Below are 453,621 nucleotides of genomic sequence, written 5' to 3' on the forward strand. Positions count from 1 at the left end.
ATCAGGATGTAGACGATGATCATCAGAACGAAGAAGGACAGGTCGAGTGCCACGCCCCCGAGACGCAGCGGCGGAATGAACCGCCGCAGAAGCTTGAGCGGTGGATCGGTGACAGTGTAGGTGGCCTCAAGTACGACCACCATCGCCTTGCCGGGTTGCCATGAACGTGCGAACTGGAAGACATAGTCCATGACCAGCCGGAAGATCAGCACGATGAGGAAACACATCAGCGCGATATAGACCACATCCAGTGCGACGCCCATGTCCCGCGGTTCCCTCTCCCCTGGCTCTCGTCAGCTCCGGCCTCCTGGCCGGCACCGGCCTCTCGGCCGGGTTGTTCCCGGTGTCGTGTTCTCAGCTCTGGTTGAAGAATCCGCCCTCTGCGATGCGGGCCTTGTCCTCCGCCGTGACATCGACGTTAGCAGGCGACAACAGGAACACCTTCTGCGTCACGCGTTCAATGCTGCCATGGAGACCGAAGACGAGCCCCGCGGCAAAGTCGACAAGTCGCTTCGCGTCCGTGTCGTCCATCTCCGTGAGATTCATGATCACCGGAGTGCCCTCACGGAAGTGTTCCCCGATGGTACGGGCCTCGTTGTAGGTCCTGGGGTGCAGCGTGGTGATGCGGTACGGCTCCCGCTCGGACACGACCTTGGGCATGATCACCGGTGCGTTCTTCTCCATGTTCGGGCGTTCAGGTGTGATGGATGCCACGGGTGCGATCCGGGCGGGTCGCACGCTTTCCGCGGGGAGCTGGACCGGCTCGCGCTGGGCGGGCGGCTGTACTACTCGTACCGGTTCGTCCCTTTCGCGCTCGCGTTCACGTTCCCGCTCCGCCTGGTGCGGGGGCTGGTGCCGCCGCCGGTCGCGCTCGGGCTCCGGCTCAGGTTCGAATTCGTCGTCGGGGTCGAACCCCGGGCCGTCGTACCCATCGTCCTCCACGAGGCCGAGGTAGACCGCCATCTTGCGCATCGCGCCGGCCATGCTCCGAGTCCTCCGCTCTGTGGTGGATCGGCATTCGTCACCAAGTGCCCGCGATCCACTGTGGTCTGACCGCTGTGAGCGGTAATGACCATATTTTCTGCTGTGGTCCGACTTGCTTCGCGACGTTACCCGAGCCGGGGTCGGACTCCGAGTACCGCCGTACCGACGCGTACATGTGTCGCTCCGGCCGCCACCGCGTCCTCCAGGTCCCCGCTCATACCTGCGGAGACCATGTTCGCAGCCGGATGACCGGCGCGCAGGCGGGATGAGATTTCCATCAGCCGGTCGAAGGCGGCCCGTTGCCGGCCCGCGTACTCCCCGGCCAGCGGCGCCACGGTCATCAGTCCGTCGACCCGGAGTCCGGGAGCCGCGCCGATCGCGGCCGCCAACTCCTCGACCCCGTCCGGCGCGACGCCGCCGCGCTCGCCACGCGCGCCGCTCTCCGCGTCCAGGGCGACCTGGATCAGGCAGCCGAGTTCGCGCTCGGCGCGCACCGCGGCGGCGGAGAGGGCGGTGACCAGCTTGGTGCGGTCCACCGACTGCACGACATCGGCATAACTGGTCACAGAACGAACCTTGTTCGTCTGCAGTTGTCCGACAAAGTGCCATGTCAGCGAAAGATCCGCACAAGCGGTGGCTTTGGGGGCGGCGTCCTGGTCACGATTCTCCGCGACATGACGCACACCGAGTTCACGCAGGATCCGCACATCGCTCGCGGGGTAGGTCTTGGTGACCACGATCAGGGTCACTTCCTCGCGCTTGCGACCGGCCGCGGCGCAGGAGGAGGCGATTCTTTCCTCCACCTGTGCCAGATTCGCGGCGAGTTGAGCCTTACGGTCCGTCATGCCCTATCAGTCCAACCAGACATATCCGGCGAGCCGCCCGGTGGTGCGGTCGCGGCGGTACGAGAAATGGTCGCCCGATTCCAGCGTGCAGTACGGCGAGGAGTGCCGGTCCGCCACACCGAGGGCGGCGAGCTGGGCGTGGACTCCACCGGTGACATCAACGGCCGGGGTACCCCAGCTGGTCTCGGACCAGGTACCGGGAACGGCCCCGGCGACCTCGGCCCGCATCGTCTCCGGCACCTCGTAACACCGTCCGCAGACGGCCGGTCCGGTGTGCGCGGTGATCCGGGAGGGGTGTGCGCCGAGCGCGACCATGGCCTCCACCGCCGCTGGAACGACTCCGGCGACCAGTCCCGGCCGCCCGGCGTGCGCCGCCCCGACGACTCCGGCGACCGGGTCGGCGAGAAGAACGGGGGTGCAGTCGGCGGTGAGGACCGCGAGCGGCAGCCCGCGCCGGGCGGTCACCACCGCGTCCACGGCCGGAATCTCCGCGTCCGCACTCCAGGGGCCGTCCACCACCGCGACGTCCCGGCCGTGCACCTGGTTCATCCACACGACGCGGGCCGGGTCGAGGCCGAGTCGGCCGGCCGCACGCTCCCGGTTCGCGCCGACGGCGGCGGGGTCGTCGCCGACCGCGCCGCCGAGGTTGAGCTCACCGTACGGAGCGGCGCTCACTCCGCCCCACCGGTCGGTGAAGGCGAAGTGAGCGCTGCCCGTGACGGGTTCCGCCCGGTGCTGAGCTATCACTTCAAGAAGTCCGGAACGTCCAGCTCTTCGGCCTGGGTGTCCTGGTAGGGACGGGCCGGCGGGACGTGCGGCGGCGAGACCGGCCCGAGCGCGCTCTCGCTCGAGGCCGACGCGGGGGCGGGCTCGGCCGGAGCCGGGCTCTCCTCGCGCGGAGGCACGGAACCGAGTCCGCCCGTCGGGCGCGGGGACTCGACGGAGGACCTGGCCGGGGCGGCCGGCTCCTCGCGCTTGTTGCTGTTCGCGCCGAGGACGTTCTCCCGGCGGGCGGGCGGCTGCCCGCCGTCGAAGCCCGCCGCGATCACGGTGACCCGTACCTCGTCGCCCAGGGCGTCGTCGATGACGGCGCCGAAAATGATGTTGGCCTCGGGGTGCGCGGCCTCGCTCACCAGCTGGGCGGCCTCGTTGATCTCGAAGAGACCGAGGTCGCTGCCGCCGGAGATGGAGAGGAGGACACCGCGGGCGCCGTCGATGGAGGCTTCCAGGAGGGGCGAGGAGATCGCCATCTCCGCCGCCGCCACCGCGCGGTCGTCGCCGCGTGCCGAGCCGATGCCCATGAGCGCCGATCCGGCCTCGGACATGACCGACTTGACGTCGGCGAAGTCGAGGTTGATCAGACCCGGGGTGGTGATGAGGTCGGTGATGCCCTGGACACCCGAGAGCAGCACCTGGTCGGCCGACTTGAACGCGTCGAGCACGCTGACCTGGCGGTCCGAGATGGACAGCAGGCGGTCGTTGGGAATGACGATGAGGGTGTCGACCTCTTCGCGGAGTTCGGCGATGCCGTCCTCCGCCTGGTTCGCGCGTCGCCGGCCCTCGAAGGTGAACGGGCGGGTGACCACGCCGATCGTGAGGGCGCCGAGCGAGCGCGCGATGTTGGCGACGACTGGTGCGCCGCCGGTGCCGGTGCCGCCGCCTTCTCCGGCGGTGACGAAGACCATGTCGGCCCCCTTGAGGACCTCCTCGATCTCCTCACGGTGGTCCTCTGCCGCCTTACGACCGACGGCCGGGTTCGCCCCGGCGCCGAGGCCTCGGGTGAGTTCACGGCCGACGTCGAGCTTGACGTCGGCGTCGCTCATCAACAGGGCTTGTGCGTCCGTGTTGATCGCGATGAACTCGACGCCCTTGAGACCGACCTCGATCATTCGGTTGATGGCATTGACACCACCGCCGCCGACACCGATGACCTTGATGACTGCGAGGTAGTTCTGCGGTGCTGCCACGTCGAAGGCCTCTCGCCTCGAGTTACGTGTCGTCGCTCCGCGGTAGCTCCGCGGCGACGACTGATGTCGATGGGGACGGTCCGAACGCCGACCCAAACCCTAACGTTGAAGTTTAGGGTTACCGGTGTGCCTGCTTCCTGGACTCTTCCGAACAGGACACTAAGTCGACAAGTGGCGCACGTTCAACGAACACGCCGAACCTCCCGTTTTTCTTTTCACCCTATGTGATCACCCGTAGCGCTGACCAACCAGGGTGCTGGCCAGCACAAATACCCGTCAACTCGCCGATACCGCCGGGGCGGTGGGAGCGCTTATGTCGAAGTGTCCCACTTTGGGAGCGGCTTTCATGAGTGCGGTGAGGACGCGCGCCTTCACCGGTCCGTCTTCGCCGCTCCCCCAGGTCACCACACGATCCCGGGTGAGCAGCAAGGAGATCGCGTCGTACGAAGTGACCCGTACGGCCTCGGTGTCCTCGGCCACAGCTGCCGGAAGGTCGCCGACGACGCGGACCGCTTCCCGCAACAGACCGTCACCACCGAAGCGGCGCAGGCTCGCGGACGGTTCGGGAGTCAGCTCCAGCAGAGGCACGCCCTTCGGGGCCTTGTCCACGGTGGCGAAGCGCACGCCCTTGGCGTCCACTTCCACGAACGCACCGTCCTTCTCGACCAGCAGGACCGGCTTCCGTTCGGTCACCTTAAGGCCGATGCCGTCCGGCCAGGACCGAACGACATCAACTGTGTCGATACGAGGCAACTTCTGGCGCAACCGCCGCTCCATGGCGTCGGTGTCCACGGAGACCAGCGGGGCGCCGATCGGCGTGGCGGCAACCGCTTCCACTTCTTCGCGGGTCAGGACCTCGACTCCGCTCGTGCCGACCTTCTCGACGCGGAGCCAGGAGGAGCCGTAGAGCACCCAGATCACGAACGCGGTGAACAGGGCGGCCGCGACGCCGATCAGGATCAGCAGGGTGCGGCGGCTGATCCGGGGCTCGTCGGGGCCGGTCCGCGGCGGGCGGGCGGAGGTGTCCGCCCGCCCGGGTGCGCCGCGCTGGGCGGTCGTCGGTCCGGCCACGCTCGCTCCTTCGCCGGACCCGTGGCGCCCGCCCCGGGTCCGCACCGCATCGCGCCGGGCGCCTAGCGGCGCGCGGCAATCGCTTCGTACACCATGCCGACGAGCAGGTCGTCGGCGTCGCGCCGGCCGAACTCGGCAGCGGCGCGGGACATTTCGTACAGCCGGTGAGGGTCCGACAGTACCGGCAGGACGTTGCCCTGCACCCACTCCGGGGTGAGCGCCGCGTCGTCCACCAGCAGGCCGCCGCCGGCGTTGACCACCGGCTGGGCGTTGAGCCGCTGTTCACCGTTGCCGATGGGCAGCGGCACGTAGGCGGCGGGGAGCCCGACGGCGGAGAGTTCGGCGACGGTCATCGCGCCCGCGCGACAGAGCATCATGTCGGCCGCGGCGTACGCGAGGTCCATCCGGTCCACGTACGGTACCGGGATGTAGGGCGGCATCCCGGGCATGTTGTCGATCCGCGGCAATTCGTTCTTCGGGCCGACCACATGGAGGATCTGGATCCCGGAACGCTGCAGCAGCGGCGCGACCCGCTGGACCACCTCGTTGAGGTGGCGCGCGCCCTGCGATCCGCCGGAGACCAGCAGCGTGGGCAGGTTGGGGTCGAGGCCGAAGGAGGCGCGGGCCTCCGGGCGGACCCGGGCGCGGTCCAGGGTCGCGATGGTGCGGCGCAGCGGGATGCCGATGTAGCGGGCGCCGCGCAGCTTGCTGTCGGGGGTGGAGACGGCGACCCCGTGGGCGTACCGCGAGCCGATCTTGTTGGCCAGGCCCGGGCGGGCGTTGGCCTCGTGGACGACGATCGGCACACCGGCCCGCTTGGCGGCCAGGTAGCCGGGCAGGGCGACGTAGCCGCCGAAGCCGACCACGCAGTCCGCCTTGGTCCGCTCCAGGATCTGCTCGGCCGCCTTGATGGTGCCGCGCAGCCGGCCCGGGACGGTGATCAGTTCGGGCGTGGGCTTACGGGGCAGCGGCACGGCCGGGATGAGCGCCAGCTCGTACCCCCGCTCGGGCACGAGTCTGGTCTCCAGTCCGCGTTCCGTGCCGAGGGCAGTGATTCCCACGGTCGGGTCCTGCCTGCGCAGGGCGTCTGCGAGGGCAAGCGCGGGCTCGATGTGTCCGGCGGTCCCCCCGCCGGCGAGTACGACATGCACCGAAATTCACCGCTCTCCGGACGGACGCTTCTTGACGCGCCGTCTCATCGTCTTCCATCTCACCCCGGGCTTCCGCATGGCCAGGGCCGCCTTGGCGGCTGGGTCCTCCCGTGCGAAGGCGATCATCAGCCCGACCGCGAACATCGTCGGCAGCAGGGCCGACCCCCCGTAGGAGAACAGCGGGAGCGGAACCCCGGCGATCGGCAACAGACCGAGCACCGCACCGATGTTGATCACGGCCTGGGCCGTGATCCACGTGGTCACGCCTCCCGCGGCAAACCTCACGAAGGGGTCCTCCGTGCGTCCGGCCACGCGGATACCCGCATAGCCTAGAGCCGCGAACAGGGCGAGCACCGACAACGTCCCCGCCAGACCCAGTTCCTCACCGGTGATCGCGAAGATGAAGTCGGTGTGGGGTTCCGGGAGTTGACCCCATTTTTCCACACTCGCACCCAGCCCGGAACCGAACCATCCGCCGGACGCCAGAGCATAGATCCCATGTGCGGCCTGCCAGCAGCCGCCCTCCGGATCGGGTTCGCTCACCCCCATGCAGGCGAGCCGGGACATCCGGTTGGGGCTGGTCCTGATCAGCAGGAACGCGAGGACGGAGGCGAAGCCGAGCACCGCGGCGAACAGCCGGGTGGGGGCGCCGGCCAGCCAGAGCAGACCGAACAGGATCGCTGTGAGAATGATCGCGGTTCCCATGTCGCCGCCGAGCATGATCAGTCCGAGCAGCATGAAGGCGACCGGCACGAGCGGCACGAGCATGTGCTTCCACTGCGTCAGCAACCGCTTGTCCTGCTTGCGGGCCAGCAGGTCCGCCGCCCACAGGATGAGGGCCAGCTTGCCGAACTCGCTGGGCTGGAGCTGGAAGGGGCCGCCCAGGTAGAGCCAGTTCTGGTTGCCGTTGACCGACATCCCTATCCCCGGCACCTGGACCAGGACCATCAGGAAGACGGTGACCATCAGTATCGGGTAGGCCAGCGCACGGTGGAGCTTCACGGGCATCCGGGCGGCGAGCAGCATCAGCGCGCCCCCGATGACCGCGGCGAGGAACTGCTTGCCGAAGAAGTAGGTCGAGGGCTTGCTGATGTCCAGCGCCTTGATCATCGAGGCGGAGTAGACCATCACCAGGCCCAGCACGGTGATCAGGAGGCTGGAGCCGAGGATCACGTAGTAGGCGGTCAGGGGCCGGTCCCAGGCCCGCCGTGCCCGCTCGTAGGCCCGGCGCGGTCCGCCGCCGCGCCCGGTGCGCGGGGGCCGGGGCCCCGTGCCGCCGCGTCCGGAGCCGCGGGACGTCTCCGGACGCCGGGCTCCGGTGGCGAGGCGCCCGCGCAGGGCGAGCCCGTCGGGCAGCGGTACTCCGGCGGGTGCGGGCGACGCGGCGAGGGGGCGGGGTACCGAGGCCCGTGCGCGGTCCCGCCGTACGGCGAATCTCTCGTCGGCCGGCATTGTCGCTGTCCCCTCCACTGCTCGTGCCCGGGGCCCGTGACCCCGGGCGCGGAGGCCCGGTCGGTCAGGCGCTCTCGTCGGCGCGTGCGCGGACCGCGTCCGCGAACGCCTCGCCCCGCTTGTTGTAGTTGGTGAACATGTCCATCGAGGCACAGGCCGGGGCCAGCAGTACCGTATCCCCCGGCCGGGCGAGCGCGGCCGCCCGTGCGACCGCTTCGGACATCGCCCCAGTGTCGGTCCGGTCGAGGTCGACCACCGGGACTTCGGGGGCGTGTCGCGTCAGGGCTTCGCGGATCAGCGCCCGGTCGGCGCCGATCAGCACGACCCCGCGCAGCCGCTTCGCCGCACCGGCGACCAGCTCGTCGAACGTGGCGCCCTTGGCCAGTCCGCCCGCGATCCAGACGATGGAGTCGTAGGCGGCGAGGGAGGCCTCGGTGGCATGGGTGTTGGTGGCCTTGGAGTCGTCCACGTAACGGACTTCGTCGATGTCCGCGATGTGTTCGATGCGGTGGGCGTCCGGCCGGAAGGCGCGCAGTCCGTCGCGGACGGCGGCCGGCTCCACGCCGAAGGCGCGGGCGAGGGCGGCGGCGGCGAGGGCGTTGGCGATGTTGTGCGGGGCCGGCGGGTCGACGTCGGTGACCTCGGCCAGTTCCTGGGCCTGCTTCTGGCGGTTGGCGACGAACGCCCGGTCGACGAGGATGCCGTCCACCACGCCGAGCTGCGAGGGGCCGGGGGCGCCGAGGGTGAAGCCGATGGCGCGGCAGCCCTCTTCGACGTCCGCCTCGCGCACCAGGTCCTCGGTGGCCGGGTCGGCCGCGTTGTAGACGCAGGCGACCGTGTTGCCCTCGTAGACACGGCCCTTGTCGGCGGCGTACGCCTCCATCGAGCCGTGCCAGTCGAGGTGGTCCGGCGCCAGGTTGAGGACGGCCGCCGAGTGCGCGCGGGGGGAGGGCGCCCAGTGCAGCTGGTAGCTGGAGAGTTCGACGGCGAGGACGTCGTACTCGGTCTCGCCGAGCACCGCGTCCAGCAGCGATACGCCGATGTTGCCGACGGCGGCGGTGCGCAGGCCCGCCGCCTCAAGGATCGACGCCAGCATCCGTACGGTCGTGGTCTTGCCGTTGGTGCCGGTGACCGCGAGCCAGGGAGCGGCCTTCCGGCCGTTCGTTCCGCGCAGTCGCCAGGCCAGTTCGACGTCGCCCCAGACCGGGACGCCCGCCTCAGCGGCAGCCAGGAAGAGCGGCTTGTCCGGCTGCCAGCCGGGGGCGGTGACGACGAGTTCCGTGGACGGCGGCAGCGTCGCGCCGTCGCCGAGGCGCACGGTGATGCCGAGCGCCTCCAGTCCGGCCGCCTGCGCGCGGGCGCGTTCGTCGTCGCCGTCGTTGACGACGGTGACGAGCGCACCGCGCTCGTGCAGGGCGCGGGCCGCGGGAATGCCGCTGACGCCGAGCCCCGCGACGGTGACATGCTTGCCCTGCCAGTCCACGGTGCTGCTCACTTCTTGGCTGCCCATCCCGCGTAGAAGAGGCCGAGGCCGACGATCACGCACATGCCCTGGATGATCCAGAAGCGGACCACGACCAGGACTTCGGACCACCCCTTGAGTTCGAAGTGGTGCTGGAGCGGCGCCATCCGGAAGACCCGCTTGCCGGTCATCTTGAACGAACCGACCTGGATGACCACGGACATGGTGATCATCACGAACAGGCCGCCGAGGACGGCCATCAGGAGCTCGGTGCGGGAGAGGATCGCGAGGCCCGCGATCGCGCCGCCGAGGGCGAGCGAGCCGGTGTCGCCCATGAAGATCTTGGCGGGCGAGGTGTTCCACCACAGGAAGCCGAAGCAGGCGCCCATCAGGGCGGCGGCGACGACGGCGAGGTCGAGCGGGTCGCGTACTTCGAAGCAGGCACTGGGGTTGGTCAGCTTGTCCGCGTTGGCGCAGGACTCCTGGAACTGCCAGAGGCCGATGAAGGTGTAGGCGCCGAAGACCATCACGGAGGCGCCGGTGGCCAGTCCGTCGAGGCCGTCGGTGAGGTTCACGCCGTTGGACATGGCGAGGATCATGAACAGCGCCCAGACGCAGAAGAGCACCGGGCCGATCGACCAGCCGAAGTCCTCCACGAAGGAGAGCCGGTCGGAGGCCGGGGTGCTGCCCGCTGAGTTGGGGAACTGGAGCGAGAGCACCGCGAAGGCGATGCCGACGATCAGCTGTCCCGCCATCTTCGCCTTGGCCCGCAGACCGAGCGAACGCTGCTTGACGATCTTGATGTAGTCGTCGAGGAACCCGACGAGCCCCATGCCGGTCATGAGGAACAGCACGAGGACGCCGGAGTAGCGGATGTCCTCTCCCGTGAGGACCTTCGCGAGGAGGTACGCGATGACCGTCGCCAGGATGAAGGCGATGCCGCCCATCGTGGGCGTGCCCTTCTTGCTGCCGTGGGTGCGCGGGCCGTCGTCCCGGATGAACTGCCCGTATCCCTTGCGGGCCAGCAGCTTGATCAGCAGCGGAGTACCGACCAGGGTCAGGAAGAGCCCGATGGCCCCCGCGAAGAGGATCTGCCTCATCGGCCGGCGACCTCGCCCTCGGTCGAGTTCTCCAGCAGTGCCTGGGCGACCTTCTCCAGGCCGACCGACCGGGACGCCTTCACCAGCACGACGTCTCCCGGGCGCAGTTCACTGCGCAACAGGTCGACGGCCGCCTGTGCGTCGGACACGTGCACCGACTCCTCACCCCACGAACCCTCGTTATATGCGCCCAGTTGCAGCCAGGAGGCTTCTCTCCCCCCGACAGCGACGAGCTTGCTGACGTTGAGCCGGACGGCGAGCCGTCCGACCGCGTCGTGCTCGGCGAGCGACGCGTCACCGAGCTCGGCCATCTGACCGAGCACCGCCCAGGTGCGTCCCCCGTCGGCCCCTCGGGCCTGGCCCATGGCAGCCAGCGCACGCAGTGCGGCTCTCATGGATTCGGGGTTCGCGTTGTAGGCGTCGTTGACGATCGTCACACCGTCCGGACGCTCGGTGACCTCCATGCGCCAGCGGGAGAGGGTGCCCGCCTCCGAGAGCGCCTCGGCGATCTCGGTCACGGACATGCCCAACTCATGGGCGACGGCGGCCGCGGCGAGCGCGTTCGACACGTGGTGCTCACCGTACAGGCGCATGGTCACGTCGCTGCACCCGGTGGGTGTGTGGAGCTCGAAGGCGGGCCGCCCGTCGGCGGTCATCCTGACCTTCTCGCCCCGTACGTCCGCTTCCGGGGCTTCTCCGAAGAGCAGGACGCGTGCCCGGGTGCGCGAGGCCATGGCGCGGACGAGCGGGTCGTCCGCGTTGAGCACGGCGCAGCCGTCCTCGGGCAGGACCTCGACCAGCTCGCCCTTGGCCTGGGCGATGGCCTCCCGGCTGCCGAACTCGCCGAGGTGGGCGGAGCCGACGTTGAGGACCAGGCCGATGCGGGGCGGTGTGAGGTTGGCCAGATAGTGGATGTGGCCGACGCCGCGGGCCCCCATCTCCAGGACCAGGTGCTCGGTCTCGGCGGTGGCGGTCAGCGCCGTGACCGGCAGGCCGATCTCGTTGTTGAGGGAGCCGGGCGTCCAGACGGTCGGGCCCTTGCGCTGGAGGAGCTGCGCGATCAGGTCCTTGGTGGACGTCTTGCCGGCGGATCCGGTGAGGCCGACGACGGTGGTGCCGAGGCGTTCGACGACGGCACGGGCGAGGGCTCCGAGGGCGCCGACGACATCGTCCACGACGATCGCTGGAACGCCGACGGGGCGGGCCGCCAGCACGGCTGCCGCGCCTGCCTCGACGGCGCGCTGGGCGTAGTCGTGGCCGTCGACCCGTTCGCCGGCGAACGCGGCGAACAGGCTGCCGGGGGCGACCTCGCGGGAGTCGATGACGACGGGTCCGGTCACGGTGACTGCCGGATCCGGTATGTCGTACGACTGCCCGCCGACGATTTCGGCGATCTCGGCGAGGGAAAGGGTGATCACTTGGTCATCCCTGACTGTTGTTCTCGAGGTGAGGGGCACGGTCCGCGGCGCCGGGACGCGCCAGGGACCGCTCGATGGCTGCGTGCAGGACCTTGCGGTCGTCGAAGGCGCGTACCACCCCGTGGATGTCCTGGCCCTGTTCGTGCCCCTTGCCCGCGACGAGGACGGTGTCGCCCGCCTCCGCGCGGGCGACGGCGGCGGCGATGGCCGAAGCTCGGTCGGCGTCGACCAGCACGTCGCCGCGCTCGTGGACGGGCACCTCGGCGGCTCCGGAGAGCATCGCGGCGAGGATCGCGAGGGGGTCCTCGGAGCGGGGGTTGTCGGAGGTCAGCACGGCGGTGTCGGCGAGCCGGGCGGCTGCCGCGCCCATCGGGCCGCGCTTGGTGGTGTCGCGGTCGCCGCCGCAGCCGAGGACGATGTGCACCTTGCCCTCGGTGACCTTGCGCAGGGAGCGCAGTACGGACTCGACGGCGTCGGTCTTGTGCGCGTAGTCGACGACGGCGAGGTAGGGCTGTCCGGCGTCCACCCGCTCCAGCCGGCCGGGGACCCCGGGGACGGCCGCGATGCCGTCGGCGGCGGTCTGCGGGTCGACGCCCGCGACGGCCAGCGTGACGATCGCGGCGAGGGTGTTGGCGACGTTGAACGGGCCGGGCAGCGGGGCGCGGGCGGTGATCCGCTCGCCCTTCGGGCCGACGGCGGTGAAGGTGCTGTCGTGCGGTCCGACCTCGACGTCCTCGGCGTGCCAGTCGGCGTCCGGGTGGCCCTCGGCGGAGAAGCTGGTGACGGGCACCCCGGACTCGGTCAGGAGCCTGCGGCCGTACTCGTCGTCGAAGTTCACGACGCCGCGGTGGCTGCGTTCGGGGGTGAACAGCTGGGCCTTGGCCTGGAAGTAGTCCTCCATGCCGGAGTGGAACTCCATGTGCTCCGGGCTGAGGTTGTTGAAGACGGCGACGTCGAAGACGCAGCCGTCGACCCGGCCGAGCACCAGGGCGTGGCTGGAGACCTCCATCGCGACGGCCTCGACGCCGCGTTCGCGCATGACGGCGAACAGCGCCTGGAGGTCGGTGGCTTCGGGGGTGGTGCGCTCGGACTTGATGCGCTCGTCGCCGATCCGCATCTCGACGGTGCCGATCAGCCCGGTGGGGCGCCCGGCCGCGCGCAGTCCGCCCTCGACGAGGTACGCGGTGGTGGTCTTGCCGGAGGTTCCGGTGATGCCGAGCTGGAGGAGGCCGATGCCGGGCCGACCGTAGATGTCGGCGGCCAGCTCGCCCATCACGGCGCGCGGGTCCTCGGTGACCAGCACCGGCAGACCGGTGGCCGCGGCGCGCTCGGCGCCCGCGGGGTCGGTGAGGACGGCCGCGGCGCCGAGGCCCGCGGCCTGGGCCGCGAAGTCGGCGCCGTGGAAGCGGGCGCCGGGCAGGGCCGCGTACACGTCGCCCGGGCGCACGGCCCGCGAGTCGTGCGTGATGCCGGTGACCTCGCCGGTCCCGGCCGCTTCGACGCCTAGCCGGTCTGCCAGCTCGCCGAGGGGGGTGGGCCGGAGCCGGTCCGGTCGGGGCGCTCCCGGGTAGGTCACAGGCGCGTCCTTCTGAGAGGTTTGGGGCTGATCAGCGTGGGGCACGGCGGTGAGCGTACCGGGCCGGTGCGGCGTCTCGCGAAGCGAGGGACCCCCGTTGCGGTGGTTCTCGTTCCGGTTCCCGGGATCGGGGGTGATGGTTGTCACTGAGGGTTCCCTTGGAGGAGATGCTCGCGCATCCCCGTGTTCACTCGCCGGGCTTGAAGGACACCGGCAGCCGGGGCGGCTCGCTGCCGGACGGTGGGGTCTGGAGCGTCTTGAGCGCGAACTCCATGACCTGCTTGTAGATCGGGCCGCAGATCTGGCCGCCGAAGTAGCTGCCCTTGGTGGGGTTCTGGATCGCGCAGTAGACGGTGACCTGTGGGTTGTCGGCAGGGGCGAAGCCCGCGAAGGAGGCGGTGTAGCCCTTGTAGACGCCGCGGACGGGGTCGACGCGGTTGGCGGTGCCGGTCTTGCCCGCGACCCGGTAGCCGGGGATGGCGGCCTTGGTGCCGGTCCCTTCGCGGTCGTCGACGACGGACTCCAGCATCGTCGCCAGGGTCTTGGCGGTCTTCTCGCTGACCACCCGGTTCTCCTCGGGGGCCTCGGCGGCCGTGAAGCGGCCGTCGGAGCCCTTGGCGCCGCGGACGAGGGTGGGGGCGATCCGTACGCCGCCGTTGGCGATGGTGGAGTAGACCGAGGCGGCCTGGACGGCGTTGAGGGAGAGGCCCTGGCCGAAGGGGATCGTGTACTGCTGCGAGGTCGACCAGTCCTTGGGGTGGGCCAGCAGTCCGGGCGACTCCCCGGGGTAGCCGAGCCCGGTCCTGGAGCCGAGGCCGAACTTGCGCAGGTAGGAGTAGAGGACCTGGTTGGCCTCCGCCTGGGTCTTGCCGAGCTGGCCGGTCGCCAGGATGGTGCCGATGTTGCTGGACTTGGCGAGGACCCCGTTGAGCGTGAGGTACCAGGTGGGGTGGTCCACGTCGTCCTTGAAGAGCCGGTCGCCGCGGTGCAGCCGGTTGGGGACGGTGACGTGGGTGCCGGGTGTGGCGGCCTTCTCCTCCAGTACGGCGGCCATGGACATGACCTTGCTGGTGGAGCCGGGCTCGTACACGTCCTGGAGCGCCGCGTTGCCGAGGGAGGCGGCGGTCGCCTGGGAGAGGTCGTTGGGGTCGTAGCCGGGGGCGTTGGCCATGGCCAGCAGCTCGCCGGTCCGGGTGTTCTGCACGATGACGTAGCCGCGGTCGGCCTTGGACTTCTCGACCTGGTCGCTGATGGCCTTCTGGGCGGCCCACTGGATGTCGCGGTCGATGGTCAGCTCGATGTCGGAGCCGGGCACGGCCGGGATCTCGCTGCTGCCCGCGGTGGGGACCCGGCGGCCGCCGGCCTGGGCGTAGCGGATCTTGCCGTCCTTGCCCGCGAGTTCCTCGTTCAGCTGCGATTCGAGGCCACCGCCGCCCTTGCCGTCGGCGCTGACGAATCCCAGTATCCCGGCGGCGAGGTCCCCGTTGGGGTAGACGCGCTTGGTGGTGGGCACCTGGAGGACGCCGGCCAGGACGTTGGCTCCGGGGCCGCCCTTGAGCTTGTCCTCGTACGCCTTCTCGGCGAAGACGGACTTGAGGTCCTTGATCTGCTTCCAGACCTGGGGGGTCTGCCGGTGGGCGAGGACGGTGTAGCGGCTCTTGGGCGTCGAGAGCTTCTTGACCAGCTCGTCGACGTCCTTGCCGAGGATCGGGGCGAGCAGCGCCGCGGCCTGCTGGGGCGCGTCGGGCGCGTGGCTCTCCTCGGGCGTGAACAGCTTGGGGTCGGCCGTGATGTTGTGCGCGTCCACGCTGGTGGCGAGCGCGACGCCCTTGCGGTCGGTGATCTCGCCGCGCTCGGCGGCGACCGTGTACTCCAGGTAACGGTTCTTCTCGGCCTTGGCCGCGTACGCGCTGGCGTCGACGGCCTGGACCTGGAGCAGGCGGGCCACGAAGGCCAGCATGACCAGCGTCAGCCCGAGGCTGACGAGCCGCAGCCGGGGGCGGGGGCTGCCGAGGCGCAGGGAGCGCGGTGTGCCTCCGCGCGCGGAGGTGCGCCCCGGCGTGGGGCGGGGGCGGCGGGCCGGTGGGCGCGCGCCGGAGCGGCCGGATCCTGATCCCCCGCTGCGGGGGCGGGCCGGTCCGGGTACGCGGCGGCGCGGCGGTTCCTTGGGCGGCACTGCGTCACCTGCCGGGGCTCGTCGGGGGCGGGGGGCTCTCCGCCCCCGGGGCGGTTGCGGGGCCGGACTCGGTCGCGGGGACGGATCCGGAGGACGGGGCGGAGCCGGAGGGGCCGGCCGCGGCCCCGGAGGCGTCGGGGTCCGGTGCGGCGTCCGTCGGAGCGCCCGGGCTCGGCGTGGGGCTGGGGCTCGGCGACGGCGGGGCGGTGGCCTCGGAGGGCTCGCCGCGGACCGTGCCGTCGGGGTTCAGGAAGGCGGGGCTGCCGCCGGGAACCATGCCCAGCTCCCGGGCTCGGCGCTCCAGGGCGTCGGGCTGGGAACGGCTGTCGACGTCGCGCTGGAGCGCCTGCTGCTCGTCGGTGAGCTCGGTGGTCTCCCGCTTCAGCTCGCTGAGCCTGAACGAACCTTCGTTGAGCGCCGAGTTCAGCAGGAGCAGGGTGATGAGCCCGCCGCCCAGGAGCAGGACGACCAGCAGCACGAAGGGGGTGCGGGCCGCGGTGCTGGGCCCGGTGGACGGCATCAGCCGGGCGAGCCGCGCGGCCCGCCCCTTCAGCGGTGCGGCCGGCTTGCTCACCGCACGGCTCCCCTGCCGCCCGGCGCTGGGCGGCCGCTGCGCTTCGGGGGGCGCCGGGTGCTCATCGCTCCTCCGCGCGGATGCGCTGGGCGCCGCGCAGCCGGGCGGGGGCGGCGCGCCGGTTCTCGGCGACCTCCTCCTCGGTGGGCAGCTCGGCGCCCCGGGTGAGCTGCTTGAGCCGGGGCTGGTAGCGCTCGGGGACGACGGGCAGTCCGGGGGGCGCGGTGTTGGCGGCGCCGGCCGCGAAGACCTGCTTGACCAGCCGGTCCTCCAGCGAGTGGTAGGACAGCACGGCGATACGGCCGCCGACGTCGAGGCACTCAACGGCGGCCGGGATGGCCCGCTCCAGGACGCTCAGCTCGCCGTTGACCTCGATGCGCAGGGCCTGGAAGGTCCGCTTCGCGGGGTTGCCCCCGGTGCGCTTGGCGGCCTGCGGCAGCGCGTCGCGGATCAGCTCGACGAGCCGGGCACTGTTGCTGAACGGCTCCTTCTCGCGTTCGCGTACGACGACGGAGACGATCCGCTTGGCCTGCTTCTCCTCGCCGTACGCGCGCAGGATGCGGACCAGTTCGCCGGGCGGGTAGGTGTTGAGCACCTCGGCGGCGCCCATGCCGGTGCTCTGGTCCATCCGCATGTCGAGCGGGGCGTCCTGGGCGTACGCGAATCCGCGGTCGGCCTCGTCCAGTTGCATGGAGGAGACGCCGAGGTCGAACAGCACACCCTGGACCTTCGGGACCCCGAGCCGCGCCAGGACCTCGGGAAGCTCGTCGTAGACCGCGTGGACGAGCGTGGCCCGGTCACCGTAGGGGGCGAGCCGTTCGCCGGAGAGGCGGAGCGCCTCCTTGTCGCGGTCCAGGGCGATCAGCCGGGCGGTGGGGAAGGAGGCGAGCAGCGCCTCGCTGTGGCCGCCGAGGCCGAGGGTGCAGTCGACGACCACGGGCTCCGGGCGGGCCGGGTCCTGGAGAGCCGGGGCCAACAGGTCCAGACACCTCTGGAGCATCACGGGGACGTGTCGGGTCTGGCTCAATGCGCCCTCTCAGGCTCTGTCCCGCGCGGCCGGCACGTACGTCCTGGTCCCCGCCCGCCCTGAAGGGGAGGTCCGCCGGCGCCGGGGAAGAGGCGTCGGCCGACCGAGAGCGGGAGAGGGCCGGGTCGCACGTACGCCGCACATCACGGGGGAAATACGGAATATGCAGGAGGTACAGGGGGTGCGATGGGGCAGTGGATACGAGGGGTGGTTGGTGACTTCGCGTTACTTTAGTCCACCCTGCCATTCGATCGATGCGCGATCAACGAACCGGGCAGCGAGTCGTGCCACCCGTCCGGATGCGGCGAACTCACCCGAACGGGCGCATCCCCGGGAGTCTTGTGGGTTAGCTCACAACAAGCCGAGTTGACGTTCTTTGTCCGCTCTCACAGCACGCCCGGCCCAGGCGGGAAGGCTAACGTCGTATCCATGTCGACTTCTGCTCACTCTCCCGCCGAGTCCATGACATCCACCGCCGCGGCGGTCCGCGAGGGGGGCCAGGTCACCGACCGGCTCATCGAACTGAACGCCGGATACGCGAAGGACTTCCGCGATCCGGGCATGGACGCGCGTCCCGTCCTCCAGGTGGCCGTGGTCGCCTGCATGGACGCCCGTCTCGACCTGCACGCGGCGCTCGGCCTGGAGCTCGGGGACTGCCACACCATCCGTAACGCGGGCGGCGTGGTCACCGACGACGTGATCCGCTCCCTGACCATCAGCCAGCGGGCGCTCGGCACCCGCAGCGTGATCCTCATCCACCACACCAACTGCGGCCTGGAGTCCCTCACCGAGGACTTCCGGCAGGAACTGGAGCGCGAGGTGGGCCAGCGTCCGGTCTGGGCGGTGGAGGCCTACACGGACGCCGACCAGGACGTACGCCAGTCGATGCAGCGGGTGCGCACCTCGCCGTTCCTGCTCCACACCGACGACGTGCGCGGGTTCGTCTTCGACGTGACCACCGGCCTGCTGCGCGAGATCCCCTCCGCCTCCTGAACGCACTCACCCGGCTTCCCGGCCCTCCGTCGCACCTCACGCACGCATCACCGCGCCTCGCGATGCCGAAATCGCGACAGACGCTGACTTTTCACACCCACTTATCCACAGGCGAGTGACACGAAGCGGTAACGGCAACAAGAATGCGGGTGTGACACCCCCGGGCAGTCCGGAGGAGTGTCCGATTTCCGGGGTGGGCCGCGCGGGTACGCGCGACGGCCCCTGCGCAAAAGGGCCGAGGAGGGCCGGGTGACGACCTATGACGATCGAGCGAGCCTCACGGATCTGACCACCACAGCAGAGCGGGTGCGCAGGTCGGTCGAGGGGGTGATCGAGGGCAAGCCCGAGGTCGTACGGCTATCGCTGACCGTGCTCCTCGCCGAGGGGCATCTCCTCATCGAGGATGTCCCCGGTGTCGGCAAGACCATGCTGGCCAAGGCGCTGGCGCGGTCCATCGACTGTTCGGTGCGACGGATCCAGTTCACGCCGGACCTGCTGCCCTCGGACATCACCGGTGTGTCGATCTTCGACCAGCAGCGGCGGGACTTCGAGTTCAAGCCGGGTGCGATCTTCGCCCAGATCGTGATCGGCGACGAGATCAACCGCGCCTCGCCGAAGACGCAGTCGGCGCTTCTGGAGTCGATGGAGGAGCGCCAGGTCACCATCGACGGACACTCCTACGAGCTGCCCGACCCGTTCATGGTGGTCGCCACCCAGAACCCGGTCGAGATGGAGGGCACCTACCCGCTGCCCGAGGCCCAGCGCGACCGGTTCATGGCCCGGGTCTCCATCGGCTACCCCAGCCCGGAGGCCGAGCTCCAGATGCTCGACGTGCACGGGGGCATCTCCCCGCTGGACGACCTCCAGCCGGTGGCCCACGCGCACGACATCGTGAAGCTGATCGACGCCGTCCGTACGGTGCATGTGGCCGACGCCGTGCGGCGCTACGCCGTGGAGCTCGTCGGAGCCACCCGGAGCCACCCCGACCTCAGACTCGGCGCCTCCCCGCGCGCGACGCTGCACCTGCTGCGGGCCGCGAAGGCGTCCGCCGCGCTCAGCGGGCGCGACTACGCCCTGCCGGACGACGTCCAGGCGCTGGCCACGCCGGTGCTCGCGCACCGGCTGCTGCCCACCGCCCAGGCCCAGCTGAACCGCCGCACGGCGGAGCAGGTGGTCCTGGAGATCATCCAGCGCACCCCCGTGCCGACCTCGGCCGGCGGCACCGCGCCGCCCGCTCCGGGCGGGCAGGGGCCGGGCCGCCCGCTCTACCACCAGCACCAGCCCGGGGCACGGCAGCTGTGATGGCGGCCGGCGAGCCCGGCGCCGTGGAGGACGGCGACAGGAAGGGCGGCCTCCGGGCGGCCCTGGGCGGACTGACCACCCGGGGACGCTCGTTCCTGGCCGCCGGGCTGGCCGCCGCCGTCTGCGCGTACGTCCTGGGTCAGGGCGATCTGCTGCGGGTCGGGCTGCTGCTGGCCGTGCTGCCCCTGGTCTGCGTGAGCGTGCTCTACCGCACCCGCTACCGGGTGACGGGCACCCGGCGGCTCTCGCCGTCCCGGGTGGCCGCGGGCGCGGAGGCCCGGGTGCATCTGCGGATGGAGAATATCTCCCGACTGCCCACCGGACTGCTGATGCTCCAGGACCGTGTTCCGTACGTCCTCGGTCCGCGCCCCCGCTTCGTCCTGGACCGGGTGGAGGCGGGCGGCCGGCGCGAGGTGTCCTACCGGGTCCGCTCCGACCTGCGCGGACGCTATCCGCTGGGCCCGTTGCAGCTGCGGCTCAGCGACCCGTTCGGGATGTGCGAGCTGACCCGCTCCTTCAGCGCGTACGACACCCTCGTCGTCATCCCGCGCACGGTGCCGCTGCCCGCACTGCGGCTGGCGGGCGAGGCATCCGGATACGGCGACGGACGGCAGCGGTCCCTCGCGCTGGCGGGCGAGGACGACATCATTCCGCGCGGCTACCGGCACGGCGACGACCTGCGCCGGGTCCACTGGCGCTCCACCGCCCGCCACGGCGAGCTGATGGTGCGCCGTGAGGAACAGCCGCAGCGGGCCAGGTGCACGGTCCTGCTGGACACCCGGGGGATCGGCTACCAGGGGGCCGGGCCCGACTCGGCCTTCGAATGGGCGGTCTCCGGGGCGGCCTCGGCGCTCGTGCACATGCTGGAGCGCGGCTTCGCCGTACGGCTGCTCACGGACGACGGGAACGCGGTGCCCGGTGAGGGGTCGGGCGGATTCGCGGGCTCGACCCAGGAGTCCGCGGACTCGGCGGGGCTGATGCTCGACACGCTCGCGGTGGTCGGCCATTCCGACGGCGGGGGCCTCTCGCGCGCCCATGACGTGCTGCGCGGGGGCAACGAGGGACTGCTCATCGCCTTCTTCGGCGATCTGGACGAGGAACAGGCCGCGGTCGCGGCCCGGATGCGGCAGCGGGCCGGGGCCGGGGTCGCCTTCGTCCTGGACAGCGCCGCCTGGGCCGGCGGCGGGCACGAGGCGGGGCGGGCCGAGGAGCGGCTGCGACGGCTGCGCGAGTCGGGCTGGATCGCGGTGCCCGTGGAGCCGGGGGCCGAACTGCCCGCGTTGTGGCAGGTGGCGGGCGGGATGCGCACGGATTCGAAATCCGCCACGAGCGGCGGCCCGACAGGTTTCCCGGGGGGATGGTCATGAGCGGGCGGGCCAGGCTGGCGCTGTGCGCCTATGCGGCGACGCTGCTGGCGGCGGGGGCGCTGATCCCGCTGGTGAAGGGGGCCGACTGGCTGGTGCAGGCGGCGGTGCTGCTCGGTGTCCAGAGCGGGGTGGGCGCCCTCGCGCGCCGGGTGCCGCTGGCGAGGACGCTGACCATCGGCGTCCAGACGCTGGTCACCCTGCTTCTGCTGACGCTGGTGTTCGTCCGGGACCACGCCCTGTTCGGGGTGGTGCCGGGGCCGGGGGCGCTCATGCGGCTCGGTGAGCTGCTGGTGGCGGGCGGGGAGGACGTCGGCACGTACGCCGTCCCGGCCCCGATGACCGACGGCATCAAGCTGATGGTGGTCAGCGGGGTGGTCCTGATCGGTCTCGCCGTGGACGCCCTGGCGGTGACCTTCCGCAGCGCGGCCCCGGCCGGGCTGCCCCTCCTCGCCCTGTATTCGGTCGCGGCCGGTCTCTCCGACGGCGGGGCGAGCTGGCTGTGGTTCCTGCTGGCCGCCTCCGGCTATCTGCTGCTCCTGCTGGCGGAGGGCCGGGACCGGCTCTCCCAGTGGGGCCGCGTCTTCGGCGGCGCCGCGCGGAATTCGGGCGGTCTGGCCGACGGGGTGGCCGGGGTGAGGGGAGGCTCCTCCCCCGTCCGGACCGGGCGGCGGATCGGCGTGTTCGCGCTCGGTATCGCCCTGGTGGCTCCGCTGGCCCTGCCCGCCCTGGACAGCGGCCTGCTGGGCGGCGACGGCCCGGGGAACGGCAGGGGCAGCGGTGGCGGCACCATCTCGGCGGTCAATCCGCTGGTCTCGCTGCAGAACAACCTCAACCAGCCGGACAACCGGGAGGTGATGACGTACCGCAGCAACATCGAGGACCCGCAGAGCCTCTATCTCCGGATCCTGGCCCTGGACGAGTTCAACGGCAGCGAGTGGCGTTCCTCCACCCGTCGGCTGACGGACGTTCCCGACCGCCTCCCGCAGCCCACCGGGCTGGGCAGGGACGTCTCCGTCACCGAGGTCCGGACGAACATCTCCGCGTCGCCCTCCTACCAGCAGACCTATCTGCCGCTCCCCTACCCGGCCAGCGAGGTCCGCGTCGGCGGTCGCTGGCGGTACGAGCCCGAGGGCCGCACCCTGGTCGGCGACGACGGGCAGACCACGCGCGGCGCGCGGTACGAGGTCGGCAGTCTGGTCGTCGAACCCACGGCGGCGCAGCTCGCGGCCGCGGGTTCGCCGCCCCAGGAGCTGGTCCGTGAGTACACCCAGGTGCCCGGCTCGCTGCCGAAGGTGGTCGCCGAGACCGCCGAGCAGGTCACCGAAGGCACGTCCAACGCCTACGAACAGGCCGTGAAGCTCCAGGACTGGTTCGCGTCCGACGGCGGCTTCACCTACGACACGACGGTCACCTCGGGGACGGGGTCGTCCGCCATCGCCCGGTTCCTCCGCGACCGGGAGGGCTTCTGCGTCCACTTCTCGTTCTCGATGGCCGCGATGGCCCGGACGCTGGGCATCCCGGCACGGGTAGCGGTGGGCTTCACCCCGGGCACCATGAAGGGGGACGGGGCGATCTCGGTGGGGCTGCGCGACGCGCACGCCTGGCCCGAGCTGTATTTCGAGGGCGTCGGGTGGACCCGGTTCGAGCCCACCCCGAGCCGGGGCAGCACTCCCTCGTGGACCCGGCCCGAGGTCCCCACGGACAGCGCGAGCGACGCGGCCCAGCCCTCCGCGGACACGTCCGCCGAACCGTCCGCGGCGTCCTCCGCCGAGGACAGCTGCCCGCCGCAGTTGCGTCAGGAAGGCGGGTGCGGTCCCTCGCAGGATCCGGGGGCGGCGCTGCCGACCGACCGGGGTACTCCGATCTGGAGAGTGCCGCTGCTGGTTCTCGCGGCGGTCGTGGTGCTGGTCCTGCCGCTGTCGCCGTTGCTGTGGCGGACCCGGACGCGGAATCGCCGGCTGGGCTCCGGAGGCCGGACGCCGGCGGACGCCGCCGCGCGGACACTGGCGGTCTGGCGGGAGATCACCGACGCGGCCTGGGACCACGGCATCGCGCCGGACGAGTCGCTGACGCCCCGGAAGGCTGCGGCCCGGATCGTACGGCTCGGCCGCCTCGACACCACCGCGGCCGAGGCGGTGCACCGGATCGCGGGCTCGGTGGAGCAGGTGCTGTACGCCCCGGAGCCGCGTCCGGCGGCCGGACTGGCCGAGGACGCCGCAGCGGTACGGGCGGGGCTGCGGGCAACAGCGGGCCGCTCCACCCGGCTGCGGGCGACACTGCTGCCCCGTTCGTCCGTCCGGGTGGTGTGGGCCCTCACGGAGCGCCGCACGGTGCTCGCGGAGCGATGGGCGAGCCGCCCGGGAGCCGGTCGTTGGACGGCCCGGATGCGGCGGCTCACGCGTCAGCACAGCTGAGGCGGCCCGGGGGGCGCGCACGACAGAGCCTCCGGGCCCACCCTTGCGAAAGGGCGGGCCCGGAGGCCCGGCGCTGTCGGGCGCCGGCGCTCCGGCCGACGGCGTGGACGGGGCTCATGGGCCCCGTCCGGTGACGGCTGAGGGGCGGCCGCGGAAAAGCGGCCGCCCCTCACCCATCGGTGTCATACGTCGTGCTGTCACCCGGCCCTGCGAAGAACGTGGGCCGCGGCGACTACTGGCCCTGTTCGTCGCGGCGGCGCTGCCACCGCTGCTCGATGCGGTTCATCATCGACCGGCGTTGTCTCGGTCGGCGGGCTGCGCCGCCGTCCCCGCTGCCCGCGGCAGCCGGCTGTTGTTCACCGGGCTTGGGCGCCTTGCGCCATCCGGTGACCGCGAGCACGGCACAGCCGAGCATGACGAGGAACCCCACCACGCTGATCCAGATCTGCTGGGCGACCATTCCGGCCATGAGGAGCGCGATACCCACCAGGAAGCCAGCGACCGCCTGATAGACCCTTCGTCGGGTGTACGTACGCAGTCCGCTTCCCTCGAGCGCTGTCGCGAACTTGGGATCTTCGGCGTACAGCGCTCGCTCCATCTGCTCGAGCATGCGCTGCTCGTGCTCCGAGAGCGGCACGGGATCCTCCTCGTCGTCGGCCGCGGGGGCGACCGGTATGCGGCCCTTCCAGGATAGGCGGGGATTCGCCCCCGTGAAACCCGCCCTCTAGCGCTCAGCCAGTCCGGACCGCTATGTCGGCTCGGCTGCTGAGGCGTAGATTCCCCGACGACCGATCCGCCATGCCGGATGGTGTCACCCGATCATACGGGGCGTACGCCCCGTACGGGGGTCCTGAGTCCCACTCCGTCCGCGGCTGCGTTGCTGATCAGCGGCGCTTCTCGCCCAGAACGTGGAGCTGGGTGGCGACGGAGTGGAACGCGGGCTGCTCGGCGACGGCGGCTTCGAGCTTGAGGAGCGCCTCCAGGGCGCCGGGCTCGGTGTCCACCAGGACGCCCGGCACGAGGTCGGCGAAGACCCGGACCCCGTGCACCGCGGCGATCTCCAGACCGGCCGAGGAGACCAGGTCGGAGAGCTGCTCGGCGGTGAACCTGCGGGGCACCGGGTCGCCCTCGCCCCAGCGGCCGGCCGGGTCGGTGAGCGCCTGCCGGGCCTCCGAGAAGTGACCGGCGAGGGCGCGGGACAGGACGGCTCCGCCCAGGCCGGCGGCGAGCAGGCTGAGCGCGCCGGAGGGCCGCAGCGCCTCGACCGCGTTGCTCACGCCCTCGGCGGGCTCGTCGACGTACTCCAGAACGCCGTGGCAGAGCACCGCGTCGAAGCCGTCGCGCTCCACGACGTCGAACAGGCCGAGGATGTCGCCCTGGACCCCACTGACCCGGTCGGCGACCCCGGCCTCGGCCGCGCGGCGCTCCAGCGCGAAGAGCGCGTTGGGGCTGGGGTCGACGACGGTGACCCGGTGGCCGAGCCGGGCCGCGGGCACGGCGAAGTTGCCGGTGCCGCCGCCGGTGTCCAGAACATCCAGGGCGTCCCTGCCGGTCGCCTTGACCTGACGGTCCAGAGCGTCCTTGAGGACCTCCCAGACCACGGCGGTACGGAGGGAGGCGCGGGGGCGCAGCTGGTCCGACACAGCAGATGACTCCTCGGCAACGTGCCGCCGGGGACGGCGGAGCGTGAACAGTGCGGGTGGTGAGGTGAGCGGTCACCACCCTATTGCCTCGCACCGCCGTCCAGGGCCCTGCCTCGGTCCCGTGCCCTCGCCCGGCGGGCGACGGTCCAACGCCGGGCCCTGGGTCACCCGCCGCCCGGCCGTTCCGGGCGTGGTTGCGGGAGCAGCGGCTGGAGGGCCAGGAGCCGTTCCACCAGGCGCAGGAACATGGCCGCGTCGCGCAGCAGGTCGTCGGCGTCGCGCCCGCTGGCGGCTCCCGGCATGCCGGCCTCCGCACGGGCCCGGCGCAGGGCGCCCGAGGCGAAGAGGGCGCTCCATTCGGTCAGTTCCGGCGCTATCTCCGGGAGGACCTCCCAGGCGCTGCGGATGCGTTCGCGGCGGCGCTTGTTCGTCTCGGGGCGGCCTCGGGCGGCCAGCACGGCCGCCGCGGTGCGCAGGGCGGCGAGGTGCGCGGTGGCGTACCGCTCGTTCGGCTCGTGGAGCACGGCGGCCTCGTCGAGGCCGGAGCGGGCCTTGGCGAGCAGTTCGAGAGCGGCGGGCGGCGCCGTGCTGCGCCGCAGCACGGGGTGGACATCGCCGGCCGGACCGGTCAGTGAGGGGGCAGGGCTGCCTGCGCGGCGCCGCGGGGCGGCGGCTGCGGACGAGCTGGCCATGACGAACCTCCTGTCGTCGTGTGACGGCTTCGTGGCCGTCTGTGCCCATGGTGGCGGGCCCCACTGACAATCGACCTCGATGCGTCTCTGACCTGCTGTTCTTCCTCAGTGATGGTGGCGAGGGGAGCCCACCGCGTGCCCAACAGCAGAGCAGCCGAGGCCGCGGGCCCGCTGGTGGACGTTCCGGTCCGGAGCGGACCTCAACACCTGGAACGTCAAATCGCGCCCTCTGCTTTGACCTTGGTGCTCAGAACCCGTCGCCCCATCCGAAAGTGACGTTGTACGCGCGCTGGAGTGCGTGTCGGCCGTGGTCTCCGTCGGCGTAGGCCCATGCGAGGGCTGCGGAGAACCAGAGCAGAAAGACTCCGCCGACGATGCCCAGGGCGACCAGCTTCCCGTTCCAGCCGAGGAGGGCCAGGGCGATGGTCACGATGGCCACGCCGAGGTGGGCTCCCCGCGAGTCGAGCAACGCGGCCTTGCGTGCCTCTCTGCGGTCGGCCCGTTCTGCGGCAAACCGCTCCTCTCGAACAGACTGCGGTTCGTTCTCGTCGAAATTCATCTCATCCCCCTGGCACTGACGCTACAGGGGCCCGGCCCGCGCCGGCCGATGAGCATCCCGGAATACGGATCAGGTACTCAGGGCCTGAGGAACATCTGATTTCACTCCTCCGAGGCCACACCCTTCGCCACTTTCGCCAACTCCAGCGGGACACGAAGCGGACCCTTCGCCAGGTCCAGCACACATCCGCCAGGTTCGCGAGGACCGGACACCTGCCGTTTTGCTTCGAGCGCACAGGCGTACTATTTTTTGCACTGACTGGTCAGTTCAAAAGGGGAGGGTCTGTGGAGAGCCCGCACGGCGCGGCTGTCGCCGCCGAGGACTTCGGACTGGAAGGGCCGCGCGGCCGGGTCTTCCGGCACGTGACGTTCAGTGCCGAGCCAGGGTCGCTGGTGGCCATCGAGGGGCCGTCGGGATCGGGCCGCACCTGCCTGCTGCTCGCCCTGACCGGCCGGATGCGCACCACCGAGGGCCACGCGCGGACCGGCGGGCTGCGGCTGCCCCAGCAGGCCGCCGCCGTCCGCCGGATCGCCGCCCTGGGGCCGGTCCCGGCGGTCAATGAGCTGGACCCGGCCTTCACGGTCGCCGAGCACCTGAACGAACGCGCCCTCCTCCAGGGCCGCTACGGCGCCTCGTTGCGTACCCTCCTGCGACCCCGCGCCGAACGCCGGGCCGCCGCCGGGGCCCGGATCGACGCGGCTCTCCAGGCCGCGGGGCTCGACCTCGCCACGCTGCCCAAGGCGGGGCGCACCTCCGTACGGGACCTGGAACGGCTGGAGGCGCTGCGGCTGTCCGTCGCGCTGGCGCTGATCGGAGAGCCGCGGCTGCTCGCCGTCGACGACACCGACCTCAAGCTCGCGGACGCCGAGCGCGACCGGGCCTGGGCGCTGCTGCGCTCCGTGGCCGACGCCGGGACGACCGTGCTCGCCGTGTGCAGCGAGGCCCCCGAGAACACCCAGGTGGTGCGTACCGCGCCCGCCACCGAGGAACCCACCACCGAGGAGGAGACGGTCGATGCGCATTCCGAAGCTGGCCGCGCTTGAGCTGAAGCGGTTCGGGCGGGGAAGGCTGCCGGCCGCCGCGCTGGTGGCCCTGCTGCTCCTGCCCCTGCTCTACGGCGCCCTGTACCTGTGCTCCTTCTGGGACCCGTACGGCAGGCTCGACAAGCTGCCCGTCGCCCTGGTCAACGACGACAAGGGGGCCACCAGCGACGGGAAGCGCGTCGCGGCCGGGGACGAGATCAGCGAGAAACTGCTCGACTCCAAGGTGTTCGACTGGCACGAGGTGAGCTCCGCCGAGGCCGAGAAGGGCGTCGAGGAGGGTACGTACTACCTCTCGCTGACGATGCCGTCGGACTTCAGCGAGAAGATCGCGTCCAGTGGCGGGGACTCCCCCGAGACCGGCGCGCTCCAGGTGCGGACGAACGACGCGAACAACTACATCGTCGGGCAGATCTCCAGGACCGTCTTCGGAGAGGTGCGCAACGCCGCCTCCACGAACGCCTCCCGGTCCTTCCTGGACCGCATCTTCATCAACTTCTCCGATCTGCACGACAAGACCGCCGAGGCGGCCAAGGGCGCCGACGACCTCAAGGGCGGCATCTCCAAGGCGAAGCAGGGGTCCAAGGACCTCGCGGACGGTCTCAAGGACTCCAAGGCGGGCAGCAAGAAGCTCTCCGACGGCATCGTCAAGCTGAACCAGGGCTCGCGCGATCTCGCCGCGGGCTCCGCCCAGGTCGCCGGAGGCACCCAGGTCCTGGCCGACAAGGTCAACGGGATCGCCGATGACGTGCGCCCCTTCTTCCAGGACAACGGGAAGTCCATCCGCGACACGGCCCGGCTGGTCGCCGACGCCTCCGGGGCCGTCCGGCACGACCTCGACCTGCTGGTGAAGAGCGCGCCCACCGCCGCCGCCGACGCCAAGGAGTCGGCCGACGAGCTGACCGGGCTCCACCGCACCCGGTGCGAGGAGGCCGAGGAGCCCGACGCCGCTGTCTGCGCCCCGCTGGAGCGCGCGAAGGGCACGGCGGTCGACGTCGCGAAGATCGCCTCCGATGTGAACGTCCTGGTCACGAACCAGAGCGGCGACCTGAAGAAGCTGAGCACCCAGCTGACCGCCTTCCAGAAGCAGGCCGACGACCTCGCGAAGCGCGCACCGACACTGGACGACGACCTGGCGTCGGCCGTGGCCAAGGTCAATGAACTGAACACCGGCGCACACAAAGTCGCCAAGGGGGCGCGGGCGCTGCACACCGGACTCGGCGGCGCACAGACCGGCTCCAGTGACCTGGACACCGGCGTCGGGAAGCTGAAGACCGGCGCGGAGAACCTGGACGGCGGGCTCTTCCGGCTCGGCGACGGTTCGACCGAGCTGGCCCGGGGCCTCAACGACGGCGTGGACAAGATCCCGGACTACGACGAGAAGGACCGCGACGCGCGGACCGACGTCATGGCCGACCCCGTCCAGCTGGCCTCCAAGTCCCTGCACGAGGCGCCCAACTACGGCACCGGCTTCGCCCCGTACTTCATCCCGCTGTCCCTGTGGGTCGGCGCGATGGTGGCGTACATGCTGATCCAGCCGCTCAACAGGAGGGCGCTCGCCGCCGGTGCCTCCTCCTGGCGGATCGCGCTCGCCGGCTGGCTCCCGGTCGCCGCCCTCGGTACGCTCCAGGTCGGCGCCCTGATGGCGGTCCTGCACTGGGGCCTCGGTCTCCAGATGACCCACGCCGCCGGAACGATCGGCTTCCTGGCCCTGGTGACCTGCTGCTTCGCCGCCATCGTGCAGTGGCTGAACGCCTGCTTCGGGGCGGCCGGGCGGATCCTGGTGCTGGTGGTGCTGATGCTCCAGCTGACCTCGGCCGGGGGCACGTACCCCGTCCAGACCAGCCCCGGCTTCTTCGGCGCGATCCACCCGTACCTCCCCATGACGTACGTCGTCGAGGGACTGCGCAGGCTGATCACGGGCGGCCCGCTCGGCCCGGTGTGGCTGGGCTGCGCGGTGCTCGGGGCCTTCACCGTCGGCGCGCTGGCCCTGACCGCGTTCACCGCCCGCCGCAAGCAGGTGTGGAGCCTGAGCCGGCTGCACCCGGAGCTGAGCCTGTGAGCGCGCCCGGAGCCGCGCCCGCGAGAGCGGCGGGGCCTGAAAGAATCAGCCCCATGGAAAGCAGTGGCACCACGCGCCGCCAGGCCACCCGGCAGAGGCTCTACGAGGCGGCGGTGACGCTCATCGCCGAGAAGGGGTTCTCGGCGACCACCGTCGATGAGATCGCGGAGCGGGCCGGGGTCGCCAAGGGCACGGTCTATTACAACTTCAAGAGCAAGACCGAGCTGTTCGAGGAGCTGCTCCGGCACGGCGTGGGGCTGCTGACGGCGTCGCTGCGGGCCGCCGCCGAGGAGTCCGAGGAGCGTGGCGGCACCCGGGTCGAGGCGCTGGACGCGATGATCCGGGCCGGGCTCGCCTTCATCGACCGCTACCCGGCCTTCACCCAGCTGTACGTGGCCGAGCTCTGGCGCACCAACCGCGCGTGGCAGTCCACGCTGCTGGTCGTACGTCAGGAGGCCGTCGCGGTCGTCGAGGACGTCCTGCTGGACGCGGTGCGCGGCGGCGAGCTGAGCGAGGAGATCGACATCCCGCTGACAGCCGCCGCGCTGGTCGGGATGGTGCTGGTGGCGGCTCTGGACTGGCAGGCGTTCCAGCCGGAGCGCTCGATCGACGAGGTCCACTCGGCGCTGTCCCTGCTGCTGCACGGGCGGGTCAGCGGGCACTGAGACCTGCCCCGAGGTAGACCCGGAAGCGGACCGGGAAAGCCGAAGACGCCGGCCGTTGGAGTTCGCATCCCCCGCGAACTCCACCGGACCGGCGTCTTCCGTGCTTCCGGAAACCCGTTCTCCCGTGACCCCGTATGTCCCCCGTGGTCCCTGGGCCTCCGTCGTGCACCCCCGTTGCGTCGGGGGAACCGCACCGTTCCGCCGCCCCGTGCCGGCGGTCCTGGCGCAGCGCCCCTTCCGTGGACATCACTCTGCCGTCCGAGCGGGTGACGGCCTATCCGCGCAGCTACTCATCTCCGTCCCTGAGTACGGGTACTCAGGGACGCGTGCCGAACCCCACCCGGGCCCGGCACGGGGTCGCTACGATCGCCTGTGTGTCGGTCATACCCCTGGTGTTCACAAGCGGCTGGGCGAGCGGAATCAACGCGTACGCGGTGGTCCTGCTGCTCGGCCTGTTCGGCGCGACCGGTGTGTCCGACGAGGTGCCCGCCGCCCTGCAGCGCACCGACGTCCTGATCGTGGCCGGTGTGCTGTTCCTGTGCGAGGCGGTGGCGGACAAGATCCCCTACGTGGACTCGGTCTGGGACACCGTGCACACCGTCGTCCGGCCGGTGACCGGGGCGGTGATCGCCGCGCTGCTGGCCGGGGAGAGCGGTTCGCTCCCGGAGCTGGCCGCCGGTGCGATCGGCGGGTCAACGGCGCTCATGAGCCATCTGGTGAAGGCCGGCACGCGGATGGCCGTCAACACCTCCCCGGAGCCGTTCAGCAACGTCGGGATGAGCATCGTCGAGGACCTCGGGGTCGCCGGAGTCATCACCTTCGCCATATTCAACCCGGTGGCGGCCGCGGTGATCGCGGCCGTGCTGCTGGTGCTCGGCATCGTCACCGTGCTCTTCCTCGCCTCGCGGATCCGCCGCTTCCTGCGCCGCCGGGCCCAGCGCCGCGAGGAGAAACGCCTGACCGGCACGGGTGGGCCCTGGCCTCCCGGCTGAGCTGTCGGTGCCGGTCGATAAAGTCACCGGCATGGCACGCATTGCAGTGATCGGCGCCGGGACGGGCGCGATGGCGGCGGCCGCCCGGCTCGCCGTGGCAGGCGAGAAGGTGACGGTCTACGAGCGGTCCGACAGCTATGGCGGCTCGGTCGGCCGCCATGAGCACGAGGGCTTCGTCTTCGACACCGGTCCCGGGCTGCTGCACCTCCCCGCCGTCCAGCGGGACCTCTTCGTGAAGACCGGCAAGGAGTCGCTGGAGCGGTCCGTGACCCTGACGCAGGTCGATCCGGCGAGCCGCCACCTCTTCGCGGACGGCACGGCCGTGTCCCTGCCCAACGCCTCCCGGGCCGGGGTGGCCACCGCACTGGACGACGCCCTCGGCACGGGCGCCGGGGCGCGCTGGAGCGACTTCATGGACCGGGCCCGGGACGCCTGGGACCGGTCGCGGCGCCCGCTCCTGGAGGAGCCCCTGCGGGCGGATCACCAGGTGCTGGGGCGCGACCCGTATCCGGCGGTGCGGCAGCGCCGCCTGTTGCGCGGTGCACGGCAGGCGGGCACGGTCGCGGAGATCGGCGCCTGGGAGCTGGCGGACGCCCGGCTCGCCGCCCTGCTCGACGGGTACGCGCTGTCCCACGGCCTCGACCCGCGCACCGCCCCCGCGAGCGCCGCGCTGCTGCCGTACATGGAGCAGACCTTCGGCACCTGGTACGTGATGGGCGGGATGCGCGAGCTGGCGCGGGCGGTGTACGAACGGTGCCTGGCCCGCAGGGTGACGTTCGTCTTCGGGGCCGAGGTAGTCCGGGTCGTCGAGAGGGACGGCCGGGCGGCCGGCGTGGAGCTGGCGGACGGTGCGGTGGCGGAGGCCGACCGGGTGGTGCTCGGGGTGCGGCCGCGCCCGGGTCTGGTGCCGGGTCAGCAGGTGGGGAGCGGGGGCGACGTGACGGTCCGGCCGGGCTCCGGTGCGGGCGCGGCGGGCCGGTTCACGGTGCTGCTGTCGCTGCGCGGGGCCCGGGAGGCGGACGCGGTGCACCGGACGGTGGTGCACAGCGGGGACGGGGCGGCGGAGTGGGATGCCGTGTTCGGGGGCCGGGTCGCCGGCCACCCCACGGTGACGGTGCTGCGCCCGGACGATCCGGCGACCCGGCCGGACGCGGAGCACGAGGCGGTGACGCTCACCGCGACGGTGGCTCCGCAGGGTCCGGTCGACTGGCGGGACACGGAGGTGCGGCGGCGGTTCGCCGATGTCCTGGTGGAGCAGGCGGCGGCGGCCGTGCCCGGGCTGCGGGAGCGGATCCTGCACACGGAGATCCGCACGCCGGTGGAGACCGAGGCGGAGACGGGGGCCGAGGGCGGTGCGGTGCCGCCGCCCGCGCTCGCCGGGGCCGGCGGCGCGTATCTGCACCCGGGCAATCTCACCCGGCTGCCGGGGCTGTATCTCGCGGGCGGCTGGGCGCACCCGGGGGGCGGGCTGGCGCACGCCGGGATGTCGGGGACGCTGGTGGCCGGTCTCGTGGTGGAGGGCGACGACTTCCGCGGCTCCCGCTGAGCGGAAGCCGGAGCGGGAACGGGAGCAGAAGCGGGAGCGGGAGCCGCAGCGCGTGCCGGAGCAGGCGGGTGTGGGCCGGGGAGCGCGTGCCGCCGACGACGAGCCCGTCGGCGGCGGCACGGTCTCAGTAGCGGTACTGCTCGTTCTGTCCCGTGTCGTAGCCGTGGCCGTGGCCGTACGGAGCGGGCGCCGTCGGCTGCTCCGACGGCATCGGGGGGTACTGCTCGGTGTCACGCTGCTGCGGGACCCAGACGCCGCCGGGCGGGGTGTCCGCGACGTAGCCCTGGGCGTAGGGGTCAGGACCGCTCTGCTGCCCGATCTGGCTGCCGTGGCCGTCGCCGCCAGGGCCGTAGGCGTCGTAACCGCCGTGGGAGGGTGCTCCGTTGGTGGTGCCGATGTACGGGTCGGAGTAGGCGGCGTAGCTCTCCCGGCCGGTGCCGTAGTCGTACGTCCCGGCGAAGGGGTCCTGGGCCGGGGGCTGTTCGTAGCCGGTGTACGGGTCGTACGCGGCGTACTGCGGCTGGGCCGAGGGGTCTGCCTGCCGGCCCTGGTCCTGGCGGGCGCCGCTGTCCGCGCCGAAGCCCGTGGTCCCGTACACGCCGTACTGGCCGGTGTCGTCGGGCAGGGGCTGCGGTTCGTAGGCGGGCGGGGCGGGCGGGGGCTGGCCGTGCCCGGGGCCGGTGACCTCCAGGTCCGAGACCTCCAGCGTGGGTTCCTTCACGGCGGCGCCCTCGCCGCCGCCCCTGCGCCGGCGGCTCTCCCCCGGGTTGCCTCCTATGGCCCAGCCGGTGGAGAAGCCGCGCCGGAAGGACAGCGTCACGAAGGTCTGGCCGGTGGCGAAGGCCAGCGTCCCGACGACGATGACCGGAACGGAGGCCAGCAGCACCCCGACCACCACGCCGAGGAAGCCTCCGAAGGCGAGAAGCCGCCAGCGCAGTCGCGCCTTGTACTGCAACAGCACCTCGCCGAGCAGCCACAGGGCCACCAGACCGAAAGCGATGTAGAGGACCGTCCAGCCCACGCCCGCCCCCTCCTTCGGCCGTAGCCGCGTCGGAGGCGGGTACGGCCGGTCAGGACTGCTTGTGCAGTCCGAGATTTTCGTAGATCTCGAGCGTCGCCGTCGAGTTGTTCAGCGTGATGAAGTGCAGTCCGGGCACACCCTCGGACAGCAGCTTCGCGCAGAACTCCGTTGCGAAGTCGATACCAAGGGAGCGTACAGCGGCTGGATCGCCCTTGGCCGCGAGGATGCGCTCTTTCAGCGACGCGGGCACGGTCGCGTTGCTGAGCTGGGAGAACTTTTCCAGTTGCTTCACACTGGTAAGGGGCATGACCTCGGGGATCACCGGCGTTTCGCAACCCGCGGCGACCACTCGGTCACGCATCCGGAGATAGTCCTCCGGGCGGAAGAACATCTGGGTGATCGCATAATCCGCGCCCGCCCGGCACTTGTCCACGAAATGCCCGATGTCCGTCTCCCAGTCGGAGGACCGGGGGTGCATTTCGGGAAAGGCCGCGACGCCGACGCAGAAGTCGCCCGACTCCTTGATCAGACGGACGAGATCGGCGGCGTACTTCACCCCCTGCGGGTGCTCCACCCACTCCCCCATCGGATCGCCCGGCGGGTCGCCGCGGACCGCGAGGATGTTCCTGATGCCCGCGTCGGCGTACTGCCCGATCATGTTGCGCAACTCGGCGACGGAGTGGTTCACCGCGGTGAGGTGGGCGACCGGGGTGAGCGTCGAGTCGGCGGCGATCTGCTGGGTGGCCCGGACCGTCCCGGCACGGGTGGAGCCGCCGGCGCCGTACGTCACGGAGACGAAGCTCGGACGGACCGCCTCGACGCGGCGGAGCGCGTTCCAGAGGTTCCGCTCACCTTTTTCCGTCTTGGGCGCCCAGAACTCGAAGGAGTACGACGTTCTGCCGGTCGCTAGCAGGTCACGCACGGTGCGCGCGTGATCCGTCCTGGTGGATGGTGTGCCAAGGGCCATAAAGGGAGGTTAACCAGGGGGTGGACGCTCCCCCAACCAGAGCGGCTGACTTTGTCTCGTTTTGCCGGACTGTTGTCCATCCCTCGGACAAGTGCCGGAGTTGTCCCCCATCGGCGCGTCGGCCGATGGGCGGCTCGGCATGCGGCGGCACCCGGCGGCACGCGGAAGATCAGAGCGCGCGGGCCCTGACCCGTCGGGCCAGCTCCGCGGTGGCGGCGGCGGGATCGTCGGCCTCGGTGATGGCCCGGACGACGACGACACGGCGGGCCCCGGCGTCCAGCACCTGGTCCAGGTTGCCCGCGTCGATCCCGCCGATCGCGAACCAGGGCCGCGGCCCGCCGAGGGAGGCGGCGTAGCGCACGAGGTCGAGGCCCGGTGCGTGGCGGCCGGGCTTGGTGGGGGTGGGCCAGCAGGGGCCGGTGCAGAAGTAGTCCACACCGTCCTGGGCGAGCGCCGCGTCGACCTCGGCCTCGGCGTGCGTGGAGCGGCCGATCAGCCGGTCGTCGCCGATGATGGCCCGGGCGGCGGGAACCGGCAGATCGCCCTGGCCGAGGTGGAGGACGTCGGCGTCGATGGCGTGGGCGACGTCGGCGCGGTCGTTCACGGCGAGGAGCTTGCCGTGCCGGCGGCAGGCGTCGGCGAGGACGGCGAGATGCTCCAGCTCCTCGGCGGCCTCCATGCCCTTGTCCCGGAGCTGGACGATGTCGACGCCGGCGGCGAGCACGGCGTCCAGGAAGGCGGGGAGGTCACCCTGGCGCTTGCGGGCGTCCGTGCACAGGTAGAGCCGGGCGTCGGACAGCTGCTCGCGAGGCGTGGGCATGGGTGGGCTCCCCCGTGGTCGTGACGGTGCACGGGCCGCGTCGGGCGGCCCGTGCTCCGCTTCCTGTCGTGTCGGTCAGACGGCGAGCGCCTGGGCGCGGCGCTTCACCTCCGTACCGCGATTCTCGCTCAGCGCCTGCGCGGGGGTGCCGGGCAGGGTCGGGTCGGGAGTGAAGAGCCACTCCAGCATCTCTTCGTCGGAATAGCCGTCGTCCCTCAGCAGGGTCAGGGTGCCGGAGAGGCCCTTGACCACCTTGTCGCCGTCGATGAAGGCGGCGGGCACCTGGAGCGCCCGGTTCTCACCACGGCGTACGGCGATGAGCTGGCCTTCCTTGACCAGCTGCCGCACGCGCGTCACCTGGACATCGAGCATGTCCGCGATGTCGGGGAGGTGGAGCCAGGCGGGGACGAGAGCATCGGTCTTTGCGTCAATCTCGGTCACAGGGACAAGCGTGCCATCCCGGACCGACAGCCGGTAGCCGGGCCGACCGTACGGGGGCGGCCCGGCGGACCACCGGGCCCGTCACAGGGCGGCGGACTTCAGCGGTACGGCAGGGTCGGCCACCTTCTCCGGATCGAGGGCGGCCCCCGACTCGATGAGCCTGCGGCCCTGGGCGAGGTCGCGCGGGCGGCCCACGGCGAGCACGGCCACCAGCGCGCCGCCGCGCAGCCAGCACACCGACCAGGCGGCGTCCGCCCCGTCGCCGCGCCACACCAGGGTGTCGGCGTCCGCGTGGTGTCCGGCGTACTGCACGAAGCGGCCGAACTGCTCGGACCAGAAGTACGGGACGGGGTCGTAGACGGGGAGCGGTCCCCCGTCCTGGGCTGCCATGATCGCGGCGGCCGCGGTGCGCGGGCCCTGGAGTGCGTTGTCCCAGTGGTGGACCAGCAGGCGTGTCCCGTAGCGGGTGGAGGGGAAGGAGGCGCAGTCCCCGACCGCGTACACATCGGGCAGCGAGGTGCGCAGCGCGCTGTCGGCGGTGACCGAGCCGTCCGGGCCGAGCGCGACCCCGGAGCCGGCGAGCCAGCGGGTGGCGGGGCGCGCGCCGATGCCGACGACCACGGCCCCGGCGGGCAGGACCCGGCCGTCGTCGAGGACGACGGCCCCCTCCTCGACGCGGTCGACCCGGGTCCCGGTGAGGAGTTCGGCGCCGCTGTCGGCGTACCAGGCGGCCATCGGGGCGGCCACCTCGGCGGGCAGCGTGCCCGCGAGGGGGCGGGCGGCGGCCTCGACGACGGTGACCGCGCAGCCCGCGGCGCGGGCGGCGGTGGCGAACTCCGCGCCGATCCAGCCCGCCCCGACGACGACCACGTCGTGCTGCCGGTCCAGGACGGGCCGCAGCCGGGCGGCGTCGTCGAGGGTGCGCAGCAGATGGACACCGGGCACGCCCTCGGCGCCGGGCAGGGTCATGGGCTCCGCGCCGGTCGCGAGGACCAGGGCGTCGTAGGACACCGGCCCGTCGGCGGTGTCCAGCACATGGTCGGCGGCCCGCAGCGCGGTGACGTCCAGGCCGATGCGCAGCGTGATGTCCAGCGCCTCGAAGTCGATGTCGAAGGCGGAGTCCTCGGCCTTGCCCAGCAGTACGGCCTTGGACAACGGCGGGCGGTCGTAGGGCTGGTGGGGTTCGGCCCCGATCAGGGTGACGGGCCCGGTGAAGCCCGCCTCGCGCAGGGCCACGGCGCTCTGCACGCCCGCCATGCCCGCTCCGACGACCACGACGTGCCGTGCCGGTCGCGCCGCCCGCTGTTCCGTCTGCTCGCTCACCCGTCCACCTTAATCAGCTGACGGGGCATCAGGCAGGGGGGTGCGGAGAAGGAAGGGGAGGGATCTCGGGGAACCCGGGGATCTCGGAGAACTCGGGGATCTCGGGCAGGAGCTCAGGAAGGGAGCTGTTCCACCACGCTGGTGCCGCTGCCCTCCTGGGACTCCCAGGCCCACCGCTCCTCCAGCCGCACCCGCCCGTCGGCGAGGTCGACCACCGTGGAGAGGCAGTGCCCGGACGAGGTCGTTCCGTCCTGCTTGAGCTGCACGTAGCGGAAGTCCAGCGCGTCCCCGTCGCGGGTGCCGACGAGATGGCCGCGGACCACGTCGCCGCCCGCGTACTCGGCCCAGATCCGGCCGTCCAGCTCGTGGTACGTGAAGCGGGTACGGGTGCCGACCTGGCCGGGGGCCTGGTCGGCGACGGGCGACAGGACGAGTCCGTCGAGCGAACGGGCCATGGTGGCTGCTCCTCTACTGGCCGGGGACGGCGGGGTTTAGGGTGGCCAAGGTAGAACACTCGCGGGAGCCCGGACGCACCGGGCTGAGAGGGAGGCTGGACGGCCTCCGACCGTACGAACCTGCTCCGGGTCATGCCGGCGAAGGGAGGGGCTGGACACCCATGCGCGTCTCGGGGAACGCCTCCGGATCCGACGTCCTCGTCATCGGGGGCGGAATCATCGGCCTGGTCACGGCGTGGCGGGCGGCCCAGCGGGGGTTGCGCGTCACGGTCGCCGACCCGGAACCGGGCGGCGGCGCCGCCCAGGTCGCGGCGGGCATGCTGGCCGCCGTCACCGAACTGCACTACGGCGAGCAGATGCTGCTCGGGCTCAATCTCGCCTCCGCCGCCCGCTATCCCTCGTTCGTGGCCGAGCTGGAGGAGGCGAGCGGCCGGGACACCGGCTTCAGGACCTGCGGCACGCTCGCCGTCGCCCTGGACTCCGACGACCGGGCGCATCTGCGGGAACTGCACGCCCTCCAGGAGCGTTCGGGCCTGGAGTCGGTCTGGCTGAGCGGCCGTGAGTGCCGTCGGCTGGAGCCGATGCTGGCCCCGGGCGTCCGGGGCGGCCTCCGGGTCGACGGCGACCACCAGGTGGACCCCCGCCGCCTCGCCGCGGCGCTGCTGACCGCCTGCGAACGGGCCGGAGTCACGTTCCGCCGGACGACCGCCGAGCGGCTCACCGTCGCCGCGGGCCGGGCCGCCGGGGCGCTGCTCGGCGACGGTACGGAGTGCGCGGCCGATCAGGTCGTGCTCGCCGCGGGCAGTCTCAGCGGCCGGCTCGACGGGCTCCCGCCGGAGCTCCTGCCGCCGGTCCGCCCGGTCAAGGGCCAGGTGCTCCGGCTCACCGTGCCCCGGGCGTACGCCCCCTTCCTCAGCCGCACCGTGCGCGCGGTGGTCCGGGGCGGGCACCTCTACCTCGTGCCGCGCGAGAACGGCGAGCTGGTCGTCGGCGCCACCAGTGAGGAGATGGGCTGGGACACCACGGTCACCGCCGGCGGGGTCTACGAGCTGCTGCGCGACGCCCACGAGCTGGTGCCCGGCATCACCGAGCTGCCGCTCACCGAGACCCGGGCCGGTCTGCGTCCCGCGTCGCCCGACAACGCCCCGCTGCTCGGACCGACCGCCCTGCCCGGTCTGCTGCTCGCCACCGGCCACCACCGCAACGGCGTCCTGCTGACGCCCGTCACCGGGGACGCGCTGGCCGACGCGCTGACCACCGGCGAGCTGCCGGAGACGGCCCGCCCCTTCGCCCCCGGCCGTTTCGAACCCGCCGCGCCCGCACCCCAGGAGCAGCCCGTATGACCCAGCAGTCCGCCTCCGCGCCTGTCCCCGCCCCCGCGCCCGTGCCTTCCGGAGCCGCGGTGCCTTCCGGAGACGCGGTGCCCCACGGAGCCGCCGTTTCCGTCTCGGTGAACGGGGAAGTCCGCGCCATTCCCGCCGGTACGGACCTGGACGCCCTCGTCGCCACGCTGACCCCGGCCCGGTCCGGGGTCGCCGCCGCCGTCAACGAGAGCGTCGTCCCGCGCGGCCGGTGGGCCGCGACGATCCTCGGCGAGGGCGACCGCGTCGAGGTCCTGACCGCCGTACAGGGAGGCTGACCATGTCGGACGACGTCTTCACCCTGGGGGCCGACACGTTTCGCTCCCGGCTGATCATGGGCACCGGCGGAGCCCCGAGCCTGGAGGTGCTGGAGCGCTCGCTGATCGCCTCCGGCACCGAACTGACCACGGTCGCGATGCGCCGGCTGGACCCGACCGTGCGCGGTTCGGTGCTCTCGGTGCTGGAGCGGCTCGCCATCCGGGTCCTGCCGAACACGGCGGGCTGCTTCACCGCGGGCGAGGCGGTGCTGACCGCCCGGCTGGCCAGGGAAGCACTCGGCACCAGCTGGGTGAAGCTGGAGGTGGTGGCCGACGAGCGGACCCTGCTGCCCGATCCGATCGAGCTGCTGGACGCGGCGGAGGTCCTGGTCGACGACGGGTTCACCGTACTGCCCTACACCAACGACGATCCGGTCCTGGCCCGGAAGCTGGAGGACGTGGGGTGCGCGGCGATCATGCCGCTCGGCTCCCCCATCGGCTCCGGGCTCGGCATCCGCAACCCGCACAACTTCGAGCTGATCGTCGAGCGGGCGGGAGTGCCGGTGATCCTCGACGCGGGGGCCGGGACCGCCTCGGACGCGGCGCAGGCGATGGAGCTGGGGTGCGCCGCCGTGATGCTCGCCTCGGCGGTGACCCGGGCCCAGGAGCCGGAGCTGATGGCGGGTGCGATGCGTCACGCGGTGGAGGCGGGCCGACTGGCCCACCGTGCGGGCCGCATCCCCCGCCGCCACTTCGCTCAGGCGTCGTCCCCGGTGGACGGCCGGGCGGCGCTGGACCCGGAGCGGCCGGCGTTCTGAGCACCGGTACGCGGTCGGGGGCCGCAGAACGTGTCCCTGTCACGGATCGGCTGCAGAACGGGCCCGGGAACGCCCTCGCCCGTCCGGGGTGTCGGCGGCGGCTCGTAGACTCTCGGGGTGGACACGACCCTCCAGGACCCTCTCGTCGGGCAGCTGCTCGACGGCCGGTATCGCATTGAGGCGCGCATCGCCGTCGGCGGGATGGCCACGGTCTACCGGGCCGTGGACACCCGCCTGGACCGGGTGCTCGCCCTGAAGGTGATGCACCCGGCGCTCGCCACCGACGTCTCGTTCGTCGAGCGCTTCATCCGGGAGGCCAAGTCGGTGGCCCGTCTGGCGCACCCCAATGTCGTCGCGGTCTTCGACCAGGGGGCCGAGGGCGCGTATGTCTACCTCGCGATGGAGTACGTGGCGGGCTGCACCCTGCGTGACGTGCTGCGCGAGCGCGGGGCCCTCCAGCCCCGGGCGGCGCTGGACATCCTGGAGCCGGTCCTCGCCGCGCTCGGCGCCGCGCACCGGGCGGGGTTCGTGCACCGCGACATGAAGCCGGAGAACGTCCTGATAGGGGACGACGGCCGGGTGAAGGTCGCCGACTTCGGCCTGGTCAGGGCGGTCGGCACGGCCACCGACACGACGGGCTCCCTGCTGGGCACCGTGTCGTATCTGGCCCCCGAGCAGATCGAGCACGGCAGCGCCGACACCCGCAGCGACGTGTACGCCTGCGGGGTCGTGCTGTACGAGATGCTGACCGGCGCCAAGCCCCACACCGGCGAGAACGCCGCCCAGGTCATCTACCGGCACCTCAACTCCGACGTCCCGGCCCCGTCCGCCGTCGTGCCGGGGCTCCCGGTCGCGCTGGACAGCCTGGTGGCGAGCGCGACCGCCCGCAATCCCGAGGTGCGCCCGCACGACGCGGTGCTGCTGCTGGCCGAGGCGCGTGAGGCCCGTGCCACGCTGACCGACGCCGAGCTGGACGCCGTACCGCCGGGGGCCCTGTCGGACACCCATGACGGCGCGGACGACCGTACGAGCGTGATCCCGCGGGCCCTCCCGGAGGACGGCGACGGCGTGCACCGCACCAGCCGCCTGGAGACGCCGCCCGCGGAGCCCGCCGCTCCCCGGCGCGGGGCCGGCCGTCGCGGCCCGTTCGGCGGGCCGCACCGCAAGCTGATCATGGTGCTCAGCGCCGTACTGCTCACGCTGGGCATAGGGACAGGCGTCTGGTACATCAACTCCGGGCAGTTCACCCAGGTCCCCTCGCTGCTGGGCCAGACCCAGCAGACCGCCGAGAAGCGGCTCTCCGACGAAGGGCTCGGGCTGAAGGGCGTGGAGCGGGTCTTCAGCGACACCGTCGAGCGGGGCTCGGTCGTGAGCAGCGACCCCGCCTCGGGCGACCGGATCCGGGGCAACGGCTCGGTGAAACTCGTCGTCTCGCGGGGTCCGGAGATCGTACGGGTGCCCGACGTCGTGGGCCGCTCCCTCGCGGACGCCCGGCGCTCCCTGAAGAAGGTGGGCCTGGCCCCCGGGATGGTGACCAGGGAGTTCAGCGAGGACGTGGCCCGCGGCGAGGTGATCCGCACGGACCCCCGCGCGGGCACGGACCGCAACCCGGACACGGCCGTGGCGCTCGTCGTCAGCAAGGGCGCCCCGATCGACGTCCCGGACGTCACCGGGCTCTCCGCCGAGGAGGCCACCGCCGAGCTGACGGCCGAGGGGCTGAAGGCCGAGGTGCTGCCCGGCCGGATCCACTCCGCCGAGACCGAGGGTGCCGTCGCCGAGCAGTCCCCCGGCGCGGGCGTCGAGGCCGCCGAGGGCGACACGATCGAGCTGACCGTCTCCAAGGGCCCCCGCATGCTCGACGTCCCGGACGTCACCGGCCGGGACGCCGACGAAGCGCGGAGCACCCTGGAGGAGGCCGGCTTCGAGGTGAAGGTCGACCGGCCGTTCCTCTCCTTCAGCGACACGATCGCGAGCCAGTCCGTGGACGGCGGCGAGCAGGCCCCCGAGGGGTCCACGATCACGATCAGGACCAAGGGGCTCTAGAACCAGATGCACGCTCTGCGCAATCCGGTGGGCGGACACGTCCCGGTGGCCGGCGGCCTGGCCAAGGTCGGCCTGGAGTACGCCCGGGAGCTGGCGGCGGAGGCCGTGCAGGTCTTCGTGGCCAATCCGCGCGGCTGGGCCACGCCCGCCGGGAACCCGGCGCAGGACGAGCTGTTCCGCGCCGGGTGCGCGGCGGCCTCGATCCCGGCGTACGTCCACGCCCCGTATCTGATCAACTTCGGCTCGCACACCGGGGCGACGGTCGAGAAGTCCGTGGAGTCGCTCCGCCACTCACTGCGGCGGGCCCGGGAGATCGGCGCGCTGGGCGTGGTGGTGCACACCGGTTCGGCGACCGGCGGACGGCCGCGCGCCGAGGCGCTGGCCCAGGTGCGCGAGCACATGCGCCCGCTGCTGGACGAGCTGGCCCACGAGGACTCCCCGGATCTGCTGCTGGAGTCGACGGCCGGCCAGGGCTTCTCGCTCTGCTCGCGGACCTGGGACTTCGGTCCGTACTTCGAGGCACTGGACTCCCACCCGAAGCTCGGCATCTGCCTGGACACGTGCCACATCTACGCCGCCGGGCACGATCTGGCCGGTCCCTCGGGGATGCGGCAGACGCTCGACCTGCTGGTGGACACGGTCGGCGAGGGGCGGCTGAAGCTGATCCACGCCAATGACTCCAAGGCCGTCGTGGGGGCCCACAAGGACCGGCACGAGAACATCGGCGCAGGTCACATCGGGGTGGAGCCCTTCCGGGAGCTGTTCACGCATCCGGCGACCCAGGGTGTGCCGCTGATCATCGAGACGCCCGGCGGCAAGGAGGGGCACGCGGCGGACGTGGCCCGTCTGAAAGGGCTGCGGGAGACGGGTCAGAGCTCGGGGCCGTCCCCGGGCTCCTCCTGATAGGAGTAGCGCTGCTCGCCCCAGGGGTCGCCGATGTTGTGGTAGCCGCGCTCCTCCCAGAATCCGCGCCGGTCCGCCGTCATGTACTCGATGCCCCGGACCCATTTCGGGCCCTTCCAGGCGTACAGGTGCGGGACGACGAGGCGGAGCGGGAAGCCGTGCTCGGCGGTGAGCAGTTCGCCGTCCTTGTGGGTGGCGAAGAGGGTGCGCTCGGAGGCGAAGTCGTCGAGGCGCAGGTTCGATGAGAAGCCGTATTCGGCCCAGACCATCACATGGGTGGCGTCGGGGGCGGGCGGCGCCAGGTCGAGGAGCGTACGGGCGGGGACCCCGCCCCATTCGGCGCCGATCATGCTGAACTTCGTCACGCAGTGCAGATCGGCGACGACCGAGGAGAACGGCAGCGCCGAGAAGTCCTGATGGTTCCAGCGGTGCTTCTCGCCGTCGGCGGTGGCCCCGAAGACCCGGAACTCCCAGCGGTCGGGCTTGAACTTGGGAACGGGCCCGTAATGGGTGACCGGCCATCCGCGCTGCAGTCGCTGTCCCGGCGGAAGCTCGGACTGCTCTGTCTCGCGGTTTTTCCGGCTTTCCGGCTGACCCATGCCTCCATGGTGACAGACAGGCAGGGGTGGTCATGACCAGGGGAGGAACCCATCCGGGCAACTCGTACTAAGCGTGCACTTACTGGACGGCCGGTGGGCGCGGTGCGAGGATCTGGCCAACTCGCAGAATCGATCACCGGTTGGAAGGAGCCTTTGCCATGCAGGGCGACCCCGAGGTCCTTGAGTTTCTCAATGAGCAGCTGACCGCCGAACTGACCGCCATCAATCAGTACTTCCTGCACGCCAAGATGCAGGACAACTTCGGGTGGACGAAGCTCGCGAAATACACCCGGGCCGAGTCCTTCGACGAGATGAAGCACGCCGAGATCCTCACCGACCGGATCCTGTTCCTCGACGGGCTGCCGAACTACCAGCGGCTCTTCCATGTGCGGGTGGGCCAGACGGTCACCGAGATGTTCCAGGCGGACCGCCAGGTCGAGGTGGAGGCGATCGACCGCCTCAAGCGCGGTATCGAGGTGATGCGCGGCAAGGGCGACATCACGTCCGCGAACATCTTCGAGTCGATCCTGGCGGACGAGGAGCACCACATCGACTATCTCGACACCCAGCTGGAGCTGGTCGAGAAGCTCGGTGAGCCGCTCTACATCGCCCAGCTGATCGAGCAGCCGGAGAGCTGACCGGGCTGTTCCCCCGGGGAGTGCGGGCCGGTCAGGGCTCCCGGGGAGTGCGGGCCGGTCAGGCGGCGTCGGAGAGCGTCACGTCCCGGATCGCTCCGATGGCGGCCGCCGCCGCGGCCGATGCCGCGACGGTCGCGGCGACCGGGTGCGCGGGAGATGCGGTCGCGGGGCCCTGACGCTGGTCGAGCAGCTCGCGGCGGGGGCAGTCGCCGCGGCCCAGCAGGGCCTGGATGCGGCGCACACATCCACCGCAGTCCGTCCCGGCCTTGCAGGCCGACGCGATCTGCCGGGGTGTGCAGGCTCCGGCGTCCGCATGCTTCTTGACCTGCGCTTCCGTGATGCCGAAGCAGGAACAGACGTACATGCGGTTCACCTCCCTGCGGGTCGGTCACGGGTGCCGCCCCGATTTCCACGGTGAGGCTAACCTAACCTTACCCGCCGCTCAACCGGCGGAAAAGCCCGGATACGCCTGTGGGGCACGGATCACATGGATCCGTGCCCCACACGTGCGACTGCCGGGAACGCTCCCGGCCTGCCGACTACTGGTCGCGGTACATCTCGGCGACGAGGAAGGCCAGGTCGAGGGACTGGCTGCGGTTGAGCCGGGGGTCGCAGGCCGTCTCGTAGCGCTGGTGCAGGTCGTCCACGAAGATCTCGTGGCCGCCGCCCACGCACTCGGTGACATCGTCGCCGGTCAGCTCCACGTGGATGCCGCCCGGGTGGGTGCCGAGGCCCTTGTGGACCTCGAAGAAGCCCTTGACCTCGTCCAGGACGTCGTCGAAGCGGCGCGTCTTGTGGCCGGACGCGGCCTCGAAGGTGTTGCCGTGCATCGGGTCGGTCACCCAGGCGACGGTCGCGCCCGAGGCGGTGACCTTCTCGACCAGCTCGGGGAGCTTGTCGCGGACCTTGTCGGCGCCCATCCGGACGACGAAGGTCAGCCGGCCCGGCTCGCGCTCGGGGTCGAGGCGGTCGACGTAACCGAGCGCCTCGTCGACGGTGGTCGTCGGGCCGAGCTTGATGCCGATCGGGTTGCGGATCCGGGCGGCGAACTCGATGTGCGCGCCGTCCATCTGGCGGGTGCGCTCACCGATCCACACCATGTGGGCGGAGGTGTCGTACAGCTCGCCGGTGCGCGAGTCCGTACGGGTCAGCGCCGACTCGTAGTCCAGCAGCAGGGCCTCGTGCGAGGCGTAGAACTCGACCGCCTTGAACTCGGCCGGGTCGGTGCCGCACGCCTTCATGAAGTTCAGCGCGTTGTCGATCTCGCGGGCCAGCGCCTCGTAGCGCTGCCCGGAGGGGGACGACTTCACGAAGTCCTGGTTCCAGGCGTGGACCTGGCGCAGGTCGGCGTAACCGCCGGTGGTGAAGGCGCGCACCAGGTTCAGCGTGGAGGAGGACGCGTGGTACATCTGCTTCAGCCGGGCGGGGTCCGGGATCCGGGCCTCCTCGGTGAAGGCGAAGCCGTTCACCGAGTCGCCGCGGTAGGTCGGCAGGGTCACGCCGTCGCGGGTCTCGGTCGACTTGGAGCGCGGCTTGGAGTACTGGCCCGCGATCCGGCCGACCTTCACCACGGGCACGGAGGCCGCGTAGGTCAGGACGGCGCTCATCTGGAGCAGCGTCTTCAGCTTGGCCCGGATGTGGTCGGCGGACACGGCGTCGAAGGCCTCGGCACAGTCGCCGCCCTGCAGCAGGAACGCCTCGCCCTTGGCGACGGCTCCCAGGTTGGCGCGCAGCTGGTCGCACTCGCCGGCGAAGACGAGCGGCGGATACGACGCGAGGTCCGCGAGTACATCGCGCAGGGCCTCGGAGTCGGGGTACTCGGGCTGCTGCGCCGCGGGAAGGTCTCGCCAGGTGTTGCCACCGGCGGCGGAGGTATTGGCGTTCACGGTCACGAGCACAACATTACGGGGTCGGAAGAGGCGTCCAACCGTGCGCTCAACAGATGAGACACCCGCTCCGGCGCCGGACCGGTCCGCTAAAGTTCGGGCATGCCGACGCGACTGATCGAGATCTCGATCCAGAACTGGTGGTGGACCGCTCATCCGGCGGCCCGCTGATTCATCGCGCTGACACTTCGCGAAGGCCGCCCGAGGGGCGGCCTTTCTGCGTTGCGGAGCCGTTCCTCCCCCTGTGAATCCCGTACGGAATCCCGTACGGGCCGTCCGGAAGGAACCTGCTCCCATGTCGCAGACCGCATCCCGCACCGCCTCCGGTCTCCTCCGCCGGCTGCTGGCGGAGGACGCCCCGCCGTTCGCCCTGCTGCGCCGGCGCACGCCCGGCCGTGACCACGATCACGTCGAACTGCTGATCGGCAGGGTGCGGGAGGCGGACCGGCTGGCCGACCTGCCGGTGGGCACGGCGCCCGCGCTGGCCCTGGTGCCGTTCCGGCAGATCGCCGAGCGCGGCTTCGACGTGCGCGACGACGGCACCCCGCTGAGCGTGCTGGTCGCCGACGAGACGCACGAGCTGGAGCTCGCGGAGGTGCTGGCGGCGCTGCCCGCCCATGACGTGCGGGTGGAGGACCGGGGCTTCGACGTGGAGGACGCGGAGTACGCGGACATCGTGCGGCGGGTGATCCGCGACGAGATCGGTCGGGGCGAGGGGGCGAACTTCGTGATCCGGCGGACGTTCCGGGGCGAGATCCCCGGGTTCGGGCGGGCGGACGCGCTGGCGCTGTTCCGGCGGCTGCTGGCGGGCGAGCGGGGCGCTTACTGGACGTTCGTCGTCCACACCGGGGAGAGGACGCTGGTCGGGGCGAGCCCGGAGGTGCATGTGCGGATGTCCGGCGGGACGGTCGTGATGAACCCGATCAGCGGGACGTACCGCTACCCGCCCGAGGGGCCCACCGCGACGAGCCTGCTGGCGTTCCTCGGGGACCGCAAGGAGAGCGAGGAGCTGTCCATGGTGGTCGACGAGGAGCTGAAGATGATGTGCACGGTGGGCGACATGGGCGGGGTGGTGGTCGGGCCCCGGCTCAAGGAGATGGCGCACCTCGCGCACACCGAGTACGAGCTGCGCGGGAAGTCCTCGCTGGATGTGCGGGACGTGCTGCGCGAGACGATGTTCGCGGCGACCGTCACCGGCTCCCCGGTGCAGAACGCGTGCCGGGTCATCGAGCGGTACGAGTCCGGGGGCCGCGGCTACTACGCGGGCGCGCTGGCCCTGCTGGGCCGGGACGCGAACGGTGTGCAGACCCTGGACTCGCCGATCCTGATCCGTACGGCCGACATCGCCCCGGACGGCTCGCTGGAGGTGCCCGTCGGGGCCACCCTCGTACGCCACTCGGACCCGGAGAGCGAGGTCGCCGAGACGCATGCCAAGGCGGCCGGGGTGCTCGCAGCGCTGGGGGTGCGGCCGGGCCGGCCCGGGGCGGACGCGGACCGCCCGCGGCTGGCGTCCGATCCTCGGGTGCGGGCGGCTCTGGATGACCGGCGCGGAGGGCTCGCGCCGTTCTGGCTGCGGATGCGGGAGCGCACCCGGGATCTTTCGGGGCACGCGCTGGTGGTGGACGGCGAGGACACGTTCACCGCGATGCTGGCCCATCTGCTGCGGGCATCCGGTCTTGGCGTCTCGGTGCGCCGCTTCGACGAGCCGGGGCTGCGCGAGGTGGTCCGGGCGCACCGGGGGCCCGTGGTGCTGGGTCCGGGTCCGGGCGATCCGAGTGATCTCACCGATCCGAAGATGCGGCTGCTGCGGGAGCTCACCGCCGAGCTGGTGCGGGATCACCGGCACGGGCTGCTGGGGGTCTGCCTCGGGCACGAGCTGATCGCGGCGGAGCTGGGGCTGGAGATCGTGCGCAAGGCCGTGCCGTACCAGGGGGCGCAGACCCGGATCGAGCTGTTCGGCCGGCCGGAGACGGTGGGCTTCTACAACAGCTTCACCGGGCGGTGCGACGGTCCGGCCGCCGTCGAGCTGGCCGCGCACGGGATCGAGGTGAGCCGCGACGAGGACAGCGGGGAGCTGCACGCGCTGCGCGGTCCCGGTTTCGCCTCGGTGCAGTTCCACCCGGAGTCGGTGCTGACCCTGCGGGGCTCGGCGATCGTGACGGAGCTGCTGGCGGGGCTGCCCGTGCCGGGCTGATCCGGGCGGGGAGCCTCAGCTCCTCGGCACGAGGACGTTCTCGCTCGTGCGGCGGGCCAGGTAGTCGGTGACGTTCCTGACGGTCGCCTCGACGATCTGGCCCACCGCGTCCTCGGTGTAGTACGCCTGGTGGGAGGTGACGACGACGTTGGGGAAGGTCACCAGCCGGGCGAGGGTGTCGTCGTCGATGCCCTCCAGGGACTTGTCGAGGAAGAACAGCCCCGCCTCCGCCTCGTACACGTCGAGTCCGACGCCGAGGAAGCGGCCCGCGCGCAACTCGGTGACCAGGGCGGCGGTGTCGATGAGGCCGCCCCGGCTGGAGTTGACGAGGATCGCGTCGTCCTTCATCGCCTTGAGGGCGGCCTTGTCGACGATGTGGTGGGTACTGGGCAGCAGCGGCACGTGCAGGCTGATCAGGTCGGCCTCGGCGAACAGCCGCTCCTTGTCGACGTACTCCATGCCCAGCTCGACGCAGGCCGGGTTCCGGGCCACGTCCCAGCCGAGCAGCCTCATGCCGAAGCCGTGGGCGATCCGGGTGAAGGCCTCGCCGATCTTCCCGGTGCCGAGCACCCCGACGGTCCGGCCGCGCATGTCCCGGCCGAGCAGCCCGTCCAGCCGGAAGTCGAAGTCCCGGGTGCGGCTCGCGGCGCGGATGATGCGCCGGTTGACGGCCATGGCGAGCGTCCAGGCGAATTCGGCGACCGAGTACGGGGAGTAGGACGAGACCCGGGCGACGCGCAGCGCGAGGCGCTCGGCGACCTCCAGGTCGATGTTGTTGAAGCCGGTGGAGCGCTGGGCGATCATCTGCGTGCCGCCCGCGGCGAGCGTCTGGAGTACCGGGGAGCCGAGGTCGGCGTTGACGCTGGTGGAGATGATCTCGTGGCCGGCCGCGATGGGGGCGGTGTCCCGGTTCAGGAAGACGTCCAGGCAGCGGACGTCGTGCAGCCCCTCGAAGGCCTTCTCGATCAGGGGCTTCTCGTCGGACTGCACACCGAAGGCCAGGATTTCCACGGGTACTCCCGAGCTGTTTCCGCGGGCGGGGCCGGACACCGCGAATATACGGCCCCGCCCGCGGACCCGCCGGTCAGACGTCGTCGAGGCCGCGCTCGATGGCGTACCGCACGAGCTCCACACGGTTGTGCAGCTGGAGCTTGCCGAGGGTGTTCTGCACGTGGTTCTGCACGGTGCGGTGCGAGATGACCAGGCGTTCGGCGATCTGCTTGTACGAGAGGCCCTTGGCGACCAGCCGCAGCACCTCGGTCTCCCGGTCGGTGAGCTGCGGGGCCTTGGGCTCGTCCGACGCCGCGGGCACGGGGTCGGAGGCGAGCCGGCGGTACTCGCCGAGGACCAGGCCCGCGAGGCCCGGGGTGAAGACCGGGTCGCCGGCGGCGGTGGAGCGGACGGCGTCGGTCAGCTCCTGGGTGGAGGCGGACTTCAGCAGATAGCCGGTGGCCCCGGATTTCACCGCCTCCAGGACGTCGGCGTGCTCGCCGCTCGCGGAGAGGACCAGGACCCGCAGGCCCGGGTGGGAGCCGACGAGTTCCTTGCAGACCTGGACGCCGGGCATGCCGGGGAGGTTCAGGTCGAGGACGAGGACGTCCGGGTTCGCGGCCCTGGCCCGGCGGACCGCCTGCGGGCCGTCCCCGGCGGTCGCGACGACGTCGAAGCCGGACTCGGCCAGGTCGCGGGCGACCGCGTCGCGCCACATGGGGTGGTCGTCGACGACCATGACCTTGATGGGGCTGCCGGTGGCCCCCTGCTCGTCCTGTGCCGTGTTTTCTGCGTGTGCCGCGTTCCGTGTACTCATCGGGCCGTGCCTGCCTTCCCCCGGGAAACCTTCGGTGCTTTCGGAACCTTCAACTCGACCTCGCACCCCTGTCCGGGCACCGAGATCAGCTCTGCCGTGCCGCCCAGGTCGCGCAGGCGGCCCCGGATGGACAGTGCGACCCCGAGCCGCCCCTCCCCCTCCGCCTGGGCGAGCCGCCCTTCCGGGATGCCGGGGCCGTCGTCCCGGACGGTGACGATCACCTCGTCCGGTTCGTCCTCGACCAGGATCCACGCCTGGGCGTCCGGGCCCGCGTGCACGGTCACGTTGTCCAGGGCGGCGCTGACGGCGGCGGCCAGCTCCCGGGCCGACTCGGCGGGGAGCAGCACCGGAGCGCCCGGCTCCGCGAAGCTCGTCCGGGATCCCGCGTGCGGGGCGAGCAGGGCCCGCAGGTCGCAGGTGGCCCCGTCGCCGGAGCCCTGGCCGTCGTCCACGTCGACCGTGCGGACCACGGCTCCTTCGGCGGCGTCCTCGGAGACCCGGGTCGGTGGGACCAGGCCGCTGGAGACGAGGGTGCGCAGGGCGACCTCCTGTTCCCCGGCCATCCGGCCCAGCTCGGCCGCCTCGCCGCCGATCGCGGTCCCCCGGCGCTGGACCATGGCGAGGACCTGGAGCACGCTGTCGTGGATGTCGCGGGCGAGCCGTTCGCGTTCGCGGGTGGTGGCCTCGATCTCCAGGGCGCGGGCGAGGGTGCGCTCACTGGCGCGGGCGACCTCGACGACGTACCCGATGGCGATGGAGGCGACCCACACCAGCAGGACGTTGTGGTAGGTGTCCCGGCTGGGCTCGCCGCGCTGGATGATGTTGGCGGCGGCGACGAAGGTGGAGGCGAAGGCCGCCCACCGCCAGCCGCCCTTGATCGCGAAGGCGAGGACCGAGCCGGCCGTCCAGATCGACGGGAGCGTCGGGCCGTCGAACGACTGCGCGTCGAAGTCGGCGAGCGGGGTGAGCAGGATGCCGGTCAGGGCGACGACCAGGTCCGCGACGAGGAAGCGTTTGGTGCAGCTCGCCGCCGAGCGGACCTTGGGCAGGGTGGCGAGTGTCCAGACGAAGAGGAACGCCAGATAGGCGACGGCGACCCAGGGCCGCTCGAACCTCTGCTGCCCGAAGTCGTCCTTCCCGAAGATCGCGAGCAGCACCGCGTAGATCATCGTCATGACGCGGTAACCCGTCAGCGCGCGCCACAGCGGCAGCTCGACCGACATCCTGACGACCCGCTCACGCTTGGCCATGGCCCCACACCCCCCGGACGGTGAACGACGCGGTTACGCGCCGGACCGTTCCGTTCCGTTCTCGTCGCTCGCGGCGGCCTGCTTCCGGTCACGCTTGGCCTCTTCGGCCCTGTCCTTCGCCTCCTGGGCCCTGGCCTTCGCCTCGTCGGCGATCTGGCGCTTGGCGGCGGTGGCGTAGATGTCCACGTACTCCTGGCCGGAGAGCTTCATGATCTCGTACATGACCTCGTCGGTCACCGAGCGCAGGATGAAGCGGTCGCCGTCCATGCCCTGGTAGCGGCTGAAGTCCAGCGGCTTGCCGATCCGGATGCCGGGGCGCATCAGCTTGGGCATCACCTGGCCGGGCGGCTGGATCTTCTCGGTGTCGATCATGGCGACCGGGATCACGGGCGCTCCGGTGGCCAGCGCGACCCGGGCCAGACCGCCGGGCTTGCCCCGGTAGAGGCGGCCGTCGGGCGAGCGGGTGCCCTCGGGGTAGATGCCGAAGAGGCCGCCGCTCTCGACGACCTGGATGCCAGCCTTGATCGCCGCCTCGCCCGCGCCGCGGGCTCCGGAGCGGTCGACGGGGAGCTGGCCGACGCCCTTGAAGAAGGCGGCGGTGAGCTTGCCCTTGACCCCGGGGGCGGTGAAGTACTCGGCCTTGGCGATGAACGTGACCTTGCGGTCCAGCACGGCCGGGAGGAAGAACGAGTCGGAGAACGACAGGTGGTTGCTCGCGAGGATCGCCGGACCGCGCTCGGGGATGTTCTCCAGGCCCTCCACCCACGGCCGGAAGGCGAGCTTCAGGGACCCGCCGATGGAGAACTTCATTGCGCCGTAGATCAACTCGTGTGCCTCCTGTGTGCTGTGGTTGAGACCTTAGCCTGTGAGGTCGTCGCGGCCTCTGCCCGGCACGGGAAGCCGGGCTCTCCCCGGCGGGCCGTGCGGAGCGGTTCCGGGGGGCGTGACGGCCCTGGTCGGTGTCGGTCCGGTCGCGTACGGTGAAGTCATCCGTCAAGCACTCCCCCGGATGCCCGCCCGCCCCGTTCCACGAACAGGAGACCCTGGTGCCGGTCCTCCCCGGAGCCGAGCCGTTCCGCCACGAGGGCGGAGAGGTCGGCGTCCTCCTCTGTCATGGCTTCACCGGATCGCCGCAGTCGCTGCGCCCCTGGGCGGACTACCTCGCCGAGCGCGGGCTGACGGTCTCGCTGCCGCTGCTGCCCGGCCACGGCACCCGCTGGGAGGACATGGCGGTCACCGGCTGGCAGGACTGGTACGCGGAGGTGGACCGGGAGCTGCGGGTCCTCCGGCGGAAGTGTGAGCGGGTCTTCGTCTTCGGTCTGTCCATGGGCGGCGCGCTGAGCCTGCGGCTCGCGGCCAAGCACGGGGACGCGATCAGCGGTCTGGTGCTGGTCAATCCGGCCAACAAGGTGCACGGCCTCTCCGCGTACGCGCTGCCGGTGGCCCGTCATCTGGTGCGGACGACCAAGGGCCTGGCCGACGACATCGCGCTCCCGGGGTCGCACGAGGTCGGCTACGACAGGGTGCCGCTGCACGCCGCGCACTCGGTGCGGAAGTTCTTCCGCCTGGTCGACGGGGAGCTGCCCCAGGTGACCCAGCCGGTGGTCCTGCTGCACAGCCCGCAGGACCATGTCGTGCCGCCCGCGGACAGCGCGCGGATCCTGAGCCGGATCTCCTCCCGGGACGTCTCGGAGATCCTGCTGGAACAGAGCTACCACGTGGCGACGTTGGACCATGATGCGGAGCGGATCTTCGATGAGAGCTACCGGTTCATCGGCCGTCTCGCACCGAACGTCGGGATGAAGGGGAGCACGTCCGGTGGCTGAGCACGACGCGGAACGCACAGGCAGCGACGAGGAGCGCGAACCGCGCCCCACGGAGTCGGCGGCCGTCCCGGAGGGGACGAGGCCCGAGGGGGCGCGGCCGGAGGGGACCGAGGGAGCGGAGCAGGAGCGGACGGTCGACGAGGACGCGGCATGGGCCGCGATCGTCGAGGGGTACGGGGAGGAGCCGCCGGACCCGCCGGGCGCCAAGCCGTTCAAGTCCGTCGAGGACCTGGCCCTGCTGGAGGACGATCAGCGCAACGTGGTGGGGCCGAAGGACGGCCCCGCCGGTGGTCCGGCGGACAAGGGGTCCGGCAAGACGCCCCCGAAGCCGCCGGAGAAGAAGCCGCTCGGCAGCTCCGTGGTGTTCGCGCCCGGCGTCGCCGGTCCCCGTGACTACGAGCTGCCCGAGTCCAAGGACGACGGCGTCGGCGAGCCGGACGACGGGGACGAGGGCCATTTCGTGCCCCCGGAGCCGCCCCCGCTGCCGGAGGCGGACGTCACGGCGAAGTTCGCGTGGCTCGCGGTGATCGGCGGGCCGGTCCTGATGCTCGTCGCGGTGCTGTTCCAGTGGGAGATGACGTGGTGGCTCACCACGCTCTGCGTCGGCGGCTTCCTCGGCGGCTTCGCCACCCTGGTGGCCCGGATGCCGCACGACGACGATGACGACACCTACGGCGACCCGGGGCGCGGCGCGGTCGTCTGAGGGCTGTCCCGTCATCCCCGGCGGGCGCACGACGACAGCCCCCCGGGCGTCACCCCGCGGGGATTCTGAGGGCGGCCAGGACCGGCAGATGGTCCGTGGCCGCCCTCAGGTCTTCCCCGCTCACACCGTCCAGACCGGTCGGGACACCGCAGCCGAGCACCTCGATGCCCGGGGTCGCGAAGACGGCGTCGATGCGCTTACGGGGCTCGTCGGGCGGGAACGTCAGCTCGCCGCCCCACGGAGCGACGGCCCGGCAGTCCTGGAGGGGCCCGGCCAGGCGCCGGAACGCCTCCCCGGTCGGTACGTCGTTGAGGTCGCCGCCCGCCACGGCGTGCTCCACGCCCATCGCGGCCAGCCGTTCCAGCAGCAGGTCTGCCTGGGCGAGGCGTTCGTCGCGCCGAAGGCTCAGATGGCAGCTCAGCACGCCGAGCCCGGTCCCGGCGATCCGCACCACGGCGGTGGCGAAGCCCCTGCGGTGCAGGCCGGGGGTGAGCGGCAGCAGGATGTCCTCGGTGCGCTCGACGGCCACCCGCAGCGAGCACAGCAGCAGCGGTCCGGCGGCGGTGGCCCCGCCGCTCAGCACCACCAGGCCGCTGCTCTTCGCGAGCCTGGCCGCGGCCTTGCGCCAGCGGAAGAAGCGCGGGGCCTCCTGGACGAGGACCAGGTCGGGCGCGCAGGCGCGGATGACCCGGGCCAGCGCGGCGGTGTCGTCGTGCATCGACCGGACGTTGTAGCTCAGCACTCTGATGACGGCTGAACCGTCCGGCTCGGTACGGGAGTCGGGCAGTGGCGTCAGGACCATGCGGGCCACGATACGACGGACGCCCGCCGCGGCCCCGGAGGGCGACGACGGGCGTCCGGCAGGTCGTACGAAGCCGTTCTCAGCCCTGGCGGGCCAGGTCGGCCGCTCCCACGAGCCCTGCCTTGCCGCCGAGTTGGGCGGCCAGCACCTGGGCGTGCGGGCGCCATTCGCCGCCGATCAGCCAGCGCCGGAACGACTTGCGGATCGGGTCGAGGACGAGCTCGCCCTCGTCCGACACGCCGCCGCCGACGATGAAGGCGGACGGGTCGAACAGCGAGGCGAGGTCCGCCAGTCCGGCGCCGGCCCAGCGGGCCAGCTCGCGGAACGAGTCGGTGGCCACCGGGTCGCCCTGGCGGGCGGCCTCGCTGATGTGCTTGCCCTCGATGCCGTCCACCGAGCCGTCGCCGAGGCCGAGCAGTACGGCGGCGTTCTCGGGGGTGGCGTTGGCGCGCTGCTTCGCGTACCGGACGAGGGCGCGGCCGGAGGCGTACTGCTCCCAGCAGCCCTGGCTGCCGCAGCCGCAGAGCAGACCGTCCGGGACGACCCGGATGTGGCCGAACTCGGCGGCCACGCCGAAGCGTCCGCGCCGCAGCTTGTTGCCGATGATGATGCCGCCGCCGAGGCCGGTGCCGAGCGTGATGCAGATGACGTCGTCGTGCCCCTGGCCGGCCCCGAAGCGATACTCGCCCCAGGCCGCGGCGTTGGCGTCGTTCTCGACGACGACGGGCAGGCCGACGCGCTGCTCGACCTTGTCCTTGAGCGGCTCGTGACGCCAGTTGATGTTCGGTGCGAAGAGCACGGTGGCGCGCTTGTCGTCGACGTAACCGGCGGCGCCGATGCCGACGGCCTCCACCTCGTGTCCCTCGCTCGCCCCGGCCACCGCCGCGCAGATCGCGTCGACGATGCCTTCGGCCGTCGGCGGGGTCGCCACCTTGAACGTCGAGAGGATCCGGCCCTCTTCGTCGACCACTCCAGCCGCGATCTTCGTGCCGCCGATATCGACGCCGATGGTGAGTCCCATGAATCCCTCAGTTTCGGTCGAGCCCCGCTAGGGGCAACCGTACCCGAGGGCGTGGCCCGGCCCGGCCGGGGCCGGTGGGTCCCGGCCGATGTGTCCGGCCGGAAACGGCCGGTCGTCCGTTCAGTCCAGGTCGATGCGTTCGGGCCCGGAGGGCCCTTCGTCCCGGGGGTCGGACGGGTCGTCGGCGGCCTTCTTCGAGGGGTCCGCGGGGGTCGTGGTGCCCGACGCGCCCTCGGTGGTGCGGGTCCAGCGGCTCTCCTGGCCCTCGACCGCGGAGCGGTAGGCGGCCAGCAGCTCGCTGCCCGCGGCGGCGAGGTGGTCGAAGAGCTGCGGGTTGCGTTCGATGACCGGATCGACGGCGGCCTTCGCCTGCCGGATGGCCTGCTGGACCGCGCCCTGGGCGGCGACGCCCAGCAGCGGGGCCTGGAGCGAGGAGACCTTGTCGGCGACCGCGTCGACCAGTTTGCGCAGTTCCTCGGCGGCGGATCCGGGCTGGGGCCCGTACTGGGCCCGGCGGCGGGCCTTCTCGGCCGCGAGGTCCTCGGCGCAGGCGTCGGCCCACGCGTCGCCGTCGACGGGACGATCGGTGGCTTCACTCATGGCGGACTCCTGCGACGCGGGGCGGCCGACGGTCGGCCTGCGGTACACGTACCACGTACCACCGACGTTACCCGAATGGCCGCGGGCGGTTCAGGAGGTGCGCGGCCACAGGGCCGGATCCGGCGTGAACCGCACCCGCAGCACCCCGTTCGCCAGGGCCGCGCCGGAGACGGTGCAGCGGCGCAGCGCGGAGGCGATCCGCACGATCCGGTGGAAGGGGCCGACGGTCAGGAGCAGTTCGTCGCCCCGGCGGACCAGGCGCAGGTCCTCCTTGGCGGCCCCGGGCAGCGGCAGGCACCAGGTGAGGGTGAGGGACCCGTCCTCGGCGTCCGGGTCCTCCTCGGTCCACCAGGGTTCGCCGGCCCGGCCGGGCGTCCGGTCGTCGGGGGCGGGTATCTCCAGCGCGGCCAGGTCGTCCGGGCCCTGCGGGTCGCGGCCCAGGTGGGCGGCCTCGTGCACGGGAAGGTCCGGGGCCAGGTCCTGGTGCCAGTGGTCCAGGCACTTCTCCTGCTGGGCGGCGAGCGCGGCGAACCAGGGGTCGGGCGAGTGCCGGGGCAGCACGCGGGAGGCGACCAGCAGGTCGGCGCGGAGTCCGTGCAGGGCGAGGCCGGTGCGGGCGGCGCGCAGGGCGTCCTCGGCGGCGGGGCCCGGCTCGGCGACCAGGCGGAGTGTGGTGGCCCCGTCCTCGATCAGGGCCTGGACGGCGGCCAGCTCGGCGTCCTTGCGGGCGGCGGCCTCGTACAGCCACTGCGCGGGCATGGGGACCCCGGCGAGCTGGGCGAGGACCGGGCGCAGGGCACGGGCGGCCTGGCGTTCGGCGGGGAGGAGCCGGCGCAGGTAGCGGCGCAGCTGTCCGGGCAGGGCGAGCAGGGCCAGGGCTTCGGTGAGCGGCGGGAGGTCGACGACGAGGGTGTCGTAGCCGGCCCAGTCGCCCTCGGCGGCCCGGCGCAGGGTGTGCAGCAGGGCGAGCTGCGGGGAGCCGGGGAGTTCGGTGAGCTCCTCGCCGTCGAGCCGGCCCGCGCCCAGCAGGTCCAGGACGCCGGAGGCGCGCTTCTGGAGCTCGGTGAGTTCGGCGCGGAAGTGCTCGCCGGAGTCGATGCGGGCGTGGTCGAGGTTGTCGGCGGCCCGGGTCGGTTCCGGGGCGGCGGGGAAGCCGGGCACGGCCTCGGCGGAGACCAGCAGCGTGCGGCCGCCGTTCGCGGCGGCGGCCAGCGCGGTGGCGGCGGCGACGGTGGTGCGGCCCGCGCCGCCGGTGCCGGTGACCAGGACCGTACGCACGGCCCTCAGTTCCCCGGTGCGGACTCGACGCGCTTCTTCAGACCGGCGAGGGCGCGGTCGATGATGACCTTCTCGGCCTTGCGCTTGATCATGCCGAGCAGCGGGATCTTGACGTCGACGGCGAGCCGGTAGGTGACCTCGGTGCGCTCGCCGCCGCCGAGCGGGGCGAGCGCGTAGGTGCCGTCCAGGGAGCGCAGCATCTGGGACTTGACGAGGCTCCAACTGACCTCGTTCGCGCCGGTCCAGGTGTAGGAGAGGACGTGGTCGTCCTTGATCGCTCCGGCGTCCAGGACGAGGCGGACCTGCTCGGCGCGGCCCTGGTCGTCGGTGGAGAGGACCTCGGCCTCCTTGACCTCGCCGGTCCACTCCGGGTAGCGGGCGAAGTCGGCGATCACGCCCATGACGTCGGCCGGTGCCGCCTCGATCGTGATGCTCGAGCTGGTGTGTTCAGCCATCGCCGTGGCCCTCCAGTGCGGTGTAACCGGTCGCGTTCGGCAGGTGCCTGCCGCTGTGCAGGCTATCGCGTGCCCGGGACGCTCCGGCGCACGCCCCGGCCGCCCCCGGTCACCAGCTCAGCGCCCAGGGTGTTCCGGTGGAGGCGAAGTGGCCGACGTTGACGCACTCGGTGGTCCCGATCCGCATCCTGCGGACCAACGGCTGGTGAACATGGCCGAAAAGCGCGTATCGGGGGCGGGTGGAGCGGATCGCCTCCAGCAGGGCGCCGCTGCCGCGCTCGAAGCGGCGGGCGACGGTGTCGTACGTCAGCTCGGGGACGTCGGGCGGGATGTGCGAGCAGAGGACGTCGACCGGACCGAGCGCCTCGACCTTGGCGGCGTACTCCTCGTCGCTGATCTCGTACGGGGTGTTCATCGGGGTTCTGAGGCCGCCGCCGACGAAGCCGAAGACCCGGCCGCCGATCTCGACGCGTTCGCCGTCGAGCACGGTGGTGCCGGGGCGGGCGTACTCGGGCCAGAGGCCGGGGACGTCGACGTTGCCGTAGGTGGCGTACGTCGGGGTGGGGAAGGCCGCGAAGAGTTCGGCGTACTGCTTGCGCACCGCGCCGAGGATCTCGGCGTTGCGGTCGCGGCCCGCCCACAGCTCGCGGCCGAAGGCGCGGGCCTCCTCGTAGCGGCGGGCGGTGCGCAGGGCGACGATGCGGTCGGCGTTCTCCTTGCCGAACAGATCGGGGAAGATGCCGCGCGCGTGGTCGGCGTAGTCGAGGAAGAGCACCAGGTCACCGAGGCAGATCAGGGCGTCGGCGCCGTCCCCGGCGCGGGCCAGGGCCTCGGTGTTGCCGTGCACGTCGCTGACCACGTGGATCCGGGTCGGTCCCCCGGCCGGGACCCGGCTGTCCGGTTCGCTGCCTCGCATGGGATCACCCTAGGGCGCCGCTTCCGTCGCGGGTAGACCGCCCGGACCTGCGGTTACTTCCCCGTCGGGACGGCAGTGGACTACTGTGCGCGAAAGGGCCATTTATATGTGTGATGCATAAGACATCTGGCCGGAACCCCCTATCCGGAACCGAGTACCGGTGGGTAACGTCCGGGCAGTCCAGTCGTGCTCACCCCACTGAGCACCCGCCACTCTTGGACCGCAGCCGGTGCGTCACACAGAGCCGTGGCACCGGAGCCCGATGAGGAGCAGCAGTCTTGCGCGAGTTCAGCCTTCCGGCCCTGTACGAGGTCCCGACGGACGGCAACCTGACGGATCTCATCCGCCGCAATGCCGCTCAGCATCCCGAAGTCGCGGTGATGAGCCGCAAGGTGGCCGGCGTCTGGACGGACGTCAGTGCCACGGAGTTCCTGGCCGAGGTGAGAGCCGCCGCCAAAGGCCTGATCGCCTCGGGTGTGCAGCCCGGTGACCGGGTCGCCCTGATGTCACGCACCCGGTTCGAGTGGGTGCTGCTGGACTTCGCGATCTGGAGCGCGGGCGCGGTGACCGTGCCGGTGTACGAGACCAGCTCCGCCGAGCAGGTGCAGTGGATCCTCGGTGACTCGGGGGCGGTGGCGGTGCTCGTGGAGAGCGACGCGCACGCCGCGTCCGTGGCCTCCGTACGGGACGCGCTGCCGGATCTCGCGCATCTCTGGCAGATCGACGCGGGCGCGGTGGAGGCACTGGGCAAGGCCGGGGCCGAGGTCTCGGACGAGACCATGGACCTGCGCACGCGCAGCGCCAAGGCGGACGACCCGGCCACCATCGTCTACACCTCGGGCACCACGGGCCGCCCCAAGGGCTGTGTGCTCACCCACCGCAGCTTCTTCGCGGAGTGCGGCAACGTGGTGGAGCGACTGAAGCCCCTCTTCCGTACGGGCGAGTGCTCGGTGCTGCTGTTCCTGCCCGCCGCGCACGTCTTCGGCCGGCTGGTCGAGGTGGCGTCGGTGATGGCCCCGATCAAGCTCGGCTGCGTCCCCGACATCAAGAACCTCACCGAAGAGCTGGCCTCGTTCCGGCCGACGCTGATCCTGGGCGTGCCCCGGGTCTTCGAGAAGGTCTACAACGCGGCCCGCGCCAAGGCGCAGGCGGACGGCAAGGGCAAGATCTTCGACCGGGCCGCCGACACGGCGATCGCCTACAGCCGGGCGCTGAGCACCCCGGGGGGCCCCTCGCTGGGGCTGCGGCTCAAGCACAAGCTCTTCGACAAGCTGGTCTTCGGGAAGCTGCGCGCGGTGCTCGGCGGCCGGGGCGAGCACGCGATCTCCGGCGGCGCTCCGCTGGGCGAGCGGCTCGGCCACTTCTACCGGGGCATCGGCTTCACGGTCCTGGAGGGCTACGGCCTGACCGAGACGTGTGCGGCGACCGCGTTCAACCCGTGGGACCGGCAGAAGATCGGCACGGTCGGCCAGCCGCTGCCCGGTTCGGTCGTGCGGATCGCGGACGACGGCGAGGTGCTGCTGCACGGCGAGCACCTGTTCTCCGGCTACTGGAACAACGAGTCGGCCTCGGCCGAGGCGCTGGCCGACGGCTGGTTCCACACCGGGGACATCGGCACGCTCGACGAGGACGGCTACCTCGCGATCACCGGCCGCAAGAAGGAGATCATCGTGACGGCGGGCGGCAAGAACGTCGCCCCGGCGGTGATCGAGGACCGCATCCGCGCGCACGCCCTGGTCGCGGAGTGCATGGTGGTCGGCGACGGCCGTCCGTTCGTCGGCGCGCTCGTCACGCTGGACGAGGAGTTCCTGAGCCGCTGGGCCGAGGAGAACGGCAAACCGGCCGGCTCGACGGCCCTGTCGCTGCGCGAGGACCCGGAGCTGCTGGCCGAGGTGCAGCGGGCGGTGGACGACGGCAACGCGGCCGTGTCCAAGGCCGAGTCGGTGCGCAAGTTCCGTGTCCTGCCCGCCCAGTTCACCGAGGAGGCGGGCCACATCACGCCGTCGCTGAAGCTGAAGCGGAACGTGGTGGCGAAGGAGTTCGCGGACGAGGTGGAGTCGATCTACCGCACCTGAGCGCTGTCACGTGGAGGGGGCCCGCACCGATTCCCGGTGCGGGCCCCCTCGGCATGCGGCACGTTCACAGCAGGGTCCTGAGCTTCTCCGCCAGCAGGTCCCAGCGCCACTTCTCCTCGACCCAGGCCCGGCCCCGCTCCCCCATCCGCTGCCGTAGCTCCGGGTCCCCGAGCAGCGTCACGATCCGGTCCGCCGACTCCTCGGCGCTGCCGCCGCGCACCACCCAGCCGGTCTCGCCGTCGAGCACCGCGTCCGGGGCGCCGCCCGAGTCGCCGGCCACCACGGGCAGCCCGGTCGCGGACGCCTCCAGGTAGACGATCCCGAGGCCCTCCACGTCGAGGCCGCCCCGCCGGGTGCGGCAGGGCATGGCGAAGACGTCCCCGGCCCCGTAGTGCGCGGGCAGATCGGCCCAGGGCACCGGTCCGGTGAAGCGCACCGAGTCCCGCACCCCGGTCTCCGCCGCGAGCCGCTCCAGGTCCCTGGCGTACGGGCCGCCGCCGACGATCAGCAGCACCGCGTCCGGGATCCGCGCGAGGATCGCGGGCATGGCCAGGATCAGCGTGTCCTGGCCCTTGCGCGGCACCAGGCGCGATACGCAGACGACCACCGGGCGGTCCGAGAGCCCGAGGCGGGCCCGGACCCGGTCCCCGCCGGACGCCGGGTGGAAGGTCCCCTCGTCGACGCCGGGCGGCAGTTGGACCATGCGCCCGGCGGCCTCGGGGGTGAGGGCCCCGGCGATCCGGGAGCGGGTGTACTCACCGAGATAGGTGATCGTGTCCGTGGCATCGCCGATCCGGCGCAGCAGCTGGCGGGAGGCGGGCAGTTGCGCCCAGCCGGCCTCGTGGCCGTGGGTGGTGGCGACGAGCCGCCGGGCCCCCGCGCGGCGCAGCGCCGGGGCCATCAGGCCGAGCGGGGCGGCGGCGCCGAACCAGACGGAGGCGCAGCCGTGCTCCCGCAGCAGGGCGGTGGCCCGGCGGGTGACGCGCGGGGTCGGCAGGAGCATCGTCGTCCGGTCGCGGACCACGGTGAACGGCTGCTCGGCGTCGAAGGCGGCGGTGGCCGCCGCGCCCTCCTCGCCGCGCTTCCAGGTGGAGGCGTAGACGACGACCCGGTCGGGATCCAGGCGCAGCGCCATGTTGTGCAGGAACGCCTGGATGCCACCGGGGCGGGGCGGGAAGTCGTTGGTCACGATCAAGGTCTTGTCCATCGTCGCCGACAGTACCGAACGGCCGCGCTTCCCCGCTGACGCGCTCTCCCGGCGGCATCATGAGCCGCCGGGGACCCGGCCGGACACGAGCGACGAAGAGGCGGCGGATGACGGCTGTGGCGGGACGAGGGCCCAGCGGCGCCGGGCCGTGGCCGTACGCGCTGTGGGCGCTGACCCGGGCATGGCTGCTGGCCTGCGTGTTCAAGGTGGTCACCGTGCCGGGCCCGGACGTCACGGTGGACGTGTCGGTGATCTACCGGGGCTGGTACGAGGTGCTGCTCGCCGGAACGTATCCGCTGGACGACGTCACCTGGCAGTACCCGCCCGGGGCGGCGCTGGCGGTCCTGTCCCCCGCCCTGCTGCCGTTCCTGGAGTACGCGACCGCGTTCTTCGTGCTGGTGCTGGTCTGCGACGCCCTGGTCCTGGGGCTGCTGCTGTACGCGGCCCGGCGGCCCGGCATAAGGGCGGCGGGTGCCTGGGTGTGGATCGCGGGGGTGCCGCTGCTGGGGCCGACGGTGTACGCCCGCTACGACCTGATGGTGACGGCGGTCGCGGTGGCCGCGCTGCTGGCGGGGGTGCGCCGGCCCCGTGCGCTGGGGGCGCTGGCGGCCTGCGGGGCGCTGCTGAAGGGGTGGCCCGCGCTGCTGCTCGCCGGGGTGCGCAAGGGGCGCCCGACGCGGGCCGCGTGGGCGTCGGCGGCGCTGACGGCGGCGGGGCTCGCGGCGGCGTTCGCGCTGTGGATGCCGGGGGCCTTCGCGTTCCTGGCCTTCCAGCGGGACCGGGGCACCGAGGTCGAGTCCCTGGGAGCGCTGGTCTTCCACGTGGCGCGGCGGTTCAGCTGGGAGGGGCGGGTGGAGCTGCGCTACGGCTCGCTGGAGTTCCTCGGCCCGCACGTGGAGCTGGTGTCGACGCTGGCGTTGGGGCTCGCCGTCCTGGCGCTGGGCTGGCTCCTGGTGTGGCGGCTGCGGGCCCGGGCGTTCGCCGCGCACACCCCAGCCGAGGCGGCGTTCACGGCGGTGCTGCTGTTCACGGTCACCAGCCGGGTGATCAGCCCGCAGTACGTGGTGTGGCTGGTCGGGCTCGCGGCGGTGTGCCTGGTGTTCCGGGGGGCCGCGATGACCCTGCCGGCCGTGCTGGTGCTGGCGGCGGCCGGGGTGACGCTGCTGGAGTTCCCGATCGGCTTCGGCCATGTGGTGGCGAGCGACGCGTGGGGCGTGACGCTCCTCCTCGTACGGAACGGGCTGCTGGTGGCGGCCTCGCTGATCGCGGCGCGGCGGCTATGGCGGTCGACGGTGTCGGGGAGGCCGCGTGCCGAGGTCGCTCTTCTCCCGGGCGGGGGTCAGCCGAGCCGGGTGGCGAGGTAGTCGCGCCAGTCGGCGGTGAACTGCTCGGCGGTGGTGTCGAGCACGGCTTTCAGCCCCTGCTCCACCGCCCCCTCGCGCCCGGAGTGCGCGCCGACGGCCTCGTAGAAGGCGATCAGCTTCTCCTTGCCCCACCGTTCCGCGATCAGCTCGCAGGCCAGCCAGCCGCCCTCGTAGGCCGCCGCCAGCTTCGCGGGGTCGCCGTCGAAGCCGAAGTCCGGGTCGGCGGGGAGCCCGGCCGGGGTCCGGCCGGTGCGGACGGCCTCCGCCAGCTCGGGGGCGATGGTGTCGGCGGCGCGGTCCTCGCCCCGGTAGGCAGTCCAGTCGGCGAAGCCCTCGGAGAGCCAGACCGGGGTGGCGGTGGAGGTGCTGGTCCGGGTGGCGACATGGGTCGTCTCATGGGTCAGGACGATCCGCTGCCCGAAACTGCCCAGGGTGGCGTACGCCTGCGGGTTGACGACGACCCGGTCGGCGAGGGCCGGGCGCTTGCCGGTGCCGCCGACCTCACCGGTGGTGACGGCGGCGATGCCCCGGTAGCTGGTCTCCGGCGAGCCCAGCAGCCCCGCCATGTCCTCGACGGACTCCGGCACGAGGACGACCACCCGGCGGGCCCAGGGCTTCGGCCAGGCGTCCGAGACGGCCGGCACGGCGAGGTCCACGGTGTCGGCGACCTGGCGCAGCTCGCTCTCGGGCCGGCCGACGCCCAGGACGATGCTGTGCTCGCCCTCGACGACCTCGACGTCCCCCTGCTGCCACAGCTGCCCGGAGGCGCCCTTGGCGGGCCGGTCGGCGGTGATGTACCAGCGCTCGCCGTCGCGCATCAGCTCCAGGACACGGCGGGTGGCGACCGGGGCGGTGTCGTACCCGTCGATGCGGTAGCGCAGCTCCACGTCGGCGGTGGCCCACCGCCCGTCCTGCCGGGTGATGCCCTTGACGTCGTACGTCCAGGACTTCAGGGGCACGTCGGCGAGCCGGTCCAGCTCGGTGCGCTGGGCGGCCCGGAGCTTCGCGGCGTCCGGGGCGAGGGGGTCGAGGTAGCCCGCCGGGTCGTGGGCGAGGACGGCCGCCGCGCGGCGCTCCAGGGTGGTGTCGAGGGCGTCGGTGGTGAGGAAGGTGTCGGCGTCGGCGGGGGCCGTGCAGGCGGACGCGGTCAGGAGCGCGGCGAGCAGCGTGCCCGCCGCACGCCGTCGTCCCCGGGGGCGTCCCCCTCGCGCGTCACGTCCTCGTACGGCCACCCTGCCGATCGTACGGTCAGATCCGGGTCACCGAGGAGACGGGCATCATGCCGACCGGATCGTAGCGGACCGGGGCGCCGGGGTAAGGGGCGTGGATGACCTGTCCGTTGCCGACGTACATGCCGATGTGGCTGGCGTCCGCGCGGTAGGCGACCAGGTCACCGGGGAGCGCCTGGGAGAGGGGCACCATGCGGCCCGCGTAGCGCTGGGCCTGGGAGGTGCGGGGCAGGCTCACCCCGGCCTGGGCGTAGGCCCACTGCATGAGTCCGGAACAGTCGAATCCGGAGGGCCCGTTGGCGCCCCAGACGTAGGGTCTCCCGAGCGCCTGGTGGGCGGCTGCCACGGCGGACATCGCGCGGGCCGAGCCGGGGGCGACGCCGGACAGCTCGGGCGGTCCCTGGCGGCCGGAGCGGGAGACCCGGTCGAAGGTGGCGCGTTCCTCCGGCGGCAGCGAGTCGAGCAGCCGGCGGGCCTCGCGGAGCTTGGACTCGACGGCGCGTTTGTGGCGGGTGGCGGCGGCCCGGCCGCGCTCCAGCTCGGTGAGGGCGCGGGTGGTCTCCGCGCGGGTCCGGGCGAGCCCCCGCTGGGCGTGCCGCAGCTTGTCCAGGATCATCGCCTGGCGGGCGCCGGCCCGGTCGAGGGCGGCGGCCCGCTCCAGGTAGGTGTCCGGGTCGGCGGAGAGCAGCAGGGCGAGCGCCGGGTCGATGACGCCGGTGCGGTACTGCGCGCCCGCCATCGCGCCGAGGGCGTCGCGCATCCGGTTGACGCGTTCCTGGCCCCGGGCCGTGGCGTCCTGGGCGCGGCCCGCCTCACCGCGCAGCCGGTCCACGCGCTCCCCCGCCTCGTTGAAGCGCTCGGTGGCCCGCTCGGCCTCCCCGTAGAGGCGGTCGACGGCTGCCTTGGCGCTCTCCCGGGTCTCCTTCGGGTCGGCGCTCGCCGGGGCCCCGGTCAGCGTCGCGGCCGCGGTGGCGGCGGCCGCCGAGACGACCGTGACCCGGACGCCTCTGGTGAAGCCGGACGGTGTGGAACGGCGATGGGACACCACGGGTAGCCGCACTCCCTTCCGCTGACGCGGTCGTGCGCAGCCCCTGCCGCCCGGGTCGGGCGGACGGAGTCCGGGAGCTGCGCGGCAGCCAGACAGTAATCGCGCGACTACGCACCGGCAAAAGACCGCGCCGGTGGTGGCGGAAGGGTCCAACGCCCCCGCCCCGCCGGTGACCTTGGTCTCCGGCGGGGCGGGGGCGTCAGTGTGGTGCGCGGCGATTCCCTCGTTCGGGCGTGCCGCGGGCGGGCCGTGACGTCAGATGCGGACGCCGAACTGGAAGGTGCCCATGTAGTCCATCGACTCGTAGCGGACGACGGTGCCCGGCTTCGGGGCGTGCAGGATCTGGTTGTTGCCGGCGTAGAAGCCGACGTGCGCCAGGTTGTTGAAGAAGACCAGGTCGCCCGGCTTGAGCTGGCTGCGGCCGATCTTCGTGCCGTCGTTGTGCTGGGTGAACGTGGTCCGGGTGATGGAGACGCCGGCCTGGGCGAAGGCCCACTGGGTCAGTCCGGAGCAGTCGTAGGAGGAGGGGCCCGTGCCGCCGGAGACGTACGGCTTGCCGATCTGCGTGGCGGCCGCGGCCAGGGCGGCGGCTCCGCGGCCGGACGCGGGGGCCTCGTTGCCGAGTGCGACCCGGTCGCCGGCGGCGCGGCTGGCGCGCTGCTCGTCCTTCTTCATCTTGGCGCGCTCGGCCTGGGTCAGCGTGTTCAGCAGCTGCTGGGCGTCGGCCAGTTTGCCCTGGTACTTCTTCTTGTTCTCGCCGAGCGCCTTGCGGACGTCGGCGAGGTCGCCGAGCTTGCCCTGGGCTTCCTGGCGCTGCTGGGCGAGGGTGCGCTGCTTGGCTTGGATCTTCTGCAGCGACTCCGTCTGCTTGACCGTCAGCTGGTCGAGCGCGGAGGCCTGGTCGAGGAAGCTGTCCGGGTCCGAGGCGAGGAAGAGGGCCACGGAGGGGTCGATGCCGCCGGAGCGGTACTGCGCGGTGGCGATCGAACCGAGTTCGGTGCGCAGCGTGTTGAGCTCGGCCTGGCCGCGGGCGACCTTGTCCTGGAGCGCGTCGACTTCCTTCTTCAGGTTGTCCTGTCGCTCCTTGGCCCCGTTGTACTTCTCGGTGGCCGCCTCGGCCTCGTGGTAGAGCTTGTCGACCTTCGCCTTGACTTCGCTCTTGCTCGGCTTGGGGTCGGCGTGGGCGGCCTGGGAGGTCAGGGCCACGGCCGCGGCGGCGGTCGCGGTGAGCACGGTCACGCGGGTGCGGCTCGGCTGCTTGGGACGACGGTGGGACGCCACGAAGGCGAGCTCCTTCTTCCTCAGAGCCGCCTACCGGGCTGTGGGGGAAAGAATCCCCGGCTCCGTGCACATGACGGACTCGGCGGTTCCTTCGCCGTCACCCCCAGTGGGTGATCAACCGTGCGAAGGTTCGAGGCCTGACCCTAGTGACCATCCTGTGATCAGTTCAAATCCTCACAGGATTTTTCTCGTCACACCAGGCACTTCTTTACTCTCACCCCACCGCGTGTAGCGGCGACTTGACGGTACGTTCCCAGAAAACCGGCATGCCACACATGTCGAGCATATTCCGCTAGACGCGCGAAAGGCGTTTGAGGAGCAAGACGGACGCGACCGGTCGCGCGCCGGCCTTGGCCACGCCGTCCGCCACCTCCCGGTCGGTGGAGACGACCACCACGGGCCGCCCCGGCGGTTCCGCGCGGGCCAGTTGACGGATCAGCTCGTCCGCCGTGACCCCGGCCTTGCTGAACAGCACCCGTACGCCCCGGGGCGGGGCCAGCAGCACCGGGGCTGCCAGTTCGGCCCCGTCGAAGACACAGGTCATCTCGGCGCCGGTCTGCGCCGCGAGCACCGAGAGCCCGCCCAGCAGCCGCAACCGCTGCTTCTCCAGCGGCATCTGGGGATAGCCGGTCTTGGTGACGTTGTAGCCGTCCACGATGAGGTGGGCCTGCGGCAGCGCCAGCAGTTGGTCGAGCAGCGCCGGGTCGGTCTCGGAAAGGGCCCTGGCGGCAATGTCCTTGGGGGACATCCGGCCGGGCTCCACCGCGTCCACGGTGTCGGCGGGATGCGTCGTCGCCGGGGGGAGCGCCAGCTCCCGCCGCAGCCCCGAGGCCGCGTCCAGCACGGTGTCCAGGAGCAGCCGCAGCCGCATGTCCTCCACCGATCGGCCCTCCCGGGCGGCCCGGCGGCTCGCCTCCAGGGCCGCCTCGGCCTCCCCCAGCCGCCCCTTGAGCCGGCGCGACTCGCTCTCCGCGGCGGAGAGCTGGGCGGCCGACTCGGCGCGTACGGCCTCGGCCTCGGCGGCGCCGCGGCGCAGGGCGGCCTCGCCGCGCTTCACCTCGCTCAGGGCGCTGCGCAGCTTGCGATGCAGCGACTCGGTCTCCTTGCGGGCCGCATCCAGCTCGGTGCGCAGCCGCTCGGTCTCGGCGCGGGTGTGGGCACGGGCCCGCTCCAGCTCCTCGCGCAGATGGTCCCGTTCCCGACGGGTCTCCTCGTCGGCCCGTTCCGCGTCGGCGCGCTGGACCTCCTCGCCGGCCGATTCGACCAGCTTGACCCAGCCCACCGGGCGCAGCACGTAGGCGGCGGCGGCCACGTCGAGGGGATCGGCGGCGGCGGGCGGCGAGCCGGCTTCCAGCGCGCCGGTCAGCTCGGGCTGGGACTGGCCGAGCCGCTCACCGATGCGCTGCCGGAAGACGGCGTCGCTCTCCAGCGCGGCGGCCATCGCGTTCCCCGCGAACTTCGCTCGCCGGGTCGGCGTGAACCGGGCGTACTGCCGTAGCTGGGCGGGCAGTTCGGCGACGGTCAGCCCGCCGAAGGCGTCCGAGACCAGCGCGACGACCCGCCGTCGCACACCCTCGGGCAGCGGACGGCCGAGCGCCTCTGCACCGCCGTCGGCCTCATCGGCCGGTCCGGCGCCGCTGGTCGGCTGATCCACCGTCCGTCACCCCATAGATGTGTGATGGGTGCGCTCCCTCTCAGGAAGCGGCACCCGGCCTGTCCACCAGTTCGATCTGGTCCACCGCGTTGCACCAACGACAGCGGACCGACTCGATGGTCTCACTGACGACCTCCCGCTCCTCGACACTCGACTCACCGGCCAGGTCGAGGTGCACGTACTCCACGACCTTGGAGGAGCGGGTCACATCGAAGCGCGTGAGATTGCCGCACAGCGTGCAGCGCCAGCGCGTCCCGTCCGTCGGCAGGGGAACCGTCGTCATCGTTGCGTCCTCTTTCGTCGTCTCCAGGAGCCCGCGCCGGGCGCGCCGCCGCGACTCCGCCTGTCTACGTCAAGGATCTCGCGGTGCGCCGTCGAACTGCGGAAGTCCTGGCGTAACCCTACGGCCTCGCGTACGGGCACCGGCACGGCGAGGCGCTCCCTCCCGCTTCCCCACCGGTACGTCATGCTCTGTCCATGATCGAGTGGCGGCAGGCCGACTGGCGGACCACGGCCGGAAGGATCCGGGACGCGGCGCTGTCGAGCGGCGCCCCGGTCACCTACGGACTGATCGGCGCCTGCGGCGTGATCTTCCTGATCAGCCCGCTGTCCGGGTTCGGCGGTGCCGCCCATCGGAGCGAGGACGCGCTGCTCGCCGCGCAGGCGGGGTACTTCGAGCGGTGGGGGGTGATCCCCGCCGACCTGTGGGAGGGGTCGGCGCACGCGCTGATCACACCGTTCACGGCGCTGTTCGTGCACGGCAGCTGGCTGCACCTGCTGGGGAACCTGTTGTTCCTGTACGTGTTCGGCGCGATGGCCGAGGAGCGCATGGGCCGGGTGCGGTTCGCCCTGTTCTACGTGGGCTGCGGCTATGTGGCCCTGGCCTGCTACGCGGCGGCGCACGCGGACTCCGAGCAGACGCTGGTCGGGGCGTCGGGGGCGATCTCCGCGGTGCTCGGGGCGTTCCTGTACCTGTTCCCCAGGACCCGGGTGACCAGCCTGTTCCCGTTTCTCTTCTTCCTGCCGCTGCGCTTCCCCGCCTGGATCGTGCTGGCCTTCTGGTTCGGGCTCCAGTGGGCGGCGGCGCAGGGGGCGGGCAGCGGCCCCGGGGTGGCGTATCTGGCGCATGTGGCGGGCTTCGCGGCCGGGTTCCTCTACGCCTGGGGACGTTATGGGCGTACGGCTAGAGTGAAGGTTCCAGCCACGGCCACCGAGGGAGACAGCCAGCCGTGATCACCGCGATCGTGCTCATCAAGACCAGCGTGGACCGGATTCCGGAGATCGCCGAGGCCATCGCCGCGCTGGACAGCGTCAGCGAGGTCTTCTCCGTCACCGGCACCCACGACCTGATCGCCATGGTCCGTGTCGCCAGGCACGACGACCTCGCCGACGTCATCCCCGGCCGGATCAGCAAGATCCCGGGCGTCGAGGGCACCGACACCCACGTGGCGTTCCGTACGTACTCCCAGCACGACCTGGAAGCGGCCTTCTCCATCGGCCTCGACGTGTAGGCGCGGGCGCCACCGGCGACGCGCCTCGGCCGGGGACAGGCAGCGGGCCTGTCCCCGGCCGAGGCGTTTCATCAGGACGTGTCTCAGAGCCGGGCGGCTTCGCCCCGGTCCGGGACGCAGCGGCCGTCCTCGGTCCGGTAGCTCCACCGGGCGCCCTCGCGGACCAGCTCGGAGACCGCGCGCAGGAAACGGTCGATGTGCTCGTCGGGCGTACCGGCGCCGAAGCTGACGCGGATCGCGTTGAGCGAGCTTTCACCCGGCTCGGCCTCCGGCGCGCCGCACTCGCCCGGGTCCTGCGGGTCGCTGCCGAGCAGGGTGCGCACCAGCGGGTGGGCGCAGAAGAGGCCGTCGCGCACGCCGATGCCGTACTCGGCGGAGAGGGCGGCGGCGAAGTGCGAGCTGTTCCAGCCGCGCACCACGAAGGAGATGACGCCGACCCGGGGGGCGTCGTCGCCGAACAGGGAGAGCACCCGCACCTCGGGCACCTCGGCGAGCCCCTCGCGGACCCGGCTCACCAGCTCCTGCTCCCGGGCGACCAGGCCCTCGAAGCCCGCTTCCGTCAGGGCCTTGCAGGCGGAGGCGATGGAGTAGACGCCGATGACATTGGGCGAACCGGCCTCGTGACGGGCGGCCGTGGTGTGCCAGTCGACGTCCACGCCGCCGTCGGCGCGCCGGGCGACCGTGCGGGACGCGCCGCCGCCGGCGAGGTACGGCTCCGCCGCCCGGAGCCAGTCGGCGCGGCCGGCCAGGACCCCGGAGCCGAAGGGCGCGTACAGCTTGTGGCCGGAGAACGCGACCCAGTCGACGTCCAGTTCGGCGATGTCCACGGGGTGGTGCGGGGCCAGCTGGGCGGCGTCGAGCACGATGCGGGCGCCGTGCGCGTGGGCGGCGGCGGCCAGTTCCCGTACCGGCCACAGCTCGCCGGTCACGTTGGACGCGCCGGTGACGCAGACGAGGGCGGGGCCGTAGGGGTCGCGGTCGGCGAGCGCGCGCTCCAGGGTCTCGACGGCCTGGGCCGGGGTGCGGGGCGCGTCGAGGTAGGTGACCCGGGCGTCGCGCCAGGGCAGCAGGGACGCGTGGTGCTCGGTCTCGTACACGAAGACCTGGCAGTCGGCGGGGAGCGCGGAGGCCAGCAGGTTGAGGGAGTCGGTCGTGGAGCGGGTGAAGACCACCTGGTCCTCCGCGCGGCAGCCGAGGAACTCCGCGACCGTGCGGCGGCTGTTCTCGAAGAGGTCGGTGGAGAGCTGGGAGAGGTAGCCGGCGCCGCGGTGGACGCTGCCGTAGTACGGGGCGTACGCCGCGACGTCGTCCCAGACCCGCTGGAGGGCCGGGGCGCTGGCGGCGTAGTCGAGCGCGGCGTAGGTGACCTCACCACCGGTGACGAGCGGGACGGTGACGTTCTGCCCCAGAACGGGCAACGGGGCACAAACCGACGGGTCGAGGGCAGCGGTGGGGACAGACATGGCGAACTCCCGTAACAGGCAGGCGAAATCCGTGCGCCGGCAGTACGCGGCAGCGCAGGGGGAAGAAAAAAGGATGCGCGGAAGGAGGGCGTTCAGCCCTAGCGCATTCGCTTGCTCACAGAAGGCTCCCTAGGGACCAGGACCCCGGGGGCTGGCATCCGCTGGATGCCGAGGGGCCCGCGCTTGCCGCAGACCTCGCTGCCTGCGGCCTGGTCTTCACCCGGGGCACCCCGCCACGGACGGAGGGTTGCCGGACAGCGGGCCGGGGCCGTAGTCGCTGTCACTCATGACCTGCGCAGCATCTTGCCATATGTGCGCACACGCGCAAGGGCGCGGTCCGGCATCCGGACCGCGCCCCGCGTCACACCGTGTGCCCCGGAGGCTTCTCCGCGGCGCGTCAGGCGTTGCTGGCCGCCACCCAGCGCTCCAGGGCCCGCTTGGCGGCTCCGGAGTCGATGGCCTCGGCCGCGACGAGGATCTTCGCCGCGAGCTGTTCGGTCAGCGTGCCGGGGCCCGGGTCCAGGGCCACCAGGGCCGCCGCCGAGTTGAGCAGCACCGCCTCCCGTACCGCGCCGCCCTCGCCGTCCAGCAGGCGGCGGGCCACATCGGCGTTGTACGAGGCGTCGGCGCCGCGCAGCGCCTCGACGGGGACGATGGGCAGCCCGACGTCGCGCGGGTCGAAGGGCTCCTCGCGGACCACGCCGTCGCGCACCACCCAGACCCGGGAGGTCGCGGTGGTGGTCAGCTCGTCGAGGCCGTCGTCACCGCGGAAGACCAGGGACGAGTTGCCCCGGTCGGCCAGCACACCCGCGACGATGGGCGCCATCCGGGCGTCGGCGACGCCGACCGCCTGGGCGCGGACCTGGGCCGGGTTGGTGAGGGGGCCCAGGATGTTGAACGTGGTCTGCGCGCCGAGTTCCTTGCGGGCCTTGGCGGCGTACCGCAGGGCGGGGTGGAACTTCACGGCGAAGCAGAAGGTGATGCCCGCCGCTTCGGCGACCTCGACCACCCGCCGCGGGGTCAACTCCAGGTTGACGCCGAGCTTCTCCAGCACGTCGGAGGAGCCGCTCGCGGAGGAAGCGGCCCGGTTGCCGTGCTTGACGACCTTCGCACCGGTGCCGGCGATGACGATCGCGGACATGGTCGAGATGTTGACCGTCCTGGCGAGGTCGCCGCCGGTGCCGACGATGTCGACGGTGCGGCCCGGCACGTGGATGGTGTTGGCGTGGGTGTACATCGCGCGGACCAGGCCGGTGACCTCGTCGACGGTCTCGCCCTTGGCCCGCAGCGCGACGGCGAACCCGGCGATCTGGGCGTCGGTGGCCTCGCCGCTCATGATGCGGTCCATGGCCCACGCGGTCTCCTCGGAGCTGAGGTTCTCGCCGCGCAGGAGGGGGTTCAGGAGGCCGGGCCAGGAACGGTCCGCCACGCTGTCGCCGCCGCTCGGGGTCACAACGTTCATGGTCCGCTCCAGGGTCCACAGCCGGTCAGGAAAGTTGGCTCCACCCTATCCAGCCGGAGGGACCGCGAAGAGCCCCGTCCATCGAATGGACGGGGCTCTCACGGTGGCGACCGTTTCAGGCGATCAGTGGTGGCTGTGGCTCTCGCTGATCTCCTTGTACTCCTCCGGGGTCGCCTTGGGGATCTGGTTCCCGTCGGCGAAGTACCCCTTGCTGAGCTTGGCGCGCAGCTTCTGCACCGGGGAGATCTTGCGCTTGACGCCGTTCTCGTCGACCGCGGGGCCGAGGTCGAGCGGCTGGTACTGCTCGTGCGCCGTGAGCGTGTGCAGCTGCCCGGGGCTGAGCGGCTCGTGGATCTCGACGAACTCACCGTGCGGCAGGCGCTTGATGATGCCGGTCTCGCGACCGTGCAGCACCTTCTCCCGGTCGCGGCGCTGGAGGCCGAGGCAGATCCGCTTGGTGACGATGAACGCGATGACCGGTCCGACGAAGAAGAAGATCCGGACGAACCAGGTGATGGCGTTGATCGACAGGTGGAAGTGCGTGGCCCACAGGTCGTTTCCACCGCCGACGAGGCCGATGAAGTACGCCGTGATCCAGGCGACGCCGAAGCCCGTACGGGTCGGGGCGTTGCGCGGGCGGTCCAGGATGTGGTGCTCGCGCTTGTCGCCGGTGATCCAGGACTCGATGAACGGGTACACCGCGATCGCGGTGAGGACCACGCCGAAGCCGACCAGCGGGATGAACACGCCCAGGGCGAGCGTGTGGCCCCACAGGTTGATCTCCCAGCCCGGCATCACACGGACCAGCCCCTCGGCGAAGCCCATGTACCAGTCGGGCTGGGCGCCGGTGGAGACCTGGTCGACCCGGTACGGACCGAGCGCCCAGATCGGGTTGATCGTGGCGATGGCCGAGATGGCCGCGATGACGCCGAAGACGAGGAAGAAGAACCCTCCGGCCTTCGCCATGTACACGGGCAGCAGCGGCATGCCGACGACGTTCTTGTTGGTCCGGCCGGGACCCGCGAACTGCGTGTGCTTGTGGTAGAAGACCAGGATCAGGTGGGCCACCAGCAGACCGAGCATGATGCCCGGCAGCAGCAGGATGTGGATCGAGTAGAACCGGGCCACGAAGTCGTGGCCGGGGAACTCGCCGCCGAACAGGAACATCGAGATGTACGTACCGACGATCGGCACGGACAGGATCGCGCCCTGGGTGAAGCGGACACCCGTACCGGAGAGCAGGTCGTCCGGGAGGGAGTAGCCGGTGAACCCGGTGAACATGCCGAGCACGAACAGCAGGAAGCCGAAGAGCCAGTTGATCTCGCGCGGCTTGCGGAACGCACCCGTGAAGAACACGCGCATCATGTGCACGAACATGGCGGCCAGGAAGATCAGCGCGGCCCAGTGGTGGATCTGCCGTACGAGCAGACCACCGCGGACCTCGAAGCTGATCTTCAGGGTCGAGGCGTAGGCCTCGGACATCCGGATGCCCTGCATGGGCTCGTACGGACCGTGGTAAACGATCTCGCCCATGCTCGGCTGGAAGAACAGCGTCAGATACACACCCGTGAGGATGATGATGATGAAGCTGTAGAGCGCGACCTCACCGAGCATGAAGGACCAGTGGTCCGGGAAGATCTTGCGCATGTTGGCCTTGGCGAGGCCGTAGATGCCCAGTCGGCCGTCCGCCCAGTCGGCCACCCGCTCGCCGGCCGGAGCCTTGCGCCCGCTCGCCGGTCCGGCGGCGGAGGGGTTCTTCGGTGCAGTACTCATCCGCGCTCCCAGAAGGCAGCACCGACGGGCTCGTCGAAGTCGCCGAGCGCCTCGAGGTTGCCCTCGCTGTTGACACCGATCCGCAGCTGCGGAAGGGCGTGGCCGGCCGGACCGAAGATGACGCGAGCGCCGTCGGAGAGGTCGAAGGTGGACTGGTGGCACGGGCAGAGCACGTGGTGGGTCTGCTGCTCGTACAGGCTGATCGGGCAGCCGACGTGGGTGCAGATCTTGGAGAACGCGACGATGCCCTCGTGGGCCCAGTCACGCTGGCGCTTGTCCTTGATGTCGTCCGGCTCGATGCGGACGATCATCAGGGCCGCCTTGCCCATCTGCGTCTGGAAGTCGTGCGACTCCGGGTCGAGCCCCTCGGGCATGGCGAAAGCCAGCGACCCGACGGTGATGTGCTCGGGGCGCAGGGGCTTCATCGTGTTCATGTTGATGAGCTGCTTGCCCTCGGCCCACAGGGTGGTCCGGAGCTTCTTCTCCGGCAGCGGACCGAGGTCGCGCAGCAGGACCACACCGGAGAGCGGCACCAGGGCCAGCGCGCCGAACATGGTGTTGCGGATCAGCTTGCGCCGGCCGATCGCGGACTCCTCGGCGCCTGCCTTGAAGTCGGCCAGGACCTGAGCCTTGACCTCGGGCGGGGCCTCGATCGGGTGGCGGTCGGCGGCGACCTCGACGTCGGACATCAGGGTGCGCGCCCAGTGGACGGCTCCCGCGCCGATGAAGAAGAGCGCCGCGCCCAGGGTGAGACCCAGGGAGAAGTTGAGCGGGCTCACATGGCCGAAGGGCCAGATGTAGACGATCTTGTCCACCGGGAAGATGACGTAGGAGGCGATGAAGCCCACCGTCGCCAGCATCGAGAGGGTGAACATGAACGCGACGGCGCGCTCCGAGCGCTTCGCGGCGCGTTCGTCGAGGTCCTGGATGCGCGGCTGGTGGGCCGGCAGCCCCGGGTCGGCGAACGGGTCGTCGTGACGCTCCACCGCGCCCTGCGCGGTCTCCTGCACCACGGGCAGGTTGTCTTCTGGAATCTGTTGGCTACTCATGACTTCTTGGCCTTAGCGGTGTGGGCCGCGACCCAAACGGCGACGGCGACGAGCGCGCCGAGTCCGAAGATCCACGCGAACAGACCTTCGCTGACCGGACCGAGACCGCCGAGGGCCAGGCCGCCGGGGCTCTCCGTCTCGTCACCGTTCACGGTCTCGATGTACGCGATGATGTCCTTCTTCTCCTGCTCCGGCATCGTCGTGTCGGGGAAGGAGGGCATGCTCTGCGGGCCGGTCTGCATGGCCTCGTAGATGTGCTTCGCGCTCACGCCTTCGAGGTCGGGTGCGTACTTGCCCTCCGTCAGGGCTCCGCCCTTACCGGTGAAGTTGTGGCACTGGGCACAGTTGGTGCGGAACAGTTCGCCACCGTTGGCGATGTCCGCGCCCGCGGGGTCGACCTGCTTGTCGGTCGGCGTGATGGGACCGGCGCCGAGCGACGCGACGTACGCCGCGAGCTGGTCGATCTCCGCCTGGGTGTAGATGACCTTCTTCTTCGGTACCTGGGCGCCCGGCTGCTGCGCGGGCATACGGCCCGTACCGACCTGGAAGTCGACGGCGGCGGAGCCCACGCCCACGAGGGACGGCCCGTCGGTGGTGCCCTGACCGCCGGTTCCGTGGCAGCTGGCGCAGCCTACGGCGTAGAGCTTCTTGCCCTCTTCGATGGCGAGGGACTGGGCGGTTTCATCGGCCTGCGCCTTGCCCGCAGGCGCAAACGCGGCGTACAGCCCCCCGGTAGCCGCCAGCGCGAGGAGTAGTACGACGACCGCCGCCAGCGGATGGCGTCGTCGTGCGGAGAGCTTTTTCACGGATTACCCCGGTGTCAGGATCTTCTGCGTCGATGGTGGGCGGGTGCGAGCCCGGTTACTTGATCATGTAGATCGTTGCGAACAGGCCGATCCATACGACATCGACGAAGTGCCAGTAGTAGGACACGACGATGGCGGCGGTGGCCTGATCGTGGGTGAACCTCTTGGCCGCGTACGTTCTGCCGAGGACCAGCAGGAAGGCGATGAGGCCGCCCGCCACATGGAGGCCGTGGAAGCCGGTGGTCAGGTAGAACACCGATCCGTACGGGTCGGACGAGAGGGAGAGCCCCGCTTCCTTGACCAGCTCCACGTACTCCAGGACCTGGCCGCCGATGAAGATCGCACCCATCACGAACGTGATGATGAACCAGGTGCGGAGCTTCTTCACATCGCCCCGCTCGGCGGCGAAGACGCCGAGCTGGCAGGTGAGTGAGGAGAGCACCAGGATCGTGGTGTTCGTCGCCGAGAACGGGAAGTTCAGATGATCGGACATCTCCTTCCAGTAATCGGGTCCCATCACCGATCGCAGGGTGAAGTACATCGCGAAGAGGGCCGCGAAGAACATCAGCTCGGAACTCAACCAGATGATGGTTCCGACGCTGGTGAGGTTCGGCCGATTGACCGACGGGTGCGCGTGCCCGGTTTCTACTGTCGTTGCTGTCGCCACGACCGACATTATGTCGGTCGCTTATCCCGCCCTCACCCCGGGGGGTGCCGTTCGGTGTGTCCGTCCCGTCCGCAGGGGTCGCACCCTGCGCCGAACGGCCCATCGGAACGTCGTCATTACCGGTGCTGACGACCGGTCGGGCGGAGTACGATCCGCGCATCGGTTCATGCCCCGAGAGCCCCGACGACGTCGATGTCACGGAGGAACAATGCAGGCGACCGCCACGGTCCTGGTCTACAGCGACGACGCCAACATCCGCGAGCAGGTGAGGCTGGCAGCCGGTCGCAGGCCTGCCGCGGACGTCCCACCGGTGGAGTTCCTGGAGTGCGCGACGCTCCCCGCCGTCCTCAAGGCGCTGGACGACGGCGGCGTCGACGTCTGTGTGCTGGACGGGGAGACGGCTCCCGTCGGCGGCATGGGCGTCTGCCGCCAGATCAAGGACGAGATCTTCCGCTGCCCGCCGGTGCTCCTGCTGATCGGCCGCCCGCAGGACGCGTGGCTGGCCACCTGGAGCCGGGCGGAGGCCGCCGTGACGCTTCCGGTGGACCCGGTGGAGTTCGCCGACGCGCTGGCGGCGCTGCTGCGCCACCGGCTCGCCGTGGAGGCCTGAGAGGCCCCTGTGGCCCGCTGAGGGACGTTCCGCGCCGCGAGGCACTCCCGGCCCGGGGTCAGACGTGGGGACGCAGGCGGGCGGCCTGGAGCGTCCCCGGGCTGTCCGGCGCCCCCTCGTGGAGGGCGCTGCCCTTCTGCCACTTCTCCCAGGAGAGGTTCCAGTCGCCGAACCCGTTGCCGAACGGGTCCATGTCCTCGCCCTCGCTGCCGACGACCTTGACGATGTCGCCCTCGCGCACGGTGTCGAAGAACCATTCGGCGTTGTCGGTGCTCATGCCGGTGCAGCCGTGGCTGACGTTGGCGTTGCCCTGGGAGCCGGTGGACCAGGGGGCGGCGTGGACGTACTCGCCGCTCCAGGTCACCCGGGTGGCCCAGTAGACCGGCAGGTCGTACGACTCCGAGGAGCCGGCGGCGATGCCGATGCTCTCCCCGCGCATACGGACGAACTGCTCCTTGGCGAGCACCACCTTGACCCCGTTGCGGGTGGAGAAGCCGGGCTTGCCGGTGGTGACCGGAATGGTATTGATCACTTCTCCGTTGCGGTACACCGTCAGGGTGTGGTCCGCGGCGTCGGTGACGGCCTCGATCCGGTCGCCGGTGGCGAGCTTCAGGGGCTTGGCCTCGGCTCCGTAGAGCGCGTTGGTCACCTTGATGCCCGCCAGGTTGGAACGGACCTCGATCGAGGCGTTCGCGGGCCAGTACTCCTTCGGGCGGTAGTGCAGCTTCTTGTCGTCGACCCAGTACCAGGACCCGGTGACCGCCGGGGTGGAGCGGACCTTCAGGGCGCGCTCGACGGTGGCCCTGGCCGCCTTGTCGGTGATCGGAGCGCTGAGTTCCGCCGTGATGGGCTGTCCGACGCCGTAGGTGCCCGCCTCCGGGCCGAAGGCGACCTTCAGCAGCTTCTTGGGCGAGGAGGTGTCGAAGGAGAGCGTACGGACGCCTGGGGCGCCGTCGCTGTTCTCCATGGCGACCCTGACGGTGTATCCGGTGCCGGCCGCGAGCGGGGCGGTGGAGCGCCAGCGCTTCCCGTCGGCGGAGAGCTCTCCCGCGAGGTGGCGGCCGCCGGTGTCCACGGCGCTGACGTCGGTGATGCGCCCGTCGTCGCCCTTGACGGTGACTTCCAGGGGCTTGTCGGGGTCGGCCTTCCCCTTCTTGGCGGGGCCGTTGAAGGCGACCTGGTCGCTCGCGTCGTACGGCCTCGTGGAGAGCGGGTGGCTGTCGGGCGAGCCACAGGCGGTCGCACCCGCGGCGAGGGTCACGACCAGCAGGGTGCAGCTCACAACGGTGCGGATGCGCGGCGTGTGGTTCATGCCGTCCACGCTAAGAAGATTCATCCGTTCCAGCGCGTTCAGTGACTGCAAACGAGCGAAGGGCCCGCGTCGCTGTCGGCGACGCGGGCCCTTCGTGGTGTAACGCGTGTCACCGGCGGCGCGGTGTCACGGGGTGCGGTGTCACTGGGTGCGGTTCTCGCCCCGGTAGTACTCGAAGACCCAGCCGAAGAGGCCGATCAGGAGCATGGGGGCCGAGAAGTACAGCAGCCACCAGCCGAAGACGACGCCCATGAAGGCGAAGGCCCCGCCGACCGCCAGGGAGAGCGGCTGCCAGCTGTGCGGGGAGAAGAACCCCAGCTCGCCCGCCTCGTCGGCGACGTCCGCTTCCTTGTTGTCCTGGGCCATGGCGTCGACCCGGTTGGCCGTGAAGGCCAGGTAGAAGCCGATCATGATGGACAGCCCGAAGGCCAGGAAGAGGGCCGTGGTGCCGACCGGCTCCTTCGACCACACGCCGTACACGACGGCCATGGCGAGGATGAAGACGCTCAGCCAGATGAACATCTGTCCCTGGATCTTCACTTGCCTGCCTCCTTGCCGCCGGCGAGGGCCTTGTCCGACTCGGAGAGGTGATCGAGCTGTTCGAGCGCCGTGATCTCCGGGTGGTGCAGGTCGAACGCCGGGGATTCGGAACGGATCCGCGGCAGCGTGAGGAAGTTGTGCCGCGGCGGCGGGCAGGAGGTCGCCCACTCCAGCGAACGGCCGTAACCCCACGGGTCGTCGACCTCGATCTTCTTGCCGTACTTCGCGGTCTTCCAGACGTTGTAGAAGAACGGCAGCATCGACAGGCCGAGGAGGAACGAGGAGATCGTCGAGATCGTGTTCAGCGCGGTGAAGCCGTCGGCGTCGAGATAGTCCGCGTAACGACGCGGCATGCCCTCGGCACCGAGCCAGTGCTGCACCAGGAACGTGCCGTGGAAGCCCACGAACAGCGTCCAGAACGTGATCTTGCCGAGCCGCTCGTCCAGCATCTTGCCGGTGAACTTCGGCCACCAGAAGTGGAATCCGGAGAACATCGCGAAGACCACGGTGCCGAAGATGACGTAGTGGAAGTGCGCGACGACGAAGTACGAGTCCGAGACGTGGAAGTCCATCGGGGGCGAGGCGAGGATGACACCGGTCAGACCACCGAAGGTGAAGGTGATCAGGAAGCCGACGGCCCAGAGCATCGGTGTCTCGAAGGACAACGACCCCTTCCACATCGTGCCGATCCAGTTGAAGAACTTCACGCCTGTTGGCACGGCGATGAGGAACGTCATGAAGGAGAAGAACGGCAACAGCACGCCGCCCGTGACGTACATGTGGTGGGCCCACACCGTCACGGAAAGGCCGGCGATGGCGATCGTCGCGGAGATCAGACCGATGTAGCCGAACATCGGCTTGCGGCTGAATACCGGGATGACTTCGGAAATGATTCCGAAGAACGGCAACGCGATGATGTACACCTCTGGATGGCCGAAGAACCAGAAGAGGTGTTGCCAGAGCAATGCGCCGCCATTGGCCGCGTCGAAGATATGCGCGCCGAATTTACGGTCGGCCTCCAGCGCGAAGAGCGCGGCGGCGAGGACCGGGAAGGCCAGCAGGACCAGAACACCGGTCAGCAGGACGTTCCAGGTGAAGATCGGCATGCGGAACATCGTCATGCCGGGGGCGCGCATGCAGATGATCGTGGTGATGAAGTTGACGGAGCCGAGGATCGTGCCGAAGCCGGAGAAGGCCAGACCCATGATCCACATGTCGGCGCCGACGCCCGGCGAGCGGACCGCGTCCGAGAGCGGGGAGTAGGCGAACCAGCCGAAGTCGGCCGCACCCTGCGGGGTGAGGAAGCCGGCCACCGCGATGAGCGAGCCGAAGAGGTACAGCCAGTACGCGAACATGTTCAGCCGCGGGAACGCCACGTCGGGCGCGCCGATCTGCAGCGGCATGATCCAGTTCGCGAATCCGGCGAACAGCGGCGTCGCGAACATCAGCAGCATGATCGTGCCGTGCATCGTGAACGCCTGGTTGAACTGCTCGTTCGACATGATCTGCGTGCCCGGACGGGCCAGCTCGGCGCGCATGAAGAGCGCCATGAGTCCGCCGATGCAGAAGAACACGAACGACGTGACCAGGTAGAGCGTACCGATCGTCTTGTGGTCGGTGGTGGTCAGCCACGTCACGACGATGTTTCCCGGCTGCTTGCGCCGCACGGGCAGCTCGTCCTCATACGAGTCGTCTGCCGGAGCGGCACCCTGAGGTTCGTTGAGGATGCTCACAGTTGGTTCTTCTCCGCATTCCTGGCCGGGTCCGTCTGCGCGATGCCTGCCGGCACGTAGCCCGTCTGACCCTTCTCAGCCAGCTCCTTGAGGTGCTGCTGGTAACGCTCCGGGGAGACGACCTTGACGTTGAAGAGCATCCGGGAGTGGTCGGCGCCACAGAGCTCGGCGCACTTGCCCATGAAGGTGCCCTCGCGGTTGGGGGTCACCTCGAACACGTTGGTGTGGCCCGGAATGACGTCCTGCTTCATGAGGAACGGCACCACCCAGAAGGAGTGGATGACGTCACGCGAAGTGAGGACGAAGCGGACCTTCTCCCCCTTCGGCAGCCACAGGGTCGGACCCGGGTTGCCGTTCTGCGGGTTACGGGTCCCGGGGATGCCCACGTCGTGGACGCCGCCGGCGCCCTCGGGGAAGTCCTTCTGGAACTTGTCGGGGATGGCGTTGAGCTCCTTGGGGACCTCGGGCCCCGCTGCGGGCTGGCCATCCACCTTCTCGATGTAGTTGAAGCCCCAGCTCCACTGGAAGCCGACCACGTTGATCGTGTGGGCGGGCTTCTCGGAGAGCTCGAGGAGCTTCGACTCATCTCGCGCGGTGAAGTAGAAGAGCACCGAGACGATGATGAGGGGAACCACTGTGTACAACGCCTCGATGGGCATGTTGTACCTGGTCTGCGGAGGTACCTCCACCTTGGTCCGGCTACGCCGGTGGAAGAAGACGCTCCAAAGGATCAGCCCCCAGACAAGGACACCCGTGACGAGCGCTGCCGCCCACGAGCCTTGCCAGAGGGAGAGGATCCGAGGGGCCTCTTCCGTAACCGGAGTGGGCATTCCGAGGCGGGGGAAATCCTCCCAGTTGTATGAACAACCGGAGGCCGTCGCCAGGACCAGGCCCGCAGTCAGCACCTGCGGCAGCTTCCGCCGCATCGGGCGCCGCGACGAGCGGTCGGAGCCGTTGGGACTCACGTAGCGCCTTCCCGAGAGTCTCGCCCGCACGGTCGGCGCGCCCGTATGTCTCTGGTCGGTCGCCGGCCCTGACGCGGGCAGGGGTTTGGATGTTTATGCGGACCAAACCCTACTGGACGCTATTTGGGGTCGCGCGGGGAGGGTGCCCAACGCGCCGCCCGACACGCCCATGGGGTGGAATCCGGGGCTCCGGCCCCCATCTGACGGCCACTCGCCCGGCCGGGATGAACGGGCCCCGGCGAGGCGGGGCCGGGTGCGGGCTAGCGTGGCGGGGTGCCCTACTTCGATGCCGCCTCCGCCGCCCCCCTGCACCCCGTCGCACGCCAGGCCCTGCTTGCCGCGCTCGACGAGGGCTGGGCCGATCCCGCCCGCCTGTACCGGGAGGGGCGGCGGGCCCGGCTGCTCCTGGACGCGGCCCGGGAGGCCGCCGCGGAGGCCGTCGGGTGCCGCCCCGACGAGCTGGTCTTCACCTCGTCGGGGACGACGGCGGTGCACGCGGGAATTGACGGGGCTCTTTCGGGACGTCGGCGTGTCGGCCGCCATCTGGCCCTCTCGGCGGTCGAACACTCCTCGGTGCTCCATGCGGCGGCGGCCCACGAGGCGGCGGGCGGCTCGTTCACCGAGGTCCCGGTGGACCGCGCGGGGGCGGTGGATCCGGCCGCGTACGGCCGGGCGCTGCGGGCGGACACCGCGCTGGCCTGCCTCCAGTCGGCCAACCACGAGGTCGGCACCGAGCAGCCGGTGGCGGAGGTCGCCGCGCTCTGTGCGGACGCCGGGGTGCCGCTGCTGGTGGACGCGGCCCAGTCGCTCGGCTGGGGCCCGGTCCCGGAAGGCTGGTCGCTGCTGACGGCGAGCGCGCACAAGTGGGGAGGCCCCGCCGGGGTGGGGCTGCTCGCGGTCCGCAAGGGGGTGCGTTTCTCACCCCGGGGCCCCGGCGGGGAGCGGGAGTCGGGCCGGGCGGCGGGGTTCGAGAACCTGCCGGCGATCGTGGCGGCGGCGGCCTCGTTGCGCGCGGTACGGAGTGAGGCGGCGGCGGAGTCGGTGCGGCTGCGGGCCCTGGTGGACCGGATCCGGACCGTCGTGGCCGCGCGGGTGCCCGACGTCGAGGTGGTGGGTGATCCGGAGCGGCGGCTGCCGCATCTGGTCACCTTCTCCTGTCTCTATGTCGACGGGGAGACTCTGCTGCACGAGCTGGACCGGAGGGAGTTCTCCGTGTCGTCCGGCTCGTCCTGCACGAGCAGCACCCTGATTCCGAGCCATGTGCTGAAGGCGATGGGGGTGCTCTCGGAGGGGAACGTCCGGGTGTCGCTGCCGCCGGGCACGGCCGGGGCTGACGTGGACCGCTTCCTGGAGATCCTCCCGGGGGTGGTCGCCGAGGTACGGGAACGGCTCGGCGCCCCGGTCTCCGCGCCCCCCTCCCCCGGTCCCGCCGCGTCCCTGGTGGTCGACGCGCTGGGCCGGCGCTGCCCCATCCCGGTGATCGAGCTCGCAAAGGTGATCGGGGAGGTAGCGGTGGGCGCCACGGTGACGGTGCTCGCCGACGACGAGGCGGCGCGCCTGGACATCCCGGCCTGGTGCGAGATGCGGGGCCAGGAGTACGTGGGCGAGGAGCCGGCGGACCGCGGCTCGGCCTATGTGGTCCGCCGGCTCGGCTGATCAGGCCAGGTGCTGACGGACCTCGGCGGCGGCCTCGTGGCCGTACGCCTTGGTGAAGCGGTCCATGAAGTGGGTGCGGCGGAGGGTGTACTCCTGGGTGCCGACCGTCTCGATGACCAGGGTGGCGAGCATGCAGCCGACCTGGGCGGCGCGCTCCAGTCCGACGCCCCAGGCGAGGCCGGAGAGGAAGCCGGCCCGGAAGGCGTCGCCGACGCCGGTGGGGTCGGCCTTGGTGTCCTCCTCGGGGCAGCCGACCTCGATGACCGGCTCGCCGGCCCGCTCGATCCGGACGCCGCGGGCGCCGAGGGTGGTGACGCGGTGGCCGACCTTGGCGAGGATCTCCTCGTCGCTCCAGCCGGTCTTGGACTCGATGAGCCCCTTCTCGTACTCGTTGGAGAAGAGGTAGGTGGCGCCGTCGAGGAGGATGCGGATCTCCTCTCCGTCCATCCGCGCGATCTGCTGCGAGAAGTCCGCGGCGAACGGGATGTTCCGGGAGCGGCACTCCTCGGTGTGGCGGAGCATCGCCTCGGGGTCGTCGGCTCCGATGGAGACGAGGTCGAGCCCGCCGACGCGGTCGGCGACGCTCTGCAGCTCGATGAGGCGGGCCTCGCTCATCGCACCCGTGTAGAAGGAGCCGATCTGGTTGTGGTCGGTGTCGGTGGTGCAGACGAAGCGGGCGGTGTGCAGCACCTCGGAGATACGGACCGAGCCGGTCTCGACGCCGTGCCGGTCGAGCCAGGCGCGGTACTCGTCGAAGTCCGCCCCCGCGGCGCCGACGAGGATCGGGCGCGTGCCGAGCAGGCCCATCCCGAAGCAGATGTTGGCGGCGACACCGCCCCGGCGCACATCGAGGTTGTCGACCAGGAAGGAGAGGGAGACCGTGTGCAGCTGATCCGCGACCAGCTGGTCGGCGAAGCGGCCGGGGAAGGTCATGAGGTGGTCAGTGGCGATCGAGCCGGTGACTGCAATACGCACGGGGAGGCTGCTCCTGCGGAAGGCGAAGGGCCGTGAGTGCGCCCTCCGGGACGACGTGACAGTTCACGCTACCGGGTGAGCCGAGGGGCCGGAAAAGGGAAAACTACCCGATAGTAGGGCTTTCTACCTGAGCTCAACCGTGGTTACGGTGCGGATATGTCGAAGCACACCGCATTGCCCGAGTCGGAATTGAGCCTGGCCGCCCTGCGTGGTGACTGCGCGCGGATGGCGCCGCACTGGACGGCGCCCGCGAAGAGCGCCCCGGTCCCGGTGAAGCCGTCCCTGATCAACGGGGTGAAGGTCCCGTCCTCGTCGGCGCGGCTGATCGACGCGATGTCCGAGTACGGCGACTGAATACCGGCCGGGCAGGGCCGGACGCCAACATCTTTCGGCCTTTTCCGCGCGGGTGATGGCGAGAACCGCGCGGTGCCCGGATCCGGGCGGCCCCGCCCGGGGGAACCGCACGCTCCTCCGCTCCGTCCCACCGGTGTCCCCGTCCGGAGACACGCGGTAGGCACCGCGACGGCAACGCAGTCGAAGGAGCGATCCGGTGAGCACCGAGCGACCCGACAACGACGTGACCGGCCCCCGGCGGCGGCGTCCGCCGCTCGCGGTGGCCTCGGTGGCCGCGGCCGTGCTGCTGGCCGGGGGCGGCGGGGCGTACTGGGCCTCGACCACCGCGGGCGACGGCGGCGCTGCGGACAGCAGTGCGGCGGACAGCGGCTCCGCGGCCGAGAGGTCGGCCCCCCGGCTGGCCCTGGACGCCGCGGCGGACGGCCCGGGCGTGGCGTCCCCGGACTCCCCTCCCCCCGGCATCGCACCCGGCGAACCGGACCCGGGCGGTCCGCCCGTGATCTACCGGGCCGCGGGCGAACTCCCGGACGGCCCGGACAGGGCGGCGGTCCACCATGCGCGGGGCACGGTCGCGTCGGCCGACGTGGCCCGGCTGGCGAAGGCGCTGGGTATCCCGGGCTCGCCGCGCACCGAGGGCACGTCCTGGGTGGTCGGCGACGACGACGGCCCCGGTGCGCTCCTGAAGGTGGGGAAGCAGGCCCCGGGCACCTGGACGTTCGCCCGCACCACCCCGCCCCAGCCCTGTGAGCCGGGGACGATGTGCGCGAACGGGTCCTCGGAGCCGGGCGGCGGCCCGGTGAGCGAGAAGGCGGCGAAGGCGGCCGCGATCCCGGTGCTCAAGGCGGCCGGGCAGGACGACGCGGCGCTGAACGCGGGCCAGCTGATGGGCGACGTCCGTGTGGTCAACGCCGATCCGAGGGTCGACGGGCTCCCGACGTACGGCTGGTCGACCGGCGTCCAGGTGGGCCCGGACGGCGAGGTGACCGGCGGCAGCGGACATCTGAAGGCGCTGGAGAAGGGCGACACCTACCCGACGGTCGGCGCGGACGAGGCACTGAAGCAGCTCAACGCGGCGAGCAGGGGCAAGGGTGACGCCGACCGGGACATCGGCGGCTGCGCCACTCCCGTACCGCACCAGGGCGAGCCGAAGCCCTCGGACCCCCAGTGCGTGCCGTCGAACGGCAAGCGGGCACCGGTGGAGCAGACGGTCCAGGACGCGGTGTTCGGCCTCGCGCTGAACTACGTGGACGGGCGGCAGACGCTGGTGCCGTCCTGGCTGTTCACGGTCCGCCAGGCTCCGGGCGGCCCGGAAAGCACGGTCACGCAGGTCGCCGTGGACCCGAAGTTCATCGAGAAGCCGGACACCCCGACGACGCCCTCCGGGGACCGGAAGGTGACGTCGTACGGCGCGGACGGGCGGACCCTGGAGGTGACGTTCTGGGGCGGCGTGTGCAGCACGTACACGGCGAGCGCGAAGGAGAGCGCGGGCCAGGTGCGAATCTCGATCACGGAGAAGCCGCAGGAGGGCAAGAAGGCCTGCATCATGATCGCCAAGGAGCTGACGCGGACCGTGACGCTGGAGAAGCCGCTGGGCGACCGTACGGTGATCGACGCGGCGTCGGGCGGCGCGGTGCCGCGCGGCTGAGCAATTGAGCGGCTGAGCAGTTGAGCGGCTGAGCAGTTGAGCGGCTGAGCAGTTGAGCGGACATACGGAGGCGGCCCCGGGATCGATCCCGGGGCCGCCTCCGTATGCCGTACGCGCAGCGCTTAGCTGAACGAGTCGCCGCAGGCGCAGGAGCCGGAGGCGTTCGGGTTGTCGATCGTGAAGCCCTGCTTCTCGATGGTGTCGACGAAGTCGATGGAGGCGCCGCCCAGGTACGGGGCGCTCATCCGGTCGGTGACGACCTTGACTCCGTCGAAGTCCTTCACGACGTCGCCGTCGAGCGAACGCTCGTCGAAGAAGAGCTGGTAGCGCAGGCCCGAGCAACCGCCGGGCTGGACGGCGACGCGCAGCGCCAGGTCCTCGCGGCCTTCCTGCTCCAGCAGGCCCTTGACCTTGGCGGCGGCGGCGTCGGACAGGAGAATGCCGTCGCTCACGGTGGTGGTCTCGTCCGATACGGACATCTGCTTCTCTCCCGGGTTGTACGGACTGCTTGCCGACGGTTCAACCGCCTCAGTCCCGGATTCATTCCGGGCCAAGCGCTTGTCTGTTCCCTTTCATGCTCGCACACCGGGCCGCCCGGGGGATGCGTCACATCGACGCTATCGGCATCGTCAAAGTGACACGAAGCGGCTATGATAGATAGCGTCAAATAGACGAAAAGGCGAGTTCGCCGAAGCACTCCGCGGAAGCTCGTGGAGTGAACTTGAGTTCGCAGACTAGAAAGGGTGCGTGACGTGACCACGGCCCAGCCCCTGGACGTACAGCCGACACCCCTCGCGCTGCTGCTGCTCGGCCGCGAGGCCGACCCGAGGAGCGAGCGCGGCGTCGAATGCCCCGGCGACCTGCCCTCCCCGTCCGACCCGGACCTGGTGGAGCGCGCCCGCGCCGCGAAGGAGAAGCTCGGGGACAAGGTGTTCGTCCTCGGCCACCACTACCAGCGCGACGAGGTCATCCAGTTCGCGGACGTCACCGGCGACTCGTTCAAGCTGGCTCGCGACGCGGCCGCGCGTCCGGAGGCCGAGTACATCGTCTTCTGCGGCGTCCACTTCATGGCGGAGTCCGCGGACATCCTGACCACGGACGCCCAGGCGGTCGTCCTGCCCGACCTGGCGGCCGGCTGCTCGATGGCCGACATGGCCGCAGCGGAGCAGGTCGCCGAGTGCTGGGACGTGCTGACGGAGGCCGGGGTCGCCGATCAGGTGGTGCCCGTCTCGTACATGAACTCCTCCGCCGACATCAAGGCCTTCACCGGCAAGCACGGCGGCACGATCTGTACGTCCTCGAACGCGAAGCGGGCCCTGGAGTGGGCCTTCGAGCAGGGCGAGAAGATCCTCTTCCTCCCCGACCAGCACCTGGGCCGCAACACGGCCGTGCGGGACATGGGCCTGGAGCTGGACGACTGCGTCCTCTACAACCCGCACAAGCCGAACGGCGGCCTCACCGCCGAGCAGCTGCGCGACGCGAAGATGATCCTGTGGCGCGGGCACTGCTCGGTCCACGGCCGCTTCTCGGTCGAGTCGGTCGAGGACGTCCGGGCGCGGATACCCGGGGTCAACGTGCTGGTGCACCCGGAGTGCAAGCACGAGGTCGTCGCCGCCGCGGACTACGTGGGCTCGACGGAGTACATCATCAAGGCCCTGGAGGCGGCCCCGGCCGGCTCGAAGTGGGCCATCGGTACGGAGCTGAACCTGGTCCGCCGCCTGGCGAACCGTTTCGCCGCGGAGGACAAGGAGATCGTCTTCCTGGACAAGACGGTCTGCTTCTGCTCGACGATGAACCGCATCGACCTGCCGCACCTGGTCTGGACCCTGGAGTCGCTGGCCGAGGGCAAGCTGGTCAACCGGATCGAGGTCGACCCGGGGACGGAGAAGTACGCGAAGCTCGCGCTGGAGCGGATGCTCGCGCTGCCGTAGAGCCGCGCAGGTCCTTGGGGAGCCCCGGTGTGCCGCAGGTCGGCGTACCGGGGCTCTCGCGTACGGCGAGGGCGTTCCGGGCGGGGCGCACCGGCGCCGAGGTACCGGCTCGGAGGTACCGGCAGGGGCCCTCCGGGCGGGCCGGTTCTCCCATACGCCAGCCGATGACGCCGCCGCGTAACTACGCTGCTACTCACCGCAGCGAATCTTCGCGCGGGCGGGACCGATGAGGCCCGCTGAGGCTGACCGGAACGAGCGGCGAGAACGGTGGGGCGGGCATGAGTGACGAGGACCGTGGGACGGGCGTCGGCGACGAGGCGGGGGGAGCGGGCACGGGGCACGACGGAGTCCGGCAGAGCGACGCCGCCTCCGACGCGTCGGCGCGAGCGGAGCTGGCCCGCGCGCGGGAGGAGGTACGCGGCCGGCGCGCCGCGTCGGAACAGGATCCCGCCACCGGCCTGCCCCCGCTGGCCGAGGCCCTGCACCAGCTGTCGAACCTGCTCTCCGCCGCCGGGGACCGCACGGGCGCGCTGCCCCCGGCGAAGGAGGCCGCGCGGATCTACGCCGAACTCGGCATGAAGCGCCCCGGCGACTTCCAGGCGGAGCTGGCCATGGCCATGGGCGCCCTGGGCGACCGCGTCGCCGACACCGGGGACCGGGCGGGAGCCGTGCCGTTCGCGAAGCAGTCCGTGCGGCTCCAGCGCGAGCTGGTCGAGGAGGAGCAGCCGGGTGCGTCCGTCCCGGCGCTCGCCGGGTACCTCCTGGCCTGCGCCACGCGCCTGGCGGACGCCGGGCAGGCCGTGGAGGCCGTGCCCCATGCCGAGGAGGCGGTCGGTCTTCTCCGGGGCCTCACCGAGGAGGATCCGGAGGCGTTCCTCCCCCGGCTCGCCGCGGCTCTCCACGCCCTCGGCCAGCACCGCGCGGCCGTGAGCGACGCCTCCGGGGCGGTCGAATCGGCCCAGGAGGCGTGCGGCCGCTTCCGCGCGCTCGCCGTGCGGCGGCCGGACCTCTTCCGCCCGGAGCTGGCCACGGCGCTCGACGGCCTGGCCGGCCACCTCAACAGGGCCGGTGACGCGGGGGCGGGCCTGCGGGTGGCGGAGGAAGCCGTCGCCCTGTACCGCGAGTTGGCCGCGCAGCGGCCCGCGGTCTGCCGCCCCGGCCTCGCCGCCGCGCTGCGCACCCTCGCCCGGAGCCTGGCCGGCACCGGCGACCCGCAGGAGGCCCTGCCCCCGGCGCGCGAGGCCGTCGATCTCCTGCGCGAACACGGGGACGCCGTCCTGGCCGATCTGGCCGACTCCCTCCAGCTGCTCGGCACCTACGTGGAGCTGAACGGGGACGCGGAGATGGCGGTGGAGGCGTTCTGGGAAGCGGTGGCCCTCCACCGGTCGCTGGCGCTGGAGGCTCCCGACGCCCCCGACGCCGCCCTGGTCGCCGCCCTCGACGGCCTGGCCCGGGCGCTCGCCCGCACCGGAGAGCACGCGGCGGCGATCGAGGAGTTCGACGAGACCCTCAAGGAGTTCGCCGGGGCCGGTCCGGCGACCGCCCGGCGTCTGGCCGTGGAGCGGAGCGCCTTCCTGCTGCGCTGCCCGGCCCCCTGGCCCGCGACCGGGGTGACCGAGCTGGTGAACTGGCTCGACGAGGACGTGGAGAGGACCGGCAGCCCGGACACCGTGACCGTACGGGCCCGGCAGGCGCTGCGCGCGTACGGTGACCTCGCGACGGTGCGCACGGCCTGGGAGGACGAGACCTTCACGCCCGCGCCGGACTGGCTCGCCCTGTCGCCGGGCACGCTGGACCTCGTCAGCGCCTGGATGTTCGCGCCCGACTGGCCCCGGTCACGCGACTTCTGGTCCGAGCACGCCGACGTCCTCGGCAGCCAGGAGGCGGCGACGGCCCTGGACGAGCTGGCCGTCCTGGACCCGCACGGTGCTCAGCGGCACGCCCTGCTCCGTGAGGCCGTCCTCGCCCACGGGGTGACCGCCGCCTACGATCCGCTGATCCTCCAGGAGCAGATGGCGCAGTGGCTGGAGTGCGCGGACTGGGCGGAGTCACGGGCCTACCTGGAGGAGCACCCGCGCCTGCTGACCGTCCGGCCGCCCGATGGCACCCCGCTGGCCCACGTCGCGATGCTCGACATCGGCCGCACCGAGGGCCTGGACGCCGCGTACCGCCTCGTCGAGGACCGCGAGGCCCTCCAGGCTTACGTGGACCGGGCGTTGGAGGCCGGGGACGGCGTCGCGCTGATGCACGGCGGGGGCATCGAGGGCCAGGTGTTCGGCGACCGGCTCTCCTCGCTCACCCACGCCCAGGTGGCCCTGGTGCTCGCGGGGGCCAGGGAGGGCTTCGAACCGGACGACCTGACCCCGCTCCTGCACAAGGCCCCCGAGGAGACCCGCGCCCGGCTGGTGCGGGAGACGGCCGCCCTCAGCGTCCGGCTCCCCGACCAGCGGGGGAAGGCGTGGCACCGGATCATTCAGGCGCTGGGCGGGGGCGTCTGAGGGTCGGCGGCCCGCCGTCGGCGACGTCGGGTCCGGCCGGCCGGACCCGACGTCCGGCCGCCCCCCGGACGGTATCCAGGCCGGTCACCTCCATGAGGACCCGGTCGCGGTGAAGAAGTGGCGGCGGCGGTACGACGTGGTGCGGGCCGGCTCCGGTGCGGGAAATCCGGAAGGGGCCTGCCCCGCGCGGCTGCGCGGGGCAGGCCCCTTCGGGTGGTGAGATCAGGCCTTCGCCGGCTCGGCCTCGCGGGCCTCCTCCGGCTCCGGCTCGGACGGTACGCCCGCCTTCGCGGCGCGCTTGGCCGCCTTCTTCTTGGCGCGGCGCTCCTTGCGGAGCTCGACCATCGCGTACAGCGTCGGCACGAGCAGCAGGGTCAGCAGCGTGGAGCTGATCAGACCGCCGATCACCACGACGCCCAGCGGCTGCGAGATGAACCCGCCCTCGCCGGTGACGCCGAGCGCCATCGGGAGCAGGGCGAAGATGGTCGCGAGCGCCGTCATCAGGATCGGGCGGAAGCGGTGGCGGCCGCCCTCGATGACGGCTTCCACGATGCCGAGGCCCTGGGCGCGGTACTGGTTGATCAGGTCGATCAGCACGATCGCGTTGGTGACCACGATGCCGATGAGCATCAGCATGCCGATCATCGCGGGGACGCCCAGCGGGGTGCCCGTGATGAGGAGCAGGGCCAGGGCTCCGGTCGCCGCGAACGGGACGGAGACCAGGAGGATCAGCGGCTGGACGAGCGACCGGAAGGTGGCCACCAGCAGCATGAAGACGATCGCGATGGCCGCCAGCATGGCGAGGCCGAGCTGGCCGAAGGCTTCGTTCTGGTCCTCGGTGACGCCGCCGATGGTGGCGGTGGCGCCCTCCGGGAGGTCCAGGGCGTCGATCTTCTTGGCGAGATCGGCGCTGACCGCGCCGGTGTTGTCGCCGACGGGCTTGGCGGTGATCGTCGCCGACCGCTGTCCGTCGATCCGGGTCATCGAGACCGGGCCGGGGACCACCTTGACGTCGGCGATGTCGCCGAGCTTGGCCGGGCCGAGCGGCAGGGCCTTCAGCTCGGCGACGGTGGCGGCCGGGGTGGAGGACCGGATGACGACGTCGCGCTCGGTGTCGTCGAGCGTCGCGGTGCCGGCGGGCGTGCCGCGTACGGCTCCGGCGACGATGCCTCCCAGGGTGGCGGAGTCGAATCCGGCGGCGGCCGCCTTGTCGTTGGCGGTGACCGAGATGCGCGGGACGCTCTGCGCCAGGTCGCTCTGGACGTCGGTGACGTCCTTGATGGTGGCGACCTCGGTGCGGACCGCCTCGGCCGCCTTCTTCAGGACGTCCCCGTCGGCGGCCTTGACCACGACGCTCAGGTCCTGGGAGCCGAAGCCGTCGCCCGCGGCGATGGTGGTGTCGCCGATGCCGTCGAGCTTGCCGAGGGCCTCGTCGATACGGTCCTGGGCGTCCTCGTAGTCCGCGGCGTCCTTCAGGGTGACCTGGTAGGAGGCCTGGTTGGCGCCCGTGCCGCCGCCGAAGGCGGCCATGAAGCCGGAGGAGCCGACGGTGACCTGGTAGTCCTTGACGCCCTTGTCCTGCTGGATGACCTTCTCGACCTTGCGGGCCGCCTCGTCGGCGGCTTCCAGGCTGGTGCCGGGGGTCAGCTCCTGCTTGACGGTCAGGACCTCCTGCTCTCCGGCGTCGAAGAAGTTCGTCTTCAGCAGCGGCACCATGCCGAAGGTGCCGAGGAGCACGGCGACGGCGATGACGAGGCTGGTGATCCGGCGACGGGTCGCGAAGCGGAGGATGGGGACGTAGATCCGCTGGAGCTTGCTGGCCGCTTCCTTCTCCTCGGCGAGGCGGCGGGCCTCCGCCGCGTCCTCGGGGGTGCCCTTGGGCGCGCGCAGGAACCAGTACGACAGCACCGGCACCACGGTGAGCGAGACCAGCAGGGACGCCAGCAGCGCCGCGGTGATGGTCAGCGAGAACGAGCCGAAGAGCTGGCCGACCATGCCGCCGACCAGGCCGATGGGCAGGAAGACGGCGACGGTGGTGAGCGTGGCGGAGGTGACCGCTCCGGCGACCTCCTTGACCGCGGTGATGATCGCCGCGTGGCGCTCCTCGCCGTAGCCGAGGTGACGCTTGATGTTCTCCAGGACCACGATCGAGTCGTCGACGACCCGGCCGATGGCGATGGTGAGCGCGCCGAGCGTGAGCATGTTGAGCGAGAGGTCGCGGGTCCAGAGCACGATCAGCGCGAGGACGATCGAGAGCGGGATGGAGACCGCGGTGACCAGCGTCGAGCGGATCGAGGCGAGGAAGACCAGGATCACGACGACGGCGAAGACCAGCCCGAGCGCACCCTCCGTGGTCAGACCCGAGATCGACTTGGAGACGGCGGGGCCCTGGTCGGAGACGACCGTCACCTCCGCGCCCTCGCCGAGGTCCTCGCGGAGGTCGGGGAGCTTGTCCTTGACGGCGTCCGAGATGGTGACGGCGCTGCCGTCCTTGTCCATCGTCGCCATCACGGCGAGGCTCGGCTTGCCGTTGGTGCGGGTGATGGAGACCGCCGTGGACGGCTCCTGCTTCACCTCGGCGACGTCACCGAGGCGCACCGGCTTTCCGGGCTTGCCGCCCGCCGGGTCCTTGGCGACGACCTGGAGGTCCTCGATCTGCTCCAGCGAGGTGTAGGCGCCGCCGACCTGGATGGTGCGGCTCTTGCCGGACTCGGAGAAGGAGCCGGCCGGCACGGTGGCGCCGCCCGCCTGGAGGGCCTGGGCGAGCGTGCCCGCGTTCAGGCCGGCCTCGGCGAGCTTCTTGTCGTCGGGGACGACGGAGACCTGGAGGTCCCGCACGCCGTCCACCGTGACCTGGCCGACGCCGTCGATGTCCTCCAGGGCCGGGACGACCGTGCGGTCGAGCTGGTCGGCCAGCACCTGCTGGTCCTTGTCGGAGGTGACGGCGAGGACCACGGTCGGGATGTCGTCCGTGGAGCCGGCGATGACCTGCGGGTCGACGTCGTCGGGCAGCTGGGCGCGGGCCCGGTTCACCGCCTGCTGGATGTCCGCGACGAGCTGCTTGGTGCCCTCGTCGCTGAAGTCGAAGGTCGCCATGATGAGGGCGTTGCCCTCGCTGGCGGTGGAGGTGATGCCCTCGACGCCGTCGACGGACTTGAGGGAGTTCTCCAGCGGCTCGACGACCTGCTTCTCGACCACATCGGGAGACGCACCCTGGTAGGGCGCCAGCACCGAGACCATCGGCAGTTCGATGGTGGGCAGCAGCTGCTGCTTGAGCTGCGGGATCGCTATCGCGCCGAAGACCAGCGCGACAATCGAGATCAGCCCGATCAGGGCCCTTTGCGCGAGGCTGAATCTGGACAGCCAGGACATGGGTGGGTCTCTCTTCTGTGGCGTACGCGGCAGAGGGGCGGGGAGGGAAATAGGGGGACACCTCCAGCCCAGTCCTACGATCTCCGCTCCGCGCCGCCGAAACGTCGCCCCCCGGGCTGCTTTCTTATGCCGCGCATACCGCAGGTGGAGTACGCCCGTGTACGCCGTTGCTCCCCCGGTCAGTCCGACCGGGGACGCACCAGGCCCGATTCATAGGCGATTACCACCAATTGCGCCCGGTCCCGGGCTCCCAGCTTCGCCATCGCCCGGTTCACATGGGTCTTGACGGTGAGCGGGCTGACCGCGAGCCGCTCGGCGATCTGGTCGTTGGAGTGGCCGCCCGCGACCAGCACCAGCACCTCGCGTTCGCGGCCGGTGAGCGCCGCCAGCCGCTCCGCGTACTCCGCGCTGTCCCGCCCCTCCCCCGAAGTGCCGCCCTGGGCCAGGAAGGTGGTGATGAGCCCCTTGGTCGCCGCCGGGGAGAGCAGCGCCTCGCCCGCCGCGGCGATCCGGATGGCGTTGAGCAGTTCGTCCGGCTCCGCGCCCTTGCCGAGGAAGCCGGAGGCTCCGGCGCGCAGCGACTGGACCACGTACTCGTCGACCTCGAAGGTGGTGAGCATGACCACCCGCACCGCGGCCAGCTGCGGGTCGGCGCTGATCATGCGGGTGGCGGCGAGTCCGTCGGTGCCCGGCATCCGGATGTCCATGAGCACCACGTCGGCGCCCGTGGCGCGGGCCAGCTCGACGGCCTGGGCCCCGTCGGCGGCCTCGCCGACCACTTCCATGTCGGGCTCGGAGTCCACCAGCACCCGGAACGCGCTGCGCAGCAGCGCCTGGTCGTCGGCGAGGAGCACCTTGATGGGAGCCTGCTGCGGCACGGTCGTCGGTTCCGGTGCCGGTGTCGGCCGGGTCATCGGCAGAGCCTCGTTCCGCCCGCTGTGCCCGGCCGCTCCGGTTCACCCGTGCGGGCCTCGACCGGAAGGATCGCATGGACCCGGAATCCACCGCCGTACCGAGGCCCCGCGGTGAGGGCCCCGCCGAGGGCGGTGACGCGTTCGCGCATGCCGACCAGTCCGTGACCGCCGCCGTCCAGGTCGGGATCGGCCCCGGAGCCGGGCCGCCGGGAGGCGCTCCCCCGGCCGTTGTCGAGGACGGTGACCTCGGCGGTGGTGCCCACCCGTACGACGCTCACCTCGGCCGTGGCCCCGGCGCCCGCGTGTTTGCGGACGTTGGTCAGGGCCTCCTGGATGACCCGGTAGGCGGCCAGGTCGACGGCGGCGGGCAGCCGGTTCCCGTCGTCGGCGCAGGCCACCTCGACGGGCAGCCCCGCGTTGCGGAAGGTGCCGACCAGCTCGTCGAGGACGGCGAGCCCGGGGGCCGGTTCGGTGGGCGCCTCGGGGTCGCCCTGCTGGCGCAGGAGGCCGACGGTGACCCGGAGTTCGTTGAGCGCGGAGCGGCTGGCGTCCCGGACGTGGGCGAGTGCTTCCTTGGCCTGGTCCGGGCGCTTGTCCATGACGTGGGCGGCGACCCCGGCCTGGACGTTGACCAGGGCGATGTGGTGGGCGACGACGTCGTGGAGGTCCCGGGCGATCCGCAGCCGTTCCTCGGCGACCCGGCGGCGGGCCTCCTCCTCGCGGGTCCGCTCGGCCCGCTCGGCGCGTTCCCGGATGGCGTCGACGAACGCGCGTCTGCTGCGCACGGCGTCCCCGGCGGCCCCGGCCATCCCGGTCCAGGCGAACACACCGAGGTTCTCCTGGCTGTACCAGGGCGTCGATCCGAAGACCATGGCGACCGCCGTGAGCGCCCCCATGGTCAGCAGCCCGACCCGCCAGGTGGTGGGGCGGTCGGTGCGCGAGGCGACGGTGTAGAGGGCGATGACCGCGCTCATGACGACCGGTGCGGGCGGGTCCATCACCGTGTACTCGGTGGCCGAGAGGGCCCCGGTGACGGCGAGCACCGACATCGGACGCCGCCGCCGCAGGACCAGGGTGACGGCGGCGAGGACCATCAGGAGCACGCTGAACGGCTCGGGCGTGCGGGTCCCGAAGGTCTGCCCGTGTCCGGCGCCCGGGTCCACGAACGAGCCGCCGATCATCGCGACGAGGGAGCCGAGGGCAAGGGTCGCGTCGAGCGCGAGGGGGTGGTCCCGGAGCCAGCGGCGGGCGCGCGCGAAGCCGGACGAGAGGGTGGTCACGTCCAGCTACGGTACGCGGCCCGCCTCGGGGGGCGGGCCTACCCCGGGGAAGCCCCGGGGCCGGGCCCGGAGCGCCCCTGCCCCGCATCCGGCGGGCCGGGCGCGGGGCAGGGGGCGGGAAGGTGCTGGTACGGCGCTCCACGGGCCCGCCGGGGCCGGCCCGTGGATTCAGTTGGGGATGAGCCCGTCGTCGCTGAGCATGGCGGTGACGTCTTCGAGGGTGGCGTCGGGCGCCGGCAGGATCAGCTCGGACGGCTCCAGGGAGTCGTCCGGAAGCGGAGTGCCGAGCTCGCGCACCTTGTCCAGCAGCGCGTGGAGCGTCGTGCGGAAGCCGGGGCCGTCGCCGCTCTCCATCTCCTTGAGCAGGACATCGTCGAGCTCGTTCAGTTCGACGATGTGACTGTCGGCCAGCTTGACCTGGCCCTCCCCCATGATCCGTACGATCATGACACTGCCTTACTGCTTGTCGAACTTGTGCGGGGACGACTGCTGCGACGGCTGCGCGCTGTCCTGTGCGCCGCCCTCGATGGCCTGCTGCGAGGACGAGGAGCCGCCAGCCAGCTCGGCCTTCATGCGCTGCAGCTCCAGCTCCACATCGGTGCCGCCGGAGATCCGGTCCAGCTCGGCGGCGATGTCGTCCTTCGCCGTGCCGGTCGGGTCGTCCAGGGCGCCGGAGGCGAGCAGCTCGTCGATGGCGCCGGCCCGCGCCTGGAGCTGCTGCGTCTTGTCCTCGGCCCGCTGGATCGCGAGGCCCACGTCGCCCATCTCCTCGGAGATGCCGGAGAAGGCCTCGCCGATCCGGGTCTGGGCCTGGGCCGCCGTGTAGGTGGCCTTGATGGTCTCCTTCTTCGTGCGGAAGGCGTCCACCTTGGCCTGCAGCCGCTGGGCCGCGAGGGTGAGCTTCTCCTCCTCGCCCTGCAGCGTGGTGTGCTGCGTCTCCAGGTCGGTGACCTGCTGCTGGAGCGCGGCGCGCCGGGACAGCGCTTCGCGCGCCAGGTCCTCGCGGCCCAGCGCCAGCGCCTTGCGGCCCTGGTCCTCCAGCTTGGACGACTGGCCCTGCAGCTGGTTCAGCTGCAACTCCAGGCGCTTGCGGGACGTCGCGACGTCGGCGACGCCGCGGCGCACCTTCTGAAGCAGCTCCAGCTGCTTCTGGTACGAGTAATCGAGGGTCTCGCGCGGATCCTCGGCCCGGTCCAGGGCCTTGTTTGCCTTCGCGCGGAAGATCATCCCCATACGCTTCATGACACCGCTCATGGGCTTCGCGCGCCCCCTTCTGACGGACTGAGCTCCAGCACTCCCGATAGAACCCACAGTACGGGCCCTGTCTCTATTACCGCACTGTTCGGACGTCGATGTGCTCCTCCCCAAGGACGACTGCGTCCCGTGAACACTCCCGCCCAGGGTGTAGGCGGGGCTCCGGGACATTCTGGTGACGGGTGCGGGAACGGGTGGTTGACACCTGTATCTCCCCGTCGGGGCACCTGGGGGGACGCCGTCCGTTGCCGGATCGTTCCCGCCCGGGTTTCCGGGCTCGCGCGCGGACCCCGTACCCTTGGGTTTTGTGTTCCGTAGCCGCGCCAAGACAGAGAAGGCCCCCACCGACAAGGTGACGGCGGACCTCTCCCAGCAGCCCCGCGACCCGCAGGCTCCCAAGGGTCGCCCCACCCCCAAGCGCAGCGAGGCCCAGACGCAGCGGCGTCGTGCCGCGTCCGGTGCGCCGACCGACCGCAAGGCGGCCATGAAGCGCCAGCGCGAAGCGCGCCGCGCCGATCTGGCCAGGCAGCGCGAGGCGCTCGCCTCGGGCGACGAGCGCTACCTCCCGGTCCGCGACAAGGGCCCGGTCAGGCGCTTCGTCCGCGATTACGTGGACTCGCGCTTCTGCGTCGCCGAGTGGTTCCTGCCGCTCGCCGTGATCATCCTGATCCTCAGCGTGATCCAGGTGCAGAACATCCAGAGCATCTCGTTGCTGCTCTGGCTCGGCGTGATCATCCTGATCGTGATCGACTCGATCGGTATCTCGCTGCGCCTGAAGAAGCAGCTGCGCGAGCGCTTCCCGGACACGCCGAAGCGCGGAGCCGTGGCGTACGGCCTGATGCGCACGCTCCAGATGCGCCGACTGCGGCTTCCGAAGCCGCAGGTCAAGCGCGGAGAGCGGCCCTGAGCACGGAGGCCTCCGGCTTCACCGGGGCCTCCTCGGCGTGGCTGGCAGGTCTCGGCGGCGTACGCAACCAGGTCCGTCAGGAGCTCGTCGCGCGACAGCTGGACGAGCAGATAGCCGGGCGGTTCCCGGTGGGGCAGCGGCTGCGCGTCCTGGATGTCGGCATGGGCCAGGGCACCCAGGCCCTGCGGCTGGCCCGGGCCGGTCACTCGGTGACCGGCCTGGAGTCGGACTCCGAGATGCTGACGGCGGCCCGTGCGTCCCTGGCGACCGAGCCGGAGGGCATCCGGGAGCGGGTCAGGCTCATCGAGGGCGACGGCCGGGACACCGGTGTGCACTTCCTGCCGGGCAGCTTCGACGTGGTGCTGTGCCACGGCGTCCTGATGTACGTCGAGGAGCCGGACCCGATGCTGGCCGGGCTCGCCCGGATGCTGGCCCCCGGCGGGCTGCTCTCCCTGCTCGTACGGAACGCGGACGCGCTCGCGATGCGCCCGGGGCTCGCCGGTGACTTCGGCGCGGCCCTGACCGCCTTCGACACCGCCACGTACACCAACCGCCTCGGCCTCACCGTGCGGGCCGACCGGCTCGACGCGCTGCGGGCCACGCTTGCGGGGATCGCCGCCCCGCTGCACGCCTGGTACGGGGTGCGGGTCTTCACGGACAACGTGGCGGACGGGGCGGAGCTGCCGGCCGACGAGCTGGAGCGGGCCCTGGCCCTGGAGGACCGGGCCGGCCGGACCGATCCCTACCGCGGGGTGGCGGCGCTGCTGCATCTCTGCGGGGTGCGCGGCTAGAACAGGCGTCACGGCCGGAACGGCGGTCACGGCCAGAACGCCCGTCGCGGCCAGAGCAGACGTCACGGCCAGGACAGGTGTCACGGCCAGGGCAGGCGTCACGGGGGCGGGCCCGTTCGGCCCATCAGCACGGGCCCCCGGACGGGGCGGGCCCCAGACTCCGGATATGGACGTATCCCCCTCCCGCGGCCGGGCGCGCGGGCTGCTGCTTCCCCTGTCCGCGGCCGTCTGCGCCATCGCCCTGGCGGGCGGCTGCTCCGGTACGAGTCCGGCGGCGCCGGCCCCGGAGGCCAGCGCGTCCGGCACGACGCAGGGCGCGGTGAAGCGCGCCCCCGACGACCTGGAGAACGCCTACCGGGCCGTCATCAACGACGTACTGCCGTCGGTGGTGCAGATCGACGCCTCGGAAGGCCTCGGTTCCGGGGTCGCCTACGACGACAAGGGCCACATCGTCACCAACGCCCATGTGGTCGGCGACGAGAAGAGGTTCAAGGTCAGCGTCGCCACCGGGGAGGCGGTGCTGAGCGCCACTCTGGTCTCCTCCTACCCGGAGCAGGACCTGGCGGTGATCAAGCTCGACGAGGTGCCGGACGGGCTGAAGCCCGCGAAGTTCGGCGACGCGGGGAAGGTCCAGGTGGGGCAGATCGTGATGGCGATGGGCTCACCGCTCGGCCTGTCCAGCAGCGTCACCCAGGGCATCGTCTCCGCGCTCGGCCGGACCGTGAGCGAGAGCCGGGCGGGCGGCGGCACGGGCGCGACGATCGCCAACATGGTGCAGACGTCCGCGGCGATCAACCCGGGCAACAGCGGCGGGGCGCTCGTCAACCTCGACAGCGAGGTGATCGGGATTCCGACCCTCGCGGCGACCGACCCGCAGATGGGCGACAGCGCGGCTCCGGGCATCGGCTTCGCGATCCCCGTCTCGATGGTGAAGACGGTCGCCGACCAGATCATCAAGGACGGCAAGGTCACCGATTCGGGCCGGGCCGCGCTGAACATCACGGCCCGCACGGTCGTCGACGACAACTACCGCCCCGCCGGGGCGACGCTGGTCAGCGTGGACCGGGGCGGTGCGGCGGCCGATGCGGGGCTGAGGCCCGGGGACACCATCACGAAGATCGGGGATAGCGAGGTCACCACGGTCACCTCGCTCTCCGAGGCACTGGCCGACGACAAGCCGGGCCAGAAGGTGACCGTGACGTACACGCGCGACGGCGACAGCCGGACGGCGGAGGTCACGCTCGGGGAGATCTGAGCCCGGACGGCCGAAAGGGCGGGCGGTACGGGGATCTCCCCGTACCGCCCGCCCTTTCACCGCCCGGTTCCGCCCCGGGGCGGTGAGGGTCAGGCGCCGTCGGCCTTCAGGCTCATCGGGCCGTAGATCTTGGTGGTGTCCTCGAAGAGCGTCACCTGTGCGGCGCCGCCCTCCAGGAGCTCTTTCCAGAACTCACCGATCCAGGACTCCGCGTCGCCCTGGGTCGTGAACTCCTCCGGCTGCAGCGCCGGCTCCGTCTCCGTACCGTCGGACTTCTCGAACCGCCACGTCCACGCCATGCCAGCCTCCCGGGTCGCGTTGCTTCCCGAAGCGTAGCCGGACGCGCACCTCGTGCGGGGACACGGGAGGATCAAGGTGTGGAACTCACTCTGCTCGGCACCGGAGCCCCCGACGGGCTGCCGCACCCCTCCTGTCCCTGCGCGGCCTGCGCCTCGGCCCGTGGCCCGTGGGCGCGGGCCGCGACGGCGCTGCTGGTCGACGACGCGCTGCTGCTGGACCTCACGCCCGGGGCGGTGTTCGCCGCCGCCCGTGCGGGGCGTTCGCTGAGCGCGGTCCGGCAGGTGCTGCTGACGCACCCGCACGACGGGCCCGCCGTCGAACTGCCCGCCCTGTTGCCGCCGGCCGGCCGGGTGCCGGACGGTCAGGTCCTGACGCTGATCAGCGGTCACCGGGTGCGGGCGATGGCGATGGACGCCCCGGGGACCGGGTACGAGGTGACCGCCCCGGAGGGCCAGCGGCTGCTGTACCTGCCGCCGGGGGCCGCCCCCTCCGGCCTGCCCGAACAGCTGGACCGGCCCGTGGACACGGTCGTCCTCGATGTGATCGGGCGGCCCGACGCGGTGGCCCGGCTGCGGTCGGCCGGAGCGGTCGGTCCGACCACCGAGGTGATCGCGGTCCACCTGGACCACGACGCCCCGCCGGGTCCGGAGCTGGAGCGGCGGCTGGCGGCGGCCGGTGCGCGGGCGGTGCCGGACGGGACGACGCTGGTGGTGGGCGAGTACCGCGCGGTGCCGGACGTGCCGCGCCGGGTGCTGGTGACGGGGGGTGCGCGGTCGGGGAAGTCGCTGGAGGCGGAGCGGCGCCTGGAGACGTTCCCGGAGGTCGTGTACGTGGCGACCGGCGGCCGCCGCGACGGGGACCCGGAGTGGGCGGCCCGGATCGGACTGCACCGGGAGCGCAGGCCCGGCGCCTGGCGGACCGAGGAGACCTGCGAGGTCGCGGAGCTGCTGGGGGCGGACGGGCCACCGCTGCTGATCGACTGTCTGTCGCTGTGGCTGACCGACGCGATGGACCGGGTGGAGGCCTGGGAGGACGAGCGGTGGCACGACGGCGGCGAGGCGGCGCTGCGGGAGCGGGTGGCGGAGCTGGTCGCCGCGGTGCGCGGGACCCGGCGGCCGGTGGTGCTGGTGACCAACGAGGTGGGGTCCGGGGTGGTGCCGGCGACGTCGGCGGGGCGGCGGTTCCGGGACGAGCTGGGGCGGCTGAACGCGGCGGTGGCTTCCGAGTGCGAGCAGGTGCTGCTGGTGGTGGCGGGGCAGGTGCTGGTGCTACGGGGGTAGGAGACTCCCGGCGGGAGCCGGGGGGGGCGGGAGCGGGGGCCGGCCTCTTCCCCTTGGCCCCTGTTCGGGGCACGGTCCTTCCGGGGGGCCGACCGGTACTGTTCCGGCTGGGGGTGTGCTCCGCCGGACACGCCCTGGGGGCCCGCCGCCGGGTTCCCGGACCGGACCCGACGTGACGACCCGCGAGGCAGACCTCCGTGAACCTGGACGACTTCTCCGACCTGATCCAACGCCCCGACGGGGGTGTGCGGCGCGATGCCGAGGAGCGGCGCGAGCGGCTGACCGTGCCCCCGGGTGCGCTCGGGCGCCTGGACGAGCTGGGCGAGTGGCTCAGCGCCGCGCAGCAGTCCGTGCCGGTCAGGGCCGTCGAGCAGCCGCGGCTGGTGCTCTTCGCCGGTGACCACGGGGTGGCGGAGCTGGGCGTTTCGGGCCGGCCGGCGGGAAGCGCGTACGAGCTGGTGCGGGCCGCCCTCGACGGGGCGAGCCCCGTCTCGGTGCTGGCGCGGCGCTTCTCGGTGCCGATGCGGATCGTGGACGTCTCCCTGGACTGCGATCCGGAGCTGCTGCCCGAGTCCGTGGTGCGGCACCGGGTGCGGCGGGGTTCGGGGCGGATCGACGTCGAGGACGCGATCAGCGCGGAGGAGGCCGGGCAGGCGGTCCGCCTCGGCATGGCGATCGCCGACGAGGAGGCGGATTCCGGCACCGATCTGGTGGTGCTCGGCGACCTCAGCGTGGGCGGGACCACGGCCGCGGCCACCCTCGTCGCGGCGCTCTGCGGGACGGACGCCTCCGTGGTGACCGGGCGGGGCGGTGCGGGCATCGACGACCTGGCGTGGATGGTCAAGTGCGCGGCGATCAGGGACGCGCTGCGCCGGGCCCGGCCGGTGCTCGGCGACCAGCTGGAGCTGCTGGCCACGTCGGGCGGCGCGGATCTGGCGGCGATGACGGGGTTCCTGTTGCAGAGCGCGGTGCGCCGGATGCCGGTGATCCTGGACGGGGTCGTCTCGGCGGCCTGCGCGCTGGTGGCGCAGCGGGCGGCGTTCCGGGCTCCGGACTGGTGGCTGGCCGGCCAGGTCAGCGGGGAGCCGGCGCAGACGAAGGCGCTGGACCGGATGGCGCTGACCCCGCTGCTGGACCACGGCGTGACGGTGGGCGAGGGCAGCGGCGCGCTGCTGGCCCTGCCGCTGGTGCAGGCGGCGGCGGCGCTGGCCGCCGAACTGCCGGAGCGGGAGCGGGAGCCGGAGAAGACCGTGGACGCGGAGACCGCGGAGACAGCGGAAGACGCGGAGTCGGGGCCGGAGTCGGAGGCGGCGGCCCTCGACGGGGTCTGAGACCCGGGCTCCCCCTCGCGCGGAAGAGACCGGCATCACTCGGGTGTCGCTGAACTCCGCCCTGCCCCGGTCCGTCTTCGCGTGGGGACGCGGCTCGGCGCGCATCCTCGCCGATGCCGCGTACCGACCGACCCGGGGGCCTGTTCCATGCTGTTCGAGAAGCGCGTACGAGCCGTGCCGCTGTTCGCGAAGAGCGGATGAGCCGTGCTGTCCGGGGAGAGCGGATGAGCCGTCTGCCCGCCCTGCGCCGGGCGGCGGTGCGGGAGTGGGGCCCGCTGTTCACGACAGTGCGGCAGGGGCTCGCCGGGCGCGGGGTGCGGGCGCTCGCGCTGACGACGGTCGCGGTGGCGCTGACCGCGACCGTGCAGGTGGTGCAGAACCAGGCCTGGGGCCACGGGCCGGTGCGGCTTCTCGGAGCCGTACGGGCCGAGGACCCGCTCTGGCTCGCTCTCCTGCGTACCCCGCTGTCCCTGTTCGTGCCCGCGCTCGATCTGCCGGTGTGGGGCGCGCTGGCCCAGATACTGCTGGTGTTCGGCGTCGCGGAGGTGTGTCTGGGGCGGTGGCGGACGCTCGCGGTGGCGTATCTGGCGACGCTGGCCGGGACGCTGTACGCGCGGATCGGCGTCGCGCTCGGGCCGGAGGTGTTCCCCGGGCTGCCCGCCTCCGACGCGCAGGTGGTGGACACCGGCCCGTCGGCGGCCGTCGTGGGGCTCGCGGTGTACGTCTGCCACCGGCATCGCGCGTGGTTCACCGGGGCGCTGGTGGTCCTCGCGATGATCGTGGAGGTCCTGGTCAAGGACAACCTGGCGGGGCGTGAGCATCTGGCCGCCATCGCCGTCGTCGTGATGGTGTGCGGCGTACGGGAGTGGCGCGGGCCGCGGCGCGCTCAGGGCGCGGGCGGCGGCGGGACGCGGTCCGGGGCGCCGCCGATGAGGTCCTGGAACTTGCGGCGCGGCCCGGCCCAGCGCACGTCGTGGTGGTAGGCCCGCAGCAGCGCCCGGGAGCGGGCCCGGTGGCGGTGGCGGTAGAAGCGCCTGGCCCAGGGTGAGGTGGGGCGGGCCAGTCTCACCGCGCCGACCAGGGCGACGAACGGGACGAGGGTGCCGAGCACCGCCATCCGCAGCTTGCCCTTGAACAGGGCGGTCAGGACGAAGCAGAAGTTGATGACGTAGGTCGTGATGAGGCCGAGTCTCCCCTGCTGCTCCTCGTCGGTGACGTCGTCGACGCCCAGCGGCGAGAAGCCCGCCAGGACCAGCGCCACCAGCGAGACGGTCAGCACGACCACCTCCACGCTCTGGCGGCCCTCCTCGGTCCAGTACACGTCGTCCAGATGCAGGATCAGGGCGAACTCGTCCAGCACCAGGCCGGCCCCCACCCCGAAGATCACCGCGCAGATCCCGGCGGCCAGGCCGTGCCGCCCGGTGGCCACCGCGCCGAATCCGCCGATCACCGACAGCACGACGCCCGGCACCACGTGGTGGATGTGCACCCCGCCCGGGGTGATGTCGCGGAACGGGCCCTTCCCGGCGCGGATCATGCGGGTGATGGTGCGGGTGATCGCGAAGGTCAGGACGAAGGCCGCCAGCGCGAGGAGCAGCGGCGTCTTGCCCGGCTCCGCGATGTTGTCGTGCCACCAGTGACCCATGCCACCCACTCCCGATACGTCAGGTTTCGCGGCGATTGGCGCGTTTCGCCCAATCTATCGACGGGGCCCAGCGGCTAGCCTGCGCGCGGTGACCTCCCTGAACAGCCACGGCATACGTTTCGCCTTCGGCACCCTGACCGTGCTGCCCGTCCGCGTGACCCGCTGGGACCGCGCGACCGCCCGCTCCGGCATGCTCTGCGCCCCGCTGGCCGGGCTCGTCGTGGGGCTGCTCGCCGGGGCCCTCGGCTCGCTGTCGTCGCTGGCAGGCTCGGGGCCGCTGCTCGCGGCGGTCGCCTCCGTCGCGGTCCCCGCCGCTCTCACCCGGGGGCTGCACCTGGACGGCCTGGCGGACACGGCGGACGGCCTCGGCAGCGGGAAGCCGGCCGCCGACGCGCTGCGGATCATGAAGCAGTCCGACATTGGGCCGTTCGGTGTCATCACGCTGCTCCTGGTGCTGCTGGCCCAGGTCGCCGTCCTCTTCGAGCTGTACGGGGAGGGCTGGGCGCACGGGGCCGTCGGGGCCGCCGTCGCGGGCGTCGCCGCCCGTCTCGCGCTGACCCTGGCATCCCGTCAGGGCGTCCCGGCGGCCCGGCCGGAGGGGCTCGGCGCGGTGGTGGCGTCCACGGTCCCGGGTGGGCGGGCGCTGCTGGTGGCGGTGGTGACGGTGGCGCTGTGCGCGGCGGCGGGCGCGCTGCTGGGCCCGTACGGGGCGCTGCGCCACGCGCTCGCGGTGCTCGGTGCGCTCGCCGCCGCCGAACTGCTGCTGCGGCACTGCGTGCGGCGGTTCGGCGGGGTCACCGGGGACGTCTTCGGGGGCGTCGAGGAGACCGCGGCGACGGCGGCCCTGGTGGCGCTGGCGCTCGGGACCTGACGGCGGGGCACATCGCCGGGGCATCGGTGCCACTCCCGGCGCAGCTGCCGCCTCGACCGTCGCCGCAGCCATCGCATCGGCCCTCACATCGGCCGTCGCCGCGTCCGTCGCCGCGTCCGTCGCATCGGCCGTCGCATCGGCCGGAACCGACCGCCGTAACAGTCGGAACGGGCCCGCCGCCGTCACGGAGCAGGAACCGCGCGCGTAGGCTCATTCCCGGCACATCGTCGGGGCGTCTACGATGCGCCGGGCACGGTCGGCCCACCCCTCGACCGAACTCGAACTCAACGGAAGCGAGATTTCACCACCGTGACTGCTCTCACTCTCAGCACTGCCGGTGCGGCGACGCTGCGCGCCGACGCACTCGTCGTCGGCGTCGCCAAGGGCACCGGGCCGAAGTCGGGTCCGGTCCTCGCACCGGGCTCCGAGGCCGTGGACAAGGCGTTCGGCGGAAAGCTCGCCGCCGTCCTCGCGACCCTGGGCGCCACCGGTGCCGAGGGCGAACTGACCAAGCTGCCCGCCGCGTCCGGCCTCAAGGCCCCGGTCGTCGTCGCGGTCGGTCTCGGTCCGGTCCCGGACAAGGAGGACGCCTACGACGCCGAGGCGCTGCGCCGCGCGGCGGGCACCGCGGCCCGTGCGCTGCACGGCTCCAAGAAGGCCGGCTTCGCGCTGCCCGCCGCCTCCGTCGAGGACGCCGCCGCCGTCGCCGAGGGCGCGCTCCTGGGCGCGTACGCCTTCACCGCCTACCAGGGCGGCGAGAACAAGCTGGCCCCCAAGGACGCGAAGTCCAAGGACAGTGGCCCGAAACTGCCGCTCGCCGAGGTGGCTCTGCTCGGCGCCAAGCCGCGCGACAAGGCCTACAAGGCGGCCGTCGAGCGCGCCCTGGCCCTGGTCGAGGAGATCAACCGGGCCCGCGACCTGATCAACACCCCGCCGAACGACCTGTACCCGGAGTCCTTCGCCGCCGTGGCCACCGCCGCGGGCAAGGAGCACGGCGTCAAGGTCCAGGTCCTCGACGAGAAGGCCCTCGTCAAGGGCGGCTACGGCGGCATCCTCGGCGTCGGCCAGGGCGCCGAGCGCGGCCCGCGCCTCGTGAAGCTCGCCTACACGCACCCGAAGGCGGAGAAGACCCTGGCCCTGGTGGGCAAGGGCATCACCTACGACTCGGGCGGCATCTCGCTCAAGCCGGCCGGCCACAACGAGACGATGAAGTGCGACATGGCCGGCGCCGCCGCCGTGTTCGCCGCCGTCGTCACGGCCGCCCGCCTGGGCCTGAAGGTCAACGTCACCGGCTGGCTGGCGCTGGCCGAGAACATGCCCTCCGGCAACGCCACCCGCCCCGGTGACGTGCTCCGCATGTACAGCGGCAAGACCGTCGAGGTGCTCAACACCGACGCCGAGGGCCGCCTCGTCCTGGCCGACGCGCTGACCCGCGCGTCGGAGGAGAAGCCGGACGCGATCGTCGACGTGGCGACCCTGACCGGCGCGATGGTGCTGGCGCTCGGCAACCGCACCTTCGGTGTGATGGCCAACGACGACGCCTTCCGCACGTCGATCCACGAGATCGCCGAGGAGGTCGGCGAGCCGTCCTGGCCGATGCCGCTCCCCGCCGACCTGCGCAAGGGCATGGACTCCCCCACCGCCGACATCGCCAACATGGGCGAGCGCATGGGCGGCGGCCTGGTGGCCGGTCTGTTCCTGAAGGAGTTCGTGGGCGAGGGCATCGCCTGGGCGCACCTGGACATCGCGGGCCCGGCCTTCCACGAGGGCGCGCCGTACGGCTACACGCCCAAGGGCGGCACCGGCTCCGCGGTCCGCACCCTGGTGCGGCTCGCCGAGCGCACCGCCGCGGGCGACCTCGGCTGAGTTCCCGCCTTCCGTCGCGTACGGCCCCGGGCACAGGTCCGGGGCCGTAGGTGTTCTCGGAGCGGAAGCGGCAAGGATGAGCGGCGGAGGACGGATGGGCGAGGGCGGGCGAGCGGGTTTCGCTCTCGACGAACACCGCCCGAATCCGTAGCGATCCACGCAGCAGTAACCCTCCGGAACGGACGATCATCCGTCCCGGACCCGGGCCCCGCGTCCCGCCCACCGTCGACAAGTGCGAAGATGGGTTCTCGGCAGGACAGGGCCCCCACCACAGGGCCGAAGACAAAAGCGGCCGCACACCAGCCGACCGGCCGGTCACACCCCAGCCATGGGGCCCGGCGTACGGCGCACATGCATGGAGGACGTGACGTGGCGAACGACGCCAGCACCGTTTTCGACCTAGTGATCCTCGGCGGTGGCAGTGGCGGTTACGCCGCGGCCCTGCGCGGAGCGCAGCTGGGCCTGGACGTCGCCCTGATCGAGAAGGGCAAGGTCGGCGGCACCTGCCTGCACAACGGCTGCATTCCCACCAAGGCGCTGCTGCACGCGGGCGAGATCGCGGACCAGGCCCGCGAGTCGGCCCAGTTCGGCGTGAAGGCGACCTTCGAGGGCATCGACATGGAGGCCGTCAACAAGTACAAGGACGAGGTGATCTCGGGCCTGTACAAGGGTCTCCAGGGACTCATCGCCTCGCGCAAGGTCCACTACATCGAGGGTGAGGGCAAGCTGTCCTCCCCCACCTCGGTGGACGTGAACGGCCAGCGTGTCCAGGGCCGCCACGTGCTGCTGGCGACCGGCTCCGTGCCGAAGTCGCTGCCCGGCCTGGAGATCGACGGCAACCGGATCATCTCCTCGGACCACGCGCTGAAGATGGACCGCGTCCCGAAGTCCGCGATCGTGCTGGGCGGCGGCGTCATCGGCGTCGAGTTCGCCTCGGCGTGGAAGTCCTTCGGCACCGAGGTCACCATCGTCGAGGGCCTCAAGCACCTCGTCCCGGTCGAGGACGAGAACAGCTCCAAGCTTCTTGAGCGCGCGTTCCGCAAGCGCGGCATCAAGTTCAACCTCGGCACCTTCTTCGACAAGGCCGAGTACACCGAGGACGGCGTCCGCGTGACGCTCGCCGACGGCAAGACCTTCGAGGCGGAGCTGCTGCTCGTCGCCATCGGCCGCGGCCCGGTCTCGCAGGGCCTTGGCTACGAGGAGCAGGGCGTCGCGATGGACCGCGGCTATGTCCTGGTCGACGAGTACATGCAGACCAACGTCCCGACGATCTCGGCCGTGGGCGACCTCGTCCCGACCCTCCAGCTCGCCCACGTCGGCTTCGCCGAGGGCATCCTGGTGGCGGAGCGGCTGGCCGGTCTGAAGACCGTCCCGGTCGACTACGACGGCGTGCCCAAGGTGACGTACTGCCACCCCGAGGTCGCCTCCGTCGGCATCACCGAGGCCAAGGCCAAGGAGATCTACGGCGCGGACAAGGTCGTCGCCCTCAAGTACAACCTCGCGGGCAACGGCAAGAGCAAGATCCTCAAGACCGCGGGCGAGATCAAGCTCGTCCAGGTCAAGGACGGCGCCGTGGTCGGCGTCCACATGGTGGGCGACCGCATGGGCGAGCAGGTCGGCGAAGCCCAGCTGATCTACAACTGGGAAGCGCTGCCCTCCGAGGTCGCCCAGCTCATCCACGCACACCCGACGCAGAACGAGGCGATGGGCGAGGCTCACCTGGCGCTGGCCGGCAAGCCTCTCCACGCCCACGACTGATCCCCCGGTCCCGGGCGCGACGACCGACCACTTCCGCAATTTCGTAAGGAGCAACTGAAACCATGTCGGTTTCCGTAACCCTTCCGGCGCTCGGCGAGAGCGTCACCGAGGGCACTGTCACCCGTTGGCTGAAGGCCGAGGGCGAGCGTGTCGAGGCCGACGAGCCGTTGCTCGAGGTCTCGACCGACAAGGTCGACACCGAGATCCCGGCCCCCGCGTCCGGTGTTCTGTCCTCCATCAAGGTCGCCGAGGACGAGACCGTCGAGGTCGGCGCCGAGCTGGCCGTCATCGACGACGGCTCGGGCGCTCCGGCCGAGGCCGAGGCCCCCGCCGCCGAGCCCGCCTCCACCCCGGCCCCGCAGGCCGAGGAGGCGCCCACCGCCCCGTCGACCGAGACCGAGGCTCCGGCCCAGGCCCCGACCGCCGAGGCGACCACCGGCGGTTCGTCCGCCGAGGGCACCGACGTCACCCTTCCGGCGCTCGGCGAGAGCGTCACCGAGGGCACCGTCACCCGCTGGCTCAAGGAGGTCGGCGAGGAGGTGGCCGAGGACGAGCCGCTGCTGGAGGTCTCCACGGACAAGGTCGACACCGAGATCCCCGCCCCGGTCGCCGGTGTGCTGCTGGAGATCGTGGTCGGCGAGGACGAGACCGCCGAGGTCGGCGCGAAGCTCGCCGTCATCGGCGCCCCGGGCGCTGCCCCGGCCGCCGCTCCGGCGCAGCCCGCCGCCCCGGCGCAGGAGGCCCCGAAGGCCGAGGCGCCGAAGGCCGAGGCGCCGAAGGCCGAGGCGCCGAAGCAGGAGGCCCCCGCGGCTCCCGCCCCGGCCCCCGCGGCTCCGGCCGCTCCGGCCCCGGCCCCCGCGGCTCCCGCCGCTCCGGCTCCGGCGCAGCCCGCCCCCGCCGCCCCGGCACCGGCCGCCCCGGCCGCGCCCTCCGGTGACGACGGCGCGTACGTCACGCCGCTGGTCCGCAAGCTCGCGTCCGAGAACAACGTGGACCTGGGCTCGGTCAAGGGCACCGGCGTCGGTGGCCGTATCCGCAAGCAGGACGTCGTCGCCGCCGCGGAGGCCGCCAAGGCCGCCGCGGCCGCTCCGGCCCCGGCAGCCGCCGCTCCGGCGGCCGCCAAGGCGCCGAAGCTGGAGGCGTCCCCGCTGCGCGGTCAGACGGTCAAGATGACCCGCATGCGCAAGGTCATCGGCGAGAACATGATGAAGGCGCTGCACTCGCAGGCCCAGCTGACCTCGGTCCTCGAGGTCGACATCACCAAGCTGATGAAGCTGCGCAACCAGGCGAAGGCCTCCTTCGCCGCCCGTGAGGGCGTCAAGCTGTCCCCGATGCCGTTCTTCGTGAAGGCGGCGGCCCAGGCGCTGAAGGCCCACCCGGTCATCAACGCCCGGATCAACGAGGACGAGGGCACCATCACGTACTTCGACTCGGAGAACATCGGCATCGCCGTGGACGCCGAGAAGGGTCTGATGACCCCGGTCATCAAGGGTGCGGGCGACCTGAACATCGCCGGCATCTCCAAGAAGACCGCGGAGCTCGCGGGCAAGGCGCGCGGTGGCGGCCTGACGCCGGACGACATGTCCGGCGCCACCTTCACCATCAGCAACACCGGTTCGCGCGGCGCCCTGTTCGACACGGTCATCGTGCCGCCGAACCAGGCCGCCATCCTGGGCATCGGCGCCACGGTCCGCCGCCCGGTGGTCATCGACCACCCGGACCTCGGCGAGACGATCGCGGTGCGCGACATGACGTACCTCTCGCTCTCCTACGACCACCGTCTGGTGGACGGCGCGGACGCCGCCCGCTACCTGACGTCGGTCAAGGCGATCCTGGAGGCCGGTGAGTTCGAGGTCGAGCTCGGCCTCTGAACACCCCTGCTGTAACCAGCCTCACCAGCGGCGCCCCCGCCCGGAAACCATCCGGGCGGGGGCGCCGCCGTATTGTCTAGGCCGGAGCGGCACCACAGAAGGCCTACCGCCGCCGTGATGATGTAGGCAGCACCGGTCTGCCCTGAAGGAGCCCTCCATGACCCCGCCCGTCGTCCACTCGCTGCGCGAACAGATCCGCGAGCACATCGTGGAGGGGATCGTCAGCGGGCGCTGGAAGCCGGGTGAGCGGATCGTGGAGCGCCGCATCGCCACCGAGCTGGAGGTCAGCCAGACGCCCGTGCGCGAGGCGCTGCGCGAGCTGGAGACGCTCCGGCTGATCGAGTCGGCCCCCAACAAGGGCGTCCGCGTCCGCAACCTCACCGCGGCCGACCTGGAGGAGAGCTACCCGGTCCGGGCCGGCCTGGAGCAGATCGCGGCGGAGCTGGCGGCCCCGCGGCTCGGCCGGGACTGCTCGGCGCTGGCCCCGCACGTGGCCGCGCTGTACGAGGCGGACCGGCTGGCCGACGGCGAGGCGCAGGTGCGGCACACGGTCGGCTTCCACCGGGAGCTGGTGCGGGCCGCCGGGAACGCGGTGCTGCTGCACACCTGGGAGGGGCTGGGCATCGAGGTGTTCACGGCCCTGTCGATCCGCTGGCTAGGCACGGTGCAGAAGTCGTACGCGGAGGAGCACCAGGCACTCATCGACGCGTTCCTCGCCGAGGACCCGGCGATCGGGGCCCTGGTGAAGGCGCATGTGCTGGGCTGCGCGCCCCGTGCCTGACTCCTCCTGCGAGATGCCGATCATCTGGCGTCCGACCTGCTCTTCCGTGCAGGTCAGCGCCCCATTTGCACGCTATTTCGCGTCACTCCGTGCCCCCTTTCGAGGCACCCCATGCCACTTTTCTTCGCATCGAGAAGTTTTGCCTTCAATCCTTTGATCGATCATCGATCAGCGCCTTACAGTTCATCTCGCGGGCCCACCGGCCCCATCGCCCTGTCCTGCCAGCCAGGGCCTTCTCCACCCCCCTCCTCCCCGGAAGGCGGCGATCATGACCGACCCCGTAGGAAAGCTTCCGAGCGAGCTCGACCAGCTCCCGGACCGTGACCCCGAGGAGACCGCCGAATGGGCGGCCTCCCTGGATGCCGTCACCCAGGCCGCCGGTCCGCACCGTGCCGCGTACCTGATGCGCCGCTCGCTGCAGCACGCCGAGGGCGCCGGTCTCGCGCTGCCCAAGCTGCTGGAGACCGATTACGTCAACTCCATCCCCACCTCCGCCGAGCCCGCGTTCGACGGTGACCTGGAGATGGAGTCGAGGATCACCGCGTGGAACCGCTGGAACGCGGCCGCGATGGTCACCCGGGGAGCCCGGTACGGGGTCGGCGGCCACATCGCCACCTTCGCCTCGGCGGCCTGGCTCTACGAGACCGGCTTCAACCACTTCTTCCGCGGCAAGGAGGGGGACGGCTCGGGCGACCAGCTCTACATCCAGGGCCACGCCTCCCCCGGCATCTACGCCCGCGCCTTCCTCGACGGCCGGCTCACCGAGCAGCACCTCGACAACTTCCGCCAGGAGTCCGGTGGCGAGGGCCTGCCCTCCTACCCGCACCCGCGGCGGCTGCCCTGGCTGTGGGAGTTCCCCACCGTGTCGATGGGCCTCGGCCCGCTCTCGGCGATCTACCAGGCGCGCTTCAACCGCTATCTGGCCAACCGCAACATCAAGGACACGGCCAACTCGCACGTCTGGGCCTTCCTGGGCGACGGCGAGATGGACGAGCCCGAGTCGACCGCGGCCCTCGCGCTGGCCTCCCGTGAGCAGCTCGACAACCTGACCTTCGTCATCAACTGCAACCTGCAGCGTCTCGACGGCCCGGTCCGCGCCAACTTCCGCGTGGTCCAGGAGCTGGAGGCGCAGTTCCGCGGGGCCGGCTGGAACGTCGTCAAGACGCTCTGGGGCAACGCCTGGGACGAGCTGTTCCAGCTGGACACCACGGGCGCGCTGCTGCGCCGCCTGCGCGAGGTCCCGGACGCGCAGTTCCAGACGTACGCCACCCGCGACGTCGCCTACATCCGCGAGCACTTCTTCGGTGCCGAGCCCGCGCTCGCCGAGCTGGCGAAGCTGCTGACCGACGCGAAGATCGCCGAGTGTTTCTACACCTCGCGCGGCGGCCACGAGGCCCGCAAGGTGTACGCGGCGTACAAGGCGGCCGTCGAGCACAAGGGCGCGCCGACCGTGATCCTGGCCCAGACGGTCAAGGGCTACACGCTCGGCAAGGGCTTCGAGTCCAAGAACGCCAACCACCAGATGAAGAAGCTGTCGATCGACGAGTTCAAGGGCATGCGCGAGCTGCTCGGCCTCCCGATCCCCGACAGCGCCTTCGAGGACGGTCTCGTCCCCTACGGCCACCCCGGCGCCGACTCCCCCGAGGTCCGCTACCTCCAGGAACGCCGTGCCGCACTCGGCGGCCCGGCCCCGGCCCGCCGGATGCACGCCGCAGCTCCGCTGCCGCAGCCCGAGGAGCGCGCGTTCAAGGCCCTGTACAAGGGGTCCGGCAAGCAGGAGATGGCCACCACCATGGCGTTCGTCCGCCTGGTGAAGGACCTGATGCGGGACAAGGAGACCGGCAAGCGCTGGGTGCCGATCGTCCCGGACGAGGCCCGTACCTTCGGTATGGAGTCCCTCTTCCCGTCGGCCGGCATCTACTCGCCGCTGGGCCAGACGTACGACCCGGTCGACCGCGACCAGCTCATGTACTACAAGGAGGCCAAGGACGGCCAGATCCTCAACGAGGGGATCACCGAGGCCGGGTCCATGGCCGACTTCATCGCCGCCGCCACGTCGTACGCGACGCACGGCGAGACGATGATCCCGTTCTACATCTTCTACTCGATGTTCGGCTGGCAGCGGACCGGCGACCAGATGTGGCAGCTCGCCGACCAGCTCGGCAAGGGCTTCATCGTCGGCGCGACGGCGGGCCGTACGACCCTGACGGGTGAGGGCCTCCAGCACGCGGACGGCCACTCGCACCTGATCGCGGCCACCAACCCGGCCTCGCTCAACTACGACCCGGCGTTCGCGTACGAGGTAGCGGTGATCGTCAAGGACGGTCTGCGGCGGATGTACGGCGAGGCGGCCCCCGGCGAGGACTCGGACGTCTTCTACTACCTGACGGTCTACAACGAGCCGAAGCCCCAGCCCGCGATGCCCGAGGGTGTCGAGGAGGGCATCGTCAAGGGCCTGTACCGCTTCAAGGAGGGCACGCCCGCGAAGGCGGACGCGCCGCGCCTGCAGCTGCTGGGCTCCGGTACGGCGATCCACTGGGCCCTGGAGGCCCAGGAGCTGCTGGCCGCCGACTGGGGTGTCACGGCCGACGTCTGGTCCGCCACCTCGTGGGGCGAGCTGCGCCGCGACGCGCTGGAGGCCGACGAGGCGCTGCTCCGCGGTGAGCAGCGGGTCCCGTACGTGACGCAGGCGCTCTCCGGTGCGCCGGGTCCGGTGCTCGCGGTCAGCGACTGGATGCGTCAGGTCCCGGACCAGATCAGCCAGTGGGTGGAGCAGGACTGGTCCTCGCTCGGCACGGACGGCTTCGGCCTCTCCGACACCCGCGACGCGGCCCGCCGCCACTTCGGCGTCGACGCCCAGTCGATCGTGGTGGCCTCGCTGGCCCAGCTCGCCCGGCGCGGCGAGGTCCCGGCCTCCGCGGTCAAGGAGGCCCGGGAGCGCTACGGGCTCTGAGCCACTCCCGTACAGATCGCTCCCGTACGGACCCCTCCTGTACGAAGCCGAAGCCCCCGGTCCCCGGAGCGTGCGCGTCCGACGACGCGCCCGCGCCGGCGGCCGGGGGTTCCGCGTCGGTGGCCGGGGCTTCCCGCGTGGCCCACCGTGCCGGTGCCGCCACAATGGGCCCATGCGTGCTGCCCGGCTGATCAAGATGGTGCTGCTCCTGCAGGCCCGCCCCGCGATGACCGCCGCCGAGCTGGCGGCCGAGCTGGAGGTGTCGGAGCGTACGGTCACCCGGGACGCGCAGGCGCTCTCCGACGCGGGCGTCCCGGTGTACGCGGAGCGCGGCCGGGCCGGCGGTTACCGGCTCGTCGGCGGCTACCGCACCCGGCTGACCGGCCTCGCCCGGGACGAGGCGGAGGCGCTGTTCCTCTCCGGGCTGCCCGCCGCGCTGCGCGAGATGGGGCTGGAGGACGCGGCGTCCGCCGCCCGCCTCAAGGTGTCGGCGGCGCTGCTGCCCTCCCTGCGCGACGCCTCCTCCTCCGCCGCCCGCCGCTTCCACCTGGACGCGCCCTCCTGGTACCACGAGCCGGAGACCCCCGAGCTGCTGCCCGCGATCGCCGACGCGGTCTGGGACGACCGTCTGCTGCGCGTCCGTTACCGCAGGGGCGGGGGCCGCGAGCAGGAGGGGACGGAGGTGGCGCGGGAGCTGGCTCCGTACGGACTCGTCCTGAAGGCCGGGGTCTGGTATCTCTGCGCCAGGGCGGGCGAGGACTTCCGGGTCTACCGGATCGACCGCTTCACCGCCGTGGAGCCGGCCGAGGGACGCTTCGACCGGGACGAGGGCTTCGACCTGCCCGGGTTCTGGGAGGAGCGGGCCGCCGGGTTCGCCCGGTCCCTGCTGCGTACCGAGGTGACCGTACGGGTGTCCGGGCGCGGGGCGCGGCTGCTGGCGTACGCCGGTGACCGGGCGGCGGCCGCCGCCGCGCTCGCGAAGGCCTCCGAGCCGGGTCCGGACGGCCTGCGCACCCTCACGCTGCCGGTGGAATCACTGGACGTCGCCTACGGCCAGCTGCTGGCGCTGGGGCCCGAGTTGGAGGTCCTGGCGCCCGAGTCGCTGCGGGTCCGGTTCGCGGAAGCCGCCGAACGTCTGCGCGAGATGTATCGCTGAAAGGCTTCAATTCGGTGTCTGCGCGTGCGGGAGCCCCCGGCAGGCTGGATGCTGGACCCGTGATGGACGAAACGGAATTCTGGGAGATCATCGACAACACCCGCGAGGCCGCCGAGGGCGACCCCGAGGACCACGCCGACCTGCTGGTGGAACGGCTGGTGCAGCTCGATCCCGAATCCGTGCTGGACTTCGCCCGGCACTTCGAGGCCCGCTACAACCGCGCCTACCACTGGGACCTGTGGGGCGCGGCGGCCGTGCTGCTGGGCGGGGCGAGCGACGACGCGTTCGACTACTTCCGCTGCTGGCTGATCGGCCAGGGCCGGGAGGTCTTCGAGGGGGCGCTGCACGATCCGGACAGCCTGGCGGAACTGCTGGAGGAGTTCGACGAGGAGATCGACGGGGACGGCGAGGAGCTGGGCTACGCGGCCGACGAGGCGTACGAGCAGCTCACCGGCGTGGTCGCGCCGGACCTGGGGCTGCCGCCGCAGGCCTCGGAGCCGCTGGGCTCCCCGGTCGACTTCGAGGACGAGGAGGCGCTCGCCGCCCGCTTCCCCGAGCTGTGGGACCGCTTCGGGCCCCGGTGACCCCCGGCGCTCAGGCGGGGCCGAGCGAGCGCCCCATGCAGACGTCGTCGACGTAACGCCCGTTCAGGAAGAACTCCCCGGGCAGCACCCCTTCGACGGCAAAGCCCTCGGAGGCGTACAGGGCGCGGGCGGGGTCGTTGTGCCCGAGGACCCGCAGCGTGATCCGGTTGGCGCCCTGGCGGCGGGCCTCGGCGAACGCGGCCCGCACCAGGGTCCGCCCCACACCGGCGCCGCGCGCCCAGGTCGCCACGGCGAGCCCCCGTATCTGGCGGACATGGGCGTTGGAGGCGAGCGGGGTGGGCGGGACGAGGCGCAGGTACCCGGCGATCCGGGCCGCGCCGCCCTCCGTCTCCGCGTCCACCACGAGGAAGTCCTCCGGCGGGTGCCGCTCCCCGAAGAAGGGGTCGTACGGGGGTGTCGGCCTCGGCAGGACCGCGTGCAGCATCGACCACGTGGAACGGTCGAGCTCGGCGAGCTGGTCCTCGTCGGCGGGCTCGGCGGTGCGGACGGGGTGGAGTGTGAGTGTGGCCATGGCGTCACTGTGCCACGCGGTGTTCCCGGTGTTCGAGGCGTTTGATGGGGCAGGATGGGCCCATGCCGAGCTCCCGTATCGCCGTCAGCGGATCATCCGGTCTCATCGGAGCGGCGCTGGTGCGCTCGCTGCGCGCCGACGGGCACGAAGTGGCCCGCCTGGTGCGCCGCCCCGCCAGAACCGGCGACGAGGTCGAGTGGGACCCCAAGCGGAGTTACGTGGACGCGGCCGGACTCGTCGGCTGCGACGCCGTTGTGCACCTGGCCGGTGCCGGAGTGGGCGACCACCGCTGGACCGACGCCTACAAGCGGGAGATCCGCGACAGCCGGGTCCTGGGGACCGCCGCCGTCGCCGAGGCCGTCGCCTCGCTCGACACCCCGCCGCGCGTTCTGCTCGCCGGGTCCGCCATCGGTTTCTACGGCGACACCGGGGACCGCCCGGTGGACGAGAGCGCACCGCCCGGGGACGGGTTTTTGCCCTCGGTCTGCGAGGAGTGGGAGGCGGCCACCGCCGCCGCCGAGGAAGCGGGCGTCCGCACGGTGCACGCGCGGACCGGGCTGGTCGTCGGCCGCGAGGGCGGTGCCTGGGGGCGGCTGTTCCCGCTGTTCAAGGCGGGGCTGGGCGGGAAGCTGGGCAGCGGCCGCCAGTTCTGGAGCTTCATCGCGCTGCACGACCACGTCGCGGCGATGCGCCACATCCTGGACACCGAGTCGCTGACGGGGCCGGTGAACCTGACCGGGCCGGAGCCCGTCACCAACGCCGAGGTGACCGCCGCGATGGGCCGGGTGCTGCGCCGCCCGACGCTGTTCCCCGCGCCGGCGCCCGCCTTGCGGCTCGTGCTCGGGGAGTTCGCGGAGGACGTGCTGGGCAGCCAGCGGGTGATCCCGGCGAAGCTGCTGGACTCCGGCTTCTCGTTCGCCTTCCCCGGCATCGACGGGGCGATCCGCGCCGCGCTGCGCTGAGCCGGCCGCCCGGGGCCCACCGGGCGCCTCGCGGTCGACGCGGTGCCCACCGGCCGCGCCGGGGGCCGCGTGTGCGACCCCGTGCCCCGGTGCTCCCCGTCACGCGCGCCTGACCCAGTATCAGCCATCCTCCTAGGTTCGTTGCGAACTCCGGCATTCCGGGGGCCTGTTGGGGGCAAGAGCCTCCCACCAGTCGCACCGACTCGGGGAGGGGTACGTGCGCAGGACGACACACCACCCGGACGTGATCATCATCGGGGCCGGAATCGCCGGCCTGTCAGCGGCCCACCTGCTCATCCGGGCAGGGCTCGACGTCCGTGTGCTGGAGGCCTCTCCCCGGGTGGGCGGCCGGCTCGCCACCGACGAGGTGGACGGCTTCCGGCTCGACCGGCTCGGCCCGCTCCTCCACACGTCCTGGCCCGAGCTGACCGGCACCCCGGGGCTCGGCGTCCCGGAGCTGCGGGAGTTCGCGCCGGGCGTCCTGGTCCACAGCGAGGGCCGCCGCCATCTCACCGGCGACATCCGGAGCGCGAGGGGCACACTCAAGGCGGTACGCACCCGATCGAGCGCCCCCCGAGCCCCTTGGGCGCCCCGCGCTCCCCGCGCGCTCTGGGCGGGGAGCAGCTCGTACGGGCACGAGCGCGGCGCCCCGGTGCGCGGGGGCGGCCGGGGCGGCGTGGTGACCGGCGCGATCGACCGGGCCCGGCTGGGCGCGGCGCTGTCCCGGTTGGCGGCCACCCCGCAGGCCCGGCTCCTGGCCCGCCCGGAGCGGACCGTCGTCGGCGCCCTGCCCGGCGTGGGCCTGCCGGCCCGTACGGTGGACGGCGTCCTGCGCCCCCTGCTCACGGCCCTGCTCAGCGACCCCGCCCTCACCACGTCGAGCCGGTGCGCCGATCTCGCCCTGCGGGACTACGCGCGCGGCGGCCTCTGCGTACCGGCGGGCGGATCGTCCGTGCTGCCGGAGCTGCTGGCGGCCTCGCTGCCGCCGGGCACGGTCCGGACCGGGGTGCATGTGACGGCCGCCGACATCACCTCCGTACGCACCAAGGAACACGGTGAACTGGGGTGCCGCTCCCTGTTGCTGGCGACCGGCGCCGGGGCCGCGGCCGAACTGCTGCCCGGTCTGCGGGTGCCGTCCTTCCATCAGGTGACGGTCCTTCACCACACCGCGCCCGCCCCGCCGCCCACGGGCAGGTCGCTGGTGCTGGACGGCGGCCGGTCGGGCCCGGTGGCGTACACCGCGGTGATGAGCGAGGTCGACCCCTCACGGGCGCCGGAGGGCCGGACGCTGATCACGTCGACGGTGCTCGGGACCCCGCCGTCGGACCTGGAGCGCTCGGTACGGGCGCAGCTGGCGGCGCTCTACGGCGTGCCGACGGACGACTGGGAGCTGCTGGCGGCCCATCACGACCCGGAGGCGGTGCCCGCGATGGAGGCCCCGCACGATCCGCGCCGTCCTGTGCGGGTGCTGGCCGGGCTTTATGTGTGCGGTGACCACCGCGACACGAGCACGGTCCAGGGCGCGCTGCGGTCGGGGCAGCGGGCGGCCGGGGCCATCCTCACCGACCTGGCCGTCCCGGGCCTGCGCGAGGGGGGCCCGCGCCTTCCCAGAGCGGCGTGACGCCCCGCCCCTGCCCCCACCCCCGCCGTTCGCCGTCCGCCGTCCGAGCGGAGGAGGTTCGGCCGGGGGCTTCGGCGAGAACGTCGGCCGGGGCTTCGGCTGGAGGCTTCGACGGGAACGTCGGCCGGGGCTTCAGCCGAGGGCGGCGACCCGGTCGCGGTAGCCGCGTACGGCGACCGCGTCCCGGTAGGGCTCCAGGCCGCGCTCGAACGCGCGCACGTACTCCGTGGCGCGCACCGAGCGCATCTCGGCCGCCTGCTGGGCCGCCTCCGCGCCCAGCAGACAGGCCTGGTCCAGCTCGCCCAGGCCCAGCCGGGCCGAGGCGAGGACCACCCGGCAGAGGAGCCTGCTGCGGGCGTACGCCGGTGAGCGCAGCTGGAGCGACCGCTCGGCGTGCTGGGCGGCGGCCCGGTACTGCTGGAGGTCGCGGTGGCAGTGGCCCAGCTCGTCGGCGAGCTGCGCCTCGTCGAAGGTGCGGGCCCAGTGCGGCACCTCGTCGCCGGGGCGCGCGGTCTCCAGGGCGTGTTCGGCCCGGGTCAGGGCGGCGGTGCAGGAGCGGGCCTCCCCGAGCACGCCGTGGCCGCGCGCCTCGACCGCGTGCAGCAGCGCCTGGACGAGGGGCGGGGCGGCGGAGCCGACGCCCTGCTGGGCCACGCGGGCGAGCTGGACGGCCTCCCTGCCGTGCTTGAGGTAGACAGCCTGGCGGCTCATCGTGATCAGCACGTAGGCGCCGTACCCGCGGTCCCCGGCGGCCTGGGCGAGCCGCAGCGCCTGGACGTAGTACCGCTGGGCGAGGCCGTGGGCGGCGATGTCGTACGAGGTCCAGCCGGCCAGCCGGGTCAGGTCGGCGACCGCGGCGAACAGCCGCCTTCCGGTGGCCTCGCCGTAGGTGCCCCGGAGCATCGGTTCGGCCTCGTGCTCCAGATACCGCACGAGGGCCTGCCGGGCGTGGCCGCCGCCGTAGGCGTGGTCGAGGGTGCGGAACAGCTCGCCGACCGAGCGCAGCGCGGCGATGTCCCCGCCGCCGACCCGCTGCCCGGGACCGCGGTCCGTCCGGCGCTGGCGTGGGACCACGGGCAGCGCCCCGGTCCCGGGCGGCGCCCCGGCGGCCGGGCCCGGGGCGGACGGGCGCGCGGGGGCGGGGCCCGGCACGGCCGGGTGCGGGGCGGCAGGGTGCGACGGCGCGGGCCGCAGCGGCCCGGCGGCAGGGCGCGGCAGACCCCGGGCCTCGGTGCGCGGCACCCCGTCCGGGCGGCCGGGCGAGGGTGCCCCCGCCTCCGCCCCGGCCCGGCGGGCGGCGCCGCCGTCCCGGGCCACCCATTCGTCGGCCCGGCCGATCAGCCAGTCGCGGCTGGGGACGACGAGGCCGGCCGGGGTGAAGGCGATCTTGCGCAGCTCGACGTGGGTGCCGGAGTCCTTGCGCCAGAGGCCGCTGACGATGTCGACCGCCTCGGCGGGGCTGGCCGCGAACTCCAGGCCCGCGTAGACGGGTGCGCAGGCGTCGAGCCCGAGGTCCTGCGCGGAGAGCCGCCGCCCGAGCCGCCGGGTGAACACCTCGGCGATCAGCGCGGGCGTGGTGCCGCGCGGCTGCTGCCCCCGCAGCCAGCGGGTGACCGAGGTCTTGTCGTACCGCAGGTCGAGGCCGTGTTCGAGGCCGAGCTGGTCGACCCGGCGGGCCAGACCGGCGTGCGAGAACCCGGCTTCCGCGATGAGTGAGGCGAGTCGGCGGTTGGGCGTGCGCTGCGGGGGTCGTTCCGACATCAGCTGTACGGTCTCCTGCCTTCGGGGCCGGACGGGCAGCCCTCATGGGAACGGCGCGAATTTAGCGGCCACCGGGGCGGTCACAGCCACCCTTTGCTCCACGTTCATCCGATCGTGTGAGGATTAAGGACGGAGCTGACGCAAACGTCCGGCCCGCGGACGGCCCGGCCCGGACCGGACCGGACCGGGCTGGGCTGGGCTGGGCTGGGCTGGGGAACCTGCCGCCGGACCTGCGCCCGAACCTGCCGGGGGCCTGTCCGGGCGACGGTCGTACAGTGGATGCGGGCGCGATCAGTGCAGGGTGCCGTCGCCCCGGGGACACCCTCCGGGCGCGCGGGACCCACGTAGGGAGGCATCGGTGAGCGAACTGCGGTTCGTCCGTCTGGGCTTCGGCGAACAGGCCGTCGCATACACGGAGGCGTGGCAGAAGCAGCGCGAGGTGCACGCGGACCGGTTCGAGGACCGGGTGCCGGACACCTGCCTGCTCCTGGAGCACCCGCCCGTCTACACCGCGGGGCGCCGCACGGCGGTGAACGAGCGTCCGCTGGACGGCACCCCGGTCATCGATGTGGACCGCGGCGGGAAGATCACCTGGCACGGCCCCGGGCAGCTCGTCGGCTACCCGATCCAGAAGCTGCCGCGCCCGGTCGACGTCGTGGCGCACGTCCGCCGGCTGGAGGACGCTCTGATCCGCACGGCCGCCGACTTCGGGGTGGAGACCTCCCGGGTCGAGGGCCGCAGCGGCGTCTGGGTGCTCGGCGACCCGGTCGAGCAGCGCCAGGCGCTGGGCGGGCTCTCGCTGGACTTCGACCCGAGGCTCCAGGACGAGGAGTTCGACCCGCGGCTGAACGGGCCCGAGTACGCCCCGTCCAACGCCGGCCAGCGCCGCGAGGACCGCAAGCTGGCCGCGATCGGGATCCGGGTCGCCAAGGGCGTCACGATGCACGGCTTCGCCCTCAACGTGAACCCGGACAACACCTGGTTCGACCGGATCGTGCCGTGCGGCATCCGCGACGCGGGTGTCACGTCCCTCTCCAACGAGCTGGGCCGGGAGATCACCATCGAGGAGGTGCTGCCGGTCGTCGAGAAGCACCTGCGGGACATCCTGGAGAACGCGGAGCTCGCACCGCGCGTGGTCGAGCGGCCGAAGGAGACGGCCCCGGCCGCGACCCCGGCCCCCGCCTAGGGAGTGCCGGCCGTACCGGCCAGTAGCCCCGACCGCCGCCACCGGCCGGGGAATAGGCCCCGTCGGCCGCAGGTTGGGCAGGGGCAAGGCCGTTCGATGTACGGGCGTACCCTGGTGTCAGCCAAAGAATCCAAAGCGAGTCCCTCGCGCATCGCTCGCGCATCCCACGCGAACCCGACGCGAATCCAACGCAGCAGAGAGCAAAGGGGAGCCGGAGTGTCCGCTGTCGCACCCGACGGGCGCAAGATGCTGCGCCTGGAGGTCCGGAACAGCCAGACCCCCATCGAGCGCAAGCCCGAGTGGATCAAAACGCGGGCGAAGATGGGCCCCGAGTACAAGCAGCTGCAGCAGCTGGTGAAGGGCGAAGGGCTGCACACGGTCTGCCAGGAGGCGGGCTGTCCCAACATCTTCGAGTGCTGGGAGGACCGCGAGGCCACCTTCCTCATCGGCGGTGACCAGTGCACCCGGCGCTGCGACTTCTGCCAGATCGACACGGGCAAGCCGCAGGCGCTGGACCGTGACGAGCCCCGCCGGGTCGGCGAGTCGGTCGTCACGATGGACCTGAACTACGCCACCATCACCGGCGTCGCCCGCGACGACCTGGAGGACGGCGGCGCCTGGCTGTACGCCGAGACCGTCCGCCAGATCCACACGCTCACCGCGGAGCGGGAGGCGGGCGCGACCAAGGTCGAGCTGCTGATCCCCGACTTCAACGCCGAGCCCGACCAGCTCGCCGAGGTCTTCTCCTCGCGCCCCGAGGTGCTCGCGCACAACGTGGAGACGGTGCCGCGGATCTTCAAGCGGATCCGCCCCGGCTTCCGCTACGAGCGTTCCCTGGAGGTCATCACCCGGGCCCGCGAGGCCGGTCTGATCACCAAGTCGAACCTGATCCTCGGCATGGGCGAGACCCGCGAGGAAGTCAGCGAGGCGCTCCAGGACCTGTACGACGCAGGTTGCGAGCTCATCACGATTACGCAGTACCTGCGCCCCTCCGTGCGGCACCACCCGGTCGAGCGCTGGGTGAAGCCGCACGAGTTCGTCGAGCTGAAGGACGAGGCCGACGCGATCGGCTACTCCGGCGTGATGTCGGGTCCGCTGGTGCGGTCCTCGTACCGCGCGGGGCGTCTCTTCCAGCAGGCGATGGAGGCGCGCGGCGCCGCCGCCGCGAGCACTCCGGCCGCCCAGGCCGTGTGAATCCGCTCACGAGCGGTACCGAGCAGTAACCACATCGTCGAAGCGGTCCGGACGCTCCCCGCAGGTCGGGGACGCGTACGGACCGCTTCGGCGTGCGCGGCGCCGGAATCAGGGCTTCATTGGTGTTTGACCGCCTGGTCATGCGCTGGTAACACCAGACAGTAACCCTGGGTACACGTGCGACAGCGACTCCAGCAGCCGCCGCCGTCACCGCTTCCCGCACTCTTCCGCGCCCCGCAGGCGCGTCCATTCCGAGGGGGAACACCACGATGCAGGCCGCACCGGTCCGCGCCCGCGCCCTTCCGTCCGTCACCACCGCCCTGCGCGCCGTCGAGTCGCTGCTGCTGAGCGGCGGGCAGCGCACCGCCCGCCGCAACGCCTGGACAGCCGTCCTGGAGGACCGCCGCCGCGCCAAGGACCGGGTGGAGGCCCAGCACGTGCTGGAAGCCGTGGCCGACCAGCGTTCCTAGGTCGCTTCCTCGCCACGTAAACTTCGATACATGGCGAGGAAGGCAAAAACTGAAGGCGCGGACAGCGCCGAGAACGCAGGGCGGCTCAAGCAGATCGCCCTGACCTACAAGATGACCAGGCGGACCGACAGCAAGATCGGTTTTGTCGTCGCGGGTGTCGGAATCGTCACGTTCGGTGTCCTCCTCGGCATCGGCTTCGCGATCGGCTACCCGGTCTATCTGGGCATCCTGGGCTTCGTCCTGGCCGTCCTCGCGATGGCGATCGTCTTCGGCCGGCGCGCCGAGCGGGCGGCCTTCGGACAGATGGAGGGCCAGCCCGGAGCGGCGGCCGCCGTCCTGGACCGGATCGGACGCGGCTGGACCACCACCCCCGCGGTGGCGATGAACCGCAACCAGGACGTCGTCCACCGGGCGGTCGGCAAGGCCGGCATCGTCCTGGTGGCCGAGGGCAACCCGAACCGGGTGAAGGGCCTGCTGGCGGCCGAGAAGAAGAAGATGGCCCGCATCGTGGTGGACGTGCCGGTGCACGACATCATCGTCGGCAACGGCGAGGGCCAGGTGTCCCTTAAGAAGGTACGCACCAAGATGCTGAAGCTCCCCCGCGTCCTGACCGGCCCGCAGGTGACCGCCACCAACGACCGGCTGCGCGCGATGGGCGACCTGATGAGCAACATGCCGCTGCCGAAGGGCCCGATGCCCAAGGGCATGCGGATGCCGCGCGGCGGGAAGATGCGCTGACCGCTCACGGCTGACCGCGAGGCGGGCGCAGGAGACACGACGGGGCGGCCCCGGACCGGTGAACGGTCCCGGGGCCGCCCCGTTCTCACGCCGGTGACAGTGCCGTCACACCGCGCCAATGCCGAAGCCGCACCCGGAAACGGAGGACGACGCGCTCCGGGCCGGGGCCGCCGCCCGCCCCCGAGGCCGGGCCGGCGCCGCCTCCGAGGCCGGGCCGAGGCAGCCCGCGGAGACGGGGCCCGGGCCGAAGCCGGGGCCGAGGCAGCCCTCGGGAACGCCACCTCCGCGCCCGTGGACCGGGGACGTCACATCCGGACCTGCACGGCGCGGGAGAGCCGGTCGTGCAGTCCGCGCCCGTCGCGGTCCCAGACCAGCGCGGGAATGACGAGCAGGAGCAGGACGGTCCGCACGACGACCCGCACGAACCCGAGCCGCCCGCCGTCCTCGGCGACCACCCGGACGCCCAGGAGGCGCTTTCCGGGCGTGCAGCCGATGGTGCCGACGGTCAGCAGACTCATCACGAGGAAGACCCCGAGCGCCCAGTTCCCCGCCGCCTGCTGGTCACCGCGAGCGAGCAGCCCGTATGCGATCACCATGCAGAGCGACCAGTCGATGAAGAGGGCCCCGAAGCGCCGGCCGAGCGGAGCGACCGAGCCGGGCCCCTCCTCGGGCAGCCCGAGACCCTTGCCCCGGTAGCCGAAGTCGGCGCCCATCTCCTCGGCGGCCGCGCGGGGCCCCGAGAGCCACGATCCGATTGCATGCCTGTTGTCCACCCGTCCACGGTACTGCGCCCGTGTTTGCCCCCGGCCGGGCGGGGCACCGGAAACAGTCGCGGAGATGCCGCCCGCACCCGCCCCGGTTAACTTGGGCGAAACAAATGGGTCACGCCCGAGAAATCACGCCTGCCTATGGTCGGGTCCAGCGTGCGCCACCGCACTGGCCGCACCACGAGGTTCAACCCCGTCCCTCCCGGGCCGGGAGTAGGAGGAGTTGGATGTTCCAGAACGCCGACGAAGTGCAGAAGTACGTAGCGGACAACGACGTCAAGTTCATCGATGTCCGGTTCTGCGACCTGCCCGGGGTGATGCAGCACTTCACGATCCCGGCAGCGACCTTCGACCCGGCCGAGGAACTGGCCTTCGACGGTTCGTCGATCCGCGGCTTCCAGGCCATCCACGAGTCGGACATGGCGCTGCGCGCGGACCTGTCGACGGCTCGGGTGGACCCCTTCCGCCGGGACAAGACCGTCAACATCAACTTCTTCATCCACGACCCGATCACCGGCGAGCAGTACAGCCGTGACCCGCGCAACATCGCCAAGAAGGCCGAGGCGTACCTCACCTCGACCGGCATCGCGGACACCGCGTACTTCGGCCCCGAGGCCGAGTTCTACGTCTTCGACAACGTCCGCTTCCAGACGTCGGCGAACGAGAGCTTCTACCACATCGACTCGGAGGCCGGCGCCTGGAACACCGGGTCGGAGGAGAACAACCGCGGCTACAAGGTCCGCTACAAGGGCGGATACTTCCCCGTCCCGCCGGTGGACCACTTCGCCGACCTGCGTGCCGAGATCTCCCTGGAGCTGGACAAGAACGGCCTCCAGGTCGAGCGCCAGCACCACGAGGTCGGCACGGCCGGCCAGGCCGAGATCAACTACAAGTTCAACACGCTGCTCGCCGCGGCCGACGACCTGATGCTCTTCAAGTACATCGTGAAGAACGTCGCCTGGCGCAACGGCAAGACCGCGACCTTCATGCCGAAGCCGATCTTCGGCGACAACGGTTCGGGCATGCACGTGCACCAGTCGCTGTGGCAGGGCGGGATTCCGCTCTTCTACGACGAGCAGGGTTACGCCGGCCTCTCGGACATGGCCCGCTACTACATCGGCGGCATCCTGAAGCACGCCCCGTCGCTGCTGGCCTTCACCAACCCGACGGTGAACTCCTACCACCGCCTGGTCCCCGGCTTCGAGGCCCCGGTCAACATGGTGTACTCGCAGCGCAACCGCTCCGCCGCGATGCGCATCCCCATCACCGGCTCGAACCCGAAGGCCAAGCGCGTCGAGTTCCGCGCCCCGGACCCGTCCTCGAACCCGTACCTCGCGTTCTCGGCGCTGCTGATGGCGGGCCTGGACGGCGTGAAGAACAAGATCGAGCCGGCCGAGCCGATCGACAAGGACCTCTACGAGCTGGCTCCCGAGGAGCACGCCAACGTCCAGCAGGTCCCGACGTCCCTCCCGGCCGTGCTCGACGCCCTGGAGGCCGACAACGAGTACCTCCAGGCGGGCGGCGTCTTCACGCCGGACCTGATCGAGACGTGGATCGACTACAAGCGCACGCACGAGATCGCCCCGATCCAGCTGCGGCCGCACCCGCACGAGTTCGAGCTGTACTTCGACATCTAGAACACCTTCGGGTCTCCGCACCCGAAGCGCTGAGGGCCACCATCTCCCTGGAGGTGGTGGCCCTCAGCCGTACGGTCAGCCGCGCCGGGTCCCGCTCCAGAAGGACCGAGCTTTCCGCAGGATCCCCCTTGGCCTCGTCGCCGTGGAGTGCCGCATTGTTCAGCCGCCGGAACGCCTCCCGGTAGAGGCCGACTTCGGAAGGCTCGGCCACATCCACCCCCGAGGAGACGAGCTCGACGTGGACCTCGTCCCCGTGCAGGTTGAAGGCATGGACGGGAAGCATGTCCACGGGCGCGGCGGCAGGGATGATCCCGAGGGTGAGTGATGACAGGTCGATGTCGCGGAGGAGCCGGTCGATCTGCTCCACCATGACCTCTGGCCCGCCGATGTTCGTGTAGAGCGCCTGCTCACCGAGGACGACGTCGTAACGGTGCTCACCGTCGTACAGCACCTGCTGCCGCTGTATTCGCTTGGCAACACCTGCGGGCACGTCGTTCGGAACGCCGAGGAAGTCGACTACCTGGCCGAGGATCACGGTGGCGTACGCCTCCGTCTGGAGCGTCCCCCAGATCATGTTCGGCACGTAGGCCTGCCCGTGAAGCGTCTCCTGGTACCAGCGGATCACTTCCTCCTGAACCGCCTCGGTGCCTGCGGACAAGCGCTCCTGCCATGGCACGGAACTGGTCACTTGCATCTCCTCATCCTGATCCGGTCGGGCCTGTACGTTCCCGGAGACCACGCGAGCGAGCGCATCGGTCTCCACTCAGAGAGCAGCGCCGAGGGTCACGAGCGTTCGTAGGCCCAGGCCTGTCCGGTCTGCCGGTACTGCTCCACGGGAATGGGGGTGACTCCCGCGCTCATACGCGCGGTGTAGAGCAGTCCGCCGAGGTGATCGATCTCATGATGAATGAGGCGCGCGAGGCCGCGTTCATACGCAGTGGTCACGGTCTCGCCGGTCTGGGCCGTGGTCTCGACAGTGATCATCATGGGGCGGGGTACGAGTCCCCGCACGTCGAAGAAGCTCAGGCAACCCTCGTAGTGCTCGTCCGTCTCGTCGCAGCTGTCAGTGATCCGTGGGTTGAGCAGGACGATGGAGGGCGCGTCGCCGGGCGGCTGGACGACAGCGGCGGCGCGGCTGATGCCGATCTGTGGGGCCGCGAGGCCCATGCCCTTGGCAAAGGGGTGGACTTGGCTGATGCGGTCCATGGCGGCGAACAGCTCGTCCACGACGTGCTCGGCTTCGTCCCGTTGGGCGGGCAGATCGAACGCACGGGCCGGTTCGGTGAGGATGGCGGCGCCCTGTTGGACGACTCCGAGGTCTCGCATCCGCTGGCTGGGCCGCATGTCCGTCACCTGAACTCTCCTTGGTCCGAATCGGGTTCGGGCTGTGCCCGGAACCGCCATTCCAGACGGTACCGAGCGTGCAGTGAGGGTGTGGTCGTGATCCACGTGAAAGTCCGCTGGTCACCGTCGTCCCTGCGGATGGGCGGGGTGCGCAGCGGCGAGGCTTCGGCGGTCATGGATGTCTCGGTGCCCCAGACGACGGGATCGAGAGCAGCCGGGAAGGCCAGCTGTACTTCGAGTTGCTCGGTGGGCAGACGTACGGCTCGTTGGAACCAGTTGCCCCACTTCTCGTGGCCCACCGTGTACGCGTACTCGATCCAGACGGACTCGCCCGGGTAGAGAGGGAAGCGGCCGTGCTCGTTGTCGAAGAGCAGCCAGACTTCCTTGAAGGCATCACGGTCGTGCTTCGACTGCCACCGCATCGACTCGCCTCGGCACGTTGCAGTGAGATCGAGCTCCTCCCAGGTCAGGGGGTGCGCTCGGTAGTGGGCGTTGGATTGCTCGGGGTCACCGGGGTAGCGGTCGACGGAGATACGGATCAAGTAACGGGTCACCGGCTCGGTGCCGGTATTTCGCAGTAATCGGCGCATGGTGAGCCGGTAGGAGCGGCCGTCGTAGCGGAGGAAGGCCGCGTCGTGTTCAACGACGAGAGCTGAATCGGTCGCGTACGGCTGCTCGGGACGGCGGGGAGCCGGCGGAGCTGAAGGAGTAAGGCTCGTGCGCCCCCGCGCCTTCTCGTACATACGCCATCGCCGCCAGATGGACTTCCCTGCGTTCAGCGCCTCGTCGGCCAGCCGAGCGAAGTCCTCACTGGGCTTGTGGCGACCCGACTCCACGTGGCTGACGTAGGAAGGGTCGAAGCCCATCGCCCTGGCCAGAGCCCGTTTGGACATGCCGCGTACCTCGCGCCAACGTGCCACTTCCGCCGCGAAGTCCTCGGCTGCCTGGTCGACGGTGATCTCTTGGCCTTGCGCGTCCATCGAAAGACCCGCCCCCGGGTGATGGTCAGTGAGCATGAATGAACCGTGAGTGATCACAGTTCATCATCCCCTCACGGCCCACGTCACCGGTTTCCTTTCCTCATCACCCCGGATCGACCTGTCCGGGCAGCTGAGGAAGGCGAAACTCCATGCACATTTTGTATCTGCTCAACATCTCCAACCCTGATCGTCTGTCCGCTGATTCGGGATGGATCTTCGCGGACCTGCTTGCTCCGGCGTTGGTGGACACCGGAGCGAGCGTGACCGTGGCCGCACCGGCAGCAGTCGGGGACGAACGTTGCGGCTTCTATCTGACCGGGGTGCCAGAAACGAAGTACCGGGCACGGTTTTCGTCCGACCTCGACGAGTTGGTGGAACTGATCCGGGAAGAGCGGCCGGACGTGGTGGTAGCGAACCAGATCGAGGAGGCTTCCGCGCTACGCATCGCCCTGATGGAGGCCGGATCGAACGCGCTGCTGGTCGGCTACTGCCACTACCTTCCGTTCTCGTTCGCTGACCAGGGGCTCCTGCTGGACCCCGCCATGAACGACGCAGGAATGGGCAGGCCCGTGCTGCTGGCGTTCGCCGCCGGGTTGGCCGCTTGCGACCGGGTACTGGTCCACTCCGGAGTTGCCGCGTCATGGGTGTCCGCGGCTGCCGCGCGGCTGACGGTGAATCTCGATGACAAGCTACGGGTCGTACCCGCTCCCCGCGACGAAAGGCTCGTTCGAGACCCCGCCCATGCCAAGCCCGAGTACAGCTCCAGTTCGATCGGCGTATACAACCACCGGCTGTACGCGCACTACGGAACCGGGCAGTTCGTGGATCTCGCACGGCAACTCGCCGCCTCCGGGACGGTGCGACTGAGGGTCATGGATCTTTTCGGGCCACGTCGGGCTGGACGGAAAAGCCTGGACGACAGCCCTGAACGGATGCGCGACCAGCTCGCCGCCCTGTCGCATGTGCAGCTCGTGTCCGACCGAGGTGACCGGCTCCGCTACAAGAACCTCCTGGCCGGCGCCCGCTTCGGCATCGCCCCGTTCCGCCCCGGCTGCCCTTGGTCGATGAGCGTGATCGACTGCCAGGGCATGGGCCTACCGGTCATCGCGCCCCGACTGGGCTGGCTCGCCGAGCACATCGATACCGAGCTCTGCTTCACCACAGCGGCTGAAGCCGTCGACTCGCCGAACGCCTCGCCGTTGACGACGAGTTCCACTCCTTGCACGCCAAGCGTGCTTACGCCTCCACCGCTGACTTCACACCCACGCTGGTCGCCGCACGCTACTTGGAGGCCCTGTCGTGACGATCTTCGACGCCGTTCTCCTGTCGTACGACGAGCCCATGGCCGACAGTCTGCACTCGCGGCTGCAGCGGACTCTTGGGGGGTCCGTCAAACGGCTGCACGGGGTGCACGGGATGCGCAGGGCCTACCGGCTGTGCGCCGAGGTCGTGGACCGCGAGCAGTTCCTCCTGGCCGATGGGGACTTCGCCATTGCCGCCGGCTTCGATGTGGCTGCAGTCGAACCGCTCAACGAGGCGGTGTCCATGCGGGTGTGGCAGGCGATCAACCCGGTCAACGGCCTGTCTTATGGATACGGCGGGCTCAAGCTCATCCGTCGCAGCGCCCTGCGTGAGATGGGTCTCTGGACGGCGGCCTTGTCCGGAAGGAGCTGGCGCAGCAGCGATCCTCGCCCATGAAGCCTCCCGAGCCCGTCGGTCGATGCACTCAAGGCATCGTCAAGGAGGCACACACTCCGCGACCGTCGCCCCGCACATTTCGGCTGACTCCAGCTGCAGGGCGACCAGTTGCCGACTCGCCCTCACCGCAGCGAAGGCCGCGCCCTTCCCGCCCAGAACTCGTCCGCCGTGATGCCCAGCAGGACCACGTCGTGGTACGTGCCCGCGAAGAACTCGTGCTGGCGCAGGCGGCCCTCCTCCACGAAGCCGAGTTTGCGGTAGAGGGCCAGGGAGGCGTCGTTGAAGGCGTAGACCTCCACCTCGCACTTGTGGCTGCGCTGTTCGGCGAACATGTAGGTGAGGACCAGTTCGGAGGCCTCGGCCGCGTAGCCCTGGCGGCGGTGTTCCCGGGTGACCTCGATGCCCGTACGGAAGCGGCCCGCCCGGGCGTCCGTCTCGCCCACGGACACCGCGCCGACGAAGGCGTGCTCGAAGCGGGTCTCGATGACCAGGTGGTACGCGGCCGGGTTCGGGGTGCGGCCGGCGCGCTCGGTGGCCCAGGCTCGGAAGCTCTCGTCCGAGCGGGGCGGCTCGACCACGTCGGCGTTGCGGGCGTCCACCGTGTGCAGGGCCAGGGCCCGGAAGCCCTCCCAGTCCTGCGGTTCGATGCCCCGCAGGCGTACTCTCTCGCCGGTCCACAGGTCGGTCATCGCTCTCCACTGTTTCGGGGGCCCGTGCGGGGGCCGGGTTGCGGTGAGGTGGTGGTGCGGTGCTGGTGCGCGAGGTGGGCGGCGATGGTTCTCGCGCAGGTCAGGGACTCCGCGTGGGTCGTGTCGACCTCCAGGTCGTACACCACGCCCCGGTGGACCGCCTCCGCCTGTGCCGCTGCCATGCCCCTCGGGCGGTCTCCCCGGGCGATCTCGCGGGCCTCCGCGACCGTGCCGTCGCAACGGACGCCCACCCAGCAGACGTTCACGCCCGTCAGTGCCTTCCGCCACGGTTCCTGGGAGGCCGGGCCGCCGAGGAACACGTCGTCGACGATGACCTTGGCGCCTGCGCGGGCCATCGCCGCGACGCCCTCGCGCCAGGCCGCCTCCAGCCTGCGGAACTCCGGTCCGACCGCCACGCCGCCGTCCTCGGCGAACTCGATGCCCGCGTCCGAGGTGCGCAGGGACGCGGGCAGCGAGTCGACGAACGCGTCGATCGCGGCGGCGAGCCACGGGTCCGGCAGCTCCGCCTGGAGGCAACGGACGATGCCGGACTTGCCGGAGCTGGACCCGCCGTTCAGCACGATCACCTGGGTTGTCACCCGGTCACAGTAGAGGGAACCGGTACGGTGTTCGACGCGTTTTGGGCGACGCCGTTCGGTCAGGCGGGCTTGATCGTGGCGAGTTGCGCGAGCAGCAGGATCAGCCGGTAGGCCGTCGCGTAGTCGGGTGACGTGAAGGTGACCGTACGAGCGCCGTCGGCGCGTGAGACGCCCGGGACGAGGGTCGCCAGGTCGATGGTGTGCGGGCTCGCGAGGTCGACCGCCACGTCCAGGGAGCCGGTGAGGGCAAGGGGCGGGATCTCGGCGCGGCGGGTCACCGCGTCCGCCGCCGCCCGGCGGAGCCGGTCCCGGGCCTCCTCCGGGTGCAGTGTCACGGCGGCCCCCATGCCCAGGGCCTCCTTGACCGGGACGGTGACCGCCGCGGGCACCAGGTCGGTCAGCTCGGCGCAGGCCGCGTCGTCGCCGCTGAGCAGGACGACCGGGACGCCGAGGTGGCCGGCCATGGCCGCGTTGAGCCCGATCTCGCCCAGGGAGCGGCCGGACACCCGTACGCCGAGGATCTCGCCGTTCATGGTGTGCGCCAGTACGCCCGGCCCCTCGCCGGCGCGGACGTGGTAGCCGACGAAGAGCGCGGCGTCGGTGTCCGCGTCGAGCCCGGCGAGCATGTTCAGCGCGCGCGGCTTGCCCCGGACCAGGCGGGCCCGGCGGTCGAGCTGTTCCGGCAGGAGGTTGCGGAAGGTGCCGTGCGCGTCGGCGACCAGCACCTCGGCCGTGGGGTCGGCGTCCAGGACGCCCGCGACGACCGCGTTCGCGTCGGCGGTCATCAGCTCCCGGCCGCGCTGGTAGTCGTAGCGCTCGGGGTTCGTCTCGGAGGAGTGGACGATCCCCGAGATGCCTTCCATGTCGACCGAGATCAGTAGCTTCATGAGGTCCTGAGCCTACTCCCGTACGCGTGGCCGGGTCAGGAGCCGGCGAGGCTCGTCCGTGCCGCGTCCATGAACGCGGTCTTGGCCGCCTCCAGGTGCTCGTTGACCTCGATGCCCCCGATGTCACGCCACACCGCCGCGTTGAGGGCGTGGCCGTACGTCCTCACGGGCTCGCGCAACGCCTCGTCGCACAGGAGCATGACATTGCCGGACGCGGTCCACAGCGCGGTCATGACCGGGCCCGTCCGCGTCATCCAGCCGTCCTCGTCGTCACCCCACGGATCGGGGCGGCTGTAGGCGGCCCGTTCCGCCGCCAGGGTGCAGGCGACGAACTCCTTGAGCACAGCGATCTGTTCGGCCCGGCGGCTCTCCGTGGTGGCCACGGTCTGGCGGCGTTCCTCAACGCGTTCCGCCGAGCGCTGGGTGGCGCGCTGGGCGAGAGCCGTCAGGCCGCCCCCCAGCGCGACCCCGGCGAGCGATATGGCCGAAGTCCACAGATCGGCTGCCACGGTGATGCTCCTTCGCCCGTTCCCTGTTCCGCCTGTTTCTCTGTCCGGTCGGGCCATGGTCCCTCACGGCGGAGCCCGGCAGCCGGGTGCCCCCGGGCACGTCGCTCGACGTGTCCGGGGGCGGGGGCGTGGCTCTGGTCGGTTCCGGTCAGCGGCCGTAGCGGATCAGGGCGCGGACCATGCGGCAGGTGGTGTCGGACGGCGGGTGGACGCCGAGGCGCTCGGCGGTGATCCGTATCCGGTGGTTTCCGGCGCTGGAGGGCTGGTAGACCCCGCTGTCGAGCAGGGCGATGGCCAGGCGCATGGCCTTGAGGCGGCGGTTGTGGGAGACGTACCACTCGCGGGGGCGGCCCGCGGGCAGTCGCTTCTTCGGCAGCGGGGTGGGAAGCGGCGGGTGGAAGGGCATCGGGAGCTGTCGGTCGCGCGGCTCGGTCGTGACTGTGGCAACAGCCATTCGGCATCCTCCTGGCAGCGTGGTGGAACCCTCACGAACTCCCTCCATTTTACTGCCCCCCACTGACAATCGCCCCTGGCCAGAGCCTGTTTGAGCAGTCTCTCGCGTAACCTTGGCCCCATGGAGATCTGGATCAATCCGGCCTGTTCTAAGTGCCGCGGCGCGCTCACCCTGCTCGATGCGGAAGGGGCCGACTACACCGTCCGCCGCTACCTGGAGGACGTGCCCTCGCCCGAGGAGATCCGGGCCGTGCTGGACCGGCTCGGTCTGGAGCCGTGGGACATCACGCGGACCCAGGAGGCGGCGGCGAAGGAGCTGGGGCTGAAGGAGTGGCCGCGAGAGGCCGGTTCGCGGGAGCGGTGGATCGTCGCGCTGTCGGAGCACCCGAAGCTGATCCAGCGGCCGATCATCACCGCCGAGGACGGCACGGCCGTGGTGGCGCGGAGCGAGGAAGCGGTGCGGGACGCGCTGGGGCGGTAGCGGACGACGCCGTCACTCCGCCGGGAGCCCGGTGAGGAACCCGTCCAGACGGCGGTTGATCTCGGCCGCCGCCGGGGCGTGCATCGGCAGCGTGTGGTGGGTCGCGCCGGGGACCACGTACGTCGGGGCGCCCGGCAGTGAACGGTCGACCGCCCGCGCGGTACGGGCGGGGTCGAGCGCGCGGCCGTGCTCCGCGAGCAGGACGAGCGTCGGCACGGCGAGGCCCCGCAGAGCCTGCCGGTCGGGGCGCGGACCGGTGACCGGGCGCACGGCGGGGAACCGGGCGCCTTCCTCGTACAGGCGCAGCCAGTCGGCGTCCAGCCCGGCCCCGGCCGTCTCCCAGGTCAGGAACGCGCGGGCCCGCCGCGGTGTCGGACGGAGCAGCAGCGGAAGGGCGCGCAGGAGGTAGCCGGGGCGGAAGCCCGTGAAGCACTGCGTGGGGTCGACGAGCACCAGTCCGGCCAGGTGCCCGGGGCCCGTGTGGAGAGCATGGTGGAGCGCGATCCAGGCCCCGTAGGAGTGTCCGGCGAGCACGGGCCCGCGACCTGCGGCGGCGCCCAGCGCCTCCAGCACCACGCCCAGCCAGCCCGTCAGGTCCGCCACGGTGCGGATCGGGCGCCCCCCGCGTGTGCTGCGCCCCGGCTCGCCGATCAGGTCGAGCGCGTGCACCCGGTGCTTCCGGCCGAGGTGGGCCGCCTGTGCGTGCCAGACGGTGGAGGTCGCTCCGCCGCCGGGCAGCAGGACCACGGGCGGGGCCATGGCGTCGGCGGGGCCGTGGCTCGTGACGTGCGTGGTGCCGTACGGGGTCGGGATGCGCGAGGTCGTGGTTCCCTCGGGCCAGCATGCGGTCAGGACCTCGTCGTAGGCGGCGAGGAAGGAGGGGGACGGGGGCCGGGCGCCCGGAGCTCCCGCGGATCCGGTGCTGTGGGACGGCGGCATGGCACGGCCTCTCGTCGGCGTCTTCGGCTGCCTCATCGGGGATATTATCTCGCCGAGCGAGAGAATGGAGGGGCGAGGATGGCCGAAGAGCCGGACGGCGGGCCGGAAGCGCGCAGCGAGCTGATCCATCTGCTGCGCAAGGTGACCGTCGAATTCGGTTTGCGACAGGCGGAGTTCGCCGCGCGCAACGGGATGCACCCCACCGACGTACGGGCTCTGATCTGTCTGCTCGACGCCGAGCGGGCCGGGACCGCCGCGACCGCCGGCCTGCTCGGGGCACGGCTCGGACTGCACTCCGCGGGGACGACGGCGGTCGTCGACCGACTGGTGCGGCTGGGGCATGTGACGCGCACGCGCGACCCGCGCGACGGGCGCCGTGTGCTCCTGGCGGTCGACGAGCGGGCGGTGGAGCTGGGACGGGCCTTCTTCGGGCCCTTCATCGGGGCCGCGGACACGGTGTTGCGGGGGCTCGACGCCCGGGAGACGGACGCCGTACGCCGGTTCCTGACGGCGGCGCACGAGGCGGTGGCCCGGCCTCCGGGAGACGGGCCCGGGCCCGGCGGCCCCACCTGATGCGGCCCCCGGGTCCGGGCCGGGGGCCCGGCCGAGGGCTCAGCGATCGTCCGTGCCCGCGCGCTTGGCGGTGGACAGGGCTATGCGGTTCCAGGTGTTGATCGTGAGGATCAGGGCCAGCAGGTGGGCCAGCTCCTCCTCGTCGAAGTGGGCCGCCGCCCGGCCGTAGACCTCGTCCGGCACGCCGGCGTCCCCGATCCGGGTGACCGCGTCCGTCAGGGCCAGCGCGGCCCGTTCGTGCTCCGCGAAGAAGTGCTTCGCCTCCTGCCACACCGCGACCATGTGCAGGCGCTCCTCGCTCTCGCCCGCCTTCCGCGCGTCCGTGGTGTGCATGTGCAGGCAGTACGCGCACTGGTTCAGGTGCGAGGCGCGGATCTGGACCAGCTCGACCAGCGTCGGGTCCAGCCCGGCGCGGGCCGCCGCGTCCAGGCCGATCACGGCCCGGAAGACCTTCGGGGCGCTCTTCGCGAAGTCCAGCCGGCCGCCGGCGTCGTTGCTCCGGACGGCGGGGGCCGGGGTGGTGGTGCGGTCGTTCGTCTTGATCTCCGTCGTCGTCATGGGTACGAATCTAGGGCGACGGGCGACTGGGTGCGGGGTGCATTTCTGTGATGAATTCATGGGTCAATTCGGCGGAGATCCTGGGCAGCGACCTGCCCCTGGAGCTCTCCGGAACCGGTAACCGCCGGGCCCTGCTGATGGACGCGCTGCGCGAGGCGGTGCGCAGCGGGCGGCTCGCCCCCGGTACCCGGCTGCCGCCCTACCGTTCCCTCGCCGCCGATCTCGGCCTCGCCCGCAACACCGTCGCCGACGCGTACGCGGAACTTGTCGCGGAAGGGTGGCTCGCCGCCCGGCAGGGCTCGGGGACCCGGGTCGCCGAGCGGGCCGTCCCGGTCACCCCCGCGCACCGGCCGCGCACCCCCGAGCGCACCGCCCGCCCGGTCCATGACCTGGTCCAGGGGCAGCCGGATCCCTCGGTCTTCCCGCGCACCGCCTGGCTGGCCTCGGCGCGGCGTGCGCTCGCCGCCGCCCCCGACGACGCGTTCGGCCCCGGCGATCCGCACGGGCGGCCCGAGCTGCGGCGGGCCCTCGCCGGCTATCTGGCCCGGGTGCGCGGGGTGCGGGCCGCGCCGGAGCGGATCGTGCTGTGCTCGGGGGCCGCGCACGGGCTGCGGTTGCTGGCGGAGGTGGTGGGCGGTCCGTGGGCGGCGGAGGAGTACGGCCTGCCGTTCCACCGTGCGCTCCTCGCCTCCCACGGGGTCGGTACCCGGCCGCTCGGCGTGGACGCGGACGGCGCCCGGGTCGACGGGCTCACCCGCCACGACCGTGCCGTGCTCCTCACCCCTGCCCACCAGTTCCCCACCGGCGGGCCGCTGCACCCCGTGCGGCGGGCGGCCGTCGTCGACTGGGCGCGGGCCACCGGCGGCCTCGTCGTGGAGGACGACTACGACGGGGAGTTCCGCTACGACCGGCAGCCCGTGGGGGCTGTTCAAGGGCTGGATCCCGAGCATGTGGTGCTGGTGGGGTCGGTGAGCAAGAGCCTCTCCCCCGCCCTGCGGATCGGGTGGATGGTGCCGCCCGAGCGACTGGTGGCGCCGCTCGTCGCGGCGAAGGGCGAGCGGGAGCAGTTCTCCAGCGCCACCGAGCAGTTGACGCTCGCGGACTTCGTCGAGTCGGGCGCGTACGACCGGCAGGTCCGCCGGATGCGGCAGCGCCACCGCCGCCGCCGGGACCAGCTGGTGGCGGCCCTGGAGCGGCGGGCCCCGCACGTCCGGGTCACCGGGATCGCGGCCGGTCTGCACGCGGTGCTGGAGCTGCCGCCCGGCACCGAGCGTTCGGCGGTCCGGGCGGCGGCCTGGCAGGGGCTGGCGGTGGAGGGCCTCAACGACTACCTGCACCCGGGGGCGGGGCAGGCGGAGGGCCCCCGGGACGGGCTCGTCGTCGGGTACGCGACGCCTGCCGAGCCCGCCTACCCGGAGGCGCTGGAGGCCCTGTGCCGGGCCCTGCCGCCGGGGTGAGGCGGTGGCGGGGGGGGCGCGAGGTGCCGCACGCCCGCGCCCCTCGCTCCTGCCGGTCGGCCCGGCTGCGCCCCTCGCTCCTGCCGGTCGGACCGCCCGCGCCTGCTTCTCGGCCGGTCAGGCCGCCCGTGCCCGGGTCGCCGCCGCTCAGCCCCGCCTGCGCCTGCGTCCGGGCCGGTCAGGCCGCCCGTGCCTGCCTCTCCGCCGCCACCAGCAGCTCCGTGGGGTGGAGGCCGAAGCGCGCGTCGCAGGCGTGCGGCACTCCCGTGCGTACCGCTTCGGCCAGGGCGTCCACCGCGCCCCGGAACGCCGTCTCCGCCCCGTCCCAGCCGGGGACCGACGCCGTGCCCCGCTCGCCCCGGAACTCGATCTCCACGCCCGCCGCACCGGGCGGGGCACTGAGCCCGAGGGTCACCGTGCTGGACGCGCCGGAGGTGTGGCGCAGGATCAGGTGCGTGGTGTCGGCCGGCCCCCGGGCGGCGGTGAGGTGCTCCACGTCCCCCAGGACCGGGATCAGCACGGAGAGCGCGTGCGGGCCGACGTCCCACAGGCCCCCCTTCTCGCGCCGCCACGGGGAGTCCGCGTACTCACTGGTCGAACCTGCCGCGTAGAGCGATCCCAGCCACTGGGCGCGAGCCGTGAACCAGCCGCCCACCGCGGCCTGTTCGGCGATCCACGCGGAGGTCTCGGGAGCGAACCGGAGCGTGCAGAAGACGACCGAGGCGACCCCCGCCCTCTCCGCCGCCCCGGCCACCGCGCGGGCCCCCTCGACCGTCGTGGCGACCGGCTTGTCCATCAGGAGGTGGCAGCCCGCCTCGGCGGCGCGGACCGCGAGCGGGGCCTGGACGTCCGGCGGCAGCGCGAAGGCCACCGCGTCGCTCGCCCCGAGAAGTGCGTCGATGCCCTCCTCACCGGTGTAGGCGCGGGTGCCGTGGGCGGCGGCGAGAGCGTCGGCCGCCTCGGCCCTGCGCCCCCACACCCCGCTCAGTTCCACGCCGGGATGGGCGGCGAGCGCGGGGGCATGGGTGTTGCGCGCCCAGGGACCGGCGCCGAGGAGGCCGATGCGCAGGGGTGCGGTGGCAGCAGCTGGTGTCATGGTGGCCAGTGTGCCCGGTGCGCGGACAGGGCCGCGTATGCGGTGGCGGCAGGGCGCCGGAACCGCCCTCGATCTCGCGTGGCCTTCCGGGCGCGGCCCTGCGAACGCCCGAGGTAACACGGGGTTCACATCCGGGCAACGGACGGGAAATCGCGTCTTGCCAAGCTGCGCCGCATAGACCGCTGCACCCGCAAAGGATGGCGTCCGTGACGTTCAAGGCTGAGTACATCTGGATAGACGGCACCGCGCCGACCGCCAAGCTTCGCTCCAAGACGAAGATCATCGACGGCGTGCCGTCGGGAGGCGTGGCGGAGCTGCCCGTCTGGGGATTCGACGGTTCCAGCACCAACCAGGCCGAGGGTCACGCGTCCGACCGGGTGCTGAAGCCCGTCTTCACCTGCCCGGACCCGATCCGCGGCGGCGACGACATCCTCGTCCTGTGCGAGGTCTTCGACATCGACATGACGCCGCACGAGTCCAACACCCGCGCCGAGCTGCGGCCGGTCGCGGAGCGGTTCGCGGGTCAGGCCCCGATCTTCGGCATCGAGCAGGAGTACACCTTCTTCGACGGCCACCGCCCGCTCGGCTTCCCCGAGGGCGGCTTCCCGGCCGCGCAGGGCGGCTACTACTGCGGTGTCGGCGCGGACGAGATCTTCGGCCGCGAGATCGTGGAGAAGCACCTCGACAACTGCCTGGCGGCGGGGCTCGGCATCTCGGGCATCAACGCCGAGGTCATGCCCGGTCAGTGGGAGTTCCAGGTGGGGCCGCTGTCCCCGCTGGAGGTCTCCGACCAGCTGTGGGTGGCCCGTTGGCTGCTCTACCGCACCGCCGAGGACTTCCAGGTCTCCGCCACCCTGGACCCCAAGCCGGTCAAGGGCGACTGGAACGGCGCGGGCGCGCACACCAACTTCTCCACCAGGGCCATGCGTGAGGGCTACGGCGCGATCATCACCGCGTGCGAGTCGCTGGGCGAGGGCTCCAAGCCGCTGGACCACGTGAAGAACTACGGCGCGGGCATCGACGACCGGCTCACCGGCCTGCACGAGACCGCCCCGTGGAACGAGTACAGCTACGGCGTCTCCGACCGCGGCGCCTCGGTCCGTATCCCGTGGCAGGTCGAGCAGGACCGGAAGGGCTACATCGAGGACCGCCGTCCCAACGCCAACGTCGACCCGTACGTCGTCACCCGGCTGATCGTCGACACCTGCTGCACCGCGCTGGAGAAGGCCGGCCAGGCCTGAATCCCGACGCCGGTCACGGCAGAGGGGCCCGCCGGTTCGGCGGGCCCCTCTGCCGTGCGGTGGGTTCGGGCTCTTCCTCCGTGCGGTGCGGGCCCCTCCTCCGTGGGCGGTGACGGCCCGGCGTGAGGAACGTGACGCCACGGGCCCGTACCGACGGGTGAGAGAAGCCTGATGCACCGCCGCGATGTCTGCTTCAATGGGCACATGGCCAGCTACCAGCACCTCGCGTCGGGTCGCAGCGACCTCGAACCGTTCTGGCCTTCCCGTCAGCACCATGATTTCGACCGGGTGTGTTGCCGCGCGTGGAACGCGCAGGCCCTCTAAAGCCGCTCACCCCGGCCTTCGGTCCGCGCGCACGACGCAAGTCCGTCCCTGACGACTCCTCGCGCGAAAGAGCTGACCCCCATGGCGAACACCCGTACTCTCTCCGCCGCGTCCGCCGCCACCACGGCGCCCCCGGCACCCGCTGCGGCCCGTCCCACCCGTTCCCTCCCCTCCCACCCGAACCGGCACCGGCTGCGCGCGGTCGACCGTGACGAGGCCGCCGGGCCGGCCGATGTAGCGGGCTTCCTCCCGCCCGGGGCCACGTGGATCCCCGCCCCGCAGCACACTCTGCCCACCCTGCCCGGACAGCCGCCGATGGTCGGCTACCTGGTGCTCGTACCGGCCGACCAGCGGCCGGCGCCGGTCCCGGCCGCCGATGCGGGGTCGCCCGCCGACGCGGGGACGCCCGCCGGACCGGTCCGGATCGACGCCGCCCGGCGTACGGCTTCGGTCGACGGTGTCGCCCTCGACCTCACGTACCTGGAGTTCGAGCTGCTGTCCCACCTGGTGGCGCACCCGCACCGGGTGCACACCCGCGACCAGTTGGTGACCACCGTGTGGGGCTACGGGCACGTGGGCGACGGGCGCACCGTCGACGTCCATGTCGCCCGGCTGCGCCGCAAGCTCGGTGCCCAGTACCGCCGTTCGATCCAGACGGTCCGGCGGGTCGGGTACAAGTACACGCCCTGACCGCCCGGTTCGCCCCGCACGCCCGACGGCCCCGGGCCACGGTCTCTCCTCACCGTGGTCCGAGGCCGTCCGGGGTCGTCCGGGGCAGTCCCGGGCAGTCCGGGACCGTCCGGGGCAGTCCGGGGCCGTCCGGGGCAGTCCGGGGGGCTGTCAGACCCGCTGGGCCGCCGGAGCCTGCGCGTCCACCGGTCCGGCCGCATCGCCGTAGCCGTCGTGGCTCTCGCCCTCCAGGCTCGGCAGGCGCGAAAGGCCGCGCGGCGTACGCCAGTTGCGCTCACCCAGGAGCAGCATCACGGAGGGCAGCAGCACCATCCGTACGACGGTGGCGTCCAGCAGCACCGCGACGGCCAGGCCGACGCCCATCTGCTGCATGTCCTGCATGGACAGCGTGCCGAACACCGCGAACACCGCCACCATGATGGCCGCCGCTCCGGTGACCGCCCCGGCCGTGCGGCGGATGCCGGTCTCGATCGCGGCCCGGTTGTCCAGGCCGCCGCCGCGCGCCTCCCGGATCCGGGAGACGACGAACACGTGGTAGTCCATGGACAGACCGAACAGGACGACGAGGACGAACAGCGGCATCCAGGCCTCGATCGCGCCGACGCCCTCGGAACCGATGAGGGAGGCGCCCCAGCCGTGCTGGAAGACGGCGGTCATCACCCCGTAGGAGGCGGCCACCGAGAGCAGATTGAGGACGATGGACGTCACGGCGATGACGTAGCTGCGGAAGCAGAACAGCATGAGCAGGAAGGTGACCGCCGTGATGAAGGCGAAGACCGGGACGATGCCGCGTCGGAGCTGGTCGTTGAAGTCGACCGATCCGGCGGTCTCCCCCGTGACACGGGCCTGCGCCCCGGTGCCGTCGAACGCGGCGGGCAGGCGCTTCTCGCGGAGTTCGGTGAGGTCGGCCGTGCCGCCGGGGAGGGGGATCTCGACCTCGGCGACGTTCTCGGCGCGGTGGACGGTGACGTCCTCGAACCCGTCGAGGGCCTTGGTGACCTCGGGGGCGGTGATGTCGGGCGCGGTGACGACGACGAGGGCGGGAGCGGGGCCGCCGGGGAAGCTGTCGGTGATGCGGTTGTAGGAGATGGAGAGCTGCGCGTCGGAGCCGAACTGCTTCTCCAGACCGAGGGATTCGGTCTTCATGCCGAGGGCGGGCGCGGCGAGGGCGAGCAGCAGGACGACGGCGGCGACGGCGAACGTACGGGGCCGGGCGAGGACGGGGCCGAGCACCCGGCCGACGATGCGGCCACTGCCGGCCTGGCCGTGCTTGGCGCGGCGGTTCAGCAGGGGAACGCGGCCCGCGTCGATGCGGTCGCCGAGCCAGGAGAGCAGGGCGGGCAGGACGGTGACCGAGCCGATCATGGCGATGAACACGACGATGATCGTGGCGAGCGCGAAGCCCTTGAACAGCATGAGCCCGGAGAGGAACATGCCGCCCATCGCGACCATCACGGTGAGGCCGGAGACGAGGACCGCCCGGCCGCTGGTGGCGGCCGCGATGCGCAGGGCGGTCTCGGCGTCCCGTCCGGCGGCGCGCTCGTCGCGCTCGCGGCGCAGGTAGAAGAGGCAGTAGTCGACGCCGACGGCGAAGCCCATCAGGAACATCACGGAGTACGTGGTCTGGAACAGGTGCAGCTGGTGGCTGGCGATCGACAGGAGGCCGAAGGCGGCCATGCACGCGGTGAGGGCGAGCCCGACCGGGAGCAGGGCGGCGACCACCGCGCCGAAGGCGACGAGGAGGATGCCGAGGGCCAGCGGTACGGCGGTGAACTCGGCCTTCTTGAAGTCCTCGGCCAGCAGATCGCCGAGCCACTTGCCCGCGCTGGCCTCGCCGAACTGGTGGATCTCGGTGTCCGGATGGCCCCTGCCCACGGCGGCGACCGCGTCCAGGACGGGCTGGATCCGGTCGGAGGAGGTGGCGGCCTCGCCCTTCATCTCGAAGGTGATCAGGGCGTCCTTGCCGTCCTCGGAGGCGACGGGCGGGGCGATGTTCTGCGTTTCGCCCGTGTCCCGTACGGCGGTGGCGAGGGCTTCGGCGGCCGGCTTCCAGTCGCCCGCGGCGGGGGCGGAGACCATGACGAGTTCGCCCGCGGGCTTGTCGAGTCCGGCGTCGAGGAGGATCTGTTCGGCGCGGGCGGACTCGCCCGCACCGTTCTCCGCGTCGGTCATCTCGACCATGCCGGTGGCCCCGCCGACGCCCGTGGCGAGCACGACGAAGAGCAGCCAGCCGAGTACGGCCGTCTTGCGATGGTGGGTGCTCCACACGCCGATGCGTGCGGCGAGATTGCGCCTCATACGGTTTCTCCCCCGGAGGTAAGCGTCAGGTAAGTGATCGGGACGCTTCGAATCTAGGAATCGGACGCGGCGCGCCCCAGCCGTCGGGGCCCCCGGTCGCGGAGGCGTAGGGGGCGGATCGGGGGGTGGTGCCAGGTACACCCCCGCCGGGTGGCGGACCGGCTGACGCGGCGGGGCGGGGCCGGGCGAGACTGGCACCCGGACCGGGACCAGCCCGGCTCCTGCGAGGGGGGCGAGACCTGCGATGAAGGTGTTCTCGGGGCGGCTGCGGCCGGCGGCGCTGGCGGCGGGACGCGGACTGTTCCTGTCAGTGGCCGGTCTGGCGGCGTCCATCACTCTGTTCGTGCTCGCGGTGCTCTCGATCGCCTTCATCCTGCTGGGCGTCGGCGTGTTCACCACCCCCGTCGTGCTGGAGGCGGTTCGCAGGCACGCCAACCAGCGGCGCCTGTGGGCGGTGACCTGGTCGGACGTACGGATTCCGGTCCCGTACCGGCCCCTGCCGAAGGACCTGCGGTCGGGGGTCACCGGCCAGGTCGAGCGCACCACGCTGATGCTGAAGGACCCGGCGACATGGCGGGACCTGCTGTGGCTGCTGGTCGACATGACGGCGGGCACGGTGGTGGCGGTCCTGGCGGCGGCCCTGATGATCTACCCCGTCGAAGGGCTGGTGCTGGCAGCGGGGCTGTGGCGGGTGTTCCGGGACGATCCGTACTGGTACGGGTTCGTGCCGGTGGACAGCCAGGCGACGGGGATCGCGGCCCTGGCGCTGGGGATCGTGCTCTTCCACATCGGGCTGTGGGCGAGCAGGCCGCTGCTGCGGCTGCACTTCGTGCTCGCCCGGGCGCTGCTCGCTCCCACCCAGGACCAGGAGCTGGCGCAGCGCGTCCAGCGGCTGACCGAGACCCGGCACGAGGCGGTGGACACCGCCGCCTCCGAGCTGCGCCGCATCGAGCGGGACCTGCACGACGGGGCGCAGGCCCGGCTGGTCGCGATGGGCATGAACCTGGGCACGGTCGAGGCGCTGATCGAGAAGGACCCGGCGCGGGCGAAGAAGATGCTGGCGATGGCCCGGGAGTCCTCGGCGGAGGCGCTGACCGAGCTGCGGGACCTGGTGCGGGGCATCCACCCGCCGGTCCTCGCGGAGCGGGGCCTCGGCGACGCGGTCCGTGCGCTGGCCCTGCGGCTGCCGGTCGCCTCCGAGGTGACGGTGGAGCTGCCGGGGCGGGCGGACGCCCCGGTGGAGTCGGCGGCGTACTTCGCGGTCAGCGAGGCCCTGACGAACACGGTGAAGCACGCGGAGGCGACGCGGGTCTTCGTGGACCTGCATTATGCGGAGGGGATGCTCCGGATCTCGGTGACGGATGACGGCAGGGGCGGTGCGGTCGTCGGATCGGGCTCGGGTCTGAGCGGGATCGAACGGCGACTGGGTACATTCGACGGCGTACTGGCCGTCAGCAGCCCCGCGGGCGGTCCCACCATGGTGACCATGGAGATTCCTTGCGCGTTGTCCTAGCCGAAGATCTCTTCCTGTTGCGCGACGGCCTGGTGCGCATGCTGGAGGCGTACGACTTCGAGATCGCCGCGGCTGTGGAGACCGGGCCGGAACTGACCAGGGCGCTGGCCGAGTTGGAGCCGGACGTCGCCGTCGTCGACGTCCGGCTCCCGCCGTCCCACACGGACGAGGGCCTCCAGTGCGCCCTGGCCGCCCGCCGGGCGCGTCCTGGGCTTCCGGTGCTGGTGCTCTCGCAGCACGTGGAGCAGTTGTACGCGCGGGAGTTGCTGGCGGACGGCGATGGCGGCATCGGCTATCTGCTGAAGGACCGGGTCTTCGACGCGGACCAGTTCATCGACGCTGTACGGCGGGTGGCGGCGGGCGGCACGGCGATGGACCCGCAGGTCATCTCCCAGCTCCTGTCGCGTCGTTCGCGGGACGAGCCGATGGGCGGACTCACCCCGCGCGAGCGGGAGGTGATGGGACTGGTGGCCCAGGGCCGCTCCAACGCCGCCATCGCCTCGCAGCTGGTGATCACGGAGCGGGCGGTGGCCAAGCACACGTCGAACATCTTCGGCAAGCTCGATCTGCCCCCGTCGGACGACGACAACCGCCGGGTGCTGGCGGTCCTGGCGTATCTGGACCACGGCTGACCCGGCCCCCTTCGGCCCCCGTCCGGAGGCGGAATCAGGGGTGGGCGACCGCAAGACCCACGACGTACGCCTCCACCACCTCGCCGTCCGGGAACACGGCGGCCAGCAGAGCCCGTTCGCGGTCGAAGTAGTCGCGGACCGCCGCCGGATCGCCGATCAGGAAGTCGGAGTGGGTGGCCAGGTTGGCGATATGGGCGTCGATCGGTACGCGCCGGCTCCACGCCACCTGCCGGGTGCGGAAGTCGAGCCCGTCGGGCAGTTCGGCCCGGAAGCGGGCCCGGTGGGACGGGGCGGCGGGGGCCTCCACCCCGAAGAAGACCCGCATCCGGTCCTCCTGGTCGACGAGCCACTCCACGGACGGGTCGCCGTCGTTCCACCAGAGCGCCAGCGCCCCGCCCGGGCGCAGCACCCGGCGGGCCTCGGGTATCGAGCGTGCCGGGTCGGTCCAGTGCCACGCCTGGGCGTACGTGATCAGGTCCGTGACTCCTCCCCCTCGTGAACGAGGGGGCTTCTCGCTATGCCTGGTCGGCGTTGCGACGGACCAGCCCGGCCCGTAGAACGTTCCGGGCGCCCACCGTGTCCGCGTGCGCTGAGTGGCCGCACGAGGCGCAGTGGAACTTCTCCTGGGTGGGCCGGTTCTCCTTGGCGGTGTGCCCGCATTCGGGACACCGCCGGGAGGTGTTGCGGGGGTCCACGGCAATCACATCCCGCCCGGCACTCTCAGCCTTTGCGTTCAGGATCGCGAGGAACACCCCCCAACCGGCGTCGGCGATCGAGCGGTTCAGCCCGGCCTTGGACGAGGCCCCGTTGGGCAGGAAGCCGCCCGGCGTCCCGGGGTCGGGCCTCGGCTTGGGGGCCCGGCTCATGCTGCGGATCTTGAGGTCTTCGTGCGCGATGAAGTCGTGGTTGCGCACGAGGTCAAGGGCGGTCTTGTGCGCGTGGTCGAGGCGCTGGCGGCGGACCTTGCCGTGCAGGGCCGCGACCTTCTCCACGGCGCGCTGATGATGACGGGTGCGGTCCTTGGCCTTGCGGCGGGGGAACCGGCTGAGCGCCTGCTGTGCCGCTTCGAGCCTCTTGGCGGCCTTGCGGGCGTGGCGGGGGTTTGGGATGTGCTCGCCGCCCGACGTGGTGAGGAACGAGGCGATGCCCAGGTCGATCCCGACCACACTGCCCGTCGCGGGCAGCGGCTCGGGCTGCTCCTGCTCGGCAGTGAGCACGACGAACCACTTACGTCCCTCACGCTTGACCGACACGGTCTTGACCTTGCCGGCCACCGCACGGTGCTGGTTGACCTTGACGTGCCCGACGCCCTGGAAACGGACGCGGGTGACGGGGTCGTGCGGGGTGGAGTTCCACCGGCAGCCGTCGCCGTCCTTGGGGAAGTCAACCGTGTCGAACCAGTTCACCCCGCGAAAACGCGGGTAGCCCGGGGTGTCACCGGCCTTGATCCGGCGGAAGAACGCGGCGAACGCCTTGTCCAGTCGACGAAGCGTCGCCTGCTGCGAGGAGAAGGACCAGCGGCCTTGACGCTCCGGGTCGAACGCCCGGATCTCCTTGAGCTGCGCGGACTGCATCCCGTACTTGACGCTCGTCTTCGAAACGTGCCGGTGAGCGTCACGGCGTTCCTGCAAGGCCCCGTTATACAGCGAGCATTGATCACGGAGCATCTCGCCGAGCGCGATCGTCTGGCCCACGGTGGGCCGCATGAGGAACTTGTATGCACGGATCACCCAGCCCACCCCCTTCGGTCAAGTTCGCTTGATCATCCTAGACTTGGCATATGTCACCACGCTGGGAACCAAACCCCGATATCCGTACCGGCCGTCACGTAGCCTATAACCTCCACGCGCACTTGGTGTTCGTTACGAAGTACCGGCGTGATGTGTTCGATGACCACATGCTCAAGCGGTGTGAAGAGATCATGCGGGAGGTATGCGGCAGCTTCGAGACCGAGCTGCGCGAGTTCAACGGCGAAGCCGACCATGTCCACCTGCTGGTGCACTACCCGCCGAAGGTCGCCCTGTCGAAGCTGATCAACTCGCTCAAGGGCGTCAGCTCCAGGTATCTGCGGGCGGAGTACACCGGCCGGATCAACCGGATCGGCATGGGCTCGGTGTTCTGGTCCCGCTCCTACTTCGCCGGGTCCTGCGGCGGCGCACCGCTGACCGTGATCCGCCAGTACATCGAAGGACAGAAGCGGCCCGTCTGACCGTCACCCCAGAGGCGCAGAGAACTCCGGCACCCCGCGCCTCCGGGCCAAGGATGCGTTTCCCTCCCCGACTGAAGCCGGGGATACCCACGCAAGATCAGGGATGGAGCCGGTCCGCAGCGGCAGGTCGTTCCCGTCGCCCCGGACCAGCGGCACGTTTGGCACCCCCCGGCGGAACTGTTCGGCCATCCCGTCGCCCGGCTCCACCGCCGTGACCCGGGCCCCGCGCTCGTACAGCCGTGCCGAGCCCCGTCCCCGCTCAGACGTCCGCGACCCGAGCCCCGGCGAGGGGCATTCCGGCCAGCTCCTCGACGGCGTCGAACAGCGCGGGCGGGTAGGAAGGACGGTGGGCGTCGTAGGCGGCGGCGACGGCGTCGAAGGAGCGTGCCTGACCGGGTTGTTTCGTCATCCTTCCATGATGTTGCAGACGGCGCCGGGCCGGAAGGCGATGCCGTTCGGCTTCTCCGTGAGAGATCCAAAGGGCAGTGTTCTTAGGTAGGTTGACCCTTCGGATGGACGTCATGGGGGCTGCGATGGGATCGGCGGGCAGGCAGGAACGGCTGGGCGTGGTGTTCGTCCACGGCTTCCGCTCATCGGCGGAGATGTGGAGTCCGCTCATCGCGTCGATCGACCAGGACGACGGGGTGAAGGGCGTCACCGCCCTGCCCTTCTCCTACGACACCCGGCTGTGGCAGATCGCCCCCGTGCGGCGGATTCCAGGATTCGACACCGTGGCCGACAGCTTGAAGGAGTTCCTGGACACCGAGGCCGAGCACTTCGACCGCCTGCTGCTGGTCTGTCACAGCCAGGGCGGGCTGGTGGCCCAGCGCTTCCTGGCCCGGATGCTCGCCGAGGGGCGCGGCAGGGACCTGGCCCGCATCCGGCGGGTCGTGCTCTTCGCCTGCCCGAACAACGGCTCGCAGCTGGCGCTGTCGCTGCGCCGGGGACTGCTGTCGCGCAACCCGCAGGAGCGCCGGCTGAGGCCGCTGGACCAGCAGATCGCCGACACTCAGCGCATCGTCCTGCGCGACATCGTCAACGTACGGGAGGTGACGGACCGGAGCTGTCCGATCCCGTTCTCGGTCTACGCCGGCGAGACCGACAACGTGGTGCCGCCCGCGTCCGCGCTCGGCACCTTCCCCGACACCGCCGTCCTCCCCGGTGACCACTCGGGCATCGTGCGGTCGCCCCGCGCGTATTCCACACTCAGGCGGCTCCTCCTGACGGGCGCGGAAGCCCCTTCCGCCGTCGGTCCCCCCACCGGGGCGGCGGCCGAGCCGGCGCCCGCCCCCGCCGCCCCGGCGACGGCGGGTTCCGTGACCATCGGCCCGGGCAGCACGCCGGGGCCCGTGGAAGCCGCCCCCGAGAGTCCTCCGAGCGCCTTTCCCGACACCATCGACATCGTTCGAGTGGCCGAACAGGTCTCCGATATGGACGACCCCGACTTCCGGCGACGGGTGATCGGTCTGGTGCGGGGCGCCCTGGAGCCGGAGGCGGGCTTCTCCCCCGCCTTCCGGGCGCATCCGCGTGATCACTTGCTGGAGATCGTGGAGCGCTGCCAGACCCACCGGCTGCGCGCCGCCGCGCTGGCCGCCTTCCGCGACGCCATCGGCGTCCTGCGTCCCGACGATGCGGCCACCGCCGCGTTGGGCGCGATGATCCGGGACCCGGAGTGAGTGCGTCCGAAGGACCCGGCCGTTCCGGCACCACCCGTAACGCGCGGTGGTCCTGGATCACCCTGTGGGGCAAACACCGTTCGGTGGCGTACGAGAACAAGCCGAGCGGGAAGCCGGGAGCCGAGCCGGAGGACGTACCCGCGATCGGCGGGAGCCGGCCGGACGCGGGCGCGTGGTCGGCCCGGTCCTACGAGGAGCTGTTGCACGCGCTGGTGGGATTCCCCGACTTCCACAATCCCGACTTCTTCCGGCAGGTCGTGCTCCTGATGGGCAAGCGGCTCGACGGGGGCACCGCTCCGTTCGTGGTCGAGCACCACGCCGACCCCCGCAGCCACGTGGCCGCGCTGATCGGCGCCATGGACCGTCACCGGGATCGCGGCGCCGCTCTGCGGGCTCTCGCCGACACCCTGCGCCTCCTGCGGGGGGACGAGGCCGCGGTGACGCGCCTGGACCGGGTCGTCGGCGAACTGGCGCCCGCCGGCAGGCTCCCCGGGCCGAGACTGCGGGCGGTTCTCGCCCAACTCGATTCCCTGCGGGAGGCCGTGCCACTGCCGACGGCGGGCGAAGCGCTGCGCAGGGCGTTGCTCCCCGGAGAGCCTTCCGGGCTGCGGGGCAGTGAATCCGTGTCCGAGATGGTCGTACGGCTCGGCGACGCGCGTGAGTTCACCGCGGCCGGCACGGATCCGTCCGCCCACGCGCCCCTGGTCCTGCGCTTCCTGGCGGAGCTCGCCGCTGATCTGCCCGGGACGGAGCAGACCATGCTGCGCAGCCATGTGAGCCTGGCGGTGGAGGAACTGGGGCTTCCTGCCGAAGCGAAGACCGATCTCGCGGACCGCGGCCGACGGCCGACGGCCCGGGGCGGGCGCCGCGTCCTGCAGATCCGCCTCCGGGAGACGGCACCGGGCAAGCAGAGGTTCACTGTCGACGCCGCCCTGTTCGACTGGTCGGAGGACGGCCTGAGCCAACCGCGCAAGAGGGAGGCCCGGCGGGCCTTCAGCCTCGGTGAACTCAGACAGTTCGGCCGAACCTGTCTCGCCGGCTGGTCCGACCTGACCACGCGCCTCGATGACGCGGACCAGGTCCGGGTGGAGTTCCTGCTGCCCTGGTCCCTGCTCGGCCATCCGGTGGAACGTTGGCTGACCGACGGCCACACCTACCTCCTGGGACACAAGTACCCGGTGGTCATCCGCTCCCTGGACCGCATGGAGAGACAGTCCTGGCGCCGGGACTGGAGCATGCGGTGGCATGCCCTGCACGATCCGGACACCTCGGCACAGCGGTGCGACAGAATCGCCTGGCTGTCCCTGGACTCGGCACGCGCGGGCAAACTGGACGGCCAGGTGCTGCGGCTGCGAGGACGCGACGGGGAAGTGCGCGCCTGGCTCGACACCCACCCCGGGGTCACCTCTTTCGGTCTCGCCTTCGCCTACGACCCCCAGAACCCCAAACGCTCGCTCGCCCTGCAGGAGGCCGTGTGCGAGGGAGTCCCGCTCATCGTGTGGCGCCGGGACGACGGCGATCCGGAAGCACTGGCCCGGCGCCTCGGGGAGATGACCGCACCCCAGTTCTCCGAACTTCCCGATCACCTCAGACTCTGGCGGCGCGCGGCGGCCAGGGACGACAGCGCGGACATGCGCAACCACCTGACCCTCCTGTGGGACGACCCCGCCTGCGTCCCCCGGGAGGGGGCCCTGGCCGCGCCGGACGCGCGTCCCCGGAAGTCATGAAGGCAACGAGAAAAAGCGGAGGACCGGTATGAGTGCGGCGAACATCGGCAGCGGCGGCCCCGGCCCGGCCACGCCTCCGGGTGAGGGCGAAGCGTCGCAGGCACCGGCCCCGGACTGGTGGCTCTACCGGTGCGCCCCCGAACCGCACGACGGCATCGCCCGGCTGCCGCCCGCGCCGCCGTGGCGTTCGTTCTCCGCGTCGGTCGCGTCCGAGGAGATTCCCGAGTCGCCTCCCATGGTCGAGGAGCGGGACGGGCACCGCCGGCTCGGCCGTCAGCTCCGGGCGGTCACCTACCAGGCGGACCGCGAGGAGATCCACCTGGTGAACATGGCCATGATGCTGCGCCGGCCGCTGCTGGTGACCGGACGACCCGGGGTCGGCAAGTCGACCTTGGCGTACAGCATCGCCCGGGAGCTGCGGCTCGGGCCCGTACTGCGCTGGCCGGTCACCAGCCGCACCACCGTGCAGGACGGCCAGTACCACTACGACGCGATCGGCCGGCTCCAGGACGTCGGTCTGCGGGAGCGGCTCGTCGAGGTGTCCCGGCCCGGGCAGACCGCGACGGCCTCGGTGGAGCCGCCCGACATCGGCCGGTACCTGCGTCTCGGGCCGCTGGGGACGGCGCTGCTCCCCTGGCGCACCCCCCGCGTCCTGCTCATCGATGAGATCGACAAGAGTGACGTCGACTTCCCCAACGACCTTCTCCATGTCTTCGAGGAAGGCGAGTTCACCATTCCCGAACTCACCCGTCTCAGCCGGCCGACCGCCCGCGTGATGACGGGGGACGACGGCGGCTCCGTCGAGCTGAGACAGGGTCAGGTCCGCTGCCACGAGTTCCCTGTGGTGATCATGACGAGCAACGAGGAACGGGAATTCCCGCCGGCCTTCCTGCGGCGCTGCATCCGTCTGGAGATCCGCCAGCCGGACCGCGCCAAGCTGGCACGGCTCGTGGCCGCGCACCTGCCGATGTCCGAGGGGCCGTCCCAGGCCGTGCGCGACCAGCTCATCATGGAGTTCCTGCGGAAGCAGGACGACGACGGCGCGGAACTCGCGAACGACCAGTTGCTGAACGCGGTGCGGGTGGCGCAGAGCATCTGGAACGATCCGGAGGAGCGGGACCTCGTCAGGGACCACCTGATGCGTCCGCTGAACGAAGGATGAGCCCGCAGGACGACGCTCTGGCACGGAGCATGGCCGAGTTGCTGGCCGGAGCGGGGCCACCGTCGGCAGAGGAGGTCGCGGACGTCCTGTGGATGGCGCGGGCCATCAGCCGCGCCGCACCGGGCGAGGAGAGCGGGGAATCCCGGTCCGGACGTGCGGCCCGGTACGGCGTCGAGACGGATACGGGCGCCTCGTCGGGAGGCACGGACGGAGAGCGGGTCTCCGAAGGCACGCGGTCAACGGACCGGGTGCTGCCCCACCGGCCCGCGCCGGCCGGTGGGGACCAAGGGCAGACCGAGGGGGGCGAAGGGCTCTCCAGCTCCGCGCCCGATGTGCCTCTGCACCCGGTTTCCACGGGCACAACAGGCCGGTCGTCCACCGAGAACGGCCCCCTCGTATCCGGTGGGCCAGGAGCCGTGGTCCGGGCGCCCCGCGAACCCGCGCTCAGCGACTCCCTCGCCATCGCCCGCGCGCTACGGCCGTTGAAGAGACGGGTGGAGACCTCCGGGGCCAGGGTCCTCGACGAGGCGGCCACCGCCACGGCCACGGCCACGGGTGAGGCGTCCCTGCTGGTGCCCGCCTGGCTCCCCCGCACCGAGCGATGGCTCTCGGTCGACCTGGTCGTGGACACCGGCCCGTCCATGGTGATCTGGCATCAGCTGGCGGCGGAGTTACGCACCCTGCTCGAAGGGCAGGGTGCGTTCCGCACGGTCCGCGCCTGGTCGTTGGAGAGCGGTGAGACCGAGCCACGCCTCTCCACGTTCCGTCGCGCGACAGGCGTGCGGCCCAAGCGGGTCATGCCGTGGGAGCAGCTGACCGATCCGACCGGCCGGCACCTCCTGCTGCTCCTGACCGACGGCGTGGGCCCTTTGTGGCGCCGTGACGGGATGAGAGCGGCCCTGCGGCAGTGGTCCCGCGACCGGCCGGTCGCGGTGCTCCAGGTGTTGCCGCGCTCCCTGTGGCACCGCACCGGCCTGGCGCCGATGCCGGTGCTCGCCCGGCCGGCGCCCCATGGGCGGAGCACTCCGCTGTTCCGCGGCGGGAGCAGGGTACGGGGTACGCCGCCGGCGCCCCGGAGCGGCGGCTGGGTGCCGGTGCTGGAACTGGATGCCGAGTGGATCGCACCGTGGGCTCAGGTGGTGTCGGGACGCGCGGCGGGCTGGACGCCTCTGCTCGCCCTGCCCACCGACGGCCCGGAGGCGGACACCGGTGCCCTGTCCGAGGCGTACGACACCGCCTCCGGCGAGCTGTCCGCGGCGGCGCTCATCGAGCGATTCCGCGGCGAAGCCTCTCAGAGCGCCTTCGAGCTGGCCGGCTACTTCGCGGCCGCTCCGCTGGTCATGCCGGTCATGCGGCTGGTCCAGCGGGTCATGATGCCGGGCTCCAGACCGTCGCATCTCGCCGAGGTCTTCCTGTCCGGACTGCTGCGCCGAGCCGATGGCACGGCCCCGGCCCCGGCCCCGGGCGAGGACCCGGACCTGACGCTGTATGACTTCTCGCCCGGAGTTCGCGAGGTCCTGCTGAACACGCTGACCCGGCAGGAGTCCCTCCGCACGCTGGACGTGGTGAGCCAGGTGTCGGGAAGAGTCGCCCAGCGTCTGGGAGGCAGTCTCAACTTCCGGGCCCTGGTCCCGTCGGCCGACGCGCGCGGCACCTGGCGCCTCCCGGAGGAGAGTCTGCCGTTCGCCCGGGTCGCCGCCACCGTCCTCGCGGGGCTGGACGGCGACCATCGGGCGGCGGCGGCAGCGCTGACCAGCCAGATCGACGCTGTCTCATCCCACGCCGCCTCACCCGTCGCCGCCCCGCCCCGCCCGGTGGCTCCCCGTCCCGTGCCTCCCCGTCCCGGGGACGAGCATCGCGCGACACACCCTTCGTCCTCCAGCAGGCTCCTGCGTACGCCGATGCTCTTCGTCGGGCTGGGCGGGACCGGCGGCCTCGTCGGCGCCGAACTGGAACGCAAACTGCGCGTGGACCTGTGCGGGCCCGACGGCACCGCCCTCCAGCACATCGGCGGCCTCGCCCCCTACCAGCTGCCCGACTGCCTGCAGTTCGTGTACGCGGACTTCAGCGAGTCCGACCTGCTCCGGCTGCCCCAGTTCAACGTGGACTTCTCGCTGCGCGCGGCGTACGCCCGCACCTCGCGGGCCACCCACAACCTCCTGCCGAACTTCGACAGTTCGCCGGAGGTGACGCAGATGCTCCGGGCGAGCCTGCGCGAGGAGGTCGCGGGCTGGCTGCCCCCGCGCGAGGGCGAGCCGGTCGTCACGCCGCTGCACAACGGCGCGGGCCAGCTCCCCACGGTGGGCCGCGCCGCGCTCTTCGCCACGCTGCGGCACTCCCTCCAGCCGGTCCTGGAACCCCTCCTCCAGGCCATCGACGCCATCGCCAAGTCCGCGGGCGAGCTGAGCGAACTGGGCGGCGGCCGGGTCACCGGCTGCGATGTCTTCGTCGCGTTCTCCGTCGCCGGCGGCACCGGCGCCGGGATCTTCCTGGACTATCTCCACCTGATCAACCAGGCGTTCAAGATGCGCGACTTCAACGGCGTGAAGATCTACCCCCTGGTCGTCATGCCGTCCGCCTTCCCTCCCGAAGCGGGTGGCGGGCGCGAGGCGGAGCTGAACGCCGCCCGCTCGCTCGTCGACCTGTTCCGGCTGGTCGACGGCCAGAACGCGCCGACCGCCGGCGCGGAGATCGGCGAACTCGACCAGGAGACCGGCCTCGGCATCCGCTACCCGGGCACCACCCCGGTCCGGCTGCGCACCGGGATCCTGCCGACCGCGTTCCTCTTCAGCCCGACCGCGGGCATCCGCCAGGACGACCTGCGCCGCTCCATCGTGTCGCTGGTGATGTCGCTGATCGGCACCGAACTGGGCGACAGCCGCTCCCAGGGCCGGCCCATGGCCGGCGACGACGACTTCCAGACCTTCGCCGCGAGCTTCATCAACCGGGGCGTGCACCGCAGCGCCCTCTCCCCCACCGGCATCGGCCGGCAAGGGGTCTCCACCAGCCTGGCCGCCTCGATGACCGCGCCGATGGACCAGCTGGCCGACCTGGTGGCCGGACGGCTGCTGCGGGTCGCGGTCACCGAACTGGCGGAGCGCCCGCGCAACCTGGCGGAGAGCGAAGCCACGCTGCTGATCCGGCAGCTCTTCGTCGATTCCGGGCTCGAAGAGCTGTGGGAGCGCAAGCAGTTGCCCGTCGAGGACCCGCAGCCGCTGCCGCGCGGCGGCAAGGCGATCGAGGAGGCGCTCAACAACCGGCTCGGGGACATGCAGCGCCTGCTGTCCGAGCTCCAGTCCATCGCCGACCGGCAGGCCGCCGCGATGGCCGCCCGGTTCAGCCCGCGCCCGGCGATCGAGAAGCTCCTCCGGAGCGTCGGCCCGTTCCTCGCCGAGAACCTGGTCAGAGGCGACCCCGGCAGCGGTATGCGCATCCCGCACTCCGGCTTCCTGGGAATGCTTGCCGACCGCGCCCGCCCTCCCCAGCCTCCCCCGGACGTCACCGACCAGCCCCCCTGGGTCCCCCGGATCAAGGACCGCATCGCGGGCATCTCCCCGGCCCGGTGGGGCGGCGACGACGTCCAGGCCGCCCTCCGGGCCCAGGACGCCTGGTACCGCTGGCGCAGCGAGACCGCCTGGCACGAGGCGTGGAGGAAGCTGCACGAGACGTGGCAGCCGCAGGCGGACGCGGCGGGAACCGAGATCCGGCGCTTGGTGCTCGCCTTGCGCAAACACGCCGGCCATGAGCGCAAGTCCTCCCAGCAGAAGAGCATGGAGCTGTACGCGGAGCGCACCGGCATCTCCTACCTCCTGCCGCCGCAGCACAGCCTCAACCACTTCTACGAGGACGTCGTGGCCCGGCTGATCCGGCGGGAGGAGTTGCGTGAGGGCGACGACGAGGCGGCGTTGCTGCTCAGGGCGTGCGGCGATGGCGGCTGGCGGAGCGCCCTCGCGCAGAGTCACCGCAACCCCGAGGGCGCCGTCACCGATGTCCGGGCCCTCCTGGCGGGGCGGATCATGCGGGTACTCACCGAGAACGGCGGAGTCGCCGAGAGCTCTCCGCTGCTGCCGTCCGTGGGCTTGATGCTGGCCGCGGCGGCGGGCGAACCGGACGCTGCCGCGCGGGTGAGCGTGCAGGCGCTCGAACTGTTCGACCGCAAGCTGGCCGGTCTGTTGCCGGTCGGTTTCACCCCGGAGGGCACCGGACGGCTCCAGGTCCTGGTCACCCACCCGCGGGTCCCGGCGGCGGAGGAAGCACGGGAGTACCTCCACAGGGCGCTACGGCTGCCGTCCGACCCCATGGTGTCCGTGCAGTTTTGGGGCGTGGAGAGCGACTCGATCACCGTGGTCCTCGTCCGCAGCGAGATGAGCCTCACCGAGGTGCCCGAGGCCCGCAAGGTGCTGCGCCAGTGGGCCAGGGCCCAGGACGACGAACAGGCCCACGACGTGCTGCGCTGGCGCCAGCGCCTCGGTTTCGAGGACGACTGGATGGTGAGCAGCGAGGAGGACCAGCGCACGATCCTGCACCGGCTGCTGTGCTGCATGTGGAACGGCCAGGTCGACATCCTGGACGGCGACACCGCCTCACCCTCCCGGGTGCGGCTGCGGCTGTTCCCGGAGAAGGGGGCGGGCGTCCCGGGCCTACGGCTGCGGCTCCGGGACTTCCCCGGCGGTATCTCCAGCTGGTCGGAGCTGCTGCGCTCCTACGAACGCTGGACCGTGCTGGACGACGAACGGACCGTCGAGGACTACTGCCGCATGCTCATGTCGGCCCGCCCACTCGGCCTCGGGCGGCTCGGCTCCGAACCACACCCGCTCTTCCTCGAATTGGTGGAGCGCGTCGCCCCGGACCAGCTGGGGGTCCTGGAGGAGCACCGGGCATTCGGCGGCCGGCGCGATATCGACTGGATCCAGCCGCTGTATAAGTTCTGGGCGGAGACCCTGCCCGCCGCACTGGACATGGAGTTCAGCGACCAGAGAGCGATCCAGCCCACGCTGCGCGCCCTGCTGGAACACCGGGGCCTACGCGGCGACGCCCCGAGGTTCCCCTCCTCGCCCGGCCCGGCGCGCGGACGTACCACGCATGACGAGGAGGGTTGGGGCCCGACCGCCTCGGGCACCGACGAACGGCGCGGCTGACAGCCGTCACCGTTGGGCGCCACCAATCCCCGCACGCCTCTGGTCCCCCCGCATACCCGTCAGTACATTGACACCATGTCTAACACGCAGCCAGCGGCGGTCGCGTCGGAGCGGACGCCGCTCAAGGCCCGCAAGGTCTCCTTCGCCTGGGAGGAGACTCCCCTGCACTGGGTGCCGGGCGACCCGTTCACCACGCACACCATCAACGTGCTCCACCTGCTGCTCCCGGCCGGGGAGCGGTGGTTCATCCACGTCTACCGGCAGATACTCCCGTACATACACGACGACCGACTGCGCGAGGACGTCATCGGGTTCATCGGGCAGGAGGCCGTGCACGCGCAGGCACACGACGATGTGCTGCCGCGCCTGCGGGAGTTGGGCCTCGACCCGACCCCGTACACCGCGCAGGTCGACTGGTTCTTCGAGAAGCTGCTCGGGGACCGGACGCTGCCGCCGGGGCGGGCCTCGAAGTGGTGGCTGATGGAGCGGGTGGCGATGATCGCGGCGATCGAGCACTACACCGCGTTCCTCGGCGACTGGATCCTCAACGCCGACGCCCTGGACCGCCGGGGCGCGGATCCGACGATGCTCGATCTGCTGCGCTGGCACGGGGCGGAGGAGGTCGAGCACCGGTCGGTCGCCTTCGACGTCTTCACGCACGTGGACGGCGGCTACCGGCGGCGGGTGCGCACCTGGGCTGCGGCGTTCTCCGCGCTGGTGTTCCTCTGGCAGCGCGGCATCCGCTTCTTCATGGAGAACGACCCCACACTGCTGGGCGGCAAGGCCTCCCTCAAGGCGTTCCACGCGAGGGGGAAGCAGGGCACGCTGCCCGGCACCGGTGCGATCCTGCGGTCCGTGCCGGGCTATCTCAGCCGGTCGTACCACCCGTCGGGATCGGGCAGTACGGCCCAGGCCGTGGGCTACCTCGCCCGCTCCCCCGCCGCGCTCGCCGCGGAGACCGCCGCGACGGAAGGGGCCTGAACCATGGCGCTGCTCCGTCCGCGTACCGTCGTGCTCGTCTCCGGTGCCGCCCTGCTCGCCCGGCGCGCCCTGAGACGCCGGATCGCCCGGTCCCCGCTGTGGCCGCTGCCCGCGCTGCCCGAGCCGATATCGGGCCACGCGAAGCGCCGTACGACCTCGGCCCGCCGACTGCTGATCACCGGGCGGACCGTGGTCGCCGACGGGGTCGTCCAGCTCCGGCTGGAGGGGGCCGGCCTGCCGCGGTGGGAGCCGGGGGCCCATCTGGAGCTGGTGCTGCCGTCCGGTCTGGTGCGGCCGTACTCGCTGTGCGGTGACCCGGAGGACACCGGTGCGTACACGGTGGCGGCCCGGCTGGTGGAGGACGGCAGGGGCGGTTCGCGGGAGGTGCACGAACAGCTCCGGGTGGGCCGGGAGATCGAGGTGCGCGGGCCGCGCAACCGCTTCCCGCTGACCGAGGCGGGGAGTTACGTCTTCGTCGTGGGCGGCATCGGGATCACCCCGGTCCTGCCGATGCTGCGGGTGCTGGCCGCGTCGGGGGCCGACTGGCGGCTGCTGTACGGGGGCAGGTCACGGGGGTCGCTGCCGTTCCTGGACGAGATCGAGTGGCTCGGCGCGGACGCGGGCCGGGTCACGGTCGTCGCCCAGGACGAGGCGGGCCACCCGGACGTCGCGGCGGCGCTGACCGGTCTCGCCCCGGGCACGGCGGTCTACTGCTGCGGCCCCGGGCCGCTGATGGACGCGGTCGCCGCCGCGCTCCCGGCGGGGCACCCCCTGCATCTGGAGCGGTTCTCGGCCGCGACGGGGGAAGCGGCGGGGCCCGGTTCCGGGGCGTTCGAGGTGGAGTTGCGGCGCACCGGGCGCACCGTGCCGGTCGCGGCCGGGCAGTCGGTGCTCGCCGCTGTCCGCGCGGCGGCGCCCCAGGTCGCGTACTCCTGCGAGCAGGGGTTCTGCGGGACCTGTCAACAGCGGGTCCTGGAGGGCGAGATCGATCACCGGGACGATCTGCTGACCGACGACGAGCGGGCCGACTCGATGCTGATCTGCGTCTCGCGCTGCCGCGGCGGGCGTCTCGTTCTGGACCTGTAGGGCGGGGTGTGGGCCGCACGCGCGGGCAGCGCCGCGGCCCCGGATAGGCTGTCCGTATGACGACCGGGGTGCGACGCAGGATGGGCGTCGACGAGCGCAGACAGCAACTGATCGGCGTCGCACTGGACTTGTTCAGCCGCCGCTCGCCCGATGAGGTGTCGATCGACGAGATCGCTGCCGCCGCGGGCATCTCCCGTCCGCTGGTGTACCACTACTTCCCCGGGAAGCAGAGCCTGTACGAGGCGGCGCTGCGGCGGGCCGCGGACGAGCTGGCGGCCCGCTTCCTGGAGCCGCTCGAAGGGCCCTTGGGTGCGCGGCTGCTGCGGGTGATGGGGCGGTTCTTCGATTTCGTCGACGAGCACGGCCCCGGCTTCTCGGCGCTGATGCGGGGCGGGCCCGCGGTCGGTTCCTCGACGGCGAACGCCATGATCGACGGGGTGCGGCAGGCCGCGTACGAACAGATCATCACGCACCTCGGGGTGGCCGAACCGCCGGCCCGGCTGGAGCTGGTGGTCCGCTCCTGGGTCTCGCTCGCCGAGTCGACGGCGCTGATCTGGCTGGACGGGCGGCGCATCCCGCGCGCCGAGCTGGAGACGCAGCTGGTGCACGACTTCGCCGCGCTCGCGGCGGTCAGTGCCGCCCACGACCAGGAGATGGCGGGCATCGTGCTGCGGGTGCTGTCCCAGGAGCCGCCGGACGGCCCGTTCGGGCAACTGCTGGCCCGGCTCTCCACGTTCCTCCCGGACGTGTCCGCCGTGCCCGCGCAGCGCCTGCCGCGCTGAGCCCCCCGGCGGGAAGCGGGGTCAGGCCGGCAGACCGTTGCGGTGGGAGACCCGGCGGGCGGCGGCCAGCAGGGCGTGGATCTGCGGGCCCGCCTGGTCGATCTCGGTGACCGGGCGGGGGAACGACAGCCGCACGTCCTCGTGGGCGCCGGGGTATTCGAGCCGGAGGGTCACCCCGAAGCGGTCCATCGCCAGCGGAACGGCTCGCGTCATGCCGCGCTCCGGGCGGGGGTGGACGAGACGCAGGAGCAGCGGGACGAGTTCGGCGTGGTCGTCCACCAGATGGGTGAGCATGCCCGCCTCGCACGCGGCGATCGGATCGCTCTCCACCTCCTCCAGCTCCTCCAGGGAGACGAACGTGCGCCCCTCGGCGTCCTCCAGGACGGCCTGCCCGAACTCCATGCAGGTGCTCTGCCCGGTGTCGGCGCGGTACGGGGCGGCGAGCAGCCCGGTGACCGTGACGCGGGCGCGCAGCCGGTCGCGTACGGGGGTGGGTGCGATGTCCGTGAACTCGAGGCGGGCCGGGACGCGTTCGGCCCCCGGACTGTGGCCGCCGTCGTTCGGGGCGTGCAGGTGGATGTGGCCCATCGCGCCCGTGCCGTCGAAGCGGCGGACTTCGGTGTGCAGTCCGTCGCTGACCACGGTCATGGAGTGGGCGACCGCCAGGATCGACCGGACGCGCTCGGCGCGGGTCGGCCGCGTGGCGCGGGGGCGGGAAAGACGCATCCGGGTTCTCCAGCAGGGGTCAGCGGAGCCCAAGCGGTTACTTAGGTATGCCTAACCTTACTCACATGGGCCCGGGTGTGGGTAGTCCGGGCACTCCACCGGCGCGCGGGTCCCCCTCGCGCCCGGGTCAGAGCTGCAGCTCGGTACGGAGCGCGGCGGCGAGGCCGACCTCCGCGTTGTCCGACTGGCCGCGCTCGAAGGCGCGCCGGTAGGCCTCGTCGCCCACGGCCTCCCGCGCCTGGAGCTCGCACCTCTCGCGGACCGGCCCCAGCTCGGGTGTGCCGCGCTGGGGATGGCCGACCATGCGCCAGTACGCGTGTCCGGTGCCGTAGACGCGGGCGGCCTGGGCGCCCGCGCCCTGGGCGGCGATGGCGGCGGCCAGGATGTCCAGGCCGAGCGCGATGCCGAAGCTGTCGCGGAGCCGGTGCTTGCCCGCGAGCATCGACCGGGCGTGCGCGGCGGAGGCCGCCGGGCGGCCCTGGAGCAGGGCGATCAGGGCGAGCTGGTAGTCCGCGTAGGCGCGGGTCCAGTGTTCGCCGCCGCGTTCGCAGGCCCGGCGCAGCGCGGTGGCCGCCGCCTCGGACTCGGTGAGCCGGCCCAGCGCGGTGAGCGCGAAGACGGTGATGAGGTGGCAGCGCATCCGGTGGGCCGAGTCCGCCGGGACGCTCTCGGTCATCCGCAGGACCCGCCCGGCCGCCTCCAGGGCCGCGGCGGGCTCCCCGGTCATCAGCTGGGTGAGGCCGGAGAGATAGGCCGCGCCGAGCATGCCCTCGTCGTCCCGGTCGTACAGGGCGCGGGTCGTGCAGAGCGCGCCGTACTTCTCCGCGGTCGCGAAGTCGCCCTGGAGCAGCGCCGAGACGCCGAGGACCCATTGCAGCCTGGTCCGGTGGGGCCCGTCGACGGGGCCCGCGTCCAGGGCGCGCCGGGCGTAGCTCCGGGCCGCGGAGAGGTGGCCGCAGCAGGCCCAGAAGAAGCCGACGCGGCCCGCCATCTCCTGGGCGTCGGCGACGTCGTGGGCGAGCAGGTGCTCCAGGGCGGCGCAGAGGTCGAGGTGGGTGTCGGACACCTTGTGGTACCAGGACACCTGGTCCGGGCCGGTCCATCCGTCGTGGGCGCGGCGGGCGAGGCCGAGGAAGCTTCTCGCGTGCCGGTCGGCGGCGGCGCGGGCCTCGCCCAGCTCGGTGAGCCACATCCGGCCGTACTCGCGGAGGGTGTCGAGCATCCGGTAGCGGTCGCCGTCGCGCTGGACGACGCTCTGGGCGACGAGGCCCTGGAGCGCCCGGTCCACCTCGTCCGGGGTGAGCGGGCCGCCCGCGCAGACCTCGCGGGCGACCGCCGCGTCGAAGTCGGTCCGCAGCGGGGTGAGGCGGGCCCACAGGAGGCGCTCCAGCGGGGTGCACAGCTCGTGGGACCAGCCGATGGCGGTACGCAGGGTGCGGTGGCGGCGGGGCCACACCGTCGCGTCGGCGAGGAGGTCGAGGCGGGCCGTGCCCGGATCGCCGTCGGGGCCCTCGATCCCGTCGAACGCGTCGAACCCGTCCGGCCCGGGCGTTTCGCCGGAACCCGGTGCGCCGTCTCCACCGGGTGCGCCGATACCGGGGGCTTCGATACCGGGTGCCCCGGCGTGGGGGGCGAGGGCGAGGCCGCCGCTCCGGCCGGGCACGCCGAAGCCGGCGCTCCGGGCGTCGAAGCGGGTGCCGATCCGGGTGGCGAGCTGGGCCACGCTGTGCCGGCCGATGCCCGCCGCGGCCAGTTCGATGGCGAGGGGGATGCCTTCGAGGCGGCGGCAGATCTCGGTGGCGGCCGCCTCGTCGCCGGGGGCGTCGAGGCCGGCCCCGGGGTCGGCCGCGCGCAGCCGGTCGGTGAAGAGCTGGAGGGCGTCGGGCGCGCCGTCGACCGGGAGCGGCGGCACCTCGACGACGTACTCGCCCCGGGTGCCGAGCGGCTGCCTGCTGGTGACCAGGACGGTCAGGCCCGTCGAGGTGGTCAGGATCTCGGCCAGCAGATGGGAGCAGGAGCCCCGGAGGTGCTCGGCGGAGTCGAGGACGAGCAGCAGGTGCTTGTCGCCGAGCCATTCGCAGAGCGCTTCGACGGGCATCCGCAGGGCGTGGTCGGCGAGTCCGACGGCGTCGCAGACGGTGGGGAGCAGCAGCCCGTCGTCGGAGAGCGGCGAGAGGTCGGCCCACCACGCGCCGTCCGCGTAACGGTCGGCGGCGGCGCGGGCGGCCCGGACGGCGAGCCTGGTCTTCCCGACGCCTCCGGGGCCGATCAGAGTGGTCATCCGCCGGGTGGCCAACGCGGTTCCCAGCCGGGCCAGTTCGGCCCGCCTCCCGACGAAGCTGCTCGTCTCCTCGGGAAGGTATCCCACCTTGGTCATCATCACCGTCCGGGCGCTCGGGCAGGGTGCGCCGACGAGCCGACCGCCCCGGGCGGGGCTCCCGCCGCACGCACCGGGCCGGTCCCACTCTCCCTGCCGGGGAGAGTGGGACCGGCCCGGTGAACCAGGACGGCTGTCGCGGCTCCATTGCCGACGTCTGCCGTCACCGTAGTGCCGCCCGAGGTCAGCGCAGCGCGAAGACGGCCACCGTGCGTCCCGGGACGGTGAAAGTGGCCGATTTCCCGTCGTACCTGGCTCGTTTGACGGTAGGGTCCGCGCCCTTGGCCTGGACGGGGTGCAGTGCGTACGTCCTCCCCGCCGGGGCGGCGAGCCGCTGGTCGGCGGTGGTCGGCGCGGCGTTGAGGACGACGACCAGCTCGCCGAGGCGCATGGTGATCACGCCGGGGGTCTCGGCCGTGCCGGAGAGCGGGAAGGACAGGGCGGACTGCACCTGGCCGGCGGTCCGCAGGGAGAACTCCTTCTCGGTACTGCGGATGGTGAGCAGGTCGCGGTAGGCGGCCGAGGCGCCGTCGATCTGCGCGCAGTCCGGCGCGATGGTGCCGGTGGCGGCCAGGAGCGGCTTCGCGTACGCCCACTTGTCCTGGTTGTCGGCGGCGGGCGGCAGGCCCCGGCCGAAGCCGTTGCCGTCGCGGCAGTCCCAGTGCAGGGCGTTGAACCAGTCGCCGCTGTCGTAGGAGTTGCGGTCCAGGGACTTGGAGCGCAGCAGGTCGGTGCCCGCCTGGGAGAGCGAGGGCCCCTGGGAGAGGACGGAGGCGGCCATGGCCACCACCTGGGCCCTGGCCCGTCCGGCTGCCGTGGTGTCGGCCGGGAGCTTGAAGGCGAGGGCGTCGAAGAGGGTCTCGTTGTCGTGGGCGTCGGAGTAGGCGAGGGCGTCGCCGGGTGCGGCCGCGTATCCGGCGGGCGCCCCGTTGTAGTCGACCTCGGAGCCCTTGACCGTGCGGCCGGAGGTGTCGGTGAAGGTGTAGTCGGCGAGGTTGCCGGTCAGGCCGACCTTGATCAGGTCCTGGTAGTGCAGCAGCCGGGCCTTCTGCTCGGCGCGGGTGCCGTTGGCCGGGGAGGCGTTGGGGTCGGTGTAGAGGCCGCTGGCGAAGCCCTGGACGCCGGGGTCCTCGTCGAAGGGGCCGCCGCCGCGCACGGCGTCGCGGGCCCGGTCGGAGAAGGTGGCGATGCCGGTGCCGGCCATGTTCTTCTGGGTGGCCTGGACGAAGCGGGCGTCGTCCGCGATCTCGCCGAAGTTCCAGCCCTCCCCGTACAGGATGATCTTCTTGCCGTCGACGCCGTCCTTCGCGAGCGTCAGCCCGTCCAGCGCCTCGCGGACGGCGAGGATGTTCTCCTTGGGGTGGTGGCCCATCAGGTCGAAGCGGAAGCCGTCGACCTTGTACTCCTTCGCCCAGGTGACGACCGAGTCGACGACGAGCTTGCCCATCATGGTGTTCTCGGGCGCGGTGTTGGCGCAGCAGGTGGAGGTGGCGACGCTGCCGTCCTCCAGGAGCCGCTGGTAGTAGCCGGGGACGATCCTGTCGAGGACCGACTTGTCGTCCTGCCCGGAGGCGACGGTGTGGTTGTAGACGACGTCCATGACGGTGCGCAGTCCGGCCCGGTTGAGGCCCTGCACCATCTGCCGGAACTCGACCGTGCGCCGGGTGCCGTCCGGGTCGGAGGCGTAGGAGCCCTCGGGGACGGTGTAGTGCAGCGGGTCGTAGCCCCAGTTGAAGCCGTCCTTGGCGGCGGCCTTGCTGACGCAGGCCTGCTGCTCCTCGGAGTCGGGGGCGTAGACGTGGAGATCGCAGGCGGGCTGCTGCTGGTCCTTCTTCTTCTCCGGAATGGTCCCGATGTCGAAGACGGGCAGCAGGTGGACGTAGCTGGTGCCGGAGTCGGCGAGCTTCTTCAGGTGCCGCATGCCCGTGGACCGGGAGTCCGTGAAGGCCAGGTACTCACCCGGGTGGGCCGCCGTGCGGTCCGTGACGGAGAAGTCGCGGACGTGCAGTTCCTGGATCTGGGCGTCCCGCAGCGGGGTGGCGGCGGGCTTCCTCAGACCGGACCAGCCGCGCGGGGCGAGCTTCGGGTCGGTGAGGTCGACGACGAGGCTGCGGGCGGAGTCGGCGGTCAGGGCCGTGGAGTAGGGGTCGGTGACCTTGTTGGTCACCATCTTCTGGACGGTGGGGGCCCAGACGGTCACCGCGTACCGGTAGGGCTTGCCCCGCCAGCTCTTCTTGCCGGTGACCGACCAGACGCCGGTGCGGTCGTCGCGCTTCATCGGGTGCGTACGGCCGTCGAGTTCGAGCGAGACCGTCCGGGCGGTGGGGGCCCACACGGAGAGCGTGGGCCTCGACTTGCGGAAGACCGGGCCGAGTTCGGCGGAGGCCGCCTTCTTTCCGTAGAGGTCGTCCAGGATGCCGGCGGTCTGTACGCCGGTGGCGGCGAGCAGGGCGCCGTTGGCGGCGCGCTGGGTGGCGATGAGCTGGCCGCGCAGGGAGGCGCGGACCCGGTCCCGGTCGCGGGCGTCCACCGTGAACGCCGGGTAGTCCTTGAGGTGCGGGTGCTTCGCCTTCTGCGCGTCACTCAGCGCGGACCGCGTGAGCCGCAGCCACCGGCCCTCGTCGGAGAGCGCCCCGTCGACGACGGAGATGCCGCCCTCGGGCGCGTACACGAGCTGCTGACTGGTGGCGTCGGTGGCCTTCACCTTCCAGACGACGGTGTCCTTGTCGATCCACTGCGCCTCGGCCTTCGACAGGTCGGGGGCCGCGCCGCCGCCCGTCTGCGGGAGCAGGTAGCCGGGCTTGCCGCCGAGAATCCAGACCTCGTGGCCGTAGGTGGCGAGGTCCAGGGACTGGTCGCTGGGCAGGTCCTTCTCGTCGCCCTTGTGCAGGATGTAGCTGAGGGTGGTGGCCCCGTCGACGAGCGGCACCTCGAAGGTGACCCCGTAGGCGTCCTTCCTCACCGGCATCAGCGGCTTGGACCAGTCGGTGGGCTCCTTGGCCCCGGCCCAGGTGTGCAGCCCCCAGCCGTCGTAGTCCCCGTCCGGGCGGTGGTAGTTGAGAACCGCCTTGCCGGTGTCCTGCGGCGGGGCCCCGGGGGCTTCGGCCCGCTGCCCGTCCTTGCCCTGCTCGATCCAGACCTGTCCGGTCACGCCGAGGTCGATCGTCCGCCGCGGGCCGTCGGCCGTGCCGTTCTTCTCGACGGTGTACGGGACGGAGTCGGCGCCCTCCTCCAGGTCGATCCAGGCGAACGCGCCGAAGGCGTCCCGCCCGATGAACTCGGCCGTCTTCTCGCCGGACTTGAGCTGCCATCCCTCGTAGTCGCCGTCGGGGCGCTGGTAGTGGACGACCGCCCGGTCGCGCTCGACGGCGACGGGCTTCGGCTTCGGCGGGGTCGCTCCGGCGGTGGTCGAGGCGTGAGCACCGGAGGTGCGGCCCACCCGGTCGACGACAACGGCCTTGTAGCGCAGCGGGGTTCCCGCCTCGACCGTCTCGTCGAGGTACTGGGTGACCTTGTACGGGGCGTGGTCGGCCGAACCGAGCGTCTTCCACTTCCCGTTGCCCACCTGGGCGGCGAAGACGACCCGGTTGAGCTGTCCGCCGTCCACGTCGGCGGTGATCTCGACGGTGCCGGTGGCGCCGGCGGCCGGGGCCTTCAGCGCGATGGCCGGCTCGGCGGCCGGGGAGGAGACCGGCCGGTCGGCCTTCAGCACGATGCTGGAGAGGGCGGGCACGGTGACGGTGACCCGTTTGTCCTTGCCGCTGCGGACCGCGCCGGAACCGCCGTACAGCGTACGGAAGTCCATGCCGGCCGACTCGGTGGTGAGCTGGACCTGGCGCGGGCTCGTGCCGTTGTTGGAGGCGACGAGGTATTCGTACGGGCGCCGGGTGTCGATGCGCGAGGTGGCGTACACCGAGCCTTCCGCGAACCGCTCGGTCTGGGTGCCGTCGCGCAGCGCCGGGTGGGCCTTGGTGAGCTCGGAGAGGGCGGCGATGGAGCGGTAGACCGGGTGCTTGGTGTCGTACGCGTCCGAGGCGTGCGTCCGGTCGGTGCCGAGCTGGTCGTCGTCGAGGTAGTCGGCGGTCTCCGAGGCGAAGAGCGTCTGACGGGAGTCCTTGTCGCCGCCGGCTCCGGTGAAGCCCTGCTCGTCGCCGTAGTAGACCACCGGGTTGCCCCGGCCGAGGAACATCAGCTCGTTGGCGAGCCGGGCCCGCTTCAGCAGTTCGGCGTCGTCGGCCTTCGGGTTGTCCTGCTTCAGGAAGGTCCCGATACGGCCCATGTCGTGGTTGCCGAGGAAGGTGACCTGCTCGTAGGCGTTGGCCTTGTCGGTGGTGTAGCGGTAGTCGTTCCCGTACACGGAGGCGAGCCGGCCGGCGGGCGCGCCCTGGGAGGCGAACTGCCGGGCGGCGTCCTGGAACGGGAAGTCCAGGGTGGAGTCCAGGCGGCCCCGGGTCACGTACGGGGAGGTCACCTCGGTGTCGGCGGAGTAGACCTCGCCGAACATGAAGAAGTCGTCCCGGCCGCGCTTCGCGGCGTACGCGTCCAGCGCGGTGGCCCACTGGGTCCAGAAGTCCAGGTCGACGTGTTTGACGGTGTCGATGCGGAAGCCGTCGATGTCGAAGTCGCGGACCCACTTCTCGTAGATCCTCTCCATGCCCTTCACGACCTCGGGACGCTCGGTCCACAGGTCGTCGAGGCCGGAGAAGTCGCCGTACTCGTTGGACTCGCCGGCCCACGTCGAGTCGCCCCGGTTGTGGTACATCGTCGGGTCGTTGAGCCAGGAGGGGACCTTCTCGCCGGTGCCGGGCGTCTGCACCGGGGTGTACGGGAAGGAGTCCTCGTCGACCTCTCCGACGCCGTCGCGGTCGTCGAAGGGGCGGCCGTCCTCGTCGAGGTAGGGGTAGGCGCCCTTGGGCTGGTAGCCGTAGGTCTTCTCCGCGTAGTCGACGGTGTCGGCGGTGTGGTTGGTGATGACGTCGAAGAAGACCTTCATGCCCTTGGCGTGGGCCTTGTCGATCAGCCGCTCCAGGTCGGCGTTGGTGCCGAAGTGCGGGTCGACCTGGGTGAAGTCGGTGATCCAGTAGCCGTGGTAGCCCGCCGACGCGTCCTTGCCGGTGCCCTGCACGGGCCGGTTCTTGAAGATCGGCGCCATCCAGATGGCGGTGGTGCCGAGGCCCTTGATGTAGTCGAGCTTCCGGGTCAGGCCCTTGAGGTCGCCGCCCTGGTAGAACCCCTTGTCGGTGGGGTCGTAGCCGTGCTCCAGCCGTGAACCGGTCAGCCCGCCCCGGTCGTTGGAGGCGTCGCCGTTGGCGAACCGGTCGGGCAGGACGAAGTAGAACTGCTCGCGCGTGAGGTCGTGCCGGTCCGCCTCACGGGCGAGCTTCGCGTCCGACGGCGGGGCCGGCGGCCGGGGCGACGCGGCGGCGGTGGCCGCCGGGACGACGGGCAGCAGCGCCGCGCACAGGGCGGCCACCGTCCATCGTCCGAGGATGGTTCGGGACACGGATGGTGCTCCTCGGGGCTTGATCGGGTGCGGAGGCGGGCCGGTGGCGATGCCACCGGCCCGCTGCGAGGGGTACGGGTCAGCCGCGCCAGACGTCGGCGGTCAGCGTGACCTTGCCGGAGGCCGGAACGGTGGCGGTGCGGTTGGCGCCGCTCTCCCAGGTGACGTTGCCGGCGGCGTCCTTGCGCACGTACTTGTAGGCGAACGTGGTCCCGGCGGGCAGGTTCACGTCCAGCTTCCAGACGGGGTACGCCGCCGGGTCGAGCTTCGGGGCGCTCGCCGGGTTCCAGTTGCCGAGGGCGGCCTGGTCACCGGTGACGTGGATGTTCTGGCCGGGCCGGGTGGTGGCGTTGACGCCGAAGGAGGCGCCGGTGGTCCCGTTGCCGGGGTCCGGGTCGGGGTTCGTACCGCCTCCTCCGCACGTCCGGGCGCCGGTGTGCAGGGCGACGGCGGTGCCGGCCGGGACGGTGGCGGTGAACTGGCCGGAGCCGTTGACGCTCACCCCCTTGCCCGACTGGACGTCGCAGTAGTCGCCGGCGGGCAGCGAGCTCTGGAAGGTCCGGTTCAGTGCGGAGCCCTCGTGGTTGATGGCGACGTACGCCTTGTTCCCCCGGCCGAAGGCGATCTGGTCGCCGCCGTTGTCCCACCAGTTGGTGACTGCCTGGCCGCGTGCGGTGTTGCGGAAGCCGACCATGGAGGAGATCTCGCGCCAGGCGTGCTGGCACTTCCAGCCGTCGCTGTAGCAGGCGTTCACCTGGCCGCCGTTCGGCGGTCCGGCGTCGTGGTCGCTGAACTCGTAGCCGGAGTGGACGTCCGGGGAGCCGTAGGGGTAGGCCAGCATGAACACGCTGGCCAGGGTGTAGGCGGAGCCGTATCTGTAGCTGAGGGTGTCGCCGCCGCGCTCGGTGTCGTGGTTGTCGACGAAGACGGCCGACTTGCCGGACTCCATGAAGCCCCAGCCCTCGCCGAAGTTCTTCAGGTGGGCGAGGTTCTCGTTGAGGAAGACCTGCTTGAGGCTCCGCCCGTACCGGAACTCCTGGACGTCTCCGCTGCCCAGGTACTCGGAGGGCGAGACGGCCTCGCCGGCCCCGAAGATCGCCTCGTGCTTCCAGTAGACGTTCGGGTCGGCCAGCCGGGACTTGATGTTGGCGAGGTCGCCGGCGGGCATGTGCTTGGCGGCGTCGATCCGGAAGCCGTCGACGCCGAGCGAGAGCAGGTCGTTGAGATAGCCGGCGATCCTGCCGCGTACGTACTCCTCGCCGGTGTCCAGGTCGGCCAGGCCGACCAGTTCGCAGTTCTGGACGTTGCCGCGGTCGTTGTAGTTGTTGCCGATCTCGGTCCGGCAGTTGTCCATGTCGGCGCCGGAGTAGAGGCCCGGGTAGTCGTACTTGGTGTACGCGGAGCCTCCGGTGCCGGTGCCGCTGCCCGCCGACATGTGGTTGATGACGGAGTCGGCGATGACCTTGACCCCGGCCGAGTGACACGTGTTCACCATGGCGGAGAAGGCGGCCCGGTCACCGAGCCGGCCGGCGATGCGGTAGCTGACGGGCTGGTAGGACGTCCACCACTGGCCGCCCTGGATGTGCTCCTGGGGCGGCGAGACCTGGACGTAGCCGTAGCCCGCCGGACCGAGGGTGTCCGTACAGGCCTTGGCTATGGAGGCGAACTTCCACTCGAACATCACGGCGGTGACGTCCTTGTCGCCCGGAGCGGCGGCCTGTGCGGTGCCCGTGGCGCCGAATCCGGTGGGGACGACGAGGGCGGCGGCGCCGGCCGCCAGGGCGAGCGCGGCAGACAGGGGCCTGCGTGCCATGTCTTTCCTCCTGCGGGTGGGGGAAGCGGGGATGACGGTGCAGCCTCGGTCGGCAACGCGCCGTGCCCTCAAGGCCCTTGAAGGTTCTTGCTGCAAGAATGCAAACCTTGCCGCGGAGCAGACCGTACGAGCCCTCCCGTCGCCGGTCAACCCTTTGGACATCCCCCGCTCACATCCGCGTAACAGCGGAGTTTTCTTCCTGGCCCCGTCGCGATTTCTCGTTGCAAGGCCTTTCGCAAGATATTGCGGGCCTGTTACGTTTCATCCCGACTCCGGTCCGGTCGGCCGGGGGATCCGGCACCGCTGCGCGTCGTCGGACCCCACGCGCCCGGCCGGCCGGGCCGGTCACGGCAAGAGAGGCACCCGGAGTCGCCACAACTCCCCGCCGGCCCTTCCTGGGCCGACTCCTGGTGCCTCTCCTGTACGTGTCCCTCCCGGGTCCTACGCGCGTACCGCCGCCGTGGAGCCCCGTACGACCAGCTCCGGCTGGAAGACGTACTCGGTGCGCTGCACCGGGCTGCCCCCGATCTCCTCCAGCAGCGCGCCCACGGCGGCCGCCGCCATCGCCTGCACGGGCTGGCGCACCGTGGTCAGGGGCGGGTCGGTGAACGCGATGAGCTGCGAGTCGTCGAAGCCGACGACCGAGACGTCCCGGGGCACCTCCAGGCCCCTCCCCCGGGCGGCGCGCACCACGCCGAGGGCCATCAGGTCGCTGCCGCAGACGATGCCGGTGCAGCCCGCGTCCAGCAGGGCGCCAGCCGCCACCTGGCCGCCCTCGACGCTGAACAGAGTGGAGCAGACGAGCAGTTCGGCCTCGGACCGGTCCATGCCGAGCAGCGAGACGGCCGCCTCCACGAACCCGTCGCGCTTGCGGCGGGAGGGGACGTAGCGCTGCGGGCCGATGGCCAGGCCGATCCGGCGGTGGCCGAGGTCCGCGAGGTGCCCCAGGGCCATCCGTACGGCGGCGTTGTCGTCGGGCGAGACGAACGGGGCACTGATGCGCTCGTTGTAGCCGTTGATCAGGACGAACGGCACGCCGCGCTCGGTGAGCGCGGCGTACCGGCCCGGGTCGGCGGAGGTGTCCGCGTGCAGCCCGGAGAGGAAGACGATGCCGCCGACGCCACGCTCGACGAGCTGCTCGACGAGCTCGTCCTCCGTCGCACCGCCCGGCAGCTGGGTGCAGAGCACGGGGGTGTAGCCGTGCCCGGCCAGCACCTGTTCGACGGACTGCGCGAACGCCGGGAAGATCGGGTTGGTGAGTTCGGGCGTCACCAGGCCGATCAGTCCGGCGCTGCGCTGCCGCAGCCGTACGGGCCGCTCGTAGCCCAGGATGTCGAGCGCCGCGAGCACCCGCTGACGCGTGGTGTCCGCGACGCCCTGTTTCCCGTTCAGGACCCGGCTGACCGTCGCCTCGCTGACCGCCGCCTGTCCGGCGATGTCGGAGAGGCGGGGCGCCGCCGCGGCCCTGGGCGCGGGCAGTGTCACACCGTCCACCACACCGTGGTGTCGGCGGGCAGCTCGGCCTCGGCGCCGTCCACGGTGACCGGGGAGCTGGCGAGCAGCACCCGGCCGCGGGCGGCGATGCGGACGGGGGTCCCGGTGGTGTTGACGGTGCAGACGAAGCCGGGGCGGGAGAAGACGAGGACGCCCTCGGGGCCGTCCAGCCACTCGACGTCCGTGCCGGCGCCGAGGCCCGGGTGTTCCCGGCGGGCGGCGATCGCGGCCCGGTACAGCTCCAGGGTGGAGCCCTCCACGCCGGTCTGCGCCTCGACGGACAGCTCGCCCCAGCCGGCGGGCTGCGGGAGCCAGCTGCCGCCGTCGCCGAAGCCGTACGAACTGCCCTCGCGGGTCCACGGGATCGGGACGCGGCAGCCGTCGCGGAACCCGTCCTGGCCGTCGGCGCGGAAGAACGAGGGGTCCTGGCGGGCCTCGTCGGGCAGGTCGGTGACGTCGGGCAGGCCGAGCTCCTCGCCCTGGTAGACGTAGGCGGAGCCGGGCAGGGCGAGCATCAGCAGGGAGGCGGCGCGGGCCCGGCGCAGGCCCAGCTCGCGGTCGCCGGGGGTGCGGATCTGGGTACCGAGGCCCGGCGGGTTGGCGAAGCGGGTGGCGTGCCGGGTGACGTCGTGGTTGGAGAGCACCCAGGTGGTGGGCGCGCCGACCGGGCGCATCGCGGCGAGCGAGGTGTCGATGACCTTGCGCAGCTCGGCGGCGTCCCAGGCGGTGGCCAGGTACTGGAAGTTGAACGCCTGGTGCATCTCGTCGGGGCGCACGTAGTTGGCGGTGCGCTCGACGGTCGGGGTCCAGGCCTCGGCGACGGCGATCCTCTCGCCCGGGTACTCGTCGAGGATGGTGCGCCAGCTGCGGTAGATCGCGTGCACGCCGTCCTGGTCGAAGAACGGCATGACGTCGTTGCCGAGCAGCTTGAGCTGGTCGTGGGAGCCGAGGTCGGGCAGTCCCTCGGCCTTGACGAGGCCGTGGGCGACGTCGACCCGGAAGCCGTCGACGCCCATGTCGAGCCAGAAGCGCAGGATGGAGCGGAACTCGTCGGCGACGGCCGGGTGCTCCCAGTTGAAGTCGGGCTGCTCGGGGGCGAAGAGGTGGAGGTACCAGTCGCCGGGGGTGCCGTCCGGGTTCGCCGTACGGGTCCAGGCGGGGCCGCCGAAGATGGACTCCCAGTCGTTGGGCGGGAGTTCGCCGTTCGCACCCTTTCCGGGGCGGAAGTGGTAGCGCTCACGCAGGGCGGAGCCGGGGCCCTCGGCCAGGGCGCGCTTGAACCACTCGTGCTGGTCGGAGGAGTGGTTGGGGACCAGGTCGACGATGACGCGCAGCCCCAGGCCGTGCGCCTCGCGGATCAGCGCGTCGGCGTCCAGCAGGTTGCCGAACATCGGGTCGATGGCCCGGTAGTCGGCGACGTCGTAGCCCGCGTCCGCCTGCGGGGAGGCGTAGAAGGGGCTGAGCCAGACCGCGTCGACGCCCAGGTCCTTCAGGTGGGGCAGGCGGGCGGTGACGCCGGCGAGGTCGCCCATGCCGTCGCCGTTGCCGTCGGCGAAGCTCCGCGGATAGACCTGGTAGATCACCGCGTCCTGCCACCAGCCGGTGCGGTGGCCCGGGGCGTCGTCGGACGTGCCGGTGGAGGGGGCAGCGAGGTGCTGGGTCATGTCGTCCCTGGGGTGTCTGGGTGGGGAGCGGCGCCGGGGACCGGGTCCGGGTTTCCGGCGCCGCCGTGACGGGTGCGGTGGTGCGGGTGCTGGTGCGGGTGGCCAGGGGTCTCTCAGCCCTTGACCGCTCCGGCGGACATGCCGGTGACCAGGTGCTTCTGGGCGAAGAGGAACACCAGGGCGGCCGGGATGGCGATGAGCACGGAGGCCGCCGTCATGGGGCCCCACTGGGCTCCGTACTGGTTGACGAACTTCTGGAGTCCGCCGGCCAGCGTGAGGTTCTCGTCGCCGACCAGGAAGGCGGAGGCGTACGCCACTTCGCCCCAGGCGGTGATGAAGGAGTAGAACGCGGTGACCGCGAGGCCCGGCTTGGCCAGCGGCAGGATGAGCCGGAAGAAGGTGCCGAACGGGGTGAGGCCGTCGACCTCGCCCGACTCGTCGATCTCGCGCGGGATGGTGTCGAAGAAGCCCTTCATCATCCAGGCGCAGAACGGCACCGAGATGGTGAGGTAGGTGATGACGAGTCCGGTGGGCTGGTTGAGCAGCCCGAGGCTCGACATGATGTTGTAGATCGGCACGATGAGGACGGCGACCGGGAACATCTGGGTGATCAGCAGCGTCCACATCAGCCCGCGCTTGCCGGGGAAGCGGAAGCGGCTCACCGCGTATCCGGTGGTGGCGGCGACGAAGACGCCGATCACGGTGGAGAGCGCGGAGATGATCACGGAGTTGGCGAACCAGTTGAGGAACTCCGTGTCGCGGATCAGGTTCGTGTAGTTGACGAACGTCGTCTCGCGGAAGAAGTCCGTGGTGGTCGCGAACTTGGCGGGCTTGAGCGAGGTCAGCAGGACCCACAGCACCGGGAAGACCGCGATCACCGAGGCGATGATCAGGGTGAGGTGCAGGGCGACGGAGGCGAGCGGGGAGCGTTCGCCGCGCAGCCGGACCTTGGGGGCGCCGTGCCGGGCGGGGGTGTCGGTCGCGGTGGTCACCAGTTGTCTCCCTGGGAGCGCAGGACTCGCCGGTAGACGACGGCGAAGAGCATCAGGAGTACGAGGATCAGCACGCCCCAGGTGGAGGACTGCGCGTAGTCGCGCGGGCTGATCTCGAAGGAGAACTTGTACGCCTGGGTCACGAGGATCTGGGTGGCCTCGCCGGGTCCGCCGCGGGTCAGCAGGAAGATCACCGGGAACATGTTGAAGGTCCAGATGGTGGAGAGCAGGACCACCGTGGTGGAGACCGGGCGCAGTCCGGGCAGCGTGATGTGGCGGAAGCGCTGCCAGGCGGTGGCGCCGTCCATCTCGGCCGCCTCGTACTGCTCGGAGGGGATGGACTGGAGTCCGCCGAGGAGGGCGACCATCATGAACGGGATGCCGAGCCAGACGTTGACGGCGATGACCGCGAACTTGGCCCAGGTCGGGTCGTTGAGCCACGGGACGGCGTCGATGCCGGCGCCACCGAGGATCTTGTTGAGCAGACCGCGCTCCTCGTTGTAGAGGAAGCGCCAGGCGAAGACGGAGACGAAGCCGGGGATGGCCCAGGGCAGGATGAGGGCCATGCGGTAGGCGGAGCGTCCGGCGATGCGGCGGTTGAGCATGTTCGCCAGGGCCATGCCGAGGACGAACGTGACACTCACGCAGGAGACGGTCCACACCAGCGTCCAGCCGAGCGTGCCGAGGAACTGCGAGCCGGTCAGCGCGTCGATGTAGTTGTCCGCGCCGATGAACTCGTAGGTGGCGGGGATCTCGTTGACTCCGATGGAGCGGGCGACGTTGCGCTCGTCCGCGTCGGTCATCGAGAGGTAGATGCCACGGACCAGCGGATAGCCGATGATCACGCCGATCACGATGACGACCGGGGCGACCATGGCCCAGGCGTACCAGTGGACCGACAGGGCCCGCCTCAGACGGCCGGGCTTCGGTGGTGGGGTGCCAGTACCGCGGCTCCGGCCGCGGGCGAGGTCTCCGCCCGCGGCCTTCACCACCGACTGGCTGGTGTGGACAGCCATCAGTCGGCCAACCTTCCTGTTACTTCCAGCCCTTGAGGAGCTTGCGGTAGGAGTCGCCGGTGGCCTTGGCGGCCTTCTCCGGCGTGGTCTGGCCGGTGAGGACCTTGGTGTACTCGATGCGCAGCGGCTCGAAGAGGCTGCCGCCCTCGGGGATCCAGGGGCGCTCGACGGCGGTCTCGACGACCGGCTTGAAGAAGCCGACGATCTCGCTGTCCACGGCCTCCTGCTTGGCGTACGCGGAGGTGCGGGTGGGCAGCAGGTTCAGCTCGCCGGCAGCGGTGGCCTGGCTGTCCACGGAGGTCATGTACTCGACGAACGCGTAGGAGGCGTCGAGGTTCTTGGAGCCGGCGTAGACGGCGAGGTTGTGGCCGCCCTGCGGGGCGCCCTGGGCGGCGGAGCCGGCCGGGACCGGGGCGACGCCCAGGTTGTCCTTGTCCGTGAACTCCTTGCCGGTCAGGGTGTCGGCGACGGCCCAGGGGCCGTTGATCATCATCGCGACGTCGCCGTTCTTGAACGACTGCATCATGTTCTCCCAGCCGTCCGAGGCATCCGTCTTCGCGGTGCCGTCGTCGACCAGGGCCTTGACCGCCTCGAACGCCTTGACGCCCTCGGGCTTGTCGATGGTGACGCTCTTGGAGGAGGCGTCGACCATGTCGCCGCCCTCGCCGTAGAGGAAGGAGAGGAAGTAGTAGGGGTCGTCGCCGCGGAGGTAGAGGCCGGTCTTGCCGGTCTTGTCCTTGATCTTCTCGGCCACGGTCTTGAGGTCGTCCAGGGAGGCGGGCGCCTCGACGCCGGCCTCCTTGAACAGCTTCTTGTTGTAGAAGACGCCCATGGAGTCGATGACCTGCGGGACGGCGTACGTCTTGTCCTCGTACTTCGTGGACGCGACGGCCTGCTTGAGGAAGTCGTCCTGGTTCTTCAGGGCGGGGGTGCCGTCCAGCGGGGCCAGGTAGCCCAGGTTGGCGAAGTCCGGCGTCCAGGCGACCTCGGAGCGGATCACGTCGGGGGCGCCGTCGCCGGCCTGGGCGGCGTTCTTGAACTTGTTCTGCGCGTCGCCGAAGGGCACGTTGACGTACTTGACGTCGACCTTCGGGTGCTTCTTCTCGAAGCCCTCGGCCAGCTTCTTGAAGACCTTGTCCTCACTGCCGACGCTGGAGGTGTCCCACCAGGTCACCGTGCCGGAGAGCTCGCCCGAGCTCTTGCCGCCGCCGGACTCGTCGTCGCTGCCGCAGGCGGTCGCCGCGAGCGCCAGGGCCGCGACCAGGGCGGTGGCCGTTATGCCACGTCGCATCTGAACTCCTTCAACTGCCGTACCGCTCCGTCGCGGCGCCGGGTCGACGTGAACGTAACAAGGATGAAAGACGACCGAAAGACCTTGCGGAAGATTTCTGCAAGCCCTGGTGATCGTTACATTCGCGTGTCCTCAAGGTTGCCGTCAAGCCCCTTGACTCCAGCCCTTCGTCGCTGACAGGAGCAGGCGGGACACGGTCTGCCCGCAGTGTGACGATCCGACCGCAGCCCGCGTCCCGGGGCCGCAAGTCCTTGCAAGGCGTTGCCGGAAAGCGCTCCGGCCCCCTCCTCCGCACCACCCCGCACACAGTGGGCAATCCGACACGGGCCCGGTACAGTCCCATCCCATGACCGCACGGCTTGCCGATATCGCAACTCAGGCGGGGGTCAGCGAAGCAACGGTCAGCCGGGTCCTGAACGGCAAGCCCGGAGTCGCGGCGACCACCCGCGAATCCGTCCTCGCGGCGCTCGACGTCCTGGGGTACGAACGCCCGGTGCGGCTGCGCAGGCGCAGCGCGGGACTGGTCGGCCTGATCACCCCGGAGCTGGAGAACCCGATCTTCCCGGCGCTGGCGCAGGTCATCGGCCAGGCGCTGACCCGGCAGGGCTACACCCCGGTGCTGGCGACCCAGACGCCCGGCGGCTCCACCGAGGACGAACTGACCGAAATGCTGGTGGACCGGGGCGTCTCGGGCATCATCTTCGTCTCCGGGCTCCACGCGGACACCTCGGCGGACACGCAGCGCTACGAGCAACTGCGCGGCCAGGGCGTCCCCTTCGTCCTGGTGAACGGTTTCTCCGCCAAGGTGCAGGCGCCGTTCATCTCGCCGGACGACCGGGCGGCGGTGCGCCTCGCGGTGACCCACCTGGTGGCGCTGGGGCACACCCGCATCGGCCTCGCCGTGGGCCCCAAGCGCTTCGTGCCGGTGCTCCGCAAGATCGAGGGCTTCCACGCGACGATGCGGGAGCAGCTGGGCCTCGCCCCGGACGAGGTGGAGGAGTTGATCCAGCACTCTCTGTACACCTTGGAGGGCGGCCAGGCCGCCGCCTCCGCCCTGATGGAGCGCGGCTGCACGGCGGTCGTGTGCGCGAGCGACATGATGGCGCTCGGGGCGATCCGGGCAGCCCGCCGGCTGTCGAAGGACGTGCCGCGCGACCTGTCGGTCGTGGGCTACGACGACTCGCCGCTCATAGCGTTCACGGACCCGCCGCTGACGACGGTCCGGCAGCCGGTGACGGCGATGGGCCAGGCCGCCGTCCGCACGCTCCTGGAGGAGATCGGCGGAACCCCGGCACCGCACAGCGAGTTCGTCTTCATGCCTGAGCTGGTGGTTCGCGGCTCGACGGCGTCGGGTCCCGCAGGCGGCTCAGGGTCGGCCCCTCGTCCTTGAGGCGCACGATGTGCGACCGGAACCCGACCGTAGGATGATCGGGGGCAGGGGAATCTCTATGGAAGACTCTCTGCCTATGGGTGAAACACAGGTGACAGCACACGGAGGCCGGTCGACGGCCGATCCTTCACCCATCGCGGCCCAGGCGGACCCCGGATCCACCCCCGCGTCCACCGTTCCCCCGGCTTCCGGGAAGACCGGCCTGCCGGCCCGGCTCCGCTCCCTGCGGGCGCCCCGCCGTCCGCGCATCTGGTTCGAGATCCTGCTCATCGCGGTCAGTTACTGGCTGTATTCGCTCGTGCGCAACGCCGTCCCGGAGCAGAAGGCCCAGGCGCTCCGCAACGCGGACTGGATCTGGTCGGCGGAGAAGTCCCTGGGTCTGGCCTTCGAGGAAACGGTCAACCACGCGGTCAATTCCGTGACATGGCTGATCGTGTCGATGAACTACTACTACGCGACGCTGCATTTCGTCGTGACCATCGGCGTCCTCGTCTGGCTGTTCCGCCGCCACCCGGGCCGTTACGCGGCGACCCGGCTGGTGCTCTTCGCGACGACGGCCGTGGCTCTGCTCGGCTACTACCTCTACCCGCTGGCGCCACCCCGTCTGATGAACGGCGCGAACTTCATCGACACCGTGCTCCTGCACGAGACGTGGGGCTCGATGGCGTCGGGCGACTTCAAGAACATGTCGAACCAGTACGCGGCGATGCCGTCGATGCACATCGGCTGGTCGCTCTGGTGCGGCCTGACGATCTTCGCCCTGGCCTCGGCGCCCTGGGCCCGCATCCTGGGCCTGCTCTACCCGACGCTCACCCTGGTCGTCATCGTGGCCACCGCCAACCACTTCTGGCTGGACGCTGTGGGCGGCATGGCCTGCCTCGCGTTCGGCTACGCGGTCTCGCGCGTCTGGTACGGCTCGCTTCCGCACCGGCTGCCGAAGTGGGTGCCGGACCGGCGGGGACGGCTGACCGGCCTGCGCACCGCCCGGCTGCCACGCCCGGCTTCGGAGCCGAAGCCGGAGCCGAAGCCGGAGCCGGAATCCAGCCCCTCCGGCGTTTGAGGAGCGGGGTCCGGGGCGGAGCCCCGAGGGGCCCCGGGGCAGGCCCCGGGAGCACGCCCGCTCAGGACGCCGCCCCGTAGAACCGCTCCTCCACCACCGCCCGCGCCCGCCGCGTGATCCGCCGGTAGTCGTCCAACATGTCCCCGACATGCCCCGGCTCGTACCCCAGGTACCGCCCGACCGCCGCCATCTCCCGCGGGTCGGACGGGAAGGTGTCCCCGGGCCGCCCCCGGACCAGCATCACCGCGTTACGGACCCGCGTCGCCAGAACCCACGCCTCGTCCAGCGTCTGCGCGTCCTCCGCCGGAATCAGCTCCGCCGCACACGCGGCGGCCAGGGCCTCACGCGTACGCGTCGTGCGCAGCCCCGGCTCCGCCCAGCCGTGCTGCATCTGCATCAGCTGAACTGTCCACTCGACGTCGCTCAGCCCGCCCCGCCCCAGCTTCGTGTGGAGCGTGGGGTCCGCGCCGCGCGGCATCCGCTCGGACTCCATCCGCGCCTTGAGCCGGCGGATCTCCCGTACGGCGTCCTCGCCGAGCCCTTCCATCGGATACCGCAGCGGATCGACCAGCTCGATGAAGTCGCGCCCCAGCTCCTCGTCGCCCGCCACCGGCTCGGCACGCAGCAAAGCCTGGCTTTCCCAGGCCAGCGACCAGCGCCGGTAGTAGGCCTCGTACGACTTCAGTGTGCGGACCAGCGGCCCGCTCTTGCCCTCCGGGCGCAGGTCGGCGTCGATCAGCAGCGGCGGGTCGGCGGTCGGCAGCTGGAGCAGCCGCCGCATCTCCCCGATGACCGTGTTGGCGGCCCGGGCCGCCTCCTCGTCGCTCACACCCTCGCGCGGCCGGTGGACGAAGAGGACGTCGGCGTCGGAGCCGTAACTCAGCTCGTGCCCGCCGAAGCGGCCCATGCCGATGACGGCGAACCGGGTCGGCAGGGTGTCGCCCCACTGCGCGCGGACGGCGGCCCGCAGCGCGCCCGCGATGGTGACGGCGTTGAGGTCGCTGACGGCCGAGCCGACACGGTCCACGAGGGCCCCGTGATCCTGCTCGGCGGGGTTGTCCTCGGTGCCGTACGAGTCGATGAGGTCGGCGGCCGTCGTGCGGAACAGCTCGCGGCGGCGCACCCCGCGCACCACCGCGACGGCCGACTCCGCGTCCCCGGCCCGCCCCACCGCGGCCAGCACCTCCTGCTCCAGGTGGGCCCGGGTACGGGGCGTGAGCCCCTCCGGGGCGCCGAGGATCGCCACCGCCTCCGGGGCGCGCATCAGCAGGTCCGGGGCGAGGCGGCCGGCGGAGAGGACCCGGGCGAGGTTCTCCGCGGCGGCGCCCTCGTCGCGCAGGAGCCGCAGGTACCACGGGGTCTTGCCGAGCGCGTCGGACACCTTGCGGAAGCCGAGGAGCCCGGCGTCCGGGTCGGCGGAGTCCGCGAACCAGCCGAGCAGCACCGGCAGCAGGGTGCGCTGGATGGCGGCCTTGCGGGACACCCCGGAGGAGAGGGCCTCCAGGTGCCGCAGGGCGGCGGCCGGGTCGGCGTACCCGAGGGCCTCCAGGCGGATCGCGGCGGCCTTCGCGCTGAGCCGGGACTCGGCGGGGGCCAGCTGGGCGACGGCGTCCAGCAGCGGCCGGTAGAAGATCTTCTCGTGCAGCCGCCGCACGACGGAGGCGTGCCGTTTCCAGGCCTTGTTCAGCTCCGCCACCGGGTCGGTGCGCATCCCGAGCGACCGGCCGAGCCGCCGCAGGTCCGCCTCGTCCTCGGGGACCAGATGGGTGCGGCGCAGCCGGTAGAGCTGGATGCGGTGCTCCATGGAGCGCAGGAAGCGGTACGCCTCGTCGAGCTGGGCGGCGTCCGCGCGCCCCACGTACCCGCCCTCGGCGAGCGCCCGCAGGGCCTCCAGGGTGGAGCCGCTGTGCAGGGAGGCGTCGCTGCGTCCGTGCACCAACTGCAGGAGCTGCACCGCGAACTCGACGTCCCGCAGTCCGCCGGGCCCGAGCTTCAGCTCCCGCTCGATCCGGTCGGCGGGGATGTTGTCGACGACACGGCGGCGCATCTTCTGCACGTCGGGGACGAAGTTCTCCCGGTCGGCGGCCCCCCAGACGAGCGGCGAGACCGCCTCGACGTATTCCGCGCCCAGCTCCGGGTCGCCGGCCACCGCGCGGGCCTTGAGCAGGGCCTGGAACTCCCAGGTCTTGGCCCAGCGCTGGTAGTAGGCGAGGTGGGAGCTGAGGGTGCGCACCAGCGGCCCGTTGCGGCCCTCGGGGCGGAGGTTGGCGTCGACCTCCCAGATGGTTCCCTCGATGGTCGTCTCGGAGCAGATCCTCATCATGTGAGCGGCCAGCCGGGTGGCGGCCTGCATGGCCCTGGTCTCGTCGACCCCGTCGCGCGCCTCCCCGACGAAGATCACGTCGACGTCGGAGACGTAGTTCAACTCCCGCCCGCCGCACTTGCCCATCGCGACGACGGCCAGCCGGCACCGGTCCGCGTCCTCGGGCGCGGCCGTACGGGCGATGGCGAGAGCGGCGCGCAGGGTGGCGGTGGCCAGGTCGGCCAGTTCGGCGGCGGTCTGCGCGAGGTCGGTGGTCCCGCAGACGTCCCGGGCGGCGAGGGTGAGCAGACACCTGCGGTAGGCGACCCGCAGCGAGTCCGGGTCGACGGCGTCGGCGAGCCCGCGCTCGAACTCGGCGACCCCGGGGTTCAGATCGACCGCCTCGTACGTGACGAGCGCCTGCCAGTCGCGCGGGTGCCGGGCCAGGTGGTCCCCGAGCGCCTCCGAGGCGCCGAGGACCCCGAGGAGCCGGTCGCGCAGCGGTTTGGCGGTGATGAGGGTGTCGAGCAGCACCTGCCGCTCGCTCTCCGTCCCGGCCTCGGCGATCCGGACCAGGCCGCGCAGGGCCAGATCCGGGTCGGCGGTGGCCCCGAGCGCCTCCAGGAGGACGGGGTCGGACCGTACGGACGCCAGCGCGTCCAGGTTGAGGAGCTGGTCCGCGGCGGACGGGTCGGTGAATCCGTGCCGCAGCAGCCTGGTGAACGTACTGCTCCTGCGCCCCGGCGCCGTCGTCATTCCGTGCTCTCCCGCCAGCCGAACCGAACCGTGTCCCCGTGCGTGGCCCCGGTACGGCTCCGTCGCCGCCCCGGGGCCCTTCGAGCCTAGTCCGGATTCGGGGCGGCGGCGGGGTCCGCCCCCGGAGGAGTCCCTGGCTGTTCAGCAGCCGGGAGGGGGGCCGCCCCGACTGCCGCGACCTGGACCGTTCCGACGAGGACGGTGGCGTACCACTCCTCGGAGACCAGGACCCGGGTGCTCAGTCCGGCGGCGCGCAGGACCTCGACCGCCGTGTCCCGCTGCCGTTCGCTCGCCTCGACGAGCAGGCTGCCGCCGGGCGCGAGCCACTGGGGCGCCTCGGCGGCGACCCGGCGCATGACGTCGAGCCCGTCGCCGCCCCCGTCCAGGGCGACGCGCGGTTCATGGACGCGGGCTTCGGCGGGGAGCAGTTCGACGTCACCGGTGGGGACATAGGGGACGTTGGCGAGCAGCACGTCGACCCGTCCGCGCAGAGCGGCGGGCAGCGGGGCGAACAGATCACCCTCGTAGACGTGCCCCAGGCCGCCGACGTTGCGCCGGGCGCAGCGCACGGCGGCGGGTTCGACGTCGCATGCGTGCAGCTCGGCCGCGTCCGACGCGGAAGCCAGGGCGACGCCGAGCGCGCCGGAACCGCAGCAGAGGTCGACCACGACGGCCCGGCGGGGTGCGAGGGCCGCGGCCTGCGCGACCAGGAACTCCGTACGGCGGCGGGGCACGAAGACGCCCGCGTCCACAGCGAAGCGGCGGCCGTGGAAGTCCGCCCAGCCCAGGACGTGTTCGAGCGGCAGTCCGGCGGCGCGGCGCTCGACGAGAAGGGACAGTTCGCCGACGGACGCGGCGGCCTCGTGGAGGAGACGGGCCTCCTCCTCGGCGAAGACGCAGCCGGCGCGGCGGAGGGCGACGACGGTGGAGGAGAGGGCACCGGAGGAGAGGGAGGGGGCACTGAAGGGGTGAACCGGCATGCGAGCGAAGCCTTTCGGGAAAACCGATGGGCGCTCCGCGATGGGCTTATGCCGTCCGGTCGGCTGCTGCCGGTCGTACGACGCGATCGCGCGGGGTGAGCACCCAGCCTGATCCAGCGGTAATGGGGCTCACCTCCTCGGTCGATCTCGTCGGTCCCGTGGCGTACGGGGGTCGTAACAGTACAACAGCCCGCTCCGCGCCCTTGCGGGGCGCGGGAACGGACCGCTCGGTCAGGGGCCACGCGTCAGAGGCCAGGGGCCAGGGGTCACGCGTCGGGCTGGTCCACGCGGATCTCGTAGGCGATCTCCCAGCGGATGTCCGGCACGATGATGTCGGCCGTCTCCACGGGGCGCCCCTCGGGGTCGAAGTACGTGCGCTCCACCTCGATGACCAGGTCACCGACGGAGATCCCGAGCAGATTCGCCTGCTCCCGCGTCGCGCGGGCCGGGCGGGGAAGCTCGATGCCGGTGACGATGTTCACGCCGATGGACCGCATCCGCTCCACCACACCGATCTTGCCGTGCGGACCCATCTCCGGAAGCAGGATCGGCGTCCCGTCGGTGATGGCCATCGGCTCCCAGCTCTTGGAGAGCTGCACGGGCAGGCCGTCGGCGAGGAACTCGTAGTCGGTCACGACGCAGAGGTCACCGGGCTCGATCGCCAGCCGTTCGGCGATGTCCTCCGGCGCGGGGACCCGTGCCGTGCTGGTGCACTCCCAGTCGGCCTCGTGGTCGAGCTCACTCATGTCCGAGGCGAAGGGACTCTTGCCGCGCTGCTCGCGGTGGCGCGAGCGGACCATGCGGCGGCGCTCGCGGGCCCGCCGGACGTACGTGCCGGAGCCGGCGCGGCCTTCGAGGATGCCCTCGATGATCAGGCGCTCCATGGCCCGCTGCGCCACCGACTGACCGACGCCGTACTCCTCGGCGAAGCGGGCCCGGGACGGCAGCTTGTCCCCCACTGCCCATTCACCGGCCCGGACACGAGCCCGCAGAGCATCCGCCACCTGCAAGTACGGCGTATCACGTGGCATTTGAGCAGCTCCGTGTGTTCGGCGTCGATATGGGCGTCGCTGTTGACAAAGCTAACCCATCAGGTTGAAGCTGAATACTCAGCATTACATGGAGTGACATTCGGTTCATCAGGGGAGAAGTGTGCGCTCTGCACAAGCGCGGGTCGCGGCGCTGACCGGCATGCTCGCCGCCGCCACCGGCACCGAGCCGCGCATCACCACCGGCCTGGACACCTTCCGCGTCGAGGCCGATCTCCCCTCCGAGTTGAGCGCGACCGCGCATTCGGCCGTCCTGGCCGCCCTGGCCACGGCGGACCGCTTCGGCCACACGCTCAACCGCACCGCCGAATACGTGTGGGCCGAGATCAGCAGAGAGGCGAACGTGACCACGACCGAATCCCCGGACACGGCGTACCGCGCCCTGCTCGGCCACACCATGACCTGCACCGCGTGCCGGGCCGGCGTGATCTGCCCCAGCGCCACGAAGCTCGTCCGCGTCTGGCGGGAGACCCGCCGATGAGACGCGGTGCGCGGCGCCGGCGGGAGCAGGGCGCGACCGCCGCCGGCCGACGGCATACGGCCGGACGAACCGCCTGACCCCCCGGCCCGGCCGCCCGTGCCCCGGCAGGAGGGCAGCCGGGCCGGATCACCACCCACCGATCAGAGACGGAGGCACCTGATGCGCGGAACCCACCAGGCGTTACCGGCACCACCCGGGAGGCCCGGATGACGATCGCCCTCTCCACGACGGACGTCCTTGACTGCGAGGCCTGCTGGAACGCCCCGGTCACCGCCGTCCGCCACACCCCCGCCGGCCGCGACCTGCTCTGCGAGGAGTGCGCGGAGGGCGACTACCCGCGCCGCGTCGACCTCTTCCCACCGTTCGGCATCTACGGCCTGACACGCCGAAAGGTCCTGAACGACGGCAAGCACGGCAGCGGCCCCCCGAAGACCCCACCGGACCCGGGCCCTCCGCTGCCCAACCCGCCCCCCGCGCCGTCACCGCCGGGTACGCCGCCGGTGTAGCACGTCCGGTCACGGCCCGGCCCTTGCCCGTCGCGTACGGGCGTACGGGTGGGGCCAGGTCGCGGACCGCTCGTGACAACTCCGGCGACACGGCCGGCCTCACTGCGTAAGGTGGCGATCTTCGGCAGGCGGGGTCCTGCTGGAGTCCCTGATGAGGCTGTGCCGATCACGATGAGTCCCCCCACCTCCGCCCGGCTCCGGCTCGACCGCGCCCTGGAGAGCCTGGACGACACCTTCCGCGGCATGACCGCGCGCGCCGACGAGGCCCAGTGCGACTGCCACTGGGGCAGCCCGGAGGAGTTGGCGCTGCTGAAGACCCCGGACGTCGACCTCTCCCCCGACCTCCTCCGGCGGACCTGGGACGCCCCCGACTGGGCCGACCACGGAGCGGTGTTGCGCCGGATCCTGCCCCAGTTCGCCCGGGCGCTGGTGGGTGGCCGCGTGGAGCCCATGTTCGGTATGTACGAGGTCGGCCGCTCGTTCGCCCGCGGGCACTGGCGGCAATGGCCCGCGGGCCAGGACGCGGCGGTGTGGGAGTTCCTGCACGCCTGGTGGGCCCGGAGCCTCGTGGACCCGGCCCCCGCCGTGCCCGTACACGAGATCCTGGCCCTGTGCGCCGAGGCCTCCGCCACGCTCGGCCCGTGGCTCACCGTCTGGGAGGCCCTGGACCACGAGATGTCCGACCGTCACCTGGCCCAAGCGGCCGCCGAGTGGGAGTACGGCCTCCTGGGCGACCAACTTCCCTGGGACGCGTGGGACTACGAGGACGAGAGCGGCATGCGCGGCGAGCTGGCCGCCTGGCTGGTCCACCACGTGCCGAGGCGGCTGCGCCTCCGGAAGGGATCCGCGGCACTGCTGCACCGCGTACGCCTGATCGGCCTCACCGGCCCGGCCCGCTGGGAGGACCCGCACTGGCCGGGCCACCGCTACTGAACGGGCCTCTCCCGTCGTCATCGGTCTCACGGTCCTGCCCTCGTTCCGCCCTCCGACGGGATGACGCCAACGTGCCGCCCGCACGTAGAGTCAGCCCGAAGAGAGCACGGATCCGGGGGGATTCATGACGGCTGCGGATGCACCGCCCATCGTCTTCGTACACGGGACGCGGTTCAGCGCGGGGCAATGGAGCCACCAGCTCGCCGCGCTCCAAAAGGACTTTCGGGTGGCCGCCGTTGACCTACCGGGCCACGGTGCGCGCTCCGCCCAGCCCTGGAGCCTGAACGCGGCGACGGAGATCATCGCCTCCGCGGTGGACTCGCTCGACCACGGGCCGGCGCTGGTCGTCGGGCACTCGCTCGGCGGATACGCCTCGCTGGAGTTCGCACGCCACTGCCCGGAGCGGCTGCGGGGGTTGGTTCTCGCGGGGGCCAGCGCCTCGACGCGTGGTCCGTGGGCAACGCCGTACCGGTGGGCGGTCGGGCTCGTCCCCCGTATACCCGCGGACCGGTTGACCCGCTGGAACGACAGGTTGCTACGTCGGCTCTATCCCCCCGAAGTGGTGGATGCCACCATCAGCTCCGGTTACGCGTTCCACGCTCTGCCGGCCGCCTGGGGCGAGGTGCTGGGCCGCTTCGACGCCCATGCGATGCGTCATGTGGCGGCTCCGGTGCTCATCCTGAACGGCGAGAAGGACACCGTCTTCCGGTCCGACGAGATGGACTTCGTCCGCGCGCATCCGCAGGCCCGCATCGAGTTGATCCCCCGGGCGAGGCATCTCGCGAACTTCGACGACCCGGATGCCTTCACCGATGCCATCCGCCGCTTTGCCCTCCACCTGCCCGCTCACAGCTGAGCGCGCCGGAGCAGGGTCCACCGGGGTGGCCCGAGCACCGGGAGACCGCGAGGCAAGGCGCAGTCGGGCCCGCCGCCCGTGGGGCCTGACGGCCCCTGGAGGGCCCAGGGTTGCCCATGGCCACGGGCGGGCCGCTTCGGTGGGACCGGGCGACCCGCCCGTCGTGCGTGCTCCGAGCCACCGGCCCGCGGCTACAGCACCGGCAGCAGGTTCTTCAGCTCGAAGGCCGTGACCTCGCTGCGGTACTCCTCCCACTCCTGCTTCTTATTGCGCAGGAAGAAGTCGAAGACGTGCTCGCCCAGCGTCTCGGCGACCAGTTCGCTCTTCTCCATCAGCGAGATCGCCTCGCCCAGGTTCTGCGGGAGCGGCTCGATGCCCATCGCGCGGCGCTCCGCGTCGGAGAGGGCCCAGACGTCGTCATCGGCGCCGGCCGGGAGTTCGTAGCCCTCCTCGATGCCCTTGAGGCCCGCGGCGAGCAGGACCGCGTAGGTGAGGTACGGGTTGGCGCCGGAGTCGATGGAGCGGACCTCGACGCGGGCCGAGCCGGTCTTGCCGGGCTTGTACATCGGGACGCGGATGAGGGCGGAGCGGTTGTTGTGGCCCCAGCAGATGTACGAGGGGGCCTCGCCGCCCGCGCCGGCCGCGCGGGAGGAGCCGCCCCAGATGCGCTTGTAGGAGTTGACCCACTGGTTGGTGACGGCCGAGATCTCCGCCGCGTGCGTCAGCAGGCCCGCGATGAAGGAGCGGCCCACCTTGGAGAGCTGGTACTCCGCGCCCGACTCGTAGAAGGCGTTGCGGTCGCCCTCGAAGAGGGAGAGGTGGGTGTGCATGCCCGAACCGGGGTACTCCGAGAACGGCTTCGGCATGAACGTGGCCTGCACGCCCTGTTCCAGCGCCACCTGCTTCATCACCAGACGGAACGTCATGATGTTGTCCGCGGTGGAGAGCGCGTCCGCGTACCGCAGGTCGATCTCCTGCTGGCCGGGGGCGCCCTCGTGGTGGCTGAACTCGACCGAGATGCCCATCGATTCGAGCATGGTGATCGCCTGGCGGCGGAAGTCCATGCCGACGTTCTGCGGTGTGTGGTCGAAGTAGCCCGAGCTGTCCGCCGGCGTCGGGCGGGTGCCGTCGACCGGCTTGTTCTTCAGCAGGAAGAACTCGATCTCGGGGTGGGTGTAGAAGGTGAAGCCGAGGTCGGACGTCTTCGCGAGGATGCGCTTGAGGACGTAGCGCGGGTCCGCGAAGGACGGGGAGCCGTCCGGCATCAGGATGTCGCAGAACATCCGCGCGGTGCCGGGGGCCTCCGCGCGCCAGGGCAGGATCTGGAAGGTGCCCGGGTCCGGCTTGGCGATCATGTCTGATTCGTACACGCGGGCGAAGCCCTCGATCGCCGAGCCGTCGAAGCCGATGCCCTCGTCGAAGGCCTGTTCCAGCTCGGCCGGAGCCACGGCGACGGACTTGAGGAACCCGAGGACGTCGGTGAACCACAGCCGCACGAAGCGGATGTCGCGCTCCTCAAGGGTCCTGAGGACGAATTCCTGCTGCTTGTCCATTGCCACATCCTTGCAGTTCAGACGGTCCGTGCACCACCGCCCGGGGTAGGGGGACACTTCAGTATCGCGACCCGGGATTTCCCCCAGATTACGCACACGGTGTGAGAGAGAGCACTCGGCCACCCACTACGATCGGCGACCGTGGCGCACGGGGGCGGCGGCCGGGCGACGGCCGGCTTTCCGCCCGGCTTCCCAAGCGGCTTTCCGCCCGTCCGCGCGCATCGGTTCACGGACCGTCCTCCCTCCTCCCGGCCCCTTCGCAGAAGGACTCGACGACATGAGCTTCGACCCCCGGCACCCCCAGCCCCAGGCCCCCGACACGCGCGCCCGCGCCACCCGCAACCGGGCCGTCGCCATAGGGCTGGGCGCTGCCGTCGTGGCCGGTCTCGTCGCCTTCGGCTCGTACCTGCTGCTGGAGAACTCCGAGGCGAACGAGAAGTCCGACGACGCCTCGGCGGCCCAGGACGGCAAGCACCCGGGCGGGCACGGCGACGCCCACGGCGACGCCACGGGCGGGGCCATCGAGGGGCTGAAGTCGTGGGACGCGGCGAAGCTCGGCCGCGAGCACGTCGCGGGCTCGGTGGACTATCCGATGAAGCCCCCGGTCGGCGGTGACCACAACCAGGCCTGGATGAACTGCGACGGCGATGTATACGAGAAGGCCCTCCCGGACGTGAACGCCGTGCACTCCCTGGAGCACGGCGCGGTCTGGGTCACCTACAACGGCAAGGCCGCCGACGCCGATGTCGCCGCTCTGGCCGAGCGTGTCAGGAAGACCCCGTTCACGCTGATGAGCCCGTACGCGGCTCAGGAGGGCGCGATCATGCTCAGCGCCTGGGGCAAGCAGGTCGCCGTCGACTCCGCCGACGACAGGCGGGTGGACCAGTTCCTCACCCAGTACGTCCAGGGCGCGCAGACCCCCGAGCCCGGCGCACCCTGCACCGGCGGGCTGGCGACGGTGCCGCGGTGACGGCCGGTGAGCGGGCCGCCGAGGAGCGGACGGTCCCGGGCACGGTCTCCCAGGCCGCCCTCGTGGAGCGGCGGAAGACCCGGCGTGTCCGCTGGGCGGCCGGGAGCGCCGTGGCCCTCGCCCTGCTCTTCGCGGGGGCGGCCACCGTCGCCTCCGCGCGGGGCGACGGGGGCGGGGCGGGAGCGGGGGACGCCCGTGTCCGTGTTCCGGGGGCCTCGTCCGCCGACGCCGGGTTCGCCCGGGACATGGCCGTCCACCATCAGCAGGCCGTCGAGATGTCGTTCATCGTCCGCGACCGCACGGACGACGAGGACGTGCGCCGTCTCGCCTACGACATCGCCAACACCCAGGCCAACCAGCGCGGCATGCTGCTGGGCTGGCTCGACCTGTGGGAGCTGCCGAAGGTCGCCCCGGGCGGGGAGCGGCCCATGGCGTGGATGGCACCCGAGACGGGTGGGGACGGGCACGGCGGGCACCGCGAGCACGACAAGCACGGTTCGGGCGGCGCCGAGGCGGGTTCCGGTGCGGACGGGGTGCTCATGGCGGGCATGGCGAGCCGCTCGGAGCTGGCGCGGCTCGACCGCCTCGACGGTGAGCGGGCCGAGGTGTTCTTCCTCCAGTTGATGACGGACCACCACAAGGGCGGCGTCGTCATGGCCGAGGCCTGTGCGTCCCTGTGCGCGGTTCCGGCCGAGCGGCGGCTCGCCCGGGGCATGGTCGAGGGTCAGCAGTCCGAGCTGGGGCTGATGCGGGACATGCTGGCCGAGCGGGGTGCCGAGCCTCGGGCCTGAGCCGCGCCTTCGGGCCCGAGCCGCGCGCTCGGGCCCGAGCCATGTCTTCGGGCCCGAGCCGTGCCTTCCGGCCTGAGCCCGGACGGCGGGTGCGTCAGCTTTCGTCCTCGCGGCGGCGCACCCGAACGGGTGATTGCGGTCGCGCGGCCCCGGCGGGGCGGTGACGATGGGTTGCGCTCGGGGCCGTACGGCAGTGCCATCGGCACGCAGGAGGAAAATCCCCCATGACGACCGCCAAAGACATCATGCACAGCGGGGCCCGCTGGATCCCCGCTCACGAGACGCTCGACCGTGCGGCCCAGCTGATGCGCGAGCACAACGTGGGCGCGCTTCCGGTGTCCGCCGACGGTGACTCCGACCGGATGGTCGGCATCATCACCGACCGCGACATCGTCGTCGGCTGTGTGGCCAAGGGGCACGACCCGGCGAAGACCACGGCGGGCGATCTCGCACAGGGCACGCCCCGCTGGATCGAGGCGGACGCCGACGTGAACGCGGTCCTGGAGGAGATGCAGACCCATCGCATCCGCCGGCTGCCCGTCGTCGAGAACAAGAAGCTCGTCGGCATGATCAGCGAGGCCGACCTCGCGCAGCACCTCACCGAGGAGCAGATCGCGGGCTGGGCGGAGAAGGTCTACGCCCGCGGCTGAGCCGCCATCCGTACGACCGTGGCCGGCGCCCCGCCGCCCCCGTCCCGCCCCGGCACCGGGGTGGCGGGGTGCCGGGCGCCCCCCGCCCGGTACGTATACCCACCATGGGTAGGGTGGTCCGCATGGTGGGCAGGACGCGGAGCAGGAGCAGGACGTACGGGCAGCTGATGCTGTTCGCCGCTCTGCTGTTCGGCATCGTCACCATGCACACGGTCGGGCATCCGGAGGAACACGGCGGCCCGCCGTCGTCGCCCCGTGCCCTGACCGAGCACGTGGCCCCGGCACCCGGCCCGGCTCACGGCCCGGATCGGGCCCAGGGCCCCGCCCCGGCCCCTGCCCCTGCTCACGACCCGGCTCCGGGCGTCGCCGACGCCCAGCAGCCGCCTCCGCACGGCTCCCCCGGCTCCGGCGCCCCCATGAGCGGTATGGATCCGCTCTCCGTCTGTCTCGCCGTCCTCGGCGTCTGGGGCCTCGCCCTCCTCGGTTTCTGGCTGCTCGGGCTGCGCGCCGACGGGCGGCCCCTCGGTACGCCGGTGGGCGCGGGGCTGCTGCGGGCCCTGCGGCCGATCCCGCCGCCCCGGATATCGGTGCTCGCCAGCGTTTCGGTGCTGCGTATTTAGGAGTGGGCGTCTCACCTCCGCCCCCTCCACGCAACAACAGCCCTTCAGTTCTTCAGTTCTTCAGAGGTGTATTCGGCATGCCCACGCAACCCACTCGACGCGCCGTGCTCGGCGCCGCTCTCGCCGTCGCCGGCACGGGAGCCCTCGCCGCCTGTTCCGACGGGGGCGGCAACCACAGCGGGGGCCACTCCCCCGGCGGAGCGCAGGACTCCGGCACGTACGTCTCGCCCGACGGCAAGGAAGTCGAGGCGGCCGAGGCGGCGCGCGGCTCCGGCCCCGTGCGCAAGGTCTCCCTCACCGCCACCCGTGCCCGGCTCGACCTCGGCGGCGGGCGGACCGTCGCCTCCTGGGCGTACGGGGACCGGCTGCCCGGACGCGAGGTGCGGGTGACGGCGGGCGACACGCTCGCCCTCACCCTCGCCAACCATCTGCCGGAGCCCACCTCGCTGCACTGGCACGGCCTCGCCCTGCGCAACGACATGGACGGGGTCCCGGGGCTGACCCAGCGGGACATCGCACCGGGAGCCGACTTCGCGTACCGGTTCGCCGTGCCGCACCCGGGGACGTACTGGTTCCACCCGCACTCCGGTGTCCAGCAGGACCGGGGGCTGTACGCGCCGCTGATCGTCGAGGACCCGAAGGAGCCGTTGGCGTACGACAAGGAGTGGGTCGTCGTCCTCGACGACTGGGTCGACGGGGTGGAGGGGTCCACTCCGGACGCCGTCCTCAAGGAGCTGTCCGGGGACATGGGCGGCGGGATGGACCACGGCGCGCACACCATGTCGGGCGAAGAGGACACGGGCGGCAAGGACGGCAAGGACTCGGGGGGCAAGGGCACGGGAGGCAAGGAGTCGGGAGGCAAGGACTCGGGGGGTGACGGGCCCTCGCGGATGATGATGGGGGCCACCAGCGAGCTGCTCGGCGGGGACGCCGGCGATGTGGCCTACCCGCACTACCTGGTCAACGGGCGGGTGCCGCAGGACCCGTCCTCCTTCTCCGCGCGGCCCGGCGACCGTATCCGGCTGCGGATCATCAACGCCGGCGGCGACACCGCCTTCCGGGTCGCGCTCGGCGGGCACCGGATGACCGTGACGCACACCGACGGGTTCCCGGTGCGGCACACCACGGGTGACGCGCTGCTGCTGGGGATGGGCGAGAGGTACGACGTCCTCGTCACCGCCGGCGACGGGGTCTTCCCGCTGACCGCGCTGGCCGAGGGGAAGAAAAAGTCCGCGCTGGCCGTGCTGCGGACCGGGAGCGGGGCCACGCCCGCCGCCTCCGTACGGCCCAAGGAGCTGGACGGGAAGCTGGTGGAGGCGGGGCGGCTGGTGCCGGACCCGTCGGTGGCACTGTCCGCCCGCGCGCCCGACCGGACGATCCGGATCCGGCTCACCGGCGGGATGGCGAAGTACGACTGGGCCTTCGACGGGCAGCCGTACAGCGCGAAGCAGCGGCGGCCGGTGGAGGCGGGCGAGCGGGTGCGGGTCGTCTTCGACAACGCGACGGCCATGTGGCACCCCCTCCATCTGCACGGCCACACCTTCGCGCTCGGCGGGAACGCCGCCGGGGCCCGTAAGGACACCGCGATCGTGCTGCCGCACCGGTCGCTGACCGTGGAGTTCGACGCCGACAACCCGGGCCTGTGGATGGTGCACTGCCACAACGTCTACCACGCGGAGGCGGGGATGATGACGGTCCTCGGCTACCGGAGCTGACCCCGCGATCCTCGGCGGGTCGGGGCTGACACCCCATCGACCTGCGGTTTCGGCGGGCCGGAGCAGATTTTGCCCGGCCCGCCGGGACATCGCGTCAGAAAGACGATTACACTGGGCTCCGTGCCTCAACTACGCCTCGCACTGAATCAGATCGACTCCACCGTCGGCGACCTCGCCGGCAACGCGGAGGCGATCGTCCACTGGACCCGGCACGCCGCCGAGCAGGGCGCCCACCTGGTGGCGTTCCCCGAGATGGTGCTGACCGGATACCCCGTCGAGGACCTGGCCCTGCGGTCGTCCTTCGTCGAGGCCTCGCGTCAGGCGCTGCGCGCGCTGGCCGCCCGGCTCGACGCGGAGGGCTTCGGCGAACTGCCGGTCGTCGTCGGCTATCTGGACCGCTCCGAGCACGCCGCGGCGCGCTACGGGCAGCCGGCCGGTTCCCCGCGCAACGCCGCCGCCGTGCTGCACCGCGGCGGGATCGCGCTCAACTTCGCCAAGCACCACCTGCCGAACTACGGGGTGTTCGACGAGTTCCGGTACTTCGTACCGGGCGACTCGATGCCCGTCGTCCGGATCCACGGCATCGACGTGGCCCTCGCGATCTGCGAGGACCTGTGGCAGGACGGCGGGCGCGTCCCGGCCGCCCGGTCCGCCGGCGCCGGGCTGCTGCTGTCGATCAACGCCTCGCCGTACGAGCGGGACAAGGACGACACCCGGCTGGAGCTGGTCCGCAAGCGGGCCCAGGAGGCCGGCTGCACGACGGCTTATCTGGCGATGATCGGCGGCCAGGACGAGCTGGTCTTCGACGGCGACTCGATCGTCGTCGACAAGGAGGGCGAGGTCATCGCCCGCGCCCCGCAGTTCTCCGAGGGCAGCGTCATCCTCGATCTGGAGCTGCCCGCCGCCGAGGCCGTGGCGCCCTCCGGCGTGGTCGACGACGGACTGCGCATCGACCACGTGGTGCTGTCCGACCGGCCCGTGGACGCGTACGAGCCGGAGCTGGCGGGCGGGTACGCGGAGCGGCTGGGCGACGAGGAGGAGATCTACTCCGCGCTGGTGGTCGGGCTGCGCGCGTACGCCGCGAAGAACGGTTTCAGCAGCGTGCTGATCGGGCTCTCCGGCGGTATCGACTCCGCGATCTGCGCGGCCATCGCCTGCGACGCGCTCGGCGCCGAGCACGTGTACGGCGTCTCGATGCCGTCGAAGTACTCCTCGGACCACTCCAAGGGCGACGCGGCCGAGCTGGCGCGGCGGACCGGGCTGAACTTCCGCACCGTACCGATCGAGCCGATGTTCGACGCCTACATGGGGTCGCTCCAGCTCACCGGCCTCGCCGAGGAGAACCTCCAGGCGCGGCTGCGCGGCACGATGCTGATGGCCCTGTCCAACCAGGAGGGGCAGATCGTGCTGGCGCCGGGCAACAAGTCCGAGCTGGCGGTCGGTTACTCCACGCTGTACGGGGACGCGGTCGGCGCGTACGGTCCGATCAAGGACGTGTACAAGTCGTCGGTCTTCCGGCTGGCGAAGTGGCGGAACCGTGCCGCCGAGGAGCGGGGGCAGACCCCGCCGATCCCGGAGGCCTCGATCACCAAGCCGCCGAGCGCGGAGCTGCGGCCGGGGCAGGTCGACACGGACTCGCTGCCGGACTACGACGTCCTGGACGCGATCCTGGAGATGTACGTCGACCGGGACCAGGGGCTTGACGCCATCGTGGCGGCCGGGTTCGACGCGGAGCTGGTGGCGAAGACGCTGCGGATGGTGGACGCGGCCGAGTACAAGCGGCGGCAGTACCCGCCGGGGACGAAGATCTCGCCCAAGGGGTTCGGGAAGGACCGGCGGCTGCCGATCACGAACCGGTGGCGCGAGTCGTCGTAGCCGGGTGGGGTGGGCGGGCGGTCACCGGGGGCGTCCGGTGGCCGCCTCCGTCCTCGAACGCCGGACGGGCTGAACCGGCCCAGCACCGACGAAGGTGCGGGCACGCCCTGCCCAGGGTTCCGTCCTCAATCGCCGGACGGGCTTGTTGTCGCCGGTTCGCGGGGCGAGGTGCGGGGGCCGCCTGCCACCACGCGGGATGCCGGGGAGGGGTCCCGGTCCAGGTAGCCCGCTGTCGCCGCCACCGCCAGGCCGATCACGGCCAGCACCGCGCCGACCAGGGCCGGGGACGTCCAGCCCCAGCCCGCCGCGATCGCCACGCCGCCCAGCCAGGCGCCGCCCGCGTTGGCCAGGTTGAACGCGGAGTGGTTGGAGGCGGAAGCCAGCGTCGGGGCGTCCTTCGCCTTGTTCATCACGAGCATCTGGAGCGGGGTCGTGGTCATGAAGCCGACTCCGCCCAGCAGCACCACCATCACCAGGGCCGCCCACGGGACGTGCACCGTGAACGGGAACACCACCAGGATCACCGCGAGCGCGCCGAGCGATCCGTACAGGGTCGGGCGCAGCGCCCGGTCCGTGAGGGGGCCCGCGGCGAGGGCGCCCAGGGTCATCCCGATGCCGAAGAGGGCCAGGACCAGGGTGACGGAGGATTCGCCGAAGCCCATCGCCTTCGTGGTCATGGCCGAGAGGTACGAGTACACCGCGAAGACCCCGGCGAAGCCGAAGACGGCGGTGAGCAGGCCGAGGATCACCTGACGGTTGCCGAGGGCCCGCAGCTCGCGGCGGACGTCCTGGTGCGCCTCGACGGGGATGTGGGGCACCAGACGTGTGAGGGCCGCCATGGCCGCGAGGCCGATCGCCGCGACCACGAGGAAGGTGGCCCTCCAGCCGAGGTGCTGGCCGAGCAGCGTGGCGGCGGGGACGCCGACGATGTTGGCGACGGTCAGGCCGAGGAACATCGTCGCGACGGCCCGCGCCTGGCGGCCCTCGGAGACCAGCCGGGCGGCGACGACCGCGCCGACGCCGAAGAACGCGCCGTGCGGGAGGCCTGCGAGGAAGCGGCCCGCGATGAGCCAGCCGAAGTCCGGGGCGAGCGCGGATGCGAGGTTGCCGACGGTGAACAGCGCCATCAGGAGCAGGAGCATCCGCTTGCGCGGGACCCGCGAGCCGAGCCCGGTGAGCAGGGGCGCGCCCAGGACGACGCCGATCGCGTACGCCGACACGAGGTATCCGGCGGTGGGCACGGACGTGCCCAGGTCGTCCGCCACATTGGGGAGCAGCCCCATCATGACGAACTCCGTCGTGCCTATGCCGAAGGCGCTCACGGCCAGGGCGAGGAGAGCCAGGGGCATGGGGAAGGGGCCTTTCAGGGAGGGCGGGGGCCTGCGGGACGCGCGGCGGGGGAACAGCGGGAAGCCGTTGCCGGGGCACGCCGGGTGCCGTGCCGGACAACGGCTCACGCCATATGTAAGTTACCGGAACAAATTCTCGCAGAGGTTTATGCCGGGCCGCCTACCGGCAGGTGAACGGCTCGTTGCGCCGGGCCTGCGGGACCTGCCGGGCCTACCGGGGCTGCGGGGCCTGTTGAGCCTGCCAGGCCTGTCGCATACGTCACAGCTCCACGCGGGCCGCGATCGGGAGGTGGTCGCTGTCGGTCGCCGCGAGGGTCCAGGAGGCCAAGGGCTCGACACCCTTGACCATGATCTGGTCGATCCGGGCCATCGGGAACGAGGCGGGCCAGCTGAAGCCGAAGCCGTCGCCCGCCGCGCCCTGGGTGGAGCGCATCTGCGCGGTGACCGCGTTCAGCGAGCGGTCGTTCATCGTGCCGTTCAGGTCGCCGAGCAGGACGACGCGCTCCACCCGTTCGTCGGCGATGGCCTCGCCGAGCGCGTCGGCGCTGTTGTCGCGCTGGTTGGCGGTGAACCCGGCGTGCAGCTTCACGCGGACGGACGGCAGGTGGGCCACGTACACCGCGACCTCGCCCTGCGGGGTCCTGACCGTCGAGCGCATCGCGCGGGTCCAGCCCATCTTGATGTCGACGGGCTTGGTGTCGGCCAGCGGGTACTTGCTCCACAGCCCCACGGTGCCCTGGACGGAGTGGTACGGGTAGCGGTCGGCCAGCGACTTCTCGTACGTGGAGACCTGCCTGCCCGGGAGTTCCTGGAGGGCCACGACGTCCGCCCCGGAACCGGCGACCTGCTGGGCGGTGCCGTCGGGGTCGGGGTTGCCCGCGTTGACGTTGTGGGTGGCGACGGTGAGGTCGCCGCCGCCGCCGGACTTGTCGGTGAGCAGGCCCCCGAAGACGTTGAGCCAGACCACGACAGGCAGCAGCAGCGCGACCAGGGCGGTCGCGGAGCGCCGCACCAGGCCCAGGACCAGCAGCACCGGGATGAACAGCGCGGCCCACGGCAGGAACGTCTCGATGAGGCTGCCGAGGTTGCCGAGCCGGTTGGGGATCTGCGCGTGGACGACCATCAGCAGGGTCAGCAGCACCGAGCAGAGGGCCAGCACGATTCCGCGCCGCCAGATGCCCCGGTCGGATTTCAGCCTGGCCCACAGGCCCCGGAAGCGGGATCCGCCGACCTCCGGCTGCTCCGCGCTGCCGTTGTCCGTGTCCGCTCCGTACGCCTGCACCATCGCGCTGTCCTCACTGCCTTGCCCTGCACATCGCCGCGCCCTCGACCCTAGGCGACTCGACCCTAGGCGATGAGTGGCGCCTTTCCGCCCGTCGGCCCACAGACCCGCCCGACGTCCCACGACCGTACGGAGTGCCCGTACGCGAACCAGGACGCCGGAGGCGGGAGGACGGGTTCCGGTGCGGGTCCGGCCCGGGGGCCTTGTGACAGAACGATCACACTCGTACGGGGGCGAGCCCTCCCGGCGGAGCGGCGATCACGCGGTCCACGGCGTTCTCGGTGTTCTTGGGGTTCTCGGTGTTCTTGGGGTTCTTGGGGTTCTTGGGGTTCTTGGGGAGCGGCGCGCAGGGGAGGTGCACCGCGCGGACAGCCGTACGGACAGGCGTGCGAACAGGCGTGCGGGCCCACTTCCCGAGCGGCGGGGCGGGATGCCACCATGGAAGGGATCCGGGGACGCCGTCAGGGCGCCTCGAGATGACGAAGGAGCCACCGGCCATGTCGCTTCAGGCTGCACAGAATCCGTCCTCCCCCAAGGAGGCCTCCGCCTCCCCCGCAGGCGCGTCTTCCCCGGCAGGCGCGTCCGCCGACAGCGGCAAAGCGCTGTACGGAGGGAAGTCGACCCGCCGCATCACTGTCCACGACATCGCCGCCGCCACGGAGCGCGGCGAGAAGTGGCCGATGCTCACCGCCTACGACGCGATGACCGCGTCCGTCTTCGACGAGGCCGGCATCCCGGTCATGCTCGTCGGGGACTCCATGGGCAACTGCCACCTCGGCTACGAGACCACCGTGCCGGTGACGATGGACGAGATCGCCATGCTGTCCGCCGCCGTCGTCCGGGGCACCAAGCGCGCCCTCGTCGTCGCCGACCTGCCCTTCGGCTCGTACCAGGAGGGCCCCGTCCAGGCCTTGCGCAACGCCACCCGGCTGGTCAAGGAGTCGGGCGTCGGCGCGGTCAAGCTGGAGGGCGGCGAGCGGTCCCACGAGCAGATCCGGCTGCTGGTCGAGGCCGGCATCCCGGTCATGGGCCACATCGGCCTGACCCCGCAGTCCGTCAACGCGATGGGCTACCGGGTCCAGGGGCGCGGCGAGGAGGCCGCCCAGCAGCTGCTGCGCGACGCCAAGGCCGTGCAGGACGCGGGCGCGTTCGCCGTCGTGCTGGAGCTGGTGCCCGCCGAGCTGGCCGCCGAGGTCACCCGTACGCTGCACATCCCGACCGTCGGCATCGGCGCCGGTTCCGCGACCGACGCCCAGGTGCTCGTCTACACGGACATGGTCGGGCTGACCGGTGGCAAGGTGCCGCGCTTCACCAAGCAGTACGCGAACCTGCGTCAGGTGCTCGGCGACGCGGCGAAGGAGTTCGCGGACGAGGTCGTCGGCGGCACGTTCCCGGCGCCGGAGCACACCTTCCACTGACGCGCGCACCGCCCCACGGGCCGTTCGACGCGCCGTCCGACGCGTCTTCGTCCCGCGCCCACCAGCCATTTCCCGCACCACCGACAGCCCGCCGACATCCCCCATCGGCGGGCTGTCGCCCGTCCGGCGTCCGGTTCCGGGCCGTGTCGGCGGCCTGCCAGTGATCTGTCGGCGGTCTGTCGGTGGGTGCTGGTTTGCTGGTGGCCATGGAACGAATCGACAAGAACCCCAGCAGCGGCCGGAACGCGGTCGAGGTGCGGGGGCTGGTCAAGCACTACGGCGAGACCAAAGCACTGGACGGCGTGGACCTCGACGTCCGCGAAGGCACCGTCCTCGGTGTGCTCGGCCCCAACGGCGCGGGCAAGACCACTCTCGTACGCTGCCTGTCCACCCTGATCACCCCCGACTCCGGCCACGCGGTCGTCGCGGGCTTCGACGTGGTGAGGCAGCCCCGGCAGCTGCGCCGCACCATCGGCCTCACCGGGCAGTACGCCTCGGTCGACGAGAAGCTCTCCGGCTGGGAGAACCTCTACATGATCGGGCGGCTGCTCGATCTGCCCCGCAAGCGGGCCCGGGCCCGCGCCGACGAGCTGCTGGAGCGGTTCTCGCTCACCGAGGCCGCCAAGCGGGCCTGCATGGAGTACTCCGGCGGAATGCGCCGCCGGCTCGACCTGGCCGCCTCCATGATCGGCAGCCCCTCCGTCCTCTACCTGGACGAGCCGACGACGGGTCTCGACCCCCGTACCCGTAACGAGGTCTGGGAGGAGGTTCAGCGGATGGTCGCCGAGGGCGCGACCGTCCTGCTGACCACCCAGTACATGGAGGAGGCGGAGCAGCTCGCCAAGGAGCTGACCGTGATCGACCGCGGGAAGATCATCGCCCGGGGCGGGGTCGACGAGCTGAAGGCGAAGGTCGGCGGACGCACTCTCCAGATCCGGCCCTCGGACCCGGCGGAGCTGGCCGCGATGGCGCGGGCGGTCCGGGAGGCGGGCCTCGACGGCGTCGCCGGCGCGCAGGCGGTGCCGGACGAGGGCCTGCTGTACGTACCGATCCTCAGCGACGAGCAGCTGACCGCCGTCATCGGGCTGCTGGGCGTCAGGGGCTTCTCCCTCGCCCATGTCTCCACCGCTCTGCCCAGCCTCGACGAGGTGTTCCTCGCGATCACCGGCGACAAGGCCACGCCCCTCTCCGACCAGGCTCCCCAGGAGGTCGCCGCATGAGCACCACGACACTGACCCCCGCCCCCGCCGGGGCCGCGGACACCACGCCGTCGAAGCCGGCGGTGGCCGACGAGGGCCGGATCGGTCTGCGGGCCAACCTGCGACACATCGGGGCGCTGGCGCGGCGCAATCTGCTCCAGATCAAGAAGGACCCCGAGTCGATGTTCGACGTCCTTCTCATGCCGGTCATCTTCACGCTGCTGTTCGTGTACGTCTTCGGCGGCTCGGTCGGCGGCAGCCTCGGCGGGAACCGGCAGGACTACCTGAACTACCTGATTCCCGGGCTGATGGCGATGATGGGCATGAACATCGCGATGGCCGTCGGAACCGGGGTCAACGACGACTTCCGCAAGGGCGTCATGGACCGGTTCCGGACGATGCCGATAGCCCGCTCCTCGGTGCTGATCGCCAAGATCGTGGTCGAGCTGGGCCGGATGATGGTCGCCATCACCATCCTCCTCGGGATGGGCTTCGCCCTCGGCATGACCGTGGGCACGTCCGTGGTCGGGCTGCTGGCGGCGGTCGCCCTGTCGGCGGTGTTCGGCGCCGCCATCATGTGGATCTTCATCGTGCTCGGGCTGGCCATGAAGACGGCCCAGGCGGTCCAGGGCATGGGCATGCTGGTGCTGATGCCCCTGCAGTTCGGGTCCTCCATCTTCGCGCCGCCCGCGACCATGCCGGGCTGGCTCCAGGCGTTCACCGACTACAACCCGCTGTCCAATCTGGCGGACGCGGCGCGGGGCCTGATGATGGGCGGCCCGGTCGCGAACTCCGTCTGGGTGACGCTCGCCTGGGCGGCGGGCATCACGCTGGTGATGGCTCCGCTGGCGGTGTCCAAGTTCCGCAAGAAGGCCTGAGCGAGCGCCCTGAGCAGGAATGCCTCAGCGGGAGGGCTTGCGCGCGGAACGCCTGAGCGCGGGCGGCCCGAGCGGGAACGCCTGAGCGCGGAAGCGTTACGACGGAGGGCTGCGCCGGTACGTCTCCGCCAGGGCGGTGGCCTCATGGAGTGTGAGGCCACCGCCCTCCGCGTACGCCGCCGTGTACGCCGCGTCGTCGATCCACACGCGGACGGCCCGCTCGGCGTGGGCCAGGTTGCGACGCTCCATCATGCTCGGCACATGCCCCTTCGGCAGGAGAGTCGCCTGGCACGCCAGCAGCCGGGCCGCGTCCTTCGCCGCTCCGGGGCCGCCGAATCCGGCGAGTGCGTGGGCGATGGCCGTCAGGTGGGCCGACGGCATCTGCGGGGCCACCGCCATCGACAGGGGGTCCCGGGAGCTGGTCAGCGCGGTCAGCGCGTTCTCCAGGGCGGAGGCGTACGCGCCGTCGAGGTTGTCCAGCCAGGCCAGAACCCCGTGGACGAAGCCGCCGAAGATGGCGGCGTCGCGCCCCTTGAAGTCCTCCCGGACGAGCTGCGTCTGGCTGCGGGCCTCGTCCACGCGCCCCTGGAGCCCGAGCACGAACCCCAGGTGCATCCGGGCCATCGGCGTCGCCTCGTGGCCCGACTGCCGCCCGTTCTCGGTGACGTCGCGCAGGATGGCCTCGGCCTCCGGGAGACGGTCGATCTCGATGAGGGCCCCGGCGTACCGGGCACGCAACAGGGCCACCTGGCTCTGGGCGCCGATCCTCTGCGCGTAGTCCACAGCCGCCCCGTAGTCGTTCAGGGCCGCCGTGAACTCACCCGCCCTCTCGTTCGCCTCGCCCCGCGACGAGAGCGCTTCGGCGGCGCCCCAGTCGTCGCCGAGCCGGGTGTAGATCTCCAGGCTCTCGTCGGCGTCGGCGCGCGCCTCGGCCACCCGCTCGGGGGTGTTCGACAGGAAGTTGGCGCGGGTGTGGAGTGCGGAGCCGAGCTCCCATTCGTAGCCGAACGTCCGGGAGGCCCGGACCGTCTCGTCCAGCAGTTCGTACAGCCGGTCCATGTCGCCGCTGAGCAGGATCGCGTACATCCACAGCGATCCGGGCATGCGGCAGGTCTGCGGCATGCCGGGGCGGTAGGTGTCGGCGATGATCTTCAGGCGCTCCTTGCCTTCGGAGGTCGACCACTCGCTGAACATGAGGTCAACGCTGGCCAGTTGGATCAGCGACGCCCCGCGCCGCGCCTCGGCGAGCTGTTCGTCGTTCATGGGCGGCGGCCGGTCGGTGGCCCGTTCCAGGAGCGAGGGGGCCCGGACCCCGGGCGCGGCGAAGGGGTCGGGGCCGAGCGAGGAGGCGGCGGCGGCCCACTGGCGGGCGTCCGCGCGCAGATCGCGCAGCATCCAGTACCAGGACATCGACAGCACCATGCACAGCGCTTCGTGCTCGTCCCCGACGGCGACGGCGTGGCGGAGCGCGGTGCGCAGGTTCTCGTATTCGCGCTGGAAGACCGCGTTGGCGTCCCGCTGTCCGGCGCCACGCACCCGGGGCCCCGTGATACGGGCCAGTTCCCGGTAGTGGACCAGGTGGCGCCGCTCGACGGCGTCCCGCTCGCCCGCCTCGTCCAGACGGTCGGCGGCGTACTCGCCGACGGTCTCCAGCAGCCGGTAGCGCATCTCGTCGTCGCCGGGCGCGGCGACGACGAGGGACTTGTCGACCAGGGACCCGAGCAGGGCGGCGACGTCCGGGGAGTCGACGGCGACGCCGTCGGCCGGTGCGGGCAGGGCGCAGACCTCCTCGGCGGCGGCGAGGGAGCAGCCTCCGGCGAAGACGGAGAGGCGGCGCAGCACGGCGCGTTCGGCGGCGTCGAGCAGGTCCCAGGACCAGTCGACGACGGCGCGCAGGGTCTGCTGGCGGGGCAGGACGGTCCGGCTGCCGTTGGTGAGGAGGCGGAAGCGGTCGTCGAGCCGGTCGGCGATCTGGCGCGGGGTGAGCATCCGCAGCCGGGCGGCGGCCAGTTCGATGGCGAGCGGCAGCCCGTCCAGACGGCGGCAGATCTCGGCGCAGGCGGCAGCGGTCGCCCCGTCCGCGTCGGTGCGGAAGCCGGGGCGGGCCGCCGCCCCGCGCTCGGCGAGCAGGCGCAGCGCCATCGGGTCCGGCAACGGGTCGACGGGGCGGACGAACTCGCCCGGCACACCGAGGGGTTCGCGGCTGGTGGCGAGGACGGTGAGCTGCGGGCAGTGGGTCAGCAGCCGGTCGGCGAGGGCGGCGGCCGCCCCGATGACGTGCTCGCAGTTGTCCAGGAGGAGCAGCATCCGGCGCGGGGCGCAGTGCTCGGTGAGGCGTACGAGGGGGTCGGCGGCGGTGCGGTCGGTGGCCCGCAGCTCCTCGGCCCCCGCCCCGCGCAGCACGGCCTCGCGGGCGCCGAGCGCGGACAGGACGGCTTCGGGCACGCTGTCCGGGTCGTCGACCGGTGCCAGTTCGGCGAGCCAGACGCCGTCGGGCCAGCTCTCGGCGGCGGCCTCCGCGGTCTCCTGGGAGAGCCGGGTCTTGCCCGCGCCGCCGGGGCCGAGCAGGGTGACGAGCCGGCTCCGGGCGAGGTCGTCGCGGAGCGCTGCGATGTCGTTGTCGCGGCCGACGAAGCTGGTGAGCCGGGCCCGGAGGTTCCCGGGCGGTATCGGGGGCGCGGTCGGCGTCGCCTGGGAAAGGGCCGCGCCCACGGCGGGCTGGGCGCCCGGGGCGGGGCGGAGCGCGAACCCCGGCACGGGCGGCGCGGCGGGTTCCTGGTGGAGCAGTTCGGTGTGCAGGGCGCGCAGGGCCGGGCCCGGGGCGGTGCCGAGGCGGTCGTCGAGCAGGGTCCGGACCTCCTCGTACGCGGCGAGCGCCTCGGCGGGGCGTCCGGCGTCCCGCAGGGCCGTGATGCGCAGGACCTGGAGCGGTTCGTCGAGCGGGTGGGCGTCGCAGAGCACGGCCAGCTCCGGGAGTGCCTCGCCCGCTCTCCCAAGGGCGAGGAGGGCGCCGAGCCGGGTGCACCGCGCGTCGAGCCTGCGGGCCTCCCAGCGGGACGCCGTCGCCGCGCGGTCGGGCAGATCGGCGAGGGCGGGCCCGTGCCACAGGGCGAGGGCCTCCCCCAGGAGGACGAGGGCGTGCGGCGCGTCGCCGCCCTCCAGGGCCCGGCTCCCCTCCCCCGCGAGGCGTTCGAAGCGGTGCAGGTCCACGGCGTCCGGCGGGGCGGCGAGCCGGTAGCCGCCCGCCACGGACTCGACGGCGCCCCGGCCCAGCGCCCGGCGCGCCCTCCCGACCAGGGCCTGGAGGGCGCCGGCCGCGTCGGCGGGCGGGTCGCCGACCCACACCTCGTCGACGAGGACTCCGGCCGGGACGGTCCGGCCGGGACGCAGCGCGAGCACAGTGAGCAGGGCGCGCAGCCGCGCCCCGCCGAGGGGGACGGCCGTGCCGTCGTCGCGGAGTGCCCGGGTGGTGCCGAGAATGCAGTAGCGCACGGGCCCATTGTCCGTGACGGTGGGGTGGGCTGCGTTGACCGGGGGGAACTCCGCGAGTGGTCACCGGCGTTCCCGCCCTGTCGGACCGTACGATCACCCTTCCTGCTTCCAGGTCCCGCGCCCCTCGCCCCTTCCCCCTCATCCCCCTTCCCTTCTTCCCCCTTTCCCGTTCCCCGTCTCCCGTTTCCCCGGCCCCACCCCGTACAGTCCCTCCCCCGCCCCCTCACCCCAGGAGCCGAACGCCGATGACCACCGCAGCCACTCGCGGCGACCGGAGCGTCAGCCCGGTCTTCCTCGGTATCGCCGCCGTCACCGCGGTCGGGGGCTGGGCGGTGTGGACGGGTTTCGCGGACGCCACCGGCTTCGCGGTGTTCCTGTTCGTCACCGGCGCCTGGATCGTCTCGCTCTGTCTGCACGAGTACGCGCACGCCCGTACCGCGCTGCACAGCGGGGACCTCTCGGTCGGGTCGAAGGGCTATCTGACGCTCAATCCGCTGAAGTACACGCACGCGCTGCTCAGCATCGTGCTGCCGGTGCTCTTCGTGATCATGGGCGGGATCGGGCTGCCCGGCGGCGCGGTGTACATCGAGCGCGGCCGGATCCACGGCCGCTGGAAGCACAGCCTGATCTCGGCGGCGGGCCCGCTGACGAACGTGGCGTTCGCGGTGGTGTGCACGGCCCCGTTCTGGCTGGACGCGCTCGACGGGGTGCCGCTCGCCTTCCGGTACGCGCTGGCGTTCCTGGCGATGCTCCAGGTGACGGCGGCGATCCTGAACTTCCTGCCGGTCCCGGGCCTGGACGGGTACGGGGTGATCGAGCCCTGGCTCTCGTACCGGATCCGCCGCCGGGTCGAGCCGATCGCGCCGTTCGGACTGATCGCGGTGTTCGCGATGCTGTGGATCCCCGAGGTGAACATCGCGTTCTTCGACGCGGTCCACGCGCTGCTGCGCGGACTGGGCGTCGAGGAGTTCCAGCGGTACTGCGGCTACGACCTGTACCGCTTCTGGCGGGGTCTCTTCGACGAGCAGGACCCGGGCTGCGCGGTGGGCTGACCGCGCGGCGCCCTGTTCAGCCCGCGTCGGCGGCGACGGCCAGCCGGTGCCTGCGGATGTAGAACCACGTCATGTTCGACGAGAGCCCCGCGACGAGCACCCAGACGATCCCGAGCAGGCTGCCCTGCGCGAAGGAGACCACGGCCGCCACGACGGCGAGGACACAGACGACGAGGGCGTAGAGAGCGATGCGGGGCATGGGGGTCGACTCCTGTCGGGAACGGGTCGCGGGCCCGTCCAGTGTCCCCCATGCCCCGTTGTGCCCTGACCGGGCCCGTCGGAACGTCGGTGGTGCCCAGGTGTGGGTGGTGCTCCGATGTGGGTGTGCTCAGGTGTGGGTGGTGCTCAGACTTCGGTGGTAGCTCAGACGTCGGTGCAGCTCAGACATCGGTGCAGCTCAGACATCGGTGCAGCTCAGACATCGGTGGTGCGCAGCCCGGCGTGGGCCTTGTAGCGGCGGTTGACCGAGATCAGGTTGGCGACCAGTGACTCGACCTGGTGGGCGTTGCGGAGCCGGCCCGCGAAGATGCCCCGCATACCGGGGATGCGGCCGGCCAGCGCCTGCACGAGGTCCGTGTCGGCCCGGGTCTCCCCCAGGACCAGTACGTCGGTGTCGATCTCCTCGATGGACTCGTCCTGGAGCAGCACGGCCGAGAGGTGGTGGAAGGCGGCGGTGACCCGGGAGTCCGGCAGCAGGGCGGCGGCCTGTTCGGCGGCGCTGCCCTCCTCCGGCTTGAGGGCGTAGGCGCCCTTCTTGTCGAAGCCGAGCGGGTTGACGCAGTCGATCACGAGCTTGCCCGCGAGTTCCTCGCGCAGGGACTGAAGCGTCTCGGCGTGGCCGTCCCACGGCACGGCGACGATCACGATGTCGCTGCGCCGGGCGCACTCCGCGTTGTCCGCGCCCTCGACGCCGAAGCCCAGCTCGGCCGCCGCCTGCTCGGCGCGCGCCGCGTTCCGGGAGCCGAGGGTGACCCGCTGTCCGGCGCGCGCGAGCCGGTAGGCGAGGCCGCGCCCCTGCGGGCCGGTCCCGCCGAGCACGCCGACGCTGAGGCCGGAGACGTCGGGAAGGTCCCAGGGGTCCTTGGCGGGGGGCTTGGGCGCGCTGCCGCTGTCCTGTGTAGTCATGGGCCCGACCCTACTGCCAGGTAGTCCCGGGGAAGCCGCTCCGCAGGGCCCTGCTCCCGCTCACCGCGCGGCCCTCCGTTCGGGTGAAGGAGCGGTCGGCCGGCGCCGGCGCACCCGCTCGCCCGGCCCGGCAGGCGCTCGACGCCCGGCTGGCAGGCGCTCGCCGGGCGGCCCGGCGCCCGGGCCCGGCGAGCAGCTCGGCGGCGGGCGCTGCGAGCGCTCGGCGAGCGGCCCGGAATATCGGCTTGCCCGAAGCGCCCGGCAGTACGGATCATGGCCCTTCGTGACCTCAGCGCCTCCCTCGCCGCCCCCCTCCTCACCGCTGCCGGCCCGGATCCTCGCCCTGCTGCCGGACCTCTCGCCGTGGCGCTCCTCGGCGGACTTCCGGCTGCTGTGGGTCCAGGGCCTGATCACGTACTTCGGCAGCTTCATGGCGCTCATCGCGCTGCCGCTCCAGATCAAGGACCTCACAGGCTCCCCGCTCGCGGTCGGGGCGATGGGCGCCGTGGAGCTGGTGCCGCTGGTGGTCTTCGGGCTGTACGGCGGGGCGCTCGCGGACTCGGTGGACCGCCGCCGCGTCATCCTGCTGACCGAGGCGGGGCTCGGGGTGCTCGCCGCGATCCTGCTGGTGAACGCCCTGCTCCCGGAGCCGCTGCTGTGGCCGCTGTACGTGGTGGCCGGCGGGGTGTCCGCGCTCGCCGGGCTCCAGCGGCCCGCGCTGGACTCCCTGATGGCCCGGATCGTGCCGCACAAGCAGCAGACGGCGGCGGCCGCGCTGAACTCGCTGCGCTGGCAGATCGGGGCCATCGCGGGCCCGGCGCTGGCCGGTCTGGTGGTGGCGTACGCCGGCCACGGCACGGCGTACGGGGTGACGGTGTGCACGTTCGCCGCCTCCGTCGTGCTCTGTCTGCGGCTCTCCCCCGCACCGCCGGCACGGGACGCGCAGAGGCCGTCGCTGCGCGGGATCGTCGAGGGGGCGCGGTACGCCTGGAGCCGGCCGGTGCTGCTGGGGACGTACGCGATCGACATGGCGGCGATGTTCTTCGCCTTCCCGAACACGATCTTCCCGTTCCTCGCGGACGATCTGGACGCGGAGTGGTCGCTGGGCCTGATGTACGCGGCGGGCTCGGTCGGCTCGCTGGCGCTGGGGCTGACCAGCGGCTGGACGAGCCGGGTGCGCAGACACGGGCTGTTCGTGGTGTTCGGTGCGATGGCATGGGGGCTGGCCATCGCCGCGGCGGGCTGGTTCTCCAGCGTGTGGGTGGTGCTGCTCTGCCTGGCCGTGGCGGGGGCGGGCGACATGCTCAGCGGGCTGGGGCGCGCGACCATCTGGAACCAGACGATCCCGGAGGAGCTGCGGGGCCGGCTGGCGGGCATCGAGGTGCTCTCGTACAGCGTCGGCCCGCAGCTGGGCCAGGTGCGGGCCGGGGCGATGGCGGGCTGGACGGGGACCCGGTCGGCGATCTGGACGGGCGGGGTGGCGTGTGTGGCGTCGGTGGTGCTGCTGACCGCCGCGCTGCCGAAGCTGGTGCGCTACGACTCGGAGACGGATGAGGACGCGGTGCGGAGGCGGGAGGCCCGGGGGGAGGAGTGAGCCGTGCGTCCGGCCGGTGCCGGGCTCCCGGGGCTCCGCCCCGCGCCCCGCGCCCCGCGCCCCGCTCCTCAAGCGCCGGAGAGGCTGGAAAGGACGTCCTCAATCGCCGGACGGGCTTGATTTGCCCTTGTCCTCGTCGTGCCATTGGGGGTCGGTGTCCCACTCCAGGTTCCGGTCGCGTGCCGTGTCCATCGCGTGCTGTGCCTCCTCGCGGGAGGTGTAGGGACCGAACCGGTTCCGCGCCGGGCACTCCGGGCCTTCCTCGACCTTCTTGTGCTCCAGGCAGTAGTACCATTCGCCCGGTTTGCCTGCCGTGCGCTTCTTGAACAGGGCCATCGACGGCTCCTTTCCTTATCGCCATGGTGCCCCGGGGCCGCTGGTTAGACTCGCTGGCATGTCTGGCCAGTCGCTTCTCGTACCAGGGGAGATCACTCCCGTCCGTTCCGTACCCGGAAACATCCGGCGTCCCGAGTACGTGGGGAAGCCGGCCCCGACGCCGTACACCGGCCCGGAGGTCCAGGACTCCGACACCGTGGAGCGGATGCGCGTCGCGGGCCGTATCGCCGCGCAGGCGATGGAGGAGGCCGCCAAGCACATCGCCCCCGGGGTCACCACGGACAAGCTCGACCGGGTCGCCCACGACTTCATGGTCGATCACGGCGCGTACCCCTCCACCCTCGGCTACCGGGGCTTCCCCAAGTCGCTGTGCACCTCGCTCAACGAGGTCATCTGCCACGGCATCCCCGACTCCACCGTGCTGCGCGACGGCGACATCGTGAACCTGGACGTCACCGCGTACATCAACGGCGTGCACGGCGACAACAACGCCACCTACCTCTGCGGCGACGTCGACGAGGAGTCGCGGCTGCTGGTCGAGCGCACCCGGGAGTCGCTGAACCGCGCCATCAAGGCGGTCAGGCCCGGCCGCCAGATCAACGTGATCGGCCGGGTCATCGAGTCGTACGCGAAGCGGTTCGGCTACGGGGTCGTCCGCGACTTCACCGGGCACGGGATCAACTCCTCGTTCCACTCCGGCCTGATCATCCCGCACTACGACAGCCCGCACGCCACCACGGTGATGCAGCCGGGCATGACCTTCACCATCGAGCCGATGCTGACGCTGGGCACCCACGAGTACGACCTGTGGGAGGACGGCTGGACCGTGGTGACGAAGGACCGCAAGCGGACCGCCCAGTTCGAGCACACGCTGGTGGTCACGGAGACCGGGGCGGAGATCCTCACGCTCCCGTAATCACCCCAACTCTCACATAACAGCACCCTTCACCCTCTCTCCGCGTAGCCTTTTACCGACAGGAAGTCGGGAACCAGTTGACTTAGGTAAACCTAAGTAGGAGGATCGGCGTATCGGTACGCCCCGTCGCACCGCCGCGGCGGTCGCTGCCGATACGTCCGTTCCTTTCTGGACTTCCCGTCCCCTCGGTCCCCGGAGGCCCGCCTTGGACGCAACCGCCACCGTCACTCCCTTCTCGACGCTGATCCGCACCGCGTCGCACGAGCAGCACACCGAGGCCGAGACCTCGACCTTCATGAGTGACCTGCTCGGCGGGCGGCTGGGAGTGGACGCCTACACGTGCTACACCGAGCAACTGTGGTTCGTGTACCGGGCGCTGGAGGAAGGCGCGGAGGCCCTGCGCGACGACCCGGTCGCCGGCCCGTTCATACAGCCGGAGCTGATGCGCTCCACCGAGCTGGAGCGCGACCTGGCGCACCTGCGCGGGGCCGACTGGCGCGAGGGGGCCGAGCCGCTGCCCGCCACCGCCGCCTACGCGGCCCGGGTCGCGGAGTGCGCGCGCACCTGGCCCGCCGGTTACATCGCCCACCACTACACGCGCTACCTCGGCGACCTCTCGGGCGGTCAGATCATCCGCGACAAGGCGGAGAAGACCTGGGGATTCGAGCGCAAGGGCGACGGCGTGCGCTTCTACGTCTTCGAGGAGATCACCAACCCGGCCGCGTTCAAGCGGGGTTACCGCGAGCTGCTGGACGCGGTGAACGCGGACGACCTGGAGAAGCAGCGCATCGTCGAGGAGTGCAAGCGTGCCTTCGCGCTGAACACCGCGGTCTTCCGCGAACTGGGCGAGGTCTTCCCGCTCAGCGCGTGACCGGGCGCGGGCGGTTGCGCCCGTAGCGTGCGGCCCCACCGGCCTCCGGTGGGGCCGCACGCGCGATCCCGGGGCGAGGACGATCCGGCGGCGGGCGGGCCGTCCGGGTCAGCCCCGCACGGCCATCAGGACGCGGCCCCCGACCTCCACCGTGCCGTCCGGCGCGGGTGCGGTGAGGATCTGGGAGCCGCGTCCTTGTGTGATGTTCAGGGCCCGGCCGAGCCGTGCGCTGAGCAGCAGGGCCGCCGCGCCCGTAGCCTCATCCTCGACGATCTCCTCCCCGCGCCTCGGGAAGGCCCGCGCGCGCACCCGCCCGGCCGCCTCGTCCTCCCAGGCCCAGGCGTAGAGCCACCCTTCGCCGGGCGGCGGTCCCGGCAGCGCCTCGACCTCGGCGGCGCTCGCGTACTGCTGGAGCACGCGCGGCGGGACCCACTCGGGGCGGGCGGCGATCCAGGTGAACTCCCCGTCCTGGCGCGCGAACACGTCCCCGACCTCCAGCTCCAGAACCTCCAGGTCCAGCAGCCAGGCGGTGCCCACCAGCGGGTGTCCGGCGAACGGCAGCCGGAGCCCCGGGGTGTGGATGTCCACCCGCCCGCGCTCCGGGTCGTCGACGAACACGGTCTCGCTGAAGCCGAGCCGCCGGGCGAGCAGTTGCCGGGAGGCCTCGTCGGGGTGGCCGCGTCCGTCGCGTACGACGCCGAGGGCGTTGCCGTACCGGCCGTCGGGTCCGCAGAACACGCGCAGGACGTCGATGCCCCGGGGTACGTCGTAGTCGCTCACGGGGGCATTCAAGCACTGCCCGGGCCCGGGGCGGGAACCGAGCGGGGCACGGCCGCGGGGCCGTACCGGCGAGCACTGCTGCCGCCGGTACGGCCCCGGGGATGTGCGGGTACGTCAGGCGGTGGAGTCGCGGCGACGGCGTGCCGCGATCACGACACCGGCGCCGGCCGCCACGACGACGCCGGCGGCGGCGATCAGGGCGCCGGCCGGGACATCGGATCCGGTGGAGGCCAGGGCGGCGGAACCGCCGACCGTGCCGCCGCCGGTGGTGGCACCGCCCACCGTGGCACCGCCCGCCGTGGAACCGCCGGTGGAACCCGAGCCGCCCGTGGAACCCGAACCGCCGGTGGAGCCGGAGCCGCCGGGAAGCCGGGCGTCCTTGTCGAGGGAGACCGCGACGTTCAGGGCGTCGAGCTTCTCGCCCTTCGGGTACATGCCGCTGAACGCCTTGGAGCCGTCCTCGGTGAGCGTCGCCGGGATGCTCTTGAGGTTCACGATGCCGTCCTTGGCGGCGAGCGCGCCCGCGGGCACCTTCAGGTCGGCGAAGGAAACGCCCCTGACCACCTTGATCTCGGGCTTCAGGTTGTCGGCGGTCGGGCGCGCCTTGGTGGAGACGTCGGTGGTCAGCTTGCCGGAGGTGCCCTTGACGTCGACCTTCAGGTTGCTGAGGGAGAGGTCGAGCTCGTACACGCCGCCCTTCTCGTGGCCGAGGAAGCGCACCTTGCCCTCGAACGCGGCCTTCAGGGTGTTCTTGTCGGCGTCGAGGACGCCGGTGGCCCTGCCGAACCGGTAGCTGTCGCCGGAGGAGGTGGCGCCCTCGCTCGTCTCGACCTTGCCGTGCGCGATCGGGCCGGCCACGTAGGAGCGGAACCCCTCCTTGACACCCCAGTCGAGGGTGCCGTCGACGACCGGGCCACTGACGGGCGCGGCGGTCTCGGAGGCGGACGGGGTCGGGGCGGTGCTCGGCCGGCCGGTGGCCTCGCCGGTCGTCGGGGACGTCACCGGCAGCGTCGCGGGGGGTGTGGCCGGCGGGGTCACGGGGGGCGTGACCGGCGGGGTCACGGGGGGCGTGGTCGGCGGCTTGGTGGGGGGTACGTTCGCCTGCTTGACCGAGAGCGTCGCCGGGTCGAGCTCGGCTCCCTTCGCATAGAAACCGGCGAAGGCGTCGGAACCGTCGGCGGTCAGCTTGGCGGGGATGTTGGAGAAGACCATCGCGCCGCCCGGGCCGCCGCCCCGAACGGCCTTGGTCATGTCCAGATCGGCGATCGGGGCGTCGTCCTTGGTGACGACGGTGCCGTCCGTCTTCTTGCTGGTGAAGTCGGCGGTGATGATGCCGGTCTCGCGCCCCGAGACGACCTTGATGTCGCTGAGCCGGACGTCGAGCAGGCCGTGGTGGCCCTCGAACCGGACGCCGCCCTTGAATCCGGTGGCGGATTCGTGCGTCGCGGTGTCGTACGTGCCCTTGCCGTCGGTGAAGGTGAACACCCCGTTGCCGGAGGCCTGCTCGGCACCGTCCGCGACGGTGATCGTGCCCTGCGCGATGGAGCCGGCGATGTACTTGCGGAACGATTCCTTGATGCCCCAGTCCAGCGTGCCGTCCACCAGTTCCAGCTTCGGAGCGGCGGCGGACGCGGCCTCCGGGGAACCGTCGGCGGCGAGGGCGGGCAGGGCGAAGGTCGCGCCCAGGACGGCGGCCGTGGCGACGGCCGCGGCGAGAGCTATGGGGCGGCGGGTTGCTGCCATGTCGGGAGGTCTCCTAGCGAACAGGGAAGGGAGGGAAGGGAAGGGAAGGAAGAGGAGGGGGAGCGTGAAGGAGTGGGTGAGGGCGTGGGTGAGGGCCCATCAGGCACGTTGGGGGTGCCGTGGGTCAGGAAGTCCGGGAGGGGCCGGGGGCCGCGTCGGCGGGGGCCGTCCGCGCGGCTCGGCGGCGCCGGGCGAGGAACGTGGCGACGGCCGCGACGAGCAGCAGCGCGCCGCCGCCGGCGAGAAGGAAGCCCGTGCCCGGACCGGAGCCGGACGAGGCGGCCGCCGGTGCGGCGGACGCCTTCTCCGCGGCCTTCTTCGAGGGCTCGGCAGCCGCCGTCGGTCCACTGCCGAGGTCCGGCAGGGCGGGCAGCCGGGCCTTCTCGTCCACTGCCACGGCGAGTGAGACCGGGTCCATCGCGGTGCCCGCCCTGTACAGGGAGTTGAACGCCTTGGCGCCGTCGGCGGTGAGGGTGGCGGGGGCCTCGGTGAGGACGGCGAGCCCCTCCTTCGGCGTGAGGTCCTTCGCGGGGAAGGTGATGAGGGGCACGTCCTCGGTGGTCCGGCCCTCGCTGGTGACGTCCGCCGACAGGGTGCCCTCGCCCTGGGCGACGGCGACGGTGACACCGGCGAACTTCAGGTCGAGGCCGTGGGCGCCGGTGAAGCGGACGCTGCCGCCGAAGTCCGCGTCCAGCGTCCGTTTCTTCGCGTCGTACGTCCCCTTGCCCTGCGGGAAGCGGAACAGGGCCCCGCCGTCCTGGGCGCCGTCGGCGAGCGTCCATGCGCCCTGGCCGATGGAGCCGGTGACGTACTCGCGGAAGGTGCGGCGTACGCCCCAGTCGACGGCGGCGTCCTCGAACCGGCCCGCCTTCTCCTTCTTCGCCGCCTTCTCCGTGTCCTTCTTCCCGCCCTCGTCCTTCCTCTCGTCGGGGGCGGACGGCTTCGGTCCGGCTGCCGCGCCCTCGGTGTCGACGGAGAGGCTGATCGGGTCGAGCGGGGTGCCCGCGGTGTAGTAGCCGGCGAAGGCGGCGGCGCCCTGGGAGGTCAGCGTCGCGGGGACGCCGGTGAGGGCGATGGGGGTGGAACCGCCCTTCATGTCGATCCCGCCGAGGCCGAGCGAGGCCAGCGGCACCTGGGAGCGACGGGAGACCTTGCCGGTCCCCCGCTCCTTGCTGACCATGTCCGCGTGGAGCGTGCCGCTGCCGCCGCTGATCCGTACCGTGGGGCGGCTGATCGTGAGGTCCAGCTCGTTGCCGCCGTCGGGCTTCGGGTGACCGGTGAAGTGCACGCCGCCGGAGAAGCCGGAGCTGAGCGCTCCGGTGTCCGGGTCGTAGGAGCCGGTCGCCGAGTGGAAGCGGAACTGTCCGCCGCCGACCGTGGCCGCGCCGCCGGTGAGGCTCCAACTGCCGCCCGCGATGGGACCGGTGACGTAACTCTGGAACGAGGACTTGATGGCCCAGTCCAGCCGGCCGCCCTGCACCGCACGGCTCGCCGCTTGCGCGGTGGCGGCGGGGAGCAGGGCCCCCAGCAGCACCGCGAGGAGCGCTACGGCGAGCGCGCGGGTGGATCTGGACAACGGCATGAGGCCCCTCCAAGGACTGGATACCAAGGTAAGGCTAACCTAAGCTAATTCCAGCCCGGGCCGGAACCCCTCCGGTCACACCGCTACCGGCGAACGGCCGACCGCACGCCGCAGAACGACAGGACGGTGCCCCGTGCACATCTCGCAGGCCTTCGCCACGAGGAGCCCCGAGGGCCCCGAGTGCCCCGAGTGCCCCAAGGGCCCCTGCGCCGGACGGGCTTGTGCCCGTCGCCCGGCCCGGGGCAGGGCGGCAGCCGTCCTCACCGCCGCCGTGGCCCTCGCCCTGGTCCTGACCGGCTGCGGCACAGGCGGCGACTCCGCGCCGAAGCCCGCCAGGAGCACCGCCGACGCCGACCGGGTCGAGCCGCTGGCCGCCCCGCCCGCGCCGAAGCTGCCGGTGACGGTCGACTCGGCGGACGGCACGGAGGTCACGATCGACTCCACCGAACGGATCGTGCCGCTGACCGGGGCGCTGAGCGAGATCGTCTTCACCCTCGGCCTCGGGAAGCAGGTGGTCGCCCGGGACATCACCGCCACCTTCGAACAGGCCGAGAAGCTCCCGGTGGTGACCCGCGCCCACGACGTGTCGGCGGAGAGCGTGCTCTCGCTGAAGCCGACGGTCGTCCTCGCCGACACCACCACCGGACCGGCCGAGGCGATCGGCCAGATCCGCGACGCCGGTATCCCGCTGCTCGTCGTCGAGCCCGCCAAGGAGCTCGCCGACGTCGGCCGCCGCATCGACACCGTCGCCGAGGCCCTCGGCGTACCGTCCGCCGGAACGGAGCTCAAGAAGCGCACCGAGTCCCGGATCGCCGCCGTCCAGAAGTCCATCCCGGACCACAGGGGCGGCACGAAGCCCCGGGTCGCCTTCCTCTACCTGCGCGGCTCGGCCTCCGTCTACCTGCTGGGCGGCGCGGAGTCCGGGGCCGGTTCGCTGCTGGAGGCGGCGGGCGCGGTGGACGCCGGAAAGGAGTCGGGGCTGGACAAGGACTTCACCGCCATCACCAGCGAGGCGCTGGCCAAGGCCGCTCCGGACGCGATCCTCCTGATGACCAAGGGGTTCGAGTCGGTCGGCGGCATGGACGGCCTGGTGAAGATCCCCGGCATCGCGGAGACCCCGGCGGGGATGGACCGCCGGGTCATCACCATCGACGACGGGGTGCTGCTCAACTACGGGCCGCGCACCGACCGGGTGCTCGCCGCGATCGTCGAGCAGCTGTACGCGAAGGGCGGCACGGACCGGTGACCACCGCGTACGAGGAACGCACCGGGACCGCCGGGAGGTCCCCGGGCGAGGGAGCGGACGGCGCGGCCCCCACGTCCCCCCGGGGCAGGGCGTTCGTCCTCGCCGCCGTGCTCTCCCTCGCCCTGCTCGCCGGCTGCCTGCTGTCCGCGGCGATCGGCGCGTACTCCATCCCGCTCGGCGACGTCCTGTCCTCCGTGCAGCACCGGATCGGGCTCGGCGGCCAGGAGTTGGACCGGGTCGGCGAGAGCGTGCTGTGGAACGTACGGCTTCCCCGGGTCGTCCTCGCGCTGCTCGTCGGCGCGTCCCTCGGCTGTGCGGGCGCGCTGATGCAGGGCGTCTTCGGCAACCCGCTCGCCGAGCCCGGCGTGATCGGCATCTCGGCGGGCGCCGCCGTGGGCGCGGTCGCCTCGATCGCGCTCGGCCTGAGCTTCTTCGGCAACTGGACCATCACCGTCTGCGCGTTCGTCGCGGGTCTCATCACCGTGCTGCTCGTGTACACGCTCTCGCGGTCCGGCGGCCGGACCGAAGTGGTGACGCTGATCCTCACCGGTATCGCCGTCAACGCGTTCGCGGGCGCGCTGATCGGGCTCTTCATCTTCTTCGCGGACAACGCGCAGATCACCCAGATCACCTTCTGGCAGCTCGGTTCGCTCTCCCAGGCCACCTGGCCCAAGGTGCTCGCCGTACTGCCGTGCGCCCTGGCCGGGCTGCTCATCGCCCCGTTCCACTCCCGCAAGCTGGACCTGCTGGCCCTCGGCGAGCGGCCCGCCCGGCACCTGGGCGTGGACGTGGAACGGCTGCGGATCACCCTGGTGCTGGTGGTGGCGCTGCTGACGGCCGCGGCGGTCGCGGTCGCCGGGATCATCTCCTTCGTCGGGCTGCTGGTGCCGCACCTGCTGCGGATGGCGAACGGTCCCGGCCACCGTTTCCTCGTCCCGGGCAGCGCGCTCGGCGGCGCCCTGGTCCTGGTGGTGGGCGACCTCGCGGCCCGTACGGTGGCGGCCCCCGCCGAGCTGCCGCTCGGGGTGCTGACCGCGCTCTTCGGCAGCCCGTTCTTCTTCTGGCTGCTGCGCAGGACCCGTCGTAGGCAAGGTGGTTGGGCATGAGGACGCTGAGAGACCTGTTCGCGGTACGGGCCCGGGAGCTGCCCTCGCCCGTCGCCCCCGGCTCCCCCGTCGTCGAGGCCGTCGGGCTGTCGGTCCGCCTCGGGCAGCGGTGCGTGCTGGACTCCGTCGGCCTGACCGCGCACGCGGGCGAGGTGGTCGCCCTGGTCGGGCCGAACGGCGCGGGCAAGTCGACGCTGCTGGCGGCGCTGGCCGCCGATCTGCCAGCCGCCGGCGGCGAGGTGCGGATCGACGGGCGTCCGGCCGCCGCGTGGTCCGCGCCCGATCTGGCGCTGCGCCGCTCGGTGCTGCCGCAGTCCGCCGCGCTGTCCTTCCCGTTCCCGGTGGAGGACGTCGTACGGATGGGGCGGGCGCCCTGGGCCGGTACGGAGCGGGAGGCGGAGGACGACGCGGCGGTGGCCGCGGCGATGGCGGCGACCGAGGTGACCGGGTTCGCGGGCCGCCCGTTCTCGGCGCTGTCGGGCGGTGAGAAGGCGCGGGTGGCGCTGGCCCGGGTGCTGGCGCAGCGGGCCCCGCTGATGCTGCTCGACGAACCGACCGCCGCCCTGGACCTGCGCCACCAGGAGCTGGTGCTGCGGATCTGCCGGGACCGGGCCGCCGCCGGGGACGCGGTGGTGGTCGTGCTGCACGACCTCGGCCTCGCCGCCGCGTACGCGGACCGGGCGGCCGTCCTGCACGAGGGGCGGATCGCGGAACTGGGCCCGCCGGAGACGGTGTTCAGCGGCGAGCTGCTCGGCGAGGTCTACCGGCAGCCGGTGGAGGTCTTCCCCCACCCCCGCACGGGCCGGCCGCTGATCGTGCCCGTACGCCGGGTCTGATGCGGCCTCGACCCGCGAGGTCACGGTGTGGACGCTGTATCCGGTCCCCGCCCGCACGCCGTGCGCCGCCCCGGTAGGGTTTCGACGGTCAGTGCGGGCGACGGATTCAGAAGGCGCAGAAGCAACGGATGACGAGACACCCTGGGCTGGGCCGGCTGACGGCGGGGCTCGCGACGGCGACGGTGCTGTGCGTGACGGCGAGCGGCTGTGTGACGGTGCACGGGGAGCTGGAAGTGCTGCCCGGGGCGAAGAAGCCGGAGGCCGCACAGGCGCTCAAGGACTTCACCGACGCCTACAACGCGGCGGACAAGGCGTTCGATCCGGCGCTGGACGCGGACCGGGTGACGGGTTCCCTCGGCGCGATCAACCAGGCCGGGCTGAAGGCGCGGCAGACGTACAACCCCGAAGGCAACAAGGCGCACAAGCCGCTGGTGCTGGACGACGCGACGTACGTCATTCCCAAGAAGGCGGGCTGGCCGCGCTGGTTCCTCGCGGACACCGACTCCAACCGGGACCAGGACGGCGGGAAGCTGGACACCCGCTGGCTGGTGGTGTTCGTACGGTCGGGCCCCGACGCGCTGTGGAAGGCGTCGTATCTCGCGGTCCTCCCGGCTTCCCAGGTGCCGGAGTTCACCCTGGACGAGGACGGGCTCGCCACCCCGGTGGAACCCCAGGACGACAGCCTGGCCGTGGCGCCCGCGGAGCTGAGCGCCTCGTACACCGGCTATCTGGAGAGCGGCACCCCTGACGTGTTCGCGCCCTCCACGGCGACCTCGGGCTGGCGCGAGACGCGCCGCACCACCCGGCGGGCGGGGTTCTCGTACCAGTACGTCGACCAGCCGCTGACGAGCGCGGCGTTCGCACCGCTCGGGCTGCGCACCGAGGACGGCGGGGCGCTGGTCTTCTTCAGCAGCAAGCACTTCGAGCGGCAGACCGCGGCGAAGGGGCTCCGGCCCGAGGTCAACGCGGACGTGAAGGCCCTGCTCACCGGCGAGGTGAACAGCAGCCTCACCAAGGAGCGGGTCTCCAGTCAGCTGGTGCACGTCCCGCCGCGGGAGGGAGCGGCCGGCTCCGAGTCGGGTTCCGGCTCCGGATCCGGCGGCAAGGTGCGGATGCTGAACCGGCTGCCCGGCCTGGTCGCGGCGAAGGGCGAGTAGGCGGGCAGGGCGAGTAGGCAGGCAGGGCTGAGGTCGCCGCGAGCCGCCGGGCGTGACGCCGTCCGAAGGCGCCCGGCCCCGCGACCGGGCGGTCGCACACCGGACCAGCGGCCCACCGGACCAGCGGCCCACCGGACCAGCGGCCCACCGGCTCAGCGGCTCAGCGGCCAGGCGATCGAGTCGTGGTCCAGCTCGCTCTGCTCGGCACTGCCCGCGTACCGCGCGCAGGCGTCGGTGAGCGTCTCCAGCAGGGTCAGCGGGTCGGGCAGCTCGTGCTCGGGGCCGCGCACCCAGTGCACGTCGAGCTCACCGGGGAGCCGGGCGGGCGGCAGCAGCACGTAGCTGCCCCGGCAGTGCCAGCGCAGACCCGGGTGGGCGTCCATCGTCTCGGGGTGGCAGTCCAGCTCGCAGGGCCACCACTCGTCCTCGTCCTCGGGGGTGCCGCGGGTGGCGGTGAAGAAGAGCATCCGGTCCTCGCCGGACTGGGCGACCGGGCCGACGTCGATACCCGCGTCGAGAAGACGCTCCAGGGCGCTGCGGCCCGCGGTGAGCGGGACGTCCAGCACGTCGTGGATCATGCCGGTCGCGGTGATGAAGTTGGCCAGCGGCTGGCCGCCGGCCCAGCGCTCGATCTGGGCGCGGTCGGTGGTCGACTGTGTCTGCCAGGCGAAGGAGATGGGATGCCGGGCGGGGGTGGGACAGCCGATGCGCTCGCACGAACACCGGTATCCGAGGGGGTGGGCGGCGGGGGCGATGGGCATGCCCGCGTCGGCGACCGCCAGGAGCAGCGCGACCCTGGCCGACTCGTCGGCCCCGGCTCCCGGTGATTTGGGGCGTCGCCGCAGCCACTGGGAGATCCTGCTCTCTGTGCCGCGGAAACGGCCGGAATCGGCGCCCATCTATCCCCTCACCTCAGCAGTTCACCTCAGCGTTGCCTCTCCATCGTCGCACCATCCTGCGGTTCGGGTGGCCAGAGTTCACCAGTGGGGGCGTGTACCACCGCACCGAGTGAGCACCATCACGCCCGATGTCACCCCATAACGGGCACTTCCCACCCTTGTCGGTGGGGTCCGGGGGTCGCCGACGGCCCGGGGGTCAGCGGCGCGGGGCGAGCCCGCCGACGGCGTAGTCGACGATCGCGTCGGCGTACGCGTGGGTGAGCGGCAGGGTCCGCAGCAGCCAGCGGTGCATCAGCGGGCCGATGAGCAGCTCCAGGGCGATCCGGGGGTCGGCGTCGGCACGCAGGTGTCCGGCCTCCTGGGCCGCCCGCAGGCGCGTGACGTACAGCGCGAGCTGCGGTTCCAGCAGCTTGGCGACGAATTCGGCGCCCAGCTTCGCGTCGACGATGCCCTCGGCGGTCAGCGCGCGGGTGGGGACCTCCAGCGCCGGGTCGTTCAGCTCGTCGACGGTGGCCCGCAGAACGAGCTTGAGGTCGGCGACCAGATCGCCGGTGTCGGGGATGCCCTGCTCGGCGCCGCCGGACCCCGCCTCCTCGGCGGCCCGGCCCGCCAGGTCGAGGAAGGCTTCCATCAGCACGGCGGCCTTGGAGGGCCACCAGCGGTAAATGGTCTGCTTGCCGACCCCGGCGCGGGCGGCGATACCCTCGATCGTCGTGCGCTGGTAACCCACCTCTCCGACGAGGGCGAGGGCGGCTTCGTGAATCGCGCGGCGGGAGCGATCGCTGCGGCGGCTGGAGTCGGGTGCCTTGGTGGGTGCCATGCGCCCAATCTAACGCCGGACAAGCCGAAACGTATCGTCTTGCGGTGTGGGTACCGACTCGCGGTGCTGGTACGTACCGACTCGCGGTGCGGGTAGACACCGGCTTGCTGTGCGGGTACGCGCCGCGTCCGGGCGACGAGGCCGTCCGGGCGGTGGCCGCGGCCGGGCGGTCCGGTGAACCACTCGATCGGTTGGCTGCGGATTCGGCGCGCACAGCGCACCATGGGCTCACGCACAGACCGTGCGCATCCCACCGTTCCGCGGCTACGGCCGCCGTTCGCGAGGAGCCCGAGTTGAACCGTGACGCCACCCCTCGTCGCTACCTGATGTGCGCCCCGGCGCACTTCCGGGTCACCTACTCCATCAACCCGTGGATGGACCCGTCCAAACCCGTCGACCTGGCGCTGGCCCAGACCCAGTGGGAGGACCTGCGCGACCGCTACCGCGCCCTCGGCCACACCGTCGAGCTGCTCACCCCCCGGCCCGACCTGCCCGACATGGTCTTCGCCGCCAACGGCGCCACGGTGATCGGCGGCCGGGTGCTCGGCGCGCTGTTCGCGTACCGGGAGCGGTACGAGGAGGCCGGGGCGCACCGGGACTGGTTCCGGGAACACGGCTTCGCCGAGGTCCGGGAGCCGGAGCACGTCAACGAGGGCGAGGGGGACTTCGCCGTCACCGCCTCGTACCTGCTGGCCGGGCGCGGCTTCCGCTCCAGTCCCCTCTCGCACGCCGAGGCCCAGGAGTTCTTCGGGCTGCCGGTCATCGGGCTCGATCTGGTGGATCCGCGCTACTACCACCTGGACACCGCGCTGTGCGTGCTGGACGCGGCGGCCGACGAGATCATGTACTACCCGGACGCCTTCTCCCCCGGCAGCCGGGCGGTGCTGCGGCGGCTGTTCCCGGACGCGCTGCTCGCCCGGGAGGCGGACGCGGCGGCGTTCGGGCTCAACTCGGTGAGCGACGGGCGTCACGTCCTGCTGCCGCAGGGGGCGACCGGGCTCCTGGACCCGCTGCGGGACCGGGGCTTCGAGCCGGTGCCGATGGATCTGGGGGAGCTGCTCAAGGGCGGCGGCAGCGTGAAGTGCTGCACCCAGGAGCTGCGGGCCTAGTCGGCGGGGTCAGCGGGGTCGGCGGGCGGCCAGGGATCGCCCCAGGCGGCATCCCTGGCCGCCCGGTACAGCTCGCCGTGGCGCTTGGTGACCGTGGAGCGGGCCAGGCCGTCGTCCCGTGTGCAGAGCTCCAGCAGCACCTGGCCCTTGCGGGTCTGCGGCCTGCGGGTGATGCGGGCGGGCGCCGGGGCGGTGGGGAAGCGGGTCGCGGCGACGTAGGCGAACTTCTCGTCCTCGTGGCTCAGCGAACCGCCCTTGACCTGCCGGTGCAGCGAGGAGCGGCTGACCCGGGCGGAGAAGTGGCACCAGTCGGTCCCGGGCTCGATCGGGCAGGCGCCGCTGTGCGGGCAGGGGGCGGCGACGCTCAGCCCGGCGGCGATCAGCCGGTCGCGGGCCTCGATGATCCGGGCGTAGCCGTCGGGGGTTCCGGGCTCCACGATCACCACCGCCTGTCCGGCGGCCGCCGCCGCGTCGACCAGTTCGGTCCTGGCCCCGGCGGTCAGCTCCTTGAGCACATAGCTGACGGTGACCAGGTCCACCGGGGCCAGCTCCAGCGAAGCGTCGATGCGGGCCTGCTCCCAGCGCGCGTCGCGGAGCCCCGGGACCCCGGACGCCTCGGCCAGTTCTCGGCCGAGCGCGAGGGCCGGGCCGGCCCAGTCCAGGACGGTCGTCGACGGGCCCTCCCAGACCCCCGCCACCGCCCAGCTCGCCGCGCCCGTGCCGCCCCCGACGTCCGTGTGCGTGGCGGGCGTCCAGTCGGGCGCGGCCCCGGCCAGGGCGTCGAGGGCGGACCGTACGGCTTCGTAGGTGGCGGGCATCCGGTAGGCGGCGTACGCGACGACGTCCGAGCGGTCCCGCAGGATCGGGGCGTCCGTCGGGGTCTCCCCCCGGTAGCTGGCGATCAGCCGGTCGACGGCCTGCGCGGCCTGCTTGGGCGGCAGTCCGTCGAGCAGGCCGGCCAGGGCCGCGCGCAGGGACTGTGCGGTGGGGAGGGTGACGTTCACCGCCGAATTGTAGGCGGAGGCGACCCGGCGGGCGCATTCCGCTTCGCCGGGGCCCAGGGGGGTACGGAGAGACGTGCGCGGGTGGCACGGGACCCGCCGGGCCCGCGCCGGGACCTCACGTAACCGGTACGGAACGGGAATCCGGTGAACTCCACACCGTGGTGGGCCTGTTGCTACGCTGGCCCGCGCGTGGACGGCACCAGGTCAAGTTGGTCCAGCAGGGGAGCCATGAGGCAGAAGATCGTGCGGCTGACGCTCGTCGGCGGGGTGGTCTTTCTCGCCCTGCTCCTGATGCTGGCCACCTGTGGCGGCGACCCCGACGAGGACGGCCGGAAGAGCGGCGCGGCCACCGGGACGGCGAAGCCGGTGCTGCCGAGCGCGGGTCCGGTGACCCGGTTGACCGTTCCGCCGCAGTACACGACGGACCGGGGCTGGGAGATCATCGGCTCCTCCCCGGATGTCGCCGTCTCCCACGCGACGGGCCTGCTGGCCTATCTGGAGCGGTCCGACGGGAACCGCTACCGGTTGCGCACCGTCGACACGGCCACCGGCGAGCTGGGCTGGCGGGGCAAGGCCTGGCGGCTGCCGGACCCGCTGCACTACCCGAAGCTCGCCGCGGTGGCCAAGGGCGACCGGCAGTTCTTCGTCACCTGGTCCTACGGGAAGGTCGGCGACGGGCTGTCGCCGGCGAACACCTTCCTCGCACTCGATCTGTACGACGTCACGAACGGGAACCGGCAGCGCGTCGAGGTGCCCTGGTCCGGGGCCCCGAACGTCCTGACGACCGGACCGGACATCGTGATCAGCGACGGGAAGGCGAACAGCACCCTGGTCGACCCGGTCACCGGCGAGGTGTCCGAACTGAGCGCGGACAAGCTGAAGTACCCCAAGGGCTGCCCGGCCTGCAAGCAGCTCACCGAGGTGCACGGCCAGACCTCCGACGGCCTGCTGCTGGGCGGAGCACGGGAGTTCTGGGTGCACGGCGGCTGGTTCAGCCGGAACGTCGCGCCCAAGGGCACCGACAAGGGCAGCGGAGTGGTGACGTCGACGACGCCGGGCCACGTGCTGGCGAAGTGGGCGCCCGCGAAGAAGACCAAGCGGGCGGCGACCCACGAGCTGTGGGCGGTGCACGACGCGGCGACCGGCGAGGTCCTCACCTCGGTGGAGTGCCACAGGCCCGCCATAAAGCCGGGGCGTTTCCCGCAGGCGGTCCTCTCCCCCTCGGGCGACTACCTGATCGCCGGGAACCTGGCCTTCGACCTGAAGGCGAAGCAGGGCCGCTGCTTCGAGGACGAGGGCGGCGCCGCCCATCTGACGCTGGCCACGGTGACGGACGACGGCATCGCGTACGGGGCCGAGAACGCGCGCGACGCCTCGGAGGCGCTGTCCGGCGGCGGGCTCCCGGTCTCGATGGACTTCGCCACCTGGAGCACCGACCGGCTGTCACGCAACGCGCGGCTGCCGGGGACGGAGACGACCGGGGTCGGGGTGTTCCGCTGGACCGACCGGCAGGACCGCACGCATCTGATCGGCTACCCGCGCACCGGCTGAATCCCTGGCGGGCGGCGGGCCCCGGTCAGATACCGGCGGCCTCGCGGCCCGCTCGCCGCCAGGGGCGGCACAGGAGCAGGAAGCAGGCCACCGCCGACAGCGCGCACACCACCTGGACCACGGCCATCGGTACGGCCGTGTCCTCCCCCGCGATGCCGACCAGCGGGGAGGCCACGGCGCCGATGAGGAACGAGGTGGTGCCGAGCAGCGCGGAGGCGGAGCCCGCCGCGTGCTTGGTGCGCATCAGGGCCTGGGCGTTGGTGTTCGGCATCGCGAGGCCCATCGCCGACATCAGGACGAAGAGCCCGGCCGCGACCGGCACGAGGCCGACCTCGCCGAAGACGCCGGTCGTCATGAGCAGCAGCGCGACGGCGGCCAGCACGATCACCGCGAGGCCGAAGCCGAGCACCTTGTCGAGGCTGATCCGGCCGACGAGGAGCTTGCCGTTGATCTGGCCGACGGTGATCAGGCCGATCGAGTTGAGCCCGAAGAGCAGGCTGAAGGTCTGCGGCGAGGCCCCGTAGATCTCCTGCACGACGAACGGGGAGGCGGCGATGTACGCGAACAGGACCGCGAAGGCGAGCCCGCCCGCGACCATGTAGCCGGTGAAGACCCGGTCGGCGAGGAGCCCGCGCATGGTGCGCAGGGCGTCGGCGACGCCGCCGGTGTGGCGGTCGGCGGGCGGCAGCGTCTCGTGGAGCCATTTCCAGACGACCAGGGTGAGCACGATGCCGACGGCGGTCAGCACGACGAAGATGCCCCGCCAGTCGGTGATCCGCAGGACCTGCCCGCCGATCACCGGGGCGATGACCGGGGCGACGCCGGAGATCAGCATCAGGGTGGAGAAGAACCGGGCCATCTCCACGCCGTCGTAGAGGTCGCGCACCACGGCCCGCGCGATGACGATGCCGGCCGCGCCGGCGAGCCCCTGGAGGAGGCGGAAGCCGATGAGGAGTTCGGCGGTGGGGGCCAGGGCGCAGATCGCGGTGGCGAGGACGTAGACGACCATGCCGAGGAGCAGCGGCTTGCGGCGGCCCCAGCGGTCGCTCATCGGTCCGACGACGAGCTGGCCGAGCGCCATGCCGGCCAGGCACGCGGTCAGGGTGAGCTGGACGGTGGCGGCGGGGGCGCCCAGGGAGTCGGTGACGGCGGGGAGCGCGGGGAGGTACATGTCCATGGACAGCGGCGGGAGTGCGGTGAGCCCGCCGAGGACCATGGTGACCAGGAGGCCGGTGCGCCGGGCGGCCTTCGCCGCCGGGCCGGGGAGTCCGGCGGATCCCGAGAGGCCGGGGGTGGCCGGCAGGTCGGGGGCTCCCGGCAGCCCGGCCGGGGCGGTGACCTGCGGGGCGGCGGGGTCGACGGAGAGGGCGCCCGCGTCCCCGTGCGGGACCGGCCGGCCGTCGGCCCCGGTCCCGGTGGTGGGTATGTGCGCTGACTGGGCCCGGCTGCCGCCGCTGTCCGGCATTCTCGTCTCCACATCGTTGAATACGCATCTATGCTCTCAGCTCGGCCGGAGTGGTCGATACCTTTTTTCGGGCGGGCTGGGGTGGCGGGCATGGGTGGGTCGGTGCGCTGGGGTGTTCTGGCGACGGGCGGCATAGCCGCGAGGTTCACGGCGGACGTACAGGGGCTTCCCGACGCCGAGGTGGTGGCGGTGGCCTCGCGTACGGAGGCCTCGGCGCGGGACTTCGCCGAGCGGCACGGGATCGGGCGGGCCTACGGCAGCTGGGCGGAGCTGGTCGCCGACGACGAGGTGGACGTGGTGTACGTGGCCACCCCGCACTCGGCGCACCACGCGGCGGCCTCGCTGGCGCTGCGGGCCGGGAAGCACGTGCTGTGCGAGAAGGCGTTCACGCTCAACAGCCGGGAGGCGAAGGAGCTGGTGGCCCTCGCCCGGGACCGCGGTCTCTTCCTGATGGAGGCCATGTGGACCTATCTCAACCCGGTGGTCCGCCGCCTCACCGAGCTGGTCCGGGACGGGGCGATCGGCGAGATCCGGACCGTACAGGCGGACTTCGGCTTCGCGGGCGACTTCGCTCCCGGGCACCGGCTGCGCGACCCGGACCTGGGCGGCGGGGCGCTGCTGGACCTCGGGGTCTACCCGGTGTCGTTCGCGCAGCTGCTGCTGGGCGAGCCGGACCGGATCCAGGCCGACGCGCTGTTGTCCCCGGAGGGCGTCGACCTGAACACGGGGATGCTGCTCGGCTGGGACTCCGGCGCGACCGCGCTGCTCTCGTGCTCGATCGTCGGCCACCACCCGACGGCGGCCACCGTCATCGGCACGGCCGGGCGGATCGACCTCCCGCGCGACTTCTTCCACCCGGACCACTTCGTCCTGCGGCGGGCGGGCGCGGAGCCGGAGACGATCACCTCGGGGCCGGGACCGCGGGGGCTGACGGGCATGCAGTACGAGGCCGCCGAGGTGATGCGGGCGGTGCGGGCGGGCGAGAGCGAGTCCCCGCTCGTCCCGCTGGAGGGTTCGCTGGCGGTGATGCGGACGCTCGACGCGGTACGGGACCGTATCGGCGTCCGCTACCCGGCGGACCGCTGAGCCCGCTGCCGCGGGCGTGAGGCGCTACGCGGGCGTGAGCCCGGGGTTTCCCGCCTCGGTGACGAAGGAGGCCGCCGTGGTGAGCGGCGCTCCGGGGGTCGTGACGGCGGCCACCGTACGGAAGTCGGCGCGGGCCTCCTTCGTTCCGAGGGTGACGAGCGTGTAGCCGCGCCGCCCGTTGTAGTGCTTGAGGTGCGGGTTGGCGCGGGTCTGGTTCTCCCAGTTGGCGGGCCGGTCCGCGCCGTCCTTGCCGCTGCTGATGGACGTGGCGACGATCTCCGTGCCGACGGTGCGCGAGGCGGGGTCGTCGAAGTCCTTCTTCAGGTCGAAGGCGTAGGAGACGTGGACGTCGCCGGTGAGGACCATGAGGTTGTCCACGCCGGCGGCCTCGGCCCCGGCCAGCACCCGCTGCCGGGAGGCCGGGTAGCCGTCCCAGGAGTCCATGGAGAGCTTGAAGGCGTCGGTGGGTACATCGCGCCGCCGGGCGAAGGTGACCTGCTGCGGGACGACGTTCCAGGTGGCGTGTGACGCGCGCCAGCCGTCGAGCAGCCAGCGTTCCTGGGCGGCCCCGGTCATGGTGCGCGCGGGGTCCTCGGACTCGGGTCCCGGGGTGCGCCAGCCGTCGCCGTACGCCTGGTCGCTGCGGTACTGGCGGGTGTCGAGGATGTCGAACTGGGCGAGCCGCCCGAACGTCAGGCGGCGGTAGAGCCGCATGTCGGGTCCGGTGGGGCGCTGCGGGGTGCGCAGCGGCTGGTTCTCCCAGTACGCGCGGTACGCGGCGGCCCGGCGCAGCAGGAACTCCTCGGGCGGGACGTCGTTCTCGGGGGTGCCGCCAGCGTAGTTGTTCTCGGTCTCGTGGTCGTCCCAGGTGACGACGAAGGGGTGGGCGGCGTGGGCGGCGCGCAGGTCCGGGTCGGACTTGTAGAGGGCGTAGCGCAGCCGGTAGTCCTCCAGGGTGACCGTCTCGCGGTTGTAGTGCGCGGGGAGTCTGCGGTCGGTGTAGCCGCGGGCCCCGCCGGTGGCGGTGACGGCGTACTCGTAGAGGTAGTCGCCGAGGTGGAACACGACGTCGACGTCCTCGGCGGCGAGGTGGCGGTGGGCGGTGAAGTAGCCGTCGTGGTACGCCTGGCAGGAGACGGCGGCCAGGGTCAGGGAGCTGGTGCGGGCTCCGGGGGCCGGGGCGGTGCGGGTGCGGCCGGCCGGGCTGGTCCAGCCGCCGGTGCGGAAGCGGTAGTAGTAGACCCGGCCGGAGTCGAGGCCCTGGACGTCGGCGCGGACGCTGTGGGCGAACTCGGGGTGGGCGGTGACCGATCCGCGCCGCTCGATCCGGCGGAAGCTCTCGTCGCGGGCCACCTCCCAGCGCACCGCGACCCGGCCGCGCGGCAGTCCGCCGCCCGGCTCGTAGGGGCGGGGGGCGAGCCGGGTCCAGATGAGGACGGACGTCGGGTGCGGGTCGCCGGAGGCGACGCCGAGGGTGAACGGGTCCTCGGTGATCCGGCGGGCGTCGAGTTCGGCGGCGCTCGCCGTGCCGGCGGCGGGAAGGTTCACGGCGAAGGCGAGCGCGGCGGCGGCCGCGGTGCCGGTCAGGAAGCGCCTGCGTCCCACGCCCGGTGCGAGCAGCCGTGCGGCGGCGCGGAGTTCGGTCGTCCGTGTGCTCTGTTCGGGCGTCATGATGATCTGTGCGGCTGTCATATGCCCCTCCTCAGCCCGGATGCTGTCGGGCTTCATGGCAGCCGCACGCGACGACGCACCGTTGTCGCGTGCACAACATCCGCATGGCGGGTCGATGAGCACCCCGTGCCCCGTGCACCGACCCGTCCCGTACGCTGCCGGGCCATGAACACTGAGCAGACCGGCCGGAAAGTCGCCGTCGTCACGGGTGCGGGATCAGGGATCGGGCGGGCCGTCGCGCTCGCCCTCGCGAGCGCGGGCTGGTCGCTCGCGCTCGCCGGACGGCGGGCGGAGCCGCTGGCGGGGACGGCGGCAGCCGCCGGGGACACCGAGGCGCTGTGCGTCACCACCGACGTGACCGACGCCGACGAGGTCGGCGCGCTCTTCACCGCCGTACGGGAGCGGTTCGGCCGGCTGGACCTCCTGTTCAACAACGCGGGCACGTTCGGCCCCGGCGGCGTTCCGCTGGAGGACCTGGCCGCGGAGGACTGGCGGGCGGTGGTCGACGTGAACCTGACGGGCGCGTTCCTGTGCGCGCAGGCCGCGTACCGGCTGATGAAGGAGCAGGACCCGCAGGGCGGCCGGATCATCAACAACGGTTCGGTCTCCGCCCACGCGCCGCGCCCGCACTCCATCGCGTACACCGCGACGAAGCACGCGATGACCGGGCTGACGAAGTCGCTGTCGCTGGACGGCCGCGCCTACCGGATCGCCTGCGGGCAGATCGACATCGGCAACGCGGCGACGGAGATGACCGAGCGGATGTCGACCGGGATCCTCCAGGCCAACGGGGAGATGGCGGTGGAGCCCGTGATGGCGGCGGCCGACGTGGCGCGGACGGTGGTGCACATGGCGGAGCTGCCGCTGGAGGCCAACGTCCAGTTCGCCACGGTCCTGGCGACGAACATGCCGTACATCGGACGCGGTTGAGCCTCCGGGCGATCAGATTCGCTCGAACTAGCCATTAAGTGACCGAATTTGCGGATTTCTGCGCCCCCGGCCGAGCAAGCGCGTGCTATCCGTATGATCGCACCCCGTTACACCTTCACCAGAACACCACAGAAGGAACACCACATGCGCATACGCACCGCTGCGCCGATCGCCCTGGCCGCCGCCACCGCACTGGCCGGCTCGCTCCTCGCCACGGCGGCACCGGCCTCGGCGGCCGCCCACCAGGGCGGGCTGCACTTCGGGACCGTGCAGTACGACGGCCCCGGCACGGACAACCGGACCACGAAGTCGCTGAACGCCGAGTGGGTGAACATCCACAACAACGGCAAGAAGAAGGTCCAGCTCAAGGGCTACAAGGTGAAGGACAACACCGGCTACACCTACACCTTCGGCAGCTACACGATCGGCGCCGGCAAGACCGTCAAGCTCCGCACCGGCAAGGGCAAGAACGTCTCGGGCACCGTGCACTGGAACCGGGGCTCGTACGTCTGGAACAACACCGGCGACAAGGCGCGGCTGATCAAGCCGAACGGGAAGCTCCAGGACTCCTGCTCCTGGAAGAAGTCCACCAAGGCGAACAAGGGCGTCAAGAACTGCCACTGACCCGTCCCGGGGGGGCGGTCGCGGCGCTCCGGAGGGGCCGCGACCCGCTCTCCCGCGCCGTACCTCCGTATCGCCGTACCGCCTTGTCGCCGTACCGGAAGTGGGGAATGCCGGGAGCGGCGGCAGGGTTGGATCTCTGCATGACACCTGACTCCGCGCCCGAGGTCCTGCGCTACACCGCCTTCTCCGCCGACCCCGCGGGCGGGAACCCCGCAGGCGTCGTCCTGGACGCCTCCGGGATGGACGAGGAGGCGATGCTCGCCGTCGCGGCGGAGGTGGGGTACAGCGAGTCGGCGTTCCTGACGGAGCGGACCGGCGAAGGCGCGTACACGATCCGCTACTTCAGCCCGAAGGCCGAGGTGCCCTTCTGCGGCCACGCCACGGTCGCCACGGCGCTCGCCCTGGCCGAACGGGACGGGCCGGGGGAGCTGGAGTTCGTCACGGCCGCGGGCCCGGTGCCGGTGACGGTCGTACGGGAGGGCGGCGAACTCCGCGCCACCCTCACCAGCGTGGCCCCGCGCGTCGAGGAGACCACCGCGGCCGACCTGGCGGAGGCGCTGGCGGCCCTGGACTGGGCGGCCGGCGATCTCGACCCGGCGCTGCCGCCCCGGATCGCCTACGCGGGAGCCCGGCACCTGGTGCTGGCCGCCGCCACCCGGGAACGGCTGGCGGACCTGGACTACGACTTCGGGCGCCTCGAAGCGCTGATGCACCGGCTCGACCTGACCACGCTGCAACTGGCCTGGCGCGAGGGGCCCGGGGTCTTCCACGTCCGGGACCCGTTCCCGGTGGGCGGGGTCGTCGAGGACCCGGCGACGGGCGCCGCGGCGGCGGCCTTCGGCGCGTACGCCCGGGAGCTGCGGCTCGTACCGGACGCGGCCGTGCTGACGCTGCACCAGGGGGCGGACATGGGCCGCCCCGGCACGCTCACCGTCGAACTGCGCGCGGGTGACGCCAGGGTCCGGGTCAGCGGAACGGGCACCCGGATCGGCTGAACCGCGCCCCGGGGGCGGCTGTTCAGCCGGTGACGTCCTTGGCCGGGGAGATGTGGGCGTACCAGCGTTCCGTCTCCTCCGGGTCGAGAGCGCGCTCCAGCAGGGCGTCGCCGCGCATGCCGGGGAAGAAGCGGCCCGCGGGCCACGACCGCCGGTAGGACGGCTCGTCCAGAACCAGCAGCCGGACGCCGTCGACGACGGGGATGTCGGCGGGGGTGCCCTCGTTCCAGATGAGTTCGCCGTCCGGGGCCACCAGGTCGAAGGAGCCCACGGTGTCCACCTGACCGGGGGTCTCCCGGCAGACGGCCGCCTCCTGCGCCGACGGCGCGTGGCCCTCCACATGGCCGCCGCCGATGAGCGCGTCGGCGAGCAGGGTGTGCAGCTGGAAGTTGTCCCCGATGCCGGAGAGCCGCAGGAGGTAGCCGGTGCCGCTCGCCCGGTGGAGGGCGACGAGCGGTTCGTCGTCCAGCACGAGCAGCGCGTAGGCGAGGGACTTCAGCTCCACGCCGGAGGCCCGCTCCACCGCGCCGAGCAGCCGCAGCGCCTCGCCCCGGAAACCGGCCGCCCGCCGCACACCGGGGTGGTTCAGCATCGCGACGGCGGCCATCTCCCACTGGGGAAGCGTCCACCAGCCGACGGCCGCGTCGGAACCGGCCCGCTCCACGGGCCCCGGGCCCGGCTCGCCCCCGTCCGGAACGGGAAACGCGCCGCCGCCGGTCGCGACCCACGCGTCGGAGAACACCAGGGCCTGCTCCAGGGCCCACCGCAGCCCGGCCAGCACCCCCGGCGCGCAGCGCTCGGCGTCCGCACCGCGCTCGACGCAGGCCCCGACGAGCACGGCGACGACGGCACGGGGGCCGGGCGGCACCTGCTCCAGCACGGCGGCGAGCCGAGGCCCGCCGTCCAGCAGCTCCGGCTCCCTGGCCTGCCCGAAGGTCTCCTGCAACCGGACGAACGCCTTGCCGGAGCGCTTGGCGTCCTGCGCGGTCACCGCCGCCTCGAAGTCGGCGACAGCTCCCCCGAACCCGGCTTTACCGAATATCATTCCGGCACCATATCGACGTGCGTCCGGGCGCCGCGAAACCGGTCTCCGTCAAGGGCTTCCCACGCCCCTCACCGCACGTACACCCCGTCCCTCGCGGCGGCGACCGCCGCGGCGGCGGCCCGGTCCGCCGCCTCCTCGTCCAGCGGCGCCCCGCTGGCCAGCAGCCGGTAGTAGAGGGGCGCCGACACCGCCGCGATCACCTCGCCCGGGTCCGTGCCTGCGGGCACTTCGCCGCGATCGACCGCCGCCTCGACACACCCCGACCACTCCCCGATCCGCACCGCGTAGAAGCGGTGCAGGGCGTCGGCGGCCCGGGGGTCGCAGGTGGCGGCGGCGATGACGGCCACGAAGAGGGGCCCCTGCCGGGGGTCGGTCAGCGTGCGGACCACGAGGCGGGCGTTGGCCCGGAGGTCCCCGGCCAGGGACCCGGTGTCGGCACGCGGCAGCGACTGCTCCGCCATGTCCGAGAGCAGATCGGCCACCAGCCCGGCGGGCGCGGACCAGCGCCGGTAGACGGTCGTCTTGCCGACCCCGGCCCGCCGGGCGACATCGGCCAGGTCGAGCCCGTCGAAGCCGTGCTCGACCAGCGCGTCCCCGGCGGCACGCAGGACCGCCTCCCGCACCCGGGCGGTGCGGCCACCGGGGCGCACGGTGCCCGGCTCCCCGCCGTCGGCGTCGACACCCTCGGAGCTTTGAGAGCCCTCGGCACCTACAGCACCTTCAGCACCTTCAGAAGTCATAACGGGTCTCCAGTTCCATTAAAGACGCTTCCCCTGTTACGGTGACACCCATCTTAACGGAACCAGAGAACCGTTAAGCGATTCCGTGCCCAGGAAGGCGCCCCTGCCATGTCCCGTAACGCACCCGCACCCGCTCCCACACCCGCTCCCACCGGACCGACGACCGTTCCGCGCGCCGCCGGTCCGCGCATGACGAGACGCCAGAAGCTCGTACTGGCCCTGCTGCTCGGCTCCCAGTTCATGATCGCGGTGGACTTCTCGATCCTGAACGTGGCGCTGCCCGTCGTCGGGGAGGGGCTCGGCTTCTCCCTCGCCCACCTCCAGTGGATCGCCACGTCCTTCGCGCTCGCCGCCGCCGGATTCACCCTGCTCTTCGGACGCGTCGCCGACCTCGTCGGCCGCAAGAACCTGTTCATCGGCGGCATGGCCGTCCTCGGGCTCTCCTCCGCGCTCGGCGGCCTCGCCACCTCGCCCGAGGTCCTCCTCACCGCCCGCGTGCTCCAGGGCCTGGCCACCGCGGCCGTCACCCCCGCCGGCCTCGCCCTGCTGACCACCGCGTTCAAGGAGGGGCCGCTGCGCGAACGGGCGCTGGGGCTCAACGGCGCCCTGATGTCGGCCGGGTTCACCGCCGGGGCGATCCTTGGCGGCCTCCTGACGGACCTGCTCTCCTGGCGCTGGGCCTTCTTCATCAACGTACCGGTCGCGGCCCTGGTCGTGATCCTGGCCCCGTCCGTGATCGCCGACTCCCGGCCGGAGCGGCGGCCCCGGCTGGACGTGCCCGGCGCGGTCACCGTCACCGGCGGGCTGCTGCTGCTCGTCCTCGGCCTCACCCAGGCCGGCGAGACCGGCTGGACCACCCCCACCACCCTGGTCTCCCTGGCCGCCGGCACCGCGCTCCTGATCGCGTTCGTCCGCATCGAGCGGCGGGCCACCGCACCGCTCGTCCCGATGCACATCCTGAAGCGGCGGAGCGTCGTCTGGGGCAACGCCGCCGGGCTGATCGCCTTCGTCACCGAGACCTCGCTGGTGTTCCTGCTCACCCTCTACCTCCAGGAGGTCCTCGGCTACTCCGCGCTGGCCACCGGCCTCGCGTTCGGCGTGCTGGGCATCGGCACGGTCGTCGGCGGGATGCTCGGCGGACGGGCGGTGGGCCGGTTCGGCAACCAGCGCGCCATCGTGCTGGGCGGAGTCGTCCAGGCCGGTGCCACGCTCTCCCTCGTCGCGCTCGGCACGTCCGGCTCCTGGATCTGGCTCCTGCTGGCGGCCACCTTCGTCGGCGGTGTGGGCAACATGCTGATGATCGTCGGCTTCATGGTCACGGCCACCTCGGGCCTGCCCGACGAGGAGCAGGGGCGGGCCACCGGACTGGCGACGATGACCCAGCAGGTCGGCATCACCCTGGGCATCCCGGTGATGAGCGCGATCGTCACCGCCCGGACGGGGGCCGCGACGGGGCCGGAGGCGGTCCTGTCCGGCGTCTCCACCGCCATCCTGGTGAACTCCGCCCTGGTCCTGGCCGGCGCCCTGCTCGCCGGGCACTTCCTGGCCGGAAGGAACCGGACGGCGGCCGCGGAGGGGTGAGGTACGCGGAGCGGGCCGTCCCGGGAGCCGCACCGGCCCCCGGGACGGCACACGGCCGTCGCGCCGTACGCCCCGCTGAACACCGGCGGGCCCGCAGTTGGCCGGGCGGCGACCACGGACTGAACACCGAGACGTTACGATCGCGAGCATCGCAGCCGACCAACAGCCGCACGGCAGCCGAGCCCAGGAGTACCGAACTTGTCCGCACCACGCATCGGCGTATCCATCGTGACCATGGGGGACCGCCCGCAGGCGGTCGAGGCGCTGCTGGCGTCGGTCGCCATGCAGGACGTCCGGCCCACCCGGCTCGTGATCATCGGCAACGGGACGGCGCTCCCGGACTTCACCGCCTTCCCCGGCCTGGCGGACCTCGACGGCGGGGTGACCACCATCGAGCTGCCGGAGAACCTCGGCTGTCCGGGCGGCCGGAACGCCGGTCTGCGCAGGCTCGCCGAGATCGGCGACGTGGACGTGGTGATCGAGCTGGACGACGACGGGCTGCTGGTCGAGAAGGACGTCTTCCGCCGGGTACGGGACCACTTCGCGGCCGATGACCGGCTCGGCATCGTCGGCTTCCGGATCGCCGACGAGCACGGCGAGACGCAGCGCCGCCACGTGCCGCGGCTGCGCGCCGGCGACCCGATGCGCGGCGGCGAGGTCACCGCCTTCCTCGGCGGCGGCCACGCGTTCTCCATGAAGATGCTGGCCGAGACCGGCCTGTGGCCGGCGGAGTTCTTCTTCACCCACGAGGAGACGGACCTCGCCTGGCGCGCGCTCGACGCGGGCTGGAAGGTGCTGTACGAGCCCGAACTGCTGCTCCAGCACCCCAAGACGTCCCCGGCCCGGCACGCGGTCTACTACCGGATGACGGCCCGCAACCGCGTCTGGCTGGCCCGCCGCAACCTGCCCCTCCCTCTGGTCCCCGCCTACCTCGGCACCTGGACCCTGCTCACCCTCGCCCGCACCCGCGACCCGAAGGGCCTGCGCGCCTGGGCGGGCGGCTTCGCCGAGGGCGTCCGGACCCCGTGCGGGGAGCGCCGCCCCATGCGCTGGTCCACGGTGTGGCAGATGACACGGCTGGGCCGGCCGCCGGTCATCTGACCCGCCACCCGGCGGACTACGGCCGCAGGCGGTAGAGCACGTCCGGCTCGTTCTCCTCGTTGCGGGCACCGTCGTCGAACGCGACGGCGGTGAACCCGTGCCGCTCGTAGAAGGCGCGGGCGGCGGCGTTGCGCTGGAACACGTACAGCTCCAGTCCCCCCTTCGCCGCACCACGCACCTCCGCCAGCAGCCTGCTCCCGATCCCCCGCCGCAGCGCGTCGGGCCGCAGATAGAGATGATCGAGCTCGTCGTCCCCGGCGAGCACGGCGAACCCGAGCAGTTCCCCGCCCTCCCCCGCCTCCTCGGCCACCCACACCGCGGTGCTGGTGGGCAGCACGACATGGGTGATCCACGCGAGGGTGTCCTCGTCGCTGTGGACCCGGGGCAGATACGGCATGGCGGCGGCGCGGGAGTCCAGGAAGACGCGCGTGACGGCCTCCGCGTCGGCCGGCGTGGCCCGGCGCAGCCGTACCCCGGCCGGTGCCATGGCCCCGCCCGCGCCCATACTCTCCGTCACCCGCATCACTCCCCGCCTCAGGGCCGGTACGTTCCCGACCATGCGGGTAGGGAACAACGGCCGCGGGCAGCAGACCACGCCAAGGGGTCGACGCGCAGGTGAAATACCGGTGCGCCGAGAACGGGGAAGGGCCCCGACCAGGTGAGACACCCGGCCGCAGGCCCTTGTTGGCCTGCCGGCAGACGAGCCGTGTACGCGCGCCGAGGTCTTCGCCCGCAGTGAGCGTATTCGGCAGGAACGGATAGACGCCTACTGCGCATACGGCGGCGCCATGGCGAACTACCGTCGTGGGCAAATGGATTATTGGTTCGCCAAGCCCGACGGCCGCTCCATGGAGACGGAACTCAGCAGCCCGGTGTCCCGCCGGCGCCGATGAACTAGGAGCCGATGACGCGGCAACGGTTGGTGAACGCGATGGTCCGGGCGTCGGCGATATGCGTCCCGTACGCGCACCGCGCCGCCTCCAGCCATGGTCACCCCGTCTTGCAACGAACCTCGTACACACAGTGCGCCCAGTGGTAGCCTCCCCAAGGGCCACCAGGGGGCCTGTCCTGACGCTGAGCTGCCCCGGTGCAGCGTCGTACACGGGATGAAGAAGCCTTAGCTTCACCGGACTCGACAGGTATGTCCGACTGCGCCGTTGCTTGGCGCGCCGATCAGTTGTCGGACGCTTCGGGGCAGCGGCGTTCGAGGACGGATCGTGCCATGTCTGCTGGTGGACGCCTCTCCACCCTGGCTCGAACGCGGATCACCTACACCGGTGAGCCCTATCAGTTCGCGCTGGAAACTCTCAAGGGCACACACAACCTGCCACCACTGCCAGACGTCACGGGCGAACAGGCACTGCTCGAGTCGCAAGTCATGGCGAATCTGGGCGACGGCGGAACATGGTCCGCTCACCCGGTCGGAATCTCTGGCGTGCGCCTGAGCTGGGGTAACCCCATCATGGTCTACCTCGACAGCCACGTTGAACTTTCGCGTGGAGAGAACTACCCCGTGGCCTGGCACGCCGGCGATCGCCTCTTGCCGTATGTCGGAGGTGGCGGCGAGGTCGGCGGTGTCGCGGGGCTGCGTATCGCCGCGATCCGTGGAAACGACCTCCACCTCACCCTGGCGGGCGCTGACAGCCGCCTCATCCTCCGTGGCATCACCGGTACGCGATGGAGCGACTACCTCGACGAACGGCGAAGGGATCTGGCCGTGGGGCACGCGGCACCACTGTGGCACGCCCCCGAACTCACCGACTTCGAATGGCAGGACGAGCAGTCACACCCCCGCACCCGCGGAGCGGAAAGGGACATTGCACCCTTGGGGTCGGGGTTGCTTCGCAGAGTTGCCCTGTTCCATACGTCCAACTCTGCTTACTCAAGCCGATCTTGGACGACCGGAAGTGACTGGATCTTCGAACTGGACACACGCCGTGACGTACTCCTCGACCACGACACACTGCTCGGCAGACTCTCTGCCCCTACGTGGGGGCTTCCTCTCCGCGTCGTCGAACATCACTGCACGTGTGACGACCCGCCCCTGACCAGCAATCGATACATGCGGCAGTGCACGTACGAACTTGTTCACGACGACGTGCCGGGGTGTGCACTCCAGTTCCGCTTCCGGTGGGGCCCCGCCGTGTACGGAAAGGACGCCAGAGGGCAGCTCGAACGGCTCGGCTCAGACCTCGGCTGGCTGAACCGCGTACTCCCGCGGACCACCCTGGAATCTGCCCGCGGGGTGATCGCATGAACTGGGACGCCATCACCCTTTATGTCCTGGCCGGCTTCAGCATTGTCCTCCTCGTCCTCGGTCAGCTTCGCGAGCTGCTGGGGAAGGTCGCAGAGGTCGTCAGCGCCTGGCACGAGCTTCGGCGGAACATCCGGCCGAGTCCCGATCCTCAGCAGGCTGCGGCTACCACGCAGCAGAACGCCAACAATCAGTGACCCTGGAATGTCCAGACCCTCACATCAGCCGAGCCGCAATACGCACGCCCCCAGGAGGGACCAGTGTCCAACCCGCAGCCGCTCACCCCTGAGGAGAAGCTCGCCGCCGCGAAGAAGCAGCTGAGCCTCCCACTCATCGTCGTGATCTGCGGCTCCACCCGTTTCATGACCGAGATGACCGAGGCTGATCTGCGGGAGACCAAAGCCGGAAGGATTGTCGTCAAGCCCGGTTGCGACAAGAAGTCGCCGCACGAACTCTGGTCCGATCCCGCCGAGGCCAGGCCCTGAAGCTTCAACTCGACGATCTACACCGAGCGAAGATCCGGCTCTCGGACGAGGTGCTCGTAGTCGGCGACTACACCGGAGACAGCACCCGAGCGGAAATCGTCTACGCGCGGTCGCTGGGCAAACCCGTGCGGTTCACGCACCCCGAAGTCGACCCCGACGCCTGACCGGCCACCCCGCACATTCCGCGGACACGCCGTGGGATTGATCATCTAGGCAAGTGTGCGGAGGCCCCGCACACAGACCGTCCCCTGACATCACGTGCCCCGGCCGTCTCCCGACAGACTCCCCACGGGCCGCAAGATCATGGAACTGGCAGTGTCGTGCCTGCTCAGAGGCGTAAGCGGCAGACGAGTCGTGCTGTACGCCGGGTTCTGTCTCCCGGTCGCCTCGCGGCGGCCGGGGAGACGGCCATCCATCTAGGACCGGCATTGCTGCCAGCCTCGTGCGGTCTACCCGTGAACTCGGGCGAGCCGCCCTCGAACGTTCACGCAGGGCCGTCCCGTTTCCGGGGCGCCCCCTCTTGACCTTGCTCCGGGTGGGGTTTACCTAGCCGCCTGAGTCACCTCAAGCGCTGGTGGTCTCTTACACCACCGTTTCACCCTTACCCGCGACCGAAGTCCCGGGCGGTCTGTTTTCTGTGGCACTGTCCCGCGGGTCACCCCGGGTGGCCGTTAGCCACCACCCTGCCCTGTGGAGCCCGGACGTTCCTCGGGAGGATCCGAGGATCCTCACGCGGCCGTCCGCACGACTCGTCTGCCGTGATCGCCATCCTACCGGGCCGCACCGACGGATGGAGCGGGACGCCCCCGCGCGCGCAGCAGCGGCGCTCGGCCACCAGAGCGACGCCCTCCGGGGAAAACGGTGCTTGACCTTGTCGCCACGTCAACGTTTCTACTGGCCTCATGCGTATCGGAGAGATCGCCGCACTCGTGGGAGTCACCTCCCGGGCCGTCCGGCACTACCACCACGTCGGCCTCCTGCCCGAGCCCGCCCGGCAGGCCAACGGCTATCGGGCGTACACCGTCCGCGATGCCGTGCTGCTGGCCAGGATCAGGCGGCTGACGGAGATCGGGCTCTCCCTGGACGAGGTGCGGGACGTGCTCGCCGACGACGCGGGGCGGGAGCTGGCCGAGGTGCTCGGGGAGCTGGACGCCGATCTGGCGCGGCAGGAGCGGGAGATCCACGAGCGGCGGGAGGTGCTGGCCGAGCTGCTTCGGGCGCCGCTCACCTCGGACGGGCCGCTCTCCCCCGCCCTCGCCGCGCTGTTGGACCGGGCGCCCGCCACCACGTCCCCGGCCGCCGCGAAGGACCGCGAGCATCTGTCGCTGCTGGACGCGGCGGGCGACGGCGCCGGGGCCGAGGTGTTCGCCGCGCTGCGCCCGCTGGCCGAGGACCCGGGCGTCCTCGCGCTGTACGAGCGGCTCGACGAACTGGCCGGGGCCGGGGTGGACGACCCGCGCGTCGCGCCGCTGGCGGCCGAGCTGGTCGCCGCCGTACCGGACGAGGTCCTGGCGGTGATCCCCGAGGGCGAGCCGTCGGCGACGGGGCTCGGGCGGGTGCTGCTCGACGACTACCCGCCCGCGCAGCGCGCGGTCGTGCGCCGGGTGATGGAGGGGCTGGCCGAGCGGGTGCGGGGGAGGAACGCGTGAGTACCGGGAGGACGAGGGGCCTGCGGGCGGCTCGGGCCGCGATGTGGGCGGTGCTGCCCGGGGAGGTCGCGCTGGCGGTCTGCCTGGTGGCCGGGGTCCGGATACCCGGGGCCGTTCTGCTGGGAGCCGAGGCGCTGGTCGTGGGGGTGCTCGCGCTGGAGGCGGCCGTGATGTGGCCGCTGTACGCGGCGCGGCGGCGGGCCGGGGGCACGCGGCGGGAGGCCGGGCTGGCCACGGTGCGGGCCGTGGTGCCGGTGGCCGTGCGGCGGCTGGTCGTGCACGAGTTCCGGGCGCTGCACAGTCTCGGGCTGTGGGTCCTGCGCCGCCGCCACCGGATTCCGGAGGGGGCCCGGCCGTTCTCGTACACCGAACCGCAGACCGGGATCATGTACGCGTTCGTCTTCGTCTCCGTCGTGGAGACGGTGGTGCTGGCGCTGGTGATCCCCTGGCCGCTGGTCCACGCGATCCTGCTCGTGGTGGACGTGTACGGGATCGTCATCATCCTCGCCCTGCACGCCGCCTGCGTGACCCGGCCGCACCTCGTGGCGGCGGACGGTTCGCTGCGGCTGCGCTACGGCGCCCTGTTCGATCTGCGGGTACCCGCCGCCGTGATCGCGACCGCCCGGGTGGACCGGCGCTATCCGGACGGGGCCCTGGTCCGGACCGACGAGGACGGGACGCTCGATCTGGTGGTGGGGAGCCATACGACGGTGACGGTGGAGCTGACGGAGCCGGTGGAGTTCGTACGGCCCCTGGGGCGGCGCGGGAGTGCCCGGACGCTCCGCTTCCACGCCGACGACCCGCGGGCGGTGGTCGCCGCGCTGACGTCTCCCCTCACGCCGGAGCGAACAGCACCGTCCCCGACGCCGGACCCGCCCGCGTGAGCCGGACCCGCAGCCGCTCCCCCAGCGGGAGCGGGGCCGTGCCGCCCTCGATCCGGCCGACGATCGCCGGGTCCCGGAGGTGGACCGTGCCGGCGGCGGGGTCGCGGTCCTGGACGTCGACGACGTACGCGTCGAAGAGCTCGCCCACGTGCCCCTCCAGCAACGCCGCCTCGACGAGGTCGACGCAGGCCCGTTCCACGGTGCCCGCGCGGCGCGTCCCCTCGGCCATCTCCTTCGGGAGGGCGGGGAGGGCCTCCCGTACCCAGGCCGGAGGCTCCTTCCCCGCGGTCGCGGCGAGGCAGAGTTCTGACGCGTACCGGTCGACGAGGCGGCGCAGCGGTGCGGTGCAGTGCGTGTAGAGGTCGGCGACCGCCGCGTGGACGGCGGGGTCGGGGAGCTCGCCGTCGTCGAAGGCGGTGTAACCCGCGCCGCGGAGCAGGGTGGTGCACTCCTGGAGGAACGCCGCGTGGTTGCTCCTCGTCGGGTCGAGGGAGCGGACGACATCGGCGTACGGGACGTGGGGCGGCCAGTCGACGCGCAGGGCGTGGGCGGAGCGCCGCAGCCGGGCGACGGCTCCGTCCGGGGCGATCGGCAGGGTGCGCAGGACGCCGGTGCCCGTGTCGGCCATGAGGCGGGCGGCGGTCATGCCGGTGAGCAGGGAGATCTGGGCGTTCCAGGCCTCGGCGGGGAGCGTGGCGCGGTAGACGAGACCGTAGGAGTCGTCCCGTTGGACGATCTCCTGTTCGGGGACGCCGAGCGAGATGCCGCCCCGGGCCCGTTCCTGTTCCGCGCGCAGCCGCCCGATGTCCCGGAGCAGGGCGAGGGGTTCCTCGGCGGTGCCCGCGTCGATCTGCCGTTGGACGCCCGCGTAGTCGAGCTTCGCGCGGCTGCGGACCAGGGCCCGGGTCACGTCGGCGGCGACGGCCCGCCCGTCGCTGTCCAGGTCGATCCGCCACAGCGCGGCCGGGCGGGTCTCGCCGGGGAGGAGGCTGGCGGCGCCCTCGGAGAGGACCGGTGGGTGGAGGGGGATCCGGTCGTCGGGGAAGTAGAGGGTGGTGACCCGGCGGTGGGCCTCGGCGTCGAGCGCGCCGCCCGGCCGGACATACGCGGCGACGTCCGCGATGGCGTAGTGCACCCGGAAGCCGTGGCGGCGGCGCTCCAGGTGCATCGCCTGGTCGAGGTCCGTGGAGGTGGGCGGGTCGATGGTGAGGAACGGCAGGTCCGTGGCGTCCTCGTGGGCCGACAGATCCGGGCCCCGCACCGCCTCCGCCGCCTCCGCGAGCACCTCGGGCGGGAAGGCGGCGGGCAGGTCGAGTTCGGTGCGCAGCGCCCGCAGGGCGGCTCCGAGCGAGCAGTCGGCTGCACCGGTCATACGCAGGTGGCGACGGGGCATGGCCCGAGCGTAGGCCGGGCGGAGGCGGGCGGCATCCTGGGCGTGCGCGGTCCCGCGCGGACGCGTCCGCAGGCCCCGTGCGTACGCGTCCGCAGGCCCCCGCGCATACAAGGGGGCGCGGTCCTCGCCGTACGGGGGTCGGCGTCCCGTCCCCGTACCCTTGCCGAGGACCCGGGGAGCCCGCACGCCGACCGGGTCCGCGCTTGCGCCGTACGTACGAAGGAGAACCGCCGTGCTCGTGCTGTTGCCGCCCTCCGAAGGAAAGGCCGCCTCGGGGCGCGGGGCTTCGCTGAAGCCGGAGTCGCTGTCGCTGCCGGGGCTCGCCCCGGCCCGTGCGGCGGTGCTGGACGAGCTGGTCGAGCTGTGTCAGGCGGACGAGGAGAAGGCCCGTGAGGTGCTGGGGCTGAGCGTGGGGCTGCGGGGCGAGGTCACCAAGAACACCGAGCTGCGCACCGCCGGGACCCGTCCGGCCGGGGAGCTGTACACCGGTGTGCTGTACGACGCGCTCGATCTGGCCTCGCTGGAGGCGGACGCGCGGCGGCGGGCGGCGAAGTCGCTGCTGGTCTTCTCGGGGCTGTGGGGCGCGGTCCGGATCGGCGACCGGATTCCGCCGTACCGCTGCTCGATGGGGGTGAAACTGCCCGGTCTCGGCGCGCTCGGCGCGCACTGGCGCACCCCGATGGAGACCGTGCTGCCCGAGGCCGCCGGGAACGGGCTCGTCCTGGACCTGCGGTCCTCGGCGTACGCGGCGGCGTGGAAGCCGACGGGCGAGGTGGCGTCGCGCACGGCGAGCGTGCGGGTGCTGCACTCCCAGCTGGTGGGCGGGGTGGAGAAGCGGTCGGTCGTGAGCCACTTCAACAAGGCGACCAAGGGCCGGCTGGTGCGGGATCTGCTGGTGGCGGGTGCGCGGCCGAAGGGCCCGGCGCAGTTGGTGGAGGTGTTGCGGGACCTGGGGTACGTGGTGGAGGCCGAGGCCCCCGCGCGTGCCGGGCGGCCGTGGTCGCTGGACGTCGTGGTGACGGACATCCACTGATCGCCCGAGGAGACGAGCGTTGCGCAGTGCGCAACGCTCGTTGCAGATATCGCCTCGCGCGCGGCAGGATGGCCGTATGACCTCCTCTGCTTCCGTGCCCTCCGCCCCGTCCGACGCCTCCGTGCTGGATCTCGCGCCCGTCGTCCCCGTCGTGGTCCTGCACGACGCGGCCGACGCGGTGCCGCTGGCGCGGGCGCTGGTGGCGGGCGGGCTGCCGGCGATCGAGGTGACGCTGCGGACGCCCGCCGCGCTGGAGTCGATCCGGGCCATGGCCGCCGAGGTCCCGGGCGCGGTGGTCGGCGCGGGGACGGTGATCTCGCCGGAGCACGTACGGGACACCGTGGCCGCCGGGGCCCGGTTCCTGGTCAGCCCGGGGTGGACGGACGCGCTGCTGGAGGCGATGAAGGCATCCGGGGTCCCGTTCCTGCCCGGTGTCTCGACCACCTCCGAGGTGGTGGCCCTGCTGGAGCGCGGGGTGCGGGAGATGAAGTTCTTCCCGGCCGAGGCGGCGGGCGGCACGGCCTATCTCAAGGCCCTGTCCGCGCCGCTCCCCCAGGCCCGGTTCTGCCCGACCGGCGGCATCTCGCTCGCCTCCGCGCCGTCGTACCTCGCGCTGCCCAACGTGGGCTGCGTGGGCGGCAGCTGGATGGTCCCGGGCGATGCGGTGGCGGCGAAGGACTGGGACCGGGTGGCCCGCCTGGCGGCCGAGGCGGCGGCGCTCGCCCGGTAGGGCCGCACGGCGACGCCGAGCAGCCCCGACGGCCGGGTCGTCGGGGCTGGTGGTCCGGCCAGGGCAGGAGGTCGGGCCGGTGGTCCGGTCGGCGCAGGTCCTCGGGCTCGTGGTCCGCCTAGCGCAGGTCCTCGGGCTCCTGGCCCGGCTAGCGCAGGTGGGACGTGTCGTTGAGCAGGCGTACGGAGGCGTTGCCGTCCCCGTAGTAGGCGACCGTGGAGATCGAGGCCGCCGAAAGCTCCATCCGGAACAGCGCCTCGGGCGGGGCCCCCAGGGCGAGCCGGACGAGCGTCTTGACCGGGGTCACATGGGTGACGAGCAGGACCGTGCGGCCCGCGTACCGGGCGACGATCCGGTCCCGGGCGTCCGCGACCCGCTCGGCGACCTCGGCGAAGCTCTCTCCGCCGCCGGTCGGGGCGGTGTCCGGAGAGGCCAGCCAGGCGGTGAGGTCGTCCCCGTACCGTTCCCGTACCTCCCCGAAGGTCAGGCCCTCCCAGGCGCCGAAGTCCGTCTCGCGCAGGTCCTCGTCGATGCGGACGTCGAGGCCGAGTCGGCCGGCGACGGCCGCTGCGGTCTCGCGGCAGCGGCGCAGCGGGGAGCTGACGATCTCCTGGACGGTGCCCAGGGCGGCGAAGTGCTCGGCGGCCCGGTCGGCCTGGCTCCGGCCGGTGGCGGAGAGCCCGGGGTCGGTGCCGCCGCTGCCGGAGAACCTCTTCTCGGGCGTGAGGGCGGTCTCGCCGTGCCGGAGCAGGACGAGCGTGGCGGGTGCGCCGAGGTCGGGGGCCGAGCCCCAGCCGACCTGCGGGGCCCCGGCCGGCTGCTGCCGCGAGGCTCCGGGAGCCTCCGGCGCGGCTCCGGCCGGCTGCCCGGGGGCGGGTGCGGGGACCGTGGTGTCCGGCACCCCGGGCTCGGGCACCGGGAAGAGCGTGTCGGCCGCCGCGCCGCGTGCTGCCGCGAGGGCCGCGCGGGCCCTGGCAGCGCCCGCGGCCTGGTCGCCGGGCGGGCCCTGGGCGGGCGGCGGGGTGCTCGCGGGGCGGGCCGGTGCGTCGAGGGCGGCCGTCGAGGCGGACGCCTCCCACTGCCTGCCGTCGCGGCCCGCGTCCATCGCCTCGTTGGCGAGCCGGTCCGCGTGCTTGTTCTGCGCGCGCGGGATCCACTCGTACGTCACCGAGGACGGCGGCAGGACCGCGGCGGCACGCGCCGCCAGCGGCTTCATGTCGGGGTGCTTGATCTTCCAGCGCCCCGACATCTGCTCGACGACCAGCTTGGAGTCCATCCGGACGTGGACCCGCAACGCGTCCCCCGCGTCCGGGAACAACGCCTTCGCGGCCGTCAGGCCGGCGATCAGGCCCCGGTACTCGGCGACGTTGTTCGTGGCGACGCCGATGTACTCGGCGGCCTCGGCGAGGGGTTCGCCGGTGGCCGGGTCGATGACGACCGCGCCGTAACCGGCGGGCCCGGGGTTGCCCCGGGATCCGCCGTCGGCCTCGACCACCACCTGGCGCGCGGCGCTCATTACAGGCCCGACTCCGAGGTGCGGACCAGGATCCGGTGGCAGTTCTCGCAGCGCAGGACCGTCTCGGGGGACGCGGCCCGCACGTCGCCCACCTCGGCCATGTTCAGTTCCAGCCGGCAGCCCTCGCAGCGGCGCTGGTAGAGCCGGGCGGCGCCGACCCCGCCCTGCTGGGCGCGGAGCTTGTCGTACAGCTTCAGCAGGTCGGCGGGGATGATCTCGGCGACGATCTGGCGGTCCTTGGCCACCGTGGCGGCCTCGGCGTCCAGCTCGGCGGTCGCGGCGTCGCGGCGCGCGGTGGCGTCGTCGACCTTGGCCTGGACGGCGGCGACCCGCTCGGTCAGCTCGGCGACCCGCTCCTGGGCGCTCTCCCGGCGCTCCATGATCTCCAGGACGACGTCCTCCAGGTCTCCCTGGCGCTTGGCGAGCGAGACGATCTCGCGCTGGAGGCTCTCCAGGTCCTTGGGCGAGGAGACCGCGCCGGAGTCCAGGCGCTGCTGGTCGCGGACGGCGCGCTGGCGCACCTGGTCGACGTCCTGCTCGGCCTTGGTCTGCTCGCGGGTGGTGTCGCTCTCCTCGGTGGTGGAGGCGACCAGCAGGTCCCGCAGCTGGGCGAGGTCGCTGCTGAGCTGCTCGATCTCGGCGTGCTCCGGCAGCGAGGTGCGCTTGTGGGAGATCTGGGCGAGACGGAGGTCGAGGGCCTGGACGTCGAGAAGTCGGATCTGGTCGGCGGGCGCGGCGTTCAGTTGGGGGCTCCAGAGGAATGGTGGGTGGTCCAGGGGTCGGTGACCTGCTTCGAGACATGGACCCGCAGGTCCCATCCGTGGCGGTCGGAAAGCGCGTCGAGCTGGGCTGCCGCCTGCTCGCACCAGGGCCATTCGGTGGCCCAGTGCGCGGCGTCGACGAGGCCGAGCGGCGAGTGCCGCACGGCCTCGGAGGCCGGGTGGTGGCGCAGGTCGGCGGTGAGGAAGGCGTCGACGCCCGCGGCGCGCACGGCGTCGAAGAGGCTGTCGCCGGAGCCGCCGCTGACGGCGACGGTGCGCACGAGCGCGTCCTGGTCGCCGGCCAGCCGGATGCCCTGCGCGGTGGCGGGGAGCCGGGCGGCGGCCCGGGCGGCGAAGGCGGCCAGCGTCTCGGGGTGGTCCAGTTCGCAGATCCGGCCGAGTCCGCGCCGGCCCTCGGGGTCGGTGGGGTCCGGGACCAGGGGCCCGGTGATCCGCAGGCCGAGGGCGCCGGCCAGGGCGTCGGAGACGCCGGGGTCCGCGGTGTCGGCGTTGGTGTGCGCGACGTGGAGCGCGATGTCGTGCTTGATGAGGGTGTGGACGATCCGGCCCTTGAAGGTGTCGGCGGCGACCGTCGTCGTCCCGCGCAGATAGAGCGGGTGGTGGGTGACGATCAGCTGGGCGCCGAGCTCCAGGGCCTCGTCGGCGATCTCGTGGACCGGGTCGACGGCGAACAGCACCCGGTCGATCTCCGCGTCCGGATCGCCGCAGACCGTCCCGACCGCGTCCCATCCCTCGGCCCGCTCGGGGGGCCAGAGGGCGTCGAGGGCGGCGATGACTTCAGACAGACGGGGCACGGGGGAAAGGCTACCTGTCCGGGGTGGCCCGCCGCCCCTGGCCGCCGGACCTGTACGCCAGGACCGGCGGCCGGACACGAATCGTTACGTCACCGGGGCGCCGCGACGCTCCCGTACCGGGGAGACGGTCACTTCACCAGGTCGGCGCGGAGGTCGTCGAGGACCAGGCCGGCCGAGGTGACGCCGAGGCCCAGGTACCAGGTCTCGTCGGAGACGTCCTTGGCCCGGCCCTCCTTGACGGCCTTCAGGTTCTTCCACAGCGGGTTGGACCGGGCGGTGTCGCGCTGGGTGGCCTTCGGGTCGCCGTAGACGCCGGTGAAGATCCAGTCGGCGTCCGCCTCGTCGATCCTCTCCGGGCTGATCTCGGCGGCGAGGTCGTTGATCTGCTGGTTCTTCGGACGCGGCAGCCCGACGTCTTCGAGGATCGTGCCGATGAACGAGGCCTTGGCGTAGAGACGGAGGCGGTCGGGCATGTAGCGGACCATCGAGACGGTCGGCTTGTCGGGGCCGATGTCCTCGCCGAGCTTCTTCGCCTTCTCCTCGTACGCGGCGAGCGCCGCCCCTGCCTGCTTCGCGCGGTCCAGTGCCTGGGCGTTGAGGAGGTAGTTCTCCTTCCAGGTGAATCCCGGACGGATGGAGAACACGGTGGGGGCGATCTTGGACAGCTCGTCGTACTTGTCCGCCGCGCGGAGCTGGCTGCCGAGGATCAGGTCGGGCTTGAGGCCGGCGATGGCTTCGAGGTTGAGGCTGTTGATGGTGCCGACGCTCTTCGGCGAGCCCGCACCCTTCTCCAGGTAGGAGGGGATGGCCGCGTCGCCCTCGCTGGGTGCGTAGCCGACCGGCTTCAGGCCCAGGGACACCACGTTGTCGAACTCGCCGACGTCGAGCACGACCACACGCTTGGGCGCGGCCTTGATCTCGGTCTTCCCCATGGCGTGGGTGACCGTGCGGGGGAACTCGCCGGCCTCGGCGTCGGTGCCGTACGCCGCGGTCTTCTTCGCCGCGTCCGCGAAGTCCTTGCCGCCGGTGGCGACGGCGGCCTTCTTGCCGCCGCCCGCTTCGGACTTCGCCGCGTCCGCGTCGCCGCCGTCACCGCCCCCGCAGGCCGAGAGGGAAAGGGCGGCCGCCACGGCCAGGGCGACTGCGGCGGTACCGCGGGGTCGAGGGGACATCACTTGCTCCAGTTGGTCCGCGTACGTGCGCGGGTGCACGGGCCCTTGGTTAGGGTCGCCTCACCTTAGACGCGGCGACCTTCTCCAGCACACTCACCCCCTCCACCTCAGGAGAATCCGGGCATCACCACCCTTATGTGTGAAGTGAGGTGGCTCGTGTTGTTCGGCTGGAAGTGCGAAAACTAGCTTTCGTAGCCGGAGGTGACGAGTCCATGACTGCCTGTGTCATCGAGGGTGGATCCGCCGGGGCCGCCACGACGGCGGAACCCGAAGCGGAACCCGGTACGGAACCCGGCCCGAAGGAGTCCGGGGCGGAATCCGGGGCGGAGTACGGGGCGGATTCCTGGTCGGAGTCCGGCCCGGAGGAGTACGGAAGGGAACCGGAAGCGGAGGGGTCCGGCGGCCCCGGGGAGTCGGCCGCGGCCGGCACTCCCCGCCCGCCGGGATCCGCCACGGACGCGGGCGACCGGGCGGCGTCGGCTGCCTCTGCTGCCTCGGGCGGCCGGGCGGCGTCGGCCCATGACGCACCGCTTCCCGGCGGCTTCACGCTCACCTCGGACGGGTCCTACGCCGCCCGGCTCACCGCTGCCCCCGGCCCGCCGGGCGAGCGCAACTGGTATCCGGAGCGGTGGACGCTGGACGGGCCCGAGCCGTACGCGGTGCCCCTCCCCCTCGATCAGCCCGAGGAGCCGGACGCCCAGGTGGCGCCGCTCGCGGACGGGCGGGTGCTGATCGGGCGGCGGGTCGCGGACCGGCAGATGTTCTCGCTGCTCTACCCGACAGGACCCGGCACCGGCGAACTCCCGCTGGGCGCGGTCGCGTGCGCGGAGATGACCCTGCTGCCGCCGTCGCCGGACGGCCGGTGCGTCTACGCCCTGTCGGCCGGGGAGCACCAGTCGTCGCTCTGGCTGGTGGCGGGCGGAGCGCACGGGCCGGAGGAGGTCGCGCGGATTCCCGGGCGCTGCTCGGGCGGGGTCTGGCTGGACCGGGCCGGCCGGCTGCTGGCGCTGGACCGGCAGCAGCCGGGCGGCGGACCGGTCAAGGCGGTCGCCGTCGACCTGGGGCGCGGGGCCGAGGTGACACCGCTGCTCCAGATCGCGCCGGACAGCGACGACCGGCTGCTGCTCGCGGACCCCGACAGCGGGCTGTTGCTGCTCCGCTCGGACGCCCCGGGCCGCGACCGGCTCGGCTGGGGTGTGCTGGGCAGCTGTCTGCCGGTCAGGTTCCCGGAGTGCCTGCGCCCCGCGGGCGTGGCGGTGACGCCGTTCGCGGTGCAGCCGGGCCAGATGCTGATGCCGGAGAGCTGCGCGGTGGCGCTGCGGATCGACGGGGCCGGGGGCAGCTGGGTGGGGGTCTGGCGTCCGGCGGGACGTCGGCTGCACCAGTTCGCGGCCCCGCTGGGCTGGGCGCCGGGGGCCGGATACTGGAGCCGGGACGGGGTGCTGCGCCTCCCGTACGCGAACGGGGCGACGTCCTGCGGCGTGGCGATGCTGGACGCGCCGCCGGACGTGGAACCCTCTTCCGTGTCCGGCCGCCCGAGCGGCGCGGAGGGCGGAACGCAACCGTCCGCCGCCGTCGCCGCTCCCCCTGTGTGCAAGCCCGTTCCGTTGGGTCGGGCGCCTCTGCACCGAGCCGCTCGATCTGACTAAACTCGGGGCCCTGGGCTACGCGGCCGTGTCGGGCGGGTACCGACGGTGACCACGTCGGATGGCGGCGGCGGGGCTTGCTGCACCTGTAGGCGCGATATACGTAAGCGATCACAACGGGGTGACTTCCCACATGTCCGAAGCACGGATCGACACGACCCAGCAGCGCCCGGCGGGGGCGGACGAGGGGACCGGGACCGGGGGTTCCGGAAGGCACCGGGGGGGTGCGTCGGCGGAGACCACGTCGGTGCAGCCGCACGGTCGCCACCGCCGGCCCGCCGACGAGGAATCCAGGGCGGCCTGAGAGCCGCTCGGCAGTGCACGGAGGGCCCGGACCGGCGGACAGCCGGCCGGGCCCTCCCGCGTGTGGCCCTCCCCCGCTACCGGCGCTTCAGCCCGGGGACTTCGGCGACGGCGAAGGCCTCGTTCGGGGGCCGGTCCGCGTAATACGGGATGAGCAGCCCGTCCGTCCGGCTCCGCGAAGGTGAAGGTCTCCCGCCATGGACGACGAGCAGTTGCCCCTTCCGGCTGCTGGCCCCTGCATGACGCAGGCCGGGGAAGGAAGCCGGGAAGACTACTGACGCCTCGTCAGATCTACGGGGTGGGCGCGGCGCCCGGCGTCACCGCTCGGCCGGGGTCTCGGCCGGGAGGTCCGCCGGCGGGCGGGGCCTTCGATGGTTCGGCAGCCAGATCAGCATCACGACCACACCGGCCAGCAGGACCCCGCTCGCCGTGCGGAAGGCCAGCGCGTATCCGGCGGTGACCTCGGCCGCGTCGCCGGAACCCGCGGTGCGCGCGGCGGCGACCGTGGAGAGCACCGCGAGGCCCAGCGCACCGCCCATGGTGCGGGAGGTGTTGACCAGGCCGGAGACGAGCCCGGCGTCCCCCGGGTCCGCGCCGGAGGTGGCGAGCGTGGCGAGCGGGGTGGAGGCGAGCCCGGCCCCGGCCATCATCAGGACGCCGGGCAGACAGATCGCGGTGAGGTAGGAGCCCTCCACACCCATCGTGGACTGCCAGCCGAAGCCGGAGGCGGTGATCAGGACCCCGGCGACGGCGAGGCTCTTCGCCCCGACGCGCACCATGAGGCGGGGGGCCAGCTTGGAGCCGAGGATGACGGCGGCCGAGGTCGGCATCAGCGCGAGACCCGCCTGCAACGGTGTGTAGCCCAGGACGTTCTGGGCGTACACGGTCATGAAATACCACATGGAGAAGGTCGCCGACCCCATGAGCAGCATCGACACATTGGCCGAGGACACGGCCCGTACGGAGAACACGCGCAGCGGGATCAGCGGGACGGCGGTGCGCGCCTCGACCAGCACGAAGACGGCCAGCAGCACGACCCCGGAGAGCAGCGGCACGAGGGTGGCGGCGGCCGTCCAGCCCTCGGCCTCGGTCTGGACGATGCCGTACGCGACGGCGGCGAGGCCCGCGGTGACGAGGACCGCGCCCAGGAAGTCGATGCGCCGGCGGTCGCCCGCGCGGCCCTCGGTGATCCGCAGGGCCGCGGCCACCAGGACGAGTGCGCCGATGGGCACGTTGATCAGGAGGACCCAGCGCCAGGAGAGGGCGTCGGTGAGGACCCCGCCGATCAGCCCGCCGGCCGCGCCGCCGCCCGCGCCGACCGCCATCCAGGTGCCGATCGCCTTCGTCCGGGCCGGGCCTTCGGGCACGGCCGCGGTGAGAATGGTGAGGGTGGCGGGGGCCAGGACGGCGGCCCCGAGGCCCTGCACGGCGCGGGCGGCGAGGAGCTGCCAGCCCTCCTGGGCGAGGCCGCCCGCGAGGGAGGCGGCGGTGAAGACGCCGAGCCCGACGAGGAACATCAGCTTGCGCCCGTAGATGTCGGCGGCCCGGCCGCCCAGGAGCATGAACCCGGCGAACGCGATCGAGTAGGCGTTGACGACCCACTGGAGGCCTCCGGCGCTCAGCCCCAGGTCGGCCCGCATGGAGGGCAGGGCCACGTTGACGACGGAGACGTCGAGGACGACGAGGAACTGGCCGGTGCAGGCGGCGAGCACGACGGCCCAGGTGCTGGGCCGTATTCGGGAGAAGGCCGGCGGGGCGGAGGCGGGGGCGGAGACGTCAGGCATGAACGTCATGGTCCCAGGCGGCGGGAGGACCGTACATCGGGTGGGGCGAGTCGCACCCCGGACACCGGCCGTCGGCGTGGCACATCCCCCATATCACCGCATACGCCCCGCATAGTGGTGCGCTATGAGTACGGAGAACGCTGACGTGCCCCCCGGCCGGTCTCCCGCCGGCCCCGAGGATCCCGGTGCGGGTCCCGGAACGGACTCCTCACCGGACCGGGTGGTGGTGACGGTCGGGGTGCTGGGCATCGTCGGGATCGTCCTGTGGGCGGCCCTCGGCAAGGACACCTTCCAGAGCGCGTCGGACGCGGCCCTGCCCTGGGTGCTCGACAACTTCGCGTGGCTCTTCGTCATCGCCGCCGACGTCTTCCTGGTGCTGTGCCTCATCATCGCCTTCAGCCGCTTCGGCCGGATCCGGCTGAGCAGGGACGACTCCCCGCCGGAGTTCTCGAACTTCCCGTGGATCGCGATGATGTTCAGCGCCGGCATGGGCATCGGGCTGATCTTCTACGGTGTCGGGGAGCCCATCGCGCACTATCTGAGCCCGCCGCCCTCCAGCGGGGCCGAACCGCAGACGGCGGGCGCCGCGAGCGCCGCCATGGAGTACTCCTTCTTCCACTGGACCCTCACTCCGTGGGCCATCTACGGGATCGTGGGCCTGGCGCTGGGCTACGCGAGCTTCCGCAAGGGCCGGGGCAACCGGTTGAGTGCTGTGTTCGTGCCCCTCATCGGCGAACGCAGGGCGAACGGCATCCTCGGCAAGCTCCTGGACCTGCTCGCCGTCTTCGCGACGGTCTTCGGCACGGCGACGAGCCTGGGACTCGGCGCTCTGCAGATCGCCATCGGGCTCGATCTGACGGCGGGCCTCGACCAGAGCACCGGCGTCGAGCTGGTGGTCATCGCCGTGCTCGGCGCGGCTTTCGTCATCTCCGCCTTCACCGGCCTGCACGGCGGGGTGAAGTGGCTCAGCTCGATCAACCTCGTCATCGCGGCGGCCCTCATGGTCTTCGTCTTCGTCGCGGGTCCGACCGTCTACCTCCTGGACGTGCTGCCGTCCTCGGTCGGCGGCTACCTGAACCACCTCCTGCCCATGGCCTCGCGGACCGGCGCCTTCGGCGGCCACAGCTGGCTGGGCACCTGGACGATCTTCTACTGGGCCTGGTGGCTGTCCTGGGCGCCCTTCGTCGGTACCTTCATCGCGCGCATCTCCAAGGGCCGCACGATCCGCGAGTTCCTCCTCGCCGTGCTGCTCGTACCGAGCGGGGCGACCGCCCTGTGGTTCGTGGTGCTCGGCGGGACCGGTATCCGCCTCGCCGACACAGGCGTCGTCGACATGGCCGAGAAGGCGAAGGAGGGGACGGAGGCGACGCTGTTCGCGATGCTCGACGCCCTGCCGGTCGGCACGCTGACGTCGTGGGCCGCGATGATCCTGATCATGATGTACTTCGTCACCAGCGCGGACTCCGCCTCCCTGGTCATGGGTTCGCTGACCAGCAGGGGAGCCCTGCACCCAAGGCGCTGGCTCGTCGTCACCTGGGGGCTCCTCATGGCGGCGGTCGCGGCGGCCCTGCTGGTCGCCGGCGGGCTGGAGTCCCTCCAGAGCGCGACGATCCTGGTGGCCCTGCCCTTCGTCGTGGTGATGCTCTTCCTGTGCTGGTCCCTGCTGCGGGAGCTGCGCGCCGACCCCGCCGGCGGCCCCAAGCGGAGCGAGGGCCTGCACGGCATGCGTGACGCGGTGCGGGTCATGGTCGGCGAGGAGATGAGCAACCAGCCGCCCGCCCGCCACCGCCATCTGCGTCGCGCGGCCTCCGCCCGCAGGGCGACGACGGAGGAGGACCGGGACGGGGAGGGGCGCGAGACGGGCGGGACCTCCGGGTGGGAGAGCTGAGGCGCGCCGCGGCGCGGGGCAGCGGGACCGTCGCCCGGGCCCGGGGGCCCGGGGGCCCGGGTCCGGGTTCAGCCGCGCCGCAGCAGCGGGACCGCCGCCGCGCATCCGGTGCTCCTGGCGAGCGGCGCGGACGACGCGCCGACCCCGCCGGGGCCGGGGCCGGTCAGCTCACCGGAGCGTCGAACCGCGGCTCGGTCGTGAGCAGCCGGGACACGTCGGACCCCGGCGAAAGCTCCCGGGGCTCGGCCGCGCGGGAGAACAGCCGGGCGGGGCGGGACCCTTGGATGTGGGCCCGGTCCCCGTCGACGCGGAGCCAGGAGCCCTCGCGCAGCCCGAGCACCGGTACGTCGTTCTCCTCCAGGAACTCGGCGAGCCGCTCCTCGCGGGTCTCGCCCTTGTGGGTGCTGGCCGGGTCCGGGTCCAGATAGTGCGGGTTGATCTGGAACGGGACCAGGCCCAGCGTCTCGAAGGACGGCGGCTGCACGATGGGCATGTCGTTGGACGTGCGCAGGGTCGGGGCGGCCATGTTGGTCCCGGCACTCGCACCCATGTAGGACAGCCCGCCCCGTACCGCGTCGCGCACGGCCTCGCGCAGACCGGTGCGGTAGAGGGCGGCGAGCAGCCGGAAGGAGTTGCCGCCACCGATGAACACGGCGTCGGACGCGGCGAGTTCGGCGGCCGGGTCGGCGTTCTCGTGGACGCCGCGCACGGTGATGCCGGACGGCTCCAGGGCCTCACGGACCCGGGTGGTGTACGCGGCGTGATCGGCGAGCGCGTACGGGACGAAGGCGAGTCGCGCGTTCGTGGGGAGGAACGCGGTGACGGTGTCCAGGGCGTGTTCCAGGTAACCGCAGCCGTACTGGGTGGAGTTGGAGAGCAGCAGCAGATTCACGGGGTTCCTCGGGTACGTCGGGCGGATCGGGTCGGTCGGGTGGCGGCCAGGTCGGCCGGGTGGCACGGGAACGGATCGGTCAGGTGGTGCGGGGCCGGGGCGGTCAGGTGGTACGGGAACGGATCGGTCGCCCTGGGTGCCTCACCGAGTCCTGGGCAGTGAAGCGGATGCGCAAGCCGCTGGACGATACCCGGCGGCGGCTTCTCCTTCGCCCTCGACGACACGTGCCGGCCGTCGACCGGCTCCTGCTCCCCTCCGTCAGCCGTGAGTGGGTCAACCACGACATCGCGATGGAGACGACGTTCGACGGCCCGCTGGTCGACGCGATGTGCGACGCCTTCCGTGCCGAGGGCCGCCCCGACCCGGGCTCACCCCGCGTACGCCCCCGCCGATCCCTTCGGCGGGGGCGTACGGCACGATGGGGCGCCGTTCCGCACGCACCCCGCCCCACCTGGAGGAACCCCGTGACCGCCGCCGCGTTCTCTGCCCGGCCCGAACCGGAGGTCCTCGCCGCGTTCGAGGCCGCCAAGGGCTTCATGCCGGTCCACGAGGGCCTCGCCCTGTACGCCGCCGCCACCGGGGCCGGTGCGCTCGGGCTGCCGCTGCTGGAGGTGGGCACGTACTGCGGGCGGTCCGCCATCCTGCTCGCGGACGCGGCGCGGGGAGCCGGGGTGAGCGCGCTCACCGTCGACCACCACCGGGGCAGCGAGGAGCAGCAGCCCGGCTGGGAGTACCACGACCCGAGCGTGGTGGACCCGGAGGTCGGGCTGATGGAAACCCTGCCGACGTTCCGCCGCACCCTGCGCCGGGCCGGCCTGGAGGACCACGTGGTGGCGCTCGTCGGGCGCTCCCCGCAGGTCGCCGCCGTGTGGGCCGGGCCGCTCGGGCTCGTCTTCATCGACGGCGGGCACACCGACGAGCACGCCAACGCCGACTACGAGGGCTGGGCCCCGCATGTCGTCGAGGGCGGGCTGCTGGTGATCCACGACGTGTTCCCCGACCCGGCCGACGGCGGGCAGGCCCCGTACCGGATCCATCAGCGGGCGCTGGCCTCCGGGGCGTTCACCGAGGTGTCGGCGACGGACTCGCTGCGCGTGCTGCGCCGCACGGGGACCGGGATCTGAGCCGCCCGGACGGCACGGGTGGGTAGCATCGCCGCGTGCCGTACGACGACAGCCCTCCCCCCACCCGCCGCGCCCGGCCCCTCTCCGTGGCCGCCGCGCTGGCCGCCGTATGCCTGACCGCCGCCGGCTGCGGTGGCGGTCCATCGGCCGACGGGGCCGGTGCGGCCTCGCCCCGGCCCGGCGCCGACGCCGCCTCCTCGACGGCTCCGGCCGGGAAGCAGCCGGAGCCGTCCGGTTCCGCTTCCCCCTCCGCTTCCGCGAAGCCGCTGCCGAAGGGCCCGCTGACCGGCCGGACCGTGGTGATCGACCCGGGACACAATCCGCGCAACCGCGACCACACCCGGGAGATCAACGAGCAGGTCGACATCGGCACCGGCCGCAAGGAGTGCGACACGACCGGTACGTCCACCGACGACGGCTACGCGGAGGCCCGGTTCACCCTCGACGTGTCCCACCGGCTGCGCGAGCTGCTGGAGACCGAGGGCGCCCGGGTCCGGCTCACGCACGACGACGACCGGCCGTTCGGGCCGTGCATCGACGAGCGGGCCCGGATCGGGAACGAGGCGAAGGCGGACGCGGTGGTCTCGGTGCACGCCGACGGGTCGGCCGTGGGCAACCGGGGCTTCCACGTGATCCTGCCCGCCGGGGTGAAGGGCGGCGGGGCCGACACCTCGAAGATCGTGAAGAGTTCGGCCGACCTCGGCGCGAGGATCGCCGGACACTTCGTCCGCACGACCGGAAGCGCACCTTCCAATTACATCGGCGGAAATACCGGCCTGGACACGCGTAATGATCTCGGCGGACTGAATCTGTCGACCGTGCCCAAGGTGTTCGTCGAATGCGGCAATATGCGCGACCCGAAGGACGCGGCCCTGCTTACCAGCGCGAGTTGGCGGCAGAAGGCGGCCCAGGGACTGGCCGACGGCATTACCGACTATCTGAAGGGGTAGTTCTGCGGTGATATCGGGGGGATAGCCACTCACGATCCGGGACCGGACGCAACCCGCCCGGGCAGACGATAGATTCATCCGTACGATGGGGAGCCGCTCCCAGCTTCGAGCCGCACCGGCGGCAGCGACGACCGCCCCGACGAGACGACCGACTAAGGACCTTCACGTGAATATCCGATCCCTCACTCGAGGCGACGGCGTGGTGATCGGAGCAGCGGTCGTGCTGTTCATCGCCTCTTTCCTCGACTACTCCAGCTACGACTGCCCGCAGGGCGTCGACTGCTCCCGGTTCGACAGCCCGAACGCCTGGGACTCGCTCGGGCTGCTGATGAGCCTCTTCCTCGCCGGCGTCATCGGCGCGGCGTTGGTGGTCGTCAGCCGGGCCATGCCGGGCCGCAAGGTCGTCGGGCTGGACCTCGGCCAGTTCGGGACCGCGCTCACCGTCTTCACGCTGTGGACCGCCTTCTGGACGATCCTCGACGTCAGCGACGCGGGCGCCGGCCTGATCCTCGGCCTGCTGGCAGCCATCGTGCTCGCCGCCGGCGCGGTCGCCGGTCCGCTGGTCCCCGCCCTGAAGGCCCCGCTCCTCAGCCCGGCCTCCCCGGCGCCGGGCGTGGGGGCCGGGCAGGCCCCGTACGGCGCGGGCCCCGGCCAGGGCTACGGCTTCCCGGCCGGCCAGCAGCAGCAGCAGCCGTACGGTGCCCAGCCGAGTCAGGGTTACGGCTACCCCGGCGCCCCGCAGCAGGGTCAGCCCGCCCAGGCCGACCCGGCGCAGGCGCAGCAGGCCCAGGCCCAGCAGCCCTCGCAGGGCGGCGCGGCGCCGGCGGGCGACTTCACCCCGTTCTGGTTCGCCGTTCCGGTGGCCCGCCCGCTGTACGGCGAGGACGGTTCGCCGAACCCGATCGCCGAGCTGGCGCCGGGCACCTGGTACCTCGCGGTGGAGCAGCGCGGCCAGAGCCTCATCGCCCAGACGCAGGACGGCCGTCGTGGTGTCCTGCAGGACACCACGGGCATCCAGCGCGGCTGATCCCGTACGCACACCGCGGCCCCTCGCCCTTCCGGGCGGGGGGCCGTTGTCGTACAGTCCGGGGGCTGTTCGCGCTCAGCCGAACGACGACCGGTCCAGCCAGAAGTCCAGCAGCGCGGCGTCACCGAGCACCTCGACCCGCGGGCTCGTCGGCTCCAGACGGCGGTTGAAGACGAGCATCAGGTCGGTGAGCGGTCCGCGCAGCGCGACCGTGGCCTTCTCGTGCGCGTGCCGCCAGGTGAAGCGGTCGTCGCCGAACTCGATCAGCCACTCCGCACCGGGCACGTCGGTGGCGTGCAGGTGCAACGAGCGCCCGCCTCCGCGCAGTTCGGCCGCCTCCGGGTCGCCGCCCTCCTGGGCGAAGGAGACGATGCGCAGCCATTCCTCGATGGTGTCGGCGGCCACGTCGGCGTCCACCGTGTACGGGGCGCCGGCGGCGAGCGCCGCGTCCGCCCGGTGCACGACCGTCTCGTGGGTCATGCGCCGCGCCCAGAAGGCCGTACTCCGTTCCCGGAACCAGCTCCACACCTCGGCGTCCGGCCCTGCCTCCCGCAGCGCGGCGACGGTGGCCGCGGCCCCGTCGGCGAGCCAGGCGTCCAGCGCGGCCGGGTCGTCGCCGTCCGGGCCTTCGAGGCCGGGCACCTTCTCCTCGGGGACGTCCTCGACGGCGCGGGTGCGGACGATCTCGCCGACCCAGCGGTGCGCGCCGCCGACGTGCACGGCGAGTTCCCGCAGGGTCCAGTCGGGGCAGGTGGGGACGGTCGCGGCGAGGTCGGCGCCGGTCAGCACCGCGCGCAGGGCGTCGGTCTGGGCCAGGATCTCGTCGCAGTAACGGCGGTGGGAGAGAAGGGTCATGCCGCGCACCCTAACCGGCGGAACCGGCGTTGATCACCTGGGTATCCGGGCCCCGGCCGGGCTCGCGACGGCCCCTGCCGTGCGGAGGATCCGCACGGGCGGGCGGAACGCCCGTCGCGGCCGGTTTCACCCCGCGTGGAGCGGTAACCCGAGTGCCATGTCTCCCAGAACCCGTGCGGTAAGCAGTTCAGGAAGCAGTTCAGCGGCGCGTGTCATCGCCGTCGTGGCCGATGTTCTGGCCTTCGTCATCATCCTCTGGATCCTGATGTACCTGCTGGACGCCAACCGCGGCAACGACTTCGTGCGGTGGGTGCACGACGCGGCCCGCTGGCTGGCGGGCTGGTCGTACGACCTGTTCACGTTCGACAAGGCGTGGGCGCGCGTCGTCGCCGGTTACGGCCTCGCGGCCGCCGTCTACCTGTTCATCGGGCACGCGGTGGCGGGCCGGCTCCGCCGCGGCTGAACGAGACCCGCGGCGGAGCGGTTCTCAGCGGCAGCAGTCCGGCTCCAGGCCGACGGGCAGCCGCTCGCCCCCGAAGACCGCGGTGGTCGCCTCGTCCCCTCCGAGCGCGGCCACCGCGAGCAGCAGCGAGCCCGCCGTCCAGGTGGTGAGCTCCTCGGGCCAGAAGGCCCGGTTGCCCTCGAAGACGTATCCCGTCCAGTACAGCCCGCCCTCGGAGCGCAGGTGCTGGATGGACTGGAGGATCTCCAGCGCCCGGTCCGACTCCCCCGTCATCCAGAGGGCCAGGGCGAGTTCGCAGCTCTCGCCGCCGGTCACCCAGGGGTTGGGCAGCACGCAGCGCACCCCGAGGCCGGGGACGACGAAGCGGTCCCAGCCTTCCTGGATGCGGGCGGTGGCCTCGGCGCCGGTGACCGCGCCGCCGAGGACCGGGTAGTACCAGTCCATGGAGTAGCGGCCCTTGTCGAGGAAGCGCTCGGGGTGGCTGCGGATCGCGTGGGCCAGCGCTCCGGTCGCCAACTCCCAGTCGGGCTGCGGTTCCTCGCGGCGCTCGGCGATGGCCAGCGCACACCGCAGCGCCTGGTGGATGGAGGAGGAGCCGGTCAGCAGCGCGTCGTTGACGGGCGTGCCGTCGCTCTCCCGCTTCCAGCCGATCTGCCCGCCGGGCTGCTGGAGGCCGAGGACGAACTCGACGGCCGCGAAGACCGTCGGCCACATCCGGTCGACGAACGCGTCGTCGCCGGTGGCCAGGTAGTGGTGCCAGACGCCGACGGCCACGTACGCGCAGAAGTTGCTCTCCCGGCCGCGGTCGGTCGGCTGCCGCGGGTCGCCGTCGTGGTAGGCGGCGTACCAGGAGCCGTCGGTGTTCTGGTTGCGGGCGAGCCAGTCGTAGGCGCGGGCCGCGGCCTCGTGCTTGCCGGCCGCGTCCAGGGCCATCGCGGCCTCGGTGTGGTCCCACGGGTCGAGGTGGTGGCCCCGGAACCAGGGCAGCGCCCCGTCCTCCCGCTGTACGGCGGCGAGCGCGGCGACCGTCTCGATCGCCTGATCGGCCGTCAGGACGCCTGGCAGAACAAGGTGTTCGGTCCGTTCGGGGGTGCTCACGCCTCGGCCTTCGGAAGATGCGGCTTGGTGGCGTAGGCGACGAAACTCTTGCCGACGACCGGGTTCAGGAGCTGTTCGGCGACCCGGGTGGCGAGCGGCTTCTTCATGATGTCCCAGACCAGCAGCTTGTGGTACGCCCGCACCGGCAGGGCCTTGTCGTTGTCCACGCCGAAGGCGCACTTGAGCCACCAGTACGGCGAGTGCAGGGCATGGGCGTGGTGGGTGCCGTACGGCTTGAGTCCGGCCTCGCGGATCCGGGCGAGGAGCTGGTCGGCCTTGTAGATGCGGATGTGGCCGCCCTCGACCTCGTGGTAGGCGTCGGAGAGCGCCCAGCAGACCTTCTCGGGGCCGTAGCGCGGGACGGTGATGGCTATCCGGCCGCCCGGCTTGAGCACCCGGACCATCTCGGCGAGGACGCCCTTGTCGTCCGGGATGTGCTCCATGACCTCGGAGATGATCACGACGTCGAAGGAGTCGTCGGGGAAGGGCAGGTTGAGGGCGTCGCCCTCCATCGCGGTGGCGGTGGCGCCCTCGGGGGCCTCCCCGGCCTCCTTCATCGCGGCGAACCACGTGGCGACCTCGCGGATCTCCTCGCCGTTCCGGTCGAGCGCGACGACCTGCGCGCCGCGCCGGTAGCACTCGAAGGCATGCCGGCCGGCACCGCAGCCCAGGTCGAGCACTCGGTCGCCGGCGGCGAGCGGGAAGCGGGTGAAGTCGACGGTCAGCACGAGGGCCTGCCTTCGAGGTCGGAGGTACGGGTTGCGGCGATCGGGTCCACGGGCGTCCGGGGGCGCGCGGCCCTCCGGGAGCCGGCGGTCACCTGCGGACTCCGCGGGCGGTGATCGCCTGACGGTACAGCTCGGCCGTTCCGGCCGCCGCCCGGGCCCAGGTGAAGTTGGCCAGCACCCGCTCGCGGCCGGCCGCGCCGAGCCGGGCGCGCAGCTCCGGGCTGCCCAGCAGCCGGGCCAGCGCCCCGGCCAGCGCGTCCGCGTCGCCGGGCGCCACGGCCAGGCAGGTCTCCCCGTCGCGGCCGGAGACCTCGGGGATCGCGCCCCCGGTGGTCGCGACCAGCGGGGTGCCGGTGGCCATGGCCTCGGCGGCGGGCAGCGAGAACCCCTCGTACAGCGAGGGCACGCAGGAGACCTGGGCGCCGCGCACGAGGTCGACCAGCTCGGCGTCGCTGATGCCCTTGACGAACTCGACGGCGTCCGCGAGCCCGTGCCGCTCGATCGCGCGGGCGACGGGGCCGTCCTCGGCGCGCTTGCCGACGACGACGAGGTGGGCGGCGGGGTTCTCGGTGCGGAGCTTGGCGAGCGCGTCGACGAGGTGGACGAGGCCCTTGAGCGGGACGTCGGCGCTGGAGGTGGTGACGATGCGGCCGGGCACCTCGGGGATCGAGGGGTCGGGGGACCACAGGTCGGTGTCGGCGCCGATGTGGACGACGCTGATCCGGTCCGCCCGGACGCCGAGGTCCTCGACGATCTCGTCGCGGGAGGAGCCGGAGACGGTGAGAACGGTGTCCAGTCTGCGGGCGACCCGCTTCTGCATCCGGGTGAAGGCGTACCAGCGGCGTACGGAGGCGCGTCGGCGGCGACTGGTGGCGGCCTCCAGGTCGAGCCTGCGGTCCACGGTGATGGGGTGGTGGATCGTCGTCACCAGCGGGGCCCCGAGGTCGCCGAGGAGACCGTAGCCGAGGGTCTGGTTGTCATGGACGACATCGAACTCGCCGCGCCGGGCCAGCAGATGGCGGCGGGCGCGCAGGCTGAAGGTGAGCGGCTCGGGGAATCCGCCGGTCCACATGGTGGCGACCTCGGCCAGGTCGATCCAGTCGCGGTACTCGCCGCGCTTCGGGGTGCGGAAGGGGTCGGGCTGACGGTAGAGGTCGAGGCTGGGCAGCTCGGTGAGCGGGACGCCCTCGTCGAGCACCGGGTAGGGCTGCGCGCCGATCACCTCGACGCTGTGGCCGAGGCGTGCGAGCTCCCGGCCGAGGTGGCGGACGTACACGCCCTGGCCGCCGCAGAACGGATTGCCCTTGTACGTGAGGAGTGCGATGCGCAACGGCCGGCCGCCGGTCCCGGCGGAGCTGCCGTCGCCCGTGCGGGGGCCCGTCTCTATGGCCTCAGCGGTCACACTCGGCCCCCTTCTGACTGCGTGTTCGCCGGAGCGTAACCGGTCGCGCTAATCTAGAACAAGTTTCAGACTTGCTAGAACAAGTTCCAGACTTGATCGTTCGGTGTGCCCCGAATCTACCGGCAGGTAGCGTCGGCGTGACGGCCGGATCAGGTGATTCGCGCCACGACGGACGCCCTGGCATGCTGTGCGCGCCCGGACGGCCCGCTTCGCCCGTCCGGGTGGATCGAGGCCATGGATCACGGATCGTGGAGGGGGACAGCATGACCGCGGACGCCAGACCGGCAGCGCCTCCGCTGACCGAACGCCAGGAGGCCCGTCGCCGCCGCATCCTGCACGCCGGCGCCCAGCTGGCCGGCCGGGGCGGGTTCGAGGCGGTGCAGATGCGGGAGGTGGCCGAGGCCGCCGGGGTCGCCCTGGGCACCCTCTACCGCTACTTCCCGTCCAAGATCCATCTGCTGGTCGCCACCATGCAGGACCAGCTGCGGCACCTGCACACCACGCTCCGCAAACGTCCGCCGGCCGGCGACGACGCGGCCCAGCGGGTGGCCGAGACGCTGATGCGCGCCTTCCGCGCCCTGCAGCGCGAACCGCACCTCGCGGACGCCATGGTCCGCGCCCTCACCTTCGCGGACCGCGGTGTGAGCGCCGAGGTGGACACCGTCTCCCGGCTCACCACCGCGATCATCCTGGACGCGATGGGCGTGGAGCACCCGAACGCGGAGCAGCTCTCCGCGATCCGGGTCATCGAGCACACCTGGCACTCGGCACTGATCACCTGGCTCTCGGGCCGGGCCTCGATCGCCCAGGTGCAGACCGACATCGAGACGGTCTGCCGTCTCATCGACCTGACGGCGGAGCCGGGCCGGGGCTGAACAGCGGCCCGTCGGCCGGGCGGGCCCCGGACACGTCGGCGCCCGCGAGGGCCACCACGGCCGCACGGCGGTGATCCGTCCAGTCGGCCAGCCGGGCGTCCTCCCGCCCGGCCTTGAACAGGGCCTCCCGCCGGACCCACAACCGCAGCAGCGCCGGGCCGGGTTCCGGCCCGGCGCGGGCGGCGTCCACCTCGGCCGCCGGCAGCATCCGCCGCAGTACGGACAGGGGGCCCGGCCGGCGCGCCAGGGGTTCCACGTCGATGCCGACCGGGCCCCGCCCGACCGCCGCCGCGGCGAGGCCGTCCGCGTGGCTGTAGCTGACGCCCAGCTCCGGGTGGTCCGGGAGATACGGGCGGCCGTGCCCGCCCCGCCCGCACCCGGGGCAGCGCTGGGCCGGCTCCAGCTCCTCCGGCGGCAGCCCGGTGACCCGGGAGGCGCACAGCCGCAGCAGCAGCCGGGCCGCCACGACGTCGTCGCGCCGGCCCGGCACCCGGATTCCCGCGAGCCGCCGCCGCTCCCACGGGGCGAGGAGGCGCTCGTCGAGCTCCGGGTGCGCCAGCACCTCCGCGGTGGTGGCCACCAACGCCACGGTGGCCGCGCCCTGGCCGGGCGCCTGTGGGAGAGAGGTCACCGGCCCGGGCTCACCCGGCCGGCGTCTCCGCCAGGTCGGCGGAGGCGAGGAAGCGCTCCTTGACGCGGGCGAGCGTGCGGAAGTCGTCGATGGTGACCTCCTGCAGATCGATGCTGCTGCCCGAGATCTCCTCCAGGAGGTCGATGAACTCCAGGAAGTCCATCGAGTCGATGAGGCGGGCCTCGATCAGGTCCTCCTCGACGCCGATCGGGCCGTCGAGGCCGGGATTCTTCTCGTTGAGCCACGCTACGACACGTTCCATGGGAGAAAGCGCTCCTCTTGTCTCTGTTCGGGTGAAGGCCGGACGTGAAGACCGGACGTGAAAGCCGGACGAAAGCCGGACGTGAAGGCCGGATCAGGAACCGGCGGCGCGCAGCCGCTCCAGTGCCTGCTCGGCGGTGCCGTGGGCGAGGATCATCGCGTGCACCCAGCGCTCCACGCCGAAGGCGACGCAGGAGCTGTGGGCGGACCCGTGGGAGCCGGCCCGGATGCCCAGCCGCTCGCCGAAGAAGTTGCGGTGCCGGTTGACGGAGGCGATGGCCGTGCCGTCGGGGGCGCTGTACTCGAACTTCACCGGGTCGAGTGCCATCAGGCGGGCCCGCGATCCCCCGTTGTCGTAGAACGGGTCGTCGGCCGCCGCCCGGGTCAGGGTCAGTCCGAGCCTTCCGGCCGTCTCCTGGACGAACTCCCCGCCGCGTTCCTGGTGTTCGGCGGCCCCGTCCTTGGTGCCGAGGTAGACCACCTCACGCATGTGGAACCCCCACAGGCGGCGCAGTCCCTCGTAGTGGGTCTCGTTGCGGAAGCAGCGGCCGACCGCCGAGAGCCGCAGCCCGTCCTCGCCAACGTCCTCGCCCTCCAGGGAGAGCAGCAGCCCGTAGCAGGTCGCGGACGGCAGCACATGGCCGGTCGGGTGCAGCGGCAGGTCCTGGGGGGAGCCGCCGGAGGCCAGGCCGTCGAGCACCTCGGGGCCGAAACGCCCTGCGGAAACCCCGAGATGGGGAAAGTTGCGGAAGAAGTCGAGCCGCGCCAGTCCGTCCACGGACAGCAGGGGCGGCCCCACGACCTCGGGGGCGGCGAGCCGCTCGGCGAGGCCGGTCAGCAGGTCGTCCAGGCCCCGCAGCAGTGCGGTGCGGACCGGGTCCAGCGTGATCAGACCGGCACCGGGACTCCTCAGCGTGATGCCCGGCAGGGCCGTGATGCTGGATGTGTTCATGAAACCGCGTCCTTCTCGGTGTGGGCCGGCAATCGGGACGCCCCTCGGGCGTACGGACCACATCGCCGTGGCGTCGGCGGTCCCGAACGGGACCGTGACCGACCGGAGTACGGGCAGCGGAAAACGGGGTGACGCCCCGTCACGAAACTGGCCGCACCCCTGGACATTAGGCCTGCCTCTCGCCTGTTGTCTAGACCAAAAATACCGAACGCCGGGTTTAGATTCCGTGGCCATCGCGTGCGAGACGGCATCTCATATCCCCATATGTGGATGGCACTTGACAGTCCGGGCGGTCTGGACCAATCCTGCTGATCGACGTGTTCACGGCTCCTCCCGTCACGGCACTGCCATCCGTCCCGCCGTCCGCGGCGGCCCCGCTCCCCCGGGGTCGCCGCACGGCCGGCCGAGGAGAAGGACCTGCCATCAATCTCATGACGACACCCACCCCTCGACGTCGGCCCCGCCTGCATCGCGCCGCGTCGGACATCCCGTACTTCAGCGCGGACGGCGAGGCCTACCTCGCGCAGACCGCCCTGCGGGAGCTCGACAAGTCGCGCCCGCTGCGGGTGCTGTCCGAGGAGGACTTCGCCCACTGGCAGACGTACGGCTACGTCATCGTCCGGGAAGCGATCCCGGCCCCGGTGGCGCGCCAACTGCTGGACTTCACCTGGGACTTCCAAGGCCTGGACCCCGAGCGGCCGGAAAGCTGGTACGAGGACCGGCCGCTGCGCTCCGAGCTGGACCAGCAACTGCACATCTACGGCTTCGTGGAGGCGTACCACCACCAGCTCCTGTGGGACAACCGGCAGTCGCAGCGGGTGTACGACGCCTTCGTCGACGTATGGGACTGCGAGGAGCTGTGGGTCACCCTGGACCGGCTCAACCTCAACCCGCCCAACCGGGGCAACCGTGACCGGGCCCTGATCGAGCCGACGGACCGGGGCTTCGACATCGAGCTCCACTGGGACATCGACACCACGCTCGCCGTCCCGCCGCAGCGGGTGCAGGGCATCATCGCCCTCAACGACACCAGCCCGGAGACGGGCGGATTCCAGTGCTGCCCGGAGCTCTTCCGGCAGTTCGACACCTGGAAGACCCGTCAGCCCGGGGACCGGGACCCCCTGCGCCCCGCCATCGACCGGGACGAACTCCCCGTCGTACGGCCGGATCTGCGCCCCGGCGACCTCCTCATCTGGAACGGTCTGCTGGCCCACGGAGTGGCACGCAACCTCTCCGAGAACGGAGTGCGGGCCGTGCAGTACCTGTCGATGATGCCCGCGCTGGAGGAGCACGAGCGGCTGCGCAAGTCCCGCGTGGAGTCCTGGCGCCACCTGCGCACCCCGCGCTGGAACCGCACCCTGGTCGGCGACCCGGTGCGGCCCGAGTCCCAGCGCTATCCCACGGCGGAGCTGAACCCGCTGGGCAGCCGGCTGCTGGGGCTCGCCTCGTGGCAGGACCCGGTCGAGGACTTGGCACCCGCCGCGCAGAGCGGGGAGCCCTCGTGCACCGCGTCTGCCTGACCCTGCCCACCCACCGGGCCTGCGCCGGCACCATCGCGGCGGTCGGCGCGGAAGCGGCGTACGGGGCACGGCAGTTCGGCGCCGAGGTGCACCTGCTGGTTCTGGACTCCTCCCCCGGGCCGGTGCTCGCCGAGCACCGGAATGCGGTGGCCGCGCTGCCTCCGTCGCCCGGTGTGACCGTCCACCACCTCGACGAGGACGAGCAACGGGCCTTCCTGCGTGAGGTGATCGGCCGGTCCGGCGGGGCTCCGCCGGACCGGCTGCTGGAGCTGATGCTGCCGTCCCGCCTCTCCTACGGAGCCTGCACCAACCGGGCGTTCCTCCTCGCCCAGGCCCTCGGCTGCACGTCCGTCCACCGCCGGGACTCCGACAGCCGCTACCAGCACCTCGACGGCGCACCGGTCTTCCCTCTCCACCAGGAGCTCAGCTGTCTGGGCCAACGGGCCGATGACGTACGCGCGTCGGCGACCCGGAGCAAGCTGCCGCCGGGGGCCGGGGACCGGCGGGTGACGATGGCCGGCGGCTCCTTCGTGGGCGAGATGTCGGTGGACGTGGCGGAGATCCGCGACCTCGACCCGGACACGTACCGCGAACTCATCGGCCTGTCGATACCCGAGGGATACCCGGAGATCTGGCGCGGGCACCTGATCGACGAGTCCTTCCGGGGCGCCGGGGACACCACGTTCGACGGCGACCGCACCCTTCTCGCTCCCGTCAGCCCGATGCGCGTGGACATGTGCAACATCGCCCTCGACCACGAGGTGTACCGCCGCGTCCCGCTGCCGCCCGCCACCGACACCATCGGCAGCGACTACTTCCTGATCCACCTCCTCCACGACGCGAGGATGCCCGGCATCCAGCACAACCGGCACATCGTCAACTTCCACACGGCGGAACGGCGTACGGACGAGGGGTTCCTCGCGTACCAGCTGCGCTTCGTGAAGTTCCTGCTGTCCAAGGCGTATCTCAACGCCGTGTACGCGAGGACGGCGGCGGCGGGTGACGCGCTGCTCGACGCCGACGGCCACATCCGGGCCTCCGAGGTCGCCGGGTTCGTCCGGGACAGCACCGGCCTCGACCGGGCGTCGAGCGCCCACCGCCTCGACGTCCTCGACGACGCCTACCGGCGGCTCGGAGACCGCTACAAGACGGTCGCCGACGTCCTCGTCGAACGCCGCTCCCGGCTCCTGGACGAGGCCCACGACGACATGGCCGACTTCGCCCTCCTGATGGACCACTGGGAGGCGTTGACCCGTGCGAGCGCGGAGACGGGCCCCGCGGGTGTCCGGGCCGTGAACCGATGAACCCCGCAGCCGGCAAGGACACCATGCACCTGGACACCCCTCGTACCCCGCCCACTTCGCGTACCGTCACCGTCGCCTACGCGGGCGGTGACGAGCGCCGAGGCCCCCTGACCATGGGCCAGGCCAACATGATCCGCTGCATCCTGCGGGACGACCCCGAGCACATCAACAACCACGACGTGTGGGCCGTCCCGCCGGGCGCCGGCCCGGACGACGTCACCGACGCCCTGCGCACTCTGGCCGTGCGCCACGAAGGGCTGCGCACCACGTTTCCGCACGCCCCCGGGTCGGCGCCCGTCGAGCAGGTCGTGGCGGCCGAGGGCACGTTCGCGGTGACGGTCCTCGACCACACGGAGTTCCCCGGGGAGCCCGCGCGCTACGCCGAGTCGGTGGCCCGTGCGGCCCGCGCCGGCCGCTTCGCCCTGGCCCGGGAGTTCCCCCTGCGGATCTCCCTGCTCACGCTCCGGGGCGTGCCGGTCCACGTCGCCCTGGCGTCCAGTCACGCGGTGACGGACGGCAGCGCGCTGGCCGTCCTGCGGGAGGAGTTCCTCGCCCTGCTGGCCGGGGAGGAACTCCCCGCCCCGGCCTCCTTCGCCCCGCTCGACCTGGCCGCCGAGGAGGCCTCCCCCACCGGGAAGCGGAAGTCGGAGGCCTCGCTGCGGTACTGGGAGCGGATCATCCGCACCGAACCGCAGGAGATGTTCGCCGAGCCGCGTGCGGCGGGCGCGGACGGCCGGGCCCGCCAGCTCACGCTCCGCTCCCGGCGGGGCGCACGGGCCCTCGCCGGAGCGGCCGGGCGCACCGGGAACCCGGAGGCCACCGTGCTGCTCGCGGCCTGGTGCGCGCTGGTGGCCCACCGGGCGGGCCAGGACTCCTGCGTCACCGCCGTGCCGACCTCCAACCGGTTCCACGCCAGGAGCGCCCGGTCGGTGAACACCCTGTCCCAGGACGCGCTGCTCTGCCTGGACGTCCGGGTCCCCACCTTCGACACCCTGGTCCGCAAGACCTGGGGCGCGGCGCTCAACGCCTACAAGCACAGCCAGTTCGACTCCGTACGCCTGTGGGAGATGATCGACCGGGTCACCGGGGAACGCGGCAGCCACTTCGCGCGGGACGTGGTCTTCAACGACGTCAGTGTGCTTCCCGCCACCCTCCTGTCCACCGCGCCCGCCGCCGCCGGCGACGCCGAACCGGAGCTGTCCTGGGGCCCGTTCCAGGCGCTGCCGACGCGGATGCTGGCGTTCACGTACGAGACGGCGCCCCGGCTCCACATCTCCCTGTGGGCCGACCCCGCCCTGTTCACCGCGGACGAGGCGGAGGGCTTCCTCTCCGGCCTGGTCCTCCTGCTGGAGGCCGCCGCCGACCGGGACGTACCGCTGGACTCGCTCACCGCCGTGACAGGCGTCGGGCCTGCCGAGCGCGGCCCCGGCTGGACCCGCGTGGACGGCTGCTGGGTATCGCCGGCGGCCGTGGGGAAGGCGCTGTCCGGGGTGCTGGGCGGTCTCCCGGTCCACGTCGAGGCGGACTCCGGCGCGGGATCGCCGCCGGGGCTCACGGCGTACATCGCCCGGGGCGACACGGCTCTGACCCCGGCCGGGGCCCACGCGGCGCTGATGGCCGAGGTCCCCGCCCACGGCGGCACCGGCGTCCTCGCACCCCACCGCTACGTGCTCGTCGAGAGCCCGCCGGCCGAAGCGGACCGGAGCGACGCCTGGCGTCGGCTGCAGATCATCGAGGAAGGGACCGGCAGAAGCCGGCAGGTACGACATGAGCGTTGACGACACGACCCTCCAGCAGAAGCCCCCCTCGCTGCCCAGCCCCTGGCGGTCGGGCCGGTTCCGGCTCTTCTTCACGGCCCGCAGCGCGTCGCTGCTGGCCGACGGCATGCTGATGGTCTCCCTCACCACGGCCGTGCTGGGAGCCGGCCACGGGGCGAGCGGTGTCGGCTACGCGCTGGCCGCGTGGATGACCCCGATCGTCCTGCTGGTGCTGTTCGGCGGGGTGCTGGCCGACCGGTTCACCCCGCAGCTGATGATGATCTGCGCCGACCTGGTGCGGATGCTGGCCATGATCACGATGGCCGCTCTGCTCTTCTTCTCCGACCGCGTCCCGCTGTGGCAGATCATGGCGCTGATGGCGCTCAGCGGCGCCGCGACCGCGATGTTCCAGCCCGGTATGGCGAGCATGGTCCCCCGGGTCGCCGAGGACATCCAGAAGGCCAACGCGCTGCTGCGCATATCCGAGGCCCTGAGCACGCTGCTCGGCCCCGGCCTGGCGGGCATCCTCGTCGCGTACTGGCAGGTCTCGGGCTCGTACCTGGTCATCGCGGCGGCGTACGCGCTCAGCGCGGCGGTCCTGCTGCCCCTGCGGAAGCTCCACACGGTCCGCGACGAGGGCGACGCCCCGATGTGGCGCAGGCTGGCGACGGGCTGGCAGGAGTTCCGGTCCCGCCAGTGGCTGTGGGGTGTCATCGCGGTCTGGTCCGTCTACGGCCTGTTCGTGTTCGGGCCCGCGCTGCCGCTCGGCGCGGCGCTGATGATCGAGCAGCACGGGGCGAGCGGGTACGGCTGGATCGCCTCGGCGGACGGCGCGGGGACGATCATCGGCGGCCTCATCGGCATGCGGGTCCGCCCGCGACGTCCGCTCGTGGCCGGCGCGCTGGCCATGCTCTGCTTCGCGCTCAACCCCCTGGCGCCGGCCCTGGAATGGTCCTTCGCGGCCACGGCGGTCGCCCATGTGATCGCGGGTTACGGCTTCGCGTTCTGGGGCGTGATGTGGGCGACGAGCGTCCAGTCGCACATCCCGCTGACGGTGCTGAGCCGCGTCTCCGCGTACGACGTCGCCGGCTCCATCATGGTCATCCCGCTCGGCCGCGCGCTGGCGGGCCCGGCGGCGGACGCGTTCGGCGCGAACGAGGTGCTGATCTTCTCGTCGGTCATGTCGTTCGTCCTGCTGGCCGTCATGCTCAGCGTCCCGGCGATCCGGGCGCTGCGGCGGGCGCCGGAGGGGCTGCTCGGGCCGAAGGCCGAGGGGGAGCCGGCGGTCTGACCGCACCGCCCGGGCACGGCGTGCCGGTCGTGCGGTCACACCCGCACGACCGGCACGTCCTTGGCCGAGGCCCGTCCGCGGCGGCTCGTGCAGCCCGGCCGCGCGCGGAGGCCGTGCCGGGCGGGCCCCCGGTGACGTGCCTCGCGGCGTGTGCGAGCCCTCGGAACCCGTCGGAAGCGCTCGCGAGCCCCGGAAGCCTCGGCCCCGTGACGTACGCCGCCGTCCCGGTCACCGTCGTGGCGCACACCCCCGGCCGCACCCCCGGCCCCTCGGCCACGGACCGGTAGAGTGGGCAGGTCGTCATCATGCCCGTACAGGGGGAAGCCGGTGCGAATCCGGCGCAGCGCCCCAGCCGTGACCCGTCCGTCCGACGGCAGCCGGACCGCCCTCCGCGGAGCGTGACCGGCTCGGGCCACCGGAACCCCGGTGGCCGGCACCGTCGAGGCATACGGGGCCGGGGCCCGGGGCTTCGTGCGCCCGGGGAGTCCGGCCCTCGCAGGAGAGGCCCAGCCAGCCATGACCGTACGCCGCAGCGCAGCCGCGCTCGCGACCACCGCCGTGCTCCTGGGCGCGGCCGCGCCTGTAGCGGTCGCCGCGCCGAGTCCCTCCCCGTCGGCGGATCTGCCGGCCGGGCTCTACGGCACCACGGACCCCACGTACGACGGGGTGTGGCGGCAGTCGCTGGCCTTCCTCGCGCAGAAGATCGAGTACGTCACTCCGGCCACCGCCGCCGTCGACTGGCTGGTGGGGCAGCAGTGCTACAGCGGGGCGTTCACCTCGTACCGCGACGCCGCCGAGCCCTGTGACGCCTCCACGGTGATGGACACCAACGCCACCGCCATCGCCGTACAGGCCCTCGTCGAGATCAACCAGCACCGCGACGCCGCGAACAACGGCGCGGACTGGCTGAAGTCCGTGCAGAACGAGGACGGCGGCTGGGGCTACAACCCCGGCAGCCCGAGCGACGCGAACTCCACGTCCATCGTGATCGGCGCGCTCGCCCGGACCGGAGTCCCGATCAACGAGGTCACCACCGCCGACGGAAAGACCCCGTACACCGCCCTCCAGTCCCTGGCGATCCCCTGCGGGGACAAGGACGGCGGCGCGTTCGCGTATCAGCCGGGCAAGAAGGGCGAGCTGACCGCCAACCTGGACGCCACCGCGGCCTCGGTGCTCGGTCTGATGGGCAAGGGCATCGCCGCCGGCACGTCCAACGCGGTCAAGGACCCCTCCTGCACGAAGGGCGACGGCCTCAGCCCGGAGCAGACCGCGCAGAACGGCTCCTCCTTCCTCGCGGACACCCTGAAGAAGTCGCCGTACCTGGAGCAGGCCCCGATGCCGGGCGCCGAGGACACCGAACCGCAGCCCGACTACGGCAACACCGCGGACGCGGTCGTCGCGCTCGCCGCCTCCGGGCACACGGACAAGGCCGAGGCATCCGTCGCCTGGCTGCAGAAGAACGCCACGGGCTGGGCGAAGCAGGGCGGCCCTGCCGCCACCGCGCAGCTGATCCTCGCGGCGCACGCCACCGGCGCGGACGCCCGTAGCTTCGGCGGGGTCGACCTCGTCAAGCAGCTCAACACGATGGGCCCCTCCCCGGCCGCCACCGCCCTCCCCTCGCCCACGCCGACCGGTCCGCAACCTTCCAGCGGCACCAGCAGCGACGACAGCGGGCTGGGTCTCGGGTGGCTGATCGGCATCGGCCTCGTCTTCGGCGCGGGCATCGGCTTCCTGCTCAGCATGCGCCGGAAGAAGCAGCAGCCGTGAGGCGTACGCCGGTCCCGGCGCTGCGGAATCCCGGCGTCGTCCGGCTGCGGAACCCCCTCGTCACCCGGGTGCGGAATCCCCTCGTCACGCGGGTGCGGAATCCCTTCGTCGCCCTGCTGGCCGCCCTGGTCGCCGCCTCGGCCGTCCTGCTCGGCGCGGGAAGCGCGGAGGCCGCCGGGTACCGCTACTGGTCCTTCTGGGAGGGCAACGGCAAGAACTGGGAGTACGCCACCCAGGGGCCGTCGCTGCTGCGACCGGACGACGGTGCGGTCCAGGGCTTCCGGTTCGCCGTGAGCGAGGACTCGGGCGATGCCGCGCAGCCGCGCCGCGCCCCGGACTTCGGGGCGATCTGCGCGGGCACCCCGGCGAAGGACGGGCGGAAGCGGGTGGCGCTGGTGATCGACCCCGGTACGGCGGCGGACGCCCCGGGCCGGGAGGAGCCGCCCGCCCCGCGCACGGCGTGCGCGCGGGTCGCCCCGGACGCCAGCAGCGCGGAGGCGCTCGCCGCGGTGGCGAAGCCGCTGCGGTACGACAGCAGCGCCATGCTCTGCGCGATCTCCGGCTACCCGAAGGCGGGCTGCGGCGAGCAGGTGTCCGGCGAGGACGTCAGCGCGAAGCCGTCCCCGCCTTCGGAGACGCCCTCCTCCTCGAAGACGGGCGACGCCTCGAAGCCGGGTGACGCCTCGAAGCCGGGTGACGCCTCGGAGACGGGTGACGCCTCGGAGACCGCCCAGGACGGCGGAGACGGTGGCGGCGGTCCGTCCGTCGGGCTCCTCGTCGGCGGCGGCGTCGTTCTGCTGCTGGGCGTCGCCGCGGTGATCCAGGCCCGCCGCCGCCGGTGACCGCCTCCCCCGCCCCGGCGCCGGCCCGGCTGCCGCGCCGTGTCCTGCGCGCCCCCGAGGCGGACCGCGGCAACGCGCTGCCCGCCGGGGCGTGGTGGCTGTGGGCGCTGGGTCTTGCCACCGCCGCGTCCCGGACGACCAACCCTCTGCTGCTCGGGCTGCTGGTCGGGGTCGCGGGCTATGTGGTGGCGGCGCGCCGCACGGATGCGCCGTGGGCCCGTTCGTACGGCGCGTTCGTCAAGCTCGGGCTGTTCGTCGTGGCGCTGCGTCTGCTGTTCTCCGTCTTCCTCGGTTCGTCGATCCCCGGCTCCCACACGGTGTTCGCCCTCCCCGAACTGCCGCTGCCCGACTGGGCGCAGGGCGTGCGGATCGGTGGCCGGGTCACCGCCGAGCAACTGGTCTTCTCGCTGTACGAGGGGCTCAAGCTGGCCGCTCTGCTGATCTGCGTCGGCGCGGCGAACGCGCTGGCCAACCCGGCGCGGCTGCTGAAGTCGCTGCCCGGTGCGCTGTACGAGGCGGGCGTCGCCGTCGTGGTCGCCATGACGTTCGCGCCGAACATGGTGGCCGACGTGGTCCGGCTGCGCACCGCGCGCCGGCTGCGTGGCCGGCCGACCGGGGGCGTGCGGGCCGTGGCGCAGATCGGGCTGCCGGTGCTGGAGGGGGCGCTGGAGCGGTCGGTGGCGGTGGCCGCGTCGATGGACGCGCGCGGATACGGGCGCACCGCCCGGGTCCCGGCCGCCGTCCGGCACACCACGAACGCCCTCACCCTGGGCGGGCTGCTCGGGGTGTGCGCCGGCGCGTACGGGCTGCTGGCCGCGCAGGGGGCGGTGTACGGGCTGCCGTTGCTGCTGGCCGGTCTGGTCGCGGCGATGGCCGGGCTGCGGCTCGGCGGGCGGCGCTCGGTGCGTACCCGCTACCGGCCGGACCGGTGGGGCGCCCGGGCCTGGCTGGTGGCGTGCTCGGGCGGGGTGGTCGCGGCGGCGATGATCTGGGCGGGTGCGGTGGCTCCTGGGCCGCTGCGCCCCGGTGTCGTACCGCTGGCCGCGCCGGTGCTGCCGCTGTGGCCCGCGGCGGCGGTGCTGGTCGGGCTGGTGCCCGCGCTGGTCGCCCCCGTCCCCCCGTCCGCGCGCCGGGCCGGGAAGCCGTCCGCGTACGGAACCGGGAAACCCTCGCCCGGGGACGGGAAGCCGTCCTCCCACGGGGGCGGGAATCAGGCTCGTATCGGCAAGGAGCAGGCGTGATCAGGTTCGAGCGGGTCTCCGTGCGGTACGAGGGCACGGAGCACCCCACGCTGTCCGGGGTCGACCTCACGGTCCCCGAGGGCGAACTCGTCCTGCTCGTCGGCCCCTCCGGTGTCGGCAAGTCGACGCTGCTCGGTACGGTCTCCGGGCTCGTCCCGCACTTCACGGGCGGGCTGCTCTCGGGCCGGGTCACGGTGGGCGGCCGCGACACGCGGACGCACAAGCCCCGCGAACTGGCCGATCTGGTCGGCACGGTGGGACAGGACCCGCTCGCGCACTTCGTCACGGACACCGTCGAGGACGAGCTCGCGTACGGCATGGAGTCGCTGGGTCTGGCCCCGGACGTGATGCGCCGCCGGGTCGAGGAGACGCTCGATCTGCTGGGCCTGGCCGAGCTGCGCGACCGGCCGATCGCGACCCTGTCGGGCGGCCAGCGGCAGCGGGTGGCGATCGGTTCGGTGCTCACCCCGCACCCGAGGGTGCTGGTGCTGGACGAGCCGACCTCCGCGCTGGACCCGGCGGCGGCCGAGGAGGTCCTCGCGGTGCTCCAGCGGCTGGTGCACGACCTGGGCACGACCGTGCTGATGGCCGAGCACCGGCTGGAGCGCGTGGTGCAGTACGCGGACCAGGTCATCCTGCTGCCCGCCCCGGGCGCCGCCCCCGTGATGGGGCCGCCCGCCGAGATCATGAAGGTGTCGCCGGTACGGCCGCCGGTGGCCGAGCTGGGACTGCTCGCGGGCTGGGACCCGCTGCCCCTGTCGGTACGGGACGCCCGGCGCGGGGCGGGCGGGCTGCGGGAGCGGCTGGCGGACACGTCGCCGCCCGCGCCCCCGGAGGTCTCGGGGGTCCCCGGGGCGCCCGTCCTGATCGCTCCGGAGCGGCCCCGGCCCGGACGGTGGGCCCGGCTGCTGGGCCGGAAGGCCGAGGCGCCGGGCGCGGACGCCCCTGTCACCGATCCGATCACCCGGGTCGACGGGCTCGGGGTGCGGCGCGGCCGGATCGAGGCGCTGCGGCGGGTGACGCTCACCGTGGCCCCGGGCGAGACGGTGGCCCTGATGGGCCGCAACGGGGCCGGCAAGTCCACGCTGCTCGGCGCGCTCGTCGGCATGGTCGAGCCCGCGTCGGGCACCGTGCGCGTCGGCGGCCTGGCCCCGGCCCGGACGGACCCCCGGGCGATGGTGCGCCGGGTCGGCCTCGTACCGCAGGAGCCGCGCGATCTGCTGTACGCGGACACGGTGGCAGCCGAGTGCGCCGCCGCCGACCGGGACGCGGGCGCGGCGGAGGGCTCCTGCCGGGCGCTGGTGTCGGAGCTGCTGCCGGGCGTCGGGGACGACACCCACCCCCGGGACCTCTCCGAGGGCCAGCGGCTCGCCCTGGCCCTGGCGCTGGTGCTGACGGGCCGCCCGCCGCTGTTGCTGCTGGACGAGCCGACGCGGGGCCTGGACTACGCGGCGAAGGCCCGGCTCGTCGGCGTGCTGCGCGGTCTGGCGGCCGAGGGGCACGCGATCGTCCTGGCGACGCACGACGTGGAGCTGGCGGCCGAGCTGGCGCACCGGGTGGTGATCCTCGCCGACGGCGAGGTCGTCGCGGACGGCCCGACCGGGCGGGTCGTGGTCTCCTCCCCCGCGTTCGCCCCACAGACGGCGAAGATCCTCGCCCCGCAGGAGTGGCTGACCGTGTCGCAGGTGCGCGGTGCGCTGGGGGTGGAAGCGTGAGCGGTACGGGGGAGGTACGGGAACGGGCGGCCCGGCCGGTGCGGCTCGGGCCGAAGTCGGTCGCCGTCCTGCTGCTGACGGGGGCCGTCGGTGTCGTCGCCTTCGGGTGGCCGTTGCTGGCGGACGCCGGGTCCGGGCTCGCGCACGCGCGGGACGCGCCCTGGCTGTTCGCGGCGCTGCTGCCGCTGCTCGTCGCGGTGGCCGTGGCGACGATCTCCGAGTCCGGCATGGACGCGAAGGCCGTCGCGATGCTCGGGGTGCTGGCGGCGGTCGGGGCGGCGCTGCGCCCGCTCGGCGCGGGGACGGCGGGCCTGGAGCCGATGTTCTTCCTGATGGTGCTGAGCGGCCGGGTGCTGGGTCCCGGCTTCGGCTTCGTGCTCGGGTCGGTGACCATGTTCGCCTCGGCGCTGCTGACGGGCGGGGTGGGGCCGTGGATGCCGTTCCAGATGCTGTCGATGGGCTGGTTCACCATGGGCGCGGGCCTGTTGCCGGGAGCGGACCGGCTGCGCGGGCGGGCGGAGCGGGCGATGCTGGCGGCGTACGGCTGCGTGGCGGCGTTCGCGTACGGCACGGTGATGAACCTGCAGGGCTGGCCGCTCATCGCCGGGCTGGGGTCGGGGATCTCGTTCGTCGCGGGCGACCCGCTGCACGAGAACCTGGTGCGCTTCCTCGCCTACTGCGCGGCGACCTCGCTGGGCTGGGACCTGGGGCGGGCGGTGCTGACGGTGGTCCTGACCCTCACGCTCGGCCCGACCCTGCTGAAGGCGCTGCGCCGGGCCACCCGCCGCGCCGCCTTCGACGCGCGCGCCGTGTTCGGTGAGCCCGGGAGCTGAGGCCTTCCTCTGGTGACCACGGTCGCGGCCACCTGACACCGAACGGTGCTGGGCGACCCGGCGCGCCATCCGGGTGGCGGGCGGCGCCGGCCGGGCGGACCATGAAGAAACGCGGCGATCCACCGAAGGGGTGCCGGAACGGTCTTCCGGCCGTTCCGGCACCCCTTCGGCCTGCTCTGCGCGGCGCGGCGCGGCCGGCCCGTGCCGTGTGCCGCCTGCTTGCCGCCTACTTGCCGCCGACCTTCTCGGCCACTTCGGTGTTCGCGTCGCCCGCCCCGGCCTCCGCTCCGCGCCCGGGTCCGGGGGCGGGCCCGGGTCCGGGGGCGGGGGCGGCCTCGACGGGCTGTGGCGTCGGCCGGGCGGTTTCCGTCGGCCCCTCCTGGCCGGTCAGGAGCTTCCGCGGCCCCGACAGCAGGTACGTCAGCCCGAAGCCCATCGCGACGACGAGCGCGCCACCGGCCGCGTCGAGCACCCAGTGGTTGGCGGTGGCCACGATCGCGGCGATCGTGAAGAGCGGGTGCAGCAGGCCGAGCGCCTTCATCCAGAGCTTCGGGGCCAGCATCACGATCACCACACCGCACCACAGCGACCAGCCGAAGTGCAGCGACGGCATCGCCGCGTACTGGTTGGTGACGGTGGTCAGCGTCCCGTAGTCGGGCTTCGCGAAGTCCTGCACCCCGTGGACGGTGTCGATGAAGCCGAGGCCGGGCATGAGCCGGGGCGGGGCGAGGGGGTAGAGCCAGAAGCCGACCAGCGCGAGCAGGGTGGCGAAGCCGATGGACGAGCGGACCCAGCGGTAGTCGGCGGGACGCCGCGCGTACAGCACGCCGAGGATCGTCAGCGGGACGATGAAGTGGAACGTGGAGTAGTAGTAGTCGAAGAACTCACGCAGCCAGGTGATCTGCACGACCGTGTGGTTGACCCAGTGTTCGATGTCGATGTGCAGCCACTGCTCGATGGCGTGGATCTGCCGGCCGTGCTCCTCGGCGAGCGGGCGGCCCGCCCTGGCGGCGAGACGGACCTGGGCGTAGGCGTCGTAGACGACCCGGATGAGCAGGAGTTCCAGCAGCAGGTTGGGGCGGGTGAGGACCCGGCGCCAGAACGGCAGGAGCGGCACGCGTCTCCAGCGCGCCGCGACCGGCTTCGCGTAGTCGGTGGGGACCGGGTGCTGCCAGTACGGCGAGGTGCGGGGCACGAACGGGGCGAGGCAGGCCGCGCCGAGCGCCGCGAGGAGCAGCACGTTGTCCCGTACCGGGAAGAGCGCCTCGATGTTCGGCAGCAGCATCGTTCCCGGCAGGGTGACGACCAGCAGCACCACGGACGGCCAGACCAGCCGGTCGGAGGCCCGCTTGCCGACCTTTCCGACGACCGCGAGGAGCACCCAGAGCAGCTGGTGCTGCCAGGCGGTCGGCGAGACGGCGACCACGACACAGCCGGTCACCGCCACCGCGAGGAGCAACTGCCCGTCCCGCGCGTACCGCACCGCGCGCCGCAGTCCGACGGCCACGACCGCGGCGGAGAGCACCAGGAACAGGGCGATCTCCACGGGGCCTTCGAGTCCGAGCCTGAGCAGCGCCCCGTGCAGGGACTGGTTGGCGAGGCTGTCCGGCCGCTCCCCCAGGCCGACGCCCGCGAGATGATGCACCCAGTACGTCCACGAGTCCTGCGGCGACGCGGCCCAGGCGGCGACCGTGGCGAGGGCGAAGGTCGCACCCGCGCTCACCGACGCCTGCCGCCGCCCGGTCAGCCAGAGCAGGGCGGCGAAGAGCAGCAGCACCGGCTGGAGGGCGGCGGCGAGGCCGACGAGAACGCCCGCCGCCCGGTGCTCCCGGACGACGAACCAGGCCAGGAGTACCAGCAGGACGGGCAGGATGCTGGTCTGGCCCAGGTGCAGGGCGTTGCGGACCGGCAGCGACAGCAGGAGCAGGCTGATCGCGACGGGGGCCGCGAGCTGGGCCGTCCGGTGGCCCACCGGCGAGGGCAGGGCCCGGGCGGCGACGAGACCGAGGGCGACGACGAGCAGCAGGGACCCGAGCGTCCACGCGACGCCCAAGGCCTCCACCGGGCCCGAACCGGCAAGAGGTTGCAGCACCAGCCCGGCGAAGGGCGTGCCGGTGAACCGGCCGCTGTCGTACAGCGAGCCCGTCACCTGAAGGGCCCCGTTCTCCCCGATCCAGCTCTCCAGACCGAGGAGCCGTTCCCCCGGTGGCCGCCGGAGCACCACCGCCACCTGCCGTACCGCCAGCGCGGCCACGACCAGCCAGAGGAGGGCCCGGATCAGCCCGGCCCTCGCTCCCGTGTCCGCCGCCGCGTCCCCGCGCACACTGTGATCCGCATTCGCCACGCTGCGCCGACCCTCCCACCGTTCCATGCATCGCCCCTTCGAGTGGGGCCATGCCGGATGAAGCCTCGCATTGCCCTACGAGGTAGACACAATCAACCCCCTCTTTGCCTGACTGTCATCCTGCTTCGGTCCGGAAGAAGTCGTCCGCCGGGATGACAAGTCGGCCCCTCCCGGGCGTTAGGGGCCCGGGCCTCGGAAGCCCCCGGGCGACTCAGGTGTTCGGACCGCGGCCGGGGCCGGGCCGGGGCCACGCCCGCCACGGTCCCGGTCCCGGTCGCGGTTGCGGTCGCGGTCGTGGTCCCTGCCCCGGTCCCGGCCCCGGCCCTGTCAGTCCCGTCGGCCCTGTCACGGACACGTCAGTCACTGCTGCCCCCTGCGGGTAATTCGCATCGTCGTTCGGCCGCGCGGCAGCAAGAATGCTCCCCATGACCTGGACCGTGACCGCCGAACGATTCGACTCCCCCGACGCGAGCGCGCTGCGCCGGGACTACTACGACGAGGTCGCGAGCCGCTACTGGCAGCGGCCCGCGACCGCCGCGGAGATCGACGACGGGCTCGACGGCGACGGAGCCGAGCTGCTCGCACCGCCGACCGGGCAGTTCGTCGTCGGCCGGTACGGGAGCAAGGCCGCGAGCTGCGCCGGGCTGGTGCTGACGGAGTCCGCCGGGCCGGGCACGGCGGAGCTGACACGGGTGTACGTGCGCCCGGCGTTCCGGGGCACGGGCGGCGGCGGGCTGCTGCTGGCCGCGGTGGAGGAGGCGGCGAGGGCGTACGGCGTACGGCTGCTGCGGCTGGACACCCGCCACGACCTGGTCGAGGCGCGCGGGCTGTACACGAAGCACGGGTACCGGGAGGTGCCGTCGTTCCACCGCCGCAACCCGTACGCGGAGCGCTGGTTCGCCAAGGAGCTGTGACGACGGCGTCCGTTCTGCCGGACGGTTCTGCCGGACGGTGCCGTGGCGCCGGGCGCTCTGCCAGGCGGTGCCGTGGCGCCGGGTGCTCAGGCGGGCGGGTGGCGGCGGCCGTGGTCCTCGCGCTCGTCGGGGCTCCGGTGGTGGGCCTCGCGCTCGTCCTGGCGCAGGTGGGCCTCGTGGTCGCGGGGAGGCTGCGGGGAGTGGGGGCGCTCCCTGGCCGAGCCGCTGACCTCGGCGGTCAGTTCGCTGACGAGTCTGACCAGGTCGGTGGGGCGCTCGGGACCCCACCAGTCGCCGAGGAGTTCGGCGAGGGAGTCCTCGCGGGCCTGCGAGAGCCGGACGACGGCCTCGGCCCCGGTGTCGGTGAGGATCATCTGCAGGCCCTCCCGGCGGGCCAGGCCACGCTCCTCGACCTGCCGGGCCGCATCGGTGATCACGTGCAGCGGTACGGGGGTCGTCTCGGCGAGCCGGGCTGGTTCGACGGTGCCGTGCCGCTTGATCCGCAGGAGCAGCCAGCTGGCGGCGGGCAGCAGGTCGTACCCCGCCCGCGCGGTGATCTTCTCGTAGATCTCGCGGCGGCCCTCCCGGGTGGCGAGCACCGACAGGGCGCGGGCGCACTCGTCGTACGAGGAGCGTTCGACGGGGTTGGAGGCGAGCGTCTGGCTGGTGTCGGGGGCGGTGACCGAGCCCCGGAGCTTGTCCTCGCGGAGGAACCAGGCGAGGACGAACGCGAGGAGGACGACGGGGACGGCGTACAGGAAGACGTCCGTGATGGAGGTGGAGTACGCGCCGAGGACGGGGGGCCGCAGATCGGCGGGGAGCTGTCCGATGGCCCGGGGGTCGGCGGCCAGCCGCCCCGCGTCGACGCCCGACGGCAGCGACTGCCCGGCCAGCGCGTCCGTGAGCTGCCCGGTCAGCCGGTTGGCGAAGATGGTCCCGAAGACGGCCACGCCGAACGCGGAGCCGATGGACCGGAAGAACGTCACGCCGGAGGTGGCGACCCCGAGGTCCGGGTAGGAGACGGAGTTCTGGGCGACCAGGACGAGGACCTGCATCACCAGGCCGAGACCGGCGCCGAAGACGAAGAAGAAGGCGCTCATCAGCCAGGTGGAGCTGTTCTCGTCGAGCTGGTGGAGCAGCAGCAGCCCGACGGCGGTGACGGCCGTGCCCGCGATCGGGAAGACCTTCCAGCGGCCGGTCCGGCTGACGATCTGGCCGGACCCGGTCGAGGTGATCAGCAGGCCGAACACCATCGGCAACATGTGCACGCCGGACATCGTGGGGGTGATGTCGTGGACCACCTGGAGGAACGTCGGCAGGTAGGTCATCGCGCCGAACATGGCGAAGCCGATGACGAAGCTGATCACGGCGACGAGGCTGAAGGTCCTGATCCGGAACAGTTTCAGCGGCAGTACGGGCTCGGCCGCGCGCCGTTCGACGGCGATGAAGACCACGAGCAGCACGACGGCGAGCACCGCCAGTCCGATGATCTGCGGAGAGCTCCAGGCCCAGGTCGTACCGCCGAGGGAGGCGACGAGCACCAGCGCGGTGGCGACGGACGCGATGAGGAAGGTGCCGAGGTAGTCGATGGTGTGCTTCTCGCGGCGGACGGGGATGTGCAGGACGGCCGCGATGACGCCCAGCGCGACGACGCCGATCGGCAGGTTGATGTAGAAGACCCAGCGCCAGCTGAGGTGTTCGGTGAAGAAGCCGCCGAGGAGCGGCCCGAGGACGCTCGTCACGCCGAAGACCGCACCGAAGAGTCCCTGGTACTTGCCGCGTTCGCGCGGGGTGACGAGGTCGCCGACGATCGCCATCGACAGCACCATGAGTCCGCCGCCGCCGAGTCCCTGGAGGGCCCGGAAGCCGATCAGCTGGGGCATGTTCTGGGCGACTCCGCAGAGCGCGGAGCCGACCAGGAAGATCACGATCGCGGTCTGGAAGAGCTTCTTGCGGCCGTACTGGTCGCCGAGCTTCCCCCACAGCGGGGTCGCCGCGGTCGCCGCCAGCAGGTAGGCGGTCACCACCCAGGACAGGTGGTCGAGGCCGCCGAGCTCACTGACGATCGTCGGGAGCGCCGTGGAGACGATGGTCTGATCGAGTGCCGCGAGCAGCATGCCGAGGAGCAGCGCCCCGATCGCCACCAGGACGCTCCGGTGGGACTGCCCCTCGCCGGGCGCCGGGGGTGACGGGCTCAGCTGGTGGGCCATGGACGTCTCCTCGATCCGCTGGTGCGCCGACGCGCTGACGCACTGATCCACTACACCCCCATCCTGGACGTTTCGTCCCGTTATGGCCTGCCAGGGGCGGGCCATGACCCCGGCAGGCCGCTGGGCTCCCCCGGAGCGGGCTGCATAATCGCAGGCAGCTCAAGGGGAGGGGACCCACGATGACCGGACACGCATGCCCGGAGTGCGGGAGACGGATGGCCGGGGAGCCCGGCACGGAGCACCGGACGCCGTGCCGGTGCGGCGCCGGCGCGCCTTCGGCGCAGCTCACGGAGGACGAACAGCGCGCCGCCCGTACGGCGGAGATCGCCGCGGCCGAGGACTTCGACCCGCTGCGCATCCGGCCGTACGTGACGCTGACGGACCACGCCGGTTCCGCCGAGGACGCCGGGGGCTCCGGGGACTCCGGGGCCTCCCGGGCCGAGGGTGCGGGCGGCGGCGGGCGCGGGGACGGGTTCGGGGAGCGGGAGCCCCGGCCCGGGTCCGGCGCCTGGGAGGGGGCGGCGGCCACGATGCCGCTGTTCCTGGGCGGCGGGGGCCCGGACGCGGGCACGGGCGGTGCTCCGGGCGGTGCTCCGGGCGGTGCCCCGTACGCCGTGCCGGACGAAAGCCGACGGCGCACTGCGGGCGCGACCCCCGCTTCCGCCCCCGACCCGGTGCGGCCTCGCCGCAGGCGCCCCTTCGGGGCTCTCGCCACGGGGGTGGCCGTGGCCGCGGTGGTCGGCACGGCGGCCTTCGCCGGCGGGCTGTTCGGCGGTGACGCCGGCAAGGACGAGGCGCTGCCGGAGGCCACCACGAGCGCCCCGGACCTTGAGGACGAACCGGCCGCGTCGGTCGCCCCCTCCCCCTCCGCGTCGGCCACTCCGACCCGTACGCGACCCCCCTCGGCCCCGCCGTCCGCGTCACCCTCCCCGTCCGCCTCGCCGACGAAGAGCCGGAAGCCCGCCGCGACCGCGACAGCCACCGCGTCCGCGTCGCCGGAGGCGAGCGCGTCGCCCACGCCGACGGTCAGCGCATCGACTTCCGACCGGCCCCCGGGGCTGGCCGCCTCTTCGCTGCGGCCCGGCGACCGCGGCCCGGAGGTCGTCGAGCTGCAGAGCAGGCTCAGGACCGTCGGGGAATGGCTCTACCCGGGGCCGGCCGACGGGAACTACAGCGACCAGGTGGCGTACTCCGTGGCGATCTACCAGTCGTACAAGGCGATTGAGGGAGATCCGACGGGCGTGTACGGACCGAACACGCGGCGCGCGCTGGAGAAGGAGACGAGCGGGCGCGGGCACCACTGAGCCCGGCCGCGCCGCAGAGGGATTGGCGTTCCCGCCCCGGTTTTTGTATCGTGATGGAACAAAGTAGCTCCCGCCCGCACTCCCTGACCGGCGGGCGGGGGTTGCTCTGCCTTACCGCACGCGGTACCGCACACCTCGTACCGCGGACCTTCGCAGCCCGTGTACGTCATGCCCCGCGGCAGGAGCACCCGGGCTGTTCGCACACCTCCCCGCGTTCTGGAGCAGCCGATGCCTCCCACCGTCCTCACCGCCCGAGCCCTCCTGCTGGACATGGACGGCACTCTCGTGAACTCCGACGCGGTGGTGGAGCGCTGCTGGCGGCGCTGGGCGGTCGAGCACGGTCTGGACCCCGAGGCCGCCCTCAAGGTGGTCCACGGCCGCCAGGGGTACGCCACGATGGCCGTACTGCTCCCGGACCGCCCGGTCGAGGAGAACTACGCGGACAACCGGGTGATGCTCGCCGAGGAGACCGCCGACGTCGAGGGCGTCGTGCCGATCGGCGGGGCGCCCGCGTTCATGGCCGCGATCGCCGAGCTGCCGCACGCACTGGTGACCTCCGCCGACACCGCGCTCGCGACGGCCCGGATGGGTGCGGCCGCGCTGCCGATGCCCGCCGTCCGCGTCACCGCCGAGCAGGTCGGCGCCAGCAAGCCGGACCCCGAGGGCTTCCTCAAGGGCGCGGCGGAGCTGGGCTTCGACGCGGCGGACTGCATCGTGTTCGAGGACTCCGAGGCGGGCATCGCGGCGGGCCGGGCGGCGGGCATGCGCGTCGTGGGCGTCGGCCCGCGCGCCGCGGCCCTCTCGCCGGACGCCCATGTCGAGGATCTGACGCGGGTACGCGTGGAGGCGGCCGGGGACGGCTCGATCCGCCTGCACATCGGCGAGGCCTGAGACACCCGCCCGGGCCGGCTTGCGGGGATCAGTCCCGGAACAGCAGCCCGCGCGCGACCAGCTCCAGGACCGCCGCGACGGCGACCACCTGAACGGCCATCAGCGCCACCAGGACGAACAGCTGCACGGCGCCCGCCTCCACGGGTGAGGCGCCGCCCAGCAGCATGCCGACGAACGCCCCCGGCAAGGTGACGAGCCCGACCGTCCGGGTCTGGTCGAGTCCGGGCAGCAACGCGTCCGACGCCGCGGGCCGCACGATCTCCAGCCGGGCGTCCCGGTCGAGCAGCCCGAGGGCCATGCCCGCCTCGACCTCCCCGCGCCGCCCGGCGAGTTCGTCCAGGGCGCGCCGCCCGCCGAGCACGGTCGCGGTGAGCGCCCCGCCGATGAGGATGCCCGCCACCGGGATGAGCGCCAGGCCCTTGACCGGCACGAGCCCCGTGAGCAGCAGCGCCCCCAGCACGGGCAGCACACCCGCCCCGATCGGCAGCGCCGCCCAGCACCAGGTGCGATTGCCGGTGATCCGGCGCCCCGCGGTCCACACGGCCACGGCGAACATCAGCGCCACGAACCCGAGAAGCGGTGCCAGGGAGCGGACCACCCAGCCGATGAGCAGGGACACGGCGGCGAGTTGGACGGCCGCCCGCACCCCGGCGACGAGGATCTCGCGCGACCGGCCCAGTGAGGCCCACGCGGCGACGGCGGCGGCGAGGACCAGCAGGACGGCGAGGACGACGCCGAGGGTGACGGAGACCGGAAGCAGCACGCGGCAACGATAGGACCGCCCTCTCCGCCCGGCGGCTTCGGCACACGCCCTCGCCTCCCCCCACATTGCCGGCCCGCACCTCTCGCCCCTCCCCCCTGGGCCACCCGGCACCCCCACCCCTGGGCCGCCGGCTGGGGGCGCGCGACCAGGAACGCGAGCGCCCCCGGAGCCCCCGACGGATGCCCAACACGCCCCGGACGCCTTCTCCGTAACGGTTCCGCGCGCTCCCGCGACCCCTCACTCCCCTTGCACACCCCTTGATGTGACGTGCACATGTCGCCACTCTGTTACCTGGCGCCCACCTCACGGAAATCTGGCGTCGCCACGATGGCCGGGCCTGCCCACGCCCGCCCAAGCACCCCCCACACCAAGGGAGTTCGCATGTCCGGTATCTACGCGCGTCGCCTCTCCGTCGTCGCCGCGACCGCCGCGCTCGCCGCCACGTCCACCCTGTTCAGCGCCCCGAGCGCGCAGGCCGCCATGCCCACCCCGGTCAGCGCGGCGACCGCTCGCACCTACCTCGGCCAGCTCACCGTCGGCGCGGAGGGCTCGTCCAGCGGCTACAGCCGCGACAAGTTCCCGCACTGGATCACCCAGTCGGGGTCCTGCAACACCCGCGAGGTCGTCCTCAAGCGCGACGGCACCAACGTCCAGCAGGACTCCTCCTGCGCCGCGGTCAGCGGCAGGTGGTACTCGCCCTACGACGGCGCCACCTGGAGCGCCGCTTCCGACGTGGACATCGACCACATGGTCCCGCTCGCCGAGGCCTGGCGCTCCGGCGCGAGCGGCTGGACCACCGCCCAGCGCCAGTCGTTCGCCAACGACCTGACACGCCCCCAGCTCATCGCGGTCACCGACAACGTTAACCAGTCCAAGGGCGACAAGGACCCGGCCGAGTGGATGCCGCCGCGCTCCTCGTACAAGTGCACCTACGTCCGCGCCTGGGTCCACGTCAAGAAGCAGTACAACCTGAGCGTCGACTCCGCCGAGAAGAGCGCCCTGCAGTCGGCCCTGAACGGCTGCTGACCACTGCGGGCGGCCGCCGGCTCCCCCGCACGGCCGCCACCCCACCGGAACCGACCCGTGCGCGCTCCTCCTTCGTTCTGTACGTTACGGACCCCATCCGTGACGGCGTCGCGAGGAGATATCACATGGCCGGGCTGCGCCTGGGACCACTGCTGCGGTACGTCGACTGGGAGTCCGGGTGCACCGCGACCGTCTGGGTCGAGGCGAGCCGTCCGTGCACCGTGGAGGTCCGGTGCGCGGACGGCGCCTCGGGGGCGTCGCCCACCTTCTCGGTGGCCGGGCACCACTACGCCCTGGTCGTCGTGGAGGGGCTGACCCCCGGTTCCACCACGGCGTACGACGTGCTGATCGGGTCCCGGCGCGTCTGGCCGCCCGACGACACCCGCCTCCCGCCGAGCACCATCACCACGCCGCCCGCGGCGGCGGGACCGGAGGGCGCGGCGGAGAACGCCGGACCGGAGCCGGGTCACGCCGGACCGGAGCCGGGCGACGCCGGGGCGGAGCCGGCCGCGGTGCGGATCTCGTTCGGGTCGTGCCGGTGGGCGGCCGCCCCCGGCGGCGGGCACGATCCCGTGGGGCCGGACGCCCTGGTGACCCTGGCCGCTCACCTCGCCGCGGATCCGGCGGCCGAGCGGCCCGACGTCCTGCTGCTCCTCGGGGACCAGGTGTACGCGGACGAGACCTCCGGGGCGACCCGGCGCAGACTCGCCGCCCGCCGGGACCTGCGCGAGCCGCCGGGCGCGGAGATCGCGGACTACGAGGAGTACACCTACCTCTACGACGAATCGTGGCGCGACCCGGAGGTCCGCTGGCTGCTCTCCACGGTCCCCAGTTGCATGATCTTCGACGACCACGACGTCATCGACGACTGGAACACCAGCGCCGCCTGGCAGCGTGAAATGCGCGCCACGCCCTGGTGGCACGAACGGATCGTCAGCGGGCTGATGTCGTACTGGGTCCACCAGCACCTGGGCAATCTCTCCCCCGTCGAACTGGCCGCCGACCCCGTGTACGCGGCGGTCAGAGCATCGCCCGACGGCACCGAGGCGCTGCGCCGCTTCGCCGCCGAGACCGACGCGGATCCCGCCCGTACCCGGTGGAGCTACCGGCGTGTTTTCGGCCGAGTACGGCTGGTGATGGTCGACACCCGAGCGGCCCGCGTCCTGGCCGAGGAACGGCGGGCGATGCTCGACGCCGACGAGGCCGCCTGGCTACAGGACGCGGTCCTGGACGACCCCTCTTCCTACGATCATCTGCTCATCGGCAGCTCCCTGCCGTGGCTGCTGCCCCCACTCGTCCACGACGCGGAACGCTGGAACGCCGCCCTGTGCGCGGGCGTACGCGGGCAGCGCTGGGCACGCCTCGGCGAGAAGCTGCGCCGCGCGTCCGACCTGGAGCATTGGGCCGCTTTCCCGGAATCCTTCGACCGGTTCACGGAGCTGTTGCGGGAAGCGGGGAGCGGCCCGGACGCCCCGGCGACGGTATGCGTCCTCTCGGGCGATGTGCACCATGCCTATATCGCCGAGCCCCGGTGGCCGAAGTTCGATCCCGAACCCGGTTCCGACCCCGAGGCCGGTTCCGCTCCCGGCTCCCGGGGCGCCCCGGACTCCCGCGTCCTCCAGCTGACCTGCTCACCCGTGCACAACTCCATCCCCCGGTCGATCCGGACGGGTTTCCGTTTCGGCTGGAGCCGGGCGGGCCGACGGATCGGACGGTTGCTGAGCCGCCACGGCCGCACGGGAGCGTCGCCGGTGATCTGGCACAGGGCGGGCGGACCCTGGTTCGGCAACCAGCTCATGACGCTCGCGTTGCATGGCCGGAAGTCTGCGCTGACGTTGGTCCAGGCCAAGGCGAGCAAGCAGGGGGACCAGCTCGACGTGGTTCTTGAGCGTTCACTCACCCCTGAGAGTGAAGCGATTTTCGGCCACTCGACAGAATGTTGAAGTTGCAAGTATTGGTGAGGCCTCCCTAACCTGCGCTCGATCGGTTCACGTCCCCACCACGACCGAAGGACCCCCCATGCTGATCCGCTTGAACCAGGCCCAGCCCTACGTTCTCAGCCTCTTCCGCTTTGTCATCGGCCTGCTTTTCGCCATTCACGGCGCCGCCACCCTCTTCGGAGTGCTCGGCGCCGACCAGGTGAAGACGGGCACCTGGCCCGGCTGGTACGCCTCTCTGATCCAGCTGGTCTGTGGGGCCCTGGTCGCCCTGGGCCTGGGCACCCGCGCCGCGGCCTTCCTCGCCTCGGGGTCGATGGCCTACGCGTACTTCAAGGTGCACCAGCCCGAAGCCTTCCTGCCGCTCCAGAACGGCGGCGAGCTCGCGGCGATGTTCTGCTGGGCGTTCCTGCTGCTGGTCTTCACCGGCCCGGGAACCGTCGCTCTGGACCGCTTCTTCGGCTCGCGCACCACCTCGGCCGCCACCGACGGCGCACCCCGGCACGACAAGACCCCGACCGTCCCGGTCTGACCCACCACCCGGTCGGGCCCACCACCCGGTCCGACCCGCGCCCGGTCCGACCCGGCTGTGCCCGGCGGCGCCCGGCGGCGGCCTCCTCGCGCGGAGAGCCGGGGACGAGACGTACGGCGGTGCCCCGCGGCCTCCCGGTGACGCGGAGGAGCGGGGCACCGCCGGGCACCGTGGTGGTCCGCCCGACTGCGCGGAGGCCCGTCACTCCCTCCCCTGGGGCCCGAACGGCACCGTGAAGCACGCTGCCCGCTCCCCCGCACCGCCCTGCCGGTCATGGATGATCACCGACCGCGCCCCGTCCTCCCGGAAGCCCCAGTCGTGCACGGCCTCCGCCCGCCCGTCGCCTTCCTCGTCCGTCCGGAAGTCCAGCCACACCTCGTTGACCGGGTCCGCGGTCGCAGCCGGGCGGTGCTGGTAGTGGGGCCCCGCGGCGACGGGATCGGCGCCGCAGGGCGAGGTGTGCACATGCATCCCGTACGCACGGCCGGGCACCAGCCCCCGCAGCCGCGCTCCGACCCGGGTGCCGGACGGATCCACGAGCTGTGTGACCTCGATCCGCGCACCCGCCGGCACGAGCCGGGTGTCGTACGTCAGAGCGTCGGACGGCACGAAGGAACCGGGCGGGGAGAACACCCCCGTGGCCCGCATCCACGAACCGCCGCCCACGGCGGCGACGTCGACCGTGCGACTCGGGTCTCCACCGCCGCCCGGCTCCCGCGCCGAGACCCCCGAGCCCCCCGCCGATGCCCCCGCCGAGGGAGTCCCGTGCGCGCCGTGACCGCCGCCGTCCGTCCCGTGGGCGACACCGATGCCGCAGGCCAGGGTCAGCAGAGCCGCCGTGCCCGCCAGCACGCCCGGGACGAGCGAGACCCCTCGGCCCCGCGACATCGCGTCGCCCTCACGTCCCGCCGTCCTCGGGCGCCCCGAATTCGGGTGCGCCGGACCGTGTCCCGTCCGTACCATCCATGCCGTCATGCGCTGCTCCTCGCTCGTGCCGGTCGCTCTCCCCGCCTAACGGGCACATGGCCTCCAGGTGTACGTGACCTGCACAACATCACCCGCCCCGGGGGAGGTCCGGATGGCCCTCACGCGTACGCTGTACAGCTGAACCTGCCGCCCCTGCCGCTCCCCTGCGACGTCGCGGCGTTGACACGATTCGGGGAGTAACAGACGGTGCTAGAGAGTGTGGGCGCGCTGACCAGCAGCCCATGGATCTACGCGGTGGTCGCCCTCTCCGTTCTCCTGGACGTCTTTCTGCCCCTGCTGCCCAGTGGGGTCCTCGTCATCACGGCCGCCACGGCTGCGGCAGCGGGCACCACCACCGTCAGCGGCGCCGGTGAAGGCACCGGCGGGCAGGTTCCCTCGCTCGTCGTGCTGATCCTGTGCGCTGCCGCCGCCTCGGTGCTCGGCGACCTCGTCGCGTACCGGCTCGCCTGGCGCGGGGGCGACCGGCTGGACCGGGCCATCGCGCGCTCCCGGCGTCTCACCTCCGCGCAGGAACGTCTCGGCGCGGCGCTGAGCCGGGGCGGCGGCGCCCTGGTGATCATCGCCCGGTTCGCGCCCGCGGGCCGCTCCGTGGTCTCCCTCGGTGCGGGCGCCGCCCACCGCAGGAAGCGGGATTTCCTCCCCTGGTCCGCGCTGGCGGGCCTGGCATGGGCGGGTTACAGCGTGGGGCTCGGCTACTTCGGCGGCCGGTGGCTGGGCTCGACGTGGTTCGGCACGGCCGTCTCCGTACTGGCGCTGTTCGTGGCGGGCGCGCTGGCCGCGTTCGTGGTGAAGCGCCCGGCGACGCGGCCAGGGACGGTGCCGGGGGCCGAAACCAAGGCTGAGGCAGGGGAGCCGCCCGAGACGGTGCCGATGACAACGGAAGCACCGGCCTCCGGACCCGCGGCCGGGCGCGGGCCCGGGTCCGCGCCCGCGGCCTCGGCCGTGGCTCCGAGGACATCCCCGCCCATGGCCCTGCCCGCGCCCACGCCCACCCCCGGTGCCGCTCCTCCGGCCGGACCTGCGGGCCTCGGCGGGCCGGGACCGGTGTCGGCGCCCGCACCGGCCGCCCCCTGACCGGGAGGGCGCACCGGAGGGACGCACCCGGAGGGGCCGGCTTACGGGCGACGAGCCTCAGCCCCGGGCCGCGCCCCGTATCTCCAGGCCGTCGAGCAGCTTCATGGTGGCTGCGGTGATCTCGTCGACGGCCTGGTCGAAGACCTCCCGGTTGTGCGCGGCGGGCGCGCGGAACCCGGAGACCTTGCGTACGTACTGAAGGGCGGCGGCCCGCATGTCCTCCTCGGTGGCCTCTTCGGGGAGGGCGGGCGGGCGAAGCGTCTTGATGCTGCGGCACATGTCTCCAGTGTGGACCGCCCCACTGACAACGCACACCCGTCGCGCTCACCGTCGCCGCCCGCCCCCCGGCACAGGCGGGTCCGGCTTCCCGGCCGCAGGTCGCTCAGCTGCTCCGCACCGGGTCGCCCGGGGCCGACCGGTCGGTGCACAGGGCCCAGATGACGAAGACGTCGATCGCGATCGTGACGATGGCCCAGACCGGGGTGTACGGGAGCCACATGAAGTTGGCGATGAGGTTCAGGGAGGCGAGCACGATACCCGTGCCGCGGGCCCAGGCCGCGCCCTTGAGGATGCCCCAGCCCACGAGGATGAGGATGACGCCGAGGACGAGGTGGATCCAGCCCCACGAGGTCACGCTGAACTTGAAGACGTAGTCGTTGATGCTCGTATAGACGTCGTTCGAGGCGATCCCCGCGATGCCCTTCAGCACGCCGAGGACGCCGTCCACGAAGAGCAGGACACCGGCGAACACCGTTCCCCCGGCCGCCCACGGGCTGCCGGAGTTGCCGCCCGGACGGGGGCCGGCGGGGCGCGAGGCGCCGGGTGCGGGGGTGCTGGGCTGCGACATGTGAACTCCTTAGCCGGAACAGGCGCCGGGCGCCCGCTGTCCTGACCTGCCCTGGTGGTGCGTACGGATCAGCTCCGACGCTCCTCCCCGCCCAGGGGCGGGGCCACCCGGACGCGCCCGTTCGGATGACGTGTCACGGCGCGCCGACCGTGACGACGCGCCCCTGGGCATCGACGGTGAGCGCCACCCGCTCGACGCGGTTGACCAGGGAGACGCCCGCCCACACGACTCCCCACGCCAGGCACGAGAAGACGGTGAGGAAGGCGTGCAGCACGTGGTTCACGGGCTGGCCGCGCACCAGCACCACCTGGCTCTCCGAACGCGACTCGACGCGCCAGCCGTCCGCGATCCGCCGGCTCACGATCCAGTCCAGGATCAGTGCGCGCTGCACCGCGTCGGGGGGCTCGCCCCCGGCGGCGTAATAGCCGGGCGGCGGTTCGATCGAGGTGCTCTCCCGTACCGTTCGACGACGTCCCACGGGATCACTCCCAGGTGTCGAGGTCGCCGCCGCGCCATTCGATCAGCCCCGGCCGGTCCAGCTCGACGACCTTGTCGGGCCCCGGGGCGAACCCCGCGGCGCGCAGCAGCGCGGCCACCTCGCCCCGCCCGTGCGCCAGGCCCACGATCTGCCCGTGCACGGTGACCCGCCGCCCTCCGGTCGCGGAAGGCGGGTAGACGATCACGGGCGGGTGCTCGGCCATGCCTCCACGGTGCCCCGAGCGCCGCCCCCGCGCATCCCGGGAGGCAGGCTCCGTGCTCACGCGCGGCCCGGCGGAACCGCCCGAACGCGTCCTGGCGTCCCCGCCGACGTCCGTACGATCATGAACCGCGCCGGAGGACCCGCACTTGACCGCCATGGCTGCCCGCTACCTGTACCTCACCCGGCACGGTCAGGCCTCCGCCGACGAGAGCACGCTGACCGACGCCGGCCGCCGTCAGGCCGCCCTGCTCGGGGAGCGGCTCCGCGGAGCCCCGATCACGGCGATCCACCACGGCCCGCTCCCGCGCGCCGCGCAGACGGCGCGGCTGGTCGGCGAGCGGCTGACGGGAGCTCGCCTGCTGCCGTCCGAACCGGCCGGCGACTACATCCCGTACCTGCCGCGACGGGAGGAACTGCCGGCGGAGTCGGCCGACGAAACGCTCGCCCGGCTGGCCGGGTTCCCTGCGGCGGAGCGCGAGCAGGGCCCCGGGCTGGCCCGGCAGGCCCTAGCGCGGTTCACGGGACCGGTCGAGGGTGACGAGCCCCGCCACGAACTCCTCGTGACCCACAACTTCCTCGTCGGCTGGCTCGTCCGGGCGGCGCTGGACGCCCCGGAGTGGCGCTGGCTGGGCATCAACCACGCCAACGCCGCGCTGACGGTCATCCGCTACGCCCCCGGCCGCCCTCCGGCCCTCCTCCTGTTCAACGACACCGGCCACCTGCCCGCCGAACTCCGCTGGACCGGCTTCCCGCCCGAGCTGCACGTCTGAGCTGGGGGCGAATCGACGGGGCGGGCACACACCCGCCCCGGTCCCCGGAAACCGTCCAGACGCCGCCTCGTCCAGGTTCTCCGCCGCCGTCCGCCCATCGCGCGCGGGCGTCCACATGTCCCGCACACGCGCCCGGCGGAAGCGCCCTCGACGCGGCCGGCCTCCGCTCCTTACCTCCGGCGTAATCGACCGCCTCCGCCCGCCGCGGCAGGATCGGGCCCATCGACGGGAAGCCCTGACGGGCCCCGCCCCAGCAGCGAGGAGAGCGCCATGTCCGTCACGCCCCCCACCCCCACGGCAAGCCCGGCCGCCACAGCGCCTTCCGCCGCCGGTGCGACCCGGAGCGTAGTCCAGGAGTTTCTCGCGGCCCGGCTGGCCGGGGACACCGCACGGCTCACGGCGCTCTTCGCCGACGAGGTCGACTGGCTGCTGGCCGAGAACCCGGCCGTGCCGTGGATCCGCCCCCGGTCCACGGCCGCCGAATGCGCGGCCCAGTTCACGGAGTTGATGGAACACACCGTGCCCGAGGACGCCCGCGCCTCCGTCGACGCCTTCCTCGTGGACGGCCCCGACGCCGTCCTCATGGGTCACCTGTCGGGGACCGTGCGGGCAACAAACAGATCGTTCGGGGGACCGTTCGCGCTGCGCCTCACCGTCGAGAACGGCCGGATCACCCGGCACCACCTCTACGAGAACAGCCTGTCGATCGCGGAGGCGGTGGGTGACCGCGCGCATTGATCATGGATGCGAGAACGACGCCGAAGGCCCCCGACCATGGCTGGTCGGGGGCCTTCGCACTGGTGGGCGCGGACGGTTTCGAACCGCCGACATCTGCTTTGTAAGAGCAGCGCTCTACCCCTGAGCTACGCACCCGTGGATGAGGCAACAGCGTACATGGAGCGGGGTCCCTGCTCATAAACCGTTCCTGGGCGGGGTGGGGATGTCCCGTGGGCCTGCCGTCCGCGGGGCCTCCCCAGCGGCGGGTCCGGGGGATAACCCCACCACGAGACGGTAGCCGTCCGGATCCCGTCGTGGGGCGCCAGTGCATACGGTTCGAGTGCACCGGCAGCGACGTCCGGTGGCACCGTCCGGCAGCACGCACTGGGGGACCGATCACCGTGGACATCGTTACGAGCGCAGCGACCCGCACGCTCCGTGGGGCGCCTGGGCGGGCTCTCGCTCTGGGGGGCGGGGTCGCGTTGCTGGCCCTGGCTCTCACCGGGTGCGGGGGTACGGACGTCGACGGCGCCCCCGTCGAGCGCAAGTCGTTCGCTCTGGAGGGGAAGACCCTGACCATCGACTCCGAGAACGCGGCCGTGGACCTCGTGCCGGCCGATGTGAAGCAGGTCGAGGTGGAGCGGCAGGTCGACGGGTGGGTGGTGCTGGGCAGTGGGCCCGACCCCGTCTGGAGCATGGAGGGTGACACCCTCAAGCTGCGGGTGGAGTGTGACGCTCTGATCAACAACTGCGAGGCCCGGCACCGGGTGAAGGTGCCCCGCGGGGTCGATGTGACGGCCTCGTCGGACAACGGGAAGATCAGCGCCACCGGCTTCGACCGCGCGCTGGACCTCTCGTCGGACAACGGGAAGATCCATGTCCGGGACGCGAGCGGCGCGCTGAAGCTGAAGACCGACAACGGAAAGGTGCGGGCGGACCGGATCTCCGCCTCCTCCGTGGTGGCCCGGGCCGACAACGGGGAGATACGGCTGGCCTTCAGTTCCGTGCCCGACCTCGTGGACACCGTCAGCGACAACGGGGGTATCACCATCGACCTGCCGCCGGGCGGGCAGAAGTACGCGGTGGACGCTTCCGCCGACAACGGGAACGTGTCGATCGGGGTGCCGCGGGGCGACGACAGCGCGCATGTGGTGAAGGCGCGCAGCGACAACGGCCAAGTCACTGTTCGAAGCGCGAACTAACCGACCCGTGTGTTCGTCCTTACCTGGTGGGAGAATGTACCGGGCAGGGCGAATCGGCACGGGAGAGGGATGTGACGGCGACACACGCGCGGCCGGAGGCAGGAGCGGGTGTAAGTTCCGCCGTCCAGAGCGGTCAGGGCCTGCCGGGACAGCACGCCCCCGGGAGGCCGCGCCGGCCGGGCGGGCGGGGCGGTTCCGGCGGCCGGGATGTCCTGGCGCTGATGCTCCTGCCCGTGCCCCTCGTGCTCGCCGCGTTGCCCGCCGCCTTCGCCGGTGGCGGAACGCGCCGGTGGTTCGGCGGGCGCGGGGAGAACGAGCGGGCCGAGGCGCAGGCAGCGAAGGACGCCGCCGCCGAGGCGTTCTACGAGCTGGACAGCGCCCAGCGTGATCTCAGGATCTCCATCGAGACCATCAACGCGGTGGACAGCTCCTCGCGCGGGCGCAAGGCGTCGGAGGACTTCGCCGCGCTCGGCCGGCGCATCGACGAGGTCAGTCACACCTACATCAGCGCCGTCGACAGCCACGATCTCGACCGGGACGATCTGGAGCCGGCCGCCGCCTCCCGGGCCCGCACCGAGCTGAGCCGGGCCAAGGACGACCTCGTACGGGTCAAGGGCGAGCTGGATCGCTTCGCCCAGGGGCTCGGCCCTCTGGTGGGCAGTGCGGAGACGCAGCTCGCCCGGCTCGCCCCCGCCGTCGAGCGGGCCCGGCAGGCGCTCCTGGGTGCGAGCAACGCCCTCGACGGCGCCCGGGCCGCGGGGCTGCGGGCCGATGAGCTCGCCGCCCGGCTCGCCGCGCTCGCCCCGGAGCTGACCAAGCTGAACCAGGGCGCGGGAAAGCACGGTGTCGCGGAGACCCTTCAGCGGGCCGACGCGGTGTCGCGCGACGCCGAGGCCGTGCGCACCGAGGCGGAGCGGCTGCCCGAGCGGGCCGCCGAGATCGACCGCAGGCTCGTCTCGCTGCGGACCCGCGCCCAGGCCCTGACGACCCGGGCGGGCTCGGTGGAGCCGGTGCTCAGCGAGTTGCGGCGGCGTTTCTCGGCCGCCTGCTGGCAGGACCTCCAGCCCGTTCCCGAGCAGGCCGCCGTCAGCATCCGGCAGGCCGAGGACAAGCTCGCGGAGGCCGCGAAGGCGCGCGACGAGCAGCACTGGGCGGATGCCACGTCCCGGCTGTCCACGGTCCGCGCCCTCCTCAACGCCACGGACGAGGCGGTCTCCGCCGCCGGGGACCGGTTGCGGCAGTTGAACGCCGTGGCGAAGGATCCGCAGCAGGAGATCGAGCGGACCCGGTTCGCGGTGCGGGACGCCCAGCGCCTCGCCATGGCCGGGCGGCACACGCCCGATCCCCGGCACGCCCGGCCCCTGGACGACTCCGTGGCCCGGCTGGAACGCGCCATCGCCGGTCTGGAGGGGCGCCACCCCGACTACTGGCACTTCCTGACCGAGACCGACGCCGTGCGGCAGACCGCCGCCCGGGTCGTCTCCGACATCCGCGAGGAACGCGGCACCGGGGCCTGAGGCGACCGCCCGGGGGCGTAGCCCCCCGGGCGCGATGGCTCTAGCCTGAGCCCATGCCTCGCTATGAATTCCGCTGCCGCACCTGCGGAGACACCTTCGAAGTCAGCCGTCCCATGGCTCGGTCCTCGGACCCCGCCTCCTGCCCCGCAGGCCACGACGACACCGTCAAGCTGCTCTCCACCGTGGCCGTGGGCGGTGGAGCCGGGTCCGCTCCCGCACCCTCCGGCGGCGGTGGGGGCGGGGGCTGCTGCGGGGGCGGGTGCTGCGGCTGAACCCGGCCGGGAGAGGCCCCCGCGACGGCCGGGGGCCTACTTCTTGCGGGACAGCGTCAGGCCGTCCGAGACGGTCAGCAGGACGCTGTCCATCCGGTCGTCGGCGCTCACGTGGTCGTTGAACTCCTTGATCGCCGCCGTCGGCCCGGTCGCCGCCGGGTCCGTGACCCCGCCGTGGAAGAGCACGTTGTCCGTGGCGATGACCCCGCCCGGCCGCATCCTGGGCACCAGCTCCTCCCAGTACGCGATGTAGCCGCCCTTGTCCGCGTCCAGGTAGGCGAAGTCGATGTGCGGCTCGGCGGGCATCGCGCGCAGGGTGTCCAGGGCCGGGGCGATGCGCAGGTCGATCCGGCCCGCGACGCCCGCCTTCTCCCAGGCCTCACGGCCGTACGCCGTCCACTCCTCGGAGATGTCGCAGGCGATCAGCGTGCCGTCGGCGGGCAGCGCCTGGGCCATCGCCAGGGCGCTGAAGCCGGTGAACGTGCCGACCTCCACCACATGCCGGGCGCCGACCAGCCGGACGAGGAAGGCGAGCAGCGGGGCCTGTTCCTCGGCCGACTGCATGCCCGCGTGGTCGGGGAACCGTGCGTACGTGGTGTCGACCAGTTCTCGCTGGACCGGGTCCAGCGGCGGGTTGTGGGCCAGCATGTACGCGTACAGCTCGGCGGTGATCGTGGTGTCGTTGCCCTTGGTCATGCCCCCCAGCCTCGCGCAACGCGCGCCCGCCCGCAGGGGAAATCCCGGCTCAGACGGCCGAGGCCGCCAGGAACCGGCGCAGGATCTCCTCCCCCGCCGCTCCTCCCCGCTCCTCCAGGGCCACCACGTGCGGGGCCCGCCAGCCCTCGTCGGCCAGTTCGCCGTGGCCGGGGCGCCAGCCGAGGTCGGCGGCGAGCAGCAGGTCCGCGTCGAGGAGGGAGTCCCCGGCGGCGAGCGTGCGCGTGGCGCCGGTGCGGCGGGCGACCTCGCGCATCGCGGCGCTCTTGGTGAGCGGTGCCGGGACCGCGTAGATCTTGCGGCCCTGGAGGGAGACCGTCCAGCCGCGCGGCCCGGCCCAGGCGGCCAGTTCCTTCACCCATTCCTCGGGCAGCAGCGAGCGTTCGACGACGAGGTAGGCGAAGAGGTTCTCGGCGACCCGTTCCTTGAGCAGCCAGGCCGGATCGGCGGTGGTGGCGAGGTGGGCGCGGATCTCGGTGAGCGGGGCGCACTCCTGCGCGATGCGGGCCTCCACCCGCTGCTGCCAGTCGGGGTCGGAGACGCCGTCGACGAGGATGTGCCCGCCGTTGGCGCAGATCGCGTACCGGGGGGCGGGCCCGGGGAGGTGGATGCGCGCGTACTGCTCGCGGGTGCGGGTGGTCGTCGGGACGAAGACGGTGGTGGTCGCCACCTCGGTGAGGAGGCCGGCGGCCGTCTCGGTCATGTACGAGAGGGGCTTGTGGCCGTACACCTCCACGCACAGGAGGCGGGGGGCCTCCGCGTCCGGCATCGACAGGTCGAGCGAGGCCGCCGAGTAGATCAGCGTGCGGTCCAGGTCGCTCGCCACCAGGGTGGCCGGTGAGGTTCCCGCCGGAGCGGCCGGTGAAGTCGTCGCCGACGGGGTGGCCGGTGAGGTCGTGCTCATGCGCCCTGCACCGCCTTGCCGTCCGCGCCCGTCGCGCCGCGCGTGAACCGGGGGTGGATCAGACCGACACAGCTGTACGGGAGGTCGTCGACCTCCTCGACCGGGACGCCGCGCTGTTCGGCCAGCAGCCGGATGTGTCCCAGGTCCGCGCCCGCGCCGCGCCGGGCGAGGATCTTCCAGGGGACCCGGCGGAGCAGCACCCGGGTGGTCTCGCCGACGCCCGGTTTGACCAGGTTGACGTCGTGGATGCCGTACTCCTCGCTGATCCGCTCGACGGCCGCCCAGCCCTCCCAGGTCGGGGCCCGGTCGGCGGTGAGGAGTTCCTTGGCTTCCGCCTCGACCTGGCCCGCGACCTCGTCGAAGCGGGCGGCGATCGTGTCGAGGAAGAGGCCCGAGACGTCGGAGTCCGCCAGTTCCCGGTAGAACTTCCCGCCGTGGAAGTCGTCGGGACCGACGAGGTCGGCGCGGAGCACCGTACGGGAAATGAGTCCGGATACCGTGGAGTTGAGGCAGGCCGAGGGGATGAGGAAGTCCTCGCGGGTGCCGTACGTCCGTACGCAGCCGCCCGGGTCGGCCAGCACCGAGATCTCCGGGTCGAAGCCGGCGGGCCCTCCCGAGGACTCGAACTCGGCGATGGCCGCGGCCAGTTCTCGGGTGATCGCGCCCTTCCCCGTCCAGCCGTCGACGAACACCACGTCGGCCGGGTCGTGATGGGCGGCCAGCCAGCGCAGGGCGGTGGCGTCGATGCCGCGGCCCCGGACGATGGAGATGGCGTAGTGCGGCAGGTCCAGGCCGTGCCGGTGCCGGGCCCAGCGGCGCATCAGCACGCCGACCGGGGTTCCGGCGCGGGCGAGCGAGACGAGTACGGGGCGGGGGCCGCGTTCGGCGAGGACGGTCTCGGTGACGGTGCCGACCGCGCGGGCGATGCGCGCGGCGGAGGCTTCCAGGGCCTCGGTGAACAGGGCCTGGTACTCGGCGCTCGGCTGGAACTCGACGGGCAGCGACTCCGCGTAGTGCGCGCCGCCGCTCTGGATCGCCTCCTCGCGCTCCTCGGTGGGTGCTTCCAGCTCGGTGTCCGAGAGGTCCTGGAGCAGCCAGCCGACGTCCTCCGGTGCGTAACTGGAGAAGTCGGGGCCTCGGAGGGGCTCGGGCAGCACGGCGGGCTCCTGCCGTTCGGGGGCGGGTGTGGGGGTGCCGGGTACGCCGGTGGAAACGGCCGGGACGTACGAGGGGAGGACGGCGAGGAGGACATGGCCGGTGTGCTCGGCGAGCCGGGCCAGCAGCCCGTCGGGGGCGTGCAGTTCGGGGGTGTCCGCGGTGGAGTCGACGACGGCGACGACGGCGTCGAAGCCGGCGCCCGCCACGTTGTACGCGTACCGGTCGCCGGGGCCGTCCGCCGGGTCGTCGTGGGCCGGGAAGACGAGGCGGGTGCGTATCGCGTAGCCGGGGTCGTCGACGGCGAGGACGGGCGAGCGGGTGGTGGTGGAGTAGCGGATCTCGGCGTCGGCTCCCAGCGCGGCTTCGAGGGCGGTGCCGAGGCGCAGCGGGGCGTACATCAGCTCCTCGAAGCCGAGGACGAGGATCCTGCGGCGCCGGCCCTGGTCCGGTCCCGCCGCGTCGGCGCCCAGCCCGGCCGCGATCCGGTCGGCCATCGCCGGGAGCGCCGCTTCGAGGGCCGCCCGGTGGGCCGGGGTGAAGCCGTGCCGGCCTCCGTCGGGTACGCCTGCCGGCCAGCCGAGGTCGACCCGGGTGACGGGGGCGGGGGCAGCGCCTCGGCCGGCCTTCGCCGGGTACGCCCGGTTCGCCTGCTCCGCCTCCTGCGCCGCGACCAGGGCCTGGCCGCGTTCCAGTACGCCGTCCGGCAGGGCGACCGTTCCGGTGCTGCGCGTCACCAGGTCGACGCGGGCGCCGATCTCGGCGGCGAAGGCGGTCAGCCGGTCGCGGTCGGCGGCCGAGCGCATGTCGACCAGGGCGACGATGACGTACCGCTCGCGCGGGTGCAGGGCGTGCAGCGCGCGGATGGTGTTGAGGACCGTGTTGCCGGTGGAGAACTCGTCGTCGACCAGCACCAGTGCGGACGCCTCCGCGCCCCCCTTCAGCAGCTCGCCGTCCTCCGGCAGCAGCAGGTGCGAGGTGGCGTGCGAGTGGGACTCCTCGAACCCGCCCGCCTGCTCGACGCCCGCCACCGGCCGGCGGGTGGAGTGCAGGTACGGGGCGTCCCGCAGGCCGTCCGCGACGGCGTGGCCGAGGCCGGTGGCCGTCTCCGCGTACCCGAGGACCACCGCGCGGCGGGCCTCCTCGGCGCCGAGCAGCGCCCGTACCCGTTCACCCAGCTCGAACCCGGCCCCGTGGACGACGGATGGCCGCTGCGGCACATGCTTGCCCAGCACGTTGGACACCAGGAGATGCGCCCGCTTGGGGTTGCGGCGCAGGGCCAGGCCCAGCAGTTCCTGGAGCTCTCCGTCGCCTTCGAGGGCGACTCCCAGTCGCTTCGCCACCCAGCTGCCCGACCACACCACGTCCACGGCCTCTTCTCTCGTCGCGCGCTCGCTCATCGGCGCGCGCTCAGTTCGTCAGGCCGGCGGCCAGCAGGTCCACGAAGCCCACGTCTTCCTTCGCCACCCCGAAGACCTCGGCCCGCTGGAGCGTGCGCTCGGCCCACGCCCGGTGGGGCTTCACTTCGTTCATCTTGTTCGTGTACGCCGAGCGCAGCACCCCGCCGCCCCCGCGCTCCGGACTCAGGATGTCCTGGGCGTCGGTGAACTCCTCGTGGCTGACCACGGACAGTGCGTGGACCGGCGCCACGTGCGACGGGTGGATGCAGGTCTTGCCGAGCAGGCCGTTGGCGCGGTCGAGCTCGATCTCCCGGAGCAGCCCGTCGAGGTCGTGCTGGATGAGGGCCGTGCGCAGCTCCTCGGCCCGGCCCTCCAGGAAGGGGCTGCGGCGCAGCTGGGGCTTGAACATGCGCTCCTGGCGGCGGAAGTACTCCCAGACCGGGCCGGTGATCGTGAAGCCGGTGCCGTCGGCCCGGCCGAGCACGTTGACCACGTCGGCGATCACGGAGGCGACGATATGGACGTCGTACGCCGTCATGTCGGGCGCGCGGCGCAGTCCGTAGGCCGAGCAGAAGTCGGTGACGCCGAGCCGCAGGGCGAGCACCCGGTCCCGGTATTTGTCGACGCTGCGGGCGATGCCCTGGAGGATTTCGCCGCGCGTCTCCAGATGGAGCAGCTCGGGGGATTCGAGGACCGGCATGGCGAAGAGCCGCCGTCCGCACTCCGTCTCGGCCTCGGCGAGCGCCTCCAGGAACTGCTGGCCACGATCTTCAGTGAATTTGGGAAGTACGAAACCAGACAACATTCGTACCGAGCCGCCGAGGCGCCGAACCAGGTCGGTGATCTGAGCCGGTTCACGCACGCGGATGAAGAGCAGCGGTACGTCGACGCCCGCCCCGGCCGGGGCGTCGTCCGGGTTCCGCACGGCGGTCCCGAAGGCCGCGTCCCGGGTCCCCGATGCCGCGTCCCGGTCGGCCAGCTCGGCAAACTGCCTGATCAGATTGGATTCGGCCGTGGTGACCTCGGCGTCGTCGATCGAGTCCTCCAGGCACAACACCATGGAGACGACGCCGCGCGCGGCCTGCTTGTACACGTCGTCGGCGAGCGACGGGCGGGTTGCCGGGGAGTAGAGCGTGGCTCCCAGGGCGACGGAGAGCATCCGTGCCGGGGAGTCCGCGGTGAAGGTGCAGGGCTCCCTGAAGAACAGCCCCTCGCGGGCAGTGGGCGATATGTGCCCGAAGTGACGCATGATTTTCCCCCGAACTGCCTGACCGGCCGAACAACGTATGGCCGGTAATAGTACGTACGGACGGGTGTCAACAGTTCCCCATGGACATGAATTTCCGGTTACCCACCCCTTGTCCGCTCTCCTCTCGCGGTGGCCTCACGCCCTGCCCGCGCCGCCGCGCGGCACGGTCGTGCCGCCCCCCGCGTTGTCCACGCGGGCCCCCAGCAGGCAGGATGACGGTCATGACGCACACGATGCTGAAGGGCTCGAACGTCCCCGTCGATGCCGCGGCCGTCCGGGCCGTGCTGCGCTGGACCCCGGGTGCCGGGGTTCCCGACGTGGACGCCTCCGCCCTGCTCCTCGGTGCGTCCGGCCGCGTGCGGTCCGACGAGGACTTCGTCTTCTACAACCAGCCCCGGCACCCCTCCGGCCTGGTCCGGCGGCTGCCGAAGCGCAGTGTCCCCGAAGGGCTGACGGACACGGTCGAGGCGGACCTCGGGGCGCTCGACGCGACGGTGGACCAGGTGGTCATCGCCGCCTCCTCCGACGGGGCCGCCTTCGAGCAGGTCCTGGATCTGCGGATACTCCTGTTCGACGCCGCCCTCGCCGAGGGCGAGCCGCTGGCGGTGTTCGACGTCCGGCCGGAGACCGGGGAAGAGACGGCGATCATCTGCGGCGAGCTCTACCGCCGCGGCGAGGGGTGGAAGTTCCGTGCGGTCGGCCAGGGATATCCCACCGGCCTGATCGGCCTGGCCACCGCCTTCGGCATCTCGGTGGACGATTCGGAGGCGGCGAACGGGGCGCAGGCGGTGAACGGGCCGCAGGAGCCGGCCGCTCCGGTGGGCGGGGGGCCGCTCCCGGCCGCCGTGCCCCCGCCGCCGGCCGTGCCGCCCGGGCCGGGGCCGGACTCCCAGGCCACGGTCCAGCACCAGCAGCCCGCCTACGGCTATCCGCCGCCGGTCGCGCCCCCCGCCGCGGCCACCGCGGCCGCCGCGGCGCATCAGCCGGCGTACGGCTATCCGCAGCGTGCCGCCGAGCCGCCCGCGTACGGCTATCCGCAGCCCGCTGCCGCCGCCGCGTACGCGCCCGACCCGCATTTCGTGCTGCCTCCACAAGGTCCGCAGTTCGTCCGGTCCTGAGCCGTACGGCCCCGGGACGAGCCGTACCGAGCCGACCCGCCCTGATTCCCGCGTTCGTCCTGGTTCCCGTGTGCGTCCTCGGGTCCTCACGGCTGCCCGGGCTCAGGTCCGCGACTTGTAGCCGCGCCCCCACTGCATGCCGTAGCCGTACAGCCGGTCCAGCTCCGACTGGAAGCCGTACACGAACTTCACCTCGCGGCGGACGATCAGCTCGTCCTTGATGTTCTCCACGGTGAACACCGCGCAGGAGCGGGCCTGCGGTGCGCGCTCGTCCAGCTCGATCTCGATGCGCGGGCCGTTGCCCGGGTAGAGCGTGACCTTGGCGTGCGTACGGTCGAACGCGGGGGTCCGGTCGTAGATGTAGACGAAGAACAGCAGCCGCTTGATCTGGTCGCGCTGGTCGAGGTTGACGTAGACCGTCTCCCCCGAGGGCGCGCCGAACCGGTCGTCGCCGCTGAGCCGGACGTAGGGCGGGCCGTTGAGGTCGCCTATCAGGCCGCCCAGCGGCTGCACGACGCCCTTGGTGCCGTCCATCAGCTCGTACATGCAGCCGAGGTCCAGGTCGACGTTGACGACGCCCTGGGTGTGCGCCTGGACCACCTCGGGCTGGAAGAGCTTGAGGGGGCGCCGCAGCATGCCGCTCTGGCGCGACCGGCCCTCGATGTCCGAGGTCCGCATCCGCCAGGACAGGTTGACCCGGAGGTTGCCCGACAGGGCGCCCTGCTGGTTGAGCGAGATCGTCGCGTTGCGTTTGGACAGCACGACCGCGCTCGACGTCGAGTTGCCCGAGTCGAACTGCGCCGCGCGCCCCGGCCACAGGCCGTCGAAGAACCCCATACCAACCCCCACCTGTTCGCGCGCGCCGGACATCACTGCGGGGCGGCCACCGGGCCGGGTCCGGGAGTTCCCGGAGAGCCGTCGCCGTGTGGGCCGCCCCGCAGAGAGCGTTCCTCAATCCCTACCGGGTCACACCCCGGAGGACACTTCGGCCTTGTTTCCCCCTCCGCCGCCCTCGCCGGCTTCCGCGGCGAGGGCGCGGTTGCGCCGGACCGAGGACCAGAAGGAGAGGGCGATCAGGATCACGCCGACCGAGCCGGTGATGAACTCGTTGATCTCGTGCTGGATGGTGATCAGCAGGATGATGGAGAGCGCGCCGATCGCGTAGTGCGCGCCGTGCTCCAGATAGACGTAGTCGTCGAGCGTGCCCTCGCGCACCAGGTAGACGGTGAGCGAACGGACGTACATGGCGCCGATGCCGAGGCCGAGGGCCATCAGCACGATCTCGTTGGTGATCGCGAAGGCGCCGATGACGCCGTCGAAGGAGAACGAGGCGTCCAGGACTTCCAGGTAGAGGAAGAGGAAGAACGCGGCCTTTCCGGCGAGGGCGACCCCGGTGACGGGCTTGCCCTTCTTCCTGGCCTCTTCCTCGGCCTCGTGCTCGCGCTCCTCCTCCTCTTCGAGCTTGCCCTCGAAGAATCCGGAGAGCCCGCCGACGACGAGGTAGGTGATCAGACCGGCGATGCCGGAGAGCATGACCGTCGCCGACTTGTCCACGTGCCCGCCGCCGTGCTGGTGGGCCTGGGTCGCGAAGGTCATGGCGGTGAAGAGCAGGATGATCAGCGCGACGCAGACCGACAGCATGTCGACCTTGCCGAGCTTGGCGAGCGGACGCTCGATCCAGCGCAGCCAGTGGATGTCCCGGTCCTCGTCGAAGATGAAGTCGAGGAAGATCATCAGCAGGAACATGCCACCGAAGGCGGCGATCGACGGATGGGCGTCCGTCACCAGTTCCTTGTACCGGTCCGGGTCGTTGAAGGACAGGTCGATGGCCTCGATCGGCCCGAGCTGGGCGCTCACGGCCACGATCACGACGGGGAACACCAGTCGCATACCGAAGACGGCGATGAGGATGCCGATGGTGAGGAAGATCTTCTGCCAGAAGGCATTCATCTTCTTCAGGATTCCGGCGTTGATCACCGCGTTGTCGAAGGACAGCGAGATCTCCAGGACGGACAGGATCGCGACGATGCCGAAAGCCTGCCACCCCCCGTAGAAAATCGCTGCGACCAGGCCGAGCGCGGTGACCGCGAACGACCAGCCGAAGGTTTTCAGTACCACTGGCTACCCCATCGTGTTGTTAAAAGCGTCTCCCCCGGTATGTCGGGGCTCCCCCGTGCCTGGGGTCTTTCGCTTGGGGCAGGCCGGGCCCACGAGGTCCGAGCTGCTCCGAACGAAAGGCCCGAGCGCGGCGTTGTCTAGGAAACGTCGACGCCGAAGTCTAGAGCGATGCCGCGCAGGCCTGACGCGTACCCCTGGCCGACTGCACGGAATTTCCACTCGCCCTGGTAGCGGTAGAGCTCGCCGAAGATCATCGCGGTCTCCGTCGAGGCGTCCTCGCTCAGGTCGTAGCGGGCCAGTTCCTGGCCGTCGGCCTGGTTGACCACACGGATGAAGGCGTTGGTGACCTGGCCGAACGCCTGGCCCCGGTTGTCCGCGTCATGGATCGAGACCGGAAAGACGATCTTGTCGCAGTGGGCGGGAACCTGGTCGAGACGGACGATGACGGACTCGTCGTCGCCGTCGCCCTCCCCCGTGGTGTTGTCACCGGTGTGCTCGACGGAGCCGTCGGGGCTCGTGAGGTTGTTGTAGAAGACGAACCACTCGTCGCCGAGTACGCGGCCCGACTGGCACAGCAGGGCGCTGGCGTCGAGGTCGAAATCGGCTCCCGTGGTGGAGCGTGCGTCCCAGCCGAGCCCGACCAGCACCTGGGTGAGGTTGGGTGCGACCTTGGAGAGGGAGACATTGCCTCCCTTGGCGAGCGTGACGCCCATGTGTGTCCTCCCCGAGTCGTGTAAAACGCTTCCGGGCGCTTTCGGCGCCCGGGGTCGGGCGTCGAAAGCGCCCGGTCAGGGCATGTCCGGCGCATCGGCCCGGACACCCCCCTGGGGCCCAGGAGACGTCAGACGTTGACGCCGAAGTCCTGGGCGATGCCGCGCAGGCCGGAGGCGTACCCCTGGCCGATGGCGCGGAACTTCCACTCCGCGCCGTTGCGGTAGAGCTCGCCGAAGACCATCGCGGTCTCCGTCGAGGCGTCCTCGCTCAGGTCGTAACGGGCGAGCTCGCTGTTGTCGGCCTGGTTGACCACGCGGATGTACGCGTTGCGGACCTGGCCGAAGCTCTGCTGGCGGCTCTCGGCCTCGTAGATCGAGACCGGGAAGACGATCTTGTCGACGTCGGCCGGCACACCGGCCAGGTTCACCTTGATGACCTCGTCGTCGCCCTCGCCCTCACCGGTGGTGTTGTCACCGGTGTGCTCGACGGAGCCGTCGGGGCTCTTCAGGTTGTTGAAGAAGACGAAATTGCCGTCGGCGGCGACCTTGCCCTCGGCGTTCGCCAGCAGCGCGCTGGCGTCGAGGTCGAAGTCACCACCGGTGGTGGTGCGGGCATCCCAGCCCAGACCGACGATGACCGCGGTCAGGTTGGGCGCGGCCTTGGTCAGCGAGACGTTGCCGCCCTTGCTGAGGCTGACTCCCACGAGTCCTCCAGTAGTTTTCTCAGGGGCCGGCAGACGCCGGCGTCCCCGTCGTTCATTGGCATCGGATCAACGAGTGGATCCTAGTGACCGGTTCCCGGCCAAAACAGGCTTTTGACCGGGCGTCGCCAGGAGATCGTCTCAAAGCGCTTCGAGCGCCTTGACGTAGTCGTTCAGATCGCGGGCGTCCGGGAGCCCGTTCACGACGCTCCAGCGGACGACGCCCGCCTTGTCGATGACGAAGGTGCCGCGCACCGCGCAGCCCTTGTCCTCGTCGAAGACGCCGTACGCCCGCGAGGTCTCCCCGTGCGGCCAGAAGTCGGACAGCAGCGGGTACTCCAGGCCCTCCTGCTCGGCGAAGACGCGCAGGGTGTGAATGGAGTCGTTCGAGACGGCGAGGAGCTGGGTGCCCTCGTTCTCGAAGCGGGGCAGCTCGTCGCGGAGCGCGCACAGCTCGCCGGTGCAGACGCCGGTGAAGGCGAACGGGTAGAACACGAGCACCACGTTCTTCTCGCCGCGGAACTCCGACAGCCGCACGGTCCGGCCGTGGTTGTCCTTGAGCTGGAAGTCCGGGGCCTGGCTGCCGACCTCGATCGTCATGGAACACGTATCCCTTCGCCGCTTCTCCGCTTCCCGGGCCTGGTCCGTCCGGGTGACTCCCACCCTACGCAGGGGCCCCGGGCCGGTGCCGGAGGGGCCGTGGACGCACGACGGCCCCCACGGGCGCGGTGTGCGCCCACGGGGGCCCTGGGCCCGATGACAGAGACCCGAAGTGGTGCGGAACGTGGTTCAGCGCTTGGCCTTGGCCCCCTTGGGGGTGACCAGACGGCTGCCCGTCCAGTCCTTGCCCGCGCTGATGCTCTTGGTCTGGGCGAGACCGGCTGTCTGGGCAGCCTCATTGATGTCGCTCGGTTCGACGTATCCGTCACGGCCGGTCTTCGGCGTCATCAGCCAGACCGTACCGCCGTCCTCGATCAGACCAATGGCATCCACCAGCGCGTCCGTAAGGTCGCCGTCCTCGTCGCGGAACCAGAGCAGGACGACGTCTGCGACGTCGTCGTACTCCTCGTCGACGAGTTCCTGGCCGGTAGTGGCCTCAATGCCCTCACGGAGCTCCAGCTCGACGTCTTCGTCGTAGCCGATCTCCTGGACCACTTGTCCGGGCTCGAACCCCAGGCGTGCTGCCGGGTTGGTTCGCTCCTCCGCGTGGTCCGCGGTCGCGCTCACGGGTTGCCTCCTGATCATGTCTTCGGAAAATGCTGCAGCCACGCGCGTGCGCGGGGCGTTGGCCGTAGTCCACACGGGCTCGGCGAATCGCGCAAGTACCCAGCGTGCGAGACCGCCTATACGGTGACGTTCCCTGCCACCTCACCGCAAGTTCAGGCATGTCTCTCCGGGGGCTTCCCGGGGGCTCCCCGAGTCACTCCATCCGTTTACGTCCTTCCTCAGCTTATGCGGTTTCGATCCACCAATCGGAGTCGAACAGCCTTTGGGAACACTTGGACGCCTTGGGCGTAAGGTTGCGGTTTGCCCGTACCCAGCCGCGTACTGCCCACACTCGTGCCCCGCGGACGTGTTTTCGGAACCTCGGGGTTACCCCACGGTAAAGATGACGTCCGGACCTTCGCGGTAGCACGATGGAGGTGGCACACACAGAGTTGACAGCGTTGGCCGGGGGTACACCCCTCGTGACAGGCCCCGTAGATCACCACCGAACAGCGAAGGAACAGTGTGGCTTCCGGATCCGATCGCAACCCGATCATCATTGGCGGCCTTCCGAGCCAGGTCCCGGATTTCGATCCTGAAGAAACCCGGGAATGGCTCGACTCCCTCGACGCCGCCGTCGACGAGCGCGGCCGTGAGCGGGCCCGCTACCTGATGCTCCGGCTCATCGAACGCGCGCGGGAGAAGCGCGTCGCCGTGCCGGAGATGCGCAGCACGGACTACGTGAACACGATCGCCACGAAGGACGAGCCGTTCTTCCCCGGCGACGAGGAGATCGAACGCAAGATCCTCAACGCGACCCGCTGGAACGCCGCGGTGATGGTCTCGCGGGCCCAGCGTCCCGGGATCGGCGTCGGCGGCCACATCGCCACCTTCGCGTCCTCCGCCTCGCTGTACGACGTGGGCTTCAACCACTTCTTCCGGGGCAAGGACCAGGGCGACGGCGGCGACCAGATCTTCTTCCAGGGTCACGCGTCCCCGGGGATCTACGCCCGCGCCTTCCTGCTGGACCGGCTGAGCGAGGCGCAGCTCGACGCGTTCCGCCAGGAGAAGTCGAAGGCCCCGAACGGGCTGTCCAGCTATCCGCACCCGCGGCTGATGCCGGACTTCTGGGAGTTCCCGACCGTCTCGATGGGCCTCGGTCCGCTCGGCGCGATCTATCAGGCGCGGATGAACCGCTACATGGAGGCGCGCGGCATCGCCGACACCTCCGCGTCGCACGTCTGGGCCTATCTGGGCGACGGCGAGATGGACGAGCCGGAGTCGCTGGGCCAGCTGTCCATCGCGGCCCGCGAGGGCCTGGACAACCTGACCTTCGTGGTCAACTGCAACCTCCAGCGGCTCGACGGCCCGGTGCGCGGCAACGGCAAGATCATCCAGGAGCTGGAGTCGCAGTTCCGGGGCGCCGGCTGGAACGTCATCAAGCTGGTCTGGGACCGCTCCTGGGACCCGCTGCTGGCGCAGGACCGCACGGGCATCCTGGTCAACAAGCTGAACACCACGCCGGACGGCCAGTTCCAGACGTACGCCACCGAGACCGGTGAGTACATCCGCGAGCACTTCTTCGGCGACGACCCGCGGCTGCGGGACATGGTCAAGGACATGACCGACCAGCAGATCCTGCACCTGGGCCGCGGTGGTCACGACCACCGCAAGGTCTACGCGGCCTACGCGGCGGCCAAGGCGCACAAGGGCCAGCCGACGGTCATCCTGGCGCAGACGGTCAAGGGCTGGACGCTGGGGCCGAACTTCGAGGGCCGCAACGCGACGCACCAGATGAAGAAGCTCACGGTCGAGGACCTCAAGCGCTTCCGGGACCGCCTGCACATCCCGATCACGGACAAGCAGCTGGACGAGGGCTACCCGCCCTACTACCACCCGGGCCGCGACTCGGAGGAGATCCAGTACATGCACGACCGCCGCCAGGGTCTGGGCGGTTACGTCCCGACCCGGGTGGTGCGTGCGAAGCCGCTTCCGCAGCCGGACGAAAAGACGTACGCGGCTGCGAAGAAGGGTTCGGGTACACAGTCGATCGCCACCACCATGGCGTTCGTCCGCGTCCTGAAGGACCTCATGCGGGACAAGGAGATCGGCAAGCGCTTCGTGCTGATCGCCCCCGATGAGTACCGCACCTTCGGCATGGACGCATTCTTCCCGAGTGCGAAGATCTACAACCCGCTCGGCCAGCAGTACGAGGCGGTCGACCGTGATCTGCTGCTCGCGTACAAGGAGTCCCCCACGGGCCAGATGCTGCACGACGGCATCTCCGAGGCGGGCTGCACGGCCTCGCTGATCGCGGCCGGTTCGGCGTACGCCACGCACGGCGAGCCGCTGATCCCGGTGTACGTCTTCTACTCGATGTTCGGGTTCCAGCGCACCGGCGACCAGTTCTGGCAGATGGCCGACCAGCTCGCTCGCGGCTTCGTGCTGGGCGCGACCGCCGGCCGCACGACGCTGACCGGTGAGGGCCTCCAGCACGCGGACGGCCACTCGCAGCTGCTCGCCTCGACGAACCCGGGCTGTGTCGCGTACGACCCGGCCTACGGGTTCGAGATCGCGCACATCATGAAGGACGGGCTGCGCCGAATGTACGGCGAGGCGAACGAGGACGTCTTCTACTACCTCACCGTCTACAACGAGCCGATCCAGCACCCGGCCGAGCCGGAGGACGTGGACGTCGAGGGCATCCTCAAGGGCATCCACCGCTTCAGCACGGGCGAGAAGGGCGAGATCCCGGCCCAGATCATGGCGTCCGGTGTGGCGGTCCCCTGGGCCCTGGAGGCCCAGAAGATCCTCGCGGACGAGTGGAACGTCAGGGCGGACGTCTGGTCGGCGACCTCCTGGAACGAGCTGCGCCGCGAGGCGGTGGACGTGGAGCGCCACAACCTCCTGCACCCGGAGGAGGAGCAGCGCGTCCCGTATGTGACCAGGAAGCTCGAAGCGGCCCAGGGCCCGTTCGTGGCGGTCTCGGACTGGATGCGTTCGGTCCCGGACCAGATCGCGCGCTGGGTGCCGGGCGCCTACCAGTCGCTGGGCGCCGACGGCTTCGGCTTCGCGGACACCCGGGGTGCGGCCCGCCGGTTCTTCCACATCGACGCGCAGTCGATCGTGCTGGCGGTCCTCACCGAGCTGGCCAAGGAGGGCAAGATCGACCGGTCGGCCCTGAAGACGGCTGTGGACCGCTACCAGCTCCTGGACGTGGCCGCGGCCGATCCGGGCGCGGCGGGCGGAGACGCGTAGGCGGAGACGCGTAGGCGGGGCGCGTACGCGGAGACGCGTACGCGGGGACGGCCGGGAGGGGCGGTGGCGCTGGAGCGTCGCCGCCCCTCCCGTCTGTCCGGCCTCAGTTCTCCCAGATCTTGAAGGCGCGTACCTGGTACGGGGACCGGGGCGTCCAGGTGCCGCCGCCGGGGTACGTCTCGAACTCCCCCGTCTCCGCGCACTCGGCGGACTGGTAGGTGGTGACGGGCCGCCCGGTGCGGTTGGCGAGGGACTGGGCGTCGCCGCCCTTCGGCAGCGGGACGCAGCTCTCGATGTCCACGCCGGAGAGCTCGTAGGTGTGGCGGGCCCCGGTGAAGTCGGGCTTCTTCCAGAGGCAGAGCCTGCCCGCTTCGCAGGACCCGAGGGAGACGGCCGGGGGCCGCTCGGGGGCCGCCGCCGCCCGGTCGTGGGCCAGGGCCTGGGGAACGAGTGCGGTGACGGCCAGGGCGGCCGCGAGAACGGTCATACGCGTAACAGTCGTACGCATGATGGATCAACCCCCGTGGTTGGTCGGTGCTGGTCACCGTTGGTCGGTGTCCGCTTCCGCTGCTCACTCTGTGTCACCGGGAGCGGTGTGCGGAAGGGCGGCCGGGGGTGCACCACCCTGATAGGCGAGAGCCCCGCCGAAAGGATTCGGCGGGGCTCTGACCTGCGCTGTGTTGACGGCCTGCGCCGTTTCCGGCGTCAGATGTGGCCGACTCCGGCACCCGCCTCGGCGTTCTCGCCGCGCTTGGTGAGGGTGGCGACGAAGGCGGCGACCACGGCGACGACGCCCGCGACCGTGAAGGCCAGGCCCATGCCGGACATGAACGTGTCGTGGATGACCCCGCCGATGCGGTCGATGACGTCCGGGGTCATCCCGGGAGCCTTGGCGAGCTCCTCGGCCGGGACCATGCCGAACTCGGCGGCCTCCTCCAGCTTCGGGTCGGCTGCGCCGGGCAGGCCCGCGCCCGCCCAGTTGTCCGCGAAGTCGGAGCTGACCTTGGAGGACATGACCGCTCCGAGGACGGCGGTGCCGAGCGCGCCGCCGACCTGCATGGCGGCCTGCTGGAGACCGCCGGCCACGCCGGACAGCTCCATGGGCGCGTTGCCGACGATGACCTCGGTCGCGCCGACCATGACCGGGGCGAGCCCGCAGCCGAGCAGGGCGAACCAGAGGGACATCACGAAGGTGCCGGTGGAGTCTGTGAGCGTGGTCATGCCGAACATCGCGGTGGCCGTGCAGACCATGCCGCCGACCAGCGGGACGCGGGGGCCGAACTTGGTGATCAGCAGGCCGGCGACCGGCGAGGAGACGATCATCATGGCGGTCAGCGGCAGCAGGTGGAGGCCGCTGTCGACCGGGCTGAGGCCGTGGACGCCCTGGAGGAAGAACGTCACGAAGAAGAGGCCGCCCATGAAGGCGAAGGCCATCAGCATCATGAGGACGACACCGGCCGTCAACGGGACGGAACGGAACATCCCCAGCGGAACGAGCGGCTCCTTGACCCTGGTCTCCCAGAGGCCGAAGGCGACGAAGAGCAGGATCGCGAGGCCGAGCCACGCCCAGGTGCGGCCGTCGCCCCAGCCCCAGGCCTCACCGGCCTTGATGATGCCCCAGATGAGGGAGAACATCGCGCCCGAGAGCAGCGCGATGCCGAGGATGTCGAAGGAGCGCGGCGCGTTGGCGGCACGGTGGTCCTTGAGGATCACCAGGCCGAAGACGAGCGCGATCACGCCGACCGGCACGTTGATGAAGAAGACCGACTGCCAGCTGACGTGCTCGACGAGCAGACCGCCGACGATCGGGCCGCCCGCGGTGGACGCGCCGATGACCATGCCCCAGATGCCGATGGCCATGTTCAGCTTCTCGGCGGGGAAGGTGGCGCGCAGCAGGCCGAGTGCGGCCGGCATCAGCAGGGCGCCGAAGAGGCCCTGGAGCACGCGGAAGAGCACGACCAGGACGATCTCTTGGGAGAAACCGATCGCGGCGGAGGAGATTGCGAATCCCGCGATGCCGATCAGGAAGGTCTGACGGTGGCCGAAGCGGTCGCCCAGCTTGCCCGCGGTGATCAGGGCGACGGCGAGGGCGAGCAGATAGCCGTTGGTGATCCACTGGACGTCGGCGAGCGAGGCACCGAGGTCCTTCTGGATCGCGGGGTTCGCGATGGCGACGATGGTGCCGTCGAGGGCGACCATCATCACGCCGAGGGCGACGGCGAAGAGGGTCAGCCAGGGGTGGCCGCGAAGCCCCTTGGCCGGGGCGGGTCCTGCGTTGTCTTCGGGCTCCCGCGGCGCCTTCTCGACGGTGGTCTGACTAGTCATACGGCGAGACTAGTGACAGCTGCTGACAGTTGACAAACCAATTCACAAGTCAGTAACTGTCACGTAGCTCACACGTAGCTCACAGGTATGCTGAGCTGGACAAACACGGGAAAAGAGGAACCGGTACGTGATCGACGGGCAGACAGTGGAGCCCCGAGCCGGACTGCGTGAACGCAAGAAGCAGCGCACTCGGGACGCCCTCGTACGCGCCTCCCTCGAACTGTTCACCACCCAGGGGTACGAACGGACCACGGTCGACGAGATCGTCGACGCCGTGGAGGTCTCGCAGCGCACCTTCTTCCGCTACTTCGCGAGCAAGGAGGACGCCACCTTCGCCGTGCAGGAGATGGTCGAGTCCCGCTTCATCGAGGAGCTGCGCCGCCGCCCCGAGGGCGAAGCCCCCTTCGAGGCCATGCGCCGGGCCGTGCTGTGCGCGTGGAACAGCATCGGCGAGGCGATCGAGGAGGTCGTCACCGTCGACCTCCACATGCGGACCTACCAGATGATCGAGTCGACCCCCACCCTGCTCGCCGCCCATATGCGGCGCGGCGTCGCCCTGGAGAACCAGATCGCTCTGCTGATCGCGGAGCGTGAGGGGCTCGACGTGGAGCGGGACCCCCGGCCGCGGGTGGCCGTCGCCGCGTTCTCCGGGGTGATGCGGGTGACCGGCCAGCTGTGGGGCCGGGGGCTCGACCCGACGGTGGAGGCGCTGCGCGACCTGACCGAGGAGTATCTCGACCAGCTCGTCCCGGCCCTCGCCCAGGACTGGCGTCGGGAGTAGCGCGACCCCGGGTCGGCGATGACCCCGGGCCAGTAATGCCTCCGGGTCAGCGGTAGCCCCGGGTCAGCGGTGCCCCCGTCCAGTGGTGGCCCCGGGCAGCGATGGCCCCGCGTGGGAGATCCGTGATGAATCCTTCGCGAACCGGTGATGTACCTCACCCGAAGTCACGGGGGCCGGCCCGCGTCTCCTAGGGTGTGGCGCAGTGACTTCCTTCGACACCTCACCCACGTTGACCGCATGGCGCGCTCTGCTCGCCGTGGCGGTGGTGTTCGTGATGCTGGCGACGACGGGCTGGAGCGCCGTCCGCGACCGGTACACCGACGGGCCACGCGAACTCGCGCTCGCCTCCTGGGCGCGGGACCGGATAGCCGGCCGCTCGCTGCCGGACGCCGATTCTCCCGCCTACCGGCTGGCGCACTTCTTCGCCACCCTCACCTCGGGACAGCAGATCGCCCTCGCGGGCAAGTACCCGTCGGTGGTGGGGAACCTGAACGGCGCTCCGGTCACCCTGCGCTACTACGCGAACCGGGTGGCCCTCAGACAGGCCGTGGCCGTGGAGAAGACGCGGGCGCACGACGAGAAGCTCTCGCCGGACGGGCGCGGCGAGGCGGAGGCCCGTCTCGGCCGGTTCCGGTCGATGCTCGCGGGCAAGCGCCAGATCCTGGCCTTCGACCCTTCCGGAATGGGCCGTGCGGCGGAGGTGTTCGGGGATCTCGACCGGGCCGCCCGGGTCTCCGTCGTCGTTCCGGGCGTCGACACCCATCTGCTGACCCTGGAGCGCAGCACCCGCGCGTACAGGGCCCCCGTCGGCATGGCCAGGTCCCTGTACAAGGCGGAGCGCTCGGCCTCCCCGGGCACCCGTACGGCTGTCATCGCGTGGGCCGACTACACCGCACCGGCCGGTCTCGGCATGGACGCGGCGCTGGGCGGACTCGCGGCGAACGGTGCGGTCCGGCTGAACGCGATGGTCGGCGCGCTGCCCGGCGCCTCGAAGGTCTCGCTGTTCTGCCACAGCTACGGCTCCGTGGTGTGCGGGGTGGCCGCGCACCGGGCCCACGACCGGGTGGCCGACATCGCGGTCGCGGGCAGCCCCGGCATGCGGGTCGCCAACGCCGGGCAACTGGGGACCGGCGCCCGGATCTGGGCGACGCGGGACGGGGACGACTGGATCGGGGACGTACCCCATCTGGAGTTCGGCGGGATCGGTCACGGGGCCGACCCGGTCGACCCGGCGTTCGGCGCGCGGGTCGTCTCGGCGGCCGGGGCCGCCGGGCACAGCGGCTACTTCGAACCGGGCACCGAGAGCCTCGACAACTTCGCCGCGATCGGCGTCGGAGCGTACGGATCGGTCAGCTGCGCGAGCGCCGACAGCACGTGCCACCGCGGTATTTCCGGCGAGCGGGACGGCTGACGCGCGTAGAGGTCGGTGTCGGGCGGATTAATCGGGAGACCCCCCGTTGCCGGTGGGTCTCGCTCCGAGGGGGGACGCGGGCGACTGTGCCGCATACGATGAGGCACATGGGTGATGTGCTGGCCGGAATTCATGCCACCTGGGAGTTCGACACCGACTCCGTGCTCATCCGCTTCGAACGGGGCATCCGCACACCGAAGCTCTTCCAGAGCCTCCGGGAACGCCGCATCCCGTATGCGGCGTTGTCGTCGGTGACGCTGACCCCCGGCAAGCGGGGCACGGTGGTTCTGCGTGCCGTGCCGAGAGCGGGTGCCGATCCCCTGGTGGAGGCTGCCTCCGGGCAGCTCAAGGAGGGGTGCGACCCCTATCGCCTGGTGCTTCCGGCGGAGCGGGAGGTGCTCGCCGAGTATTACGCGGACGAGCTGCGGGCCCTGCTCGACCCGGCGTCCGGCGAGAGCGCCGACCGCTTCCTGGTGGCGGCCCCCGAGGCCCCGATGAACTTCAAGGCGTACGACGGCCGGGCCAGCTTCGACGGCGAGCGGATCTCCTTCCGGTGGTCCTGGACCGGGGCCTCCAGCGCCAAGTGGAAGGCCGGCGACCAGACCTTCCGGGTGGGTGAACTGGCTGGAATCGTGTGGCGCTCACCCGAGGCGCTGGACGGCTATCTGCGTCTGGTGCCCCGCGCGGCGGCCCCGGTCGACCACCGCACCGGCGGCAGCCTGGGCGACCTGCACGGTCCCGGCGGCTCCGGGGACGCGGACGGCGGGGTGCCCGCGGGCATACCGGCCGAGCTCCGGGCCGCCCGCGCGGACCAGGATCCGGCGGCCGTGCTGTTCGGCCTGGGCTACGGGCCGGTGCACGAGTCGCTGCCGTTCGCCGCCGCCGTCCTGGAATCCGTACGCCGGACCCAGCCCGCGCCCGCCGCCCCCGCCCCGGTCCTGGTGAACGCCGGGCGGCGCGATCCGGCGGACATCGCCGAGCGGATACATCACCTCGGCGAGCTGCATCAGGCCGGACTGGTGACGGACGCCGAGTACAGCGCGAAGAAGGCCCAGCTGCTCGCGGAGCTGTGATCCCGCGCCTTGTGGGTCCCGTGGGTCCCGTGGGTCCCGTGTGTCCTGCGCCCTGTTGTCCCGTGCCCCGGGTGTCGTGTGTGCCGCGTGCCCTGTGTTCTGCCGCCCCGTGTGCCCTGCCCCGCGCCCTGGGACCTGCTGTCCCGCGTCCCGTGTCCTGTGTCGTCGCCGGGCAGGTGACCCCGTACCGGGGTATGAGGCGGACCCGTCGAGGGTCGCGACCCCGGTATGACGCCCCCGCGCTCCCGGCCTGCCTAGGCTGACCGGGCCATGTCCACTTCCCCCGCCGGGCCCCCGCCGCCCGCCGACGGCCTGCTGAGCGCCGCCCGCCGCAATCTGCGCGAGCTCGCCCATGGGCTGTCCCACGCGTCCCATCCGTCCACCCCGCTGCTCGCGGAAGCCCCGAAGCGGTGGCAGCGGCTGCTGCCGTACGCCGTCGTACTCGCCCTGACCGCGACCTTCATCCCGGTCACCATCAACGTCCTGACCTCGCAGTACGGCGTGCCGGGCGCACTGGCCGGGGCGCTCGGGGTGGCCCAGGCCGCCCCGCTGCTGATGCTGGCCCACCGGCCCCTGCAGGCGTGGTGGATCATCTTCCCGGCCGATGTCGTGGGCGCGCTGGTGCTGCTGGCGCATCAGCCCGAGCGGCACGACACCTGGCCCTGGCCCCCGCCGGTCCTGGTCGCGTATCTCTTCCTGCTGCTGGCCCTCGGCCTGCGCGAGACGCGGCGTACCGTCGTCGCCGTCTGGGCGGTGACGGCCGCGACGGGGGCGGCCCTGCATCTGATCGCTCCCTCGGACCGCAGCACCGGCAGCGCCCTGCTGCTGCCGATCCTCGGCGCGGTCGTCCTGGTCATCGGGGCGGCGGTACGGGAGCGGGGCGAGGCGACGCGGCGGCTGGCCGAGCAGGAGACGATCAGCGAGGCGGAACGGGCGCAGCGCACGCTGCTGGAGGAGCGGACGCGGATCGCCCGTGAGCTGCACGACGTGGTCGCGCACCACATGTCGGTGATCACCGTGCAGGCCGACTCCGCGCCGTACCGGACCTCCGGGCTCTCGGAGCCCGCGCGGGAGGAGTTCGCCTCGATCGCGGCGGCGGCGCGGGAGTCCCTCGGCGAGATGCGGCGGCTGCTGTCGGTGCTGCGCAGCGACGGCACCGAGGGCGACCGGGCGCCGCAGCCGGGACTGGACCGGCTCCAGCAGCTGGTGGAGGCGACGGTACGGGCCGGGCTGCCGGCGGAGCTTTCGCTCGCCGCTGACCTGGGCGAGGTGCCGTCGGCGGTGGATCTGTCGGCGTACCGGATCGTGCAGGAGGCACTGGCCAACGTGGTGCGGCACGCGCCCGGGGCGCACACCCAGGTCTCGGTCCGGGCCTCCGCGGGTCATCTGAACGTGCTGGTCGTCAACGGCCCCGCGCCGAAGCCCGCCGCACCGCTGGAGAGCGCCGGGACCGGGCACGGGCTGGTGGGGATGCGGGAGCGCGTACGGTTGACCGGCGGCACGCTGGACACCGGGCCGCTGCCCGACGGAGGGTTCCGGGTGGCCGCCCGGATGCCGCTGCCTCCGGTCGTGTCGCCGTCCGCCCCACCCCCTTCGGAGGATCTGTGACCATCCGCGTGATCATCGTCGACGACCAGGCCATGGTGCGGGCCGGATTCGCGGCGCTGCTGGCGGCGCAGAGCGACATCGACGTGGTGGGCGAGGCGGCGGACGGCCGCCAGGGCGTCGACGTCAGCCGCAACCAGCACCCCGATGTCGTCCTCATGGACGTCCGGATGCCGGAGATGGACGGACTGGCCGCCGCGCGCGAGCTGTTGAACCCGCCGGTGGGGGTGGTGCACCGGCCGAAGGTCCTGATGCTCACCACGTTCGACGTGGACGACTACGTGTACGAGGCGCTGCGCGCCGGCGCGTCCGGGTTCCTGCTGAAGGACGCCCCGCCCGCCGATCTGATCGCGGCCGTACGGGTGGTGGCGGCCGGGGACGCGCTGCTCGCGCCCTCGGTGACCCGGCGGCTGATCGCGGACTTCGCGGCGCAGCGGCCCTCCGGGGCGACGCGCGGCGGCCAGGCACTCCGGCTGAACGGGCTGACCCCGCGCGAGAGCGAGGTGCTGGAGCTGATCGCCCGGGGGCTGTCGAACCAGGAGATCGCGGGGCGGCTGGTGCTGGCCGAGCAGACCGTCAAGACGCACATCGGGCGGGTGCTGGCCAAGCTGGATCTGCGGGACCGGGCGCAGGCGGTGATCTTCGCGTACGAGTCGGGGCTGGTGACGCCGGGGGACGCGGGGGCGTAGGAGGCCTTCGTCGTACGAGACTTTCCGGGCGCGCCGCCCCCGCCGTACGGCGCTCCGTGCGCACGGGGGCCGCCCCCGCCGAACGGCCTTCTCCGGGTGTGCGCCTCGTCCACCCCCTACCCGGGTATCACCCCGCGGTTGGCCCTCCGGTGTGACGCCCCCTCACCCGTCCTCTTCCTACCTTCCTCCCGGTCGCACCGGTCGGTGCGGATCCGGAGAGGGAGGGCACGATGCGCCGATACGCGAGGACCATGGTCGCGTTCGCACTGGCAACCAGCGTGGTGACAGGGACCGCGGGCTGGGTTTCGACGGATGCGCAGCAGGCGCTGACCGGCCCGCCGCCGGGCAGTGCGCAGTGGCGGGCGGACCGGACGCCGGGGCTGGGGCTGCCGGACCCGGAGCGGGCCACGCCCGCCGAAGTCGCTTCGTTCTTCGCCGGGTTGAGCGCCGACGAGCGGCAACTCCTGCTCGTACGTCATCCGTCCGTCGTCGGCAATCTCGACGGGACGCCCCTCGAACTGCGCTACCGCGCCAACTCCCTCGCGCTGGCCGCCGAGGAAGACCCCCGCTACCGCTCGCTCGCCGCCCCCGGCCGCCAGATCCTCGCGTTCGACCCGCGCGGACGCGGTCAGGTCGCCGAGGTCTTCGGGGACCTGCGCACGGCGCACCGGGTCTCGGTGGTGGTGCCGGGGTCCGACAACGACGCCGGGACCTTCGACCGGAAGGTCGTGAGCCACGGGGCTCCGGCCGGCATGGCCAGGACCCTGCACACGGCGGCCGGTCCGGGGACCGCCGTCATCGCCTGGGTCGGGTACACCACCCCGGTGGGCGTCGGGCTCGACGCGGCCACCGGCCGACTCGCGGAGGCGGGGGCCGGGCGGCTGACCCGGTTCACGGAGGGCCTGGCGGCGGACGGGCTGCCCGCGCCCGCCGTGTTCTGCCACAGCTACGGCTCGGTGGTCTGCGGCCTGGCCGCGCACCGCCTTCCCGCCACCGACCTGGTGGTCCTCGGCTCCCCCGGGATGCGCGCCGACGACGTGGGCGGGCTGCGGACGGACGCCCGGGTCTGGGCGGCGAAGGACCCGACCGACTGGATCGACGATGTGCCCAACGTGCGCTTCGCGGGCCTCGGTCACGGGACGGACCCGGCCGATCCGGCGTTCGGCGCCCGCCGTGTACCGGCGGACGAGGCACGGGGGCACGCCGGCTACTTCGAACCCGGGACGGATTCGCTGCGGACCTTCGCCGCCATCGCGCGCGGTGACGTGGCGGCGCCCGCCCCGGACACGGCGGAACCGGGCCCGGCAGATGCCGCCCCGGTGCTGGAGGCCGCCCCGGCCCTGGAAGGCGCGGCCCGATGAACGCCCTGCTGAAGAACGGCCGGCGGCTCGCGGCCCGTATCGACGCGTCCACCCCCGCCCACCGCGACCGGGCGATCGACGGCCTGCGGGCCCTGGCGCTGCTCGCCGTGCCGCTCGGCCACTGGATGCTCGGCGGGTTCCGGCTGGACGCCGACGGCCTGCACAACGCGAGCCCGCTGTCGACCTTCGCCGGGCTGGCGCCCGCGAGCTGGGTGCTCCAGATGCTGGGGATCTTCTTCCTCGTCGGCGGGTACGCCTCGGTGCTCTCCTTCCGCCGCCGGGCCTCGACGACGGCCGCCTGGCTGGGCGGCCGGCTGGCCCGCCTCGGCCGGCCGGTGCTCGGTGTGACCGCCGTGTGGGCGGTACTGCTGGCGGTGCTGTCCGCGCTGGGCGTGCCGGGCGACACCCTGCGTACGGGGTCGACGCTGGTGATCCAGCCGCTCTGGTTCGTCGGGGTCTACACCGTGGTCACGGCCCTCACCCCGGTCTGCGTCACGCTGGCGCGGAAGCTCGGCGGGTGGGCGGCGCTGCCGCTGCTGGCGTCCGTCGCGGTGGTGGACTTCCTGCGCTACGGGCCGTTCGCCGAGGCGATGCCGTCCTGGCTGAGCGTGCTCAACATCCTGCCCGGCTGGCTCTTCGCCTATCAGCTGGGCGTGTCCTGGGGCGAGGGCCGGATCGGGAGGCGCGGGGCCCGGCTGCTGCTGATCGGCGGCGGGGTGCTGTTCGCCGCGCTGCTGCTCGCCTTCCACTACCCGGCGTCGATGGTCGGGGTGCCGGGCGAGGCGCGGACGAACTCTCATCCGCCGTCGCTGCTGGTGGTGGCGTTGGCCGCGACGCAGAGCGGGGCGGCGATCCTGCTGCGCGACCGGCTCGGGCGGCTGTTGCGCAAGCCGCTGCTCTGGGCGCCGGTCGTGGTGATCAACCTGTCGGCGATGACGATCCTGTGCTGGCACCAGACCGCGATGCTGGCCGCCGCCGTACCGGCCTCGCTCGCGGGGGCGGCGGGCACGGCGGTGGCGGGGCTGACGACCGCGCCGGACACGGTGGGCTGGATCCTCGCCCGGATCGCCTGGCTGCCGGTGTTCGCGGGGCTGCTGGTGCTGATCGCCCGGTACGCGCGCCGCTTCGAGGCTCCGTGGCAGGCGGGCACCCGCGCCGCGAACGCCCGCCGCGCCCTGGCGGGGCTGCTCGCGGCGGGGTTCGCGGTGTTCGCGCTGGGGCTGGCGTGAGGCCCCGAGGGTGTGGTACCCGGGTGGGGCCGTCCGGGCTACCGCTCCCGCACCGTCGCCGTGCTGCTCATGTCCGGGTACCGGTCCCCCGCCACCCGGCCCGCGATCGGCTCCAGCAGGTCCAGCTCCCCGGCCGTCAGCGTCAGCCCGGTCGCGGCCACGTTCTCCAGCAGGCGGCTCCGCTTACGGGTCCCGGGGATCGGGACCACGGTCAGCCCGTGCACCCGGGCCCGCTGCTGGACCCAGGCGAGGGCCACCTGCGCGGCGGTCGCCCCGTGTGCTGCGGCGATCCGGTGGACGGGCTCCAGGAGGGCCGCGTTGGCACGGGCGTTGTCGCCGGTGAAGCGCGGCTGCTGCTTACGGAAATCGCCCTCGCCCAGGTCCTTGCCCGCGTCGGTGAAGGCCCCGGTGAGGAAGCCCCGGCCCAGCGGCGAGTACGGCACGAGGGTGACGCCCAGCTCCACCGCCGCACCGAGCGCGCTCTTCTCCACGTCCCGGCTGAAGAGGGACCACTCCGACTGGAGGGCGGCGATCGGGTGCACGGCGTGCGCCTCACGCAGCTCGGGGCCGGTGACCTCGCTCAGCCCGATCTGCCGGACCTTGCCCTGCTGGACCAGCTCCGCCATCGCGCCGACCGATTCGGCGAACGGGACGGCCGGGTCGTGGCGGTGCATGTAGTAGAGGTCGATGACGTCCGTGTCCAGCCGCCGGAGGCTCGCTTCGACGGCGGTGCGGATGTACGCGGGGTCGTTGCTCACGCCCCGGTACCCGGGGTCGTCGGAGCGCACCAGCGCGAACTTGGTGGCGAGGGTGATCTCGTCCCGGTGGGCCCGGACGAACGGTGCCAGGAACTCCTCGTTGGCCCCGCGCCCGTAGACGTCGGCGGTGTCGAGGAGCGTGACGCCGGCTTCCAGGGCCGCGTCCAGGGTGTCCCGGGCGGAGCGCTCATCGGTGTCGCCGTAGAACTCGCTCATGCCCATGCAGCCGAGGCCCTGGACGCCGACCCGCGGCCCGCCGTCGCCGCCGAGTCCGACGGTGGCGATCGTGTTCCTGTCGTTGTCGGTCATCAGGCGCTGTGCCTCTCCGGCGCCCTGCGGGCGCCCGCGTAGAACTCGATCTTGTGGTCGAGGACGGCGAGGGTGTCGTGGAGCTCCGCGATCCGCGTGATCACGTCGCGGCGGGTCGCCTCCAGCAGCTCCTGCCGTTCCTCGAAGGTGGACTCCCCCTCGCGCAGCAGCTCCGCGTACCGCACCATGTCGGCGACCGGCATCCCGGTCAGCCGCAGCTTGCCGACGAAGGCCAGCCAGTCGAGGTCGCGGTTGCTGAAGCGGCGCTGCCCGGTGTGCGAGCGGTCGACGTGGGGCATGAGCCCGATGCGCTCGTACCAGCGGAGCGTGTGCGCGGTGAGTCCGGTGAAGGCGACGACCTCACTGATCGTGTAGCTGTCCCTGCCCGCCGGGCGGGGGTGCTCCTTCGGGGCGGCCGCGCAGGCGTCCACCGCCGGTGAGGGCGGCGGGTGCGCGATGGTCGCGGGAGTGCTCCGGGAGGTTCCGTCGATCACCGTCATGCCCTCCACGCTAGATCCTTGGAGTGCACTCGAAGCAAGGGGGAACCTGGCGCAGCGGGCGGAACGGCGGTTCTTCGGGCTAGGCGCTCCCCCGATGGACGGGGCGCGCATCGCGCCAGATGGACGGGACGCACACCGAAGATGAAGGATTGTTCATCTTCGCTTCATGTTTTTACCGTCCGGGACAGTCAGGGTGAATACATGGCTTTCTCACCTCGTCTGGCGGCCCTGGCAGCCGTCGTCGCCGTGCCCCTCGGCATAGCGGCCACCAGCTATGCCATGACCGACACCTCGGAGGCGCCGAAGGTGCCTCCCACCGTCCAACTGGAGGAGAGCCCGCGCGGCACCCCGCCGCCGAGCGGTGTCACGTCGCCGACCGGCGCCCCGACGCCGAGCGGCTCCCCCACCCCGTCCCGTACACCGGACAGCTCCGTCGTCCCGGGCCCCTCCGCGGCCGACGACGACGATGACGACGACTTCGGCGATGACGGTTAGCTTTCCGAGGATTTCCGCCCGGGTACGGATCCTGCTGTGGTTGCTGGTCGTGATGGCGGTCGCGCTGGGCGCGGTCGCCGTCACCGTGCGTTCGATCCTCCAGCGGGACGTGGACCACCGCATCAGCAAGCTGCTCACCCAGGAGACCGGCGAGTTCGCGAACTTCGTTCCGCAAGGGGTGGACCCGGACACCGGTGGCCGGTTCGACACCGTGGACAAGCTGCTCCGCATCTATCTGCAACGGCAGTACGCCGACCCCGACGAGGAGCTGCTGGGCCTGACCGGCCGTCCCGGCGAGCGGCCCCACGCCATCCGGCAGCGCCGCGAACTGCCGCAGGACATCGCGCTGTGGAAGGACGACGCCTCGCTCACCCGGATCCACGCCTCCAAGGACTCCTTCGGGACGCTGGACCGTCCGCAGGGCGAGGTGCGCTGGGCCAAGGTCGCCATCGGACCTGCCGCGGGCAAGGAGCCCGGGGCGTTCGTCGTCGCCTTTCACCCGGAGCGCGAACGGGCCGTCGCCGACAAGACGTTCTGGATGCTGCTCGCCCTGTCCGGGGTGGCGCTGCTGATGACGACCGGGGTCGGCTGGGCCGTCGCCGGCCGCATCCTCGCGCCCGTCCGGCTCGTCCGGACGACGGCGGCGGAGCTGACCGAGCAGGACCTCACCCGGCGCATCCCCGTGGAGGGCCGGGACGACATCGCGGCCCTCGCCGCGACGTTCAACGCGATGCTCGACCGGCTGGAGCGGGCGTTCGCCGCGCAGCGGGTCTTCGTCGACGACGCCGGGCACGAGCTGCGCACCCCCATCACCATCGTCCGGGGCCACCTGGAGCTGATGGGCGACGACCCGGCGGACCGGGAGGAGACGGTGCGGCTGGTCACGGACGAGCTGGACCGGATGAGCCGCATCGTCGAGGACCTGCTCCTGCTCGCGGGGGCCGAGCGCCCCGACTTCGTGCGCCCCGAACCCGTCCAGCTCGCGGAGCTGACCGCCGACGTGTTCGTGAAGGTGCGGACCCTCGGCGACCGGGAGTGGCAGCTCGACGGCGTCGCGGACCTCGAAGTGCGCCTGGACGAGCAGCGGATGACACAGGCGATGGTGCAGCTCGCGCAGAACGCCGTCCAGCACACCGTGCCCGGCCAGCGCATCCGGATCGGCTCGCGGGCCGAGGAGAACCGCGTCGAGCTGTACGTCGCCGACCACGGGCCCGGGATTCCGCCGGAGGACGCCGAGGTGATCTTCGAGCGGTTCCGCCGGGGGACGTCCCGGCGCGGGACCCGCACGAGCGGCGCGGGGCTCGGCCTCGCGATCGTGAAGGCCATCGCGGAGGGTCACCACGGCCGCGTCGAACTACGCCGGACCGAGGGCGGCGGAGCCACCTTCGTACTCACGCTGGAGACCGCCACATGAATCGCATCCTGATCGCCGAGGACGAGGAACGCATCGCCTCGTTCGTCCAGAAGGGGCTGCGCGCCAACGGCTTCACCACGGTCGTCGCCGAGGACGGGGACCTGGCGCTGAGCCACGCCCTGTCCGGCGGGTTCGACCTGATGGTGCTCGACATCGGCCTGCCCGGCCGGGACGGTTTCACCGTGCTGCGGGAGCTGCGCGAGGCCCGCGTCACGCTGCCGGTCATCGTGCTCACCGCCCGCGACTCCGTGCGGGACACGGTGGCCGGGCTCGAAGGCGGGGCCGACGACTGGATGACGAAGCCGTTCCGCTTCGAGGAGCTGCTCGCCCGGGTACGGCTGCGGCAGCGCACCGCCGCCCGCGCGCCCGAGGTCACCATGTTGCGCAGCGGCAGCCTCGCCCTGGACCTGCGGACGCGCCGGGCGCGCGCGGGCGAGCGGACGGTGGATCTGACGGCGCGCGAGTTCGTGCTGCTGGAGATGTTCCTGCGCCACCCCGGTCAGGTGCTGTCGCGCGAGCAGATCCTGTCCCATGTGTGGGGGTACGACTTCGATCCCGGCTCCAACATCGTGGACGTGTACGTTCGCGCGCTGCGCCGGAAGCTGGGCGCGGAACGGCTGGAGACGATCCGGGGCATGGGCTACCGCCTGCCCTGAGCCCGGCCCCCGGGCCCTGACCTGGGCCGGAGCCCCGCCCCGCGTTCCCGGGGCGGGGCCTTTCGCGTTCCCGGGATGCCTCGGCCGCGGGGTGCGGACCGCTCGGCGAGCTTGATGAAAAGGCCTTCACCGGACACTCATCAGGCGCTCACCCCGCCTTCGGAGGCTGTACAGCGTGCCTCTACCACTCCGGCAGACCGTCGGCCTCTGTGCCGTCCTCGGACTCTGCGCTCTCCTCGCCGTCCCCGGCGCCGCCCCCGGTCTCAGCGTCGACGGGCGGCTCTCCCTCGCCGTCTTCGCCCTCGCCACCGCCGCCTGGATCGCCACGCCGGTGGACGACGCCTACATCGCGCTCGGCGCGGGCCTGGCGCTGACGGTCACGGGGGTGATCAGCAGCGAGACCCTGTTCGCCACCCTGGGCGACGAGACGGTGTGGCTGCTGATCTGCGCCTTCGTCCTGGCGGCGGCCGTGACCCGGACCGGTCTGGCCGGCCGGGCCGCCGTCTTCCTGGTCGGCGGGGCGAGGACCGTGCGCCAGCTGGTGCACCTGACCACGGCCGGACTGGTCGTCACCGCGTTCGCCGTGCCGGCCACGTCGGGGCGTGCCGCCCTGGCGCTCCCGGTCTTCCTGGCGCTGGCCGCCGCCCTGCGTGAGCGCGGCCGTCTGGTGGTGATGCTGGCGCTGCTCTTCCCCACGGTCATCCTGCTGTCGGCCGTCGCGACCCTGATCGGCGCGGGGGCGCACCTGATCACCGTCGGGGTGCTCTGGGAGCAGACCGGCGAGCAGCTGAGCTTCGTGCAGTGGCTGGTAGTGGGGATGCCGTTGGCGGTCGTCTCCTCCCATCTCGCCGCCGAACTGGTGCTGTTCACGACGACCCGGCGCTCCGACCGCAAGGGCTCCGTCACCATCACGGCGGCGCAGATCCAGGAGCACTCCGAGACCGCCGTCGAGGGACCGTTCAGCCCGGCGGAGTCCCGGTGCCTGCTCCTGCTGTCGACGGTCGTCCTGCTCTGGTGCAGCGAACCCCTGCACGGGGTGTCGCCCGCCGTGGTCGCGCTCATCGGCGCGCTGGTGGCGACCTCTCCGGCGCTGGGGACCGTGCGCTTCAAGGACGGCCTGAAGACGGTTCCCTGGCCGCTGCTGCTGTTCATGGCCGCCACCATGGCGATGGGCGTCGCCCTCTCCGACTCGGGTGCGGCCGACTGGCTGGTGGGCTGGATACCCCTGGGGGCGTCCACGCCCCCGTGGGTGTTCCTGACCGGAGTGGTCGTCGTCAGCACGGCCGCCCATCTGGCGCTCCAGTCGCGTTCCGCCCGGTCCTCCGTGCTGGTCCCGCTGGTGATCGCGGCGGCGGTCGGGGCCGGGGTCAACCCGGTCACGGCGGCGCTGGCGTCCACGGCCGCCGCCGGCTTCTGCCACACGCTGCCCTCCTCGGCCAAGCCGGTCGCGCTCTTCGCGGACGTACCCGGCACCCCGACCTACACCCCGCGCGACCTGCTGCGGCTGTCCGCGTTCCTCGCGCCGCTCACCGCCGCGCTCGTCCTCGTCTTCGCCCTCGCCGTCTGGCCGTTGCTCGGCGTGCCCGTCCTCCTGGAGACCCAGCCATGACCCGTCCGACCCGCCCCTCCCACCGCATCGCCATCGCCCCCAGCGGTTTCAAGGAGTCCCTCTCGGCCGCCCAGGTGGCCGAGGCCATCGCCCTCGGCGTACGGCGGGTAATCCCCGACGCCGATCTCGACCTCATCCCGCTGGTGGACGGCGGCGAGGGCACGGCCGAGGCGCTGGCCCTGGCGGGCGGCGGCCGACTGGTCCCGGTCACCGCGACGGGCCCGGTGGGCGATCCGGTCGCCTCGCACTTCGCGCTGCTGGGCGGGCCGGGACCGCTGACCGCCGTCGTGGAGATGGCCGCCGTCGCGGGCCTCGCCCTGGTGCCGCCGGGCCTGCGCCACCCGGGCGCGACCACCACGTACGGCGTCGGCGAGCTGATCCGGGCGGCCCTGGACGCGGGGGCCCGGCGCATCCTCGTCGGCTGTGGCGACTCCGGTACGTCGGACGGCGGCGCGGGCGCCCTCCAGGCGCTCGGGGCCCGGCTGACCGACCGGCACGGCCGTGAACTGCGCCGGGGCGGCGGGGCGTTGCACGAGCTGGAGCACGTCGACCCGTCCGGCCTCGACCCGCGGCTGGCCCGCACGGAACTGCTCGTGGCCTGCAACCCGTACAACGTGCTGTGCGGGAAGCGCGGGGTGGCCCGGGTGTTCGGGCCGCAGAAGGGGGCGACCCCGGCGGAGGTGGAGCTGCTCTCGGCGGGCCTGGAGCGGCTGGCCGACGTCCTCACCCGGGACCTGGCCCCGGCCTTCGCCCCGGCGACCGGTGCTCCGGTCGACCTGCGTACGGCTCCCGGCACGGGTGCGTCCGGCGGCCTCGGGGCCGGCCTCGCCGCCGTGGGCGCGCGCCTGCTCCCCCGTTACGACGTGCTGCTCGACGGTCTCGACCTGGACGCGCGCCTCGCCCGCGCCGACTTCGTGATCACGGCGGAGGGGGCGCTCGACCACCAGACCGTACGCGGGAAGATCCCGGCGGAGGTCGCCCGGCGGGCCCAGGCCGCCGGGGTGCCGGTCCTGGTGCTGGCCGGGACGATCGGGCCGGGCGCGCAGGACGTCCGGGCGGTGGGCGTGGACGCGTACAGCTCGATCCTGCCCGCGCCGATGACGCTGGTGGAGGCGATCGGCAGGAGCGGCGAGTTCCTGGCCGACGCCACGGAGCGCGCGATGCGGATCATGGCGCTCGGCACCCGGCTCGCCCCGCTGGCCGCAGCCTGACGGCGCACGCCCTACGTCCCGGGCTCCCGGCTCCTCAGGGCCCGGGGCCCAGCGGTTCGCGCGGCCGTTAGGCTCGGAGCCATGGAGAGCCTGCGCATCATCGACACCTGGCCGGTCACGACGGCGGCAGCCGCCGTCGTACGGTCGGACGGCACGGTCCTCGGCACGCACGGGCCGGCCGACCACCGCTTCCCCCTCGCCTCGGTCACCAAGCCGCTCGCGGCCTACGCGGCCCTGGTGGCGTACGAGGAGGGGGCGGTCGAGCTGGACGAGCCGGCCGGGCCCGAGGGCTCCACGGTCCGCCACCTCCTCGCCCACACCAGCGGGCTGGCCTTCGACGAGCACCGGGTGACGGCCCCGCCCGGCAACCGCCGCCTGTACTCCAACGCGGGCTTCGAGGTGCTGGGCGACCACATCGCCAAGGCGTCCGGCATTCCGTTCGCGGAGTACCTGCGCCAGGCGGTCCTGGAGCCGCTGGGCATGACGTCCACGACCCTGGACGGCTCCCCCGCCCGCGACGGCGTCTCCACCGTGGCCGACCTGGTCCGCTTCGCCGCCGAGGTGCAGGCCCCCCGCCTCCTCGACCCGCGTACGGTCCTGGAGGCCCAGACCGTCGTCCATCCGGGCCTCAAGGGCGTGCTGCCGGGCTACGGCCACCAGAACCCGAACGACTGGGGCCTCGGCTTCGAGATCCGCGACGCCAAGTCCCCGCACTGGACGGGGAACACGTCCTCCCCCGCCACCTTCGGGCACTTCGGCCAGTCGGGCACGTTCCTCTGGATCGACCCGGTGGCGGGCGCGGCCTGCGTCGCGCTGACCGACCGCGCCTTCGGGCCGTGGGCGGCGGAGGCATGGACGCCGTTCACGGACGCGGTTCTGGCCGAGCTGTCCTGAACCGGCTGCCGCCCTTCTCCGGCGGCGTCAGGCACTCGAACCAGACGGTCTTCCCGCTGCCGTCCCATCGCTTGATGATGCCCCAGTCGTCGGTGACGGCATTGACCAGGACGAGCCCCCGCCCCCCGTCGTCCAGCGGATCGCCCGTGATGGCGAGGGGCACGGCGGGGCTGCTGTCGGACACCTCGACGCGGATGCCCTCACCGCGCGGCAGCCGGAAGATGAAGGTCTTGCCGCGCCGGTCGGGCACGTGCCGCACGACGTTGGAGATCAGCTCGGTGAGCGCCAGTTCGGCGGCGTCGGCGAGGAACATCAGCTCCCAGCCCTTGAGGTAGAGCCGCAGGATGCGGCGCAGATGCCGGGCGGAGTGCTCACCGAGGGCGAAGTCGGCGTGGTAGACGGGCTCCCCGGGATCCCTCCGGGGGACAAGTACGTGATTCATGTCACCAGGCTGCGACGCGATGGCTACGCTCGGCTACGTACCGAAACGAACGCCGCGAGGCGTTGCACCCGGAGGTCCATCCGTGGCCAACATCCAGACGCTCGATCCCGACGCTTCCCCGCTCGCCTACTACGGCGGGGAGTTGCGCCGCCAACGCGAGGCCCAGGGCCTGACGCAGCCGCAGTTGGGCACCATCATCTTCTGCACGGGCTCGCTGGTCGGCCAGATCGAGACGACGAAGAAGATCCCCACCCGTGACTTCTCCGAGCGCGTGGACGCGGCGCTGGGGACGGACGGGACGTTCTCGCGGCTGGTGGGGCTGGTGCTGCGGAGCCAGTTGCCGACGTGGTTCCAGCCGTACGCGGACATGGAGGCGAAGGCCGCGTACATCTCCACGTACCAGGCGCAGGTGGTCTACGGGCTGTTGCAGACGGAGGAGTACGCGCGGGCGCTGCTGGCCCCCGGCATGCCCGACGACCCGGACCGTTTGGTGGCGGCTCGCATGGAGCGCCAGCGCATCCTGGAGCGGGAGAGGCCGCCGCTGGCCTGGGCGATCCTGGACGAGGCGGTGCTGTACCGGACGATCGGCGGCCCTGCGGTGATGCGCGCCCAACTCCAGAAGCTGTTGGATTACTCGGCGCACCGCTGGATGCGGATTCAGGTGTTGCCATTCGAGGCTGGCGAACACGCCAGTTTGGATGGCTCGTTCACCGGCATGCGCTTCGACGACGACCCGGACATCGTCTACACCGAGGACCTCATCTCCGGCCACATGACGGCCAATCCAGAAACGGTCAGGGAAGCCTCGCTCCGATACGCTCATCTGCAAGCCGCCGCCCTCTCCGTGGGGGAATCGGCGGCGCGGATCAGCCGCGTGATGGAGGAACGTTATGCAGACCAGCACTGACCTGAAGAGCGCGGAATGGCGTAAGTCCAGCTACAGCGGCACCACCGGCGGCGACTGCGTCGAGTGCACCGTGACCGGCGGCGCGGCCTGGCGGACCTCCTCGTACAGCGGCACCACCGGCGGCGAGTGCGTCGAGACCGCCGTCGGCTCCCCCTGCGGGTCCGTCCCCGTCCGCGACAGCAAGAACCCGACCGGTCCCGCCATCGTCCTCGGAGCCCCCGCCTGGCAGGCGTTCGTCGACGGGCTGCGCTGACACGACCTTCACCGGGAGCAGGGCGGTACGGGCAACTGGCCCCCGTACCGCCCTGCTCGGCGTCGTAGCGCGTGCGTACGAAATCCGGTCACCCGGAAATCGGCCCCCGGCATAGCTTCGCGCCTGACTCCGATCGGTCTGCGCCAAGCCTCGGGGGGGGCGAGATACACCACCAGCGCCCTGCAGACCAACATGAACCTCGGGCTTCAGCCCGAGGAGCAAGTCAAGCGATCACGTTCTCGCTCCTGCTCGTCCCGACCCTGCTGGTCGCCGTTCTGGCCGTCCGCGCACGCAAGGACGGACCCGGCCCCGGGTGAGCGGGGGGACGGAGTGGCAGAGTGAGCCCATGTCTGCCTACGCGACCATGCCCTTCCACCTGGAGACCGAGCGCCTGATCCTGCGACCGTGGGACGGGTCGGACGCCGCCGAGTTCAGCGACCTGCTCGCCGAACGCGGCAAGGGGAAACCCCCGGTCGAGCGCATCCGGACGTCCATAGCGGAGTTGCTCGCCGCGACGGAGACCACGGGGATCGCCCTGCTGCCCATCCAGCGCCGTGAGGAGGGCGACTTCATCGGCTACTGCGGGCTGATCATCGGCCGCACCACCCTGGAGGAGCCCGAGATCGCGTACGAGCTGTTCCAGCGCGCCCACGGGCACGGCTATGCCACCGAGGCGGCCGGCGCGGTGCTCCAAGCCGCCGCCGCGACCGGGCGGAAACGGCTCTGGTCGACCGTCGCCATGTGGAACACCGCGTCGCTCCGCGTCCTGGAGAAGCTCGCGTTCGAGCGGGACCACGTCTCCACGGAGGAGAACGGCGAAGTGGTCTGGCTCACCCGCACGTTGCCGTGAGGCGGGCCGGCCGGCCGCACGCCGCGCGCTGCTAGATTCATCCGCCATGCGATCACGAGAGTACGACCTCGAATTCCGTGAACGGTCCACCCGTATACGCGACGCGGGAGCCGGTCTGCTGGTCCTGTCGGCATTGCTGTGGGGATGGTGCGCCATTCTGCTTCTGACGGATTACGAGGTGGAAACGCGCAACGGCCACACCGACGAGTGCGCGGCGCGCCTGTTCACGGAGGGCGGCACGGCCAACGAAGGGGCCTGGCGGGGCGATTGGTGTGCGGACGAACGCGACTGGCCCGAGGCGCTGGCCGTCCTGGGGCTGTCCCTTCCCGTATCGCTCGTGGGGACCGCGCTGTTCACGACCGGCCACGTGAGCCGGCGGATGAGCGGGCACTCCCAGGCGATGCGTGAGCTGGACCGGATCGCGGACGAGCGGGAGAAGCGGGAGAAGGGCGCCGGGGCCTGACCGCGTTCCCGGCCGGTCACGCCCGCCCGGGAATTCGGTCGCCCCCTGGGAGGCGAGCCGTTAACTTCCCTCCGGACGCCGTGGGATTGGCCGGGGCGCGACGACGAGGAGCTGCGCATGAACGACCACGATCGGCGGACCGACCGGCTGAGCATCCTGATCGAGCAGTTCGACCAGGCGCGGGAGACGGCTCAGGTCAGGCTGAAAGGCCTCGGGGACGAGGAGTACCTGTGGGAGCCGGCCCCCGGAAGCTGGTCGATCCGCCGCCGGGAGGACGCGGTGACGCCCCGGGCGTACGGTCCTGGCGCCTGGGTCATCGACAAGGGGGCGCCGGAGATCCCGGCGAGCGAGTACGCGGAGGTCGCACGGCAGGCGGCGGGCGGGATGTCCGTGGCGAAGATCGCCGAGGACTGGAGCGTCAGCGCCGAACGGGTCGAGGAGGTCCTGGCGTTCACCGGTGAGCCGGAGCCCGACGTCGTGCCGATCACCACCATCGCGTGGCGGCTCGGTCACCTGCACTCCGACTTCGCGGGCCGGTGGGAGTGGACCTTCGGCGAACGGCGGCGGGACCCGCACCTGCTGGTCGACTTCACGCCGTCCGCTTCCCTGGCGCTGGACCGGTTCTGGGAGACCCTCGACCGGCACCGCGCGAGTATCGCCACGCTCACCGACGAGCAGCTCGACACGGTCGGCCTCTCGCGGTATCCGTACGGCTCCGACCCCGACGACCCGTACATCGGCGTGCTGGCCAACGCCAATCTGGAACTCATCCACCACATGGCCGAGATCGCGCTGCTGCGCGACCTCTGGCGGGCCCGCGTCCCCGCTTAGCACTCACCCCGCCAGCTCCCACACCAGCAGCTCCGCCGGCCCCGCCACCGCGACCGCCTCCAGGCCCTGGGCCCCGGTGATCCGGGCGGCGTCGCCGGGGCCCAGCTCCTCGCCGCCCAGCGCGACCCTCCCCCGCACCACATGCACGTACAGGCGCACCGCGTCCGGGACCGCCGTGCGCTCGCCCCCGGCCAGGCGGCGGGCATGGAGCATCGCGCGCGCGCCGGGCAGGGCGTACGGGGTGGAGTCGGCGATGCCGGGGACGACCGTGTACGAGGGTTCGCCGTCCGGCTCCAGGGGGGCCAGCCACATCTGGAGGAAGGTCAAGGGGGCCGTGCCGTCGTTGCGTTCGACGTGGCGGACCCCGGAGGCGGCGCTCAGGTGGGCCACGTCCCCGGCGCGGACAACGGTGGAGTGGCCGGCCGAATCGCGGTGGGTCAGCTCGCCCTCGACGACCCAGGTGACGATCTCCGTATGGCTGTGCGGGTGCTCCTCGAAGCCCGCGCCCGGGGCGAGGCGCTCCTCGTTGCAGGCCAGGATCGGGCCGAAGCGGAGGTTGTCCGGGTCGTAGTGGGGGCCGAAGGAGAGGGCGTGCCGGGTGACGATCCCGGCAGCCTCGTCCCCGCCCGGGTAGCGGTCATCGGACCGGTGCACGGAAATCACCCGGCCACGGTAGCCCGGGGGCGCCCGTCGCACGGCCGCCCGAGCGAAACAGTGGCTCCCCTCGCACAGCCACCGGAACGGAACGGCTGCGTCAGGTGTTCGCCTACCTGCCGGTACGGGGCACCGTCCGCCCCGGCCCACCGATCCACCGGCCCGATAAGGCAGTCTTGTCCTCGTGCCCCGACCCGATCCTGAGCAGCCCCCCGCCCACGACGCCCACCTGCACGCCGCGACCCTGAAACGGCTGGAGCAGTCCTCCGGCCGGCTGGCCGCGAACGCGATTGCCCGCATGGACGAATCGCTGCCGTGGTACCGGGCGATGCCTCCGGAGAACCGGTCGTGGATCGGCCTGGTCGCCCAGGCCGGCATCGCCGCGTTCACCGAGTGGTTCCGGCATCCCGAAACCCCGCAGGCCATCTCGACCGACGTGTTCGGCACCGCTCCGCGCGAACTGACCCGGGCCATCACCCTGCGGCAGACCGTGGAGATGGTGCGCACCACGATCGAGGTCATGGAGACGGCGATCGAGGAGGTGGCCGCCCCGGGCGACGAGTCGCTGCTCCGGGAGGCTCTCCTCGTCTACGCGCGCGAGATCGCCTTCGCCACCGCCCAGGTCTACGCCCAGGCCGCCGAGGCCCGGGGCGCCTGGGACGCCCGGCTGGAATCCCTCGTGGTGAACGCGGTGCTCTCCGGCGAGGCCGACGAGGGGGCCGTGTCGCGGGCCGCCGCGCTCGGCTGGAACTCGCCCGAGCACGTGTGCGTGATCCTCGGCACCGCGCCCGACGGGGACAGCGAGCTGACCGTGGAGGCGATCCGGCGCGCCGCCCGGCACGCCAAGCTCCAGGTCCTCACCGGCGTCCTGGGCAACCGCCTCGTCGTCATCGCGGGCGGCAGCGACAACCCGCTCCAGGTCGCGAAGGGCCTGATCGGGCCGTACGCCGCCGGACCGGTCGTCGCGGGCCCGGTGGTGCCGGACCTGCTGGCGGCGACCCGGTCCGCGCAGGCGGCGGCGGCCGGGCTGAAGGCGTGCCTGGCGTGGCAGGACGCGCCCCGGCCCGTCCTCGCGGACGATCTCCTCCCGGAGCGGGCGATGGCCGGAGACCCGGCCGCGCGGGACCAGCTGGTGGAGGAGATCTACAGACCGCTGGAAGAGGCCGGTTCGGCTCTTCTGGAGACGCTGAGTGTCTATCTTGAGCAGGCGAGCAGCCTGGAAGGCGCCGCCCGGATGCTTTTCGTGCACCCCAACACCGTGCGCTACCGGCTGCGACGTGTGACCGACGTCACCGGATGGTCGCCTTCCGATGTGCGCTCCGCGTTCACGCTGAGGATCGCCCTGATCCTGGGGCGCTTGGCCGCGGCGGATCCTCAGTCCTAGACTTTTGTTGGACTTCAACAATTCCCCCGACGGTTCTTCGTCCCTGTCCCCACGGGCGTGCGGAGCCGTCCACAAGAGAGAGTGTGAGGGTGCTCGTACTCGTCGCTCCCGGCCAAGGCGCTCAGACGCCCGGCTTCCTGACTCCCTGGCTCGACCTCCCCGGTGCCACCGACCGCATCGCGGCCTGGTCCGACGCCATCGGGCTCGACCTTGCCCACTACGGCACACGCGCCGACGCGGACGAGATCCGCGACACCGCCGTGGCCCAGCCGCTCCTGGTCGCCGCCGGACTGCTCTCGGCGGCCGCCCTGGACGTCACGCCGTCCGTCGTCGCCGGTCACAGCGTCGGTGAGATCACCGCCGCGGCGCTCGCCGGTGTCATCGACGACGAGGCCGCGCTGCGCTTCGTCCGCACCCGGGGGCTCGGCATGGCCGAGGCCGCCGCGGTCACCGAGACCGGCATGGCGGCCCTCCTCGGCGGCGACCCCGAGGTGTCGGTCCCGCACCTGGAGAAGCTCGGCCTGACCCCGGCCAACGTCAACGGCGGCGGACAGATCGTCGCCGCGGGCACCGCCGCCCAGATCGCCGCCCTGGAGGCCGACATGCCCGAGGGCGTGCGCCGGGTCGTCGTGCTCAAGGTGGCCGGCGCGTTCCACACGCATCACATGGCCCCGGCCGTGGAGAAGCTGCGCGCGGCGGTCGGCGACCTCACGGTCTCCGACCCGACCGTGCGTTACGTTTCGAACGCCGACGGCCACACCGTGGCCACCGGCACCGAGGTCGTCGCACGGCTGGTCGGGCAGGTCGCCAACCCGGTCCGCTGGGACCTGTGCATGGAGACCTTCCAGTCGCTGGGCGTCACCGCGCTCATCGAGCTGAGCCCCGGCGGCACGCTGACCGGGCTCGCCAAGCGCGGGCTGCCCGGCGTGAAGACGCTCGCGCTCAAGACCCCCGACGACCTCGACGCGGCCCGCGCGCTCGCTTCCGAGCACGCGGGCGTGTAAGGAGCGAGCATGTCGAAGATCAAGCCCAGCAAGGGCGCCCCGTACGCACGGATCATCGGGGTCGGCGGCTACCGCCCGACCCGGGTCGTGCCGAACGAGGTGATCCTCGAAACGATCGACTCCTCCGACGAGTGGATCCGCTCCCGCTCCGGCATCGTCACCCGCCACTGGGCCTCCGAGGAGGAGACCGTGGCCGCGATGTCGATCGAGGCGTCCGGCAAGGCCATCGCCGACGCGGGCATCGATCCCGAGCAGATCGGCGCGGTCGTCGTCTCGACCGTCTCGCACTTCAAGCAGACCCCGGCCGTCGCCACCGAGATCGCCCACAAGATCGGCTCGGGCAAGCCCGCGGCCTTCGACATCTCGGCCGGCTGCGCTGGTTTCGGTTACGGCCTCACCCTCGCCAAGGGCATGATCGTCGAGGGCTCCGCGGAGTACGTCCTCGTGATCGGCGTGGAGCGGCTCAGCGACCTGACCGACCTGGAGGACCGCGCGACGGCCTTCCTGTTCGGTGACGGCGCGGGCGCGGTCGTCGTCGGCCCCTCCCGGGAGCCGGCCATCGGCCCGACCGTGTGGGGCTCCGAGGGCGACAAGTCGGAGACCATCAAGCAGACGGTGGCCTGGAACGACCTGCACGTCGGTGACGTCTCCAAGCTGCCGCTCGACTCGAAGGGCGAGATCAAGTTCCCGGCCATCACACAGGAGGGCCAGGCGGTCTTCCGCTGGGCCGTCTTCGAGATGGCCAAGGTCGCGCAGCAGGCGCTGGACGCGGCCGGGATCGCCCCGGAGGACCTGGACGTCTTCATTCCGCACCAGGCCAACATGCGGATCATCGACTCGATGGTGAAGACCCTGAAACTGCCGGAGCACGTCACGGTCGCCCGTGACATCGAGTCCACCGGCAACACGTCCGCCGCCTCGATTCCGCTCGCGATGGAGCGGCTCCTGGCGACGGGTCAGGCGAAGAGCGGCGACACCGCGCTCGTCATCGGCTTCGGGGCGGGTCTCGTCTACGCCGCGACGGTCGTTACTCTCCCCTAGGCACACCGGACCTTTTGGTCCGTACGCACGCACCCCGAAGAAACCCACCGAAGGAGCCCCAAGATGGCCGCCACGCAGGAAGAGATCGTCACCGGTCTCGCCGAGATCGTCAACGAGATCGCCGGTATCCCGGTCGAGGACGTCCAGCTGGACAAGTCCTTCACCGACGACCTGGACGTCGACTCGCTGTCCATGGTCGAGGTCGTCGTCGCCGCCGAGGAGCGCTTCGACGTCAAGATCCCCGACGAGGACGTCAAGAACCTCAAGACGGTCGGCGACGCCGCCGAATACATCCTGAAGCACCAGGGCTGATCCCAGCCCGGCTGTGTCGCCACCCGGCGGTGGCGCCGCTGATTCACGACCCTCTACACGTGGAGAAGATTTTCCAGTGAACTCGACCAATCGCACCGTGGTCGTCACCGGTATCGGCGCAACCACTCCGCTGGGTGGCGACTCCGCATCGACCTGGGAAGGTCTGATGGCCGGCCGGTCCGGCGTCAAGCCTCTCGAAGGCGAGCGCTTCGCCGAACTGCCCGTCCGGATCGCCGCCCCCGCGGCCGTCGACCCGGGCGACGTCCTTCCCCGCCCGCTGGCCCGCAAGCTGGACCGATCGGCGCAGTTCGCGCTGATCGCGGCCCGCGAGGCCTGGGCGGACGCCGGCTTCACCGCCAAGGCCGGCGAGGACGAGAGCATCGCCCCCGAACGCCTGGGCTCGGTCATCGCCTCCGGCATCGGCGGCGTGATCACCCTGCTCGACCAGTACGACGTGCTGAAGGAGAAGGGCGTACGCCGCGTCTCCCCGCACACCGTTCCCATGCTCATGCCCAACGGCCCGGCGGCCAACGTCGGCCTGGAGGTCAACGCCCAGGCCGGTGTCCACACGCCCGTCTCCGCCTGCGCCTCGGGCGCCGAGGCGATCGGGTACGCCGTCGAGATGATCCGTACCGGCCGTGCCGACGTGGTCGTCGCCGGCGGCACCGAGGCGGCGATCCACCCGCTGCCGATCGCCGCGTTCGCCAACATGATGGCGATGTCCAAGAGCAACGACGAGCCCGAGAAGGCCTCACGTCCGTACGACACCGGCCGGGACGGCTTCGTCCTCGGCGAGGGTGCGGGCGTCGTCGTCCTGGAGTCCGCCGAGCACGCCGCCAAGCGCGGCGCGACGGTCTACTGCGAGGTGCTGGGCCAGGGTCTGTCGGCCGACGCGCACCACATCGCGCAGCCCGAGCCCACCGGGCGGGGCATCGCCGCCGCGATGCGGAACCTGCTGGACACCAGCGACCTCAAGCCGTCCGAGGTGGTCCACCTCAACGCGCACGCCACGTCGACGCCGCAGGGCGACCTCGCGGAGATCAAGGCGCTGCGCCTGGTGCTGGGCGACGACCTCGACCATGTCGCGATCTCGGCGACGAAGTCGATGACGGGTCACCTGCTGGGCGGCGCGGGCGGCATCGAGACCGTGGCGACGGTCCTGGCGCTGCGCCACCGCATCGCCCCGCCGACGATCAACATCGACGAGCTGGACGAGGCGATCGACGCGGACGTCGTGCGCGGTGAGCCGCGGGTGCTGCCCGAGGGGCCGATCGCGGCGATCAACAACTCGTTCGGATTCGGCGGGCACAACGTGGTGCTGGCGTTCCGGTCGGTCTGAACCTGCCTGTACGGCTGAAGCCCGCTTCCCGTTCCGTCCGGGAGGCGGGCTTCCGCATGCGGCCCCTCCGGCGATTGAGGAGCGGGGTCCGGGGCAGAGCCCCGGGTCACACCACCTGGTGGAGCCAGCGGACGGGCGCGCCCTCGCCCGCGTGGCGGAAGGACTCCAGCTCGTCGTCCCAGGGCTTGCCGAGGAGGGAGGCGATCTCGGCCTCCAGATCGCTCTCGCCGCGCACCGATCGGGCCAGCGCCGCCCGCAACCGGTCCTCGGGGATCAGGATGTCGCCGTGCATGCCGGTGACGGCGTGGAAGATGCCGAGGCCGGGGGTGGAGCTGTAGCGCTCGCCCTCGGCGGTGGGGCACGGCTCGGCGGTCACCTCGAAGCGCAGCAGGTCCCAGCCGCGCAGGGCGGAGGCGAGCTGCGAGGCGGTGCCGACGCGGCCCTTCCAGGAGAACTCGGACCGCCAGGTGCCGGGGGCGGCCGGCTGTCTGATCCAGTCCAGCTGGACCCGCACACCGAGGACGCCCGCCACTGCCCACTCGACATGTGGGCACAGCGCGCGCGGTGCGGAGTGAACGTACAGGACTCCACGTGTCGTCACCGGAACCTCCCGTGTGGGACGAGGTACGCCTTCCCCAGCGGCCTCGCGGCCATACCGCCTCTTTTCGGCCGGTCCCCGAGGTTGTCATCAGTAAACAGCATCGGGAGTTAATCTCCTGAAAAGGGACAGTATGTGACGTGACGTAATGTACCGGAGCCGCCCGGGTGTGCGCGGGCGGGCGGGACGCCGCTGGTTCGACGGGGAAAAGCTACCGTGCGCCGGGGCCGTCCGTGTGACGTACCGTCGGTCTCGGGCCCCTGATTCGCCGGCTTTCACCCGGCAGGGCGCGCACAGCCCCGACCTGGGGATCGTGTGGTTGCCGGGGGGCATGTCCAGAGGCATAGGCCACTGGTTGACCGGAGGGGATCCGACCGATGCCGGAGCGAGTGACACGCCCACGTACGCGTACCGCCGTCGCGGCGTTGACGGCGCTCTCGTGCGTCGGCGTCGCCGCGCTCGCCGGATGCGGCGGCGACGGGGCGGACGGCGGCGTGTCGCGGAACGCGCCCGCGGCCTCGCGCGGCGCACCGCCGTCCCCCTCCCCCACCCCGGACTGGAACCCTCGGCCCGGGTCGGTCGCGGCGGTCGGGGACTCGATCACCCGGGGCTTCGACGCGTGTTCGGTGCTGGCCGACTGCCCCGAGGTGTCGTGGGCGACCGGTTCGGACGCCGCCGTACGCAGTCTCGCGGTCCGGCTGCTCGGCCCGTCCGAGGCCGCGGACCGCAGCTGGAACCACGCGGTGTCGGGGTCCCGGATGGCGCAGTTGCCCGAGCAGATGGCGCTGGCGGCGAAGGAGCGGCCGGAGCTGGTGACGGTGATGACGGGCGCGAACGACGCGTGCCGGGACTCGGTGCGGCTGATGACGCCGGTGGCGGACTTCCGGGCGTCGTTCGAGGCGTCGATGCGGCAGCTGCGGGCCGGGGCCCCGAAGGCGCAGGTGTACGTCTCCAGCGTGCCGGACCTGAAGCGGCTCTGGTCGACGGGGCGGGCGAACGAGCTGGGCAAGAAGATCTGGCAGCTCGGGATCTGTCAGTCGATGCTGGCCGACGCGGACGATCTGGGCCCGGCGGCCGTGGCCCGGCGGGACGCGGTGCGGGAGCGGGTGGTCGCGTACAACGGGGTGCTGCGGGAGGTGTGCGCGAAGGACCGGTACTGCCGGTACGACGGCGGGGCGGTGTTCGACTTCCGCTTCACGGGGGCGCAGCTCAGCCAGTGGGACTGGTTCCACCCGAGCCGCGACGGCCAGGCCCGGCTGGCGGAGATCGCCTACCGCACCGTCACCGCCCCGGAGCCGCCCGCGCAGGACCGGTGAACCGGGCCTCCGGCACGGGGCACGGGGTACGCGCACCGGGCCGGGGCGGGTCGTCTCAGCGGGCCAGGCCCAGGGTGACGCCGAGGCCGACCAGGACCGAGCCGATCGAGCGGTTGAGGGCCTTCTGGCGGCGCAGCATCGCGCCGCGCAGCCGTGAGTGCGAGAAGAACAGCGCGACGAGGGCGAACCAGCCGAGGTGGGCGGCCGACATGAACAGGCCGTAACCCGCCTGCTGCCACAGCGCGGTGCCGGGTCCGACGACCTGGGTGAAGGTCGCGACGACGAACAGGGTCGTCTTCGGGTTGAGGGCGTTGGTCAGGAAGCCGCTGCGCAGCGCCCCGGCCGGGGAGAGCCCCGGCCGGTCCGTCAGGTCGACGTCGAGGTCGGCGCGGGCCTGGAAGGTCCGCACCCCGATGTAGATCAGATAGGCGGCGCCCGCCAGCTTGACCGCGGTGAACAGGGCGGTCGAGGAGGCGATGAGCAGCCCGACGCCGAGCATCGTGTACGTGACGTGGACCAGGACGCCCGCAGCGACGCCGGTGGCCGCGAGGACGCCGGTGGTGCGCCCGTACAGATAGCTGTTGCGCACGACCATCGCGAAGTCGGCGCCCGGGGAGATGACCGCGAGGACGGTGATGGCGGCGACCGCCAGCAGTTCGCTCACGCGGTCCACGCCCGGGGCGCCGGTGCGTCACCGCTGTCGGCGGTGCCGGGGCCCGGGTCCGGGTCCGCCGCCGCCTCGGGGTCCACCAGGTCGCGGGCGAGGAGGGTGGCCCCGGCGACGGCTCCCGGCATCAGGAACACCGCGACGAAGGGGATGAGGAAGGCCAGGGTCAGCGGGACGCCGAAGCCGAGCACCAGCATCCGGCGCCCGCGCAGCAGGACGAGGCGGTCCTTGAGGACCATGCCCCGGCGCTGGAGGGCGACGGCGGTCAGCTCCTCGGCCAGGAAGTAGCCGGAGACGCAGAAGCCGATCGCGGGGACCGCGGTCTGCCCGATGACGGGGATGAAACCGCAGGCGAAGAGGACGATCCCGTACAGGGCGACGCGCAGCAGGATGCGCACGGAGTCGCGGGCGGAGATCCACAGTTCCCGCCAGAGCGGCAGCCCGGACTCGGGGACGTCGCCGCCCTCGCTGCGGTCGACCTCCTCGGAGAGCGACTCGTAGAAGGGCTGGCCGACCAGGAGGGTGACGGCGGTGAAGGTGATGACCGCGAGGAACAGGCCGAAGACGAAGACGAGCGCGGTCAGCCCGGTGCGCAACAGGCCCTGCCAGGGCGAGGACCAGTCGTCGGCGAACGGGGTCGCCCAGCCGACGAGGTCGTCGGCTCCGTAGCCGAGTCCGATCAGCGCTCCGGCGTAGACGACAAGGGTGACGAGTCCGGGCAGCAGCCCGAACCCGAACCATCGCCCGTGTCGGGCAACCCAGCGCTGCCCCTTCATCAAGTAGCCGAAACCCGCCCCGAGATCACTCATGGACGTCAGCGTACTGGCGGGTGGAGAGCGGTGAGGACCGCGCCCCGGGGCGGGGTGCGGTCCTCACGTGGCGCTGGGGCCTGCGGTGCTGCGGTGCTGCGGTGCTGCGGTGCTGCGGTGCTGCGGTCAGACGACCGAGAGCGTGACCTCGATGTTGCCGCGCGTGGCGTTCGAGTACGGGCAGACCTGGTGGGCCTTCTCGACGAGCGCCTGCGCGGTGGCGGCGTCGACGTTCGGGATGGAGGCGCTGATCGCGACCTCCAGGCCGAAGCCGCCGGCCTCCGTCCTGCCGATCGAGACCGAGGCGGTCACGGTCGAGCCGGAGACGTCGGCCTTCTCCTGGCGGGCGACGACGCCCAGCGCGCCCTGGAAGCAGGCGCTGTAGCCCGCCGCGAAGAGCTGCTCGGGGTTGGTGCCCGCACCGCTGCCGCCCATGGCCTTCGGCGGGTTGACGACGACGTCGAGCTGACCGTCGTCGGAGGAGACCCGTCCGTCGCGGCCGTTCTCGGCGGTGGCGACGGCGGTGTAGGCGACGTCGATCTTCTGGATGGTCATGGTGTGAGGATTCCTCCTGTTGGTGCGCCGCGACTCGCGCCCACGATCGCGACGGCCTGCGGATGAGCCTAACGGGTGACCGTGACCGGCAGGGGGCGGGTCAGACCAGGGAGACGATCATCTTCCCGGTGTTCTCCCCGCGCAGCAGCCCGACGAACGCGTCGTAGCCCTTCTCGATGCCCTCGACCTTCGTCTCCCGGTACTTCAGCTCGCCCGAGGCCAGCCATCCGGCGACCTCCTCGACGAACCGGGGCTGGAGGTCGGCGTGGTCGCCGACGAGCATGCCCGTCAGGCGCAGCCGCTTGCCGATGATCAGCGCCATGTTGCTCGGGCCGGGGGTCGGCTCGGTCGCGTTGTACTGGGCGATCATTCCGCAGATGGTGGCGCGGCCGTGCACGTTGAACGAGGAGATCGCGGCTTCGAGGTGCTCGCCGCCGACGTTGTCGAAGTAGACGTCGATGCCGTCGGGTGCGGCTTCCTTGAGCTGGTCGCGGACGGGCCCGTTCTTGTAGTTGAACGCGGCGTCGAAGCCGTACTCCTCGGTGAGGAGCCTGACCTTCTCGTCGGAGCCCGCGGAGCCGATGACCCGGGAGGCGCCCTTGAGCTTCGCCATCTGGCCGACCTGGCTGCCGACGGCGCCGGCCGCGCCGGAGACGAAGACCGCGTCGCCCTCCTTGAAGGAGGCCACGTCGAACAGGCCCGCGTAGGCGGTGAGTCCGGTCATGCCGAGCACGCCGAGGTAGGCGGAGAGCGGGGCGAGGCCGGGGTCGACCTTGACCGCGTTCTTCGCGTGCACGTCGGCGATCTCGCGCCAGCCCTGGCCGTGCAGGACGTGGTCGCCGACGGCGAAGCCCTCGGCGTTCGAGGCGATGACCTCGCCGACCGCGCCGCCGTCCATGGGGTGGTCGAGCCGGAAGGGCGGGGTGTAGGACTTCACGTCGTTCATCCGGCCGCGCATGTACGGGTCGACCGAGAAGTGCTTGTTGCGGACGAGGACGCGGCCTTCGGCCGGAGCGGCCACCTCGGCCTCCCGCAGCGCGAAGTCCTCGGCCTTGGGCCAGCCGTGCGGGCGGGCGACCAGGTGCCATTCACGGCTGGACGTGGGAAGTGCTGCAGACATGGGCTCGGGTTCTCCTCAATGTCATACGAGGGTGTGGGCTTCCGCGCCCGATGGCGCGAGAAGCTTCATGACATGAAACAACCATGCTCTTGAATATTTCATGATGTCAAGTAAATCGGTACGCTGTGCTCCATGGCCACTCGCACAGACCCCCTGACCCTCGAGGTCGTCGAGCTCATCGGCGCCGTCGTGGCGCGCTACCACGAGGAGTACGACCGGGCCGCCGCCGAGCACTCCCTCACCGGGGCGCAGGCACGCGTGCTCGGGCTGCTCTCGCTGGAGCCGCTGCCGATGCGGAAGATCGCTCTCAGGCTGAAGTGCGAGCCGTCCAACGTCACCGGGATCATCGACCGGCTGGAGACCCGGGAGCTGGTCGAGCGCAGACCCGATCCGGCCGACCGGCGGATCAAGCTGGCCGCCGCGACGGAGAAGGGCAGGCACACGGCCCGCCGGCTGCGGGACGCGCTGGACTTCGCCCGGGAGCCGCTGGCCGGCCTCTCCGACGCCGAGCGCACGGTCCTGCGGGACCTGCTGCGCCGGATGCTGGGCGAGGCGCCCGCCTAGGTCCTGTCGTCAAACTGCCGTCTGCCGCGCTACGGGCGACGACGGCAGTTTGACGAAAGGACCTAGGTGCACCACCACAGGAAGCGGGTGCAGGTCGGGGACGGCGTCGGGGTGGGCGTCGGGTCCGCCGGGGGCGGTGGGGGTGCGGGGGCGGTCGTCGACTCCCGCGGATCGTCCGGCTCCCCCGGATCGTCCGGCCCCGGCGGATCGGCGGGCGGGCTGTCGGGGGCGTCGGACCGGCCCGTGCCGTCGGGGTCCGGGGAGGCGGTGGGCTCATCCGTGTCACCCGTGGCGGAGGCTTCGGGGCTCGGCGCCCGCGAGGAGTCGCCCCCGCCCTTGCCGGCCGGTGAGGCGTCCGTCGAGGGGCCCGTGGTCGCCCCGTCCGGGGAGTCGACCGGGCCGGGGTCACGGGGCGCGTCGGCGGACGGCTCCCCGGGCGTGGCGCCGGACGGGCCGGACGGCGATTCGCGTACGAAGTCGGCGGCGGTGTCGTCCCGCCCGGGCTCCATGGCCAGTTCCGCCAGGCTCAGCGCGCCCGCCGCGAGGAGCAGCCCGAGGGCTCCGAGCAGGACGGTCCGGCCGCGCCGTCGATGGCCGCCGCGGGCCCGGCGCCGCGCACCGGGGCGGGGAGCGTCGGGCCGGCCGCCGGCCGCCCTGGCGCCCCGCCTGGTCGCCCGTCGGGCGTCGCGTCGGACGCCGCCCGCGTCGACGGGCGCCGCCGCCCCGTCCGGGGCGGGACCCGCGGGCGCGGGCACGTCGTAGGGGCCCAGCGCCTCGGCGGGAGTTCCGCACCCGGCGCAGGCCAGGGCTCCGTTGAGATGCCGTCGGCACGGGGGGCAGTAATCCATGGCGCCCGCAGAGTAGGCGCGCGCGGAACAACCAGGGAAGCCGCACAGGTGAGGATCTTGTGACGAAGCCCGGATGGCGCGGACGGCCGGTCCGATACGCCTGACACGCGGGAGGATGGGCGGCATGACCGCTCCCGCCCCCTTCGGCCCCCTCCAGTTCCAGCTCGTACTGCTGCGCCGGATGGCCGACCACCAGCCGGGCCTGGTCGAGGAGGCCCGGCACGAACTGAGCGCCTCACTCGGCGACATGCGGGAGGCCAACCGCCGCTGGCAGGCCATGGTCCGGGCGCCCCGGGGGCGGGGGGCGCTGCGGCGCTACCGCTCGGTCCTCGGCGAACCGGAGGCGACCCTGCCGCGCCGGGTCGGGGACCTGGAGTGCGAGGCGCTGCTGTGGCCGGTGCCGCTCTGGCCGGACCTGCGGTTCGAGGTGATGGCCGGGCCCGGCGGGGCCGTGTGGAACGCGTGGCTGGTGCGGGCCCCGGGCGCGGCCGGGCCGGAGCTGACCTCTCCGGAGGCGCTGCGCCCGTGGTCCTGCACCGTGGACGAGGCGGCCCGCGCCTTTCCCCCGGCCCGGCCGATGGAGGGCAGCGCCCCGACCCGGTGGTCGCTGGCCGTCACCGACCCGGCCACCGGCCGGGAGCGGGTCGCCGAGTTCACCTGGGGTCTGTTCCAGCGACTGCTTCCGGCCCGCTGACCTGAGGATCCGTCAGCTCCTGTCCCCTTACGGCGCAGCTCAGCGCGCGCGACGGGCGGGAGAGCGCGACCATGCAAGGAGAGACCGGCTGCCGCCGGTGCCACCGTCCGCGCTCTCGGGAGAACTCGCCGTGACCGTCAGCCTTGAGCAGTTGCAGCGTTGCCATGTCGCCGTCGATCTCGGGGCCGCGAGGACCCGGGTGTACGTCAAGGGGCTCGGGCTCGTCGTCGACGAACCGAGCGTCGCCGCCGTCAACACCCGTACCGGCTCCCTCATCGCCGTCGGCGCGCTCGCCGAGCAGATGACCGGCCGCACCCCGGAGTACATCCGGGTGGCCCGTCCGGTCTCCGGCGGCACGGTGGTCGACATCGAGATGGCCCAGCGGATGCTGCGCCATCTGCTGGGCGACAAGCTCCGCCGCCAACTGCGCCGCAAGCCCCGGCTGCGCGCCGCCGCCTGCACCCCGCACGAGGCCGATCCGCTGGCCCAGCGCGCGACGGTGGAGACCCTGGTCGGGCTCGGCGCCCGCCGGGTCGAGCTGGTGGACACCCTGATCGCGGCGGCCGTCGGCTGCGGGCTGCCGGTCGAGCAGCCGACCGCCACCATGATCATGGTGTGCGGGGCCGCCACCACCCAGATCGCGGTGCTCTCGCTCGGATCGATCGTGACCGCCGTCCGGATCCCGGTGGGCGGCAACGCGATCGACGAGGCGATCATCCAGCATCTGCGCCAGCACCACGAGCTGCTCCTCCCGAGCCAGTCCGTCCGCCCGCTGCAGCTGGCGCTGCACGGCAACGGCCTCCAGCTGACCGGCCCCGCCCTCACCGAGATCCACGGCCGTGACGTGGCGACCGGTCTGGCCCGCTCGGTGGAGGTCGACACCGCCGCGGTGCGGCGGGCCATCCACACCCCGCTCACCGCGGTGCTCGACGGGGTGGGCAAGGTCCTCCGCGCCTGCCCGCCGGACCTGGTCGCCGACCTCGCGGACCGGGGAATCATGATGGTGGGCGGCAGCGCGCTGCTCCCGGGCCTCGACCAGATGCTGCGCGACGCGACCGGAATGCCGGTGCACATCGCCGAGCGCCCCGACGTCTGCTCGGTGCTCGGCCTGGGCGCGATGCTGGACGGCAAGATCCAGCCGATGGTCCTCAGCCCGCTGGCGGGGTGAGCGCGTCGGCACGGACCGGGCGGTGGCACGGCCGACGCGGACGGCGCGGATGACGGGGCCGGTGGAGCCCGGCCCGTCCGCCGGCGGCCGGCTGCCGATGCTCCTGGAGGCCGTCCTCAGCGTCGGTCGCGACCTGGAGCTGGGCTCCACCCTTCAGCAGATCGTGGACACCTCCACCGCCCTCACCGGGGCCCGTCACGGTGCGCTCGGGGTGCGGGACCCGGACCGGGACCGGGTCGAGGGGCTGTACACCGCCGGGATGACGGAGGCGGAGCGGCAGCAGCTCGACCTCTTCCCGGACGACTCCTCCGGGGGGCCGGCGGTGGCCCCGGCCGATGAGGACCGCCCGCCCGGCCGTCCTGTGGCGCGGAGCTTCCTGCGGGCGCCGATCCTGGTCCACACCGAGGTGTTCGGGCATCTCCACCTCGCCGAAAAGCCGTCGGGGCCGTTCACCGACGCGGATCTGGCCCTGCTGCGGGTCCTGGCCGCCCGGGCGGGCATCGCGATCGGCAACGCCCGGCTGTACGCGACGGCCCGGCAGCGCGAGCGCTGGATCGCGGGAGCGGCGGCCGTCACCACGGCCCTGCTGACGGGCAGCGACGCGGCCGACGCGCTGATGACGGTGGCCGAACGGGCGCGGGTGCTGGCGGGCGCGTCGGCCGGGGTGATCCTCCAGCCGACGGAGGAGGGCGGGATGGAGATCGTCACCGCGTCCACGCCGGACGATCCGGCGGGCATCGTCGGCACGGTGATCGAGCCCGGTTCGGCGGTGCTGGTGCAGCTGCTCGGCGGCGAACCGGTCTTCATCGAGGACTCGGCCACCGATCCCCGGATGACCACCGGCGTACGCTCCCGCTTCGGGCCGAGCATGATGCTGCCGCTGCAGAGCGGCGGGCGGCTCATCGGCACCCTCGCCCTGCCCCGGCGGCGCGGTGAGCGGCCCTACACGGAGATGGACAAGCTGCTGGCGACCCAGTTCGCCTCGCAGGCGGCGCTGGCGCTGGTGCTGGCGGACGCGCAGGCCGACCGGGAGCAGCTCGCGGTGTACGAGGACCGCGACCGGATCGCCCGTGACCTGCACGATCTGGTGGTCCAGCGGCTGTTCGCCACCGAGATGATGCTGGAGTCGACCCGCCGCCGGGCCGCGTCGGAGGAGACCGGCGGCGGTGGGGAGGTGAGAGCCGGTGGTGGTGGGGCGGCGAAGGCCGACGGCGGTGGGGAGGCGGAGACCGGCGGCGGTGCGGAGGCGGGGGCCGGTGGCAGCGGGGAGGTGGAGACCGGCGGCGGTGGGGAGGCGGGGGCCGGTCAGTTGCTGGGCCGGGCCGTGGACGAGCTGGACTCCACCATCCAGGAGGTCCGCACCGCGATCTTCGCGCTCCAGCAGCCGCCCGCCGGGGCCCCGAGCACCTTCCGGGGCCGGGTCCTGCGGGAGACCGGGGGCGCGGCGGCCCTGCTGGGCTTTCCGCCGTCGGTGCGGTTCACCGGGGCGGTGGACGCGCTGGTGGGCGAGGAGACGGGGCGGGAGCTGCTGGCCGCCCTGCGCGGGGCGCTGGCCGCCGCGCACCGGAGGCCCGGGGTGTCGGCCATCGAGGTGGAGGTGGACGCCACGGTCCGGCTGCCGGAGGGGCGGGCGGCGGTGCGGCTGGTGGTCGCGGACGACGGGCGCGGCGAGGACGGCCGTCCGACGACGGTGACCTGGCAGGCCCCGGTCTGACCCGGGGCCCGCGGGCGGGGTGGGGCCGGTGACTCGGGGCCGCCCGGCTCAGTGCTTCGGGGCCGGGCGGCTCAATGCTTCGGGCCCCGGCTCAGTGCTTCGGTGCCGGGCGGCTCAGTGTTTCGGGCCCCGGGCTCAGTGCTTCGGGGCCGCCCGCAGGGCGATCCGGGTGTTGGAGTGGGCGATGCCCGCCTCCCGCTTCAGCCGGCGCAGCAGGGTGTCCAGCGCCCCCGGGTCGGCGGCGGTGGCCCGTACGAGGTAATCGTGGCCGCCCGTCACGTGCACCACCTCCGTGATCCCGGGCAGCATGAGCACCGAGCGTTCGAACTCCTCGTTGGTCGTGTCGAGGCGCAGGGTCACGTCGATGAAGACGACCAGGCCCGAACGGGTGTCGGCGGCCGGGTCGACGATGACGGTGAAGCCCCGGATGACCCCGTCACGGCGCATCCGGCGGACCCGGTCGCCCGCCGCGTTGGCGCTGAGCCCCACGCGTACGCCCAGATCCCGGTACGAGATCCGGGCGTCCTCCTGGAGAATGCCGAGGATTTCCCTGTCCAGCCGATCCATACCGCGATTGTCTCAGTTGATGGCGATATCGGCTGAGAGAGACCAGGAAGGCCAGAGAAGCGAGGAAGGCGAGGGAGGCCGGAGGGAGGCGAGGAAGACCAGGGAGGCCAGAGGGGGCCGGGAGGGCATCCGTTGTCCCCCTATCGGCGGATTCCGGCGAGCCGTGCGGCGCCCCGCGCCTTTGACTTGCCTGCGTGGACACCTCCGTCAAGCAGCCCCCCGAGCCGCCCGCCCCGGCGGCAGCCGCACCGTCCGGGGCCGCGTACCGCAATCTCGTGCTGGCGACGGTCGGCTTCGCGCTGACCTTCTGGGCGTGGAACCTGATCGCGCCGATGTCCGGGGACTACAAGGACCGGCTGGGGCTCAGCTCGTTCCAGCAGTCCTTCCTGGTGGCCGTGCCGGTGCTCGTCGGGTCGCTCGGCCGGATCCCGGTGGGGGCGCTGACGGACAAGTACGGCGCGAAGGTGATGTTCCCGCTCGTCTCGGCGCTGACGATCGTGCCGGTGCTGCTGCTGATCCCGGCGAAGGACTCCTACGGGGCCATGCTCGCGGTCGGGTTCCTGCTGGGGCTCGGCGGGACGACGTTCGCGATCGGCGTTCCGCTGGTCAACTCATGGTTCCCGCCCGCCAAACGGGGCTTCGCGCTGGGTGTGTTCGGGATGGGCATGGGCGGGGTGGCGCTGTCGGGCTACTTCACCCCGCGCATCGCCGAGCACGGCGACAACCTGCCGTTCCTCGTGGTCGCGGGGGCGCTGGTGGTGTACGCGCTGCTGGCGGCCGTCCTGGTCAGCGACCACCCCGGCCGGAAGGTCCCCACGGACACGCTGGCGCAGCGGCTCGGCGCGGCCGGAAAGCTCCGGGTGACCTGGGAGCTGTCGGCGCTGTACGCGATCGGCTTCGGCGGCATCGTGGCGTTCGGGGTCTATCTGCCGACGTATCTGAAGACCTGGTACGAGATGTCGCCGACCGAGGCGGGCACCAAGGCGGCCGGGTTCGCCCTGGTCACGGTGGTCTTCCGGCCGATCGGCGGCTGGCTCTCGGACCGGGCGCACCCGGCGCTGGTGACCTCGGTGGCGCTGCTGCTGGCCGCGCTGATGGCGATCGTGCAGGCCTTCGAGCCGCCGCTGGACCCGGCCGGCACGATCGCGCTACTGGCCATGGCGGCCGGGCTCGGCACCGCGAGCGGCAGTGTGTTCGCCCTGGTCTCGCAGGTGACGCCGCAGCCGAAGGTGGGCAGTGTGACGGGCATCGTCGGGGCGATGGGCGGGCTGGGCGGTTTCGTGCCGCCGCTGGTGATGGGCGCGATCTACAGCGCCAAGGACAGTTACGCGATCGGCTTCATGCTGCTGTCCGACCTGGCACTGGCGGGGTGTGTGTACGCGTACGGTCGGATGCGGACCGCCCGGCGCGACGAGTGAGCCCCCCGGGCGCGGAAGAACGGCCGCCGCCGTCCACGTACCTCCTGAAGGCGCTCCGCCCGGTGCCGCTCAGAACACGTCGGCCGGTACTGCGTCCAGCGGTGCGGCGGGCAGGACGGCCCAGCGTTGTCCGGGCCCGCTGCGTCCAGCGGTGCGGCAAGCAGGACGGCCCAGCGTTGTCCGGGCCGGTGGTGGGCTCCTTGGGGTCTTCGCGGACCGGCCCCGAGTGACGCCGCCCTCATCGGCATCCGGGCCCGGGCGGGGGCCGCCCGGAAGCTCTAGGCTTCCCGGCGTGACCCTCCTTCCCGCGCTCCAGTCCCCCACCGGCCCGGCGGCCTCCCGGGAGGCCGTCCGCTTCGGCGGCCTGTCCCTGGCCTACGGCCGGCTCGCCGAGGCCTCCGACGCGCTCGCCGCCCGCATCGCGGACGCGGGCCGGGTCGCCGTCTGGGCCACCCCGACGCCGGAGACGGTGATCGCGGTGGTGGCGGCACTGCGGGCCGGGGTTCCGGCCGTGCCGCTCAACCCCCGTACAGGAGAACGCGAGTTGGCGCACATCCTGGCCGACAGCGGACCCACGGCCGTGCTGGCGGGGCCGGACGAGGCACTGCCGCCCGCACTGCACGAGCTGCGGCGTGTGACCGTGGACGCGCGGGCGGTCGGCGCTCTCGCGGAGGGCACCCCCGGCGGGGGCCTGCCGGCCGAGGCCGACCCCGAGTCCCCCGCCCTGATCGTCTACACCTCCGGCACCACCGGTCCGCCCAAGGGCGCCGTCCTGCCCCGGCGGGCCATCGCCGCGTCCCTGGACGCGCTGGAGGACGCCTGGGGGTGGACAGCCGGCGACGTCCTGGTCCACGCGCTGCCGCTGTTCCATGTGCACGGGCTGATCCTGGGCGTCCTCGGCCCGCTGCGGCGCGGCGGCGCCGTGCGCCACCTGGGGAGGTTCTCGCCGGAGGGCGTGACCCGTGAGCTGGCCTCCGGCGGCACCATGCTGTTCGGGGTGCCGACGATGTACCACCGGCTGGCGGAGGCGCTGGACGGCCGGGCGGGCGGGAGCGCGCACGGCTCTCCGGCGGACGGCGACGGACGGGACGCGCTGGCCGGGGCGCTGGCCGGGGCCCGGCTGCTGGTCTCCGGCTCGGCGGCGCTGCCCGTGCACGACCACGAACGCATCGCGGCGGCGACCGGGCGGCGGGTGATCGAGCGGTACGGGATGACGGAGACCCTGATGAACACGGGGATCCGGGCGGACGGCGCCCCGCGCCCCGGCACGGTGGGCCCGCCGCTCGCCGGGGTGGAGCTGCGCCTGGCGGAGGAGGACGGCACGGTGCTCGGCGCGCCCGGGGAGATCGGTGAGATCCAGGTCCGGGGCCCGAACCTGTTCACCGGCTACCTCAACCGGCCCGACGCCACCGCCGCCGCGCACACGGCGGACGGCTGGTTCCGTACGGGGGACGTCGGCACGGTGGACGAGGACGGGTACGTCACGATCGTCGGGCGCAAGGCCACCGACCTGATCAAGAGCGGCGGTTACAAGATCGGCGCGGGCGAGATCGAGAACGTGCTGCTCGCGCACCCCGGGGTCCGGGAAGCGGCCGTGACCGGCGAGGCCGGCCCGGACCTGGGCGAACGGGTCGTGGCCTGGGTGGTCGCGGCCGATCCCGGCTCCCCGCCCCCCGCCGAGGAGCTGGCGGCCTATGTGGCGGACCAGTTGGCCCCGCACAAGCGTCCGCGCACCGTGCGCTACCTGGACGCCCTGCCCCGCAACGACCTGGGCAAGATCATGAAGAGGTCGCTCCATGCCGGCTGACTCCCCCGCCCGGGCGACGGCCCGGGAGACGATCGCGCTCCTCACCGGCGCGGCGGGCTTCACCGAGCACCGCCCGCCCTCGCACCCGCTGCCGCCGGACGGTCCACTCGGCTGGGCCGGGTACGACGCGGCGCGGGAGCGGGCCGGGGCACGGACCGGCGAGGAGGAGTCCGTGGTGTACGGCACCGGGGCCGTCGGAGACCGCGCGTGCGTCCTGCTCGCCTTCGAATTCGGTTTCCTGGGCGGTTCGTTGGGCCGGCTGACAGGTGACCGGCTGGGGGCAGCGTACGAGCTGGCCCTGGCGCGGCGACTGCCCCTGCTCGCGCTCGTCGCCACCGGCGGCAGCCGGATGCAGGAGGGCATGGTCGCGCTCACCCAGCTCCAGAGGGTGGCCGCCGCCTCCACCCGGCTGCGGGCGGCCGGGCTCCCGCAGATCGCGGTGGTCCGCGACCCGACGACCGGCGGCGGCTGGGCCACGGTGGGGGCGGGCGCCGATGTGGTGCTGGCGCTGCCGGGCGCGCAGGTCGGCTTCGCCGGGTCCCGGGTACGGCCGCCGGACGCCGACCCGTACGCGTACAGCGCCGAGGGGCAGTTCGCGGCGGGCCAGGTGGACGCGGTCGTCCCGCCGGGCGAGCTGGCGCTCACGCTGACGCGCTGGCTGAGCGCGCTCGGCCCGCACGGCGTGCTCCCCGCCGCCGCGTTGCCCCGCGCACTGTCGGCGGCCCGGCTCCCGGGGACCGGGCGGGAGGCCGTGGCGGGGGCCCGCGATCCCCGGCGGCCTCGCGCGGAGGCGTATCTCGCCGACTACTTCGCCGCCCGGCTCCCCCTCCACGGGGACCGGTGCGGCGGTACGGACCCGGGGCTGCTGTGCGGTTTCGGGCTGCGCGCGGACGGTTCGCCCGTCGCGTACGTCGCCCAGTGCGGGACGCCGACCCGCCCGGCCGGGTACCGCGCGGCGGCCCGGACCATCCGGCTGGCGGACCGCCTCGGCGTCCCCGTCCTCACCCTCGTCGACACCCCGGGCGCGGCCAACGACGCCGAGGCGGAACGGGCGGGCGCGGGCGCGGCCATCGCGGACGCCTTCGCGGCCGTCGCGGCGGCCCGGGTGCCGGTGACGACGCTGGTGATCGGTGAGGGCGGCTCGGGCGGGGCGCTGGCTCTCGCGGCGCCGGACAACACCCATGTCACGGCGGACAGTTACTTCTCCGTCATCGCCCCTGAGTTGGCCGCCGCGATCCTCAAACGGCCGGCGTCGGAAACCGACGCCACCGCCGACCAGTTGCGGCTGCGCCCGCAGGACCTCGTGGAGCTGGGGTTCGCCCGCTCGATCGTGAGCTGAGGCCACGACCTCAAGGGCAATACGCCTAGGGCTGCGGGTCTCGGGCGTCGTAGCGGGCGAAGGCACGCCACTTCAGTGCGAGCAGGGCCACGCCGGTCATGCACAGGACGCCACCGCCGGTGACGGCGACGGTGGGCGAGAGGAGGTCGGCGACGGAGCCGGCCAGGAAGTCCCCGAGGCGGGGGCCGCCCGCCACGACGACGATGAAGACGCCCTGGAGCCGACCGCGCATCTCGTCGGGCACGGCCGCCTGGAGCATCGTGCTGCGAAAGACCATGGAGGTGGTGTCCGCGCATCCGGCGAGCGCCAGGAACAGCAGCCCGAGCCAGAGGTTACGGGTGAGCCCGAAGACGGCGATGGCGGCGCCCCAGGAGCCGACGGCCAGCAGGATCGCGAGTCCTTGCCGCCGGATCCGGCCGAGCCAGCCGGAGAACACCCCGCCGAGCAGCATGCCGAGGGCCGGAGCGGCGACGAGCAGACCGGTGGTCCGCGCGTCGCCCCCGTACCAGAGGACCGCGACCACCGGGAAGAGTGCGCGGGGATGCGCGAACACCATCGCGCACAGGTCGGTGAAGAAGGTCATCCGCAGGTTCGGCCGGGTCCCGAGGAACCGCAGCCCGTCCAGCACGGAGGCCCGCTTGCCCGTATCGCCGTCCTGCCGGTCGGGCAGCATCGAGGGCAGCCGCCACAACGTGTACAGGGAGACCGCGAAAGCGGCGACGTCGACGGAGTACGCGGCGCGGTAACCCCACCAGCCGACGATCAGGCCGCCCAGCATCGGCCCGACGAGCGCGCCCGTGGTGCTGGTCATGGAGTTCAGCGCATTCGCTGCGGGCAACTGCTCGGCCGGCAGCAGCCGGGCGATCATCGAGGAGCGGGCCGGTGCGTTGAGGGCGAAGCAGACGGCCTGGAGGGCGACGACCGCGTACAGCGGCCCGACCCGCTCGATGCCCGCGACGGTCGCCGCCACCAGGGCGAGGGAGAGCACGAACGACCCGGCGGCGCTGAAGAGCCCGAGCTTGCGCCGGTCGACGGTGTCGGCGACGGCACCGCCGTAGAGCCCGAAGACGACGAGCGGCACGAGTGAGCAGAACCCGATGAGCCCCACGGAGAACGCGGACCCGGTGATGTCGTAGACCTGGAGCGAGACCGCCAGCGCCGTCATGCCCTGGCCGATCCAGGAGACGGTGTTCCCGAACCAGAGCCGCCGGTAGTCGGGCGAGAGCCGCAACGGGGTGAGGTCGGCGAGTATGCGGCGGCGTGCGGGCGGTTCGGTCGTTTCGGTCACAGAGGATGGTAGCCGCGCCCGCCGCGGGACCACCCGCCTGCCCCGAGCCCCGCCATCGCCCCGCCCGCGGTACGGCCGGAACCTCACGGGGAAGGACGCCGCACAGACGGCTTTCCGCCCCTCTGTGCACCTGATTCAGCCCCATTCTTGACGGGCTTCCTCTTCGTGCTCAAGGCTGGTCGGCACGGAGACCGAGCAAGCACGCGCATCCTCAGGAAAGAGAATGCCGTGATCGCCGACCGATGGGACCTGCCTCCTCCCTGGGCCGCCCGTCCGCTTCACCGGCACCACGGCACCAGCCTGCCGACGACGTACCGCGGGCCCCAGCAGGGCGCGAACGCAGACCGATCATTCATCCCCGGGACATCGGACAGCCCCGCTCCCGCGGTCTCCACGAGATGGCCGCAACCACCGTTCAAGGATCGGAGTCCACCCCGCGTGAACACTTGATCGAATTGGCGGCTTGCCTGAAGCAGATGCGCCCATCGGACGCGACGGGAGGCAGAGGATGCACGGGGGAAGGATTATTCATGGCCTGGGATGAGTGGGAACAGCTGAAGGCGGACGCCGTTCAACGTCACGCCACTGGAATGCAGTTGAACCAACTCGGCCCCGGAGAAGGCGGCTCGACCGCCCTGCCCGGGCAGACCGGCGACCTCAAGGTGGGCAACGGCGATCTGGTGAAGATCGGCAGCCAGGCACACGGCCTCTACAACAAGCTCTGGGACAAGGCCCGGGTGGCCGTTCCCAGCAGCGACAAGGCAGCCGGTGACCTGCGCCGCCAGGGCTTCGCGTTGGGCGGTGGACTCCAGCACGGGAAGGCCAAGGACGACGCCGGCCCCGTCATGGGCGAACTGTGGGAGAGCGGCGTCGAGAAGAACTCGGAGTACACCGAGCAAGCCGTGGAGGCGGCGGCGAAGGCGCACGGTCGTGACGACCTGATGGACAACAGCATCGACGAGAAGGCACGCAGGTCCACCCAGGACGGGTTCCTGGCCGCAGGTACGAGCACCAAGCAGCTGAATCCTCACCTGAAGACGGACATCTGACCGCATGTCCGAGGGCTGCGCCCTCCCGCCTCACATCGAAAGGCTTATCCCGTTGTCTGCCCATGGATCTCTCCGACGTCGCCGGTTCATCGGCAGGGTCGTCTCCCTATCGGCCGCCGTCGCCCTCACCGTCACCCTGTCGGCGTGCTCCGGCGACGACCCGCCCAAGAAGGCGTACACCGTGCCCGCGTCGCTGTGCGGGATTCCCGTGGACCCCGCGCTGGTGAAGGCCGCCCTGCCAGGCGGTGACACCCTCTCATCAACCACCTCGAAGCCGAACGGCGGAACCGGCCGCTGCAACCTGTCCGTGGACGGCAAGGAGGCTCTGAGCCTCGCCCAAGCCTGGTGGGGGGACGGAGACAACGCGGCAGGCGTCTCGCAGGGATACGCCGAGACGGACGACGGGACGTTGTCGGAAGACGAGCGCTTCGTCTTCACAGGCAAAGCCGGCGTTGGCAAGACCATTTCTTCCTGCGAGATGTCGGAGCACCCGGAGCAGGACCTCTACACCGTGGTCCAGACCCGCGACTCCGGCGTCGACGACCCGGACGCCATCGAGAAACTGCTCATCGCCTACACCAAGGCCGTCGAGGGGTCGGACGCCTGCGGGTGACCCCGCCCGACGCGTAAAGGCGGCGTCCGGCCCTGGCCCCGCCGGGCGCCCCTCACCGCTGTTCGGCCGGCTGCCGCACCAGGGAGTCCCACAGGGCCACGGCGTGGTCCACGGTGGAACGGAGCCGCTCCAGGGGCACGCCGTCCCGGGCCTCTATCGACAGCCCGTGCAGGAGGGTCGCGTAGAAGGCGGAGATCGCGCGCACGTCCGTCCCCGGCGCCAGCTCCCCCTCCTCGACGGCCCGCTCCAGCCGTTTCTCCAGCTCCGCGACCGAGGCCCGCCGCCACCGGGCCAGGTGCTCGGCGACCGCCCTGTTCTGGTGCGAACAGTTCGTGGCCGACAGCACGATCATGCAGCCGCTCGGGGTCTTGGGGTCGGTGAAGGCATCGATGTTGCCGCGCAGCATGGCCTCCACCGCGGCCCGTGCCGTCGGCGCCTCGCGCAGCGCGCGGTTGGTCGCCGAGCCCGCGGTGCGGTCGTAGAGCGCGACGGCCTCGCGGAACAACTGCTCCTTCGAGCCGAATGTGTTGTACAGGCTGGCGGAGTTGATGCCCATGGCGGCGGTCAGGTCCGTGAGCTTCGTGCCCTCGTACCCGAACTCCCAGAACGTCTCCATCGCGCGCCGCAGCGCCCCGGCGCGGTCGAACGCGCGCGGGCGGCCTCTTTCGGCCATGTCTGCCTCCTCGGACAAGGGTTGACCCCCGACCATCCTGCCTGTTTAGTATTTTTGGATCGTCCGACCTAAATATATGGCTCAGTTATCCACCTCAGCGAAGCGTGAACGGAGCGAGATGCCTCAGCTCGTGGACAAAGTGGCTCTGGTGACCGGAGGAAGCCGCGGTATCGGTGCCGCGACCGCCCTCCGGCTGGCGGAGGAGGGCGCGGACGTCGCCCTGACGTATGTGCGCGCGGCCGACAAGGCGCAGGAGGTCGTCAAGGCGATCGAGGCGATCGGACGCAAGGGCCTTGCCATCCAGGCCGACAGCGCGGACCCGGCGGCCGTCGTCCGGTCCGTCGAGCGGACCGCGGCGGAGCTGGGCCGGCTCGACATCCTGGTGAACAACGCCGGGGTCTTCCCCTACGGGCCGATCGAGGGCGTGACGCTGGAGGAGATCGACCGCACGCTGGCCGTCCACGTGCGTGCCGTCTTCGTGGCCACCCAGGCGGCCCTTCCCCACCTGGGACACGGCGGTCGCGTCATCAGCATCGGCAGCTGCTGGGCCAACCGCGTGCCGGTGCCGGACGTGACGCTCTACGCCATGAGCAAGTCGGCGCTGATCGGCTTCACCAAGGGGCTGGCCCACGACGTGGCGTCCAAGGGGATCACCGCGAACATCGTGGACCCCGGGCCCACCGTCACCGACATGAACCCGGACGGCACGGACGAGGCCGAGGAGGAGCGGCTGAGGACCGCGGCGAAGGTTCTGGGGGCGGGGGCCGACACCGCGAAGGCCGTGGCCTTCCTCGCCGGTCCCGACGCCCAGTGGATCACCGGCACCTCTCTCGCGGTCGACGGCGGCTACACCGCCTGACGGTGACGGGGCGCCGGACGGCGACGAAGGCGAAAACGACGGCGACGGCGACAGCGACAGCGACAGCGACGGTGCCGTCGTCCTGACCCGTGGGGCCGATCGCCTACCGGTCGGCATCTCCGGTCGACGTCACCGATCGGCACCCCGTACGGGGCCGCGCACGGGGCCGCGCACGGGGCCGCGCACGGATGCCCCTGGGGGCGTCGTTCGTGCGGTTCCTACGATGCCCGTATGAAGCATCGAATCGCCCTCGACCAGTGGGAACAGCGCACACGGACCCCCTTGCTCGCGCTGGCCGCGGTGTTCGCCGCCGCCTACGCCGTCCCCGTCCTCGCTCCTGACGCCCCGGGCTGGACGCACACGGCGTGCCGGGCGGCCGAGTGGGCGGTATGGGCGGCGTTCGCCGGCGACTACGTGACGCGGCTGCTGCTCGCTCCCCGAAGGTGGGCTTTCGTCCGCGGCCACCCGCTGGACCTGCTGGCGGTGGCCCTGCCCCTGGTCCAGCCGCTGCGGCTGCTGCGGCTGGTGTCCACGCTGCTGCTGGTGGGCCGGCGGGCCAGACACGCCCCCCAGATCACGATGACCGTCTACGTCGCCGGGGCCGTCGTCGGCCTCATGATGTTCGGTTCGCTGGCGGTGCTCCAGGTCGAGCGGGAAGCGCCGAACGGCAACATCCACACGATCGGGGACGCGGTGTGGTGGTCCTTCACCACCATGACGACCGTGGGATACGGAGACCTGGCGCCCACCACCGGACTCGGCCGTCTGCTCGCCGTGGGGCTGATGCTCTCCGGCATCGCGCTGCTCGGTGTCGTCACGGCGAACATCGCGGCCTGGTTCATCTCGCGATTCGACCGGGACGACGCCGAGGGACGCAGACAGACGGCCCTCCTGGAGGCCCTGACGGCGGAGGTCACCGCTCTGCGGGCCGAGGTGGCGGGCCTGGCGGGCGCCGCCGGGCCCGGAGCACCGAAGGTGCCCGGCCCGTCCTCTGCCGGACCGTGTGCGCACGGACCGGAACGTGGTCCCGGGTGAGCGGGGCGACGCTGCCGCCAGGGCTCGGTCACTCGGCCGGACGGGTACCGGGCGGCAGCGGATCCGGGGTGTCCGGGTGCTTCCTCAGCCGGAGGATGGCGGCGATCAGCCCACCCCAGACGATGAGAATGGCGATGATCATCATGATGATGGCGCTGGTGGACATCAGTGCTCCTTCCGGTCGGCCGGCGACTCCATGTCCAGGTCGATGTCCTCCCCGCCGGCCGGCCATGGCATCAGCGAGAGGATCACCCCGACCAGCAGTGCTCCGATGGCGACACTCCAGCCCGCGGAGAGCAGGAACCCGGTCGAGTAGCCCTCGTAGTTCTCCTCGAACTCGGTACGCAGGCTGTCGACCATCATCCAGCCCAGCACCAGCGGTGTGATGAAGCCGAGACAGATGCGCCACCAGTGGCCGAGCCGGACGGCGGAGGTCGCGTCGGCGTTCTCCTGGAGGCCGGGCAGCTGCCGCAGCACCCAGACGACGACGATCAGCCCGACCAGGGCGGCCAGGGCGATGCCGTACTGGTTGATGAAGTGGTCGGACGCGTCGAGCAGATAGATGCCCGACTTGTTCGGGAAGAGCAGGACCGACACCAGCGCGATCAGGCCGCCGATGCCCAGGACCGCCGGCATGCGGCGCATACCGGTCCGGTCCTGCACGGCGGAGACGACCACCTGCACGATGGAGATCAGCGACGAGAGCCCCGCGATCACCAGGGAGCTGAAGAACAGCACGCCGAAGAGGCCCCCGAGCGGCATCTCCGAGATCACCGCGGGGAACGCGACGAACGCCAGGCCGATGCCCGCGCCGGCGACTTCGTCGACGCCGACCCCCGAAGCGGTCGCCAGATAGCCCAGGGTCGCGAAGACCCCGATGCCCGCGAGGATCTCGAACGAGCTGTTGGCGAAGCCCGCCACCATCGCGGAGCCCGTCAGGTCGGCCCGGCGGCCCAGGTAGGACGCGTACGTGACCATGATGCCGAAGCCGATGGACAGCGAGAAGAAGATCTGCCCGTAGGCGGCGACCCAGACGCTGCCGTTGCCGAGCTCCGACCAGTTCGGCGTGAAGAGGGCGTCGAGCCCGAGGGCAGCCCCGTCCAGCGTGAGCGCGCGGACCACCAGCGCGGCGAACAGGACGAAGAGGAGCGGAATGAAGATCTTGTTGGCTCGCTCGATGCCTCGCCGGATACCGAACGCCAGGATGACCAGCACGACCACCCACACGGCGATGAGCGGCCAGAAGACCCCGGGGACGAAGCCGTCGAGGAAGCTCGGTGTCTCCGGTGCCCGCAGGAAGTCGCCGAAGAGGAAGGCCTCCGGGTCGTCACCCCACTGCTGGCCGAAGGAGAAGCCCACATAGCGGACGGCCCAGGCGATGATGACGGCGTAATAGGTCGCGATCACGAAGGAGATCACGACCTGCCACCACCCGATGGCCTCGGCCGGCCGGGCCATCCTGCGCAGGGCGGCCGGCGGCGACAGACGGTACTTCCGCCCGATGGTGTACTCCATGATCAGCAGCGGGATGCCCGCCGTGAGGAGCGCGATGAGGTAGGGCAGCAGGAAGGCCCCGCCGCCGTTCTCGTAGGCGATGGCGGGAAAGCGCCAGATGTTTCCGAGTCCGACGGCCGAACCGATGGCGGCCAGCAGGAAGCCGGTGCGGGTGGACCATTGCTCACGTGGCTGCGCTGTCATATGCGGTCCTCGGGTCTCCTCATGCCGCTACGGATCTGGCTGATGGCACGTTAGCGCGGAGAGGGACCCGGCGGCACGGTGACCGGGCCCGGGAGACGGAGGCCGCAGGACCGGGGCCCGTCGTCGCCCGGTCGCCTTCACCCGAAGGGCGGTCGCGACCGGTCGTCGGCGCGGCCGGGCACGGAGGCCGGCCGGGGTCCGGTGCGGGTCGCTTCGCGGGCCCGGCCGCGGCGGATCACCCAGGCCGCCGCGAGCAGCAGGGCCAGGACTCCGGCCAGGGCGGCGGGGCCACCGCCCCACGCCCATGCTCACGCACACGTGCGGTGAGGCCCCCGGGGCCCGCGCACCGTGATGTGACACCTGATATGAATGAGGGCAGCCTTACCTAACGAACCAGGGATGCGCATGCCACTCGCGGTCAACTCCCCCGTGCGGAGCACGGCGCTGCTTGCCGACGTCTACCGTCGACTGCACGCCGTCTCCCCGCTGTTGAGCATTGAGGCGGGTCCTCCCGAACCGGGCGGCAATTGGGTCACCGGGCGGCAACTCACCGAGGACCAGGGCACGCTGGAGCTTCTCATCGCGGCCGAGGAGTCGCGCATACGGGACCTCTACGGTGTGCGGGCGCGGCGTGACGTCGCTGCCACGTGGGTGCTCCACCGCTACGCTTTCACCGTCGCTCTCGCGATGAGCGGTCCTTGGTATCTGGACCGGCGAGTGCCGCGGCTCTCGCCGGACGGTGTCGCTTACGCATGGCGGACGCGCAGGGTCGCGGTGGCCGAGGCGGAGAGCGTGAGCTGTCTGATGTCGGATCCCGCCGCGGGGTCGCCAGGGGTGCGGGCCGTGGCCGACGAGGAGTCGCTGCGGGCGGAGTTGCGTGACGCGGTGGCCGCTCATCTGGCCCCCGTGCTGGAGGCGTTCCGGCCGGCGATGCGCCGCGGGGCGCGAGCGCTGTGGGGGATGGCGACCGACGAACTCGCCGAGGGGATCTGGCACTTGGGGCGCGCCCTGGGTGATCAGCGCGAGGCCACCCGAGCCGCCGAGGCCCTCCTGCCCGGCGGTACGGCTCCGTACGCCGGCCGCGCGGGGTTCCGCGACGCTCCGCGCCCGGCCGGTGGGACGACCCGCACGCGGAACGGCTGTTGCCTCTTCTACACGATCCGCCCCGACGAGATCTGCGACACCTGCCCGCGGCTCTCCCGCTGACGGCACCGCCGTTCACGGGCCGCGACCGGCCGAACGGGCAGGTGGGGGCCGGGCGTCGCGCCTCGTCCGGCCCCACTGTCCGTCCGGCCCCCCGTCCGTCCGGCCCCCTGTCCGTCTGTCCGTCATCCGTCCGACGGCTACGCCTTCGCGGCGTCCACCGTGTACGTCTTGGCGATGTCGTCCAGGACGGCGTTGGCGCCGTACAGGCCGACCGCGCTCATCCAGATCTTGTCGTCGACCTCGTGGATGCTGCCCTTGAGCTGCTTCCAGAGCGGGTTGGCCTGGAACTTCTCCTTGGTCTTCTTGCTCAGACCGGCCTCGTCGGCGTACAGGGAGATGAAGATGTCGTCGGCGTCCATCTTCGCGACCTCCTCGTCGGAGATCTCGGTGTTAAAACCGGTGCCGGTCGCGGCCGCCGGCTTGTCGAAGCCCAGGTCGTTGACGATCACGCCGACATAGGTGTCTTCCTTGTAGATGCGGGTCGGACCGTCGACGAACCGGACCACCGACACCTCGGGGTTGGCGCCCTCGGACTTCCGGACCGAGTCGCCGATCGTCTTGGCACGCTTCTCGAACGAGTCGACCTTCTGCCCGGCGAGGTCCTCCTTGCCGAGGGCCTTGCCGACGAGCTGGAGGTTGCCCTTCCACGTACCGCCCGTGGTCTCCGAGAAGACCGTCGGGGCGATGCCGCTGAGCTGCTTGTACAGCTTCTCGTGGCGGACCTTCGCCGACAGGATGAGGTCGGGCTTCAGCGCGATGATCTTCTCGAGGCTGGGCTCTTCGAGGGTGCCCACCGGAGTGGCCTTCGGCGCGAACTTCTTCGAGTCGGCGCCGAAGTAGGCGGGCAGCTTGTCGTCACCGCCCGCCAGGCTGGTGAACCCCACGACCTCGGACTCCAGCGCGAGCGAGGCGTCCACGAAAGTCATGTCGAGAGCGACGATCCGCTTGGGCTGCGCTTTCAGCTGCGTCTTGCCCATGGCGTGTGTGATCGTACGGGGGAACGCGGCGTCCGAGGCCGCCGAAGCCTTGGTGTCCTTGCTGTCGGCGTCCTTGTCCGCGTCGCCTCCGCAGGCCGCGGTGGCGAGCAGGCCGACGGCGATGGCGGTGGCGGTGACCGTACGGCTGAATCGGCCGGCCCAACGGGTTTTCATGGAGGGATCCCTTCACTCACTGATCAAAGCGATGCAAGGATAGGCTCACCTAACTAAATGTTTCCGGCCACGGAGGAGATCGTGACCCAAGCGCTACCTGCGCCACCCACGGAGGCGCCACGCGGCGTGACAGCCAGTCATGCCGACAGGCGGATGCTGGGGGTGCTCGTACTGACCGGTCTCCTGGTGGCCTCGGTGGTCTTGAGCATCGTCTTCGGCACCAAGGCGCTCAGCCTGCAACAGGTCTGGCACGGGCTGTGGAGCGCGACCGGCACCGAGAGCGACGTGATCATCCGCTCACTGCGGCTGCCGCGCACCGCCCTCGCCGTCGTCGCCGGATGCGCCCTCGGGGTCGCCGGGGCGCTGATGCAGGGCCACACCCGTAATCCCATCGCCGACCCCGTGCTGCTCGGAGTCAGCGCCGGGGCCGGTATGTTCGTCGCCGGCGCGATCTTCTTCCTCGGTGTCACCACCCTCTACGGATACGTCTGGTTCGGCTTCGCGGGAGCGCTCCTCTCCTCCACCGCCGTCTACCTCGTCGGGACGTACGCGCGGGGCGGGGCCACCCCGGTCACTCTCGCGCTGGGCGGTGCCGCGATCCACGCGCTGTTCACCGCTCTCACCGCGGGCATGCTGATCCTCGACGAGCAGGCACTGGACACGTACCGGTTCTGGACGGTCGGATCGGTCGCCGGCCGGCCCGCCGACATCACGCTCCAGATGCTGCCGTTCGTCGCCGCCGGTCTGCTCCTGGCCGCGGCCAACGCCCGGGGGCTCAACGCCCTGTCGCTCGGCGAGGACATCGCCCGCGCCCTCGGGGTGCGGATCGCACTCACCCGGCTGACCGGGATGGCCGCGATCACCCTGCTCACCGGCGTCGCCGTCGCCGCCTGCGGACCGATCGGATTCGTCGGGCTGATGGCCACGCACATCGGCCGCGCCTACACCGGACCCGACTACCGATGGGTACTCGTGTACGCGGGGATACTCGGGGCCGTCCTGATGGTCGGCGCCGACATCCTGGGCCGTGTCGTCGCCCGGCCCGGGGAGCTTCCGGTGGGCATCATGCTCGCGTTCATCGGCGCACCGGTCTTCATCCACCTCGTACGCCGTCGTAAGCCGGTGCGGCTGTGAACGACGCGAACCAAGGGACACCGACGATGCTGAAGACGTCCGCCGAGCCGGCCGAACGCGGACCCCGTCAACCGTCGCCCGTCCCGGGGCGCAGGGCGTTCAGAATCGGCCCCGCCTCCGGGGTGTGGCGGACCAGGGACGTGCTCGTCCCGCTCGCCGCCACCTTCGCCCTGTTCGCCGCGATCGTGGTCAACACCGGCCGCGGCGACTTCGCGATCTCCGTACCGGAGGTCGTCGAAGTGCTTTTGGGCGGCGGCGACTTCGCCTCCCGCATGGTGGTGCTGGACTTCCGTCTGCCACGCTCCGCCGTGGGTGCGCTGGTCGGGGCGGCGCTCGGCCTCGCCGGAGCGATCGTGCAGGGCATCTCCCGCAACCCCCTGGCCAGTCCGGACATCCTCGGTGTCACCGCCGGCGCGGGCACCGGCGCGGTCGCGGTCATCGTCCTCGGCGGGGAGTACGGCAGCGTCAGCGGCCCGCTCGCCGAGATCGGCGTACCGGCCGCCTCGGTGCTGGGAGGGCTGCTGGCCGCCGCCCTCGTCTACCTCCTGGCGGTGCGCCGCGGGCTGTCCGGATACCGGGTGCTGCTCGTCGGCGTCGGTATCCAGGCCGTGCTCTCCAGCCTGATCTCCTGGCTGCTGGTGAAGGCTTCGATCGTCGATGCGGGGCGGGCCATCCTCTGGCTGACCGGCAGCCTCAACTCCAGCACCTGGGAGAACGCCGCCGCGGTCGGCTGGGCGCTGGCCGTGCTGCTGCCCGTCGCCCTCGTCCTGTCCTTCCCCTTCGGTGCGCTGAACTTCGACGACGACACCGCCCGTGGGCTGGGCGTACGGATCAACGCGGCCCGCGCCGCACTGCTCGTGACGGCGGTACTGCTCACCGCGACCGCGACATCCGCCGCCGGGCCCGTCGCCTTCGTCGCGCTGGCCTGCCCGCAGCTCGCGGTCCGGCTGATGCGTACCGGCACGCCGCCCCTGCTCGCGTCGACCCTGCTCGGGGCGGCCGTGACGGTGTGGGCCGATGTCCTGGGCCGTACGGCCTTCGGCTCCGTCGAACTCCCCGTCGGCATCCTGACCGCGGCGCTCGGCGCCCCCTACCTTCTCTACCTGCTCGCCCGGAGCGGAAAGGCCAAAAGGACATGACGGAGACGGTCGACATGAAGGATCTCGCGGGCGCCGCCCCCGAGCGGGCAGCGGTTCGGCTCCGAGCCGAGCAGCTCACTCTGGGCTACGGCGACCGGACCGTCGTCCACGGCATCGACCTGGAGGTCCCGGACGGATCGATCACCGCGGTGATCGGCCCCAACGGGTGCGGAAAGTCCACCCTGCTGCGTTCGTTCGGGCGGCTGCTCAAGCCGACGAGCGGTCAGGTGCTGCTGGACGGCACATCGGTCCATGCCATGCCCACCAGAGAGGTGGCGGGCCTGGTCGGCCTGCTGCCGCAGTCGCCGACGGCGCCCGAGGGGCTGACCGTCGCCGATCTGGTGGCCCGTGGCCGGCACCCGCACCAGAGCTGGTACCGGCGCTGGTCCTCCGACGACGAGAAGGCCGTGGAGCGGGCGTTGCGCCGGACGGGGACGTACGAGCTGGCCGAGCGGACGCTGGACGAGCTGTCGGGCGGTCAGCGCCAGCGCGCCTGGATCGCGATGACGCTGGCCCAGGACACCGAGCTGCTGCTGCTCGACGAGCCGACCACGCACCTGGACCTGGCCCACCAGATCGACGTCCTGGAGTTGGTCGGTGAACTGCACCGGGAGACCGGCCGGACCATCGTGATGGTGCTCCACGAGCTGTCCCTGGCCGCGCGGTACGCCGACCGGCTGGTGGCGATGAAGGACGGCCGGATCGCGGCCCAGGGGGCCCCCGCCGACGTACTGACGGAGGAGCTGCTGCGGGACGTCTTCGGGCTGCGGGCCCGCGTACGTCCGGACGAGGAGAGCGGCTCCCTTCTGGTCATACCGCTCGGCCGGGACCGCGAGCCACAGGACTCCGTCGCCTGACGGTTTATCAGGACAGTGGCGCGCCCGCGAGGTTGACCCGGTCGCGCCCGCCCCGCGGCCCTGGACGCCCCTTCCCGGAAAGACGCAGGTTAGGCTAGCCTAACCTGCGTCCAGTTCACGACGAAGGGCATGACCCGCCATGCTGCGCGCCCAACTCCTCGACCGTCAGGCACGGCGCGAGTCCTCCGCTCGCACCTATGCCCGCACCCTGCCCGTGGCGCCGGCCAGGGCAGCCGGAGCCATCGTTACGGGCACCGATGGCCGTACGTACATCGACTGCCTCTCCGGGGCCGGCACCCTCGCTCTCGGGCACAACCACCCCGAGGTCATCGCGGCCCTCCAGGCAACCCTGAGCTCCGGCGCGCTGCTCCACAGCCTCGACATGATCACTCCGCAGAAGGACACCTTCACCACGGAGCTGCTCGGTCACCTCCCCGGCGGCCTGCGCGACGACGCCCGGTTGCACTTCTGCAGCCCGGCCGGAACCGACGCCGTCGAGGCCGCGCTGAAGCTCGCCCGCCAGACGACCGGGCGCCGGGGCGTCGTCGCGTTCACCGGCGCGTACCACGGCATGACGCTGGGCGCGGCCTCCGTGTCCGGCCCCGAGGGGATGCGCGCGAGCGGTCCCGCCGACGCCCAGTCCGTCACTCGTCTCCCGTACCCGTACGGCTACCGCTGCCCGTTCGGCGTCGGCGCCGAGCAGGCCGGGGTGCTCTCGGCACGGCTGCTGGAAAGCCTGATCACCGACCCGAGCAGCGGAGTGGAGAAGCCCGCCGCGGTGATCCTGGAGGTCGTCCAGGGCGAAGGCGGCGTGGTCGAGGCCCCCGACGCGTGGCTGCGGGAGGTCCGGAGGATCACCTCCGCGCACGATGTGCTCCTGATCATCGACGAGGTACAGACCGGCATCGGCCGCACCGGGCACTTCTGGGCCTGTGAACGTGCCGGAGTGACCCCCGACATCCTCGTCACGTCCAAAGCGGTGGGCGGCGGTCTGCCGCTCGCGCTCATCGCCTACCGTGCGGACCTGGACACCTGGCGGCCCGGCGCCCACACCGGCACGTTCCGGGGCAACACCCTCGCCATGGTGGCCGGGGAGATCACTCTGCGGACCGTCGCCGAGCAGGAGTTGACCGAACGTGCCGAGAAGCTGGGTGAACGCCTGCGACGAGGGCTGCGCGAACTGGCCGCCGACCACCCGGTGTTCGGCGAGGTACGTGGCCGCGGCCTCATGATCGGGGTCGAACTCGTCGACCCCGACGGCGAGGCCGGCCGTCTCGGCTCCCTCCCTCCCCACCCGGTGCTCGCGAAGGCGCTACGCGCCGCCTGCCTCGATCACGGTCTGATCCTGGAGCTCGGCGGTCGCGACGACAGCGTGCTGCGGCTGCTGCCACCGCTGATCCTCAGCGACATCGAGGCCGACTCGGTGCTGGAACGCATCGCCGACGCACTGCGCGAAGCGGAGCGCACCGCATGACGATTCCCAGCCCCGCCACCGCGGACCGGCACACCGCACACCGCCTCTCCACCGCTGTCGCGGGCGGCGCCCAAGGCCCGGGCGACCTGCGGGCCCTGACCACCGTCGTGCTCGGCGCGCTGGCCGACGGGGCTGTCGCACGCGGTGGGCCCCTGCCGGCCGGCGGCCCGGACGCGGTGACCGAGCGGGTCCTGGCCGTGTGCTCTCCCCTGCTGCCCGAGCAGGGCGTGGGCGCCGAGACCGCCCTGTACGGGCTCGTACGCGCCGTCGCCGAGGGTGCGGCCGACCCGGCCGACCCGGCCTGCGTCGCCCATCTGCACTGCCCGCCGCTCGCCGTCGCCGTGGCAGCCGACCTGGCCGCCTCCGCGCTCAACCCGTCGATGGACTCCTGGGACCAGGCTCCGGCCGCCGCGGTCATCGAGGAGCGGACCACCGCCGCACTGGCCGCGCTGGTCTACCCCGGCATGGCCGCGCCCGACGCCTTGATCACGAGCGGGGGCACCGAGTCCAACCTGGTGGCCCTGCTGCTGGCCCGCGAGCGGGCCCGCTCGGCAGGCGCCCGCTCCCTGCGGGTGCTGTGCGGGACCAACGCCCACCACAGCATCGCGCGCGCCGCGTGGATCCTCGGCCTGCCCGCCCCTGTCACCGTCGAATGCCGGGCGGGCCGGATGCTGCCCTCGGCCCTGGACCGGGCACTGCACGACACCGACGGCCTGCCGGCCCTCGTGGTGGCCACGGCCGGGACCACCGACGAAGGACTGATCGACCCGCTGCCCGAACTCGCCAGGGTCGCCGCCGCCCACGGTGCCGAACTGCATGTGGACGCGGCGTACGGAGGTCCTCTGCTGTTCAGCGACCGGCTCGCCGCACGGCTGCACGGCATCGAGTCCGCCGTGTCGGTCACCTTCGACCTGCACAAGCTCGGCTGGCAGCCGGTCGCCGCGGGCGTCCTCGCGGTCGCCGACGCCGGTACGCTCCAGCCGCTGTCGCTGACCGCCGACTACCTCAACGCGGACGACGACACCGAGGCCGGAATGCCCGACCTGCTCGGCCGTTCCATCCGCACGTCGCGCCGCCCCGACGCACTGAAGATCGCCGCCACGCTGCGCGCCCTCGGCCGGGACGGGATCGGCGCTCTCGTCGAACACTGCGTCGACACCGCCGCACAGCTCGCACGTCGCATCGATGCCGATCCCGGGCTGCGCCGCCGCCCCGGCGACATCGGCATCAGCACGGTTCTGTTCAGGCCGACCGCCGCCGACGCGCTGCCGGCCGAAGACGGCGACGCGCTTGTCGCGGGCATCCGGCGCCGGCTGATGCTCGACGGGCGTGCCGTCCTCGGCAGGGCGGTCGCCGAGGACGCCGACGGAACGCCCCGCCTGTGGCTCAAGGCCACGCTCCTGCACCCCCGGACACAGTCGGCCGAGCTCGACGTCCTGCTGAAGAGCGTCGCCGAAAGCGCATCGGCCAACGGTCCGGCAGTCGTCGGCCGGGCCGCCCCCACACGTACCGACGGAGGACCCAGATGACCCCCGGAGCCGAGTCCGCGCCCCTGGACCTGCTGGGGGTGGGCGCCGGGCCGTTCAACCTGTCCCTCGCCGCCCTTGCCGACGGAGTGCCCGGCCTGACCTCCGCCTTCCTCGAACGGCGCCAGGCCTTCAGCTGGCACCCCGGCCTGCTCATCGAAGGCGCCACCCTCCAAGTCCCCTTCCTCGCCGACCTGGTGAGCCTCATCGAGCCGGCCAGCCCGTGGTCCTTCCTCAGCTACGTCAAGGCCGGTGAGCGGCTGTTCCCGTTCTACTTCGCCGAGAAGTTCCACATCGACCGGGCCGAGTACGACGCCTACCTCCGCTGGGTCTGCGGGCAGCTGGCCTCCTGCCGCTTCGGCCATCAGGTGGACACCGTCCGCTGGAACGGCGAACGCGGCGTCTTCGAAGTGGACTTCACCCGCCTCGGCCCGGAAGGCGACGGCGAGGCGGTGGGCCGGCTGTACGCACGTAACCTGGCCCTCGGCGTCGGCACGGCGCCGCACATCCCCGAGCCGCTGCGCGATCTGGCGGACGACCCCGGCTCACTGGTCCTGCACTCCGCCGACTACCTGGCCCAGCGCGACCGGCTGCTCGCGGCCCGCCATGTCACCGTCGTCGGCTCCGGCCAGTCCGGCGCCGAGGTCCTGCTCGACCTGCTGCGGGCCCGGCCGCGTGGTGCGGAGGGGCTGACCTGGCTCGCCCGCACCCAGGCGTTCGCGCCGATGGAGTACTCCAAGATCGGCCTGGAGCAGTTCACCCCTGACTACACGCGCTACTTCCGCGGTCTGACCGAGGACACCCGCGACCGTCTGCTGCCCGCCCAGTGGCAGCTCTACAAGGGGGTCAGCGCCGAGACGCTCGGGGAGATCCACGAGGAGCTCTACCGGCGCACGATCGACGGCGGCTGGCCGGACGTGACCCTGACGCCCGGCGTCGCCGTGCAGAACGCCCACCGCGCCGGCGCACGGATCGAACTGTCCGTGGAACACGGACAGCAGGACACCCGCGCCCACCTGACCACCGACGCCGTCGTTCTGGCCACCGGCTACCGCGAGCGGTCCGTCGACTCGTTGCTCTCCCCGCTGCGGCCGTACGTCGCCCGCGACAACGCCGGGCGCCCCGAGGTCGACGAGCACCAGCGGCTCGTCCTGGACAAGGCCGTCACCGGGTCCGTCTTCGTACAGAACGCCGAACGCCACACCCACGGCGTCGGCACCCCCGACCTCGGCCTCGCCGCCTGGCGCTCCGCGGTCATCCTCAACGCGCTCACCGGCCGCGACACCTACCCGCTGCCCCGGCGCACCGCCTTCACCACCTTCGGCCTCGGCGGAAAGACCGCCGAAGGCCGTGACCACCAGCTGACCGCAAGCACCACCGTCGGAGGACGTTCGTGACCGTGCAGACATCACCGCAGGCCCACGCCTGGAACCGGGCCGGAAGCCTGATAACCGAGAAGATGCTCGGCGAACTCTCCTACGAGTACCTCTTCGAGCCGGTCGCCGACAGCGACCCGGTCACCGAGGGCGCCGACCCCGCCTGGCGCCTCGACCTGCCGGGCGACGTCACCTACCGCTTCCGGGCCCGCCACGGCGCCTTCCGCTGCTGGGTCGTCACTCCCGGCTCCGCCACCCGCCACACCGCCGACGGCCACGGGCCGGCCGACGACCCGCGCATCCTGGTCACGGACGCCCGGACCGTCCTCGGCCTCGGCGGCATGCGCCTCGCCGACGTGCTCAGCGAGCTCACCGCCACCGTCTCCAACGAGGCCATGCGCCTGGACCGGCCCATCACGGCGGCCGAGCTGGCGGCCCTCCCCTACGACCTGGCCGACGGCCACCTCACCGGCCACCCCCGCATCGTCGTGAACAAGGGGCGCGTCGGGTTCTCCGCCGCCGACCGCGCCCGCCTCGCCCCCGAGGCGCGCAACCCGTTCGCCGTGCGCTGGACCGCCGTCCACCGCGACCTCGCCAGCTTCCGCTCCGTCGCCGGCCTCGACGAGAACACCCTGCTCGCCGAGGAGCTCGACGAGTCGACCCGCCAGGCGTTCGCCGAGCGCCTCGCCGCCGTCGGCGGGGACCCCGCCGACTACGTCTGGATGCCCATCCACCCCTGGCAGTGGGACGAGATCGTCGGCACCCTGTACGCCGCGGAGATCGCCACCGGAAGCATCGTGCTCCTCGGCGACTCGTCCGACACGTACGTGCCGCACCAGACCGTGCGTACCCTCGCCAACGTCAGCCACCCCACCCGGCGTGACGTCAAGACGGCCTGCTCCGTACGGAACACCCTCGTCTACCGGGGGCTGAACTCCGCCGCCACACTCGCGGGGCCCGCCGTCACCGAGTGGCTGCTGTCGATCCACGAGAACGACGAACTGCTGCGCGACGAGTACCGCTTCGACCTCCTCGGTGAGGTCGCCGCCGTCTCCGTCAAGCACCCGCTCTTCAGCTCTCTCGAAGAGCTGCCCTACCGCTTCCACGAGACCCTCGGCGTCCTGTGGCGCGAGCCGCTGCGCACCCGCGTCGGCGAGAACGAACGGGCCATCTCCCTCGCCACCCTCCCGTACCGCGACCACGAGGGCGCAAGCGTCGTCGCACACCTGATCCGTACGTCGGGCATGACCCCCGAGGACTGGTTCGGCAAGCTGTACGACCTCATCCTCACCCCGCTGCTGCACTGGCTCTACCGCTACGGCGTCGCCTACTGCCCGCACAGTCAGAACCTCGTCCTCATCACCGACCCGGACGGCCGCCCCCTCCGCGTCATGATCAAGGACTTCGCGCAGGGCGTGGATCTCGTCGACGCCGACCTGCCCGTCCACGACACCCTGGCGGAGGAGGCGCGCAAGGACATGCTGCGCTGGCCGGCCCCGCTGATGGCCCAGTCGCTGTTCTCGTCCGTCTTCTCCGGCCAGATCCGGTTCCTCGCCGAGATCGCCCACGACGACTTCGGTTACTCACGCCCCCAGATGTGGGAACAGGTCCGCACCATCATCCGCGCGTACGCCGACCGCTTCCCCGAGGACGCCAAGCGCTACCCGGACCTGGACCTGTTCGCCCCGGACGTGGAACGCGTCTGCCTGAACCGCGAGCACCTCGCGGGCGAGGGCTTCGAACGCGTCGACCGCGACGAGGAGTTCGACGTCCGCTTCGGCCGCGTCCCCAATCCGCTGTCCGCCCCGGACCCGGAAGGCGCCTGGTGACAGGCGACCAGCGGCCGGCCGCCGCCTTCTGGCAGCGGCCGGCCGGCCCCAGGGCCCTCGCGGACCGCGCCGAGGCCGGAGACCGCATACGGGCGGCGTTCGCCGGCCGGTCGCCGGACCGGCTGACGCTGCTCGCACCGGACCCGCACGGCCGGTTCGCGGCCGTCGACCTCGACGGCGGATTCGCCCTCGACTCCGTGTTCGACGGTGGCTACGGCGCCTGCACCTACCTCTTCGCCTGGACCGTCGAACGCGGCACCGTGCCCGCCCCCGAGCTCCAGCGCTACTACGAGACGTACGGCGATCTCGTCCTCCACCCCGACCCGGCCACCCTCACACCCCAGCCCGGTGAGGACGGCAGCTGGTACGTGGTCTGCGACGCGGCCTGGCCCGACGGCACTCCCGTCGACGTCGCCCCGCGTACGGCGCTGCGCACCCGGCTCGCGGCGGCCGAGGAGCTCGGCATCGTCCCGTCCGTCGGGCTCGAACACGAAGTCACCTTCTACCGCGCGGACGGGACACCGCTCACCTCGCACGGCATCGACTACGCCCTCGGCGGCACCGAACCCCTCGCTCCCCTGCTGCGTGACGTGCGCGGCACGCTCCGCGAGGCGGCACTCGGGGTGGAGTCCGCGCGCGCCGAATGCCACCCGGGCCAGTACGAGATCGTCCTGCGGCACCGTGACGCGCTGGCGGCCTGCGACGACGCCATGATCCAGCAGACACTCGTCAGGCAGGCCGCGGCACGGCACTCCGTCAGCGCCTCCTACCTGGCCGCCGAAGGACCGGGGCAGGGCAGTTCCTGCCACGTCCACCTCTCCCTCAACAGCCTGGAGGGCCACAATCTCGGAGCCGACGACGCCGACCCCCGGAGCCCCAGCCGTCTTCTCGGTTCGTTCCTCGCCGGAGTGCTGCGTGCCGCCTCCGACCTGACCCCCGTCTGGGCGCCCACCACGAATTCCTACGTCCGCCTGCGCACCGGGGACTTCGCGCCCACACAGGTGCGCTGGGGCGCCGACGACCGCACGGCCGCCGTACGCCTCGCCGGACACGGGCCCTCACTCCGCCTGGAATGCCGGTTTCCCGGAGCCGACGCGCAGCCGCACCTCGTCGTCGCGGCACTGCTGGCCGCCGGGCTGTCGGGCATCGAGGACGACCTGCCCACACCGCCGGCCGGGGAGACCCTCGACCGGCTCGCCACCACCCCCTGGCAGGCACTGGAGCGCTTCTCGACGTCCAAGCTGGCGGCCCGCCTCCTGGGTGAGGAGTTCGTCGCCCACTACGCGGCGCTGTTCGGTTCCGAACTCGATGCCTGGTGCGAGACCGTCACCGACTGGCAGCGCAGGCGTGGGGCCCTGAGGTCATGACCACCACAGCCCCCGCACCGGAGCGCCCGGCGAGCCCCTTCAAGGAGCTCGCCGGGGCTCCGGCCCTGCTGTCGCTGCTCGGCTGGAGCCTCGTCGGCCGCCTCCACCTGTCGGCGACCCTCGTCGCACTCCTCGTCGTCGCCGCCGACAACACCGGCTCCTACGCCACCGCCGGCTTGGTCACCGGCGCGCTCGTGCTCGGCCAGGGCATCACCGGGCCGCTGCGCGGCCGTACGGTCGACCGGCGCCCCGCAGCCCGCATCCTCGTCTGGACCTCCCTGCTGTACGGGGCGGGGCTCGCCGCCCTCGCCGCCGTGCCCGAGGCCGCCGGCTGGCAGGCCCTGGCCGGTGCGGCCTTCGTCGTCGGCCTGGCCTGCCCGCCCTCCACCCAGGTCTCGCGCTGCAAGGTGGCCCAGCTCGCCGAAGGCACCCTGCGCCAGCGCGCGTACAACCTCCAGGCCACCGTCAACGAACTGGTCCTGGTCACCGGCCCCGGAGCCGCTTCCCTGTGCATCGCCCTCGTCGGCGCCCGCGCCTCCGTCGCCGCCTGCGGAGCGCTCGCCGCACTCGGCGGGCTCGGTCTCGCACGCGCCGTACGCCGCGCCGGGGTCGACGCTCCGCCCGCCCGTACGGGCGGAGCGGAAGCGGGTGACACGTCCTCGCTCGCCCGCAGGTCGCTGCTGCGCAACCCCGCGGCGGTAAGGGCCATCGCCGCCGTCACCGTCCTCATCGCCGGATTCTCGGTCGTCGACTTCATCCTGATCTCCTGGTCACACGCGCGCGGGGCCCCCGAACTCGGTGGGCTCCTCACCGGCGTGTGGGCCATCAGCTCAGCCGCCGGTGGACTCGCCGCCACGTTCTGGCTCACCGGCACCGCCGTACTGTGGCGCCGGCTCGTGCTCGTCACCGTCGGCGTCGCCCTGCTGCTCCCCGCACTCTCCGAACGGCTCGGCGGCGGCACCGCGTGGACCGTCGCCGCGGCCCTGGCCCTCGGCGGCGCCGTCATCCCGCCCGCGCTCGCCGCCCTCTACGACAGCGTCGCCGAGTTCGCGGGCGACGCGCACCGCGCCGAGGCGTTCGGCTGGATCGCCGCCACGACCACGGCTGCGTCCGCCGTGGCCAATCCGGTCGCCGGAGCCGTCCTCGACCGCTGGGGAGCGATGGCGGCGGCAACCATCGCGCTCACCGCGTGTTGCCTCGCCACCGCACTGATCACCGGACAGCGAAGGACCAAGAGCCTGACAGAACACATGAGTTGAGCGACCTCCCCGAGCAGGTCCGCCCGATCCGAGCCGCGCTGCCCCGGCACCGCACCGCCCGTACCGGCGACGCTTTCCTGCCACGGCACGGTCACTCTTTCGGTTGTCCCTGGCCGCGTATGACGACCCGTTGTCCCCATGGAGGGGAAGATCGCCTTGGCTGGCCGAGGGTCAGCACTGATGCCGAGGAGGCAAGCATGCATGCGATCGAAGAGCGGGTGAAGAAGGTCATCGCGGCACAGCTCGATGTCGAGGAAGAGGCGGTGACTTCCTCCAAGCACCTCGTCAATGACTTCGGAGCAGATGCCCTTGCGATGAACGAAGTCATCACGGGCCTCGAAACGGAGTTCCAGATGGTGCTCTCCGACGAGGAGGTTGAGAAGATCACCACGGTCCAGGGGGCCATCGATTGCGTCAGGCTTGTCGTAACAGGAGAGTAAGGGCGTCGGTGAACCCGGGCACCGCGCTGCGTCGTTCAACCCCGGCAGGAATGCCGTGGGGGCCACATACGGGTCGACGTGGGTGCGACGAGCCACCTGGACCGACACGGGTGCGATGACGTTCATCGCCGACGTCCGAGGTAGTGGCCAGCGCGCATGCGCGCTGGCCGGGGCCGCGCCGGATGGCCGGCCCCCCCTCCGCTGCCGCCGGCCGGCGGGCGGCAGCGTGCAGGACGGAAAGGCAAGAGCGGTTGCGGTTGCGGTTGCGGTTGCGGTTTGCGGCGAGTCCCCAGGCTGAGATCGACCCCTCACATCGCCGCTGCTCCCACGGCCGACGCGACGCATCAGTTCCAGGACTGGCCGATATTCCCCTGAAGGATGCGCCATTTATCGTTGCTCTGATAAAAGTCGGCGTTCGTCTGGCAGGCGGCGAAGTCCGCTTGCTGACTGCCGGCATGTGAAGGGACGGCGACTTCCCCGGTGGCGACATGGGGGCCGGCCTTGATGGCGTAGCCGAAGGACTTCAGGTTTCCCAGCTCCCGCCCGTACACCTTCAATCGCTGGCCATCATGAATGTTTCCCTGTCGCCGCTGGGAAGCGAGATAGAAGTTGACGCCCGCGTGGACGCCGCCGAGCAGCCATGCGTCGTTCACCAGGATCGACCATCTGTCCGTGTTGAGGATCGTGCCGGAGTCGGTGCCTGCGTTCTGAGAAATGGTCTGAAGGTTTTCTCTCAAAATGTCGTCGATACCGGCCCCTCGGGGCGCGTTCCCCTCAGCCGGTCGTAGGCCGCCCGCGATCAGCCCGTCGATGGCGTTGGTCTGACACGCCCTTCGCGTGTTGTCGTAGACCAGCCAGGCCACGTTCACCCGCGTCCGGTCGAATGCACTCCTTCCGTTGATCTGATCGGTCCCGGCCGCCTCGTAGAGGTGCCGCGCAGCGGCTGCGGCATCCGCGAAATCACTCTTGTTGCTCCAGGTCATGATGAGACTCTGACCAGCCAGAATGCGGCAGGCCAGGCAGGGAAGGCGGGCTCACTCGTTCGGGGGATGAAAAAGCGTTTCTCCAACGGCGCGTGCCCCAGCGCACGCCGGGATACGTGGAGGCGCGCTTTCGCGCGACGAGCGACGAGCGCCGAGCGCCGAGAGGAGCAGGTGCGGGCTGCTGCGGCAGACACACGCGAGCTGACCGAGCCGCCCACCGCCGCCCGGCCGCTTTCTCCGCGCTGCACCAGGACGTTGAGCGTCGGTCCGGGCGGGTCAGACGTCTTCGGGTGTGCCGAGGACGCGGCAGAGCCCGGACACCGAGGTGGCGAGCACGGTCAGGGCGGGCGGGGCGTCGGGGCCGAGGCTGTCAGGTCGGGGAGCGCGGGCGACGAGGCGCGGATCGACGGTTGGCCCGCCTGCGCACCATGTGCACACCGCCGCGGCCAGGTCTTCCACGGCCCGGACCGCTTCGGCGGTGGCCGGGTGGCCGGGTGCCTCGGCGGAGAGCTGCTCGGCGCGGCGGTAGAGGCTCGGCAGGTATCTCCAGGCTGCGACGGCCCGTTGGGCCGGCGCAGAGTATCGGTCGCTGTCGGTGGCCGATGGGACACGTGTGAGTGCGGCGGCGACGAGATCGTCGGCGAGCGGGCTGGGGCCGGGCCGGGTGGTCAGATGGACGGTGGCCGTCATGGTCGCGGTGGCGGTGGTCGCCGCGACCGTGGGGCGCAGGACGCCGTCCGGCCCGGGTGGTGCCGGAATGGTCAGCTGAAAGGTGATGCGAGCTGACTCCACGTTGTAGAGGGGCCACCCGAGGAGGTCGGCGAGGGCGATGTGCAGGGCGCTGCGGGCCGGGCCGACAGCAGCCGCCATGTGCGCGACGGGCTGCGGGTGGCCGTCGTCGTCGGACGTGAGCAGATGTCGGGCCGCGCTCACCAGCCCGGCACCCACGGCGCCGACTTGCCCGTCCAGCACCGTGCGGCAGGCCTGGGCGAGCAGTGCGGCCAGGGGCGCGGCCTGCCCCGGGCCCTCCTCGCCTTCCGCGCGCAGCGCGGGGGCCCGACCCGTGCCCGTATCGCTTGCGCAGGTCACGAGCTTCCCACGGAGACCACCTCGGTCACTGGGTGGCTTTCGACGTCGATGACGTATTCCCAGATCTGACGGGCCGTCTTGTTCCAGCTCTCGGCGGCACTGTTCCAGGCGTCTGCAGAAGGCTTGAGATTTCCGGCGGCCCGGTTGACGCTGTCGATTTCCTGGTTGTACAGCGTGAGACATTCGTCCACGGATCTGAAGGGGGTCTCATTCTCCAGAACGGACTGGGCGCTACCCCACCCTTCTTCGGCGAGGCCGCAGGCCGTGTTGACGCTTTCCGTCTTGACGGCGGCCAGAAGAGGATCGGTCAGATCCTCGAGCTTGAGCGTCAATTCCATGCAGGTCGCTTCCAGCTCGTCGGCGGTCATCCGGCCGGCGCGGAAGTCATCCGGTACCGCTTGGGGCACCAGCGCGTCCCATACCTGCTGTGCGGCTGTGGCCGCATTGTCCTGCACGGGCCAGAAACCGCGAACCTGCGCGGACGGGCCCCACATCTCCCGGATCTCCCCAGCGGTCTCGTTGTAACGCTTCAGAGTTTCCGCGACGGCCGTCGGGTCCTCGTACGTGTGAGCGATGCAGCCCTGCGCGACAGCCCCTTCGAGCTGGTGAAGTCGCTCGGGCAGACCCGTCAACCTCGGCGGAGCAGCAGCGAGCGCAGCCACGGCGGCCTCGAACCGGATACGCAGCTGATCGACGGTCGGCGGCCCGAATTCGGCGACCGGCTCACCCGGCAGGAGGGCATTCCACACGGCCCGGGCGGTGGCGAGGAATGTCCGTCGCAGCCGCGTCAGTTCCTCCGACTCGGTATGCCGATCAACCCAGTCCAGGCCCCCGCATCGGTCGTTCCAGTTCTGGTGGAGCCCGGGAATCTTCTCCGGCTGCCCGTCGCGGAAGGCGCTCACGGCATCCGTGACGCTCTCCTTCAACTGCCACACCTGCTGCAGCCATCCGTGCACCCCTTCGCCCTGCCCCGTGGTGCCGTCCTTGTCGACGGCATCGATCAACGCGGTGGCGGCCTCGCGAAACGGATCAGCCCGGCCCAGGACCTGGTACCAGACGCTGTCACGGTCGCTGACCGCCGCGTCCAGCAGTTGTGAGAGCCGGCTGCTGCCCAGCAGATCGCGCTGCTTGAGGGTGGACTCGATGGTCATGACGGCATTGCTGTCGTTCTTGTGGACGATGCGTCCCTTCAGCGTGGGCGTTGCCGTCTCCGCCGCCGGTGTCCCCCCGCCCGTGGCGGCGGTATCGGTGGGCCCGGTCTCGGTGCCCTGGCTGATCAGTTGCAGGCTCATACTGATCTCGGCCTTGTCGATGCTGATGACCGGCGGGTTGATCAGTGACAGCAGCGGCACGGTGGCATGCACGGTGCGCACCTGTGGGCCGGCTTCCGTCGCCTCGGTGTGCTGGTAGGCGAAGCGGAACGGCTTCGCGGTGCCGTCCTTCTCGAATCCGAGATCCCGGACCAGTTCGACCGCTTCGCGTGCGGCGAGGCCCTGTCCGTGTACCACCGCCTCGTAGGCCGCGCCGAGCAGCGCGCTGACCGGGACATCGTCGTCGCTCATCGCTCGCCCCCCACAGGTCCCGCCGGGACGATGTGATGGCGGCCGTTCACTTCGAGCCGCTCCACCGGCTGGCTGCGAACGGTGAACGAGACGGTGTTCACGTGTTTGGCGTCGGCGAGGGCCTGCTGGTCGACGGCGATACGGACGTCTGCCTCGGAGGAGTCGGAGGAGTCGGAGGGAGCGGATGAGGCGGAGGGAGCGACCTGATCGGCCACGAAGGAGACGGTGAAGGATACCTTGTCGATGGCCATCTGCGGCTGGATTCCCACACAGTCGCCGGCCGGCGTCTGGGACTGGCGTACGGTCTGGTCGGCTTCGGCGACGGCTTGCTGCAGGCCCTGCAGCAGGCGACGCATCGTCAACTCACTCATGTTGTTGTTCCTTGGTTGGATGATCCCGGCTCGCATCCTCATGGCTGCGCCGGCAGAGACCATTGCCTCCCCCGGTGGCGGAGGGGTGCCCGAGCGGGGAACGCGAGGAGTGGGCCGGCGCGGCAGGCAGGACCACGGGGTGGCTCGGGCGCCGTCTGCTGATGGCGGCCGGGGCGGCACTGGGGCCGGGACGGGGCAGTGCCGCCCCCGGATGCTCGGAGGACGGGCGTATGAGGATGCGGCGCCGGTGGACCGGGCGCCGGGATCCGTCGAATCCGTCGAATCGGTCAGTGCGTCTAGGTGCTGGCCTGATTGACGGTGACGGCGTTGTCGGTCAGCATCGTCAGAATCTTCTCCATGCCGGCCGGCATCGGTCCTTGCTCGGCCTCCACATGAACCGACATCGACGCACTGCGGGTGACCGATTCCGAACTCGAACTGCTGGAGTCGTAGCTGGCCTTGACCGAGGCGGAGATACCCCAGAAGCCGCCGCTCGCCGACGCCTCACCTCCGAGTTTACTGTCCTGCTTCTTGGTCGAGACCGAGTCGATCTTCACGTTGAAGTCGAGTGTCACTTTGGAGAGTTGCAGATAGGGGATCGGTACCACAGAGAGGAGAGGGACCGCGACATCCGTCTTCACCTCCTTCTTCCCCGTGGTGCCGTTGACGTTCGTGGGTTCCGTCGAGTTGTAGGAGAACGCGACCGTCTTGACACCACCGGTCGCGTCGAAGCCGACCTTGTTGATGAACTCCGCGGTCTCGCTCGCGGCCATCGCACTGGCGCGGATGACCCCCTGCAGCGGTCCCCCGATGATCTGCTCGAACGGCAGTGACAGTTCCGCCCCCAGATCGACCGGGGGAGGCGGCGCGTCCTCGCCCGGCATGAGCGGGACGTCCGGCAGGGAGAGTCCGGAGTCCGCGCTTCCGGGTCCGACCGGGGCCGGCTTCCCGGCCGTCGCCTTCGACGTCGTGGTTCCCTCCCTCGCCTCCTGCGCCGCCCTCTTCGCAGGCGCGGTCTTCTTCGTCGGCGCTGTCCTCTTCGCAGACGCTGTCTTCTTCGTCTCCGCCATCAGCCACTCCCTCGACCAGGTACTGGATCTTGAAGAGATCCTTTACGGCTCCCGCCCGCCCTCCCTCCCGACACGCAGAGCCCCGCGAAAGTCGTACAGGGCACGCGTCGACCACATCCGGCGCACCGCCCGCCACCGGCCGTCGGGCTCGCCCGTCATGGCGAAGCCCCCGCTTGGTCGGTACGGTTCACGGTGGTCGTCCGACCGGCGTGTGGCGGGGGCCGGCGTTGGGCAAACCCCGGCCGGCTGCGGCGAACTGCTGCTTCAGCAGCCGCTCGGACACCACCGCACCACCGCCTTGTGGCCCTCGGCTGTCTGCCGGAAGGCAGGCCCGACCGGTCCTGGCCCCCGGCAAGCAGCGGCACTCGCCCACCTGACTCGGCCGCCCGGTCCCGCGCGGCCGGCCCGGCAGCCGCGGGGGGCCAGGCGGTGGTCAGGCGAGGGGTTCCAGCCTCATGTCGGCGGGACCCTTGCCGGCGGTGTTGGTGCAGCGGTTGTCATCGGCCGGCCGCTGGAGCTGGAGGGTCAGGCAGGTGCCGAGGGCCTGCTGGCCGAAGGAGTTCGGGTGCAGGGACTCCTGGCGCTGGCCCTGGCTGACGCCGGTGGTCACGAAGCGCATCCACTCGCTGGTCTCGCCGGTGGGCGGGTGGACGAGGTCAGCCTGCCGGGTGGTGGTGGAGCATACTTCGCGCCCCTCGAAAGAACGGGACAGGTCGAGGAACTCGGCCCCACCGTCCTGGGCCGCCTTGGCGAGGACCGCGCTCATCTGCGGGACCAGTTCATCGTGCGCCCAGGTGAGATCCCGGTCGAAGAAGGGGCAGCCGCCATCGGTGAAGCGGTTGTACTTCTCGCCCGTGTAGCGCATCCGGGGGGCGTCGGGCAGCGGAGAGGGGTAGGACTGCAGGACCAGCCGGTAGGAGCCGACCGGGTGGCCGGCCCGGCCGAGGGCGGTCTTGACGTCGGCGAGAGCGTTCACAGCAGCCTGCCACACATCGGGGAGCCGCTTCTTGACCTGCTCGGCGGCGCTGGGCGCGCAGGGGGAGCCACCGACGGGCTTGAGGAAGCGGGTCACGCAGGAGGCGATGATGTCGGAGAAACCCAGGTCGTTGCCGCCGATCGACACCACCACCGCGCGCACCGGCTGCCCGGTCGCCGCCTCTTGGAGCTGCCCGGCCTGTGAGGGCTCACCCTTGAACGGCACGCCACCGTTCTCCAGCAGCCGCACCGCCGCGGCCGTCGCGCCCGAGCAGGCGAGGTTGAGGCGGCGGACATCCAGCGTGACGGACTGGACCTCGGAAACATCGGAGCGGTTGCATCCGTTGTCGAACGACGCCCCGTACACGCGCTGCGGATCGCTCCTGCCGGTCACCGGGTCGTGGGCCCGGTCGGTGTGAGACCAGCCATCCCCGGCCTTGTTGCTGTTACCGGCCCACCGGCCGCCCTCGCCAGAGATGTAACTGTCGCCCAGGGAGACCACCCACGGCGCATCGGCCGCAGCCCGCTCACCTCCTGACGCATCCGCAGGCGCCATGCCCGCCATACTCGCTGCGCACACGGCGGCAGCCGCAACCGTCATTGCCCTACGGCACCAAGAAGAGGAAAAGGTCATGCCGGGTAGAAGCCAGCAGGGTGACGTAAAGGCACGGGCTGCGCACGTTTTGCATCCGAACGGATCAAACGAGACCTGTTCCGGTGCCGGCGCCCCCACAGCACGGCCCGCGACGGCGCTTGCGAGACTTCTGGCCGACGAAGCTCAAGGAGCTGCGCGAGCACGGCCTGTGCCCGGGCAGGCTGACGGAGCGGACAGCACGCCTGCTCCAGGACGGCAACGCGGAGCCGTCCTGGTCGACGAGTCTGCCCCGCAGAGCTCAGGGCCTGAGACCAAGCCGCCGAACCGATCTTCGCCACCACGTGGGGCACAACGCCACCTGCACGAGCTCCTCCGCACCGAGCCATGCCCGTGACCGCCTCGCCGGCCGGCCGATCGGCCTTCGCCATGATCAGGAGGTAGCGGAAACACGGACTGCGGGCGCTACGAGAGAAGCGACTCCCTCGGTTCGCAGGACCCCGCATCGGCGAGGAACGCCATGGCGATGCTCATGCCGTTGAAGACGTCGAGGACGGTGCGTTCCAGACCCAGCAGGGCGTACGTCGACTCCCGCATGACCGTGTCGACTTCACGCCGCTCCGGCGTCCGGGTGGCCAGCGCCGCGGCGGCGGAGAGGGCGAGATGGCCGGTGCCCAGGAAGACGAAGCCGTAGGCGCCGACCTTGAAGGGCCGGACGGGGTCTCTCCGGGTGAAGGGGCGGGATGTGGCCACGCCGCTCATGACTGCTCCTTGACATGGGCATGGACGTCGACGGAGGTGGGGGCGGGGCCCGAAGGGGGTTGCCAGCCGAGAACCGGGCCCAGGGCCCTCAACGTGACCACCCGCGGCGTGGCACGTACGGCAAGGTTCCGGATGGACACGGCAAGGGGATGGGAGAGCCTGACGAGTTCACCTATGCGCCGGGAGCGGCGGCTGATACGGGTGGTTCGCCGGAGTCTGGCCTTGGTGTACGCAGCGAGCGCGGCCGGTACGTCGGTATCGCCTGCGAGGAGGTGCGCCACGACGACCGCGTCCTCGATGGCCTGGCAGCCGCCCTGGCCCATGTTGGGCGTCATCGCGTGGGCGGCGTCACCGAGCAGGGCCACCCGGCCGGCGTGGAACCGGGGCAGGGGCGAGCCCAGTTCGTGGAAGTCGTGGTGGAGGATGCCGACCGGATCGGGGTTCCGCCGGTCCAGCCGGTCCAGCAGCGCGGGTATCGGATCGTGCCACGCACCGAAGCGCCGGATCAGTTCCGCGTAGTGGTCGGTCGGCCGCGCGCCGGGGCCGGTGACCGTGGTGGCGTAGACGTAGATCCGGCCGTCGGCGAGGGGAACGACGCCGAAGCGCTCGCCTCGGCCCCACGTTTCGGTCGCCCGCTGGGGAGGCAGGCCGGCACCGGGCAGCACAGCTCGCCATCCGGCCTCACCGGCGTGACGCAGCCCGGAGTGCCGGGGGAAGAGCCGGCCGCGCAGGACACTGCGCATGCCGTCGGCCGCCACTACGACGTCGGCACGCAGATCGCCCGCCGACGTACGCACGACCACGGCATCCCCGGCGTCGTCCACACCGGTCACCGATACGCCGAGGCGTACGGCTCCGGGCGGCAGGGCGGCGACGAGGACATCGATCAGGAAGCCGCGGTGCACGGCGCGCGCGGAGAGCCCGAAGCGGGTGGAGACAGCGCCGCTGTCGGAGCGGCTCAGCCACGTGCCGTCGGGCGTGCGCAGCCCGACCGGACCGGGCAGGGCGTCACCCGCCCGCACTTCGGAGCCCAGGCCGATCGAGTCCAGGGCGCGCAGTGCGTTGGGGGCGAGCACGATGCCGGCGCCGATACCCGTGAGGGCGGGAGCCCGTTCACACACGGTCACGCGCCATCCGCGGCGGCTCAGGGCCACTGCCGCGGCCAGACCCCCGATGCCGGCTCCGGCCACGACGGCATGACGAACACCCATTCCGACTGCCTCCCCCACTCATCCACGCACCGCCTCTACAGCCGTAGAGGCGAACACTCCGCACTCTACACCTGTAGAGTGCGGAGTGTGACCCCACCTGATCGCCGAGACCTGATCGCCGACGCCGCCATCAGCACTGTGGCCGCCGCCGGGCTGCGCGGCTTGACCCATCGCGCGGTTGACGCCGCCGCGGGGCTGCCGACCGGCAGCACGTCGTACTACTTCCGTACGCGGAGCGCTCTGATCAGCGCCTGCTACCTCCGCCTGGCCGAACTGTCGGTCGCCGACGTGGACCGGTGGGAAGCGGAGCACGGGCGCCCGGACCCGGAATCCGCCGCGGAGGCGCTGGCCGCGCTGCTGCACCACTGGCTGACGGTGGAACGGGATCGCCAGCTCGCCCGGTTCGAACTCAGCCTGGAGGCGACCCGTCGCCCGGAGCTGCGTGCCGACCTGCAGACCGCCGGCCTCGCCGCACGGTCCAAGGCCGCCGCGGTGCTGGCGGCGCTCGGCGCTCCCGATCCAGCGTCGGCAGCGGACCTGCTCGTCGCCTGGACCGACGGCCTGTTGTACGACTGGCTCGCCGGCGCGACGGCCGCGACCCGCCCGGTACCCGACGTTACCGAGCTGACCCCGGTCGTCCGGCGGATGCTTGCCGCCGTGCTCTCCACCTGACTGACGCCCGCTCCCCCAGGCGCCACAAGGCCTGACCCACCACCGCCGCTTGTCCGGGTGCCTCGATGCCCGCCTCGCGAAGTCATCCAGGGTGGAGGCAGTGGTGTCCGCAGGGACGCCGACCGAGAAGTCCAGCCGGACCCGGGTGGCGAGTCCTGCCGCGGCGGCGTCCAGTGCGGTGGCGCGCACGAAGCGGTCAGAAGCAAGGGCAGCGCGAGTATGGATGCCATGGAACACGCCGGCAGAGATGTGCCCCTCCCAGGGCTACAACGCCCCCGGCGTACGGGAGCGGTGCCAAAAAAAAGGGGCGGATACGTCAAGCAGGTACGTGACCACTCGCGAGTCGCATCGCCTCGGCCGGCGCCTCATCAGGCGGGGCGCCACCGTCATGGTGAACCAGCACCGTCGTACGGCCCGCCAGTACGTGACAGGTGTGCAACCCGGCGACCGTGAGATCGAAAGTACGGCCGGCCGTACGGTAGTGCCGGACATGCTCGACGGTCGCGTCCGGGTGTTGCCTGCCTCGTCATAGGTGTACGTGGCGAACTTGTCGAAGCCGGGCTGGTCCTCGCGGTCGACCCTGCTGGTTCTCCAACCGCTGGGTGCCCCGCTGGGAGGTGTTGTCGACCTGAGTGATCTTCCCGGCCGCACCGTTGGTCAGCTGCGTCTGCAGGGGCTTCCCGGTGTAGGTGTGTACCCGGTGACGGCCTTCAGCCCCCGTCTCGATCCCCGGTAGCGGGACGAGCTATTTCGCGAACCTCTTGCCTTGGAGTGCGGGGCCGCGGAGCCACAAAGGCTACTGATCACCGCCGACCGGCTGGTGGCGTGGTCTCCACCGAGCTCGGATTCGGTTCTCCGAGCCGCTTCTGCTCCTGTTTCTCCGACGCTTGCGACGCCTCATCGGGCTCCTCCCGAAAGTCGTATCGCGACGGCACCCCGTTGTCCGGTGTCTCGCGGGGGGGGGCGGATCCCCACCCCAAGGACGGGTAGCAGTGACCTCCCGCACAGTGTGGGGAGCTTCCCCCGGCACCGACGCGGAGTCCTGAACGGCATGCGGGTGCTCAGGACCAGGCTTTGGGGGCCGAGTCGCGTCAGGGGGCCTTATCGGAGGAGCTTCAGCACTGCGCCCGCCAGCCGCTCCGCCGTCACCGCCGCGTCCGTGTCCGTGTCCGCGTCCGTGTCCGGCAGGACCAGGTGGCTGATGGTCATGCGGACCGTGATGTCCGCCGCGCCGGTGATCGCGGGCTCGTCCTGGTCAGGGAAGCGTTCGGCAAGCCAGGCGCGCAGGAGGGCCTGGGCGGCATCGAAGATGGGGTCCGCGCGGGCGGTGAGGTAGGGCAGCAGGCTGTCGGAGCCTTCGCGGGAGGCCATGACGACGGCACTGATCAGGGGGTTGTGGTGGGCCTCCGTGAGAACGTGGCGGATCGCGGCCTCCAGGCAGGCCCTGGTGTCCGGCCGGCCGGGGTGGAGGACATCGGCGACGCCCGCCAGGAACTCCTGGGTCTCGCGGACCACCAGGGCGTGCCCCAGGCCTGCGCGGCTGCCGAACTCCTTGTAGACCGAGGGGCGGGACACCTCGGCGTCGGCCGCCACGGCGGACAGGCTGACCTGGTTCCAGCCGTCGGCGGAAGCCTTGTCGCGCGCCACGTCCAGTACCCGCTGTCTCATCTGTCTCCGCCAGGCGACGCGGGGCGGATCAGGTGCGGCTGTCTCAGGGTCAAGGCTCCGGGTCCTTCGCGTGTCTGCCGCCATGGCCCAAGTCTGGCAGGAGGGGCGGACGGCATCCCCGCCCGGGCGGGGATGCCGGGGCGGGGGCCGGGATGGTGGGGGTGGTCTCAGGTGCGCTTGCGGCGCAGCATGAGGAAGATGCCACCACCGAGGGCCAGGGCCGCTGCGGCCAGGCCCAGGGGCAGCGCCACACCCGCGCCGGTCGCGGCCAGGTCACCGCCCCCGCCGGTGGCGGCCGGTTCATCGCCCCCGCCGTGCGCCTTGACGTCGTTGCCGTCGCCGTCGGAGTGGCTGTCCGCGCCGGAGGTTACGGAGCCCGTCTCCTTGCCGGCGAACTGCTTCTCCTGCTCCTCTGAGCCCGCCGCGGACTCGACGCCGTTCTCCGTGGCCGTCGCCTCCGGCGCCGCCGCGTCCTTCGCCGCGCCGAAGACGTACGCGCCCCGGTCCGCCGACCCGGCGTTCCTGCGGGTGCCGGTGATGTCCGTGGTGATCTCGGGCAGCGGTGTGCCGGACCCGATCGCCGGCGAGCCCTTGGCCAGACGGAAGTCGGGGGTCCCGTCGTTGCCGGGTGCGACCAGCTTCGGGTCGGCGATGAGGTCGTGCGGGCCCTTCACCTCGGGCGCACGGCCGCCGAAGTACACGTTGTAGTCGTAGGTGACGTCGACGTTCTTGCTCTTGGAGTTGGTGGCCTGGTTCGCCCGGCCGTAGGAGACGTTGTTGAGGAGGCGAACGTCCCGGCTGTCGTGGGCGAAGATGTTGGCGTAGCTGTCCATGCGGGTGCTGCGGCCGTTCTGGTACGCCGTGTTGTGCAGGATGTCGACGTGCTGGCTCTTGAAGGAGTGGATCCCCGAGCCGCCGTTGTCGTACGACACGTTGTTGGCGACCAGGACACGGCCGCGGTAGTCGGGGCCGGCTTCTCCGGCTTTCGCCTTGTCCTTGAGCGTGTCGATGATGATGCCGTTACCGTCCGAATAGCAACGGCACTTCTCCCACTTCACCTTGGCTTCGTTGTCGTGGACGACGTTGTTGGTGACGCGGATCTTGTACTTTTTGGGGTCGCCGCCGTCGATGTCCTGCGCGGCCAGAATCGAGATGCCGCTGGTCGCGAAGACCGCGTACCACGAGGTGGCGTATACATGGTTGCGGTCGATGGTCATGTAGTCCGCGCCGCGTGAGCCGATGCCGAGGCCTTGGCAGTGGTGGACGGTGTTGCCGATGATGTCGATGTGGTGAGGCCGGGCGCCCGTCGCCTTGTTGGGCTCGGCCCACACGCAGTTGGTGTTGTACGTGCCTTTCTTGGTGCTGGCGCCCCGCTCGGCCTCGGCGAGGGAGATGTTGGCACTGTTGCCCTTGACCTCCAGGTCGCGGACCACGATGTGCGAGGCGCCGTTGATACGGATGCCGTTCCACGCGGCGACCGGGTTGATCACGGGGTGGTGTCCGGGGTGCGCGCGGTAGGTGATGGGCGCCCCAGCCTTGCCGGAGCGGGAGACCACCAGGACGTCCGAGCGGCCCGGCTTCTCCTTGTACGTGCCGTTCATGATCGAGACGGTGTCGCCGGGCGCGGTGCCGTCCGCGGCCTTCTGGAGCGTGCGGAACGGCTTGTCCGGCGAGGTTCCCGGGTTGCTGTCGGAGCCACTGGGGCTGACGTAGTACGTCCGGGCTGCCGCCTCGGCCTGCGGTGAGCCGACGAGGCCGAGGGGTATGGCCGATCCGGCCAGAAGTGCGGACATTGCGTATACGCCTGTGCGTTTCATTGCTGCCTTTTCCTTGAGGGCGCTCGCGCGCACGGCACCGCGTCCCGGCCGGCCATGGCGGGGCGTCGTTCGTGCACGGGAGACCTCACGGGCGATCGAGGACAAGGGGCACCACCGCGCCCGTGGTCGGCGGGCACGGCAGGGCGGACACCGCCGACGAGGCTTCATCCGGGGGGCAGGCGGCCGGGAGACGACAGCGCGACGCATGAACGTGGCTGGTCAGCCACGGCGTTACCCACCGGATCGTTCCGTGGGGGGCGAGTTGCGTCAGTGACGGTGGCAGACCCCGGCTTCAGATGCAAGACGGGTTGCCGTGTAAACCTTCTGACGTTCAGTCAGGTTACGTTCAGTTTTCATGAACCTGATGCCAGAGGGTTGCGCTCTGGTGTGCTGGTATACCAGCATGCCGCCATGCCAAGCATCGATTACGAGACAACGGACGGCGCGCCCTCCCCGATGGCACTGCCTCCCCTGGGCCAGCCGGCCTCCCGTACGGACCGGGTTCGCGACGCCCTGCGCCAGGCGATCCTCGACGGGGCACTGCTCCCCGGCAGGGCCCTGGTGGAGCGCGAGCTGGCCGAGACGTACGGCGTCTCGAAGACCCCGGTGCGTGAGGCCCTCAAGCAACTGCGGGCGACCGGCCTGGTGGAGATCAACGCCTACCAGGGCGTGAGTGTCCGCCGCCCCGACGACAAGCTGGTCCGGGAGCTGTACACCGCGCGGTGCGCCGCCGAGCCGGAGGCGGTACGGCTCGGAGCCGAGCTGCACGGTGCGACGCGCTACGCCCAGGCGCGGCGCGCACTGGAGGATGCCTCCGCGCTGATCGGCTCCGGGGAGACCCAGGGCCTCGGCATAGCCAACCGGCGCTTCCACCGGGAGCTGTACACCGCGTGCGGCAACAGCTTCCTGTGTGCCTTCCTCGACCAACTGCAGGACCTGACCGCGTTCGTGGCGGGACTCGGCTGGCGGCTGCGGGCCACTTTCGAGGAGGAGGCCGCCGAACACGCGGCGATCCTCGAAGCGATGGAACAGGGCGACGCCGACCGCGCCGAGAACCTGACCCGCGCCCACATCCGCAAGGCCCAGCAGACCATCGCAGGTTCGCTCGGGGCCGAGAAGTGAACACCGAACTCTTCGCCCACCCGCTGTCGTTCCGCCGGGCCCCCCAGGCCCGGGCGGAGCAGCTGCGGGAGGCGGGGGTGGACCGGGTCCGGCTGGCGTACGCCTACCACGGCGGGCGCTGGCTGCTCACGACGAGCGAGCCGGCGGCCGTCGTGGACTTCGCCGGAGGCCGCTGGTTCACCGGGCGAACCGGGGGCGGCGGGCATGCGTCCATGGCGCTGCCCGTGCACGGCGATCACGCGACGACGGCCGCCGAGGCGCTGGTCGCCTCGGGGGTGGCGGTGACGGGCTGGCTGGTGGCGCTCCACCAGTCGGCCCCGGCCACCACCCGTCCCGAACTGGCCGTGCGCAACGCGTTCGGCCACCCCTACCGGCACGCGCTGTGCCCGGCCCAGCCGGACGTGGTGCGCTACGCCCGGGACCTGGTCGCCGGGACCGCCGCTCAGCCCGGGGTCAGCGCCCTGGAACTGGAGGCCTTCGGCTATCTGGGCTGGCAGCACGCGAGCGCCCACGACAAGGCGGGCGCCGCGCTGCGGCCCGTGGACCGCTGGCTGCTCTCGCTGTGTTTCTGCCCGGCCTGCTCCGCCCGCCTGCTGGAAGCGGGCGTGGACAGCGCCGAGGCGGCGGGCCGTACCCGGGCCGCCGTCCTGGCACAGCTCCATGACCCCCGCCCAGCGGGTGGCGGCATCGCCGAGGACGGCGCAGCCGCGCTCGGGCAGGAGCTGCATGACGCGCTGCTCGCGGTGCGGGCCGATGTCACCGCCCGTCTCGTCCGGACGGCGGCCGAGGCGGCCGGGGGCCTGCCGGTGTCGGTGCGGGCCACCGCCGACCCGTACGCCTGCGACGGGAAGTCGACCGGTGAACTGTCCGCGCTCGCCGCGGCGGCGGGCGGGCTCACCGTCACCAACCTGGGCGGCGACCGTGCCGCCCTGCGGCGGGACCTGCTCGCCGCGAGCCGCACCGGCACCCGTTTCGCGGCCGGCTGGAACCTCGGCGCCGCGCAGACGCGCGGTGAGGAGGAGCTTGCCGACATCGCCCGCCTCGCCCGCACCCACGGCGCGAACGCGCTGGTTCTCTACGCCTACGACCTCGCCCCCGCCCATCGGCTCGACTGGCTCCGCCGTCTGCCGCGTGCCTCTGCGGGCGAGGACCCGGCGCCCCACCACAGCCCACCCCACAGACAAACGGAGCCGGCTCGATGACCGGATACCTGATCCGCCGACTACTCCAACTGATACCCGTCGTGCTCGTGGTATCGTTGGTGCTCTTCCTCCTCCTGCGACTGATGCCCGGTGATCCCACCGTGGACATCCTCGGCCAGGAGGCCAGCACCGCCGACCGAGCGGCACTGCGCGCCGAACTCGGTCTCGACGCCCCCCTGTGGAAGCAGTTCACCGACTGGATCGGCGGCATCGTCCGCGGTGACCTCGGAGCCTCCTGGCTGACCGGGGAGAAGATCGGCGCCGTACTGGGCGACCGGTTCGCCGCGACCGCCGAACTCGGTCTGATCGCTCTGGCCTTCGCCTTGTTCATCGGCATCCCGGCCGGCGTGCTGGCCGCCGTCAAACGCCGTGGGCCCACCGACACGGCCCTGAACTCCGTGGGCCTGGTGGCGCTGTCGGCTCCGCACTTCTACCTGGCCGCGCTGCTCATCCTGGTGTTCGCGCTGTGGCTGAAAGTGCTGCCGCCGTCCGGCTATGTGCCGTTCACCGAGGACCCCCTGGAGAACCTGCGGCACATGGCGTTGCCCGCTGTGACGATCGGCTCCACCATCGCGGCCGTCACCATGCGGCAGACGCGGGCCGCGCTGCTGGCCGCGTTCAACGAGGACTACATCCGCACCGCCGAGGCCGGCGGCCTCTCCCGCCGCCGGATCGTCGGCGTCTACGCCCTGCGCAACGCGATCGTGCCCGTCGTGACGGTCGTGGCGCTCCAGATCGGCGCGCTGATGAGCGCCACCGTGGTCACCGAGACCGTCTTCACCGTGCCCGGCATGGGCACGCTGATCGTCAACGGCATCTTCAGCCGGGACCTGCCCGTCGTGCAGGGCGCGGTCCTGATGGTCGTGGTCTTCGTCCTTCTGGTGAACCTGCTGGCCGACCTGGTCTACGCGTGGCTCGACCCGCGCATCACGTACTGACAGGAGCGACAATGGCCACCGAAACCCTCGCCCCGGCCCCGCGCCGGCCGGTCCTCGACCGGCTGCGCCGTGACCGCCGCGCCCAGCTCGCCCTGCCCGTCCTGCTGTTGCTCGTACTGGCGGCAGCGGCCCGGCCCTTCATGACCGACCGGATGCGGGCCACCGACACGGGCAACCTCCTCGCCGGGCCGGGCGCCGAGCACTGGCTCGGCACGGACGAACTCGGCCGGGACGTCCTCGCCCGCATCGTCGCCGGAGCGATGGTGACGACCGAGGTCGCCACCGTCACCGTCGGCGCCGCACTGATCGCCGGTACGGTCCTCGGCCTGATCGCCGGCTACCGGGGCGGATGGCTGGACTCCGTGATCATGCGACTGTCCGACGGCCTGCTCGCCTTCCCCCTGCTGGTGCTCGCCCTCACCGTTGTCGCCGCGCTCGGCCCCGGTCTGCGTAACGCGCTCATCGCCATCGCCGTGGTGACCACGCCCCGCTTCGCGCGGGTGGTCCGGGGCGAGGTGCTGTCGCTGCGGACCCGCGAATGGGTGTCGGCCGCACGCATCGTGGGCGTCCCGCACACCGCGATCATGCGCCGCCACCTGCTGCCGCATCTGGCGGGCACGCTGCTGGTGTTCGCCGCGCTCCAGGTGTCCACGGCGATCATGGCCGAGGCGGCGCTGAGCTTCCTGGGCCTGAGCGTGCAGCCGCCGCAGCCCAGCTGGGGCGCGATGGTCGCCTCCGGCACGGACCATCTCAGCGCCAGCTGGTCACTGAGCGTGTTCCCCGGTCTCGCGATCCTGCTGACCGTGGCCGCGTTCAACATGCTGGCCGACGCGCTGCGGGACGCGCTGGACGCACACCGGCCGCAGCTGACACCGCCCCGATGACGCCCCCGGGCTCCGGCCGCCGCGATGCCGGTCGCGGCAGGTCCGATGACATCAGGTCTCCGCGCGACCGACGGGCCCTCCAGCCCTTACGTCCTCCGGCCGGCCGCAGGCCCCATCTCTGACACCTCTCCCGGACGCCGCCCCGGCACTGCCCCGGCCCGCGTCCCGCCCCCTCGCCGATGGCCTTCCGGCACGACCCGGTCGCACGGTTCCCTCCCACGACGCCGCACCGGCGGCCCTCCCTGCCTGCCGGGCCCGCGTCCCCCGCCCCCCGGCGCTCCGTATCCCGCACCCGCGATCCGTACAGAAAGTGCCCCATCATGTCGCTTTCCTCACGTTCCTCCCGGTTCACGCCTCCCTCCTCCAGCCCCCCACGAGGGCTGCCACGCCGTACCGTCCTCGCCGGGGCCGCCGCCACCGCGGCCGCCGCCTCCCTGGCCACGCTCTCCGGATGCGGCGGCTCGGGCTCCTCCGGCGGCGGGTCCGCCACCCTGACCGCAGGCTTCGACAACGAGCCGGCCACTCTCGACCCGGCGCTGAGCGCCGCCATCTCCTCCGACCGCAATGTCCTGAACCTCTTCTTCGACGCGCTGGTCCGCCAGCGGCCCGACGGCACCTTCGAGGCAGCGCTCGCCACCACGTGGGAGCAGACCGACAAGGAGGTCACCTTCACGCTGCGCGACGGAGTGAAGTTCCACGACGACACCGACTGCGACGCCGAGGCCGTGGTCCACAACCTGCGCCGAGTGATGGACCCCGAGACGCTCTCCACCAAGGCCGCCGCGCTCGCCAAGGTCGCCTCCGTCGAGGCACCCGACGCCAGGACCGTCAAGCTGAGGCTGAAGTCACCGGACCCGCTGCTGCTCACCCACCTGGCGCACGAGGCGGGCATGATCGCCTCCCCGGCCGCCCTGAAGAAGTACGGCAAGGACTTCAGCCGCCACCCCGTGGGCACCGGCCCCTTCACCTTCTCGGTGTGGCGTTCCAAGGTGCAGCTGACCGCCGAGCGCAACGCCACGTACTGGGCGAAGGCCTCCGACGGCAGCAGCCTGCCCAAGCTCGAGAAGGTCGTCCTGCGCTTCGTCACCGAGGCCAAGGTGCTGCGCGCCGAACTCTCCACCGGCGGCGTCCAACTGGTGCGCGCCCTGCCCCCGGAGGAGTACAAGCAGCTCGCCGACGACAAGCGCGTCGTCATCAAGGACGGCGGGGTGCGACGCTCCTACTACGTCGCCCTCAACACCACCAAGGGCCCCTTCAAGAACCCGAAGGTGCGCGCCGCGTTCGCTCAGGCCGTCGACCGTCGCTCGGTGGGCAAGGCGGCGGCGGGCGACGAGTACGACATCGCCCCGTCCTTCGCGACCACCTCCGACTGGTTCTACGACGACTCCATAGCCCCCCTGCCGCACGACGCGGACACGGCGCGCAAGGCGCTCAAGGACGCGGGGCTGCGCGGTGAGGTTCCGCTCACCCTGGTCGCCCGCCGCCGCGCCCCCGACCCCACCATCGCCGAGCTGCTGCAGAGCCAGCTCACCGAGGCCGGCTTCGCCGCCAAGGCCGAAGTCCTGGAGTTCCAGACGATGCTGGACCGGATGAAGAAGCGGGACTTCGACGCGGCGCTGCTGGTCATCGACATACCGCGCCTGGACCCGTCGCTCTCCTTCGACCCGTACTTCACCAGCGACGGCCCCAACAACTGGTCCGGCCTCGACGACCGCACCCTCGACGCGCTCCTCGCCGACGGCGCCGAGTTGGCCGAACGGCCCGACCGGAAGAAGGCGTACGCGGACGCGCAGCGCCGCATCATCGACAACAACTACTGGGTCTTCCTGCACCAGGCGAAGTCCCCTCTCATCCACAGCAGCCGTCTCAAGGGCATCCAGCTGGACGTGGACGGCCAGTGGCGCCTCGCCGAAGCCGAACTGGGGGCGTGACGCCATGTCCCTCCTTGAGATCAAGGACCTCAGCGTCACCTTCAACGCCACCCCGGCCGGCCCGCCCGTGCGCGCCGTGGACAGCGTCGACCTCACCCTGAAGGCGGGCGAGACGCTGGCCGTCGTCGGCGAGTCCGGGTCCGGAAAGACGGTGACGGCACTCAGCCTGCTCGGGCTGAACCCGCCCGAGCCGGTCTGCGGCATCACCGGCGCGATCCGGCTCAACGGCGAGGACCTGCGCACCCTGGACGCCAAGCAGTGGCGGTCGGTGCGCGGGCGGCGGGTGGCCATGGTCTTCCAGGACCCCGGCTCCGCGCTGAACCCGCTGCTCACCACCGGCACCCAGATCATGGACGCGGTGCGCGCCCATGAACGGATGGGCAAGGACGAAGCCCGCCGCCGTGCGGTTCAGGCGCTGGAGCGGGCGCGGATGCCGGACCCGGAGAGCAGGCTGCGGCAGTACGCCCACGAGTTGTCCGGCGGTATGCGGCAGCGCGCCGCCATCGCCCTCGCCATCGCGTCCGGGCCCGAGGTGCTCATCGCGGACGAGCCGACCACCGCCCTGGACGTCGCCGTACAGGCGGAGATCATGGAGATGCTCCGCTCCCTCTGCGACGACCTCGGCATGGGCCTGATCCTGATCACCCATGACCTCGGGGTGGTCGCCGAGCAGGCCGACACGGTCGCGGTGATGTACGCGGGCCGGGTCGTGGAGAGCGGCCCCGCCGCCCATGTGCTGAAGAACCCGCGCATGCCGTACACGCAGGCGCTGCTCGCGGCCACACCCCGGGTCGACGCGGCCGCCCGTACCCGGCTGGTCTCCGTGGAGGGGCAGCCGCCGCGGCTGCAGGGCCGTGCCACGGGCTGCTCCTTCGCCCCGCGCTGCCCCGTCGCCGTGGACGACTGCGCGACGACCGTGCCCGAGCTGAAGGTGTACGGCTCCGACCACGCGGCCGCCTGTCACTTCGCGGACGCCCCGGTGGAACTGCCCGCCGGGCGGGCCCTGCCGGTGCTCGGTCCCGAGCCCGTCAGCGCGGTGTCCGACGGGGCCGCGCCGATCGCCGAGTTCGACGGCGTCGATCTGCGCTACCCCGTCCGGAGCGGGGCGCTGCGCCGGATCACCGGGCACGTGCACGCCGTCCAGGACGTGAGTCTGCGGGTGGAGGCGGGGAAGACGCTGGCGCTGGTCGGCGAGTCCGGTTCGGGCAAGACCAGCCTGACCAAACTGCTGCTGCGCCTGGAGCGGCCGTCCGGCGGTTCCGTCCGCTACGACGGCATCGACGTGACCCGGCCGGGCCCCGCGGAGCTGCGCCGCCTCCAGCGGGAGGTGCAGGTCGTCTTCCAGAACCCGTACGCCAGTCTCGACCCCCGGCTGACGGTCCGGCAGATCCTCCAGGAACCCCTGCGGGTGCACGGCCTGGAGTCCGGCGAGAGCGTGCTGACCGGGCTGCTGCGGGACGTGGGCCTCGACTCCTTCGCCCTGGACCGCTTCCCGGCCGCGTTCTCCGGCGGCCAGCGGCAACGCATCGCCATCGCGCGTGCCCTTGCCCTGCGCCCCCGGCTCATCGTCTGCGACGAGGCGGTCAGCGCCCTCGACGTCTCGATCCAGGCACAGGTCCTCAACCTGCTCGCCGCCCTCCAGGCCGAGCACGGCATGGCCTATCTCTTCATCACCCACGACCTGGCGGTGGTCCGCTCGGTGGCGCACCGCATCGCCGTGATGCGCCACGGCCGGATCGTCGAGGAGGGCCCGGCCGAGGACATCTACGCCGATCCCGCCCACGACTACACCCGTGAACTGCTGGCAAGCGCGCCCGGCCGGCACTCCCGTACGACACCGAACTCCCCGCACAAGGAACGGAGCCCCCAGTGGCGAAGGTGACCAGGGTCGTCCTGACCTCGATCAACACCCCCCGGCACAACAGCATCACCTGCGGCCACATCCTCGTCGAACTCCACACCGACGACGACTCCCTGGTGGGTGTGGGGGAGATGTCCGACCTCCAGCACCTGCCGCGCTTCCACTTCGACGTCCCCGAACTGGAGGCCACCCTCAACGAGATCCTCGTCGGACTCGACGCCCTCCAGCTCACCGAGGTGGAACGGCGCCTGGAGGCCAACTTCCCGCAGGCCGGCTACATCTACGACAAGAGCCGTGCCATCAAGTGCGGTGTGGACATCGCCTTCTGGGACCTCGCGGCCAAGCAGCTCGGCGTGCGCGTGGTCGACCTGCTGGGCGGCGCGGTACGCGAGTCCGTGCCGATCGCCTACCCGGTCTTCCGGCAGCAGAGCGAGGAGGACGTCGAACGCAACCTCGCCATGGTGGAGCGGCGCCTCACCGAGGGTTTCGAGTACTTCCGGGTGTACGTGGGCCGCCGGCTCGACCTGGACGAGCGCTTCCTGCGCACCGCCCGGGAACGGTTCGGCGACCGCATCACCATCAAGTCCCTCGACTTCTCCAACCTGCTGGACGCCAAGGCGGCCTGCAACTTCGCCGAACGCGTCGCCGACGTGGGCTACGGCCTGGTCGAGGCCCCGGCCCCCAACCACGACGTACGAGGCCTCGTGTACGCCCGCAACCGGCTCGCCGTCCCCATCAGCGAGCACGTCTACGGCTTCCGCTGGGCACTTGACCTGGTCGCCGCGGACGCGGTCGACGTGTTCAACGTGAGCGTCATCGCGATCGGCGGGATCACCCCGGCCCGGCGGATCTTCTCGATCGCCGAGGCCGCCGGGAAGACCTGCCTGGTGGGCACCACCCAGGAACTGTCCATCGGTACGGCAGCCGCCGCCCACATCGCCATGGCGATGCCGCCGGTCACCGAGCCCAGCGACCCGGTGGGCCCGCTGCTCTACACCCGCGACGTGGTGACCGACCCGGTGCGCTACATCGACGGCAGGCTGCACGTGCCGTCCGGCCCCGGCCTCGGCATGACCCTCGACCCGGAGCTGGTCAAGGCGTCGGCGTCCCCGCTGACCTGGGCGTCGACCAGCGCGGCGGCCGTGGTGGACCGTCAGGAGACGCAGCGATGACGGGCGGTTCGGACAGCACCGGCGGTACGGGCCCGGCCCGGGACCCCGCGGCTCCGCCAGGCGGGTCCCGCGGCCCCGCCGACACGGTCCCCGCCTCTCCCGGCCGCCGTTTCACCGGCCGTGTGGCCCTCGTCACCGGCGGCGCCCGCAACATCGGCCTCGCCATCGCCGTACGACTGGCCGAGGAGGGCGCCGCGATCGCGGTCAACGGACCTGACCCGGAGGAGGCCGAGGCGGCGGCGGCCGCGCTGCGGGACGGCGGGGCGCGTGCCGTCGCCTGTCCCGGCGACGTGTCGGACCCCGCGCAGGTCGACGCGTTCGTCGCCCGCGCCGTGGCGGAGCTCGGCGGCCTGGACGTGGTCGTCAACAACGCCGCCGCCGCCATGGTCGGCCGCGGCGGCCTCCTCGACCTGGACCCGGCGGACTGGGACCGCAGCTTCGCGGTCAACGCGCGCGGCACCTTCCTGTGCACGGTCGCCGCCGCCCGGGTCATGCGGGCCGGAGGCGCCGTCGTCAACATCTCCTCCGTCGGCGCGACCCGCGCCCACCGCGCGGCCGTCGCCTACGACGCCTCCAAGGGAGCCGTAGAGGCCACCACCAGGGCCACCGCCCTGGAACTCGCACCGCTCGGCATCCGCGTCAACGCCGTCGCGCCCGGCCCCGTCATCAACGACCGGTACGAGCTGCTGGACGCCGCGCAGAAGAGCGCCCGTATCCGGCCGGTGCCGCTCGGCCGGATGGGCGACGGTGCCGATGTCGCGGCGGCGGTCGCCTTCCTCGCCTCCGCCGACGCCTCCTTCATCACCGGCCAGGTGCTCACCGTCGACGGCGGTCTGACCGCCCAGATCCGGCCCCCGGGCACCGACCCGTCCCTCGACTCCCCCGCCACCACCACCCCGGCGCCCCTCGGCGCCGGCCGGCCGCAAGGAACCGCATCATGACCGAGACGCCCCAGGCACCGCTGAACCCCGACGACCTGGCCGCGCTCCGTGAGGCCAGCACCGCGACCCTCACCACCCAGCTGTTCAAGCTGGGCCTGCGCAACACCTTCCTCGCCGGGCTCGGCCGGGTGACCGGCGACCAGCCGCGCATGGTGGGCGAGGCGTTCACGCTGCGCTACATCCCGGCGCGCGAGGACATCGACACCCTCGATGTCTTCGACGACTACGACCATCCGCAGCGCGCCGCGATCGAGCAGGCCGGCCCCGGCCAGGTCCTGGTCGTGGACTGCCGTGGCGAGGGCCGCGCCGCCTCGGCCGGCAACATCCTGCTGTCCCGGCTGTCGGTGCGCGGCGCGGCCGGTCTGGTCACGGACGGCACGCTGCGCGACATCGAGGAGATCAGCAGGCTGCCGCTGCCGGTGTACGCGGCCGGTGCCGCCGCGATGACCAATCTCGCCCAGCACCACGCGGTCGACACCCAGGTCCCGGTCGGCTGCGCGGGCGTCGCCGTCTACCCGGGGGACGTCCTGGTCGGCGACCGCGACGGCGTGGTCTGCGTACCGCGCCATCTCGTGCCGGTGGTCGCCCGTCAGGCTCGGGAGCAGGAGCGCCTGGAGGCGTTCCTCACCGAGCGCGTCCTGGCCGGCGCCCCCCTGCGCGGCACCTACCCGGCGGACGAGGAAACGCTGCGCGCGTACGAGGAGAGCCGTCTCGCGACCGCCGCGCAGCCCTCGGCGCGGGTTCAGCCGCAGCCGCAGGGCTGACCCTCGCCCCTCCCCACTCCTGCGGCGGGGCGGGCCCGCCGCAGGGCATTACCAGCCTCCAAAAAAGAAGGCAGGAACACGATGGTCAACTCTCCCTCCCTCAGGCGCCCCTCCGCGGCCTTGATCGCGGCCTCCCTCGTCGCCGGTCTGATATCCGTCGCGACGGCGGCCCCGGCCACGGCCGCCGATCTGACCGGCGACTTCGACTCCACCGCCGTCGGCACGACACCCTCCGGCTGGTCCGTGACCGGAGCGGCCGGTGACGCCACCGTGCAGGACGTGCCCGGCACCGTCGACCGCAGTCTGCGGCTGCGCGACACCTCCACCGGCGCGCCCGTCACCGCGCGCGCCTCCTTCGGCACGACGGCCTCGATGGTCGTCGCGGGTTTCCGGCTGCGCGCCGCGCAGACCTCCGCGACGGTCGGTGTGCACCTCGACGGTGCGGGCGGCCACAACGTCACCGTCGCCATGGGTGCCGACGGGCGCCTCTTCACGTACGACGGCAGCGGGCGTGTCGACCTCGGCGCCTACACGGCCGGCCGCTGGTACGACATCCGTGTCGTCGCCGACCCCTCCTCGGGCACCGCCGACGTCTACATCGACGGCTCCCGCACGGCGAGGCGTCTGGCGTTCCGCACCGCCACCACGTCCCTGGGCGGGCTCCAAGCCGGTGTCTCCACCGCCGACACCGGCACCGCCTGGCTGGACGACGTACGCGTCACCACCGAGTCCGGGCCGCAGGGCTGGCCCTACCTCGGACAGGTCGGCCCGCGACCCGCCCTCCAGATCGGCACCTCCAACCTGCTGGTCGGCGCCGAGACCCTGGACCGGGACTACGCCAGCCACCAGGCGTTCTCCCCGTACCTCGGCAAGCTCGGCGCGACCGGGGTGCGCCTCCAGGGCGGCTGGGCCAAGACCGAGAAGACCAAGGGCGTCTACGACTGGACCTGGCTGGACAAGATCGTCGATGACGCCCGTGCGAAAGGTCTCAAGCCGTGGATCCAGCTGTCGTACGGCAACAGGATCTACAGCGGGGGCGGCGGTGGCGGCCTCGGCGGTGAACTGCCCTCCTCCGCCGAGGGCCTGAAGGCGTGGGACGCCTGGGTGAAGGCGATGGTGAACCGGTACAAGGACCGGGTCACCGAGTGGGAGGTCTGGAACGAGCCCAACCTCGCCGGTATCCCGGTCGCCGACTACACCGACTTCTACATCCGTACGGCCGGCCTGGTGCGCGCCGCGCAGCCCGGCGCGGTGATCTACGGACAGGAGGCGGGGATCGACGTCCCGTACGCCAAGGACTTCCTGACGCTGCTCTCCCAGAAGGGCAAGTCCGAGCTGCTGGGCGGCTTCAGCTACCACCCGTACAACGCCAACCCGGACGACGTCTGGACGTACCAGCAGGTCGCGAAGTTGAAGGCGCTGGTCGACCAGTACGCGCCCGGTGCGGTGATCCGGCAGGGGGAGAACGGCGCGCCCAGCACCCCGGGCAGCTTCGGTGCGCTGGGTGACCTGGACTGGACGGAGCTGAGCCAGTCGAAGTGGTTCCTGCGCCGGGTCCTCAACGACCTGGGCCGGGACATCAGTACCTCCGTCTTCAGCATCTCCGACCTGCACTACCCGGGGAAGGTCAACAGCAAGGGCCTGCTCCAGACCAACACGGACAAGTCGATCCGCTACGCGAAGCAGTCGTTCTACGCCGTGCAGGCCCTGGCGTCGGTCTTCGACAGCAGGCTGAAGCCGCTGCCCGGCTACGGCTGGAGTGCCACGCCCAGCACGTCGCTGACCGTTCAGGCCTTCGCCGACCGCACCAGCGGCCGCCAGGTCGTCGGCGTGTGGTCCGGTGCGGGCAAGCCCTCCGAGTCCAGAAACCGCACGTCCACGGATCTCACCTTCACCGGTGGTGACTTCTCCGACCCGGTGTACATCGACGTACGCACGGGCGCCATCCACGACATCCCGGCCGCCAACTGGTCGGCGCAGGGCGGCACGTACACCTTCAAGGACATTCCGGTGTACGACTCGCCCGTCCTGATCGCGGACCGCTCCACCGTCAAGTTCTAGTGCCCTGCCGGTCCCGCCCCGGCACCGCCGGGGCGGGACCGGCCCAGGAGGCAATCGTGCAAGCCCCTGTCAGAGCCGCGCTGAAGTCGATCGTCGGTGACGCCCACTACCGCGACACGGACGGCGATTTGGTCCCCTTCAGCCGGGACGCGACCCCCCTGTTCTCCGCCCGGCCCGACGCCGTGGTCTTCCCGGCCGACACCCATGAGGTGGCGGCCGTCCTGAAACTCGCCACCCGGCACGCCGTGCCGGTCATCCCGCGCGGCGCCGGCTCCAATCTGTGCGCGGCGACCGTCGCCCTGCGCGGCGGCATCGTCCTCGCCCTCACCCGCCTCGACCGCATCCTGGAGATCGCCCCGCCCGAACTCCTCGCCCGTGTCCAGCCGGGCGTCACCAGCACGGCCCTCGCCGACGCCGCCACCCGCGAGGACCTGCTGTGGGCACCCGACCCCGGCAGCCGCGCAGTCGCCACCATCGGCGGCACCATCGCCACCAACGCGGGCGGCCTGCGCGGCCTGAAGTACGGCGTCACCCGTGACTATGTCCTCGGCCTGGAAGCCGTCCTGCCCACCGGGGAGATCATCCGCACGGGCGGCAGACTCCACAAGGACGTCGCCGGCTACGACCTGACGCGGCTGCTGACCGGTTCCGAGGGCACCCTCGCCGTCATCACCGAGGCCACCCTCGCGCTCCGGCCCGCGCCGCGCACCTCCGGCACCGGCGTCGCCTACTTCTCCGACCTGGCCACCGCGGGCCGCGCGGTCGCCGCGATCATCTCCGACGGCGTGCTGCCCGCCACCCTCGAATTCCTCGACCGGTCCTGCGTCCGCGCCGTGGAGGAGTTCGCCGGGCTGGGTCTGCGCACCGACGCCGGGGCGCTCCTGCTCTTCGGCGACGACGGCGAACCCGACTCCGTCGCCCGGGTCATGGCCCGGATGAGCGACGCCTGCTCCGCCCAGGGCGCCCTGGAGGTCACCACCGCCGCCCGTATCGCCGAGGCCGAGGCGCTGCTCGCCGCCCGCCGCTGCGCGCTGCCCGCCCTGTCCCGGCTGGGCTCCCTCACCATCCTGGAGGACGCGACCGTTCCCCGCCCGCGCATCGCCGAGATGGTCGAGCGCATCGACCGCATCGCCGAACGCCACGACGTCACCATCGCCACCTTCGGCCACGCCGGCGACGGCAACCTCCATCCGACCTGCGTCATCGAGTCGCGCGAGGACACCGAGTCCGTCGCCCGTGCCGAGCACGCCTTCGGAGAGATCTTCTCCGCCGCCATGGAGCTCGGCGGCACCATCACCGGCGAACACGGCGTCGGCGCGGCCAAGTTCCCCTATCTGTCCGCGCAGCTCGGCTCCGACCAGGTGTCGCTGCTGCGCCGGGTCAAGGACGCCTTCGACCCGGCCGGAATCCTCAACCCCGGAAAGCTGGGTTCATGAACGGCACCCCCGGAAGGCGGCACGCATGACCGAGCGCGTCTTCGACCCCGAGCTCCTCTCCCGCTGCATCTCCTGCGGCTTCTGCCTGCCCGCCTGCCCGACGTACGCGGCCACCGGCGACGAGGCGTCCTCTCCCCGCGGCCGCATCAACCTGATGCGCGCCCTCCAGAACGGCGACCTCGACCCCTACGACCCGACCCTCACCGAACAGGCCTCCCAGTGCCTGGGATGCCGAGCCTGCGAACCGGTCTGCCCGGCCGGGGTCGAGTACGGCCAGCTTCTGGAGCAGTGGCGCGACCACCAGTGGAAGGGCCGCCGCCGGCCCCTGACCGCGCGTGCGCTGATGCTGGTGACGCGACTGCGCGAGGTGTTCCGCGTGATGGGTGCGGTGAGGCGGCTGCCGGGGGCTGTGCTGAGGAAGGCGCGGCGACCGCGTGCGCCCTCCACCGGGAACCCGGTGGGGGTCGCGACGCCGGAGGCCTCCCTGATGCTCGGCTGCTTCGAACAGGTGCTGTTTCCCGAGGTCAGCCGGGCCGCGCGGCAGCTGGTGCCGGGGATCGCGGCCCCCACCGGCCAGGGCTGCTGCGGCGCCCTGCACGCCCACAACGGCGACACGGCGGCCGGCGAACGCCTCGCCCACCGCCTCGGCGAGGACCTGCCCGGCATCATCGTCACCACATCCGGCGGCTGCGCGGCGCACCTGGCGTCGGTCCTGGGCCGGGACCGGGTGAAGGAGATCTCCGAACTGCTGGCGGAGCGGGGCGAGACGGACGAGCCCACGACACCGGCGGGCGAAGTGCGGGTGGACGGGCGTCGCGCCCGCGTCACCCTCCAGGACTCCTGCCACCTCCGCAACGGCCTCGGCGTCTGGAAGGAACCCCGCACCCTGCTCGGCCGTGTCGCCGACTACGTCGAACTGCCCTCCGCCGCGGGCTGCTGTGGGGCCGCGGGCACATACGCCCTGCTCAGGCCGCGCGAGTCCCGCCGCATCCTCGACGCCAAGATCCGCGAGATCGAAGCGGCCGGAGTGGACTACGTCGTCGCCGTCAACCCGGGCTGTCTGCGCCAGCTCCAGACGGGCCTGCGCCGGGCCCGCTCCCGCGTCAAGGCCGTCCACATGGCCGAACTCCTGACACAGGCGACGGACGACACCCACCACTGACCTGCACCTGCCATTTCCCTGTAGAAGAGGTAAGACATGCCCACCCCTTCACCTGCTCCTGCTGCTTCTTCGGCGGCCCATGCCGCGACGGAGGCAGCCGAGGCCGCCGCACCGTCGCTGGCCGCCCTCCCCCTCCCTGCGCGGGCCTCGCTGCTGCGGGGCCTGTCGCAGGCGCTCGGCGACAACGACGTCCACCTGGCGTCCGTGGCCGAGGACGAGACCCGGCTCGGCGTGGAACGCCTCAAGGGCGAGATCCGTCGCACCCGGGTGCAGCTCGAGATGTTCGCCGACGTGGTCGAGGACGGCAGCTACCTGGACGCGGTGATCGACCACGCCGACCCGGCGGCCCGGCCCGCGCCTCGCCCCGACATCCGCCGCATGCTGGTGCCGCTGGGCCCGGTCGCGGTGTTCTCGGCGTCGAACTTCCCCTTCGCCTTCTCGGTCCTGGGCGGCGACACGGCGAGCGCGCTGGCGGCAGGCTGCCCGGTGGTGGTCAAGGCCCACCAGGGGCACCCCCGCCTGTCCGACCTGACCGCCGAACTCGCCGCGGACGTCCTGCCGGAGGGCGTCCTGACCCTGGTCCACGGCCGGGAGACGGGCCGTGCGCTGGTCACCGATCCGGCGATCCGCGCAGCCGGCTTCACCGGCTCCACCGCGGGCGGACGAGCCCTGTTCGACCTGGCGACGGGCCGCCCGGACCCGATCCCGTTCTACGGTGAGCTCGGCTCCCTCAACCCAGTGGTGGTGACCCCGGCGGCATGCGCCGCACGCGGCGCGGACATCGTGCGCGAGTTCGCGGCGTCGGCGACGCTCGGCCAGGGGCAGTTCTGCACCAAGCCGGGTCTGCTGTTCCTGCCGGCGGGCCATGGCCTGGACGACGCCCTGCGCAAAGAGTACGTGTCGAGGCCCCCGACACCCCTGTTGGGCGATTGGATCGCGAACGCCTACCGCACGACGCTCACCACTCTCGCCACACACCCGGCGGTACGGCCCCTGCACAACCCGCCCCACCCCGCGGAACCCCGCTACGCCGCCCCGGCCCTCCTCACCACGACGGCCGAGGCGCTGCGTACCTCCCCCGAGCTTCTGGAGGAATGCTTCGGCCCAGCCTCCCTGGTCGTCACCTACACCACCCACGAGGACGTGCTGGAGACCCTGCGCGCCCTCCCGGCGGGGCTCACAGCCACCATCCAGGGCGAGGAGGCCGAGGACGAGGATCTCTTCCACACCCTGACCAGCACTCTGCGCACCGGACGCCTCATCTGGAACGGCTGGCCCACCGGAGTCGCCGTCACCGCCGCCATGCACCACGGCGGCCCCTGGCCCGCCACTACCTCCCCGCTCCACACCAGCGTCGGCACCCGCGCGATCACCCGTTGGCTTCGCCCGATCGCCTACCAGGACACCCCGGACGCATTCCTGCCTCCACCGCTCCAGCAGGGGAATCCGTGGGACATTCCGCGGGAGGTGAACCTCCCCAGCTGACGAGCGCGTGCACGGCGGGCAGAAAGGCGCCGACGAGGTCGACGAGGCCTGATGTCTCCATCTGAGTGCGGTTTCAGGTCCGCGGTCTGTTGGCGGGACAGCAGTCCGGCGATGGCCTGGACGGTGACGTTGTTGTGTTCGCGGCGGGCCCGCACCCGCCGGTTCCTCAGATGAGGGCTGCCGTGTCCGACACCGATACGGCGTGAGGAATGGGCTGTGCACTGACACGCTGCGACAGCGGGCCCGTACCGCACGGTCCGCGGCTGGTACCGCACGGAAAACCGCCGTGAGATCCACGTATCCCCAGGTCAGAACGATTCTGCCTGGGGACGCTCGGTGGGGCGGGTGGGACTCGAACCCATTCAAGTGACGCCTCTCACCTGCAGCTTTACCAAAGGGACCGATTTATACCCCCGCTTCGATCCGGTTGCGTCCTGCTTGATCCGGCTCGATCGGGAATGGTGCAGCGTTCGCTGCACCACTTTGCCAGCGCCTCTCAGGGGTCAAGGTTCCGAGCACTCCCCCGGCCTGACCTCGCCAAAGCGGCAGTCGTTCGGTCAGCATGGCGCAGCCGGACAGTGGGCGGGCGCGGCGGAAACCTCAGCAACCACAGTCAGCCTTGCCGCGAGGCGCCAAGCTCGTTACTGGGTCGTCGGCGGCCTCGTCTCCGGTCAACACATCGCCCCACGCCCCCGGACGATCGCGCATCAGGGCGTCAAACGCCAGGCCCGGGCCGGCTCGTGTCCGGCCCGGGCTGCCAGGCCCCGGGCCTACGGCCCGGGGAACCTGTCGAGGCGTCCGAAGTGGCTACGGGTTCTTCTTCTTGAGCTCGTAGCCGTACGGCTTGTCGACGTTCGTGCTGAAGAAGAGCACCTGGGGCGGACCGTCCTCGGCGACCATGAGGACGGCCATCTGGTCAGCGTCCGCGAACGAGCCGCCGGCGTCGATCCTCAGTTGCAGTCTGTCCTCGTCGCTGTCATCCACATTCCAGGTTCCCGAGCCCGCGACCCTGTCCTCGGTGGGCGGCTCGCCGAAAGCGAAGCCGACGGACTCGGTGGGGATCCCCTTCATGCTGAACCGGCCGTCGGCCTGGAACTCGACCCGGCCGCCGCCGCTCCCGGTCCAGACTCCCGGCAGCCCGTCGGGGTCCACGGCCGTGGTGCCGGCCGTGGAACACCCGCTCAGGGTCACCGCGAGCCCCAGAGCCACGAATATGGCGGCGAATCGCCCTCTTCCTACAGACATGCTTCCGGCCCGCCTACTTGTAGATCGTCTCTTGCCAACGGATATCGACCCGGTAACCGGCGAAGTAGCCTCCCGTGTACTGGGGGGTTCCGTTGAAGACCTTCTGCCACTTCCCCTGCATCGGCACGAACGATTCGTTGTCAATGTCCGTCCACGCCTCGTACTTCACCGTGAGCGTGCTGCCCTTGCTCTCGGTGATCTTGTACGTGAGGTCGTAGGAGCCGAGCACTCCCTGGGCTTCCCGGTCGTCCTTCCCGACGAGCAGGCCACCGAAGTCAGAAGCGTACACACTGGCCATCTGGGCCAGGTTGAGATCGTCTCCGTCGGAGTTCTTGGTGACGCTGTACTTCTTCTCGCCCACGGTCCTCCCCTTCTCCCGGAACTGATCGGCCACGTACTCCCGCGCGTCCTTCATGCTGGTGCTCTTGATGAGACTCTGGGTCAACTCGTCGTCGCCGTCATAGGCGACATCCGGGATCCTGTTGTTCAGCTCAGGGCTGCCCCAGGCCCAGCGGAACGCGAGCGACCACGGGCCGTCGCTGTTGACCTTGCCGTCACCCCCGTGCTCGTTGTTCACGAGACTGCCCGACGGCAGATGGCACATGGCCTGTGCCTCCATGAACATCTTCTGCAACTTCTGCATCTCGGGGCTGACCGGACCGGTGAACAGCAACGGCATGGGGTCAGGACCCATGAGCAGCGGCGGCTGCTGCACCAGCGGCAGGGTCGGAATGCCGGTGTAGCCGAGCGGGCCGCTCCAGGACGTGCCCGAAGTACCGGTGCTGCTGGCGCCCCACAGCGGCGGGGAGACGGTCTCCTCCACCTTCTCCGCCCCGGACGGGCAGTCCACGCCCATGGTGCAGGAGAAGCTGCCCCGCCCGGACGGGTCGGAGAGGGTAACGGGGTTGTTCTCGGAGTAGCCGTATCCGGCGAGTGACTGGTGCTTCTCCGGTTCGAGCAGCGGGTCGGCGCTGATGAACCGGCCCAGCTCCGCGTCGTACTCACGGGCGTCGAGGTGGGTCAGACCGGTGGACCGGTCGCGTGTCTTGCCCAGGAAGGACCGGTCGTCCACCCAGGACCCGACGGCGCCCGCCCGCTCCACGCCGAAGGCGGTCAGATAGCGCTTGGTCACCGCCTGTGTGTCGGACGCGATGGCGGCCAGGCTGGAGGTGCCGTGCTGGTCACCGGCCAGGTAGAAGAGCTTGTTGGCGCCGCTCTGGTTGGTGCGCACGGCGACGGACAGCTCGGTCGATCCGTAGAAGCGCTGGGCCCAGAAGGTGCCGTCGCTCTTGAGATGCAGCTCGGTGGCGCCGGCGTACAGCACCCGCTCGCCGTTCTTCTCGCCGCGGATGAGGAGGTTGCCGTCCGCGTCGTAGAGGTAGTCAGTGGTGCGGTCGCCCTCCGTGAGCTTGGCGAGCTTGCCCTCGGCGCCCCATTCCAGGACCTGCTTCCCGGCCGCTCCCGGGCGTGAGTCCGTGTTTCCCGCGCCGTCGTAGGTATAGGAGCGCTCGGGCTGGGTGCAGTTGCCCTGGGCGCTGACGCCGGCGAGGGTGTGCGGCTGCTTGTCGCCGCCCCGGTAGCAGTAGGTGTCGGTGGTGTCCCCGCCCGGCTTGTGCTGGGTCTCCGTCTTGCGCTGTCCGGCCGTGTCGTAGGTGTACCCCGTCCAGTACGGCGCGGGTCCCGACAGCTTCGTCGCGTCGCGGGGGTCCGAGCACTTCTGCGAGGAGGGGGTCCACGCCTCGGTCAGGCGGCGGAAGCCGTCGTAGGCGAAGCACTGGGCGTCCGCCTTTCCGGTGCCGCCCAGGGTGGTCGGGTCCGCGATGGCGGTGACGTTCCCCGCCTGGTCGTAGCTGTAGTTGAGGTCCTGCAGCATGTACGGGTGGGTCTGGTCCGTGACGTGGCTGCGGGTGATGCGGCCGGTGCCCTCCTCGTAGGTGTGGGTGACGTAGGCCTTCTTGTGCGCCTCGGTGTTGGCCACCCCCAGGATGAGCTGTTGTGGCTGGCCGAGGGCCGAGTAGTCGGTGTCGAGCAGGTAACCGGTGCTGCCGACGACGGACTTGACCTGCCCGAGGGCGGTGTAGCCGTACTCGATCACCTCCGAGGGCAGCCCGCCGAGCGCCGGTTCCTTGGTGTTCTGGCGCGTCCCGTCGTTGTTGTAGGCGCTCGTGGAATCGATGGTCGCCGGGGCGCCCGCCTTGACCAGCGGGTCGTCGGCCGGCAGCTTGATCCGGCTGCTCAACGGGCGGTCGAGCGTGTCGTACGTGAGGACCTCACGGGTGTACGCCTGACCGGCCTTGCCGCCGACGTACCGGATCGACGAGGACGGCTTGCCCTTGATCACCCCGTCGTAGAGGTGCTCGGTGAGTCGCTTCGCGTCGGTCTCGGCACCGTCCCAGGTGCCGGTGATCCGGCCGATCTCGTCGTACTTCGTCAGCACCGACCGCTGGCGGGCGTCCGTGACCCGGATCGCCTGGTCGAGCTTGTTGTACCCGGTCGTCGCCCGGCCCTTGTCGGGATCCACGGCGGCGGTCTGGCGGCCGAACAGGTCGTACTCGTAGCTCCAGCGGGCCTTGTCCGGACCGGTGAAGACGCTCGTCTTGCCGTCGAGGGTGTACTCCGTGGCTGCCGAGGTGTAGGGGACGCCCAGGCCGCCCCCGTACGCGGGGTCGGTCGGCTGCTGGCCCGCGTACGTGCGGGTCTCGGTCTTTTGGCCGCGGGCGTCGACGATCACCCGGTTCGCGGTGCCTCCGGCCAGGGCACTCGTGCCGGTGGAGTCACCGGTGTGTTCGGTGGCCGTCGTCCAGCGCTTGACGCCGAAGAAGAGCACCGACCTCGACGTCTCCCGTTCGGCGCCGTCGAAGACGATCTCGGTCTGGGTGGGCGACTCGCCGTACTCCGCGCGTGTGTACGTGCCGTTGGGCGCCGCCGTGCTGTCGTAGATGTCCGCATGCGTCTCGTAGGCCAGGCTTCGGGAGTCGTAGCGGGTGTCCGTGAGCAGCCGGCCTCCCTGCGGGGTCGGCGACTGGGTCTGGAGCGGCCGCAGCAGCGCGTCGTAGATCGTGTACGTGGTGTTGTAGCTGACCCCGTCCTTCTTCAGCACCGCCGTCGAGACCGCCGACGGCTTGCTGTTGCTGAGTGCATAGCGGAACTTCTGGCTCGGGCTCTCGCCCGCCGCCCGGTTCCGGTTGGGGAGCCAGACGCCCGTCAGCCTGCCGATGGCGTCGTACGTCAGCTCCGTCTTGCGGGAGTTGGCGTCGTACGTGCGCAGCGGCACCCCGCGCCGGGCGTCGAAGAACGTCGACGTCTTGAAGCCCTTGGCGTTGGTGACCACGGTTCCGGTCAGCGGGCCCGCGGTGGTCGGGGTGTAGCCGGTCACCGTCGACTTGTCGTCGGCGTCGGTGACGGTCAGGGCACGTCCGAGCGTGTCGTAGGACGTGGTGCCGGTCTTCTGCCAGACGGGGGCGTCGGCCGCGGTGTAGGAGGCGGCGCGTCCCGACCAGGTCGGCAGGCCCTTGGAGGGCTTCTGCGTGGCGGACCAGGCAGCGCCGTCGTACGCGATGGCCGAGTCGGTCAGGACATCTCCGCGCCGGGAGGAGTCGGCCGGCAGGTCCAGGGACGCGTCGGTCGTCGCGCAGGTCCGCCCCACCGTCCGGGTACGCAAGACCAGGCTCGTGATGCCGGAGTCGTCGCTGCGGGCGAACCAGGTGCGGGTGCAGATCTCGTCGCCGCTCTTCGCGTCGTCACCGTTGTCCTGCACCTGGTACGGCATGCCGTACTCGTCGTGGTCGGTGGAGACGGTCCGGGCGCGCCAGGACTTGGGAGCGGTCAGATAGGTGTACGTGGTGGTCTTCTGCGTGCGGACGTAGCGGGCCACGTGGTCGCCCGCGCCGGGCACGTCCTGGCGTGCGGTCTCCTTCTGCCACGGCTGGTTGACCACCACGCCGATCGGGGAGCTCCCCGCGTAGGTGATCCGCTGTCGCAGCTGCCCGCCGAAGGCCCCGGAGTCGGTCGTCGTCGCGAGGTTCAGGCCGGTGACCGGAAGCGCGGGTGTGCTCACGGACTTGGTGGTGCCGTCCTTGTTGGCGTCACCGTCCATGCCCTGGAGGTAGAGGGAGACCACCTTCGAACGCGTGGTGTCCTTGGCGCCCTTGAGAACGGTGACCTGGCGGTATCCGCGCCAGTCCGACCAGGTGCGCTCGTCCTTGGGGGTGAAGGGCGAGTCGCTGTAGTGCCAGGCGGCTCCGCTGTAGAGGTACTCCTGCTCGACCGTGTCGTTCTGTCCGGCCGGGTCGGACGTCACCACGGCCACCACGCGGTACTTGTGGAACCAGTCCACGGACGCCACCGAGGAACCGTTGATGTTCCAGAACTGCGGGAAGCAGTTACGGGTGTTGGTGTCCTCGGGCTTGCCGAGGACCTCGCTGCGGACGCACTCGGGCGCCGACATCGTGACGGTAGTGACCGCCCCCGGCTCCGGGTATGCCGGCCATTGCCTCGATCGACGACGTCAACGCGCAGGGACGGGCTCCGACGAGGTCGACGGACAGGCCATCCCCAACAGTTGGTCCACCAGCGGCAGCAACAATAGGTAAGCGCAACGGCATTGCCAGCAGGTGCCGTCCTTGCCGCAGCGATGTCGCCCTGGCGTCAAGTGTCGGGCTGGCGAAGTCGAGGACGCCGCCGCGCCCAACACCGGGCGCGCATCCCCTACACGCCCACGGCAGCCCCCGGGCCGGGACGGGCGGACCAGACCTGCCATCGTGCACGTCCTGCGGATCCACGGATCCGCAGGACATCGACCGCCTGAGGCCCGGAGTCCGATGCAGACAAGGGCTCGAGCCAACCGCGGCCGTTCCGCCTAGGACCCCTGCCGCCCCGGGGGTGTCGCAATCTTCGACCCCGACTCCACTACCTCCGCCGGGTAGGGACCGGTCGGCCACCAGAGCCGCCGGCAGGACAGACCGACCTCGCCGAGGCCGCAGCCCCGTACCTCGCTCCCAGGAGTACTGAGAGGCCGTGGGAGCGTTCACAACCGCCCCACGGACACGACGCCGGAAAAGACCCGCGTCACAGCCACGTACGGTTTGTCCCGCCTGCCCCGGAGCCACGTTCGCTGCACCTCTGTGCAGCGAACGCTGCACGCGAAACTCCCCCAAAAAAACACGTTTCCCCAGGTCAGAACGATTCTGCCTGGGGACGCTCGGTGGGGCGGGTGGGACTCGAACCCATTCAAGTGACGCCTCTCACCTGCGACGATGCCGAAACAACGGACACAGCCACCCGTTTCCATCCGGCTGCATCCTCCTCGATCCGGCTCGGATGGGGATCGGTTAGGTGTTCGCCACACCACCCGCTCTCCGTCGCGTACGCGCCCTGCTGCCGAGGTGCACGGCGAGACTGCCACCTTGCAGCGCTATCGGATCGTCTCCGTAAAGCGGTCGGCCAAGCTGTCCCTCTTGGCCGTAAGAAGTGACGCTCCGTAGCGAGGTGCGTCATTGCCGGCGTCCGGCGTCCGGTCCAACCGAGGACGACTCGTGGACGAATGCGACGATTCCGATGGACTCCCTCGAAGCTCCTCCGAACCAAAGCGGGTTGTGGTGACCGTTTCCTCGATGGAGCTTCGATGCATCCACAGGATGTCGAAGACCCTTTGCTTGGCGAATCGTTTGATCACGCCAGTATCGTGGCGCGCCAGACGGCTGTCTATGAGTACACGGGGTGTGGATCATGTCGTTCGAAGAGGAGTGGGGCGAGCTGAAGGCGGCCGCCGCGATGAGGCTGAACTCGGCCGCAGTCGGCGTCGGTGCTCGGCCACCTCGACGGCGTGCGCGGCGACGTCATCTACGACCTCGGCCAGGCAGAGAAGGACACCAACGCCTGGAACCAGAGGATGAACTACCACGCCATCGGCGCACCCCTGACGGCCATCCCGATCGTAGGCGACGCTCCAGCGCACGGTCGACGCCGGCACGGCGGGGTACATGAACGAGCTCAACGCCAGGGTCGACGAGGAAACTCGTAAGAACATGGTCAACCACTTCGAGAACGGCGAGAACCAGATGAACGCCATGATGCGGAAGATGGCGACCGAGAAGGGCCTCACGACGGAGGAGCTGGACGCGAGCCCGGGCGAGTACGAGGACGGTCTCCAGACGACTGCCGAGAACTGGTACCAGCAGGGCATCGAGGACGCCCAGAAGAAGATGGGACAGCCGTAGACATGGACAGGAAGTGGCTGCCGCTGACCATCGTGCTCGGCGCCGCCGGGGTGGCCGTCGTGACGGCGAGCTTCTGGCCTGACGGGGAGAAGCCGCCGCCGCCGCAGACGCTGTGTCATGGGGCGCTCAGTCGGCAGACGGCCGAACTGATCGACGACGGCAAGGGGGGCGAGGTCAGCGCGGAGGAGTGGGAGAGAAAGGGCAAGAGCACCGATCACGCGGTGTTCAAGGGGTGCCAGGTGCTGCGCGCCAACGCAGACAGCGACCACCCCCGAGGGGTCTACACCCTGATCATCGAAGACAACCGGAACGACCCTCACTACAAGCCCAAGAACTCTGTCCCCCTCGGCCCCGGCGTCACCGGCTGGGCGCTTCCCGACAAGGCCGAGGCCAACCTGCCCGCCGACTGTGCCGCCCGCATGGGCTCGACGGCGCCGAACATCACGGTGGCGCTCATTGCGCCCTCGAAAAAGGGGGAAGAAGAGGAGAAGGACCTTGTCGACCGGGACGACCCCGCGATCCGCAACAATGCGGCCGTGGTGCGGGAGGCCGCCACCAAGCTCGCCAAGAAGTACGGCTGCGCCGCCTGACCGTCGCCTGACCGGTCCGCCGCCGCCGAGTCTCGCCGCAGCGGCGGCGGGCGGGCCAGGCGCGCTGACGCGCAATGCCATTGACCGCGTCGGCCCCGGTGCTGCCCCTCACGCCAGCCGGAAGGCCGCGCTACCCGCAGGAGGGTTGCGACAATCTCCAGGCTCTGCCCCGGAGGTGGGCCCATGTCTCTGCTTCCGGCCCACGAACGGCATGTATCGGGTAGATGGGGGCGCCTGGGCGCCCCGACGCTGCCCGGAGAATCCGACTGCGCCACTCCCTCCAGCTAAGACGATCCCGGCGCAGCCGCGGGGCATGCACCCCTCTGCGCTCCGCCTCAACCGAGACGGCGCGCCTGGCGCCTGCGGCCCGATCCTCGCAGTACGCCACCCGACCTCGCCGACACGTACGGCACAACACCATCCGTGCCCGAGATCCTCCGGACCGACCAGGGCAAGGCTGACCCCGCCGCCCCGAACGGCCGTGGGACCGTTGGTAACCCCTCCCACGGACGCAAGACCACAAAGGCCCAGGCCAGAGCCGCGCAAGGCTGGCCCTAGATACCCGGAGCGCCCCGTTCGCCACACCCCCGTGAGGCGACCGCCACACGCAAAACGCCCCCAGAAAACGCGTTTCCCCAGGCCAGAACGATTCTGCCTGGGGACGCTCGGTGGGGCGGGTGGGACTCGAACCCACGGCCGACGGATTATGAGTCCGCTGCTCTAACCGGCTGAGCTACCGCCCCGTTTCGGCGTGGCGCGTACAAGTGTGCGCACCGTCTGCCGCAGCATAGCCGGTCATACGATCTCTCGCTTCGGATGGCCGGCTTCGCCTGATCTTGAGGACGGCACTGCGTGCTGCCCGGTTGCAGGCGAGGCCGAGGAGACCCGAAAGAGTCACTCCGGGGCCCCTCGGGCGCCCCGGGAGAGCATCGGCCGGGCACGCGAAAGAGGACCCCGAAGGGTCCTCTCCCGTTCCGCTCCCCCGACTGGACTCGAACCAGTAACCCTCCGGTTAACAGCCGAATGCTCTGCCAATTGAGCTACAGGGGATCGCGCTCCCCCGACTGGACTCGAACCAGTAACCTGCCGGTTAACAGCCGGCTGCTCTGCCAATTGAGCTACAGGGGATTGCTGCGTCGCTGCGAAATCGTACCTGCCTGGCGGCTGCCGGGCGGCGCGCGTTCGCTGCGACACATACATTAGCGCAAGCAGGGGGGTGCTCCGCCAATCGGTATCGCCCGGGGTGATCTCGGGTGATCGCGGGTAGGCGGGCTGCACACGTCGGACCAAGCGTAGGAAGGGTGGCAGCCATGCGGTACCGGCTCACGTTCATCGCCGGAGTGGCCCTCGGTTACGTGCTCGGCACGCGAGCCGGGCGCGAGCGTTACGAGCAGTTGAAGAAGTCGGCCCGGCAGTTCACGGAGAACCCCGCCGTCCGCAACGCCGCCGAGACTGCCGCGCACAACGGACGGGACTTCGCGGGCAAGGCGTATCACTCGGTCAGCGACAAGGTAGGGGACAAGGTGCCCGCCTCCGTCGCCGAGCGGGTCCGCTCGCTGCGGGACCGCAGCGGACAGAACGGGTTCGAGGACGACTGGGGGACCACCAATACCTAGGCCCCGGGGCCTCGACGCTCACGGCGGCGGTTACGGGAAATGCGCGGGGTGCGGCAGAATCTCCCCATGGGCATAGTCGCGGGGTTGGACAGTTCTTCCGCCTTCACTCACATCGTCGTCTGTGACACGGACTCGGGCGCCGTGCTCCGGGAGGGGTACGCCGCCCATCCGGTCGAGGCGAAGGCCACCGAGGTCGATCCGCAGGCGTGGCTGCTCTCGCTCGGCGAGGCGGCCTCCGGCGGGCTGCTCGAAGGCGTGCAGGCCATCGGGGTCTCCGCCCAGCAGCACGGACTCGTACCGCTGGACCAGCAGGGCAACCTCGTGCGTCCCGCTCTGCTCGGCAACGACCGGCGGGCGCAGGTCGCCGCGGCCGATCTCGTCGACGCGCTGGGCGGGCGGGAGGCCTGGGCGGAAGCCGTCGGGGCCGTGCCGGGGGCCGCGCAGCCGGTGGCGAAGCTGCGCTGGCTGGCGCGGACCGAGCCGGAGAACGCCCAGCGGGTGGCCGCCGTGCTCCAGCCGCACGACTGGCTCGTGTGGCAACTGCTGGGCCGGCCCGCCCGGCGGACCACGGACCGGGGCGCGGCCTCGGGCACCGGGTACTGGTCGGCCGGCTCCGCTTCCTACCGGCCCGATCTGGTCGAGCTGGCCCTCGGCCACTCCGCCGGTCTGCCCGAGGTGCTCGGCCCCGCCGACTCCGCCGGAATGACGCCCGAAGGGCTGCTGATCTCCGCGGGCACCGGCGAGACCATGGCCGCGGCGTTCGGGCTCGGGGTCGCGGTGGGCGACGCGGTGGTCTCGCTGGGGGCCTCCGGGTCCGTGATGGCGGTGCACCACGAGGCGCTCGCCGACCAGAACGGGATGATCAGCTCGTTCGCCGACGCCACCGGCATGCACCTGCCGGTGGTGCACCTCTCCAATGCCGTACGCGCGCTGCGCGGGACCGCCGAGATGCTGGGCGTGGACGGGCTGGAAGAGCTGTCCGCGCTGGCGTTGAAGTCGACGCCGGGGGCCTCGGGACTGGTGCTGCTGCCGTATCTGGAGGGCGAGCGCACCCCGCGTCTCCCCCACACCGCGGGCACCCTGAGCGGGTTGCGGCGCGAGTCGATGAAGCCGGAGCATCTGGCGCGGGCCGCGTTCGAGGGGATGTTGTGCTCGCTGGCCGACGCCCTCGACGTACTGCGCGGGCGGGGGGTGGAGGTGCGGCGCGTCTTTCTGCTCGGCGCCGCCGCCGAGCTGCCCGCCGTGCAGGCCCTGGCCCCGGCGGTGTTCGGCACCCAGGTCGTGGTGCCGCAGCCCGCCCAGTACGCGGCTGTCGGCGCGGCCCGGCAGGCGGCGTGGGCGCTCGGGGTCTCGCAGGGCTCTCTCGACCCGCGCACTCCCCCGGCCTGGCAGGGTGCGGCGGCCCAGGTGCTGGAGCCCGGCGACGAACTGGCGGTCGGCGGCGCGGTGCGTCAGCAGTACGCGGCGACCCGGGACCAGATCCACCCCGGGGCCTTCCACGGCGTGCACCCGGCGGAGTAGGGGCGCACGGACCCGGCGCGCGTCGCATCACCGTCACGGTGCGTACCCGGGGCGGTCCCGCTCCGGTGCGGGCCCGCGTCGGGCGCGCGCGCCCGGTGTGAGTTCGTGGTTCCGGAGCGCGTGCGGTCTCCGCGTGCTCCAGAGTTTGACCTGAGCTTGGCGAAAAGGGTTCGCTCTCGGAGTACGGCGTACGCGAAACTGGGGCGGCCTCTGCCGTCCGCCGATCCCGAGAGACCCGCGTGCTCATAAAACTCCTGCGGGCCCATCTGGGCCCGTACAAGAAACCCATCGTGCTGCTGGTGTTCCTCCAGCTGCTCCAGACCTGCGCCACTCTGTATCTGCCCAGCCTGAACGCCGACATCATCGACAACGGTGTCGTCCAGGGCGACACCGGCTACATCCTGGAGTTCGGCGGTCTCATGATCGCCGTCAGTGTCGTCCAGGTCCTCTGCAATGTGGGGGCCGTGTACTACGGGGCCCGGACCGCCTCCGCCCTCGGGCGCGATGTGCGGGCCGCCGTCTTCGACCGGGTGCAGTCCTTCTCGGCCCGTGAGCTCGGGCGCTTCGGGGCGCCCTCGCTGATCACCCGGAGCACCAACGACGTCCAGCAGATCCAGATGCTGGTGCTGATGGCGTTCACCCTGATGGTGTCGGCCCCGATCATGTGCGTCGGCGGCATCATCATGGCGCTGGGGCAGGACGTGCCGCTCTCCGCGGTGCTGCTGGCGGTCGTGCCGGTGCTCGGCGTCTCGGTCGGCCTCATCGTGAAGAGGATGCGGCCGCTGTTCCGCACCATGCAGGAGCGGCTGGACTCGGTGAACCGGGTGCTGCGCGAGCAGATCACCGGCAACCGGGTGATCCGTGCCTTCGTCCGGGACGGGTACGAGGAGAAGCGGTTCCGGGGCGCCAACACCGAGCTGACCGATGTGTCGGTGGCGACCGGGCGGCTGATGGCGCTGATGTTCCCGACGGTGATGACGGTGGTCAACCTGTCGTCGATCGCGGTGGTGTGGTTCGGCGCGCACCGTATCGACAGCGGCGGGATGCAGATCGGCGCGCTGACCGCGTTCCTCGCCTATCTGATGCAGATCGTGATGGCCGTGATGATGGCCACCTTCATGTTCATGATGGTGCCGCGCGCCGAGGTGTGCGCCGAGCGCGTCGAGGAGGTGCTCGGGACCGAGTCCAGTGTCGTGCCGCCCGTCGCGCCGGTGACCGAGCTGCGGCGGCACGGGCATCTGGAGGTGCGGGGCGCCGAGTTCCGCTATCCGGGCGCGGAGGAGCCCGTGCTGCGGGCCGTGGATCTGGTGGCCAGGCCCGGGGAGACGACCGCGGTCATCGGGTCGACGGGCAGCGGGAAGTCCACGCTGCTCGGGCTCGTACCCCGGCTGTTCGATGTGACGGACGGTGAGGTGCTGGTCGACGGCGAGGACGTGCGGACGCTGGATCCGGTGCTGCTGGCGAAGACGGTGAGCCTGGTGCCGCAGAAGCCGTACCTCTTCTCGGGAACGGTCGCGACGAACCTGCGGTACGGGAATCCGGACGCCACCGACGAGGAGCTGTGGCACGCGCTGGAGGTGGCGCAGGCCAAGGAGTTCATCGAGGCGCTGGAACACGGGCTCGACGCGCCGATCGCGCAGGGCGGCACCAATGTGTCCGGCGGTCAGCGGCAGCGGCTCGCCATCGCCCGGACGCTGGTGCAGCGCCCGGAGATCTATCTGTTCGACGACTCGTTCTCCGCGCTGGACTACGCGACCGATGCCGCGCTGCGCGCGGCGCTGGGCCGGGAGACGGCCGGGGCGACCGTGGTGATCGTGGCGCAGCGGGTGTCCACCATCCGTGACGCGGACCGGATCCTGGTGCTGGACGAGGGCCGGGTCGTGGGGACCGGCACCCATCACGAGCTGATGGACGGCAATGAAACGTACCGGGAGATCGTGCTCTCCCAGCTGACGGAAGCGGAGGCCGCGTAATGGCCGGTCCGGGCGGACGGATGATGGCCGGGGGCGCGCCCACCGACCGGTCGATGGACTTCAAGGGGTCGAGCAAGCGGCTGCTGAAGCGGTTCGGCCGGGAGAAGACCTCTCTGTGGCTGATGCTGGCCGCCGTGACGGTGAGCGTCGCGCTGTCGGTTGCCGGGCCGAAGATCCTCGGCAGGGCGACGGACCTGATCTTCGGTGGGGTCGTCGGGCGCGGGATGCCCGAGGGCACGACGAAGGCGCAGGCGATCGAGGCACTGCGTGAGGACGGCCGCGGTTCCATGGCCGACATGCTCTCGGGGGTGGACTTCACCCCGGGCGAGGGCATCGACTTCGGCGCGGTGGGGAACGTCCTGCTGCTGGCCCTGGTGATCTACGTCGGCGCCGGGCTGCTGATGCTGGTGGCGACGCGGGTGTCGATCCGGATCATCAACCGGATCGTGTTCCAGCTGCGCGAGGACCTCCAGACGAAGCTGGCGCGGCTGCCGCTGTCGTACTTCGACCGGGCCAAGCGCGGTGAGGTGCTGAGCCGGGCGACGAACGACATCGACAACATCTCGCAGACGCTCCAGCAGACGATGGGGCAACTCATCAACTCCCTGCTGACGATCGTCGGCGTGCTGGTCATGATGTTCTGGATCTCGCCGCTGCTGGCCCTGGTCGCGCTGGTGACGGTCCCGTTGTCGGTGGTCGTGGCGACGCAGGTCGGCAAGCGGTCGCAGCCGCAGTTCGTGCAGCAGTGGCGGGTGACGGGGAAGCTCAACGCCCACATCGAGGAGATGTACACCGGGCACACCCTGGTGAAGGTCTTCGGCCGGCAGGAGGAGTCCGCGCGGGACTTCGCCGAGCAGAACGACGCGCTGTACGAGGCGGGGTTCAAGGCCCAGTTCGCCAGCGGGCTCATGCAGCCGCTGATGTTCTTCATCTCGAACATCAACTATGTGCTGGTCGCGGTGGTCGGCGGGCTCCGGGTCGCCTCGGGCGCGCTGTCGATCGGTGATGTGCAGGCGTTCATCCAGTACTCGCGGCAGTTCTCGATGCCGCTGACGCAGGTCGCCTCGATGGCCAACCTGGTGCAGTCCGGCATCGCTTCGGCGGAGCGGGTCTTCGAGCTGCTGGACGCCGAGGAGCAGGACGCGGATCCGGAGCACGGGGAGCGCCCGGAGCGTCTTGAGGGCCGGGTCTCGCTGGAGAAGGTGGCCTTCCGCTACGAGCCGGAGAAGCCGCTGATCGAGGATCTGTCGCTGAGCGTGGAGCCGGGGCAGACCGTGGCGATCGTCGGTCCGACCGGCGCCGGCAAGACGACGCTGGTCAACCTGCTGATGCGGTTCTACGAGGTGACCGGCGGGCGGATCGCGCTCGACGGGGTCGACGTGGCGAAGATGTCCCGGGACGATCTGCGGTCCTCGATCGGGATGGTGCTTCAGGACACCTGGCTGTTCGGCGGGACGATCGCGGAGAACATCGCGTACGGCGCTTCGCGCGAGGTCACCCGGGAGGAGATCGAGGAGGCGGCCCGGGCGGCGCACGCGGACCGGTTCATCCGGACGTTGCCCGACGGGTACGACTCGGTGATCGACGACGACGGCTCCGGGGTCAGCGCGGGTGAGAAGCAGCTGATCACCATCGCGCGGGCGTTCCTGTCCGACCCGGTGATCCTGGTCCTCGACGAGGCGACCAGCTCGGTGGACACCCGGACCGAGGTGCTGATCCAGAAGGCGATGGCGCGCCTGGCCCACGGGCGTACGTCGTTCGTGATCGCGCACCGGCTCTCCACGATCCGGGACGCGGACGTGATCCTGGTGATGGAGAACGGCTCGATCGTCGAGCAGGGCACGCACGAGGCGCTGTTGGCGTCCAAGGGCGCGTACGCACGGCTGTACGCCGCCCAGTTCGCGGAGGCGCTGGCCGAGGTGGACTGAGCGGTTCGGCCGGGTGGATCAGTCGAGGTAGCCGCGGAGTTGGTCGGCGAAGGCGTGGTCCCGCAGCCGCTTAAGGGTCTTGGACTCGATCTGGCGGATGCGTTCGCGCGTCACGCCGAAGATCCGGCCTATCTCCTCCAGGGTGCGGGGCCGCCCGTCCTCCAGGCCGTACCGCAGCTGGACGACCTTGCGTTCGCGCTCGCCGAGGGTGGAGAGCACCGCTTCCAGGTGTTCGCGCAGCAGGAGGAAGGCGGCGGACTCGACGGGTGAGGGGGCGTCGCCGTCCTCGATGAGGTCGCCGAAGGAGACGTCGTCCTCCTCGCCGACGGGGGCGTGCAGGGAGACGGGCTCCTGGGCCAGGCGGAGGACTTCGGTGACCCGCTCGGGCGTCAGGCCGAGCTCGTCGGCGACGTCCTCGGCGCGGGGTTCGACGCCGTGTTCCTGGAGCATCCGGCGCTGGACCCGCACCACGCGGTTGATCAGTTCCACGACATGGACGGGGACGCGGATGGTGCGTGCCTGGTCGGCGAGCGCGCGGGACATGGCCTGCCGGATCCACCAGGTCGCGTACGTGGAGAACTTGTAGCCCCGGGCGTAGTCGAACTTCTCCACGGCCCGGATCAGTCCGAGGTTCCCCTCCTGGACCAGGTCGAGCATGGTCAGCCCGCGGCCCACGTAGCGCTTGGCGACGGAGACGACGAGGCGGAGGTTGGCCTCGATGAGGCGGCGTTTGGCCGTGCGGCCCATCACCACCAGCCGGTCCAGGTCCCCGGCGAGACGGGAGTCGAGGTCCGGGGTGCCCGCGAGGCGTTCCTCGGCGAAGAGCCCGGCCTCGACGCGGCGGGCGAGCTCGACCTCCTCGGCGGCGGTGAGCAGCGGGATGCGGCCGATCTCGCGCAGATACTGCCGGAACAGGTCGGAGGTGGGGCCGCCGGAGTCCGCCCGGTTCCGCGGCTCCGGGGGGTCGGGGAGGTGCGTCGCTTCCACCATGACCGCCTCGGGTGCGGGTCCGGGCGGACCGGCTGGGGTCTCCGGGTGGTGCAGGGACCTGCTCTGCGCCGGGATGGCCGCGATGGGCTCGGTCGTGGTCGTCACGGTCCGGGTCTGCACGGGGGCGACCTCCAGGTGATCGCTGCCGGATGACGGGGTGGAGGTCTGCCCGGCCCCGGGGTGCTCCCCGTGGACCGGTGTGCTCCGATGACTCAGACATTCCCCAGTGTGGGGTACGACACACGACTGTCACGAGGGGCGTGCGGGGACTTTCTGGTTCCGGTCCGTCACCGGTTGATTACCGCCGCGAGCCCCGGGGAGCGGGCTCAGGGGCCGCCGGGTGGCCTCGGCAGCCTCTCAGAGCGCGGCGGCGCCGTGGGCGCGCAGGGACTGGGCGTACTGCTGGAGCACCCAGACCTCGTTCTGCGCGGCGGCCAGGTCCTGGGGGGCGACGTTGCTGCCGAGGCGGGCGAGGCTGCCCTGGACGTCGTTGATGCGGCGGTCCACGGCGCGCAGCCGGACGTGGACGAGCTGCATGCCGGCGTACGTCTCGTCGATGGTCTTGCCGCGGAACACCTCGACGGCGAGCTCGGTGACGAGGCTGCGGACGGTGTTGTCGGGGGCGGCGTCCATGACGGCCACCAGATACTCGCGGTTGTCGGCGAGTCCCTGTTCGGCGCCGCCCGCCTCCTCGATGCAGCGGCGCACGGCGGCGTAGGGCGGGGCGGTGAACTCGTCCACGCCGTACGCGTCGAAGGCCGGGGAGACCAGGGCGGGCTTCTGGAGGGCGAGCTTGAGCAGTTCGCGTTCGGTGCGGTGGGCGGGGCTGCGGAGGTTGAGCGCGGGTCCGGAGAAGCCGGGGGCGGGGGCGGGCTGCTGCGGGGCGCCGCCCCTCGGGCCCTGGGGGGCGCCGCGTCGGCCGCCGCGCTCTCCGTGGTCGCCGCCCTTGTCGCGGGCCCAGCGGGCGAGCTGGGCGACGCGGTGGACGACGAACTCCTGGTCGAGGATGCCGACGAGACCGGCGAGCTGGACGGCGACCTCGCGCTGCACGCTGCTCGTCTTGATCTTGGCGACGACGGCGGCGGCCTCGTCGAGGGCGGCGGCGCGGCCGGCCGGGGTCTCCAGGTCGTACCGGCCGACGATCTGGCGCAGGGCGAACTCGAAGAGCGGCGTGCGCGGCTCGACCAGGTCGCGTACGGAGTCGTCGCCCTTGGCGAGCCGCAGGTCGCAGGGGTCCATGCCGTCCGGGGCGATGGCGATGTACGTCTCGGCGGCGAACTTCTGGTCGTCCTCGAAGGCGCGCAGGGCGGCCTTCTGGCCGGCCGAGTCACCGTCGAAGGTGAAGATCACGCGGGCGCTGCCGTTGTCCATGAGGAGGCGGCGCAGGATCTTGATGTGGTCGTTGCCGAAGGCGGTGCCGCAGGTGGCGATGGCGGTGGTGACCCCGGCGAGGTGGCAGGCCATGACGTCGGTGTAGCCCTCGACGACAACGGCGCGGCTGGCCTTGGCGATGTCCTTCTTGGCCAGGTCGATGCCGTACAGCATCTGGGACTTCTTGTAGATCGGGGTCTCGGGGGTGTTGAGGTACTTCGGGCCGTTGTCGTCGTCGCGCAGCTTGCGGGCGCCGAAGCCGACGATCTCCCCGGCGGTGTCGCTGATGGGCCACATCAGCCGGCCGCGGAAGCGGTCGATGGGGCCGCGGCGGCCGTCCTGGGAGAGGCCGGAGGTGATCAGTTCCTTGTCGCTGAAGCCCTTGCCGCGCAGATAGCGGGTGAGGTGGTCCCAGCCGGCCGGGCTGTAGCCGACGCGGAAGTGGGCGGCGGCGTCCTGGTCGAAGCCGCGCTCGGCGAGGAACGTGCGGCCGATCTCGGCCTCGGGGCTCTCCAGTGCGCGGACGTAGAACTCGGCGGCGGCCTGGTGGGCCTCGATCAGCCGGATGCGTTCGCCGCGCTGGTGGGAGGGGTTGTAGCCGCCCTCCTCGTAGCGCAGGGTGATGCCCGCCTTGGCGGCGAGGCGCTCGACCGTCTCCGAGAAGGAGAGGTGGTCGATCTTCATCACGAAGGCGATCGTGTCGCCGCCCTCCTGGCAGCCGAAGCAGTGGAACAGGCCCTTGCCGGGACTGACCTGGAAGGAGGGGGACTTCTCGTCGTGGAAGGGGCAGAGTCCCTTGAGGTTTCCGCCGCCCGCGTTGCGCAGCTGGAGGTATTCGGACACGACGGAGTCGATCGGGACCGCGTCCCGTACCGCTTTCACGTCGTCGTCATTGATCCTGCCTGCCACGGGTGAAGTCTACGGGTGGGCACGGACAGCCGGGACGCACGGTGGGCCGTGGCCCGCCGGGGCGCGGCGGTGCCGCACGCGCCCCGGCACCGTCCTCAGAGCAGGGAGCCCAGCGGGACCGACGGGTCGGCGAGGGCGTCCGGGTCGTGCTGCTGGCGGGCCCGGATCAGCTCCTGGACCGTTTCGGTGACATCCCACACGTTGACGTTCATCCCGGCCAGGACGCGGCGGTCCTTCAGCCAGAACGCGATGAACTCCCGCTTCCCCGCGTCGCCCCGGATGATCACCTCGTCGTAGGAGCCGGGCGGGGCCCAGCCGGAGTATTCGAGGCCCAGGTCGTACTGGTCGGAGAAGAAGTACGGGACGCGGTCGTAACTCACGTCCTGGCCGAGCATGGCGCGGGCGGCGGCCGGTCCGCCGTTCAGGGCGTTGGCCCAGTGCTCGACGCGCAGCCGGGTGCCGAGCAGCGGGTGGGCGGCGGCGGCGACGTCCCCGGCGGCGTAGATGTGCGGGTCGGAGGTGCGCAGCGAGGCGTCCACGGCGATGCCGCCGCCGTGGGCGCGGTCGGCCAGCTCCAGGCCCGCGGCCTCGGCGAGGGCGGAGCGGGGGGCGGCGCCGATCGCGGCGAGCACGTCGTGGGCGGGGTGTTCCTCGCCGTCGTCGGTGCGGACGGCGAGCACCATGCCGTCCTGGCCGGTGATCTCGGTGAGGCGGGCACCGAAGTGGAAGCGGACGCCGTGCGCGCTGTGCAGTTCGGTGAAGATCTGGCCCAGCTCGGGGCCGATGACCTGGTGCAGCGGGGTCGGCTCGGGCTCGACGACGGTCACCTCGGCGCCGTAGCCGCGGGCGGCGGCGGCGACCTCCAGGCCGATCCAGCCGGCTCCGGCGATGACCAGGTGGCCGTTGTCGCGGCCGAGGGCGGCGAGCACGTTGCGCAGCCGGTCGGCGTGGGCGAGGCGGCGCAGGTGGTGGACGCCGGCCAGGTCGGTGCCGGGAACGTCCAGGCGGCGCGGCTCGGAGCCGGTGGCCAGCAACAGCTTGTCGTAGTGGATGACGGTGTTGTCGCCGAGCCGCACGGTCTTCGCGTACCGGTCGAGCGCGGTGACCGGCTGGCCGAGGTGCAGTTCGATGTCGGCGCCCGCGTACCAGGCGCGTTCGTGGGTGAAGACGCTGTCGCGTTCGGCCTTGCCGTCCAGGTAGCCCTTGGAGAGCGGCGGCCGTTCGTAGGGGTGGTCGCGCTCGTCTCCGATGAGGATCACCCGGCCGGTGAACCCTTCGGCGCGCAGCGTTTCGGCCGCCTTCGCCCCTGCGAGTCCTGCTCCGACGATGACGAACGTCTGGTGTGCGTCGACCACTTGATGCCTCCTCAGTGCGGTGCTGCGCGGCGCCCCCAGCTGCGAGCGTCCCGCACGCAGCGTGATGGCGAAAGAGGGGGTGTCCGGACAGGGCACCCCCAGTGGTCAGGTTCCAGTCTGCCGGTCAGCCGCGTCGGGCGGTCAGCGCGGCGTGCAGGGATCGCGCGGAGGCGTCCGTGAGCGCCGCGATCTGGTCGACGAGGACCCGCTTGCGGGCGTGGTCGTCGGGCGCCTGGTCGAACAGGGCGCGGAAGTGCGGTTCCAGGCCTTCGGGGGCGCGGGCGGTGAGGGCGGCGGCCAGCTCGGCGATCACGACGCGCTGGTCGGCGCGGATGGCCTCCTGCTCGGCGCGCTGCATGACGTACAGGTCGGCGACCGCCTTGAGCACCGCGCACTCGTGGCGCACCGCGCGCGGGACGACCAGCTCGGCGCCGTACCGGCCGAGGCGGCCGGGTCCGTACACCGCGCGGGTGGCGGTCTCGGCCGCCATGCAGAAGCGGCCGATGAGCTGGCTGGTGGCGTCCTTCAGGCGGGCCTGCGCCACGGCGGAGCCGTCGTAGCCGTGCGGCCACCAGTCCTGGTCGATCAGCCGGTCCAGGGCCTCCGACAGCTCCTGCGGGTCGGTGCCTGCCGGGACGTAGCGGCCGATGGCGACCGCCCGGATCTCCTCGCGCTCCGGTTCGGCGTAGAGGCAGTTGGGGTCGATGTGACCGGCGTGCAGCCCGTCCTCGAAGTCGTGGACGCTGTACGCCACGTCGTCGGACCAGTCCATGACCTGGGCCTCGAAGCAGGTGCGGTCCTCGGGGGCGCCCTCGCGGGCCCACGCGAAGACCGGGACGTCGTCGGCGTACACCCCGAACTTGGCGGAGTGCGGGTCGGTGGGGTGCGCGCCGCGCGGCCACGGGTACTTGGTGGCGGCGTCCAGAGCCGCCCGGGTCAGGTTGAGGCCGACGCTGACCAGGTCGCCGGTGCGCGGGTCGCGGACGAAGCGCTTGGGTTCCAGACGGGTCAGCAGCCGCAGCGACTGGGCGTTGCCCTCGAAGCCGCCGCAGTCGGAGGCGAAGTCGTCGATCGCCTGTTCGCCGTTGTGGCCGAACGGCGGGTGGCCCAGGTCGTGGGCCAGGCACGCCGTCTCCACCAGGTCCGGGTCGCAGCCGAGGACCGCGCCCAGCTCGCGGCCGACCTGGGCGCACTCCAGGGAGTGGGTGAGCCGGGTGCGGGGGCTGGCGTCCCAGACGAGGGAGCGGGTGCCGGGCGTCACGACCTGGGTCTTCCCGGCGAGCCGGCGCAGGGCGGCGGAGTGCAGGACCCGGGCGCGGTCGCGCTGGAAGGCGGTGCGGCCGGGACGCTTGTCCTCCTCGGTGTCGAAGCGCTCGGTGTCGGCGGATCCGTAGGGGCTGGGCCCCCGTCCGCCGTGTGCGCCGTGTGCGCCGCGTGCGCCGCGTGCGCCCTGTGTCCGGTCTGCCCCGTGTGCGCCCTGTGTGCCGTCCATGGTTCCGACAGTAGCGACCGGGACCGACAACGTGGCGTGAGCGGGCCCGGGATGTCAGGCGGAAGCGAGCAGGCTCACCGCGTCGGCCGGGGCCGGGGCACCTTCCGGGGCGGACCGCGCCTGGTCGTAGCGGTGCAGTACGAGGCGGGCCATCGCCGGGTGGGCGCCGAGCGGGGCGGCGGCCCGGTGCGGTACGGCGTCGGCGCAGGCGCTCGCGAAGCGGCCGGGGGCGGTGAAGTACGAGGCGACGAAGGTCCGGTGGCGGCCCCGGGCGGCCAGGGCGCGCAGGGCCGCCTGGACGGTGGGCGTGGCGGCGGAGGCGTACGCGGGGACGACGGGCACGCAAAGGCGCATCGCGAGCGCGCGGGCGGTGTGCCGGGTGTCCTGGGCGGAGTCGGGGTCGCGGGACCCGGCGGCGGCGAGGACGACGGCGGCGCGCCGGCCGCCCTGGTCGGCGGGGTCCCAGCCGGCCTCGTCGAGCCGCCCGCACAGCGCCTCGACGAGCAGGGGGTGCGGGCCCAGCGGCGCGGCGATCCGGGTGCGGACGCCGGGGGCGGCGGCCGCCGTGGCGGGCAGGTCGCGCTTGACGTGGTGGCCGCGTCCCAGGAGCAGCGGTACGAGGACGGCGTCGGCCCCGCGCAGGTTGTCCAGGGTGTCCGGGAGCAGCGGCCGGTTCAGCTCGATGTGGCCGAGCCGGACGTCGAGGCCGGGGCGCAGGTCGCGCACCCGGTCCAGGAGGGCCAGCACGGTGCGCAGGGCCTCCGGGTCGCGGCTGCCGTGCGCTACGGCCACCAGGGCCGGGGCGGGAGCGCCGCCGTCCTGTGCGGGGCGGCCGGGCCGCCGGGTGCGGTGCGTCATGGACCGATGGTGGCGGGCGGAGGTTGCCGGGCCGTTGCGCGAGGGTCACCGCCGTTTTCCGCCTCCTCACGGTGGGGGCGGGGGCGGTGTGCGTACGCCCGCGTGTTCCGCTCCGCCGCCGGTGCCGGACGCCACGACCGGGGCGGCCGGCGAACCTTTGCGGCATCCCGGGCGTCAGGTGGGGTGGGGGCACACGGCCCGCGCGCACCTGGCGCGGCGGGCGGAACGACGGCGGACGGACGGGTGGGGGTTCTGGTGCGTGGGAAGAGCGGGCAGGCCGGGGAGGGACGGAAGGCGCTCGGGCGGTGGCTGAGGGAGCGCCGGCGGCCGGGCCGGCCCGTGCCGCGACTGCCGGCCCGGCTGTGGGCCCGGCTGTGGGACAGGTCCGTGCCGCTGCCGGCGGCCCGGCTGCGACTGCCCGCCCGGTCCCGGTTGCCGTCGTGGCCCGTGGTGCGGCTGCCGCGCACCCGGCGGGTGCAGCGGCGGCTGGCGCAGGGGCTGATGGTCGCCTGTGCGCTGGCCCTGGCGCCCGCGACCTGGATGCGGCTGGAGGCCGGCGACCGGGTGGGCACGACGGCCGGGGCTCCGGCGCGGGAGGTCGCGGTGGTGTTCGGCGCCGGGCTGTGGGAGGGCCGGCCGACCCCGTACCTCGCACACCGGCTGGACGCGGCGGCTGAGTTGTACCGCACCGGGAAGGTGAAGGTCGTGCTGGTCACCGGGGACAACAGCCGGGCGGAGTACGACGAGCCGGACGCGATGCGCACGTATCTCACCGGACGCGGAGTGCCCGACGAGCGGATCGTGAGCGATTACGCCGGGTTCGACTCCTGGGACTCCTGCGTCCGGGCCAAGAAGATCTTCGGGGTCGACCGGGCGGTGCTGGTGAGCCAGGGCTTCCACATCCACCGGGCGGTCGCCCTGTGCCGGTCGGCCGGGATCGACGCGTACGGCGTCGGGGTCGACGAGCCACGGGACGTCACCTGGTACTACGGCGGCGCCCGGGAGCTGGCGGCCTCCGGCAAGGCCGCGCTGGACGCCCTGCTCCGGCCCGACCCGCGGTTCCTGGGACCCAAGGAGCGGGGCGTGGCGGAGGCGCTGGCCGTCGGGACACGCTGACGCGTCCCCGGGGCGCGTACGCGGATGGCGCCGGGCGCGGTGCGAGCCGCGTGCGCGGACGGCGCCGGGCGCGGTGTGGCGCGTGTCCGCCCGGCGGATTGCGCCGGGCGGGTGACACCCGGCGCCACGAGGGGCAGCCCTCTCAGGGGCCGTCCACCGCGCGGCCGGTGGTCCACCGGCCCCCGGGGATGAGGACGCCGCCGGTCCGCAGCGAGCGGGTGACGGCGGCCGCGGCAAGGTAGACCCAGGCCCGCGCGGGCTCCCCCGCCTCCGACGCCCCCTGACCCGGCAGCTCGACCTCGCGGACGACGCGTTCGTACAGGTTGCGCGGGTGGCCGGGGCCGAGGAACTCCTCCAGGTGGTCCAGCAGCCCGAGCAGTTCCCCGTACACCCCCGGCGCGGCGACGAGCAGCGTGCCGTGGACACGGCCGTGGCCGTCGATCGCGTACGGGTAGCCGGGGCCGTCGTAGAGCAGGGCCCGGGGCAGCACGGCAGGCCGCTCCCCCGCCGTGCGGCCCCGGAGGAACAGGTCGTGGTTGGGTTCGCCCGGCAGCAGCGTTCCGTACACGAAGAAGGGCAGCTCGCCGGCGACCGGGCCGCCGGGGGCGGTCATCATGGTCATGGCCGCCGTCACAGGGCAGCCGGGGGCGCCGTCTCCGCCGTCACCCAGCCGAGGTAGCGGGCGCTGCCCCGGATCACCGGCAGGGCGATGATCTCCGGCGTCTCGTAGTCGTGCTCCCGCTGGAGGTGTGCCTCCAGTTCGTCGTAGCGTTCCGCCGTCGTCTTGAAGAGCACCTGCCATTCCTCTGTCGACTCGATGGCGTTCTGCCACCGGTAGACGGAGGTGACGGGGGCGGAGATCTGCGCGCAGGCCGCCAGCCTGGCCTCCACCGCCGACCGGGCCAGGGCGTCGGCCTTGTCCTCGCTGTCGGTCGTGGTCAGTACGGTCAGCCATGCCGGCGGCGCTGTCATCGTCGGTCTCCTCGGAGTACGGCGGGCTCCCTGCCCGTGGGCCTTCGATGCGATTGTCGGCCCACGGCGGGTCAGGCGCCGTACGGACGGAGATTCCGGGCGTCGCGCAGGGCGGTGCCCCACCACACCAGCTGGTCCAGCAGCGTCTTGGCCGCCGCGTCGGCGGGCCCCGGGTCCAGGTGGCTCCCCTGGTCGTCGAAGAGCGCGCCGGCGTTGTGGAAGGACACGGTGTCGCGGACGGTGACGGTGTGCAGTTCGGCGAAGACCTGCCGAAGCTGTTCGACGGCCCGCAGCCCGCCGGAGATGCCGCCGTAACTGACGAAGGCGACGGGCTTGGCCTGCCATTCCTCGCTGTGCCAGTCGATGAGCGTTTTCAGTGGTGCGGGGAAGGAGTGGTTGTACTCGGGGGTGAGGACGACGAAGGCGTCGGCCGCCGCGAGCCGGGCGGAGACCGCGCCGAGCCGCGCCGCCTCCTCGGGCCCGGGGCTGAAGGTGATGGCGGTGGGGAGGTCCGCCTCGGCGACGTCGACCAGTTCGGTCTCGATGCCGGGGTGGCTCGCCGCGCGGGCCAGGAACCAGTCGGCGACGACGGGACCGAAGCGGCCGTCGCGGTTGCTGCCGAGGATGACGGCCACCTTGAGGGGAGCGGACTCGGTGGCGGGCACGGTGGATGACGTGGATACGGCTGTGATGTCCATGGCGTCGACCTTTCCCCCTCAACCTTGGTTGAGGTCAAGGGTGCCGTCCGGTTCCTGCCCGGTCCGGGTCCGGCGCCGCGCTTACGGTGGCCGCATGACGACGTACCGGCCGGACACGCCCCTGCCCCGCATCGAGTTCGACGGCCACCTGGCCACCGAGGAGGACCTGCGGATCCCCGCGCTGCACGGCTTCGGCCACTTCACCGCCATGCAGGTGCGGGACGGCGGGGTGCGGGGCCTCGGACTTCATCTCGCCCGGCTGGACGCCGCGAACCGGGAGTTGTTCGGCCTCCCGGTCGGCGGTGACCTGGTGCGGGAACTGATCCGGCACGCCCTGGGCGGTGCGGGGCTGCGGGACGCCTCGGTGCGGGTGAACGGCTACCTGCCGCCCGGTGCGACGCGCACGACCCTGATGGTGACGGTCCGGGAGCCCGCCGCCGGGCCGGCCGGGGCGCGGAGCCTGATGTCGGTGCCGTACGCGCGCACGGCCCCGCACATCAAACGGCCGGGCGAGTTCGGGCAGACGTACTACGGGGCGCTGGCCGGGCGGGCGGGGTTCGACGAGGCGCTGCTGACCGCGCCCGGCGGAGTCGTGACCGAGGGCGCGATCACCAACATCGGCTTCTGGGACGGGAGCTCGGTGGTGTGGCCCGACGCCCCGGCGCTCGCCGGCACCACGATGACCCTGTTGGAGCAGGGGCTTGAGCGGGCCGGACGGCCGTCGGCGCGCCGCCCGGTGACGCTGGAGGGCCCGGACGGGGTGGGCCGCTATCCGGCCGCGTTCGTCTGCAACTCGCGGGGCCTCGCGCCGGTGCGGCGGATCGACGGCACCGCGTTCACGGTCGACGAGAAGCTGATGAGAGACCTGGGCGCGGTGTACGACGCCGCTCCGGTGGACACCGTGTGAGAACCCCGCCCGAGGTGGGGCGGGGCAGCGCGCTTCGGCCGTGCCGGACCATGCATGACGATGGGAGCATGCAGATCCACATCGAGGCCACCGCTCTCCCCGGTCGCAGCTGCGGCCCGGACAGCGACTTTCCCGGGTACGCGAACATCCACGTCGGCGTCCAGCGCAAGGACCGGCCGGGCGAGCTGCTCGACCCGCACCCGGGGGACGCCCCCTCCGCCTCGTGGGTCCTCGACTGCACGGCCACCGCGACGGCGGACGGGGTCGAGGTGTCGGGGCCGTACATCCAGAACCGGATGGGCGGACGGTTCGTCTATCTGTCCTGGGGCACGGTGGACGACGCCGGGGTCTTCACCATGTTCCGGCGCGCCAAGCTGATGTTCGACGACATCGACCCGGACGTCCTCGAAGCCGCCGCGCGCACCGGACGGCTCACCGGGCGGCTCGGGCTCACCGACGCCAAGGGGCAGCCGCTGTGCGCCCGGGTGCGCCCGCCGCAGATCGTCTGGAGCGCCATGGACGGGGCGAGCGGAGCCTGAGAAGAGCCGGGGGCGGGCGGGGCAGAGCCCGGGAGCCGGGGGCGCACGCGGCCGGATGAGCCGGGTACGACACCGCCCCCTCCGGTCCAAGGGGGGAGTGGACCGGAGGGGGCGGTGCCGTGGGGGGCGGGGTTCCGTCCCGTGGGGGGTGTCTAGCGTGTGCCCGGGGTCCGCGACGTCATTCATGTGACCTGCGTCACTTTTCGCCGACCAGCCTCACCCGATCGGCACCCGGACCGGCAGCACGGACCGAACGGCCCAGCCGCACCGCCGCCACCTGCGGCGATCCCTTCCGGCAAGAGCGCCGCGCCGGTCCGTACGGGTGAAAGCTGACCCCACGTCAGAAGGCGTGGCGGGCCGGGCCCCCGTTGGCTCGGGGGCAGGACACACCCGCTCGCGCCGTCTGCCCGGAGGATCCCCATGCGCAGTCCTGCCCGCCTCGTGACCGGCACCGTCGGTGCCGCGTTCACCGTCATCGCGTTCGGTCTCGCCGCCGCCGCTCCGTCCGCGTACGCGGGCGACTTCGGCCGTCTGGAGATCACCCCGGCGACCGCGCCCCCCGGCGCCACCGTCACCGTGAACACCACCGCCTGCGGCAAGAAGGGCTCGGGCATCGGCGACGCGAACTCCCTGGACGCCGGGGACTTCGAGATGCGCCCCGGCACCCACAAGGAGGTCGTGGTCGGCAAGTTCACCGTGCCCCGCGACACCCGGCCCGGCACCTACGAGATCATCGTCTCCTGCGACAACGGCAAGGACGCCGTCGGCGACCTGGAGGTGATCGGCGGCGGCAAGCACGAGAAGCCGATCCACGACCGCCCGTCCGGCCATGTGCGGACCGGGGTCGGCGGCAGCGTCGAACCGGACTCCACGCAGGTCGCCCTCGGCGTCGGCGTGATCGGCCTGGCCGCCGTCGGTGGACTGTGGCTGCTGCGCCGCCGCTCCGAGGGCGCCGAAGGAAGCTGAACATCCGCTTCCCCCCTGACCGGGCGGGGCGCGTCCCCGAGCGCGCCCCGTCCGCCCCGGACCACCGACCGAGGACGACGCCGTGTCACCGAGCGCGCAGAAGGCCAAGGGCTGGCTGGTGGGCATCGCCGTGCTGTGCGGCATCTGGCTCATCCAGAACGGCCCCGGCGGCCAGTTGATCCCGCCGCAGCCCTCCAGCGCCCAGGCCTTCGCCGCCGGGCCCCAGCTCCAGCCCGGCTCCCCGGTCGCCGAGCCGCTCAACCCCTCCGAGCCGGTCCGCATCCGCATCCCGAGCATCGAGGTGGACGCGCCGATGACGCGGCTGGGGCTGGCCGCCGACGGCAGCCTCGACGTACCGCCGGACGAGGACCGCAACCTCGCGGGCTGGTACGCGGACGGCGTCCCGCCCGGCGCGCGGGGCACCGCGATCGTCGCGGGGCACGTGGACAACGCGGACGGCCCGTCCGTCTTCTACGCCCTGGGGGCCCTGACCAAGGGGACCGTGGTCGAGGTGGTCCGCGAGGACGGGCGCACGGCCGTCTTCTCGATCGACGCCATCGAGGTCTACGACAACGACGCCTTCCCCGACCAGCGCGTCTACGGCGACTCGCCGCACGCGTCGCTCCGGCTGATCACCTGCGGCGGCGGCTTCTCGAAGGAGACCGGCTACCAGGGCAACGTGGTGGCGTACGCGCACCTCACCGAGGTGCGCTGAAACGACGTCCTGCGGCCGTCACGCGTTCCACTGGTCGAAGCCCAGTTTGGCCACCAGCGAGAACACCACGGTCAGCAGCACCGCCCGGACGAAGCCGCTGCCCCGGCTCAGCGCCATCCGGGCCCCGATCATCCCGCCCGCCAGGTTGAAGAGGGCCATCACGGCCGCGAGCTGCCACAGCACGGTGCCCTGGTACGCGAACATCGCCAGCGCCCCCGCGTTGGTGCACACGTTGACGATCTTCGCGGTGGCCGACGCGGTCACCAGGTCCAGGTGGAGCACCGCGCTCAGGGCCAGCACCAGGAAGGTGCCGGTGCCCGGGCCGAACAGCCCGTCGTAGAAGCCGATACCGCCGCCGACCAGCACGATCGCCGTGACGATCCGGGCCCGGGTGACCGGCCGGTCCGTGCCGTCACCCGCCGTGGACGCCCCGAAGGACGGGCGCAGCAGCACGAAGGCCGCGACCCCGAGCAGCACGACCATGATCACCGGGCGGAGCACATCGCTGCTGATCCCGGCGGCGAAGAACGCCCCGGTCATCGACCCGGCGAGCGCCATCAGCCCGACCCGCACCGCCAGCCCCACCCGTACCGGGGTTTTGCGCAGGAAGGTCACCGCGGCCCCCGAGGTGCCCACGATCGCGACGGCCTTGTTGGTGCCGAGCACCTGGGCCGCCTGGACGTTCGGCAGGCCGAGCAGGAGCGCGGGCAGGAGCAGCAGTCCGCCGCCGCCCACCACGGCGTCGATCCAGCCCGCGGCGGCCGCGGCGAGGCAGAGGAGCACCAGAGTGGTCAGTGTTATGTCAGGCACGACCCGACCTTAGACGCCTGTCGTCGGGGCTCTTCTCCCCCGGATGGCCGTCGGCCCCTCACAGGGCCCCGGCGCCGCCGCTGAGCGCAAGGTTCCGCCCGGGAAACAGGCGGGATGCGGCCGGGTAACACCTCACGCCCACGCTCATGGCATGAGGACTACCGACGGAGGCCACTGAGATGCCGGAGCCCACCTTCGACCTGAGCACCCCCGCCGCCGCCCCTGACGCCGTGGCGCACACCGCCGTTCCGACGATCGTGGTCGTCGGGCACGGCATGGTCGGCCAGCGGTTCCTGGAGGCCCTCGCGGACCGCGGACTGACCCCGGCGGCCGGCGCCGCCCGGGTCGTCGTGCTCTGCGAGGAGCCCCGGCCCGCCTACGACCGGGTGCGGCTCACCTCGTACTTCGACGGGCAGAGTCCCGAGGACCTCTCCCTGGTGGAGCGGGACTTCATGGACCGGCACGGCATCGAGCTGTACGTCGGTGACCCGGCGACGGGCGTCGACCGGGCGGGGCGGACGGTGACCGCCCGGTCGGGGGCGGTGTTCCGGTACGACACGCTGGTGCTGGCGACGGGCTCGTACCCCTTCGTGCCGCCGGTGCCGGGGAAGGACGCGCGGGGCTGCTTCGTGTACCGGACGATCGAGGACCTCGTCGCGATCGAGGAGTACGCGAAGGGCGCGGCCACCGGTGCGGTGGTGGGCGGCGGGCTGCTCGGTCTGGAGGCGGCCGGGGCGCTGAAGGGGCTCGGGCTGTCCACCCACGTGGTGGAGTTCGCGCCCCGGCTGATGCCGGTCCAGGTGGACGAGGGCGGGGGCGCGGCGCTGCTGCGCACGGTGGTGGACATGGGTCTCGCGGTGCACACGGGGGTCGGTACGCAGGAGATCCTGACGGGCGCGGGCGCGGACGGCGCGGTGACCGGGATGGCCCTCTCCGACGGCTCCTCGCTCGCCGTGGATCTGGTGGTCTTCTCGGCGGGCGTGCGGCCCCGGGACCAGCTGGCCCGGGAGTGCGGTCTGGCCGTCGGGGAGCGCGGCGGGATCGTCGTGGACGAGGAGTGCCGGACCTCGGACCCGGCCGTGTTCGCGATCGGCGAGTGCGCGCTGGCCGCCGACGGCCGCGTGTACGGGCTGGTGGCGCCGGGCTACGAGATGGCGCAGACGGCGGCCGAGGTGATCGCGGGCGGCCGGTCCGTGTTCACGGGGGCGGACCTGTCGACAAAGCTGAAGCTGCTCGGCGTGGACGTGGCCTCGTTCGGCGACGCGCACGGGGCCGCCGAGGGGGCGCTCGACGTGGTGTACTCCGACGCCCGGTCGGGGGTCTACAAGAAGCTGGTGATCGGGCGGGACGGGACGCTGCTGGGCGGGGTGCTGGTCGGGGACGCGGACCAGTACGGCACGCTGCGGCCGATGACGGGCACGGTGCTGCCGGTCGCCCCCGAGCAGCTGGTGCTGCCGGCCGGGGCGGGAGGCCCGGTGGCGCTCGGCCCCTCCGCGCTGCCGGACGACGCGGTGATCTGCTCCTGCCACAACGTGACCAAGGGCGCGGTCTGCGGGCACACCACGCTGCCCGAGGTGAAGAAGTGCACCAAGGCCGGTACGGGTTGCGGCAGTTGTCTGAAGGTGATCGGGCAGCTGATGCCGCCTCCGGCGGACGCGGGGCTGTGCGGCTGCTTCCCGTACGACCGCAGCGAGCTGTACGAGATCGTCCGCACCCTGGAGGTCACCTCCTTCGCCTCCCTGCTCGACTCGCACGGCCGCGAGGAGGCGCGGGGCGGGGACGGCTGCGAGATCTGCAAGCCGACGGTCGGCTCGGTCATCGCCTCGCTCGCGCCGACCGTGGGCGCGAGCGGCTATGTCCTGGACGGCGAGCAGGCGGCGCTCCAGGACACCAACGACCACTTTCTGGCCAACCTCCAGCGCAACGGGTCGTACTCGATCGTGCCGCGCATACCCGGCGGTGAGGTCACCCCGGAGAAGCTCATCGTCATCGGTGAGGTGGCCCGCGACTTCGGCCTCTACACGAAGATCACCGGCGGTCAGCGCATCGACCTCTTCGGGGCCCGGGTCGACCAGCTGCCGGCGATCTGGACCCGGCTGGTGGACGCGGGCTTCGAGTCCGGGCACGCGTACGGGAAGTCGCTCCGCACCGTGAAGTCCTGTGTGGGGCAGACCTGGTGCCGCTACGGCGTGCAGGACTCCGTGCGGATGGCGATCGACCTGGAGCTGCGCTACCGGGGCCTGCGCTCCCCGCACAAGCTGAAGTCGGCGGTCTCCGGATGCGCCCGCGAGTGCGCGGAGGCCCGGGGCAAGGACTTCGGGATCATCGCCACCGCCCAGGGCTGGAATCTGTACGTCGGCGGGAACGGCGGGGCCACCCCGCGCCACGCGGACCTGCTGGCCCAGGATCTCTCCGACGCCGAGCTGGTGCGGCTGATCGACCGGTTCCTGATGTTCTACATCCGCACCGCCGACCGTCTGGAGCGCACCTCCGCCTGGCTGGACCGGATCGACGGCGGCCTGGACCACGTCCGGGACGTGGTCGTCCACGACTCGCTGGGACTCTGCGAGGAGCTGGAGAGGCTGATGGCCGACCATGTCGCCGGATACCGCGACGAGTGGGCCGAGACCATCAACGACCCGGAACGGCTGCGGCGCTTCGTCACCTTCGTCAACGCCCCCGACGCCCCTGACCCCTCGGTGAAGTTCGTTCCGGAACGGGACCAGATCAAGCCGGATCTGGAACTGCTCGCGGGACCCGTGCTCGCCGTCCGCACCCTCGAAGGGACCGCCTCCTGATGACCACCGCGACGATCACGACAGCGAGGGACACCGGATACGTCCGGCTCGCCCACGGCAAGGACTGGCTGACGGTCTGCGAACGGGGACTGCTGACCCCCGGGCGGGGCGTGGCGGTGCTGCTGCCGGACGGGGACCAGGCGGCCGTCTTCATGGACCGGGCGGGCCAGGTGTACGCGATCGGCAACCGGGACCCGTTCACCGGGGCGTACGTCCTCTCGCGCGGCCTGCTCGGTTCCGCGGGCGGGCGGCCGTTCGTGGCCTCGCCGCTGCTGAAGCAGCGCTTCGACCTGGCGACGGGCGCGTGCCTGGACGACGAGGGGGCGGCGGTGCCGGTCTTCACCGTACGGACGGACTGACCGGCCGGCCTCGGGCGGCGGCCGGGTCGCGGGTAGGGCCCGTGCAACTCCTCCGCCGCCCGTTCACCCAGGATTGACGTCCCGTCAACTCCGGTCTCCTACAGTCCTGACGCGCGACCCGCCGGTCCGTCCGGAGCGGCGGGCCCACACTCATCCGTGGAGTGATCGTGGAACGTCGGACCTTCTTGCGCACCGCGGTGATCGGCAGCTCGGCGGCCGCCTTCGGCGGCACGCTGTGGCGGGGCGCCGCCTTCGCCGACCCGGCCCAGCCGGCCCCCGGCCCGTACGGCGCGCTCCAGGCGGCCAACGGCAACGGCATCCAATTGCCCAGCGGCTTCACCAGCCGCGTCATCGCCCGCTCCGGGCAGACCGTGCCCGGCACCTCCTACCGCTGGCACAGCGCGCCCGACGGCGGGGCGACGTACGCCGACGGCTCGGGCTGGATCTACGTCTCCAACGCCGAGGTGTCCCCGAGCAGCGGGGGCGGGGCGAGCGCGGTGAAGTTCAACTCCTCGGGGACGGTGACGTCGGCGTACCGGATCCTCTCCGGTACGAACAACAACTGCGCGGGCGGCGCCACCCCGTGGAAGACCTGGCTGTCCTGCGAGGAGGTCTCCCGCGGGTACGTGTACGAGACCGACCCCTGGGGTGTGAACGCCGCGGTGCGGCGTCCGGCGATGGGCCGTTTCAAGCACGAGGCCGCCGCCGCCGACCCGGACCACGGCTACGTCTACCTCACCGAGGACGAGAGCGACGGCCGCTTCTACCGCTTCCGGCCCACGACCTGGGGGAACCTGTCGAGCGGCACCCTTCAGGTGCTGGTCGCGGGCACGGGCACCTCGGGACCGGTGACGTGGGCGAACGTGCCGGATCCGGCCGGCTCCTCCACGCAGACCCGGCACCAGGTGTCCGGGGCGAAGGTGTTCAACGGCGGTGAGGGCTGCTTCTACGCGGCGGGCACCTGCTGGTTCACCACCAAGGGCGACAACCGGGTGTGGGCGTACGACGCCACCACCTCGTCGATCTCGCTCGCGTACGACGACTCGCTGGTGTCGGGCGGCTCGGCCCCGCTGACCGGCGTGGACAACGTCACGCGGTCCGGGTCCGGCGACCTGTACATCGCGGAGGACGGCGGGAACATGGAGATCTGCCTGATCACGCCGGACGACACGGTCGCCCCGTTCCTGCGGATCACCGGCCAGTCCGGTTCGGAGATCACCGGGCCCGCGTTCTCGCCGGACGGCAGCCGTCTCTACTTCTCCTCGCAGCGCGGGACGAGCGGCAGCTCCTCCGGGGGCATCACGTACGAGGTGAAGGGGCCCTTCCGCGGCTGACGCGGGCGCCCCATGTGCGCCGGCGCCCGTCCCCCGGCCCGGCGCACCTCCCGCGGCTCAGCCCTGGTCCCCGGCGGCAGCGGCCGGGTCCATCCAGATGACCTCCCAGATGTGGTGGTCGGGGTCCTGGAAGGAGCGGCCGTACATGAAGCCGAGGTCCTGCGTCTCGCCCGCCGGGGAGCCGCCGGAGGCCAGGGCGGCGTCCGCCAGCCGGTCGACCTCCTCGCGGCTGTCGCAGCTCAGGGCCAGGATGACCTCGGTGGTCTTCGAGGCGTCGGCGACCTCCTTCTTGGTGAAGTCCTTGAAGCGCGGTTCCGTCATCAGCATGGCGAAGATGGTGTCGCTGATGACCAGACAGGCCGTCTTGTCGTCGCTGAACGCCGGGTTGAAGCCGTAGCCGAGCTTCTCGAAGAAGCCCTTGGTGGTCTCCAGATCCTTCACCGGCAGGTTCACGAAGATCATCTGAGCCATGGTCGTTTCCTCTTCCTCTGTCCCGTGGCGCCCGCGGTGGTCCGTCCGGCGCTCTCGATGGTTAGACGACGGGGTCGTGCTGAACTCATCGGCGTACGGCAGAAGATTCGCACGGCCCACTGACAACGGCCCCGGACAACGGCCCCGGACGACGGCTCCGGACGACGGGCTCCGGACGACGGCCACGCGGGCCCGCCGGGCTCTCTCGGCTCGCCCTGCCCTAGGGCAGGGCGAGCGGGGCTCCGCCGCGCAGCAGGGAGCCGCCGAGCGGGGTCAGGGTGTGCAGGACCGAGCTGCCGTGGCGCAGCGTGAGGACCAGGCCCGCCTCGCGCAGCACGGAGGCGTGCTGGCTCGCGGAGGCCAGCGACACCCCGGCCCGGCGGGCGAGTTCGCTGGTGGTGCAGCCGGTGCCGATGGAGGAGAGGACGGCCGAGCGGGTGTGGCCGACGAGCCGGCCGAGCCAGGGTCCCGGCTCCGCGAAGACCGGGGCGCCGGGGTTGGCCACCGGGTAGACGAGCACCGGCGGGAGCGACGGGTCGCGGTAGACCACGGGCGTGCCCCGGCAGAAGAAGGAGGGCTGGAGCAGCAGCCCGCGCCCGTCCAGGTGCAGATCGCGGTCGAACGGGTAGTCCGCCTCCAGCACGGGCGAACGCCACCGGATCATCGGCGGCAGGGTGGCCAGGAGCCCGTCCGCTCCGCCGTCCAGCAGGGCCCGGCCGCGGACAGCCCGGTCCGCCTCGACGCTGGCCCGGATGTGCGGCCAGTAGGGCTCCACGGCCGCGTGGTGGTAGCTGCGGAGGGCCCCGATGAGCCGGGCGAGCGGCTCGGCACGGCCCTCCATGAGCGCGGCGGGCAGCGCCGCGCTCGCTCTTCCCGCTCCGGGGTCTCGTTGACGCGGGCCGGCGGACAGGCCGGCCCGCTGCCGTATCCGCCCGGCGGCCAGCAGCTCCAGCTCCGCGTGGACACGGTCGGCGGGAGTGTCGCGCAGCGCCTCCATTCCGACGTCGAGCCCGAAAGGCTCGGAGCCCTCCTGGGAGGGCGTCAGAAAATCCGGGAAATAGCCGCGGGGCGGGACGACCGCCGCCAGCAGCTGTGCTTCGCCATTCAACCGCGCCCGGGATTCCGAACGCCATTTTCCGAACACGGTCGAAGCACGGCGGTCCCGGATCCGGTGAAAACTGAGAATGGTTTCCCACAGCGCGTCCGGCCTCGTGGCCATCCGCACCCGCGAAAGGTCCAGCCTGGACACATGGATACGCAGCACTACTCCCCCACCTGTTGCATCCGCAATTGCCCCCACCAAAGGGTATGCGGACCGTCACAGGAGGTCACCACGGGGTTTCGGCCAGAAGTGAAAGGTCTCGCCCCGTTCCGCTGCACCCGAAAAGCTGTACGGCGTCGGGTACGCATCCGGTGCCCACCGGATGAGCACGTGAAGGCCGTGGGGGGCTTTGTGTGTTCGGCGGCGGTGGGCGACGGTGCGGCTCCGTACCCGACGGGGGTAAGCCGGGTGCGGTCCATGGGTGGGGATCCATGGACCGCACCCCGGTCCACCCCGGCCCGTCACCCGCATTTCTTTGCGCATTAAACGAAGCAATGTGCTCTGCGCCACATTCCTTGCGCGACTTTCGGTGCGCGCTTCTGACGACTTCCCCGTATCGCCGGTCATTTCCGCACACGCCACTTCCGTACCACCGGTCACTTCCGGTCAGCACGGGACGAAGCGGCGGCACCCCCGCACAGGGTGCCGCCGCTTCTCGGCGGGGCCTTCGCGGCCCTGGTCGGTGGGCAGGGCTGTTCGTGCAGCCCTGCCCATGAGGCCGGGGCTGTTCGTGCAGCCCCGGCCGGTGAGTCCGGGTCAGCGGCTGTCACTGCCCCGGGACTCGGCTGCGGCCCGGCCCGCCTCCAGGCGGGCTACGGGGATGCGGAACGGCGAGCAGGAGACGTAGTCCAGGCCCACCTCGTGGAAGAAGTGCACCGACTCCGGGTCTCCGCCGTGCTCGCCGCAGACGCCGAGCTTGAGATCCGGGCGGGTGGCCCGGCCGGCCTCGACGGCACTGCGGACCAGCGCGCCGACGCCGTCCTTGTCGATCGTCTCGAACGGGGAGACCCCGAAGATGCCCTTCTCCAGGTACGCGGTGAAGAACGAGGCCTCCACGTCGTCGCGGGAGAAGCCCCACACCGTCTGGGTGAGGTCGTTCGTGCCGAAGGAGAAGAACTGCGCGGCCTCGGCGATCTGGCCCGCCGTCAGCGCGGCGCGCGGCAGCTCGATCATGGTGCCGATGGTCAGCTTGAGGTCGGTACCGGTGGCCGCCTGGACCTCGGCGATGACCCGGTCGGCCTCCTCGCGGACGATCTCCAGCTCCTGGACCGTGCCGACGAGCGGAATCATGATCTCGGCGCGCGGGTCGCCCTTGGCGTTCTTGCGCTGGGCGGCGGCCTCGGCGATGGCCCGCACCTGCATCGCGAACAGACCGGGGATGACGAGGCCCAGGCGCACCCCGCGCAGCCCCAGCATCGGGTTCTGCTCGTGCAGCTTGTGCACCGCCTGCAGGAGCCGGAGGTCGTTCTCGTTGGCGTCCTTGCGGGACTCGGCGAGTGCGACGCGCACCGACAGCTCGGTGATGTCGGGAAGGAACTCGTGCAGCGGCGGGTCGAGGAGGCGGACGGTGACGGGCAGCCCGTCCATCGACTCGAACAGCTCGATGAAGTCGGCCTTCTGCAGCGGGAGCAGAGCGGCCAGCGCGGCCTCGCGCTCGTCGTCGGTGTCCGCGAGGATCAGCTTCTCGACCATCTCGCGGCGCTCGCCGAGGAACATGTGCTCGGTGCGGCACAGGCCGATGCCCTGGGCGCCGAAGCGGCGGGCCCGCAGCGCGTCCTCGGCGTTGTCGGCGTTGGCCCGCACCCGCAGCCGGCGCACCCGGTCCGCGTACGCCATGATCCGGTGCACGGCGGCGACCAGTTCGTCGGCGTCGTCGGCCCCGGCGTGCATCCGGCCCTCGAAGTACTCGACGACCGGGGACGGTACGACGGGTACCTCGCCCAGGTAGACCTTGCCGGTGGAGCCGTCGATCGAGACGAGGTCGCCCTCCTCGATGACCTTGCCGCCGACCGTCATCCGGCGGCGCTTGGTGTCGACCTCCAGGTCCTCGGCGCCGCAGACACAGGTCTTGCCCATGCCGCGCGCCACGACCGCCGCGTGCGAGGTCTTGCCGCCGCGCGAGGTCAGGATGCCCTCGGCGGCGATCATGCCTTCGAGGTCGTCGGGGTTGGTCTCGCGGCGGATCAGGATGACCTTCTCGCCGGAGCGGGACCACTTGATCGCGGTGTACGAGTCGAAGACGGCCTTGCCGACCGCGGCGCCCGGGGAGGCGGCGATGCCCCGGCCGAGCAACTCGGTCCTCGCCCCGTCGTCGAAGCGCGGGAACATCAGCTGGGCGAGCTGGGCGCCGTTGACGCGCTGGAGCGCCTCGGCCTCGTCGATCAGGCCCTGGTCCACGAGCTGGGTGGCGATCCGGAAGGCGGCACCGGCGGTGCGCTTGCCGACCCGGGTCTGGAGCATCCAGAGCTGGCCGCGCTCGATGGTGAACTCGATGTCGCAGAGATCCTTGTAGTGGTTCTCCAGGGTCTCCATGATCTGCATGAGCTGGTCGTACGACTTCTTGTCGATCGACTCCAGATCGGCGAGCGGCACCGTGTTGCGGATGCCGGCGACGACGTCCTCGCCCTGCGCGTTCTGGAGGTAGTCGCCGTAGACGCCCTGGTGGCCGCTGGCCGGGTCGCGGGTGAAGGCGACGCCCGTACCGGAGTCGGGGCCCAGGTTGCCGAAGACCATCGAGCAGACGTTGACGGCCGTGCCGAGGTCGCCGGGGATGCGCTCCTGGCGGCGGTAGAGCTTGGCCCGGTCGGTGTTCCACGAGTCGAAGACCGCGTTTATGGCCAGGTCCATCTGCTCGCGGGCGTCCTGCGGGAACGCGCGCCCGGCCTCGGACTCGACGATCTTCTTGAACTGCTTGACGAGCTTCTTCAGGTCGGCGGCGGCGAGGTCGGTGTCGACCGTGACCTTCTTGGCGTCCTTGGCCGCCTCCAGCGCCTCCTCGAAGAGGTCGCCGTCGACCCCGAGGACGGTCTTGCCGAACATCTGGATCAGGCGGCGGTAGGAGTCCCAGGCGAAACGCTCGTCGCCGGACTGGGTGGCGAGCCCGGCCACGGAGGCGTCGGAGAGGCCGATGTTCAGGACCGTGTCCATCATGCCCGGCATGGAGAACTTGGCGCCGGAGCGGACGGAGACCAGCAGCGGGTCGTCGGCCTGCCCGAGCTGTTTGCCCATCCGCTCTTCCAGCGCCTTGAGGTGCGCACTCACCTCGTCGCGCAGCGCGGTCGGCGCGTCGCCGCTGTCCAGGTAGACCTTGCAGGCCTCGGTGGTGATCGTGAAGCCCGGAGGGACGGGCAACCCGAGGTTGGTCATCTCGGCGAGGTTGGCGCCCTTGCCGCCCAGAAGATCCTTCAGATCCTTGTTGCCCTCGGTGAAGTCGTAGACGAACTTCTGGGGATCTTTGTTTTCCGACACGGGTCTCGACTCCTCGAGGACGCGGTGGCTGCCCTGACGGCGAGGAACATACCCAGATCGAAGGTGTATGGGTACGTCCACTTGGTCGTCATACGGCCGCAACCACCCGTCCGCCAGCAGATCGAAAGGCTCGCCCGGCCGAAGCACCTGAACTCGCTCCTTCACCTCCTGAATGCGTCATGGCCGAAACTTGACCCTTGCCGCTCATGTGAGCGGGTCACTTTCCAGGTGAGTTCACTTCTCGAATCCAGCAGGGTGGCACTGAGTGCCACGTCTTCCAGAAGTGCAGCCATGTCGAAAACGCTCATCTGAGCGTAAGCCCGATCAAGGGTGTCGTGAATCACGCTCGTTTCGGACCCCGGATTTCAGGATCCGGACGCCTCGGGCAGTCGTTGAGCACCCTGCGGCGCACCTCTTTCAGGCTACGGGCGAAGGTCCGAGACCGCGCGGGCTCCACCGGCGGCGGGGGCCTCACCGGCACCGGGGCGGCCCCGAGCCCACGGCGTGCCGTACGGGCAGGGCGGCATCACGGCATCGCGGCAAGCGCGAGAGGCCCGCCGCTCACGGACCGCGAAAGGCCTCCCCCGTACGGAACGCGCGTGGGTCCCCCGTACGGGTTCAGCCGCCGGAGGTGTCCAGCTCCGCGTCGGCGCTGATGCCCGCGCAGTCGTACGGGTCCTTCAGCCAGCCGTCCGGCAGGACGACCCGGTTGTTGCCCGAGGTCCGCCCGCGCGGCCCGTCGGCGCCGTCCGGCCAGGGCTGGTCGAGGTCCAGCTCGTGGAGCTGACTGCCCAGCTCCTCGAGGGAGGAGGTGATCGCCAGCTTCTTGCGCATCTCGGAGCCGACCGCAAAGCCTTTGAGATACCAGGCCACGTGCTTGCGGAAGTCGATCACGCCACGGGCCTCGTCGCCGATCCACTCCCCCAGCAGCGTCGCGTGGCGCACCATGACGTCCGCGACCTCGCGCAGGGCGGGCGCGTACCGGTCCTCGCGGCCCTCCATGGCGCTCACCAGGTCGGCGAAGAGCCAGGGCCGCCCCAGGCAGCCGCGTCCGACGACGACACCGTCGCAGCCGGTCTCCCGCATCATCCGCAGGGCGTCGTCGGCACACCAGATGTCGCCGTTGCCGAGCACGGGAATCTCCGGGACGTGCTCCTTGAGCCGGGCGATGGCGTCCCAGTCGGCGGTGCCGCCGTAGTGCTGGGCGGTGGTGCGCCCGTGCAGGGCGACGGCGGTGACGCCCTCCTCGACGGCGATGCGGCCGGCGTCGAGGAAGGTGAGGTGGTCGTCGTCGATGCCCTTGCGCATCTTGATGGTGACGGGGAGGTCTCCGGCGTGGGAGACGGCTTCCTTGAGGATGGCCCGCAGCAGGGGCCGCTTGTACGGGAGCGCGGAGCCGCCGCCCTTACGGGTGACCTTGGGGACCGGGCAGCCGAAGTTCAGGTCGATGTGGTCGGCCAGGTCCTCGTCCACGATCATCCGGACGGCCTTGCCGACGGTGACCGGGTCCACCCCGTAGAGCTGGATCGAGCGCGGGGTCTCGGACGCCTCGAAGTGGATGAGCTGCATGGTCTTCTCGTTGCGCTCGACCAGCGCTCGCGTGGTGATCATCTCGCTGACGAACAGCCCCTTGCCGCCGGAGAACTCCCGGCACAGCGTCCTGAACGGGGCGTTGGTGATGCCGGCCATCGGGGCCAGCACGACCGGCGGCCGCACGGTGTGCGGGCCGATGCTGAGCTGCGGGAGGGCGGGGGCGAGCGTGGTCATGGCTCCATTGTCGCGTACGCGGCGCGGGACGCGGACGGACGGACGCCTGAGGGCAGCCCCGTGGCGGCTCAATCGGGGTCCTGATCCCCGTTATCGGAACGCCTCCGACGGAATCGCCTGCCCTGGCCGCGACGGGATGACGATCTCGAGTTCTTCGGCACAGGCGAGAAGGGCAAACGAAAAGACACCGATTCGTCTGCTCACCTGTCTCCTCCACAACCGAGCATGTGCGGGCCGCCCGAATCGGAGAGCGGTCACCCGGCTGACCCGGCGCGAGAAGGATTCCCGGATCTCTTCGCCAAGCTGCATAAAGAGTGCGCGAACAGACGGCGGAATCCGACGATGCGCGGCGCACTCGGTGGACCTGGGACGGCCCTGGTGAGCCGCTCCGGCCGGGCGCGGACGGACAGGCGGGCTGTCACTGGGAGCTGCCGGGCGACGCGATCAGCGGCATCGCGCGCATCCGGTCCGGTAGGGGCTGCCCCGTGCTGCCCGGTTTCACTCCCGTCGCCGCTGTCGTCGGCGGTGCGACGCGTACCGCCCGACCACACACAGAACCCTCTCTGCGTCATATCGGCGACCAGGTAAGGAATTTGACGAAGTATCCACCGAAGGAAGCGGAGTTTCCCGACCGTGACCACCCCGACGACGAAATCTAAAGCAGCCGGGTTGCCCACTCCTTCGATGATTCTTTTCACCCCCGGCCGCTTTCCGTGCCGCCCTCCCGCAATGCAAAGATCTCTGCGACGCCGACCGCCTGACCCGTGGGCGGCGCAAGAGAGGCGGCCTCGCCAATTAAGAAGCAGCGAGGGCCTGTTCATCCACAAGTGGGGGAAATCTTCATGCGCAGAACCAGCACGCGCGGCATCGCACTGTCCGCCATCGCCATCCTCACCAGCAGTGCCCTGCTCGCCACCGTGGCGCCCACGGCCACGGCCGCCGTCCCGGCGCAGCAGCAGGCGACGGCGCTGGCGGCAGCAGAGGAAGTACCGCCGCTCACCACCGAGCAGCGGCAGTACATCGAGGAGGGCATGGGCCCGGAGGCGATGGCCGAACTGGAAAGGGCCATGAGCCGGGGATCCTCCGGCAGCGTGCAGCCCCGCGCGTTTCCGATCGCCGCCGCGGCCATCGCGGCCGCCGCCTGGTGCGCGAAGGGTGCGCTGGCCTCCATTCCCACCTCGGTGCTGAGCGATATCGGGGCGGGCAAGGCATCCAGCAAGAAGACCTACGTCCGCAATGCCATCATCGGATGCATCGGCGGGGAGATCGGCGGCGTCGTCTGGAAGTTCCTGCCCGGGTGGGTGAAGGACAAGGCCGTCAACATGGTCATCGCCTTCATCATCAAGTACGTCCGCTGAGGGCCGTCCCGCCGCCCCCGGTGGATCAGCGCGCGGCGTCGGATGCGCGTCATCGCAAGCCTGCGGGGACATCCGCATACTGGATGTACGGGGATGTTCCGACAGCGAGGCGAGGTGCCGCAGCCGTCGTCGCGCGTCGGCCGGGAACAGCGCGACGGACCTGCGGCAGGGCACGACAGAGCACGAGGTACACATGGCCTACCTGTTCCTCTTCGGCTGCTTCTTCCTGCTGGTCGTCGTCAGTTCGCTGGCAGCCCGCACCGGCTACCGGGGCAAGGTGTGCGACGGGGCCGTCGGCTACGAGGTCCCGGCCGAGGTGAAGGCTGACCCCGCACTGCGGAAGCGGGCGAACGACCTGGTGGCGTTCTGGTGTACCGGTGTCGCCGCACTCGGGGCCGCGCCGCTGGTTCCCCTGGGCATCGTCATCATGAGCGGTGGCGGCCGGTCGATCTCGACCTGGGGGCTCGCTGCCTTCGCCGGGTACGCCCTGATCATCGGGATCGTCGGCGGCTATCCGTTTGAGAAGATCAAGCAGCTCGGGGCCTCCGCAGGGCGGTGAGCGCAGGCGGTATAACCCGTGAGGGCCCGAGACCGGAAGCCGCCTCGGGCCCTCACGGGTGCGCCCCTGGTACCTCCGGGGCCCGGCCTCCCCGTGCGATCCGGTGCGAGGGCTCCGGCAGGCGCAGCTCTCGGCGTCCACCGCCGGACGGCTGACTGGGCACGGCCCACCGGGTGGGCGGAGCCAGGAAGCGGGGTGCCCGACGTGCGGCGGTCCCACAGTCAGAACGTCACCCCGTCGCGGATCAACGGGCAGGTCATGCAGTGCCCGCCGCCCCGGCCCCGGCCGAGCTCCGCCCCGACGATGGTGATGACCTCCACCCCGGCCCGGCGCAGCAGCGCGTTGGTCTGGGTGTTGCGGTCGTAGGTGAAGACCACGCCGGGCTCCAGCGCCACCGCGTTGTTGCCGCTGTCCCACTGCTGGCGCTCCGAGGCGTAGACGTCACCGCCCGTCTCGATCACCCTCAGCTGGGGGAGGCCGAGGGCGCGGGCCACGACCTCGGTGAACGGGGTGCTGCCCTCGTCGGTGATCTCGATCCCGGGAGCCAGGTCGGACGGCCGCAGCGAGAAGGCGTGGACGCCGTCCATGATGCGCGGGTACAGCGTGACGATGTCCCGGTCGGCGAAGGTGAACACCGTGTCGAGGTGCATCGCCGAGCGCAGCTTCGGCATCCCGGCGACGATCACGTGCTCGGCCGCCCCCTGCTCGAACAGGGCGGCCGCGACCTGTGTGATGGCCTGGCGGGAGGTCCGTTCGCTCATGCCCATGAGGACGACGCCGTTGCCGACGGGCATGATGTCGCCGCCCTCGAACGTGGCCTGGCCCCACTCCTTCTCGGGGTCGCCCCACCAGACGTGGGAGCCCCGGAAATCGGGGTGGAAGGTGTAGATCGCCTTCATCAGCAGGGTCTCGTCGCGCCGGGCGGACCAGTAGAGCGGGTTCAGGGTCACTCCGCCGTAGAGCCAGCAGGTGGTGTCGCGGGTGTACAGGGTGTTGGGCAGCGGCGGCATCAGGTACTCCCGTGCCCCGGCCCCCTCGCGGGCGAGTGCCACGTACCCCGAGCGGAACGCGTCGGGGAGGTCGGCGGTGGCGAGCCCACCGATCAGGTACTCCGCGAGCTGCCGCGGGGTCAGGGTCTCCAGGAAGGCGCGGGTGTCGTCGATCAGGCCGAGGCCCACCTCGTTGGCGGTGATCTTCCGGTCCAGGAGCCACGACCGGGCCTCGGGCAGAGCCACCGTGGCGGCGAGCAGTTCGTGCAGTTCGACGACCTCCACGCCACGCCCGGTGAGCTGGGCGACGAAGTCGGCGTGGTCCCGCTGGGCGTTCTCCACCCACATCACGTCGTCGAAGAGCAGGTCGCCGGAGTTGGTCGGGGTCAGGCGCCGGTGGGCCAGTCCGGGGGCGCAGACGAGAACCTTGCGCAGGCGTCCCACCTCGGAGTGGACGCCGAGGGCGGAAGCGGGGCGGTGCTGTTCACGATGGGCCTTTCGCTCGGTTACGGCAGAGGGGACGTGCGGGAACCCCGCTCGCTGCGGGCGAGTGCGGGAATCACTCGGACCGGGCGAGTGCGGGAACCGCTCAGAGCTCGATCCAGCCCATGGCCAGCGCCACGACCCCGGCGACAGCACCGGCGACCGAGACCGCGCAGATGACGGCCTCGCCCGGGGAGAAGACCCGGCGTCCCTGTTCCCTACGGGACTTGACGAAGAGGAAGGTGGCCGGGGCGTAGAGGATGAAGGAGACGAGGACGAACTTCAGCCCCGCCGCGTACAGCAGGAACGCGGTGTAGAGCGTGGCCACCACGGCGATCACCAGCTCGCGCCGGGTACTGCGTCCCGCCACGTCGGGCCGGCCCGGCCGCCGGGCGATCCGTACCGCGAAGGCGGCGGCCAGCAGGAAGGGGATCAGGCTCAGCGCGCTGGTCAGGTCGAGGGCGAAGTTGAAGGCGTCGTCGGAGAACAGCGTCACGACGAGCACGACCTGGCTCAGGCACGTGGTCATCAGGAGCGCGGCCTCGGGCACGTCCGCCCAGGTCGACCTCCCCAGGAAGCGGGGCATGTCCTGGTCCTTCGCGGCGACGAACAGGACCTCGGCGGCCATCAGCGTCCAGGCGAGGTAGGCGCCGAGCACGGAGACGATGAGCCCCACGCTGACGAAGACCTTGCCCCAGGTGCCGACCGCCGATTCCAGCACCTCGGCCATCGAGGGCTGTCGCAGCTCGGCGATCTCGGCCATCGGCAGCAGCCCGTAACTGACGATCGTGACGGAGGCGAAGACGGCGAACACACTGAGGAATCCGAGGACGGTGGCTCGCCCCACGTCCTCGCGGCGCTTGGCGTGACGCGAGTAGACGCTGGCCCCTTCGACGCCGAGGAAGACGAAGACCGTCGCGAGCATCGTGCCGCGGACCTGGTTGAAGAGGGAGCCCGCGTAGTCGGCGCCGCCGAAGTTGTCCGCGAAGACCGAGGCGTCGAAGTAGAACAGCGCCAGGATCACGAAGAAGAGGATGGGGACGATCTTGGCCACGGTGACGATCCGGTTGATCGCCGCGGCTTCCTTGACGCCGCGG

General features: G+C 72.0%; 392 protein-coding genes, 4 tRNA genes, 1 other RNA gene, 7 pseudogenes and 2 riboswitches (2 of these 406 running past the window's edge). Of the genes and pseudogenes, 210 read left to right on the forward strand and 194 right to left on the reverse strand.

Annotation, left to right across the window (positions count from 1 at the left end):
- The 15 genes from PSQ21_RS07275 to rsmH form a co-directional block, all read right to left on the reverse strand.
- Window positions 1–263 carry the 5' portion of a YggT family protein gene (locus PSQ21_RS07275; RefSeq protein ID WP_006123846.1) on the reverse strand. It extends 22 nt beyond the left edge of the window, so 263 of the gene's 285 nt are visible here — the first part of the coding sequence; it begins with the start codon at window positions 261–263; its stop codon lies beyond the left edge, outside the window.
- A 91-nt stretch (window positions 264–354) separates the two neighbouring features.
- Window positions 355–984 (reverse strand): cell division protein SepF, encoded by a 630-nt coding sequence (locus PSQ21_RS07280; RefSeq protein WP_274029587.1) that lies wholly within the window; start codon window positions 982–984, stop codon window positions 355–357.
- A gap of 125 nt (window positions 985–1,109) precedes the next feature.
- Entirely contained in the window at window positions 1,110–1,829 is a 720-nt protein-coding gene (locus PSQ21_RS07285; RefSeq protein WP_274029588.1) for a YggS family pyridoxal phosphate-dependent enzyme, read from the reverse strand.
- Between the two features lie 6 nt (window positions 1,830–1,835).
- Window positions 1,836–2,576, reverse strand: a complete 741-nt coding sequence (pgeF, locus tag PSQ21_RS07290; RefSeq protein ID WP_274029589.1) for a peptidoglycan editing factor PgeF — start codon at window positions 2,574–2,576, stop codon at window positions 1,836–1,838.
- Complete coding sequence (ftsZ, locus tag PSQ21_RS07295; protein ID WP_274029590.1) at window positions 2,573–3,796, reverse strand: cell division protein FtsZ; 1,224 nt, start codon at window positions 3,794–3,796, stop codon at window positions 2,573–2,575. Before ftsZ ends, pgeF begins: the two co-directional genes overlap by 4 nt.
- 276 nt (window positions 3,797–4,072) lie before the next feature.
- Window positions 4,073–4,867, reverse strand: a complete 795-nt coding sequence (locus tag PSQ21_RS07300; RefSeq protein WP_274029592.1) for a cell division protein FtsQ/DivIB — start codon at window positions 4,865–4,867, stop codon at window positions 4,073–4,075.
- A 62-nt stretch (window positions 4,868–4,929) separates the two neighbouring features.
- Window positions 4,930–6,018: an undecaprenyldiphospho-muramoylpentapeptide beta-N-acetylglucosaminyltransferase gene (gene murG, locus PSQ21_RS07305; protein WP_007451369.1), complete on the reverse strand. Its 1,089-nt coding sequence runs from the start codon at window positions 6,016–6,018 to the stop codon at window positions 4,930–4,932.
- 6 nt (window positions 6,019–6,024) lie between these two features.
- Window positions 6,025–7,470: a putative lipid II flippase FtsW gene (gene ftsW, locus PSQ21_RS07310; RefSeq protein ID WP_274029594.1), complete on the reverse strand. Its 1,446-nt coding sequence runs from the start codon at window positions 7,468–7,470 to the stop codon at window positions 6,025–6,027.
- A gap of 64 nt (window positions 7,471–7,534) precedes the next feature.
- Window positions 7,535–8,980, reverse strand: a complete 1,446-nt coding sequence (gene murD / locus PSQ21_RS07315; protein ID WP_274029595.1) for a UDP-N-acetylmuramoyl-L-alanine--D-glutamate ligase — start codon at window positions 8,978–8,980, stop codon at window positions 7,535–7,537.
- A complete protein-coding gene (gene mraY / locus PSQ21_RS07320) occupies window positions 8,962–10,032 on the reverse strand; it encodes a phospho-N-acetylmuramoyl-pentapeptide-transferase (protein WP_274029596.1) in 1,071 nt (356 codons plus the stop codon). The genes murD and mraY overlap by 19 nt, the downstream gene beginning before the upstream one ends.
- Complete coding sequence (locus PSQ21_RS07325; RefSeq protein WP_274029597.1) at window positions 10,029–11,450, reverse strand: UDP-N-acetylmuramoyl-tripeptide--D-alanyl-D-alanine ligase; 1,422 nt, start codon at window positions 11,448–11,450, stop codon at window positions 10,029–10,031. Before PSQ21_RS07325 ends, mraY begins: the two co-directional genes overlap by 4 nt.
- Window positions 11,451–11,454: 4 nt before the next feature.
- On the reverse strand, window positions 11,455–13,026 hold the full coding sequence (locus tag PSQ21_RS07330; RefSeq protein ID WP_274029598.1) for a UDP-N-acetylmuramoyl-L-alanyl-D-glutamate--2,6-diaminopimelate ligase: 1,572 nt from the start codon (window positions 13,024–13,026) through the stop codon (window positions 11,455–11,457).
- Between the two features lie 187 nt (window positions 13,027–13,213).
- On the reverse strand, window positions 13,214–15,202 hold the full coding sequence (locus PSQ21_RS07335; RefSeq protein ID WP_274029599.1) for a peptidoglycan D,D-transpeptidase FtsI family protein: 1,989 nt from the start codon (window positions 15,200–15,202) through the stop codon (window positions 13,214–13,216).
- 4 nt (window positions 15,203–15,206) lie between these two features.
- Entirely contained in the window at window positions 15,207–15,776 is a 570-nt protein-coding gene (locus PSQ21_RS07340) for an FtsB family cell division protein (protein WP_274029600.1), read from the reverse strand.
- A 61-nt stretch (window positions 15,777–15,837) separates the two neighbouring features.
- Window positions 15,838–16,803: a 16S rRNA (cytosine(1402)-N(4))-methyltransferase RsmH gene (gene rsmH / locus PSQ21_RS07345; RefSeq protein WP_274029601.1), complete on the reverse strand. Its 966-nt coding sequence runs from the start codon at window positions 16,801–16,803 to the stop codon at window positions 15,838–15,840.
- A gap of 429 nt (window positions 16,804–17,232) precedes the next feature.
- Here rsmH and PSQ21_RS07350 point away from each other — a divergent pair, with 429 nt between their 5' ends.
- The 4 genes from PSQ21_RS07350 to PSQ21_RS07365 all read left to right on the forward strand — a co-directional run bounded on the left by PSQ21_RS07350 (window position 17,233) and on the right by PSQ21_RS07365 (window position 22,879).
- Window positions 17,233–17,796: a beta-class carbonic anhydrase gene (locus PSQ21_RS07350; protein ID WP_274029602.1), complete on the forward strand. Its 564-nt coding sequence runs from the start codon at window positions 17,233–17,235 to the stop codon at window positions 17,794–17,796.
- Window positions 17,797–18,045: 249 nt separating this feature from the next.
- Window positions 18,046–19,098, forward strand: coding sequence for an AAA family ATPase (locus PSQ21_RS07355; RefSeq protein ID WP_097866598.1), 1,053 nt, complete (start codon window positions 18,046–18,048; stop codon window positions 19,096–19,098).
- Complete coding sequence (locus PSQ21_RS07360; RefSeq protein WP_274029603.1) at window positions 19,098–20,465, forward strand: DUF58 domain-containing protein; 1,368 nt, start codon at window positions 19,098–19,100, stop codon at window positions 20,463–20,465. Before PSQ21_RS07355 ends, PSQ21_RS07360 begins: the two co-directional genes overlap by 1 nt.
- Entirely contained in the window at window positions 20,462–22,879 is a 2,418-nt protein-coding gene (locus PSQ21_RS07365) for a transglutaminase TgpA family protein (protein ID WP_274029604.1), read from the forward strand. Before PSQ21_RS07360 ends, PSQ21_RS07365 begins: the two co-directional genes overlap by 4 nt.
- Window positions 22,880–23,111: 232 nt before the next feature.
- Here the strand turns inward: PSQ21_RS07365 and PSQ21_RS07370 are convergent, their stop codons facing one another.
- The 4 genes from PSQ21_RS07370 to PSQ21_RS07385 form a co-directional block, all read right to left on the reverse strand.
- The gene (locus PSQ21_RS07370) at window positions 23,112–23,516 is read right to left on the reverse strand and encodes a DUF3040 domain-containing protein (protein ID WP_274029606.1); all 405 of its coding nucleotides are present in this window, start codon (window positions 23,514–23,516) and stop codon (window positions 23,112–23,114) included.
- A 247-nt stretch (window positions 23,517–23,763) separates the two neighbouring features.
- The gene (locus PSQ21_RS07375; RefSeq protein WP_274029607.1) at window positions 23,764–24,522 is read right to left on the reverse strand and encodes a methyltransferase; all 759 of its coding nucleotides are present in this window, start codon (window positions 24,520–24,522) and stop codon (window positions 23,764–23,766) included.
- 164 nt (window positions 24,523–24,686) lie between these two features.
- Window positions 24,687–25,214: an SAV_6107 family HEPN domain-containing protein gene (locus PSQ21_RS07380; RefSeq protein WP_274029608.1), complete on the reverse strand. Its 528-nt coding sequence runs from the start codon at window positions 25,212–25,214 to the stop codon at window positions 24,687–24,689.
- Window positions 25,215–25,461: 247 nt separating this feature from the next.
- The gene (locus PSQ21_RS07385) at window positions 25,462–25,773 is read right to left on the reverse strand and encodes a hypothetical protein (RefSeq protein WP_274029609.1); all 312 of its coding nucleotides are present in this window, start codon (window positions 25,771–25,773) and stop codon (window positions 25,462–25,464) included.
- A gap of 284 nt (window positions 25,774–26,057) precedes the next feature.
- Here PSQ21_RS07385 and PSQ21_RS07390 point away from each other — a divergent pair, with 284 nt between their 5' ends.
- From PSQ21_RS07390 to PSQ21_RS07410, 5 genes are all read left to right on the forward strand, one after another.
- The gene (locus PSQ21_RS07390; protein ID WP_274029610.1) at window positions 26,058–26,816 is read left to right on the forward strand and encodes an ATP-binding cassette domain-containing protein; all 759 of its coding nucleotides are present in this window, start codon (window positions 26,058–26,060) and stop codon (window positions 26,814–26,816) included.
- Window positions 26,788–28,875, forward strand: a complete 2,088-nt coding sequence (locus PSQ21_RS07395; protein ID WP_274029611.1) for a YhgE/Pip domain-containing protein — start codon at window positions 26,788–26,790, stop codon at window positions 28,873–28,875. The genes PSQ21_RS07390 and PSQ21_RS07395 overlap by 29 nt, the downstream gene beginning before the upstream one ends.
- Before the next feature lie 53 nt (window positions 28,876–28,928).
- A complete protein-coding gene (locus PSQ21_RS07400; protein ID WP_274029612.1) occupies window positions 28,929–29,540 on the forward strand; it encodes a TetR/AcrR family transcriptional regulator in 612 nt (203 codons plus the stop codon).
- A 374-nt stretch (window positions 29,541–29,914) separates the two neighbouring features.
- A complete protein-coding gene (locus PSQ21_RS07405; protein WP_274029613.1) occupies window positions 29,915–30,532 on the forward strand; it encodes a DUF4126 domain-containing protein in 618 nt (205 codons plus the stop codon).
- A gap of 31 nt (window positions 30,533–30,563) precedes the next feature.
- Window positions 30,564–32,078, forward strand: coding sequence for a phytoene desaturase family protein (locus PSQ21_RS07410; protein WP_274029615.1), 1,515 nt, complete (start codon window positions 30,564–30,566; stop codon window positions 32,076–32,078).
- 124 nt (window positions 32,079–32,202) lie between these two features.
- Here PSQ21_RS07410 and PSQ21_RS07415 read toward each other — a convergent pair whose 3' ends face one another.
- From PSQ21_RS07415 to PSQ21_RS07440, 6 genes are all read right to left on the reverse strand, one after another.
- Window positions 32,203–33,099 (reverse strand): hypothetical protein, encoded by an 897-nt coding sequence (locus PSQ21_RS07415; protein ID WP_274029616.1) that lies wholly within the window; start codon window positions 33,097–33,099, stop codon window positions 32,203–32,205.
- Window positions 33,100–33,148: 49 nt separating this feature from the next.
- Window positions 33,149–34,066 carry a methylenetetrahydrofolate reductase [NAD(P)H] gene (metF, locus tag PSQ21_RS07420; protein WP_274029618.1) on the reverse strand — a complete coding sequence of 306 codons (918 nt, stop codon included), beginning with the start codon at window positions 34,064–34,066 and terminating at the stop codon, window positions 33,149–33,151.
- 169 nt (window positions 34,067–34,235) lie between these two features.
- Window positions 34,236–34,886, reverse strand: a complete 651-nt coding sequence (thiE, locus tag PSQ21_RS07425) for a thiamine phosphate synthase (RefSeq protein WP_274029619.1) — start codon at window positions 34,884–34,886, stop codon at window positions 34,236–34,238.
- Window positions 34,887–34,961: 75 nt separating this feature from the next.
- Window positions 34,962–35,327 (reverse strand): Rv2175c family DNA-binding protein, encoded by a 366-nt coding sequence (locus PSQ21_RS07430; RefSeq protein WP_274029620.1) that lies wholly within the window; start codon window positions 35,325–35,327, stop codon window positions 34,962–34,964.
- Between the two features lie 81 nt (window positions 35,328–35,408).
- Window positions 35,409–36,650 (reverse strand): NAD(P)/FAD-dependent oxidoreductase, encoded by a 1,242-nt coding sequence (locus tag PSQ21_RS07435; protein ID WP_274029621.1) that lies wholly within the window; start codon window positions 36,648–36,650, stop codon window positions 35,409–35,411.
- 113 nt (window positions 36,651–36,763) lie between these two features.
- Window positions 36,764–37,105, reverse strand: a complete 342-nt coding sequence (locus PSQ21_RS07440) for a hypothetical protein (RefSeq protein ID WP_007451299.1) — start codon at window positions 37,103–37,105, stop codon at window positions 36,764–36,766.
- Between the two features lie 51 nt (window positions 37,106–37,156).
- Window positions 37,157–37,269, forward strand: a riboswitch (TPP riboswitch).
- Between PSQ21_RS07440 and thiO the strand changes: the two genes are divergently transcribed.
- The 5 genes from thiO to PSQ21_RS07465 all read left to right on the forward strand — a co-directional run bounded on the left by thiO (window position 37,267) and on the right by PSQ21_RS07465 (window position 42,487).
- Window positions 37,267–38,448: a glycine oxidase ThiO gene (thiO, locus tag PSQ21_RS07445; RefSeq protein WP_274029622.1), complete on the forward strand. Its 1,182-nt coding sequence runs from the start codon at window positions 37,267–37,269 to the stop codon at window positions 38,446–38,448. Its footprint overlaps the riboswitch before it by 3 nt.
- Window positions 38,445–38,744 (forward strand): sulfur carrier protein ThiS, encoded by a 300-nt coding sequence (thiS, locus tag PSQ21_RS07450; protein ID WP_274029623.1) that lies wholly within the window; start codon window positions 38,445–38,447, stop codon window positions 38,742–38,744. The genes thiO and thiS overlap by 4 nt, the downstream gene beginning before the upstream one ends.
- A 2-nt stretch (window positions 38,745–38,746) precedes the next feature.
- Entirely contained in the window at window positions 38,747–39,541 is a 795-nt protein-coding gene (locus tag PSQ21_RS07455) for a thiazole synthase (protein WP_274029624.1), read from the forward strand.
- A gap of 117 nt (window positions 39,542–39,658) precedes the next feature.
- Window positions 39,659–41,584 carry a Stk1 family PASTA domain-containing Ser/Thr kinase gene (gene pknB / locus PSQ21_RS07460; RefSeq protein ID WP_274029625.1) on the forward strand — a complete coding sequence of 642 codons (1,926 nt, stop codon included), beginning with the start codon at window positions 39,659–39,661 and terminating at the stop codon, window positions 41,582–41,584.
- A gap of 6 nt (window positions 41,585–41,590) precedes the next feature.
- Complete coding sequence (locus PSQ21_RS07465) at window positions 41,591–42,487, forward strand: deoxyribonuclease IV (RefSeq protein ID WP_274029626.1); 897 nt, start codon at window positions 41,591–41,593, stop codon at window positions 42,485–42,487.
- Here PSQ21_RS07465 and PSQ21_RS07470 read toward each other — a convergent pair.
- Window positions 42,454–43,086, reverse strand: coding sequence for a sulfite oxidase-like oxidoreductase (locus tag PSQ21_RS07470; RefSeq protein ID WP_274029627.1), 633 nt, complete (start codon window positions 43,084–43,086; stop codon window positions 42,454–42,456). The two genes, PSQ21_RS07465 and PSQ21_RS07470, sit on opposite strands and share 34 nt — an antisense overlap.
- Window positions 43,087–43,244: 158 nt before the next feature.
- Here PSQ21_RS07470 and bfr point away from each other — a divergent pair, with 158 nt between their 5' ends.
- The gene (gene bfr / locus PSQ21_RS07475) at window positions 43,245–43,724 is read left to right on the forward strand and encodes a bacterioferritin (protein ID WP_030583510.1); all 480 of its coding nucleotides are present in this window, start codon (window positions 43,245–43,247) and stop codon (window positions 43,722–43,724) included.
- Between the two features lie 58 nt (window positions 43,725–43,782).
- Here the strand turns inward: bfr and PSQ21_RS07480 are convergent, their stop codons facing one another.
- The gene (locus PSQ21_RS07480; RefSeq protein WP_274029628.1) at window positions 43,783–44,088 is read right to left on the reverse strand and encodes a (2Fe-2S)-binding protein; all 306 of its coding nucleotides are present in this window, start codon (window positions 44,086–44,088) and stop codon (window positions 43,783–43,785) included.
- A 175-nt stretch (window positions 44,089–44,263) separates the two neighbouring features.
- Entirely contained in the window at window positions 44,264–45,610 is a 1,347-nt protein-coding gene (locus tag PSQ21_RS07485) for a class II 3-deoxy-7-phosphoheptulonate synthase (protein WP_274035666.1), read from the reverse strand.
- Window positions 45,611–45,712: 102 nt separating this feature from the next.
- Here PSQ21_RS07485 and PSQ21_RS37855 point away from each other — a divergent pair, with 102 nt between their 5' ends.
- Window positions 45,713–45,781: a trp operon leader peptide gene (locus tag PSQ21_RS37855; protein ID WP_107489447.1), complete on the forward strand. Its 69-nt coding sequence runs from the start codon at window positions 45,713–45,715 to the stop codon at window positions 45,779–45,781.
- Window positions 45,782–45,905: 124 nt separating this feature from the next.
- Complete coding sequence (locus tag PSQ21_RS07490) at window positions 45,906–47,804, forward strand: anthranilate synthase family protein (protein ID WP_274029629.1); 1,899 nt, start codon at window positions 45,906–45,908, stop codon at window positions 47,802–47,804.
- A gap of 15 nt (window positions 47,805–47,819) precedes the next feature.
- Here the strand turns inward: PSQ21_RS07490 and PSQ21_RS07495 are convergent, their stop codons facing one another.
- From PSQ21_RS07495 to PSQ21_RS07510, 4 genes are all read right to left on the reverse strand, one after another.
- The gene (locus PSQ21_RS07495) at window positions 47,820–48,815 is read right to left on the reverse strand and encodes a 2-hydroxyacid dehydrogenase (RefSeq protein ID WP_274029630.1); all 996 of its coding nucleotides are present in this window, start codon (window positions 48,813–48,815) and stop codon (window positions 47,820–47,822) included.
- 73 nt (window positions 48,816–48,888) lie between these two features.
- Window positions 48,889–49,533 carry a response regulator gene (locus tag PSQ21_RS07500; protein ID WP_274035667.1) on the reverse strand — a complete coding sequence of 215 codons (645 nt, stop codon included), beginning with the start codon at window positions 49,531–49,533 and terminating at the stop codon, window positions 48,889–48,891.
- A 74-nt stretch (window positions 49,534–49,607) separates the two neighbouring features.
- Window positions 49,608–50,861 carry a MacS family sensor histidine kinase gene (gene macS / locus PSQ21_RS07505; protein ID WP_274029631.1) on the reverse strand — a complete coding sequence of 418 codons (1,254 nt, stop codon included), beginning with the start codon at window positions 50,859–50,861 and terminating at the stop codon, window positions 49,608–49,610.
- A 33-nt stretch (window positions 50,862–50,894) separates the two neighbouring features.
- On the reverse strand, window positions 50,895–51,686 hold the full coding sequence (locus tag PSQ21_RS07510) for a lysophospholipid acyltransferase family protein (protein ID WP_274029632.1): 792 nt from the start codon (window positions 51,684–51,686) through the stop codon (window positions 50,895–50,897).
- 221 nt (window positions 51,687–51,907) lie between these two features.
- On the opposite strand from PSQ21_RS07510, the gene PSQ21_RS07515 reads away from it, so the two are divergent.
- A complete protein-coding gene (locus PSQ21_RS07515; protein ID WP_274035668.1) occupies window positions 51,908–52,687 on the forward strand; it encodes an alpha/beta hydrolase in 780 nt (259 codons plus the stop codon).
- The gene (locus PSQ21_RS07520) at window positions 52,680–53,390 is read left to right on the forward strand and encodes a hypothetical protein (RefSeq protein ID WP_274029633.1); all 711 of its coding nucleotides are present in this window, start codon (window positions 52,680–52,682) and stop codon (window positions 53,388–53,390) included. Before PSQ21_RS07515 ends, PSQ21_RS07520 begins: the two co-directional genes overlap by 8 nt.
- A 49-nt stretch (window positions 53,391–53,439) precedes the next feature.
- Here the strand turns inward: PSQ21_RS07520 and PSQ21_RS07525 are convergent, their stop codons facing one another.
- The 6 genes from PSQ21_RS07525 to PSQ21_RS07550 all read right to left on the reverse strand — a co-directional run bounded on the left by PSQ21_RS07525 (window position 53,440) and on the right by PSQ21_RS07550 (window position 58,462).
- Window positions 53,440–54,192, reverse strand: a complete 753-nt coding sequence (locus tag PSQ21_RS07525) for an endonuclease/exonuclease/phosphatase family protein (protein ID WP_274029634.1) — start codon at window positions 54,190–54,192, stop codon at window positions 53,440–53,442.
- Window positions 54,193–54,271: 79 nt separating this feature from the next.
- Window positions 54,272–55,213, reverse strand: coding sequence for an ROK family glucokinase (locus tag PSQ21_RS07530; RefSeq protein WP_274029635.1), 942 nt, complete (start codon window positions 55,211–55,213; stop codon window positions 54,272–54,274).
- Window positions 55,214–55,333: 120 nt separating this feature from the next.
- Window positions 55,334–55,813 carry a DUF5304 domain-containing protein gene (locus tag PSQ21_RS07535; RefSeq protein ID WP_274029636.1) on the reverse strand — a complete coding sequence of 160 codons (480 nt, stop codon included), beginning with the start codon at window positions 55,811–55,813 and terminating at the stop codon, window positions 55,334–55,336.
- A gap of 90 nt (window positions 55,814–55,903) precedes the next feature.
- Complete coding sequence (locus PSQ21_RS07540; RefSeq protein ID WP_274029637.1) at window positions 55,904–57,091, reverse strand: ArsA family ATPase; 1,188 nt, start codon at window positions 57,089–57,091, stop codon at window positions 55,904–55,906.
- Between the two features lie 5 nt (window positions 57,092–57,096).
- Window positions 57,097–57,546 (reverse strand): SRPBCC family protein, encoded by a 450-nt coding sequence (locus PSQ21_RS07545; protein WP_274029638.1) that lies wholly within the window; start codon window positions 57,544–57,546, stop codon window positions 57,097–57,099.
- 109 nt (window positions 57,547–57,655) lie between these two features.
- Complete coding sequence (locus PSQ21_RS07550) at window positions 57,656–58,462, reverse strand: metallophosphoesterase family protein (protein WP_274029639.1); 807 nt, start codon at window positions 58,460–58,462, stop codon at window positions 57,656–57,658.
- A gap of 278 nt (window positions 58,463–58,740) precedes the next feature.
- Between PSQ21_RS07550 and PSQ21_RS07555 the strand changes: the two genes are divergently transcribed.
- Entirely contained in the window at window positions 58,741–60,537 is a 1,797-nt protein-coding gene (locus PSQ21_RS07555) for an AMP-dependent synthetase/ligase (protein WP_274029640.1), read from the forward strand.
- 64 nt (window positions 60,538–60,601) lie between these two features.
- On the opposite strand, the gene PSQ21_RS07560 is transcribed toward PSQ21_RS07555, so the two are convergent.
- Window positions 60,602–61,744: a glycosyltransferase family 4 protein gene (locus PSQ21_RS07560; RefSeq protein ID WP_274029641.1), complete on the reverse strand. Its 1,143-nt coding sequence runs from the start codon at window positions 61,742–61,744 to the stop codon at window positions 60,602–60,604.
- 107 nt (window positions 61,745–61,851) lie between these two features.
- Between PSQ21_RS07560 and PSQ21_RS07565 the strand changes: the two genes are divergently transcribed.
- Window positions 61,852–63,108, forward strand: coding sequence for a glycosyltransferase 87 family protein (locus tag PSQ21_RS07565; protein ID WP_274029642.1), 1,257 nt, complete (start codon window positions 61,852–61,854; stop codon window positions 63,106–63,108).
- Here PSQ21_RS07565 and PSQ21_RS07570 read toward each other — a convergent pair.
- The 5 genes from PSQ21_RS07570 to PSQ21_RS07590 all read right to left on the reverse strand — a co-directional run bounded on the left by PSQ21_RS07570 (window position 63,084) and on the right by PSQ21_RS07590 (window position 68,603).
- On the reverse strand, window positions 63,084–64,340 hold the full coding sequence (locus tag PSQ21_RS07570) for a hypothetical protein (RefSeq protein WP_274029643.1): 1,257 nt from the start codon (window positions 64,338–64,340) through the stop codon (window positions 63,084–63,086). The two genes, PSQ21_RS07565 and PSQ21_RS07570, sit on opposite strands and share 25 nt — an antisense overlap.
- A gap of 16 nt (window positions 64,341–64,356) precedes the next feature.
- A complete protein-coding gene (locus tag PSQ21_RS07575; RefSeq protein WP_274029644.1) occupies window positions 64,357–65,385 on the reverse strand; it encodes a C40 family peptidase in 1,029 nt (342 codons plus the stop codon).
- A 255-nt stretch (window positions 65,386–65,640) separates the two neighbouring features.
- On the reverse strand, window positions 65,641–66,666 hold the full coding sequence (locus tag PSQ21_RS07580) for a C40 family peptidase (protein WP_274029645.1): 1,026 nt from the start codon (window positions 66,664–66,666) through the stop codon (window positions 65,641–65,643).
- Between the two features lie 292 nt (window positions 66,667–66,958).
- Window positions 66,959–68,320: an NYN domain-containing protein gene (locus tag PSQ21_RS07585; protein ID WP_274029646.1), complete on the reverse strand. Its 1,362-nt coding sequence runs from the start codon at window positions 68,318–68,320 to the stop codon at window positions 66,959–66,961.
- Window positions 68,321–68,360: 40 nt separating this feature from the next.
- A complete protein-coding gene (locus PSQ21_RS07590) occupies window positions 68,361–68,603 on the reverse strand; it encodes a hypothetical protein (protein WP_015608051.1) in 243 nt (80 codons plus the stop codon).
- Between the two features lie 194 nt (window positions 68,604–68,797).
- Here PSQ21_RS07590 and PSQ21_RS07595 point away from each other — a divergent pair, with 194 nt between their 5' ends.
- Window positions 68,798–69,553, forward strand: coding sequence for a rhomboid family intramembrane serine protease (locus PSQ21_RS07595; RefSeq protein ID WP_274029647.1), 756 nt, complete (start codon window positions 68,798–68,800; stop codon window positions 69,551–69,553).
- Window positions 69,550–69,831 carry an Lrp/AsnC family transcriptional regulator gene (locus PSQ21_RS07600; RefSeq protein ID WP_274029648.1) on the forward strand — a complete coding sequence of 94 codons (282 nt, stop codon included), beginning with the start codon at window positions 69,550–69,552 and terminating at the stop codon, window positions 69,829–69,831. The genes PSQ21_RS07595 and PSQ21_RS07600 overlap by 4 nt, the downstream gene beginning before the upstream one ends.
- A gap of 83 nt (window positions 69,832–69,914) precedes the next feature.
- Here PSQ21_RS07600 and PSQ21_RS07605 read toward each other — a convergent pair whose 3' ends face one another.
- The 6 genes from PSQ21_RS07605 to ctaE all read right to left on the reverse strand — a co-directional run bounded on the left by PSQ21_RS07605 (window position 69,915) and on the right by ctaE (window position 77,060).
- Entirely contained in the window at window positions 69,915–71,294 is a 1,380-nt protein-coding gene (locus PSQ21_RS07605; protein ID WP_274029649.1) for an aminotransferase class V-fold PLP-dependent enzyme, read from the reverse strand.
- 174 nt (window positions 71,295–71,468) lie between these two features.
- Window positions 71,469–71,586, reverse strand: a riboswitch (SAM riboswitch).
- Window positions 71,587–71,691: 105 nt separating this feature from the next.
- Window positions 71,692–72,756 (reverse strand): anthranilate phosphoribosyltransferase, encoded by a 1,065-nt coding sequence (trpD, locus tag PSQ21_RS07610; protein WP_274029650.1) that lies wholly within the window; start codon window positions 72,754–72,756, stop codon window positions 71,692–71,694.
- A 123-nt stretch (window positions 72,757–72,879) separates the two neighbouring features.
- Window positions 72,880–74,529, reverse strand: coding sequence for a cytochrome bc1 complex cytochrome b subunit (gene qcrB / locus PSQ21_RS07615; RefSeq protein WP_274029651.1), 1,650 nt, complete (start codon window positions 74,527–74,529; stop codon window positions 72,880–72,882).
- Window positions 74,526–75,578, reverse strand: a complete 1,053-nt coding sequence (gene qcrA, locus PSQ21_RS07620) for a cytochrome bc1 complex Rieske iron-sulfur subunit (protein ID WP_274029652.1) — start codon at window positions 75,576–75,578, stop codon at window positions 74,526–74,528. The genes qcrB and qcrA overlap by 4 nt, the downstream gene beginning before the upstream one ends.
- Complete coding sequence (gene qcrC, locus PSQ21_RS07625) at window positions 75,575–76,384, reverse strand: cytochrome bc1 complex diheme cytochrome c subunit (RefSeq protein ID WP_274029653.1); 810 nt, start codon at window positions 76,382–76,384, stop codon at window positions 75,575–75,577. Before qcrC ends, qcrA begins: the two co-directional genes overlap by 4 nt.
- Before the next feature lie 55 nt (window positions 76,385–76,439).
- A complete protein-coding gene (gene ctaE / locus PSQ21_RS07630; protein WP_274029654.1) occupies window positions 76,440–77,060 on the reverse strand; it encodes an aa3-type cytochrome oxidase subunit III in 621 nt (206 codons plus the stop codon).
- 199 nt (window positions 77,061–77,259) lie between these two features.
- Between ctaE and PSQ21_RS07635 the strand changes: the two genes are divergently transcribed.
- Entirely contained in the window at window positions 77,260–77,661 is a 402-nt protein-coding gene (locus PSQ21_RS07635; protein WP_274029655.1) for a hypothetical protein, read from the forward strand.
- A gap of 58 nt (window positions 77,662–77,719) precedes the next feature.
- Here PSQ21_RS07635 and PSQ21_RS07640 read toward each other — a convergent pair whose 3' ends face one another.
- The 4 genes from PSQ21_RS07640 to ctaC form a co-directional block, all read right to left on the reverse strand.
- Window positions 77,720–78,973, reverse strand: coding sequence for a L,D-transpeptidase (locus tag PSQ21_RS07640; RefSeq protein ID WP_274029656.1), 1,254 nt, complete (start codon window positions 78,971–78,973; stop codon window positions 77,720–77,722).
- Window positions 78,974–79,114: 141 nt separating this feature from the next.
- Entirely contained in the window at window positions 79,115–79,513 is a 399-nt protein-coding gene (locus PSQ21_RS07645; protein ID WP_274029657.1) for a cytochrome c oxidase subunit 4, read from the reverse strand.
- On the reverse strand, window positions 79,510–81,246 hold the full coding sequence (gene ctaD / locus PSQ21_RS07650; RefSeq protein WP_274029658.1) for an aa3-type cytochrome oxidase subunit I: 1,737 nt from the start codon (window positions 81,244–81,246) through the stop codon (window positions 79,510–79,512). Before ctaD ends, PSQ21_RS07645 begins: the two co-directional genes overlap by 4 nt.
- Window positions 81,243–82,211: an aa3-type cytochrome oxidase subunit II gene (ctaC, locus tag PSQ21_RS07655; protein ID WP_274029659.1), complete on the reverse strand. Its 969-nt coding sequence runs from the start codon at window positions 82,209–82,211 to the stop codon at window positions 81,243–81,245. The genes ctaD and ctaC overlap by 4 nt, the downstream gene beginning before the upstream one ends.
- A gap of 273 nt (window positions 82,212–82,484) precedes the next feature.
- Here ctaC and PSQ21_RS07660 point away from each other — a divergent pair, with 273 nt between their 5' ends.
- On the forward strand, window positions 82,485–83,867 hold the full coding sequence (locus PSQ21_RS07660) for a cysteine desulfurase/sulfurtransferase TusA family protein (RefSeq protein WP_274029660.1): 1,383 nt from the start codon (window positions 82,485–82,487) through the stop codon (window positions 83,865–83,867).
- Here the strand turns inward: PSQ21_RS07660 and PSQ21_RS07665 are convergent, their stop codons facing one another.
- A complete protein-coding gene (locus tag PSQ21_RS07665; protein WP_274029661.1) occupies window positions 83,868–84,842 on the reverse strand; it encodes a carbohydrate kinase family protein in 975 nt (324 codons plus the stop codon).
- A gap of 156 nt (window positions 84,843–84,998) precedes the next feature.
- Here PSQ21_RS07665 and PSQ21_RS07670 point away from each other — a divergent pair, with 156 nt between their 5' ends.
- Both PSQ21_RS07670 and PSQ21_RS07675 read left to right on the forward strand, forming a co-directional pair.
- Window positions 84,999–85,196, forward strand: a complete 198-nt coding sequence (locus PSQ21_RS07670) for a hypothetical protein (protein ID WP_274029662.1) — start codon at window positions 84,999–85,001, stop codon at window positions 85,194–85,196.
- A gap of 196 nt (window positions 85,197–85,392) precedes the next feature.
- Window positions 85,393–86,841 carry a hypothetical protein gene (locus tag PSQ21_RS07675; RefSeq protein ID WP_274029663.1) on the forward strand — a complete coding sequence of 483 codons (1,449 nt, stop codon included), beginning with the start codon at window positions 85,393–85,395 and terminating at the stop codon, window positions 86,839–86,841.
- A 122-nt stretch (window positions 86,842–86,963) separates the two neighbouring features.
- On the opposite strand, the gene PSQ21_RS07680 is transcribed toward PSQ21_RS07675, so the two are convergent.
- Window positions 86,964–87,320, reverse strand: a complete 357-nt coding sequence (locus tag PSQ21_RS07680; protein ID WP_007451212.1) for a HesB/IscA family protein — start codon at window positions 87,318–87,320, stop codon at window positions 86,964–86,966.
- A gap of 264 nt (window positions 87,321–87,584) precedes the next feature.
- Between PSQ21_RS07680 and nadA the strand changes: the two genes are divergently transcribed.
- Both nadA and PSQ21_RS07690 read left to right on the forward strand, forming a co-directional pair.
- Window positions 87,585–88,772: a quinolinate synthase NadA gene (nadA, locus tag PSQ21_RS07685; protein WP_274029664.1), complete on the forward strand. Its 1,188-nt coding sequence runs from the start codon at window positions 87,585–87,587 to the stop codon at window positions 88,770–88,772.
- A 278-nt stretch (window positions 88,773–89,050) separates the two neighbouring features.
- On the forward strand, window positions 89,051–91,270 hold the full coding sequence (locus PSQ21_RS07690) for a tetratricopeptide repeat protein (protein WP_274029665.1): 2,220 nt from the start codon (window positions 89,051–89,053) through the stop codon (window positions 91,268–91,270).
- A 222-nt stretch (window positions 91,271–91,492) separates the two neighbouring features.
- Here the strand turns inward: PSQ21_RS07690 and PSQ21_RS07695 are convergent, their stop codons facing one another.
- The 5 genes from PSQ21_RS07695 to PSQ21_RS07715 all read right to left on the reverse strand — a co-directional run bounded on the left by PSQ21_RS07695 (window position 91,493) and on the right by PSQ21_RS07715 (window position 98,078).
- Entirely contained in the window at window positions 91,493–94,642 is a 3,150-nt protein-coding gene (locus PSQ21_RS07695) for an efflux RND transporter permease subunit (RefSeq protein WP_274029666.1), read from the reverse strand.
- A gap of 179 nt (window positions 94,643–94,821) precedes the next feature.
- A complete protein-coding gene (locus PSQ21_RS07700; RefSeq protein WP_274029668.1) occupies window positions 94,822–95,556 on the reverse strand; it encodes a response regulator in 735 nt (244 codons plus the stop codon).
- Complete coding sequence (locus tag PSQ21_RS07705) at window positions 95,553–96,836, reverse strand: sensor histidine kinase (protein WP_274029669.1); 1,284 nt, start codon at window positions 96,834–96,836, stop codon at window positions 95,553–95,555. Before PSQ21_RS07705 ends, PSQ21_RS07700 begins: the two co-directional genes overlap by 4 nt.
- Window positions 96,837–97,004: 168 nt before the next feature.
- The gene (pspAA, locus tag PSQ21_RS07710) at window positions 97,005–97,283 is read right to left on the reverse strand and encodes a PspA-associated protein PspAA (RefSeq protein WP_274029670.1); all 279 of its coding nucleotides are present in this window, start codon (window positions 97,281–97,283) and stop codon (window positions 97,005–97,007) included.
- A 9-nt stretch (window positions 97,284–97,292) separates the two neighbouring features.
- Window positions 97,293–98,078, reverse strand: a complete 786-nt coding sequence (locus PSQ21_RS07715) for a PspA/IM30 family protein (protein ID WP_274029671.1) — start codon at window positions 98,076–98,078, stop codon at window positions 97,293–97,295.
- A 319-nt stretch (window positions 98,079–98,397) separates the two neighbouring features.
- On the opposite strand from PSQ21_RS07715, the gene PSQ21_RS07720 reads away from it, so the two are divergent.
- The 3 genes from PSQ21_RS07720 (at window position 98,398) to PSQ21_RS07730 (ending at window position 101,043) form a co-directional block, all read left to right on the forward strand.
- Window positions 98,398–98,997, forward strand: coding sequence for a DUF3043 domain-containing protein (locus PSQ21_RS07720; RefSeq protein ID WP_274029672.1), 600 nt, complete (start codon window positions 98,398–98,400; stop codon window positions 98,995–98,997).
- A gap of 98 nt (window positions 98,998–99,095) precedes the next feature.
- Entirely contained in the window at window positions 99,096–99,788 is a 693-nt protein-coding gene (locus PSQ21_RS07725) for a methyltransferase domain-containing protein (RefSeq protein WP_274035669.1), read from the forward strand.
- A gap of 166 nt (window positions 99,789–99,954) precedes the next feature.
- Window positions 99,955–101,043 (forward strand): S1C family serine protease, encoded by a 1,089-nt coding sequence (locus PSQ21_RS07730; protein ID WP_274029673.1) that lies wholly within the window; start codon window positions 99,955–99,957, stop codon window positions 101,041–101,043.
- An 89-nt stretch (window positions 101,044–101,132) separates the two neighbouring features.
- On the opposite strand, the gene PSQ21_RS07735 is transcribed toward PSQ21_RS07730, so the two are convergent.
- Entirely contained in the window at window positions 101,133–101,342 is a 210-nt protein-coding gene (locus PSQ21_RS07735) for a hypothetical protein (protein WP_097869396.1), read from the reverse strand.
- A gap of 78 nt (window positions 101,343–101,420) precedes the next feature.
- Between PSQ21_RS07735 and PSQ21_RS07740 the strand changes: the two genes are divergently transcribed.
- From PSQ21_RS07740 to PSQ21_RS07750, 3 genes are all read left to right on the forward strand, one after another.
- Entirely contained in the window at window positions 101,421–102,623 is a 1,203-nt protein-coding gene (locus PSQ21_RS07740) for a bifunctional adenosylcobinamide kinase/adenosylcobinamide-phosphate guanylyltransferase (protein WP_274029674.1), read from the forward strand.
- Window positions 102,624–102,820: 197 nt separating this feature from the next.
- Window positions 102,821–103,954 (forward strand): nicotinate-nucleotide--dimethylbenzimidazole phosphoribosyltransferase, encoded by a 1,134-nt coding sequence (cobT, locus tag PSQ21_RS07745; protein WP_274029675.1) that lies wholly within the window; start codon window positions 102,821–102,823, stop codon window positions 103,952–103,954.
- A 224-nt stretch (window positions 103,955–104,178) separates the two neighbouring features.
- Window positions 104,179–104,937 carry a hypothetical protein gene (locus tag PSQ21_RS07750; protein WP_274029676.1) on the forward strand — a complete coding sequence of 253 codons (759 nt, stop codon included), beginning with the start codon at window positions 104,179–104,181 and terminating at the stop codon, window positions 104,935–104,937.
- On the opposite strand, the gene PSQ21_RS07755 is transcribed toward PSQ21_RS07750, so the two are convergent.
- Window positions 104,841–105,599, reverse strand: a complete 759-nt coding sequence (locus tag PSQ21_RS07755) for a hypothetical protein (RefSeq protein ID WP_274029677.1) — start codon at window positions 105,597–105,599, stop codon at window positions 104,841–104,843. The genes PSQ21_RS07750 and PSQ21_RS07755 overlap by 97 nt on opposite strands.
- 88 nt (window positions 105,600–105,687) lie before the next feature.
- Here PSQ21_RS07755 and PSQ21_RS07760 point away from each other — a divergent pair, with 88 nt between their 5' ends.
- The 8 genes from PSQ21_RS07760 to PSQ21_RS07795 all read left to right on the forward strand — a co-directional run bounded on the left by PSQ21_RS07760 (window position 105,688) and on the right by PSQ21_RS07795 (window position 117,439).
- Window positions 105,688–106,470: an adenosylcobinamide-GDP ribazoletransferase gene (locus tag PSQ21_RS07760; RefSeq protein ID WP_274029678.1), complete on the forward strand. Its 783-nt coding sequence runs from the start codon at window positions 105,688–105,690 to the stop codon at window positions 106,468–106,470.
- A 309-nt stretch (window positions 106,471–106,779) separates the two neighbouring features.
- Window positions 106,780–108,336: a leucyl aminopeptidase gene (locus PSQ21_RS07765; RefSeq protein WP_274029679.1), complete on the forward strand. Its 1,557-nt coding sequence runs from the start codon at window positions 106,780–106,782 to the stop codon at window positions 108,334–108,336.
- A 369-nt stretch (window positions 108,337–108,705) separates the two neighbouring features.
- Entirely contained in the window at window positions 108,706–110,094 is a 1,389-nt protein-coding gene (lpdA, locus tag PSQ21_RS07770) for a dihydrolipoyl dehydrogenase (RefSeq protein ID WP_274029680.1), read from the forward strand.
- Window positions 110,095–110,156: 62 nt separating this feature from the next.
- Window positions 110,157–111,965 (forward strand): 2-oxoglutarate dehydrogenase, E2 component, dihydrolipoamide succinyltransferase, encoded by a 1,809-nt coding sequence (gene sucB / locus PSQ21_RS07775; protein WP_274029681.1) that lies wholly within the window; start codon window positions 110,157–110,159, stop codon window positions 111,963–111,965.
- Window positions 111,966–112,122: 157 nt separating this feature from the next.
- Complete coding sequence (locus tag PSQ21_RS07780) at window positions 112,123–112,746, forward strand: GntR family transcriptional regulator (RefSeq protein ID WP_274029682.1); 624 nt, start codon at window positions 112,123–112,125, stop codon at window positions 112,744–112,746.
- A gap of 268 nt (window positions 112,747–113,014) precedes the next feature.
- Window positions 113,015–115,699, forward strand: a complete 2,685-nt coding sequence (gene aceE / locus PSQ21_RS07785) for a pyruvate dehydrogenase (acetyl-transferring), homodimeric type (protein ID WP_274029683.1) — start codon at window positions 113,015–113,017, stop codon at window positions 115,697–115,699.
- Window positions 115,700–115,871: 172 nt separating this feature from the next.
- Entirely contained in the window at window positions 115,872–116,855 is a 984-nt protein-coding gene (locus PSQ21_RS07790; protein ID WP_274029684.1) for a helix-turn-helix transcriptional regulator, read from the forward strand.
- 62 nt (window positions 116,856–116,917) lie between these two features.
- Window positions 116,918–117,439, forward strand: coding sequence for a DUF4240 domain-containing protein (locus PSQ21_RS07795; RefSeq protein ID WP_274035671.1), 522 nt, complete (start codon window positions 116,918–116,920; stop codon window positions 117,437–117,439).
- A 10-nt stretch (window positions 117,440–117,449) separates the two neighbouring features.
- Here PSQ21_RS07795 and PSQ21_RS07800 read toward each other — a convergent pair whose 3' ends face one another.
- Window positions 117,450–117,971, reverse strand: a complete 522-nt coding sequence (locus tag PSQ21_RS07800) for a GNAT family N-acetyltransferase (protein ID WP_274029685.1) — start codon at window positions 117,969–117,971, stop codon at window positions 117,450–117,452.
- Window positions 117,972–118,033: 62 nt separating this feature from the next.
- Between PSQ21_RS07800 and PSQ21_RS07805 the strand changes: the two genes are divergently transcribed.
- On the forward strand, window positions 118,034–118,933 hold the full coding sequence (locus tag PSQ21_RS07805; protein ID WP_274029686.1) for a TIGR01777 family oxidoreductase: 900 nt from the start codon (window positions 118,034–118,036) through the stop codon (window positions 118,931–118,933).
- A gap of 217 nt (window positions 118,934–119,150) precedes the next feature.
- A complete protein-coding gene (locus tag PSQ21_RS07810; protein ID WP_274029687.1) occupies window positions 119,151–120,554 on the forward strand; it encodes an NAD(P)/FAD-dependent oxidoreductase in 1,404 nt (467 codons plus the stop codon).
- 132 nt (window positions 120,555–120,686) lie between these two features.
- Here the strand turns inward: PSQ21_RS07810 and PSQ21_RS07815 are convergent, their stop codons facing one another.
- Complete coding sequence (locus tag PSQ21_RS07815) at window positions 120,687–122,315, reverse strand: regulator (RefSeq protein WP_274029688.1); 1,629 nt, start codon at window positions 122,313–122,315, stop codon at window positions 120,687–120,689.
- Window positions 122,316–122,673: 358 nt separating this feature from the next.
- Between PSQ21_RS07815 and lipB the strand changes: the two genes are divergently transcribed.
- From lipB to PSQ21_RS07835, 4 genes are all read left to right on the forward strand, one after another.
- A complete protein-coding gene (gene lipB, locus PSQ21_RS07820) occupies window positions 122,674–123,501 on the forward strand; it encodes a lipoyl(octanoyl) transferase LipB (RefSeq protein ID WP_274029689.1) in 828 nt (275 codons plus the stop codon).
- Window positions 123,502–123,717: 216 nt separating this feature from the next.
- Window positions 123,718–124,695 carry a lipoyl synthase gene (lipA, locus tag PSQ21_RS07825; RefSeq protein ID WP_274029690.1) on the forward strand — a complete coding sequence of 326 codons (978 nt, stop codon included), beginning with the start codon at window positions 123,718–123,720 and terminating at the stop codon, window positions 124,693–124,695.
- Between the two features lie 269 nt (window positions 124,696–124,964).
- The gene (locus PSQ21_RS07830) at window positions 124,965–125,165 is read left to right on the forward strand and encodes an SCO2195 family GlnR-regulated protein (RefSeq protein ID WP_274029691.1); all 201 of its coding nucleotides are present in this window, start codon (window positions 124,965–124,967) and stop codon (window positions 125,163–125,165) included.
- Window positions 125,166–125,195: 30 nt separating this feature from the next.
- Window positions 125,196–125,903: a DUF4191 domain-containing protein gene (locus PSQ21_RS07835; RefSeq protein WP_274029692.1), complete on the forward strand. Its 708-nt coding sequence runs from the start codon at window positions 125,196–125,198 to the stop codon at window positions 125,901–125,903.
- A 305-nt stretch (window positions 125,904–126,208) separates the two neighbouring features.
- On the opposite strand, the gene PSQ21_RS07840 is transcribed toward PSQ21_RS07835, so the two are convergent.
- On the reverse strand, window positions 126,209–126,616 hold the full coding sequence (locus tag PSQ21_RS07840; RefSeq protein WP_179892403.1) for an RDD family protein: 408 nt from the start codon (window positions 126,614–126,616) through the stop codon (window positions 126,209–126,211).
- Window positions 126,617–126,897: 281 nt separating this feature from the next.
- Between PSQ21_RS07840 and glnA (PSQ21_RS07845) the strand changes: the two genes are divergently transcribed.
- Window positions 126,898–128,307, forward strand: coding sequence for a type I glutamate--ammonia ligase (glnA, locus tag PSQ21_RS07845; RefSeq protein ID WP_274029694.1), 1,410 nt, complete (start codon window positions 126,898–126,900; stop codon window positions 128,305–128,307).
- Here the strand turns inward: glnA (PSQ21_RS07845) and PSQ21_RS07850 are convergent.
- The 3 genes from PSQ21_RS07850 to PSQ21_RS07860 are packed head-to-tail and all read right to left on the reverse strand — an operon-like array spanning window position 128,198 to window position 130,667.
- Window positions 128,198–129,070 carry a DUF5753 domain-containing protein gene (locus PSQ21_RS07850; protein WP_274029695.1) on the reverse strand — a complete coding sequence of 291 codons (873 nt, stop codon included), beginning with the start codon at window positions 129,068–129,070 and terminating at the stop codon, window positions 128,198–128,200. The two genes, glnA (PSQ21_RS07845) and PSQ21_RS07850, sit on opposite strands and share 110 nt — an antisense overlap.
- 20 nt (window positions 129,071–129,090) lie before the next feature.
- Window positions 129,091–129,651 carry a peptide deformylase gene (locus PSQ21_RS07855; RefSeq protein ID WP_274035672.1) on the reverse strand — a complete coding sequence of 187 codons (561 nt, stop codon included), beginning with the start codon at window positions 129,649–129,651 and terminating at the stop codon, window positions 129,091–129,093.
- Between the two features lie 5 nt (window positions 129,652–129,656).
- The gene (locus PSQ21_RS07860; protein ID WP_274029696.1) at window positions 129,657–130,667 is read right to left on the reverse strand and encodes a helix-turn-helix domain-containing protein; all 1,011 of its coding nucleotides are present in this window, start codon (window positions 130,665–130,667) and stop codon (window positions 129,657–129,659) included.
- A 1,263-nt stretch (window positions 130,668–131,930) separates the two neighbouring features.
- Here PSQ21_RS07860 and PSQ21_RS07865 point away from each other — a divergent pair.
- Window positions 131,931–132,329: a hypothetical protein gene (locus PSQ21_RS07865; protein WP_274029697.1), complete on the forward strand. Its 399-nt coding sequence runs from the start codon at window positions 131,931–131,933 to the stop codon at window positions 132,327–132,329.
- A gap of 122 nt (window positions 132,330–132,451) precedes the next feature.
- On the opposite strand, the gene PSQ21_RS07870 is transcribed toward PSQ21_RS07865, so the two are convergent.
- The 5 genes from PSQ21_RS07870 to PSQ21_RS07890 form a co-directional block, all read right to left on the reverse strand.
- A complete protein-coding gene (locus PSQ21_RS07870) occupies window positions 132,452–133,018 on the reverse strand; it encodes a GNAT family N-acetyltransferase (RefSeq protein WP_274029698.1) in 567 nt (188 codons plus the stop codon).
- Window positions 133,015–133,617 carry a chloramphenicol phosphotransferase CPT gene (gene cpt, locus PSQ21_RS07875; RefSeq protein WP_274029699.1) on the reverse strand — a complete coding sequence of 201 codons (603 nt, stop codon included), beginning with the start codon at window positions 133,615–133,617 and terminating at the stop codon, window positions 133,015–133,017. The genes PSQ21_RS07870 and cpt overlap by 4 nt, the downstream gene beginning before the upstream one ends.
- Window positions 133,618–133,676: 59 nt before the next feature.
- On the reverse strand, window positions 133,677–134,504 hold the full coding sequence (locus PSQ21_RS07880) for a M55 family metallopeptidase (protein ID WP_274029700.1): 828 nt from the start codon (window positions 134,502–134,504) through the stop codon (window positions 133,677–133,679).
- A gap of 35 nt (window positions 134,505–134,539) precedes the next feature.
- A complete protein-coding gene (locus PSQ21_RS07885) occupies window positions 134,540–135,013 on the reverse strand; it encodes a hypothetical protein (RefSeq protein WP_274029701.1) in 474 nt (157 codons plus the stop codon).
- 148 nt (window positions 135,014–135,161) lie between these two features.
- Window positions 135,162–135,467: a hypothetical protein gene (locus PSQ21_RS07890; RefSeq protein ID WP_274029702.1), complete on the reverse strand. Its 306-nt coding sequence runs from the start codon at window positions 135,465–135,467 to the stop codon at window positions 135,162–135,164.
- Window positions 135,468–135,587: 120 nt separating this feature from the next.
- On the opposite strand from PSQ21_RS07890, the gene PSQ21_RS07895 reads away from it, so the two are divergent.
- Window positions 135,588–135,947, forward strand: a complete 360-nt coding sequence (locus tag PSQ21_RS07895) for an ArsC/Spx/MgsR family protein (protein WP_274029703.1) — start codon at window positions 135,588–135,590, stop codon at window positions 135,945–135,947.
- A gap of 12 nt (window positions 135,948–135,959) precedes the next feature.
- Here the strand turns inward: PSQ21_RS07895 and PSQ21_RS07900 are convergent, their stop codons facing one another.
- The gene (locus PSQ21_RS07900) at window positions 135,960–136,886 is read right to left on the reverse strand and encodes an alpha/beta fold hydrolase (protein ID WP_274035673.1); all 927 of its coding nucleotides are present in this window, start codon (window positions 136,884–136,886) and stop codon (window positions 135,960–135,962) included.
- Window positions 136,887–136,964: 78 nt separating this feature from the next.
- Here PSQ21_RS07900 and PSQ21_RS07905 point away from each other — a divergent pair, with 78 nt between their 5' ends.
- Window positions 136,965–137,459 carry a MarR family winged helix-turn-helix transcriptional regulator gene (locus tag PSQ21_RS07905; RefSeq protein ID WP_274029704.1) on the forward strand — a complete coding sequence of 165 codons (495 nt, stop codon included), beginning with the start codon at window positions 136,965–136,967 and terminating at the stop codon, window positions 137,457–137,459.
- A 39-nt stretch (window positions 137,460–137,498) separates the two neighbouring features.
- Here PSQ21_RS07905 and PSQ21_RS07910 read toward each other — a convergent pair whose 3' ends face one another.
- Window positions 137,499–138,017 (reverse strand): carboxymuconolactone decarboxylase family protein, encoded by a 519-nt coding sequence (locus tag PSQ21_RS07910; RefSeq protein WP_274029706.1) that lies wholly within the window; start codon window positions 138,015–138,017, stop codon window positions 137,499–137,501.
- 50 nt (window positions 138,018–138,067) lie between these two features.
- On the opposite strand from PSQ21_RS07910, the gene pdxR reads away from it, so the two are divergent.
- Complete coding sequence (gene pdxR / locus PSQ21_RS07915) at window positions 138,068–139,474, forward strand: MocR-like pyridoxine biosynthesis transcription factor PdxR (RefSeq protein WP_274029707.1); 1,407 nt, start codon at window positions 138,068–138,070, stop codon at window positions 139,472–139,474.
- A 178-nt stretch (window positions 139,475–139,652) separates the two neighbouring features.
- Here pdxR and PSQ21_RS07920 read toward each other — a convergent pair whose 3' ends face one another.
- Window positions 139,653–140,570, reverse strand: a complete 918-nt coding sequence (locus PSQ21_RS07920; protein ID WP_274029708.1) for a Gfo/Idh/MocA family protein — start codon at window positions 140,568–140,570, stop codon at window positions 139,653–139,655.
- Window positions 140,571–140,776: 206 nt separating this feature from the next.
- Between PSQ21_RS07920 and glnII the strand changes: the two genes are divergently transcribed.
- Window positions 140,777–141,811, forward strand: a complete 1,035-nt coding sequence (gene glnII / locus PSQ21_RS07925) for a glutamine synthetase (protein ID WP_274029709.1) — start codon at window positions 140,777–140,779, stop codon at window positions 141,809–141,811.
- Window positions 141,812–142,216: 405 nt separating this feature from the next.
- Window positions 142,217–142,825: a winged helix-turn-helix domain-containing protein gene (locus PSQ21_RS07930; RefSeq protein ID WP_274029710.1), complete on the forward strand. Its 609-nt coding sequence runs from the start codon at window positions 142,217–142,219 to the stop codon at window positions 142,823–142,825.
- 150 nt (window positions 142,826–142,975) lie between these two features.
- Here the strand turns inward: PSQ21_RS07930 and PSQ21_RS07935 are convergent, their stop codons facing one another.
- Window positions 142,976–145,123, reverse strand: a complete 2,148-nt coding sequence (locus PSQ21_RS07935; protein ID WP_274029711.1) for an MMPL family transporter — start codon at window positions 145,121–145,123, stop codon at window positions 142,976–142,978.
- A 244-nt stretch (window positions 145,124–145,367) separates the two neighbouring features.
- Here PSQ21_RS07935 and PSQ21_RS07940 point away from each other — a divergent pair, with 244 nt between their 5' ends.
- Together PSQ21_RS07940 and PSQ21_RS07945 are read left to right on the forward strand one after the other, a co-directional pair.
- Window positions 145,368–146,636: a sensor histidine kinase gene (locus PSQ21_RS07940; protein ID WP_274029712.1), complete on the forward strand. Its 1,269-nt coding sequence runs from the start codon at window positions 145,368–145,370 to the stop codon at window positions 146,634–146,636.
- The gene (locus PSQ21_RS07945; protein WP_274029713.1) at window positions 146,621–147,268 is read left to right on the forward strand and encodes a LuxR C-terminal-related transcriptional regulator; all 648 of its coding nucleotides are present in this window, start codon (window positions 146,621–146,623) and stop codon (window positions 147,266–147,268) included. The genes PSQ21_RS07940 and PSQ21_RS07945 overlap by 16 nt, the downstream gene beginning before the upstream one ends.
- Before the next feature lie 34 nt (window positions 147,269–147,302).
- On the opposite strand, the pseudogene PSQ21_RS07950 reads toward PSQ21_RS07945, so the two are convergent.
- Both PSQ21_RS07950 and PSQ21_RS07955 read right to left on the reverse strand, forming a co-directional pair.
- A pseudogene (locus PSQ21_RS07950) lies at window positions 147,303–147,863 on the reverse strand (methyltransferase domain-containing protein); the annotation flags it as partial.
- Window positions 147,784–148,998 carry an RNA-guided endonuclease InsQ/TnpB family protein gene (locus tag PSQ21_RS07955; RefSeq protein ID WP_274029714.1) on the reverse strand — a complete coding sequence of 405 codons (1,215 nt, stop codon included), beginning with the start codon at window positions 148,996–148,998 and terminating at the stop codon, window positions 147,784–147,786. The pseudogene PSQ21_RS07950 and the gene PSQ21_RS07955, both read right to left, overlap by 80 nt.
- Window positions 148,999–149,048: 50 nt before the next feature.
- Between PSQ21_RS07955 and tnpA the strand changes: the two genes are divergently transcribed.
- Window positions 149,049–149,477: an IS200/IS605 family transposase gene (tnpA, locus tag PSQ21_RS07960; protein ID WP_274029715.1), complete on the forward strand. Its 429-nt coding sequence runs from the start codon at window positions 149,049–149,051 to the stop codon at window positions 149,475–149,477.
- 102 nt (window positions 149,478–149,579) lie between these two features.
- Here the strand turns inward: tnpA and PSQ21_RS07965 are convergent.
- A pseudogene (locus tag PSQ21_RS07965) lies at window positions 149,580–149,886 on the reverse strand (class I SAM-dependent methyltransferase); the annotation flags it as partial.
- Between the two features lie 112 nt (window positions 149,887–149,998).
- Between PSQ21_RS07965 and PSQ21_RS07970 the strand changes: the two are divergent.
- The 7 genes from PSQ21_RS07970 (at window position 149,999) to PSQ21_RS08000 (ending at window position 162,029) form a co-directional block, all read left to right on the forward strand.
- Window positions 149,999–151,153, forward strand: coding sequence for an esterase/lipase family protein (locus PSQ21_RS07970; RefSeq protein WP_274029716.1), 1,155 nt, complete (start codon window positions 149,999–150,001; stop codon window positions 151,151–151,153).
- Window positions 151,150–152,880, forward strand: a complete 1,731-nt coding sequence (locus PSQ21_RS07975) for a VMAP-C domain-containing protein (protein ID WP_274029717.1) — start codon at window positions 151,150–151,152, stop codon at window positions 152,878–152,880. Before PSQ21_RS07970 ends, PSQ21_RS07975 begins: the two co-directional genes overlap by 4 nt.
- Window positions 152,881–152,908: 28 nt before the next feature.
- Window positions 152,909–154,042: an AAA family ATPase gene (locus tag PSQ21_RS07980; RefSeq protein WP_274029718.1), complete on the forward strand. Its 1,134-nt coding sequence runs from the start codon at window positions 152,909–152,911 to the stop codon at window positions 154,040–154,042.
- Window positions 154,039–159,180, forward strand: coding sequence for a tubulin-like doman-containing protein (locus tag PSQ21_RS07985; protein ID WP_274029719.1), 5,142 nt, complete (start codon window positions 154,039–154,041; stop codon window positions 159,178–159,180). The genes PSQ21_RS07980 and PSQ21_RS07985 overlap by 4 nt, the downstream gene beginning before the upstream one ends.
- 75 nt (window positions 159,181–159,255) lie before the next feature.
- Window positions 159,256–160,161: a metal-dependent hydrolase gene (locus tag PSQ21_RS07990; protein ID WP_274029720.1), complete on the forward strand. Its 906-nt coding sequence runs from the start codon at window positions 159,256–159,258 to the stop codon at window positions 160,159–160,161.
- Window positions 160,162–160,164: 3 nt separating this feature from the next.
- Complete coding sequence (locus PSQ21_RS07995) at window positions 160,165–161,247, forward strand: PDR/VanB family oxidoreductase (RefSeq protein WP_274029721.1); 1,083 nt, start codon at window positions 160,165–160,167, stop codon at window positions 161,245–161,247.
- Between the two features lie 56 nt (window positions 161,248–161,303).
- The gene (locus PSQ21_RS08000) at window positions 161,304–162,029 is read left to right on the forward strand and encodes a TetR/AcrR family transcriptional regulator (RefSeq protein WP_274029722.1); all 726 of its coding nucleotides are present in this window, start codon (window positions 161,304–161,306) and stop codon (window positions 162,027–162,029) included.
- A 21-nt stretch (window positions 162,030–162,050) separates the two neighbouring features.
- On the opposite strand, the gene PSQ21_RS08005 is transcribed toward PSQ21_RS08000, so the two are convergent.
- From PSQ21_RS08005 to PSQ21_RS08045, 9 genes are all read right to left on the reverse strand, one after another.
- Window positions 162,051–162,755 carry a DUF2470 domain-containing protein gene (locus tag PSQ21_RS08005; protein WP_274029723.1) on the reverse strand — a complete coding sequence of 235 codons (705 nt, stop codon included), beginning with the start codon at window positions 162,753–162,755 and terminating at the stop codon, window positions 162,051–162,053.
- A 127-nt stretch (window positions 162,756–162,882) separates the two neighbouring features.
- Entirely contained in the window at window positions 162,883–165,135 is a 2,253-nt protein-coding gene (locus PSQ21_RS08010; RefSeq protein WP_274029724.1) for an ATP-binding protein, read from the reverse strand.
- Window positions 165,136–165,316: 181 nt separating this feature from the next.
- On the reverse strand, window positions 165,317–170,635 hold the full coding sequence (pulA, locus tag PSQ21_RS08015) for a pullulanase-type alpha-1,6-glucosidase (protein ID WP_274029726.1): 5,319 nt from the start codon (window positions 170,633–170,635) through the stop codon (window positions 165,317–165,319).
- Window positions 170,636–170,714: 79 nt separating this feature from the next.
- On the reverse strand, window positions 170,715–172,448 hold the full coding sequence (locus tag PSQ21_RS08020) for a carbohydrate-binding module family 20 domain-containing protein (protein ID WP_274029727.1): 1,734 nt from the start codon (window positions 172,446–172,448) through the stop codon (window positions 170,715–170,717).
- Between the two features lie 441 nt (window positions 172,449–172,889).
- The gene (locus PSQ21_RS08025; protein WP_274029728.1) at window positions 172,890–173,945 is read right to left on the reverse strand and encodes a LacI family DNA-binding transcriptional regulator; all 1,056 of its coding nucleotides are present in this window, start codon (window positions 173,943–173,945) and stop codon (window positions 172,890–172,892) included.
- A complete protein-coding gene (locus PSQ21_RS08030) occupies window positions 173,930–175,606 on the reverse strand; it encodes a glycoside hydrolase family 13 protein (RefSeq protein ID WP_274029729.1) in 1,677 nt (558 codons plus the stop codon). The genes PSQ21_RS08025 and PSQ21_RS08030 overlap by 16 nt, the downstream gene beginning before the upstream one ends.
- A gap of 113 nt (window positions 175,607–175,719) precedes the next feature.
- Window positions 175,720–176,598 carry a sugar ABC transporter permease gene (locus tag PSQ21_RS08035; RefSeq protein ID WP_274029730.1) on the reverse strand — a complete coding sequence of 293 codons (879 nt, stop codon included), beginning with the start codon at window positions 176,596–176,598 and terminating at the stop codon, window positions 175,720–175,722.
- Window positions 176,595–177,614 (reverse strand): carbohydrate ABC transporter permease, encoded by a 1,020-nt coding sequence (locus PSQ21_RS08040; protein WP_274029731.1) that lies wholly within the window; start codon window positions 177,612–177,614, stop codon window positions 176,595–176,597. The genes PSQ21_RS08035 and PSQ21_RS08040 overlap by 4 nt, the downstream gene beginning before the upstream one ends.
- 19 nt (window positions 177,615–177,633) lie before the next feature.
- On the reverse strand, window positions 177,634–178,905 hold the full coding sequence (locus tag PSQ21_RS08045; RefSeq protein WP_274029732.1) for an extracellular solute-binding protein: 1,272 nt from the start codon (window positions 178,903–178,905) through the stop codon (window positions 177,634–177,636).
- A 346-nt stretch (window positions 178,906–179,251) separates the two neighbouring features.
- Between PSQ21_RS08045 and PSQ21_RS08050 the strand changes: the two genes are divergently transcribed.
- Complete coding sequence (locus PSQ21_RS08050) at window positions 179,252–180,295, forward strand: LacI family DNA-binding transcriptional regulator (RefSeq protein ID WP_274029733.1); 1,044 nt, start codon at window positions 179,252–179,254, stop codon at window positions 180,293–180,295.
- 76 nt (window positions 180,296–180,371) lie between these two features.
- Window positions 180,372–181,355 (forward strand): phosphatase PAP2 family protein, encoded by a 984-nt coding sequence (locus tag PSQ21_RS08055; protein WP_274029734.1) that lies wholly within the window; start codon window positions 180,372–180,374, stop codon window positions 181,353–181,355.
- 61 nt (window positions 181,356–181,416) lie between these two features.
- On the opposite strand, the gene PSQ21_RS08060 is transcribed toward PSQ21_RS08055, so the two are convergent.
- The 3 genes from PSQ21_RS08060 to PSQ21_RS08070 all read right to left on the reverse strand — a co-directional run bounded on the left by PSQ21_RS08060 (window position 181,417) and on the right by PSQ21_RS08070 (window position 186,424).
- On the reverse strand, window positions 181,417–184,413 hold the full coding sequence (locus PSQ21_RS08060) for a bifunctional [glutamine synthetase] adenylyltransferase/[glutamine synthetase]-adenylyl-L-tyrosine phosphorylase (protein ID WP_274029735.1): 2,997 nt from the start codon (window positions 184,411–184,413) through the stop codon (window positions 181,417–181,419).
- An 86-nt stretch (window positions 184,414–184,499) separates the two neighbouring features.
- Window positions 184,500–185,393 (reverse strand): putative protein N(5)-glutamine methyltransferase, encoded by an 894-nt coding sequence (locus tag PSQ21_RS08065; RefSeq protein ID WP_274029736.1) that lies wholly within the window; start codon window positions 185,391–185,393, stop codon window positions 184,500–184,502.
- Between the two features lie 266 nt (window positions 185,394–185,659).
- Complete coding sequence (locus tag PSQ21_RS08070; protein ID WP_274029737.1) at window positions 185,660–186,424, reverse strand: GntR family transcriptional regulator; 765 nt, start codon at window positions 186,422–186,424, stop codon at window positions 185,660–185,662.
- A 160-nt stretch (window positions 186,425–186,584) separates the two neighbouring features.
- Here PSQ21_RS08070 and PSQ21_RS08075 point away from each other — a divergent pair, with 160 nt between their 5' ends.
- The 4 genes from PSQ21_RS08075 (at window position 186,585) to PSQ21_RS08090 (ending at window position 189,218) form a co-directional block, all read left to right on the forward strand.
- On the forward strand, window positions 186,585–186,923 hold the full coding sequence (locus PSQ21_RS08075; protein ID WP_337961695.1) for a hypothetical protein: 339 nt from the start codon (window positions 186,585–186,587) through the stop codon (window positions 186,921–186,923).
- A gap of 206 nt (window positions 186,924–187,129) precedes the next feature.
- On the forward strand, window positions 187,130–187,429 hold the full coding sequence (locus PSQ21_RS08080; RefSeq protein WP_274029739.1) for a hypothetical protein: 300 nt from the start codon (window positions 187,130–187,132) through the stop codon (window positions 187,427–187,429).
- 171 nt (window positions 187,430–187,600) lie between these two features.
- Window positions 187,601–188,362 carry a hypothetical protein gene (locus tag PSQ21_RS08085; protein ID WP_274029740.1) on the forward strand — a complete coding sequence of 254 codons (762 nt, stop codon included), beginning with the start codon at window positions 187,601–187,603 and terminating at the stop codon, window positions 188,360–188,362.
- A 124-nt stretch (window positions 188,363–188,486) separates the two neighbouring features.
- Complete coding sequence (locus tag PSQ21_RS08090; protein WP_274029741.1) at window positions 188,487–189,218, forward strand: alpha/beta fold hydrolase; 732 nt, start codon at window positions 188,487–188,489, stop codon at window positions 189,216–189,218.
- 191 nt (window positions 189,219–189,409) lie between these two features.
- Here PSQ21_RS08090 and glnA (PSQ21_RS08095) read toward each other — a convergent pair whose 3' ends face one another.
- A complete protein-coding gene (gene glnA, locus PSQ21_RS08095; RefSeq protein WP_003969536.1) occupies window positions 189,410–190,771 on the reverse strand; it encodes a type I glutamate--ammonia ligase in 1,362 nt (453 codons plus the stop codon).
- Window positions 190,772–191,048: 277 nt separating this feature from the next.
- Here glnA (PSQ21_RS08095) and PSQ21_RS08100 point away from each other — a divergent pair, with 277 nt between their 5' ends.
- The 6 genes from PSQ21_RS08100 (at window position 191,049) to PSQ21_RS08125 (ending at window position 197,392) form a co-directional block, all read left to right on the forward strand.
- Window positions 191,049–191,741: a DUF3105 domain-containing protein gene (locus tag PSQ21_RS08100; RefSeq protein ID WP_274029742.1), complete on the forward strand. Its 693-nt coding sequence runs from the start codon at window positions 191,049–191,051 to the stop codon at window positions 191,739–191,741.
- A gap of 62 nt (window positions 191,742–191,803) precedes the next feature.
- Window positions 191,804–192,532, forward strand: coding sequence for a DUF305 domain-containing protein (locus PSQ21_RS08105; protein WP_274035674.1), 729 nt, complete (start codon window positions 191,804–191,806; stop codon window positions 192,530–192,532).
- Window positions 192,533–192,756: 224 nt separating this feature from the next.
- Window positions 192,757–193,182 carry a CBS domain-containing protein gene (locus PSQ21_RS08110; protein ID WP_274029743.1) on the forward strand — a complete coding sequence of 142 codons (426 nt, stop codon included), beginning with the start codon at window positions 192,757–192,759 and terminating at the stop codon, window positions 193,180–193,182.
- A 122-nt stretch (window positions 193,183–193,304) separates the two neighbouring features.
- The gene (locus PSQ21_RS08115; RefSeq protein ID WP_274029744.1) at window positions 193,305–193,802 is read left to right on the forward strand and encodes a hypothetical protein; all 498 of its coding nucleotides are present in this window, start codon (window positions 193,305–193,307) and stop codon (window positions 193,800–193,802) included.
- A gap of 77 nt (window positions 193,803–193,879) precedes the next feature.
- Complete coding sequence (locus tag PSQ21_RS08120; RefSeq protein ID WP_274029745.1) at window positions 193,880–195,517, forward strand: multicopper oxidase family protein; 1,638 nt, start codon at window positions 193,880–193,882, stop codon at window positions 195,515–195,517.
- A gap of 120 nt (window positions 195,518–195,637) precedes the next feature.
- On the forward strand, window positions 195,638–197,392 hold the full coding sequence (locus tag PSQ21_RS08125) for an NAD+ synthase (protein WP_274029746.1): 1,755 nt from the start codon (window positions 195,638–195,640) through the stop codon (window positions 197,390–197,392).
- 125 nt (window positions 197,393–197,517) lie between these two features.
- Here the strand turns inward: PSQ21_RS08125 and PSQ21_RS08130 are convergent, their stop codons facing one another.
- The 3 genes from PSQ21_RS08130 to PSQ21_RS08140 all read right to left on the reverse strand — a co-directional run bounded on the left by PSQ21_RS08130 (window position 197,518) and on the right by PSQ21_RS08140 (window position 200,384).
- Complete coding sequence (locus PSQ21_RS08130) at window positions 197,518–198,741, reverse strand: MFS transporter (protein WP_274029747.1); 1,224 nt, start codon at window positions 198,739–198,741, stop codon at window positions 197,518–197,520.
- Window positions 198,742–199,000: 259 nt separating this feature from the next.
- Window positions 199,001–200,026, reverse strand: a complete 1,026-nt coding sequence (locus PSQ21_RS08135) for an endonuclease/exonuclease/phosphatase family protein (protein WP_274029748.1) — start codon at window positions 200,024–200,026, stop codon at window positions 199,001–199,003.
- A gap of 214 nt (window positions 200,027–200,240) precedes the next feature.
- On the reverse strand, window positions 200,241–200,384 hold the full coding sequence (locus tag PSQ21_RS08140; protein WP_274029749.1) for a hypothetical protein: 144 nt from the start codon (window positions 200,382–200,384) through the stop codon (window positions 200,241–200,243).
- A gap of 136 nt (window positions 200,385–200,520) precedes the next feature.
- On the opposite strand from PSQ21_RS08140, the gene panB reads away from it, so the two are divergent.
- The 3 genes from panB to PSQ21_RS08155 all read left to right on the forward strand — a co-directional run bounded on the left by panB (window position 200,521) and on the right by PSQ21_RS08155 (window position 203,518).
- Window positions 200,521–201,441 (forward strand): 3-methyl-2-oxobutanoate hydroxymethyltransferase, encoded by a 921-nt coding sequence (panB, locus tag PSQ21_RS08145; protein WP_274029750.1) that lies wholly within the window; start codon window positions 200,521–200,523, stop codon window positions 201,439–201,441.
- Between the two features lie 206 nt (window positions 201,442–201,647).
- Window positions 201,648–202,661 (forward strand): ATP-binding cassette domain-containing protein, encoded by a 1,014-nt coding sequence (locus PSQ21_RS08150; protein ID WP_274029751.1) that lies wholly within the window; start codon window positions 201,648–201,650, stop codon window positions 202,659–202,661.
- A complete protein-coding gene (locus PSQ21_RS08155; RefSeq protein ID WP_274029752.1) occupies window positions 202,658–203,518 on the forward strand; it encodes an ABC transporter permease in 861 nt (286 codons plus the stop codon). The genes PSQ21_RS08150 and PSQ21_RS08155 overlap by 4 nt, the downstream gene beginning before the upstream one ends.
- Before the next feature lie 96 nt (window positions 203,519–203,614).
- Here the strand turns inward: PSQ21_RS08155 and PSQ21_RS08160 are convergent, their stop codons facing one another.
- Entirely contained in the window at window positions 203,615–207,010 is a 3,396-nt protein-coding gene (locus PSQ21_RS08160; protein ID WP_274029753.1) for an AfsR/SARP family transcriptional regulator, read from the reverse strand.
- A gap of 245 nt (window positions 207,011–207,255) precedes the next feature.
- Here PSQ21_RS08160 and PSQ21_RS08165 point away from each other — a divergent pair, with 245 nt between their 5' ends.
- Entirely contained in the window at window positions 207,256–208,062 is an 807-nt protein-coding gene (locus PSQ21_RS08165) for a site-2 protease family protein (protein ID WP_274029754.1), read from the forward strand.
- A 16-nt stretch (window positions 208,063–208,078) separates the two neighbouring features.
- Here the strand turns inward: PSQ21_RS08165 and PSQ21_RS08170 are convergent, their stop codons facing one another.
- The gene (locus tag PSQ21_RS08170) at window positions 208,079–208,261 is read right to left on the reverse strand and encodes a hypothetical protein (RefSeq protein WP_007458712.1); all 183 of its coding nucleotides are present in this window, start codon (window positions 208,259–208,261) and stop codon (window positions 208,079–208,081) included.
- 215 nt (window positions 208,262–208,476) lie between these two features.
- Window positions 208,477–209,187 carry an NADPH-dependent F420 reductase gene (npdG, locus tag PSQ21_RS08175; protein ID WP_274029755.1) on the reverse strand — a complete coding sequence of 237 codons (711 nt, stop codon included), beginning with the start codon at window positions 209,185–209,187 and terminating at the stop codon, window positions 208,477–208,479.
- Between the two features lie 283 nt (window positions 209,188–209,470).
- Between npdG and PSQ21_RS08180 the strand changes: the two genes are divergently transcribed.
- Window positions 209,471–210,781 (forward strand): MFS transporter, encoded by a 1,311-nt coding sequence (locus PSQ21_RS08180; RefSeq protein ID WP_274029756.1) that lies wholly within the window; start codon window positions 209,471–209,473, stop codon window positions 210,779–210,781.
- 99 nt (window positions 210,782–210,880) lie between these two features.
- Here the strand turns inward: PSQ21_RS08180 and PSQ21_RS08185 are convergent, their stop codons facing one another.
- Window positions 210,881–211,117, reverse strand: coding sequence for a hypothetical protein (locus PSQ21_RS08185; protein WP_274029757.1), 237 nt, complete (start codon window positions 211,115–211,117; stop codon window positions 210,881–210,883).
- Between the two features lie 58 nt (window positions 211,118–211,175).
- Here PSQ21_RS08185 and map point away from each other — a divergent pair, with 58 nt between their 5' ends.
- Window positions 211,176–212,033, forward strand: a complete 858-nt coding sequence (map, locus tag PSQ21_RS08190; RefSeq protein WP_097869278.1) for a type I methionyl aminopeptidase — start codon at window positions 211,176–211,178, stop codon at window positions 212,031–212,033.
- A 205-nt stretch (window positions 212,034–212,238) separates the two neighbouring features.
- On the forward strand, window positions 212,239–212,904 hold the full coding sequence (locus tag PSQ21_RS08195; protein ID WP_274029758.1) for a biliverdin-producing heme oxygenase: 666 nt from the start codon (window positions 212,239–212,241) through the stop codon (window positions 212,902–212,904).
- Window positions 212,905–213,012: 108 nt separating this feature from the next.
- On the opposite strand, the gene PSQ21_RS08200 is transcribed toward PSQ21_RS08195, so the two are convergent.
- From PSQ21_RS08200 to PSQ21_RS08210, 3 genes are all read right to left on the reverse strand, one after another.
- Window positions 213,013–213,684 carry a PhzF family phenazine biosynthesis protein gene (locus PSQ21_RS08200; RefSeq protein ID WP_274029759.1) on the reverse strand — a complete coding sequence of 224 codons (672 nt, stop codon included), beginning with the start codon at window positions 213,682–213,684 and terminating at the stop codon, window positions 213,013–213,015.
- A 114-nt stretch (window positions 213,685–213,798) separates the two neighbouring features.
- Entirely contained in the window at window positions 213,799–215,427 is a 1,629-nt protein-coding gene (locus tag PSQ21_RS08205) for an HtaA domain-containing protein (protein WP_274029760.1), read from the reverse strand.
- A gap of 124 nt (window positions 215,428–215,551) precedes the next feature.
- Window positions 215,552–217,009, reverse strand: a complete 1,458-nt coding sequence (locus PSQ21_RS08210) for an HtaA domain-containing protein (protein ID WP_274029761.1) — start codon at window positions 217,007–217,009, stop codon at window positions 215,552–215,554.
- A gap of 133 nt (window positions 217,010–217,142) precedes the next feature.
- Here PSQ21_RS08210 and PSQ21_RS08215 point away from each other — a divergent pair, with 133 nt between their 5' ends.
- The 4 genes from PSQ21_RS08215 (at window position 217,143) to PSQ21_RS08230 (ending at window position 221,354) form a co-directional block, all read left to right on the forward strand.
- Window positions 217,143–218,255, forward strand: coding sequence for a heme/hemin ABC transporter substrate-binding protein (locus PSQ21_RS08215; RefSeq protein WP_274029762.1), 1,113 nt, complete (start codon window positions 217,143–217,145; stop codon window positions 218,253–218,255).
- Window positions 218,252–219,361, forward strand: a complete 1,110-nt coding sequence (locus PSQ21_RS08220) for a FecCD family ABC transporter permease (protein ID WP_274029763.1) — start codon at window positions 218,252–218,254, stop codon at window positions 219,359–219,361. Before PSQ21_RS08215 ends, PSQ21_RS08220 begins: the two co-directional genes overlap by 4 nt.
- A complete protein-coding gene (locus PSQ21_RS08225; RefSeq protein WP_274029764.1) occupies window positions 219,358–220,197 on the forward strand; it encodes a heme ABC transporter ATP-binding protein in 840 nt (279 codons plus the stop codon). The genes PSQ21_RS08220 and PSQ21_RS08225 overlap by 4 nt, the downstream gene beginning before the upstream one ends.
- 128 nt (window positions 220,198–220,325) lie before the next feature.
- Window positions 220,326–221,354, forward strand: coding sequence for a hypothetical protein (locus tag PSQ21_RS08230; RefSeq protein ID WP_274029766.1), 1,029 nt, complete (start codon window positions 220,326–220,328; stop codon window positions 221,352–221,354).
- 152 nt (window positions 221,355–221,506) lie between these two features.
- Here PSQ21_RS08230 and PSQ21_RS08235 read toward each other — a convergent pair whose 3' ends face one another.
- Complete coding sequence (locus PSQ21_RS08235) at window positions 221,507–222,253, reverse strand: bifunctional DNA primase/polymerase (protein ID WP_274029767.1); 747 nt, start codon at window positions 222,251–222,253, stop codon at window positions 221,507–221,509.
- Window positions 222,254–222,449: 196 nt separating this feature from the next.
- Window positions 222,450–223,073: a TetR/AcrR family transcriptional regulator gene (locus PSQ21_RS08240; RefSeq protein ID WP_274029768.1), complete on the reverse strand. Its 624-nt coding sequence runs from the start codon at window positions 223,071–223,073 to the stop codon at window positions 222,450–222,452.
- Between the two features lie 191 nt (window positions 223,074–223,264).
- Between PSQ21_RS08240 and ddaH the strand changes: the two genes are divergently transcribed.
- Entirely contained in the window at window positions 223,265–224,182 is a 918-nt protein-coding gene (ddaH, locus tag PSQ21_RS08245) for a dimethylargininase (RefSeq protein WP_397989093.1), read from the forward strand.
- Here the strand turns inward: ddaH and PSQ21_RS08250 are convergent.
- Window positions 224,179–225,186, reverse strand: coding sequence for a small ribosomal subunit Rsm22 family protein (locus PSQ21_RS08250; protein WP_274029772.1), 1,008 nt, complete (start codon window positions 225,184–225,186; stop codon window positions 224,179–224,181). The two genes, ddaH and PSQ21_RS08250, sit on opposite strands and share 4 nt — an antisense overlap.
- Window positions 225,187–225,414: 228 nt before the next feature.
- Between PSQ21_RS08250 and PSQ21_RS08255 the strand changes: the two genes are divergently transcribed.
- Window positions 225,415–226,737, forward strand: coding sequence for a hypothetical protein (locus tag PSQ21_RS08255; protein ID WP_274029773.1), 1,323 nt, complete (start codon window positions 225,415–225,417; stop codon window positions 226,735–226,737).
- Between the two features lie 25 nt (window positions 226,738–226,762).
- Here PSQ21_RS08255 and PSQ21_RS08260 read toward each other — a convergent pair whose 3' ends face one another.
- Window positions 226,763–228,202, reverse strand: a complete 1,440-nt coding sequence (locus tag PSQ21_RS08260) for a Bcr/CflA family efflux MFS transporter (RefSeq protein ID WP_274029775.1) — start codon at window positions 228,200–228,202, stop codon at window positions 226,763–226,765.
- A 90-nt stretch (window positions 228,203–228,292) separates the two neighbouring features.
- Here PSQ21_RS08260 and PSQ21_RS08265 point away from each other — a divergent pair, with 90 nt between their 5' ends.
- Entirely contained in the window at window positions 228,293–229,288 is a 996-nt protein-coding gene (locus tag PSQ21_RS08265; protein ID WP_274029776.1) for a Gfo/Idh/MocA family protein, read from the forward strand.
- A gap of 24 nt (window positions 229,289–229,312) precedes the next feature.
- Here PSQ21_RS08265 and PSQ21_RS08270 read toward each other — a convergent pair whose 3' ends face one another.
- Window positions 229,313–230,980 carry an alkaline phosphatase D family protein gene (locus PSQ21_RS08270; protein WP_274029777.1) on the reverse strand — a complete coding sequence of 556 codons (1,668 nt, stop codon included), beginning with the start codon at window positions 230,978–230,980 and terminating at the stop codon, window positions 229,313–229,315.
- Window positions 230,981–231,124: 144 nt separating this feature from the next.
- On the opposite strand from PSQ21_RS08270, the gene PSQ21_RS08275 reads away from it, so the two are divergent.
- From PSQ21_RS08275 to PSQ21_RS08285, 3 genes are all read left to right on the forward strand, one after another.
- Window positions 231,125–231,889 carry an SDR family oxidoreductase gene (locus PSQ21_RS08275; protein WP_274029778.1) on the forward strand — a complete coding sequence of 255 codons (765 nt, stop codon included), beginning with the start codon at window positions 231,125–231,127 and terminating at the stop codon, window positions 231,887–231,889.
- A gap of 144 nt (window positions 231,890–232,033) precedes the next feature.
- On the forward strand, window positions 232,034–232,513 hold the full coding sequence (locus PSQ21_RS08280) for a lamin tail domain-containing protein (protein ID WP_274029779.1): 480 nt from the start codon (window positions 232,034–232,036) through the stop codon (window positions 232,511–232,513).
- A gap of 140 nt (window positions 232,514–232,653) precedes the next feature.
- Window positions 232,654–233,508, forward strand: coding sequence for a PhzF family phenazine biosynthesis protein (locus PSQ21_RS08285; RefSeq protein ID WP_274029780.1), 855 nt, complete (start codon window positions 232,654–232,656; stop codon window positions 233,506–233,508).
- Window positions 233,509–233,530: 22 nt separating this feature from the next.
- Here the strand turns inward: PSQ21_RS08285 and PSQ21_RS08290 are convergent, their stop codons facing one another.
- Complete coding sequence (locus PSQ21_RS08290) at window positions 233,531–234,553, reverse strand: hypothetical protein (protein ID WP_274029781.1); 1,023 nt, start codon at window positions 234,551–234,553, stop codon at window positions 233,531–233,533.
- A 68-nt stretch (window positions 234,554–234,621) separates the two neighbouring features.
- A complete protein-coding gene (locus PSQ21_RS08295; RefSeq protein WP_274029782.1) occupies window positions 234,622–235,293 on the reverse strand; it encodes a TetR/AcrR family transcriptional regulator in 672 nt (223 codons plus the stop codon).
- Between the two features lie 189 nt (window positions 235,294–235,482).
- On the opposite strand from PSQ21_RS08295, the gene PSQ21_RS08300 reads away from it, so the two are divergent.
- Both PSQ21_RS08300 and PSQ21_RS08305 read left to right on the forward strand, forming a co-directional pair.
- Entirely contained in the window at window positions 235,483–236,874 is a 1,392-nt protein-coding gene (locus tag PSQ21_RS08300) for an MFS transporter (RefSeq protein WP_443334376.1), read from the forward strand.
- 198 nt (window positions 236,875–237,072) lie between these two features.
- Window positions 237,073–237,975 (forward strand): glycosyltransferase family 2 protein, encoded by a 903-nt coding sequence (locus tag PSQ21_RS08305; protein ID WP_274029784.1) that lies wholly within the window; start codon window positions 237,073–237,075, stop codon window positions 237,973–237,975.
- 16 nt (window positions 237,976–237,991) lie between these two features.
- Here PSQ21_RS08305 and PSQ21_RS08310 read toward each other — a convergent pair whose 3' ends face one another.
- A complete protein-coding gene (locus PSQ21_RS08310) occupies window positions 237,992–238,498 on the reverse strand; it encodes a GNAT family N-acetyltransferase (RefSeq protein ID WP_443334416.1) in 507 nt (168 codons plus the stop codon).
- A 699-nt stretch (window positions 238,499–239,197) separates the two neighbouring features.
- Between PSQ21_RS08310 and PSQ21_RS08315 the strand changes: the two genes are divergently transcribed.
- The 3 genes and pseudogenes from PSQ21_RS08315 (at window position 239,198) to PSQ21_RS08325 (ending at window position 240,878) form a co-directional block, all read left to right on the forward strand.
- Window positions 239,198–240,232 (forward strand): hypothetical protein, encoded by a 1,035-nt coding sequence (locus PSQ21_RS08315; protein ID WP_274029785.1) that lies wholly within the window; start codon window positions 239,198–239,200, stop codon window positions 240,230–240,232.
- Window positions 240,229–240,426, forward strand: a complete 198-nt coding sequence (locus PSQ21_RS08320) for a hypothetical protein (RefSeq protein ID WP_274029786.1) — start codon at window positions 240,229–240,231, stop codon at window positions 240,424–240,426. The genes PSQ21_RS08315 and PSQ21_RS08320 overlap by 4 nt, the downstream gene beginning before the upstream one ends.
- Window positions 240,427–240,489: 63 nt before the next feature.
- Window positions 240,490–240,878: pseudogene (locus PSQ21_RS08325) on the forward strand (hypothetical protein).
- A 180-nt stretch (window positions 240,879–241,058) separates the two neighbouring features.
- Here the strand turns inward: PSQ21_RS08325 and rnpB are convergent.
- An RNA gene (gene rnpB / locus PSQ21_RS08330) (RNase P RNA component class A) lies at window positions 241,059–241,466 on the reverse strand.
- A gap of 150 nt (window positions 241,467–241,616) precedes the next feature.
- Between rnpB and PSQ21_RS08335 the strand changes: the two genes are divergently transcribed.
- Both PSQ21_RS08335 and PSQ21_RS08340 read left to right on the forward strand, forming a co-directional pair.
- Window positions 241,617–242,363 (forward strand): MerR family transcriptional regulator, encoded by a 747-nt coding sequence (locus PSQ21_RS08335; RefSeq protein ID WP_274029787.1) that lies wholly within the window; start codon window positions 241,617–241,619, stop codon window positions 242,361–242,363.
- Window positions 242,360–243,247: a hypothetical protein gene (locus PSQ21_RS08340; protein ID WP_274029788.1), complete on the forward strand. Its 888-nt coding sequence runs from the start codon at window positions 242,360–242,362 to the stop codon at window positions 243,245–243,247. Before PSQ21_RS08335 ends, PSQ21_RS08340 begins: the two co-directional genes overlap by 4 nt.
- Here PSQ21_RS08340 and PSQ21_RS08345 read toward each other — a convergent pair.
- Window positions 243,198–244,640, reverse strand: a complete 1,443-nt coding sequence (locus tag PSQ21_RS08345) for an RNB domain-containing ribonuclease (protein WP_274029789.1) — start codon at window positions 244,638–244,640, stop codon at window positions 243,198–243,200. The two genes, PSQ21_RS08340 and PSQ21_RS08345, sit on opposite strands and share 50 nt — an antisense overlap.
- A gap of 232 nt (window positions 244,641–244,872) precedes the next feature.
- On the opposite strand from PSQ21_RS08345, the gene yaaA reads away from it, so the two are divergent.
- Together yaaA and eda are read left to right on the forward strand one after the other, a co-directional pair.
- Entirely contained in the window at window positions 244,873–245,673 is an 801-nt protein-coding gene (gene yaaA, locus PSQ21_RS08350) for a peroxide stress protein YaaA (RefSeq protein ID WP_274029790.1), read from the forward strand.
- Window positions 245,674–245,749: 76 nt separating this feature from the next.
- A complete protein-coding gene (eda, locus tag PSQ21_RS08355; protein ID WP_274029791.1) occupies window positions 245,750–246,403 on the forward strand; it encodes a bifunctional 4-hydroxy-2-oxoglutarate aldolase/2-dehydro-3-deoxy-phosphogluconate aldolase in 654 nt (217 codons plus the stop codon).
- 148 nt (window positions 246,404–246,551) lie between these two features.
- Here the strand turns inward: eda and PSQ21_RS08360 are convergent, their stop codons facing one another.
- The 4 genes from PSQ21_RS08360 to PSQ21_RS08375 all read right to left on the reverse strand — a co-directional run bounded on the left by PSQ21_RS08360 (window position 246,552) and on the right by PSQ21_RS08375 (window position 250,667).
- Window positions 246,552–247,919, reverse strand: coding sequence for a bifunctional RNase H/acid phosphatase (locus PSQ21_RS08360; protein WP_274029792.1), 1,368 nt, complete (start codon window positions 247,917–247,919; stop codon window positions 246,552–246,554).
- Window positions 247,919–248,662 (reverse strand): zinc ribbon domain-containing protein, encoded by a 744-nt coding sequence (locus PSQ21_RS08365; protein ID WP_274035677.1) that lies wholly within the window; start codon window positions 248,660–248,662, stop codon window positions 247,919–247,921. The genes PSQ21_RS08360 and PSQ21_RS08365 overlap by 1 nt, the downstream gene beginning before the upstream one ends.
- Window positions 248,659–249,495 (reverse strand): Nif3-like dinuclear metal center hexameric protein, encoded by an 837-nt coding sequence (locus PSQ21_RS08370; protein WP_274029793.1) that lies wholly within the window; start codon window positions 249,493–249,495, stop codon window positions 248,659–248,661. Before PSQ21_RS08370 ends, PSQ21_RS08365 begins: the two co-directional genes overlap by 4 nt.
- A gap of 128 nt (window positions 249,496–249,623) precedes the next feature.
- A complete protein-coding gene (locus PSQ21_RS08375) occupies window positions 249,624–250,667 on the reverse strand; it encodes an ABC transporter substrate-binding protein (RefSeq protein WP_274029794.1) in 1,044 nt (347 codons plus the stop codon).
- Window positions 250,668–250,879: 212 nt separating this feature from the next.
- Here PSQ21_RS08375 and PSQ21_RS08380 point away from each other — a divergent pair, with 212 nt between their 5' ends.
- Window positions 250,880–252,316, forward strand: a complete 1,437-nt coding sequence (locus PSQ21_RS08380; protein WP_274029795.1) for a hypothetical protein — start codon at window positions 250,880–250,882, stop codon at window positions 252,314–252,316.
- Window positions 252,317–252,933: 617 nt separating this feature from the next.
- Here the strand turns inward: PSQ21_RS08380 and PSQ21_RS08390 are convergent.
- The gene (locus tag PSQ21_RS08390) at window positions 252,934–254,409 is read right to left on the reverse strand and encodes an MFS transporter (protein WP_274029796.1); all 1,476 of its coding nucleotides are present in this window, start codon (window positions 254,407–254,409) and stop codon (window positions 252,934–252,936) included.
- A gap of 115 nt (window positions 254,410–254,524) precedes the next feature.
- On the opposite strand from PSQ21_RS08390, the gene PSQ21_RS08395 reads away from it, so the two are divergent.
- Complete coding sequence (locus PSQ21_RS08395) at window positions 254,525–256,288, forward strand: BCCT family transporter (protein WP_274029797.1); 1,764 nt, start codon at window positions 254,525–254,527, stop codon at window positions 256,286–256,288.
- Window positions 256,289–256,451: 163 nt separating this feature from the next.
- On the opposite strand, the gene pepE is transcribed toward PSQ21_RS08395, so the two are convergent.
- Window positions 256,452–257,180: a dipeptidase PepE gene (gene pepE / locus PSQ21_RS08400; protein WP_274029798.1), complete on the reverse strand. Its 729-nt coding sequence runs from the start codon at window positions 257,178–257,180 to the stop codon at window positions 256,452–256,454.
- A 536-nt stretch (window positions 257,181–257,716) separates the two neighbouring features.
- Between pepE and PSQ21_RS08405 the strand changes: the two genes are divergently transcribed.
- The 3 genes from PSQ21_RS08405 to PSQ21_RS08415 all read left to right on the forward strand — a co-directional run bounded on the left by PSQ21_RS08405 (window position 257,717) and on the right by PSQ21_RS08415 (window position 260,281).
- Window positions 257,717–258,304: a class I SAM-dependent methyltransferase gene (locus PSQ21_RS08405; RefSeq protein ID WP_443334417.1), complete on the forward strand. Its 588-nt coding sequence runs from the start codon at window positions 257,717–257,719 to the stop codon at window positions 258,302–258,304.
- Window positions 258,305–258,339: 35 nt separating this feature from the next.
- Window positions 258,340–259,254: an N-acetylmuramoyl-L-alanine amidase gene (locus PSQ21_RS08410; protein WP_274029799.1), complete on the forward strand. Its 915-nt coding sequence runs from the start codon at window positions 258,340–258,342 to the stop codon at window positions 259,252–259,254.
- Window positions 259,255–259,420: 166 nt separating this feature from the next.
- A complete protein-coding gene (locus PSQ21_RS08415) occupies window positions 259,421–260,281 on the forward strand; it encodes a DUF5336 domain-containing protein (RefSeq protein ID WP_274029800.1) in 861 nt (286 codons plus the stop codon).
- Between the two features lie 75 nt (window positions 260,282–260,356).
- Here the strand turns inward: PSQ21_RS08415 and PSQ21_RS08420 are convergent, their stop codons facing one another.
- Window positions 260,357–261,136: a maleylpyruvate isomerase family mycothiol-dependent enzyme gene (locus PSQ21_RS08420; RefSeq protein ID WP_274029801.1), complete on the reverse strand. Its 780-nt coding sequence runs from the start codon at window positions 261,134–261,136 to the stop codon at window positions 260,357–260,359.
- A 157-nt stretch (window positions 261,137–261,293) separates the two neighbouring features.
- Here PSQ21_RS08420 and PSQ21_RS08425 point away from each other — a divergent pair, with 157 nt between their 5' ends.
- Window positions 261,294–261,599 carry a hypothetical protein gene (locus PSQ21_RS08425; RefSeq protein WP_274029802.1) on the forward strand — a complete coding sequence of 102 codons (306 nt, stop codon included), beginning with the start codon at window positions 261,294–261,296 and terminating at the stop codon, window positions 261,597–261,599.
- Window positions 261,600–261,623: 24 nt separating this feature from the next.
- Here PSQ21_RS08425 and PSQ21_RS08430 read toward each other — a convergent pair whose 3' ends face one another.
- From PSQ21_RS08430 to PSQ21_RS08440, 3 genes are all read right to left on the reverse strand, one after another.
- Window positions 261,624–262,697, reverse strand: a complete 1,074-nt coding sequence (locus tag PSQ21_RS08430; RefSeq protein WP_274029803.1) for a prenyltransferase — start codon at window positions 262,695–262,697, stop codon at window positions 261,624–261,626.
- Window positions 262,694–263,425 (reverse strand): class I SAM-dependent methyltransferase, encoded by a 732-nt coding sequence (locus PSQ21_RS08435; protein WP_274029804.1) that lies wholly within the window; start codon window positions 263,423–263,425, stop codon window positions 262,694–262,696. The genes PSQ21_RS08430 and PSQ21_RS08435 overlap by 4 nt, the downstream gene beginning before the upstream one ends.
- 88 nt (window positions 263,426–263,513) lie before the next feature.
- Window positions 263,514–264,827, reverse strand: a complete 1,314-nt coding sequence (locus tag PSQ21_RS08440; RefSeq protein WP_274029805.1) for a glycosyltransferase family 4 protein — start codon at window positions 264,825–264,827, stop codon at window positions 263,514–263,516.
- A 263-nt stretch (window positions 264,828–265,090) separates the two neighbouring features.
- Here PSQ21_RS08440 and PSQ21_RS08445 point away from each other — a divergent pair, with 263 nt between their 5' ends.
- Window positions 265,091–265,702, forward strand: a complete 612-nt coding sequence (locus tag PSQ21_RS08445; RefSeq protein ID WP_274029806.1) for a TetR family transcriptional regulator — start codon at window positions 265,091–265,093, stop codon at window positions 265,700–265,702.
- On the opposite strand, the gene PSQ21_RS08450 is transcribed toward PSQ21_RS08445, so the two are convergent.
- From PSQ21_RS08450 to PSQ21_RS08460, 3 genes are all read right to left on the reverse strand, one after another.
- A complete protein-coding gene (locus PSQ21_RS08450; protein WP_274029807.1) occupies window positions 265,668–266,333 on the reverse strand; it encodes a 4'-phosphopantetheinyl transferase family protein in 666 nt (221 codons plus the stop codon). The genes PSQ21_RS08445 and PSQ21_RS08450 overlap by 35 nt on opposite strands.
- Before the next feature lie 10 nt (window positions 266,334–266,343).
- A complete protein-coding gene (locus tag PSQ21_RS08455; protein ID WP_274029808.1) occupies window positions 266,344–266,595 on the reverse strand; it encodes an acyl carrier protein in 252 nt (83 codons plus the stop codon).
- Window positions 266,596–266,688: 93 nt separating this feature from the next.
- Complete coding sequence (locus PSQ21_RS08460; RefSeq protein ID WP_274029809.1) at window positions 266,689–267,546, reverse strand: hypothetical protein; 858 nt, start codon at window positions 267,544–267,546, stop codon at window positions 266,689–266,691.
- 431 nt (window positions 267,547–267,977) lie between these two features.
- Between PSQ21_RS08460 and PSQ21_RS08465 the strand changes: the two genes are divergently transcribed.
- The 9 genes from PSQ21_RS08465 (at window position 267,978) to PSQ21_RS08505 (ending at window position 279,816) form a co-directional block, all read left to right on the forward strand.
- A complete protein-coding gene (locus tag PSQ21_RS08465; RefSeq protein WP_274029810.1) occupies window positions 267,978–269,066 on the forward strand; it encodes a phytanoyl-CoA dioxygenase family protein in 1,089 nt (362 codons plus the stop codon).
- Window positions 269,048–270,370, forward strand: coding sequence for a DUF6271 family protein (locus tag PSQ21_RS08470; protein WP_274029811.1), 1,323 nt, complete (start codon window positions 269,048–269,050; stop codon window positions 270,368–270,370). The genes PSQ21_RS08465 and PSQ21_RS08470 overlap by 19 nt, the downstream gene beginning before the upstream one ends.
- The gene (locus PSQ21_RS08475) at window positions 270,367–272,148 is read left to right on the forward strand and encodes a condensation domain-containing protein (RefSeq protein ID WP_274029812.1); all 1,782 of its coding nucleotides are present in this window, start codon (window positions 270,367–270,369) and stop codon (window positions 272,146–272,148) included. The genes PSQ21_RS08470 and PSQ21_RS08475 overlap by 4 nt, the downstream gene beginning before the upstream one ends.
- Entirely contained in the window at window positions 272,138–273,418 is a 1,281-nt protein-coding gene (locus PSQ21_RS08480; protein WP_274029813.1) for an MFS transporter, read from the forward strand. Before PSQ21_RS08475 ends, PSQ21_RS08480 begins: the two co-directional genes overlap by 11 nt.
- Before the next feature lie 516 nt (window positions 273,419–273,934).
- Window positions 273,935–275,185, forward strand: coding sequence for a prenyltransferase/squalene oxidase repeat-containing protein (locus PSQ21_RS08485; protein WP_274029814.1), 1,251 nt, complete (start codon window positions 273,935–273,937; stop codon window positions 275,183–275,185).
- Window positions 275,186–275,229: 44 nt separating this feature from the next.
- Window positions 275,230–276,027, forward strand: coding sequence for an SCO2322 family protein (locus tag PSQ21_RS08490; RefSeq protein ID WP_274035680.1), 798 nt, complete (start codon window positions 275,230–275,232; stop codon window positions 276,025–276,027).
- A complete protein-coding gene (locus PSQ21_RS08495; RefSeq protein WP_274029815.1) occupies window positions 276,024–277,268 on the forward strand; it encodes an energy-coupling factor transporter transmembrane component T in 1,245 nt (414 codons plus the stop codon). The genes PSQ21_RS08490 and PSQ21_RS08495 overlap by 4 nt, the downstream gene beginning before the upstream one ends.
- Window positions 277,265–278,983, forward strand: a complete 1,719-nt coding sequence (locus PSQ21_RS08500) for an ABC transporter ATP-binding protein (RefSeq protein ID WP_274029817.1) — start codon at window positions 277,265–277,267, stop codon at window positions 278,981–278,983. Before PSQ21_RS08495 ends, PSQ21_RS08500 begins: the two co-directional genes overlap by 4 nt.
- Window positions 278,980–279,816: an ECF transporter S component gene (locus PSQ21_RS08505; protein WP_274029818.1), complete on the forward strand. Its 837-nt coding sequence runs from the start codon at window positions 278,980–278,982 to the stop codon at window positions 279,814–279,816. Before PSQ21_RS08500 ends, PSQ21_RS08505 begins: the two co-directional genes overlap by 4 nt.
- A gap of 226 nt (window positions 279,817–280,042) precedes the next feature.
- On the opposite strand, the gene PSQ21_RS08510 is transcribed toward PSQ21_RS08505, so the two are convergent.
- A complete protein-coding gene (locus PSQ21_RS08510; RefSeq protein ID WP_274029819.1) occupies window positions 280,043–282,187 on the reverse strand; it encodes a bifunctional glycosyltransferase 87/phosphatase PAP2 family protein in 2,145 nt (714 codons plus the stop codon).
- Window positions 282,188–282,585: 398 nt separating this feature from the next.
- Here PSQ21_RS08510 and PSQ21_RS08515 point away from each other — a divergent pair, with 398 nt between their 5' ends.
- Complete coding sequence (locus PSQ21_RS08515) at window positions 282,586–283,074, forward strand: GNAT family N-acetyltransferase (protein WP_274029821.1); 489 nt, start codon at window positions 282,586–282,588, stop codon at window positions 283,072–283,074.
- Between the two features lie 86 nt (window positions 283,075–283,160).
- Here the strand turns inward: PSQ21_RS08515 and PSQ21_RS08520 are convergent, their stop codons facing one another.
- Window positions 283,161–285,284 carry an MDR family MFS transporter gene (locus tag PSQ21_RS08520; RefSeq protein ID WP_274035681.1) on the reverse strand — a complete coding sequence of 708 codons (2,124 nt, stop codon included), beginning with the start codon at window positions 285,282–285,284 and terminating at the stop codon, window positions 283,161–283,163.
- Between the two features lie 179 nt (window positions 285,285–285,463).
- Here PSQ21_RS08520 and PSQ21_RS08525 point away from each other — a divergent pair, with 179 nt between their 5' ends.
- Both PSQ21_RS08525 and PSQ21_RS08530 read left to right on the forward strand, forming a co-directional pair.
- Window positions 285,464–286,588 carry a peptidoglycan-binding domain-containing protein gene (locus tag PSQ21_RS08525; protein WP_274029823.1) on the forward strand — a complete coding sequence of 375 codons (1,125 nt, stop codon included), beginning with the start codon at window positions 285,464–285,466 and terminating at the stop codon, window positions 286,586–286,588.
- Window positions 286,589–286,816: 228 nt separating this feature from the next.
- Window positions 286,817–287,479 (forward strand): HAD-IA family hydrolase, encoded by a 663-nt coding sequence (locus PSQ21_RS08530; protein ID WP_274029824.1) that lies wholly within the window; start codon window positions 286,817–286,819, stop codon window positions 287,477–287,479.
- A 28-nt stretch (window positions 287,480–287,507) separates the two neighbouring features.
- On the opposite strand, the gene PSQ21_RS08535 is transcribed toward PSQ21_RS08530, so the two are convergent.
- A complete protein-coding gene (locus PSQ21_RS08535; RefSeq protein ID WP_274029825.1) occupies window positions 287,508–288,242 on the reverse strand; it encodes an ABC transporter permease in 735 nt (244 codons plus the stop codon).
- Between the two features lie 381 nt (window positions 288,243–288,623).
- Between PSQ21_RS08535 and PSQ21_RS08540 the strand changes: the two genes are divergently transcribed.
- From PSQ21_RS08540 to PSQ21_RS08550, 3 genes are all read left to right on the forward strand, one after another.
- Window positions 288,624–289,268 carry an HNH endonuclease family protein gene (locus tag PSQ21_RS08540; RefSeq protein WP_274029826.1) on the forward strand — a complete coding sequence of 215 codons (645 nt, stop codon included), beginning with the start codon at window positions 288,624–288,626 and terminating at the stop codon, window positions 289,266–289,268.
- A gap of 125 nt (window positions 289,269–289,393) precedes the next feature.
- On the forward strand, window positions 289,394–291,211 hold the full coding sequence (locus PSQ21_RS08545) for an alkaline phosphatase D family protein (protein WP_274029827.1): 1,818 nt from the start codon (window positions 289,394–289,396) through the stop codon (window positions 291,209–291,211).
- A gap of 76 nt (window positions 291,212–291,287) precedes the next feature.
- Window positions 291,288–291,737 carry a DoxX family protein gene (locus PSQ21_RS08550; protein WP_274029828.1) on the forward strand — a complete coding sequence of 150 codons (450 nt, stop codon included), beginning with the start codon at window positions 291,288–291,290 and terminating at the stop codon, window positions 291,735–291,737.
- 201 nt (window positions 291,738–291,938) lie between these two features.
- On the opposite strand, the gene PSQ21_RS08555 is transcribed toward PSQ21_RS08550, so the two are convergent.
- Window positions 291,939–292,712 (reverse strand): superoxide dismutase family protein, encoded by a 774-nt coding sequence (locus PSQ21_RS08555; RefSeq protein WP_274029829.1) that lies wholly within the window; start codon window positions 292,710–292,712, stop codon window positions 291,939–291,941.
- Window positions 292,713–292,910: 198 nt separating this feature from the next.
- Between PSQ21_RS08555 and PSQ21_RS08560 the strand changes: the two genes are divergently transcribed.
- The gene (locus tag PSQ21_RS08560; RefSeq protein ID WP_274029830.1) at window positions 292,911–293,798 is read left to right on the forward strand and encodes a DedA family protein; all 888 of its coding nucleotides are present in this window, start codon (window positions 292,911–292,913) and stop codon (window positions 293,796–293,798) included.
- A gap of 57 nt (window positions 293,799–293,855) precedes the next feature.
- Here PSQ21_RS08560 and PSQ21_RS08565 read toward each other — a convergent pair whose 3' ends face one another.
- The 4 genes from PSQ21_RS08565 to PSQ21_RS08580 form a co-directional block, all read right to left on the reverse strand.
- Window positions 293,856–294,077, reverse strand: coding sequence for a DUF2277 domain-containing protein (locus PSQ21_RS08565; RefSeq protein WP_097866502.1), 222 nt, complete (start codon window positions 294,075–294,077; stop codon window positions 293,856–293,858).
- A gap of 103 nt (window positions 294,078–294,180) precedes the next feature.
- Window positions 294,181–294,645: a DUF7144 family membrane protein gene (locus PSQ21_RS08570; protein ID WP_274029831.1), complete on the reverse strand. Its 465-nt coding sequence runs from the start codon at window positions 294,643–294,645 to the stop codon at window positions 294,181–294,183.
- A gap of 133 nt (window positions 294,646–294,778) precedes the next feature.
- Window positions 294,779–295,123: a hypothetical protein gene (locus tag PSQ21_RS08575; RefSeq protein ID WP_274029832.1), complete on the reverse strand. Its 345-nt coding sequence runs from the start codon at window positions 295,121–295,123 to the stop codon at window positions 294,779–294,781.
- Between the two features lie 4 nt (window positions 295,124–295,127).
- On the reverse strand, window positions 295,128–295,346 hold the full coding sequence (locus PSQ21_RS08580) for a hypothetical protein (protein WP_007459297.1): 219 nt from the start codon (window positions 295,344–295,346) through the stop codon (window positions 295,128–295,130).
- Between the two features lie 145 nt (window positions 295,347–295,491).
- Here PSQ21_RS08580 and PSQ21_RS08585 point away from each other — a divergent pair, with 145 nt between their 5' ends.
- Window positions 295,492–296,115 carry a histidine phosphatase family protein gene (locus PSQ21_RS08585; RefSeq protein WP_274029833.1) on the forward strand — a complete coding sequence of 208 codons (624 nt, stop codon included), beginning with the start codon at window positions 295,492–295,494 and terminating at the stop codon, window positions 296,113–296,115.
- A gap of 270 nt (window positions 296,116–296,385) precedes the next feature.
- A complete protein-coding gene (locus tag PSQ21_RS08590) occupies window positions 296,386–296,853 on the forward strand; it encodes a nuclear transport factor 2 family protein (protein WP_274029834.1) in 468 nt (155 codons plus the stop codon).
- 60 nt (window positions 296,854–296,913) lie between these two features.
- On the opposite strand, the gene PSQ21_RS08595 is transcribed toward PSQ21_RS08590, so the two are convergent.
- Window positions 296,914–296,988: transfer RNA gene (locus tag PSQ21_RS08595), tRNA-Val, on the reverse strand.
- 245 nt (window positions 296,989–297,233) lie between these two features.
- Between PSQ21_RS08595 and PSQ21_RS08600 the strand changes: the two genes are divergently transcribed.
- From PSQ21_RS08600 to PSQ21_RS08610, 3 genes are all read left to right on the forward strand, one after another.
- A complete protein-coding gene (locus tag PSQ21_RS08600) occupies window positions 297,234–298,034 on the forward strand; it encodes a DUF4097 family beta strand repeat-containing protein (protein ID WP_274029835.1) in 801 nt (266 codons plus the stop codon).
- Between the two features lie 71 nt (window positions 298,035–298,105).
- Window positions 298,106–299,551, forward strand: coding sequence for a hypothetical protein (locus PSQ21_RS08605; RefSeq protein WP_397989127.1), 1,446 nt, complete (start codon window positions 298,106–298,108; stop codon window positions 299,549–299,551).
- Window positions 299,552–299,604: 53 nt separating this feature from the next.
- Entirely contained in the window at window positions 299,605–299,823 is a 219-nt protein-coding gene (locus PSQ21_RS08610; protein ID WP_078625853.1) for an FmdB family zinc ribbon protein, read from the forward strand.
- A gap of 36 nt (window positions 299,824–299,859) precedes the next feature.
- Here PSQ21_RS08610 and PSQ21_RS08615 read toward each other — a convergent pair whose 3' ends face one another.
- From PSQ21_RS08615 to PSQ21_RS08630, 4 genes are read right to left on the reverse strand one after another with little or no spacing between them, the layout of a single operon-like run.
- The gene (locus PSQ21_RS08615; RefSeq protein ID WP_274029838.1) at window positions 299,860–300,519 is read right to left on the reverse strand and encodes an O-methyltransferase; all 660 of its coding nucleotides are present in this window, start codon (window positions 300,517–300,519) and stop codon (window positions 299,860–299,862) included.
- A gap of 49 nt (window positions 300,520–300,568) precedes the next feature.
- A complete protein-coding gene (locus tag PSQ21_RS08620; RefSeq protein ID WP_274029840.1) occupies window positions 300,569–301,441 on the reverse strand; it encodes an HAD family hydrolase in 873 nt (290 codons plus the stop codon).
- Window positions 301,438–303,996, reverse strand: coding sequence for a phosphoribosyltransferase (locus PSQ21_RS08625; protein ID WP_274029841.1), 2,559 nt, complete (start codon window positions 303,994–303,996; stop codon window positions 301,438–301,440). The genes PSQ21_RS08620 and PSQ21_RS08625 overlap by 4 nt, the downstream gene beginning before the upstream one ends.
- 10 nt (window positions 303,997–304,006) lie before the next feature.
- Window positions 304,007–305,245, reverse strand: a complete 1,239-nt coding sequence (locus PSQ21_RS08630) for an HpcH/HpaI aldolase/citrate lyase family protein (protein WP_274029842.1) — start codon at window positions 305,243–305,245, stop codon at window positions 304,007–304,009.
- Between the two features lie 212 nt (window positions 305,246–305,457).
- Here PSQ21_RS08630 and PSQ21_RS08635 point away from each other — a divergent pair, with 212 nt between their 5' ends.
- A complete protein-coding gene (locus PSQ21_RS08635; protein ID WP_274029843.1) occupies window positions 305,458–306,363 on the forward strand; it encodes a TerD family protein in 906 nt (301 codons plus the stop codon).
- A gap of 102 nt (window positions 306,364–306,465) precedes the next feature.
- Here the strand turns inward: PSQ21_RS08635 and PSQ21_RS08640 are convergent, their stop codons facing one another.
- The 6 genes from PSQ21_RS08640 to PSQ21_RS08665 form a co-directional block, all read right to left on the reverse strand.
- Complete coding sequence (locus tag PSQ21_RS08640; RefSeq protein WP_274029845.1) at window positions 306,466–307,200, reverse strand: TerD family protein; 735 nt, start codon at window positions 307,198–307,200, stop codon at window positions 306,466–306,468.
- Window positions 307,201–307,329: 129 nt separating this feature from the next.
- Entirely contained in the window at window positions 307,330–308,481 is a 1,152-nt protein-coding gene (locus tag PSQ21_RS08645; protein WP_274029846.1) for a DUF475 domain-containing protein, read from the reverse strand.
- Window positions 308,482–308,618: 137 nt separating this feature from the next.
- Window positions 308,619–309,194 (reverse strand): TerD family protein, encoded by a 576-nt coding sequence (locus tag PSQ21_RS08650; RefSeq protein ID WP_274029847.1) that lies wholly within the window; start codon window positions 309,192–309,194, stop codon window positions 308,619–308,621.
- A gap of 128 nt (window positions 309,195–309,322) precedes the next feature.
- On the reverse strand, window positions 309,323–309,898 hold the full coding sequence (locus PSQ21_RS08655) for a TerD family protein (RefSeq protein WP_010057498.1): 576 nt from the start codon (window positions 309,896–309,898) through the stop codon (window positions 309,323–309,325).
- A 138-nt stretch (window positions 309,899–310,036) separates the two neighbouring features.
- Window positions 310,037–310,495, reverse strand: a complete 459-nt coding sequence (locus PSQ21_RS08660; RefSeq protein WP_003969401.1) for a peroxiredoxin — start codon at window positions 310,493–310,495, stop codon at window positions 310,037–310,039.
- Between the two features lie 189 nt (window positions 310,496–310,684).
- On the reverse strand, window positions 310,685–311,122 hold the full coding sequence (locus PSQ21_RS08665) for a DUF3052 domain-containing protein (RefSeq protein ID WP_030585952.1): 438 nt from the start codon (window positions 311,120–311,122) through the stop codon (window positions 310,685–310,687).
- Between the two features lie 504 nt (window positions 311,123–311,626).
- On the opposite strand from PSQ21_RS08665, the gene aceE (PSQ21_RS08670) reads away from it, so the two are divergent.
- Window positions 311,627–314,359: a pyruvate dehydrogenase (acetyl-transferring), homodimeric type gene (gene aceE / locus PSQ21_RS08670; RefSeq protein WP_274029852.1), complete on the forward strand. Its 2,733-nt coding sequence runs from the start codon at window positions 311,627–311,629 to the stop codon at window positions 314,357–314,359.
- A gap of 103 nt (window positions 314,360–314,462) precedes the next feature.
- On the opposite strand, the gene PSQ21_RS08675 is transcribed toward aceE (PSQ21_RS08670), so the two are convergent.
- Window positions 314,463–314,867 carry a peptidase inhibitor family I36 protein gene (locus PSQ21_RS08675; RefSeq protein WP_274029853.1) on the reverse strand — a complete coding sequence of 135 codons (405 nt, stop codon included), beginning with the start codon at window positions 314,865–314,867 and terminating at the stop codon, window positions 314,463–314,465.
- Between the two features lie 184 nt (window positions 314,868–315,051).
- A pseudogene (locus tag PSQ21_RS08680) lies at window positions 315,052–316,684 on the reverse strand (MFS transporter); the annotation flags it as partial.
- 127 nt (window positions 316,685–316,811) lie between these two features.
- Here PSQ21_RS08680 and PSQ21_RS08685 point away from each other — a divergent pair.
- The 7 genes from PSQ21_RS08685 to PSQ21_RS08715 all read left to right on the forward strand — a co-directional run bounded on the left by PSQ21_RS08685 (window position 316,812) and on the right by PSQ21_RS08715 (window position 324,833).
- Window positions 316,812–317,465, forward strand: a complete 654-nt coding sequence (locus PSQ21_RS08685) for a TetR family transcriptional regulator (protein ID WP_274029855.1) — start codon at window positions 316,812–316,814, stop codon at window positions 317,463–317,465.
- 202 nt (window positions 317,466–317,667) lie between these two features.
- On the forward strand, window positions 317,668–318,876 hold the full coding sequence (locus PSQ21_RS08690) for an alpha/beta hydrolase (RefSeq protein ID WP_274029856.1): 1,209 nt from the start codon (window positions 317,668–317,670) through the stop codon (window positions 318,874–318,876).
- Window positions 318,877–318,983: 107 nt separating this feature from the next.
- Window positions 318,984–319,949 carry a DUF4429 domain-containing protein gene (locus PSQ21_RS08695; protein WP_274029857.1) on the forward strand — a complete coding sequence of 322 codons (966 nt, stop codon included), beginning with the start codon at window positions 318,984–318,986 and terminating at the stop codon, window positions 319,947–319,949.
- A gap of 270 nt (window positions 319,950–320,219) precedes the next feature.
- Entirely contained in the window at window positions 320,220–321,557 is a 1,338-nt protein-coding gene (locus tag PSQ21_RS08700; protein WP_274029858.1) for a sensor histidine kinase, read from the forward strand.
- A complete protein-coding gene (locus PSQ21_RS08705) occupies window positions 321,554–322,243 on the forward strand; it encodes a response regulator (RefSeq protein ID WP_050361318.1) in 690 nt (229 codons plus the stop codon). The genes PSQ21_RS08700 and PSQ21_RS08705 overlap by 4 nt, the downstream gene beginning before the upstream one ends.
- Before the next feature lie 230 nt (window positions 322,244–322,473).
- On the forward strand, window positions 322,474–323,604 hold the full coding sequence (locus tag PSQ21_RS08710; RefSeq protein WP_274029859.1) for an alpha/beta hydrolase: 1,131 nt from the start codon (window positions 322,474–322,476) through the stop codon (window positions 323,602–323,604).
- A complete protein-coding gene (locus PSQ21_RS08715) occupies window positions 323,601–324,833 on the forward strand; it encodes an acyltransferase family protein (RefSeq protein WP_274029860.1) in 1,233 nt (410 codons plus the stop codon). The genes PSQ21_RS08710 and PSQ21_RS08715 overlap by 4 nt, the downstream gene beginning before the upstream one ends.
- A 38-nt stretch (window positions 324,834–324,871) precedes the next feature.
- Here the strand turns inward: PSQ21_RS08715 and PSQ21_RS08720 are convergent, their stop codons facing one another.
- Both PSQ21_RS08720 and PSQ21_RS08725 read right to left on the reverse strand, forming a co-directional pair.
- Window positions 324,872–325,900: an aldo/keto reductase gene (locus PSQ21_RS08720; protein ID WP_274029862.1), complete on the reverse strand. Its 1,029-nt coding sequence runs from the start codon at window positions 325,898–325,900 to the stop codon at window positions 324,872–324,874.
- Window positions 325,900–326,400: a MerR family transcriptional regulator gene (locus PSQ21_RS08725; RefSeq protein WP_274029864.1), complete on the reverse strand. Its 501-nt coding sequence runs from the start codon at window positions 326,398–326,400 to the stop codon at window positions 325,900–325,902. The genes PSQ21_RS08720 and PSQ21_RS08725 overlap by 1 nt, the downstream gene beginning before the upstream one ends.
- Before the next feature lie 201 nt (window positions 326,401–326,601).
- Between PSQ21_RS08725 and PSQ21_RS08730 the strand changes: the two genes are divergently transcribed.
- The 6 genes from PSQ21_RS08730 to PSQ21_RS08755 all read left to right on the forward strand — a co-directional run bounded on the left by PSQ21_RS08730 (window position 326,602) and on the right by PSQ21_RS08755 (window position 332,679).
- The gene (locus tag PSQ21_RS08730; RefSeq protein ID WP_274029865.1) at window positions 326,602–326,895 is read left to right on the forward strand and encodes a small hydrophilic protein; all 294 of its coding nucleotides are present in this window, start codon (window positions 326,602–326,604) and stop codon (window positions 326,893–326,895) included.
- Window positions 326,885–328,309, forward strand: coding sequence for a sensor histidine kinase (locus PSQ21_RS08735; RefSeq protein ID WP_274029866.1), 1,425 nt, complete (start codon window positions 326,885–326,887; stop codon window positions 328,307–328,309). The genes PSQ21_RS08730 and PSQ21_RS08735 overlap by 11 nt, the downstream gene beginning before the upstream one ends.
- Window positions 328,306–328,965: a response regulator transcription factor gene (locus tag PSQ21_RS08740; RefSeq protein WP_274029867.1), complete on the forward strand. Its 660-nt coding sequence runs from the start codon at window positions 328,306–328,308 to the stop codon at window positions 328,963–328,965. The genes PSQ21_RS08735 and PSQ21_RS08740 overlap by 4 nt, the downstream gene beginning before the upstream one ends.
- A gap of 175 nt (window positions 328,966–329,140) precedes the next feature.
- Entirely contained in the window at window positions 329,141–330,574 is a 1,434-nt protein-coding gene (locus tag PSQ21_RS08745) for an SLC13 family permease (protein ID WP_274029868.1), read from the forward strand.
- Window positions 330,571–331,785 carry a glycerate kinase family protein gene (locus PSQ21_RS08750; RefSeq protein ID WP_274029869.1) on the forward strand — a complete coding sequence of 405 codons (1,215 nt, stop codon included), beginning with the start codon at window positions 330,571–330,573 and terminating at the stop codon, window positions 331,783–331,785. Before PSQ21_RS08745 ends, PSQ21_RS08750 begins: the two co-directional genes overlap by 4 nt.
- 81 nt (window positions 331,786–331,866) lie before the next feature.
- Complete coding sequence (locus PSQ21_RS08755; protein WP_274029870.1) at window positions 331,867–332,679, forward strand: serine hydrolase domain-containing protein; 813 nt, start codon at window positions 331,867–331,869, stop codon at window positions 332,677–332,679.
- Here PSQ21_RS08755 and PSQ21_RS08760 read toward each other — a convergent pair.
- Entirely contained in the window at window positions 332,648–333,121 is a 474-nt protein-coding gene (locus PSQ21_RS08760; RefSeq protein WP_274029871.1) for an ATP-binding protein, read from the reverse strand. The genes PSQ21_RS08755 and PSQ21_RS08760 overlap by 32 nt on opposite strands.
- An 82-nt stretch (window positions 333,122–333,203) precedes the next feature.
- On the opposite strand from PSQ21_RS08760, the gene PSQ21_RS08765 reads away from it, so the two are divergent.
- The 5 genes from PSQ21_RS08765 (at window position 333,204) to PSQ21_RS08785 (ending at window position 336,425) form a co-directional block, all read left to right on the forward strand.
- The gene (locus PSQ21_RS08765) at window positions 333,204–334,028 is read left to right on the forward strand and encodes a helix-turn-helix domain-containing protein (protein WP_274029872.1); all 825 of its coding nucleotides are present in this window, start codon (window positions 333,204–333,206) and stop codon (window positions 334,026–334,028) included.
- Complete coding sequence (locus tag PSQ21_RS08770; RefSeq protein WP_274029873.1) at window positions 334,012–334,281, forward strand: DUF397 domain-containing protein; 270 nt, start codon at window positions 334,012–334,014, stop codon at window positions 334,279–334,281. Before PSQ21_RS08765 ends, PSQ21_RS08770 begins: the two co-directional genes overlap by 17 nt.
- A 346-nt stretch (window positions 334,282–334,627) precedes the next feature.
- Window positions 334,628–335,131 carry a GNAT family N-acetyltransferase gene (locus PSQ21_RS08775; RefSeq protein ID WP_274029874.1) on the forward strand — a complete coding sequence of 168 codons (504 nt, stop codon included), beginning with the start codon at window positions 334,628–334,630 and terminating at the stop codon, window positions 335,129–335,131.
- 46 nt (window positions 335,132–335,177) lie between these two features.
- Window positions 335,178–335,594: a hypothetical protein gene (locus tag PSQ21_RS08780; RefSeq protein WP_274029875.1), complete on the forward strand. Its 417-nt coding sequence runs from the start codon at window positions 335,178–335,180 to the stop codon at window positions 335,592–335,594.
- Window positions 335,595–335,711: 117 nt separating this feature from the next.
- Entirely contained in the window at window positions 335,712–336,425 is a 714-nt protein-coding gene (locus tag PSQ21_RS08785) for a DinB family protein (RefSeq protein WP_274029876.1), read from the forward strand.
- Between the two features lie 3 nt (window positions 336,426–336,428).
- On the opposite strand, the gene PSQ21_RS08790 is transcribed toward PSQ21_RS08785, so the two are convergent.
- Window positions 336,429–337,088, reverse strand: a complete 660-nt coding sequence (locus tag PSQ21_RS08790; protein WP_274029877.1) for a pirin family protein — start codon at window positions 337,086–337,088, stop codon at window positions 336,429–336,431.
- Between the two features lie 175 nt (window positions 337,089–337,263).
- Here PSQ21_RS08790 and PSQ21_RS08795 point away from each other — a divergent pair, with 175 nt between their 5' ends.
- The 5 genes from PSQ21_RS08795 to fabF all read left to right on the forward strand — a co-directional run bounded on the left by PSQ21_RS08795 (window position 337,264) and on the right by fabF (window position 342,159).
- The gene (locus tag PSQ21_RS08795) at window positions 337,264–338,463 is read left to right on the forward strand and encodes a PucR family transcriptional regulator (RefSeq protein ID WP_097865906.1); all 1,200 of its coding nucleotides are present in this window, start codon (window positions 337,264–337,266) and stop codon (window positions 338,461–338,463) included.
- 89 nt (window positions 338,464–338,552) lie between these two features.
- On the forward strand, window positions 338,553–339,467 hold the full coding sequence (locus PSQ21_RS08800; RefSeq protein ID WP_274029878.1) for an ACP S-malonyltransferase: 915 nt from the start codon (window positions 338,553–338,555) through the stop codon (window positions 339,465–339,467).
- A 9-nt stretch (window positions 339,468–339,476) separates the two neighbouring features.
- The gene (locus PSQ21_RS08805; protein ID WP_274029879.1) at window positions 339,477–340,508 is read left to right on the forward strand and encodes a ketoacyl-ACP synthase III; all 1,032 of its coding nucleotides are present in this window, start codon (window positions 339,477–339,479) and stop codon (window positions 340,506–340,508) included.
- Window positions 340,509–340,571: 63 nt separating this feature from the next.
- A complete protein-coding gene (locus PSQ21_RS08810; RefSeq protein WP_028439857.1) occupies window positions 340,572–340,820 on the forward strand; it encodes an acyl carrier protein in 249 nt (82 codons plus the stop codon).
- 76 nt (window positions 340,821–340,896) lie between these two features.
- Window positions 340,897–342,159: a beta-ketoacyl-ACP synthase II gene (gene fabF, locus PSQ21_RS08815; protein WP_274029880.1), complete on the forward strand. Its 1,263-nt coding sequence runs from the start codon at window positions 340,897–340,899 to the stop codon at window positions 342,157–342,159.
- A gap of 106 nt (window positions 342,160–342,265) precedes the next feature.
- On the opposite strand, the gene PSQ21_RS08820 is transcribed toward fabF, so the two are convergent.
- On the reverse strand, window positions 342,266–342,760 hold the full coding sequence (locus PSQ21_RS08820; protein ID WP_274029881.1) for a DUF3145 domain-containing protein: 495 nt from the start codon (window positions 342,758–342,760) through the stop codon (window positions 342,266–342,268).
- A gap of 374 nt (window positions 342,761–343,134) precedes the next feature.
- Here PSQ21_RS08820 and PSQ21_RS08825 point away from each other — a divergent pair, with 374 nt between their 5' ends.
- On the forward strand, window positions 343,135–344,073 hold the full coding sequence (locus PSQ21_RS08825; RefSeq protein ID WP_274029882.1) for an SGNH/GDSL hydrolase family protein: 939 nt from the start codon (window positions 343,135–343,137) through the stop codon (window positions 344,071–344,073).
- 55 nt (window positions 344,074–344,128) lie between these two features.
- On the opposite strand, the gene PSQ21_RS08830 is transcribed toward PSQ21_RS08825, so the two are convergent.
- The 4 genes from PSQ21_RS08830 to PSQ21_RS08845 form a co-directional block, all read right to left on the reverse strand.
- Window positions 344,129–344,737 carry a LysE family transporter gene (locus PSQ21_RS08830; protein ID WP_274029883.1) on the reverse strand — a complete coding sequence of 203 codons (609 nt, stop codon included), beginning with the start codon at window positions 344,735–344,737 and terminating at the stop codon, window positions 344,129–344,131.
- On the reverse strand, window positions 344,734–345,549 hold the full coding sequence (locus tag PSQ21_RS08835; protein ID WP_274029884.1) for an EI24 domain-containing protein: 816 nt from the start codon (window positions 345,547–345,549) through the stop codon (window positions 344,734–344,736). The genes PSQ21_RS08830 and PSQ21_RS08835 overlap by 4 nt, the downstream gene beginning before the upstream one ends.
- A 126-nt stretch (window positions 345,550–345,675) precedes the next feature.
- A complete protein-coding gene (locus PSQ21_RS08840) occupies window positions 345,676–346,104 on the reverse strand; it encodes an organic hydroperoxide resistance protein (RefSeq protein ID WP_274029885.1) in 429 nt (142 codons plus the stop codon).
- A 100-nt stretch (window positions 346,105–346,204) separates the two neighbouring features.
- Window positions 346,205–347,224, reverse strand: coding sequence for an NADP-dependent oxidoreductase (locus tag PSQ21_RS08845; RefSeq protein WP_274029886.1), 1,020 nt, complete (start codon window positions 347,222–347,224; stop codon window positions 346,205–346,207).
- Window positions 347,225–347,356: 132 nt separating this feature from the next.
- Here PSQ21_RS08845 and PSQ21_RS08850 point away from each other — a divergent pair, with 132 nt between their 5' ends.
- Window positions 347,357–347,788 carry a MarR family winged helix-turn-helix transcriptional regulator gene (locus tag PSQ21_RS08850; protein WP_274029887.1) on the forward strand — a complete coding sequence of 144 codons (432 nt, stop codon included), beginning with the start codon at window positions 347,357–347,359 and terminating at the stop codon, window positions 347,786–347,788.
- A 62-nt stretch (window positions 347,789–347,850) separates the two neighbouring features.
- Here PSQ21_RS08850 and PSQ21_RS08855 read toward each other — a convergent pair whose 3' ends face one another.
- A complete protein-coding gene (locus PSQ21_RS08855) occupies window positions 347,851–348,636 on the reverse strand; it encodes an SCO2400 family protein (RefSeq protein WP_274029888.1) in 786 nt (261 codons plus the stop codon).
- Window positions 348,637–348,760: 124 nt separating this feature from the next.
- On the opposite strand from PSQ21_RS08855, the gene PSQ21_RS08860 reads away from it, so the two are divergent.
- From PSQ21_RS08860 to PSQ21_RS08870, 3 genes are all read left to right on the forward strand, one after another.
- Window positions 348,761–349,330, forward strand: coding sequence for a hypothetical protein (locus PSQ21_RS08860; protein WP_274029889.1), 570 nt, complete (start codon window positions 348,761–348,763; stop codon window positions 349,328–349,330).
- Between the two features lie 130 nt (window positions 349,331–349,460).
- Window positions 349,461–350,498 (forward strand): rod shape-determining protein, encoded by a 1,038-nt coding sequence (locus PSQ21_RS08865; RefSeq protein ID WP_274029890.1) that lies wholly within the window; start codon window positions 349,461–349,463, stop codon window positions 350,496–350,498.
- 49 nt (window positions 350,499–350,547) lie between these two features.
- Window positions 350,548–352,212, forward strand: a complete 1,665-nt coding sequence (locus tag PSQ21_RS08870; RefSeq protein ID WP_274035682.1) for a GAF domain-containing protein — start codon at window positions 350,548–350,550, stop codon at window positions 352,210–352,212.
- Between the two features lie 135 nt (window positions 352,213–352,347).
- Here PSQ21_RS08870 and PSQ21_RS08875 read toward each other — a convergent pair whose 3' ends face one another.
- Window positions 352,348–352,779 carry an Lrp/AsnC family transcriptional regulator gene (locus PSQ21_RS08875; protein ID WP_030078115.1) on the reverse strand — a complete coding sequence of 144 codons (432 nt, stop codon included), beginning with the start codon at window positions 352,777–352,779 and terminating at the stop codon, window positions 352,348–352,350.
- A gap of 194 nt (window positions 352,780–352,973) precedes the next feature.
- On the opposite strand from PSQ21_RS08875, the gene PSQ21_RS08880 reads away from it, so the two are divergent.
- From PSQ21_RS08880 to PSQ21_RS08890, 3 genes are all read left to right on the forward strand, one after another.
- On the forward strand, window positions 352,974–354,197 hold the full coding sequence (locus PSQ21_RS08880; RefSeq protein WP_274029891.1) for a nitrate/nitrite transporter: 1,224 nt from the start codon (window positions 352,974–352,976) through the stop codon (window positions 354,195–354,197).
- A gap of 292 nt (window positions 354,198–354,489) precedes the next feature.
- Window positions 354,490–356,004: an acyl-CoA synthetase gene (locus PSQ21_RS08885; RefSeq protein ID WP_274029892.1), complete on the forward strand. Its 1,515-nt coding sequence runs from the start codon at window positions 354,490–354,492 to the stop codon at window positions 356,002–356,004.
- A complete protein-coding gene (locus PSQ21_RS08890) occupies window positions 355,994–357,343 on the forward strand; it encodes a carboxyl transferase domain-containing protein (RefSeq protein WP_274029893.1) in 1,350 nt (449 codons plus the stop codon). The genes PSQ21_RS08885 and PSQ21_RS08890 overlap by 11 nt, the downstream gene beginning before the upstream one ends.
- A gap of 25 nt (window positions 357,344–357,368) precedes the next feature.
- Here the strand turns inward: PSQ21_RS08890 and PSQ21_RS08895 are convergent, their stop codons facing one another.
- Window positions 357,369–358,631: an MFS transporter gene (locus PSQ21_RS08895; RefSeq protein WP_274029894.1), complete on the reverse strand. Its 1,263-nt coding sequence runs from the start codon at window positions 358,629–358,631 to the stop codon at window positions 357,369–357,371.
- Between the two features lie 530 nt (window positions 358,632–359,161).
- Between PSQ21_RS08895 and PSQ21_RS08900 the strand changes: the two genes are divergently transcribed.
- Together PSQ21_RS08900 and PSQ21_RS08905 are read left to right on the forward strand one after the other, a co-directional pair.
- Window positions 359,162–359,680: a hypothetical protein gene (locus PSQ21_RS08900; protein ID WP_274029895.1), complete on the forward strand. Its 519-nt coding sequence runs from the start codon at window positions 359,162–359,164 to the stop codon at window positions 359,678–359,680.
- Between the two features lie 52 nt (window positions 359,681–359,732).
- Entirely contained in the window at window positions 359,733–360,293 is a 561-nt protein-coding gene (locus tag PSQ21_RS08905) for a hypothetical protein (RefSeq protein WP_274029896.1), read from the forward strand.
- Between the two features lie 52 nt (window positions 360,294–360,345).
- Here PSQ21_RS08905 and PSQ21_RS08910 read toward each other — a convergent pair whose 3' ends face one another.
- A complete protein-coding gene (locus PSQ21_RS08910) occupies window positions 360,346–360,966 on the reverse strand; it encodes a TetR/AcrR family transcriptional regulator (RefSeq protein ID WP_274029897.1) in 621 nt (206 codons plus the stop codon).
- A 118-nt stretch (window positions 360,967–361,084) separates the two neighbouring features.
- On the opposite strand from PSQ21_RS08910, the gene PSQ21_RS08915 reads away from it, so the two are divergent.
- Complete coding sequence (locus tag PSQ21_RS08915) at window positions 361,085–361,825, forward strand: SDR family NAD(P)-dependent oxidoreductase (RefSeq protein WP_274029898.1); 741 nt, start codon at window positions 361,085–361,087, stop codon at window positions 361,823–361,825.
- A 231-nt stretch (window positions 361,826–362,056) separates the two neighbouring features.
- Window positions 362,057–362,860, forward strand: a complete 804-nt coding sequence (locus tag PSQ21_RS08920; RefSeq protein ID WP_274029899.1) for a potassium channel family protein — start codon at window positions 362,057–362,059, stop codon at window positions 362,858–362,860.
- A 28-nt stretch (window positions 362,861–362,888) separates the two neighbouring features.
- Here the strand turns inward: PSQ21_RS08920 and PSQ21_RS08925 are convergent, their stop codons facing one another.
- Window positions 362,889–363,026 (reverse strand): methionine/alanine import family NSS transporter small subunit, encoded by a 138-nt coding sequence (locus PSQ21_RS08925; protein WP_274029900.1) that lies wholly within the window; start codon window positions 363,024–363,026, stop codon window positions 362,889–362,891.
- On the reverse strand, window positions 363,026–364,558 hold the full coding sequence (locus PSQ21_RS08930) for a sodium-dependent transporter (RefSeq protein ID WP_274029902.1): 1,533 nt from the start codon (window positions 364,556–364,558) through the stop codon (window positions 363,026–363,028). Before PSQ21_RS08930 ends, PSQ21_RS08925 begins: the two co-directional genes overlap by 1 nt.
- 399 nt (window positions 364,559–364,957) lie before the next feature.
- Between PSQ21_RS08930 and PSQ21_RS08935 the strand changes: the two genes are divergently transcribed.
- Window positions 364,958–365,764: a (2Fe-2S)-binding protein gene (locus tag PSQ21_RS08935; protein WP_274029903.1), complete on the forward strand. Its 807-nt coding sequence runs from the start codon at window positions 364,958–364,960 to the stop codon at window positions 365,762–365,764.
- Window positions 365,765–365,901: 137 nt separating this feature from the next.
- Here the strand turns inward: PSQ21_RS08935 and PSQ21_RS08940 are convergent, their stop codons facing one another.
- A complete protein-coding gene (locus PSQ21_RS08940) occupies window positions 365,902–366,915 on the reverse strand; it encodes an ABC transporter substrate-binding protein (protein ID WP_274029904.1) in 1,014 nt (337 codons plus the stop codon).
- 57 nt (window positions 366,916–366,972) lie between these two features.
- Here PSQ21_RS08940 and PSQ21_RS08945 point away from each other — a divergent pair, with 57 nt between their 5' ends.
- The 10 genes from PSQ21_RS08945 to PSQ21_RS08990 all read left to right on the forward strand — a co-directional run bounded on the left by PSQ21_RS08945 (window position 366,973) and on the right by PSQ21_RS08990 (window position 379,316).
- On the forward strand, window positions 366,973–368,049 hold the full coding sequence (locus tag PSQ21_RS08945; protein ID WP_397989149.1) for a FecCD family ABC transporter permease: 1,077 nt from the start codon (window positions 366,973–366,975) through the stop codon (window positions 368,047–368,049).
- Between the two features lie 26 nt (window positions 368,050–368,075).
- Window positions 368,076–369,188: a FecCD family ABC transporter permease gene (locus PSQ21_RS08950; protein WP_274029907.1), complete on the forward strand. Its 1,113-nt coding sequence runs from the start codon at window positions 368,076–368,078 to the stop codon at window positions 369,186–369,188.
- A complete protein-coding gene (locus PSQ21_RS08955) occupies window positions 369,185–370,045 on the forward strand; it encodes an ABC transporter ATP-binding protein (RefSeq protein ID WP_274029908.1) in 861 nt (286 codons plus the stop codon). Before PSQ21_RS08950 ends, PSQ21_RS08955 begins: the two co-directional genes overlap by 4 nt.
- A gap of 139 nt (window positions 370,046–370,184) precedes the next feature.
- Window positions 370,185–371,519, forward strand: a complete 1,335-nt coding sequence (locus tag PSQ21_RS08960) for a diaminobutyrate--2-oxoglutarate transaminase family protein (protein WP_274029909.1) — start codon at window positions 370,185–370,187, stop codon at window positions 371,517–371,519.
- Complete coding sequence (locus PSQ21_RS08965) at window positions 371,516–373,048, forward strand: pyridoxal phosphate-dependent decarboxylase family protein (protein ID WP_274029910.1); 1,533 nt, start codon at window positions 371,516–371,518, stop codon at window positions 373,046–373,048. The genes PSQ21_RS08960 and PSQ21_RS08965 overlap by 4 nt, the downstream gene beginning before the upstream one ends.
- On the forward strand, window positions 373,045–374,442 hold the full coding sequence (locus PSQ21_RS08970) for a lysine N(6)-hydroxylase/L-ornithine N(5)-oxygenase family protein (RefSeq protein ID WP_274029911.1): 1,398 nt from the start codon (window positions 373,045–373,047) through the stop codon (window positions 374,440–374,442). The genes PSQ21_RS08965 and PSQ21_RS08970 overlap by 4 nt, the downstream gene beginning before the upstream one ends.
- Window positions 374,439–376,250: an IucA/IucC family protein gene (locus PSQ21_RS08975; RefSeq protein ID WP_274029912.1), complete on the forward strand. Its 1,812-nt coding sequence runs from the start codon at window positions 374,439–374,441 to the stop codon at window positions 376,248–376,250. The genes PSQ21_RS08970 and PSQ21_RS08975 overlap by 4 nt, the downstream gene beginning before the upstream one ends.
- Window positions 376,247–377,617: a glutamine synthetase family protein gene (locus PSQ21_RS08980; RefSeq protein ID WP_274029913.1), complete on the forward strand. Its 1,371-nt coding sequence runs from the start codon at window positions 376,247–376,249 to the stop codon at window positions 377,615–377,617. The genes PSQ21_RS08975 and PSQ21_RS08980 overlap by 4 nt, the downstream gene beginning before the upstream one ends.
- The gene (locus PSQ21_RS08985) at window positions 377,614–378,876 is read left to right on the forward strand and encodes an MFS transporter (protein WP_274029914.1); all 1,263 of its coding nucleotides are present in this window, start codon (window positions 377,614–377,616) and stop codon (window positions 378,874–378,876) included. The genes PSQ21_RS08980 and PSQ21_RS08985 overlap by 4 nt, the downstream gene beginning before the upstream one ends.
- A gap of 197 nt (window positions 378,877–379,073) precedes the next feature.
- Window positions 379,074–379,316 (forward strand): acyl carrier protein, encoded by a 243-nt coding sequence (locus tag PSQ21_RS08990; protein WP_274029915.1) that lies wholly within the window; start codon window positions 379,074–379,076, stop codon window positions 379,314–379,316.
- A gap of 344 nt (window positions 379,317–379,660) precedes the next feature.
- Here PSQ21_RS08990 and PSQ21_RS08995 read toward each other — a convergent pair whose 3' ends face one another.
- The 8 genes from PSQ21_RS08995 to PSQ21_RS09030 form a co-directional block, all read right to left on the reverse strand.
- The gene (locus PSQ21_RS08995) at window positions 379,661–380,299 is read right to left on the reverse strand and encodes a hypothetical protein (RefSeq protein ID WP_274029916.1); all 639 of its coding nucleotides are present in this window, start codon (window positions 380,297–380,299) and stop codon (window positions 379,661–379,663) included.
- A 276-nt stretch (window positions 380,300–380,575) separates the two neighbouring features.
- Window positions 380,576–381,388 carry a hypothetical protein gene (locus PSQ21_RS09000; protein ID WP_274029917.1) on the reverse strand — a complete coding sequence of 271 codons (813 nt, stop codon included), beginning with the start codon at window positions 381,386–381,388 and terminating at the stop codon, window positions 380,576–380,578.
- The gene (locus PSQ21_RS09005; protein WP_274029918.1) at window positions 381,385–382,950 is read right to left on the reverse strand and encodes a DUF2589 domain-containing protein; all 1,566 of its coding nucleotides are present in this window, start codon (window positions 382,948–382,950) and stop codon (window positions 381,385–381,387) included. Before PSQ21_RS09005 ends, PSQ21_RS09000 begins: the two co-directional genes overlap by 4 nt.
- A complete protein-coding gene (locus PSQ21_RS09010; RefSeq protein WP_274029919.1) occupies window positions 382,947–383,321 on the reverse strand; it encodes a hypothetical protein in 375 nt (124 codons plus the stop codon). Before PSQ21_RS09010 ends, PSQ21_RS09005 begins: the two co-directional genes overlap by 4 nt.
- A gap of 296 nt (window positions 383,322–383,617) precedes the next feature.
- Window positions 383,618–384,391: a DUF2589 domain-containing protein gene (locus PSQ21_RS09015; protein WP_274029920.1), complete on the reverse strand. Its 774-nt coding sequence runs from the start codon at window positions 384,389–384,391 to the stop codon at window positions 383,618–383,620.
- A gap of 433 nt (window positions 384,392–384,824) precedes the next feature.
- Window positions 384,825–385,922, reverse strand: a complete 1,098-nt coding sequence (locus PSQ21_RS09020; RefSeq protein ID WP_274029921.1) for a GDSL-type esterase/lipase family protein — start codon at window positions 385,920–385,922, stop codon at window positions 384,825–384,827.
- A gap of 501 nt (window positions 385,923–386,423) precedes the next feature.
- The gene (locus PSQ21_RS09025) at window positions 386,424–386,720 is read right to left on the reverse strand and encodes an LIC_13387 family protein (RefSeq protein ID WP_274029922.1); all 297 of its coding nucleotides are present in this window, start codon (window positions 386,718–386,720) and stop codon (window positions 386,424–386,426) included.
- On the reverse strand, window positions 386,717–387,931 hold the full coding sequence (locus tag PSQ21_RS09030) for an FAD-dependent monooxygenase (RefSeq protein WP_274029925.1): 1,215 nt from the start codon (window positions 387,929–387,931) through the stop codon (window positions 386,717–386,719). The genes PSQ21_RS09025 and PSQ21_RS09030 overlap by 4 nt, the downstream gene beginning before the upstream one ends.
- Window positions 387,932–388,018: 87 nt before the next feature.
- Between PSQ21_RS09030 and PSQ21_RS09035 the strand changes: the two genes are divergently transcribed.
- Entirely contained in the window at window positions 388,019–388,603 is a 585-nt protein-coding gene (locus PSQ21_RS09035) for a TetR/AcrR family transcriptional regulator (protein WP_274029926.1), read from the forward strand.
- Window positions 388,604–389,704: 1,101 nt separating this feature from the next.
- Here the strand turns inward: PSQ21_RS09035 and PSQ21_RS09040 are convergent.
- Both PSQ21_RS09040 and PSQ21_RS09045 read right to left on the reverse strand, forming a co-directional pair.
- A complete protein-coding gene (locus PSQ21_RS09040; RefSeq protein ID WP_274029927.1) occupies window positions 389,705–390,271 on the reverse strand; it encodes a TetR family transcriptional regulator in 567 nt (188 codons plus the stop codon).
- A gap of 167 nt (window positions 390,272–390,438) precedes the next feature.
- Window positions 390,439–392,064, reverse strand: a complete 1,626-nt coding sequence (locus tag PSQ21_RS09045; RefSeq protein ID WP_274029928.1) for a right-handed parallel beta-helix repeat-containing protein — start codon at window positions 392,062–392,064, stop codon at window positions 390,439–390,441.
- Between the two features lie 435 nt (window positions 392,065–392,499).
- Here PSQ21_RS09045 and PSQ21_RS09050 point away from each other — a divergent pair, with 435 nt between their 5' ends.
- The 13 genes from PSQ21_RS09050 (at window position 392,500) to PSQ21_RS09110 (ending at window position 409,047) form a co-directional block, all read left to right on the forward strand.
- Window positions 392,500–393,210 (forward strand): GntR family transcriptional regulator, encoded by a 711-nt coding sequence (locus PSQ21_RS09050; protein WP_274029929.1) that lies wholly within the window; start codon window positions 392,500–392,502, stop codon window positions 393,208–393,210.
- Window positions 393,207–394,412 carry a hypothetical protein gene (locus tag PSQ21_RS09055; protein ID WP_274029930.1) on the forward strand — a complete coding sequence of 402 codons (1,206 nt, stop codon included), beginning with the start codon at window positions 393,207–393,209 and terminating at the stop codon, window positions 394,410–394,412. The genes PSQ21_RS09050 and PSQ21_RS09055 overlap by 4 nt, the downstream gene beginning before the upstream one ends.
- The gene (locus PSQ21_RS09060; RefSeq protein ID WP_274029931.1) at window positions 394,409–395,350 is read left to right on the forward strand and encodes an ABC transporter permease; all 942 of its coding nucleotides are present in this window, start codon (window positions 394,409–394,411) and stop codon (window positions 395,348–395,350) included. The genes PSQ21_RS09055 and PSQ21_RS09060 overlap by 4 nt, the downstream gene beginning before the upstream one ends.
- 11 nt (window positions 395,351–395,361) lie before the next feature.
- A complete protein-coding gene (locus PSQ21_RS09065; RefSeq protein WP_274029932.1) occupies window positions 395,362–396,234 on the forward strand; it encodes an ABC transporter permease in 873 nt (290 codons plus the stop codon).
- Between the two features lie 320 nt (window positions 396,235–396,554).
- Window positions 396,555–398,165 (forward strand): ABC transporter substrate-binding protein, encoded by a 1,611-nt coding sequence (locus PSQ21_RS09070; protein WP_274029933.1) that lies wholly within the window; start codon window positions 396,555–396,557, stop codon window positions 398,163–398,165.
- Window positions 398,166–398,169: 4 nt separating this feature from the next.
- The gene (locus PSQ21_RS09075) at window positions 398,170–400,047 is read left to right on the forward strand and encodes an ABC transporter ATP-binding protein (protein ID WP_274029934.1); all 1,878 of its coding nucleotides are present in this window, start codon (window positions 398,170–398,172) and stop codon (window positions 400,045–400,047) included.
- Window positions 400,035–401,198, forward strand: a complete 1,164-nt coding sequence (locus tag PSQ21_RS09080; protein WP_274029935.1) for a mandelate racemase/muconate lactonizing enzyme family protein — start codon at window positions 400,035–400,037, stop codon at window positions 401,196–401,198. The genes PSQ21_RS09075 and PSQ21_RS09080 overlap by 13 nt, the downstream gene beginning before the upstream one ends.
- Window positions 401,195–402,139: an SDR family NAD(P)-dependent oxidoreductase gene (locus PSQ21_RS09085; protein WP_274029936.1), complete on the forward strand. Its 945-nt coding sequence runs from the start codon at window positions 401,195–401,197 to the stop codon at window positions 402,137–402,139. Before PSQ21_RS09080 ends, PSQ21_RS09085 begins: the two co-directional genes overlap by 4 nt.
- Window positions 402,136–402,903 carry a ribonuclease activity regulator RraA gene (locus PSQ21_RS09090; protein ID WP_274029937.1) on the forward strand — a complete coding sequence of 256 codons (768 nt, stop codon included), beginning with the start codon at window positions 402,136–402,138 and terminating at the stop codon, window positions 402,901–402,903. The genes PSQ21_RS09085 and PSQ21_RS09090 overlap by 4 nt, the downstream gene beginning before the upstream one ends.
- An 81-nt stretch (window positions 402,904–402,984) precedes the next feature.
- Window positions 402,985–404,964: a GH39 family glycosyl hydrolase gene (locus PSQ21_RS09095; RefSeq protein WP_274029938.1), complete on the forward strand. Its 1,980-nt coding sequence runs from the start codon at window positions 402,985–402,987 to the stop codon at window positions 404,962–404,964.
- A 56-nt stretch (window positions 404,965–405,020) separates the two neighbouring features.
- Complete coding sequence (locus PSQ21_RS09100; protein WP_274029939.1) at window positions 405,021–406,400, forward strand: FAD-binding oxidoreductase; 1,380 nt, start codon at window positions 405,021–405,023, stop codon at window positions 406,398–406,400.
- Window positions 406,401–406,425: 25 nt separating this feature from the next.
- Window positions 406,426–407,562 (forward strand): (Fe-S)-binding protein, encoded by a 1,137-nt coding sequence (locus PSQ21_RS09105; protein WP_274029940.1) that lies wholly within the window; start codon window positions 406,426–406,428, stop codon window positions 407,560–407,562.
- Window positions 407,563–407,598: 36 nt separating this feature from the next.
- On the forward strand, window positions 407,599–409,047 hold the full coding sequence (locus PSQ21_RS09110; RefSeq protein WP_274029941.1) for an aldehyde dehydrogenase (NADP(+)): 1,449 nt from the start codon (window positions 407,599–407,601) through the stop codon (window positions 409,045–409,047).
- An 807-nt stretch (window positions 409,048–409,854) separates the two neighbouring features.
- Here the strand turns inward: PSQ21_RS09110 and PSQ21_RS09115 are convergent.
- Both PSQ21_RS09115 and PSQ21_RS09120 read right to left on the reverse strand, forming a co-directional pair.
- Window positions 409,855–410,292, reverse strand: coding sequence for a hypothetical protein (locus tag PSQ21_RS09115; RefSeq protein WP_274029942.1), 438 nt, complete (start codon window positions 410,290–410,292; stop codon window positions 409,855–409,857).
- Window positions 410,293–410,305: 13 nt separating this feature from the next.
- Window positions 410,306–414,766, reverse strand: a pseudogene (locus tag PSQ21_RS09120) (RHS repeat domain-containing protein); the annotation flags it as partial.
- A gap of 1,507 nt (window positions 414,767–416,273) precedes the next feature.
- On the opposite strand from PSQ21_RS09120, the gene PSQ21_RS09125 reads away from it, so the two are divergent.
- Both PSQ21_RS09125 and PSQ21_RS09130 read left to right on the forward strand, forming a co-directional pair.
- Window positions 416,274–416,510: a hypothetical protein gene (locus PSQ21_RS09125; RefSeq protein WP_274029943.1), complete on the forward strand. Its 237-nt coding sequence runs from the start codon at window positions 416,274–416,276 to the stop codon at window positions 416,508–416,510.
- A gap of 2 nt (window positions 416,511–416,512) precedes the next feature.
- On the forward strand, window positions 416,513–417,100 hold the full coding sequence (locus tag PSQ21_RS09130; RefSeq protein WP_274029944.1) for a hypothetical protein: 588 nt from the start codon (window positions 416,513–416,515) through the stop codon (window positions 417,098–417,100).
- A 669-nt stretch (window positions 417,101–417,769) separates the two neighbouring features.
- On the opposite strand, the gene PSQ21_RS09135 is transcribed toward PSQ21_RS09130, so the two are convergent.
- The 3 genes from PSQ21_RS09135 to PSQ21_RS09145 form a co-directional block, all read right to left on the reverse strand.
- Window positions 417,770–417,843: transfer RNA gene (locus PSQ21_RS09135), tRNA-Ile, on the reverse strand.
- A gap of 234 nt (window positions 417,844–418,077) precedes the next feature.
- Window positions 418,078–418,150, reverse strand: a tRNA-Asn gene (locus PSQ21_RS09140).
- A 5-nt stretch (window positions 418,151–418,155) separates the two neighbouring features.
- Window positions 418,156–418,228 (reverse strand) — tRNA-Asn (locus tag PSQ21_RS09145).
- Between the two features lie 182 nt (window positions 418,229–418,410).
- Here PSQ21_RS09145 and PSQ21_RS09150 point away from each other — a divergent pair.
- The 4 genes from PSQ21_RS09150 (at window position 418,411) to PSQ21_RS09165 (ending at window position 424,138) form a co-directional block, all read left to right on the forward strand.
- On the forward strand, window positions 418,411–418,716 hold the full coding sequence (locus tag PSQ21_RS09150; RefSeq protein WP_274035683.1) for a YtxH domain-containing protein: 306 nt from the start codon (window positions 418,411–418,413) through the stop codon (window positions 418,714–418,716).
- Between the two features lie 66 nt (window positions 418,717–418,782).
- The gene (locus PSQ21_RS09155) at window positions 418,783–420,237 is read left to right on the forward strand and encodes an FGGY family carbohydrate kinase (protein ID WP_274029945.1); all 1,455 of its coding nucleotides are present in this window, start codon (window positions 418,783–418,785) and stop codon (window positions 420,235–420,237) included.
- A 239-nt stretch (window positions 420,238–420,476) separates the two neighbouring features.
- Entirely contained in the window at window positions 420,477–422,210 is a 1,734-nt protein-coding gene (locus tag PSQ21_RS09160) for an ABC transporter ATP-binding protein (RefSeq protein ID WP_274029946.1), read from the forward strand.
- Window positions 422,210–424,138, forward strand: coding sequence for an ABC transporter ATP-binding protein (locus PSQ21_RS09165; protein WP_274029947.1), 1,929 nt, complete (start codon window positions 422,210–422,212; stop codon window positions 424,136–424,138). The genes PSQ21_RS09160 and PSQ21_RS09165 overlap by 1 nt, the downstream gene beginning before the upstream one ends.
- An 18-nt stretch (window positions 424,139–424,156) precedes the next feature.
- On the opposite strand, the gene PSQ21_RS09170 is transcribed toward PSQ21_RS09165, so the two are convergent.
- The 5 genes from PSQ21_RS09170 to PSQ21_RS09190 form a co-directional block, all read right to left on the reverse strand.
- Entirely contained in the window at window positions 424,157–425,248 is a 1,092-nt protein-coding gene (locus PSQ21_RS09170; RefSeq protein WP_274029948.1) for an RNA polymerase sigma factor, read from the reverse strand.
- A gap of 237 nt (window positions 425,249–425,485) precedes the next feature.
- Complete coding sequence (dnaG, locus tag PSQ21_RS09175) at window positions 425,486–427,408, reverse strand: DNA primase (RefSeq protein WP_274029949.1); 1,923 nt, start codon at window positions 427,406–427,408, stop codon at window positions 425,486–425,488.
- 95 nt (window positions 427,409–427,503) lie between these two features.
- On the reverse strand, window positions 427,504–428,763 hold the full coding sequence (locus PSQ21_RS09180) for an NAD(P)/FAD-dependent oxidoreductase (RefSeq protein ID WP_274029950.1): 1,260 nt from the start codon (window positions 428,761–428,763) through the stop codon (window positions 427,504–427,506).
- A 124-nt stretch (window positions 428,764–428,887) separates the two neighbouring features.
- On the reverse strand, window positions 428,888–430,255 hold the full coding sequence (locus PSQ21_RS09185; RefSeq protein WP_274029951.1) for a deoxyguanosinetriphosphate triphosphohydrolase: 1,368 nt from the start codon (window positions 430,253–430,255) through the stop codon (window positions 428,888–428,890).
- Between the two features lie 54 nt (window positions 430,256–430,309).
- Window positions 430,310–431,113, reverse strand: coding sequence for a sirohydrochlorin chelatase (locus PSQ21_RS09190; RefSeq protein WP_274029952.1), 804 nt, complete (start codon window positions 431,111–431,113; stop codon window positions 430,310–430,312).
- Window positions 431,114–431,368: 255 nt separating this feature from the next.
- On the opposite strand from PSQ21_RS09190, the gene PSQ21_RS09195 reads away from it, so the two are divergent.
- Complete coding sequence (locus PSQ21_RS09195) at window positions 431,369–432,229, forward strand: vancomycin high temperature exclusion protein (RefSeq protein ID WP_397989160.1); 861 nt, start codon at window positions 431,369–431,371, stop codon at window positions 432,227–432,229.
- Window positions 432,230–432,371: 142 nt separating this feature from the next.
- On the opposite strand, the gene PSQ21_RS09200 is transcribed toward PSQ21_RS09195, so the two are convergent.
- From PSQ21_RS09200 to PSQ21_RS09210, 3 genes are all read right to left on the reverse strand, one after another.
- Window positions 432,372–432,863, reverse strand: a complete 492-nt coding sequence (locus tag PSQ21_RS09200) for a gamma-glutamylcyclotransferase family protein (protein WP_397989161.1) — start codon at window positions 432,861–432,863, stop codon at window positions 432,372–432,374.
- Window positions 432,860–433,201 carry a divalent-cation tolerance protein CutA gene (gene cutA / locus PSQ21_RS09205; RefSeq protein WP_274029953.1) on the reverse strand — a complete coding sequence of 114 codons (342 nt, stop codon included), beginning with the start codon at window positions 433,199–433,201 and terminating at the stop codon, window positions 432,860–432,862. The genes PSQ21_RS09200 and cutA overlap by 4 nt, the downstream gene beginning before the upstream one ends.
- A 71-nt stretch (window positions 433,202–433,272) precedes the next feature.
- Entirely contained in the window at window positions 433,273–433,899 is a 627-nt protein-coding gene (locus PSQ21_RS09210; RefSeq protein WP_274029954.1) for an NADPH-dependent FMN reductase, read from the reverse strand.
- A 94-nt stretch (window positions 433,900–433,993) separates the two neighbouring features.
- On the opposite strand from PSQ21_RS09210, the gene PSQ21_RS09215 reads away from it, so the two are divergent.
- The 4 genes from PSQ21_RS09215 (at window position 433,994) to PSQ21_RS09230 (ending at window position 437,026) form a co-directional block, all read left to right on the forward strand.
- Window positions 433,994–434,806, forward strand: coding sequence for an aminotransferase class IV family protein (locus PSQ21_RS09215; RefSeq protein WP_274029955.1), 813 nt, complete (start codon window positions 433,994–433,996; stop codon window positions 434,804–434,806).
- Window positions 434,807–434,874: 68 nt separating this feature from the next.
- Window positions 434,875–435,345 (forward strand): DUF5990 family protein, encoded by a 471-nt coding sequence (locus PSQ21_RS09220; protein WP_274029956.1) that lies wholly within the window; start codon window positions 434,875–434,877, stop codon window positions 435,343–435,345.
- A gap of 420 nt (window positions 435,346–435,765) precedes the next feature.
- Entirely contained in the window at window positions 435,766–436,311 is a 546-nt protein-coding gene (locus tag PSQ21_RS09225; protein WP_274029957.1) for a hypothetical protein, read from the forward strand.
- An 82-nt stretch (window positions 436,312–436,393) separates the two neighbouring features.
- Complete coding sequence (locus PSQ21_RS09230) at window positions 436,394–437,026, forward strand: class F sortase (protein WP_274029958.1); 633 nt, start codon at window positions 436,394–436,396, stop codon at window positions 437,024–437,026.
- 18 nt (window positions 437,027–437,044) lie between these two features.
- Here PSQ21_RS09230 and PSQ21_RS09235 read toward each other — a convergent pair whose 3' ends face one another.
- Window positions 437,045–437,836: a TSUP family transporter gene (locus PSQ21_RS09235; RefSeq protein WP_274029959.1), complete on the reverse strand. Its 792-nt coding sequence runs from the start codon at window positions 437,834–437,836 to the stop codon at window positions 437,045–437,047.
- 179 nt (window positions 437,837–438,015) lie between these two features.
- Here PSQ21_RS09235 and nirB point away from each other — a divergent pair, with 179 nt between their 5' ends.
- The 3 genes from nirB (at window position 438,016) to PSQ21_RS09250 (ending at window position 442,327) form a co-directional block, all read left to right on the forward strand.
- Complete coding sequence (gene nirB / locus PSQ21_RS09240) at window positions 438,016–440,634, forward strand: nitrite reductase large subunit NirB (protein ID WP_274029960.1); 2,619 nt, start codon at window positions 438,016–438,018, stop codon at window positions 440,632–440,634.
- Window positions 440,634–440,993, forward strand: coding sequence for a nitrite reductase small subunit NirD (gene nirD, locus PSQ21_RS09245; protein ID WP_274029961.1), 360 nt, complete (start codon window positions 440,634–440,636; stop codon window positions 440,991–440,993). Before nirB ends, nirD begins: the two co-directional genes overlap by 1 nt.
- 167 nt (window positions 440,994–441,160) lie before the next feature.
- A complete protein-coding gene (locus PSQ21_RS09250) occupies window positions 441,161–442,327 on the forward strand; it encodes an alkaline phosphatase PhoX (RefSeq protein WP_274029962.1) in 1,167 nt (388 codons plus the stop codon).
- Window positions 442,328–442,384: 57 nt separating this feature from the next.
- On the opposite strand, the gene PSQ21_RS09255 is transcribed toward PSQ21_RS09250, so the two are convergent.
- The 4 genes from PSQ21_RS09255 to dusB form a co-directional block, all read right to left on the reverse strand.
- On the reverse strand, window positions 442,385–442,798 hold the full coding sequence (locus tag PSQ21_RS09255) for a VOC family protein (protein ID WP_274029963.1): 414 nt from the start codon (window positions 442,796–442,798) through the stop codon (window positions 442,385–442,387).
- A gap of 220 nt (window positions 442,799–443,018) precedes the next feature.
- Entirely contained in the window at window positions 443,019–444,062 is a 1,044-nt protein-coding gene (locus tag PSQ21_RS09260) for an ArsR/SmtB family transcription factor (RefSeq protein ID WP_274029964.1), read from the reverse strand.
- A 594-nt stretch (window positions 444,063–444,656) separates the two neighbouring features.
- A complete protein-coding gene (gene ppdK / locus PSQ21_RS09265) occupies window positions 444,657–447,368 on the reverse strand; it encodes a pyruvate, phosphate dikinase (RefSeq protein ID WP_274029965.1) in 2,712 nt (903 codons plus the stop codon).
- Window positions 447,369–447,986: 618 nt separating this feature from the next.
- On the reverse strand, window positions 447,987–449,135 hold the full coding sequence (dusB, locus tag PSQ21_RS09270; protein ID WP_274029966.1) for a tRNA dihydrouridine synthase DusB: 1,149 nt from the start codon (window positions 449,133–449,135) through the stop codon (window positions 447,987–447,989).
- A gap of 842 nt (window positions 449,136–449,977) precedes the next feature.
- On the opposite strand from dusB, the gene PSQ21_RS09275 reads away from it, so the two are divergent.
- Entirely contained in the window at window positions 449,978–450,493 is a 516-nt protein-coding gene (locus tag PSQ21_RS09275; protein ID WP_274029967.1) for a hypothetical protein, read from the forward strand.
- A 193-nt stretch (window positions 450,494–450,686) separates the two neighbouring features.
- Window positions 450,687–451,052, forward strand: a complete 366-nt coding sequence (locus PSQ21_RS09280) for a hypothetical protein (RefSeq protein WP_097955513.1) — start codon at window positions 450,687–450,689, stop codon at window positions 451,050–451,052.
- Window positions 451,053–451,273: 221 nt separating this feature from the next.
- Here the strand turns inward: PSQ21_RS09280 and PSQ21_RS09285 are convergent.
- Both PSQ21_RS09285 and PSQ21_RS09290 read right to left on the reverse strand, forming a co-directional pair.
- Window positions 451,274–452,515, reverse strand: a pseudogene (locus PSQ21_RS09285) (arginine deiminase); the annotation flags it as partial.
- A gap of 115 nt (window positions 452,516–452,630) precedes the next feature.
- Window positions 452,631–453,621: pseudogene (locus tag PSQ21_RS09290) on the reverse strand (amino acid permease) (its annotated part continues 164 nt past the right edge of the window); the annotation flags it as partial.

Source organism: Streptomyces sp. MMBL 11-1 (assembly GCF_028622875.1).
In the GTDB taxonomy this organism is placed as follows: domain Bacteria; phylum Actinomycetota; class Actinomycetes; order Streptomycetales; family Streptomycetaceae; genus Streptomyces.

What these genes read in the sequence shown, in the direction of transcription:
- PSQ21_RS08855 (WP_274029888.1), bottom strand. Translation starts at nt 348,636, where the DNA reads ATGGATTACTGCCCCCCGTGCCGACGGCATCTCAACGGAGCCCTGGCC.
- PSQ21_RS08270 (WP_274029777.1), bottom strand. Translation starts at nt 230,980, where the DNA reads ATGACAGCCGCACAGATCATCATGACGCCCGAACAGAGCACACGGACG.
- map (WP_097869278.1), top strand. Translation starts at nt 211,176, where the DNA reads ATGTCTGGCCAGTCGCTTCTCGTACCAGGGGAGATCACTCCCGTCCGT.
- PSQ21_RS08550 (WP_274029828.1), top strand. Translation starts at nt 291,288, where the DNA reads ATGCTGATCCGCTTGAACCAGGCCCAGCCCTACGTTCTCAGCCTCTTC.
- PSQ21_RS09010 (WP_274029919.1), bottom strand. Translation starts at nt 383,321, where the DNA reads ATGAGTGAGTTGACGATGCGTCGCCTGCTGCAGGGCCTGCAGCAAGCC.
- PSQ21_RS08425 (WP_274029802.1), top strand. Translation starts at nt 261,294, where the DNA reads ATGTCTCCCAGAACCCGTGCGGTAAGCAGTTCAGGAAGCAGTTCAGCG.
- PSQ21_RS07680 (WP_007451212.1), bottom strand. Translation starts at nt 87,320, where the DNA reads ATGTCCGTATCGGACGAGACCACCACCGTGAGCGACGGCATTCTCCTG.
- PSQ21_RS08480 (WP_274029813.1), top strand. Translation starts at nt 272,138, where the DNA reads ATGAGCGTTGACGACACGACCCTCCAGCAGAAGCCCCCCTCGCTGCCC.
- cutA (WP_274029953.1), bottom strand. Translation starts at nt 433,201, where the DNA reads ATGACAGCGCCGCCGGCATGGCTGACCGTACTGACCACGACCGACAGC.
- PSQ21_RS07395 (WP_274029611.1), top strand. Translation starts at nt 26,788, where the DNA reads ATGCGCATTCCGAAGCTGGCCGCGCTTGAGCTGAAGCGGTTCGGGCGG.
- PSQ21_RS08030 (WP_274029729.1), bottom strand. Translation starts at nt 175,606, where the DNA reads ATGACCCAGCACCTCGCTGCCCCCTCCACCGGCACGTCCGACGACGCC.
- PSQ21_RS08380 (WP_274029795.1), top strand. Translation starts at nt 250,880, where the DNA reads ATGACTGCCTGTGTCATCGAGGGTGGATCCGCCGGGGCCGCCACGACG.
- PSQ21_RS08515 (WP_274029821.1), top strand. Translation starts at nt 282,586, where the DNA reads ATGACCTGGACCGTGACCGCCGAACGATTCGACTCCCCCGACGCGAGC.
- PSQ21_RS08835 (WP_274029884.1), bottom strand. Translation starts at nt 345,549, where the DNA reads ATGAGTGATCTCGGGGCGGGTTTCGGCTACTTGATGAAGGGGCAGCGC.
- PSQ21_RS08155 (WP_274029752.1), top strand. Translation starts at nt 202,658, where the DNA reads ATGAGCACCACGACACTGACCCCCGCCCCCGCCGGGGCCGCGGACACC.
- npdG (WP_274029755.1), bottom strand. Translation starts at nt 209,187, where the DNA reads ATGACTACACAGGACAGCGGCAGCGCGCCCAAGCCCCCCGCCAAGGAC.
- PSQ21_RS09130 (WP_274029944.1), top strand. Translation starts at nt 416,513, where the DNA reads ATGGACAGGAAGTGGCTGCCGCTGACCATCGTGCTCGGCGCCGCCGGG.
- pspAA (WP_274029670.1), bottom strand. Translation starts at nt 97,283, where the DNA reads ATGATCGTACGGATCATGGGGGAGGGCCAGGTCAAGCTGGCCGACAGT.
- PSQ21_RS08115 (WP_274029744.1), top strand. Translation starts at nt 193,305, where the DNA reads ATGGTGGGCAGGACGCGGAGCAGGAGCAGGACGTACGGGCAGCTGATG.
- PSQ21_RS08755 (WP_274029870.1), top strand. Translation starts at nt 331,867, where the DNA reads ATGGAGAGCCTGCGCATCATCGACACCTGGCCGGTCACGACGGCGGCA.
- PSQ21_RS08805 (WP_274029879.1), top strand. Translation starts at nt 339,477, where the DNA reads ATGTCGAAGATCAAGCCCAGCAAGGGCGCCCCGTACGCACGGATCATC.
- qcrB (WP_274029651.1), bottom strand. Translation starts at nt 74,529, where the DNA reads ATGAGTACTGCACCGAAGAACCCCTCCGCCGCCGGACCGGCGAGCGGG.
- PSQ21_RS07870 (WP_274029698.1), bottom strand. Translation starts at nt 133,018, where the DNA reads ATGACCGACCTGTGGACCGGCGAGAGAGTACGCCTGCGGGGCATCGAA.
- PSQ21_RS07830 (WP_274029691.1), top strand. Translation starts at nt 124,965, where the DNA reads ATGCAGGCCGCACCGGTCCGCGCCCGCGCCCTTCCGTCCGTCACCACC.
- PSQ21_RS07790 (WP_274029684.1), top strand. Translation starts at nt 115,872, where the DNA reads ATGCGTGCTGCCCGGCTGATCAAGATGGTGCTGCTCCTGCAGGCCCGC.
- PSQ21_RS07565 (WP_274029642.1), top strand. Translation starts at nt 61,852, where the DNA reads ATGACGGCTGTGGCGGGACGAGGGCCCAGCGGCGCCGGGCCGTGGCCG.
- PSQ21_RS08985 (WP_274029914.1), top strand. Translation starts at nt 377,614, where the DNA reads ATGACCACCACAGCCCCCGCACCGGAGCGCCCGGCGAGCCCCTTCAAG.
- PSQ21_RS08540 (WP_274029826.1), top strand. Translation starts at nt 288,624, where the DNA reads ATGTCCGGTATCTACGCGCGTCGCCTCTCCGTCGTCGCCGCGACCGCC.
- PSQ21_RS08810 (WP_028439857.1), top strand. Translation starts at nt 340,572, where the DNA reads ATGGCCGCCACGCAGGAAGAGATCGTCACCGGTCTCGCCGAGATCGTC.
- PSQ21_RS09090 (WP_274029937.1), top strand. Translation starts at nt 402,136, where the DNA reads ATGACCGAGACGCCCCAGGCACCGCTGAACCCCGACGACCTGGCCGCG.
- PSQ21_RS08060 (WP_274029735.1), bottom strand. Translation starts at nt 184,413, where the DNA reads ATGACGACGGCGCCGGGGCGCAGGAGCAGTACGTTCACCAGGCTGCTG.
- PSQ21_RS08310 (WP_443334416.1), bottom strand. Translation starts at nt 238,498, where the DNA reads ATGCGGGTGACGGAGAGTATGGGCGCGGGCGGGGCCATGGCACCGGCC.
- PSQ21_RS08720 (WP_274029862.1), bottom strand. Translation starts at nt 325,900, where the DNA reads ATGACCGACAACGACAGGAACACGATCGCCACCGTCGGACTCGGCGGC.
- PSQ21_RS08265 (WP_274029776.1), top strand. Translation starts at nt 228,293, where the DNA reads ATGGGTGGGTCGGTGCGCTGGGGTGTTCTGGCGACGGGCGGCATAGCC.
- PSQ21_RS09155 (WP_274029945.1), top strand. Translation starts at nt 418,783, where the DNA reads ATGGGCATAGTCGCGGGGTTGGACAGTTCTTCCGCCTTCACTCACATC.
- PSQ21_RS08420 (WP_274029801.1), bottom strand. Translation starts at nt 261,136, where the DNA reads ATGACCCTTCTCTCCCACCGCCGTTACTGCGACGAGATCCTGGCCCAG.
- PSQ21_RS09280 (WP_097955513.1), top strand. Translation starts at nt 450,687, where the DNA reads ATGGCCTACCTGTTCCTCTTCGGCTGCTTCTTCCTGCTGGTCGTCGTC.
- PSQ21_RS07800 (WP_274029685.1), bottom strand. Translation starts at nt 117,971, where the DNA reads ATGGCCACACTCACACTCCACCCCGTCCGCACCGCCGAGCCCGCCGAC.
- PSQ21_RS08750 (WP_274029869.1), top strand. Translation starts at nt 330,571, where the DNA reads ATGACCCGTCCGACCCGCCCCTCCCACCGCATCGCCATCGCCCCCAGC.
- PSQ21_RS08225 (WP_274029764.1), top strand. Translation starts at nt 219,358, where the DNA reads ATGAGGACGCTGAGAGACCTGTTCGCGGTACGGGCCCGGGAGCTGCCC.
- PSQ21_RS07805 (WP_274029686.1), top strand. Translation starts at nt 118,034, where the DNA reads ATGCCGAGCTCCCGTATCGCCGTCAGCGGATCATCCGGTCTCATCGGA.
- PSQ21_RS08940 (WP_274029904.1), bottom strand. Translation starts at nt 366,915, where the DNA reads ATGAAAACCCGTTGGGCCGGCCGATTCAGCCGTACGGTCACCGCCACC.
- PSQ21_RS08280 (WP_274029779.1), top strand. Translation starts at nt 232,034, where the DNA reads ATGCGCATACGCACCGCTGCGCCGATCGCCCTGGCCGCCGCCACCGCA.
- PSQ21_RS07935 (WP_274029711.1), bottom strand. Translation starts at nt 145,123, where the DNA reads ATGAGGCGCAATCTCGCCGCACGCATCGGCGTGTGGAGCACCCACCAT.
- PSQ21_RS07855 (WP_274035672.1), bottom strand. Translation starts at nt 129,651, where the DNA reads ATGCGGCCCAGCCAGCGGATGCGAGACCTCGGAGTCGTCCAACAGGGC.
- PSQ21_RS07590 (WP_015608051.1), bottom strand. Translation starts at nt 68,603, where the DNA reads ATGACGACGGTTCCCCTGCCGACGGACGGGACGCGCTGGCGCTGCACG.
- PSQ21_RS07550 (WP_274029639.1), bottom strand. Translation starts at nt 58,462, where the DNA reads ATGCGAGGCAGCGAACCGGACAGCCGGGTCCCGGCCGGGGGACCGACC.
- PSQ21_RS08230 (WP_274029766.1), top strand. Translation starts at nt 220,326, where the DNA reads ATGACGAGACACCCTGGGCTGGGCCGGCTGACGGCGGGGCTCGCGACG.
- murD (WP_274029595.1), bottom strand. Translation starts at nt 8,980, where the DNA reads ATGGGCAGCCAAGAAGTGAGCAGCACCGTGGACTGGCAGGGCAAGCAT.
- PSQ21_RS08780 (WP_274029875.1), top strand. Translation starts at nt 335,178, where the DNA reads ATGCGATCACGAGAGTACGACCTCGAATTCCGTGAACGGTCCACCCGT.
- PSQ21_RS08300 (WP_443334376.1), top strand. Translation starts at nt 235,483, where the DNA reads ATGACGAGACGCCAGAAGCTCGTACTGGCCCTGCTGCTCGGCTCCCAG.
- PSQ21_RS07400 (WP_274029612.1), top strand. Translation starts at nt 28,929, where the DNA reads ATGGAAAGCAGTGGCACCACGCGCCGCCAGGCCACCCGGCAGAGGCTC.
- PSQ21_RS09105 (WP_274029940.1), top strand. Translation starts at nt 406,426, where the DNA reads ATGACCGAGCGCGTCTTCGACCCCGAGCTCCTCTCCCGCTGCATCTCC.
- PSQ21_RS08850 (WP_274029887.1), top strand. Translation starts at nt 347,357, where the DNA reads ATGGCCACTCGCACAGACCCCCTGACCCTCGAGGTCGTCGAGCTCATC.
- PSQ21_RS07905 (WP_274029704.1), top strand. Translation starts at nt 136,965, where the DNA reads ATGGCCGAAGAGCCGGACGGCGGGCCGGAAGCGCGCAGCGAGCTGATC.
- PSQ21_RS08210 (WP_274029761.1), bottom strand. Translation starts at nt 217,009, where the DNA reads ATGCCGTTGTCCAGATCCACCCGCGCGCTCGCCGTAGCGCTCCTCGCG.
- PSQ21_RS08660 (WP_003969401.1), bottom strand. Translation starts at nt 310,495, where the DNA reads ATGACGATCGAGGTCGGCAGCCAGGCCCCGGACTTCCAGCTCAAGGAC.
- PSQ21_RS08100 (WP_274029742.1), top strand. Translation starts at nt 191,049, where the DNA reads ATGAGCTTCGACCCCCGGCACCCCCAGCCCCAGGCCCCCGACACGCGC.
- PSQ21_RS09025 (WP_274029922.1), bottom strand. Translation starts at nt 386,720, where the DNA reads ATGAGCGGCGTGGCCACATCCCGCCCCTTCACCCGGAGAGACCCCGTC.
- PSQ21_RS08715 (WP_274029860.1), top strand. Translation starts at nt 323,601, where the DNA reads ATGAACGCCCTGCTGAAGAACGGCCGGCGGCTCGCGGCCCGTATCGAC.
- PSQ21_RS08320 (WP_274029786.1), top strand. Translation starts at nt 240,229, where the DNA reads ATGAACTGGGACGCCATCACCCTTTATGTCCTGGCCGGCTTCAGCATT.
- PSQ21_RS09065 (WP_274029932.1), top strand. Translation starts at nt 395,362, where the DNA reads ATGGCCACCGAAACCCTCGCCCCGGCCCCGCGCCGGCCGGTCCTCGAC.
- PSQ21_RS08135 (WP_274029748.1), bottom strand. Translation starts at nt 200,026, where the DNA reads ATGGTGCAGGCGTACGGAGCGGACACGGACAACGGCAGCGCGGAGCAG.
- PSQ21_RS08870 (WP_274035682.1), top strand. Translation starts at nt 350,548, where the DNA reads ATGACGGGGCCGGTGGAGCCCGGCCCGTCCGCCGGCGGCCGGCTGCCG.
- PSQ21_RS07750 (WP_274029676.1), top strand. Translation starts at nt 104,179, where the DNA reads ATGAGCCGTCTGCCCGCCCTGCGCCGGGCGGCGGTGCGGGAGTGGGGC.
- PSQ21_RS07780 (WP_274029682.1), top strand. Translation starts at nt 112,123, where the DNA reads ATGACCCCGCCCGTCGTCCACTCGCTGCGCGAACAGATCCGCGAGCAC.
- PSQ21_RS08510 (WP_274029819.1), bottom strand. Translation starts at nt 282,187, where the DNA reads ATGGAACGGTGGGAGGGTCGGCGCAGCGTGGCGAATGCGGATCACAGT.
- PSQ21_RS08995 (WP_274029916.1), bottom strand. Translation starts at nt 380,299, where the DNA reads ATGACCTGGAGCAACAAGAGTGATTTCGCGGATGCCGCAGCCGCTGCG.
- eda (WP_274029791.1), top strand. Translation starts at nt 245,750, where the DNA reads ATGACCTCCTCTGCTTCCGTGCCCTCCGCCCCGTCCGACGCCTCCGTG.
- PSQ21_RS08185 (WP_274029757.1), bottom strand. Translation starts at nt 211,117, where the DNA reads ATGGCCCTGTTCAAGAAGCGCACGGCAGGCAAACCGGGCGAATGGTAC.
- PSQ21_RS08915 (WP_274029898.1), top strand. Translation starts at nt 361,085, where the DNA reads ATGCCTCAGCTCGTGGACAAAGTGGCTCTGGTGACCGGAGGAAGCCGC.
- PSQ21_RS07480 (WP_274029628.1), bottom strand. Translation starts at nt 44,088, where the DNA reads ATGTACGTCTGTTCCTGCTTCGGCATCACGGAAGCGCAGGTCAAGAAG.
- PSQ21_RS08875 (WP_030078115.1), bottom strand. Translation starts at nt 352,779, where the DNA reads ATGGATCGGCTGGACAGGGAAATCCTCGGCATTCTCCAGGAGGACGCC.
- PSQ21_RS08610 (WP_078625853.1), top strand. Translation starts at nt 299,605, where the DNA reads ATGCCTCGCTATGAATTCCGCTGCCGCACCTGCGGAGACACCTTCGAA.
- PSQ21_RS08460 (WP_274029809.1), bottom strand. Translation starts at nt 267,546, where the DNA reads ATGAACACATCCAGCATCACGGCCCTGCCGGGCATCACGCTGAGGAGT.
- trpD (WP_274029650.1), bottom strand. Translation starts at nt 72,756, where the DNA reads ATGAACGTTGTGACCCCGAGCGGCGGCGACAGCGTGGCGGACCGTTCC.
- PSQ21_RS07940 (WP_274029712.1), top strand. Translation starts at nt 145,368, where the DNA reads ATGAAGGTGTTCTCGGGGCGGCTGCGGCCGGCGGCGCTGGCGGCGGGA.
- PSQ21_RS07880 (WP_274029700.1), bottom strand. Translation starts at nt 134,504, where the DNA reads ATGAAGCTACTGATCTCGGTCGACATGGAAGGCATCTCGGGGATCGTC.
- PSQ21_RS08620 (WP_274029840.1), bottom strand. Translation starts at nt 301,441, where the DNA reads ATGAGCACGACCTCACCGGCCACCCCGTCGGCGACGACTTCACCGGCC.
- PSQ21_RS07700 (WP_274029668.1), bottom strand. Translation starts at nt 95,556, where the DNA reads ATGACCCGGCCGACACCGGCACCGGAACCGACGACCGTGCCGCAGCAG.
- PSQ21_RS08390 (WP_274029796.1), bottom strand. Translation starts at nt 254,409, where the DNA reads ATGACGTTCATGCCTGACGTCTCCGCCCCCGCCTCCGCCCCGCCGGCC.
- PSQ21_RS07380 (WP_274029608.1), bottom strand. Translation starts at nt 25,214, where the DNA reads ATGGCCAGCTCGTCCGCAGCCGCCGCCCCGCGGCGCCGCGCAGGCAGC.
- PSQ21_RS08485 (WP_274029814.1), top strand. Translation starts at nt 273,935, where the DNA reads ATGACCGTACGCCGCAGCGCAGCCGCGCTCGCGACCACCGCCGTGCTC.
- PSQ21_RS07545 (WP_274029638.1), bottom strand. Translation starts at nt 57,546, where the DNA reads ATGGCTGAACACACCAGCTCGAGCATCACGATCGAGGCGGCACCGGCC.
- thiE (WP_274029619.1), bottom strand. Translation starts at nt 34,886, where the DNA reads ATGCCCACGCCTCGCGAGCAGCTGTCCGACGCCCGGCTCTACCTGTGC.
- PSQ21_RS08955 (WP_274029908.1), top strand. Translation starts at nt 369,185, where the DNA reads ATGACGGAGACGGTCGACATGAAGGATCTCGCGGGCGCCGCCCCCGAG.
- PSQ21_RS07525 (WP_274029634.1), bottom strand. Translation starts at nt 54,192, where the DNA reads ATGGTCCTGACGCCACTGCCCGACTCCCGTACCGAGCCGGACGGTTCA.
- PSQ21_RS07440 (WP_007451299.1), bottom strand. Translation starts at nt 37,105, where the DNA reads ATGGCCCGTTCGCTCGACGGACTCGTCCTGTCGCCCGTCGCCGACCAG.
- PSQ21_RS08255 (WP_274029773.1), top strand. Translation starts at nt 225,415, where the DNA reads ATGAGGCAGAAGATCGTGCGGCTGACGCTCGTCGGCGGGGTGGTCTTT.
- mraY (WP_274029596.1), bottom strand. Translation starts at nt 10,032, where the DNA reads ATGAGGCAGATCCTCTTCGCGGGGGCCATCGGGCTCTTCCTGACCCTG.
- PSQ21_RS07735 (WP_097869396.1), bottom strand. Translation starts at nt 101,342, where the DNA reads ATGGCGTGGACGTGGCGGTTCGAGAAGTCCGACGGTACGGAGACGGAG.
- PSQ21_RS08335 (WP_274029787.1), top strand. Translation starts at nt 241,617, where the DNA reads ATGCGTATCGGAGAGATCGCCGCACTCGTGGGAGTCACCTCCCGGGCC.
- PSQ21_RS07490 (WP_274029629.1), top strand. Translation starts at nt 45,906, where the DNA reads ATGTCGCAGACCGCATCCCGCACCGCCTCCGGTCTCCTCCGCCGGCTG.
- PSQ21_RS08625 (WP_274029841.1), bottom strand. Translation starts at nt 303,996, where the DNA reads ATGAGCGAGCGCGCGACGAGAGAAGAGGCCGTGGACGTGGTGTGGTCG.
- PSQ21_RS07985 (WP_274029719.1), top strand. Translation starts at nt 154,039, where the DNA reads ATGAGCCCGCAGGACGACGCTCTGGCACGGAGCATGGCCGAGTTGCTG.
- PSQ21_RS08695 (WP_274029857.1), top strand. Translation starts at nt 318,984, where the DNA reads ATGGGTGATGTGCTGGCCGGAATTCATGCCACCTGGGAGTTCGACACC.
- PSQ21_RS08065 (WP_274029736.1), bottom strand. Translation starts at nt 185,393, where the DNA reads ATGCCGGTTCACCCCTTCAGTGCCCCCTCCCTCTCCTCCGGTGCCCTC.
- PSQ21_RS08775 (WP_274029874.1), top strand. Translation starts at nt 334,628, where the DNA reads ATGTCTGCCTACGCGACCATGCCCTTCCACCTGGAGACCGAGCGCCTG.
- PSQ21_RS08080 (WP_274029739.1), top strand. Translation starts at nt 187,130, where the DNA reads ATGACGATCGCCCTCTCCACGACGGACGTCCTTGACTGCGAGGCCTGC.
- PSQ21_RS08235 (WP_274029767.1), bottom strand. Translation starts at nt 222,253, where the DNA reads ATGGGCGCCGATTCCGGCCGTTTCCGCGGCACAGAGAGCAGGATCTCC.
- PSQ21_RS07730 (WP_274029673.1), top strand. Translation starts at nt 99,955, where the DNA reads ATGGACGTATCCCCCTCCCGCGGCCGGGCGCGCGGGCTGCTGCTTCCC.
- PSQ21_RS09015 (WP_274029920.1), bottom strand. Translation starts at nt 384,391, where the DNA reads ATGGCGGAGACGAAGAAGACAGCGTCTGCGAAGAGGACAGCGCCGACG.
- PSQ21_RS08930 (WP_274029902.1), bottom strand. Translation starts at nt 364,558, where the DNA reads ATGACAGCGCAGCCACGTGAGCAATGGTCCACCCGCACCGGCTTCCTG.
- PSQ21_RS09085 (WP_274029936.1), top strand. Translation starts at nt 401,195, where the DNA reads ATGACGGGCGGTTCGGACAGCACCGGCGGTACGGGCCCGGCCCGGGAC.
- PSQ21_RS09110 (WP_274029941.1), top strand. Translation starts at nt 407,599, where the DNA reads ATGCCCACCCCTTCACCTGCTCCTGCTGCTTCTTCGGCGGCCCATGCC.
- PSQ21_RS08525 (WP_274029823.1), top strand. Translation starts at nt 285,464, where the DNA reads ATGACCGGACACGCATGCCCGGAGTGCGGGAGACGGATGGCCGGGGAG.
- PSQ21_RS09275 (WP_274029967.1), top strand. Translation starts at nt 449,978, where the DNA reads ATGCGCAGAACCAGCACGCGCGGCATCGCACTGTCCGCCATCGCCATC.
- PSQ21_RS08845 (WP_274029886.1), bottom strand. Translation starts at nt 347,224, where the DNA reads ATGTCTGCAGCACTTCCCACGTCCAGCCGTGAATGGCACCTGGTCGCC.
- PSQ21_RS08170 (WP_007458712.1), bottom strand. Translation starts at nt 208,261, where the DNA reads ATGCCCCGCATCGCTCTCTACGCCCTCGTCGTCTGTGTCCTCGCCGTC.
- PSQ21_RS07605 (WP_274029649.1), bottom strand. Translation starts at nt 71,294, where the DNA reads ATGTCTGTCCCCACCGCTGCCCTCGACCCGTCGGTTTGTGCCCCGTTG.
- PSQ21_RS08630 (WP_274029842.1), bottom strand. Translation starts at nt 305,245, where the DNA reads ATGCGTCACTTCGGGCACATATCGCCCACTGCCCGCGAGGGGCTGTTC.
- PSQ21_RS08405 (WP_443334417.1), top strand. Translation starts at nt 257,717, where the DNA reads ATGCCGGTCCACGAGGGCCTCGCCCTGTACGCCGCCGCCACCGGGGCC.
- PSQ21_RS09045 (WP_274029928.1), bottom strand. Translation starts at nt 392,064, where the DNA reads ATGTCCGCACTTCTGGCCGGATCGGCCATACCCCTCGGCCTCGTCGGC.
- PSQ21_RS08635 (WP_274029843.1), top strand. Translation starts at nt 305,458, where the DNA reads ATGACGGTCATGACGCACACGATGCTGAAGGGCTCGAACGTCCCCGTC.
- PSQ21_RS07840 (WP_179892403.1), bottom strand. Translation starts at nt 126,616, where the DNA reads ATGGGCGCCGACTTCGGCTACCGGGGCAAGGGTCTCGGGCTGCCCGAG.
- PSQ21_RS09125 (WP_274029943.1), top strand. Translation starts at nt 416,274, where the DNA reads ATGAACGAGCTCAACGCCAGGGTCGACGAGGAAACTCGTAAGAACATG.
- PSQ21_RS08785 (WP_274029876.1), top strand. Translation starts at nt 335,712, where the DNA reads ATGAACGACCACGATCGGCGGACCGACCGGCTGAGCATCCTGATCGAG.
- PSQ21_RS07930 (WP_274029710.1), top strand. Translation starts at nt 142,217, where the DNA reads ATGGCGAACACCCGTACTCTCTCCGCCGCGTCCGCCGCCACCACGGCG.
- PSQ21_RS08165 (WP_274029754.1), top strand. Translation starts at nt 207,256, where the DNA reads ATGACCACCGCAGCCACTCGCGGCGACCGGAGCGTCAGCCCGGTCTTC.
- PSQ21_RS09115 (WP_274029942.1), bottom strand. Translation starts at nt 410,292, where the DNA reads ATGTCTGTAGGAAGAGGGCGATTCGCCGCCATATTCGTGGCTCTGGGG.
- PSQ21_RS08000 (WP_274029722.1), top strand. Translation starts at nt 161,304, where the DNA reads ATGACGACCGGGGTGCGACGCAGGATGGGCGTCGACGAGCGCAGACAG.
- glnA (WP_003969536.1), bottom strand. Translation starts at nt 190,771, where the DNA reads ATGGACAAGCAGCAGGAATTCGTCCTCAGGACCCTTGAGGAGCGCGAC.
- PSQ21_RS08045 (WP_274029732.1), bottom strand. Translation starts at nt 178,905, where the DNA reads ATGCGACGTGGCATAACGGCCACCGCCCTGGTCGCGGCCCTGGCGCTC.
- PSQ21_RS07890 (WP_274029702.1), bottom strand. Translation starts at nt 135,467, where the DNA reads ATGGCTGTTGCCACAGTCACGACCGAGCCGCGCGACCGACAGCTCCCG.
- PSQ21_RS08465 (WP_274029810.1), top strand. Translation starts at nt 267,978, where the DNA reads ATGACGACACCCACCCCTCGACGTCGGCCCCGCCTGCATCGCGCCGCG.
- PSQ21_RS08150 (WP_274029751.1), top strand. Translation starts at nt 201,648, where the DNA reads ATGGAACGAATCGACAAGAACCCCAGCAGCGGCCGGAACGCGGTCGAG.
- PSQ21_RS08840 (WP_274029885.1), bottom strand. Translation starts at nt 346,104, where the DNA reads ATGACCATCCAGAAGATCGACGTCGCCTACACCGCCGTCGCCACCGCC.
- PSQ21_RS08345 (WP_274029789.1), bottom strand. Translation starts at nt 244,640, where the DNA reads ATGCCCCGTCGCCACCTGCGTATGACCGGTGCAGCCGACTGCTCGCTC.
- PSQ21_RS09225 (WP_274029957.1), top strand. Translation starts at nt 435,766, where the DNA reads ATGCGCAGTCCTGCCCGCCTCGTGACCGGCACCGTCGGTGCCGCGTTC.
- PSQ21_RS07465 (WP_274029626.1), top strand. Translation starts at nt 41,591, where the DNA reads ATGCACGCTCTGCGCAATCCGGTGGGCGGACACGTCCCGGTGGCCGGC.
- PSQ21_RS08040 (WP_274029731.1), bottom strand. Translation starts at nt 177,614, where the DNA reads ATGGCTGTCCACACCAGCCAGTCGGTGGTGAAGGCCGCGGGCGGAGAC.
- PSQ21_RS07860 (WP_274029696.1), bottom strand. Translation starts at nt 130,667, where the DNA reads ATGCTCACTGACCATCACCCGGGGGCGGGTCTTTCGATGGACGCGCAA.
- panB (WP_274029750.1), top strand. Translation starts at nt 200,521, where the DNA reads ATGTCGCTTCAGGCTGCACAGAATCCGTCCTCCCCCAAGGAGGCCTCC.
- PSQ21_RS07350 (WP_274029602.1), top strand. Translation starts at nt 17,233, where the DNA reads ATGTCGACTTCTGCTCACTCTCCCGCCGAGTCCATGACATCCACCGCC.
- PSQ21_RS08290 (WP_274029781.1), bottom strand. Translation starts at nt 234,553, where the DNA reads ATGATATTCGGTAAAGCCGGGTTCGGGGGAGCTGTCGCCGACTTCGAG.
- PSQ21_RS07365 (WP_274029604.1), top strand. Translation starts at nt 20,462, where the DNA reads ATGAGCGGGCGGGCCAGGCTGGCGCTGTGCGCCTATGCGGCGACGCTG.
- PSQ21_RS08010 (WP_274029724.1), bottom strand. Translation starts at nt 165,135, where the DNA reads ATGATGACCAAGGTGGGATACCTTCCCGAGGAGACGAGCAGCTTCGTC.
- PSQ21_RS07970 (WP_274029716.1), top strand. Translation starts at nt 149,999, where the DNA reads ATGGGGGCTGCGATGGGATCGGCGGGCAGGCAGGAACGGCTGGGCGTG.
- bfr (WP_030583510.1), top strand. Translation starts at nt 43,245, where the DNA reads ATGCAGGGCGACCCCGAGGTCCTTGAGTTTCTCAATGAGCAGCTGACC.
- PSQ21_RS08730 (WP_274029865.1), top strand. Translation starts at nt 326,602, where the DNA reads ATGGCTTTCTCACCTCGTCTGGCGGCCCTGGCAGCCGTCGTCGCCGTG.
- PSQ21_RS08205 (WP_274029760.1), bottom strand. Translation starts at nt 215,427, where the DNA reads ATGGCAGCAACCCGCCGCCCCATAGCTCTCGCCGCGGCCGTCGCCACG.
- PSQ21_RS08890 (WP_274029893.1), top strand. Translation starts at nt 355,994, where the DNA reads ATGCCGGCTGACTCCCCCGCCCGGGCGACGGCCCGGGAGACGATCGCG.
- PSQ21_RS08920 (WP_274029899.1), top strand. Translation starts at nt 362,057, where the DNA reads ATGAAGCATCGAATCGCCCTCGACCAGTGGGAACAGCGCACACGGACC.
- PSQ21_RS09005 (WP_274029918.1), bottom strand. Translation starts at nt 382,950, where the DNA reads ATGAGCGACGACGATGTCCCGGTCAGCGCGCTGCTCGGCGCGGCCTAC.
- pdxR (WP_274029707.1), top strand. Translation starts at nt 138,068, where the DNA reads ATGAATTCATGGGTCAATTCGGCGGAGATCCTGGGCAGCGACCTGCCC.
- PSQ21_RS08970 (WP_274029911.1), top strand. Translation starts at nt 373,045, where the DNA reads ATGACCCCCGGAGCCGAGTCCGCGCCCCTGGACCTGCTGGGGGTGGGC.
- PSQ21_RS08020 (WP_274029727.1), bottom strand. Translation starts at nt 172,448, where the DNA reads ATGGCACGCAGGCCCCTGTCTGCCGCGCTCGCCCTGGCGGCCGGCGCC.
- PSQ21_RS08445 (WP_274029806.1), top strand. Translation starts at nt 265,091, where the DNA reads ATGACCGCGGACGCCAGACCGGCAGCGCCTCCGCTGACCGAACGCCAG.
- PSQ21_RS09215 (WP_274029955.1), top strand. Translation starts at nt 433,994, where the DNA reads ATGACGACGTACCGGCCGGACACGCCCCTGCCCCGCATCGAGTTCGAC.
- PSQ21_RS07695 (WP_274029666.1), bottom strand. Translation starts at nt 94,642, where the DNA reads ATGTCCTGGCTGTCCAGATTCAGCCTCGCGCAAAGGGCCCTGATCGGG.
- tnpA (WP_274029715.1), top strand. Translation starts at nt 149,049, where the DNA reads ATGTCACCACGCTGGGAACCAAACCCCGATATCCGTACCGGCCGTCAC.
- PSQ21_RS07360 (WP_274029603.1), top strand. Translation starts at nt 19,098, where the DNA reads ATGGCGGCCGGCGAGCCCGGCGCCGTGGAGGACGGCGACAGGAAGGGC.
- PSQ21_RS09255 (WP_274029963.1), bottom strand. Translation starts at nt 442,798, where the DNA reads ATGGCTCAGATGATCTTCGTGAACCTGCCGGTGAAGGATCTGGAGACC.
- PSQ21_RS07280 (WP_274029587.1), bottom strand. Translation starts at nt 984, where the DNA reads ATGGCCGGCGCGATGCGCAAGATGGCGGTCTACCTCGGCCTCGTGGAG.
- PSQ21_RS08050 (WP_274029733.1), top strand. Translation starts at nt 179,252, where the DNA reads ATGACCGCACGGCTTGCCGATATCGCAACTCAGGCGGGGGTCAGCGAA.
- PSQ21_RS09220 (WP_274029956.1), top strand. Translation starts at nt 434,875, where the DNA reads ATGCAGATCCACATCGAGGCCACCGCTCTCCCCGGTCGCAGCTGCGGC.
- PSQ21_RS09075 (WP_274029934.1), top strand. Translation starts at nt 398,170, where the DNA reads ATGTCCCTCCTTGAGATCAAGGACCTCAGCGTCACCTTCAACGCCACC.
- PSQ21_RS08545 (WP_274029827.1), top strand. Translation starts at nt 289,394, where the DNA reads ATGGCCGGGCTGCGCCTGGGACCACTGCTGCGGTACGTCGACTGGGAG.
- PSQ21_RS07670 (WP_274029662.1), top strand. Translation starts at nt 84,999, where the DNA reads ATGTCGAAGCACACCGCATTGCCCGAGTCGGAATTGAGCCTGGCCGCC.
- PSQ21_RS08910 (WP_274029897.1), bottom strand. Translation starts at nt 360,966, where the DNA reads ATGGCCGAAAGAGGCCGCCCGCGCGCGTTCGACCGCGCCGGGGCGCTG.
- PSQ21_RS08395 (WP_274029797.1), top strand. Translation starts at nt 254,525, where the DNA reads ATGAGTACGGAGAACGCTGACGTGCCCCCCGGCCGGTCTCCCGCCGGC.
- ftsW (WP_274029594.1), bottom strand. Translation starts at nt 7,470, where the DNA reads ATGCCGGCCGACGAGAGATTCGCCGTACGGCGGGACCGCGCACGGGCC.
- PSQ21_RS08950 (WP_274029907.1), top strand. Translation starts at nt 368,076, where the DNA reads ATGCTGAAGACGTCCGCCGAGCCGGCCGAACGCGGACCCCGTCAACCG.
- PSQ21_RS08475 (WP_274029812.1), top strand. Translation starts at nt 270,367, where the DNA reads ATGAACCCCGCAGCCGGCAAGGACACCATGCACCTGGACACCCCTCGT.
- PSQ21_RS07690 (WP_274029665.1), top strand. Translation starts at nt 89,051, where the DNA reads ATGAGTGACGAGGACCGTGGGACGGGCGTCGGCGACGAGGCGGGGGGA.
- PSQ21_RS08860 (WP_274029889.1), top strand. Translation starts at nt 348,761, where the DNA reads ATGACCGCTCCCGCCCCCTTCGGCCCCCTCCAGTTCCAGCTCGTACTG.
- aceE (WP_274029683.1), top strand. Translation starts at nt 113,015, where the DNA reads ATGACCGACCCCGTAGGAAAGCTTCCGAGCGAGCTCGACCAGCTCCCG.
- PSQ21_RS08770 (WP_274029873.1), top strand. Translation starts at nt 334,012, where the DNA reads ATGCAGACCAGCACTGACCTGAAGAGCGCGGAATGGCGTAAGTCCAGC.
- PSQ21_RS08900 (WP_274029895.1), top strand. Translation starts at nt 359,162, where the DNA reads ATGGCCTGGGATGAGTGGGAACAGCTGAAGGCGGACGCCGTTCAACGT.
- PSQ21_RS09050 (WP_274029929.1), top strand. Translation starts at nt 392,500, where the DNA reads ATGCCAAGCATCGATTACGAGACAACGGACGGCGCGCCCTCCCCGATG.
- PSQ21_RS09150 (WP_274035683.1), top strand. Translation starts at nt 418,411, where the DNA reads ATGCGGTACCGGCTCACGTTCATCGCCGGAGTGGCCCTCGGTTACGTG.
- PSQ21_RS07385 (WP_274029609.1), bottom strand. Translation starts at nt 25,773, where the DNA reads ATGAATTTCGACGAGAACGAACCGCAGTCTGTTCGAGAGGAGCGGTTT.
- PSQ21_RS09095 (WP_274029938.1), top strand. Translation starts at nt 402,985, where the DNA reads ATGGTCAACTCTCCCTCCCTCAGGCGCCCCTCCGCGGCCTTGATCGCG.
- PSQ21_RS08700 (WP_274029858.1), top strand. Translation starts at nt 320,220, where the DNA reads ATGTCCACTTCCCCCGCCGGGCCCCCGCCGCCCGCCGACGGCCTGCTG.
- PSQ21_RS09185 (WP_274029951.1), bottom strand. Translation starts at nt 430,255, where the DNA reads ATGGACGGCACACAGGGCGCACACGGGGCAGACCGGACACAGGGCGCA.
- PSQ21_RS07640 (WP_274029656.1), bottom strand. Translation starts at nt 78,973, where the DNA reads ATGAACCACACGCCGCGCATCCGCACCGTTGTGAGCTGCACCCTGCTG.
- PSQ21_RS08580 (WP_007459297.1), bottom strand. Translation starts at nt 295,346, where the DNA reads ATGGCCGAGCACCCGCCCGTGATCGTCTACCCGCCTTCCGCGACCGGA.
- PSQ21_RS09210 (WP_274029954.1), bottom strand. Translation starts at nt 433,899, where the DNA reads ATGGACATCACAGCCGTATCCACGTCATCCACCGTGCCCGCCACCGAG.
- PSQ21_RS08275 (WP_274029778.1), top strand. Translation starts at nt 231,125, where the DNA reads ATGAACACTGAGCAGACCGGCCGGAAAGTCGCCGTCGTCACGGGTGCG.
- PSQ21_RS07895 (WP_274029703.1), top strand. Translation starts at nt 135,588, where the DNA reads ATGGAGATCTGGATCAATCCGGCCTGTTCTAAGTGCCGCGGCGCGCTC.
- PSQ21_RS08965 (WP_274029910.1), top strand. Translation starts at nt 371,516, where the DNA reads ATGACGATTCCCAGCCCCGCCACCGCGGACCGGCACACCGCACACCGC.
- PSQ21_RS09070 (WP_274029933.1), top strand. Translation starts at nt 396,555, where the DNA reads ATGTCGCTTTCCTCACGTTCCTCCCGGTTCACGCCTCCCTCCTCCAGC.
- PSQ21_RS09190 (WP_274029952.1), bottom strand. Translation starts at nt 431,113, where the DNA reads ATGACGCACCGCACCCGGCGGCCCGGCCGCCCCGCACAGGACGGCGGC.
- PSQ21_RS08295 (WP_274029782.1), bottom strand. Translation starts at nt 235,293, where the DNA reads ATGACTTCTGAAGGTGCTGAAGGTGCTGTAGGTGCCGAGGGCTCTCAA.
- PSQ21_RS08710 (WP_274029859.1), top strand. Translation starts at nt 322,474, where the DNA reads ATGCGCCGATACGCGAGGACCATGGTCGCGTTCGCACTGGCAACCAGC.
- qcrA (WP_274029652.1), bottom strand. Translation starts at nt 75,578, where the DNA reads ATGAGTAGCCAACAGATTCCAGAAGACAACCTGCCCGTGGTGCAGGAG.
- ctaE (WP_274029654.1), bottom strand. Translation starts at nt 77,060, where the DNA reads ATGTCGGTCGTGGCGACAGCAACGACAGTAGAAACCGGGCACGCGCAC.
- PSQ21_RS07595 (WP_274029647.1), top strand. Translation starts at nt 68,798, where the DNA reads ATGATCGAGTGGCGGCAGGCCGACTGGCGGACCACGGCCGGAAGGATC.
- PSQ21_RS08075 (WP_337961695.1), top strand. Translation starts at nt 186,585, where the DNA reads ATGCTCGCCGCCGCCACCGGCACCGAGCCGCGCATCACCACCGGCCTG.
- PSQ21_RS07470 (WP_274029627.1), bottom strand. Translation starts at nt 43,086, where the DNA reads ATGGGTCAGCCGGAAAGCCGGAAAAACCGCGAGACAGAGCAGTCCGAG.
- PSQ21_RS07910 (WP_274029706.1), bottom strand. Translation starts at nt 138,017, where the DNA reads ATGACGACGACGGAGATCAAGACGAACGACCGCACCACCACCCCGGCC.
- PSQ21_RS08260 (WP_274029775.1), bottom strand. Translation starts at nt 228,202, where the DNA reads ATGCCGGACAGCGGCGGCAGCCGGGCCCAGTCAGCGCACATACCCACC.
- PSQ21_RS08945 (WP_397989149.1), top strand. Translation starts at nt 366,973, where the DNA reads ATGTTTCCGGCCACGGAGGAGATCGTGACCCAAGCGCTACCTGCGCCA.
- PSQ21_RS09165 (WP_274029947.1), top strand. Translation starts at nt 422,210, where the DNA reads ATGGCCGGTCCGGGCGGACGGATGATGGCCGGGGGCGCGCCCACCGAC.
- PSQ21_RS07900 (WP_274035673.1), bottom strand. Translation starts at nt 136,886, where the DNA reads ATGCCGCCGTCCCACAGCACCGGATCCGCGGGAGCTCCGGGCGCCCGG.
- PSQ21_RS08825 (WP_274029882.1), top strand. Translation starts at nt 343,135, where the DNA reads ATGCCGGAGCGAGTGACACGCCCACGTACGCGTACCGCCGTCGCGGCG.
- PSQ21_RS08455 (WP_274029808.1), bottom strand. Translation starts at nt 266,595, where the DNA reads ATGGAACGTGTCGTAGCGTGGCTCAACGAGAAGAATCCCGGCCTCGAC.
- glnA (WP_274029694.1), top strand. Translation starts at nt 126,898, where the DNA reads ATGTTCCAGAACGCCGACGAAGTGCAGAAGTACGTAGCGGACAACGAC.
- PSQ21_RS08740 (WP_274029867.1), top strand. Translation starts at nt 328,306, where the DNA reads ATGAATCGCATCCTGATCGCCGAGGACGAGGAACGCATCGCCTCGTTC.
- PSQ21_RS08650 (WP_274029847.1), bottom strand. Translation starts at nt 309,194, where the DNA reads ATGGGCGTCACGCTCGCCAAGGGAGGCAATGTCTCCCTCTCCAAGGTC.
- PSQ21_RS07995 (WP_274029721.1), top strand. Translation starts at nt 160,165, where the DNA reads ATGGCGCTGCTCCGTCCGCGTACCGTCGTGCTCGTCTCCGGTGCCGCC.
- PSQ21_RS07560 (WP_274029641.1), bottom strand. Translation starts at nt 61,744, where the DNA reads ATGGACAAGACCTTGATCGTGACCAACGACTTCCCGCCCCGCCCCGGT.
- macS (WP_274029631.1), bottom strand. Translation starts at nt 50,861, where the DNA reads ATGGCCAAGCGTGAGCGGGTCGTCAGGATGTCGGTCGAGCTGCCGCTG.
- nirB (WP_274029960.1), top strand. Translation starts at nt 438,016, where the DNA reads ATGCCGGAGCCCACCTTCGACCTGAGCACCCCCGCCGCCGCCCCTGAC.
- PSQ21_RS07455 (WP_274029624.1), top strand. Translation starts at nt 38,747, where the DNA reads ATGTCGGACGACGTCTTCACCCTGGGGGCCGACACGTTTCGCTCCCGG.
- PSQ21_RS07795 (WP_274035671.1), top strand. Translation starts at nt 116,918, where the DNA reads ATGGACGAAACGGAATTCTGGGAGATCATCGACAACACCCGCGAGGCC.
- PSQ21_RS08285 (WP_274029780.1), top strand. Translation starts at nt 232,654, where the DNA reads ATGACACCTGACTCCGCGCCCGAGGTCCTGCGCTACACCGCCTTCTCC.
- PSQ21_RS09020 (WP_274029921.1), bottom strand. Translation starts at nt 385,922, where the DNA reads ATGGCGCCTGCGGATGCGTCAGGAGGTGAGCGGGCTGCGGCCGATGCG.
- nirD (WP_274029961.1), top strand. Translation starts at nt 440,634, where the DNA reads ATGACCACCGCGACGATCACGACAGCGAGGGACACCGGATACGTCCGG.
- PSQ21_RS07715 (WP_274029671.1), bottom strand. Translation starts at nt 98,078, where the DNA reads ATGAAGCGTATGGGGATGATCTTCCGCGCGAAGGCAAACAAGGCCCTG.
- dusB (WP_274029966.1), bottom strand. Translation starts at nt 449,135, where the DNA reads ATGACCACGCTCGCCCCCGCCCTCCCGCAGCTCAGCATCGGCCCGCAC.
- PSQ21_RS08565 (WP_097866502.1), bottom strand. Translation starts at nt 294,077, where the DNA reads ATGTGCCGCAGCATCAAGACGCTTCGCCCGCCCGCCCTCCCCGAAGAG.
- PSQ21_RS07815 (WP_274029688.1), bottom strand. Translation starts at nt 122,315, where the DNA reads ATGTCGGAACGACCCCCGCAGCGCACGCCCAACCGCCGACTCGCCTCA.
- PSQ21_RS08055 (WP_274029734.1), top strand. Translation starts at nt 180,372, where the DNA reads ATGGGTGAAACACAGGTGACAGCACACGGAGGCCGGTCGACGGCCGAT.
- PSQ21_RS09030 (WP_274029925.1), bottom strand. Translation starts at nt 387,931, where the DNA reads ATGGGTGTTCGTCATGCCGTCGTGGCCGGAGCCGGCATCGGGGGTCTG.
- PSQ21_RS07835 (WP_274029692.1), top strand. Translation starts at nt 125,196, where the DNA reads ATGGCGAGGAAGGCAAAAACTGAAGGCGCGGACAGCGCCGAGAACGCA.
- PSQ21_RS08120 (WP_274029745.1), top strand. Translation starts at nt 193,880, where the DNA reads ATGCCCACGCAACCCACTCGACGCGCCGTGCTCGGCGCCGCTCTCGCC.
- PSQ21_RS07285 (WP_274029588.1), bottom strand. Translation starts at nt 1,829, where the DNA reads ATGACGGACCGTAAGGCTCAACTCGCCGCGAATCTGGCACAGGTGGAG.
- PSQ21_RS08640 (WP_274029845.1), bottom strand. Translation starts at nt 307,200, where the DNA reads ATGGGGTTCTTCGACGGCCTGTGGCCGGGGCGCGCGGCGCAGTTCGAC.
- sucB (WP_274029681.1), top strand. Translation starts at nt 110,157, where the DNA reads ATGTCGGTTTCCGTAACCCTTCCGGCGCTCGGCGAGAGCGTCACCGAG.
- PSQ21_RS08570 (WP_274029831.1), bottom strand. Translation starts at nt 294,645, where the DNA reads ATGTCGCAGCCCAGCACCCCCGCACCCGGCGCCTCGCGCCCCGCCGGC.
- PSQ21_RS07635 (WP_274029655.1), top strand. Translation starts at nt 77,260, where the DNA reads ATGCAGGCGACCGCCACGGTCCTGGTCTACAGCGACGACGCCAACATC.
- PSQ21_RS08935 (WP_274029903.1), top strand. Translation starts at nt 364,958, where the DNA reads ATGCGCATGCCACTCGCGGTCAACTCCCCCGTGCGGAGCACGGCGCTG.
- PSQ21_RS08735 (WP_274029866.1), top strand. Translation starts at nt 326,885, where the DNA reads ATGACGGTTAGCTTTCCGAGGATTTCCGCCCGGGTACGGATCCTGCTG.
- PSQ21_RS08520 (WP_274035681.1), bottom strand. Translation starts at nt 285,284, where the DNA reads ATGGCCCACCAGCTGAGCCCGTCACCCCCGGCGCCCGGCGAGGGGCAG.
- PSQ21_RS07410 (WP_274029615.1), top strand. Translation starts at nt 30,564, where the DNA reads ATGGCACGCATTGCAGTGATCGGCGCCGGGACGGGCGCGATGGCGGCG.
- PSQ21_RS08925 (WP_274029900.1), bottom strand. Translation starts at nt 363,026, where the DNA reads ATGTCCACCAGCGCCATCATCATGATGATCATCGCCATTCTCATCGTC.
- PSQ21_RS09060 (WP_274029931.1), top strand. Translation starts at nt 394,409, where the DNA reads ATGACCGGATACCTGATCCGCCGACTACTCCAACTGATACCCGTCGTG.
- PSQ21_RS08130 (WP_274029747.1), bottom strand. Translation starts at nt 198,741, where the DNA reads ATGCCCCTGGCTCTCCTCGCCCTGGCCGTGAGCGCCTTCGGCATAGGC.
- PSQ21_RS08675 (WP_274029853.1), bottom strand. Translation starts at nt 314,867, where the DNA reads ATGCGTACGACTGTTACGCGTATGACCGTTCTCGCGGCCGCCCTGGCC.
- PSQ21_RS07500 (WP_274035667.1), bottom strand. Translation starts at nt 49,533, where the DNA reads ATGGTCGTCGACGACCACCCCATGTGGCGCGACGCGGTCGCCCGCGAC.
- PSQ21_RS08360 (WP_274029792.1), bottom strand. Translation starts at nt 247,919, where the DNA reads ATGAGCGCCGCGCGCCAGGTGGTGGTCGAGGCCGACGGCGGATCCCGG.
- PSQ21_RS08615 (WP_274029838.1), bottom strand. Translation starts at nt 300,519, where the DNA reads ATGACCAAGGGCAACGACACCACGATCACCGCCGAGCTGTACGCGTAC.
- PSQ21_RS08990 (WP_274029915.1), top strand. Translation starts at nt 379,074, where the DNA reads ATGCATGCGATCGAAGAGCGGGTGAAGAAGGTCATCGCGGCACAGCTC.
- PSQ21_RS07920 (WP_274029708.1), bottom strand. Translation starts at nt 140,570, where the DNA reads ATGACACCAGCTGCTGCCACCGCACCCCTGCGCATCGGCCTCCTCGGC.
- PSQ21_RS07990 (WP_274029720.1), top strand. Translation starts at nt 159,256, where the DNA reads ATGTCTAACACGCAGCCAGCGGCGGTCGCGTCGGAGCGGACGCCGCTC.
- thiO (WP_274029622.1), top strand. Translation starts at nt 37,267, where the DNA reads ATGCGCGTCTCGGGGAACGCCTCCGGATCCGACGTCCTCGTCATCGGG.
- PSQ21_RS08005 (WP_274029723.1), bottom strand. Translation starts at nt 162,755, where the DNA reads ATGCGTCTTTCCCGCCCCCGCGCCACGCGGCCGACCCGCGCCGAGCGC.
- PSQ21_RS08590 (WP_274029834.1), top strand. Translation starts at nt 296,386, where the DNA reads ATGTCCGTCACGCCCCCCACCCCCACGGCAAGCCCGGCCGCCACAGCG.
- metF (WP_274029618.1), bottom strand. Translation starts at nt 34,066, where the DNA reads ATGGCCCTTGGCACACCATCCACCAGGACGGATCACGCGCGCACCGTG.
- PSQ21_RS07535 (WP_274029636.1), bottom strand. Translation starts at nt 55,813, where the DNA reads ATGAGTGAAGCCACCGATCGTCCCGTCGACGGCGACGCGTGGGCCGAC.
- PSQ21_RS08760 (WP_274029871.1), bottom strand. Translation starts at nt 333,121, where the DNA reads ATGAATCACGTACTTGTCCCCCGGAGGGATCCCGGGGAGCCCGTCTAC.
- PSQ21_RS07530 (WP_274029635.1), bottom strand. Translation starts at nt 55,213, where the DNA reads ATGGGACTCACCATCGGCGTCGATATCGGCGGCACGAAGATCGCGGCT.
- PSQ21_RS08240 (WP_274029768.1), bottom strand. Translation starts at nt 223,073, where the DNA reads ATGGCACCCACCAAGGCACCCGACTCCAGCCGCCGCAGCGATCGCTCC.
- PSQ21_RS07755 (WP_274029677.1), bottom strand. Translation starts at nt 105,599, where the DNA reads ATGGGTCACTGGTGGCACGACAACATCGCGGAGCCGGGCAAGACGCCG.
- PSQ21_RS07980 (WP_274029718.1), top strand. Translation starts at nt 152,909, where the DNA reads ATGAGTGCGGCGAACATCGGCAGCGGCGGCCCCGGCCCGGCCACGCCT.
- PSQ21_RS08530 (WP_274029824.1), top strand. Translation starts at nt 286,817, where the DNA reads ATGCCTCCCACCGTCCTCACCGCCCGAGCCCTCCTGCTGGACATGGAC.
- thiS (WP_274029623.1), top strand. Translation starts at nt 38,445, where the DNA reads ATGACCCAGCAGTCCGCCTCCGCGCCTGTCCCCGCCCCCGCGCCCGTG.
- PSQ21_RS09040 (WP_274029927.1), bottom strand. Translation starts at nt 390,271, where the DNA reads ATGAGACAGCGGGTACTGGACGTGGCGCGCGACAAGGCTTCCGCCGAC.
- PSQ21_RS08725 (WP_274029864.1), bottom strand. Translation starts at nt 326,400, where the DNA reads ATGACGGTGATCGACGGAACCTCCCGGAGCACTCCCGCGACCATCGCG.
- PSQ21_RS08070 (WP_274029737.1), bottom strand. Translation starts at nt 186,424, where the DNA reads ATGCCACGTGATACGCCGTACTTGCAGGTGGCGGATGCTCTGCGGGCT.
- PSQ21_RS08960 (WP_274029909.1), top strand. Translation starts at nt 370,185, where the DNA reads ATGCTGCGCGCCCAACTCCTCGACCGTCAGGCACGGCGCGAGTCCTCC.
- PSQ21_RS08555 (WP_274029829.1), bottom strand. Translation starts at nt 292,712, where the DNA reads ATGACGGCATGGATGGTACGGACGGGACACGGTCCGGCGCACCCGAAT.
- PSQ21_RS08110 (WP_274029743.1), top strand. Translation starts at nt 192,757, where the DNA reads ATGACGACCGCCAAAGACATCATGCACAGCGGGGCCCGCTGGATCCCC.
- PSQ21_RS08085 (WP_274029740.1), top strand. Translation starts at nt 187,601, where the DNA reads ATGAGTCCCCCCACCTCCGCCCGGCTCCGGCTCGACCGCGCCCTGGAG.
- PSQ21_RS08315 (WP_274029785.1), top strand. Translation starts at nt 239,198, where the DNA reads ATGTCTGCTGGTGGACGCCTCTCCACCCTGGCTCGAACGCGGATCACC.
- PSQ21_RS08375 (WP_274029794.1), bottom strand. Translation starts at nt 250,667, where the DNA reads ATGTCCCCTCGACCCCGCGGTACCGCCGCAGTCGCCCTGGCCGTGGCG.
- PSQ21_RS08090 (WP_274029741.1), top strand. Translation starts at nt 188,487, where the DNA reads ATGACGGCTGCGGATGCACCGCCCATCGTCTTCGTACACGGGACGCGG.